The organism is Kluyvera huaxiensis, assembly GCF_040149365.1.
GTDB lineage: Bacteria > Pseudomonadota > Gammaproteobacteria > Enterobacterales > Enterobacteriaceae > Kluyvera > Kluyvera intermedia_A.
The window spans coordinates 112863-459565 of record NZ_JBEFLV010000001.1; the positions used below are offsets into that span (position 1 = coordinate 112863).

Here is a 346703-nt window from a genome sequence, read left to right on the forward strand (position 1 = left end):
TGCCACCGGCTTCGGTAAAGCGGATAAGTGCCACCAGAATATGGTGCAGGCCAAATGGCAGCAACAGACGCTCGCCGGTACCAAAGATCATTGGACCGAAATCGCCCGCGCTGTTGATAACATGCCCCAGTGCGTTGATGCCCATGGCGAAGATTGGCCACACCAGCGGGATAACCAGCCCCACCAGTCCCAGCACCACGGTGGTGATAATCGGCACGAAACGGGTACCGCCGAAGAACGCCAGCGCATCCGGCAGGCGGATAGTATTGAAGCGTTCATGCAGCAACCACACGATGATCCCGGCGATAACTGCGCCTAAAATCCCCGTATCAATAGACTGAATGCCGAGGATATTCTGAATGTTATTGGCTTTCAGAATGGCGGCATCGGTAGTCGGAAGGATCCCTTTGGCGGTCAGCCAGAAGTTAACCGCGAGGTTCATTACCGCGTAACCGACGAAACCGGCGAAGGCGGCAACGCCTTTATTATCGCGCGCCAGACCCAGCGGAATGGCGATACAGAACATCACCGGCAGGAAGCTAAAGGCGAATGAGCCGACTTTGCTCATCCAGACGAACAGCGCTTGCAGGAACGGCGTATCCAGCCACGGTAACAGCGTGATGACATCATGGCTGCTTAAAGAGCTCCCGATCCCGAGCATGATCCCGCAAAACGAGAGCAGAGCAACCGGTAGCATAAACGTTTTACCCAATTGCTGGAAAAATTCCCAGAGGGTGAATTTTGGTGCGGTTCTCGCCGTCATGAAACGACTCCTTAGTCCTGAAAAACAGTTTCTGATAATCTCGGAACAGGAAGATAAAACGTTTTACCATTTTTTAGTGAGAAACAAATCACAAAAGCAAGTGATAATACGGTTTATAAAGTACAGGTATAGATAAAACGTTTTATCGAATGGATAAAAGGAGTCGTGCCGAAGACATGGCGATTGCAAAAAAAGTCACCATCAACGATGTCGCGCTGGCGGCTGGCGTGTCGGTCAGTACCGTCTCGCTAGTGTTGAGCGGCAAGGGCCGCATTTCATCGGCAACCGGTGAACGGGTCTACCAGGCTATCGATCAACTGGGTTTTGTGCGTAACCGTCAGGCGGTGTCGCTGCGCGGTGGGCAAACGGGCGTGATTGGCCTGATTGTCGGCGATCTCTCTTCGCCGTTTTATGCCGAGCTGACCGCTGGCCTGACCGCTGCGCTAGAGTCGCAGGGCAAAATGGTGTTCTTAACCCAGGGCGGAAAACGCGGTGAACAGATGCTGCAACGTTTCGAAACGCTGGTGTCGCAAGGGGTTGATGGGGTGGTGATCGCCGGTTCGGTCGATAAGGCGGTAGAGCTGCGGGAGAAAGCAGCAGAAACCGAGACGCCGCTGGTTTTTGCCTCCCGCGCCAGCTATCTCGATGAAGTCGATATTATCCGCCCAGATAACATGCAGGCGGCACAATTGGTGACCGAGCATCTGATCCGTCGTGGTCATCAGCGAATTGCCTGGCTCGGTGGTAAAAGCTCGTCGCTGACGCGCGCGGAGCGGGTAGGCGGCTACTGTTCCACGCTGATTAAGTACGGGTTGCCATTCCATAGCGAATGGGTGCTGGAGTGCGAGTCCAGCCAGAAGCTGGCGGCAGAGGCGATTGCCGGGCTGCTGCGCCATAACCCGACCATCTCCGCCGTGCTGTGCTACAACAGCGTGATTGCCATGGGGGCGTGGTTTGGCCTGATGCGTGCCGGTATGCAAAGCGGGGAAGACAGCGTCGAGAGTTACTATGAGCAGCGGGTCGCGCTGGCGGCGTTTGCCGACGTCGCGGAAAATGCGCTCGACGATTTACCGCTAACCTGGGTGACGACGCCCGCGCGGGAGATGGGGCAAAGCGTGGCAGAACGTATTTTGCAGCGTATCGATAATGTGCAGGGCAGCGTGCGTAATTTGATCATGCCGCCGCGTTTACTGGCGCGGAAATAAAAAAAGCGCCTCGTGGAGGCGCTCTGCGTGTTGTACCGGTTACTGTGCCGGTGTTGGGGCCGCTGCCGGTTCGTCCGGCTCGGTCAGACCCGGCATACCGAACATACCAACCAGTTCTTCCAGCGACATTTTCTGCCCGTTCAGCGTGACCTGACCGTCGGCATATTGCAGGCTGCTGCTGATGGCGTTGTCCTGGGTGGTCGTCAGGCGGAACATCTGGCCCATTGCCGCCAGCCCCTGAACCTGCTGTTTCGCCAGTTTAGTGGCATCTTCCTGCTGATAACCTTCCAGACGCGCGACCTGAGTCATCAATTCAGTTGCCATTTCCATTGGAATGGTCAGCTTCGCATCCAGCGATTTCACGCCGCGATCAACCTGTTGTGCCAGCGTTTGCGCTTCACCGGTGGCTTGAGCCGGGTCTTTCAGCGCCAGCGACAGGTTAAATGCGCTCTCGCCTTTGGCATTTTTCCAGCTTAGAGGTGACAGTGTCACTACCGGATCGCCTTTCATCAGCAGCGGAAGAGCGCTGAACAGAGCGTCAACGGCTTTTTGCTGATACAGCTCTGGGTTTTGCGCCAGATCGGGCTGCGCCAGCAGAGCCTGGGTTTGCGCCTGATACTGTTGGCTAAACTGGTGCATTGCGGCACCGTCAATGCCATCGACTTTAAACGTCAGCTGGCCGCTACCAAAGTCCTGATTTTGCAGTTTCAGGCTGCTGATCGAGTAGTCGAGCTGGCTGTTGATTTTTTTCTTATCGGCGGTCAGATCGGACTTGCCGGCAATGCGCATACCGTTAATTTCAGCCAGATCTTTGCCTTCCACCGCAATTGCCAGACGCTCCAGGCTCAGCGTCTGGTCACCTACGCGCTCGTCAAAGGAGGTCAGGCTGCTGGAACCGTCGGTTTTCAGGTTATTGAAAGTGAACTGCACTTTCTGGTCGTATTCGTTAACCGCATTAACCTGGCCGCTTTTTGCTTCGCCGGTCAATGAGACCAGGCTGCCCTGGTTATCGGCTGACAGCGTAAACTCGCCGCCGCTAAAGGTGACTTTGTCGGACTCTTTTTCGTAATCCAGCGGCTTAAGAGAGATAGCTGACTTGGTATCGCCGTTGTAGCTGATGCGGGTATTGATATCGAACGGCGACTGACCTTTAGCAATATCAAACAATGGTTTGGTGACGTCGTTGTTCACCAGTACAGTGTTAACGGAGGCCATCGCAGGCGCGAGGTTAAAGGTTTTCAGCGACGCCAGCGGGAAAGGACCGTGGCTGACGGTTTCATCAAGCAGAATGCTTTGACCCGGTTTTAACCAGGATTTTTCGGCACCCGCCAGCGGTTTTACTACCATTTTCAGCTGGCTGCTGAATACGCCGCGCTGATAATCCTGATATCCCACTTCCAGTCCTGCTTCTGGTGCGGTCAGCTTAAGTTGGGTATTGGCCTGCGATACCATTTCCGCAATGTGAGTTTCCAGCTGTTTGCCCGTGTACCAGGCTCCACCCGTCCAGACAACCCCTAAAGCAACAATGATACCTGCGGCAACCAGCGTTTTTTTCATCGTATATGTCCATAAAAATGAAACCAGGCGGGAGAGCCGCCTGGTTGAGTCATAAGGCTATGCAAAAGAGTAGCAAGCCTGCCCTGAAACTTCAGTAATTACTTCAACTTATTATAAACGCGCGCTAAACGACCGTTGCCGCTGGCCTGTACCGGCGACTCATTTGCCGCCACAAAGGCTGATTCGCCCGGTTTTAGCGTCAGCGTCTGGTCATTTTTACGGATAATTGATTCGCCTTCGAGGCAGAAAACAATCGCGGCGCCATCCTGGGCCAGTTCTGTTGCATCGGCGCTGAGGCCGTGCAGCGAGAAGGCAAAATCGTCAACCGGAATAGGGAACTCCAGCGTGGTACCGACTTTTTGCGGCTGCGTTAACAGAGTATTCGCCGGTTTGGCGGTGAATTGCACGTTGGCGACCAGTTCCGGGATATCAATGTACTTTGGTGTTAACCCGGCTCGCAGAACGTTATCGGAGTTCGCCATCACTTCCAGACCGGTACCGCGCAGATAGGCGTGTGGGGTTTCGGCGAACAGGAACATGGCGTCGCCTGGGTTGAGCTGCACCACGTTAAGCAGCAGCGGTGAGAACAGGCCGCTGTCATCTGGATAAAACTCGGCAATAAGACGGATGCCATCCCAGGCCGGGCCGGTTTGGGTTTCGAGAGCGGTACGCAGCACGCGCAGGGCATGGGCCTTTTCGTCCCCCTGCATATTGAGCAGGCCGGCGAACAGGGCGCTCAGACGATCGCTGGTCGGTTCAGCAATAAACTGACCGATAGCCGGGTTGGCATCTGCCACCGGGGCCAGCAGCTCAGCGATTTCGCTAAACTCGCGAAATGCGTTCATCGCCAGGAACGGAGTCAGGGCGAAAACCAGCTCTGGCTTATGGTTTGGATCTTTGTAGTTACGTTCGGCCGCGTCCAGCGGGATACCGGCGGCGTTTTCTTTAGCAAAACCGACTTCCGCCGCTTTTTTGCTCGGATGCACCTGAATAGACAGCGGTTGAGCCGCGCAAAGCACTTTGAACAGATACGGCAGTTCACCAAAACGCTCGGCGACTTTGGCCCCCAGCAGTGCGGTTTTATCGGCGTCAATCACGTCGCGCAGCGACTGCTCCTTGCCTTGACCGTCCAGTACTCGTGAGCTGCTCTTAGGGTGTGCGCCCATCCACAGCTCAGCCATTGGCTGACCGTCGAGATTAGCCATTCCATAGAGTTCCGTTAACGCAGTTTTGCTGCCCCAGCCATAGTTTTGCACTGAGTTGATGAGTTTTTGCATTATCAAGCCCTGTTTCAATGTGGATTCTTTTGGCTGTATTAAAGCAAAAAAACGCACTGCCGTATGCTGGAGAAATAAAAAGTCGTACTAGTCTCAGTTTTTGTTAAAAAATTGTGTACGATAGGGTAACTCGCTTTTACATGGGCAAATGGGAAGTCCGCCCTTCATAACATCATCAAAGCAGTAAGTGAGAGCACAATGTCGAATAAACCTTTTTACTATCAGGATCCTTTTCCGTTAAAAAAGGATGAAACCGAATACTATCTGTTGAGCAACGACTACGTTTCCGTCGCTGAGTTTGAAGGGCAGGAAGTCCTCAAAGTTGCCCCGCAAGCGCTGACGCTTCTCGCCAAACACGCCTTCCATGACGCCTCCTTTATGCTCCGCCCCGCGCACCAGCAGCAGGTGGCCGATATTCTGAGTGACCCTGAAGCCAGCGAAAACGATAAATACGTGGCGCTGCAGTTCCTGCGTAACTCCGATATCGCCGCGAAAGGCATTCTGCCGACCTGTCAGGATACCGGTACCGCCATTATCATGGGCAAAAAGGGCCAGCGCGTGTGGACCGGCGGCGGCGATGAAGCTGCCCTGGCTCGCGGCGTGTATGACACCTTTATCGAAGACAACCTGCGCTATTCGCAAAACGCCGCGCTGGACATGTATAAAGAGGTTAATACCGGCACCAACCTGCCAGCGCAGATCGATCTCTACAGCGTGGACGGCGACGAATACAAATTCCTGTGCATCGCCAAAGGCGGCGGTTCGGCCAACAAAACCTATCTGTACCAGGAAACCAAAGCGCTGATCACCCCGGCGAAGCTGAAAAACTACCTCGTCGAGAAAATGCGCACGCTGGGCACCGCGGCCTGCCCGCCGTACCACATTGCGTTTGTGATTGGCGGTACGTCTGCGGAAGCAACGCTGAAAACCGTGAAGCTGGCGTCGACCAAATATTACGACGGTCTGCCAACCGAAGGTAACGAACACGGCCAGGCTTTCCGCGATGTACAGCTGGAAAAAGAGCTGCTGGAAGAGGCGCAGAACTTAGGTCTCGGCGCGCAGTTCGGCGGCAAATACTTTGCCCACGATATCCGCGTAGTGCGCCTGCCGCGCCACGGCGCATCTTGCCCGGTAGGGATGGGCGTTTCCTGCTCCGCTGACCGTAACATCAAGGCCAAGATTAACCGCCACGGGATCTGGATTGAAAAGCTGGAAAATAACCCTGGCAAGTACATTCCAGAGCCGCTGCGTAAAGCCGGTGAGGGCGAAGCGGTAAAAGTTGACCTCAACCGTCCGATGAGCGACATCCTAAAACAACTGTCGCAGTATCCAGTTTCCACGCGTCTGTCGCTGAGCGGCACCATCATCGTTGGCCGCGATATCGCCCACGCTAAGCTTAAAGAGCGCATGGATAACGGCGAAGGGCTGCCGCAGTACATTAAAGATCACCCAATTTACTACGCGGGCCCGGCCAAAACCCCAGAAGGTTACGCCTCCGGTTCGCTTGGCCCAACGACCGCAGGGCGTATGGATTCCTACGTGGATCAACTGCAGTCCGAAGGCGGCAGCATGATCATGCTCGCCAAGGGCAACCGCAGCCAGCAGGTGACTGACGCTTGCCATAAACACGGTGGCTTCTATCTCGGCAGCATCGGCGGCCCGGCAGCGGTGCTGGCGCAAAGTAGTATCAAGAGTCTGGAATGCGTGGAATACCCTGAACTGGGGATGGAAGCTATCTGGAAAATTGAAGTGGAAGACTTCCCGGCGTTTATCCTGGTGGATGACAAAGGCAACGATTTCTTCCAGCAGATCCAGTCGTCACAGTGCGACCGCTGCGTGAAGTAATCTTTAACCGCCCCATGGGGGCAACCGCGAGTTTGAGATTGAGATACCCGGGGCGACCACCGGGTTTGGCGTCCCTCCGGGAACCAAATCCCGGCGTTTCCCCTAATCGCCTTGCTCAAGTGTACGGTTGTTACCCCGCGTGGCGGTTTTTATTTGTACCATACTTACCCAAGTTTGCCTGAGCAATGTCAATTCACAATCACTTTGAATTCAAGGAGAAGGTAATGACAACGTCACGCCGCGAAAGCGATTCTATGGGGCCGATTGAGGTTCCTGCCGATAAACTGTGGGGCGCGCAAACCCAGCGCTCGCTGGAGCATTTCCGGATCTCTACCGAGAAAATGCCGCTTTCGCTGATCCACGCCCTTGCGTTGACTAAACGCGCGGCGGCCAAGGTAAATCAGGATTTAGGTCTGTTACAGGCCGATAAAGCCGGGGCGATTATCGCCGCGGCCGATGAGGTATTGAATAACCAGCATCCGGACGAATTTCCGCTGGCCATCTGGCAAACCGGCTCCGGTACCCAGAGCAATATGAACATGAATGAGGTATTGGCCAACCGCGCCAGCGAGCTGCTGGGCGGCGAGCGCGGTATGTCGCGGCTGGTGCACCCGAACGATGACGTCAACAAAAGCCAAAGTTCTAACGATGTGTTCCCAACGGCGATGCACGTGGCGGCGGTGATTGCCGTGCGCGAGCATCTGTTGCCGCAGTTGGCAGTGTTGCAGGAGACGCTGCGACAGAAATCCGAGAATTTTCGCGATATCGTCAAAATTGGCCGTACCCATCTTCAGGACGCCACGCCGCTGACGCTCGGCCAGGAGTTCTCCGGCTGGGTAGCGATGCTCGAGCATAACCGTCGACACATTGAACAAAGCCTGCCGCATCTCAGCGAGCTGGCGCTGGGCGGCACGGCGGTGGGCACCGGTTTGAATACTCACCCGGAATATGCGGTTCGCGTGGCGCAGGAACTGGCGACCATTACCCAACAGCCGTTCGTCACGGCACCGAATAAATTTGAAGCGCTGGCGACCTGCGATGCGCTGGTGCACGCCCACGGGGCGTTAAAAGGGCTGGCGGCATCGCTGATGAAAATCGCCAACGACGTGCGCTGGCTGGCCTCTGGTCCACGCTGCGGCATTGGTGAACTGTCGATTCCGGAAAACGAACCGGGGTCGTCCATCATGCCGGGTAAAGTTAACCCGACCCAGTGCGAAGCGATGACCATGCTCTGCTGCCAGGTGATGGGTAACGACGTGGCGGTGAATATGGGCGGCGCCTCCGGAAACTTTGAACTCAACGTTTTCCGCCCGATGGTGATTCACAACGTGCTGCAATCGGTTCGCCTGTTGGCTGACGGCATGGAAAGCTTTAATGAGCACTGCGCGGTGGGGATTGAACCCAACCGCGAGCGTATCGATCAGCTGCTCAATGAGTCGCTGATGCTGGTGACTGCGCTCAATACCCATATTGGCTACGATAAAGCGGCAGAAATTGCCAAAAAGGCGCATAAAGAAGGGCTGACCTTGAAAAATGCCGCGCTGGCGCTGGGCTATCTCAGCGCCGATGAATTTGACCGTTGGGTTCGTCCGCAGGAGATGGTGGGCAGCCAGATAAGCGGCGCTTAATCAGTCGCCAGCCACAGGTGCAGCCGCGGGATAATCAACTGCAGCGGCTGCGCCTGCGGTTTATGCCGATGCTGGACGTTATCGGCATCGTAGTTCAGCAGTTCGCCAAGATCCGGCACGCTCACGCCGCTTCTGCCGGACAACACCGCAATCAGCGGCCCAGGACAGGCGTACTGCACCTGTTTTTGCTCCCCTGCATACCATACGCGCGCAATCGGCTGAACCTTCACCGGGCGCTTGATTTTCAAGCGGGCGTTCTGCGGCAGGGCGGCGATATCCTGATACTCACTTTCCAGCTTTTGCTGCCACTGCTCCCGCGTCCATGGCGGCACGGCGCGCGGCGACTTCAGGCTTTTTTCGAGTTGCGCCATCACTTCATCGCGGGTCAGATTTTTGATGATGTGTTTGTTCGCCCAGCCAAAGCGAATGGTGCTGGGATCGGAAAGTAGGGTCAGCGAGCGGTAGGCATTCAGGGTAATCAAGCCGGGAATATAGCGATGCACCCACTCAAAACGAGCGACTGGCGGCAGACCGGAATCGACGGTAATGATTTTCTCCAGCTCCGCTTTCAGCGTATTAATCAGTTCGACGCGGGCAGCTAGCGCCTCATGTTGTGTCGTGCTTGCCTGTAAGCAAATTGCCCCCGGTAGCCGCACGGCTGCTTTGCTGCTGCGGTTTTCCGATTGCTGCTGAATAAACAGGTGGCCGAAGTGCTGCAATGATCGGGTAAATGCCGCCTGGCCAATATGTTGCACCACCTTAACCTGCGACATCGGCGCGTGTTCAGCGCTTTTATCAACTTCAGGTAGCTCAAACACTCGCGCAGTCAGCAGGCGGCAGTCGCTCAACTCATCGCGCAGGGCGGCAATGTTGCGTTCAATCTGGCGAAAGGTATCGGTTAACCGTTCAACAAGGTCGTAGCTGGCCATCGTTATCCTTTGAGAGTGTCATTAGTTACAACATACTGTTTGTGCTTTCACTATACGCCGGGAATCGGCAACGTGCAAACCGCGGTCAGCTAGCCGAGGGCAGGGAAATATGGTGGTAGATAGGCCATTGTAGGCTGAAGCTGGCGCCGCCGAGCGAACTGCTTTCGCAATTGGCGTGACCGCCCATCGCCACGGCAATAGAGTGCACGATGGCAAGCCCTAATCCGCAGCCACCGGTGGCGCGATCGCGGCTTGGATCGAGACGGACAAACGGCTCGAAGACCCGTTCGCGTTCACTTTCCGCAATACCCGGGCCGTCATCTTCAACTCGTAGGCAGGCCTGGCTGCCGTTGAGCGTCAGGCTGACCTGTATTTTTGACTGGCTATAGCGCATGGCGTTATTGATAAGGTTATCCAGCACGCGTTCCATCAGGCGCATATCCAGCGCGCCGAAATCGCCATGCGTAATCTCGCCAATCACTACCTGGCGCTGCGGATTCACCGACTGAACATCTTCAACGTGGGCCGCAATCCAGCCAGGAAGGTCCGGCGTGGTCAGCGACAGCTCAGTTTGTGGGCGGTCGAGACGCGCGTAGGTGAGCAGCTCTTCAATCAGCGCTTCCAGTTGCCCGATATCGCGATTAAGCGCCAGCGATTCCGCTTCGGTAAGATTTTCGCTCATCTCCAGGCGATAGCGTAAGCGCACCAGCGGGGTACGCAGTTCATGGGCAATGCCATCGATTAACTGCTTTTTACTGGCGATCAGCGCGTTAATATTGTCGGCCATCTGGTTAAACGCTACGCCCAGGCGTTCAAAGCTCGACATGCTGTCAAAGTGAATTCGCTCGGTAAGATGACCGTCGCCAAACCGCTGCGCGGCGCTTTCAAGGCGCAACATATCCTGCCAGTGCGGTCGCATCCAGATAAACACCGGGAAGGCCAGCGAAATGGCAATAAACGCCATCAGCGCAATATCTAAGAGCCGCATCTCATGCATAAAGTAGAGATAGGGAATCGGGCCCACGGCCAGGACATAATGGCTGCGCGGAATCCGCTGAATAAAGGTGTACTGATCGTCAAGCGCGACGATATCGCCCGCGCGTAGATGCTGCATTGAGCTTTCGCCCAGCTCGAACTTACTGAGCGGCTCAATGCGCAGATCGAACGACAGGTTCAAATCCAGCTCGTTGAGGGTTTTACTCCAGTTGCGCGGTGGTATTTCACGCAGTTCGCTGCGCATCAGAGACAACGAGCTCTTCATCAGATCGTCGAGCGACTGACGTCCCGCGCGTTCGGCGGTGAACTTATACACCAGACCGACCAACATAGTCATGACCAGGAAGCAGACAAACAGCAACAGGTAAAACTGCACAAACAGCTTTTTCATCTAAAACCACCGAACGTTCAATATGTTAACTAATGCCTGTTGCTGTCTGAGGCTCCAGGAGCATGATGATATTCACTGATGAGCGAACGCCATCCTGCGTATTTACCCTGGCAGATTACACTGTATACATTATTTCTGCATTCACATGGGTTATCGAACTGCGTGATGGCATACCCGGCAAACCCTATGACGCGTAAAAGCAGGGCGGCAAAATCAATTCAATCGGGAGAAGTAACTCGATGTGGAGCCGCTCAAATGTCGCTGGTTAGTTGTCCTTTTCCTTCGGCTTTGCAACTATGTGTCGCGCGAACAAATAGCAGAGGAATTTCTATCGTGAGGATTCTGATATGACCACCTTTCATCAGCTGACCGCCACTAGCCTGGGTGGCCAGCCTATCTCGATGGCCGATTACACGGGCAAGCTGGTGTTGGTCGTTAATACCGCCAGCCATTGTGGTTTCACACAGCAATATGCAGGTCTGGAAGCGCTCTACAAGAAGTACGCAGCCCAAGGGCTGGTGGTACTTGGTTTTCCCTGCAATCAGTTCGGAAAGCAGGAGCCAGGTGGTGCCGATGAAATCGCGCAGACTTGCCACATCAACTACGGGGTGAGCTTTCCGATGTTTGAGAAAATTGAGGTCAACGGTTCCGCAGCGCACCCGGTGTTTCGTTACCTCAAAGAGCAATTGCCCGGCGTGCTGGGAGGAAGAATTAAGTGGAACTTCACTAAGTTCCTTATCGGGCGCGATGGCAAACCGCTCAAACGCTTTGCACCGTACGCCACCCCAGAGAAAATGGAAGCCGTCATCCTTGCTGCACTCGAAAGATAAGTTTCGCGGCCTCAAGCTAAAGATTGAGGCCGGAATGAGAATCGGCTGAACGCGTTTTGTGCTGAATAATGAGGACTGTCCATGGATAGATAAATATTTTATAAATCCCCCGGTTCTACCCGGCAATTCATCAAAATATATTGAGCATCCTTACGCTTATGTCGATCAATTAATGGTACAAGCCGCCTAAAATGCTCACTTGCACAGTGCAGGTCAAGCGCCGCCCGATCCGTCCATTCTTCTATAAAAATGAAATGGCCCGGGTCTTTTTCGTCGATATACAGATCATAAGCAATGCAAAAGGATTCCTTTCTGGTGGCCGAGATTAGCTCACGGTACAGCGGCATGACTATTTCAACACAGTCCGGTTTTATAAAATCCTCAGCAATAACTTTTAACATTCCTGCTCCTCAGTAAAAAAGTCATTTCCCGGTAAAAACAACAATCCTGTTTCTAACATTATTGAACCGTTATTGTCGATGTGTTGCGGGCATTTGATTCATGGCGATAGCAGAGGAGGCCGCCACTGTTTTGGTCTTCGTCAGCGATGTCATGCTGAAGTTACCGGAACGGTCTTTTGTGATAACGTTTGGTCAGCAGTACTTCATTGGTCACAGATCCTTCTGCCCTGGATAACAATCATCATTAAATGAGCGTCTTATGACAGAACAAAAGATTTACCCGATAGGTACACCCGGTAAGCCCTGGACTGCAACTGAATTACAGCAGTGGCGTGAAAGTCAGACTCGCTTACGAAGTTATCAGCGCGATGTGCTTGATGCTCTGGACATTATCCGTCTCCGCTATGACGTCATCCAGTATGGCGAGTTGTGCTATGGCGATGAAAGCTATCCGTTGATGGCTGTTAAATCCAGGCGCTGGGACGATAATCTGCCCGTTGTGCTGATCACGGGAGGAGTCCACGGTTATGAGACCAGTGGTGTGATAGGTGCCCTGGAATACCTGTCGGGAGATGATGCCGACTATGAAGGGAAAGCGAATTTACTGGTTGTTCCCTGCGTCAGCCCTTGGGCCTATGAACGTATATCGCGGTGGAACTACGACGCTGTTGATCCGAATAGACAGTTTTTCCCAGAAGGAAATGCAGAGGAATCACGTGCTTTAATGGCATTTATCTCTCCTTATTGTGGTCGGTTTATTGTCCACGTTGATTTGCATGAAACGACCGACACCGATGAAAGTGAGTTCAGTCCGGCGCTGGCAGCACGGGACGGGAAGAAGTATGAGCCTGAAGAAATTCCGGATGGTTTTTATCTGGTCAGCGATACGCAGAATTCAAGGCTGGATTTCCAACAGGCGCTTATCAGTGCTGTCGCAGAAGTCACCCATATTGCTCCGGCGGATTCACAGGGCAGAATGCTTGGTTTTCCTGTAGTTAGCCCCGGTGTGATTGAGTACGATAACAATGCCTATCACCTTTGCGCCACCATGACCGGAGCACCTTTTACCACGACGACGGAAGTGTACCCGGACAGCCCGAGAACATCTCCGGATGAATGTAATCGTGCGCAAATCGCCACTATCCGCAGCGCGATTAAATTCTCACTGAATAGCCTTTAATAGCCCGGATGCCTGTTGTAGTGGCCAGTGAATACTGGCCACCGTTTTACCGTAAAACGATATTTGTTCTCTGATTCCTCTGACATCAGCCATCCGTTGTAATAAGGTGGTCCGGCTGGATAGCCCGTTTAGCCAGTTTCTTTTGCAGAATAATAATGATAATTGGAAACACTGATGCGGAAATTGCACACACCACCAGCAATGTGTTCACATTTTTTTGTGCCATTCCATAGTCGGGTAATAAAAAAGCAGACAGGAAAAATGCGAGGGTTGTAATCAGATACATTATTGATGTCTGTAATGACGAGAATCCAGCTCGTTGCCTGTCATCCGGAAATTGAATCGTAATCGCCGAAGATGAAACCAGACGACTGTAAGACGCACCGAGAAATAAAGTAATAAATAACGCCGCATGCTGATAACCCAGGATGGGTATGAGCAAACTCAATATAAAGATTAGTGTGGAACATGTAGCCAGAATCAAAGCAGAAAAACGGGAGGTTAGCGCGCCCGTAATTTTTGTAGACAGATAACCGGTAATTCCCCCGGCGAGGAACAGCCACGGCAACAGATTTTGCGAAGCGCCCAGTTGCTGTGTCATTAAAGGTACCAGAATTGGGATGACCAGCATTGGGCTAAACTGGACAAACGCGTTACTGGAAGCGAACAGTAAAGTATCCGCACTGAGAGACTGTGTGCGGAGTGTGGGGAAGGAGACCGGGTCCTGAGGGATGATGGATACAATCAGTGGCAATGCCAACAAACAAAGTGCACTTATTAACCACAAAGCGATATGCCAGCCATAATGCGTACACAAAAATAATATTGTTGGCATACCGACAATGCTTACCATTGAAAATGACGCAATCACCGTCGCCAACATTTTTCCGCGCAAGTTAGCCGGTGCGTTGTTTATCAATATACTTGTACCCACACCCATTGTCGTACCGCCAACCAACCCCGCACAGAACCGTAGTGCAAGCAGAAGACTAAAACTGGCGGTGAAGGTAGTCAAAAGCGTCAGTAGACCTAATAGCGCCATATTGGCGATTAAAAAACGTTTCTTATTGAAATGACCAATCCAGTAAAAGGCGATAACTCCCGAAAGGACTGCACCCGATGTGTACATACCGGACACATAGCCTGAGAAGGATACGGGAACGGAAAAATCTGCTGCCATAAAAGCAAAAATAGGGTTGAACATCATGTATTCCAGCGCATTAGTGAACTGGATAAAAGCCATTACAGCGGCTATTCGCATAAGGGCTTTAGGATTAAACGTTGGTGTGAACAGTGGCATAGCAAGCAACCTGTGGATGAAAGATATCCGAGTTTAACCGCTATCAATAATGTTCATTAGATGGTAAAAATGGCACTTATTGTTATCTTATATGGGATAATCATGCGTTCAGCTCTTGATTTTAATACCCTGAAAGTATTCATCGCGGTGGTCGAACGAGAAAGCTTTGTTGGGGCATCGAAAGTCCTTGAAATGCCGACATCAAATGTGAGCCGTTGTATTTCGCAGTTAGAAGAAAAACTGAATCTTCAGCTCATTGAGCGCAGCACCCGACATATGAAACTCACCCAGTCGGGGCATCTGCTCTATACCCGAGCGAAGCCATTGCTGGAGGCGCTTGAGCAAACTGAGACAGAATTAACGTTGCGGCAAATGCAACTCAAGGGCCCATTACGTCTCTGTATTCCCAATGAAATTGGTCCGGCATTACTGGGTTCTGCAGTTGCTGAATTCGCCTGTCAGTACCCGGACCTGGAGATCAGCTGTGTCACCAATTTGTCAGGTCTGGAGTCCCTGCGAGATGATCTGGATTTAGCCATTATTGTTAGCCGCGGTCAGATGGACGACAGTGACTACATAGCTCGTCATCTGGTGACTATCCCTTGCACCATAGTGGCAGCTCCCTCCGTCATTCAGCGTTATGGCATCCCTTCTCGAATACAGCAATTTGAAGAATTACCTTGTATTACAACGGTAAGCGCACTGAAAGGTGCTCCCTGGCAGTTTATCAACAAAAAGGGAGGGTTCGAGACGATTAAGGTTAAAGGTCATTATCGGGTCAACAGCGGAGAGATGGCAGGGCGTGCGGCAGTATCAGGGGTCGGTTTTGCCATTTTATCTAAACAAGCCTGCCAGCCCTACATTAGTGATGGAAGGCTAATCGAGGTTGAGTTTGAACAATCGGTTGCCCCATTGCAATTGTTCGCACTCTATTCAGACAGGCGTTATTTGCCCGCGAAAACGCGCGCGTTTATTGATTTCATCCAGCAGAAATTAAGCACTATATCCTGCGAAACATAAGGCAGCGATGAAATCGCTACAGAGAGTCTGGTTTCTAAGCAAAGAATTTCTACTTCTGGCTCACCGTGGGCCATCAAGCTAGCGCTATACAGCAATCGGCTTAGCGGCGGGGAAGACTGCAAAGCCAGGCTGTTACGGCACAAGCGGTCAAAACCAATCCAAGCTGCTGCACGATCCCGGCAAGACCCAGCATCATTCCCAGCAATAAATAGTAGACTAATCCAAACAGCGCTCCGGCAGCTCCGGCCTGTTCACGATAATGGCTCAGGGCCTGGCTCAGTACATTGGGTATCGCAATGCCATAGGCAACCACAACCCCAGCTACCGGCACAAGGATCCACGCAGATTGCTGTAATCCCCAGGCAGTGACGCCAGATAGCAGCGCAAGCGCGCAGGCATATTTCACCAGCTGTTCTGATGACAAGCCGAGGGACAGCAATTTCCGGTTCCACAGGCTCCCTGATAGAGAAGCAAAAGCCAGTAAAATCCCCGTCCACCCGAAAGCCCTTGGAGTCCAGCCCAATTGCCCAAAAAGAAACGGCGCAAGGCTGTAGTAACTGAAAAGCATCGTATTCAGCAGCGCAACAAGCATGGCATGCTGCCACAGTCTTCCATCTCCCGCCATCCGGTAAATCAGCCCGCGAAACCGGGAGCCGGAAGTATTTTCCGACCGCGTTTCAGGGAGCAAGAATGCGGTCAGCATTAACAGTACTAACGATGTCGTGGCCAGCGCAACAAACATGCCGCCATGACCGTACAGGCTAACCAGCCAACCGCCACTGACCAGACCGAAAACTGGGCTTATCGCCAGCGCCGCTCCCATAGCGGAAAAAATACGGGCTAATGCCGTCGATTCGTAGCTATCCCGCAGCATGGTTTGAACGACAACAGACCCTGCAGCCGCGCCTACGGCGGCTATCATGCGAGCCAGGAGCAAAACGCTAAACTGTGTGGCAAAAAGCGCCATTGCGCAGCCTGTCCCATAGCAGAGTAGTCCGGACATCATGGCAGGCCGCCGACCAATGCTGTCGCTTAACCACCCCCACAGGGCAACGCCGATAGCAAAAGCGACAAAATAGACTGAAAGAGTCTGAGCTGCACGTTCACTGCTCACCTGAAAAGCTCGGGCAATGTCTGGCAATGCCGGGCTGTAGATCGTTTCCACAAGCTGGGGAAACATTATCAGCAATGTCAGTAGCCACAAAGGTGGCCGTTTATGGGTATTCATGACAACTTCCTAAGCAAACTTAATATGGGGGGATTATTGCGGAAGTGTTTATGTCTCATTACCATTATCAAGACTAGATATATTAAAAATCGGACATAAGATGAAAATTGACCCTGAGGATTCTTTCAATCCGGATAATTTTGCTGATGTGGTTGTTGGGATTGCATCCGATATGGGGGTACACGATTCAGGCATGCACAGTCACCTTCGTCATCAGTTACTTTTTTCAGCGGCTGGAAGCATCACTATTGAGATGGATAACACCCTTTGCCTGCTTCCACCCCGGCGCGCTGCCTGGATACCGGCCGGCACGGTTCATCGTGCCATTATGAGTGGAACGATGGCCTATCGATCTCTTTATTTTTCAAATAGTTTACCGCTAGCTTCACTGCCTCTGCAGATCGTTGAAGTTAACCCCTTATTCTTTGAAGTCATAGAGCGGATGGCGTTCTGGCCATGGGGAATGGCTGAAGCACAACAGCTCAGTCTCATCACGGTTTTTTGTGAAGAAATTAAAAATGCACAACGTGAAAACTGGACACTGAGATTTCCTACAGATAATCGCCTGAGCGCATGGCTGGACAGCGTTCGCAGGGGAGAATTACCTCCGCGCCTGGGACAATTGGCTCAAAAAGCAGGCGCGTGTGAGCGTACGATAAGCCGTATCTTTATTAAAGATACAGGAATGAATTATCAGAGCTGGAGGCAGCAGTGGAGGCTACTGAAAGCGATGGAAATGCTATGTGATGGTTGGAAGCTAAGTCAGGTTGCGCAGCAGCTTGATTTTGTCAGCGACAGTGCCTTCATTGTTTTTTTCCGTCACTATACGGGGACAACACCAACCCGCTATCTCCGCCATTCAAACGCTGAAAATCAGGACCTATCCTCGGTTCAATAGCCCGATACAAATCTGGTTGATATTAGCCGATACTCATCGGGGCTCTCCATTTCGTCATCGATGGTGAGCAAGACTGATTTCCAAAAGTTTCCCGGGATACTTACAAACACAGTGTCGTTTTCCGCACCCGGTAGGCCGACTAAAATGTATTAGGTAATTGAGTGCTATGAGGCAAAATTCCGGCTTCAAGTACACCGTCCACTTTCTATGTGCTAAACTTTTGCATCTGTTTCTACTAGAGTTTTTTCTCAATGTAAGAATTCCATCTTTTGACAGTTTTTACTTTCCGCATTGCCTGTTGGCTATGTGGATCTCTGTTATTTAAAGATGAGAATTTTTCTACATGAATACCTTGCTGCTTGCGCTAATTCGCGCACTGCGTAGCCATCGTTGGCTGCGTTTCCTTGGTTGTGCTTATATCCTGTCATCACTGGGTAATGGGCTTACTCAGATAATTATTTTTGGACAACTGTTACACTGGCAGGCTTCTCCTGCGACTCTGACCATCGTTTATATGCTGTCGATGCTTCCCAGCTTTATCGGGAGTCTTTGGGGCGAGGTTTTGTGTCGGACAGTTTCACCGCTCCGAATACTGATTTGTACAGAGATACTCGGTTTGCTGGCACTTATATTTCCGTGGTATGGCTTGTTGCATCATAACGTTCCGGCCCTGCTTGCGGTCCAGTGTTGGGAAGCTCTGTTAACTGGTATGAGTTATCCTGCGTTGACCTTGCTGTTTAAACGCGGATTGCGTCATGAAGAATTACCCGCTGCCACCGCCATGGAAACGATAATTTTTGCCTCGCAGGTTATATTCGGCACCGGTCTTGGCGTTTTACTGTTTGATAGGGTTTCTATTCTAAATCTCCTTGCCATCGATGCCCTGAGCTTTGCCGCTTCTGTCGCTATGCTCCTGGCATCTGGTTCTGTCTTTCAAGTGGCCCGATTACAGCCGGAAAAGGCTCCGCCTGTCTCGCAAAAACTTCTCTGGCGGTGTTTGTCTCCGGTGCAAAAAAGGAGCATGTTGCTTTTACCTGCACTTGCCGCCGTGGGGTCTCCTGCAATGGCACTTTTGCCTGCTTTGGCACAAGAAATCAGGCCAGAAGATTCTGCTGAATTGGCGCTGCCACTGATACTTGCTCGAAGTCTTGGGCAACTCTGCGGCCCGCTAATTCTTAATGCCGATAAACTACAACGATATGCCGCTAATAACTGGCTATTGATGCTATGCCTGGGAGGATACATTGGAAGTTATTGTTTATTACCCCTATCCACTGGTTTTACATTCGTCGGGTTGGCGCTGATCTTTAGTGCGCACATGGCGTCGAATATTGTGTTTGCTTTAGGCTCTTTCGGGGTACTTAAAAACTTCGCAGAAACTCAGGTTGCGAAAGCTAGCGCAATAACCTGGCGTGGGCAGGTTCTGACAGCCGCTGCCTCTACAGGAATAACCAGTGTGATAGCACAGAAATTTGGCGCTATTACTGCACTCTACACTATTTCGATATTTAGCCTGACAGTCGTCGGCGCTTTGCTGTGGTTCAATGGACCACGTAAAACAAGCTAAAACGGTTAATAGTGGGGAGCCGAATGCTCCCCACTAATCTAACGTTCACCTTCGATTAAGACGATGCGTTAGGTTTGCTCCGCGCTCACCGCAGTTGATCAACCCCACGTTAACCCTACATTTGGTAGTGGATGCATGAGAGGGGTTCATTTATTCTGCTTGCATCAGTGAGCAGGCCGGAGCCACTCTTTATGGATAACCCCATATTTCAGAAAACCATCATTACTTTTATTCTTGTCCTGTGGGTAATTAATGAATTCAGGCCAAAGAAAAAAAAGCTTTCTCACTCCGCGATTGAAGAAGCCGATGCCAAAGAACGTCATGAATGGCGATATTTCAGGTGGGGATGGCGGGCAATACAGATGGCCGCGACGGTGTATATCATTATTCAGCTGGTTCAGTTTTTGCTGAGATAGCCAGCCGCTGACTGATTAGATTGGGCGGAGAGGCATGACTACCCAGACTGATCGTAGCTCCTTCCCGGCAATGATGGTTCGAATGTCACCTGAGTGCCGGGAGCAGTCGCTGATGTTAGCGTCCTGAAATAGAGGCAACCAAAAACGGCAGCCTCCTGACACTTAGCTCTCAACAAAAATCAATATTATCAGCAAGATAGTGATAGCAGGGGGATTGGTTTTGGATCTTATTTTTCATATCCGTATAAATTAATTTTACCCGATAAATACTCACCTAAATAGACTTCACTGATTTTATTGAAGCCTTGCTTTATCACTTCATTTTCTAACCACTCACTGTCCTTATTAAGGATCTCGAGCAGATCATGGTTAGCTAAACCATCCACTATAATGGGATAGCGTATATTTTCATCACCACTTTGTATAATGGTTAACTGCCCATTCTGTTCGAGAACCACACGTTTTAGTTGTTCTATCTCATAAATGCCATTGGCTCTTAGTTTGAACATCAGGTCATTTGCAGAAACACCGTTGCGTAAACACTCCTTAACATTAATACTGCCATTATGTACTAAAGTAATAGGTTTTCCGTCAATGATTCTTTTAACTAACCGATTGTTCTCTTTTAAAAATTTAAGAACAAAGACGAGGAAAGTCCATATGATTAACACGAGAACAAACTGTAGTACGGTTATCGACTCATTGTAAATTACACCACCGATAATCCCCCCGAGCACATAGTTCTGCACCTGATCCATTGCGGACGAAGGAGCCAGATTTCCTTTCCCCATGAGGTTTATTTGAACAATTAAACACAGTATCCCCAGACCTAATTTTATAATGATAGGCGTATAAATTATCATTTCTATTCCTCAACTTTTCATGATTTCAATGTCTGGGTTCACTAACGAAACTTCTTCTAAGCTGTATGTTTTTTGATCCTGGCTTAAGTTTACGCGGTAATAAATCTCATTAATTTTAACGATAATGCCATCCGAGAGTTGTACTGAACTGGAGAATATAGAATTCACATTCACTTTTTTTTCATGGGATAACAATCTAACAAAGTTAACCATCTGTGATGATTGGGAATGTATATTTTGGCTATCGGTATAGTCTGCATACTGGACACCAGAAATAAAGAGTAAAAATAAAAAGACAATGATTGTTAAGTCCCGATATTTAGTTTGCAAGCGATGACGCATATACAGGCTAAAAACAACGATTAGGATAAATAAAGCACTGAAGATAATGATGTATTTTAAGTAATCATTGATATTAGACTGTGTTTGTAGATAATCGATGCCATAAAATCTCATATATTTTTAATTCCTAAATCCTCAAGACCCCATTTTCATTATAGTAACACATTGCATCATCCTGCTCTGATGCAACTTAACAACAAGTTGGCTTCCTTTAACGTGGCTAGGTTCCGGCATGAATACGGACGGCATCACGGTAGGCCAGTAGCGCCTGGCGGAGGCTAACCGAACTGGTGAGCCACCTGGCCGCAACGCGGCACTCTGATGCCTTCACCAGTGCTCACCAATGACACAATCGTTTCACATTTAATGCGAACATTAAGATAACCTTAAGAAGATCGCATGCAATGCTAATGGCTAAACACATTGGGAATTTATCATGATAGGCAGATTCTTAATGTGGCTATTATTTATGAAATTAGATACGCACGTTTCGCTTCCTGTGATTGTTCTGATTGTGGTGTCGGTACTATTTCCCTTGGCCGCTGATTGGCGTATCCCTTTGCTGGGTGGGGAGCTGGTGACGCAGATTGAAAATATGCAGGCAGTATGGCTGCTATTCGGTGCGGTATTTACCCTGTGGTATATTCGACCACATTTGAGACCTGAAGGTGAGAAACAGTTCTGGATGTGGGCGGCCCTGTGGTGGGTGGTGTTGTTAGGGCGTAGCACCAGTTGGGGACGCGCCTATTTCCCGGAAGCGCCGCATATCGTGTTTAAAGCTATCTCGGTGATTCTGGTCGGTGGTTTACTGTTGAGCCTGGGGTCTTTACCACTACGCCGTGAAATAGCGCGCCGACTGCGGAATATGACTTTACCGCTGTGGTTGATGGCGGTGACGGTGGGCACGTTTTTAATTGCCGATACGATAGAGCACCATCGTCTTTTAGCGCCGCTGTTTGTGCACGATCTTAATTATGTGGATCTGATGGAAGAACTGTACGAAATACCGTTTATGGTGGGTTTGTTCCTGGTGACATTCTATTTTATGAAAGCGGATAAAGACGCAGAAATGATTTTCTCGGCGTGGTATCAGCACAGCCATTAAAAATAATATGCCTCAGCGTTCAGGGCGCTGAGGCGTTTGCGTTTAGTTGGTAGTTACGTTGGCTTGGTTCTCAGCCGACTCTTTTTTCTGCTTGAGAACCCGGCTAGCGATAACCCCAGACATCATCGAGCCGTTCACGTTCAGCGCGGTACGGGCCATATCGACAATCGGTTCGATAGCAATAAAAATACCGACCAGCGCCACCGGGAAATTCAACGTTGAAAGCACAATCAGAGCGGCAAACGTACCGCCACCGCCGACACCCGCGACGCCGATTGATCCCAGCGCAATCGCGGGAAGTAGCGTTGCGAGGAACTGGAAGGACAGGGGAACGATGCCCATAGTTGGCGCAATCATCGCCACCATAATGGCCGGATAAATCCCCGCACAGCCGTTTTGCCCCATGCTGGAGCCAAAAGATGCTGCGATATTAGCAATCGTGCTCGGTACGCCGAATTTTTCCTGTGCGGTAATTGCCAGCGGAATAGCCGCGGCGCTGCTACGTGAAACAAATGCGAAGGTGAGCACTGGCCATACGGTTTTATAATAGTGCAGCGGATTATTACCACTTAATACCAGCAAAATCGCATGAACGATAAACATCATGGCAACTGCCAGGTAGCAGGCGGCAATAAAGCCTAGCAGGCTGGTAAATTGTTCCAGCTGGTAGGTTGAGAACACTTTGGCCATTAAGGCCATCACCCCATAAGGCGTCAGCGCAATCACAATACGCACCATCTTCATTACCCAAATCTGAATCGCGTTGATACCTGCGCTTAATTTGGCTCCTTCTTCTGGTGCATCCTTTTTCACCTTCAGCAGAGCCACACCGGCTAGCAGCGTAAAAATCACGATACCGATAACCGATACGCTGCGCGCGCCCGTCAGATCGAGGAACAGGTTAGTTGGAATCAGTGATGTGAGCAGCTGCGGCAGGGAAACTGTGGCGGTTTTGGTCACGTCATCAGCGGTCAGCGTCGACTGCATATGGCCAAAAGCGCTGGCATCGAGCCCGATAACGTGCGCGGTAAATAGCCCAACAAATCCAGCGATCATCACCAGAATCAGCATGCAAGCGACGATGGTCAGCGACATTTTGCCGATCCCCGCGTTATTCTCGAGCTTATTAATGGCGGAAAGAATGGAAATAAAGATCAGCGGTACCGCAACCAGTTTCAATAAATTAACGTAGCCGTTACCGATGATGCTGTACCAATCAATCACGGCTTTACCGCTGGTGGCGGAGATGAAGTGCAGGGATAAACCGATAACGGCCCCGATGAAAATGGCGATAAACACGGATCGGGAAAGCGAACGGCTTTTTTGATCTATTTTGAATATGCCCCATGAACAGATTAAAAAAAGGACAATATAGGCAAGCGTTGTGAACATGATGTAGCCTCTTACCTCATTCAGCACCTGAAATGCCGGAAAGAGTGGTGTGCAATAAATTAACCTCTTATCCAGTGCGGGTAAGAGTCCGTGGCGGATTATAAAGATAAAAACACCATATTGTCATACAAAAGGCGTGATTTTATGCTGTTTTGTTGATCGTAACGGTTTATCAAATTCACATATTAAAATCGGCGGCTTGTTATCAGTACCGCTCTCTGCGTAAAGTGTTTTTTTAACGTACAGGCGAGGGCGCTATGCAGGCATTGTTGATTATCGATATGCAGGGTTTTGTTACTGAAAGAATCGCGAGTGGCATGGATTATTACCCCACCAACAGCATCGACAATATGCGCTCTGTCATTCGCGCATTCCGTGCAGCGGGAAAACCGGTGCTTCACGTCCGGCACCAAACCCTTGAGCCAGGTTCTCCGATGCATACATCGTCAGCGCATTTTTTACCGGTTGAGGGATTTAACGAGCTGCCGAGAGAAGCTGTGTTTGTGAAACACACCTCGTCGGCGTTTAGCTCAACCGAGCTCTATGGCTGGTTGAAGAGTGAGAATATCACCGAGGTGGCGGTAATAGGGGCGGTGGCCGGATTTTGTGTCAACTCGACGATTCGCTCGGGCTCAGATCTAGGGCTGGCGATGACCGTGGTTCGTGATGCGGTGCTGAGCTTCCCGCTGGAAGGTGACGGTCTGGATGCGAAAGCCATTTACACGGTGACGCTGGGTCTGCTGGAGGCCGGTTTTGCGCGTGGAATGCTGGCCGCTGAATTCACGGCCTGAGTATTTATATAAAATGCTGACAGTCGGCGATAGTTTAGCCATCTGTCAGCATAATCATGCTGTTTTTTAGGTGTGTGGTGCGACGGCTCTCGAGGGTTATAGTTTTGCACCCAGCATAATCTGCTGTTAGCTTTCGGGATTAGTCCCAGGCGTGCGGGGCGAACAGATAGCCTTTATTACGAACGGTTTTAATGCGGTACGGCTCGGCGGCGCTATCGAGAAGTTTCTTGCGCAAGCGTGAGATAGCCACATCGACGCTGCGATCCATCCCGTCGTAGCTCACGCCACGTAGGTTTTTCAGCAGCGCATCGCGGTCCATAATCTGCCCCGCATGGGTTGCCAGTTCCCAAAGCAGTTCAAAGTCTGCGGTCGATAGGGCAATGTTTTCGCCGCTCAGCAATACCTGACGATTGACCGGGTCAATGGAAAGAGTGCCAAACCGCAGCGCCTTGTGCGGCGTCAACGTCGATTGCGCGGAAGCGATACTGTTGCTGGTGCTGGTATTCTGCCGCAGGTGCAGACGCAGGCGCGCCAGCAAAACGGCGGGCGGGGTGGTTTTGAGAATGTAATCGTTCGCGCCCATTTCCAGGGACAAAATATGGTTCATGTCGCTGTCCAGCGACGTCAGTAGCACGATCGGCCCCTGCCACTGGCCGCGCAGGTCGCGACACAGGGTCATACCGTCTTTGCCTGGCAGCATAATATCCAGCAGTACCAGATCGGGCTTTTCGCGAGCAATCGTCGCTTCGGCGTTATCGCCGCGCGGTTCCACGATGACATCCATATCATGTTTGCCGAGGTAGGCGGCGATCAGCGCCCCAACATCGGGATCATCTTCAACATAAACGATCTTGTTCATTGTTTTACATCATGGCTGGCGAAAACGCTACGATACCGAAAAACGCGCAATTATCACAGGCACAAATCATTCGCGCTCCGGCAAACACTGCAAATGGCCATGACGAACGCCGCGCTGGGCGATAACGTCATCGGCAAAATGCTGTACATCACCCATGTCGCCTTTGAGCACCGCAATCTCAAGGCAGTCCTCGTGGTTAATGTGTACGTGCAGTGTTGAAACACTGAGATCGTGATGATGATGCTGAGTGGATACCAGGCGGCTGGCTAAATCACGCTTCTCATGTTCATAAACATACGACAGGACCGCAAAGCCTTGAGTGCCGTGCTGCTGCGTGGTTTCTTGTGCCAGCGTATCGCGCAGGATATCGCGGATCGCTTCTGAACGATTATGATACCCACGGCGTTGGCTGAGGTTATCGAGCGTGGCGAGTAAATCATCATCCAGGGTTATGGTGACGCGTTGCATCGGGTTAGACCTTATTTCGGCGAAGGGGGAAGGCGGGAAGCACTGCATTTTGCAATTCTTGCCCGGCAGAAGAGGTAAACGTCAGTTTGTCGCCGACCAGTTGTGTCTCGACGATTTGACCGCCGTCCATCACCATCACCCGCTGGCAAAATCGCTCAACCAAACGTAAATCATGAGTGATAAACAGACAGGCGGTACCAAACTGTTGTTGTAGCTTTTTGAGCAGGCGAATCACGCCCGCCTGTAGCACCAGATCGAGATTAGAGACGGCTTCGTCAAGGATCAGCAGTTTTGGTTCCACCACCAGCGCTCGCGCCAGGCACACCCGCTGAAGCTGACCGCCGCTCAACTGCGGAGGGCGTTTGTCGAGCACGCTGTCGTCAAGATCCACGGCGTTGAGCATGGCGCTGGCCCGCGCCAGTTGCTCGGTTTTATTGAGTGACAGCAGATGGCGCATAGGTTCGCGTAAAATATCGCGCACGGTTTTGCGCGGGTTCACCGCGCTGATGGCGTCCTGAAAGACCATCTGAATGTCGCGGCGAAACGCCTTCTGCCGGGCGTGGTTAAGTTTTGCCAGCGGTTCACCGCGCCAGCAAACATGCCCCTGCGCGGGAGACTCCAGGCCAACCAGCAGACGCGCTAAGGTACTTTTACCGCAGCCGCTACGCCCCAGAAGCGCAACGGTTTCACCGTTTTTCAGCGCCATTGAAACGTTATTTAGCACACGGATTCCGGAATAATGCTGTGAAACTGTCGAGACGCTCAGGACGGTCATGACGCTAACTCCAGGCCGTAGAGGGCCAGATGTGCCGCCACCAGATTGCGGGTGACGCGATGTTGCGGTGCGCGAAACAGGCTGTCGACATCGCCATGCTCCACAATGATGCCGTTGTCCATTACCGCGACATCATCGGCCAGCCGGGCAACCACGCCCATATCATGAGTCACCAGCAGCATTCCCGGCGCACGAGTTTGCATCATCTCAGCCAGCAGATCGAGAATGCGCGCTTGAGCGACAACGTCGAGATCGGTGGTCGGTTCATCGGCGATGATAAACGGCGCATCGCACAGGACCGCCATCGCAATCATCATGCGCTGCAGCATGCCGCCGCTCATTTCAAACGGGTAGAGCGCCAGCACACGTTCGGCATCCGCCAGCCCCACGGAGGATAAAGCGGCGATAAGCGTGGCGTCGTCAGCGGGTTTACCTAACGCCCGGCAGGTTTCCCGCGCATGGGCCGCCATAGTGTGTAGCGGATTAAACGCGCTGCGCGGGTTTTGCATAATGGTGGCGATGGTGCCGCCGCGTAAATTGTCGGGGGATACTGGAATGCCATCCGCGAGGATTGTCCCGGCCGTCTGGCGAACGCCTGCGGGTAAAATGCCCAGCGCCGCCGCGCAGGTCAGCGATTTTCCGCTACCGCTGCCGCCGACCAGCGCCAGTACGCGGCCACGCTGAACCGTCAATGAAACGCCCTGTACCAGCGGACGTTCAGCCTGCAGGACAATGTTATCTATGTCGATTTTTTGCGGCATCAGTGGGCGGCCTCCGTCACCAGATGAGGATCGAGGTGATCGCGCAGCGCGTCACCCAGCAGGTTAAAGGCCATCACGCAGATAAATAGCATCAACCCCGGCCAGAACATTTGCAGCGGTTGAGTCCAGATGTACTGCCGCGCGTCGTTTATCATCACCCCCCATTCGGCGGTGGGCGCAGTCACGCCAAGGCCGAGGAAAGACATACCGGCAACGTGCAGCATCATATGACCAATATCCAGCGTCGCCAGCACCAGCAGCGAGGGAATGACCGCCCCGGCCAGATGATCGGTAAACACCCGCAGATGTCCAGCACCGGAAAGCCGGGCGGCGAGCACAAATTCGCGCTGGCGCAGGGCAATTGTCAGGCTGCGCACCATCCGCGCATACCATGCCCAGTGCGACAGCGCGATGGCGATAATCACGTTGCTGAGCCCGGTTCCCAATACGCCGACCATAAAGAACGACAAAATGGAGGTCGGGAAGGTCATAAACATATCGGCGATGCGCATCGTAATTTGATCAACGCGGCCACCGAGCAGCCCGGCGCTGCCGCCAATAATCAGCCCGAGAACTAACACCAGCAGCAGGCAGGCAATGACCGAACCCAGCGATACGCGGGTGGCCGCCAGCAGGCGAGAGAAAATATCGCGTCCCAGATGATCGGTGCCCAGCCAGTGCTGGCTCCCGGCGGCCTGTAAACGTGAGGGCAAATCAATCGCCTGAGGATCGTAAGGGAGCCACCACTGGGCGGTAAGCGCCACTAGCGCCAGCAGAGTAATAATGACGATGGCCAGGCGAACCGACCACCGCGAGGAGAAGAAAAAGTTCACGAATGCGCTCCTTCATGACGGCGAATACGTGGGTCCAGCATGGCGTTAAGCACATCGACCATCAAATTACAGACTACAAAAACAATCACCATCATTAGCGTAAAGCACTGGATAACCGGATAGTCGCGGTTAAAAATCGCCGAGACGGCGTAGCGCCCAACGCCCGGCCAGGCAAAGATATTTTCGATAATCATCGTCCCGCCGATCAGTTCACCGATGTGCATACCGACCGCGGTCACGACCGGCAGCGAGGCATTGCGCAAAATATGACGCCGCTCGGTTTGCTTGTTGTTGAGACCGCGAAGTCTGGCCCAGGTGACATGGCGTTGCCCGGCCACTTCCAGCATGCTGGCACGCAGCAGGCGGGCGTTAATCGCCAGCGACATAAAGGCTATCGACACAGCTGGGAGCAACAGGTGCTGCCAGCCGCCGTAGCCCAGCGCGGGCAGCCACTGTAAATAGACCGAGAACACCATCACCAGCAGGAAAGCCAGCCAGAAATTGGGCATCGACACGCCGAGAAAGGCGATAATTCGCACGATAAAATCCGGCAGGCGATCGCGATGACGCGCGGCCCAAATGCCGAGTGGGACCGAGGTCAGCAGGATCAGCACTAGCGCGGCTCCCGCCAGTTCCAGGGTGGCGGGCAGAAAGTCCAGCATGTCATCCAGCACCGGGCGCTGGCTGGCAAATGAAAGGCCAAAATCCAGGTGCAGCGCTTTCCACAGCCAGTTGCCGTACTGAGCAATTAGCGGCTGATTGAGTCCCAGCATGACTCGCGTCGAGGCGACCATTTCGGGCGTTGGCGGCAGGTTAGAAAGACGCAAATAGTCGAGCGCCGGGTCGCCGGTGCCCAGACGCAGCATCAGGAAGATAATCACCGAGGCGGCAAACACCATCGGGATCAGCAGCGCAATGCGCCGTAATACGTAGCGCAGCATCAGGGTTTCACCGGCGTAATCTGTTCAAATGGAATTTCCGCCGCAATCGGCGCGTAGGGAATGTCGCCCAGTTCCGGCCTGGCCACCACCATCATTGAGATGTAGCTGATGGGTAAATAGACGGCATCATTATGCAGACGGGTCAGAATGTCGCGATACAGCGCCTGACGCTGGGTTTTATCGCTGGTTTCCAGCACTTCGCCAATCTCTTTATCGATAATCGGCTTGTCGGCTAATCCCTGTTGCGCCTGGAAATCGGCGTGTGACGGCACGCGCATTGAACTCATAAAGGCGTGTGGATCGTACGGTGCGCCCCAGGTGCGGTTGAAAATCATGCCAAAGCGGCCATCGCGCTGGCGCGCATAAATGCTGCTCTCTTCCTCGCCGACAAGCGCCACATCAACGCCTATCTGGCGCATATCGGCCTGAATGATTTCGGCCATCGATTTACTCAGCGCGTCGGTGCCGATAAAGGCCAGTTCAATGCGCAGCGGTTGGCCATTTTTCTCGCGGATAGTTTTGCCCGTCGGCAGCGTCCAGCCCGCTTTTTCCAGCAAGCTTTTCGCCAGCTGCGGTGAGTATTGACGGGGTTTGAGCTTGACGTCAGCGTACGGGACGGAGGGGGAAAACAGCGTGTCGGCCACTTGCTGGGTGCCGTAAAGGACATTATCTATCAGCAATTTTTTATTCAGCGCATGGTTCAAGGCTTCACGGACTAACTGCTCGTTGGTCGGTGCCCTGGCGGAGTTGAGCGCCAGCATCACCGTTTCAATCGGCTGGGAAAGCTGGGTATGGTAGGCCGGAAGCTGGCTAAAACGCGCGAAAGTATCGAGCGGCAGCAGCCCTTCGTTACCGTACAGCAGGTCGATATCGCCGGTTTCAAAGGCCACGGCGCGGGTAGTTGGGTCCGGGATCACCTTAACGGTGATTTTCTGCAGCGCGGGTTTTGCTCCCCAATAATGATCGTTACGCACCAGCACGTCGTACTGATTCAGCTTCGACTCTTTGAGTATCCACGGCCCGGTGCCGATAGGGGCCTTAATACCATGCAGAGTTTCATTATCTTTAAACTGCGACGGCGCGATAAAGCGGAAAGGGCGCGGCAGGGCTAACTCTTGCAGGAACGGGTAGTAGGCGCTTTTAAGGGTGATTTGCAACTGGTGTGTATTGAGTGCTTTAACATCGACAATCTGATTGACCAACTCTAGCCAGGCATGCCGTTGGTGGTTATCCAGAACCACGCGGAAGTTTTCTGCGGCGGCGTGGGCGTCAAAGGCTTCGCCGTTCGAAAAAGTCACATCATTGCGCAGGTTGAAAATCCAGATTTTACCGTCCGTTGAGTGCGTCCAGCTTGTTGCCAGCCACGGCGTCACGGAACCATCGGCCTGATATTTTACCAGCGGTTCATACACCATACTCTGGGCGAACATCTGATTAGGTGTATACAAATGCGGGTTCAGCGGCCCTACGTTGACCGGCCAGGCGATACTGATTTCGTTGGGGGTGGAGGCGTGAGTAAAGAGAGGGACGCAGGCGAGCAGCGCCAAAAGCGAGCGGCGTAGACTGGACAAAACAATGGCCTTAATGATGGAGGTATACAACTAAAAGAGTATGACGATTGTAAGGATTCATCATACTAATGGGGTGAGCGAGATCAAGTTAAGTCCCATTACTGCGAGCAATGGGGCAGACGTTTTCTATTCATAATCAAAAGCGTATCCGCTATGCTGGGACCACATGTTGTTTAGCGGTGAAAAATGAAATGGGGTTGTTAATTAAAGCGCTGCTCGGAGCGCTGGTGGTGGTACTGATTGGCGTACTGGCGAAAACCAAAAATTACGCCATTGCCGGGCTGATTCCGCTGTTTCCGACCTTTGCGCTGATTGCGCACTACATTGTCGCCAGCGAGCGGGGAACGGAGGCGCTGCGCGCCACCATCGTGTTTGGTATGTGGTCGATTATCCCGTACTTCCTCTACCTGCTGTCGCTGTGGTATTTCACCGGGATGATGCGCCTGCCGCTGGCGCTGGCGGGCGCGGTGGCTTGCTGGGGAGTGAGCGCCTGGCTGCTGATTTTCCTGTGGGGCCGCTTCCACTAAACCAGCGGACGGCCGCCATCTACCGCAAAGGTACGGCCGGTGACGTAGCAGCTGCCGAGGATGTAATCCACCAGATCGATAATCTCTTTCTCCCCGGCGGCTATCTTCATTAACGACTTATTCAACGCTTTTTGGCGATACGTCTCATCATCATCTTCGTTAAACAGCACCAGCGCCGGCGCAATAGCGTTCACCTTCACCTCTGGCGCGAGCTTGCGGGCAAACGAACGGGTCATATTATCCAGCGCCGCTTTGCTGGCGGCGTAGGCGATATGCTTATCGCTGCCGCGCTCAACGACATAATCGGTAAAGTGAATAATATCGCCCTCTGCATGGCCGTGGCCGCGAAGCAGATCCTCCAGCGCGTGGTTGAGCAGATAAGGGGCGTGGACGTGGATTTGCAGCATGGCGTTCAGCACGTGACTTAACGACGCGTTAGGGCTTTCTGCCAGCCAGCCGCTGGCGTTATGCAGGATACCGCGCAGACTAGTACACTGCTGGCGGACATTATCGGCAAAGGTATAAATGCCGTCGTCGGTCGAGAAATCGGCCTGGATACAGACCGCACCCGCTTTGCGCATCACGTCAATTGCCGGATAGTGGGTTCGATAGCTCAGAATAACCGGCTGCTGCTGGGTGAGAAAATGGTGGGCAAGGGCGAGGCCGATACGACGGCCTCCACCGGTTATCAGGATTGGACGTGATAGCATGTTTCCCATCGTTATTTCCTTTTCAAATTGACGATGAGGCCGCGCACGTTACCTCACCAGCATCCACGTTGCCGGAACGGCGGCAACAAGCAGCAGGCCAATCAAGGCCAGTTCACGACGCTTGAGCAGGACGTTATCGTCATGGGTGCGTCGTGCATAAATAAACACCATTAGCCCCGGGGCATACAGCACCACTGACAGTAGCAGATGCATCGGACCGGAAGCATACAATAACCATAAGCCATAAATACAGGCTCCGACACCAATCACCTTATGTAATGGGCGGCGGGCCACTTTTAATAAGAACGCCCCGACCAGGAAATACGGCACGAGGATCATCTCTGAAGCGATGGTCAGCAGGGTGTTGTAGTCCGAACCGGTCAGCCAGATCAGCACCAGGCTTGCCTGCACGCTGAGGTTGGTCAGCCACAGTGAAGCGGAAGGGGCATTATTGGCGTTTTGACGGGCAAAGATGCGCGGGAAAGCTTTGTGCGTCGCCGCCAGCAGCGGTACTTCCGCCGCCATAATCGTCCAGCTCAGATAGGCGCCACAGACGGAAATAATCAGACCGGCGGCAATGACAATTTCGCCCCAGGAACCCATCATGCGAACCATCAGACCGGCCATCGACGGGTTGCGCATTTCGGCCAGTTCGGGGCGCGCCACCACGCCCATCGACAGCAGCGTCACCAGCAGATAGACGCACAGCGCGGAGATGACCGCTAGCAGGGTCGCGCGGCCCACATCTTTCTTATTGCGAGCGCGGGCGGATACGACCACCGCGCCTTCCACGCCGATAAACACCCACAGAGTGATCAGCATGGTGTTTTTCACCTGCTCCCACACCGGCACGCCTAAATCGATGCCGTGGAAATCAAGCGTAAAGACGTCGCTATTAAACGCCATGGCGGCGAGAACGATAAACAGCCCCAGCGGTACCAGCTTGGCCAGCGTTGCGGCGAGGTTGATACTGGCCGCCGTCTGCACGCCGCGCAGCACCAGAAAATGCACCACCCACAGCAATACGGACGCGCCGACAATCGACTGCCAGGTGTTGCCGTCGCCAAACAGGCGCAGCTCCGGCGTATCGGTAAAGAAGCTCAGGGCGGAAAAGACGATAACCAGATAGGAGACGTTGGCTATCACCGCGCACAGCCAGTAACCCCAGGCGGAGCAAAAACCAATCAGCTCGCCAAAACCTTCACGCGCATAGGTAAAGATGCCGCCGTCCAGATCTGGACGAATACGAGTCAACACCAGCATAGCAACGGCGAGGAACAGAATACCGACGCCGGTAATGGCCCAGCCAATCAACAAAGCGGCAGGGCTGGCGACCATCGCCATGTTTTGCGGCAGACTAAAAACGCCCGCGCCGAGCATTGAGCTCAGAACCAGGGCGGTCAGGGCGCTAAGCCCTAATTTCTTTTCCATGTGAATCCTGTCGCGGAAAGAGAAGACGGAGAATATTTATTTGGCGAAATCGCATAAACATGGAGGATTGCGCTGAGGCGGCGATTTTACGGAGAGAGATACGCACATGCAACTGTGGATGGCTTAAAGCGAAAAAAAAGGCGGCTGGCGCCGCCTTTCGGTGTCTCTTATTTGTACAAGTCGGCGCTGATGGTGACGTTACCGCCACGTTCCTGCCACTGACGCGTAATATGGTAGTACTTCGCGTCTTTCTTCGCGGCACGTTTCGCCACCTGGTAGGACACTTCGGTCATGTTGCCGTAGTTACCGGTGAACTTAATGCTGTCGAAAGGAACCATTTGCGCAGCGGCAACTTTGTTCAGTTCTTCAACTTTGGTGCCATCCGGCAGCGTGACGCTGTAACGTCCACCTTTTGATGATTGTGTTTCAAAGAAACGACCTACGCCGGTGCCGGAACCCACGGCTGCGGTAGTCGCCACGCCTGGGATCTCAACCTGTTTCGCCGCTTCACCGCCTTCTGCGAGAGCTTTACGGCCCGCATCGGAGTTGGCAGGAATTGCGTCTGGGCTCTGCAGCACGCGTTTTTCAGCATCGGCTTTGTAGACATAAGCCGTAATGCGCTGGTTGCCGCCGTCGTTAGCATCCACCTGACGCACGATAAAGAACGACGCCGCGCCTTTTGCCTTCGCCGCTTTGGTGATGGCATCGTTAACTTCCGGCTGGCTACGGTAGAAGCCCTGGACGGTCACGGTGTCGTAAGGAACCAGTGCTACTGCCTGGTCTTTTGGCAGTTCCATCACGCCGTTAATAATACGGTTTTTCGGCACATCGGCTTTTGCCGCATCTTCTTTATAGAAATCGGCTGTTACGCGCCAGTTCCCGCTGTTGCCGTAATCGGAGGTATCGACAACGTAAAAAGAGGCTGCGCCTTCTTTATCCGCTTTGCGGGACATTGCCTGTACCGCGTCGCCAATGGCGGTATAGCGACCGGTGATCACTACGCGGTCATAAGGTTTCAGTGCGGACGCTTGCTCCGGAGTCAGCTCAGTGGCTGCGTGAGCGGACATCGCTGCGGCAGACAACATGGCGGACACGAGGAGGGTGTTCTTAAGCTTCATAAAAATAATCCTTCGCCTTGCGCAAACCAAATTCGGGAAATGTTGTTAACAGGAAAACAGCTGATTATGGCATTGAAATGACTCCACTGTCTGCGTCATTTTTAACTTCAGATGCGAAGCTGGTGACGGTTTTGGATAACTTTTCCTGATATGTTGATAAAACGGGCGCTTGACCAGAAAAAGCGGTCAACCATATGACTTTTTTAAGTTAATGGAATGTTAAACAGCCTGTCATGCCCGAGAATAATCATGTTTTCCCGTGCTGATTAAGCGAATTATGAGGCTCGCTAATCAAATCGGGGTAAATATCGCTGTTTGTAGCCCTCTGAACTCAGTATTTGGCATTTAATGCAAAAATAGTAATTTTTGGCGCTAGATCACAATCGGTATTTTCAGTAGGTTATAGTCAGTTTGTTACTGTTTTATTTATTCAGGTTGTTCGCCTGTGTACTCGCTACGAGTTCCCCGCAACAAACTGGCGAAACGGCAAACCATCATATAAGAACCGATGGAAGGGAATAGTTATGCGTATTGGTGTACCAAAAGAGAGGTGGGCCCAGGAAACGCGAGTCGCAGCAACGCCGAAGACGGTAGAACAGCTGCTTAAGCTCGGTTTCAGCGTGGCAATTGAAAGTGGCGCAGGACAACTCGCCAGCTTCGATGATGACGCATTTGTACAGGCTGGCGCTGAGATTGTCTCCGGCGAAGCGGTCTGGCAATCGGATGTCATCCTCAAGGTCAACGCGCCGATGGACGAAGAGATCCCGAATCTCAATCCAGGTACGACGCTAATTAGCTTTATCTGGCCGGCGCAAAACGCCGAGCTGATGGCCAAACTTGCCGAGCGTAATATTAACGTGATGGCGATGGACTCTGTCCCGCGTATCTCCCGCGCTCAGTCGCTGGATGCGCTCAGCTCAATGGCTAACATCGCCGGTTATCGTGCGATTGTCGAAGCTGCCCACGAGTTTGGTCGCTTCTTTACCGGGCAAATTACTGCCGCCGGTAAAGTTCCTCCGGCTAAAGTGATGGTCATCGGTGCTGGCGTCGCCGGTCTTGCCGCCATCGGTGCGGCAAACAGCCTTGGCGCGATTGTGCGCGCATTCGATACCCGCCCTGAAGTGAAAGAGCAGGTGCAGAGTATGGGCGCCGAATTCCTCGAGCTCGACTTCAAAGAAGAAGCGGGCAGCGGTGACGGTTACGCCAAAGTGATGTCCGAAGCGTTTATCGCAGCGGAAATGGCCCTGTTCGCCGCTCAGGCGAAAGAGGTCGATATCATTGTCACGACCGCATTGATTCCAGGCAAACCCGCACCGAAGCTGATTACCCGTGAAATGGTGGATTCCATGACCCCGGGCAGCGTTGTGGTTGATCTGGCGGCGCAAAACGGCGGCAACTGTGAATATACCGTGCCGGGTGAAGTGTTCACCACCGCTAACGGCGTGAAGGTGATCGGCTATACCGATCTCGCCGGACGCCTGCCAACCCAGTCATCCCAGCTGTACGGCACTAACCTGGTTAACCTGCTGAAGCTGCTGTGTAAAGAGAAAGACGGCAACGTCACCATTGATTTTGACGACGTGGTTATTCGTGGCGTGACGGTTATCCGTGAAGGCGAAGTCACATGGCCTGCACCGCCGATTCAGGTTTCAGCACAGCCGCAGGCGGCAGCAAAAGCGGTTGAAACGCCGAAAGAAGCAGCGAAACCGGCTTCACCATGGCGCAAATATGCGCTGATGGCGCTGGCGATTATTCTGTTCGGTTGGCTGGCAAACGTCGCGCCGAAAGAGTTCCTCGGTCACTTTACCGTCTTTGCGCTCTCCTGCGTGGTGGGTTACTACGTGGTGTGGAACGTATCGCATGCGCTGCATACGCCGCTGATGTCGGTGACTAACGCCATCTCGGGCATAATCGTGGTCGGGGCGCTATTGCAGATTGGCCACGGTGGCTGGGTCAGCTTCCTGAGTTTTATCGCGGTACTGATCGCCAGTATTAATATTTTTGGTGGTTTCACCGTCACTCAGCGCATGCTGAAAATGTTCCGCAAAGGATAAGGGGTAACAAATGTCTGGTGGATTAGTTACAGCTGCATACATTGTTGCCGCGATCCTGTTTATTTTTAGCCTGGCGGGGCTGTCAAAACACGAAACGTCGCAGCAGGGCAACTACTTCGGTATTGCCGGGATGGCGATTGCGCTGATTGCGACCATCCTCGGGCCGGACAGCCATAACGTTGGCTGGATTATCCTCGCGATGATCATCGGCGGTGCGATTGGTATTCGTCTGGCGAAGAAAGTTGAAATGACCGAAATGCCGGAGCTGGTTGCCGTACTGCACAGCTTCGTCGGTCTGGCCGCGGTGCTGGTAGGCTTTAACAGCTACCTGCAGCATGAGACCGGCATGGAACAAATTCTGGTCAATATTCATCTGACCGAAGTGTTCCTTGGTATCTTCATCGGTGCAGTGACCTTTACCGGTTCCATCGTGGCGTTTGGCAAACTGTGCGGCAAAATGTCGTCCAAGCCGCTGATGTTGCCAAACCGTCACAAGCTGAATCTGGCGGCGCTGGTGGTTTCCTTCCTGCTGCTGATTGCGTTTGTGCGCACCGATAGCGTTGGTACTCAGGTTCTGTGCCTGCTGATTATGACCGTAATCGCACTGGCGTTTGGCTGGCATCTGGTGGCCTCCATCGGCGGGGCGGATATGCCGGTGGTGGTTTCAATGCTGAACTCCTACTCCGGTTGGGCGGCGGCGGCGGCGGGCTTTATGCTCAGCAACGACCTGCTGATCGTCACCGGTGCGCTGGTGGGTTCCTCCGGTGCAATCCTGTCGTACATCATGTGTAAAGCGATGAACCGTTCATTCTTCAGCGTTATCGCCGGTGGTTTTGGTACCGATGGTTCCTCAACCGGGAGCGATGAAGAAGTGGGCGAGCACCGTGAAATCAGTGCGGAAGAAACGGCTGAAATGCTGAAAGATTCCCACTCGGTTATCATCACCCCAGGTTATGGGATGGCGGTGGCTCAGGCGCAGTATCCGGTGGCGGAGATTACCGAAAAACTGCGTGCGCGCGGTATTAAAGTGCGCTTTGGTATTCACCCGGTCGCCGGGCGTCTGCCGGGCCACATGAACGTGCTGCTGGCGGAAGCAAAAGTGCCTTACGATATCGTGCTGGAGATGGATGAGATCAACGATGACTTCTCCGATACCGACACCGTACTGGTAATCGGCGCGAACGATACCGTTAACCCTGCTGCACTGGACGATCCGAAGAGCCCAATCGCGGGCATGCCGGTTCTCGAAGTGTGGAAGGCGCAGAACGTTATCGTCTTCAAACGCTCAATGAACACCGGCTATGCTGGGGTTCAGAACCCGCTGTTCTTTAAAGAGAACACCCAGATGCTGTTTGGTGATGCCAAAGCCAGCGTGGATGCGATTCTGAAAGCGCTCTGATAGCTTAGGTAAAACGTAAAGCCGCCGTCGATGCCGACGGCGGCTTTTTATTTGTTCTGTGATTGCTTTTGGTCAAAAATCACCCAGACAATGATGTTATACTGTCCAAAGTCGTCCACACCTATGAGGAAACTATGGATACCTTGTTAACGCCAGCACAGTTGGCAATCGAATTTCTCCGCCGTGAAACCACGCCTTTAACTCCTGCGCAGTATCTGAAACGTGTTAAGCAACTCGAACTGGAATTTGCCGATCTGATGGCGCTGTCCGCCATCGAACTGAAAGAAGAAATCGATTTCGCCTGGCGACTTGGGCTCCACTGATATTCCTCTCTGGGCTGGCAGAACCGTGCAGCATTAAACGGCGAGCCATGCGTCAGCGATAAAAAAACCGGCTTGCGCCGGTTTTTTTGTGCCTATATCGATACTCAGTCGTCTTCTTCGTCATCCATTTCGACGGGCGTTTGATAATCGTTTGGCTTAATGGCTAACAGGTCGCAGCGCAGGTGGTCAATGACCTGTTCCGCGGTGTTGCCGAGGAAGGCCGCGGAAATCCCGGTACGGCCGACGGTACCCAGTACCACGATACCGGCATCAAGATGCGCAGCCAGATCCGGAATGACCTCTTCAGGCAACCCTTTTTCTACGTGGGTAAACTTCTCATCAATGCTGAATTTCTGGCGCAGCGACTTCATTGCCAACAGGTGCTGGCCGCGAATGGCGTCGTTGTACACGCTAGGGTCAAAATCAGGCAGTTCAATGGCGATGTTAATCGGTGTTACCGGGTAAGCGCCAATCAGATGGACTTCGGTATGGTTAATCTGCTCGGCTAACTCAATCGTCTCTTTGACCAGTTTTTCGTTCAGTGCATTGTGGTACACCTCTTCGCTGGCAAGGTTCACGGCGACCAGCGCTTTACCGCCTTCCGGCCACGGCTGATCTTTCACCATCCAAACCGGGCAAGGGCATTTACGCAGCAGGTGCCAGTCGGTTGGGGTAAAGATAACGGACTCAAGCTTATCGTGCTGGTGGGCCATTTTCAGCAGCAGATCGTGACCACCGCTGACCACTTCCTGAATAATCGCCTCGAATGGACGGTTATGCCAGACCACTTTAATTTCCAGCGGTACGCCGGCATCCAGATAGTATTTTGCCTGCTCGCGGATCCATGCGGTACGCTGGCTGATTACCCCCTGACGCATAGCAGTACGCTCGTCCGGCGACAGAAGGGTGGTCATCTCATAGGAAAAGTCATAGATCGGTAAAAACGCTTTAATGCGACCGCCAATCCGTTGGTGTAGATAAACAGCGCGTCGCAGCGCGGGCTGATCGTCCTGGTTGGGATCGATAGCAACGAGCATGTTCTGATACTTGGCCATACAGGGTCTCCTTACAGCTGTAACCACAGTTTGTAAGTAAAAGATAACTCATATACCAGGAATGAAACAGGGGGGAACCTTTGCCAGATCAATAAATCAGGATAAATACCTGGCTCTGGACGCGATAGCGAGAGGCTCGGTTTGCCGTGATATCAGGGGCCAAAGGCGGCCAGCTTCGCGCTTAATCTACGCTGATTTCTTTGTTATTTTGTGCCAGTAGCGCCATCACCAACTCAATATAGGTGAGGGGTTTGTAGAAATAATATCCCTGCATTAAGGCAATATTTTTGCGGTTAAGGTACTCGAGCTGCTCGGTGGTTTCCACTCCTTCGGCCACAATCTGTAAGGACAGCTTATTGACCATATCGAGCACGCAGTCCAGCAACATGGTTGAATCCTCATGGCTATCAACGCGGCTGACAAAACTCTGATCTATCTTGATAAAATCGATTTTCAGGTCGTGCAGATAGGAAAGTCCTGAATATCCCGTACCAAAATCGTCGAGTGCGATGAAGAACCCATGGCGGCGTAACGTATTGAGATTATCAATCAGACGCTGATCTATATGCAGCGGCTCGCGTTCGGTCAACTCTAGTACCAGTATCAAATGACTATGCTGGAAACTTTCCCGGTACTGCAGGCAATCGGTCATAAAGGAAGGCGCGCTAACATGCGACGCGCTGAAGTTTATTCCAATGTGGAAACCTTCGGGTAATTTACTGGCCACTTTATTCATCTCTTGTACTACCTGGGCCATCAGAGCTTTAGTTAGCGGGATAATTAAACCCGTTTTCTCTGCCACCGGAATAAACGTTGTGGGGGAGATATATCCAGTGCGTTCATGTTTCCAGCGAGCCAGCACTTCTACCCCGTGTATTTCACCGGTCCGTCCGTTCACTATTGGTTGGTAAAAAGGAATAATTTCGCCATTTTCAATGGCCCGGCGTAGGTTCTCCTCTGGAGTGGTGTATTTATTGGTATATTTATACAGCGTGTACGCTACCGTGCAGGAGAGAATGAAAATAAAAAATAACAGTCCGGAACCTTGTTGTATCACCCGCAGCGGGCTGAAAAAAGACGGCTGGCGATAACTAATACTGAAGGGATACTGGGGTGAATTCAGCACGCCGGTGGTCTTTTCATTGAACTGACCGACGCTGACATCGCCCGACGTTCCCAGCGTTTTGCCATCAATCAGTAGGGCAAAGTGTGCATCAGGGATAATGCTGTTCAACGCATCGCGAATATGTGCGTCACTTATGCTGACAACTATTTTTCCTTCTGGAGTAGGCGTCTGATATATCAACACCGGCAAATCGTTAGTGGTTTCTTTGGCAGATAAAAGCAGTAATTTCTCATCGGGAAGCGTAGCCAGATGATAAAGCAGTACCCGATTGCCCGGTAGCGAGGAGCACCATGCTTTACCCTCCTTCAAAATGATTATCGTGCGCAGATGCGGTTTTAGTGCCGCCTCGGTCCCCAACTGATATTGGTTTTCCGCAGAGCAGCCCTGATAAACAATCTTCATTGCCGTCTGGGTCGCAACGCGAGCTTCATCCAGAATGGTATCGATATTTTTTATCGTGTGCATTGCGGCATTAGAGCTGATTAAGCGAGCCGAATACCACAGTTGGACATTCAAGATAGCAGCGCCGGCAATGAAAATAAGGACCGCAAAACTCACTGGCAATATGGCCGTGCGCATGACCGTCCTCTTTTAAAGATTATTTTCATTGATAGCTTATGATCTTTTTGATGTTATTCCGCCTTGACAAAAAACGCTGACATCAAATCGCAAGTCCATATGTGAGTAATGCTATTTTATCTATAGGAGAGACTGTATCTAAGATCAATAGAGCAGAGAAAATTTAGTCTTAAATCATGAAGCCTGAGGATAAGAATGTCCTGATGACGGCGATTTACGCACAGTGGCTTATTTGATGAACGGATAGAAAGAAAAAACCCCGAGTTATCGGGGTTTTCAGGAAAACGCGAAGGGCGATATCATTAAGCAACGTTACGTGAATGGCCCGCTAACACCGCCAGCGCATCGCTGTTTTCAATAGTGATATATTTACCTTTCACTGCCAGCATGCCGCTTTTCTGGAAGCGACCTAACAGGCGGCTGATGGTTTCAACCGTCAGACCGAGATAGTTGCCGATATCGCCACGGGTCATGGTCAGGCGGAACTCACGCGGAGAGAAACCACGCTGTGCAAAGCGACGTGACAGGTTATAGATGAAGGCCGCCAGGCGTTCTTCGGCATTTTTCTTCGACAACAGCAGGATCATGTCCTGGTCGCCTTTGATCTCACCGCTCATCAGACGCATCATCTGCTGACGCAGGTTTGGCATCTTACCGGATAAATCATCCAGCGTTTCGAACGGGATTTCGCAGACCATCGAGGTTTCCAGAGCCTGAGCAAAGCTCGGATGGTGGCCGGTGCCGATGGCGTCAAAACCCACTAAATCACCAGCCAGATGGAAGCCGGTAATCTGTTCGTCACCCTGTTCGGTGATGGTATAGCTCTTAATGGTACCGGAACGAATCGCATACAGAGATTTCAGTTCATCACCGGCTTTGAACAAGGTCTGCCCTTTCTGAATGGGCTTTTTACGCTCGATAATATTATCCAGCTGATCAAGCTCATGCTCATTAAGAGTGAACGGGATGCAAAGCTGGCTGATGCTGCAATCCTGACAATGGATAGCGCAACCGCCAGACTGAATGCGTCGTATAATTCTCTTTTCCGGGATCATAGGTTTGCTCAAGCCGTAATTGATATTAGTCAATTTTAACATCTTTTTGGTGAGCAAGTAAGTCTCGGCGGCGGTATTCACCCAAGATTAAAAAGGGATACCATTTATTGATATTTATCCAATTGATATATATCAATAAATTTAAGATAAGACAACGCAAAGTGCTTTCCGATAAACGGCTAAAGGGCACAGAAAATCAAAGCAGCAGGTAGCCTTCATGGCGTAAAAGCCACTCTTTACGCTGCACGCCGCCCGCGTAGCCGGTCATGGTGCCGTTGCGGTCAATCACGCGATGGCAGGGCACCACCACGCTGACCGGGTTTGAACCATTGGCGGCGCCCACGGCGCGCGCGGCTCCAGGACGGCCTAGCTGTTCAGCCAGCTGCCCATAGTGCATTACCTGGCCGCAGGGAATGGTCCGTAAAGCCTGCCACACTTCGCGCTGGAACGACGTCCCGGCGGTGGCGGTAGGGATCGACTCAATAATGGACAAATCGCCCTCAAAGTAGTTGGTCATCACGCGGCTTAATCCACCCGGGTTACTTGAGGCTACACGCTGATAGCCTTCAGTGCGGTAGTGAATATCCAGTAATTGCTCCATGCGATCGCTATGTTCTTCCCATTCGACGGCCCGTAAATGAAAATTTTCATCACATAGGATCCACAGCGGCCCAAGCGGTGTGTCAATTTTATCTTCAAGCAAAATCAGCATCTGTGCTTTTTTCCGTTAATGCGAAATATGTATGTCTGTCACCATACCATGCGAATGGGCGTATGCTCTATACCTCGCAGGTGTAACCATACAAAGAGTATGCGAATCATATAGGTGTACATAAATAGCAACAATTAAAATGCTGAATAAAAATAATAACAAAGAATGAAATGAAATATAAAATATCCAGAAAGGAAGAAATGTAACATCTTGAAGGGTATGAGAAAGAAATGAAATTGTAACATCACAAAATAAAAATCGGGGTCTGTCGACATCGCCAGACCCCGCAGCAACCACACAGTTGTATCCGTACCGTTCCCCACATTTTGCTCCGCACAGCGGGTATTACTATTTATAACGGTTCTTTTCATAATTTCCAGATAATTCTTGGTGTTTTATTTTATCCATCCACAATGAGTGAAAAGTTTTAATTAGGGGTTTATTCTATTTAAGCAGTGATTAATATATTTACAAAAAGAATAGGTTGCGAATGAAAATATCTCATCTGTTTAATCTTTAAACTTTAAAGATAAACGGATTGAGCCCGCGGTGCCTCGCGGCTATAGTATCCGCCAGTTGTCGCAAGGGGAGGTCACATGAATCCTGAAGAAAAATCACTATTCCTTGACGCTATGGATGATGTCCAGCCGCTCAAGCAATGCCATGACGTTCACTGGCAACCTGTCCGTAACTCCCGCACCCGGCAGCAGATAGACACCTTGCAGATGGATAATTTCCTCACCACCGGCTTTTTGGATATCGTTCCGCTTGATACGCCGCTTGAATTTAAGCGTGAAGGGCTGCAAACGGGCGTGCTGGATAAGCTCCGTCTGGGAAAATACAGTCAGCAGGCCAGCCTCAATCTCATGCACCAACCGGTTGAAAAATGCCGTCAGCAGCTGTTTGCGTTTATCCATCAGGCACAGCAGGATAGCCTGCGCAACGTGCTAATTATTCATGGCAAGGCGAAAGAAGACGGCTCACACGCCAATATTATTCGTAGCTACCTGGCCCGTTGGCTGACTGAGTTCGAGGATGTACAGGCATTCAGCGCGGCGCTACCGCACCATGGCGGCAGCGGGGCGTGCTACGTTTCACTGCGCAAATCGGCGGCCGCCAAACAGGAAAACTGGGAGCGGCACGCCAAACGTAGCCGCTAACGCATCAACAGGGTCAGTTCGGAAGCGGCCTTTTGCAGCTCAGGCAGCACGCGCTCCAGCAGCTCGGCTGCCGAAACCTGCCCGGCATGAACGCCAACGTTAAGCGCGGCTTCAACCTGTCCCTGCGCGTTGTAGAGCGGCACCGCCAGCGAGCGCAACCCCATCTCCAGCTCCTGATCGTTCAAGGCATAACCCTGCTGACGCACTGCCTTAAGCTCGCTACGCAATTTGCTCACCGATGAAATCGTCTGCGGGGTATAGCGAATCATCGTCGTGCGCGCCAGCATATCGTTGAGCTTTTCTTCCGGCTGATGGCTCAACAGCACGCGCCCCATTGATGTCGACCATGCCGGCAAACGGCTGCCGATATCCAGATCGATAGTCATAATCCGCGAGCTGGAAGCGCGGGCGATGTACAGAATATCGTCGCCGTCGAGGGTGGCAATCGAACACGACTCATTGAGCATTTCACTTAAGTGTTTCAGCACCGGCTGCGCGGAACGCGCCAGCGGCGTTGAGGCCAGCCACGCATGGCCGAGCGATAGAATACGCGGGCGTAGCTGAAAATTCTTACCATCCTCCGCATAGACAAATCCCAGTTTACCAAGCGTATACAGGCAGCGGCGCACCGCTGCGCGCGGTATGCCGGTCTTCTGGCTGATCTGTGAAATAGACAGCACTCTGCGCTGCGGTGTGAAGGCCTGAATAACCTCCAGCCCGCGCGCCAGCGAGGCCATAAAGTTAGGGTCGCCTTTGAACGGGTCACTATCACCCGTCAATTTATCGTCTGGATGTTGCTCCATTTCTCTCTCCGTTTATGCCGTCGATCACATTCTGAAGCTAAACATACATGATGTTCGATAATCGCACCATATTTCGATTATCGCCCTTGACCCACATCGTTAAGCGGGTCACATTTTGTGCGAACAACGAATATAAGTGCGATAACCGCACATCAAGGAGCAACCTGATGATTGATAAAAGTGTGTCGACGCTGGCGGATGCCGTCGCGGGTATCAACGATGGCGCGACGATAATGATTGGCGGCTTTGGGCCTGCCGGGCAACCGACGCAGCTTATCGACGCTCTGATTGCGCAGGGTGCTCGCGACCTGACCATCATCAATAACAACGCCGGTAACGGCGAAATCGGTCTGGCGGCGCTGCTCAAAGCCGGACGCGTGCGCAAGATGATCTGCTCGTTCCCACGTCAGGTTGACTCGCAGATTTTTGACGACCTCTATCGCCGTGGCGAAGTAGAGCTGGAATTGGTCCCTCAGGGTAACCTGGCCGCGCGTATTCAGGCCGCTGGTGCCGGGCTTGGGGCGATTTTTACCCCCACCGGTTACGGCACACCGCTGGCAGATGGCAAGGAAACCCGGGAAATCGACGGCCGCCACTATGTGCTGGAATATCCCATCAAGGCTGATTTTGCCTTGATTAAAGCCCATCAGGGCGACCGCTGGGGCAACCTGGTCTATCGCAAAGCGGCGCGTAATTTCGGGCCAATTATGGCGACGGCGGCAAAAACGACGATTGCCGAAGTCAGCAACCTGGTGACGCTGGGCGAACTGGACCCGGAAAATATCATCACCCCTGGGATTTTCGTGCAGCGTGTGTTCTCGCTGGAAACTCTCGCCAACCAGGCGCTGCGCGCCTAAGGATCCCAATATGCAAAAACTCTCTCGCGATGATATGGCCCGCCGTGTTGCCCAGGATATCCCGGAAGGCGCTTATGTCAACCTGGGTATCGGCCTGCCAACTCGCATTGCTAACTACCTGCCGTCTGATAAAGAGGTTTTCCTGCACAGCGAAAACGGCCTGTTGGGCATGGGGCCAAAACCGGCGGCTGGCGAAGAAGATCCTGAACTGATTAATGCCGGCAAAGAGTACGTTACGCTGCTCCAGGGCGGCTGCTATTTCCACCACGGCGACTCGTTCGCCATGATGCGCGGCGGTCATCTGGATATCTGCGTGCTGGGGGCGTATCAGGTTTCAGCACAGGGCGATCTCGCCAACTGGAGCACCGGTGCGCCGGATTCAATCCCAGCGGTCGGCGGGGCGATGGATCTCGCGGTCGGTGCGCGTCAGGTCTTCGTGATGATGGATCACCTAACCCGCGATGGCGAATGCAAACTGGTTGAGCACTGTAGTTACCCGTTAACGGGCGTGGGCTGCGTGAGCCGTATCTACACCGATCTGGCGGTTATTGATATCACCGACAAAGGCCCGGTGGTGCGCGAGATTTTTAACGGGCTGTCGTTTGATGAATTGCAGCGTATCACCCCTGTCACCTTAACCTACGACGCCGTTGCGGAAACCGCATAAGGAATGATGATGAATCAAGCATTTATCTGCGACGCAGTGCGCACACCGTTTGGCCGTTTTGGTGGTACGCTCTCCAGCGTTCGTGCCGACGATCTGGGCGCGTTACCGTTAAAAGCGCTGCTGGAGCGTAACCGGGGCTTAGATCCGGCGCGTATCGACGATGTTATCTACGGTTGTGCCAACCAGGCGGGTGAAGATAACCGTAACGTGGCGCGCATGGCGCTGCTGCTGGCCGGATTACCGGACACGGTGCCGGGTAGTACGGTCAACCGTCTGTGCGGTTCCAGCCTTGACGCTATCGGGATTGCGGCGCGGGCGATTAAAAGCGGCGAAACGCAATTGATGATTGCCGGCGGCGTCGAAAGCATGTCGCGTGCGCCATTTGTGATGGGCAAGGCGGAAAGCGCCTTCAGTCGCAGTATGAAAATGGAAGATACCACTATCGGCTGGCGCTTTATAAACGCGCAGATGAAAGCGCTGTACGGCGTTGATTCAATGCCTGAAACGGCAGAGAACGTGGCAACAGATTTCGCTATTTCCCGCGTCGATCAGGACGCGTTTGCGCTGCGTAGCCAGGCGCGTACTGCCCAGGCGCAGGCCAACGGCATGTTTAGCGATGAATTAATTCCGGTGTGGATCCCGCAGCGCAAAGGCGAGCCGCTCTGTTTTGCGCAGGATGAACACCCGCGTAGCACCTCTATTGAGGCGCTGGCAAAACTGAAAGGCGTGGTGCGTCCTGATGCTACCGTGACTGCTGGCAATGCCTCTGGCGTCAACGATGGTGCCTGTGCGCTACTGCTGGCCAGCGAGCTGGCCATGACGCAGAATGATTTACAACCGCTGGCCCGCGTAGTGGGCGTGGCGACCGCAGGCGTTGCACCGCGCATTATGGGCTTCGGCCCCGCGCCAGCCGTACGCAAAGTGCTGGCGCAAACCGGGCTGACGCTTGCGCAGATGGACGTCATTGAACTGAATGAAGCTTTCGCCGCGCAGGCGCTGGCGGTGCTGCGTGATTTAGGTCTGCCGGATGATGCCGCGCAGGTGAATCCGAACGGCGGGGCGATTGCGCTGGGCCACCCGTTAGGGGCGTCCGGTGGGCGACTGGCGATGACCGCAGCTTATCAACTGCGTCGGACCGGCGGGCGTTATGCCCTGTGTACTATGTGTATCGGCGTGGGTCAGGGGATTGCGCTGATTATTGAACGCGTTTAAGGAGCAGGAATGAGTGTGTTGACCCCGCTATTGCGTACCCATGCGCTGACGGATTTTTTTAGCGATGAGCAGACCGTGCAGGGCATGCTGGACTTCGAAGCCGCGCTGGCGACGGCGCAGGCGCGGTGTGGGGTCATCCCGACCTCGGCGATGAACCCTATCATCGCCGCCTGCCGGGCCGAAAATCTGGATTTTCAGGCGCTGGCGAATGCCGCTGTCAACGCCGGTAATCTGGCGATCCCGCTGGTCAAACAGTTGACTCAATGGGTTAAAAACGATGATGTTGAGGCTTCGCGCTATGTCCATTGGGGCGCCACCAGTCAGGACGCCATTGATACGGGAAGGGTGCTGCAACTGCGTCAGGCGCTGGTTGAAACCGATATACGCCTTCAGCGCGTGATGCAGGTGTTGGCCCAACAGGTGGAGCGCCACCGACAAACGCTGATGCCGGGACGGACATGGATGCAGCATGCGCTGCCCATCACCTTTGGATTAAAGCTCGCGGGAACGCTGGACGCCTTACTGCGTTGGCAGCAAAGACTAAGCGAAATGCGCCCTCGCATACTGGCGCTGCAGTTTGGCGGTGCGGCAGGAACCCTGGCGTCTTTGAAAACACAGGGACCGGAAGTGGCGCAACGGCTGGCCGACACCTTAGATTTACACCTCCCGGATACCCCATGGCACAGTCAGCGTGACCGTATTATTGAAGTGGCGAGTTGGTATGCGGGACTGAGCGCGACGCTGGGTAAACTGGCGAATGATTTTTCATTGCTGATGCAAACCGAAGTGGCGGAAGTTAGCGAACCGGTGGCGGAAGGTCGCGGCGGCTCGTCCGCCATGCCGCATAAACGTAATCCGGTGAGCTGCGCGGCCATTCTGGCGGCGGTGCAACGTACGCCGGGGCTAATGGCAACCCTGTACGCCAGCCAAATCCAGCAGCATGAACGTGCGTTGGGTGGCTGGCAGGCGGAATGGGAAACCCTGCCGCAGCTGATTATGCTGGCAGGAGGGGTGCTGGAAAATAGCGAAAACCTGCTGCGCGGTATGCTGGTCAACACGCAGAAGATGCGCGCCGATTTAGATATAACCCATGGTCTGGTGATGGCGGAAGCGGTAACTCAGGCGCTCGCGGAGTATATCGGTAAAGCCGACGCGCACCATGTGGTAGAGAAAATTTGCCATCGGGCGATTGCGCTGGACTGCCCGTTACAACCGCTGCTGGAAAACGATCCGCTGGTGAGCCAGCATCTGACCCCGGCACAACTTACACCGCTGCTGGACCCGGCCAACGCTATCGGCAGTGCAGAACACTTTGTGCGTCAGGTTCTGGCGCGCTATCAGGAGCAGGGAAATGACCATAAATTATCGACTTGATGGACCTGAATCGGCACCGGTGCTGGTGCTCTCTAACTCCCTTGGCACCACGCTATCGATGTGGGACGCGCAGATCGCCGAATTGTCTAAACGGTTCCGCGTACTGCGCTATGACACGCATGGCCATGGGCAAACCGCTAAACAGGGAAAAGTGACGTTGTCACTATTGGCCGGGGACGTGATTACGCTACTCGATACCCTTAATATCCCGAAAGCTTATTTCTGCGGCATCTCAATGGGCGGCTTGACGGGGCTTTGGCTGGCTCGTTTTGCCCCAGAGCGTTTTCAGGCAATTGTGGTTGCGAATACCGCGGCAAAAATTGGCGAGCAGGCGGGCTGGCTCTCCCGCGCCCGAACCGTACGTCACGAAGGTATGGGTGTGGTAGCCGCCGGGGCTGCGGATCGTTGGTTTAGCCATGAATTCCGCCAGCATCACCCGGCAGAAGTGGAACAGCTGTGCCATCAACTGGCGAACACTAACGCAGAAGGCTACGCCGAATGTTGCGATGCGCTGGCGGCGGCGGATCTGCGTGCCGAGGTGGCGGCTATTCGTCTGCCGATGTTGATTATCGCCGGTGAATACGACCCGGTCACTACGATCGACGATGCCGACTATCTGCACCAGCAAATTGACGGTTCGATGCTGGTGGAACTACCTGCGTCACATCTATCAAATATCGAAGCCAGCGAAGAGTTTACGGCCGCGCTGGTGGCATTTGTGGAGAGAGATTATGAGCGATAACTCGCGCTATCAGCAGGGCATGGCAATACGTCGAAAAGTGCTGGGCGATGCTCACGTTGACCGCACGTTACAAAAATTATCGCCGCTGAATGAAGAGTTTCAGGACTTTATTACCCGCTACGCGTGGGGGGAAACCTGGACCCGTCCCGGCCTCGATCACCACACCCGCAGCATGATAACCATTGCGATGCTGATTGCGCTAAACCGCGAGGCTGAGCTGAAAATGCACCTGCGAGCATCGTTTAATAACGGCGTCACCCGCGATGAGCTTAAAGAGCTGATTATGCATTCGGCATTGTACTGCGGTCTGCCAGCCGCCAACGCCACGATGCATCTGGCACAGCAGGTATTTGATGAGCTGGACGCAGAGAAAGCGTGATCGCTAAGTCATAAAATAAAACGAAGTTCCATTATTATCGGTTCTCAGTTTCTATTTAATGTAAATGGAGAACCGATGATAAGAATACCTTACCTGGGAATGTCGACGCTGCTCTGTATGCCACTGGTGCTGCAGGGCTGCTCGGCGCCTTCGTCAACAGGAACGGCGACCAGACCGCTGCTGACGGCGCAAGAAGCGGCCCCTTACACCGCAGAAAACTACTTTGCGCAGGGCGGCCTGTTGTCTCAGCCACAAGGCGCATGGCAGCCTGGTGACATTAACCTGAACGATATTAATACCCCCTGGCGTGTGGCCGCGAGCGGAGCACCGTTCACCCGAGTTCAGCAGGCCGTTGATGCCGCCATCGCACAGCATCAGGGCGCAGAGCGAATTTTTATTCGTCTTGAGCCGGGCGTTTATACCGGCACGGTCTATATTCCCGACGACGCGCCGCCAATCACGATTTTTGGCTCTGGCAAACAGCCGGAATCGGTGCGCATAGAGTTGGCCCTGGACTCACAGTTTAGTCCGGCACAGTATCGCCAGACGGTCAATGCTGACCACTACCCGCCAAACTCCCCGGCCTATTATCAGTATGCGCTGTGCGCTGGAAAAACCACCGCGCTCATCGGCACCAACTGCGCCGCCGTATTCTGGTCGCAGAGTAACGATCTTCAACTGGTGAATTTAACGATAGCCAACAGCCTGCTTGATACCGTCGACGGCGGTACCCATCAGGGCGTCGCGCTGCGCACCGACGGCGATCGCATTCAGTTGCAAAACGTTCGTCTACTTGGGCGGCAGGACACTCTGTATCTTAACGTCAGCAACCGTCACAATGACGCGATAACCGACAGAATTAACCGCGTTTATGTCAAAGACAGCTATATCGAAGGCGACGTCGACTACGTCTTCGGCCGGGCGAACGCGGTGTTTGACGGAGTGCATTTCCATACTGTCTCCAGCCGTCAGTCGCCGGAAGCCTATGTACTGGCACCGAATACGCTGCCAGAAAATCCGTACGGTTTCCTGGTAAAAAACAGCCGCTTTACTACGGATGAGGGATATAAAGGCACCTTCAAAGCCAAGCTGGGCCGCGCCTGGGATCAGGGGGCTGGGAAAACCGGTTATCTGCCGGGGAAAACCGCCAACGGCCAGGCATTGATTGTCAACAGCACGATTGACGGTGGCTACGATAGCCTGTCTCCGTGGGGGGCTGCGGCCACGACCGCAAGACCTTACAAGGGCAATACCGACAGCGCACGACAGCTGAATGATGTGCAGTTCAATCGTCTGTGGGAGCGGTAGAAGGGTACCGATACGATGACGGGTCGGGCGACGGTTGCGGCGCCCGACCAGGTCGTCAGATTAAAACGGCAGCGTGCGCGGGGTGGTTTGCAACGTCACCCAGCGCAGCTCGGTGAATTCATGAATCCCCGCGCGCCCACCGAAGCGACCATAGCCGGAATCCTTGGTGCCGCCAAACGGCATTTGCGCTTCGTCGTGCACCGTCGGGCCGTTAATGTGGCAGATCCCGGTTTGTAGATTCTGCGCCACGTTCCACGCACGGGCGGTATTGCGGCTGTAGACCGCAGAGGACAAGCCGTAGGCGCTGTCATTGGCGATTCGCAGCGCGTCTTGCTCATCGCGCGCGCGGATTACCGCTTTCACCGGGCCAAATGATTCCTCATTCCAGATACGCATCTCCGGCGTGACGCCCGCCAGCAACGTGGCGGCCATCAGCGTAGAGTCTGCCTTGCCGCCGGTGAGTAGCGTGGCACCTTTCGCCAGCGCATCGTCAATCAGAGCGTTACAACGCACCACGGTTTTATTGTCGACCACCGAACCCAATAATCCCGCCGGCAGGCCATTTACTCGTTTAACTAACGCGGCGATGAACGGTTCAGCAATGCTTTCATCCACGATAATGCGCTCGGTAGACATACAAATCTGCCCGGCGTTGGCAAACGCGCCGAAGGTTGCGCCTGCGGCAGCCTGTTCAATATCGGCGTCGTCGAGCACCAGCAGCGGGGCTTTACCACCAAGTTCCAGCACCACCGGTTTTAAATGCTTCGCGCAGGTTTGGGCGATAATTCGGCCGACGGGCGTCGAACCGGTGAAATTAATGCGCCGTACGCCCGGATGCGCGATCAGTGTTTCAACCAGCTTCGGAGCGTCCTGCGGGGCGCTGGTCAGGTAATTCACCACGCCCTGCGGGAAACCGGCGGCGGCCAGCGACTCAATAATCAGCCCTTGAGTGGCGGGCGACAGTTCGGAGCCTTTGAGGATCACCGTATTACCGCAGGCCAGCGGGGTGGCGATAGCGCGAACGGCCAGAATAATCGGCGCATTCCACGGTGCCATACCCAGCACGACCCCCGCACCCTGGCGCGTAGCCATGGCAAGATTTCCCGCAATATTTGACGGGATCACCTGGCCGTCGATTTGCGTGGTGAGTGCGGCGGCTTCACGCAAAATATCGGCGCCAAGATGGACGTTAAATCCGGCCCAATGCGGCGTGGCGCCCGTTTCGGCATTCATGGCGGCAACAAACTGGTCGTGGCGCTGCTCAAGCTGGTCCGCTGCGGCTAATAGCAGTCGCCGACGTTCCCCCGGCGGCGTATCGCGCCACTGCGGGAAGGCCGCCGCAGCCGCATCAGCGGTGCGAATCGCATCGGTAAGGGGGGCGGCGGGAGCGTGCGTGGCGATGTCACCGCTGACGGGATTGGCGCGAGAGAAGGTGGCAGCACTGGATGCCGCGCAGGCTTCGCCATTAATAAACAGGGTGCAGGTGAATGTCATGGAAACCTCTTAGCGACTCGGGTAATGGATCGAGTGTAAAGAGGTGGTCGCAAGGTGAACATCCATGATGCGGATTTCGCACGTTTTTTTTCAGTTCCTGAAAGCGGTTCACATCCTTGTGCCGCCGAGGGTTACTGGAGAATTAACTGGAGCTGGCGCTGCGCATCGTTATCTAATTGCAGCAGATTACTTTGTTCACCCGCCTCGGTGCTGCGGGCGTACAGCGCTACCAACCAATCATAAACATAGCGAGTGGCGGCATGCACCGGTTGTTCGCCAAGCTGGGTCAACCGCGCGCTGCTGGTAGCTACGCTTTGCGCGAAAATCGCACTGTCTTTGACGACACGGCTGGCCGGACGCTGGTCTGTCGGCAGTTCTGCGTAGCCGAGCCAGTTGATAAAGTCGCCGAGGGTCGCGCGCAGTTGGGCGGCACCGGCTTGCTGCTCGGCGCTCACCTGACGCAGACGCTGGGCGAGCGACATCCGCTGGCTGGCGGCGATCAGCGTGAGCGTGAGCTGCTGCTGGGTGGCAGGCGTCAGCACCGGATGGGGCTGACGGCTCCACTGGCGTAAATGTTTACACCACAAGGCATAGGCTTGCGAGCCATGATCCTGATGCGACAGAACGCTATGCGGCGTCGTTTCGGGGGCGGCAAAAAGATCGACCGCGTCGTTAAACAGGCCGCTGACTTTTTCTTCGCGCTGTTGCTGTACCTGGCACAGGGCATCGAATGCGGCCAGATCCGGCAGCAGGCTTTCTAGCAGTTCACCGTGGCGGGACGCATGAGTTTGCAATTCACGGATAGCCGATTGCGCCTGCGCGGCGTGGTTTTGCGTCGAGGCCAACAACGGCTGGCACAGCGCATGTAGCTGCTGCCGAAAGCCGCTGGCGATGGCGGCAAAACGCCGCTGGCGAAGTTCTGGCAATGTCGCCTGCGACAGCCACTCAATCAGCCGTTGCAAACTGCTGTGATCCAGGGCCTGTAATGTCCCCCAATGCTGGCCCGGCTTGCCGACCAGTTGCTGAATGGCTTCATCAAAGTGACGCTGGTGTACAAACCGGTCATCTTCCGGGGTGATTGCCCACACCAAACCCGGCAGCTTATTTTCCTGCGCGGGCTGCGTTTCGTTGACCCAACGCAGCAGCGCTTTGGCGGTAGCCGGGATCATGGCGCGCTGAGCGGTGGCGTTACACACCAGCAGAATATCCGGCTGGCGATGTTGGCGATAGTGGTCGAGCAGCCAGCGGCATTTACACGCCCACAGCGGCGAATCCGGCGTTGCGGCAGGAACGGGAATATCAATGATATCCACGTTGTCCAGCACACCATTTTCGCAGCTTAGCACCAGCTCAACGGTCAACAGCGCCAGCGTGGTCGCTGGAATGCTGACCGCGTTTTGATAACCTTCGGCGGTGAGCGGATGCACCAATACCGCATCATCGCTTTCGCCGCCCGGGGTTAAAAAGGCATCCATCGGTAGGGTAAAGGCATCCACCAGTAAGCTCAGCGGTGCCATAACTTCCCGACGGTTGCCCAATTGGTGCAGGGTATGCGCCAGCTTCAGCCATTGTTGGGTCAGCTCCTGCTGTTCGCCCCATAACAGCGACCAGGCGCGGGCGCGGGCGGTCAAATCCAGCGACGGCAGCAGGCGGGCAAACTGGTACCACAGACCATCGTCGATTTGCTGGTATGACGTTGGCAGCGTATCGCGCCAGAAACGCGCAATGGCGGCGATTTCCGCCGACGTCACACCCGGCACCGGCTGCGGCTGGCGCAGACTTTGCCAGCCGCGCAACCGCTGGGCGATAACGCTGCTGTCCGGCGCGCGTGCGTCGCCGCGCTGCCAGGCGTGGGTGATAAACAGCTGTACCAGCTCGGCTTCGCTCATCAATATCAGGCGCAGCGGGAGCGCGTCGTCAGGCGTCGAGGGATCGCGGCTAAACCGCACGGCCATTTGCGTCAGGCTGTGGCCGGGGTTGATATGGCTAAAATAGTCGAGGGTCTTGCTTCCCGCCTGTACCGCCAGGCGGCCATCGCCGCTGCCGCACAGCGTGCGCAATAAATGGGCTTTGGACGCCTGCGAGTGGCCAAACAGCGCAATACTGGCGCGGCGCAGGCTTGCCTGCTGGTGAGTTTGCTGCTGGGCATCAAGACCGAGCAATCGTGTCAGCAGCGCGTCGGCATCTTCATCCAGCGCCGGGTGAGTCTGTCGGGTGACGTCGACCCAGTCCATCACGGTCTGTAAAGAGGTCATTTCAGGAATACACTCCCGCTATCAATCCAGTAGTGGCTGCCGCTGTGACGGCGGTCGGCCAGGGTATTCAGTTTCAGGGTCAGGGCATCCGGCGATACCGGCGTACCGTCCTGCAGCCAGGCGTCGCTGAGGACAAACGCCTGCGGCGCTTCATGTTTGCTGCCGCCTTGCAGTTTAAGCCGGACCTGCAATACGCCATCCCCGGCAATAGCCTTCGCCAGCTCCGGCGAGTTAATGCTCAGCGTATACAGCGGCGTGGCGGGCCAGCGGGTATTGGCGAGTTGACGGAAGCCGAGCGTCACGTTGCCGCGCAGCGGGAAGTGCAGACGAGCGTCCAGCTTCGCGCCCGGTTTATCGAGGTCGAGAGCGTGATACCAGATATTCTCATCGCGCAGGGTATTCACGGTTTTATCCAGCACCCCCAGATAGCGCACGGTGGAGTAAGCGCCAATATCGGCAGCCTTAAAATTAAAGTGCGGCAGGCGCAGGTCCAGCGCCAGACTGCACAGCATCGCCCCCACGGCGGCGGTGGATTTCGGGTTGCCAATACGCCCTTGCTGACTGAACGGATACCACTCGTGAACGTGGTATTTATCCAGCCACACCATGCGGTTGACCGGTACCGGCTGTAGATAGCGAATCAAGGCCTGAACGCCGGGCAGGCACCCCGGACGCCCGGTCACCAGCAGCACGTCGCAGGCATAGTGGGATATAGCCTCGCACAGCGCATGCAGCGGTCCGGCAAGCGTAAATTCACCCGCCAGCATCGCTTGTTGCAGGCTGCTAAAATTCACTTCCAGCGGCACGGCCAGCAGATCAAACGCCGCACTGCCCACAGGCAGCGCATGTTCAATGGCTTGACCGACATAGTTCATCACGTTCCGGGTCGGGGGTTGCGATAGCAGTTCGCCAAAGGTGGCATGCAGCCCGGCGAGCGGATCTTGCACGTCGCTTTGTTCCCAGGCGGCGAGAATCGCATGCCCAATCGGCATAAACAGCTGCAGCGTGGTTTGCTGGCGTAACACCGCTTGCGTATCTAATCGCCCGGAGTCGCCAAACAGCGTCGCCATCAAGGCCTGCGCATCGGCAACACCGGATTTCTGCAGCTGGATTTGCAGCGCGGGCAGCACGCAGCGTTGAATAATATCCAGCAGCACGTCATCTCCGGCGATTTTAAATCCTTCACGGAATAACAGCTGCGGGGTGATTTTGACGTTGCCACCCATGCCATCGTCCAGCTGATACTGGGCAATCGCCATATCGGTGGTACCACCGCCTAAATCCAGCGAGGCAATGCGCAGTGCACGGCCTGGGGCCACACCCGGTTCCGGCTGGCGGTCCGGGCGCGCCATCGAAGCGAACAGCGCTTCGGTTTGCCCTGAGAAGTGGGAGATGGCTTCGTTATACAGCCATACCAACTGGCCGCAGCTGGCTTCGTCCCACTCCATATGAATTTTTGGAATCGGAACGACGCTTTTTTCCTGCAAGCGCACGCTGGCGAAATCATCATCCTGCGGGTGCCAGCCCATCGCTTTCCACACCAGCGCAATTGCCTCGAACATGCGGCGGCGGAAGATCTCGCGCTCCTGTTTAGGCATAGCTGACGGCAGCGTCAGGATCAGCGTTCGCAGCTGGCGCGGTGAGGCAGGGAAGCCCAGACGTAAACGGGTCGCTACGCTGTTGATCTGCCCCAGCGCCTGCGACAGGATTTCACACAGCATATGGGTCATCAGGGTGCTACGGCTGTACTGCGGCGAGAAGACCGGCATGCGTTCATCCGGCGGCAGGGTGAACAGCGGCTGGCCTTCATCGTTCATCAGATTCATCAGCGGGAAGGCTGTCGCCAGCGGTTCGCGCTGAGTTTTTCCGTTCATCTGGCTAAAGCGCCAGTCCTGCACGGTTGGCGTTTCATCCCACAGATAGCGGCGTGGGCTGGAGATACCGCTATAGCCTTCGGTGCCTAAGCGTTGCATCGCCAGCTTGCGGGCTTCATCGCCAACGCGCACCAGCGATGGCCAGATAAAGGCATCTTCGCGGCCACTCTCGACGGAGAAATGCTGTTTGCCAAAGCGTGATTCAGAGAACTCGACGCGGCTGGTAAACAGCGGTTCATTGAGATATTGCGGCTCGCTCAGCGAACGGACCTGTAGCTCCGCGGTCTGGCGCAGACCATCGTTGGCATCGCCGTGATCTTCGATAATCACGCCGCAGGTATGGGTGTTGCCGACGTCCAGAATCAGGTCTACCGGAATCGCCGGGGTGCTGAGGGTGGCGGTGACGATTTTTATCTCCGGCACCGTTAATTGCTCACCCAGCAACGCCAGAATATTCAGCCAGTGCCCCTGATATTCAAAGCTGCGCAGCGCCTGAGCTAGGTCGCGCTCGCTGCGGGTTTCATGTACCGCCACCGTCTGCTGGAATACTTCGCGCAGCCAGCCGTCAATCCATGTTTGGTCAAGGAAATCGGCCAGCTCGTTGTCGCGCCAGGCCAGCGCAAAGCGGGTACCGTTAAGCAGATCGTTGGCAACCGGCGACAGCGCGGTGACCGCGTCGTCGCCGATCTGGCTGTCAAAAGCCAGCGTGATGCGGTGGGTATTTCCGGCGGTATCCGGCTCAGCCAGCTTGCGGATCTGCACGCGCGCCCAGTTATCCGGGCCTTCGACGAAGGTGCGCGGCGGGTTAAAGCGTAAAAATGGCAGCGGCAACCACACGCCGTCGAGCAGGGCGAGCGAGTGATGCAGCGCGAGGGTGGACTCGGGTTTCACCACTTCCGGCGGCCTTCCGGGTTCACCGGGCAGCGTGTGGCGCTGGTTAACGACGTCGTAGTCCAGACGCAGCAGCGGGCCGTTGGCGGTTTTACGCACGAAGCGGCCATTTTGTAGCGACTCCTGCGGACTGAGGCCGAAGTCAAGGAACTGCACGCCGCTGTTGGCAATCAGCGTCACGCTCTGTTTGTAATCGCAAAGAGTCACCAGCATGGTTTAGGCTCCCGTCTTTTTAAAGGTCAACGGCACCACCGTTTTGGCGTCAAACCGTGCGGTACAGACGGCAACGTTGCTGTTGCCAGGTTTACAGCTGATTTCTGGCAACGGATAGCGCGCGCCATCGCTGCACTGGGCGTTGCCACGGCTCTTGATCATCAGCTCACCGTTTTGATGCAGCCCGGAGAAAATCGCCGCTTTGCAGACGATACTGCCGTCGCGAACGACGCGGGCGGTGCCTTTATTGTTCTGGATCTGATAACGCAGGCTTGGCGCTTTCCCGCTGTGGGCATCGCTAATGTCCATCTGCACGCGCCAGCTGCCGTTGAGGAAACGGGTGGTACCGACGCGCATCTGGTCGGCATCCATGACCATGGCATCTTTAGGTATGGCGGCAATCACCAGCGGTTTTTCTTCCTGCTGGGCGATAGGTTCCGGCTTGATGCTGGCCTGATGCAGCGGTAAAGCACTGACTAATACCGGCATGTCCGAGGCTTTCAGCACGGCAGGTGCCGGTGTCGCGACGGTTTCTGTGACCGGCTCGGATTCTGCCTGAGTGGCTGGGATCATCAGCGGTACGGCGATGGCTACGGCGGCCACCGCTACAGCCAGCGGAACGCCCCATACCCAACGCGAGCGACGAGTTTTCACCGCGAGAGGTTGAGCAATTACCGTTTCGGCAGGTGCCTTTTCTTCTTCAATCGCGTCGTCTGCTGGCAGCGTATAGGCATTGATTAACGGCTCATTTACGCCGATCAGTGGCATATCAGCTTCGCTAAACGTCACCGCAGGAACCTCGGGCTCTTCTACTTCCGGTAGCTCGATAATAACCGGCTCTTCGGGCAGCTCAGGCTCAACGTAACGCAGGCAGTCGAGGGCATCCTCACGCGCGCCTTCATTGAGGTTCACAAAACCCCAGAAACTAATGACCGGTTTGCCATCGACCAGGAAAAGATGATTTTCGCCGGGAAACTGCAGGGATTTTTCGAGCAACGCGCCAAACAGCTGTTGCGCGGTTTTTTCCGATTGCAGGCACTTTTTGCTGAGCGTTCTGGCGCTCTCCTGCAAGCCTTCTAAATAATGCAGTGCGCGGGTGCGCAGCGTTTCATCTGCCGCTTTCCAGCCAACAACTTCGCCAGCAATGGGCGAATACCAGTCGACCCGGTCGCCTTCGTCATTAAGCTGCGGTACTGCCAGACAATCCACTAAAGCGTATTGTTTGCGTAACCGCAGCGTTTCCCGTACCTGCAATGCAGAATGAAATACGGTTTGCCCGCCGCCGCCCACGGCCTGGAAATCATCAAGACTTCCACTGCGTAAAAGAGTTTTTGCCACGTTCCTGTCCCATAGACTTCTTCACGCCATTACTTTACGCAAAGCAAAATGCAACAAACGGCGAAAGAGAGGGGTAAATAGGGTAATTCTCGCGGCATTGAATTTCTGGCCCTAAGGAAAATTTTCTTTTGGGGCTTTGTGGGATGCTTAAGAGGTGTGTTTTGGCAGGCGCAGCGGACAAAAAACAATCATCACGCTATGGGCGCAGATCCTCCCTGGAATGACCAGGGAGGGAGCAATAACCGCTACTGAGTAAAATGATTGAGTTCAGTATAGCGTTGGGTGTTGATGAAGTGCTCTGCCGCAGAAAGTGAACCAACGACGCTAATATGTTCGCCATCGAGTGAGTATGGGACACCCTGCGTATTAACCTGGGACGCGTCAAACAAGTCTTCGCGAGGCAGAAAAACAGTATTCTTATTGTCTGCTGATAAATTCCTCAACACCGTACTGACTTCTGCCTGACGTTCATTCTTCGAATTGGTTATGTATTTTGATATATCAAATTGATGCTCATCCCATACCGATTTTTTGTACATTTCGCCAATGTTTACGTCAAATTGGTAAGGTTCATCCATGATGATTATTTTTTTACCCGTTTTTTGCGCCGTTTTTAATAATGACTCAAATGCTTGCTTCGCTTCGCTATTGCCAACGATATAAGACCATGCGCCAGAGAAAATTAAATAATCATAGTTTTCTATGTTTTTAGCAAGGTATTCACGATTGAATAAGCATTGCTTATAGGCGATTGAGGTTTTTGGCCCCAAAAATTCAGTTCCGGTTGAGGGGCCACACCAGTTAGTGGTGATCGCATTGATATCTAAGTTTAATTTTTTACCTACCGTATCCCAGAATGGAATGTAATGGCCTGCAAAAGAGTCGCCAAAGAGAATGGCTTTTTTCTTGCTGTTTAATGAACCAATGTGGCAGGTTAGCCCATCTTGTCCTAAATTCAACTTGCGATTGCTGGCTATGGCATAAAAACACCAACCGTTATCAGGGTTGGGTAATACAATTTCAGTCGACGCTTTTTGATAGTTCGCATTACCTCGCCACAAAAAACCCGAATGACTGCGGGTATAGTCAAATACGATGATAGAAATAATCATTGGTATCAAAACAAGGGCTAGAATTTGTTTTTTCTTTAATGATTTTAGTTTGTTGGACGCTTTTTTCTCAAAAAGAGCATAGACGACGATACCGACAAGGATAGAGAAAAGTGAATAAAATAAGCGAGATAGAGTATCGGTGAGTAGTTCGTAATAACTTAAAGTGACAAAAATTGGCCAGTGCCATAGATAGATGGAGTACGATGCCGAACCTATCAGCTGCGATGCTTTATTATTAAAGATGATGCTGTGTTGGTTTGCTGAGTATAAAATCAGTGCCGTGGAAATTACCGGCAACAGGGCTAAATAACCAGGCCATAGTTGAATGTTATAACTGACATATGCTGAAATGGCTAACAATACAATACCAATGCGATAGAGTATCGCATTTTTACTTTTATTCTGCGATAGAATGAACACCACTCCACCAAACGCCATCTCCCATGCTCGAGTGAACAAAGTATAAAAATTAAACGATGAATCAATCGTTGAGTAATGAATCGATGTCAGCAATGATGCCGCGAGGATGAATAAAACTAACGTCAGTAGTGATTTTAACTTTCTGATTGCACTCGCGGTCAACATTATCATTAGTGGGTACACTAAATAAAACTGCCATTCGACCGATAATGACCACGTATGGAGCAAGAAATTACTATCGCTGTCGCCAGTGAAATATCCATTCTGGAGATTTAAGTACGCGATATTAGAAACGAAAAGCAATGATTTTATAGCGTATTTTGAATAGTCTTTAAAACTTTCCGGTGGTGCGAATGTAAAGCTAATGGCATAGAAGATAACTAGCAAGAAGATGATTGAGGGGACAATCCTGACAATGCGTGATATATAGAAGTCGAATAATTTAAAGTCTCTATTTAAGACACCAGGGATTATTATTGCTGACATCAAAAAACCTGACACAACAAAAAAGATGTCAACACCAATAAATCCGGAACTAAATCCTGGTACCCCATAGTGGAATAACACCACAAGCAGGACGGCATAACATCTCAGTCCATTAATATCTTTTCTAAAACCAATCTTTGACATACATACCTGTAAATAAAATTAGATTCTTAATTCAGTATGAGGATAATCTGATGGATTATACGAAAAAAACTTTAAGATTCAATGGATTTGGCTGCTTATGTATAGATTTGCTGTATGTGTTGGTACCACTTGCGGTACCTGAAGGTTTATCTGCGCTCAGAATGAGGGGCTTCCTGCTAGAGGGACATTCGCGGGAAAAAGAATCATCGCTAATCTTAACTCGCTGAAAATAATGTTAATTATGTGGTTTGTTTCAGTTAACTATTTGCTGATTAGCGCAGTTTATGCTGTTATTAGCCTGTCCACGCGCCGAGTTCATAAAGCGGTAGAGATACTCTCGATTTATCTACCTAGTGAATATCTGCGAGTTATAATAAAACTGAAAGGCTTATAACAAATGACTACAGGGAAAACGCTCCTCGCGCTGGCGCTCAGCGCACTGTTACCGGCAAGCGCCTTGGCGGCCAGCAACGACACGCTCATCTACTGCTCCGAAGCCTCACCGGAATCCTTTAACCCGCAAATCGCCAGCTCAGGCCCGAGTTTTGTGGCCAGTTCGCAGGTGTTATATAACCGTTTGATTAACTTCGACCCGGTCAAAAACACCCCGGTTCCATCGCTGGCAACCGACTGGACGATATCTCCAGACGGCCTGACCTATACCTTCACGTTGCGTCAGGGGGTGAAGTTCAACAGTAACAAGTTCTTCAAACCGACCCGTGACTTTAACGCTGACGACGTGATTTTCTCCGTGCTGCGTCAAAAGGATAAAGATCATCCGTATCACAATGTCTCGCAGGGTAACTATGAGTACTTCAGCGACGTTGGCCTCGATAAGCTTATTAAAGAGGTGAAGAAGGTTGATGACTATCACGTACAGTTCGTGTTGAACGAACCCAACGCCGCGTTCCTCGCCGATTGGGGCATGGACTTCGCATCGATTCTGTCGGCGGAATATGCCGATGCGATGCTGAAAAAAGGCACCCCGGAGAACGTCGATAACTGGCCAATTGGTACCGGGCCATACGTGTTGCAACAGTACAAAGTCGACTCTCAGATTCGCTACCTGGCTAACCCAAATTATTGGGATGGCGCGGTGCCGACCAAACACCTGATCTTCTCCATTACGCCAAACGTCGAGACGCGTCTGGCGAAGCTGCAAACCAACGAATGCCAGATTATCCCTGCGCCTTCGCCGGTACAGTTTGATGTGATTAAAAAAAATCACGACCTGACGCTGCACGCGGTTGAAGCACTGAACGTCGGCTATCTGGCGTTCAACACCAGCAAAAAGCCGTTTGATAACGTGCTGGTCCGCCAGGCGCTAAACTACGCTACCGATAAACAAGCTATCGTCAACGCGGTGTTTATGGGATCCGGGACGGTGGCCAAATCGCCAATTCCACCGAATATGATGGGCTACAAAAAGGATCTCCAGGACTACGGCTACAACCCGGAAAAAGCGAAAGCCTTGTTGAAGCAGGCCGGGCTTGAGAAGGGTGTGGAGGTGACATTGTGGTCGATGCCGGTTCAGCGTCCGTACAACCCTAACTCGCGTCGTATTGCCGAGATGATCCAGAATGACTGGGCTAAAGTGGGCGTGAAGGCCAAAATTGTCAGCTATGAGTGGGGCGAATACCTCTCCGGTATCCGCAAAGGCGAGCATGACAGCGCGTTGTACGGCTGGATGTCAGACAACGGCGATCCGGATAATTTTGCCAATACGCTGCTCGGCTGCGACAGCATAAAATCCGGCTCCAACGCCGCGCGCTGGTGTAATAAAGAGTATGATGGGCTGGTGAAAAAAGCGCTGGTCGTCAGCGATCCGGCGAAACGAGCCGCGTTGTACGGCCAGGCACAGGAAATCTACTATCAGCAAGCACCGTGGATTGCGTTGGCGAATGGCAAAACCTTCTATGCCACGCGCAGCAACATCACGGGCTACAGCGTTAGCCTGATGGGCAGTGATTTCTCGAAAGTGAAAATTAATTAAGGAGCGAGTATGTCACATCTGGATGAGGTTATCGCACGCGTTGATGCCGCGATTGAAGAGAGCGTGATTACGCACATGAATGAGCTGCTGGTTGTGTTGAGCGATGATGCGGCGCTCAGCCGTGAAGATCGTTTTACCCAGCAGCAACGCCTGCGCGTGGCGATTGCTCATCACGGTAAAAACCAGCAGGAGCTGGAAGAAGCGCGTCGCGAACTGCTCAGCCAGGGCGGCACGATCCTCTAGTTTTTACTGATTATCAGCCCCCTCATCCCGATGGATGAGGGGGCTGTGCCACCTTTTAAGCTTGATAACCGGCTTTTGTGTCTCAAAACTGGCGTCTTGCCACCAGCCATGCACCGATAATCAGCATTACCGCCCCGCACACCGGCCCCACCAGCGCCCTCCATGGAATGCCATGGCTTTTAACGATATCCATCACCAGTCCGCCAATTAGCTGACTGGCCACCAATACCGCAATCGTCGTTGCTGCCCCTACGTACTGATAGCCGCTGATGCTGGCAAAGACAAAAAATGACCCCAGCAGACCGGGTATCAGCGTCCACCATTTAATGGTGGACACCAGCTCGTTCACGCCTGAAAGACCATGTTTAATCAGCAGGATAGTGACAAACAGCACGATACCCACCAGCGAGTTCAGCAGCATCGCCACCAGAATCGTCGAGGCGGACTGAGTAATGCGCACCATCAGCGTGTTCTGGATAACCAGGCCAATGCCGGCGGCTATCAGGAACGTCAGCGTGAGGGATTGATTCATGCCAGGCCATCCGGGTCGAGCCGGTTATCCAACTGTAGCTGCATGAAGGTGAGATCTAACCAGCGGCCGAACTTGGTGCCAACCTGCGGCATCTGCCCGGTAGTGACAAATCCGTGTTTTTCATGCAGATGCAAAGAGGCGTAGTTTTGCGATTCGATACCGGCCACCATCACGTGCTTGCCGCGACGTTTAGCTTCTTCAATCAGTGCGCCGAGCAGAGTGTTGCCGAGCCCTTTACCCTGATGTTGCGGATGGACATAAACCGAGTGTTCCACCGTGTGACGAAAACCGTCAAAGCTACGCCAGTCGCCGTAGGAGGCATAGCCGGTGACAACGCCATCTTCTTCACTCACCAGTACCGGAAAGTGGCCGAACTGACGCGCCTCAAACCAGGCAATGCGATTGTCGGTATCAACGGTTTTATCGTTCCAGATAGCGGCGGTGTTGACTACCGCATGGTTATAAATTGCCGCAATCGCGGCACAGTCTTCTTTTGTCGCAAAACGAATAGACATAGTTGCACCCTGAATGTTGTTCACTATATTATTACGCCATGAATACTATTGAAGACAACCTAAATCAGCGGATCGGTGCAAGAATTCGCATTGAACGCGAGTCACGGGGCTGGTCGCTGAGCGATCTGGCAGAGCGTGCCAGCGTGTCGCGGGCGATGATCCACAAAATCGAACGCGGCGAAAGCAGCCCAACGGCGGCACTGCTGGCTAAGCTGTCCGGCGCGTTTGGCATCAGTATGTCGACGCTGATTGCCAGGGCGGAGATTCAGGAAGGTAAGCTACTTCGCTTTGCCGACCAGCCGGTCTGGCACGATCCGCAGAGCCATTATCTGCGCCGCCACGTGTCGCCGCGCGGCGAGCTGCCTATCGATTTAGTACAAATTGAGCTGCCTGTCGGGAGCGATATTCCTATGCCCGCCTCGGCATACGCGCTGGCACGTCAGCTTATCTGGGTGCAGGGTGGAGAATTGCTGTTTATGGAAGGGCAAACCGCGCATCGCATGCAGGCGGGGGATTGTTTGGAACTCGGGCCGCCGAATGACTGCCGATTTATCAACGACAGCACTGAGCCCTGCGTTTATCTGGTTGTACGTTTGAACATTCCGCTTTAGCTCATTTTTTCAGTGAGGTGGTCAGGATGTCCGCCTCACTCAATCGTTTCGCTAACAATATTGACCGGTGAATTTCACTAAGGGAACAATTTTAAAATATATATCGTATTTCCTGAGCGAAAAAAGAAAATGCCAGCTATTAATTGTTATAGGGCTCTGGGCCTATAATTTGTGGAGTTAAAATAAAAATGCTGGATTTTGCAAAAGCACAACGCATCAGTTTGACGCAACAAGTTGAGAATAATATCAAGAGTGCGCTAATCATCGGTGCCTTAAAACCCGGCGAGCGATTGGTGACGCGAGAAATAGCGGCTAATCAGGGGATCAGTATTACACCCGTTCGCGAAGCGTTACTCCGGTTGGTCTCTTCCGGTGCGCTTCAGGCTGCTCCCGCGCAGGCGTTTATGGTGCCGGTATTAAATCATTCAGGCTATCGCGAAATCAGCCAGATCCGCAAAAACCTTGAAGGCATGGCGACCGCAACGGCATCGGCGAAGATAACCTCAGATAAAATAGGGGAATTGAACGAGCTCTCATCATTATTTCACGAGGCTAAAAATGCCGGTGATATCACGAAAATGCCGCAAGCCAATTATCAATTTCGCTTTAAAATTTATGCTTATGCAGAAATGCCAACATTAATGACCATGATTGAACAATTATGGGTTCGTGCCGGTCCTAGCTTCCATTATTTATATTCTAATTCTATAGAACCGTTTCAGCATATAAATGTATACCAACCATTACTGTCCGCGCTGGAAAAAAAGGAGCCTTCCGCCAGTCATTTGGCGATATGCCAGATTATTGACGAGTCGGCGACCTTCTTACAGCAGCAATATCACCATTAATATTGATGTAGAGAATACGTTTCCGGGTTTCCCCGGAAACGTCAGCGATGTTATTCAAAACGCCAGGCAACATTCAAACCCACACCGTAGTTACGGCCCGGAGCCGGTTCGTAGTAGCGGTCGTTGGACTCATTGACGATAACGGAACCCACATACTGTCGGTCGAACAGGTTATCGACCCGTCCAAACAGATCCATGCTCCAGTTGCCGATATCGAATTTATAGCCGGTGTTCAGGCCGACAACCGTCCATGATGGCGCGCGGGCGGTATTTTCGTCGTTGGCCATAATGTCGCTCATATAGCGAACATCGGCCCCGGCGTACCAGCCGCTTTCCGGCTCATAGCCCAGCGACGCAAAGCCCATATTGCGGGCAATTCCCGGGATACGGTTGCCGTTGCATCTGCCATCACCACAGACGTCGGTGCGGTAGGTGGCGTCAAGCCAGGTCCAGGCCGCTTTTGCGCGCCAGTTTTCAGCGAACTGTTGGTCGAGCGACAGTTCCATGCCCTGACGGCGGGTTTTGCCCGCGTTTTTATAGCTGGTGCGCCCGCCGCTGCTGCTGTCGACGACAATTTCATTGTCGGTATCGGTCTGGAACAGCGCGGCGGTCAACAGGCCGTTACCAATGCGGGTTTTACTGCCTATTTCCACGGTATCGTTGGTCGAGGGTTGCAGCGCGAAGTTTAGCCCGCTCTGATCGCCGGAACGGTAGGAGAGTTCGTTGATTGTCGGCGTCTCAAAGCCGCGTCCGGCAGAAAGATAGACGTTCCAGGCATCGGTTACCGCATACTTGAGCGATCCGGCGGGCAGCCATTTGTGGTAGCTGGCATCACCGCTGTCGTCGCCGTTGTTTGCCGTGACGTAATGATCGTTGGAGTCAAACCAAACCGAACTGTAGCGCACGCCGGCATCGAGACTGAGTCTGTCGGTCAACTGCCATTGGCTTTGCAGGTAAGGGTCAAGGTTCCACATCAGATTGCGTTCGTTGCGGCGCAGATTGCCTTTTTCGCCATACACCGGCGTGCTGCCGTCCATGACGAAGTTTTCGTAACCATGGCGTTTTTCGCTCATGGTTTCGTAATCCAGCCCGCTGGTGAAGGTCACCGGCACCAGCAGTTCGCCGCTGTGCGTCCAACGGGTATCAATGCCCTGATAGTGTCTGTCCAGATCGATAACGCCACCGGCATGGGTTGGCTTAAGCTGCGGGGCGCGCGGAATCGACTGGTACTGGGTGGTTTGACGCTCGCCCGCATACATCATCACGCTGAGCGAGTCCTGCTCGCTTAACTGGCGTTCATAGCGCAGCCCCGCCTGGGTCTGTTTGACGTCTTTACGCGTATTGTACTGATCGCCACGCGGGGATTGGTGCGGGTCCTGGTGCATTTCGGCATAGCTCAGGCCGCCGGGATCGTTGGCTTTAATATCCACGCTGTTAAACAGTAGCGTCAGCTTACTGGCGTCATTAATCCGCACACCCAGTTTGGCATTGGCGAGATTTTTACGCGCCGCACTGTGGTCACGATAACCGCTGGTGATGAAACGATTGGTCGACACCGTATAGTCAACATCCCCCGCCTGCGTACCATCGCCCACTGCGCCGCTGGCCTTCATGCCGTAGTGCCAGGTGCCATAGCTGCCGTAGTAGCTGCTGGCTTCCACGGTGGTAGGTTGCTTGCCGCTTTCGGTCTTAACGTTGACCACGCCGCCGGAAGAGTTGCCGTACAGGGCAGAGAAGGGGCCGCGCAGCACATCGATACTCTCGACGCTGCCAATATCGATGTTCGACGTTTGCCCCTGGCCGTCCGGCATGGTGGCGGGAATACCGTCAACGTAGATGCGGATACCGCGTACGCCGAAGGTGGAACGCGCCCCAAATCCACGGATCGACAGCTGAAGATCCTGGGCATAGTTCTGTCGGTTCTGGATCTGCAACCCCGGTACCGCACCCAGCGATTCGGAAAGATTCACCCTCGGGGTGGCATGGCGCATCTCGTCGCCATCGACCACGCTCACCGCCGCAGGCGTGTCCAGTTCGGACACCGTCTGCGGCGTGGCGGTGACAATTAATGTTTGTTCGTCATTGGCCCAGGACAGTGGCGAAAAGACAAGAGGCAACAGCAGCGCAGGCAGCGTCGCTGTGCGAACAGTAATGATTTTCATGGAAAACTCGCAAAATGTACCAAATGGAACAACCTAAACAGGGTAATACTTTTGTAAATATATTGAAAACTTTAGCAGCATAAATCGTTAAATGTAGGTAATGGAATGGCAACTATTTGGTTGTCAGGACAAAGAAAAGCTCTACTTTACATAAATTAATGATTACTATTCGCATCTATAAAACGCGGTGCAACGACGCCGCGAAGCCTGAAGCGATGTGAAGCGTAAAAAAATAGTTCATCAAAGGGAGTCGTCATGTCATTACGTCAATTGTCCGCGCCGCGCCTGCGCCGTTCTTTGTTGCTGAGTGCCTTACTGCTGGCGGGGAGCTTTAGCGCGCATGCCGCAGATGAAATGCTGCGCAAAGCGGTCGGTAAAGGGGCATATGAAATGGCCTACAGCCAGCAGGAGAATGCGCTGTGGCTGGCCACTTCGCAGAGCCGTAAAACCGATAAAGGCGGCGTAGTCTATCGCCTCGATCCTGTGACGCTGGAAGTGACTCAGGCGATTCACAACGATCTCAAACCGTTCGGCGCGACCATTAACGCGCAGACTCAGACCCTGTGGTTTGGCAACACCACCAACGGTTCTGTCACCGCAATTGACGCGAAAACCGGCGACGTCAAAGGTCGTCTGGTGCTGGAAACCCGTCAACGTAGTGAAACCGTGAAGCCGCTGCAGCCGCGTCAGCTGGCGGTTGATGAGAAGACCAACACCGTTTACATCACCGGTATTGGCAAAGATAGCAGCTCGGTATGGGTAGTTGATGGCGATAAAATTGCGCTGAAAACCACCATTGAAGGCACCGGCAGCTTTGGTACCGGCCTGGCGGTAGACTCTGACAAACAGCGTCTGTACGTGACCAACGCCGACGGTGAGCTCATCACCATCGATACCGCGACCAATAAAATCGTAACGCGCCAGAAACTGCAGGACGACGGTAAAGAGCACTTCTACATGAACATCAGCCTGGATAAAGATGGCCAGCGTGCGTTCATTACCGATTCTAAGCAGCCGGAAGTGCTGGCCGTTAACCTGAAAGACGGCAAAGTGCTGGCGAAGATTGACACCAAAGAAGGGCTGGCGGTGCTGTTTAACCCTGCGCGCAATGAAGTCTACGTGACTCAGCGTAAAGCGGGTACCGTGACGGTTATCGACGCGAAGAGCTATAAAGTGACGAAAACCATCCAGACCCCAACCTTCCCGAACAGCCTGGCGCTGTCTGCGGATGGTAAAACGCTGTATGTCAGCGTGAAGCAAGAGTCTACCCGTCAGAAAGAGGCCACTGCGCCAGACGACGTGATTCGTATCGCGCTGTAATCTGCGTTATCAGGGAGGCGCTTGCGTCTCCCTGATCCTCTCAATTTATCTTCTGTTACATCCCGTATCTACCTGTTCGCACACTATCAGGCATACAATACATTCACTTAAGCCATACCTATAGTGTGGGCGGAAAACGGAGATAACATGAAAAAGTCTTTATACATTCTTGGTGCGGGTGCGATGTTACTGGCGTTGGCGGGTTGTACCAGCAACTACGTGATGACCACTAAAAGTGGGCAGACGATTGTCACCGAAGGTAAACCGCAGCTGGATAAAGAGACTGGCATGACAAGCTACGTCGATCAGGACGGTAATACACGTGAAATTAACAGCAGCGACGTTGCGCAGCTTATTAAAGATAACTGATTACGTTTTGCTTCAGCGACCGCGCTTGCGATACTCGCCCGGCGATATGCCGAACCGTTGCTTAAAGGCGGTAGAGAAGTGGCTGTGGTCGCTGAATCCCCAGCGATAACCGATTCCTGCCAATTTCTCATCATCGTGCGCGCTCTGTAGCGCCTGGGCACAGAGATCCAGACGACGATTTTTGATGTACTGCGCCACCACCAGACCTTTATCAGCAAACAGCCGGTACAAACTTCTCACCGACATCCCCGTTTCATCCGCCAGCCACTCCGGGCGCAGGTGCTCTTCCTGAATAGCATCATCAATCAGCGCCATAATCCGTGAAAACTGCTTCTCACGCCGTGACGGCTGAACCTCCTGGCGGTGCAACATTGGGCGCAGCAGACAGACAATTGCATCCAGCGCGGCTTCGCTTTCGCTGGCCGACAGCATCGGGCTGCTCATGCTTTCATGCAGCAGGCGCTGGCTAAGCTGAACCATCGGCAGGGATTTATCCAGCCGGGTGGCGACGCTTATTCCGCTGCCGCGCAGCTGATTTTCCAGCGTCTGGCGAGGTAATAATAATGACACCTGCCGTGAGGTTTGCTGCCAGACAATGGAACAGGGGCGGGCGGCATCAATCAGCGTCATATCGCCGGCTTGCAGACTCACCTGACGATCTTCTTGCTCAATGCTGGCTTCGCCGGAGAGTTGGAAAACGGTGTAGAACCAGGCGTCATTGCCGCCGCGAATTTCCTGACGCGTGCGATAGAGATTGACGTTGCGAGAGGTCACGGTGCTGAGCTTAAGGCTACCGGCGTAGCTGGTATCGATTTCGCCATGGAAATCCCCCTCCAGCGGACGCGCGGCAAAGTGCCCGCAGACCTGATTTATCTTCGCCAGCCAGTTGTGGTAAGTCTCGCCGCTGTCTACCGCTGCCATAAGCCATCTCTGCAATGAAAATGTGTGGTTATTGTTGCATTAATGTTGCCTTAAACAAGAGTGGTGAAGTGAATATATGAAAGAACTATTACCTGCCACACATTTCTGCCTGCGCAATCTGTTGAATTGCGGCGTCTGTCACAGCGGCAACAGCGAATGTCACAGACACAAAAGCGACATTCCAGAACCCGCCGTAGACTGAAATGACTACCCGCGAATAATAAGGAGACGATATGTCCGCACAACAGGTCACGCTGCTTGCCAGCGTGCAGCAGTTCTTAGACCGTCAGCATGGCCTCTACATTGATGGCGCGCAGCAGGCGGCCCAAAGTGAAAAACGTCTCACCGTCTGGAACCCGGCCACCGGACAGGCGATTGCCAGCACGGCGGACGCCAGTGCCGGTGATGTTGACAGGGCGGTCATGTCGGCCTGGCGCGCATTCGTTTCCCGCAGCTGGGCCGGGCGTACGCCTGCCGATCGTGAACGCGTGCTGCTGCGTTTTGCCGATCTGGTTGAGCAACACGGTGAAGAGCTGGCACAGCTGGAGACGCTGGAGCAGGGCAAATCCATCAATATCTCCCGTGCCTTTGAAGTGGGCTGCACCCTGAACTGGATGCGCTATACCGCCGGGCTGACCACTAAAATCAGCGGCCGCACGCTGGATGTGTCGATTCCGTTCCCTCAGGGCGCGCGCTATCAGGCGTGGACGAAAAAAGAGCCGGTTGGCGTGGTTGCCGGTATCGTACCGTGGAACTTCCCGCTGATGATCGGCATGTGGAAGGTGATGCCCGCGCTGGCCGCAGGTTGTTCTATCGTTATCAAACCTTCGGAAACCACGCCGCTGACCCTGCTGCGCGTGGCTGAACTGGCGACCGAAGCGGGGATCCCTGACGGGATCTTTAACGTTGTCACCGGTAGCGGCGCCGAGTGCGGCGCGGCGTTAACCTCTCATCCACACGTCGCTAAGGTCAGCTTTACCGGTTCTACCGCTACCGGTAAACAGATTGCCCGTGTAGCCGCCGACCGTCTGACTCGCGTCACGCTGGAACTGGGCGGTAAAAACCCGGCGATCGTGCTGAAAGACGCGGATCCGCAGTGGGTTATCGAAGGTCTGATGACCGGCAGCTTCCTCAACCAGGGGCAGGTGTGTGCTGCTAGTTCGCGTATCTATATCGAAGCGCCGATCTTTGACACCCTGGTCAGCGGCTTTGAACAGGCGGTGAAATCGATGTCCGTGGGGCCAGGGATGCTGGAAACCACCCAGATCAACCCGGTGGTGTCCAAAGCCCACTGTGCCAAAGTCGCGGCCTATCTTGACGAGGCCCGCCAGCAAAAAGCGGAACTGATTAGCGGTAACGTTGGCCCGGATGCGCAAGGGTTCTATATCCCGCCAACGCTGGTGATTAACCCGGATGCGAATCTGCGTCTGACCCGCGAAGAGGTGTTTGGACCGGTGGTCAATCTGGTGCGCGTGGCGGATGGCGAAGAAGCCTTGCGGCTGGCCAATGACAGTGATTTTGGCCTGACCGCCAGCGTCTGGACCCGCGACCTGACTCAGGCGCTGAACTACACCGACCGTCTTCAGGCGGGTACCGTGTGGGTCAATAGCCACACGCTGATTGATGCGAACCTGCCGTTTGGCGGCATGAAACAGTCAGGCACCGGGCGTGATTTTGGCCCAGACTGGCTGAATGACTGGTGCGAAACCAAGTCGGTGTGCGTGCGCTACTGATAGCGTATGGGGCACTGAATGAAGCAACCTGTCCCAACCGTGTTGGGGCGGGTTGTATCCATTGAGCCTCATGGTCTCATTGCGCTACGTTTTTTGCGTCGCTCCGACTGTCTCAGGCAACAGACCCTCAATGACGCTGACAATGCCCCGGACTCTCTGCGGGATAAAACGGGCGTCAGGATAGACGGCATAAAGAAAACGATCCGGTAACCGATAAGCGGGTAACACCGGAACCAGCCTGCCTGATTGCAATGCTTTACGGGCCAGCGGTCGCTGCATGCCTCCGATACCCAAACCGGTCTCAAGGGCTTGTAACAGCGCCTCGCTGGTATTAGCGCGAAAAACGGTATGCACCTTCACATCAATACTCTCAGCATCAGAAACTAAGCGCAGCGGCGATTCCGGAGCGATGCCGCTAAATCGGACGTGTGGATACGTGGCCAGATCGTTGACCGAATGGACGGTAAAGTTCGGGGCGGCAAAAAGCGCCGTTTCAATACATGCCAGCGTGCGTGCAGCATACGCTGGCGGCGGTTCACTGCCTAACCGCAGCGCCACATCCACGCCTTCACTCACCAGATCGACGATACGATCGTCCAGCGAAAGCGTGAGCTGTAATCCGGTGTGCATTTGCTGGAGCGCCAACAGGTGCGGCAGCAAAAGCTGCCCGAGCCCGCTGGGTAACTGTAGATGAACCTTGCCTTGCCATTGTGGTTCGACAGGGTTCAATCGCTGTTCGGCTTCCCGCATCGCGTCGAGCAACAGGATCATATCCCGTCGGTACTGTTCTCCGTGCTCAGTCAGCGCCATCACCCGGGTCGTGCGATGCAGCAAAACCACGCCTAACTCGTCCTCAAGGGCGGCGACCTGCTGGCTGACGGCGGATTGTTTCATCCCACTTTGGCGCGCGGCGGCAGAGAAAGAGCCGGCCTCGGCAACGCGTAAGAAAGTGGCGATCGCATTGAGCTTATTATTCATTTAATGATTCTGCTTATAAATACCATCAGTGTAGCGGGATATTTGCGGAGAAAATAATCTATCACACTGTCTCTGTCCCCCTTAATGGAGAAGAGTCATGAATCAGAGACAGCCACAAAATGTCGCGTTAGTTGCCGGTGCCAGCGGGATCGTTGGCCGGGAGATGGTCAAAACGCTGCTGCGAAATCACTGGCAGGTTATCGGCCTGAGCCGTCAGCAATCCACCCACCCAGATAACATTCCGCTCATTAACGTCGACCTACTGGATGCTGAAAACAGCGCGCAGCAACTGCAGCCTCTGAGCGACGTTACGCATCTATTTTATAGTGCCTGGGTGAATGCCGCGAACTGGGGGGAAATGGTGGCGCCCAACGTCACCATGCTGCGCAATTTGGTCAGCCAGATTGAAAAAACGGCGCCGCTGCAGACGGTCAGTTTAATGCAGGGGTATAAAGTGTATGGCGCACATCTCGGGCCTTTTAAAACGCCCGCCCGCGAGAGCGATCCCGGCGTTCCGGGCGCAGAATTTAACGCCGCTCAGCTTAGTTGGCTCAGCGAATTCCAGCGCGGTAAAACGTGGCACTGGAATGCGATAAGGCCCGGCGTGGTGGGAAGCGCGGTGCCTGGCAACACCATGAATCTTGCTTTGAGCATCGCGCTGTATGCGTCATTGTGTCGGGCGCAGGGGTTACCGCTGCGCTTTCCCGGAACCGAGCAAACCTGGCATAGCATTGTGGATTATACCGACGCGGGCCTGCTGGCCGAAGCGACCCTGTGGGCGTCAATGGCAAAGACCGCAGAAAACCAGGCATTCAACGTGAATAATGGCGATATCTGGCGCTGGAGCGAGCTGTGGCCGCGCATTGCCCGCTGGTTTGAGTTGGAGTGCGCGCCGCCGATTCGCTTGTCATTTCGTCAACTCTTCGAGGACAGCCAGGCAACGTGGCGCAAACTGGCGGGCAATGGGCTGGTTGAAGCGGATCTTTTACGTTTGAGCGATGGTCAGTTTGCCGACTTTGTGTTTGGCTGGGATTACGACATGTTTGGTGATGGCAGTAAATTACGGCGGGCGGGCTTTTCGCGCCTGCAGGCTACCGACGAGATGTTTTACGCGCTGTTTGCGCAGCTAAGGGCTGCACGTATTATCCCTTAAAATGTGCGGGAGCGTCGTGGCTTTGGTGAAGAGATCTCCGGCCGAATAATCCCGGCCGGAAATGCGCGCGGTTACGCGCTTAATCCTGCATCAGCTCATCATAAAGAACGTGCAGACGGGTTCGAAGATAAAGCACGGCCTTGTGCTTGCGCGACAACAGAGCCTGTACGCTGACTCCGGTTTCCTCGGCCAGCGCTTTCACGCTATAGCCTTCCAGCTCGGTTTTCTCGAACGCCTCGCGCTGAAGGGCCGGTAATTCCGCCAGCGCCTGATTCAGCTCTTCCCACATCAACTCGCTAAGATAGCGTTCTTCCGGCGTCTGCGGCACGCCGAATAAGGTTTCCGCGAGCTCATCCTCGGGATAATCGTCCTCTTCATCGTCACTGTATAAGACCGACAGCGGAAGCTCGCGCTTTTTCCGCGCTCTGTCGGTCATTTCATTGCGTGCCGCACGGAACAGCCAGGCCGCGACATTTTCAACCGGCTGTTCCACTTTCATCAACTGATAGGTGACTTCCTGTAGGATGTCATCGGCATCATCGCGCACAGCCGTACGGCCACGGATAAAAGCCGTCAGCTTACTCCGGCAGGCGGCTATCGCGGAGAGAATGGGAGAATCATTCGCTTTATCAGCGCTCATACCGATCGCTCGGTTCCTGCCGGTTTATCGCCATTTTGCTCGTCAGGCTGAGGCTGTGGGCGGGTGTTTCCAGGCGCTACGTCACCCGGTTCAGGGCGTGAACATTGGCCGCCACGATGATGGCCAAAACCGTGCCCACGCTGTTCATGGCTATTGTGGTGACAGCCGCCGCCACGGCGATGCTGCATAAACTGTTCGCGCTGTTCTGGCGTCATTTGCATCCAGCGTTCGTGCATACGGCGGCGAGAGCGGCCAAACATGCCTGGGCGCATCCCCAGACCGCCAAACAAAATGCGGCACAGCACTAATAGCCCCAGTGATTGCCAGAAACCGATGCTATTTACACCGATAAGCTCCGGCAGCAGGGCATTCCATAGGGACATGACCAGCAGCCCCAGTAGCGCAAACAGCGCGACGCCAATCAGTATCGGCTTCGCCATGTGATGGCCGCCAAATCCGCGTCCGCGTCCCCAACCGTGTCGATGCATATCAAAATCTCTCATTATTTTTACTCCTCAATAGAACATGCAAAATGCCTTCTGATGAGGTAGACGAATGAGGCGCAAAAATATTGCCAGGAAAATGATTTTTTTTGGTGCCTGAATTCAGCTTACCGTCTCTTGCAGAAACGTAAGTAATTTCTTCATGGCCGGGCTCAGTAACGATCGATCCCGATAGCACAGACAAATTTTTCGTTTAGCCCAGGCATCGGTTAATGGCCGTTTGCTGAAGGCAAATTTATGCTGGAAACGATCTGCGACGGACTCAGGCAGAATACCTACGCCAATGCCATTGCTGACCATTTCGCAGAAACCTTCAAAACTACTCATTCTGATGCGAAAACTCAGTGAGTAACCGAGATTGGCTGCATGCTGGCTGATGTTTTCCTGCAATGCATTGCCCGGGTAAAGACCGATAAACGACTCTGTTACGACGTCGGACAGTGAGAGCGCGTCGGCATGGGAAAGAGGATGCTGAGGAGGGATTATCAGCACTAGTTGGTCATCGGCAACGGGCTCCAGCGTAAGGCTCTGGGCGTTTACAGCATCGGAAACCAATCCTGCTTCGCCAATACTGGAGGCGATAATATTCACGATATCGACGCTGGTTCGCTCTTCGAGTTCGATTGCGATATCGGGGTATTCAGATAGCCATGCGCTCAGTTTACGCGGCAGAAATTCGGCGATAGCGGCGGTGTTTGCATATAGCTTGAGTTTCCCCCGGGAGCCGTTGGCAAACGCGCTCAGTTCGGCTTTCAGGAGCTCCCGCTGAGACAAAATCTGCCGGGCATGGTGAACGAAAAGTTCACCGGCTTCAGTCAGACTGACGCCTCGGGGGTGACGTACCAGCAGGCTCACACCCGCATTGAACTCAATATTTTTCAGCCGTTCGCTGGCGGATGCCAGCGCCAGGTTCGCCCGCCTGGCGCCGCCAGTGATGCTGCCCGCATCCGCGATACACACGAAAAGCCTCATATCGGCAATATCTAATCTCATCACGCTCATCCTGCTTGCCTTCGGAATAACCGAAGCATGGCGCGTAGATACCAGATTGTCCACCGCTGTCTGGCCGGGTTGAATAGAGGAAACATTAACAACAAGGAAAAAATGATGGGCGAAGGGCTGTATTGCTACTTGCTGGGCGTGTTTATTCTCGCCGGTTTTGTAAAAGGCGTGACCGGGATGGGCCTGCCGACGGTCTCAATGGGGCTGTTAGGGATTTTTATGCCGCTGCCGGTTGCCGCCGCGCTGTTGGTGATACCGTCGTTTGTCACCAACGTGCTTCAGCTTTTTTCCGGGCCGTCGGTGGGGCGGATTATCCGCCGCTTGTGGCTGATGATGGTGCTGATTGTTCTGGGAACGGTGGCGGGGGCCTCGCTGCTCATTCGTATTTCTCCGGTCTGGTCATCATTGGGTCTGGGGATGGCGTTGATGATTTACGCGGTCTACGCCTTGGTTTCTCCCGCGCTGACGGTTTCCACGGCGAGTGAAAAATGGCTTTCGCCGCTGATCGGCGGCCTGACCGGACTTGTCACCGGGGCCACCGGCGTATTTGTGATGCCCGCCGTGCCGTTCCTGCAATCGCTGGCATGGAGCAAAGAAGAACTGGTTCAGGCGCTGGGTCTGTCGTTTACGGTGTCAACGGTGGCCCTCGCGATAGGGTTGTATCAGCACAATGCCTTGCCGATGCAGTCGTTGACGCTGTCGCTGCTATCGATTGTCCCGGCGCTGATCGGGATGTGGTGTGGGCAGAAGGTCAGGGCGCGAATTAGCGCCAAACAGTTCCGGCGCTGCTTCCTGCTATTTCTGCTGGTGTTGGGTGGCGAATTAGCGTTACGCCCATTTATTTAGCGGCAGAAGATGGCAACCATGGGGCCGGGAAAACCGGCTCAACGGAATGAATTGCCGCCTGCAAATACTCAGACTTTTAGCGCCGAAAGAATCGCCGATTCCCTTTTTTCCGGGGGGTAAACGGTGCAAAAACGTTTGAGGGGTTTGCCATCGCGGCCAATCAGCAATTGGGTAAAGTTCTACTTGATTCGCCCGCCCGGTACGCCAGACAGTGGGTCTTTCAGGTAACGAAATACCGGGTGCGCGGCGCGCCCGTTGACCTCGACATCAGGAATGCCGTGGTCCATTTTTGATATTTTCATCGATAAAAGGCTGCGGTTTACTAAAGAGATACCCTTGCGCGAAATCGCAGCCCAGCGCCTGAAGACTTTCGAGCTGCTCTCGGGTTTCAACACCTTCTGCGACCACCTTCATACTCAGGGATTTCGCCATACTGGTGATGAGTTTGATGATATTCAGGGCGTCTTCATGGGTGGATATCGAAGTCACAAAAGATTTATCGATTTTAATTTTATCGAAGGCAAGCCGACTCAGCCGCGAAAGGGAAGAGTAGCCGGTACCAAAATCATCAATGGCGATTGTCACCCCCTGCGCCCGGAGCTTATTAAGGGTACTCATCGGCGCATTGCTTTCAGAAAAGGCTGACGTCTCCGTGACTTCAAGTTCAAGCCGGTCAGCTGCAAGCCCTGACTCTTTTAAAATCGCCAGTACGATCGCGGAAAACGCTTTGCTGCTTAGCTGGACAGGCGAGGCATTGACTGAAATTTTCGCCGGAATCACCCACGTCGCGGCTTCCCGACAGGCTATTTCGAGTACCCATTTGCCCATTTCGTTAATCATGCCCGTTTTTTCCGCCACTGGAATAAAACTGTCCGGCGACAGAAGACCTTTTCGCGGATGATTCCAACGGATAAGCGCTTCGTAGCTGTATATTTCACCGCTGAACGAATCGACGATGGGTTGGTAATAAACCGCAAACTCGTTATTAGCTAAAGCCAAAGACATATCGTGTTCAAAAGTCCTGCTTTCTTGCAGCTTATCTAACATGTGCTGGCGGAAAACTTTAATTTTACCCGAACCTTCATTTTTGGCTTCATACAGCGCGAGATCGGCGAATTTATACAGATAGTCAGAGCGGTGTTCAGTCGCTGAGTTAACGATACCAACACAGGTCGTGATATTGATAATCGTGTTATAGATAGCGTAGGGCTGGTTGATTGAATCACATATTTTTTGCGCTTTCGAAACGGCGGTGCTCTCGGTCATGCCGCTGGAGAGAAAGGCAAATTCATCGCCGCCTAAGCGATACAGTGTGCCTGAATTCAGATCCATCGACATCAAGCGCTGGGAAATTTGGCGTAAGAGTATGTCACCGACATCATGCCCATACGTGTCATTGACCTCTTTGAAACGGTCTAAATCAAACAGCATCACCGTAACCGCGTGATTGTTTTCTTCGGCCAGCGCGATGGTGTTATTCAAATTCTCCCAGAAGAAATGACGGTTGTTCATCTCTGTCAGCGAATCGTGGTAGGCGTCATATTCCAGTCGAACGTTCTGGATTTGCAGTTTCTCTTTCGATTTTTGCAGTTCTTCAGCAAGGTTCTTAACCTGCAGGTGCGCCTGGAGGATATTTCTGTTCTGATAGAAGATGAGAATCCCAAGTATCGCACTCAGTATTATCAGCAGAACCGATGTCGCTGAGTAAATAAAGTACAGCGTTCGGATCTTAAGGTTGGCGTTAGTAATCGAACTAATATCTTTATCCAATGCGCCTGAAGAAAGGCGGCCCAGCGGTGGATCGAGCTCGTGCATAACTTTGAGGTATTTCTGAAGCTCAGGGCGGCTCATTTTTTCCAGGTGAAGATCCAGATAATTCAGCGTCTCCTCAAGCTGTATAGCCAGGTCATGATGCGCTTTATTGATTTCAATATAATGACCTAAATCGCCTTCTTTCATCAAATTACTCTGGCTGAGCATGATGTCGAGGCGCAGGCGGACATCATCGAGCGATATGGTGTCATCGATGGTGTAAAGGCCAAGCCATGATTCAAAGCGGTAATATTCAGATACCAGCTGTGCAGCAGACCAGGAGTCGGTGTAGTGAGTCAGTTTCTGTAACTCTTGCTGTCTTTCGTGCACAAGAAAAGAGATATATCCAGTAGATATAAAAAGGGAAAAAATGATGCCAGCCAGTATCCTGTTCATAATACGCTTCTGAACTCCTACTCAATATCCATTTTACTGATTTGCCATGCCGATCTTGAGTAGTAGATCTGAGTATTCAACTCAGGGAGGCTGTCATAGGGATAGACTACGAACAGCGGGCCTTTATCACGGATACGCATATATTCTCCGTTGACTTTTAAAGCAAGGATGACATTGTATTTTTTGAAATCGCTTAGCGGAATGACGGTGGTGTAATCGTTGAGCGCGGTGATCTTAACGACAGTCCCTTTTGCGCCGACATAATCCATCAGCTTTTGCAGTGAGATACCCGTAAAAGTCGTGCGGCCATTATACCAGGGAGAGGTGGTCTGAAAACTCACCGTACCCAGTTTCTCAAGGCTGGCGATATCCAGAACGGCTTTCCCACTTTCGTTGGTATTTTCTATATTCCCGGACATGGTTAGAATGACTTTTCCGGTAGGTTTGGCTAGTTCACCTGCCCAGACGTGCGCCGAGACCACAAAGCTTAACAACATAACAATTAATCTCATTCTAACCTCTGCTCTCTGTCGGATGATAAAGAATTATAATTTAGTTATCATGCTATTAATATATGCTACCTGGCTAATATTAATGCAATAATTTGATTTATTTTTTAAACCATCAAAATCAATAAGTTAGGATTGTTCTTTTTATTATTCATGATTAAGAAATCCGTTGTTATTATTTGTTATAGGCTATTTTTTTTGACGCTTGTACAAAAAAGAAGCCAGCGCTTTAGTTAGTATAAGTAAATACGCACAAATATAGAGGTTTATTTTTATGTAACCACATAGCATCTTTTCTTTGCGCCAGACTGTGTGGCTGAAAGAACTGAATCTGGTGGCTAAAACAGAATTAGATAAAAACCTATCCGGGGAGTCGAGCGGGTGTCACCAAAAGCCGGTGTACGTAATCCTTTTTGGCCTATTGTGTCCACAATGAGCGAGGCGAACTGTGATGATTTCTTATTGCACCGGGCTTTGAGAACCGTTGCAGTGCAGGCGTGGGACCGATGTTCAGGCGACACGTCACTGGTCGCAATCGTCGGTTTAACCAACGCACTGGGACGTGTCGCGGAGTGAGAATAAAAACGGATTACCGCTAGCAGCGCATCTTCAACAGATCCTCAATCAGTCCAGGGCCAGTTGGCTGCCACGCCAGACGTTCTCGGGTGAGCGCCCCCGAGGCCGACATGTCATGCTCAATAAGCATGCTCATCCAACCAAAGTGCTGCGCTGCGTCCGTGGCGGCAATGCGCTTTACCGGCACATCCAGAATATATCCGATAACTTCAGCAAGGGTGCGCATCGGGATTCCTTCTTCAGCTACGGCGTGATAACGACGGTTGGGAATAGTGTTCTCCAGGGCGCGCAAATAGACGGCCGCCACATCGCTGACATGCACGGCCGACCAACGGTTCTGACCTTCCTCAACGTATCCGGAGACGCCTTTCTGCCGGGCAAGCTCGATAAGCGGGGTGATTAATCCTTGTTTATTGGTGTCATGAACCTGCGGCAGGCGTACCACTGAGACGTGAACACCACGCTGTGCAACGGCAAGCCCTGCTAATTCTGTCGCCCGGCGCGGGTTGGGATTATCGGCATTAAAGTTGTCTTCTGTGGCGAGCGAATGCTGCCCCATCGATCCCATAGCGACACCCGAAGTAATGATCAGCGGCTTTTGCGTCCCTTCCAGCGCGGTACCCATGGCATCAATGACGCGGTAGTCATGTTCGCAGTTGGCGACAAATGTCGAAAAATCATGATTAAAGGCGGTATGGATCACGCCATCAGCCTGGATTGCACCACGCTGTAGGCTATCCAGATCTTCAATATTACCAAAGTGCACTTCGGCCCCGGAGGCGATGAGTTGCTCAGCCCCTGCGGTGCTTCTGGTTAAACCCAGCACCTGATGGCCTGCGGCTATGAGTTCGCGGGTCACGTGTGAACCAATAAATCCGGTCGCGCCGGTAAGAAAAATACGCATCGCTAAATACCTTAGGTGAGTGAAGGCAGGTCGCCCGTTGATAATGACTATAGGGGCCTGTCTTAATACGATCTATGATTGAAAGTCGCTATTAATCGTCCCATCGTCTCGAGGTTGTATGGATCCGCTCTCTGAACTTCTATCGTTACTCAAACCGCAGAGCTATGCTTCGGGCGGCCTCGCGCTGCAACAAAATATGGCGATTGCCTGGCCTTACCATGAAGGAATCAAGTGTTATAGCGTGGTGTCCGGCCGATGTTGGTTATCGGTCGAGGGCGTTGCTGAAAAGCGGCTGCTGGAGACCGGAGACTGCTATTTGCTGCCGCCGGGGCCGTCTTTTACCCTCGCAACCAGTTTGTCGGTTGACCCCGTTGATTTTGCGCTTGTGGTAGCGCAACAGCGTTTGGGTAACACCGCAGATGGCGGGGGGCCTGAAGGCTGCCTGGTGGTGGGCGGCCATTTTGTACTGAGTGGGCATCACGCCAGTATGCTGCTGGGAGCCCTGCCACCGATTGTGCATATTAAGAAAGACGCCGATAAAGCAGCAATGCGGCGGTCGCTCGAACAAATGACCGAAGAGGTGCTAAACCCGCGCCCAGGCAGCGCGTTGATTGTTCAACAGATGGCGTATGCGATGTTGATTCAGGCACTGCGTTTACACCTTGGCGCTGCCAGTGGTGACAATGTGGGTTGGCTGTTTGCGTTAGCGGATAAGCAACTGAACTTGGCCATCAGCAGCATGCACGGCAATCCTGCCCATCAATGGACGTTGCAAATGCTGGCCGAAAAGGTCGGTATGTCCCGGTCAACATTCGCCAGACGCTTCAAAGAAAAAGTGGGCAGTGCGCCAATGGAATATCTGACCCGTTGGCGAATGCTGCTGGCCTGCGATCGGCTAAAGAATACCGATGATTCCGTTATGCAGATTGCTAATGCGCTGGGCTATGAGTCTGAAAGTGCGTTTGGTAAAGCCTTTAAACGGGTGATGGGCTATTCACCCAGACAGCACCGTTAGGTGATAAACAGCCAAAAGAGCACGATAAAAAAATCCACGCCGGAGCGTGGATTTTAGCCTGACATCGAGGGCTGAGGATTAGCCCTCACGGTTTGCCATCAACAGCGCGAGGTCAACGAGGCGATTGGAGAATCCCCATTCGTTGTCGTACCACGCTAGGATTTTCACCATATTGCCACCAATCACCAGCGTTGACAGACCATCGATAATGGAAGAACGCGGGTCGCCCTGGTAATCACTAGAAACCAGCGGTTCGTCGCTATAGCCGAGGATCCCTTTGAGCGGCCCGGTCGCGGCGGCTTCACGAAACGCGGTATTCACTTCTTCTATGGTCACATCCCGTTCGAGCGTGACGGTCAGGTCAACGATGGATACCACCGGTACCGGCACACGCAGCGAGTAGCCGGTCAAGCGGCCATCCAATTCGGGGATGACTTTACCCAGCGCCTTCGCTGCGCCGCTGGAGTAGGGCACAATCGACAGTGCGGCGGCGCGAGCACCGCGCAGGTCTTTTTCCGGCTGGTCGTGCAGCGCCTGGCTATTGGTGTAGGCGTGGGTGGTGTTCATCAGCCCATGCTTAATACCAAAATGCTGATGCAGAACCTGCGCAGCTGGCGCTAAACCGTTGGTGGTACAGCTACCGTTGCTGACTACGTAGTGTTTTTCCGGGTCGTAGAGACCATCGTTAACGCCCATCACGATAGTCAAATCATCGTTTTTACCGGGGGCGGAGATAATCACTCGTTTGGCGCCACCGCTGTGGATATGCACCGCTGCCTTGTCACGGTCAGTGAAGAAGCCGGTGGCTTCGATGACAATATCGACTTCTGCCTGGCGCCACGGAATGTTGGCCGGGTCGCGTTCGCTGAAAACGGTAATTGCTTTACCGTCAATCACCAGTTTTCCTTCATCGGCGGTGACGTCAGCGTCAAGTTTGCCGAGCAGCGAGTCGTATTTCAGTAGATGCGCCAGCGTTTTGCTGTCTGTCAGATCGTTAATCGCCACAATCTGAATGTCCGGGTTGCCCAGCGTTGCGCGCAGAACGTTACGTCCGATACGGCCAAAACCGTTAATACCGACCTTTACCATGATTAACTCCTTATGCGTTGTCTATGGCATTACTGTAGGCCGGTCACCATTTGGCGTAAATGACAAAAAAGGATCACATTACGCCATTTTGCGACAGTGAAAGCGCTGCCGGTATTCACCCGGCGTTAGGTGTAGCTGCTTTTCAAATAGCCGCCGCAGGTTAATGCTGCTGCCAAAGCCCGTTTGCTCGGCGATGCGATCCAGCGTCTCGTTCGTTTGCTCCAGACGCTGGCGGGCCGCGGCCAGCCGGGCTTCAGCGACGTAGCGCGCCGGTGAAGCGCCTGTTTCTCGGGTAAATACGCGGGTGAAATTGCGCGGACTCATGGCGACTTTTTCCGCCAGTTTTTCGACGCTGAGGTCGGCGGTAAGGTTCTCCAGCATCCAGGCTAGCAGATCGTTAATCGGGCCCAGGGTGCTGGTTTGTTGCAGTTTATAGCGGCTAAACTGTAGCTGGCCTCCGGGGCGACGCAGGTACATTACGAAGTCCTGCGCGATGTCGCGCGCCAGGCTAAAACCGTAGTCTTCTTCAACCAGCGCGAGAGTCAGGTCAAAACCGGAGCTGACGCCGCCTGAGGTCCAAATGTTCTCATCCTGAATATACAGCGGGCCGCCTTCCACCTGCACCAGTGGATATTCCGCCTTCATGGTTTCCAGTAGGTTCCAGTGGGTGGTTGCTCGCCTGCCGTCCAGCAATCCGGATTGCGCCAGCAGCATCGCACCGCCGCAAATCGACGCAATGCGACGGGCGTGAGGAGCCGCTAGCCGCAGCCAATCAACCACCGCAACACCTTCCTGCGGGTTTTGGCCTCGCCCAGTGATAATGATGGTATCGAGCGGTTCACGGGGGTCTATTTCATGTAAGCGGTGATCGGCCAGCAGATTTAAACCCGACTGGCCGTGGATCACCTGGTGAGGCTGGGTTGTGGCGAGCTGAACCTGATAACAGCAGGTTGTGGCGCTTTCAGGATGCAGTTGGTTGGCCTGCATTAGGATGTCGGCAATACCGGTGGACTCAAAAAGCATGCCGCCATCGGGGACGATAATCAGTATTTTTTTCATGTCCTGAAAAGTAGTCTTTTTACAGAATAAGTCAACAGGGCGACGACGCAGTAAGCCCCACAACGCTTTTGTTACCGCTAATCGGTCACATCCTATTCGTGGTTGATATTGTGCCAACGTCTGCCAGCGCTTCGCGCAGGTACTGCATCAAAACCGTCACTCGCACCGGGGTAAACTGGCGCGATGGACGCACGATCGACAAAGGCAATGGCGGGGGCGCGTAGCGCTCAAGCACCGGAACTAATGCGCCAGCGTGCAACGCCTCTTCGACGATATACCACGGTAACATCGCAATCCCCATACCCTGAATAGCGGCTTCACGTAGCACATCGCCATTGTTGGCGGCCAACGGCACCCGAACATCCAGCTCCTGCCCGCCGCTGGCAAACTCCCATTCATCGCGGGTGGAAAGGAGTGAGTAGTGTAAGCAGCTATGGTGCTTTAATTCGGCGGGAGATTCCGGTTTACCATGTGCTTTCACGTAATCCGGTGATGCGCAATACAGCCTTGGCATCATGGCGATAGGTAAACTGACCAGGGACGAATCCTGTAAGTTGCCGATGCGCAAGGAGAGATCTATGCCTTCATTTAGCAGATCGCTAACGCGGTCTTCCAGCTGTAAGGTCACGGTAATCTGCGGATATTTTTTCAAAAATGCGGGAAGCAGTGGGGCCAGTTTTTGGGTGCCAAAACTCAACGGCGCACCCAGCCGAATGATGCCGCTGTAGGTTTCCTGCGCACAGTTTAGCCGTTCTACGGCCTGCTCAAGCGCGCTTAAAACCGCTAATACATCCTGATAAAACTGTTGGCCGCTGGGGGTTAAATCGAGCTGGCGAGTGGTGCGATTTATCAGCTTTACGCCTAACGCCGCTTCCAGTGCGGAGACCCGACGACTGATAGCCGCGCTGCTGGCATCAAGCTGGACGGCGGCATTATAGAAGCTACCGCTTTCTACGACGGCGACGAAGTTGCGAAGTGAGATGAGGTCGTATTCTTTCATTTTGCGTAACGGTGTCTTACCTGAACCCTGATTTATCTGCATCAATCCCGTGCCTATCATACGTGCATCAGACATACATCGAGGATCAACTGCTATGGCTAGTCACTATCGTAAAAAAGGCGCGGAGCTACTGCATTATCTGCCAGCCAGTGAATATCATCCAGCGAACACCTATTTTCATTTTTCGTTCGCCAACTATTATGACCCTGACAACATGCATTATGGTGTGCTGCGGGTGGTCAACGATGATGATGTGAAACCGCACAGCGGCTTTGACCGGCATCCGCATAAAGACATGGAAATCGTCAGTTATCTGGTGAAAGGCAATCTGACCCACTGGGACAGCGCGACGCAGGTGGAAGATGTGTTGAGCCGCGGGCATGTGCAAACGGTCACTGCCGGTAACGGCGTATGGCACTCGGAGCTGAATAACCATGATGATTGGTGTCGTTTCCTGCAAATCTGGATCCTGCCGCCAAAACAAGGTTTGGAAGTGCGTTATGAAAATCATAAGTTCACCGACGAAGACCGTGAGAATAAATTACTGCATATCGTCGGTAGTCTGCAAAATGATGACGATGCGCCGCTGCATTTAAATCAGGATGTGAACATGTTTGTCAGCGAACTGACAAATAGCGATGCTGAAGTAACCTACGAGCTGAAAGCGGGGCGCCAGGCCTACATCAATAGCATTGAAGATAGCGTTAACGTTGAAGGTATTGTGACGCTGGATGAACGCGATTCACTCGAAGTCGTCGGGCCAATGACGCTGACCTTTAAAGCGAAAGAACAGCACTCGCACTTTATCATTATTGAAATGGGCGAGTGGGCTGACGCGCAATAAGCGATTCGACGCCATAAGATTAACGCGCCGCCGGTGAAAGTGGCGCGTTTTTGTATATACGGGCTGCGTCATCGGGGGTGATTTTTAATCAGCAATGGTTCGGTTTATCCCCCACACAAAGCCATATTCGCGCAATATATTGCTCACATCCGCCGCTTAATCTCCCGCTACCCTAAATCAATGTTGGTAGGTTGAACACCTCAGTCATACTCACCTAAGCTACCCTTTGGTATTTTGGATAGAGGGATTTTGTCATGCCATTATTGAGGCATCTTAGGTGGGGTGGGGTTGTCGTATTGGCCGCCACGTTGTTGGGGGGATGTATTCCCTATCCGAGGGAACGCCCCGGGTATATCGACCTTTGCGAAAGCGAGCATAAATTTATTGTTGATACCCCTCACGGCAAGCAAGAAATAGTGCTGGAAACCTATCTCTACGATCACGCTATTCCTGGCCGATATATGCCTGAGAAGCGAAGCAGTTTCACTATTCCTTACGTTCAGGGGCCTGGAGCGAGGCCGGAATTTTATGTGCAACTGATTGCCTATAACAAAGGGCGCCAGCGTCCTTCGCGTCCGGGAAGTAAGGGGCAGCCTGCAGTGCCGATTATTATCGACACACGTCAAGCCTACATCGATCTGGGCGATGGGCACCGACAGAACGCGCGTCCAGAAGTTTACCTTGGCACTACCTCATTCCCATATGATTTCCCGGAAGAGAATGCGAAATATGCAAGGCCATCGCCTTACGATATCAACAGCGATGAGGTACACCGTAATGTCCCGCGTATTACCAATAACGATGACTACGGTTCAGCCTATGTGGTCTTTAAAATTTATGACGGCTACGCCAATGCTAAATGGACAGTTCACTTAGGCGAACTTGAGGTCGATGGAGTGAAGGTCGCGGTGCCTGCGCTGAAGTTATGCTATCAACCGACGCTGAAGTGGGTTGGTATTGAACCGCTTATGCGCCCGTAAATACGGGACGTGTGGGAAGAACTCAGGGGGAAAATTATTCTCCCCTTGCGGATCCCAGTATGCAAAAAAGCCGTGAGCAGCTTTCTGCTTACGGCTTCTGGATGGAGATGCAGCGTGTGGATCATCAGGCAGCGTTAATGGCCCTGATTTTTTTGCTGGCAGACGCATCTGAGTCTGGAATATCAGATTCAGATGGGGGAATGGATTCCGGGAGTTTGCTGGTCCGCAGAACATGCTGCACGGCCACTTTCTGTTCGGCAAGAAATAGGCCCAGATCCTCGGCTTGAGTTTCATCCATCGGCTTCCCGCTTTGCAACAGCAAGTCGGTAAACGCTTCTGCCATGTCGAGCAGTCTGTCATAAGCGTCAGCCTCTTTCTTACTGGCAAATGTCATTTTCTCTTCACCTTTTCTAACGACAACAAATTTTGTTTCAACAGCCATTGCTTGCCCCTTACACTGTAATTATGTCCAGTATATCAGATTCTGAGGCTGCATTGCAGGGATAATGTACATACATTTATCACGCAGGATAGGCTGCTAACTGCCATGACCACATCAGAGGCCTGTTGTAAGAGAGAAGGGGTAAGAATGATGTCGATGGAGAAGATATCTACAGACGTTATTGTCGGCCCTGATGATTCTACAATGCGCAAATTACGCGTGAATGTTAGCAATATTTGTACCTCCGCATATACCCAAGGATTAGCGGCGAGAACGTCAAAGGAGATTAAGTTAACTCACGAGCAGGTGAGGCCCGCTATTCGCGGGTAGATCGCTGCGAGAATGCCGAAAGATATTCCAGAAGAGTTAACTGACAGAATGACCAATACGCTGACGGATGCCTTTATGGGGGTATATGCACACAGTCCAGACGCCGACTAGTTATCAAATATCGACTGTATCTTCCACGCAGGTTCGAGAGCAGGGTGGTTACCCTACTATTTGAGCTGAAGGTCCGCTTTGAGCGATAAGCGGACTTTCTCAATCATTATCTAATAATTCAGGCCAAGTGATTATGCTGTAGCAGTCAACTAAAATCTGGTTTGTGCCAATATAAAAATTACTGTCGAGAAATACCCATCCTATCAATCTCAGTCACAAATTGAACTTTTGAACGGTAGGTACGGGCATTACTAAGTGCCACATTTAGAACATTGTAAGCATGGGCTGTAAATGTCGCGATCAGTTCGCTTTCTCTGTGTCCCAGTTCTGTCCGCTGCGGTTGCTCCAGCAACCAGTAGATTTGCTGGATGGTCTTCTTAACTTCTTCACCATTAGCCCCTATAACGGACAAAATGATGCTCATTCGATTTGCAATACTATGTGCACGTGGCTCCATGTCATGTTTGAGCAACATTAACTCGAGAGCAGATAAACAACTCCGCAGACGATCCTTCGGTGATAACAATGTCAATCCTTTACTATGAATTAAGATGCTTGTCCGTACCGCTAAGGCGAATTCGCTCAAGCCCTCTAACAGCACAAGTGATCCAGCGACTTCTAACAGATCAGAATTTAGTGTAGAAATTTGTTGCACCGATAGACGCCAATATCCAATCTCTGTTGGTAAAATTTTCTCATTGTGACTAAAGCCACCTTCATACATTACTATAAGTTTCGATGCTGGGATGTACTCTGCACCAGAGAGTGCTACTGGACTGAAAATGTATGCTTCAGGGGCCGCTGGAGAGAAGAAAGTTAGCAGTCCCACTGCATCCTGAGCAATCTGAAAAGATCGCTCTACCGCAAATTTCGGTTCAGCTTCAATGGACATAATTGCAACAGCATATCCTTGAAAATTCTGCCTCAACATTTCAACGTATTGACCAAATTCTTGCTCTTTTCCTAGTGGCGGTGACGGTAATTTTCTGCACAAATTATCCATTACAGAAGCCGTGATCGATTCAATGCGAATAGGACCGAAGTCAAATCCCTTTTCAACTTCCATATTGGCAATTGGGGCCCAAACTTCAACAGCAGTGACCTTTTCTCGAGCAGTCTCGCATAATTCCATTGAGAATGAAGACTGGGCAGTTGGAAATTGTTGTCTCGCCCAATCGAAGAAAGTAGTTTCAACAAACCCACGACTTAAGCTAGTACGAGCCCATTCAGCTTTCATTACAGCATCGATTAAGTTATCGAGGCATTTGTAATTTTCCTCAATAAATCCATATGGTTTTCCATCATTCTGAAAGAACGTGAACGCTGCGCTTCCGTTCATCTCCTTCCCCCAAAATGTAATAGGTCCAATCAGATCTCGATCAGTAATTGAAATCACAGGCCTTTCAGATGGAAAATTCTGAGCAGTTTGTTCAAAATGAAGTTCTTGAATCATCCCCATCAGTTCAAGGGAAATCTGATCAAGTTCGGTGCTATGGACCGATGTGAAAATAAAGGGTTTGATGTCAGGGAGGTCAGATGGCACTGTTGGTGAAATCAGTTCGTTTGTTGGATTAATATCGTTGAGTTGAGCTTGAAGCTGATTCAGTTTTTGTAGATCAGAATGATGGTGCATTTCAAGGGTAACATTCAACCACTCATGGAATTGGTTGACGAGCGTCAGGTATTCTAACGCAAATTCATGAACGTCGAGATGTTCTCCGGCCAGTTCGAGATAGTTGCGAGCCGCTGGTTTCCAGTCTTTCCAATCCAAAAGTGAAGCGGTGTCATAATGCACACCAGTTTCAAACGTACCCGAACCATCCGTAGCTCCAGGATTAGCTTCAAAATTCATATACATACTGGAATCTGGCAGCCCTTTATGAAGCATGTAGTTGCGGAGACCTTGAATGAACTGAGCTACAGGTGATTTAGCGAAAGTTGCTATTACTTGCTTTTCGTAGGCCTCCAACAGTTTGGTATCTGCGTAATGCTTCCTCATGAATACCCGCGTATGTTCCACAAGGGTCAACGAAGATGAAACGAAGTTGTGAACATGCCGATTGAGTTCGCGATGGGCTTGGAGTCCAGCTTCGCGATTCTTTTCCATCATCAACAGTATGCCTTGATCAGGATCCTTAACCCTGTGAGCTGCCTCAATAAGTTCCAACGCATTCATCTGGAAAACATTCAGTGAGAAACTGCGTTGATGGGCACGATTAAGGTAGCCAGAGCCTTCTGATTCTCTAATTTGCCGGAAAAGCTCGGCTGTAGTTACAGCTTTATTCATCACGATACCTGTACATTGGTCAGCTGATCTCAAGGAAGTAAGAGTATGCGGCTATTTGCAAAATCGAGAAACAGTAATTCCACACATTTCCTAATCAGGGGATAAGTCGCCACAATCGTAAAGTCTAATTCATCAAAGTTTGCAGTGGGCTGAATTTATTACAGATTTCATTGAAAGGATTACGAAACTCAACTAGTTAATCTAATGGCAATAGTCTAATTTCACAATGTCCGCTCTTGGCACGGAGCGGGCAGAAAGTCAGGTCATAAGGTCCGCTGTGAGCGAAGAGCGGACATACGATTTTTAGAAACCGCGAGGGTTGGAAAGTCAAGATTACTAATTCCGATCTGCCTGGCAGCATAACTGGACATTATTTCCGAATTTGCTATTTCATCCAAGTGAAAAAGCACGATCTGCACCAATGGGCGGCAGGGTATCAGGACGGAATGGGAGAGCAGAGACAGTATGTGGTGCGCCAGTCAGCGGTATGAGCACGATATGTTGATTATTCACAGAAGTGGGGGATAAGGGTGTGGGTTATGGACAGAATAACCAGACTGTCCAGTGAGGCAAAAGGAAGGTGTTAAAATACGGTGTAATGCAAAGTTGCATTAATTCCTTGCCTGTAATGCAAGTGTGCATTATTGTTGATGGTGATCACCACAAGGAGCTGGACAGATGGCAACGATTAACGCACGCATTGACGATGACATAAAAGCTCAGGCCGATGAGGTATTAAAAATACTGAATATCAGTCAGACCCTGGCTATCTCGGCATTTTACCAGTATATCGCGGAACAAAAGAAACTGCCGTTTCGGATCACCACTGTAGTGAAAACGCTGGATGATTTAGCGCGTGAAAGCTCGGATTTGCTGGCAGAAGCTCATGCGGTTATTTCCAATCTACAGGTGTGGACGGAAAGACCCAACGGCATTACAACGTCAAAGCTGATGGAGTATTACCGCCGCCTCGATGTGCTGTATCGTGCGGCTAAGGAGAAGATTAACATGCTCGAAAATAAACGAGATTCAGAGCTGGCTCTGAATGCCTTTAATAAGGCAATGACCATCCTTGTTGATACAGAAAACTTCGGTTACGGCTATGAGCGGGTGACATTTTCCAGAGTGGAGCAGAATCATTTTTTATCCTCCGTACTAGAGTTTGGTAATAAAGTCCTGTTGATTGTTAACTCTGAAGGGAATTGAGAGCGGAAATGAGGTTCATTAACGTAAAAACTCAGTGTGGGGCTTCGTTCTTACTGCCTTGTCATGATAGGGTTACTTGCATTTGTATGAAAAGATAATCAACCAAATTAATCTCTTATTTATTATGGTGAGTATGGACTTTCCAAAACGAATTAAAACACACATATCAGAAAGCAAGTCTTTCGATATAGTTTCAAAAGTTTTACCAAAGGAATGGATTATCCGAGAAATGACAGAGAGGGATTATGGTATTGATTTATATGTAGAGATTGTTAATGAAGATGGGCTTATAACGGGTGATTTAGTTGCTTTGCAAGTTAAAAGTACTGATGACATTAAGTTTTCTAAAGATGATAATTTTAGGTTGAGTGGAATTAAAAGATCCAGCTTAAACTATTGGGTTGGGCTTCCTGTTCCTGTCTTTGTACTTCTTGTTAATATATCGAGTGAGATGGTTTATTGGTGCAATATAAATAATGATAGACGGTGTGGTTACTTTAGTGGTTCATCAGAAACTTTTTCTTTGCGCTTTAAGAAAGAAAATAATATTTCAAGAGTTGGCATTCCCTTATTTATCATTTCTTATATTAGAGAAAAGAAATGGCCTGAAATTGAAAGTGCTATTGAAAAGTGTCTAATGTCGTATCCTGGGCTTGGGCCTTTGTTGTTGATGTGCAGAAGACGAGACCAAAGTGAAATATGTCCCACTGCTATTCAATACCATCTCATACAGAACTATGAGTATTACACTATTCTTTCAAGATATTTGCTTTTTAAACAACCTAAATATCTTCATGAATGGTATGAGAGGAATAGGGAAATTCAAGAGGAGAAAGGATACCCAGCTTCTTTTAATTTTTGCTATGCAACGGCTACAGAAATGTTAAAAAGTTTTGCTCGTGAATATAGACACTGCATTATACATGCTTACGAGTTGGTTACTGAATATCAAAAAGATTATTTTATCAGTAAATTGCCATATCTAGTTGCACACCTTCAAATTCGTCCCCATACATTCGTAATGGAAGACTGGTTTGCCAGATACTATTTTGATGAGTATGAAAATGAAACCCGGTATCCAGAAAGACTTTTTTTTGAGGATTTCAACCAATTCGATTGGATACTAAGTGAAATAGATAAATCATGAATATAAAAAGATACAACTCTTACCCTTTAAGTCACATATGTCTGGTTAAATATCTTACATTCAGAATATGAGAAGGGAGGTACTTGCTGATGTGCAGAGTACATATACGGGTAAAACGTCTGGTTCTGTGACATGCTCCCCGTTGCTTCATACAGATTGTTATTAGCTACTTCCGCCTTTGGCACAGAGCGGACGAGCTAACTGAGTTGATGGTCCGCAGTGAGAGAGAAGCAGACCTTTGCGATTTATGGGTTATGTTTTTTACCAAACTTGCTTAGCATTATTTCAATAATTTGGTTATTAGCTCAGGGAATGATGGCAGGTCGCGACTGAAGGAGAAGGACGCGTTAATAGCCTTGCGCGCGATTAAGCCGTCAATAAAAGCAAATAGAATGATTGTGATTTCCTCAAGGTTCATATCCTGCCGAAACTCTCCGGCCGCAATACCTTCCTTGATAATCCCCGCGATACTTTGCCGCATGATGGTATCACTGGAGGTATACGTTTTTTGCAATTCAGGATTTCGCGCAGACTCAGCCATGATTTCAACCCACAGTTGATGTGTGACCGGGTATCCAACATCGCTTATGCACGAAGCCATCTGCTCGCAAAGGCGGTCGAAATAAGTGCCGTTAGAGGGAGCATTATGGGCTGTTAACGCTGAGTTCTGTTCTTCACGAACGATTGCCTTGATGAGGTCATCCTTACTCTTAAAATACGTGTACATCGCTCCCTGACTTATTCCTGCCCGGGTAGAAATCTCACGTACGCTTGTCGCACTAAAGCCTTTTTCTGCAAAGCAGGCGGCGGCAGCGGTAATCAGCTTATGGTAGGTTTCTGTTTTCTTTAACATATCGACTATTATTTTTCATAAGTTGCCCAGACTTTAACGCTCTTTTATCCCAGGAGCCAGCGTTGAACTCTGTCGTCTGGCTCCTGGAATCAGATGTTACTTCATAAGCGGTAATGCACTGAGCATATTCTTGAGGTTCAGCATATCCCACGGCAAATGTTCAGCGATCGTAAGGCCGACAGGTTCGGCTTTTGAGGTGGCCTGCGCAATGAGATTGAGTACATCTTCAATCGTCAGTTTGCCTTCTGCGACGTCGCCAAAGTCGTGCTCGCCTCTGCCAGGCCTGGCGAAAAGCACAGAGCGGAACAGGGATGGATCGAGAACGTCCAGATCAATGTGTATCGCCAGATATTCAATATTTTCCCTTTCGATCCACGCCATCACTTCTTTCCCGCCGTTTTTGACGTGTTCAGGCGCAATCGCAGCAATGTTATGACGAGCAAGGTAGTCAGCTTCATAAGCTAGTGGAGCGTGGATACCGGCAATCATGATTTTTGAGGGATTGAGCCTGGTGGCTACGTGAGCAACTAAATCTTCATCACCCGTTCCAATGAGGGCCCCAAGCACATGGGCATGAGCGTTTGGATATTGTTTCGCCGTCTGCACATCAGGATGAGAGTCAACCCACAGCACGCCCAGTTTATCGCCGTATTTATTGAGCAGGTGCGAAAAAGGAGCCAGTGATACCAGGCAATCACCACCAAAAACGACAATTGAATCGGGACTATGTTTCTCAATCAGAGCGGCTGCATCGTTGAGCTGTCTGATAATTTGAGGTTTAGCGGTAATGCCATCCACTTCAGCCAGCGGCTGCGTGGTGGGTTCATCGACCGGAACCGACTCAACAGGGCCATCCGATTCAGGGGAAAGATACGAGAGAAGAAGCGAGCCAAGATAATAAGGGGGATTATTGCCGCCTTGCCATTGCGGAAATAAAAGTCTGAGCGTTTTACGGGTCATAGTTTGCCTGTGCTTGTTTTGATAATGGACTGAATTTCACTCAATTAATGAATGAACGTTCATTCAATTTTACGCAATGATCATTCCTTCGCAAGCAGGGCCGCACGTTTCGTTAATGAAAGGGAACAGCGCATTTACTCGCTTTTGCATGACGGAAGCGTCGATCTCGCTGTTACCGCATCAATGCCTGATGATAGTCTCTACGGCTATGCTCATCTGTTGACTGAACGCATGCTTCTTGTTCATGCTCCCGCCATGTCAGAGGCTATCGGCTCAGCCCCTGGCGCTCAGACACTCGCTTCATTGCCGCTGATTGCTTACGACGAGGAACTGCCGTTGATTAGAGCCCTCTGGACCGTCATGTTCCAGAAAGCGCCTGAGATGCAGGCTGCGTTCACCATTGCGGATTTACGTATTATCCGTGAATAAAAAAGAGCCCGCAAAATTGCGGACTCTTTCGACAGAACTTATGGATTCAGCGCGAATGACGCGGAAATCACCTTGTGACTTACTTCTTCTTCTCGCCCAGCGTTGGTGTTTCGTCAAAGAAGTTCCACGGTTTCAACAGCGCATGGGCCCATTCGGTTGGCATAATCGGCCACTCTTCGGCGCGTGCGACGTGGGTGGTGCCGGTGGTTATCCACACCACGTCATCGTTATTTTTCAGCGACTCGTCATCCTTCGCATATTGTCCCAGGCCGGTGTCATGCACCGAACGGTTCGGGTATTTGCCTTCCGGATAACGCTCTTCCTGATGGTAACGAGTGACCCACAGCTGCTTATCCATAAAGCTCAGACGATGATAAATCCACTCGTCAGGGGCAAATTTCGCGCCGGTTGCCGCCGGGTGGGTGCCGCCCGCGTAAGGGATAATCTGGTATGACACCGGATTGCCCATGCGGTTTTCTTTGGTGGTGTTGCTCAACAGGCGAATAGTGCCTGGGTCATATTTCTGCGCGGCTTTCTGCTCGGTTTCGATGTCGTACTGATTCACCTGCATGGTGCTGGTACGCGGGCCGCCGCTGGTGTTTGGCTTCACTTCAGGATCCATCGCCACCAGGCTGTTATTTTCGCCGTCCACGTCGAGATCGAGGCGGAAGTTGTAAATATGCTGGTGGGTGGTGCCGACGATATTATGGTCGATCAACGTCCCGTAGCGGGTATCGTCTTTGGCGCTTGGATCGTGCATGGTTTTCGCCAGCACGCCTTTCACCGCTTCAATCCCGGTCGCCCCGGCATCGATACCGATGGTGCCGTTTTCGTGGAATACCCAGTCGAAGATGTAGTCGTAGTTACCGACGGTGCTTATCCAACGTACGACAAGTTCACGGCGTTCGGTACTGACGTTCGGCTGGCCCATCTCCTGGTGCTTATATTCCGGTCCCGCGTAGCGTTCGAAAATGGCTACCGCGCGTGGGATCGTGGTCGGCGTACCGGTGTAATCGGCAATGGTTTCATCCAGCAGCACGGCGTTGGACGGTGCATCTTTGCCGCGCGCGATAGGCGAGGTCAGGGTACCCATGCCGTAATCACCGGAATCCAGGTAAGCTTTGAAGTACCAGCCGACATCCGGGTCGCCGTAAGGCACAATCATCCCGCCCAGTGAACCTTCGTACATCACCTGGCGTTTCTTACCGTTGTCGTTATAGGTCACGGTAGAGAGAATCGGCCCGACGCGGGAGTTCAGACGCAGGTGGAAGTCCCAGTTCTGCCAGTGCACCATATCGCCGGTGATGGTGTAGTTTTTGCCTTCTGGTTCGATGATATCCAGCGGTTTCACCGATTTTGCCACGCGATCGCGGCCATCAAATGGACGAGATTCCATCGGCACCGGAATGACCGGGCCTTCTTCGATCTTGATGATTTTCTTCTGCTCAAGGTCAACGACCGCGACCAGGTTTTCAATCGGGTGCGCCCAGTAGTTACCGTCGCCGGTGTCGAGATAGCTGACCACTTTCAGCAGACGTGCATCCTGCTTGAGGCCATCTTTGCCGTCGAAATAACCAACGGTCAGCGGGGTGGTGACGACCTTGGTGGTGTCTTTAATTCCGTGTTTTTTCAGCACTTCAGCAAACTCGGTGCTGGCGTTGATAATGTTCTGCACGCTGACGAAATCGTCGATCAGCACCATGCCATGGGCGTCTTTAATAGGCGTCCAGGAGAGGATCTTTTTATTTTGCAGATCGACCACGGCTTCGATCACGTGCTTGCCGTCGAGCATAATCACGTCGGCGGTACGTGGTGCATTAACCGGGGTGCCGTTGAGGGCAAAATCCCACACCGCTTTTTTATCCGGCTCGTGCAGGGAAATCTCGGTGAAACGGGTATTAGCCTGGAATTCAGGCGCGGCCTTAACAATCGTTACCGCTTCGCCAATTTCTGCCGATGACAGGGAATTCAGCGGGTGAGGTACTTTCTCAACCTGGAAGGTCTGGTCAAGGCCGGACTGGAAAACGTCGTTGATAAAGGTGTCGGAAATCCACGCCTTGCCTTTTTTCATCACCACCGGTGCCTGAAGATTCAAGGTTTTACCGTTGAGAACCGCGGTCTTTGCGCCCGGTTTTACCTTTACGTAGGCACCGTCTTTAATCAGGGTATACATCTGCGCGTAGTCATCCCACTGCACATCTGCACCAAACTCTTGCAAGGTTTTGTCCATTGGCACCATATGTGCTTCGCCACCATGGGCGAAGGCCGGGCTTTGCCAGGCGCAACACAGCGCGATAGCCAGCGCGAGCGCCGTTTTACGTTTAGACAGATTCAAAGCTTTAGACATTGTGACCTCATCTTATCGTTATGTTGTGCCGTGCCAGGCTTTTCTTGTTCAGTCTCTTAACCTAACAGCAGAACGTCATTAAGCGTTTGCTTGCGCTTGCCAGGTTATTTGTCAGTTTTGCCAGTTACAAAAAATGCCTCCGCAGAGGCATTGGCTAAATTGTTGCGCTGGCTCGACGTTGGCACACGCCGTTATCATGCCGGGATGGCGACCGCGTTAGGCAGGGAAATCACCCTGCTGACGGGCAACCAGCGTCAGGATGGAGTAGAGGGCGACCGCCTGCTGATGCTGGTTGAAAATCTCCACCGACCATTCCACCACGCCGGTGGCTTTCTCCTCGGCATTGCGCTGGCGTTTGACCGTTTTACGCTTGCAGGTCAGGCGAACCTGGATGGTATCGCCCGGTTTTACCGGCTCGATAAAGCGCAGGTTTTCCATGCCGTAGTTGGCGATAACCGGGCCGACGCCCGCATCAACAAACAGACCGGCAGCGGCAGAAATCAGGAAATAACCGTGCACCACGCGCTCGCCAAAAATCGACTCGGCGGCGGCAATTTTGTCCATGTGGGCGTAGAAGTGATCGCCGCTCAGACAGGCAAAGTTAACGATGTCCGCCTCGGTTAGCGTTCGGCGTGGCGTCAGCAGGCTATCGCCCGGCTGGATCTCTTCAAAGTATTTACGGAACGGGTGAATGCGGTCTTCCGCTACCTGCGCGCCGCGCACCCACTGCTGACCGATAGCGGCCAGCATGGTTGGGCTACCCTGAATCGCCGTGCGCTGCATGTAATGTTTCACCGAACGCAGACCGCCCAGCTCTTCGCCGCCGCCGGCACGTCCCGGGCCTCCGTGGACCAGCTGCGGCAATGGGGAACCGTGGCCGGTGGATTCAACGGAGGATTCTTCGTTCAACACCTGAATACGACCGTGCGCACGCGCAGCACCAAGAATAAACTCACGCGCCAGTGCACCGCTGGCGGTCACCAGCGTCCCGGCCAGGCTACCGCCGCCTGCGCGCGCCAGCTGCATGGCGTGGTCGCTATTCTGATACGGCATCAGCGTAGCTACCGGGCCAAAGGCTTCGATGGCGTGAACGGCGGAGACTTCATCCGGCTGGGTACACAGCAGCAGCGTCGGCGGGAAGAAGGCCCCGGCGGCGTTAAGATCGGCGTTACCGCCGAGCAGCACTTCACAACCGGCCTGCACCAGGCGGTTAACGTTGTCCTGCACATCCTGGCGCTGTTCGGCGTTGACCAGCGCACCCATCTTCACGCCTTCCTGCGCCGGGTCGCCGACTACCACTTTTTGCAGACGGGCAATCAGCGCGTCGCTCACCGCCTTAATCTGCGCCTGCGGCACGATAATACGGCGGATAGCGGTACATTTTTGCCCGGCTTTCGCCGTCATCTCACGCACCACTTCGCGGATAAACAGCGCAAATTCTGGCTGTTCAGGGGTCACGTCGTCACCTAAAACGCAGCAGTTCAGGGAGTCGGCTTCCATGGTGAACGGGATTGATTTCGCCACCAGATTCGGATGCACGCGCAGCTGCTGTCCGGTATGGGCCGAACCGGTAAAGGTCACCACGTCCTGGCTATCGAGCTCGTCGAGCAGCGAACCCGCGCCACCGCAAATCAGGCTGATTGCGCCGTTTGGTACCAGGCCGCTCTCGACAATCGCTTTCACCATTGCCTGCGTCAGCTGTGCGGTGGCGGTGGCCGGTTTGATGATGGCGGGCATCCCGGCAAGCCAGGTCGGTGCCAGCTTTTCTAACATGCCCCAGCACGGGAAGTTGAAGGCGTTGATATGCACCGCCACCCCGGATTTCGAGGTCAGCACGTGACGGGCGGCAAAACCGCCTTGTTTAGACAGCGGGATCAATTCATCTTCCGGCCACAGGGTATCGTCCGGCAGCTCACGGCCACCCAGACCTGCGTAAGTAAAGAGGGTACCAATCCCGCCTTCAATATCCACCCAGCTGTCGGCGCGCGTTGCGCCGGTTTCGGCAGAAATGGCGTAGAAATCGGCTTTCAGCTCCAGCAGATGCTTCGCCACCGCTTTGAGCATTGCGCTGCGTTCAATAAAGGTCATTGCCTGTAATGCTTTGCCGCCGTGCTCAATCGCGAAACGACGCGCCTGCGCCATATCCAAACCTTCGCTGGTCACTTCCCACAGTGCTTCGCCGCTGATGGCGTGATGAATGGCGCGGGTGCGGCCCTGGCCTGTCTGCCAGGTGCCGGATAAATAGCTGGCTAACTTCTGCATCGTAAATCTCCAGATATGTTACGTAATCTCGCTATAAATAGTTCTTTTCTGAATCACAAAATGCAAGCCTGATTTTAATAATTTGTTAACAATGCGATCGCGGACACTAAGCGCTAATGCGCCATGTAGCTGTTTGTAAGGGGTTTTGCAAAAGCCTTTGCGGTACGCATCACAAAATTCACAAACAAAATTTGTGGTTTTATTTAACTAAGATGTAACTTTTATAAAACAAAGTGATTCACAAAAATTGATTTGTTGAATTTATCGGAATCATAAGGTGATGACGTGACAGAAGAACAACGCTTTGACCAGCGCATCGCGCAGGAAACAGCCATCGAACCGCAGGACTGGATGCCCGATGCCTACCGTAAAACGCTGATCCGCCAGATTGGCCAGCATGCGCATTCGGAAATCGTCGGCATGCTGCCGGAAGGTAACTGGATAACCCGCGCACCGACTCTGCGCCGCAAGGCAATTCTGCTGGCGAAAGTGCAGGATGAAGCCGGGCACGGCCTGTATCTCTACAGCGCCGCCGAAACCCTCGGCTGCGCCCGCGAAGACCTGTATCAGAAGATGCTCGACGGTCAGATGAAGTACTCCTCCATCTTTAACTACCCAACCCTGACCTGGGCCGACATTGGCGTGATTGGCTGGCTGGTTGATGGTGCGGCGATCGTCAACCAGGTCGCGCTGTGCCGGACCTCATACGGCCCGTATGCACGAGCGATGGTGAAAATCTGTAAAGAAGAGAGCTTCCACCAGCGTCAGGGCTTTGAAGCCTGCATGGCGCTGGCGGCGGGCAGCGAAGAGCAGCGTCAGATGCTGCAGGACGCTATCAACCGTTTCTGGTGGCCAGCGCTGATGATGTTTGGGCCAAGCGATGACAATTCGCCAAACAGCGCCCGCAGCATGGCGTGGAAAATCAAACTGCACTCCAACGATGAACTGCGTCAGCGCTTTGTCGACAACACCGTTCCACAGGTGGAAATCCTCGGCATGAAGGTGCCGGATGCCGACCTGCAGCTGGACGCGGAGACCGGTCACTATCGCTACGGCGAAATTGACTGGCAGGAACTCAACGAAGTTATCAACGGTCGTGGCATCTGTAACCACGAACGTCTGGGCGCAAAACGCAAGGCCTGGGAAGAGGGGGCATGGGTGCGCGAAGCCGCGCTGGCGCATGCTCAAAAACAACAGTCCCGCGACGCCGCCTAAGGAGAAAGAGAATGAGCAACACATACTGGCCGTTATACGAAGTTTTTGTCCGCAGCAAACAGGGGCTGTCGCACCGTCACGTGGGAAGCCTGCACGCCGCCGATGATCAGATGGCGCTGGAAAACGCCCGCGATGCCTATACCCGTCGCAGCGAAGGCTGCTCTATCTGGGTGGTGAAAGCCAGCAGCATCGTCGCCTCACAGCCGGAAGAACGCGGTGAGTTCTTCGACCCGGCGGAAAGCAAAGTCTACCGTCACCCGACGTTCTACACCGTGCCGGACGGCATGGAACATATGTGAGGCAGCGATGAATAACCTGAATCCCGTTGCAACGTATGCCCTGCGTCTGGGCGATAACGGCCTCGTGCTGGCCCAGCGCTTAGGTGCCTGGTGCGGCCACGCGCCGGAGCTGGAGATTGATCTGGCGCTGGCCAATATCGGTCTCGACCTGCTGGGCCAGGCGCGCAATTTCTTAAGCTATGCCGCTGAACTCTCCGGCAGCGGCGACGAAGACACGTTGGCCTTTGGCCGCGATGAACGTCAGTTCCGCAATCTGCTGCTGGTTGAACAACCGAACGGCAACTTTGCCGACACTATCGCTCGTCAGTTCTTTATCGACGTCTGGCACGTGGCGCTGTTCAGCCGCCTGGTGAACAGCCGTGATGCGCAGATTGCGGCGATTGCCGCCAAAGGGCTGAAAGAAGTGCGCTATCACCAGCGTTTTAGCCGCGGTTGGCTGGAGCGTCTGGGCAACGGCACCGAACTCTCCGCCCAACGGATGCAGCAGGCGGTCGACAACCTGTGGCGCTTTACCGGCGAGCTGTTTATGGCCGATGAGCTGGAATTAACGCTGGTTGAGCAGGGGATCGCCGTCGACTCGCGTGAACTTGAGGCCGAATGGCAGACCACGGTGCATACCGCGCTGCTCGACTCCTGCTTACAAATTCCACAAGAAGCGGCGTTCCGCAGCGGCGGCAAGCAGGGTCTGCACAGTGAACATCTGGGGCCGATGCTGGCAGAAATGCAGTATCTGCAGCGCGCGTATCCCGGTCAGCAGTGGTAATGGAGGTGGCTATGCAACGTCTGGCTGCAATCGCACCCGCCGAAGTGCGCACCGTCTGGGGATTGCTCAGCGCAATTCCTGACCCGGAGGTCCCGGTACTGACAATTACCGACCTTGGCATGGTCAGAAGCGTTGAACGTCATGGCGACGGCTGGGTGATTGGCTTTACGCCAACGTATTCCGGATGCCCGGCAACCGAGCACCTGCTGGGTGAGATTCGTTCGGTGATGACCGAGCACGGTTATACGCCGGTGCACATTGTTCTGCAGCTTGACCCGGCATGGACCACCGACTGGATGAGCCCGGACGCCCGCGAGCGCCTGCGGCAGTACGGCATTAGCCCGCCGCAGGCCCATGCCTGCCACGCGGAAATGCCGAGCGAAGTGCTGTGCCCGCGCTGCGGTAGCACCCACACCTCGCTGATTAGCGAATTCGGTTCGACGGCCTGTAAAGCGCTCTATCGCTGCGACAGCTGCCGTGAACCCTTTGATTACTTTAAATGTATTTGAGGTTGCGATGACAACATTTCATTCGCTTACCGTGGCAAGCGTCGAGGCGGAAACCCGCGATGCGGTGACGATCACCTTCGCCATTCCCGACGCGCTGCGTACCGCGTACGCTTTTCGTCCCGGCCAGCACCTGACGCTGAAAACCCGCCTTGGCGGTGAAGAACTGCGCCGCTGCTACTCCATCTGCCGCAGCCGCTCGCCGTCCGAAATCAGCGTGGCGGTGAAAGCTATCGACGGCGGCCGCTTCTCGCGCTATGCCCAGCACGATATCCAACAGGGCATGGAATTTGACGTGATGGTGCCGCAGGGCCACTTTGGCTATCAGCCGTCTGCCGAGCGCCGCGCCAACTACCTGGCGATTGCCGCCGGTTCCGGTATCACCCCAATGATGGCGATTATTGAAGCGACGCTGGCGACCGAAAGCGACAGCCGCTTCACGCTGATTTATGGCAACCGTAGCAGTCACAGCATGATGTTCCGCCAGGCTTTGGCCGACTTGAAAGACCGCTACCCGCAACGTTTGCAGGTGGTGCATCTGTTCAGCCAGGAGTCGATGGACAGCGATTTGCTGCAAGGGCGTATCGACGGCGACAAACTGCGCGCGCTCTCCGAACACCTGCTTGATTTCAGCCGCTTTGACGACGCATTTATCTGCGGCCCGTCGGCGATGATGGACGACGCGGAAACCACTCTGCACGCGCTGGGTATGCCGGAGAAATCCATTCACCTTGAGCGCTTCAACACCCCAGGCACCAGCGTGAAGCGTGCTACCGGCGTACAGGCGGAAGGCCGTACCGTTACGCTGCGTCAGGATGGCCGCGAGCGCCTGATTTCCCTGAGCGCCGAGGACGACAGTATTCTGGATGCCGCGCTGCGCCAGGGCGCTGACCTGCCGTTCGCCTGTAAAGGCGGCGTGTGCGCCACCTGTAAATGCAAAGTGGTCCGCGGTGAAGTGGCGATGGCCGCCAACTACAGCCTGGAAGCCGATGAACTGGCGGCGGGCTATGTGTTGAGCTGCCAGGCGCTGCCAACCAGCGGCGACGTGGTGGTCGACTTTGATGCGCGGGGGATGGCATGAGCGAACTGCTGATAACCCGCCATGACCGCGTACTTCAACTGACGCTGAACCGCCCGCAGGCGCGTAACGCCCTGAATAACGCGCTGCTTGGGCAGATTGCCGAGGCGCTGGAAAGCGCCGCGGCGGACGCCACGATTAGCGTCTGCGTCATCAGCGGCAACCCGCGCTATTTCGCCGCCGGGGCCGACCTTAATGAAATGGCGGAAAAAGATCTGCCCGCCACCTTCGACGATCTGCGTCCCCGTCTGTGGGCGCGTATCGACGCATTCAATAAGCCGCTGATTGCGGTGGTCAACGGCTACGCGCTGGGCGCGGGTTGTGAACTTGCGCTGCTGTGCGATCTGGTGATCGCCGGTGATAACGCCCGCTTCGGTTTACCGGAAATTACCCTGGGCACCATGCCGGGCGCCGGTGGTACCCAGCGCTTAATTCGCAGCGTCGGCAAAGCGCTGGCCAGCCGCATGGTGCTAAGCGGCGAAAGTATCGATGCCCAGCGTGCACAGCAGGCGGGGCTGGTGAGCGATATCCACCCGGCCAATCTCTCCGATGAATATGCGCTGAAGCTGGCGGCGACCATTGCCCGTCATTCACCGCTGGCGCTGCGCGCGGCCAAACAGGCGCTGCGTCTGTCACAGGAGGTGAATTTACAGGCTGGGCTGACCCAGGAACGCCAGCTATTTACGCTGCTGAGCGGCACGGAAGATCGTCGTGAAGGGATTGCTGCCTTCTTAGAAAAACGTACACCGGACTTTAAAGGACGCTAACCGTGGAAGCTTTCATTCAATGTGAGATTGAACAGGGCGTTATGACCCTGACGCTAAACCGCCCAGACCGCCTTAACAGCTTCAATGACGTGATGCACCAGCAGCTGTCCGATTGCTTAAAACAGGCCGAACGCGACGACACCATTCGCTGCCTGTTAATTACCGGCGCGGGACGCGGTTTTTGTGCCGGGCAGGATTTGAACGACCGCAACGTTGACCCAAGCGGCCCCGCGCCGGATTTGGGCATGTCGGTAGAGCGTTTTTACAACCCGCTGGTGCGCCGTCTGGCCGCGCTGCCAAAACCGGTTATCTGTGCGGTTAACGGCGTTGCCGCCGGTGCGGGTGCCACGCTGGCGCTGGGCTGTGACATTGTGATTGCCGCGCGTTCCGCCAAATTCGTGATGGCGTTTAGCAAACTCGGCCTGGTACCGGACTGCGGCGGAAGCTGGGTGCTGCCGCGCGTTGCCGGGCGCGCCCGTGCGATGGGCCTGGCGCTGTTGGGCGATAGCCTTAGCGCCGAACAGGCCGCGCAGTGGGGGATGATTTGGCAGGTGGTGGACGACGCAGAGCTGAAAGACACCAGTCTGACGATGGCTCGCCATTTCGCCTCACAGCCGACTTTTGGACTGGGGCTGATTAAAAAAGCGCTGCAGCTTTCCGAGACCCACACCCTTGACCAGCAGCTTGATGTCGAACGTGACTTCCAGCGTATGGCCGGGCGCAGCGACGATTACCGTGAAGGCGTCAGCGCCTTCCTCGCCAAACGCGCGCCACAGTTCAGCGGGAAATAGCCATGAGCCAGAATCAATTCACTGTCGCCGTGATTGGCGGCGGCACCATGGGCGCCGGCATTGTCGAAGTGGCGGCCAGCGCCGGGCACCCGGTGCGCCTGTATGACATCTCCGCAGAGGCGATTACCCGCGCCATCGACGGTATCCGCCAGCGTCTGGAAAGCCGCGTGAACCGGGGAAAACTCAGCGCCGAGCAGGCTCAGGCACTGCTTGCGCGTATTACGCCAGCCACCGAATTAAACCAGCTTGCCGATGCGCAGCTGGTGATTGAAGCGGCATCTGAGCGTCTGGAGATTAAACAGGCGCTGTTTAGCCAGCTGGCAGAGATCTGTTCGCCGTCTACGCTGCTGACCAGCAACACCTCGTCCATTTCTATTACCGCTATCGCCGCCGGTATCAAACACCCGGAACGCGTGGCGGGGCTGCATTTCTTTAATCCCGCGCCGGTGATGAAACTGGTGGAAGTGGTCAGCGGGCTGGCGACCTCTGCGGAAGTGGTAGAGCAGCTATGCGCCTGCGTAAGCCGCTGGGGCAAACAGGCGGTGCGCTGCCGCTCAACGCCGGGCTTTATCGTGAACCGCGTGGCGCGTCCTTATTACGCCGAAGCCTGGCGGGCGCTGGAAGAGCAGGTGGCGTCGGCGGAAGTCATCGATGCCGCACTGCGCGATGGTGGCGGTTTCCCGATGGGGCCGCTGGCGTTGACCGATTTAATCGGCCAGGACGTCAATTTCGCGGTCACCTGTTCGGTGTTTAACGCCTTCTGGCAGGACCGTCGTTTTCTGCCGTCGCTGCTGCAACAGGAGCTGGCGATAGCCGGGCGTCTGGGCAAAAAAAGCGGCCACGGCGTTTACCGTTGGCCGGCGGAAACCCAGCCAGAACTGGCTGAGCCGACATTAACAGCTGATTCAGCCGCGCAAATTACTATCAGTGACAACGTCACTAAGTTGGATGGCGTTTTGCTGCTCGAGACCTGCGGGGAAACCGCGCTGGCCTTAAGCGTGCGTCATGGTTGCCCGGTGGTGGTTTATGACCACAGTGCGGGCGATACCGTGGTGCTGGCAGCTTCCGCCACCAACTTACCGGCCGAGACCGATAAAGCCGTGTACCACTTCCAGCAACAGGGCAAAAAAGTGCTGCGTATCGCAGATTACCCTGGCCTGTTGGTGTGGCGCACGGTGGCGATGCTGGCTAACGAAGCGCTGGATGCGGTGCAAAAAGGCGTTGCCAGCGCCGAAGATATCGACACCGCCATGCGTCTGGGCGTGAACTATCCCCGTGGCCCGCTGGCCTGGGGCGAATCGCTCGGCTGGGGACGCGTACTGCGTCTGCTGGAAAACCTTCAACAGCACTACGGCGAAGAACGCTACCGCCCGAGTGCACTGCTGCGCCACAAGGCGCTCCTGGAGATGCGTCATGAGTAACGAAGCCTGGCGCAACGCCCGCGCCATGTACGAGAAAGATACCTGCGCTCGCGCGCTGGGGATTGAGATTATCGAAATGGACGATGGCTACGCGCAGATGACCATGGCGGTGACGCCGTCAATGCTCAACGGCCATCAGACCTGCCACGGCGGGCAGCTGTTTTCGCTGGCCGATACCGCGTTTGCCTACGCCTGCAATAGCCAGGGGCTGGCCGCGGTGGCCTCGGCCGCCAGCATCGATTTTCTTCGTCCGGCGTTTACCGGCGACCTGTTGACCGCCACCGCGCGGGTGAAACAGCAGGGCAAGCTGACCGGCGTTTACGACATTGAAATTGTTAATCAGCAGCAAAAAACCGTCGCTCTGTTTCGCGGCAAATCACACCGCATCGGCGGCACTATCACGGGAGAAGTCTAATGCGTGACGCGTTTATTTGTGACGGAATTCGTACTCCGATTGGCCGCTACGGCGGCGCGCTGGCGGGCGTCCGTGCCGACGATCTGGCGGCGATCCCGCTGCGCGAACTGTTAAGCCGTAACCCACGTCTGGATGCCAGCTGTATCGATGATGTGATTTTCGGTTGCGCCAACCAGGCGGGTGAAGATAATCGCAACGTGGCGCATATGGCGACGCTGCTGGCGGGTTATCCGCACAGCGTGGCGGGCACCACCATTAACCGTCTGTGCGGTTCGGGTCTTGATGCCATCGGCTTCGCCGCGCGCGCCATCAAAGCCGGTGATGCAGACCTGCTGATTGCCGGTGGCGTCGAGTCGATGTCTCGCGCACCGTTCGTGATGGGCAAAGCCACATCCGCCTTCCAGCGTCAGGCCGAAATGTTTGATACCACCATCGGCTGGCGTTTTGTGAACCCGCTCATGCAGCAACAATTTGGTACTGACAGCATGCCGGAAACGGCGGAGAATGTAGCTGAATTGTTAAATATCAGCCGCGAAGATCAGGACGCCTTTGCTTATCGTAGCCAGCAGCGTACGGCGCAAGCCCAGCGCGACGGCATTCTGGCGCAGGAAATCGTGCCGGTGCAGATTATCGGCAAGAAGGGCGCGGTGAGCGCGGTCCGCGATGATGAGCATCCGCGTGCGGAAACCACGCTCGAACAGCTGGCGGCACTGAAAACCCCATTCCGTAAAGGTGGCGTCGTCACCGCCGGTAACGCTTCCGGCGTCAACGATGGCGCGGCGGCGATGATCATCGCCAGCGAACAACAGGCATTCGCCCAAGGACTGACGCCGCGAGCGCGCATTGTGGCGATGGCGACGGCAGGCGTTGAGCCAAAGTACATGGGGCTGGGTCCGGTTCCGGCGGTACGTAAAGTGCTGGAACGCGCCGGGCTGAATATTAACGATATGGACGTGATTGAACTCAATGAAGCCTTTGCCGCTCAGGCGCTGGGCGTGATGAGGCAGCTTGGGCTGGCGGATGACGCCGCGCACGTGAATCCAAACGGTGGCGCCATCGCTTTAGGCCATCCGCTGGGCATGAGCGGCGTGCGCCTGGCGCTGGCGGCAAGCCTGGAGCTGGAACGACGCAATGGACGCTATGCGCTGTGTACGATGTGTATTGGCGTGGGCCAGGGCATTGCCCTGATCCTCGAGCGAGTGTGAGCTAATTGACCTGCGAGTACCCTAAAAAAATGACAACTACAACAACATTAGATCCGATTGAAACCGCATCGCGTGACGAATTACAGGCTCTGCAAACCGAACGTCTGAAATGGACGCTCAAGCACGCCTATGAAAATGTACCGATGTATCGCCGTAAGTTCGACGCAGCGGGTGTGCATCCGGATGATTTCCGTGAGCTGAGCGACCTGAGTAAGTTTCCCTGCACCACCAAGCAGGATCTGCGTGATAACTATCCGTTCGACACCTTTGCGGTGCCGATGGAGCAGGTGGTGCGTATCCATGCGTCGTCCGGGACCACCGGCAAGCCGACCGTGGTCGGCTATACGCAAAACGATATCGACACCTGGGCCAATATCGTCGCCCGCTCGCTGCGCGCAGCCGGCGGCTCGGCAAAGGATAAAATCCACGTGGCCTATGGTTATGGCCTATTTACCGGCGGCCTGGGCGCGCACTACGGTGCGGAACGTTTAGGGGCGACGGTGATCCCGATGTCCTGCGGCCAGACTGAAAAGCAGGCGCAGCTGATTCGTGATTTCAAACCTGACATGATCATGGTGACGCCGTCCTACTGTCTGAACCTGATTGAAGAGCTGGAACGCCAGATGGGCGGCGACGCGCGCGGCTGTTCACTGCGCACCGGCGTGTTTGGCGCCGAGCCGTGGACCGCCGGTATGCGGGCGGAAATTGAGCGCCGCCTCGGCATTACCGCGCTGGATATTTACGGCCTGTCAGAAGTGATGGGCCCAGGCGTGGCGATGGAGTGCATCGAAACCAGCGACGGCCCAACCATCTGGGAAGACCATTTCTTCCCGGAAGTGGTTAACCCGGAAGACGGTACGCCGCTGGCTGACGGCCAGCACGGTGAACTGCTGTTCACTACGTTGACCAAAGAAGCACTGCCGGTTATTCGCTACCGCACCCGTGACCTGACGCGCTTGCTGCCGGGCACCGCCCGCACCATGCGCCGGATGGATCGCATCAGCGGCCGCAGCGACGACATGCTGATTATTCGCGGCGTGAACGTCTTCCCATCGCAGCTGGAAGAAGAGATCCTCAAGATTGAACATCTGGCACCGCATTATCAGCTGGAAGTGGATCGTCGCGGGCATCTTGATTCGCTTTCCGTGCGCGTCGAGCTCAAAGAAAGTAGCTTAACGCTGAGCCACGAACAGCGCTGTCAGATTTGCCATCATCTGCGTCACCGCATTAAATCGATGGTCGGGATTTCCACCGACGTCAGCATCGTTAACTGCGGCAGTATTCCGCGCTCAGAAGGCAAAGCATGTCGCGTGTTTGACCTGCGCAAGGCCGCAGCAAACGGTTGATCGGCTGTAAACCATGTAGGTCTGATAAGCAGACGGAGTTGTGCGAAGGCGTCGGATGACGGCTTCGCCTTATCCGACCTACGGCACGGACCTTTTGATCTGATAAGCGCAGCGCCTTCAGACGGAATGGTGCAGGGTTGTCGGATGGCGGCGTTGCCTCATCCGACCTACCAATGCTGGCATATCGGGAAATTATTCCTGTGCTATGATTCGAAAAGGATATAAATAACAATAGAATGAATCATATGGACAAACTCGATAGCTTTATTCAACAGGCGGTGACGACGATGCCTATTAGCGGCACATCGCTTATCGCCTCGTTATACGGTGACTGCTTATCCCAGCGCGGCGGTGAAGTCTGGCTGGGGAGCGTGGCCGCCTTATTAGACGGATTGGGTTTTGGCGAACGCTTTGTGCGCACCGCGTTGTTTCGCCTCAACAAAGAAGAGTGGCTGGACGTGATACGTATCGGTCGCCGCAGCTTCTATCGTCTGAGCGATAAAGGGCTGCGCTTAACCCGCCGCGCGGAGAGTAAAATCTACCGCGCCAGCGCGCCGGAGTGGGACGGCACCTGGCTGCTGCTGCTATCGGAAGGGTTAGAAAAATCGATGCTGGCCGAGGTGAAAAAGCAGCTGATCTGGCAGGGATTTGGTGTGCTTGCGCCGAGCCTGTTGGCGTCGCCTTCGCAGAAACTTGCCGATGTACAGTCGCTGCTGCATGAAGCCGGCGTGGCGGAAAACGTCATCTTCTTTGAAGCCCATTCGCCGCTGGCGATCTCCCGCGCTGCGCTGCGTGAACGGGTGGAAGAGTGCTGGCATCTGACCGAACAAAACGCCATGTACGAGGCGTTTATCTCGCTATTTCGTCCGCTATTACCGCTGCTGCGTGATGCCGAGCCGGATGAGTTAACACCGGAACGCTGCTTCCAGATTCGTCTGCTGCTGATCCATTTCTATCGCCGCGTGGTGCTTAAAGACCCGCTGCTGCCGGAAGAGTTGCTGCCCGCTCACTGGCTGGGGCAGACGGCACGCCAGCTGTGTATCAATATCTATCAACGCGTTGCACCCGGCGCCCAGGCTTTTGTCAGTGAAAAAGGCGAAAGCTCGGTGGGCGAACTTCCCGCGCCGGGGCCGCTCTATTTTCAACGCTTCGGTGGTTTACCCGAAGCGTAACAGGAGATGCCATGCCGATTTACCAGATGGACGGGATGATCCCGGTGGTTCCCGCAGAAAGCTATGTGCACCCAACCGCCGTACTGATTGGCGATGTTATCCTTGGTAAAGGGGTTTATGTGGGGCCGAACGCCAGCCTGCGCGGTGATTTTGGCCGTATCGTGGTGAAAGATGGTGCCAATATTCAGGATAACTGCGTGATGCACGGTTTTCCGGGGCAGGATACGGTGGTGGAAGAGGACGGGCACATCGGTCATGGGGCGATCCTCCATGGCTGCGTCATTGGTCGCAACGCATTAGTTGGCATGAGCGCGGTGATTATCGACGGGGCCAGCATTGGTGAAAACAGCATTGTCGGCGCATCGGCGTTTGTTAAAGCCCGCGCCGAGATGCCGGCCAACCACCTGATTGTCGGCAGCCCAGCGAAGGCCATTCGCAGCTTAACCGAGCAGGAACTGACGTGGAAAAAGCAGGGCACCCGCGAGTACCAGGTGCTGGTTGAACGCTGCCAGAATACGCTGTTTGAAGTACAGCCGCTGACCGAGGAAGAACCCAATCGTAAGCGGCTGGAGTTTGATGACGACCTGAAACCAAAATCGTCTATTTAGTATCGCGCAGCGCCTCGACCAGCAACGAAAAGGCGGTGGTGTGCTGGCGACGGCTGGGATAGTACAGATAGCAGCCAGCAAACGGCGCGCACCAATCGGCGAGCACCTGCTGTAAACGCCCATCGGCAATGGCTTCGCGTACCGTATCGTCCGGCACATACGCCAGTCCAAGCCCGGCCTCGGCGGCATCAAGCCGTTGCGGCAGGCAGTTGAGAGTCAGCTGGCCTTCTACACGCACCCGCAGCGGTTCGCCGTTTTGTTCGAACTCCCACGCATACAGCCCGCCGCGCGTCGGCAGGCGCATGTTGATGCAGCGATGCTGCTGCAAATCATGCGGAGTTTGCGGCACGCCATACTTTGCCAGATAGGCCGGTGAACCCACGACAGCCATCCGCATATCCGGCGCAATCCGCACCGCAATCATATCGCGTGCCACCTGCTCGCCGAGCCGCACCCCCGCGTCGTAGCGCGCATCAACAATATCGGTCAGGCCGTTATCAACGGTGACTTCGATATTGATATCCGGGTATTGCTGCATAAAGGCTTTTAACTTCGGCCATAATACTTCGTTCATCGCATGTTCACCGGCGGTCAGGCGAATGTTGCCCGCCGGATGTTCGCGCGAATCTCGCAGGGCGGAGATCTCCTGCTCAATTTCCAGCAGGTGCGGGCTCAGGCGCTGATAGAGTTTTTCTCCGGCTTCGGTCGGCGCGACGTTGCGGGTTGTGCGGGTTAGCAGGCGAACATCCAGTCGACTTTCCAGATTACGCATCGCATGACTTAATGCGGACTGCGACACCCCAAGCTGCGCGGCGGCACGGGTAAAGCTGCGCTCGCGGGCGACCACCATAAAGGAGATCAGATCGTTAATATTGTCTTTTAGCATCGGAGGCAGACCATTGATGAATTTGGTTCATATTTTCGCAGGATTTATTTAGTGTAATATCCACAGGTTTATATGCAACTCTCTGAACGTTAGCGAGGACCGATGAAAATCAATGTGGTCGGAACCAGTGGCGTCGGCAAATCAACGCTGGCTCGCCGTCTGGCGCAAATACTCTCACTGCCGTATATCGAAATGGACCGGCTCTACTGGCGGCCCGATTGGCAGGGAACACCCGATGATGAACTGTTCGCGAAGCTTACCGAAGCCACCAACGCCCCGGGCTGGGTGCTGGACGGCAACTATAACCGCAGTCGCCCGGTAAAGTGGCGGGATGTTGATATGGTGGTGTGGGTTGATTACGGTTTCTGTCGCACTCTGCGCCAGGCCGTATCGCGCGCCGCTACGCGTGCCTGGCGACGACAGGAACTGTGGCCCGGCACCGGCAACCGCGAAAGCTTTCGCCGATCGTTTGCCAGCCGCGAGTCGATAATCTTGTGGACGCTAAAAACCTGGCGGGCCAACCGTCAGCGTTATCTCAGCGATATGCACGATCCGCGCTGGCAGCATATCCGCTTTGTGCGCTTGCAAAATCGCCGCGATACCGAAGCACTGGTGGCGGAATTGTTAGCCAAAAAAGTGAACTAATTCGCTGTTTTAGCGCACAAAAAGCCAGCCGTTTTTGCCATGCTATGATAGCTTAAAGGCTCTAATCATAAGGAGTCCTGCCCATGCCACACGTTGATATTAAATGTTTTCCCCGCGACCTGAGTGATGATCAAAAAACCGCGCTGGCCGCGGATATTGCCGAGGTTTTGATTCGCCATCTGAATACTAAAGATCGCGCGGTAAGCGTGGCGCTAAATCAGGTGCAGGAGAGCGACTGGCAGCAGGTGTGGGATAGCGAAATCGCCCCGCAGATGGAGACGCTGATTAAAAAGCCGGGCTATAGCATGTAACCGATTTGCCTGCTTTTCTGCGTTTTTTCGGGCTACGTTCAATACCATTGACGCGTAGCCCGAATTCCATTCTCAAGACTGAAAACCCTCGTACAGACTGTCGCCAGCCTTAAACCGGCTTATCGTCCGGCGTATTTGCGCGAATCTGCCTGCCGCTGGCGACAAAGGTTCCGGCACCAAGATGATGCAGCGTATTGCGCTTATCGTCGTCGAACTGCCAGCGACCGGCGACGAACGCCTGTTCATCGGCGGCTGCGGCGACTACTTCACCGAAGAGCGTGTCGTACTGAGCCGCCGCGGCGGTGGCGGGCAGTAACCGGCACTCCATCCACGCCAGACATTTTTCTTCTACCAGCGGTAGGCCAAGCACCGGGCCGGTTATTGCCGGAATACCGTAAGCGTTAAATTTATCTTCTTCACGTCCGCTGACGCTGCCGACCGCGTAGGTCCAACTGGCGGCGGCCACGCCCGGTACAACGATGCCAAAGGTGCCATTGCGTTCGATGATTTCCCGCGACCATGCGCTTTTATCGACCACGATGGCGATTCGCGGCGGCGCAAACTCGACCGGCATCGACCAGGCGGCGGCCATCACGTTGCGGCGTTTGGTTTCAACATCATAGCTGGTTATCAGAACGGTCGGACCGTGGTTAAGCAAGCGGCTGGCGTGCTGGAGTTCAACGGGGCGAAAACGGCTCATGGGTTTTCCTTTGCGTGAATAGACATATCTCTCGCCACACATTAAATCGCAATAAAAGCGTAATCAATACGTCATACCGCCTGCCTATAGTCGCCTGCACTAAGTCCCAAAGAGGATAACAATATGTTAGCTCCCCTGTATTTATCACAGGTGAGCGCCGCTGCGTCATCGCCACTCCCATGGGGAGGACGATAATGCGCGCGCTTACCGGCATTCGGCTCGACGGCATCTCCTTCGCCTTCGGCGCTACCACCGTACTTGAAAACATCTCATTGCACATCGAACCGGGCAGCATTGTTGCGCTGCTGGGGCCATCCGGCTGCGGCAAAAGCACGCTGCTGCGTCTGCTTGCGGGGCTGAGCGTTCCGGCGCAAGGCTCTATTCACTTTGGCGATCGACTGGTGGCAAAACCCGGTTGGGCAATGCAGCCGGAACAGCGCGATATCGGCATGGTTTTCCAGGATTACGCCCTGTGGCCGCATATGACGGCGGCGCAGAATGTGGCGTTTCCGCTACGGATGCGCGGTGTGCCATCAGGCGAACGCGAGCGGCGAGTCAACGAGGCGCTGGCGAGGGTCGGACTGGCGGACTTTGGCGGGCGGAAACCGTCGGGGCTTTCCGGCGGCCAGCAGCAGCGGGTGGCGCTGGCGCGAGCGATTGTTGCTGAACCGCGCGTACTGCTGTTCGATGAACCGCTCTCCAATCTCGATAGCGAACTGCGCGAGTCATTGTGCGTGGAGATGAGCCGCCTGCTGCGCCAGCTGGGTATTACCGCCGTTTACGTCACCCACGATCGCCGCGAAGCCGAGCTGTTAGCCGACCGCATTGTGCATCTTTCTGCGGGCAGCATTGCTGCTGTTCGCGCCGTTGCTTCATCCTCAGGGGAACTTGTATGAAATCCATTAAACAGGGCGTTGCGCTTGCCATGATGTTATCTGCCACCATGATTTCCAGCGCTCATGCGCTGACCGTGTATACCGCGGGCCCAGGTTCGCTGGCGAAAAGTCTCGCTAGCGGTTACGAGAAGAAAACCGGCGTGAAGGTGAATATCTTCCAGGCCACCACCGGCAAGGTGATGGCGCGTCTGGAGGCTGAACAGGCCAATCCACAGGCCGATGTGCTGATCTCCGCATCGTGGGATACGGCGGAAGATCTGCATCATCGCGGCTGGCTGCTGCCGTATCAGAGCGGTAATGCTGATAAGGTTCCGGCGGCGCTGAAATCGGCGGACTACGTGGCGCAGGGGATCTCGGCGTTAGGGATCGTATGGAATAGCAAAAGCGGCACCCCGGAACCAAAAGAGTGGCACGATCTGACCGAAGCGGCGTTTAAAGATAAGGTGACCACCCCCGACCCGGCGCTTTCTGGCGCATCGTTGGATTTGCTGATCGGGCTACAAAATGGCCTGGGAGACAAGGCCTGGACGCTGTTTGAGGCGCTGAAAAAGAACGGCATGGTGGTGAGCGGCCCGAATGCGCAGGCGGTGACGCCGGTGATGCAGGGGGCGAAAGCGGCGGTGTTCGGCGCGGTGGACTACGTCTCCTATGGCAATATCGCTCAGGGTGAGTCGCTGAAGGTGATTTTCCCGGCCAGCGGGACGGTGATTGCGCCGCGTCCGATGATGATCCTCAAAACAACTCAGCATGCGGATGATGCCAAAGCCTTTGTCGACTATGTGCTTTCGCCAGAAGGTCAGGCGATGGTGGCGGATGCGTGGTTGATGCCGGCGCGCAGCGATGTGCAGGCGAAACGTCCGCTGTTGGATGAACTGAAAATTCTGCCGACCACCAGCGACGGTAGCAGTGAACGCAGCGCGGTACTGTCCCGCTTCAACGGTTTGTTCGGTCAGTAATTCCTCTTTGTGGCCCGGTCAGGCGTAAGACCGCCGGGCTTCTCGTCACCGAAGGACAATCGGGTGAAACAAAAACTTATTTCCGGCGCTACGCTTGCCGCATTGGTCGTGCTGGTGGCGTTGCCGCTTTTCTTTATTCTCCTGCAAGCCATATTCCCACACTTTAGCGCCGGTCAGCTGAGCGCGCCGTTGAGCGGAATCTCCGCTTTGCTCAACGACCCACAGCTGATGCCGATGCTCGGCGGTACGCTATGGATTGCCTGCGGAGTGGCGCTGGTGAGCGTGTTAATCGGCCTGCCGCTCGGCGTCCTGCGCGGGCTGTTTAATCTGCCGCTACCCAAGCTGTGGGATTTACTGTTTTTGATTCCTTTTCTCACGCCGCCGTATATCGCCGCGCTGTCGTGGATGCTGGTGCTGCAGCATAATGGCTATCTGCAACAGCTCAGCGGCTGGGATCTTAACGATCTGCTGTTTAGTCGAGTAGGGATTGTGCTGGTGATGACGCTGAATATCTTCCCGGTGGTCTACTTTGCGGTTTCGCGCAGCCTGCTGGCGAGCGGACAGCGGTTGGCGACCGTGGCGCGGGTGCATGGCGCGAATAGCTGGCAGGCGTTCTGGCACGTGACGCTGCCGATGCTCTCTCCGGCGCTGGCCGCCGGAATGCTGCTGGCTTTTACGCTGGCGATTGAAGAGTACGGCGTGCCGGCGGCGTTAGGCTCGCGGGCAGGAGTGGTGATGCTGACCGTTGGCATTGAGAAAAAACTCGCCGATTGGCCAATTGATTTAACCGGTGCGTCGCTGCTGTCTATTCTGCTGATCGCCGTGGCGCTGCTGGCCTGGTGGCTGCAAAAGCGGCTTACCGGCAATACGGAAGTGACCAGCGTGACGGGCAAGCCGGGAGAAAACAGCGGGGCGGCGCTGGGCTGGATGACGCTGCCCGCCGTATTGCTGATGACGACGATTGGGGCGTTGGCGGTTCTGCTGCCTGCGGCGTCGATGGTGGCGACCAGCATGATGAGCACGTTATCGGGCGGCCTGAACGGCGATAACTTTACCTGGCGTCACTTTGGCGCACTGTTTGCCCAGCAGGGCGATGCGCTGTCGGCGCTGGGCACCAGCTTATCGCTGGCGCTAGCCTCGGCGCTGATCGTTGGTCTACTCGGGCTGGTGGCAGCCTGGCTGGTATTGGTGCAAAAGATCAAAGGCAGCGCGATTATCGATGCGCTATCGCTGATGCCTGCCGCGCTTCCCGGCGTGGTGGTGGGCGTGGGGCTGATTTTGCTGTGGAATCAGCCGTTCTGGCCGCTGTCGCCGTATAACACGTGGTTTATGCTGCTGCTCTCTTATTGCTGTCTGCTGCTGCCGTGGCCGGTGCGCTATGTCGGCAGTGCGCTACGCCAGCTTGGCACCAATCTGGAGCCTGCGGCGCGGGTTCACGGGGCGTCATCGTGGCAGGCGCTACGATTGATTGTGCTGCCGCTGGTGTTTCCTGCGCTGCTGGCGGCGATGCTGATGGTGTTTGCCGTGGCCTCCCGCGAGCTGGTCACTTCGTTGTTGCTGGCCCCGGCTGGAACTCAGACCGTGGCGGTGTTTATCTGGCGGCAGTTTGAACAGGGTTCGGTGGGACAGGGCATGGCGATGGCCAGCCTGACGCTGTTTGTCGGACTGGCGTTAATGCTCAGTGCCTTAGCGCTGATGCAGCGCAATACACGCTAGCTCAACCGATCGCACAAAACAGTCAATATGGGGGCAAAAATAGGCTATAAAGTACGGACACAGAATGCTGGAGGCATTGATGACCCGCTTTTTAAACGCCTATTTTTCTCGTCTGGGTTGGACGGGCACCCCCGATGTCTCAATCGAGACGCTGCGCAGTTTGCATATTCACCATAACGGCGCCATCCCCTTTGAAAACCTCGATGTGCTGTTGCCGCGCGAGATGCATCTCGACGATCAGGCGCTGGAAGATAAGCTGGTCAATGCTCGTCGCGGTGGCTACTGCTTTGAACAAAATGGCCTGTTTGAGCGCGCGCTGCGCGAGATAGGTTTTAACGTCCGCAGTCTGCTGGGCCGCGTGGTGCTGGCGCATCCACCGCAGATGCCGCCTCGCACCCACCGATTATTGCTGGTGGAGACCGACGGTGAACGCTGGATTGCCGATGTCGGTTTTGGCGGCCAGACGCTGACTGCGCCAATCAAACTGTTGGCCGACATTGTGCAGACCACGCCGCACGGTGATTACCGTCTGCTGTATGAAAATCAGGAATGGATCCTACAGTTTAGCCATCACGACCATTGGCAGTCGATGTACCACTTCGATCTTGGCCGTCAGTATGCTTCCGACTATGTCATGGGCAACTTCTGGTCGGCGCACTGGCCGCAGTCTCATTTCCGTCACCATTTGCTGATGTGCCGCCACCTGCCGGACGGCGGTAAAATGACGCTCACCAATTTCCACTTTACCCACTGGGATAAAAACCACGTGGTGGAGAAGGTGGATTTCCCGGATGTTCCAGCACTGTATGAAGCGCTGCAAAGCCGCTTTGGGCTGGGCGTTGACGATCCAAAACATGGCTTTAGCGTCGCGGAGCTGGCGGCGGTGATGGCGGCGTTTGATACCCATCCGGACGCCGGGAAGTAAAAGCGGCCTAATCGGCGTTGTGCAGTTCGGTAGCGCCGATTAGGGTTAGGGGTTCATTTATCAGGGAAGAATCGACATGGCGCTCACGCTTAATGTCCTGCTGGAAAACCAACGCGCCGGACAAGCCAGTGGTTCATTACGTGCCAGGGCTGGGTTAAGTCTGTTTTTACGCGACGATACCACTTCCATTTTGTTCGACACCGGCCCCGACGACAGCTTCCTGCACAACGCGGCGCTGATGGGCGTGGATCTGAATGATTTAACCGCCACGGTACTGTCCCACGGCCACTACGATCACTGCGGCGGCGTACCGTGGCTGCCGGATAACAGCCGGATTATCTGTCATCCTGATATCGGTCATGAACGCTACGCGGCGCTGTCACTTCCAGGGTTCCAGCGTAAAATCAAAAAACTCTCCCTCGATATCGATTACTCGCGCCACCGCGTGGAGTACAGCCGTACGCCGGTGCAGATTAGCGACCGTTTCCTGTGGTCTGGCGAGATAGCGGTGGATAAACCGCGGGCCTATGGGGTGCTCGGCGGGCAGTCGGCGGCGACGGACTACGTGACCGATGAGGGCGTACTGATCTACCAATCAGACCGAGGTCTGGTGATAATTACCGGATGCGGCCATCGCGGGTTGATGAATATTGTGCGCCATTGCCAGAACATCACCGGCATCCAGCACGTTCACGCGCTGATTGGCGGTTTTCATCTGCGCAGCGCTTTGCCGCACGAAATGTGGCAGGTGAGACGTTTCTTGCAGGCGCTTAAGCCCGATAAGATCATGGCCTGCCATTGCACCGGCGCGTGGGGGAAACTGTGGCTGCCGGAGGTTATCTCTCCGGCGACCGGCGACACGTTCGTCCTGTAGGCCTGATAAGCGTAGCGCCATCAGGCAATTCGGTGCTGATTACCTGATGGCGGCATAAATGTCTTATCCGGCCTACAACAGTGTCAACGTGTTAGTTTAACCCTAAGAAATGCTGGGCAATTTTGAAGTAAATAATCAGCCCGGTGCCGTCAATCAGCGTGGCGATAAACGGCGCGGAAACCACCGCTGGGTCAATCCCTAAACGTTTAATTACCAGTGGAATAACCGACGACACCACCGCACTCCACAGCGTGACGCACACCAGCGTCAGGCTGACGATAAAGGTGATTTCCGGGCCAATGCCCATCATCCATGCCCGGATACAGCCCGCGGTTCCCAGCGTGATGGCGACCAGCACGGCAGTAGACATCTCTTTGCGTAAAATACGCCCAAGGTCGCGCAGACCGACTTCGCCCAGCGCCATGGCGCGCACCAGGGTCGAGGTTATCTGCGTGCCGCTGTTGCCGCCGGTCCCAATCAGCAGCGGGATAAAGAAGGCCAGCGCAATGGCCGACTCCAGCGCCTCTTCGAAATGCTGAATCACGCTGCTGGTGTACGCTTCGGCGATAAACAGCAGCAGCAGCCATACCGCGCGTTTCTTCCACAGCATCACCGGGCTGATGTCCAGATACGGTTTGTCCAGCGGCAGGGTGGCGCCCTGGAGCTGCGCATCTTCCGTTACTTCATCCTCGAGCAGCTGGGCTATCTCTTTTTCGTTCAGGCAGCCGATAAGCTTACCGCTATCGATAACCGGCAGCAGAGTCAGATGGTGTTTTTCAATTAAGCTCGCGGCAACGGATCTCGCATCCTGCGGGCCAACGTGAAATAGAGTGGTGGAGATTAATTGCGTCAGCGGTTGATTATCATCGGCGGCCTGCAGTAATTTGCGTGTTGATAATATACCGCGCAGGTTTTCACCGTCGACGACAAATACCGCACATGGGAAATGATCGTCATTTAATATCTGTAAAAAAAGCTCTCGCGCTTCTTTGACATTCAGATGTTCGGGCAGGGAAATAAAATCTCGGGACATATAGCTTAAGATAATATCGCCGGCGTGCTGCTCGGTTGGGTAGAACGGTGCTGTTGCTTGAATATGTGACATTGGAAATTCCCTATAGAAAAACGCGCTTATAGGGCGAACAAAACTGGAAGAGCTGAGAAGAATCCCTACGTCCCGGTTTTAGCACTGAACAACGTATCTGTACGGCTTTGTACCGTCAGAAGTTATCTTGGCAACACCTTGATTCGATGGATGCCTGTATTTCCCTGTGATGGTCTCTCTCGATACCACCAGGGCGATAACTTATGTTTATTCAGGAGCCTCGCCATAACAAGATTATTAATAAAATGGCCGTGCTGACTGATATTTATCGCCGTGAGAAGGTCAGGGCGGTAAATGGTTTTTTATTTGCCTCGTGGGTTGTTATCCATTTGGTGAGCGTAATATAGCGCGAGATTTTAATTAAGGAAGACAAAGAATATTGTTGTTGAGTAAGCGTTTAGAATTTTCTTGTGACATAAAAAACCCGGCGTCGCTGTGCTCGGCCGGGTGGTCTATTTAATAAAGCGGTTATCGACGAGAACGAACCACCTGATAACGACGGGTCAGATATTCGATTGGCGCGCTCCAGACATGAACCAGACGCGTGAACGGGAACAGCAGGAAGATGGTCATCCCCAGCGCCAGATGCAGGCGATAAACCCACGCTACGCCATCGAGATGCGCCGAGGCTCCGCCGTGGAAGGTCACCACCGCCTGCGCCCAGTTCACCAGTTTCAACATTTCGCTGCCGTCCGGATGCTGAGCGGAGAAGGGAATGGTGGTGAGACCGAGGCAGCACTGAATCAGCAGAATGCAGAGGATCAGAATATCCGCGGTGCTCGAGGTGGCGCGAATGCGCGGGTTAGTGAGGCGACGAATCAGCAGACCGGCGCCGCCAACCAGCGTCATCACGCCGCAGGCGCCGCCGAGAATCATCGCCATCAGCTGTTTCTGCGACAGCGGCAGCCAGGACTCATAGACCCAGTGCGGCGTCAACATGCCGAAGAAGTGGCCAAAGAAGACTCCCAGAATGCCGATGTGGAACAGGTTTGACCATAGCACCATACCGCGTTTATCGAGCATCTGGCTTGAGGAGGCGCGCCAGGTGTATTGGCCATAGTCGTAGCGCAGCCAGCTGCCCAGCAAAAACACCGTGCCGCACAGATAGGGGTAGATATCGTAAAAGAAGACGTTGAGGTACTGTATCATTTCGGGCCTCCCGCACGGACGTCCACGTACTGTGGCGCCACGTCCTGGCTAAAGCGTCGTTGATAGCTTTGCAGCGGAGAACTGTCGCAGGCGGTGGCGTTATCTTCGATAAACTTCACCTGTTCCTCTTCCCATACCGCATCCAGCGCCTGGCGGGTGTCATCGCGTGCTTCACCCGCCACCTGTTTAGTGACACTGTCACTTGATAATGAAGTGTTGGCTAATACCAGCAGGGTATCGAACAGCTGATACCACGGCGCTTCGCGCTGTTTAAGCCGCCCGCCGAGCAGCGCCAGTATCGGCGCCACGTTCTGCAAACCTTCTCGTGCCTGCGCCTCGGGCAGGATGCTGAGATATTCGAGATACAGCGGCAGATAATCAGGCAGCTCGCGGCAATCCAGCTGCAAACCGACCTGTTCATACTGGGTCATCAGCTCGACCATCGCCTGGCCGCGATCGCGCGACTCGGCGTGCACGTGCTCGAACAGCAGCAGCGAGGTGGCGCGGCCGCGTTCGAAGATTTCACACCATTCAGCCTGCTTGTCGAGCAGCGCCACGCCCAGATGCTGCTCGAGGAAGGGACGCAGCGCCGGGGCGTCGCTGTCGATAAGTGAGAACAGCTCGTCTTTGTTTTCCCAGCTAAGTTCATCGGGATATTCCAGCAGCAGCCCGATGATTTTCAGGATCCGCATTACTCTTTCTCCCCGATGTTGATGGCATCAATTCGCTGGCTGTTAAACAGGTTGAACTTGGTGTCCGACCCGTGGCAGCCATCGCCGAAGGTGAAGCCGCAGCCGTTTTTCTCCGGGAAGGCATCTTCTGCCATTTCACGGTGGCTGGTGGGGATCACGAAGCGATCTTCGTAGTTAGCAATCGCCAGATAGCGGTACATCTCTTCGACCTGCTCAACGCTCAGGCCCACTTCGTCCAGCGCGCGGGTATCGGTGACGCCTTCGACGGTCTGCGAACGCTTGTAGTGGCGCATCGCCATCATACGCTTCAGGGCGCGCAGCACCGGCCCGGTGTCTCCGGCGCTGAGCATGTTCGCCAGATACTGTACTGGGATACGCAGGCTTTCGACCGCCGGCAGAATGCTGTCAGTTTTCGGCAGACCGCCCGCGTCAGCCACGGACTGAATCGGTGACAATGGCGGGACGTACCAGACCATCGGCAGCGTACGATATTCCGGGTGTAGCGGCAGGGCCAGCTTCCAGTCCATCGCCATTTTGTACACCGGCGAACGCTGGGCGGCGTCGAGCGTGTTTTGCGTGATGCCCTGTTTCAGCGCTTCTTCGATGACCGCCGGATCGTGCGGGTCGAGGAACACGTCGCACTGGCGCTCGTAGAGATCGGTTTCGTGCTCGGTGCTGGCGGCTTCTTCGATGCGGTCGGCATCGTACAACAGCACGCCGAGGTAGCGAATACGGCCGACGCAGGTTTCAGAACAGACGGTTGGCTGGCCGGATTCAATACGCGGATAGCAGAAAATGCATTTTTCTGACTTGCCGCTCTTCCAGTTGAAGTAGATTTTTTTGTACGGACAGCCGCTGATACACATACGCCAGCCGCGGCATTTGTCCTGGTCGATCAGCACAATGCCATCTTCTTCACGCTTGTAGATGGCGCCGCTCGGACAGGTGGCGACACAGCTTGGGTTGAGGCAGTGTTCGCACAGGCGCGGCAGGTACATCATGAAGGTATTTTCGAACTGGCCGTACATCTCTTTTTGCATTGAGGCAAAGTTCTGGTCGTGGGCGCGTTTTTCAAATTCGCCGCCGAGCAGTTCTTCCCAGTTCGGGCCCCATTCGATTTTGTTCATCCGCTGGCCGCTAATCAGCGAGCGCGGGCGGGCGGTAGGCAGGTTTTTGCCTTCCGGTGCGTTGTGCAAATGCTGATAGTCGTAGGTAAACGGCTCGTAGTAGTCGTCGATACCGGGGATCAGCGGGTTGGCGAAGATTTTAGCCAGCACGTTCACCCGGCCGCCCATGCGCGGGGTCAGCTTACCGGTAATGCCGCGCACCCAGCCGCCTTGCCATTTTTCCTGATTCTCCCAGTCTTTGGGAAAACCGATGCCGGGCTTGGTTTCGACGTTGTTAAACCACGCGTACTCCATACCCTCGCGGCTGCTCCAGACGTTTTTACAGGTCACGGAGCAGGTGTGGCAGCCGATGCATTTATCGAGGTTTAAAACCATTCCAACCTGTGAGCGTATCTTCATTTTGACGCCTCCTGAACCTGATCATTGCCTTCATCATCCAGCCAATTAATGTTCTTCATTTTGCGAATCATAATGAATTCATCACGGTTCGAACCGACCGTTCCGTAGTAGTTGAAGCTGTAGGCCAGCTGCGCGTAACCGCCGATCATGTGGGTCGGTTTCGGGCAAATACGGGTGACCGAGTTGTGAATGCCGCCGCGCCGTCCGGTTATCTCCGAGCCTGGAATATTCATAATGCGTTCCTGGGCGTGGTACATCATGGTCATCCCCGGCGGTACGCGCTGGCTGACCACCGCGCGGGCGGTGAGCGCACCGTTGGCGTTAAACGCTTCAATCCAGTCGTTGTCGGCAATGCCCAGCTCTTTGGCGTCGGTTTCGCTCAGCCAAACGATAGGGCCGCCGCGCGACAACGTCAGCATCAGCAGGTTTTCGCTGTAGGTGGAGTGAATGCCCCATTTCTGGTGCGGGGTCAGGAAGTTGAGCGCTTTTTCCGGGAAACCGTTGGGCGGGATCGCGTTCATATGGCTGACGCTGCGGGTGTCAATCGGCGGGCGATAGGCCACCAGGCTTTCGCCAAAGTCGCGCATCCACGGGTGATCCTGATACAGCGACTGGCGTCCGGAGACGGTGCGCCACGGAATCAGCTCGTGGACGTTGGTGTAACCAGCGTTATAGGAGACGTGCTCATCTTCCAGACCCGACCAGGTGGGGCTGGAGATAATCTTGCGCGGCTGCGCCTGAATATCGCGGAAGCGAATCTTTTCGTCTTCTTTGTTGGTCGCCAGATGCCGGTGGTCTATCCCGGTAAATTCTCCCAGCGCTTCCCAGGCTTTCACCGCCACCTGGCCGTTAGTTTCCGGGGCAAGGGCGAGGATCACTTCAGAAGCATCAATGGCAGTCTCAATGCACGGGCGACCTTTTGCCGGGCCATCCAGCTTGACGTAGTTGAGCTTGCCGAGGAAATCGACTTCGGTCTGAGTTTTCCACGCAATGCCTTTACCGCCGTTGCCGAGTTTATCCATCAGCGGGCCGAGGGAAGTGAAGCGTTCATAGGTGGCCGGGTAATCACGCTCAACGGCGATAATGTTGGGCGCGGTTTTACCGGGGATCAGATCGCATTCGCCTTTACGCCAGTCCTGAATGGCAAACGGCTGCGCCAGTTCCGCCGGGGAGTCGTGTTGCAGCGGTTGCAGCACCACGTCGGTTTCAGTACCCAGATGTCCCTGACAGATTTCCGAGAACGATTTGGCGATCCCTTTGTAGATATCCCAGTCGCTTTTTGACTCCCACGCCGGGTCAACGGCGGCGGAGAGCGGGTGGATAAACGGATGCATATCCGAGGTGTTCATATCGTCTTTTTCATACCAGGTGGCGGTTGGCAGGACGATATCGGAGAACAGACAGGTGCTGGACATGCGGAAATCAAGCGTCACCAGCAGATCGAGCTTGCCTTCCAGCGCGGCGGTCTGCCATTCCACTTCTTCCGGCTTCACGTCGTCGGTCGAACCTAAATCTTCACCCTGAATCCCGCTGTCGGCACCCAGCAGATACTTCAGCATGTATTCGTGGCCCTTACCGGACGAACCCAGCAGGTTAGAACGCCAGATAAACATGTTGCGCGGGTGGTTTTTGCCGTTATCGGGCTGTTCGCTGGCGAAACGAATATCGCCGGATTTCAGCGCCTGCACGGTGTACTCCTGCGCGGTCATCCCCAGCGCTTCGGCTTTGGCCTTCACCGTCAACGGGTTAACGTTCAACTGCGGCGCGGACGGTAGCCAGCCCATGCGCTCGGCGCGAACGTTAAAGTCGATCAGATGACCGGTATATTTATCCGGGTTGGCCAACGGGGAAAGTAATTCCTGGGCGGTCAGCTTTTCGTAGCGCCACTGGCTGGCGTGATTGTAGAAGTAGGAGGTGCTGTTCATCTGGCGCGGCGGGCGGTTCCAGTCCAGCGCGAAGGCCAGCGGCAGCCAGCCGGTCTGTGGACGCAGCTTTTCCTGACCGACATAGTGCGCCCAGCCGCCGCCGCTTTGGCCGACGCAGCCGCAGAACACCAGCATGTTGATCATGCCGCGGTAGTTCATGTCCATGTGGTACCAGTGGTTGACCCCGGCCCCGAGGATGATCATTGAGCGGCCGTGCGTTTTGTGCGCGGTATCGGCAAACTCCAGCGCGATTTTCTCGATGTTATGCCGTGAAACCCCGGTGATTTGCTCGGCCCAGGCGGGGGTATAGGCTTTGACCTCGTCGAATCCTTTTGCCGCCAGGTCATCATCCAGGCCGCGATCGAGGCCGTAGTTTGCCAGCACCAGATCGTAGACGCTCACCACCAGACGGCTGCTGCCGTCGGCGAAGGTTAGCCGTTTTGCCGGAAGCTGGCGCACCAGAATCGGATCTTGTTTGACGCTTCTGAAGTGCGGGTTTTCGTTGCCGCCAAAGTAGGGGAACGCCACGCCCGCGACGGTATCGCGGTTATCCAACAGGGAAAGAGTCAGTTCGCGCTCTTTACCACCGGCGAGCGTCTGGAGATTCCATTTGCCTTTCTCACCCCAGCGGAAACCAATGGATCCGTTAGGTGCCACCAGTTCGCCGTTGCCGTCATAGGCCACGGTTTTCCACTCAGGATTGTTGCTTTCGCCAAGGCCATCGACCAGATCGGCGGCGCGCAGCAGGCGACCTGCGGTGTAAGAACCGTCATTGCGACTGTCGAGCATTACCAGCATCGGCATGTCGGTGTAGCGGCGGCAGTAGTTGATAAAGTAGTCGCTTGGATTGTCGAGGTGGAAGGCTTTTAAAATGACATGCCCCATCGCCATCGCCAGCGCGCTGTCGGTACCTTGTTTTGGCGCCAGCCACTGGTCGCTCAGCTTGGCGACCTCGGAGAAGTCCGGTGTAATAGCCACCGTTTTGGTGCCTTTGTAGCGCACTTCAGTGAAGAAGTGGGCGTCCGGGGTTCGGGTCTGCGGAACGTTAGAACCCCAGGCGATGATATAGCTGGAGTTGTACCAGTCGGCGGATTCCGGCACGTCGGTCTGCTCGCCCCAGGTCATCGGTGATGCTGGCGGCAGGTCGCAGTACCAATCATAGAAGCTCAGGCAGGTACCGCCAATCAGCGACAGATAGCGGGTACCGGCGGCGTAAGAGACCATCGACATCGCTGGAATCGGCGAGAAGCCTGCCACGCGGTCAGGGCCGAAGTTTTTGATGGTCCAAACGTTGGCGGCAGCAATCAGTTGGTTAAGTTCTTTCCACGACGAACGGACAAAACCGCCTTTGCCGCGCGCGTCTTTGTAGCTGCGGGTTTTCTCCGCACTTTGCATGATGCTATCCCATGCCAGCACCGGGTCCGGGTTTTGCACCAGCGCTTCACGCCACAGTTCAATCAGTTTTCTGCGCGCCAGCGGGTACTTCAGTCGATTAGCGCTGTAAAGATACCAGGAGTAGCTGGCGCCGCGTGGGCAGCCACGGGGTTCGTGATTCGGCAGGTCGGGGCGGGTGCGTGGGTAGTCGGTCTGTTGGGTTTCCCAGGTGACCAGGCCGTTTTTGACGTAAATCTTCCAACTGCATGAGCCTGTACAGTTCACACCGTGCGTGGAGCGGACGATTTTGTCGAACTGCCAGCGCTGACGGTAGCTATCTTCCCAATCACGGTTATTGTCATAGACCTGTCCGTGACCGTTGGCAAAGGTCTCGCCTTTCTGCTTAAAGTAGCGAAAGCGATCCAGTAGTTTGCTCATGACATTTTCTCCTGACGGAAGACAAAGTCTCCGTGGTTACACTGCTCACATTTTTCCGCCATCGTTGACGTTGCAGATGCCTCACCCGCAGCAGACGGTTGTCCATTGCGGGTGAGGCGTTGCCTTGCTGCAGTCCTACAACGTTCATGACGTAGGGAATCGTTCTATTTATTTGGACGTTGGTTTACGGCGCCCGTAGACCAGCCAGGTCACCAGCACGCAAACGACGTAGAAGACAAAGAACACTTTCATGGCGCCAACCGGCGAACCGGTCATGGCTAAAGAGGTGCCGAACGCTTTGGGAATGAAGAAGCCGCCGACAGCGCCGATGGCCGAGATAAAGCCGAGCGCCGCCGCGGTATCGGTGACCGCTTCGTGCTGAGCTTGTTCATCGCTGCCGCCGCGCTTTTTCACGCTGTCGATGGTGATTTGACGAAAGATCACGGCAATCATCTGGAAGGTGGAACCGCTGCCCAGACCGGCGGTGAGGAACAGCCCCATAAACACCACATAAAAGGCGACGAAGCTGCCGGAGCCGCTGCCCGGTAGCGTGAGGAACAGCAGGCCGCTAAACAGCGCCATCAGAATGAAGTTCACCAGCGTGACCTTTACGCCGCCCAGACGGTCAGAAATAACCCCGCCAAACGAACGCGCCAGGGCGCCAATAAACGGTCCGAAGAATGCCAGCTTGAGGATGTTGACGTCCGGGAACTGGGTTTTTGCCAGCATGGCGAAACCGGCAGAAAAACCGATAAACGAACCGAATGTCGCAAGATAGAGCAGACTCAGCAGCCACATATGCGGGCGCTTAAGCACCGGTAGCTGGTCGCGCACCGACGCTTTGGAGCTGGCGATATCATTCATGCCAAACCACGCGGCGAGCGTCGCGATAATTAGCAGCGGTACCCAGATGATGGCAGCATTGCTGAGTGACAGGGTTGAACCGTCTTCCTGCGTCACTCCGTGGATACCGATAAAGGTAAACATCGGCAGGAAAATAACCGCGGGGGCGACCATTTGCATCACGCTGACGCCGAGGTTGCCAAGGCCGCCGTTGATGCCAAGGGCGCTGCCCTGTTTGGCTTTCGGGAAGAAGAAACTGATATTGCCCATGCTAGACGCGAAGTTAGCGCCGGCAAAACCGCACAGCAGCGCGATGGTAATAAATACCCAGTACGGAGTAGCGGTATTTTGGATGGCGACTCCCAGCCAAATACATGGAATGACAAGGATAATGGTGCTGATAACCGTCCAGCGCCGGCCACCGATCATAGGTACCATAAAGGAGTAGGGTACGCGTAATATCGCACCGGAAAGAGAAGGTAATGCAGTTAATAAAAAGAGTTGGTCAGTGGTGAAATTAAATCCGACTTTATTGAGATTTACCGCAACTGCACTAAATAACATCCAGACGCAGAAGGCGAGTAATAAACAGGCGACAGATATCCACAGGTTTCTCGTTGCAATTGATTTTCCTTTATTTTCCCAGAAGGCTGAGTTTTCAGGTTTCCAGTCTTTTAAAAGGTAATGATTCTCTTTCTCATTATTTGCCATAATACCCTCGAAAGAAACGTCATAAAAAAGAAATAAAGGAAAAACAGCGAAGTAGGTAGAGGGGAATTATTGTCGCCAGGCCGTTTTATCTCTTCATCGTTGAAGAATAGATAAAAAAAGCGCGTTGTAAGAAAACGCGCCGTGAATAAAACGTTGTTAATTGTTACTAAATGTAAATTAAGCGGGGTTGAGTTCTATCGTAATATAATGATGTATATAGCGAGTAAAGGTCTCGTCATTAATTTCGTTCATCCCTAATGCATAAATTCCATCTAATCCACAGACTAATGCAATTAATCGCCAGGCAATATTGTCTGCATTATCAATTGGTCGGAATTCATTGGCTTCGGTTCCTTGCAAAATGAGCGCGACGGTCTCTTTGTGCCACATGTCCATCGTCAGCAGATAAGCGCCCTTAATATCGGCATCGCTGTCGGCCAGCAGCTGCGCTTCACGCCACAGGCGAATGTAGGGTTCAAGCCGGCCATCATCGCTGCCGACCATCGCAAACAGCCGTTCCCGCCAGTTGGCGTCGTCAGGGACCAGCGGCATATCGAGCATTTCGCGGATAAGCCGCACGAAGGCTAATGCTTTAAGTTCGCCAATCGAGGTGAAGTGATGATGTACCTGGCCGCTGGCGACGCCAGCAATAGTCGCGATATGGCGCACGGTCATCGCCGCAAAGCCACCGCTGAGCGCCACCTGCATCGCCGCTTTGAGGATCACTTCTCGGCGTTCATCCCGGGTTAAATAGTTCATTTTTCTTTGTTTAAGTGGGGTTTAACTGAGAATAACAAAAAATTGGACATGCGTTCAACAATCCGGCAGGATCCTTTTCCTGGACAAGTGTCCAACATAAATGAAATGAGGAAAGGAACTATGTCACGCCAATGGTTAACGCTTATGGCAATTTTGATGGTCTATATCCCGGTGGCGATTGACGCAACCGTGCTGCACGTAGCGGCACCGACGCTCAGCGTCGCGCTGGGAACCAGCGGCAATGAGCTGCTGTGGATCATTGATATTTATTCATTAGTGATGGCCGGGATGGTACTGCCGATGGGTGCGCTCGGCGATAAGATCGGTTTTAAACGCTTGCTGCTGCTCGGCAGCGGAATATTTGGTGTTGCCTCGCTGGCAGCGGCCTTTTCACCCACTGCGCTGGCGCTTATTGCGTCCCGCTCGCTGCTGGCGGTCGGGGCCGCAATGATTGTGCCCGCGACGCTGGCGGGGATCCGTAGCACCTTCGCTGAAGCTAAACATCGCAATATGGCGCTGGGGCTGTGGGCAGCCGTAGGGTCGGGCGGTGCGGCGTTTGGTCCCCTGGTCGGCGGCCTGCTGTTGGAACACTTCTACTGGGGCTCGGTGTTTTTGATAAACGTGCCGATTGTGCTGGTGGTGATGCTTTGCAGCGCGCGCCTCGTTCCACGGCAACCGGCGCGTCGCGAGCAGCCGCTGAATCTGACTCAGGCACTGATGTTGATTGCGGCTATTCTGATGCTGGTTTATAGCGCCAAATCCGCGCTCAAAGGGCAGTTAGCGCCGTGGATCACCGTTTCGGTGGCGCTGGTCGGTCTGCTACTGCTGGTGACGTTTGTTCGCCAACAGCTGGCGGCGACTCGCCCGATGATCGATATGCGTCTCTTTACCCATCGCATCATCCTCAGCGGTGTGGTGATGGCGATGACCGCGCTGGTGACGCTGGTGGGCTTTGAACTGCTGATGGCGCAGGAGCTGCAGTTTGTGCATCAGAAAACGCCGTTTGAAGCGGGCATGTTTATGCTGCCGGTGATGGTGGCCAGTGGTTTTAGCGGGCCGATTGCCGGGATGCTGGTTTCACGACTGGGGCTGCGCCAGGTGGCGACCGGCGGGATGTTGCTGAGTGCGTTTAGCTTCCTGGGTCTGTCGGTCACGGATTTCAGCACTCAACAGTGGCAGGCCTGGGGGCTGATGGCGCTGCTGGGCTTTAGTGCCGCCAGCGCGCTTTTAGCCTCGACGTCGGCGATTATGGCCGCGGCACCGAAAGAGAAAGCCGCGGCGGCAGGCGCAATTGAAACCATGGCCTATGAACTGGGTGCCGGGTTGGGGATTGCGCTGTTTGGTCTGATCCTCACGCGCAGCTACGGCGCGGCGATTGTGTTGCCACAGAATCTGGATAGCGAATCCGCTACCCGCGCGGCATCGTCGATTGGCGAAGCAATGCAATTGGCGCAGTCGCTGCCGGTTATTCCGGCGCGGGCATTAGTCGAAGCGGCACAAACGGCGTTTATTAGTGCCCACAGCGTGGCTTTAGGCACCGCTGGCGTGCTGTTACTGCTGCTGGCGGCAGGAATTTGGCGCGGGCTGGCGAAGGTGCCAGATCCGGTATAAGTCTGATGTTGCCTAACACGCCGAGTTTAAGATTGAGATACCCGGGGCGACCACCGGGTTTGGTGTCCCTCCGGGAACCAAATCCCGGCGTTTCCCCTAATCACTTTACTTACGTGGACGGTGTTAGGGTATTGATTGGATATCATGTTGGGCGCAGGCGCAAGCTTGCGCCCGATGTCGTTTAGGGACGCCGGGTGGCGTACCAACACAGCAGCGAACCGCCGCATACCATCGCCGCGCCTTGCCAGAACGACCACGAGAGCGCGGCGCTTAACAGGAATGCTGCCAGTGCGGAGGAGAGAACCGGCGTAAAGTAGGACGCGGCGGCCAGCAGACTGATGTTACCGTGGAGAATGCCGACGTTCCACGCGGCGTAAGCAAATCCTAATGACATGGCGCAGGTCACCAGTTTAATGATCACCGGCCAGCTAAAGATCATCGGCGGCTGTTCGCTCATCAGGAATTTCACCCACAGGCTTAGCGCCGTCAATAACACAAAAAGGGTGATGCCGTTTTTACCTTTGGCATACTTCGCCGTGACCGTGCAGTAGGCTGCCCAGATAAACGCGCCAACAAACGCCAGAATATAACTCAGCGGGCTGGAGATAACATTGCTGCTTATTTCCGCAATATCCAGTCCGTGTTCGCCGCCTAATACCCAGGTAACACCAACCAGCGACAGTAATAATCCCGGAGTAACCCACCAGGTGGTTTTTTGACCGTTAAAAATAATTGCAAATAGAATGGTCAGGCTGGGCCAGAGATAATTGACCATGCCGACTTCAATCGCCTGTTGGCGGGTACCGGCGTAGCCCAAAGAGAGCGCGAGGCACATTTCGTAGCTGACAAAAAACAGGCTGCCGACCAGCAAATAGCGCGGAGGGATTTGACGTAACTGTGGAAAACCAACGGTGAAGATCAGCAATATGCCGCTCAGGCTGTAGATCATTGCCGCACCGCCAACCGGGCCAAGCCCCTCGCTTACGCCGCGAATCAGACCCACCATTGTGCTCCACAAAATAATGGCGCTAAATCCAATGAGCGTTGCTCTTTTCTTATCCATGCCTGACCTGATGCTTTTACATACGAAGCCTGCGGTTATAGCATTTTTTTGCCTCTGCCGGTGATATTTTTCCGCAGCCTATAACCCTTAAGTATTAATAAAAATCGCTATCGCCGACTATTAAGGGGGGATCGGTTTTCGACATTGATTTGACGCAAAAAAATCAGGGGTAATGCTGTTAGCTTGGCCGGCAAGTTCACCTGATAACGAGGAAAACAATGGACGTCAGCCGCAGAAAGTTTTTTAAAATCTGCGCGGGCGGTATGGCTGGGACGACGGCAGCGGCGCTGGGATTTGCCCCGAAATTAGCGCTGGCTCAGGCGCGTAATTTCAAATTACTGCGCGCCAAAGAAGTTCGTAATACCTGCACATACTGCTCCGTGGGTTGTGGGCTATTAATGTATAGCCTGGGCGATGGAGCAAAAAATACCCGCGAAGCCATTTACCATATTGAAGGCGACCCGGATCATCCAGTGAGCCGTGGCGCACTTTGTCCGAAAGGCGCGGGCCTGCTGGACTATGTGAACAGCGAAACCCGCCTGCGTTACCCTGAATATCGCGCCCCTGGCTCGGATAAATGGCAGCGTATTTCGTGGAATGAAGCCTTCGATCGCATCGCAAAATTGATGAAGGCCGACCGCGACGCCAACTTTATTGAGAAAAATGAGCAGGGCGTGACGGTTAACCGCTGGCTCTCCACCGGGATGCTGTGCGCATCGGCGGCAAGTAATGAGACCGGCATGCTGACGCAGAAGTTTGTGCGCTCGCTTGGTATGCTGGCGGTAGACAACCAGGCGCGCGTCTGACACGGACCAACGGTAGCAAGTCTTGCTCCAACATTTGGTCGCGGTGCGATGACCAACCACTGGGTTGATATCAAAAATGCTAACGTCGTGATGGTGATGGGCGGTAATGCCGCAGAAGCCCATCCAGTGGGATTCCGCTGGGCGATGGAAGCGAAGAATAATAACGATGCGACGCTTATCGTCGTCGACCCGCGCTTTACGCGTACGGCGTCGGTGGCCGATATCTATGCGCCGATTCGTTCCGGCACCGACATTACCTTCCTGTCGGGCGTTCTGCTGTATCTTATCGAAAACAATAAGATCAACGCCGAATACGTGAAGCATTACACCAACGCCAATCTGCTGGTGCGCGATGACTTTACCTTCGAAGACGGCCTGTTCAGCGGTTACGATGCCGACAAACGTCAGTACGACAAATCATCGTGGAACTATCAGTTCGACGAAAACGGCTACGCCAAACGCGATGAAACCCTGACGCATCCGCGCTGCGTGTGGAACCTGCTTAAAGAGCACGTTTCCCGCTATACGCCGGACGTGGTGGAAAATATCTGCGGTACGCCAAAAGCGGACTTCCTGAAAGTGTGCGAAGTGCTGGCCTCGACCAGCGCGGCGGATCGTACCACCACGTTCCTGTATGCGCTGGGCTGGACTCAGCACACCGTCGGTGCGCAGAACATCCGTACCATGGCGATGATTCAGCTGCTGCTGGGCAATATGGGTATGGCGGGCGGCGGCGTGAACGCGCTGCGCGGGCACTCCAATATTCAGGGATTAACCGACTTAGGCCTGCTGTCGACCAGCCTGCCGGGCTATCTGACGCTGCCGTCGGATAAACAGACCGATCTGCAAACCTATCTGGCGGCCAATACGCCGAAAGCGACGCTGGCAGACCAGGTGAACTACTGGAGCAACTATCCGAAGTTCTACGTTAGCCTGATGAAGTCGTTCTATGGCGATGCGGCGAGCAAAGATAACGACTGGGGCTTTAACTGGTTGCCGAAATGGGATCAGGCCTACGACGTTATCAAATACTTCAACATGATGGATAACGGTAAAGTCACCGGCTATATCTGCCAGGGCTTTAACCCGGTGGCCTCGTTCCCGGATAAAAATAAGGTTGTACGCAGTTTAAGCAAGCTGAAGTACATGGTGGTTATCGATCCGCTGGTAACCGAAACCTCGACCTTCTGGCAGAACCACGGCGAATCAAACGACGTTGACCCGTCCACTATTCAGACGGAAGTGTTCCGTCTGCCGTCAACCTGTTTTGCCGAAGAAGATGGCTCGATTGCCAACTCCGGACGCTGGCTGCAGTGGCACTGGAAAGGTCAGGATGCTCCGGGCGAAGCGCGTAATGACGGTGAGATTCTGGCCGGTATTTATCATCGTCTGCGCGAGATGTATCGCGAAGAAGGCGGTAAGGGCGTTGAACCGCTGCTGAGTATGGGCTGGCATTACAAACAGCCGGATCATCCGGAATCCGAAGAGGTGGCCAAAGAGAACAACGGCTACGCGCTGTCGGATATCTACGATGCGAACGGCGTACTGATGGCGAAAAAAGGCCAGTTGCTCAATAGCTTCGCGCTGCTGCGTGATGACGGGACAACCTCATCCTCGTGCTGGATTTACGCCGGTAGCTGGACCGAGCAGGGTAACCAGATGGCTAACCGCGATAACTCTGACCCATCGGGGCTGGGCAATACGTTGGGTTGGGCATGGGCGTGGCCGCTGAACCGTCGCGTGCTGTATAACCGCGCATCTGCGGATGTGAACGGCAAGCCGTGGGATCCAAAACGGATGCTGATCAAGTGGAACGGTAGCAAATGGACGGGGAACGATATCCCGGACTTTAATACCGCGCCTCCGGGCAGCGCGACGATGCCGTTTATCATGCAGCCGGAAGGCCTCGGCCGTCTGTTTGCCATCGATAAGCTGGCGGAAGGGCCGTTCCCTGAACACTACGAGCCGATGGAAACGCCGCTGGGTACCAACCCGCTGCACCCAAACGTTATCTCAAGTCCGGTTGTGCGTCTGTATGAAGAAGATGCGGTGCGCCTTGGTAAGAAAGATAAGTTCCCGTACGTCGGGACAACGTATCGTCTGACCGAGCATTTCCATACCTGGACCAAGCATGCGCGTCTGAATGCGATTGCGCAGCCGGAACAGTTTGTGGAAATCAGCGAAGGGCTGGCGAAAGCCAAAGGTATTGCCAATGGCGACAAAGTCACGGTCAGCAGTCAGCGCGGTTTTATTCGCGCAGTGGCGGTAGTGACTCGTCGTTTGCAAACGCTCAACGTCAACGGCCAGCAGGTGGAAACCGTCGGTATCCCGCTGCACTGGGGCTACGAAGGCGCGGCACGTAAGGGCTATATCGCCAATACCCTGACGCCTAACGTCGGCGATTCCAACTCGCAAACGCCGGAATATAAGGCGTTCCTGGTTAACATCGAGAAAGCGTAAGGAGCGTTTATATGGCGATGGAAACACAAGACATTATCAAACGCTCTGCCACGAATTCGATGACTCCCGCGCCTCGCGCGCGGGACTACAAAGAAGAAGTCGCCAAGCTGATTGATGTCTCTTCCTGCGTGGGCTGTAAAGCCTGCCAGGTGGCCTGCTCTGAATGGAATGATATCCGTGACGAGGTAGGGCATTGCGTGGGGGTTTACGATAACCCGGCCGATCTGAGCGCCAAGTCCTGGACGGTGATGCGTTTTAGCGAAACCGAACAGAACGGCAAGCTGGAGTGGCTGATTCGTAAAGACGGCTGTATGCACTGTGAGGATCCGGGTTGTCTGAAGGCCTGTCCATCGGCGGGTGCGATTATTCAGTACGCCAATGGGATCGTCGATTTCCAGCAGGATAATTGTATCGGCTGCGGTTACTGCATCGCCGGGTGTCCATTTAATATTCCGCGCCTCAATAAAGAGGATAACCGCGTGTATAAATGCACCCTGTGTGTTGACCGCGTCAGCGTGGGCCAGGAACCGGCCTGTGTGAAAACCTGTCCAACCGGCGCTATTCATTTTGGCACCAAGAAAGAGATGCTGGACGTGGCGCAGGAGCGCGTTGATAAGCTCAAGAAACGCGGCTATCCGCAGGCAGGTATCTACAATCCGCAAGGGGTTGGTGGTACTCACGTGATGTACGTATTGCACCACGCGGACCAGCCAGAGCTGTATCACAAGCTGCCAAAGGATCCGGCGATTGATACCAGTATCAATCTGTGGAAAGGGGCGCTGAAACCGCTGTCTGCCGCTGGCTTTATCGCCACCTTTGCCGGGCTTATCTATCACTACATTGGTATTGGCCCGAACAAAGAAGTGGATGATGACGAGGAGGAAGATGGCCATGAGTAAGTCGAAAATGATTGTGCGCACGAAGTTTGTCGATCGTGCCTGTCACTGGACGGTGGTTATCTGCTTCTTCCTGGTGGCCGTATCGGGGATTTCCTTCTTCTTCCCGACGCTGCAGTGGCTGACCGAAACGTTCGGTACACCGCAGATGGGGCGTATTCTGCACCCGTTCTTTGGCGTGCTGATTTTCGTCGTGCTGATGTTTATGTTCGCCCGCTTTGTGCATCACAACATTCCGGATAAGCAGGATATTCCGTGGGTGTTGGGGATTGTCGAAGTGCTGAAAGGCAACGAACATAAAGTCGCCAGGGTCGGGAAATATAACGCCGGGCAGAAGATGATGTTCTGGACCATCATGAGCATGATTTTTGTGCTGCTGGTGAGCGGGGTGATTATCTGGCGTCCGTACTTTGCGCAGTACTTCCCGATTCAGGTGGTGCGCTATGCGCTGCTGATTCATGCGACTACGGCTATCATTCTGATCCACGCGATCCTTATCCATATGTATATGGCCTTCTGGGTAAAAGGATCGGTTAAAGGAATGATTGAAGGCAAGGTCAGTCGTCGTTGGGCGCAGAAGCACCATCCGCGCTGGTATCGTGACGTTGAACGTCTTGAAGCGAAGAAAGAAAATTCGGAAGGGCTGAAGTAAGTTCTCTTTCTGAATATGCTAGAGCGGTTTGATGTTCCCTGAGAGGGGGCGTTAAATCGCTCTTTTTTGTTTGTGTTCAGCCGAATGTCAGGTATTCCCTCCGTTACGCCTTTGCGAGAACGATTCCACAAAAGATTACGGCGTTACATCTGCCAACATTCGCCTTGGTATGAATCATTTGCGCTGTTTTCATGGATTATCCCATCGTTGGCTTATTTTGGCTGGTCTGTGCTCAGCGAATGGTCAATAATGCCGTCCCGCAAAGGCAACATAAACAAGTGATTAGAGGGATGAAAAAGACAATTTTTGCACTGGCGCTTGGCACTTTTGGCCTGGGGATGGCTGAATTTGGCATTATGGGCGTCCTCCCGGAACTGGCGCATGATGTCGGTATTTCGATCCCCGCGGCGGGCAATATGATCTCCTGGTATGCCTTTGGCGTGGTGATTGGCGCGCCGATTATTGCGCTGTTTTCCACGCGCTACTCGCTGAAGTCAATCATGCTGCTGCTGGCGGCGCTGTGTATTGTTGGCAATATCGTTTTCACCGTCTCTTCAAGCTACGTGATGCTGGCCATTGGGCGACTCATCTCCGGTTTTCCGCACGGCGCTTTTTTTGGTGTCGGAGCGATTATTCTGTCGAAGATCGCGCCACCAGGGCGTGTGACGGCGGCGGTAGCCGGGATGATTGCCGGGATGACGGTCGCTAATCTGGTGGGGGTTCCCGCCGGGACGTGGCTGGGGCATCAATTTAGCTGGCGCTATACGTTTCTGGCGATTGCGCTGTTTGACGCCGCGGTGCTGGTGGCGATCATTGCCTGGGTGCCGACCCTGTTTGACAAATCCGATGCTCGTCTGCGCGAGCAGTTTCATTTCCTGAAAAGCCCGGCGCCGTGGCTGATTTTTGCCGCCACCATGTTCGGTAACGCCGGGGTGTTTGCGTGGTTTAGCTATATCAAGCCATTTATGATGAACGTGTCCGGTTTCTCCGAAGGGGCCATTATGTTCATCATGATGCTGGCGGGTCTGGGGATGGTGCTCGGCAATATTCTCAGCGGTAAGCTTTCTGGCCGCTATAGTCCGCTGCGGATTGCGGCTACCACCGATGGCGTGATTGTCGTGGCGCTGCTGCTGATTTTCCTGCTCGGCGGGATGAAAATTGCGTCGCTGACGCTGGCATTTATCTGCTGCGCCGGGCTTTTTGCGCTGTCGGCACCGCTACAAATTCTACTGCTGCAAAATGCGAAGGGCGGAGAGATGCTCGGGGCGGCGGGTGGACAGATTGCTTTTAACCTCGGGAGCGCGATTGGCGCGTTCTTCGGTGGGCTGATGATTACGCTGAATTTTGGCTGGAATACCGTGGCGTTACCAGCAGCCGCGCTGTCATTCCTGGCGATGACGTCGCTGCTTATCTATGCGCGTTATCAACAGCGTAAGCTGGCTTTGGCTGGTGGATAATAGCGGAAAATTGCCTCTCCCAGGCGGGAGAGGCATAGAGCATTAATGGCGTAAATCAATCACCATGCGGCCACGGATCTGGCCTTGTTCCATCTCTTTAAAGATAGCGTTGATGTCTTCCAGCGGGCGCATGGTGACTTTCGGTACCACTTTACCTTCAGCGGCAAACTGGAACGCTTCGGTCAGATCCTGACGCGTGCCGACCAGGGAACCCACCACTTCGATACCATCTAATACCAGGCGCGGAATATCCAGGCTCATGGATTCCGGCGGCAGGCCAACGGCTACCACGCGGCCACCGGCGCGAACGGCGTCAACGGCGGAGTTAAACGCGGCTTTGGCTACGGCAGTCACGACGGCGGCGTGTGCACCCCCGGTTTTTTCCTGCACGATTTTAGCGGCATCTTCGCTACGGGAGTTGATCACCAGATCGGCACCCATTTCCTGCGCCAGCTTCAGCTGCGCATCGTTAACGTCCAGCGCGATAACTTTGGCGTTAAAGACGTTTTTCGCGTATTGCAGCGCGAGGTTGCCCAGGCCACCGAGGCCGTAAATGGCAATCCACTGACCGGGTTTTATGTTGGAGATTTTCACCGCTTTATAGGTGGTGACGCCCGCGCAGGTGATGCTGCTGGCGGCGGCAGAGTCGAGGCCATCTGGCACTTTGACCGAATAGTCGGCGGTGACGATGCACTCTTCAGCCATCCCACCATCGGCGGTATAACCGGCGTTGACGACTGAACGGCACAGAGTTTCGTTACCGCTGTTACAGTATTCACAGTGGCCACAGCCCTGGAAGAACCACGCCACGCTTGCACGGTCGCCAACTTTCAATGAGGTTACGCCTGGGCCCACTTCCTTAACGATGCCGACGCCTTCGTGGCCGAGGATAACCCCGGTCTTATCACCGAAATCGCCGTTTTTCACGTGCAGGTCGGTGTGACAGACACCACAACACTCCATTTTTAACAGGGCTTCACCGTGCTGGAGAGGACGCAGCTTTTTATCGGTAACGTTAACCTGATGATCGTGAGTGACAACAGCAGCCTTCATAACCTTACTCCTGGTTTATATGTATTTGATAATAATACTCATTAATGATTAGTCATTAATGATGAAATTGCAAGGTGGGAGGGGGGAATAATCTGGTGGGTTTTCAGGCTCATAGCGTTAAGTGTTCATAAAAGTGCCACTAAGTGCTCAACAACTAGTCGATTGCAATCATCTGTAACATTAAAGGGTAGCCCGCCTCATTGGGCTACCCTTGATGCATGTATTGCGACGTGGCGATAACCAGGCCGCCACGTTCTGGACTGGCGCTAACCGATTAACTGATGAATCTGCATAATTTCCTCCTGCCATTGCTGCTGAAGCTGGGGTTTCTGGTGCTTGGGTTTACGCGCCAGATCTTCCTCCAGCCGCTCCTCCAGCATGACCAACCGTTCCAGCAGATCGTCGTCGTTAAACGTAACCACCGTGTTACCAATACCCGGCGGCTGAGTGGGCTCCAGCCGGTCGCTGTTTTTGAACTGGTCGTAGACCGCGTCGGCATCTGGCCACTCGCTGAGCCCGTGCTCGTCAATCAGCCAGAAGCGGTTGCAGCTTTGGCTAATGAGCTGCCGGTCGTGGCTGACCAACAGCAATCCGCCAGGGTAATCACACAGTGTCTGCGCCAGCGCTTCTTTGCCGTCCATATCCAGATGGTTGGTCGGTTCATCAAGCAATAGCAGGCTGTAGCGAGCCAGTGAAAGCCCCACAAAAAGCAGACGCGAACGCTCGCCGCCGCTTAGCGTACTGACTTTTTGCCCATGCCGCGCCCAGCCAAAACCGGCGGAAATCAGTGCCCGTTTGCGTGTTTCTGCCGCGGGCTCGAAGTCTTCCAGTGCGTCGAGCAGGGTGGCGTTATCGGCTAACTGATGCAGCGTTTGGTCGTAATAACCCGCATGCAGGCGCGGATGAAGCCGCAGTCCCTCGTCCGGCGTTTCCTGCTGCATCTGCCGCCACAACAGACGTAATAGCGACGATTTCCCTCCGCCGTTACGGCCCATAATTGCCACCCGGTCGCCGCTTTGCAGTCGTGCAATACCGGTAGTGAACAGCGGTGCTAAGCCAGGCGCTGGCGGGACCGGTAGTTGCTCCATTTCCAGCAGCCTGTCGGCGCGAAGCGCATCGCCATGCAGTGCCAGGGTCCACGGTGTGCCGTGGGTGAGTTCGGTCTGGCTTTCTTTGAGCCGCGTCACCTGCTTTTCCATTTGCTTGGCTTTACGCGACAGATCTTCGTTGTCATACACCCGTCCCCAGGTGGCCAGCCGTTTGGCACTGGCGGTGACGCGGTCGATTTCTTTTTGTTCCGCTTTATGACGTAGCGCGTCGCTTTCATCCTGCGCCTCTAGCGCTTGCCGGGCGGCGGTGCAGGGCAGAGCGAAGGCGTGCAGGCTGTTGTCGCGCAGGATCCAACTGGTATTCGTCACCGCATCCAGCAGCGGATTATCATGAGATACCAGCACGAAGCTGCCGCTCCAGTGAGACAGGAAGCTTTCCAGCCAGAGCAGCGTAGGCAGGTCGAGGTGGTTGCCGGGTTCATCCAGCAGCAGTAAATCAGGCTGTAAGATCAGCGCGCGCGCAAGCAAGAGACGCGTATGCTGTCCGCCGCTCAGAGTTGATGCCGTTTGTTCTATCTCCGGGCTGATAAAACCCATCTCCAGCAATAGCCGTTCGGCCTGCCAACGCTGGCTTTCGCGTGCAGAGACGGGAAGCTGAGCAAGGACGGCATCGATGAGTGACTGATTTAACATGGACGCGGGTAAATGCTGTTCCACCCGCGCCATTAAACAATGGCCGGCGAGTGAGACCTGTCCTGCAGAGGGCGCAATCGTGCCGTCAAGTACCTGTAGTAGGGTACTTTTTCCGCAGCCGTTATAGCCAATCAGGCCGATACGGTCGCCTTTCTTCAGGGTAAAGGTGAGTTGGGTGAAAAGAGGGCCAAACGCCGTCTCAACGTGAAGTGCTTGTGCCGTTAGTAATGTGCTCATTTGCTTACTCAAGAGTTACAGGCATGAGAATGCCTCGTCAAACATCGCTGACGATAACCTGGTAAGCCCGAGGGAAGGGATTAAGAGTAGGTGTCTTCGCTCAAGCCGAAGTTATCGCAGCACGATATCGATAACGCTTGAGCTGGTGCGATCACCAAGGGTATGTGAAATATTAAAATTTTCACAATACAGCATAATTAGCCTCCTTATTTTATTGTCAGGTGAACGGTAAAAGCAGTGTAGCTTTGCGGATAATATAACGCCAGTGAATAAAACATTAGTTACAACATACATTTTATAGATCTTAATAATCCAGTATGTAGCATCGTGCGCGTTAAGGTTAATTAGCCCGGTTGAGTGCCAATGAGGCAACACCAGCCGGGCTAAATATCAATTAGATAGAGGTACGACGATAGCTGCGGTATTCCGGCTGCCAGAAGTTCTCATCAATCGCTTCCTGCAACGCATCGGCGGAAGTATTCGTGGCAACACCCTGTTGCTGAGCCATTTTGCCGACCGCAAAGGCAATTGCCCGCGAAACCTTGTGAATATCCTTCAGTTCCGGCAGAACCAAACCTTCGCCATGAGTGGCCAGCGGCGAGTGTTTAGCTAGCGTTTCACTTGCAGACATCAGCATTTCGTCAGTGATACGCGACGCGCCAGAGGCAATGACGCCAAGACCAATACCCGGGAAGATGTAGGAGTTGTTGCATTGAGCAATCGGGTACACCGTATCTTTCCAGACTACCGGGGCAAACGGGCTGCCGGTGGCGACCAGCGCCTGACCATCAGTCCAACTGATGATCTCCTGAGGCGTTGCTTCTACGCGTGAAGTCGGGTTCGACAACGGCATCACGATAGGACGTGGGCAATGGGCGTGCATTTCACGGATAATTTCTTCGGTAAACAGCCCCGTCTGACCAGATACGCCAATCAAAATGTCCGGCTTCGCGTTGCGAATCACATCGAGCAGAGAAATCTCTTCATTCTCATGCTCCCAGCCCTGAATTTTGTCTTGTTTCTGCGCCAACTTACTTTGGAATGCGAGGAGGTTAGGCATCTGGTCGGTCAGCAGACCGAAACGGTCGACCATAAAGACGCGGCCACGCGCCTGCTCTTCGCTCAACCCTTCACGCTGCAACTGGGAGACGATCTGTTCAGCGATACCACAGCCGGCAGAGCCTGCACCGAGAAACACAATTTTCTGCTCGCTAAGCTGGCTACCTGCTGCGCGACTGGCGGCAATCAGCGTACCAACGGTAACAGCTGCGGTGCCCTGAATATCATCGTTGAAGCAGCAGATTTCATCGCGATAGCGGTTCAGCAACGGCATCGCATTTTTCTGCGCGAAGTCTTCGAATTGCAGCAGCACGTTTGGCCAGCGCTGTTTCACCGCCTGGATAAAGTCATCGACGAACTGATAATACTCATCGTCACTGATTCTTGGGTTACGGCAGCCCATATACAGAGGATCGTTCAGCAACTGTTGGTTATTGGTACCAACGTCCAGCACTACCGGCAGGGTGTAGGCCGGGCTAATGCCGCCACAGGCGGTATACAGCGACAGTTTGCCGATAGGAATGCCCATGCCGCCGATACCCTGGTCGCCAAGGCCCAGAATACGCTCGCCATCGGTGACGACGATCACTTTAATATTGTGATTTGGCACGTTTTGCAGAATATCGTCCATGTTATGACGATTCTGATATGAGATGAAAACACCGCGCGCACGGCGGTAAATCTCGGAGAAACGCTCGCAGGCCGCACCGACGGTAGGGGTATAGATGACCGGCATCATTTCATCGAGATGATTTTCTACCAGCCGATAGAACAGCGTTTCGTTGGTGTCCTGGATATTGCGCAGGTAGATATGTTTATCGATCTCAGTTTTAAATCCCTGATACTGGATCCAGGCACGCTCGGCCTGTTCTTCAATGGTTTCAACGACTTCAGGCAGCAGCCCGAGCAGGTTGAAATTGCTGCGTTCTTCCATGCTGAACGCGCTGCCTTTATTGAGCAGAGGAAATTCCAACAGAACCGGTCCCGCATAGGGGATATAAAGGGAACGATTTTTATTACCTGATAACATCTTACGTCACTCCGTTGTCTTCATTCCAGACCCGCGACGGGCTGGCAGAAACTGCAGCGCGCAAGATTATAGAGCAACGATTAACATGATGGTGACAAATTGGGGGTAAGGGCACAAAAAAGCACACAACTGCTGACTATTTCGCCAGTTTGGTCTTTTGTGCGCTGCCCGACGCCGGTGAGCAAGAATTATATCTACCGTATGGTGATGGTTGATATGGCTTTGTGGGCTAGTAGCAGGGTTCATTGTTAAAATACATAAAAGTGACGCTGTCACGTTACCGATGTTCAGTAGTGACGCCGGGCTAACCCGGCGTTACAGCGTAGTGAGGCTATCGAGCCTGGAACATAATCGTATCGCTTACAAAGCTGCCGTCATCGGCGATGGCAAAATGTGCTCGTACATCATCCGAGACTTTACTTTGCAGGTAGCGAATCGCCTCGACAATATTATCCGGCGTTTTCATTCGCGCCACCCAGGAGGAAAACTCCAGGTGCAGTTTATCGCCGACCAGCTTTTCCACCACCATCCCGCGATTGTTGACCATGGTCAGCCATTGGCCCTGCGAGTAGTTATGAATGTGCGATGGATCGCGCAACATTTCAATGGTCTGCAGCCAGACATCGAGAATCGCTTTTCCCGGCGAGGCGATATCCATCATGATAAACCGCCCGCCGGGCTTCAGCACTCTGCGGATTTCCATCAGCGCGGCCTGCATGTCATGCCAATGGTGCGCGGAGTAACGGCTGATGACGATATCAAAGCTATTCTCGGCAAACGGCAGTATTTCTGCGGGGCCCTGAGCACAGGAGATATTGTGTAAGCCGCGCTTTTGCGCTTCCTGAGCGACCACCGTCAGCATGCCCTCCGACAGATCGTATGCCGTGACTGAATTCACTAATGGGGCAGCCGTAAAACTGGCGTGCCCGGCGCCGCAGCCCACATCCAATAATTTGGCTGAATTATCGTCAGCTAACCATTCGCTCAACCGGCGTAAATCCGCGCCCTGAGCGTGAACGCTGCTCTGTAAATAGGCCGTTGCCTGACCGCTGAACTGCGACTTCACTAATGTTTCATGATGGTTGCTCATACCTGTCTTCCTCTGTTGTTATTTTGTTGTTAAGGCGGACTATACGATGGTATTAATACGGGTACAATATGGCCATTTATACTGGTATATAGAGTTACTACCATGGACAAATCGGGGCTGACTGGGCCAGAAGCGCTGGGCGCTTTTTTACGTGTAAAACGGGAGAACACCTCGCCGGAAAGGCTAGGGATCCCGATAATTTCGCGGCGCAGAACCAAAGGGTTACGCCGCGAGGAAGTCGCGCAGATGAGTGCTATCAGCACCACCTGGTATACCTGGCTTGAGCAGGGGCGCGATATTACCGTGTCGGCACAGACCCTATCGGGGATCGCCAGTGCATTACAGCTGACACCAGCCGAGCGCGAGTATCTGTTTTTGCTGGCGCACAAGAGCGACCCAATGAACGAGCGGGTTCCAGCCGTTGAACCAACGATTCTGGCAACGGTTAACTGTGTCTCGCAACCCTGCTATCTGCTCGATCTCACCTGGCAGGTGTTGGCATGGAATAAAGGCGCCGAGGCGTTATTTGCCGGGTGGCTGGATGTTGACGATGCTCCTAATATGATGAGTTTTATGTTCCAGCATCCGCTGGCGCGTAAGCTGGTCGATAACTGGGAAGCCCGCGCCAGACGCATTGTGGCCGAGCTGCGTGCCGATGCTATTCATTATCCAAATGATACGGTGTTGAATGCTTTTGTGCAGCAGATGAACGAAAGCAGCCGTGACTTTCGCGAATTCTGGTCACAACAGCAGGTGATTGTAAGGGAAGGGGGCGAACGCTTGTTTCATCATGCCGGGAAAGGCGATCTGCTGTATCGCCAATTAAGCTGGCAGCTGACCAGCAACCGGGCATTAAAGATGATTATGCTGATTCCTGAGGGCGAGAACGACCAGACGCAATGATCATTAAGTGACAACGTCACCTATACGTGTGGTTTTATCAGCGAAACAACCGGGATTTAGCCGGAAAAAGATGCTGAACCCATCCGTCTATGTGCAGCTCCGTACTTTTTGTTGCGTTCATGTTAATTCTGCAATAGCATCCACGCTTTCGGAGTTCGAAAATGTCTGTTGCCGATTCACTTCTCGCTTTTTCTTTTGCCGCCTTACTCCTTACCTTGACTCCAGGGCTTGATACCGCACTCATCCTACGAACCTCAACGGCCGAGGGTGGGAAAAAAGCTTTTCAGGCCGCCTTGGGGATCGATACCGGCTGCTTTATCTGGGGCGCATTGGTGGCTTTTGGGCTTGGTGCGGTGCTGGCGACGTCGGCGTTACTGTACGATATTCTCAAATGGTGCGGCGCCGGATATCTGTTCTGGTTGGGAATACAGTTGCTGCTGAGGCCACGGCAAACCGCCGCAAACCTGCCGTCTGAAGGGCGACGCCCGGAGAGTGGATTTGTTCGTGGAATGTTGAGTAACGTTCTTAATCCTAAAATGGGCGTGTTTTACGTTTCATTCTTGCCGCAATTTATTCCCGCCGGATACTCACCGATTATTTGGACCTTTCTGTTGGTGGCCATTCATGTTGCTATCGGAACTTTATGGTCATTAACGCTTATCCTGGCGACACGTTATGCCTCACGCGTTTTACGTAAGCCACGGTTTGTTAGGGGAATGGATCAAGTTACCGGCGGAGTATTTATGCTGTTCGCGCTGCGACTTGTGTTTAGCCATCGCTAGGTAATCCGCGCGGTTCAAGCTGAGATTAGAGAAAAATGGGTAGCCTGATGCTACCCATTTTTTTACGCGGTTAACTGTTCAACGACATCAGCCACCGGGGTAATAGTTTTGATACCGCCGATCCCGGTACCCAGCGAGATATAGCCTTCGTCGGTATTGCCTTCCAGCATACCAAGTCGCAGTCCGCGCAGGCCACCCATCGCGTTGCCTATCTCTTCTTTGCTGGCTCCCGCTTTATCCATTTCCATCAGTTTGCTCGTCAGCTTGCCCGGCAAAGAACGATAAAAGTCAGGCAGGGTGCGGAACAGGTTCAGATCCAGCCCATTTGCGGCGACGATTTTCTCTTTGATTGACAGCGGTACGCGGCTTTCTTCAGTACTAATAAACACGGAACCCGCAAATACACCCTCTGCACCCAGCGCATGAGCCGCACGGGCGGTACGTTTATCGACAATCCCGCCGGCCGCCAGCACAGGGACATTTTCCACCGCGTCGGCAATCATCGGCACAATAGAGAAGGTGCCCAGCACGTTACCCGGCAGCGTCCCGCCTTCATCAAACCCGGTGGCGACGATGATATCGGCTCCCGCGCGTTCTGCTTCACGGGTGTTTTCCGGCGTAGGGTTGATATCGCGGTAGATAATGGCAATCCCCGCAGCTTTTAGTTCGTCAAACAGCGCCGGAATAATGGCACCTTCGCCATATCCGGTATAAACCACCGCGCGGACGCCTTCTTCTTTAATGACCTTAAGAATAGGCGGGGTCCAGATATCATTCTCCGGCGTGGGGATCAGGTTTACGCCAAAGGGTTTTTCGGTCAGTTTTTTCGTTTTACGGATCTCTTCACGCATTTTCTCAGCGGTGGCCTCTGGAGTAGAGACTGCGGTTTGCGCGGTTAACCCGGCATTCGGCCCCAAAACGCCCAGCCCGCCAGCGTTACTCACGGCAGCCACCAGACGCGCGTCGGTCAGCCATGATAATGGCCCTTGAATCACCGGTTTTTCGATACCCAGAATCTGACAAATACGGTTGGTTTTCATAATGTTATTTCCTTGTTACAAGCAGGGATATGCTGGAATGCGGGCAGTGTAGGCCACCTGATTGTTTTGAAAAATAGTGAAAATTGTTCTTCACTATTATTAAATGGATAACAATATTGTCCGTTATATAAGTGGGCTTGCGTTATGCAAATGAATCTATTTGAAAATATTAAGATTTTTATCGAAATTGTTGATTCTGGCAGTTTTACCCAGGCTGCGGAAAATCTACAGATTCATCGTCCTGCGGTGACAAAAGCGCTCCAGCAGCTAGAGCAAGAAAGTGGCGTGCGTTTGCTTCAGCGCACCACGCGGCGTATCAATCTGACCTCGGAAGGGGAAGAATTTTATCGCCGCAGTAAGCCATTACTGGCGCAGGCGGATGATTTGCTGGATTCGTTCGCGCCCGAGCGGCCGCTTCATGGCCAGCTGCGCATTGATATGCCCATTGCGTTCGCCCGCCAAATTGTGGTTCCAAAATTGCCGGCGTTTTATCAGGACCATCCCGATCTGGAGATTATTTTAAGCAGCTCTGATGTGCGGCGAGATCTGCTTCGCGACGGCCTCGATTGCGTATTAAGGATGGGGGGCACTGGATGATGGTGATTATGTCGCCAGAAAGCTTGGCGATATTAGGATAACAACCTGCGCTAGCCCAGCCTATATTGCGCAGCACGGTATGCCGCAGACACTTGAAGATTTACAGCATCACCAGGGGGTTAACTGGATTAACAGCAACAGTCGTCAGGTCATGCCGTGGCGTTTTCAGCATGAAGCTGGAATAGAGGAGATATCTATTCCGGGTAAACTCATTCTCGATAACTCCGAGGTATATATTGCGGCAGGCATTACCGGACTCGGGTTATTACAGGGCATGAACTTCTTCTTACAACCTTATATCGATAGTGGTCAGTTGGTCGAGGTTTTACCTGATTTTCCATGCCCATCACGCAGGCTATCACTGCTTTACCCGCACCGACATTTATCGCATAAGGTGAGGGTGTTTGCTGAATGGCTGGAAGGGCTGATTGCGGAACTACGCTAATAAATGCCGGAGCGTACCCGCTCCGGCGACATATTTTAGAACTCGTAACGTGCGCCAATATTATAGCGACGTCCTTCAAGCATGGATGTTTCGTTATAAGTTGTGGTGTAGATTGGGTTCACGTCAAATACGTTATAAACACCGGCCATCAAGGTGATATTTTTGGTCGCACGATAGCGAGCACCTAAATCAACCAATGCATAAGCCTCCGTTGCGGTTGATTTACCAATATCCGGTGAGTTGCTGCGCCAGCTTGCTTTAGTCCACAGATCCAGATCGTTGATAGCATTCCAGGTCAGAGAGACGTTGGCCATACTGGTTGGGAAATCGCTCAACGCGTAGCCTTTATACTCACCGCTTTTTTGCTCGCTATGAGTATAGGTGTAGTTGGCGTTTGCTTTCAGGGAAGGCGTTACCTGCCAGTCGCCATTCAGCTCCAGACCGTAAACTTCCGCATCGCTGACGTTGAAATACTGGGAGACGCTTTCGGCGGTGTAGCCGTTATAAACACACTTCTGCGTCGACGTTTCAGTACAAATTGTATAGTCGCTGATTTTGTTCTTAAATCGGGTGTGGAATACCGTTGCATCCAGTGCCAGCGTATCTTGTTGCCAGTAAAGCCCTAACTCGGTGTTGATGCTTTCTTCTGGTTTCAGGTCGTCGTTACCAATCCCAATATAGGAATAAGGGTAGGCACCGTAAACGCTGGTAAAGCCGGAGTTGTTTTCACGCAAGTCGGGCTTTTTATAACCGGTCGATACGCCGCCTTTCAGCGCCCAATTCTGGTCGATAGTCCAGTTACCGTACAGTTTTGGCGTCACGTGATAACCGAAGTAGCTATCGTGATCCAAACGAGCCGAAGTGGTCAGCATGAAGTCTGGTACAATCATCCACGCATCTTCCGCAAATACGGCCCAACCGTAACGGGTGATTTTACTGACCGGCGTAACGCCGGCAACGGCTTTATCCTCTATATCGAAGGTATCATTCAGCTCATTGCGCGTGTAGTTCGCGCCCAGCGTCAGTTTATGATCGCCCAGTGTGAAAGTGTTGGCGCTGTTGGCTTCAAAGTTGCGCTGTTCAATAAACTGCGGTGCCATTTCCTCGACGCGATATTCGGTACGTGCTTTTTCATAGCTGATGAAGTTCTTCACTTCCAGCAGGTCATCGCCGTACCAGGCGTGCTGCGAAAGTGAGGCCGCATCACGGTCGAAGCCCCAATACCACGGACTGCCCGGGTTATGACTTTTTTCCTGATGACCGCGAGAAGCATTCAGATCCCACAGCTGGGTATCGGTCGGCGACATTGAGACAGTGGCGTCCAGGTTCCCCGCTTCATGTTTCACAAAGCGCGGTTTCTTTGGACTATCATCATCGCGACGATCCAGGTAGTCGGCTGCCACGCTGACGCCGAGTTTACCTGGGATAACCGGGCCCATCAGGAAGGCATTGGTTTGGTTGGTATTGCCGTATTTACTTTGTTCCTGCAGGAAATAATTATCCTCCAGCACCCCGGTCCAGTTTTCCAGGTTGTAGCCTTTTTTGGTGATCACGTTCACCACGCCACCTATGGAATCGGAACCATAAAGAGAGGACATCGGCCCGCGGATAACCTCAACGCGTTCGATGGCGGCCACGGGTGGCAGAAAGGAAGCCTCGGTACCAATATGATGGCCGTAGGGGCGTGACTCTCGGGTCGCTTGTTTGATGCCGTTAACCATATACGACGTATAGGATGAATCCATCCCACGCATCTGTACATCGCCGCTGGCAAGGGTGCCGTGGCCGTTGCCCACCAGGACGCCCGGCATTTCATGTAACGCTTCAGTGACGTTTTGGTTTGAGCGCGTGTTTAATTCTTTTTCATCAACAACCGATATCGTAGCCGGTGCTTCCCGACGTTCCTGGCTAAATCCGGTGGCAGTAACCACCATCTGATCTTCGTTATTGGCGGCATATACAGCCGTTGGCAGGTTAGCAAAAGCGAGTGAAACGGCCACGGCAATACGTGTTTGGGTAATCACGGATACTTCCTCAGAATTTAGTGAGATCGATTTTTACGACGTAGTCAGCCTGATCGCTTTTTTCATCTTGCTTGACGCTGACATACAGCGTGTTTGCATCAGGAGATAGCACCATGCTGTTGGGCATCGCCGAGGTTTTGATGGTGTGCTTCACGCCGTAGGTTTTTGCATCGATAACGCTAATCTGCTGGTCGTTACGGTGAGTGACATAAATTTCATGGCGGGCTGCGTTATACACCACAGCAATGGAGTTAGGCGTTGGGATCCGCTGGAGGAGTTTGCCGGAATCAAGGTCGACAACCAGAACGTCGCGAGTATTGGTATCGGCGATGTAACCTTCTTTTTTGGCGGTGTTCAGCGCGATATTGAGGAAGTAGTGCTTCGGTTCTTTAGGATCAACCGCGACGCGAGAAAGCACTTTTGACGTTTTGCCATCCAGGGTTAGCAGCTCGCCTTTACCGGTGACGGCGTACACTTTATCGTCGGTTTCATCTACCGCGAAACCAACCGGATCGAACTTCTCAATGGTATTAACCAACTGCTGTTTTTGGGTATCAACGACCCAAAGCAGGCCGCTATCTTTGCCACCAATTCCAGAGATATAGAGACGGTGATGCTTCTTATCGAGTACCACTTCACGAACATGGGCGGTTTTTTTCGGGTTGCTCTCGTCGCTCAACTGGATGGTGTTGATAACGTTATTTGTACGCGTATCCAGAAGTGCAATCGAACCTTCCATAGCGTTGCCCAGATAAAGGGTGTGATTCGCTTCATCTAAAGCAACAGCAAATGTACGGCGATCGGTAGCAATTTTATGGTTAATTTTCAGTGAGTTTGCATCAAGCTGAAAGACCAGCCCAGCCGTTTTATCTTTCTCAAACGAAGGAGCAGACGCTGCATAAAGCGCGTTTTGTCCTTTATCGTAGGCAAGCTCATAGACACCATGGCCAAGAGACTGCGATTGAAAGTCTTTCTCAGTAAAATCAGCGGCGTTAACAAGGCTGGCGTGGATGGAAAAGGAGAGGGCGAGGGCGCGAAAAACCGTTTTCTTTACATTTTTTGTAGACATGTAAGTTTCCTTTGCAAATTTTTACAAAGGAAGATGTTAATGGTAACCACTATCATTTGCAATTAAGATCTATTCGCATTTACCTACCAACTTTTGCGTTGAAACGATGGGAAAATGGGATGGGTGTTTTGCAGAAATTTGGGTAATTGACATATTGGCTGATAGTGACAATGTATGAGCATCTGTTCACTTACATTTAATCACCGGAGCCTCTGATGAACGAAAGCAACGTCTGGAGTAAATCTTTCGAACTGGATGTGTGTTACACGCCAGAAAAAATATGGCATGCATTCATCGATACTGCTAACTGGAAGCAATGGAACCCTGGCGTAAAGTCCATTCACGTTTCTCACAGGAACATGGTTTGCGATGGCGCTACCTGAGGGGGACATTATCCGTAGTCAGCTTAGCGAGGTTTCTACAGAAAAATGCTTCATCGATAAAACCTGGGTGGGAGAAACGTTGGTCAGTGTAGAACACCGAATTGAAGCATCACAATTTGGCCAGAGTAAGCTTATCTACACAATCAACACCCAGGGGCCCGATGCTCAGGAATTTGGCGAAGGCATTAGTTCGGACTTTCCGGAAGTGATGGCGGGATTGGCAAAGTATCTTGCCGGACAATCGACTTGATGGGTACAGCGGCAGAAGACTAAGGAGCTGTGCCGGATAGATAATGAGCATCAGCGACCAGGGCCATCATGACCACAAAACGCTGGATTCCGTCTGATTCTATGTTAGTACGCATAATGTGTTGAACATGTTAAATGACTGCACGAAGTGCGGGCATTTAGCCTTCTGCAATGAACTGCCAGACGTTGTTACTTGTTTTCTGGCATAGAAAATCACTGCAACAGCGGAATTACAGATACATCCTGAATGTTCGTTTTTTCTTATTAATAGATAGCATTGTGAAATGCCGGTTATTTTATGACTATTTTATAGCATCATCAACAGGTTGTAGCAACACAGTTTACGTCGGGATTTCTGTTTTCCCACTGAAGTATGAGCCAGCGCAGGTAATGAACATAAACCTGTACATCACCATCAATCATGTAGCAATTACGCTGAATCTTTTTCGTGAGAGGCCAGAACAACACTGTTCCATAAGGGGTTTCAGACAGGATTACTTTCATATTCCCGTTAAGAACAACTTCATAATTAATTTGATTGTTTTTTAATTCATCTTCAGCCTCCGTTAATACCTCATCTCGAATTTTATTTATTTCATGATAATGCCCGGAAGGAATCTTCATGGCAACACGTCGTAATCCAGCTTCCCTGGCATTTTCTTCTGTGCTGATAAATGCCACCGTGTCAGCAGAATAAATGAGCCGATGTGAATAATCTTTATCCAGCTCAAACTCTCCCGGATTATCCTTCCATTTGTTGTAGCCATGCAATTTTGGAAGGTCATTGCAGAAGTTCTGAAAGTTATGCCATCGCTCGCATACAGTGACACCTTTATATCCTTTAAAATATTGTTTCCCTTTAACTGTCATGTAGCACCTTGCCAGCATGTTATGCCATAGAATGAATGACCTCGTTCTCTGGTGACTTCTGGTATTTTCAATAGTGGAGTGTCTTCCATTCCCAATATATCCCACATCATAATAACGCGGCCTCATCAATAATGTTATTCGTTCCTCTTCTGAGGACGGAAAGGCATCATCTGAGACTGCACCCGATTTAATATGCGTACCATAAGCCTCCTTAACTATGCCGCTATCCTTAAATTCCACGACATAATATCCACGCCTTGATTTGTCTTCCGAACGACCAAGAATGGAGCATTCACCATTATGCTTCGTGGTAAATACAGCGCCTGGAAACAAAGTGTTATGGCTGTAGTTCTGATGATATTTCTTATTTCGAAAGTAAGTCATCTGACATTTCCTGGGTGACGAATGAAAAGGGGAAAAAGAATCGGGTCGGGTCCTACTTTTCCCTTTACCTTCTGTCAGGCCAGCACTCCGGGTGGAGGTCAGGAATTAAATTAAAGAATCCATTCAAAAAATAAAAATTAAAAATAATACAGACAATGCAATGTGACAGGTATCGTAGCACTCTACCAGTGCCGCTCTGCGACTGTCACTGAGTGGGCGTGGCATTCATGCCTTATCATGCACCAGTGCGCTCAGAATGCGCTACAGGCACTGTAAATACGGGTCAGGGCAGGGTGTGCTGGGCCTGTCTGATGGCAGGATTCCGGCATATACGGCGCTGTTCATTTATACAGTTAAATGAAATTGGTATAAATTGTGACCAGAGGTTGCGTGGGGGCGATTATGGGCTGTTTTAGGGCTAAAGCATGGTTTTGTACTGGCTGTAGCCCTTTAATGGCTCGTGATGCGTTATATGAATCAGATTATGCTGATGTGCTGCGCCGGAATTACCCGATAGGGTGGAGAGATAAAAAAATAAATATAATATATTTACGTAATTCAATATCCATGCTACCATCGCCAAATCGCCAACCGGGGTTAATCTCTTATATATACCTATTATTACTCTATTATCTTAATCGGTATTCCGTGGTTACTTAGCCTCTTACTTTAGTGTTTCAATATTAGTCCAATATTGAGCCCTCCGCAGGAGAGCCATACGGCTTGAGTTAACAAAGAATCAGAATAAAAATAAGAATCTCCACCAAGGTGAAGACCCTTACATGTCAGTATCAGAGAAATATCAGCAATCTACTTTATCAAAGTCTATCCTGAAGTCATCTTTCATGGCATCGGCATTACTCATTTGCTTTCCACTTCTTAATAACTGAAGTTCTTTGAGCATTTCCTTCTGAATGTCCGCCTGAGTAAACAGAACTGTTTTTAGCTCATAGGATGTAATGCTTTTGATTATCCATGCAGCACAGATAACAGTGATAATGATTTTTGCCGTATCAAAGCTGATGAAAGCATATCCCTGAAGTATCGAATACCATGACGGGTTGTCAGTTCCAACAAAATAGAGCCAAACTAGTATGGTTATTGTAAGATTGATAGCGAGCGTTAATTTCGAAAGATATTTCGTCAAAAATGAACTGTTCATTTTTTGTATTCCTTTTTAGTTTTGTTTTCCAGCGTTGCATCCGGCGCGATATGCCTGAGTAACTTCAATATGCTCGGCCCGCTCCATTCCTCGTAAGGTTTCCGCCTGTTCATTAAATTTCTTTATTTTCTTCTCACAGACGGAATTGCGGTGCCGCATTGCGTCTTTGGCTCCGGTGATACATGCGCCATAAATAATATCCGGACTGGCAATTCTGGAAAAATTTGCGTAAGAATCACATGTAGCAGTCGCTCTCATCTGCATCTGTGATTGCGTAATCGCCAGTGACTGATTTGTAAATAACAAACCGGCCATTGATATCAATAAGGGAAGGGTGATTAATTTTTTCATTCAGCACCTACCTGTAAGATGCAATCAATTCCCATTGCGTCAGTACCCCAAAGTTTGATATCCGGCTCGCCACCTGATGCACCCTGAGTGCTCATATCCAGAGCAAGGATATAGAAACTGTTTTTATCAACATCAAACTCGTAGTTAACAAGTGGAGCACCACTGGTCTGATACACCGATTGCTGAATGTCCTGAATGCGTTTTTGTGAAATGAGCTTGCCGTTATGCAATAACTTTATGACGCCAGCATCTTTCATGTAGCTCATGAATCCACTACTGGCACTACCGGTAACGTGTCGCTCAATGCTCCAGCCGCCATGACAAATAATATTGTCTGCCATTGCAGCAACCGGAATGGTCATGCTTGCGGCAGAGGCAAGGATTGGAATCAATCGTTTCATTTGAATCAGGTCCTAAGAAAAATTATCAGGACGTTCGATAATCCCAGTGAAGGCCGCAAGACATTTCAATCGTTAGGCGAACCAACCAGACTCAGCACATCCATATTCTGCGAGAACAAGGATGCCCACAAATCTCTGGATTCTTTCTGGTCTTACTTTGGTGCGCATAATGTATATTATGTTAAATTGCATATGCGAATATATTATCCCATCCCGAACCGTTACCCCCTGCAAATTAAACATAGTGATTAGCTGGTCTGCCTGGGCAACCCTCCTGAGTCTCCCAGACAGACATTGATAATTTACCCCAGGCGCGAGATCCGTCCCCTGGCCTCGTCGAGGTGGCTGCGCAATGCCGTAAGGCATGGTGCAAAATTGGCAGAGAAATGACGGCAATCGTTGGCTAAAGCGAAAAAGTTCTCAGCCAGATCCAACGCATCGTGCCAGATTTCCCCGTCGATAGCTTCTACGAGCAGCGCCGGCCGCAGCGTATTGACCATTCCACCACCTGATTTTGGCGCAAAGCCCATTGGCAGAATATCGTAAGCTGGTGCAAGCTGGTATGGACGACCATGGCTACTGATGAATGATAAGTTACCGTGGTGCATGTCGGTATTGCCGATCAACATCCCAAACGCCCACAGCCGCGCCGCATTTATAGCGGCATCAGGATGAACATGCCCCTGCTTAACCAGTTCATTAACCAGAACGGGCCAGGAGTCTCTGGCACGACCGACAAACTCCGCCTCCAGCGCCCGTAAAGAAAAAAGACCGATACGGCCTAGTTGGCCTACGCGGTCGAACCGAGGGATCTCAAGGAAGCGCTGCCCTTCAAAATCAAACACTTCGGTTTCTACTCCGAGCACTTTTAACGCAAGATGTTCGGCCTGCAGCAAATCCCGCCAACGTTCACTGATGGGATTGTCGTCCAGAGCCGTGAATTTCACTAGCACATGGCCACGTTCGGTGTAGGTGCAAAATTTTGGTTGCTCACCTCCAGCAGATGAACCCGGTATCTCACCTGAACTCACCGCCAATGCTAGCGTAGGATATGTGGTGGATCGTTCAACTGGAGTTGGCGATGGCATCTCGATGAATTGATTTCTTGCCTGTTCTCCTATTAATAGATTCCCCACCGCATCATGGCCATGAGCCAGCAAGGCTCTAATCACATCGGAGTCTGCCCAGTCTTCTGGATTTTGAGGTAAACCAAGCTCAGCTGAATATGCTGATGCATAGGCTCTCCCCAGATATCCCTGAGGGCGCATATCAAAAAGCCACCACGGTAAGCCGTCACTGTGCAGACATACATTATCAGTCTGTTCCATGACAAATCCATCCGGGTGAACCGGAATAAGCCTGCCCAGCGATTTTATCTGCCCTTCTTCCGTTATGCGGTAAATGGGCGCAGAACTAAACCCGCGAAAAGCATCGCGCAAAGCATATTGAATAGATGAACCCGAACCAATTCGAACAACCTCATCATCAAGCATTTTCAAAGTACGGGAAGCAGTAGGTTGACTAATTCCCATAATATCAGTAAGTTGCCTTACAGGCATGGGCCCCTGGCGTAGAAGCTGGCGTATCATATCAGACCGATTTGTCATAGTGCTGAATCGCTTAATGAATAGATAGATGAATAGAGGCTTGAATAGCTAATCTATCAGTTATTTTGTAATGTGTCACCAGTGCTGAACCCTTCACTGCTGGGTGCGCTTGTAAGGATTTACGTTTTAACTGACTATGGCGTAGTTTTATCTTGGGCATTTGTTTTAACGTCATGATTAATATGATAATTATGCTTTTTTGGCGTTCTACGTGAATTCTGTGATTTTAGCAGAGTCATTGTGCGTTAGATTTCTCGTACGAGCGCCAAAAAAAACCGGATATATCCCACCGATGATTGCTGGCTTATGCTATTTCTTGTAACCTTCACTTGCCTAATAATTTGAATTTGTGGACCCAACATGACAGCGCATATTTCCAAAGATCCTCTGCACGGTGTAACTCTTGAGATGCAGGTCAACGCACTGGTGGCGCATTATGGTTGGGAAAAATTAGGTCAGCTCATCAGCATCAACTGTTTTAAAAAAGACCCAAGCGTAAAATCCAGCTTGAAGTTTTTGCGCCGTACCCCGTGGGCTCGCGCCGAAGTCGAGGCTCTTTATCTGGATTCACTTGACGATATGACTGAGGATGCAGCTGATGAACCGGCCATTGACCCGTGGGCCAATAGTCGAATGAAGAAAAGCTAGTGAGTATTCACTATTTTATGCTGGTTACAATGTTATAGCTAATGCAGGCGAAGGCTATCCCCTCGCCCGCCTGAGGATCTAAACAACGATCAGATCATATTTTTTGATCTTGCGATATAAGGTCGCGATACCGATTCCCAACTCGTCGGCTGCCTGCTTTTTATTGCTATAGCGGCTTAACGCATCGCGAATCATTTGCCGCTCCATCTCTTCAAGGCCCGTGACGCTCTCCTCTTCTTTTACCACCCGTGACGTGGTTGAATTTATGACTTCTGCGCGTTCAGTCATTTTTCCACTGTTCACCAGGTTCGGCGGAAGCAGAGTAACGTCAATGACTTCACCTGACGGCACAACGTTAACCAGATACTCCATCAGATTACTCAGTTCGCGTATATTGCCCGGCCAGCGATAGCATTTGAGCAGGCTAATCACCTCGGGATCCACGCCCGGATAAACCAGCTCCAAACGCCGGGTATGTAAATGCAGGAAATAATGAATCAGCAATTCAATATCATCCTGCCGGTCTCGCAGTGGTGGCAGCCTGAGTGGAATAACGTTAAGGCGATAGTAGAGATCCTCACGAAATTTACCGTCAGCGATAAACTGGTCGAGGTTTTGATTGGTGGCGGAGATAATACGAATATTGACGGGAACGGGGTTACTGGCGCCAACCGGCTGGATCTCCCTCGACTCGATGGCGCGCAATAGCTTTGCCTGTAAAGTCAGCGGCATATCGCCTATTTCATCAAGAAATAGCGTACCGTCATTAGCGGCCTGAATCAGACCAACCTTACCGTTAACTGAAGCACCGGTAAAAGCGCCTTTAACGTAGCCAAACAGTTCGCTCTCCAGTAATTGCTCAGGAATAGCGGCACAGTTAATAGCGATAAAAGGTTTATCTTTACGATCGCTGAGCTGATGTATCGCGCGGGCAACCACTTCTTTCCCTGTACCGCTCTCTCCTGCAATCATCACGCTAGAAGGGCTGGGTGCAATGCGGCTAATCAGTTTCTTTAGCTGCCTCATTGGCCGACATTCCCCAACCAGCTGTTCTATTTGCGGCCCTTCTTGCGTCGTGGAAAGATCGGCCGAGGAATGTGACTGATGAAATGCCATCAGAAATAGCCACTGATCCTGGATAGCGTGTAACTGCCCGATAATGAGATCTTTTTTATCATCAATAGAAATAACATGCTGAACGTGGCCACGAATAAAGTTCTGCGCAAACGTCAATGGTCGAAAATTGATCGACTTTCCCACCATATTACCCTGGGTGGAGCCCAGGATTTTTAATGCGGCCTGATTAACAAACTTAACTTTTTGCTCCTGACTAACGACCAGCACCCCCTGATCCATATTATCGAGCATGGTTAAAAACATTTTCTGGATATTATCGCTACCGCTTTGATCTTCCAGAAGACGTGAAACAAATATGGATGAGACGTGACGAACATAATCAGAGAACTCGGTGATGTTATCGTTTATTCGCTCCTGCTGTTCGCGAGTCAACGCTATCAAGCTAATGACACCAACACACTGCTCCTGATAAATGACCGGAGTACCGAGAAAAGCTTTTTCTTTACAGGTTTCTTTATTTTCACAACCTTCACACAGGGGATCAAAGCGTGAATGGGTAACAACTTTCTCCTTCTTTGTTTCAATAATGTAACGAAGAAGTCGCGAATCTGTGCTTAATTTTCTCCCAAGAAACTTTCCATAGACGCCTGTGCCAGCGACCCGGCACAGTGAATTATCAACAATTTCGACTTCCAGTTGCAAAACACTTGAAAGCATTCTGGCAAAGCGTTGAATCGTAGGCTGAATCTGCATCAAGATAGATGACGTCGTTGAAGGTATCATAATATCACTCACTGAAAGCTATGCCGGGTGAACGTCTACATTTATATTTCTATCAGTAGATACTACTCCAGGCTCCTGCATTAATTGCTGCCGACGGCCCCTGTTTTTATCATCTTGCGTTAAATATGGAAGTGGTATCACATTTTCATATCAATCTGATAATCCCTCCGCCGCTTTTATCAATTTGACGATATTTTCAGATTCAGGTCTCGTCGCAATCGCTGTATATATTTAAATATAACGAAATCATGAGTCGTTATATTCTCATTCACAGAGTGTAACAGTCTCTGATTTGTGACTACTATCCCATTAAAACGTCATTTATCGGCTATTCAATGCTTATCCTGTGAATTGGCACGCTTATTGTTAGTTGAAATACAGTGCTGATGTTTGCCGCTACGGTAACCAGCAATCAATAAGCCGTCATTCACTACCAGGATTGCATAATGAAAACTGTTAACGAACTGATTAAGGATATCAACAAGCTTAACTCCAACCTTCATGATAAGGACTTCCTGCTAACGTGGGAGCAATCACCGGACGAATTAAAACAGGTCCTGGATGTTGCTGAAGCCTTAAAGACGCTGCGTGCGGAAAATATCGCGACCAAGGTTTTTAATAGCGGGCTGGGGATTTCAGTATTCCGCGATAACTCCACGCGCACCCGCTTCTCTTACGCCTCGGCGTTGAATCTGCTAGGGCTGGCGCAACAGGATCTTGATGAAGGGAAATCGCAAATTGCGCACGGTGAAACGGTGCGTGAAACCGCCAATATGATTTCATTTTGTGCCGACGCTATTGGTATTCGCGACGATATGTATCTTGGTGCCGGTAACGCCTATATGCGTGAAGTCGGCGAAGCGCTGGATGAAGGTCATAAACAAGGCGTATTGCCACAGCGCCCGGCGCTTATCAACCTGCAATGCGATATTGACCACCCTACCCAGTCAATGGCGGATCTGGCCTGGCTGCGCGAGCACTTTGGTTCGCTGGAAAACCTGAAAGGCAAGAAAATCGCCATGACCTGGGCCTATTCACCCAGCTACGGCAAACCGCTTTCCGTGCCACAGGGCATTATCGGGCTGATGACCCGCTTTGGTATGGATGTGACGTTGGCCCATCCAGAAGGCTATGACCTGATTCCTGACGTAATTGAAGTGGCGAAAAGTAATGCCAAAAACTCCGGCGGCAGTTTCCGTCAGGTCACGGATATGGCGGAAGCCTTTAAAGACGCAGATATCGTTTATCCGAAATCCTGGGCCCCGTATCAGGTCATGGAGCAACGTACTGAATTACTGCGCGCTAACGACCACGATGGGCTTAAGGCGCTGGAAAAAGCCTGTCTGGCGCAAAATGCACAGCATAAAGACTGGCACTGCACCGAAGAGATGATGGCGAAGACCCATAACGGCGAGGCGTTATATATGCACTGCCTGCCAGCCGATATCAGCGGCGTCTCCTGCAAAGAAGGTGAAGTCACCGAAGCCGTGTTTGAGAAGTACCGTATTGCGACTTACAAAGAAGCGAGCTGGAAGCCTTATATCATCGCCTCAATGATCCTCTGCCGCAAATATGCCAAACCTGGCGTGCTGCTGGAACAACTGCTCAACGAAGCGCAAAAACGCATCAAATAACCTCCCCGGCTGGCCTTCGGGCCAGCCCGACGACCTCGTAATGATGAATAAGGACAGAGTATGTCTGCTTTCTCACTGAAAATGGATATTGCCGATAACCGCTTTTTTAGTGGTGAAATCTCACCGCTATTTTCTCGCCAACAGGCGCAGCAGGCGCGCCATTTCCATCAAAAAATCGGCGGGTATCAGCCGACGCCGCTGTATGCCCTCGACGAACTGGCCGCGCTATTTGGCGTCGACAAAATACTGGTCAAAGATGAGTCTCAGCGCTTTGGCCTTAACGCCTTCAAGATGCTCGGCGGTTCATACGCCATCGCCCGGCTGTTGTGTGAAAAATATGGCTTAGCGATAGAAGAACTCTCGCTCAATGACCTGAAGACGCGCATTACCGAGAAGATGACGTTTGCCACAACCACCGATGGAAACCATGGCCGCGGCGTGGCATGGGCGGCAAAACAGCTTGGGCAAAATGCGGTTGTCTATATGCCGAAAGGCTCGGCACAAGAGCGTGTGGACGCCATTTTGTGTCTCGGCGCAGAGTGCATTGTTACCGATATGAACTACGACGATACCGTGCGTTTTACGATGCAAACCGCTCAGAAGAACGGCTGGGAAGTGGTACAGGATACCGCGTGGGATGGCTACACCAAAATTCCCACCTGGATAATGCAAGGCTACGCCACGCTCGCCGATGAAGCGGTTGAACAGATGTCCGCAATGGGCGTGACTCGCCCCACTCACGTTTTCCTGCAGGGCGGCGTTGGCGCCTTGGCGGGTGGCGTGTTGGGCTACCTCGTTGATGTTTACGGCGCACGTGATCTCCACTCCGTTATCGTCGAGCCAGAACTGGCCGATTGCCTTTACCGCTCTGGGGTGAAAGGCCAGATAGTCAACGTCGGCGGTGAGATGGCTACCATCATGGCGGGTCTCGCCTGTGGTGAGCCAAATCCGCTCGGTTGGGAAGTCCTGCGCAACTGCGCGACGCAGTTTATCTCCTGCCAGGATGCCGTCGCCGCCCTGGGTATGCGTGTACTGGGCAACCCGCTCGGTAACGACCCTCGGGTGATATCCGGCGAGTCAGGCGCGGTCGGCCTTGGCATATTGGCCGCAGTCCATCATCACCCTCAGCGCGATGCGCTCATGAACAAACTGCAGCTGGATAGTCACTCCGTCGTGCTGGTGATCAGCACCGAAGGCGATACCGATGTGAAGCACTATCGGGAAGTCGTCTGGGAAGGCAAGCATCCGGCAGTACGCTAAATACGCATAAATTCAGAACTGGAGAACATCCTCATGGCTAAACATATTCCGTTTAAATTGATCGTTGAAAAAGCAAACCACTACCAGCAGGACATGACCCGTTTCCTGCGTGACATGATTGCCATCCCAAGCGAAAGCTGCGACGAGAAACGCGTCGTACACCGTATTAAAGAAGAGATGGAAAAGGTCGGTTTTGACAAGGTTGAAATTGATCCAATGGGCAACGTGTTGGGCTACATCGGCCACGGTCCACGCCTGGTCGCGATGGACGCGCACATTGATACCGTCGGCATCGGCAACATGAAAAACTGGAGTTTTGACCCATACGAAGGAATGGAAACCGACGAACTGATCGGCGGACGCGGTGCGTCTGACCAGGAAGGCGGTATGGCATCAATGGTTTACGCGGGCAAAATCATCAAAGACCTTGGGCTAGAAGACGAGTACACCCTACTGGTTACGGGTACCGTACAAGAAGAAGACTGTGACGGCCTGTGCTGGCAGTACATTATCGAACAGTCCGGTATTCGTCCGGAGTTTGTGGTGAGTACTGAGCCAACCGACTGCCAAATCTATCGTGGACAGCGCGGACGTATGGAAATTCGTATCGATGTCTCAGGGGTCAGTTGCCACGGTTCTGCCCCTGAACGTGGCGATAACGCTATCTTCAAAATGGGCCCAATTCTCAATGAATTGCAGGGACTATCCCATAATCTGGGCAACGATGCCTTCCTTGGTAAAGGTACGCTTACCGTCTCAGAAATCTTCTTTACTTCGCCAAGCCGCTGCGCCGTTGCCGATAGCTGCGCTGTATCTATCGACCGCCGTCTGACCTGGGGTGAAACCTGGGAGGGCGCTCTGGAAGAGATCCGTGCGCTGCCTGCAGTGCAGAAAGCTGACGCGGTCGTCTCCATGTACAACTATGACCGCCCATCGTGGACCGGCTTGGTTTATCCAACCGAATGCTATTTCCCAACCTGGAAAGTCGAAGAAAACCACTTCACCGTCCGTGCATTGAGCAGTGCCTATGAAGGACTGTTTGGCAAAGCCCCGGTTGTCGATAAGTGGACCTTCTCCACCAACGGGGTATCCATTATGGGCCGCCACGGCATTCCAGTGATTGGCTTTGGCCCAGGTAAAGAACCTGAAGCTCACGCGCCAAACGAGAAAACCTGGAAGTCGCATCTGGTGACGTGTGCGGCAATGTATGCCGCAATTCCGCTGAGCTGGTTAGCTACCGAGTAAATCGGGCCATATCCCTCCCGTCGTTCGCGGCGGGAGTCTGGAGTGTTCTATGCGTGTACTGATTAAAAACGGCACAATCGTCAACGCCGACGGTCAGGCAAAACAGGATCTGTTGATTGAAAATGGCCTAATCAGCCAGCTCGCCAATGAGATTATCGTCGAACAACCCTGCGAAATCATCGATGCCAGCGGCTGCTATATTATGCCCGGCGGCGTTGATGTCCATACCCACTTTAATATTGATACCGGGCTTGCCCGCAGCTGCGATGATTTCTTTACCGGTACTCGCGCTGCCGCCTGTGGGGGGACGACCACCGTTGTCGATCATATGGGATTTGGCCCGGCGGGTTGTCGGCTGCGCCATCAGCTCGAAACTTATCACGGCTATGCTGCCTATAAAGCCGTGATTGATTACAGTTTTCACGGCGTGATACAGCATATCAACCACGCTATCTTAGACGAGATCCCGATGATGGTTGAAGCGGGTATCAGCAGCTTTAAACTCTATTTAACCTATCAATACAAACTCAACGATGACGAAGTGCTGCAGGCGATGCGTCATCTGCATCAGGCAGGCGCGCTGACGACGGTGCATCCGGAAAACGATGCGGCTATCGCCCGTAAACGTTCAGAGTTTCTTGCGGCGGGTAAAACCGCACCGCGCTATCACGCGTTAAGCCGCCCGCTCGAATGCGAGGCCGAGGCGATTGCGCGGATGATCAATCTCGCCCAGCTTGCGGGTAATGCCCCGCTCTATATTGTACATCTGTCAAACGGACTGGGACTGGACTATCTCCGCCTGGCGCGCGCGCGTCATCAGCCGGTGTGGGTCGAAACCTGCCCGCAGTATCTGCTGCTAGACGACCGCTGCTACGAGCGCGAAGACGCATTGAAGTATCTGTTGAGTCCACCACTGCGTAACGCCAGCAATAACGATGCGCTGTGGTGCGGTGTGGTCGATGGCGCGATTGATGTCTTAGCCACCGACCACTGTTCATTTTCAATGGCTCAGCGCCAACATCTGTCTAACGGCGATTTCAGCCGCTGTCCGAATGGCCTTCCCGGAGTGGAAAACCGCCTGCTGCTGCTTTTCTCGCACGGGGTAATGAGCGGGCGCATTTCACCTGAACAGTTCGTCGCGCTCACCAGCGCTAATCCGGCGAAGTTATTTGGCCTATGGCCACAAAAAGGACGGCTGGCGCCAGGGGCCGACGGCGACGTGGTGATTATAGACCCGCGCTGCACCACCACCATTCGCCATGAATTGCTGCATGACAACGCTGACTATTCGCCATGGGAAGGTTTTATCTGCCAGGGAGCGATTCGTCAGACTCTGTCTCACGGCCGGGTCATTTTCAGCAACGGCACTTTTTGCGGCGTCGCCGGTCAGGGGCGTTTCCTGCGCCGGGCACCCTTTTCTCCCACCCTGCTTTCGGCCGGTGGAATGGCATCTTAAAGAGAGGATTCAATGAGCAAAAAAATTGTGCTTGCCCTTGGCGGCAATGCGTTAGGCGACGATCTGGCCGGACAAATGAAGGCGGTAAAGCAAACCGCGCAGGCCATTGTTGACCTAATTGCCCAGGGGCACCAGGTGGTGGTGACTCACGGTAATGGCCCACAGGTGGGAATGATTAACCTCGCCTTTGAGGCCGCCGCGAAAACGGAAGCGCATACCCCGATGTTGCCGATGTCGGTGTGCGTGGCGCTAAGCCAGGGCTACATTGGCTATGATCTGCAAAATGCGCTGCGGGAAGAGCTGCTCTCGCGCAACATGCCTGTTCCGGTGGCGACGATCATCACCCAGGTCGAAGTGGATGCCAATGACCCGGCCTTCAGCAATCCGACCAAACCGATCGGCTCATTTTTTACTAAAGAAGAAGCCGAACAGCTTACCCGCAAGGGCTATACCCTAAAAGAAGACGCCGGACGCGGTTATCGTCGCGTGGTCGCTTCGCCAATGCCGGTGGATATTGTTGAAAAAGAGACGGTAAAAGCGCTGATGGATGCCCATCACGTGGTGATTACCGCCGGTGGCGGAGGGATCCCCGTGATTCGCGAGGGAAACCATCTGCGCGGCGCCAGCGCGGTTATCGATAAAGACTGGGCCAGCGCCAGGCTGGCGGCCATGATTGATGCCGATATGTTGATTATTCTCACGGCGGTTGAAAAAGTGGCTATCAATTTCGGCAAGCCCAACGAGCAGTGGCTGGACAAACTAACGCTGGGAGATGCCGAGCGGTTTATTGCTGAAGGTCATTTTGCTAAAGGCTCGATGTTGCCAAAAGTAGAAGCCGCTGCATCGTTTGCCCGCTCTCGCCCGGGCCGTAAAGCGTTAATAACGGTATTGAGCAAAGCGAAAGAAGGTATTGAAGGGAAAACCGGAACCGTCATTGAGGGATAATATGGCTACCCGGATGCGGCATTGACGCCGTATCCGGGTTTATTCAACGGCACTTCGGGTGTGCCAGAACGATGCGAGTTATACCACCGTCAGCTGCTTTTTCTGCTGTTTGATTCGTTGATTCATCAACGTCATTAGCGCCTCGAGCACTCCGCCACCAATGGCCCTTGCCTTATCTGAAACGCTGGTGTAATCCGCATTCACCCCGCGCGGGTCGATATCGCTGATTTTAAATCCGCTGTCGACAACCAGGTCGTCGTTTAACAACCCGCGTACCATGCCGCTAAGCGGGGCGATGATTTCATGTTCGCCTACGGTCGCAATAACGTCGCCTTCGTTGACGATATCGCCCAGTTTCACCCTGGAGCGCATCACTCCGGGCCCCGGTGCGCGAATCACTCTTTTTGCCGTGTGCCCCATAATGTTACCCGGAATACCGGTGTTCTCCTGGGCACAGCCCTGATAAATCACCTGTCCCAACCAGTGGCCGCGATTGGTTTCAATCACCGCATGGCAATCTTTACCGGCGCAAAAACCGGGACCCAGCGCAATCACCGAAGGGGCCAGATTGCAATGCGTCCCCAAATTCTCTTTCGCAAGGATGGCATCCACGACGCAGCCAGGCTGTAATTCATGCAAACTTTCACATAATGGGTCTACCAGCACCGGGATCTCACCATTATCCGCCACGCTTAGCGCCTCGCTCACTGAAGCCGTTCGCCGGGCTGTAACCCCTTCCACCGTTGTTTCGCCATCAAATACCGCCTGAGCGAATGCCACGGTACAGCGGATAACGGTTGGTTTTTCCACTTCCAGCATGATGACCTTGAACCCCGCGTGCCACAGACGCATCGCCACGCCGGTGGCAATATCGCCCGCTCCGCGGATGACAACGCGCATCGGTTGCGTTGGTGACTCACTGGCCATCATCAGCCCGCCCGGGGCCTGGTTCTTCACCTGCAGAATTTCTGCCAATACGCTGATGGCAATCTCGTTTGGCGTTTCGGCGCCAATGTTGTAGCCCACCGGCGCATGCAGACGGGCAATCTGTTCTTCCGGTACGCCGTTCTCGCGCAGCTGGCGTAAAAACACCTGCACTTTGCGGCGACTCGCCAGTAACCCTAACCAGGCGGTAGGCTGAGTCACCAGTTTGTCTAGCGCCTCCCGATCCTGGTTATTGGTGGCGATCAGCACAAAATTATCGGCCTGGATGGCCAGCTTATCGACGGCGATGCTGAAATTTTCAGCATGCAGCAGTTGGGTCGACGGTGGAAAATGGTCGGGATTGAGGCTTTCCGGGTAGATATCGGCCACCGAGATTGTAAATCCTAGCAGCGCAGCACAGTGAGCAATAGCCCGGTTCACGTGACCGGCGCCAATCAGCACCAGTCTTGGCCGCAGGCCGTGAACGCTGATATAAACCGACATCGCACCGCCGCAGTCCGACCCCACGGCATCGCTGCCGGTACGCGCCATCCGGCCATGAAACATACGCGAGGATTTGTCATGCAGCGCGTCTAGCGCTTCATCAATCACCCGCCGTTCGACCATGCCGCCACCAATGGTACCGACAATGCTGCCATCATCACGAACCAGCATTTGGCCGCAATGACGGGGCGTTGAGCCACGGCTATCAACGATCTGTGCCAACGCAAACGGACGGTTCTGTTCTTCGAGTCTTGCCGCTTCTGAGAAAATATTCATAACAACCTCAAATGGATATCCTTTCATCACCCCGGAATGGAGTCACTTTCTCACTCGTCTGCGCGTAATTGCAGGTCTCGCCTGAATCGCTCCGGCCCAGAGGGCATCCACGTTAGTCTCCACCATCAACAACTCCATTTGTAAATTCTCATTTTGAGAAATCTGATTGAGCAGCCCTATCCGCCGACATCCGTCAGGGGCACCTTTAAACGCGCCCTGCGGATGGCTAATCAGACGATGTAACATTGGCCATGTGAGCCTATCTCCCTGCGCTGCACCGGTAATCGCGGAAAAAAGTGGCCAGCGGTGGACGCTCGCTGGCCCAAGCATTTTTCCGAGCATCCCTGCCCCCATGACAGCAACTACGCAACAACTGCATTGAGGGATGCAAGGTTCATGCTCATCTGGCGCTTTCAGTGCAAAACCGTGAGCACCATCAGCTTCTACCAATACGACGTCGACTTGTCCTTGTGCAATCAGGGCATCCAGCGTTTCGGGAGAATATCCTTTGACCTTACCTGCATCGGCAAGCCAGCTCGAAAAGCAGGCTTGGACCGGGCGCTGCCAGTTGGACGCGGGGAGCGCCAGCGGATCCCGGCAAATGAGGGTCGGTAGCGATTCCGGCACCCACATATGGGTAGTCGTGGTCAACAAAACTCGCCGTCCAGCCTGCATAAAAATCTCGGCCAGCCACAGCAATGTGCTGGTTTTGCCTCCGGCACCAACGGCAGAAATAAGCAATGGGCTGGCACCGGCATTCAAATCACAAAAAAGCTCATCAACGTACGGTATATTTTCCATATATTCACTCCCAATCCATTCCTCTGAGGGAAACATGACGCAGGTCGATTGCATTATTACCGCCGCCGGGTTATCTACCCGCATGGGTCAATGGAAAATGATGTTACCTTGCCAGGATGGCACAATACTTGATGCAAGTATTAAAAATGCCCAATCATTTTGCTCACATATTATTCTGGTCATTGGCTTTCGCCACCAGGAGCTTGCTGAACGTTATTCCAGCCATCAGGGGATTACCATCGTCTATAATCCAGATTATCAGCATGGGCTATTTTCATCAGTTCAGGCCGGAGCCCAGGCGCTTATCCATGACTACTGCTTTATCACCCACGGGGATTTACCCTTCCTGGCCCCAAAAATCTTTCATTCTCTTTGGTTACAACGAATTAATGGCACGCTACTCCCAGAGTATCAGTGCACTCCAGGGCACCCGATTCTGGTTGAACGCCAGACTCTGTTGCGCTGCTTGTCACAAGGCGAAGGCCAAACGGTACGCCAGCGCCTGATTGCCGATAGGTATCAACGAATAACGCTGGATTATCCGGAGATAGTCTTTGATATTGATACGCCCGACGACTTTGAACGGCTACAGCGCAGGGTGAATATTGAACAGAAATCGTGATATTCTCATATTGATAGAAGTATGTTGTTATTGATAAATAATAAAACCCTGTTCGCAGGATTGATTTTAATTCTCATTAAGTCATTGTGAGTCCATTCACAAAGCTGGATTAACTTTAGATCTCCTTCACAAATATTCACTTCTCTCTTCTGCTGATAAATAACTGGTGTGATTGTTGCTCCACCTCTCTCAATCCGTCGGAATTATCACAATCCCGGCTTATGTGATTTAACAAGAAGGTCTAAGGAGAGGGTTATGGGAGATATCATGCGTCCCGTTCCGTTTGAGGAACTTTTGACGCGTATTTTTGATGAATACCAGCATCACCATTCTATCTTTGGTATTCCGGAACAACAGTTCTACTCGCCCGTCGTTCACCGCCAGCTTAGCGTTTTTGGTGAAAGCTGCGCCACCCCGGTTGGCCCTGCCGCCGGTCCGCATACCCAACTGGCGCAGAATATCATTACCTCCTGGCTCACCGGCGGACGGTTTATTGAGCTGAAAACCGTGCAAATCCTCGACAGGCTGGAGCTGGAAAAACCCTGTATTGACGCAGAAGACGAATGCTTTAACACCGAATGGTCAACCGAATTCACGCTAGTCAAAGCTGCCGATGAATATCTCAAAGCATGGTTTATTCTGCATTTACTTGAAGAGATCCTGCCGCTAACACCGATGAAAACCGGCAAGTCTTTTATTTTCAATATGAGCGTGGGCTATAACCTCGACGGAATCAAACAACCCCCCATGCAGCAGTTCATCGATAGCATGATGGATGCGGGCAAACAGCCTGAATTTGCCCGATATCAGGCAACGCTCAACCGTTGGTTGTCAAATGATGAATTCCTCGCCCGCCATGGCACACCTGGCCTGAAAACGCTGGTGAATCGCATCCCCGCCCAGTTGGTGCAGGGGGTCACGTTGTCAACCATGCACGGCTGCCCGCCGGATGAAATTGAAGCCATCTGCCGTTATATGCTCGAAGAGAAAGGGATTAATACCTTTGTTAAGCTCAATCCGACGCTGCTGGGCTACCCTCGGGTACGAGAAATTCTCGATACCTGCGGATTCGGCTATATCGGCCTTAATGAAGAATCTTTCGATCACGACCTGAAACTCGATCAGGCGCTGGAAATGCTGAAGCGGCTGATGGCGCTGGCCAAAGCGAAAAATCTCGGCTTCGGCGTCAAGCTGACCAATACCCTCGGCACGGTTAACAATAAAGGTGCACTGCCGGGCAACGAGATGTACATGTCCGGGCGGGCGCTATTCCCGCTGTCCATCAACGTGGCCGCCCTGCTGTCGCGTAAATTTGACGGCAAGTTGCCAATCTCTTATTCCGGCGGCGCCAGCCAGCTCAATATTCGTGAGATTTTTGAAACCGGTATTCACCCAATAACTATGGCTACCGACCTACTCAAACCGGGCGGCTATTTGCGTTTGAGCGAGTGCTTGCGCGAGCTGGAACAGTCTAGTGGCTGGGAAATGACTCAGGTGGATGTCAAGCGCCTGAACGCGCTGGCGGATAAAGCGGTCAGCATGGAGTACACCCAGAAACAGTGGAAACCAAACGATCGCATCAACGTAGCGGAAAAGCTGCCGATGACCGACTGCTACGTTGCACCTTGCGTCACTGCCTGTGCGATTAAGCAAGATATTCCAGAGTACATCCGTCTGCTGGGCGAGCAGCGTTATGCCGATGCGCTCGAACTTATCTACCAGCGCAACGCGCTGCCGGCCATTACCGGGCATATCTGCGATCACCAGTGCCAGTACAACTGTACCCGCCTCGATTACGATAGCGCCCTGAATATCCGCGAACTGAAAAAAATCGCCCTGGAAAAAGGCTGGGGGGAGTACCAGCGCCGCTGGCATAAACCGGCGGGTTCCGGCACGCTTCACCCGGTAGCGGTTGTCGGCGCAGGCCCGGCCGGTCTGGCAGCGGGTTATTTCCTCGCTCGCGCAGGTTACAGTGTCACTTTATTCGAGCGTGAAGCCAGCGCCGGTGGCGTGGTGCGTAACATCATTCCGCAGTTCCGTATCCCCGGTGAGCTCATCCAGCAGGATATTGATTTTGTGGTCAACCACGGTGTTGAAATTGTCTACGGCTGTGACCCCCATCTGACGGTGGAGAAACTACAGCAGGAAGGTTTCCGCTATGTGCTGATTGGTACCGGGACCGATAAAAATAGCGGCGTAAAACTGCGCGGGAATAACCCGAATGTCCGTAAATCACTACAGTTCCTGCGCGAATACAACCGGGGCGATCGCCTGCAGTTAGGCAAGCATGTGGCCATCGTTGGGGCGGGTAACACGGCGATGGACTGCGCACGTGCCGCGCTGCGCGTGCCGGGCGTCGAAAAAGCAACGGTCATTTACCGCCGTTCGCAGCAAGAAATGCCGGCCTGGCGCGAAGAGTATGAAGAGGCGGTTCACGATGGCGTCAGCTTCCGTTTCCTGAATAATCCAGAACAGTTTGACGCCGACGGCACCCTGACCGTACGCGTGATGGCGCTGGGCGAGCCGGATGAAAAAGGTCGTCGTCGCCCAGTTGAAACCGCAGAAACCTGTACGTTACAGGTCGATACGCTGATCACCGCAATCGGCGAGCAGCAGGACGTCGGTGCCCTGGCGGCAATGGGGATTCCCGTGGATGAAGACGGCTGGCCGGAGGTCAATGCGGATGGTGAAACGCGCCATTCTGGCGTCTTCCTGATAGGTGATGTACAGCGCGGCCCCTCTTCTATCGTCTCCGCTATCGGTAATGCCCGTCGTGCTACCGATGCGATTCTGGCGCGGGAGAATATCCGCAGCCACCACGGCGATAAACGCTGGAATAACGTTGACCCCGCTGAAATCTATAGCCGCAAAGGCACTATTGTCATTGCGAAGGTTGATAAAGACGACCGCGATGCATTTGTTGCTCAGGAGGCCGCACGCTGTCTTGAGTGTAACTACGTATGCAGCAAATGCGTAGACGTGTGCCCGAACCGTGCCAACGTCTCAATCGCCGTTCCAGGCTTCGAAAACCGTTATCAAACCCTACACCTCGACGCCTTCTGTAATGAATGCGGTAACTGCGCCCAGTTCTGTCCGTGGCAAGGTAAACCGTACAAAGACAAAGTCACCGTGTTTAGCCTGCCGCAGGATTTCAGCAACAGCAGTAACCCTGGGTTCCTCGTGGAGGGCTATCAGGTACACATCCGTCAGGACGACAAAACCTGGCTGCTGACGCTGAACGACGAAGGCCAGTTCGCACAGGTTCCGCCACAGCTTGACGCGATGTGTCGCATCATCAGCCACGTTTATCGTCATCATCACTATCTTCTGGGAGCTGTCGCCGCATGAGTATGCTGATCCTGAAAAACGCCACCATCGTCCAGCTTTATCCAGCGAAGGTCGAGAAAAATGTCGATATCGTCATTGAAAATGATGAGATCATTGCCACCGGCAGCAGCCTTGCTTCCCGCTACCCACAGGCCACCGTCAAAGAGATGCATGGTCGGCTGGTGATGCCGGGCAACGTATGCGCCCATAACCACTTCTACTCGGGATTATCGCGCGGTATTCAGGCCAATATTGCCCCGAGCCCGGACTTTATCTCTACGCTAAAAAACCTCTGGTGGCGTCTCGATCGTGCGCTTGACGAAGAGTCGCTGTATTACAGTGGGCTTATTTGCTCGCTGGAGGCTATTCGCAGCGGCTGCACGGCGGTGATTGATCATCACGCATCACCAAACTACATCGGCGGGTCGCTAAGCCAGTTACGCCATGCATTTCTGAAGGTTGGATTGCGCGGGATGACCTGCTTTGAGACCACCGACCGTAACGGCGGAGCAAAAGAGCTACAGGCAGGCGTCGAAGAGAATATTCGTTTTGCCAATGAAATTGACCAGGCCCGAAAAGCAGGACGCGAACCCTACCTGGTGGAAGCGCATATCGGCGCACACGCGCCATTCACGGTAACTGACGACGGGTTATCGATGCTGAGGGAAGCGTTAAAAGCCACCGGTCGAGGCCTGCATATCCATGCGGCGGAGGACAGCTACGATGTTTCTCACAGCCACCACCATTACGGCAAAGATCTGTTGGTGCGGCTGGCGGAGTTTGACCTTATCGACAGCAAAACGCTGGTCGCCCATGGCCTTTATCTTTCTGATGCTGATATTGCCCTACTGAACGAGCGCGACGGGTTCCTGGTACATAACGCTCGCTCCAACATGAACAACCATGTGGGCTATAACCATCGGTTGCCTGAATACCGCAACCTGGCATTGGGAACTGACGGTATCGGATCCGATATGTTTGAAGAACTGAAGTTTGCTTTCTTCAAACACCGCGACGCCGGTGGCGCATGGTGGCCGGACAGCTTTTCCCGCGCGCTCAACAACGGTAATACCTTGCTGAGCCGTAATTTTAACGCCAAATTTGGTCGAGTCGAGGCCGGCTACAAGGCAGATTTAACCATCAGCGATTATCTTGCGCCTACGCCGCTGTTGGCCGAAAACATCGCCGGGCATATTGCTTTCGGGATGGGAGCAAACAGCGTGCACAGCGTAATGGTCAACGGTGTGATGGTGTATGAAAACAGGCAGTTTACCTTCGACTGCGAGCCAATTTTTGCCGAAGCCAGCAAGGTGGCTGCGAAAATGTGGAAACGAATGGATGCCCTGAACTAACGTTGAATCGGGCATAACACAAGGCCGCAGGTTAGAGACTGCGGCCTTTTATCGTTTATTAAACGAGTGGGTCAAAACACCGTCGCGCGCTGACGTTGTTGCTGCAGTGTCCGTAATTCATTTTCCGTGATTTTACGTAATGCCGACGTCGGGCAGACATCCACACACGCGGGGCCACTTTCACGCCCATCGCAAAGATCACACTTCACGATTTCTGTCGCCGTACCGATCGAAATCGCCCCGAAAGGACAGGCAACCACGCAGCTTTGGCACCCGATGCAGGCCGATGAATCGGCTTCAACCCGTTCATTGCCGATGACTAAAGCCCCGACCGGACAGGCCACCACACAGGGCGCATTTTCACACTGGTGGCACACCGCTGGGACGCTCAGCGTATCGAGTCGCAGCACGGTTAAGCGCGGTGCGAAAGGTGAGCTTTCGGTGCTATGCTCCAGCGCACAGGCTACTTCGCAGGTGCGACAGCCGATACAGGTTTCAGAATCAGCCAGAATAAAACTGGTCATATTTCCCCCGTCGGCGTAAACATCTTCAGCATGTCGTGAGCCGCCTGTCTTCCGGCCATCATCGCCGTTACCACCAGGTCAGCGCCGTGTACCGCGTCTCCTCCGGCAAATACCTTGTCATTCCCGGTCTGCGTGGTGCCTCGCCCTGCTCCTCCGGTTTTAATTTGTCCCAGACGATCAAGCTGGACACCGTGACCTCGTAGCCACGGCATCGTGTGCGCCTGGAAGCCAAACGCCATAATCAACACGTCGGCTTTTAGCTCAAAGTCCGAGCCGACAATCGGACGAGGGCGCCGACGACCGTCGGCACCGGGTTCCCCCATCTCGGTGCGGATCATGCCGATAGCGCTGACGTGTCCCTGCCGGTTAAGCCGAATGGATTGCGGCTGGACGTTAAAACAGAATTCGACGCCTTCTTCGCGCGCGTTAACCACTTCCTTTTTGGACCCTGGCATACTGAGCTCATCGCGACGGTACGCGCAGGTCACGCTGGCTGCACCGCGTCGTATTGCTGTGCGCAGGCAATCCATCGCCGTATCACCCCCGCCTAAAACCACTACGTGTTTATTCGCGATCTCGACCAGCGGGTATTCCGTACTGGCTTCCAGGTCCATCACCTCCCGGGTGCTGGCAATCAGGAAGGGTAGCGCCTGGATAACGCCGGGTGAGTCTTCGCCTTCCAGCCCCGCCGACATCAGGCCGTAGGTGCCCACGCCCACGAAGACGGCGTCGTAATTGTCTACCAGGTCGCCAAATGCAACATCACGCCCCACTTCATGATTGAGATGGAATGTGACGCCCATGTCGCTAAACAACATTCGCCTGGTAGTGAGGATATTTTTATCGAGCTTGAACGGTGGAATGCCGAAAGTGAGCAACCCGCCAATCTCTGGATGCCTATCAAATACGGCAACCTGCACTCCCGCTCGCGCCAGAATATCCGCACAGCCGAGCCCCGCTGGCCCAGCACCAATAATGGCCACACGTTCTTTCCGTGGCGTAATATCGTGTAGCTGAGGCCGCCAGCCCATTGCCAGCGCGGTATCGGTAATGTAACGCTCAAGACTGCCAATCATGACTGACCCGCCGGCGTTCTTGAGGGTACATGCACCTTCGCACAACCGATCCTGTGGGCAAACCCGTCCGCAGATTTCCGGCAGAGAACTACTCTGATGGCAGAGCTCTGCGGCGGCAATAATCTCCCCTTGTTGTACCAGACGAATAAATTCCGGAATGTGGTTATGCAGCGGGCATGTCCAGTTGCACCACGCTTTGCTGGCGCAGTGGAGACAGCGTTCACTCTCATATTGCGCATCACAACTGCTCAGACCGGTATCAATCTCGCCAAAATGGGTTTTCCGCGTTGCGGCAGCGATTTTCTTCATCCCTAACCTCGGTGGTTTCGCCAGGAAAATCTCGCGGTTACTGCGTTGCCGTAGCGGTACTGGCCGCCCTTGCGCCACACGGTTTTGCCGTTCGCGGCGTAAGGTGGTTAACCCAACGTCATCCATCAGCCGTAGCGCCTGCGTTGGGCAAACGGTCACACAGGCCGGATATCCGCTGACATGTTCATGGCATAGGTCGCATTTTTGCGCCAGCTGCGGCGCATTTTCACCGGACGCTACCATCTCAATCGCCCCAAATGGGCAGGCTATCGCGCAACTTTTACAGCCGATACACCATTCCTGTTTAAACTGAATACTCTGATTTTCGAGATACAGCGCATGCGTTGGGCATGAGGTTACGCACGGCGCGTCATTGCAATGATGGCAAGTTGCTACGTGGTTCTCTTTATTTTGGGAGATAACGTGGATTCGCGGCTGAAAGTCCTGTCGCCGTCGCGGCCAGTTATCATCGTGATGGGAAGTCACGCAGGCAACTTCGCAGGCATGGCAGCCAATACAGCGGGTGATATCGGCAACAATAAATTTATTCATCTGCTTCCCTTTATTATTGATCTCATCAAGGGGTTAGATGCAATAATCAGACACACTTTATGCTTAATCGTAATATGACTTATTTTTTGCGATCAATATCTAATAAAACCCTCGAATAAGAGCACCAAAACGTTCAAAGCTAAGCGCAGCGAATCATATTGCGATTCAACTGATTGGATGTATCTCATTGTGATGATTTTATCCATTGCAATTAGAGAGCCTCGATCCATTTCTTCGTTGATTTAACGTCTTTTATGTGATGACTCACCCAATTAAATATATTTATCAGCTTCGACATAAAAACTGGCATCACCTAAGCATGATCCGAAGGAGTATTCATCGTCTTTGTTCATTCTTCCTCTGGGGCCATGAATGGCCTGCGTTAAAATATTCAGGAGATAGCAATTATGAGTGCCATTGATTCTCAACCACCATCGGTCACTGGTAGCCAACATGCGGTAGATGAGGTGGATCGCGTACTTCCTCCAGGCAAGCTAATTATTCTGGGTTTACAGCATGTTCTGGTCATGTACGCAGGCGCGGTTGCCGTTCCTCTCATGATAGGCAACCGACTTGGGCTCAGTAAAGAGACCGTGGCCCTACTGATAAGCTCTGACCTTTTTTGCTGTGGCGTCGTGACGCTATTGCAATGCATCGGTATTGGCCGGGTTTTAGGGATCCGCCTGCCGGTGATTATGTCTGTGACCTTTGCGGCGGTAACGCCGATGATCGCCATTGGCATTAACCCAGATATTGGGCTAATGGGTATTTTCGGCGCGACAATTGGCGCAGGGATTATTACGACGCTGATTGCACCGCTGATCGGTAGACTTATGCCGCTGTTCCCACCTTTAGTCACTGGAGTTGTTATTACCTCTATCGGCCTGAGTATTATTCAGGTGGGCATCGACTGGGCCGCAGGCGGCAAAGGTAATCCAGAATACGGCAGCCCGGTTTATCTCGGAATTTCATTTGCCGTACTGTTATTCATTCTGGTGGTGACTCGATTCGCAAAAGGTTTTATGTCGAACGTCGCGGTGCTGCTGGGTATTATTTTTGGATTTGTCTTATCGATGATGATGAATGAAGTGAATCTCGCCGGTTTATATAATGCAAAATGGTTCGCCATCGTGACCCCATTTGCATTAGGCACGCCGGTCTTTGATCCTATTTCGATCCTCACCATGACCGCCGTTGTTATCATCGTATTTATCGAATCAATGGGCATGTTTCTGGCACTAGGCGAGATTGTTGGCCGTAAACTCACGCCACAAGATATCGTACGCGGCTTGCGCGTCGACGGTGTTGGTACGCTATTCGGTGGAATTTTCAATAGTTTTCCGCACACTTCATTTTCGCAAAATATCGGCCTGGTCGGCGTGACCGGGGTGCATAGTCGCTGGGTTTGCGTCGCTTCCGGTGGCATTCTGATTACTTTTGGGATGGTCCCGAAAATGGCGGTGCTGGTGGCATCCATCCCACAGTTCGTGCTTGGCGGCGCGGGGTTGGTGATGTTTGGTATGGTGCTCGCCACCGGTATTCGAATTCTCGCGCGGATTAACTACTCAACCAACCGTTATAACCTCTATATTGTGGCAATTAGCCTCGGAGTAGGATTAACGCCCACCCTTTCAACCAACTTTTTTTCGCAATTTCCGACGGTGCTACAACCGTTGCTGCACAGCGGGATCATGCTCGCGACGTTTAGCGCAGTGACCCTGAATCTGTTCTTTAACGGTTACAACAAGCATACCGGACTTATTCCTGATACTCCGTCGTCACAGCGCCAGCCGCGCACGATGCGGATGTTTTTGTTGCTGCGAAAAGTTAAAAAACAACAGCACCCGGAGGAGTAATCATCATCAGGCGTCGAAGATTACCCTTCGACGCCACGCATTTATGTCTGGAGCCATCATGCTAATTCGTATCGTTCTCTCAGCCATTATTCTTTTCCTGATGAGCCTGCCTGCGGTACAGGCGGCGTTCTCCCTTGGGCTATCGAGCCGCTTTAGTTTTATTTTCTATTTTTAGTCATCATCTTCGGGCCGCCGCCGATCGTCCGGCGGCTGCTACAGCAGGCCATGGTAGAGTTTTCTCAAAGTAATAATCATTTTTTATCAAAATAATAATGTCCGGCTTCATACTAACCGTAGATTCATTGCTCTGGGTTAGTAAAGACCCTATTCCCTGCTGGCTAAGCGATTGACTTCGTCCCCAATAGTAAGAAAATATGCTCCACTCGTGACAACCCGAACAACGGCACCTATGACTCTCAGTTCTTTTAGTTTTTCTCGCATGTCAAACATGAAAAAGGCCAGCGCGTTGATTATCGCCGCGCTTTTGTTGGCCAGCTGCGACTCAAAGACTCCGGTTAAATCACCGTCCACCTCCACCCCGGGCAAAACCCAGCACAGTAATGAACCGATGCGTGGCGTCTGGTTAACCACCGTGTCGCGTCTTGACTGGCCGCCGATAAGCTCAATAAATGCCGGCAGCGACACACTGCGCATTAACCAGCAGCAAGCGGCGATGCGAGCAAAGCTCGATAACCTCAAGAGCCTTGGCATCAATACTATCTTTTTCCAGGTCAAGCCGGATGGTACCGCGCTGTGGCAGTCCGATATTCTGCCGTGGTCAGATATGATGACGGGCAACATCGGCCAGTATCCGGGCTATGATCCGCTGCAGTTTGTGCTGGATGAAGCCCACAAGCGCGGTATGAAGGTCCACGCCTGGTTCAACCCTTACCGGGTCTCGGTGAATATCAAACCATCGACAATTGCCGCGCTCAATAGCACTCTGTCGCAGTCACCGCCTAGCGTCTACGTTCTGCATCGAGACTGGATCCGTACCGCCGGCGACCGTTTTGTGGTCGACCCCGGTATCCCGGCGGCGCGCGACTGGATAACCAGCATCGTGGCGGAAGTGGTGTCGCGGTATCCTGTCGACGGCGTGCAGTTTGACGATTATTTCTATACCGAAACCCGTAGTTCTGCGCTTAACGACAATGCCACCTTCAATCAATATGGCCAGGGTTTTGCCTCGAAAGCAGACTGGCGTCGCAGCAATACCCAGCAGTTGATAGCTCAGGTATCGCGTACGATTAAACAGCTGAATCCAAACGTAGAATTTGGCGTTAGCCCGGCCGGCGTCTGGCGTAACCGCTCGCATGACCCTGCGGGTTCTGACACTCGCGGCGCGGCGGCTTACGATGAATCTTATGCGGATACCCGTCAGTGGGTGCAGCAGGGTTTGCTGGACTACATTGCTCCGCAGCTTTACTGGCCTTTTGCCCGCGATGCTGCCCGCTATGATGTGCTGGCGAAATGGTGGGCCGACGTCGTGAAGCCAACCAATACGCGACTCTATATTGGTATTGCGCTGTACAAAGTGGGTGAGCCGTCAAAAAATGAACCTGACTGGACTATCGAAGGCGGCGTACCGGAGCTGAAAAAGCAGATAGACCTGAACGAGTCGGCCTCAAACATCAACGGTACAATCCTGTTCCGTGAGGGATACCTCGAGCAACCGCAAACGCAGGATGCGGTGAATTATCTCAAAGATCGTTGGGGTAATTAATTGATAGCAAGAATCGGTGAATCGTCACCGATTCTTTTCCTGTTGAGGAAATACGTTACAACGATGTGAAACATCATTGTGAATATCTATTAATTTCCGGATATTTCCAAAAACTGCTTGCCGCCCGCGCAGAACAGCCAGTAGTATCGAAAACAAGGCGTGTTTGCTGCAAATAATAATAGGGTTTACCCCACTATTCATCTTTCTTTTTTAAGTTACCCCTAATAACTCACTATTAACGTTCGCGTTATATTCGATATTTATGAGTATTATGATTAAAGAAACAGCGATATCCCGTCCTCAATGGACCTCAAAAGATACCATCTGGATGATGGGTGTTTATGGCGCAACGGTTGGAGCAGGCACGCTGTTTCTACCGGTAGAAATTGGAACGCGCGGCCCGCTGATCTTTCTTATGCTACTCCTACTCGCCATTCCGCTAGCGCTGGTCCCGCACGTGTTGATTTGCCGCGTCTTTATGCGCGACCAGCAAGAACACGACCAGGCCGATCAAACGCTGCCGCTGTTTGGATCTTTCTTTGGTGCCAAAGGCCGCCAGGCGATGAAACTGTTCTTCTGCGTGGCGCATTATCCGGTCACGCTGGTGTATGCGGTTTCCTTAATCAACGCGTTGAGCCATTTTCTGATTGAGCGTCTGCATATTACCGGTATAAACCGGGCGAGCCTGACGCTCGCAGTGCTGCTCATTCTGCATCTTGTCCTCAGCAAAGGGCGTGACAAAGTCGTCAGCACCCTGAGTGCGCTGGCTCTGCCGTTCGCGATTGCCATTATCGTGATTGCGGCTTCGCAAATCCCGGCATGGAATTTCAACAATATTTCCAGCGCCTGGCAGCAGACGCAATCGTCGTCGATGAGCAGTTCGTTGAAAGATGTGTGGTTAACCTTGCCGCTGATTGCTTTCTCACTGTGTTCCGCCCCACTCATCCCGGCGCTGGCCTCCTGGTATCGTGAACCAGGACATGGCGGTGAGAATCAGTCCGTACGAGTAATTCGCCGTGCCTATGCGCTTATTTTCTTCAGCATTATCTTCTTCGTGCTGAGCTGTATTTTGAGCACGCCGCGTGAAACGTTTGAGATGGCGAAAGCGCAAAACCTGAACGTGCTGTCGGTGATTGGCGGTCACGGCGGTATGAGCGCGATCCTCTATCTGGCACCGTTTATTGCTATTCTGGGGATGACTAAGTCATTTTTAGGCATTTCGATGCCGGTTGCCGAAACCTTTAACGTATTGGCGACTGACCTGTTTAAAATACAGCGTGCCAGCCACATTCAGCGTATTAAATTAGTTATTTCGGTACTGATGTTTATTGTCACATCCCTTGTGGTTTATATAAACCCGGATGTTATCAATATGATTGAAACCGTCTGCGGACCACTAATCGCGATTTTCCTGTTTATTATTCCAACCTGGCTAATCTTTACTCGCCCCGCGTTACAACCGCTGCGAGGCCCTACCTCCGTGCTGGTGATGATAAGCGGAATTCTGACCGTGTCGGCATTGCTCTATTCCATGTTTTAAGCAACATAACAACGCCGGTGAATACCGGCGTTGTTTTTCTGACTGCAGATACCGGGCAATCTCCGGCGTCGGCCCATTTTGGCTAGCGATAAACGTACATCCCACCTTCAGCACCACGGCTGAATAACACCTGCCATAGCTCGATATCACGTGCGCGAAACGCCCCTGCACAAGCACACAGATAGTAGTTAAACATCCGGCGAAAATGGGTGCTGTAATGCGGGGCCAGCGCGGGCCAGGCCGTGTTGAACCGCTTATGCCATGCCATTAGCGTTTTGTCATAATCGCTGCCAAAGTTATGCCAGTCTTCCATGATGAGCCGCGATTCACTGACATTGGCTATCTGCCTGATAGACGGCAGGCAGCCGTTCGGGAAGATGTATTTATTGATCCACGGGTCAACATTCACCCCGGTTTCATTACTGCCAATGGTATGCAGTAAAAAGATGCCGTTCGGTTTGAGGCAACGGTCGACAACGCTGAAATAGGTGTCGTAATTTTTTGGCCCGACGTGCTCAAACATCCCAACTGAAACAATGCGATCGTACGTTTTGGTCAGATCGCGATAGTCCTGCAGCAAAATCGAAACGTCCAGCCCCTCACAATGTTGCTGGGCCAATTTTTGCTGCTCTCGCGAAATGGTGACGCCATCTACACTGACACCATAATTGCGTGCCGCATAGGCGGCGAGCCCGCCCCAACCGCAGCCGATATCCAAAAGCTGCATGCCAGGCTGCAGCTGCAGTTTTTCACAAATCATTTTAAGTTTCGCATTCTGCGCATCTTCTAACGTCTGCGCTTCTTTCCAGTAACCGCAGGAATATTGCATATGCGGGTCGAGCATCAGGGTAAACAGATCGTTACCAATATCGTAATGCTCTTTCCCGACAATCCACGAGCGACTGCGGGATTGCAGATTAAACAAACGGGCGCTGGCAATGCGTAAAATATCTTTCAGATTGCCGGGCATTTGTTTATCTAGTTTTGCCTTAAGAATCTTATAGAATAATATGTCGAGGCGTTCACAATCCCACCACCCTTCCATATAGCTTTCGCCCAATCCTAGCGAGCCCTGCTGAAATACGCGTTTGAAAAAATCGGCGTGGTGTACCTGAATATCCCATGGCCGCGACCCGTTAATCTTAATATCAGCCTGACGGAGTAGATCGTTACCCATTCGAGACCAGTTATCGTTTAATTCATTAACACTTATTACGTCTGAGCAAACCGTGGCCATGATCCCTATCCATATTTGAGTCAGTATTTTCTGTGTAAGATTATTATTGATAACGCTATGGTATGTATTATGATGTGAGGACAATATTTATCGAATAGACGTCATAATGATGGACGATTGCCCTTCTTTCACTACCACACAGGCAAAACGCTGGATCTCCTCGCCCGACGACTCAATGAAGGAGCTGCCGCAGTCGGTCTATTTTCGCTCCTATGTGCTAGCGGCCAACAATCATGTCGACCAGCACAGTCATGCATTTGCCCAGTTTCACTTCGCGCGTAAAGGAAGTATGCGTATTGATGTGGCGGGAAAATGCTGGGTGATTCCGGCTCATTACGGAATCTGGATCCCGCATAACACCAGTCATGCCGTATGGGCGTTGGATGACGTGTATCTGGAAAATCTGGATATTGAGCCCGACTTTTTACCGGCGCCTATTGATGAATGTAAAGTGGTGGCAATCAGCGATTTTGTGCGCGAATTTATCCATTATGCTACCACCAACACGCCAGATCGCTTCGATATCACGGGTAAAGAGGGAAAATTGGTCAGCGTATTGCTGGATGTGATTTTGCAACTGCCGGAAGTGGAACTGATGCTGCCATGGCCGCAAAACGCAGCGTTGATGAAGGTTTGCCGAACCATCCAGGAATCGCCTGGTCTGGAACATGCAATGGAAGACTGGGCCAGCCATCTAGGGATGTCAGCCCGTACTTTTTCCCGTCACTTCAAAAAAGAAACCGGAATGCCTTTTAGCGCCTGGAAACAGAAAATGCGTATTCTCGAATCTGTGATGATTCTGAAAAAGAATAAGAACGTTACCGCCGTTGCGCTCGAGGTCGGTTATTCCAGCACCGCTGCTTTTAGCTACGCATTTCGCCAGGCATTCGGTGTCCCGCCATCGAGCTATTAATGAACAGCCTTACCTTGCGGATTATATTTATAAATGAATGCGCTCGATCTGCCCGTCATCAGTTGAATCTCCTTAATGCTATACCCCTGCATAAGAAGCTGCTGGATTTTTATTTTGTCGCGCTCAACATCCTGTTTTCTGGAATCATTGGACACCACTTCTCGCGTTGATTTCATTTGTAGCTGAAGGTGGCAAACATTGATTTTATCCCACGCCATTCGACATTGTTCTCTATTGGCGAGAACGCTGGTAGAAATTTCCTGCCAGATACACAATGCGCGGCGAAAAAAACCTTTAGATTCATTGAGCTGTGCCAGCATTATCAGAGCGTTAACTTCTGCAGACATAATTAAAGACCCACAAGTGAATGAGTAACACGCGAACGCGCTATGGCTTATTTAATTTGTATGATAAATACAAATTAACGCCACTGTCTATGGCTTTCACTGCCATTGTTGATACTCATTTTTCATGATAACTATGCCTTAATGGCATCATTTCAGCCGCGTGAAATACAAATTGGCCCAATAACATCGAAAGTTGTCTTTTGGCCAGCGGCGAAAAAACGCCTTTCCCGCATACTGTTGTTATCAGATAACGGATACACAGGATCCCCGCCATGAAAATCACCCAAATTCGTAACGCGACTCAGTTAATCACCTACGCCGGTAAACGCTTCCTTATCGACCCAATGCTGGCGAAAAAAGGGGCTTCCCCTGGTTTTAGCGGCAGTGCACGTTCGCAAATTCGCAACCCGATGGTCGATCTGCCGGTAAGTATCGACACCTTGCTGGATATTGACGCCATCATTGTGACCCACACTCACCCGGATCACTGGGACGAAGCGGCGGCCGCACTTATCCCGAAATCGATGTTGATTTATGTACAAAATGATAGCGATGAAGCTATTTTACGGGCCCAGGGATTTACGCAGTTGCGTCAGCTTTCAGCCAACAGCCATTTCGAAGACATTACGCTGATAAAAACCGACGGCCAGCACGGTTCAGATGATGCCTACGCCATAGCCGAATTAGCCGAACGGCTCGGTGACGCGTGCGGAGTGATATTTCAGCATCCCGCAGAAAAAACGCTGTACCTCGTCGGCGACTCTATCTGGATTGATGGCGTGGCTGATAATATGCGCCATTACCAGCCCGGCGTGGTGATTATGAATACCGGATGGGCGCACCTGCTCGGGTTTGGGCCGATAATCTTTGGCAAAGAGGATGTGCTGAAAGCGCACAATATTGTGCCGCAGGCGCAAATTGTGGCCACCCATATGGAGGCGGTTAACCACTGCTTAGTCACCCGCCAGGCACTGCTGCAATATGCACAAGATAATGAAATACAGTCATTTGTTAGCGCACCAGATGACGGTGACAGCGTCACGTTTTAACGGAGAATAGCGGTATGCCTACCACGGTTGCGATCGTTGCTAGCGAAGGTTTCAGCACCTTTCACTTTTCGGTACCGCTGATTCTGTTTGGCGCAAACGCCGGAGGGCAGCCGCGTTTTACGCGCTATATTTGCGCCGAGGAACCGGGCCTGGTGTGGTCACAGGAAGGAACGGCGGTACAGGCCACCCACGATTTCACCACGCTGGCACAGTGTGAAATCGTGATTGTCCCTTTCTGGCGGCACGTGGATGAAAAACCCTCTCCGGCGCTACTCGATGCGTTGCTTAAGGCTCGCGAAAATGGCGCTACGCTGGTTGGACTGTGCCTGGGGACTTTTGCGCTCGCCTATACTGGCATACTCGACAACCGGCGCGCCGCCACCCACTGGGAGTACGAAAAATCCTTCCAGCGCCTTTTCCCGCAAATCACTCTCGATGTCAATGTACTCTATACCGATGATGACGGGCTCATTACCTCAGCCGGTACTGCCGCCGCGCTGGACTGCTGTCTGTATGTGATTCGCCAGCGATTTGGTGCCAGCGTCGCCAATCAAATAGCGCGCAGGATGGTCACACCGCCGTATCGCGAAGGCGGCCAGGCGCAGTACATTGAACAGGTGGTGCCGCACCATACCGGCGATAATCGTATCAATCAGTTGCTCGAGTATTTACAAGCCAATCTGGAGCTGCCGCATAATATCGATTCACTCGCCCAACAGGCCGCCATGAGCCGTCGCACGCTAACTCGCCATTTCCAAAAAGCGACCGGGATGTCGATAGGTGAATGGATAACGACCGAGCGTTTACGCCGCAGCCAGGTGTTGCTCGAAACCAGCACACTCTCCATTGAACGAGTAGCCGAGAAGTCAGGTTTTCAGTCATCGGTCACTTTTCGGCAAATTTTCCGCGAAAAACTGGGCGTGAGCCCACTGGAGTGGCGAAGAACGTTCCAGGGAAGTATGGCTGCGAGAAATGGATAAAAATGTTATCCACAGAAACGGTGCACAACCTTGTGGGTAATAGGCCGAAAAGCCGTTGATTACTGGGGAGTTGGCCTATTGGTCAAGGGCGCAGCAGGTGCCAGCGCCCGATAAGATGTGTTGGTCTCGCTTACCAGCTGAACGCTTGTACCAGCGATAAATCCCAGGCGGTTGCAAACAGCGAAATAAACACAATAACGTTTACAGCCGTCTCGATTCTCTTATCCATTTTGATTCTCCCTATGTCGGTACAACCATTAAACACGGAAAACCTTAATGATTTATTCCACACATCGCGATTAGAGCGTCACACTGTAGCGAACGAAATCATCGGCAGCGACAAACTCATCATAAAGCTTACGAGCAGGGTTATGAATACGAGTATGCCAGTAGAAACGCGACCATCCCTGCTCTTTCGCTTCAGTTAGCACGAATTGTATTAACTGGCGAGCAACGCCCTTGCCGCGAAACGCCGGGTCGACATACAAGTCTTCCAGATAGCAGATAGGCGCCGTCACCCAGGTTCCTTCATGCAGCACGCACAGCGCAAAGCCCGCCACCAAGCCATCAACAACCGCCACCCGACAAAACATGGATGAAGCCGGATCGTGGATTCTTTTCCAGGTATATTCCGTGACATTATCCGGAATCTGGCTCTCATAAAAGGCCGTGTATCCTTGCCATAGCGCTAACCACTGCGCCTTATCCTCAACCTGGATAGAACGAAAAATCACGCTCACGTCATCACCTTCTTAGGTTAATTGATAGTACTTGTCGACGGTAATCCGGGGGGGTATCTGCGGCGTATCATTCATTTGCAGCAAATCGATCTCGATGGCGTTACAGATAGCATCCAGCGGCAAATCATTATTTTCCATACCGAAGGGTTCTTCAAGCTCTTCCGCCAGCGTATCTAACGAGATAAAGGTGTACGAAATCAGCACTGAGATAAAGGGCGTCATGTAGTGCAGATCCACCACCAGGGCAAATGGCAGCATGATGCAGAACAGATACACGGTACGGTGCAGAATCAACGAATAGGCGAACGGTACCGGCGTATTGGCAATACGCTCACAGCCCGCGAGCACAATCGACATATCATTCAGGCGGATATTTAAGCTGTGGTACAAAATATCCGACAGTTCCCCTTCCCGACGTCGCTGCGCCAGCCAATCTCCCATAATCAGCAAAAGACGATTCGCCGGCGACTGCGCGGCCATCACCTGTGCCAAATGTTCTTCACTGAGATACTGAGCCAGCACCGCTCGGGTCGGCTGGCGGCGAAGAGTCAGGCGCAAGCAATGGGCAAAGGCGATTTGTAACCCGACAAACTCCGCAAGCTGGGGGTCATTATGCAGCGTGTTTTTCACTTCTCGCAGTAGTGAGCGCGAGGCAATCATCAACTGTCCCCATAGCTGTCTCGCCTCAACGTAGCGCGCATAGCAGGCGTTGTTACGAAAACCGAGGAAAATGGCAATCGCCACGCCAAGAATACTGAATGGCGCGACGGTCAGCTTGAATCCCAATGATGAATACCAGGGCAGAATCAGGATGACAACGATGGACAACAGGAAATTGAGTAGCAAACGCGAGAAGATTTTTGGCAGCACGGAACCGTGCCAAACGAAAATACGGGCCAGCCAGTGCTGGTGAGGACGGACGATCATGTTTTTTTCAATCTGGTTAACAATTTGTATATTAAACGTGATCTTCGTCATGTATTCAAGCGAGCAACCGGTAGAGATGGTATTCTGACCGCCCTCTTTTGATGCCAGACTTTATGTTTTTGCACGGTGCTTCATAGGGATAACATCAAACACACAATGTATGTTGTAACTAATGTATCGCACGTTATGGATATTAAACGGGCCTGCATTGAGCGATAAACCAACAAAAAACCCGGCCAGAGCCGGGTTAAGTCGCGTTACCGCATGATTAGCACAGCGGCTGAACGGCTTTACGCATCCCTTGGGTCAGGATAGCGTCAAGATCGGCAGAAACCTGTTCGACCAATCCTGAAACTTGTGTAAGATCTTGCTCCCAGTGATCGCTGACTGACAGTACCGCTTTCACCAGCTCCGCGGTGCCGATCTGCTGATCACGATGCTGCGCCCACAGTTTTTGATAGCTCTCAATCCAGTGCGCATCATCCTGTACCGGATAAGTCTCACCGTTACGTTCACCGCGATAGAAAGCGATCAGCGCCGCCAGCGCAAACGTCAGACGAGCTGGCAGTTTGCCGCTTGCCTTCTGCCCTGCCAGCAGCTGCGGGAGAATACGGGTACGGAATTTAGTCATCCCGTTCAGCGAAATCGACAGCAGCTGGTGCTTAATGTACGGGTTACGGAAGCGCCCCGTTACCGCACTGGCGAAGGACTCCAGCTCATCTTTTGGCAGATCTAACACTGGAATGATTTCCTGGTAGATCGCTTTCTCAACGAAGGCACAGATTTCAGCATCGTTCATGGCCTCGCCCACGGTATCAATACCGGACTGGAACGCGACCGGTACCAGCGCGGTATGTGCTCCGTTCAGAATCGCGACTTTACGTTCTTTATACGGCTTGATGTCGTCAACAATCAGCACATTCAGCGCCAGTTTATCGAGACGCAGTTCGCTGGCCAGAGATTTTGGTCCCTGAATCACGAACAGATAGAAGTGCTCGGCGGTATCGAGGAAGCCATCTTTATAACCCAGCTCCGCTTCCAGGTTAGCCGCTTCATCGCGCGGATAACCGGTGACGATACGGTCCACCAGCGTAGAGCAGAAGGCGTTAGATTCATTCAGCCAAGTCATGAATTCTGCCGGCAGCGCCCACTCTTGCGCGTAGCGTACAACCAGTTCGTGCAGCGCTTCACCGTTATAATCAATCAACTCACAAGGAATGATAACCCAGCCTTTATCCGCCGCCCCATTGAAGTGGCTAAAACGTTCGAACAGCAGGCGAGTCAGTTTTGCCGGGTAACTTACCGCTGGCGCATCATCAAACTTGTCGCCCGCGTGATAGCTGATACCGGCTTCGGTGGTGTTGGAGAAAACAAAACGCATATCTGGATTATGCGCGAGCTTCAGGAACGCATCGTAGTCACTGTAGGCACTGATTTCACGGTTTACGGAACGGATCAGGCGAGCATCGCTCACCGCTTCGCCCTTCTCATTCAAGCCACGAATAATTGTCGTGTATAGGCCATCCTGAGTACTGAGCGACGGCGGGAAGTCGCTGGCGATTGGGCGCACGATGACCACCCCGGAATTCAGGTCGGTGTGTTCGTTCAGCAGATCGATCTGCCAGTCAACGAACGCACGCAGGAAGTTTCCTTCGCCAAACTGGATAATACGCTCAGGGTATTGGGCACCGGGGAAATCATGGCGGTTCAGTGTTTTCACAATGGGTTCCTTTCTGGATTAGTCATACAGCCTGCTCAATTGGTGTAATAACTTATCAGGTTTTCCACTTATGAAACCGTGTTTTGATCAAAAGTGAGAGAATAAATAGCGAGTCTATAAAAATTTGTAAAAAATTGAGGTAGCCGTCAGTTCACCGTCCGGCATCAGGGCGTAACGCGGGATTTCCCCGACTTTCTGCCAGCCGCATTGTTGATAGAAATACTCAGCGCCGCTCCCGGTCGCCGTATCCAGCACCAGCACCGTTTTCTGCGCATCAATCGCCACCTGTTCCAGCCGCTGCATTAGCGCTCGGGCAATGCCGCTACGGCGTGCACATTCATGAACCAACAGCTTGGCGACATCTGCACGATGGGGTTGATTCTCCGGCTGATCGGTAATGAGTTGGACCGTACCGACGACACGCTGCTCGGCGTTTTTTGCCACCAGCAGCACCCGCTCGCCGCGAGCAACGCTTATCGCCGTGCGGCGCCAGAAAGCCTGAGCGGTTTCTGCCGTGAAAGGCAGCATGAAACTAACCGACGCGCCGCCATTAACGCAGTTAGACAGCACTTCCGTTAGCGCATCGAGATGGGAAATAATTTCAGCGTCTGAAAAAGTATGTAACGTAAAAGATGTGTGCATGGTCTTCCCCTATAAATAGAAAAACCACTATCACGTTAACCTTTTGATAACACAATAAGCTGCGTCATTGTATTTTCATATGACTTAGTGGACGAAGATCTGATTTTTACCGCGCCGTTTGGCCTCATAGAGCGCATTATCCGCCGCCTGCAACCAATCCGTCACTTCCTGCATTTCCGGCAGCGCATCGGCAATACCAATACTTAGCGTTAATGTTTGTTGATGATCCGGACGCTCAGTCACTACCGCCGTGGCATCCATAATACGTTGAGCAATGGCCCGCCCTTCTTCCCGTGACGTATTAGGAAGCAGGATCACAAATTCATCGCCCCCCAATCGGGCAGGCGTATCCGATGGACGGGTCGCCATCTGCAAAATCTGCGACACGGTCTTAAGCATTCCGTCGCCGACTTTATGCCCAAACCGATCGTTAACTTCTTTAAAATTATCAAGATCAATAAACATCAGCAACGAATGCCCGCATTGTTGCTTAAGACGAATAAGCTCCCAGGAGATACGCTGCTCCAGCAGGCGTCGATTAGCGATATCTAATAGCGGGTCAAGCATGGCAATGCGTTCCAGCTCCTGGCTTTTAAGTCGCAGCTTCACCGCAATACTGTCGGTGAGAAAACTGAGCGCCAGGACGTAGAGCGAAATCAGCGGCAGCGTCGCCAGCATGGTACGCTGAGAGACGTAGGCATCAAACGGCATCCCCGTGAGCACCCAACTCACGGCAAATCCTGCCAGCATCATTCCCGCCGCTTTACGCATCAACGACACACCGCCCGCCGAGAGTCTATCCGTCATCAGGATCGTGGCGATCGTTATCGACGGCAGTGGGTTACACGCTATCATGGCAATCCAGAAGCCGCCGACGACCGCGTCAATGAGCAGATTTTGTTGCTCGACCTGCCGGGGCATTGGTGAGCGACGTGCGCGCCGGTATGCCATCGTTGGCCAGACAAATGCGTTGATACCCAACAGCACCTGTAAAAACAGCGGCTGCTGGCGTTCAAGAAGCACAGATAAAATAGGAAGAAAGCAGAGAAAGGTGCCCAGGATCCGCATCAGATACATTCGTCTGACAAACCGGGTGCCTGTTACCCCATTATTCGTAATTAGTTTGCCAAAACCATTCATAACACAATTTATTCCGATACGTCGCCCGGCCTATCATATTGAGCAACGTTCGTCTGAGCAAGCTATCAAAATAGATAGCTTTTCAGATTAAACTTAAAAATGTTACTTCTCAGTTTTGTTCATTTGAATGACCAGCCAGTGATGGATAACGCGAACAATATATTGCTGTTGCCCGTCACTGAGTGCCTGTCCTTGCGGGATTTGATGCCATTTTTCCAGGCAACCGCGACAGCAGGTCGCCGTCGCATGCTGGGCAATAAACACCGGATGACCGCGCATCGGCGTCTGCTTACCATCATTATTTGGCAATGCCGGAGCCAGACGCCCGGCAACAAAATCAGCCGCATGGCGGTCAATCACCTCTGCGCCTTTATCCAGACAGTACTGCCGCTCCTTCACGCCAAGCCGAAAACGGCTGCGAAAAGGCGAGCGCTGTAGACGCGAGAACAAAATGTCTAGCCTATCCATCAGTAAACCGAACGTCCTATTTGCTGCGTGAGTTTTTCCAGTACCGCCACACCCGCCAGCGAGTTCCCGGTTTCATCCAGTTCCGGGCTCCACACGGCAATCGCCATTTCGTGCGGTACAATCGCCACCACCCCACCGCCGACACCAGATTTCGCCGGTAGCCCGACGCGCCAGGCAAATTCCCCGGCGTTCTGATACATGCCACTGGTAGCCATCAGCGCATTAATCTGTCTCGTCTGCATCGGTGAAACGACCGGTTTATCCAGATGCGCCGCCTGCCCCTGGTTTGCCAGGAACAAAAAGGTCTGCGCCAGCTCCACGCAGCTCATCTTCAGCGCGCAATAATGGAAGTAGTTTTGCAACACGGTCGCGACATCGTGATGGAAGTTACCGAAAGATTTCATCAGCCAGGCAATGGCCGCATTACGGGCCGAATGCTCAAATTCCGAACGCGCGACCTGCAGATCGTAACCAATATCCGGCACGCCGCTAAGTTTGCGAACGATTTCAAGCATACGCTGACGCGGCGCACTTAATCGCCCTTGCAACATATCGCAGACCACCAACGCCCCGGCGTTAATAAACGGGTTACGCGGAATGCCCTGTTCTATTTCAAGCTGCAAAAGGGAGTTAAACGGCTGACCGGAGGGATCTTTCCCCACCCGTGACCAGATCTCTTCAGCCTGATAATGGTTCATCGCCACCACCAGACTGAGGACTTTTGATATCGACTGAATAGAGAACCGCTCGTTCGCATCGCCGGCGCAAAAGTGCTGCCCATCGACGGTGCTGATAGCGATCCCCAGTTTATTACCGCTGACGCAGGCCAGTGCCGGAATGTAGTCCGCCACTTTGCCTTGCCCAATCAACGGCCGGACGTCGTTAAGAATCGACGTCAGCATGGCATTATTGATAACCGCAGCCACTTACGCTCCTTGCCCACAGGCCATTTTCGGCCTGGGAGTATAGCAGAGTGCCGTGGCCACGTCGTTTGGCTTAGCGGCGATCCTTCCACACGGTCTGCACATTACAAAACTCACGCAGGCCGAAATGTGACAGTTCACGACCAAAGCCGCTCTTTTTCACCCCACCAAACGCTACTCGCGCATCGCTGGCGCTATAGCCATTGATGAACACCCCGCCGCATTCCAGTTCATCGGCAAAACGCTGCGCCTGAGCGCTATCTGCGGTAAAGACGGTAGCGGATAGACCAAATTCACTGTCGTTTGCCAAAGCCAGCGCATGATCGGCGTTACGAGCAACGGAGATAGCCGCCACCGGGCCAAACATCTCCTGGCGGAATGCGGTCATGGTTGACAACACGTTAGCCAATACGGTGGCCGGATAATAGTTACCGTCCCCCGCGAGTTTCTCACCGCCAAGCAGCAGCGTCGCACCTTCTTTGACGGTGACCATCACCTGATCATGCAGTTCATCGCGCAGATCAAAACGCGCCATCGGCCCCAGATAGTTCTCGTCATCACGTGGGTCGCCCATTTTTAGGGCCTTAGCCGCCGCCACAAATTTCTGCGTAAAGACATCGGCAATCCCGGCTTCTACGATAAAACGCTTCGCCGCGGCACATACCTGCCCGGTATTTTGATAACGGCCAATAACCGCCGCCTGCACCGCCATATCAATGTCCGCGTCATTGAGGACGATAAACGGATCGGAACCGCCCAGTTCAAGCACGCATTTCTTCAGCGCCGCCCCTGCCTGAGCACCAATCGCTTTCCCGGCGCGCACGCTACCGGTCACCGTCACCGCCGCCACGCGCGGATCGTTGATTACCTGCGAAACGCCGTCATTGGTCGCATTGATCCAGTTAAAGACGCCGGCCGGGACACCCGCCTGCGCGATAATATCGCCGATCAGCGCCGCACAGCCCATCACGTTAGGCGCATGCTTAAGAATATAGCTATTGCCCGCCAGCATAATCGGCACCGCACCGCGCAGGACCTGCCACAGCGGGAAGTTCCACGGCATAATGGCTAACACCGGCCCCAGCGGACGATACTCGATAACGGCCTGGTTGTTTTCAACCTGAGTCGCTTCGGTGGCCAGCATGGCTGGGCCGTGTTCCGCATACCAATCACAGAGATTCGCTGACTTAGCGACCTCACCCCGCGCCTGGTTTATCGGTTTGCCCATTTCACGGGTAATACACTGCGCCATTTCTTCAGCACGTTCGCGCAGTGTTCGGCCAATGGCACGCAGCGCATCGGCACGCTGGGCAACGGGAGTCTTACGCCACTGGCGAAACGCGGTATCCGCCAGGCTAATGGCAATGTCCACTTCCGCAGTCGTTGCCCACGGCAGCGAAGAGATGGTTTCGCCGTTAGCAGGGTTAATAGAAAGAGCATGGGTTGCAGGTGAATTCATTTTTTCTCTCCGGGTCAATTGCGCAGTGATGACATCCTCGCCTATTCTGCTATTTATGAAAACTGAATAATATTAACCAAACCATTCACGATACGAGAACACCATGGACTTAACCCAGCTGGAGATGTTCAACGCCGTCGCCCAGACCGGCAGTATTACCCAGGCCGCTCAGAAGGTGCACCGCGTGCCATCGAACCTGACGACCCGAATTCGCCAGCTTGAGGCCGATCTCGGCGTTGAGCTATTTATCCGCGAGAATCAGCGACTGCGTCTTTCTCCCGCCGGGCACAGTTTTCTACGCTATAGCCAGCAGATCCTGGCGCTGGTCGATGAAGCGCGGATGGTGGTAGCGGGCGATGAACCGCAGGGTTTGTTCTCCCTCGGTGCGCTGGAGAGTACCGCTGCGGTGCGTATACCCCAGACGCTGGCACGCTATAACCAACGCTATCCGCGAATTCAGTTCGATCTGGCGACCGGCCCTTCCGGCACCATGACCGATGGCGTGCTAGAAGGTCGATTAAGCGCCGCGTTTGTCGATGGCCCAGTGGTGCATCCGGGACTTGATGGTATGCCGGTCTACCCGGAAGAGATGATGCTGGTTGCCGCCCACGGCCATCCGCCGGTTACCCGCGCCAGCGAAGTGAACGGGGTGAGTATCTACGCGTTTCGCGCCAACTGCTCCTATCGCCGTCATTTTGAAAGCTGGTTTCATGCGGATAAAGCCACACCGGGGCGCATTCACGAAATGGAGTCCTACCATGGCATGCTGGCCTGCGTCATTGCAGGCGCAGGGTTGGCGCTGATACCACGTAGCATGTTGGAAAGTATGCCCGGTCACCACCAGGTCTCCGCCTGGCCGCTGGCAGAGAAATGGCGCTGGTTGACGACCTGGCTGGTGTGGCGACGCGGGGCGATGAGCCGTCAGTTGGAGGCCTTTATTGCGTTACTGGATGAGCCAGCGCTTTCGTCATAAAGACGCTGAGCGGATCGGGCGCGTACGGGGCAAAAGCGTCACACACTTCATAGCCACAACGTTGATACAGTCGAATGGCCGCAGGCTGATGGATTCCCGTTTCTAATTGCAGCGTATGGCAACCACGTTGCCACGCTGCGGCCTCGAGTTCAGCCAACAATTTTTCGCCAAGCCGCTGCCCGCGATGCGTGTCATCAATGTACACGCGCTTCATTTCCGCACGGCCATCTTCACCGACAACAATTGCCCCACAGCCAATCGCCTGCTCACCGTGGCGAATAGCCAACAGCACCAGTTGCTCCTGCGGCAGCTGCGACAAATCCACCAGATGATTACTCTCCTGCGGATAAAGCGCCATTTGGTAATGGTCAAGCGCAGCAATGAGGGCGTGAATTCCCGCATCAGCGGGTGACGTAACGGCGATAGTGTACATAGGCGGCTCCGGTTTTTTGTTATTTATCCACTCTACCATTCGCCCGCTCATCAACTCAGATCGTTAACTTATAATTGCCGCAGACTCTTGCGCTAACCGCTTGTTAACGAGTAGCTTTATTCACTGTTATTTGCCCATCGAATGGAAATCCATGAACACCAAAGCCCGTAAGGTCATGATAATCGGCGCCGGTAACGTCGGCGCATCTGCAGCCTATGCGTTGCTCAACCAGAATATTTGCGAAGAATTAATCCTGGTCGATCTGAATACAGCCCGCGCAGAAGCGCACGCCCAGGATCTGAGCGATGCCGCAGCCTATATGCCCGGCATGATGTCCATCTCTTGTCGCGACGCCAGCGATTGTGCGGATGTTGATATTGCGGTCATCACTGTCTCCGGCGGCGCATTGAAACCCGGCCAGACGCGCCTCGATGAATTGCACGGCACCGCCCGTATTGTTCACAGCATTGTGCCGAAAATGATGGCAGGCGGTTTTAACGGCATCTTCCTTATCGCTACCAACCCGTGCGACATCATTACCTGGCAGGTGTGGCAGCTCTCCGGCCTGCCGCGTAATCAGGTTATCGGCACCGGCGTGTGGCTCGATACCACTCGCCTACGCCGCAAGCTGGCGCAAGATCTGGATATCGGCGCGCAGAGTATCGATGCCTTTATCCTCGGCGAACACGGCGACACGCAGTTCCCGGTATGGTCGCATTCCTCGGTTTACGGTTCGCCTATCGAGCAGGTCTATCAGCGCCGTACTGGAAAAGAGCTCGATCGTCAGGCCATGGCCGACAGCGTACGTAAGCTGGGCTTTGAGATTTATGCCGGAAAAGGCTGCACCGAATACGGTATCGCCGGAACCATCGCCGAAATTTGTCGCAATGTCTTCACCGGCAGCCATCGCGCGCTGGCCATCTCCTGCATTCTTGACGGGGAATATGGAGTCGACGGCGTGGCGATTGGCGTGCCAGCCGTGCTGGCACAAAACGGCGTGCAGCAGGTGATTGAACTCCAGCTCGCGGCGGATGAACAGGAGAAGTTTCTGCATTCCGTTGAAGTGATTAAAGCCAACATTGGGCTACTGCCGTAGCCGATGGCAACTGACATCGGCTACGTTTCATGCAAACTTTACGTAGCCGATATTCGCTTAATCCAGCAGGACTTTGCCCTGTAAATAGGTTCTTGCCGTTCCGCTCATCAATACCCGCTCCCCGGACCATTCACAGCGAATATCGCCGCCGCGTGCCGAGACCTGCCGCGCCAGCATCTGGGTTTTCCCCAACTTCGCACCCCAGTATGGGATCAGCATGGTATGCGCCGAGCCCGTTACCGGATCCTCCCACACCGCTTCACCGGGTGAGAAAAAGCGGCTGACAAAATCATACTCACCGTCACCGGCGGCAGTGACCGACACTTTATGTTCAACCGGCGTCATCGCCGTAATATCCGGGTTCAGCGCTTCAACCTGCTGACGGGTTTCCAGTTCAATCACCCAGGCTCGTCCCTTGTGGGCGCTAAGATAGTGGTTAATTCCCAGTGCCCGAAGCATTTCAGGCGGTGGCGTGAGCACTTGAGTCGGACAGGCCGGGAAGTCCAGCGTCATCCAATCGTCTTTGCGCGAAACGGTTAAACGCCCGGAGAGCGTCTCGAAATGAATGCGCTCATCAGGATAATGCAGATGGTTAAATATGACATGCGCACTGGCTAGCGTCGCATGGCCACAGAGATTCACTTCGTTGCGTGAGGTAAACCAGCGCAGCGCAAAACCACTTTGCTGTTTAACAACAAAAGCGGTTTCCGACTGGTTATGCTGCAGCGCCATGCGCTGCATTGTTTCATCCGGCAGCCAGTCGTTCAGAATACAGACCGCCGCAGCATTACCGCCAAAGGCGTGGCGACTAAACGCATCAACCATATAAAAATCAATTTCGTGCATATCACTCCCCGCTTTTCTCTGTGCTTTACAGCAAACTGACACGAAAAATTAACATCGACAAGTATCTTTAATACGATTATTAGTGACAGTGTCACACACATATAAAAACGAGAGATAACTCACAAAACGTTTGTATTCACTGCAACAATCGCTTTAAGATCGACCATCTCCTCATTTATCTAACGCTCCCGGTGCATTTATATGACAACGAACACGGTCTCTCGTCGGATCGCGTGGCTTCGGGTGGTCACGCTGGCTATCGCCGCTTTTATCTTTAACACCACTGAGTTTGTCCCCGTCGGCCTGCTGTCCGATATTGCCAACAGCTTTGGTATGCAAACCGCTGAAGTCGGTATCATGCTGACGATTTACGCATGGGTGGTCGCACTGATGTCGCTGCCGTTCATGCTGCTGACCAGCCAGATGGAGCGGCGCAAGCTGTTGATCGGGCTATTTGTTCTATTTATCGCCAGCCACGTGCTGTCGTTCCTGGCGTGGAACTTTACCGTGCTGGTTGCCAGCCGTATCGGGATTGCCTTCGCCCACGCGGTGTTCTGGTCAATAACCGCCTCACTGGCCATTCGTATGGCCCCGGCAGGTAAACGAGCCCAGGCGTTGAGTCTGCTGGCTACCGGCACCGCGCTGGCGATGGTCTTCGGCATACCGCTTGGTCGTATCGTTGGCCAATACTTCGGCTGGCGCACCACCTTCTTCGCCATCGGCGTGGGCGCACTGATTACCCTGCTGGCGCTGGTTAAACTGCTTCCGCGCCTGCCAAGCGAGCATTCCGGTTCGTTGAAAAGCCTGCCGCTGCTGTTCCGACGCCCGGCGCTGATCGGTATTTATCTGCTGACCGTGGTGGTAGTCACCGCGCATTACACCGCCTACAGCTACATTGAACCGTTTGTTCAGACCGTGGCAGGACTCAGCGGTAATTTCGCGACCATTCTGCTGCTGGTGCTGGGCGGTGCGGGGATTATCGGCAGCGTGCTGTTCGGTAAGCTGGGCAACAAACATGCCTCCGGGCTGGTTAGCAGTGCGATTGGCCTACTGCTGGCCTGTTTACTGCTGCTGTTGCCCGCCGCACGGGATGCCAGTCATCTTGCGGTGCTGAGTATCTTCTGGGGGATTGCGATTATGGTAATTGGCCTCGGGATGCAGGTAAAAGTCCTGGCGCTGGCACCGGATGCGACCGATGTAGCGATGTCGTTATTCTCGGGGATCTTTAATATCGGGATTGGTGCCGGCGCGCTGCTCGGCAGCCAGATAAGCACCCATTTATCCATGTCCGTCATTGGCTACGTGGGTGCAGTACCGGCGCTGGCAGCGTTTATCTGGTCGATAGTGATTTTCCGCCGCTGGCCTGCGACATCGTTAGAAGAGCAGTCACACCAGCACTAAGCGCATCACGGTGTTGCGTTGCTCACCAGGGCTACGCAACACCGCAACAAATCAGGCGTGGTAGGTAGAGATAATTTCCAGCACGCCGTTAATAATAAACTGCACGCCCATACACACCAGCAGGAAGCCCATCAGTCGGGAAATCGCTTCAATCCCTCCTTTACCGACCAACCGCATAATCGCGCCAGAACTGCGCAAACAGCCCCACAGAATCAACCCCACCAGCGCGAAGATAAGAGGCGGAGCCACCAGTACGACCCACTCAGGGAAGTTGACGCCGTGCTTTACCGTTGACGCCGAACTGATGATCATCGCAATGGTCCCCGGCCCCGCCGTACTCGGCATGGCCAGCGGAACGAAGGCGATATTGGCGGTCGGCTCTTCTTTTAACTCTTCCGATTTACTTTGCGCTTCCAGCGACTCGTGCGCCTTTTGCTGCGGGAACAGCATCCGGAAACCGATAAAGGCAACAATCAGCCCCCCGGCAATACGTAACCCGGGTATCGATATCCCAAAAGTATTCATCACGACCTGACCCGCATAATAGGCCACCATCATTATCGCAAACACGTATATCGACGCCATCATCGACTGACGATTACGCTCCGCGCTATTCATGTTCCCTGAAAGTCCGAGGAACAATGCAACGGTGGTTAACGGGTTCGCCAGCGGCAGCAGCACTACCAGCCCAAGGCCAATTGCCTGAAAGAGTTCCTTCATAGATATCCCAAAATCCTGTCTGTTTTATGGAAATAAATGCACTCAACGCCAGCCATTAGCCGTTCAGCACAGCAGCTTTCGCTCTCGCTTAGCTAAGTACAGGATATCCTATTTATCGTTATTTGAACCGTTTTAGCAATTCGTGGCATGCCACCATTCATTCAGTTGACTTATGGTTGCGTGGGAAATAATATCATCCGCAACTAAAGTACTTGCCAGGGCAACCATTGTGAACAGCACAAGCAATCTCTTCAATGAAATGATTCCACTTGGGCATTTGATTCACATGGTTAACCAGAAAAAAGATCGCTTACTCAACGAGCATTTATCGCCAGAGGACATTACCGCCTCGCAGTTCAGGGTTCTGTGCTCAATCCGCTGTCAGGGCAGTATCACCCCGGTGGAATTGAAAAAGACCCTTTCGGTGGATTTAGGTGCACTGACCCGCATGCTGGATCGTTTGTTGTGTCGGGGCTGGATAGCCCGATTACCCAATCCAAACGATAAGCGAGGCGTATTGATTCAACTGACGCCTGAAGGCGCGGCTATCTGCGAACAATGTCATCAGCTCGTTGGGCAAAACCTGCACCAGGAATTAACGAAAAACTTAACGGCAAATGAAGTGGCAACACTTGAGCTTCTACTTAAAAAAATATTGCCGTAAACAGAAGAAGAGGTAAGACGATGTCCAGACGCAACACCGACGCTATTACTATTCATAGCATTTTGGGCTGGATCGAAGATAACCTGGAATCCCCACTGTCACTTGAGAAAGTGTCCGAGCGTTCTGGTTATTCCAAGTGGCACCTGCAGCGGATGTTCAAAAAAGAGACCGGTCATTCATTAGGTCAATACATCCGAACCCGTAAGCTGACGGAAATTGCCCAGAAATTAAAAGAAAGTAACGAGCCGATCCTCTATCTGGCGGAGCGTTACGGTTTTGAATCGCAGCAGACGCTGACGCGGACGTTTAAAAACTATTTTGATGTGCCACCGCACAAGTATCGCGTCACCAATATGCACGGAGAGTCTCGCTATCTCCACCCCATTGATCACTGTGTTTGTTAATCGCCTGCTATAAGACGTATCGAGGAAATAATGAAACTGTTCGCTTCCGTTGCCTTCGCCCTACTGGCGGTGGCCGCAATTCCAGGCCACGCGGAGCAACTTCCTGCACAAAATAACGCCCATCAAACCATGCTGATGCCAACCGCCAGCAACCAGTCACCATTTGATTTTAATCACATGGCCGCCGGTAGCGACAAATCGGACGAGCTGGGCGTACCGTACTACAACGATAACAATCGCTAAACGTTATTAGCCCCGCCAGCGCGGGGCTTTTTTTTAGCCCTTCACCGCACGGCGCAGGCCCGGTAGACGAAAACCAAATACGTTGATAAGCAACCCCGCCATAATCAGCAGCGCCCCCACAAGCTGCATCAATGACAGCGTCTCTCCCAACAGCAGCGCCGCGCTCGCCAGCCCCACGACGGGCACCAGTAACGATAAAGGCGCCACTCGCCAGGTTTCATAACGCCCTAACAGCGAACCCCAGATGCCATAACCGACGATGCTTGCCATAAACGACAGGTACGCCAGAGAGAGTACTGTCGTCATGTCGATATGAATCAGGCTCTGCGCCATGATCTGCGGACCTTCAAAAATCCATGAGACGAGCATAAAAGGAATGATCGGGATTAACGCGCTCCACACCACCAGCGACATCACCCCGGTTTTAGACGGGTGCAGCATGATTTTTTTATTGAAGATATTCCCGCATGCCCAACACAGCGCCGCGCCCAACGTCAGCATAAAGCCCAGCAGTTTGACGTTCTGCCCGCTCATGCTGGTTTCGACCAACACCAGTACGCCAAACACCGCCAGCGAAATGCCAACCAGCTGTTTACGCTGTAGCCGTTCACCAAACACAAATGCGCCGAGAATGATGGTGAAGAAAGCCTGCGCTTGCAAAACCAGTGAGGCCAGGCCCGCCGGCATACCGAAATTAAGGGCGCAAAACAGGAAGGCAAACTGACCGAAACTTATGGTTAGCGCATAGCCCAGCAGCAACGAGAGCGGGACGCGAGGACGCGGCACAAAGAACAGCGCCGGGAAGGCGACGAACAAAAAGCGCAGACCGGCCAGCAGTAGCGGCGGCATCCCATGCAGCCCCACTTTGATGACCACAAAGTTCAGCCCCCATATCACCACTACCAGCAGCGCCAGTAGCCCATCTTTCCGCGTCATACTCGCCTCAACGTTTATTAAATTTATGTAAACACAATCAAAGTAACGAAAAATTCGCCCCAGGAATAGATCATTATTTGTAGTGGGATGAAATTGCACTTATCGACACGTCAACCGCTATACAAGCCCTTTATGGCGTGATATTTGTGAAAGAGATAACAAAAACCAATACCACAACACCTTTGGGCAAGAAAATGAAACCAACGACCAGACGATCCACGATTGCGCTGCTGGCATCGTCATTGCTGTTAACCATCGGGCGCGGTGCCACACTTCCGTTCATGACCATCTACCTCACGCGGCAGTACGCCATGAAGGTCGATACCATCGGCTACGCCATGTCTATCGCGCTGGTGGTCGGCGTGATATTCAGCCTCGGTTTCGGCATCCTGGCCGATAAGTTTGATAAAAAGCGCTATATGCTGATCGCCGTGATGTTTTTCATCGCCGGCTTTGTCGCCATTCCGTTAGTGAATAGCATCCCTTTGGTGGTGTTCTTCTTCGCGCTGATTAACTGCTCCTATTCGGTCTTTTCAACCGTACTGAAGGCCTACTTTTCCGATACGCTGGCCGCCAGCACCAAGGCGCGGGTGTTCTCACTCAACTACTCATTTTTGAATATTGGCTGGACCATTGGCCCGCCAATTGGCACGTTGCTGGTGATGCACAGCATTAATCTGCCGTTCTGGCTGGCGGCGATTTGCGCCGCCTTCCCGCTGCTGTTTATTCAGCGTTACGTTGAGCGAATCATCCCCGGTGAGATGACGGAAAAACCGGTCGCCTGGTCGCCTTCCGTGTTGCTACATGACCGGGCGCTGCTGTGGTTTACCCTTTCCGGCCTGCTGGCGTCCTTCGTTGGCGGCTCGTTCGCCTCCTGCCTGTCCCAGTACGTGCTAACCATCGGTGACAGTACCTTTGCCGAAAAAGTGGTGGCGGTGATTCTGCCGGTCAACGCCGCGGTGGTCGTCACATTGCAGTACGCCATTGGGCGCAAATTAACGGCGAATAACCTTCGTCCGTTAATGACCTTTGGCACCGTCTGCTATGTGCTGGGGTTGGCCGGATTTATGATGTCAGGTAATAACCTGGTGTATTGGGGGCTGGCGGCGGCCGTCTTCACTCTTGGCGAGATAATTTATGCCCCGGGTGAATACATGCTGATTGATAACATCGCGCCACCGGGCATGAAAGCCAGCTACTTCTCCGCTCAGGCGTTGGGCTGGCTTGGGGCCGCATTTAACCCATTGCTGACCGGGCAAATCCTCACCCATTTCCCGCCGCTGACCCTGTTCCCGATAATGATGATTGCTATCGTCCTCGCATGGGCGCTTATCTTCCGTGGTATTAAAGCCAGCGCCTGGCGCCCGCAATTGAACGCCATTTAGACCGGCATCAAGCAAACCGCCATCCGATAATCGTTCCCGACCGTCGGATGGCGTGATGTTGGCGAAACGAATGAAGTTATGCCCAAACCTGGGCGGCAATTCCTGTTACCAGTCGAACCTTATCCCACTGTTGCTGCTCAGATAGGCTATTGCCCTCTTCCGTTGAAGCAAAACCGCATTGCGGGCTGAGACAGATTTGATCGAGGGCGACAAATTTCGCGGCTTCCTCAACGCGAGCTTTGACCCCTTGCGGATTTTCCAGCTCACCGTTCTTGGTGGTAATCAACCCCAGCACGACTTTCTGCTCACCTTTTGGCACAAAGCGCAGCGGCGCGAAGTCCCCGGAGCGGTCGTTATCATATTCAAGGAAGAAGGCATCCACCTTCACGCGGCCAAACAGAATTTCCGCCACCGGCTCATAGCCCCCCTCAGAAATCCACGTTGAGCGGAAGTTACCGCGACAAACATGCAGACCGATAATCAAATCGGCCGGTTTGCCTTCCAGCGCACGGTTCAGTACGTTGGCGTAGATTGCCGCCAGTTCATCCGGGTCATCGCCGCGCTCGCGGACCTGACGACGCTGATCGTCAGAACACAGGTAGGCCCAGACGGTGTCATCGAGCTGTAGATAGCGGCAGCCCGCATCATAAAAGGCACGAATCGCATCACGCCAGGTATCGGCCAAATCGTTAAAGTAATCCGCCAGATCCGGATAGACCGTGGCATCAATGTCTTTACGTCCACCACGGAAGTGCAACACGCTTGGGCTCGGAATGGTCATTTTTGGCGTGGCATCACCGCTGATGCTTTTCAGGAAGCGGAAATCTTCCAGCATTGGGTGTTCACCAAAACCCAGTTTCCCGGTAACGCGAATACCGTGAGCGCGAGTTTGTACACCGTTAAACTGAATGCCTTTGTCGGCGTCATAGCGCTCAACGCCCTGTAAACCATCGAAGAAGTCGAAATGCCACCAGGCGCGGCGGAACTCACCGTCGGTGACCACATGCAGGCCACAATCGCACTGATGCTGAACCACGCGGCGAATCTCTGCATCCTCAACGGCGCGCAGCTGCTGTGCATTGATTTCACCGTCGGCAAACTGTAGACGCGCTTCTTTGATAGCCAGCGGACGTAAGAAACTGCCGACGATATCGGCGCGATAGGGTGCGTGTTGGTGTGGCATGCAGTTCTCCTTATTCACTCAGGCAAAACTGGTTGCTCTGAGTGATAATATATTATTTGAATTATTTAGCCTTCTGGATGGCTATATGTCCAAATAGTGTCATCCGTTCCCTGCTCTGGCAAACGAGAAAAATTCATCATCCATGAATAAAATTCACGTTGCGCGATTAAAAGCAAACCCTTCATCTTGCCAGCCGGTAATTCCCCCCAACATTAACTTCACCGGGCGTCCCAGCTCTGCCAACTTCAGCGCGGCGCGATCGGCTCCGTTACAGTGCGGCCCGGCGCAATAGACCACAAACAGCGTATCCTCTGGCCATGCCTGCATTCTCTCGCCGGTAATCTCCGCATGCCTGAGGTGAATAGCACCGGGAATATGACGATGGGCAAAGGCTTCCGGGCTACCAACCACGTGTAACAACACGAAATCCACCTCAGACTGTTGCAGCGATGCATAGACATCCGCGCAGTCTGTCTCAAAGGCCAGCCGTTGACGAAAATGGGCGGCCGCCTGAAGCGCTGTCGCAGCGGGGTATTCAGTTACATAACTCATCGTTTAATCTCCAGTTATATGTTACCTCTATGGCAACAACCGCTTGAGTATATCCAGGCCCCCAGGATGAGGACTGCCCGCTGTGATGACAGAAAACGACCATAAAATGACAAAGTTAGCCCCACAGGTCGTGGTTCTGGCCTATGACGGTTTGTGTACCTTTGAATTTGGCGTCGCGGTAGAGATCTTCGGCCTGCCGCGACCGGAACTGGGTGACAACTGGTATCGCTTTGCGGTAGCGGCCGTTGATGAAGGCGAACTCCGCGCCACCGGCGGCGTACGGGTAATGGCCGATGGTAATCTCAGTCTTCTCGAACAGGCCGATACGATCATCGTTCCCGGCTGGCGCAGTATTGATAGCCCTGTCCCGCCGCTGCTTTGTCAGGCGCTGCAGCGCGCGCACCGCCGGGGCTGTCGGGTGTTATCGATCTGTTCCGGGGTCTTTGTCCTGGCCGCAGCCGGGCTGTTGGCCGGGAAACGCGCCACCACCCACTGGCGTTACACCGAGCAGTTACAGCAGCGTTTTCCGGCGATCAAAGTGGTAGAAGATGTGCTCTACATCGCCGAGGAGACGGTATTCACCTCCGCGGGCAGCGCTGCGGGAATTGATTTGTGCCTGCACGTGGTACGGCTCGACTATGGGCTTGAAATAGCTAACAAGGTAGCGCGGCGACTGGTAATTCAGCCGCATCGCGACGGCGCGCAAAAACAGCAGATTGAACAGCCCGTCGCGCGCTCACGGGAGAGCCAGCGGCTGGGCATGCTATATGATTTTCTCTATCAACATCTGGCGGACAGCCACAGCGTTCGGTCACTTGCTGAACGAGTGGGCATGAGTGAACGTACCTTCCTGCGGCGTTTTCAGGACGCTACCGGTAAAACCCCTGCCCGCTGGCTGCTTGATGAGCGTTTACAGCTAGCGCAACACCGCCTGACCACCAGCCGTGAGAGTATGGAAAAAGTCGCCGAGTTGTCCGGTTTTGGCAATGCCAAAAATCTACGCCTGCGTTTTCAGCAACATTTAGCCATCAGCCCGCTGGCTTACAGAAAAAAGTTTACTGCAACAAATAATTAATTTAACAAAATACGCCGTTAGTCTACGTTTAAATTAGTACGCTAGAAGATGTGTTCGTTGGATGTTAAAGCGGAGGTCATCATGCCGGATAATATGCAAATTTTTGTTATTGCGATGGGTCTCATTCTGTTTTCCGGTTTTCTGACAGCCTATTTGAGCGGAAAGTGGAATGATTAACGGACAAAAAAAACCGCCAGTAAAACTGGCGGTATAAATGCTTGCATGGATAGATTTTCTTTCTACAGCTACCCTCTCTCCTTGATTGGATAACCGTTGCTGTCAATAATCGTAGCACCGCAATATTCAACTAACGTTAAACGGCGAGCGCATTAATTAAGCCAGAATTCTTCCACGCTTTTTTACTCTGACAGTTGGCCTTACGCCCTGCCCACAGTCTGCCGGAACGCGACTCCTGTAAGTCCTGAAGTTCAGGACGGCTAGACCAGATAGATTCGCGACGCGCGTTACGCTGGGACTTTTTCATTATTACCTCCGGGCAGAATGTCGATATTAAATCCATTAACTCAACAAGTTACGCCCCCATAGTAGCAAGTCGAATGACGAGTTTCTTCAATAACTTAAGGCATTTGTAAAGAGCCCGTGAGCCAGCGCACACGGGGGTACTTGCCGACTGTACCCTACCGAAAATGTCAGGTTGCGCAATTGTTATTGTTGCGTAAAACTGGCGCCGTTGTCTTCACTCCAGGGAAGACAGCATGAATGCTCTATTTATTTGTCCGACTTAACCCGCCAGCCCTGTGTGCGGGTTTTTTTTCTATTTTCCCGGCGTCGCTATGCTTGGCCGGGACGATTTTGCTAGTTAAGATTAGTCACTTAATCCGCGGTTTTTTAACATCGGTTCAATTAACGGATCGTGCCCACGCCAGTCGCGGTAAAGTTGTTCAAGGTCACTGCTGTTGCCGCGAGATAAAATAGCCTCGCGGAAACGTTGCCCGTTCTCGCGATTTAACCCACCACGTTCCACAAACCATTGATAGCCATCGTCGGCCAGCATTTGCGTCCACAAATAGGCGTAGTAACCCGCCGCATAGCCGCCGCCGAAAATATGCGAGAAGTAGCTGCTGCGATAGCGCGGTGGAACGGCGGCGAGATCGATATTCTCGCGACGTAATGCCTGCGCTTCAAACTCTTCAACGCTCTGCGGTAGTGCTGACGTATTTACGCTATGCCAGTTCATATCCAGAAGCGCCGCACTCAACAACTCGGTCATATCGTAACCTTTGTTGAAGTTGGCCGCCCGGAACAGACTATCACGCAGCGATTCAGGCATCGGCTCACCGGTTTCATGGTGGCGCGCATAGTGGGCGAACACCTCTGGATGGCTGGCCCAATGTTCGTTAATTTGCGACGGGAACTCGACAAAATCACGCGGCGTGCTGGTACCGGACAACGTCACATACCGTTGGTTAGCGAACAGACCGTGCAGCGCGTGGCCAAACTCATGGAATAACGTGACCACATCATCCCAGGATATCAGCGCGCTTTTCCCCACCGCAGGCTTGAGATAGTTGCATACGTTATAGATTACCGGACGGGTGCCAAATAGCGTGGACTGTGGCACAAAGTTATCCATCCACGCGCCGCCGCTTTTGCTGTCTCGCGCAAAGAAATCACCGTAGAACAGCGCCATCCCCTCGCCGTTGGCGTCGAAGATTTCCCAGACGCGCACATCCGGGTGGTATACAGGCAGATCGAAACGTTCGACAAAGTGAATGCCAAACAGCTGGCTTGCCGACCAGAACACGCCTTTAAGCAGAACGTTTTCCAACGCAAACCAGGGTTTGATTTGCGCTTCATCAATCGCATATTTTTCTCGACGCACCTGTTCTGAATAGAACAGCCAATCCCAGGCCTGCGCACTGAAGGCCTTTTCACCGTGATTGATAAGCGCCTGAATATCCGCAAGCTCGCTTTCAGCACGGGCACGCGCCGCCGGAGTGATTTCACGCATAAAGTGGAATGCGGCGGTTGGCGTTTTCGCCATCTGATCGGCCATGCTCCAGCTGGCGTAATCAGCGTAGCCCAGAAGCTCCGCCTGTTTCGCGCGAATCGCCACCAGTCGGAGCAGACGCGCGCGGGTGTCGTTGGCGTCCCCCTGTTGGTTACGCTGCCAGCCGGCTTTAAACAGTTTTTCACGCGTTTCGCGGTGGCGCAGTGATGCCAGCGCCGGCTGTTGGGTGGTGTTAACCAACGGGATCAACCAGCTATCCGTCAGCCCCCGATCGCTGGCCGCCGTTGCCGCTGCGGCAATTTCATCATCGCTAAATCCATCAAGGTAGTATTCACTATCAAGGATCAATCCGCCCGATTTAGCGGCCCCGAGCAAACACTGGTGAAACTGGCTGCTTAACGTTGCGGCTTCGGTATTCAGCGTTTTTAATTCGGCCTTCTGCTCATCTCCCAGCGTGGCGCCCGCCAGAATGAAGCGCTGGTAAATAACCTCAACCAGGCGCAGCGATTCCGCATCAAGACCTAAGTCATGGCGCTGCTGCCAGACGCTCTGAATACGCTGGAACAGCGCATCGTTCAGATAGATATCGTTGGCTAATCCGGCAAGTTCTGCCGAAAACTGCTCATCCAGGCGTTGAATTTCATCGTTGCTGTTTGCTGCCGCCATAGCAAAAAAGACCGACGTAACGCGTGATAGTAACTCTCCGCTTTTTTCCAGCGCCACCAGCGTATTGTCAAAATCTGGCGCGGCGGGATGGTGCGCAATATCAAGAATTTCCTGGCGCTTACGCTTTAAGCCTTCGTCAAAAGCCGGGCGATAGTGGCTGTCGTTAATTTCGTTAAACGGCGGTGCCTGGTAAGGTAACGTACTGCTGGCAAAAAATGGATTCGTGGCCGACATCATGTGCTCCTGAGTAAGACTTTGTCATAGAGTAGCAAGCCATTGATAGACCGCAATGATTTCTCGGGCTCTTGCGGTATCTTCCCCCAGATAAAGATAGCGTGCTATCGTGATGACACATTAACGCGTTGAAGGAACAGAGAGATGATCGTACTGGTAACCGGGGCAACGGCGGGTTTTGGCGAAAGCATCACGCGCCGTTTTATTGCCAACGGGCATAAAGTGATTGCCACTGGCCGTCGCAACGAACGTTTAAAAACGCTGAAAGATGAGCTGGGTGATAACGTACTGACCGTACAGCTGGACGTGCGGAACCGCGCGGCCATTGAAGAGACAATTGCTAATCTTCCTGCCGAATGGCGTGACATCGACATTCTGGTCAATAACGCCGGCCTGGCGCTGGGCCTTGAGCCGGCGCACAAAGCCAGCATCGAAGATTGGGAAGATATGATTGATACCAACAACAAAGGTCTGGTGTATATGACCCGTGCCGTTCTGCCTGGTATGGTCGAGCGCAATCGTGGGCATATCATCAATATCGGCTCTACTGCCGGTAGCTGGCCTTATGCCGGTGGCAACGTTTATGGCGCGACCAAAGCGTTTGTTCGCCAGTTCAGCCTGAACCTGCGGACCGATTTGCACGGTACCGCCGTTCGCGTGACCGATGTTGAGCCGGGACTGGTGGGCGGTACCGAGTTTTCGAATGTGCGCTTTAAGGGCGACGATGAGAAAGCCGGTAAAGCCTATGAAAACGCCAATGCGCTGACGCCTGAAGATGTCACCGAAGCGGTCTGGTGGGTTGCGACGCTGCCAAAACACGTCAACATCAATACCGTTGAAATGATGCCAGTGAGTCAAACATTTGCCGGTCTGAGTATTCATCGCCAGAGCTAGCATTAAATCCAGCCCGACCGTCGGTCGGGCTGGGCTAGAGGGCAAAAAAAGCGTAAAATAACAGCTTAATCAGCTGATAAGAACGACTCCATGGCCGCCGAAACCCAACTGAACCCAACACAGCCCGTCAACCAACAGATTTATCGCATTTTACGTCGCGATATTGTGCATTGCCTTATTGCGCCAGGTACCCCGCTGTCTGAAAAAGAGGTTTCTCTGCGATTTGACGTTTCCCGTCAACCCGTGCGTGAAGCGTTTATTAAACTTGCCGAGAACGGTCTTATCCAGATTCGCCCACAGCGCGGTAGCTACGTTAATAAAATTTCGCTCTCGCAGGTGAGTAACGGCTGCTTCGTGCGTCAGGCGATTGAATGCGCCGTGGCGCGCCGGGCCGCAACGATGATCAATGATGCGCAAAGCTATCAGCTTGAGCAAAATCTGCATCAGCAGCGTATTGCCATCGATCGCCAACAGCTCAATGACTTTTTTCAGCTTGATGATGAATTCCATCAGCTGCTGTCCAATATTGCCGATTGCCAGCTAGCCTGGGATACCATCGAGAATATTAAAGCGGCCATCGACCGGGTGCGCTATATGAGTCTGGATCATATCTCCTCCCCTGAAATGCTGCTGAAGCAACATCACGAGATATTCTCGGCACTGGAAAAGCGTGATGTCGATGCGGTAGATAAAGCGATGACGTTGCATCTGCAAGAAATTAGCGAATCGGTCCTGCTTATCCGCCAGGAAAACCGGGATTGGTTTAGCGAAGAATAGTAAAAAGGGCCTTCACTCATGAAGGCCCTTTCTTTAACGAATAACCATGGTAGGAATATTGGCGTAGCGCAGTATCGACTCGGCGTTTGATCCCAATAGATGGGTGCTCATTGCGCGCTGACGCGAGCCAATCACAATAACGTCATACTCGCCGCTCTTACTCATAGTGAGAATTTCATCACGAATATTACCAAAGCGCACTTCGGTGTGCAGGCGCTCCGGCGAGATATCAAATAAGCGCTGCAGATTTACCATTTTGCGGGTAGATTCCGCCAGCATATAATCCTCAAACTTTTTAATATCTGAGGCAAAGCCGCGTAAGATTGAGCGATTGCTGTTAGGGAGTACATTCAGCAGCGTAATTTCACCGGCATCACCTGCCAGATAAGCCGCATGACGAATAGCTTTATCGCTTAAATCCATTTCAAAAATATCTACAGGCATGAGAATTTTCTTGTACATAGCCCGAGCTCCTTATTCCAGATAGTCCATTATTTTCCTGTCATAACCATGCCATAGTTTCCCTGTGGGATATAGCATTTATTGTTCATGATTAGAATATAAACGCGAAAATAATCGTCTGTTATTTCAACTAACTTCAAGAAACTCATAGAAACGTTGCAATAAAGTAGAACCGTAAATAAAACGCCTCCTGCGATTAGGAGGCGTTGACCCACTACACATGAATTACAATGCATCGAGAGGAACTTTCGCCACCAATTTTCTCACATGCAGAGTCTCATTTTTATGGCACAGCGGAGAGTGAATATCCCAGGGGAAAAAGATCACATAGTCTCCAGCCCCCAACACCATATCGTTTAAAACTAAAGACTCTCGCTGATAGAAATAATTATCCTGCTGAGGGTCGGCCTCCAGAGGTAATCTGTCACCTCGCCCTCCAAACTCTGCCCACTCCTTGCCCGTAATCACGAAGTGTACATCAATAAATTGTTTATGCGTTTCCGGGCGCCGGTTTTCTGCGGCCGCGGTTTCTGCGGTAAACGTTTTGTAGACCACACCGTCTATTTCGAGCTGGCCATCATGATGTTGCTGCCAATCAAAACCGGCTATCTTTTCTAGCACTGTATAAACCTTTGCCGGAAGTTCTTTCGCCGCCTGCGAGAGCTGTTGAATATTTCCGCTGATCATAATGACTGACTCTCAGCGAGTTGAACCACTTCTGCCCAAACACCATCATCAACTGGAATGCCGCTATTCATAAAGCTGGCACGATTTTTCATCTCCATTTCGCCGGGATAGTAAACCTCTTTAATGCCTTCGGCAGGTTCAGACGTTTTCACATATTCAGCGACACTCTGGGCCATATTTTCACTAAATTCGGCTCCGCCGAAGTGAGCCGGGTCAAAGACCATAAACACCTGGCTTGCACCGGTACAGCTGCCTTGTTGCACTTTATCAATTTCATTCGTTGGTGAACCGGCGGTTAAAAATGCGGCCATCGCATCAAGCAGGATCGCCATACCTGAGCCTTTCCAGTATCCAGTAGGCAGAATACGCATGGACTCTTCAATTGGCCCGGGCTCATCAGTCAGCTTGCCCTCTTTGTCATAGCCACCAGGAAACGGCAGCTTCTCTCCTTTAAGACGGGTAACCTGCAGCTTGCCGTAGGCGTATTGAGACATCGCCATATCCAGAACCATCGCGCCTTCATGCAAAGGAACGGCCATCACGAACGGGTTATTGCCAAGGCGGGTATTTCTCGCACCCCAGGCTGGCATACAGGATTCGGTGTTAGTCCAACATATTGCCGCATAGCCTTGCTGTGCAGCTTTCCAACCGTAAGTGCCACCACGCATCCAGTGCGTCGTATTACGCATGCCCACAATCCCAACGCCATATTTTTTGGCAAGCTCAATTGCGCGTTCCGTGGCGAATAAAGCGTTGGTGATACCAATACCACGTTGACCATCGTATATTTCTAAAGATGCCAGTGATTTCACCCGCTCCGGGTTGGCGTTGATATCAACCCAACCTTTATTCACATAATCGACAAAGCGTGCCACGCGATTAAGTCCATGAGAAAAAATCCCATCACAGCTGGTTTCCGTATGAATCTGAGCGCAAATATCTGCCTGTTTTTCATGAAGACCGGCATTCAGGAAAGCTTGTTTAACCGTACTCTTCATTTCATCAAATGAAATTTTCGTCATGAATCAATCTCCAGTTTAATGGGTAATTACGATATCAAGAATAAAATCATGGCAGCTGCTCCGTTCGATAACGAGCAGCATCTTCAAATTACAAACACAAACGTTATTACTGAATATCTAATATGACTTTGCAGCATGTTCTGGCGTCGTGCTCAAATAACTCCATCGCCGACAACACGTTATCCAACGTAAAACGATGGGTAATTAATTTTTCAGGAAACACTTTGCCTTGTGAAATCCAATCAATCACTTCTGGGAATTTATTATTGTTGAGACGGGAGGTGAAAATAGTCAACTCTTTACTGGTGATCTCTTTTTGCACGAGAGCGCCTGGTGTATCTGAGAATCCCAACAATCCAATCCGCGCCGCAGGTGATGCTATCTGGATTGCCTCATTTAAAATCGATGGATGGCAGGCGGCATCAATTATCAACGTGGGCTCATCATTCAGGATTTCAGTTAACGGTGTGTCTTTATTATTGATAATGACATCAGCACCATTTTCTCTCGCCAGTGCTAATCGCTCATCAATGCGATCGACAGCAATAATCTTTTTGACATGATAGACATGGCGTAATACCTGTATGGCAGTAAGCCCCATTGGTCCTGCGCCATAAATAAGCGCAACATCAAGCTCAGTCGGCTGCATTTTGCCGCAGATATTAGCACCAATGGTGAAAGGCTCAACAAGGCTGGCAATGCTGTCAGGAATGCTCTCCGGTATTACTTTAGCATTGTACTGCGGGACACAGGCATATTCGCTGAAACCACCATCACGATGGACGCCAATCACCGAGAGCGATTTACAGACGTTTGGTTTGCCAATCAGACAAGGATAGCAATGTCCACAATTCACCACTGGATCCACCGCAACCCGTTCACCGAGGCGTGTCTTAGCCACACTTTCTCCGACGGCATCGATAACCCCGGAAAATTCATGTCCAATCACTCGCGGATATTTTGCAAAAGGATTATGCCCATGCCAAATGTGAATATCAGAGCCACAAATACTGGCACTTTTTATTCTTACTCGAACTTCATTCTTTCCTGGTAAAGGAATCGGGCGTTCCTCAAGCGTTAATTGGTTTGGTTTTTCGATAACCACACTTCTCATCTCTGTTGCCCCTTAGGATATCACTGAACGAATAACCACCTAATGTTGTACATATCTTGCTCCATATAACTACCATACAAGTATAATAAAAAAGAAACAGCAATACAGATCACAAAAATGTCGTAGATGAAAGAATGACTGGAAATAAGATTGAGCAGATAAAATTTGTGGGGAAAATCAGGATGTCGCAGGAAAAAACTGGAGTTTAAACGCGGAAAAGCGCCGCCATAAAATGACGGCGCTTGGCAGCATAGCTTTATTGATTAGATGTATGCAGCTACGGTCGCTTTCGCGCCTTTGCTCAGCAGAGACAGATAAGCATTAATCACCTGGTCGACAAACTTCCCTTCCAGCGGCAGGTCTTTGCCGAAGATAGCCTCGATAGCCAACAGCGCTTTCACGCGGGACTCGCCCTCTTCGCTTTGCGCAACCGCTGCCTGAATGACTGGCAGCAGCGGGTCGCAAACTTCAATCGCGTTACCCTGCTCATCCACACCGCCAACGTAGCGCATCCAGCCAGCCACACCCAGAGCCAACAGCATAAAGCGGCTGTTATCCGCCAGATGCCAGCGCACGGAATCGAGCATACGCTGCGGTAATTTCTGACTACCGTCCATCGCGATCTGCCAGGTGCGGTGACGCAGCGCCGGGTTGGTGTAACGCGCAATCAGCAGGTCTGCATAGCGCGCCAAATCGACGTTCTGTACTTTCAGGGTTGGAGCCTGTTCTTTCAGCATCAAATCATGCGCCGCACGGCGATAGTTTTCATCACCCATGCAGTCGTTGATATGTTGGTAACCGGCCAGATAGCCCAGATACGCAAGGAAAGAGTGGCTGCCGTTCAGCATGCGCAGTTTCATCTCTTCAAACGGAATCACGTCGCTCACCAGCTCCGCACCCGCTTTTTCCCACGCAGGACGTCCGGCCACAAAGTTATCTTCAATCACCCACTGGCGGAACGGCTCACAGGCCACGCCCGCAGGATCGCGCACGCCGGTCAGCTGTTCGATTTTATCCAGTGTTTCTGGGGTCACCGCTGGAACAATACGGTCAACCATGGTGGACGGGAACGTCACGTGGGATTCAATCCAGTCAGCCAGTCCAGCGTCGACGGCACGCGCATAAGCGCATACTACGTTACGCATCACATGGCCATTTTCCGGCATGTTATCGCAGGACATCACGCTGAATGCTGGCAGCCCAGCCGCTTTACGACGCGCCAGCGCTTCAACCACTACGCCCGGTGCGGATTTCGGCTGGTGCGGGTTCTGCAGGTCAGCGGCGATGAATGGATGATCGAGCATCAGTTGGCCGGTAGCCGGAGAGTGGCAATAGCCTTTTTCGGTAATGGTCAGGGAGACGATAGCCACCTGGGACTCGCACATTTTCGCCAGTACGGTTTCCAGGCCATCAACCTGGGCGTGCAGTGCCTCTTTGACCACACCCACAACGCGCGCAGTCCAGGCATCAGCCGACATTTCTGCCACGGTGTATAAATTGCCCTGATGGTTCAGGTCGGCAATCTGCTGCTCACCGCCAATCAGGTTAACTTCGGTATATCCCCAATCGCTGCCGTGTTCTGCGGCAAGGATATCGGCATAGACAGCCTGATGAGCGCGATGGAACGCACCAAAGCCCAGGTGTACGATACGGGACACCAGCTTGCTGCGGTCGTAGGTCGGGAGAGTTGCCTTAGCGGTTAATAGCTTATTCTGCATCTTTTTGACTCACTGTAGAGAACGTTGATTGCCATACTAGATTAACGAGTTCATTTGAGGTGTTTTTGATTTGCGTTAACTTATTGGCGATTGGTATGACATGATTTTTAAGTTGTGTGACAGCATAGGCAAAACCTACCTATGCTGTCAGCGCTATCGTTAGTGCGCCCGGGCTGGGCGAGACGTTTGACTCTCGGCGTTCTGCGGTTCGTTCCACAAATCGTCATACGAGTAACCGGTCAAATCTTCGACCACGTGCCGGGCCTGCGGCGTCACGTCCTGTTTAGAACCATGTGCTTTGAGGCGCTCGACTTCATCGACAAAAATCTTATGGGTCTGCTTATTCAGATGGAAGGTTAATGCCTGCCACAGCGCAATCACCAGCAGCCCGGCAGTACCGATAAACAGCATCATGGCGATGGTATTAACTGCGCTTTCAGGCTGAACCTGACTGCCCTTCACAAAACCGCCCTCTTGCAACATCACGCCGACGGCGAAGGTCGCGATAGCCACCGTTGTTTTACGTGAGAAGGTCATGACTGCAGCAAACAAACCTTCGCGACGCTGACGGGTGATCATTTCATCAATATCAGGGATGAATGGGAATACGTTCCACGGCGTGAATTCCAGCACACACCGGCCCACCTGATACAGCGCCGCCAGCACCAGCAGGATGGTCACTTTATTATCGGTCGGGAACTGGTAAACCATGAACAGGCCTCCCAGGCACAGCAGCATCAGCGTATAGGCAAACACATACAAACGAGATGGACCGTATTTGATGATGGCCACACCAGCCAGCAGCGTCACCGGCAGTCCCACGATACTCATCGACAGCAGCGTCCCCGACAAAGAAGACGAGACGTTGAGGCAGTATACGCAGAAGAAAACAAAGACCGTGTTATAGACATCTTTCGCCGTAAAGGAGAACAGGTAAATCGCCAGATGCTTTCTGAAAGCCCGGACTTTGAGCGTGGAGTAGTACTCTTTGAACAAATGCCCCACAGCAACCACTTTTTCCATAAACGAGGTAGGCTGACGATGACTTTCCAGCTCAGCCTGCATTTCCGGCGTCAAGTCACGTTCCCAGGTTACTTTCCACGAAATAAAGACGCACAGCATAAAGATGACCGAGAACACAACGCCATTAATAAAGTACGCGTGCGGATCGTGCTCGCCGAAGTGGCTTATCAGCAGTCCTGGAATAAAGGTCGCCAGGAAGGTACCAGATGCCGACAGGAACATACGGCAGGTCGAGAGTTTGGTACGGGAGTTAAAATCCTTGGTCATTTCAGATGGCAAGGTTTCCCACGGAATAAGTACCATTGCAGCGATCACTTCGAAAGCCAGATACACCGCAAGGTAGAACCAGAAGCTCATGCCGGTCACCCACAGCAGCGTGTAAACCAGCATCAACGGCGCACCTATCAGCAGGAAGAAGCGCCGACGACCAAACCGTTTACCCAGCGCGTTTTTATAGAAGTGGTCGGTAAAGCTGCCCATGAACAGGCTGACTATCGCATCAACGATACGCGCAATAGCGACAATTGATGCCGCTTCTACCGGAGATAAGCCAACAAAGGTTGTGTAAAAGAATAAAAGCCATGCGCCAATAACGGTAAATGCGCCGCCGCCCATGATATCCGTTAAGCCATAGCCAATACTGACGGGAATTGTTATTTTTCTATTTGTACGAGACATGTTCTACCCTCATTTAAGGAAGGACGTTAGAATCTGAAATAATTAACCGCATTGTCGTGACATATATTTCTAACCATCCGCGTTAAAACCCTGTCATTCTCAGGAATTTCCCCACGGTCAACCCAACTACCTATTAAATTACAAAGAATTCGACGGAAATAATCATGGCGAGGGTAAGAAACCAAACTCCGGGAGTCGGTGAGCATGCCCACAAAGTGCATTAATAAACCCTGGTCGGCTAAACTATTAAGCTGATTCTCCATCCCTCGACGGGTATCGTTAAACCACCAACCGGAGCCAAACTGCATCGGCGATTTCACGCCATCATCGCCTGACTGGAAATTGGCAATAGTGGTGGCGACAATATCGTTATAACTGCCGTTGAGGTTGTAAAGAATGGTCTTCGGTAACGCATCCACCTTCGCCATCGCATCGAGCAACTGATTCAAACCGGCTGCCAGGTTGCTTTGATCGGCTATCGAATCAAACCCGGTATTAATCCCAAGCTGCTGGTGCATTTTGCTGTTATTGCTGCGTATCGCGCCAAAGTGAATCTGCATTGCCCAGCCACGCTGTTTGTACTCTTTCGCCAGCATGACAAATATCGCACTCGCCAGTTGCGCACTCTCAAGTCCAGTTAATGATTTACCGCCGCGTTTCTGGCTGAACAGCGCGTTAACGTGTTGCTCATCTGCCGCCTGATATTCAATGTTGACCGGGCCGTGATCGGAGATACGGCATCCCGATTCATGGAACCAGTCAATACGCTGAGCCAGCGCTGCTGAAAAATCAGCAAAAGTGCGAATGTCATGGCCAGTCAGCGATGCCAGCTTCTCGACAAAACGCGCAAACACGTTTGCATCAGGCTCAAAAACATCATCTGGACGGAACGTTGGCAGCACCCGCGTTTTAAAGGTTGAATCCTGTTGCAACAGACGATGATATTCCAGCGAATCCAACGGTGCGTCGGTTGTACAGATAACTTCGACATTAGAACGCGCAATCAGACTCCGCGGCTTAAAATCTTCTCCAGCTATCTGTTGATTACAGTGCTGCATTATTTCCTGCCAGTTTTCACTGCTTAGCATTTCATTACAGGAGAAATATTTATTTAATTCTAAATGCGTCCAGTGATAGAGCGGATTACCAAATGAGGCTTCCACCGTTTCAGCCCACGCTTTAAATTTCTCTTCCGCCGTTGCATCACCGGTAATATAGCGTTCGGCAATACCATTAGCGCGCATTGCGCGCCATTTATAATGATCGCCGGCTAACCACAGTTGTGTGATATTTTCGAGACGTTTATTTTCGTATATTTCTTTTGCATCAAGGTGACAGTGATAGTCGATGATCGGTAATTGTGCAGCAATATCTTTATATAACCGAACACCGACTTCACTCTCGATCATGAAACGATCGTTAATGAAGTCCATGTTTATTCTCTTTGGCAATGTTGAAGTAAATTAAAAGACTGAATGAATTACCAATTCCACAAAGTGCCGTCTTCCAGACGCGCGACCGGTAAATAAGCAGGGTCGTACGGGTATTTGGCGGCCAGTTTTTCATCAAACTCGATGCCTAAGCCCGGCTTATCACCTGGGTGCATATAGCCGTTATCGAAGGTCCAGCAGTGTGGGAAGACTTCCAGCATCTGCTCGGAGTAGCCCATATATTCCTGAACGCCGAAGTTCGGTACCCATAGGTCAAAGTGCAGCGCAGCTGCCATGCAGACAGGTGAAAGATCGGATGGACCGTGTGAGCCAGTACGAACCTGGTAGAGCGAGGCAAAATCAGCGATTCTGCGCATTCCGGTGATGCCACCCGCATGGGTCATGGTGGTGCGGATATAGTCAATCAACTGCTCTTCAATAAGCTGTTTGCAATCCCAGATGCTATTGAATACCTCACCCACCGCAATCGGCGTGACGGTATGCTGACGAATCAGGCGGAAACACTCCTGGTTCTCAGCAGGCGTTGGGTCTTCCATCCAGAACAGACGATACTGCTCGATGCTTTTACCAAAACGCGCCGCTTCAATCGGCGTCAAACGGTGGTGCATGTCGTGCAACAAATGTTCGTTGAAACCAAAGCGGTTACGTACCGCCTCGAACAGTTTTGGCGTGAAATCGAGATATTTTTCCGTGGACCACAGCTGCTCTTCCGGCCACTGACCTTTGGTCGCCGGTTCATATGCCAGGCCTTTACCTTTAGACATACCATAGGTGGTTTTCATGCCCGGCACGCCGCATTGAACGCGAATCGCTTTAAAGCCCATCTCCTGATGGCGCGCGTAGTCTTCCAGCACTTCATCAATGGTGCGCCCGGTGGTGTGGCAGTAAACCATCACGCCTTCACGGGAGGCCCCGCCCAGCAACTGATACAGCGGCATATTGGCGGCTTTGGCTTTGATATCCCATAGCGCCATATCAATGGCCGAGATCGCTGACATCGTCACCGGGCCGCGACGCCAGTAGGCGCCTTTGTAGAAAAACTGCCAGATATCTTCAATGCGGTGCGCATCACGCCCCACCAGCTGCGGGCACAGATGATCCTTCAGGTAGGAAGCAACTGGCAGTTCGCGGCCGTTTAACGTGGCATCGCCGTAGCCGACCAATCCGCTATCGGTGGTAATTTTCAGCGTGACAAAGTTACGGCCAGGACAGGTTACAAAAACCTCAGCACCCACAATTTTCATCTTCAATCCTTACATCTCATCGGTTAGTGAGCAAAACTTACGCCCTGAACTACTACCATACAAGTATAGAGATCGAGAAATCCCGTGAAGGATCACAAAAAAAGAGGATTAAATAACCGCACAAAGGAATTTGAACTCACACCGTATTACGGTCGATGGATTTAACTCCGTCCCCATCCGGCGACAATAATCAGCATACCGCACAGCGCGACCGCCGCGCCCAGCCAATCATAGGCGGTCAGTTTTTCACCCTCTACCACCCGCAGCCATAGCAGCGCGGTAAAGATATAGACACCGCCATAAGCGGCATAAACCCGCCCGCTGGCAGCAGGATGCAGGGTCAATAACCAGACGAACATAGCGAGCGCTAGCCCGGCGGGAAGCAATAACAGAGGCGTTGCACCCCGCTTCAACCATAGCCAGGGTAAATAACAGCCAATGATTTCACACAGCGCGGTGGCGAAAAACAGCAGAGAGGTCTTTAACATTATGCTTTATCAAGAATCGATGGAATGCACCATAATACGCAAGAACCCACGCGATTCGACCACGTTTTTTTCGCAGGTATGCCAGCCGCAAGAGATGTAGTAAACTGGTTTAAGGAGTCATCGTATTCACTATCTCGAAGGAACACGCAAATGAAAATTACACTTGGCAAACGCCTGTGCCTGACGGCTATGCTCGCGCTGGGAGCCATCGTGTACACCGCATCTGCCTCTGCTGAAACCAACAAGCTGGTTATTGAATCAGGCGATAGCGCCCAGAGCCGCCAGAATGCAGCGATGGACAAAGAGCAGTGGAACGACACTCGCCAGCTGCGCCAGAAGGTCAACAAACGTGCGGAAAAAGAGTGGGATAAAACCGACGTCGCTTTTGATGCTCGCGATAAATGCCAGCAGAGCGCGAACGTTAATGCCTACTGGGAGTCGAACACTCTGCGTTGTCTCGATCGCTCAACCGGTCGCTCAATCAACCCATAGTGTTACAAGGGCGCCATCGGCGCCCTTCTCATTTCTGCTCAATAATACTCAATAGTATTCTTAATCGTGTAGTGCTGGATAACCGGCGGCTTCGCGCTTTCATCGACAATCTTCAAAGAACAGCTCACCGGGTTATCGTGCCTATCGTATTCACAGTTCTGAGTGACATTGGCGATAGGCTGCTTATTCAACAGGCTGACGGCGGTATAATCGAGCTTCTTGCGGCCATCCTGCGAAGGCGTGGACACCACTGAAAGCGTCTCATCTTTCGCCGTTGAGGTTTTACCCAAAGGGTAACCTTCGCCGTCATAGCGGTAATCCACTTCACGCTCTTTACTGAGAGCCTTGACCACAAAGCCATTGTCATCGGTTTCCCAGGCCACTCCCGCCGAAGGGAATTCAGCTAGCTGACATTTTCCCTGTAAACGCACCCGCTTCTCATGCGTCACGCCATCGAGATAATAGTTGGCATCCAGCACCAGCAGTGCGCCGCTATCTTCTTCAATATTATGAAACTCCAGCAAATCGAAGCAGCCTTCGCGAGAGATTTGCGCGCTGACCCGTTTTGCCACTTCGCCCTTTTCATTTAGCAATGTCTGGCTGAAATCTTTCACCGGGCCACGGAGTGGGTCGAAATCAAACTCATTTGAAAAACTGGCCATTTCCGGAGTAAAGGCCGCTGGAGAGTCATTGGTATCACAGCCGCTGAGTGCCGCCATCGCTGACGCCAATAAAATAAGTTTCTTCACACCGCAGTCCTGTTTCGGGATTTTCTCAATGATATTAGGAAATACAATAATTTACACTACCACTGCTATACTTTTCCCAAGCCAACTGCAAAGGAGTCGATCATGAGATCTTCACGCTGGTTACTGGCACTACTGCTAGCCGGGGCCTTACCCGCGCTGGCCGCCGTCCCGGATTCGTGCGAACGCGTCAGGAGCGACATTCAGCAAAAAATCATCGGCAACGGCGTAGCAGAAAGCGCCTTTACCCTGGACATTGTTCCAAACGATCAGGCTGACCAACCGGGCGCGCAGGTGGTTGGACACTGCGCCAACGACACCTTTAAAATCCTTTACTCCCGCACCGACAGCGCCCAGTAGCGCGACGCCGCCTCTGCAGAGGCGGTGCCGTTTTAGGCTTCCTGAGCTACCGTAAATGCCAGCGCAATCCCTATCAACACCCCATCCTTTAACGAACGGTCGTCCGACAAGGCGTCGAGATTGCCCTGAAAGCGCAGCTGCTGTGACGTGGTATTGATGGTCAATTTTCCATGCAGGCAAGGCAGCGTCTGAGAACCTATCGGATAAACCACCCGCCCGGAGACCAGCACCGGGATCTTGCGAAGCTCCGCTGATTGCGACACGCCGACGCTAGAATAGAGGACCGCCAGCGGCGTAATAGCAACAACATGGCCATTGGTCACGCTAATGAAATCGAGCAAAATTTCGGGACGTAAGAAATTTACCCCTTTATAGGGAACCGTGACCGTATCGATCGCGGGCATCGGGATGACGTGCGAAGCAATATCCTGCATGAGTTTATTCCTGTAGGGGACAGCCAATGTTCTTTATTGAGAGCAAAACATTAACCGAAAAAATCGTCTTTTATTGTTGTAAAACAATTATGCACAGCAGTTCAGAATCAGGCAAACACCCTATAAAAAAATACCCGCGGTAGTGATATTGCTCTTTGACCAGGAATAATACTTGTATACCACTTCCCAGGTATTATTCGTCCATTATTAGTCGGATTTTAATTTCGGTCCGAAATCATTAATAAAATAATGGAGTGAATGATGTCTAACCTGGAAAAGCATGGAGGGCTGAGCCGGCGCAGCCTGATTAAATCATCGGCCATCGGTTCTTTAGCATTGGCTGCGGGCGGTTTTTCGCTGCCCTTCTCTTTACGTGCCACCGCTGCCGCCGTGCAGCAGGCCGGACGCCCGGACGACAAAGTGGTCTGGGGGGCTTGTTCCGTCAACTGCGGCAGCCGCTGTGCGTTGCGCCTACACGTAAAGGACGATGAAGTTTATTGGGTTGAAACCGACAATACCGGACATGACATTTATGGCGATCATCAAGTGCGCGCCTGCCTGCGCGGGCGTTCTATTCGCCGCCGAATAAACCATCCTGACCGCCTGAACTATCCTATGAAACGCGTCGGCAAACGCGGCGAAGGCAAGTTTGAGCGTATCAGTTGGCAAGAAGCGCTCGATACGATTGCCAGTAACCTGCAGCGCGTGGTGAAAGATTACGGTAACGAATCGGTTTATATCAACTATTCCTCCGGTATCGTCGGCGGTAATATTACCCGCTCTTCACCTTCCGGTTCGGCGGTGATGCGTCTGATGAACTGCTACGGTGGTTCACTCAACCAGTACGGCACCTACAGCACCGCACAGATAGCCTGCGCCATGCCTTATACCTACGGCACCAACGACGGCAACAGCACCTCCGATATCGAAAACAGCAAACTGGTGGTGATGTTTGGTAATAACCCGGCGGAGACGCGTATGAGCGGCGGCGGGATCACCTATTACCTTGAACAGGCTCGCGAACGCTCAAATGCGCGCATGATCGTTATCGATCCGCGCTATACCGACACCGCCGCCGGGCGTGAGGATGAGTGGATCCCAATTCGCCCCGGTACCGACGCGGCGCTGGTGGCGGGTATTGCCTGGGTGTTGATTGATGAAAACCTCGTCGACCAACCGTTCCTCGATAAATACTGCGTGGGCTATGATGAAACCACGCTGCCAGAAGGCGCACCGGCTAACGGTCACTACAAGGCCTATATTCAGGGCCAGGGTGATGACGGGGTAGCAAAAACGCCGCAGTGGGCATCACAGGTCACGGGTATCCCGGTCGATAGGATTATCAAGCTGGCACGAGAAATCGGCAGCGCCAGGCCAACGGTGAACTGGCCGCTCGTGCCATCGCAATGCTGCCTATTCTTACCGGTAACGTTGGCATCAATGGCGGCAACAGCGGTGCCCGTGAGTCCACCTATACCATCACCATCGAACGCTTCCCGGTGCTGACTAACCCGGTCAAAACCGCCATCTCCTGCTTTACCTGGACCGATGCCATTGACCACGGCGCTGAAATGACCGCCACGCGAGACGGCGTGCGCGGCAAAGATAAGCTCGATGTGCCGATAAAATTCTTCTGGAACTACGCCGGCAACACCATCATCAACCAGCACTCTGACATCAACAAAACCCACGAGATTTTGCAGGATGAGAGCAAATGCGAAATGATCGTGGTGATTGAAAACTTCATGACCGCGTCGGCGAAATACGCCGATATTCTGTTGCCTGACCTGATGACCGTCGAGCAGGAAGATATCATCCCGAACGACTATGCCGGGAATATGGGCTATTTAATCTTTATCCAGCCAGTAACCAGCGCCAAGTTTGAACGAAAACCGATTTACTGGATCTTAAGCGAAGTTGCCAAACGTCTGGGGGATGATGTTCATCAGAAGTTTACCGAAGGCCGCACCCAGGAACAGTGGCTTCAGTACCTCTACGCCAAAATGCGCGCTAAAGATGCGGATCTACCAAGCTATGACGAGCTCAAGAAAATGGGCATCTATAAGCGCAAAGATCCGAACGGTCACTTTGTGGCCTATAAAGATTTCCGTAACGATCCCGAGGCCAATCCATTAAAAACCCCGTCGGGCAAAATTGAAATTTACTCTGCCCGGCTCGCGGATATTGCCGCCAAATGGCAGCTTGAAAAAGATGAAACCATCAGCCCGCTGCCGGTTTACGCCTCTACCTTCGAAGGTTGGGACGATCCGCTGCGTGATAAATTCCCGCTGCAACTGTTCGGCTTCCACTATAAAGCACGCACCCACTCCAGCTACGGTAACGTCGATGTATTGCAGGCGGCCTGCCGTCAGGAAGTGTGGCTGAATCCGATAGATGCGAAGAAGCGCGGAATTGAGAACGGCGATATGGTCCGCGTGTTCAACGGTCGTGGAGAAGTGCGTATTGCCGCGAAGGTAACGCCGCGCATTATGCCGGGCGTCTCCGCCATGGGCCAAGGCGCGTGGCACGATGCGCAGATGGATGGTGACAGAATTGACCACGGTTCATGTATCAACACGCTGACCACCCACCGCCCATCACCGCTGGCGAAGGGCAACCCGCAGCACACTAACCTGGTTCAGGTTGCGAAGGTATAAGGACTAACCCATGAGTACGCAATACGGATTTTTCATCGACTCAGCCCGCTGCACCGGTTGTAAAACCTGTGAGCTGGCCTGTAAAGATTACAAGAACTTAACCCCGGACGTCAGCTTCCGCCGTATCTACGAATACGCGGGCGGCGACTGGCAGGAAGACAACGGCGTCTGGAACCAGAACGTCTTTGCCTACTATCTGTCGATTGCCTGTAACCACTGCGAAGATCCGGCTTGTACTAAGGTCTGCCCGAGCGGCGCAATGCACAAACGCGATGACGGCTTTGTGGTAGTGGACGAAGACGTCTGCATCGGCTGTCGCTACTGCCATATGGCCTGCCCGTACGGCGCACCGCAATACAACGCGGCGAAAGGTCACATGACCAAATGCGACGGCTGCCACGAGCGCGTAGCCGACGGCAAGAAACCGATCTGCGTCGAATCCTGCCCGCTGCGCGCGCTGGACTTTGGCCCGATTGACGAGCTACGTCAGAAACACGGCCAGCTGGCCGCGGTGGCACCGTTGCCATCCGCGCATTTCACCAAGCCAAGTATCGTGATTAAACCTAACGCCAACGCACGTCCGTGCGGTGACACAACCGGCTATCTGGCCAACCCGAAGGAGGTGTGAGATGGGAAGTGGATGGCATGAATGGCCGCTGGTGCTGTTTACGGTACTGGGGCAATGCGTCGTGGGCGCGACAATTATCACCGGAATGGGCTGGCTTGCGGCACGTAATGAACGGGCCGATGAGCGACGGATCGTCCTTAATATGTTCTTCCTGTGGGTCGTCATGGGGATTGCCTTTTTTGCCTCGGTACTGCACCTCGGCTCCCCTTTACGCGCCTTCAACTCACTGAATCGCATTGGTTCATCGGCGTTGAGTAATGAAATCGCCAGTGGCTCGGTATTCTTTGCAGTAGGCGGGTTCTGGTGGCTGCTTTCGGTTATCGGTAAAATGCCAGCCACGCTCGGACGTATCTGGTTAGTCATCAGCATGGTGCTGGGTCTGATCTTTGTCTGGGCGATGACGCGTGTTTATCAGATAGATACGGTGCCAACCTGGTATAATGGATACACCACGGCGTCGTTCTTCTTAACCGTGGTACTCACCGGGCCGCTGTTCGCTGCCCTGCTGCTGAAGCTGGCGAAGGTGCCGTTCAACGGTAAATTCTTTGCCTCGCTCAGCGTGCTGGCTTTACTGGCAAGCCTTGCGGTGGTGGTGATGCAGACGTCCGAGCTCGGCTTTATCCACAGTTCGGTACAGCAAGCCAACGCGCTGCTGCCCGACTGGGGCAGCCTGCAGGTATGGCGCTTTGTACTGCTGGTCGCAGGTTTAGGCTGCTGGCTTTGTCCACTACTGCGTCGAGTTCCATCGCACACTATCGGCTTAGCCATAGGCTTGCTGCTGGTACTGGCAGGGGAATTTATCGGCCGTGGGCTGTTTTACGGCCTGCACATGACCGTCGGTATGGCGATTGCCGGGTAATTTATCGGTGCGGGATACGTCCCGCACGCATTTAAGGAAATGCAGTAATGAATGACGTTCAGCACCACGACGCTTTAGCTTTCTCCGCCCGCGTTCTCGGGGCGCTGTTTTACTTTGCGCCGGATAGTGCGCTTGCTGAGCCGCTGGTTGCCGCTTTTAGTGATGGCGAATGGGCCGCACAGTGGCCTTATCCCGTCAACCACCTCGAAACGTTGTCCGCCGGGTTCACGGCAAAAAGCAATGAGTCGCGCTCTGAAGCCTGGCAACGGCTGTTCATCGGTCCATCGGCATTACCTTCACCGCCGTGGGGTTCCGTGTGGTTAGATCGTGAAAACGTATTATTCGGCGAATCCACGCTGGCGCTGCGCCAGTGGATGCGCGACAACCAGATTGCCTTTGATGTGCAACAAAATGAGCCGGAAGACAACTTCGGCACGCTGCTGATGCTGGCCGCCTGGCTGGTCGAAAACGATCGCTATGAAGCCTGCGAGCAGCTGTTGGCCTGGCATCTGCTGCCGTGGGCCAACCGCTTTATCAGCGAATTTATCGACAAAGCCGGCGACCCGTTCTATACGGCGCTGGGGCAACTCACACAGCAGACGCTGGGGCATTGGCAGTCGCATCTGCTTATCCCCGTGGCAGATAAAAAGCTGTATCGCTAATTTCAATGCAACGCCTTCATCACTATCCCGATATCAAGGCGATGCTGCGTCGCCTGTTAATCGCTACCGTCGTCGGCGTTCTGGCGGCGCTAGCGGTCGCCCTGTTCCGTCATGCCATGTACTTTCTCGAATGGTTGTTGTTAAGCAACGACAGCGGCAGTCTGGTCAACGCGGCTGAGGGCCTGGTGTGGTGGCGTCGGTTGATGACTCCAGCTCTCGGTGGGCTTGCCGCCGGCACGTTATTGTGGTGCTGGCAGCGCTACACGCGTCAGCGCCCGCATGCACCCACCGATTACATGGAAGCCCTGGAAAGTGATGAAGGAAAGTTCGACACCGGCTCCAGCCTGGTAAAATCTACCGCCTCGCTACTAGTAGTGGCCAGCGGCAGCGCCATTGGCCGTGAAGGTGCGATGATCCTACTGGCGGCGCTAGCGGCCTCGTTTTTTGCCCAACGTTTTACGCCAAAAAATGAGTGGAAACTGTGGATTGCCTGCGGAGCCGCTGCGGGGATGGCCAGCGCCTATCATGCGCCGCTGGCCGGGAGCCTATTTATTGCCGAGATACTGTTCGGTACGCTGATGCTCGCCTCGCTCGGGCCGGTAGTGATTGCAGCGGTTGTCGGCCTACTAACGACGCAAATGATGAACGGTGGCGCAGAGCTGCTGTATCGCGTTGCACCATTACCCACGCTGACTGCCAGCCACTACGCGCTGATGCTCGCTGCTGGACTGGTCTGCGGCGCCGGCGGGCCACTGCTGATGTGGCTGATGGACATCAGCCATCGCGGTTTTCTGCGGCTCAAACTGTCCCCGCCCTGGCAACTGGCGCTTGGCGGATTATTGGTTGGTTTGCTATCGCTGTTGACGCCAGCGGTCTGGGGTAACGGCTATAGCGTAGTGCAAGGCTTCTTGCTCGCACCGCCGGTTTTCACCGTTATTGCTGGAATATTTTTGTGCAAACTGTTGGCCATTCTCGCCAGCAGCAGCTCGGGTGCACCGGGAGGGGTCTTTACGCCAACGCTGTTTATCGGGCTGGCCGTCGGGATTTTGTTCGCCAATACGTGGAGTTTTGCATTTCCAGGGGATCAGACAACGACTATTCTGCTGGGGATCACCGGAATGGCGACGCTGCTGGCGGCCACCACCCCCGCACCGATTATGTCGACGCTGATGATTTGTGAAATGACCGGGCAGTATACGCTGCTACCCGGTTTGCTGATTGCCTGCGTGATTGCTTCCGTGCTGTCGCGCACCCTACGCCAGGATTCTATCTACCGTCAGCATGTTGCTGAGCATCGTTAAATCAACGTAGTGGCTCAGCTCACGCTGTTCCGGACGCGGCAGATACGGCAGTTCGCCAATCAACGGTGCCGGGAGTTTCTTACTCAGCACGTCGATAATTTCCGCGTAGTGCGATAGACCCGGATTGATACGATTCGCCACCCAGCCAATCAACGGCAAACCATCGTTGGCAATGGCCTGCGCGGTCAACAGCGCATGGTTGATGCACCCTTCCTGAATCCCCACCACTAACAGCACCGGCAGTTGTTCCTGCACTACCCACTCTGAGAGCGGACGCAGGTCGTTCATCAGGCTACGCCAACCGCCCGTGCCTTCGACCACCACGTTATCAACCTGCTTGCTCAGATTGGCCAGCCCATCGGACAACAAGCTGTAGTTGATAGGGCAACTGTGCGCTACGCTGCTCTCTTCTTCGCTCAACGCAATAGGATTAATGGCCTCGTAAGGCAGCGCCAGCGATGAGACGCTTTGCAGCACCAGCGCATCTTTGTTGCGCAGACCGTCGGCGGTCTCCTTGCTGCCTTTTGCCACCGGCTTGTATCCCGCTACCCGTTTCCCGCTGGCGGCGAGCGCCTGTAATAGCACACGAGAAACCACCGTCTTACCGACAGAAGTATCAGTCCCAGTAATAAAGAAACGATTAAGCATGACTAACTAACCCCACAGCGACGCCTGTAAAAATCAAGGCAATGAATAATTCAACCGGGTGAAAGTTTACGTGATGCACATGTCAGGTGGATTGAGTTAGCGCAATTTTTTGCAAAACCGCAAAAAAATGTTAACCCTGTAACAATCTAATCAGCAATGTTCCGTTATAGAGCGCGTCTTTGACCAGTGCAGCGCCAGCCATCGTGCCACGGTTAGAGAACTGCGTCTGCTCAACGGAAATATGTTTACTGTATGCCGGGAGGGACTGTTGATGAATACAGTCACTGATGGCCGGGAAGAGAATGTCAGAAGCCTGATTGAACGGGGAACCGATAAGAATTTTTTGCGGGTTAAACAGATTCACCATGATGGCAAGGATGCGCCCAACGTTGGTACCGATACTGCCGATAATGTCTTTGGCAAGCAAGTCGCCCTGCACGGCCGCCTGACACAGCCAATCAACGGTCAGCGGCTTTTGATGCAGCATTGAGCTCATCGATTGCTGCATGCGCACCTGCGTCAATTCCAGCACGCTTTGCACACTGGCAATGGTTTCCAGGCAGCCATGATTCCCGCAGTAGCAGCGCTTTCCATAGGGGTCGACCTGAGTATGGCCAATCTCCACCAGGCTGCTGCTGCCCGCGTGTAGCAAACGCCCGTCGGTTATCACCCCGGCGCCAACGTTATGGTCAATCACCACCTGGATGACATCCCTGGCCCCGCGCGATGCTCCGAACAGCGCCTCGGCCATCGTCCAGGCGCTAATATCATGCTGGAGATAAACCGGAACGCCAGTATGCGCTTCCAGAGTTGCCCCCAGCGGCACGTCGGTAACTTCGTAAAAAGGCATGCGGTGGATAATGCCGTTTTCAGTATCAATGATGCCGGGAAGCGTAATGGCAATCGCCGTTAAACGCTCCAGCAGATTCTGGTGACGAATGAAAAACTGGTCGATATGGGCAAGGACGCGGCTTAAAAAAGGCACTTCATGCTCGAGCGCCAGCTCAAGCTGCTCTTCAACCACCAGCTTACTGCTCAGATCGCGCAGTGAAAGATGGATATCACCCCGCCCAATACGAACGGAAAGATAGTGCCAGGCTTCGGTTTCCACCATTAACCCAACCGCAGGACGGCCACGGCTGCCCACTTCCTGAATTTCCGTCTCCTGAACCAGGTGCGCTTCCAGCAGTTCACGGACAATTTTGGTGATACTGGCCGGGGCCAGCTGCGCGAGTCGTGAGAGATCGATACGGGATACCGGGCCGAGCTGATCAATGAGGCGATAAACTGCCCCCGCATTGGTCTGCTTAATTTGATCGATATGGCCTGGCTGACTGTCCGCTACCACCGTAAAACTCCCTTATTTTCGCGCTTCGAAATAAACTTTGGGCTATGGTGAAGTACTTCAATGGCCTGCGTCAAATTTTTACTTAGCCTTGTGATTTACTGCACATTTTTTCACACTTTTGGCGTAGAAACGCTCACCTTTGCCGCCGTTAACAGATGCTGCTTAAAACGCTCGGCCGCCTGGCTGAGTTCATGATGTTTTGACCAAACCAGCCACATTTCCGATACCGCATCCTCTTGCGCAATCGGAACCCAGCGCATTTCCTGCAGCTGCACCCGCCGGAATGAAGCGGGCAAAATCGAGACGCCCAGTCCCGACGCCACCAGGCCAATAATCGTCATAGCCTCCCCCACTTCCTGAGTAATGGTTGGCGTCACCCCATAGCGTCGCATCAGGCCAAGAATATCGTCGTACAACCCGGTTCCCACGTGCGGATCAAAGAAGACGAACGGCTGCTGGCCCAGTTCAACCAGGCTCACCGATTCCTGACTGGCCAGCGGATGATCGCGATGGATCATCGCCAGCAGCGGTTCGCGCAGAATAACCTGCCAGTCGAGCGTGTCTGGCAACTGCGTGTTACGCATCAATCCCAGCTCCAGACCGCCTTCGGTCAGCGGCGAGATTTGTTCGCGGGTATTGGTCTCGCGGGTCTGGATATGTACATCAGGGTAACGCTGGCGGAAGGTCGATAAAGTATCGGAAACAGCCTTAATAAACGGCGCAGACGACGTAAAGCCGATGCGCAATTCACCCGTTTCGCCATGGTGCAAACGGCTTGCCCGCGCGGCGGCCTCATTGACCTGCAGCAAAATCTGACGACTGTCGGCAAGAAACTGCCGCCCTGCTTCCGTCAGGCTCACGCTGCGATTAGTACGGGCAAAAAGACGGGCGCCCACTTGCTGTTCGAGGATCTGAATCTGCTGGCTCAGCGGCGGCTGGGAGATGTTTAAGCGCGCAGCGGCGCGACCAAAATGCAGCTCCTCAGCAACGGCGACAAAATAGCGCAGATGACGCAGTTCGATATTCATACTTTAAAAGTCTTAATTGAGATTATTAATATATTAGACAGAATATTTGCGATTTCCTACTCTAATTATGTGACCTATGTCGTTATTACATCTCGTTTTTAAGCAAGGATTTTCCCGTGAGCCGCACAACGACCGCAGACCATACACCCGTTATTGATGTCCGCGATGATAGCCCTTCTCCATCCAACACCTTTATCCGTCGCGGTACACCGCCGTTTATCCGCGTTACCCTCGCGCTGTTTTCCGCCGGGCTGGCAACCTTTGCCCTGCTGTACTGCGTTCAGCCGATTCTGCCGGTGCTCTCTCACGAATTTGGCGTCTCTCCGGCGCAAAGTAGTATTTCGCTGTCAATTTCGACCGCCATGCTGGCGGTAGGGTTGCTGTTCACCGGCCCGCTGTCCGACGCAATTGGCCGCAAGCAGGTGATGGTTACCGCCTTAGTGCTGGCGTCGTGCTGCTCGCTGCTCTCAACCATGATGACCAGCTGGCACGGGATTTTGATTATGCGCGCGCTGATTGGTCTCTCGCTTAGCGGGGTGGCCGCCGTCGGCATGACTTACCTCAGCGAGGAGATTCATCCCAGTTTTGTTGCTTTCTCGATGGGGCTGTACATCAGCGGGAACTCCATCGGCGGCATGAGCGGCCGTTTGCTTACCGGGGTCTTTACCGACTTCTTTGGCTGGCGCGTGGCGCTGGCGGTCATCAGCGCCTTTGCGCTCGGGGCGGCCATTATGTTCTGGCGCATATTGCCGGAGTCCCGCCATTTTCGCCCCAGCTCGCTGAAACCTAAATCGCTACTGATTAACTTCCGCCTGCACTGGCGCGATCGCGGTCTTCCACTGCTGTTTGTTGAAGGTTTTCTGTTAATGGGCGCCTTTGTGACGTTGTTTAACTACATTGGCTACCGTTTGATGCTCTCGCCATGGTCGCTGAATCAGGCGGTAGTTGGCTTGCTCTCTGTCGCTTATCTGACCGGCACGTGGAGTTCACCGAAAGCCGGGATGATGACCACTCGCTATGGCCGCGGGCCGGTGATGATCTTCTTTACCGGCATCATGCTGCTTGGTCTGCTGTTAACGCTATTTTCACCGCTGTGGGTTATCTTCCCGGGGATGCTGCTTTTCTCCGCCGGTTTCTTCGCCGCTCACTCGGTTGCCAGCAGTTGGATTGGCCCACGTGCGCGCCGCGCCAGAGGCCAGGCCTCGTCGCTTTATCTGTTCAGCTATTATCTTGGTTCCAGCATTGCCGGGACTCTTGGCGGTGTGTTCTGGCATCAATATGGCTGGAACGGCGTAGGCGGGTTTATCGCTTTGCTGTTGGTTGGCGCCCTGCTCACCGGCCTGCTGCTGCATAAACGCTTGCGCTAATCATTAGGGGCGGTTAATGGTTTGCCGCCCATTATTTTTAGTACTTATGTTATTGACATAAAATGCCTTGCCATCTCGCCATACTAGATGGCAATTCCTATAATGAAGCCACTTTTGACTTATCCGTTTGGCGTTATGACTCCCTACACTAGCAATACTCAGCTCAATCTACGCATTATCTCGATAGTCGTTTTCACCTGTATCTGCTACCTCTCTATCGGTCTTCCGCTGGCGGTACTGCCGGGTTTTATTCACTACGATCTCGGCTACAGCACGCTGGTGGCCGGGGCGGTTATCAGCCTGCAATATATTTCCACCCTCGTCAGCCGCCCTCATGCCGGGCGCTATACCGATATCTGGGGGCCGAAAAAGGTCGTCAGTCTGGGGATTATTTGCTGCCTGATGAGCGGTTTATTTACCCTCGCTGCGGCAGCCGTGATTGCAAGTCCGCTAACGGCGGTCGCGCTATTGCTCATCGGGCGCGTGTTTTTGGGGGTCGGCGAAAGCTTCACGTCAACCGGGTCAACGCTGTGGGGCATTAAAACCGTCGGCGCAATTCACACCTCACGCGTGATTTCGTGGAACGGGGTCGCCACCTACGTGGCGATGGCCGCCGGTGCGCCGCTCGGTGTGCTGCTCAACGGTTGGTTTGGCATCGGCGGTTTTGCGGCGCTTATCGTCATCATTGCGCTGATCGGCCTGTTGTTTGCCCGCACCCGCGATGATGTCAGCGTGAGCGCTGGCGTGCGTGCCCCTTTCCATGTGGTGGCTCGCAAAATCTGGCCCTACGGTCTGGGTTTAGGCTTAGGCACCGTCGGCTTTGGCGTCATTGCCACCTTTATCACCCTCTACTTCACCGCTCATGGCTGGCAAGGGGCGGCGTTTACGCTGTCGCTGTTTAGCATTGGTTTTATCTGTATTCGCCTTGTCCTCGGCAATACTATTATTCGCTTTGGCGGCATTCGCGTGTCGCTCATTTGTTTTGTGGTCGAATGCCTGGGGCTCTTAATTATCTGGTTGGCACCCAACGCATGGCTGGCGGGGGTAGGCGCGTTTCTTACCGGTTCAGGCTTCTCGCTGGTATTCCCGGCATTGGGCGTTGAGGCGGTTAAGCAGGTTGAGGAGCAAAACCAGGGCACAGCGCTCGGCACCTACTCCGCATTTCTCGATCTGGCATTAGGGATAACCGGGCCGGTGGCGGGCTGGATTGCCGGTTATTACGGGCTGGAGAGTATTTACCTGATTGCTTCGGTGGTGGTGGCGATGGCCTTCGTACTTATCCTGCGCGTTTACCTGTCTCAGCGTTCCAGCCAGTCGGCCTGTCGCAGCTAACTCGTTATGGGGTAATGAAAATTGCCCCGTACATAGAGTCTACAAATCTCGTACATTACGTTACACGCCGAAACCAATCACTCACGGAAAGCCTAAGCGCTCGAAGGTATAGTTCTTTCAACGGCCCCGCAGTGGGGTTGAATGAAAAAACCAATTCGAGGGTATTAGAATGAAAAAAGTATTAGCTCTGGTTGTTGCCGCTGCTATGGGTCTGTCTTCCGCTGCATTCGCTGCTGACGCAGTTGCAACTCCGGCTCCGGCTGCCACTGCGACCGCTACCCACGCGGCTCCAGCGAAAACCACTCATCACCAAAAACACAAGAAAGCCGCTGCAGCTCAGAAAGCTCAAGCTGCTAAAAAACACAAAAAAGCAGCCGCTAAACCTGCTGTAGAGCAGAAAGCTCAGGCCGCTAAAAAACACAAAAAAGCAGCAACTAAACCAGCTGTAGAGCAGAAAGCTCAGGCTGCTAAGAAACACAAAAAAGCGGCAGCTAAACCTGCTGTAGCTCAGAAAGCCCAGGCTGCTAAAAAACACAAAAAAGCAGTTAAACACGAAGCTGCAAAACCAGCTGCACAGCCAGCTGCATAATTGAAGCGGTAGGATATTCTTGATGATACATCGGCGCTTATATAGCGCCGATTTTTTCCTGGAGAGCAATCATGTTGCGGCGCTATCGTTTCGAGCTCATCCTGGCTTTACTTATCATCTGCGCACTCATCGCAACCCAGTTTTTCTTTTACTGAGCGTAGTTCGCTGATTTTTCTCCCACTTTTCATTCCTCCCGTCTATAGTAGTCTCATTGGGTATTTCTTTTATAATCATAATTGCCCCATCAGAGAGTCATATGCGTACAGCCTTTGTGTGTTGTTTACTGGGATCGTTGTCGGTAACGCCTTTTCTTTCACACGCCGATGATGGTGATAGCGGCATCAGCGCCAAAGATATTAAAACCCTGTTCTTTGGTCAGGACGATCGCGTTCTGGTGACGAACCCGGCACAGCCGCCGTGGGATGCCATCGGACAACTGGAAACCGCTAGCGGCAACCTGTGCACCGCCACCTTAATTACCCCCAACCTGGCGCTAACCGCCGGACACTGTCTGCTTGAACCGCCGCGCGGCAAGCAGGACAAAGCCGTCGCCCTGCGTTTCGTGTCGCAAAAAGGCAGCTGGCGCTATGAAATTCATGGTATTGAAGGACGCGTCGACCCGTCCCTTGGTAAACGACTGAAACCTGACGGTGACGGCTGGATTGTTCCGGCGTCCGCCGCGCCGTGGGATTTCGGCCTGATAGTATTGCGCTATCCGCCGTCCGGGATCACGCCAATTCCGCTGTTTACCGGCGATAAAACCGAGTTGACCGCCGCCCTGAAGGCCGTTGACCGTAAAGTCACGCAGTCAGGCTATCCGGTCGATCATCTTGAGTCGCTGTACAGCCACCAAAATTGTCTGGTGACCGGATGGGCACAAGCTTCCGTCCTTTCGCACCAGTGCGATACCCTGCCGGGCGATAGCGGCTCGCCGCTGCTGTTGAAAACCGACGCGGGCTGGCAGGTGATTGCGGTACAAAGTTCGGCTCCGGCGGCAAAAGACCGCTGGCGGGCCGATAACCGCGCCATCTCCGTGACCGGTTTTCGCGACAAGCTGGAAGCACTGGCCGCCGGAAACTAACTTTGTCGCTGCTGGTGTCGCAACGCCAGCAGCGATGACAACGGCATCGGCTCGCTGAAGTAAAAGCCCTGTAGTTGATCGCACCCCGCCAGACGTAACAGCTTCATCTGCTTCTCCGTTTCCACTCCTTCGGCAATCACCGTCATCCCCAGCGCGCTGGCAATACGGATGGTTCCGCCCACCAACGCCGCCGCCTGATCGTCATTATCCACCAGCCCGGCCAACGATTTATCGATCTTAATGGTGTCAAAATTAAACCGCCGCAGATAACCAATGCTGGAATAACCGGTGCCAAAATCATCCAGCGCCACCGCGGTGCCCAGCGCTTTTAGCGCCGAAATAGCCGCCCGCGCGCGTTCCGGTTTTTCCAGCACATAGGTTTCGGTCACTTCCAGTTGCAACCTCGCCGGAGGGAAGCCAGACGACTTCAGCACCCTGGAGACTTTTTCTTCAAACTCCGGGTCGCGAAACTGCGCCGGGGAGATATTCACCGACAGTTTTAAATCGTTATGCACCAGCAGATCCCGACAGGCGCGAGCCAGTACAAATTGACCCAACGAATAAATCAGCCCACTGGTTTCCGCTATGGTGATAAACGCATCGGGCATCAGTTCCCCTTTTGCCCGGCGCGGCCAGCGCACCAGAGCTTCAACGCCGACCATCGCCTGAGAACGCGCGCAGACAATCGGTTGATACCACACCTCAAATTCATCATGTTCCAGGCCATGACGAATATCGTTTTCAATCGACAACTGGTATTCGCGGACGCTGTTCAGTTCGGCATCGTAGTGGGTAATGCGCCCCTTACCGGTAATTTTGGAGTGATACATCGCAATATCCGCCTGACGAAACAGCTCAGAGCTGGAGCAGGACTGCAACGCACCGCTGGCAATACCAATACTGGCGCTGATATGCAACGTCCGTTCACCAATACGAATGGGCGTATTGAGGTAATCCAACACCCGCACGGCAAACTCGGTGGCGCGAGCCTCGGAATGTTGTCCGCCGACGGTCATCGCAAACTCATCGCCGCCCATACGCGCCAGCATCCCTCCCGAGGGCACCAGCTTTTGCAGCATATCGGCGATATGGATAATCAGAATATCGCCGATATCATGGCCGTAGATGTCGTTAACATCTTTAAACCCGTCAAGATCGATAAACACCACCGTTTTCAGATCTTTGTCGCCACGCAGGCTGATGCGCTCAAGCTGTTCAATCAGCGCCCGACGATTGGGTAAATGGCTGAGCCAGTCGGTGAGCGCAATTTCACGCGCCTGGCGTTCACCGCGGGCCAGCTTCCATAAACCAAGGCTGCTCAACAAAATAAACAGCAGAATCAACCCGGTGGCCAGCAGCACGATTTCACGAATTTGTGGCGATGCCGCATTTGCCGCTTCAACACCCGGCTGACGCAACTGCCAGTTAAGCCAGCCCACCACCCGATCTCCGGCAGTGCGGATTGGAATGTTGTACTGGTTTTGCGGCGCATCGGTGAGGGTCAGATTTTCAATCTGAAAGGTATTGCCGAGATTGCGCAGTAGCGTCGGATTGACGTGGCGAGTGATAACCAGATAACGACGGGTCGCGTCATAAATCTGCAACCGCCCCGTCATCGGCCGAATAAGCCCTATGCCAATAAATGCAACCCCTTCGCGGGTCCGCGTAATACCGGCAAACATGTTCTTCCCTTCGCTGAGCGACGCCCTATTCCGGTCGATCAGCGCCTGTAGCCCATCGCCAAAAAAGCGCAGTTCCTGCTCGTTAAAAGGTTTGCTGTGAAAAGCGCCCCATAGCACGCGATAGTTTTCGTCAAGCACGAAAGTACCGTCGTAAAGATTATTGATTTTGTAACCGGCACCCCAGGTATTGTACAACCAGGTGGTATCCAGCGTCGGAGGGTAAACTTTACGAACGGCATCGTCCCAGATGGCGTTATCGATAACCAGCGACAGCACGCGGTTAATCGATGTCTGAATTGCCCCATCAACGGAAAGTGCAGATCGACGAGCGTCAATGTCGTTGGTTTTAGCGCTAATCAACTGCTGCGAGAGATACAGCAATGAGATAATAGAAAAAATCAGGCCGATGCCGGCTAAAAAGATCATCACAAACAGCGTTCTGGCCGTGGCTATATTGCGCCAGCGTGACGGATTTAACATGTATCACCCTCGCATACGCTCGATTAACCCTTTGTTACAAGCGTAATACAGACAGGCGATTTCGCTGCCCGATTTCTCAGGCAGCGATCACATCAGGCGAGTTTAATCAGTACCATTCCGACCAAAAGCAGACCGACGCCGACCCAGCCCTTATAATTCAGGCGTTGACCGAAGAGGATCCACCCTGCCGCAAGCGTTGCGGCAACCCCAAAACCACCCCAGATAGCGTAAGCCACCGAGAGGTCGATACCTTTTACCGCCTGCGACAGCGCACTAAACGCGGCCAGTACGGCGACCAGCGAAAGAATGCCGTACAGTTTGCGGCGAAAACCGTCAGAGAACTTCAGGAAAATATTAGCGACAATTTCCAGAACGATGGAACCTGCCAGCCATGCGCCGTGAACCCACTCAAACTGCTGCATGGTCCACCTCGTTATTCATCGGCTTGCTCGGGGATTTACGCGTCCCCGATTTAATCAGCACGATACCGGCAACCAGCGTCGCCAGACCTGCCGTTTTCATCACCGTCAGGCTTTCGTCGAACAGCAGAACGCTGAACAGGGTAATAAGCAAAATACCGATCCCTTCCCACAGCGCATAGGCCACACCGAGGGCGATCTTTTTTACCGCAAACGAAAGGAAAATATATGACAAGGCGATCATCACGAGCATCAAAATAAAGCCGGTGTTTCCATCACTGACGCTTGCCCATTTCATAGACAGCGTACCCGTAATTTCTGCAACAATGGCGAGGGCTAATAAAATCCAATAAAACATGGTGCTTCTCCTGCATGAGAATATAATCCGTCGCAGCTTGCGAGAAACGCAAACTGAAAAAAAATGATTAAAATTTAGCTCAAACGAAGAAGGAGACTAAAGCGCGTTGCGCCAGTGCTGCTCACCATAGAAGGCAGAATAGGAAGGTAATACAGAAGGTTTGGTAGAAAGGTACGTCCTGAACAAATTGTCCATAAAATTACAATTATCCGCGGTATTGCTTCTCATCATTGCGGAGTAAAATTGTCCTCAGTAGTTAAACACAGCTAATTTCTAACACAATTGTCAAAGTATCTCAAAATGTTTTCAAATCTTTACTGATGTTGTTTGATGTGAATGCATTTATTATCAGGCAAATCGCAATTATCATATTCGTTATAGTTTTTAGCTGGAGTTAACCCAACATGTCCAGGCCAATCATCACCCTTAATGGATTAAAAATTGTCATCATGCTGGGCATGCTGGTGATCATTCTTACCGGTATCCGTTTTGCTGCGGAAATTATTGTTCCGTTCGTACTAGCACTATTTATTGCGGTGGTGCTTAATCCGGTGGTACAGCTGCTGGTGCGCTGGCGGGTGCCTCGGGTTCTGGCAATTTCGCTGCTGATTGCAGTGATCATCATGGCCGCCGTGCTGCTGCTCGCCTCTCTGGGTACCTCGCTCAATGAACTGGCACGCACCCTGCCGCAATATCGTTCTTCGCTGGCGGTGCCGCTGTATAACCTGCAGCCATGGATGCAACGCTTTGGTATCGGCGTTAGCCCCGATGAACTGATTAAGTATATCGACCCCAACGCCGCCATGACGCTGGTTTCCCGGCTGTTAACGCAGCTATCTAACGCCATGTCATCTATCTTTTTACTGCTGCTGACGGTGGTATTTATGCTGCTCGAAGTCCCGCAGCTACCGGCTAAACTTCAGCAGGTAATGACCCGGCCAATTGAAGGAATGGCGGCCATTCAGCGGGCGCTGGACAGCGTGTCGCACTATCTGGTGCTTAAAACGGCAATCAGCGTCGTAACGGGCCTTGTCGCGTGGGGAATGCTGGAGCTGCTGGATGTGCGCTTCGCCTTTATTTGGGGATTGCTGGCCTTCGCCCTCAACTATATTCCGAACATCGGCTCGGTGCTGGCGGCAATCCCTCCTATCCTGCAGGTTCTGGTGTTTAGCGGCTTTTACGATGCGCTTATCGTACTTGCGGGGTATCTGGTGATTAACCTGATTTTTGGCAATATTCTCGAGCCCAGGATCATGGGACGCGGCCTCGGTCTTTCGACTCTGGTGGTGTTTTTGTCGCTGATCTTCTGGGGATGGCTGCTTGGCCCGGTCGGTATGCTGCTGTCGGTACCGTTAACTATTATCGTTAAAATTGCCCTTGAGCAGACCGAAGGCGGAAGAAGCATTGCCATTCTGCTAAGCGATCTGAGCAAGTAACATTCAGAATAGCGACAGTAGCAGCGCAACAGGGAAACTAAACGGCCAGGTTGCGCCAATCAGCAGCGCCGCGATTAAGCGGATGGTGGCGCTTTCTTTGGTGAGAAACCAGGTAATAAAAGCACAGATAACGCCCATCACCGCATAAAAGATGAGCATATGTTGGTACAGCGTCACCAATCCAGTCCTTATCATTGATAGTTAAAGCGGCGCAATATGCTACGTTTTTTGACGTACATCAAGTTTTTCGCCGCTTCCGCTCGAGAATATTCAGCACACAGCAACTCATCTCCAGATGAATTATCTGCATGAAAAACGGAATGTAGAATTATGTTATGCCTATGAAGCGGTTAATTCTGTGATTTAGCCAACGCTTAGCGTTTTAACTGGGATGCGGCAAAAATACTGTCTGCGGAAGGATCGCTGACGTAACGGTTGGGATCATACTGCGGAATCAGGTTTACTTTTTCTGTGTCCCAGGCTTCGCCCAGACAGGCCGCCGTGGCGCGGTTATTGCCATCACAGGCCGCAATGCGGCTTGCCGAAAACCAGGTACCCACACCTATCGCTGCGGCAATCACGACCGCGGTACAAACAAGACTTTTATTCATCGCTCTGACTATGCTCAGTTTTTCAACGGCGCGGATCCTCGCACGTTGTTTCTCGCATGTCAAAAAAGCGGGGCTGCGCGGCAGGCATGGCGCCTACCGCGAAGGGGGTAATTAGTGCTTTATCATGACGTGACGGACTACGGTGTAATCCTCCAGCCCGTACACCGACATGTCTTTCCCATAACCCGACAGCTTCTGTCCGCCGTGCGGCATTTCGCTCACCAACATGAAATGGGTATTCACCCACGTGCAGCCGTACTGTAGACGGGCGCTCAGCCGATGCGCTCGCCCGACGTCCTGCGTCCACACCGATGACGCCAGGCCGTACTGCGAATCATTGGCCCATGCCAGCACCTGCGCTTCATCGTCGAATACGGTGACGCTAACCACCGGACCAAAGACTTCGCGCTGGACAATATCATCCTCCTGCTTCGCACCTGCCAGCAGCGTCGGCTGGAAATAGTAACCGTTGCCCGCCACTTTCTCTCCCCCGGTCACGACTTTGATATGCGGCAATGCTTTTGCCCGCGTCACCGCCTCGCTCACCCGCGCTAGATGAGCCTGTGAGCTGAGCGGCCCTAACTCGGTTGCCGGATCGTCTGGTGCGCCAGGCCGGATACTGGCCACTGCCGCCGCCAATTTTTCGACCAGCTTCTCGTAAATCCCCTTCTGGGCATAGATTCGACAAGCAGCGGTGCAATCCTGTCCGGCGTTATAAAAACCAAAGGTTCTCACCCCTTCGACCACTGCATCAATATCCGCATCATCAAACACAATCACCGGCGCTTTGCCGCCCAGTTCCATATGGGTACGTTTAATCGATGGCGCAGTATGGGCAATAATATGTTCACCGGTGGCAATCGAACCGGTTAACGACACCATCCGCACGCTGGCATGTCCGGTCAGCGGATCGCCAACGGTCTTGCCTCGGCCAAACAGCACGTTAATAACGCCCGCCGGAAAGATATCTTTGGCCAGTTCACCCAACGTTAACGCGGTCAATGGGGTAATTTCTGACGGCTTAATCACCACACAGTTCCCCGCCGCCAGCGCCGGTGCTAGCTTCCACGCCGCCATCATCAGCGGATAGTTCCACGGCGCAATGGAGGCCACCACGCCTACCGGATCGCGGCGAATCATCGAAGTGTGCCCTTCCAGATATTCTCCTGCCGCCAGCCCGTTAAGGCAGCGTGCGGCACCCGCGAAGAAACGAAAGACATCAACGACCGCCGGGATCTCATCGTTTATCACGCAGTGCAGCGGTTTACCGCAGTTGAGCGACTCCAGTTTGGCGAAGATTTCAGCGTGCTCTTCAATCACATCGGCCAGCTTGAGCAGGCATTCTGCACGCTGTTTTGGGGTGGTTTGTCCCCATTGTTCGAACGCGCGGTCGGCGGCAATCACCGCCGCATCAACTTGTCCGGCGGAGGCTTCGGCAATTTGCAGCAGGATCTCACCCGTCGCCGGGTTATATACCGGCTGCGTTTCGCCTTCACCTGCCACCAGTTCACCATTAATCAGTAACTTATGTTGCATAGCATGATCCTGTTTTATTTAAACGTCGTACTTCCACCGGCGGCGCCTTCGTCTTCGCGAGTCAGCCACCATGCCCCTAAAATCGGTATCATCGTCAGTAACATCACCAGCAGCGCCACGACGTTTGTCACCGGCACATCCCGAGGCCGCCCCAGTTGGTTGAGCAACCACAGCGGCAGCGTGCGCTCGTGCCCGGCGGTAAAGGTGGTAACGATAATTTCATCAAACGACAGCGCAAACGCCAGCATCCCCCCAGCTAGCAGCGCCGAACTCAGGTTTGGCAGCACCACGTGACGGAAGGTTTGCCAGCCGTTAGCGCCCAAATCCATCGATGCCTCAACGAGGCTCCACGAAGTACGGCGGAAACGGGCAATCACGTTGTTAAACACCACCACCACGCAAAAAGTGGCATGGCCAATAATAATCGTGACCAGCCCTGGCTCTAGGTTGACGGTTTTAAATGCCGTCAGCAGCGCAAGACCGGTGACAATACCCGGCAGCGCAATCGGCAACATCAGCAACAGCGACACTGCGCTTTTGCCAAAAAAGTCCCGTCGCCAAAGAGCCGCTGCAGCAAGCGTGCCAAGTATTAAGGCAATGCACGTTGAGAAGGTGGCAATTTTAAGTGACAGTGTCACAGCATCGAAAATATCCCCGCGCCCTGCCGCCTCGCTAAACCAGCGCAACGTCAACCCCTGAGGGGGGAAACTGAACGCCGCGTCTTCGGTGTTGAAGGCGTAAATCGCGATAATGGCCAGCGGGAAATGCAGGAAGATAACGCCTCCCCAGGCGGCAATTTTGAGGAATAGCGGTGCCCGTTCAGAGTGCATCAAACGCTCCCAGGCGCTTCACGAACGCCAGATAAAGGGCAATAAGAACAATCGGTACCAGGGTAAACGCCGCCGCCATCGGCATATTGCCGATAGCCCCCTGCTGGGAATAGACCATATTGCCGATGAAGTAGCCCGGCGGCCCCACCAGCTGCGGGACGATAAAATCACCCAGCGTCAGCGAGAAGGTGAAAATTGAACCGGCGGCAATCCCAGGGATAGCCATTGGGATAACCACATGGCGGAAGGTCTGGCGTGGTAATGCACCAAGATCGGCAGAAGCCTGCAACAACGACGCGGGAATACGCTCCAGCGCGGCCTGCACCGGCAGGATCATAAACGGCAGCCAGATATAGACGAACACCAGGAAGCGACCCAAACCGGATGTCGAAAGCGTATTACCGCCAACGCCCGGCACCGACAGAATGGCGCTCAATACCGACCCCAGCCCCATATGATTGAGGAACCACTGTGCGACGCCGTCTTTCGCCAGCAGCAACGTCCAGGCGTAGGCTTTAACGATGTAGCTGGCCCACATCGGCAGCATCACCGCCACGTAGAAAAACGCCTTTTGCTTACCGCTGGTATAGCGCGCCATATACCACGCCATCGGGAATGCCAGCAGCGCGCTGGCGAGAGTGACCGCCAGCGCCATCACCAGCGTACGCAGGATAATGTCGTAGTTGGCCGGGTTAAACAGCGCGTACAGATTTGCCAGCGTTAGCGTTGGCGTCACCGACATGGTGAAGTCATCGAAGGTATAGAACCCCTGCCACAGCAACGTCAACAGGGAACCAAAATAAACGATGCCAAACCACATGAGCGGGCCAAGCAGCAGCAGGAACAGCCCCAGCGTCGGCCGACGCCAGAAGAGACTCGACAAGCGTTTCAAGCCGCGCGAGGGAGGAACCGGTGTCATGCTCATCTCCATTTACCTCCCTCCGTCCAGCGCAACCATCGCATCACGCGCCCACGATACCAACACGGTATTGCCGACCGATGGGCCATCCGCATTGAGTCCCGCTGAAAAGTTCGCCTGGCTCACCAGCAGCTTGCTACCGCCGTCGAGCAGTAGCTCATAGCGGGTAGCCGCCCCCTGATACTGCACCGCCTGCACCTGCCCTTTGGCCTGAACTTCTCCGCCCTCATTGAGCCGAATATGCTCCGGGCGCAGCGCCCAGCTTCCCGCCATACCGCACAGCGCTTGCGACGTTTCCGGGTCAAAGACGTTGGAGGTGCCGACGAAGCTGGCGACAAACGGCGTGCGTGGCCGCAGATAAAGCGCGCGCGGCGTGTCCACCTGCTCGATTCGTCCGTTGTTAAACACCGCCACCCGGTCAGACATCGACAGCGCTTCGCTCTGGTCGTGGGTGACGAAAATAAAGGTGATCCCCAGTTCCTGCTGGAGTTTCTTCAGCTCTAACTGCATCTGCTCGCGCAGTTTGAGATCCAGCGCCCCCAGTGGTTCATCGAGCAGCAGCACGCGTGGCTCGTTGACCAGCGCGCGGGCAATCGCCACCCGCTGACGCTGGCCGCCGGAAAGCTGCGACGGCTTACGCCCGCCAACAAAGCCCAGCGCCACTTTTTCCAGCGCCTGCGCGGCTTTGTTCTGGCGCTCTTTCTTCGCCACGCCTTTGACCATCAGCCCATAAGCAACGTTATCCAGCACCGACATGTGCGGAAACAGCGCGTAGTCCTGAAACACGGTATTGACGTCACGCTCCCACGGCGGCAGTTCACTGGCGAGTTGACCAAAGATAGAAATCGCCCCACCGGAGAGCTGTTCAAAGCCGGCGATCAGCCGCAGGCAGGTGGTTTTGCCGGAGCCTGACGGCCCCAGCATAGAGAAAAACTCACCATCGTGGATGGCGATACTGACGCCATCCACCGCCCGCACGTCACCATAAAGTCGCGAGACGTCATGAAACTCTACTGCATACGTCATGATGGACTCCTGGGTAATTAACGGCCGCCCATAATGGCGATATAGTCCTGCGTCCAGCGGCTATACGGAACATATTTCCCGCCTTCGGCAATTGGCGTTTTCCAGAAGGCAATTTTGTCAAAGAAGCTATAGCCATTGGTTTCACAGCCCTTATCGCCCAACAGCGCGCTGGCTTTACAGCCTTGGGCCACCACCGGCAACGAGCCAAACCAGGCCGCCACGTCGCCCTGAACCTTCGGCGTCAGTGACCAGTTCATCCACTTATAGGCGCAGACAGGGTGCTTCGCTTCGGCGTGCAGCATGGTGGTGTCCGCCCAGCCGGTAACGCCTTCTTTCGGGAACACGGTGGCAATCGGCTGCCCTTCACCTTTGAGCCCGTTGGCCTGATACGGCCAGGCGCTGGAGGCCACCACACCTTCATTTTTGAAGTCGCTCATCTGCACGGTGGTGTCATGCCAGTAGCGATGAATAAGCCCGTGCTGGTCGCGCAGGACTTTAAGCACCGCCTGATACTGTTCTTCCGTCAATTGATACGGGTCGCTAATACCCAACTGCGGCTGGGTGGCTTTGACAAACAGCGCCGCATCGGCAATGTAAATCGGGCCATCGTAGGCCTGCACGCGTCCCTGGTTGCTTTTGCCATCCGGCAGATTTTGCTTAACGAACACCACGTTCCAGGAGTCCGGCGGCGTTGGGAAGGTTTTGGTGTTGTACATCAGCAGGTTCGGCCCCCACTGATAAGGCGTGCCGTAGACTTTGCCATCGACGTTAAACCAGGCACCTTTGGCCAGTCTTGGGTCGAGGGTTTTCCAGTTTTCAATCAGGGCGGTGTTAATCGGCACCACGCGCTTACCCATAATCAGGCGCAGTGATGCATCACCGGAAGCCGTCACCAGATCGTAACCGCCTTTCGCCATCAGGCTGACCATTTCATCCGAGGTAGCGGCCGTTTTAACATTCACCTGGCAGCCAGATTCTTTTTCAAACTGGGTCACCCAATCATATTGCTTGTCGGTCTGGCCGCGTTCGATATATCCCGGCCAGGCAATAATATCCAACCGTCCTTCCCCTTTATTCAGCGAGGTCGGTGGTTCGGCGGCATTGGCGGTTGCCACAGTCATCACAAGCGCGCACAGGCTGCTGCGGGCAAATTTCTTGCTCATAAAGTTTTACTCCTGTCACAATGAAATTGAGCGGCAGCCGTGCCGTTAAAAATATCTCCCTGTTTAAAAATAGACGTCGCTATGCCAGCCACCTGTGCGGCCTTAAGAAATTTGTACAGGTTGTGACAAAGGGCGCATTCCGCAAAAATGCCATATCGGCAAAAGATATTCTGGATTATAGACAAGGAGTTACCGGTCACAGGTCGCTATGCGAATTTCCTATGACCGGAATAAAGACATCCCCGCTTAATGTGATTACACGGAGATAAATGAGGTGTTGGCAATTAACGCATTAACTGACGAATAAGCGTACCCAGCGTTTCTACCGCCTTATCTTCTCTTTCCCCCCAACCCCAGGCCGTATTAAAGCGGAAAAAAGAGGCCCAGTTATCGGTGGTGGAGAACATTTTGCCCGGCGCAATGCTGATATGGTGCTCCAGCGCTTTGGCGCTAAGCTGGCCGGCATCCATTCCCGCGGGTAATTCCACCCACAGAAAATAACCGTTTTCATTATGATGGATATGCACTTCCGGTGGCAGAGAGCGTAACAGCGACTGCCAGGCGAGCTGTTTACGCTCGGCTAACTGACGGCGCAAACGGCGCAGATGAGCGTCGTAGCGTTTGGTCGCCAGATAATCCACCAGCGCGAGCTGCATCGGTGAACTGGTCGAGAGCGTACTCATCAGCTGTAGATGCTGAATGCGGCGGGCGTGTTTCCCCGCCGCCACCCAGCCGATACGAAATCCCGGCACCAGACACTTCGAAAACGAGCTGCAGTGCAGCGTCATATCGTTTTTATCCCACGCCTTAGCAGGCAATGGCTTTTCCCGGCCAAAGTAGAGTTCGCTGTACACATCGTCTTCAATCAAGGTGACGTTATATTCGCTGAGAATCGCAATCAACCGGGCTTTCTTCTCCGGTGACAGGGTAAAACCCAGCGGGTTCTGGCTATTGGTCATCAGCCAGCAGGCTTTCACCGGATAGGTTTGCAGCGCCTGTACCAGCGCATCAAGATCGATGCCTTCTTTCACATCGGTCGCCACCGAAAGCGCTTTAAGCTTTAACCGCTCCAGCGCCTGTAGCGCGCCGTAAAAACAGGGATTTTCGATGATAACCCAGTCGCCCGGCTCGGTGACTGCCTGCAGGCTTAAATTCAGCGCTTCCAGGGCTCCGGCGGTGATCACAATCTCATCCGGCGAGATGGTCATCCCCTGCAAGGCGTAGCGACGGGCGATGGCATGGCGCAGTTCATCGTTGCCCGGCGGCAGGTTTTCAATCACGCTCATCGCGGTCGCGGTTTTACTGACCTGCGCCAGCGAGCGGTTAAGCTGCGGCAGTGGAAACAGTTTTGGGTCAGGAAAGGCCGAGGCAAACGGCAGTACCGCGGCGTTGCGGCTGGCCTGCAGGACTTCAAAAATATAGGTATTGATATCAACGGCGTTGTCCGGCATCACCTGCGCCGGTGCGGCAACCGGGCGCGTGACAACCGGACGTGGGGCGACATAATAACCGGACTGCGGACGCGCCACGATGCGCCCCTGGCTTTCCAGCAGCTGATAGGCGTGGCTCACGGTCATAAAACTCATCCCGCTATTCACTACCTGCTCGCGCAGCGACGGCAGTTTGTCGCCCGGCTGCCACACCCCAAGGGCTATCTGTTCCGTCATCTTCTCAGCGAGGCGCTGGTACTTTTTCATGGTTAATCCCGGTAACTCTAACTTAGCGTCTATATTATATCAGCGTTAAAAAATATGCATTTTTATGTAACTGATATAAGTCAGCGCATCCGCTCCCCCTCTTTTCTCACCCGACCAGGCTTCATTAACGCCGCCAATACCTCGCGTGAAATGGCCTGCTGAATTATTTTCATTTTTTTTGCATCCGTTTTCTTTCCTCAATCGTATTACTTGATGAGGGCAACAGAGTCCTTCTACGAAAACGTTAATGAGGAAATGAAAATGAAACAATTTCTGCCATCTCTTCTTCTTTCTGCACTGGTATTCAGCGGCGTAACTCAAGCAGCCATGATGGACAATAGCACCGTGATGGTTGGCGGAGCAGCGATGTATCCGTCAAAAAATATTGTGCAAAACGCGGTGAATTCTAAAGATCACACCACCCTGGTTGCGGCGGTAAAAGCTGCTGGATTGGTGCCAACCCTTGAAGGGACCGGGCCATTTACCGTTTTCGCCCCGACCAATACCGCATTCGAAAAATTACCTGCCAGGACCGTGGACTCGCTGCTTAAACCAGAAAATAAACAGAAACTCACCTCAGTTCTGACTTATCACGTGGTGGCTGGGAAATACGATATGAAGGCCCTTGAGAAAAAACTCAAAGCCGGTGGCGGTAAAGCTGAGCTTAAAACCGTCAACGGGGGATCTCTGTGGGTAATGGCAAATGGCCCGCATAATATTCAGCTAAAAGATGCTCACGGCAATATTGCCAACATCAGCACTTACGATGTTAATCAAAGTAACGGTGTAATTGACGTCATTGATACGGTGCTGATGCCATAAATGAATTGTTGCCTATACTGTGTGCAGCCACTCTCGTTGTGGCTGCACCTTTAATAGGGAAACCAATGACAACCAATGCAGCGCATATCCATGCAGGATTGATGAGCCAGATAGCCAGTGGTGATAAACAGGCCCTGGAACTGCTCTATAAAACGGTCTCACCCAGGTTATTCGGAATGATATTGCGCATTGTCAGACGCCGGGACTGGGCCGAAGAGATCCTTCACGATACCTTTATTCAGATCTGGCAAACGGCACTCTATTACGATGCGCAGCGCAGCGAACCGCAAATCTGGTTAAACCATATTGCCCGTAATCGCGCGATTGATTACCTGCGTAAACACGAGAATCGTTGCTGTTCAGTTGACGATATTAACGAAGCTGAAGAGATATCGCAGTTACCGCTGACCGCCGATGACGTTCATCAGGAAGCGAAACGGCTTCAACACTGTATGGAACATCTGCCCTCAGAACAGCGGCAAAGTATTGCTCTGGCCTATTACCGCGGATTGTCTCAAACCGAGATTGCGCTCTCATTGAACCAACCCGAAGGTACGGTTAAAAGTTGGATTCGCCGCGCATTGATCCATCTCCGGGAGTGCATTGGCCTATGAATACGCAAGAAAATGATGCCATCCTGGCCGCAGAATATGTACTTGGGCTGGTAGATAGCCAAACGCGCCAGCAGCTCGACAAACGCCTCAATGACGACGATGCCTTTGCCCAGCAGGTATTGCACTGGCAAAAAGCCTTCAGCGGTATGGATGCCCTCACCCCGGATAGCGTGCCGTCGCCCGAAATCTGGCAAAAAATCGCGCGCAAAGTAAAGCACGATACAGCGCCGCCGACTCCGCTTCGGCCCGCAACGTGGCTCGGCTGGTCGCTTGCCGCCGCCCTGGCAGGGATACTGATTTTTACCTCGGTGAGAAAACCAGAAACGGTACCGGTGATGCAGCCCGTCGCCATCCTGAACGGCACCCAATCCGACGCGCAGTTTGTGGTCAGTCTCGACAAATCAACCCGCCTTATTCAGGTCTCAGCGCTGAACGTCGCACTTCCTGAATCAAAGAATCTGCAACTGTGGTTGATTAAAGGCCATGAGCCACCACAAGCGCTAGGGCTTATCACCCAGCCCGGTCGCAATGAGTTCCAGCTTGAGGCCGGTGCGCTGGATAACCAGACGACCCTGGCGGTCAGCCTTGAGCCGATTGGCGGGTCGAAACTCACCGGACCGTCCGGCCCTATCGTCTTTATGGGCAAAATTAGCCTGTCGGGTTGAGAGAACTGTTATGTATTAATACCGCCTGACTGTCTCTGCAACCCGCAGCTGGCGAGCTTTAAAATCAAGACCGAGTCATTTATCTCCACGGAGTCTGCATGTTCGGTCTTGATGCGTTTCACCTCGCGCGCATACAGTTTGCGTTTACCGTTTCATTTCACATTATCTTCCCCGCCATCACCATCGGTCTTGCCAGCTATCTGGCGGTGCTGGAAGGACTATGGCTGAAAACCCGCAATCCAGTCTGGCGGTCGCTGTACCAGTTCTGGTCTAAAATATTTGCCGTCAACTTCGGCATGGGCGTGGTTTCCGGGCTGGTCATGGCCTACCAGTTTGGCACCAACTGGAGCGGTTTTTCCCAGTTCGCCGGCAGCATTACCGGCCCGCTGTTAACCTATGAAGTGCTCACCGCCTTCTTCCTCGAAGCCGGTTTCCTTGGCGTGATGCTGTTCGGCTGGAACCGCGTTGGGCCTGGACTGCACTTCTTCGCTACCTGCATGGTGGCACTGGGGACGATTATCTCCACCTTCTGGATCCTGGCCTCAAACAGCTGGATGCAGACGCCGCAGGGCTATGAGATTGTCAACGGCCAGGTGGTCCCGGTCGACTGGTTCGCGGTGGTGTTTAACCCATCATTCCCTTACCGCCTGTTCCACATGTCCATCGCGGCGTTTCTCAGCAGCGCGCTGTTTGTCGGCGCTTCAGCGGCGTGGCACCTGCTGCGAGGCAACCAAACGCCGGCAATTCGGATCATGTTCTCCATGTCGCTGTGGATGACGCTTATCGTCGCCCCGATTCAGGCGATGGTCGGTGATATGCACGGTCTCAATACCCTAAAGCATCAGCCCGCTAAAATTGCGGCGATTGAAGGACACTGGGAAAATGTACCGGGTGAACCGACGCCACTGCTACTGTTCGGCTGGCCGGACATGGAACAGGAGCGGACCCGCTACGGCCTGGAGATCCCGGCGCTGGGCAGCCTGATTCTTACCCACAGTCTGGATAAACAGGTGCCGGCGTTGAAAGAGTTCGCCCCGCAAGACCGTCCCAATGCCACCATTGTGTTCTGGTCATTCCGCATCATGGCCGGGCTGGGCATGCTTATGCTGCTGCTGGGTGTCGCGGCCCTATGGTTACGTAAACGACAGACGCTTTACACCTCCCGTCCGTTCCTGTGGTTTGCTCTGCTGATGGGGCCTTCCGGGCTGGTGGCGATTCTCGCCGGCTGGGTCACTACCGAAGTGGGTCGTCAGCCCTGGGTGGTCTATGGCCTACAGCGGACGGTGGATGCGGTCTCAGCGCACGGCGATCTGCATATGAGTATCAGTCTACTGGCGTTCTTCGTGGTCTATACCTCGGTGTTCGGCGTCGGCTACAGCTATATGGTTCGCTTAATTCGTAAAGGGCCACAGCCTTTCAACGTCGAACCACACGGCACGCCAGCGCGTCCATTATCCGCCGCCATTACCCCGATTGCTCATCAGGAGGACCGCCCATGAGCCTCGACCTCTCTATTATCTGGTTCGTGATTATCGTATTCGCCACACTGATGTATATCGTCATGGATGGCTTTGATCTGGGGATTGGCATCCTGTTTCCCTTTACCCGCAGTCCGCAGGATCGCGACCTGATGGTCAACAGCGTGGCTCCAGTGTGGGATGGTAACGAAACCTGGCTGGTGCTCGGCGGCGCAGGGCTATTTGGCGCTTTCCCGCTGGCCTATGCGGTGATTATCGATGCCCTCACCATTCCCTTAACGTTGATGCTGGTGGGATTAATCTTCCGCGGCGTGGCCTTTGAGTTCCGTTTTAACGCGACCCCATCGCATCGCCCATTCTGGGATAAAGCGTTTATGTGCGGCTCAATTCTGGCAACCTTCTGCCAGGGTATCGTCGTCGGCGCGGTGATTAATGGTTTTGAAGTAACCGGACGCACCTACAGCGGTGGGCCGTTTAGCTGGTTAACACCGTTTACGCTGTTTTGCGGTGTGGGTCTGGTTGTCGCCTATGCCTTGCTGGGAGCAACCTGGCTGGTGATGAAAAGCGAATCAACGCTGCAAAACACCATGCGTAGAACGGCACGCGGGCTGCTGCTGACATTACTGGCGGTCATCGCCGTCATTAGCCTATGGACCCCGCTGGTACACAGTCAGATTGCCGAACGTTGGTTTAGCTTGCCGAATCTTTATTATTTGCTGCCGGTTCCGCTGTTGGTCATCATCGCCAGCGCCCTGCTGTGGCGTCATCTGGGACGAGATGCCAGCCACGTGCAGCCGTTTATCCTGACGCTGGTGCTGATATTTTTAGGCTTTAGCGGGCTTGGGATCAGCATCTGGCCTGCGATTATCCCGCCATCCATCACGCTCTGGCAGGCGGCGGCTCCCGAGCAAAGTCAGGAGTTTATGCTGATTGGCGCGCTGTTTATTATTCCGGTTATCCTGGTGTACACCTTCTGGAGCTACTACGTATTTCGCGGCAAAGTGCCGCAGGATGAGGGCTATCATTGATGAAAAGTCTGTGGTTTTCGCGAATTTTCTGGCTGGTGGCGCTGTGGGGCGGTAGCGTGCTGGCGCTGACAGTGGTAGGCGGACTGTTTCGCGTCCTGATGACTGCCGCCGGATTTAAATCCTAACATTACTAATCACTGTATTGCGACAAAAAGCCCGGCGAAATCGTCATTCGCCGGGCCTTCACCCTGTCCAGATTACCTACGCTTTGGCAGCGTTTTCAGCAGATCGTCAGGGCTGACCGATGCGACCACACTACCCGGTAGCGGCATCTTCAGAATGTGATTCTTCATTTTCCCTATCACGTGCATTTCGCATGGTCGGCAGTCGAATTTCAGCGTCAACACTTCGTCGCCGTTAATTAACTGCATCGGCGTTGCCTTCCAGCTCTTGATAGAGCCTTTGGCCTGCTTCGGACAGAGGTTGAAGGCAAAGCGCAGACAGTGCTTGGTGATCATCACCGGCACCTCGCCTTTTTCTTGATGCGCCTCATATGCCGCATCAATCAACTGCACGCCGTAGCGCTGATAGAATTCACGTGCTTTATGGTTATAAACGTTAGCGAGGAAGCTCAAATGGCTATCCGGATAAACCGGCGGCGGATTGGCAACCGCCTTACGTTGTCCACGACGATAGCCTTCCAGACGGGCTTTATCGAGCATCTCTACCGTTTCACGGCGCAGTTGATTGAGCATACTGTTCGGCACAAACAGCGCCTCGGGCAGCATCACGTCAACGTTACGCGCGTAATACAGGGTTTGCCCAAGTTTACTGACCCCATCCTGCAACTGCTGCAACGCTTTTTCGGCATTGTTGGCGGCGGCAAATTCACCATCCAGCGTATGGGTGACGCAAACGCCGTCCTCGCTGGTTAGCGTCAGAATTAATTGTTCCTGCCAGCCGGACAGCGCAATATCCACGGCCACTCGACGCTCGCTGGAAGTTTTAAGCAGCGCCTGCTGCCAGTTATGATCAAGGTTACGGTTTAGCACCTGATTCGGTCGGACTTTATACAGATCGGCAGGCATTTCGTTTGGCTGCACGCGATAACGGTTCTCACCGATTTTCTCCACGGTATTGGCGCGAAAACCGACCACTTCGCGCTTAATCAGCACATTCAAACCATCACCGTTTGCCAGCGGCTCCGTCACTTCAACGTCCAGCGTATCTTTGTTGACCTTCAGCACTTCGCCTACCGGCAGGCCGACAAATTTTGGCGAGTCGAACGCACCGATATTCATCTGCCGCTCGTTGACAAAATAATCGGTGCTGCCGCGATGAAAAGTTTTATCCGTGGATGGCACGAAGAAGTGCTCCGTACGGCCAGCAGAAGATCGCGTGAAGCCGCCGCGCGCCTCGATCAGGGAATCGAGCATCTGGCGATAGTGTGCCGTAATGTTCTTCACGTAGCTCATGTCTTTGTAGCGCCCTTCAATCTTGAAGGAACGCACGCCCGCGTCGATGAGCGCGCCGAGGTTGGCGGTTTGATCGTTATCTTTCATCGACAGCAGGTGTTTTTCGAACGCCACCACCCGCCCCTGATCGTCTTTCAGCGTGTACGGTAAACGGCAGGCCTGCGAGCAATCACCACGGTTAGCGCTGCGCCCGGTCTGGGCATGGGAAATATTACATTGCCCGGAATAGGCCACGCACAGCGCACCGTGGATAAAGAATTCAATCGTGGCATCGGTCGCGTCGTGAATCGCTTTTATCTGCGACAGATTTAGCTCGCGCGCCAGCACTATCTGGCTGAAACCGACGTCGGAGAGAAATTTGGCTTTTTCCACACTGCGGATATCGCATTGGGTACTCGCATGCAGCTCAATAGGCGGGATATCAAGCTGCAAAATCCCCATGTCCTGGACAATCAATGCATCGACGCCGGTCTCATACAGGCGAGTAATCAGCTGCTGTGCGGGCTCCAGCTCGTCATCATGCAAAATCGTATTGAGCGTAATAAAGATTTTCGCGCCATAACGGTGAGCAAACGGCACCAGCTCAGCAATATCCTGCAGGCTGTTGCTGGCATTATGCCGCGCGCCAAAACCCGGACCGCCGATATACACGGCGTCGGCACCATGGAGGATGGCTTCACGGGCAATTGCCGTATCACGGGCAGGGCTAAGGAGTTCAAGATGAGCGTTCTGCGGGTACATACAATCGGGATTATCCAGTAGGTTCACAAAATATGTGGCTATTGTAGCCAGAAGCCACGACAGACGAAATCATTTCCCCCAGAGCAGCTCACGAATAGCTTATTTTCAACAACCTATTGCCGAATTAGGCATTTCCACCGGCGACGGTGCTACGATAAATTTACTCACGTATTCCGGACTTCCTCGTAACGGCCACGTTATGGTTCATTGTCGTGATTTGCCGCAGGCTTGCCTGCGGCTTTTTCTTTGGGGTAATGGATAATAGAGTGAAAGTGCGCGGTCTGCTCGCCGCTGTTGCGGTAAGCGTGAGCCAGATCGCCTGCAAAGCGTAACCCCACCCCGGCGCAAAGCGATTGCCATTGCCCATCGACACACATATCCAGCGTCCCGCTAATCACCACCACGTGCTCAATGACCCCTTTTTCATGCGGCGTGGATTCACTGACCGCGCCAGGCGCGAGGGTAATAGAGAAATGGTCAAAACACAGTTCAGGGTCCCAGGGGAACACCGGCGTAACCACCATCGCCTGCTGCTGTGGGTCAAAGGCCTGTTCGCCGCTCGACTCTGGCGGCGTGATAAAGACGGAGAATGGGACGTTCAGTCCGGTGGCAATTTTCCATAAGATCGCCACGGTCGGGCTGGATTCGTTACGTTCAATTTGCCCGAGCATGGCCTTCGACACCCCGGTCTCTTCCGCCAGCTTCGACAAGCTCCAGCCTCGCTGCTGACGCAGAGTTTTCAGCGTCGCAGCAAGATATTGCGCAATATTCATTCCACCTCCGTTTCATTGCCTGATGCCAGTATACCCCACTCATCCTGCCACATTTTAGCAAATGAGTAATGGCGGTTGTACGCTATAACGCACAATGCTACAGTATTTGGATGTTATAACGCACAAGAGAATTCCAATGCGCTCTGCTCTCGTTCCTTTTCCCACTCTGCTCGCTGGGTTTGTCGCAGTCCTGGTAGGCTATGCCAGCTCGGCGGCGATTATCTGGCAGGCGGCCGCCGCAGCTGGCGCCAGCGCGCTGCAAATTTCCGGATGGATGACGGCGCTTGGCCTGGCGATGGGCGTCAGTACGCTGGTGCTCACCTTATGGCGTAAAGTCCCCATTTTAACCGCCTGGTCGACGCCCGGCGCGGCGCTGCTGGTGGGAAGTTTGCAAGGCGCCTCGCTCAATGACGCAGTGGGGATTTTTATCTTCGCCAATGCGCTAATCGTCCTGTGCGGCTTAACCGGCTGGTTCGCAAAGCTCATGAAACTGATTCCCCATTCGCTGGCCGCTGCCATGCTAGCCGGTATTCTGCTGCGTTTCGGCCTTGAGGCATTTGCCACATTACAGGGGCATCTGCTGCTTTGCGGCAGTATGCTGGTGGGATGGCTGCTATTTAAAGCATTGGCCCCGCGTTACGCGGTCGTTGCGGCGCTGGCGGTTGGAATGATCGTCGCGGCAATAAAAGGTGACATTGTCACCGATTCCTTGAGCATGGCTTTTGTTGCGCCGCAGTACATTGCCCCTCATTTCTCCATAACCCAGTTGCTGAGCATCGGCATCCCGTTCTTTCTGGTGACGATGGCATCGCAAAACGCGCCGGGGCTGGCAACGCTTCAGGCTTCAGGTTATCACGTCCCGGTTTCACCGTTGATTGTCATCAGCGGCGCGTTTGGCCTACTTCTGGCCCCGTTTGGCGTTTATTCGGTATGTATTGCCGCCATTACCGCCGCCATCTGCCAGAGTCCGGATGCCCACACGGATCCGCAAAAACGCTGGCTCGCAGCGGCAGCGGCCGGCGTTTTCTATCTGTTGGCGGGGATTTTTGGCGGTTCAATCACTGCGCTCATGGCGGCGCTTCCTACCGTGTGGATCCAGATGCTGGCCGGGCTGGCGCTGCTCGGCACTCTCGGCGGGAGTCTGTTTCAGTCGCTGAACGTGGCGCATGAACGCGACGCGGCGCTGGTGACGTTTCTGGTCACCGCCAGCGGCATCACGCTTGTCGGCATTGGTTCCGCATTCTGGGGATTGGTGATTGGCGGGATAAGCTTTGCGCTGTTATCCCGCAAGCGCGGCGCGTAGCTGAGAAGGCGTACTGCCGGTGGCCGCTTTGAAGCGGTTGCTGAAATGGCTGGCAGAGCTATACCCGCAGTTTAGCGCAATCTCGGTGAGCGGCAGCGTGGTGTAACGCACCTGCTGCTGCGCTTTGTCCATTCGCCGCTGCATCACGTACTGGTGCGGCGCAAGCCCCACCGACTGACGAAACATGCGCGCAAAGTGGTATTCGCTTAAGCTCGCCTGCGCGGCTAAATCCGCCAGGGTTAATGGCGTAGAAAGCTGGCCGTCAATATACTCCAGCGTATTACGCAAAACGCCGGGCGATAAGCCACCGGTGACGGTCGGAAGCCGCCACTTTATGTTGGCATAGTTCTGCAAAAGATGAGTTAACAGCAGCGTGCTGGCGCTGCTTAACGTCAGCTGATTTGCCGCCTGTTGCCAGTCGTAGCTCAGCAAGAACTGGCGATACAGTAAGGTGATTTTCGCATCATCGCCGAAAATCTGTTCATCCAGGCTGAGCGAGGCCGGGCTGCGATCCCACACCTGTTCGCCGACTTTGCGCAGATGTTCTTCGGTGCAGTAGAGGTGCACAAATGACAGATCGCCGCGAATATCCCACGTTGACTCGCTGTCCTGCGGCATCAGACAAAAACGGTCTGGGCCACCGCCGTTTTTCCAGCCATGGGGCGTTTTCTGATAGCTTTCATAGCCGTCGGCTACATATAGACTGAGGGTGTGGTGATCGCTTTGTACCGTCAGGTTGTCGCATTTATTATACCAGGCCGCCAGTTGGATCCCGGAATTGAGCGCGACGGTTTCCTTCAGAACAGCGTTCTGGCTCTGTAATCTTTCAAACGTCGCGTAGGTGTGGGTCATTCATCTATCAGCCACCAATATCAATTACCCCAGTCTAGAGCCTGCGCGGCCCGGATTCCAGCACTCTGCGCATCGCGCCAGATAAAAAACCGCAAGAATATGCAAGTGCTTCGCAATCTTTTGCAAGCGCCCGCAGTCCGGTCACGACAGACTAGAGACATTATCGTGACTTGCTGTGAGGACTTATGAACGCGTTGCTTTATGCTCTGGTGGTGGTTATCTGGGGAACCACCTGGATTGCTATCTTTTTGCAACAGGGGCCGGTACCGGAGGCAGTGTCGATTTTCTGGCGCTTCGCCATCGCCAGCGGCACAATGCTGACCATCCTGCTGTGCCTGCGGCGCCTTCGCCCACTGACGCTGCGCGACCATCTATTCTGCGTGCTACAGGGCTGCTGTGTGTTCGGTTTTAACTTCCTGTGTTTTTATACCGCCGCTAAGTGGATTAACACCGGACTGGAGTCGGTAATTTTCTCGATGGCGGTGCTGTTTAACGCCATCAACAGTTTCCTGTTCTATCGCCAGACGCCGCCTAAGCGCTTTTATCTCGCCGCCTTTTTAGGCCTGGCGGGAATTATTACCCTGTTCTGGCAAGATTTGCGCGCGGTGGGCATGAGCAGCACGCTGCTGGCGGGAATATTACTGAGTGCATTGGGTACCTACGGATTCTCGTTGGGCAATATGCTCAGCATTCGTCATCAGCGTCGTGGGCTGGAAACATTGACCACCAACACTTGGGCAATGCTCTATGGTACCGCCATTATCGGCGTTATCGCCCTGCTGCGCGGCGATGATTTCAGCGTGCAATGGACGGTGGGCTATCTGGGTGCGCTGTTCTATCTGGCCATCTTCGGGTCAGTCATCGCCTTTGGCGTCTACTTCACCCTGGTCGGGCGAATTGGTGCCAGCAACGCGGCATACAGTACGCTGCTATTCCCGCTGGTGGCGCTGACGCTCTCGACGATGTACGAGGGCTATCAGTGGCACGCGAATGCCATTATCGGATTGGTGTTGATTTTATTGGGTAATCTGGTGATGTTTGCCAAGCCTCAGATCTGGCGTATTCCCTTCGCCAGCCGGGCCTGAAATTAACCCGGTATTAAAGTTTATATTCAGGGGTGTCGGTAGCAAAACGGAATAAAGTCGTTTAAGCCTGAAAAAATAAAGGGTGGCAAAATTTGCCACCCTTTATTTATAAAATAATGCGTCAGTTATTTCTGGTCTGGGTCGAATTTCACGGCATCAATCGCCATATCATCGATAACTTTTTTCAGCGTATCCAGCGTCAACTGCGTGTTTGAGTTCGCCAGGTTTTTCCCTTCGCCTTTACGGACAACTTTAATAACCGGCTTGTTGGTCGCGGCATCAATCACTTCGCCTTCAAAATAAAGGTTAGTGTCCATGGTACGGTGTCCCGTCGCAGCTTCAGTACCGGCGACTACCATCGCAATCGGAATGACTTCGTAGAACTGCAGACCTTCTTTACTGGAGTCTACCGCCGTGATTGCGCCACGGAAGATAAGGCTACGCGGGCCCGCTTTTGTCACCAGCGGCTTGCGATCGCTGAGGGATTTCTTCAATTCGGTATTGGTGTAGGCAAGAATGTCAGACAGCGCTTTTTGCCCAACCTGGGTCGTCGGTTTAGGAACCGGATAATACGTCACCGGGTTGTAGACGATGCTATCGTAGTTGCTTGATTTGTAATCCGGGGAGATCCAGCGCAGTTCTTTTTTTCCTGACGCCGACGTCACTTCCTTAAGGCCCGAATAGTCTTTTAAAAAACCTGAGTATTGTTCAGGTGTCGTTGTTTTTGAGGCACAGCCAGCCAATGCCATGACGCCCACAAGAGCGACCACTTTAAAAAAAGATTGAGTACGCATGAGAATAATCCCTGATAAATGCACAAATGCCAGTAAGTTATAGCAAAGGAATCAGGAGTTTGTCGCGACAAAAATGGAGGTTGCTCGCATTATTAATAAATAATGATTCACCAAATAACGGGCTTTCGCCCGTTATATAAATATCAATTATGATTGCTTACGTGCCAGCATCGTAGCAAAGCGTAATTTAATGCGATTTCCGTTTTCGTCGGTACGGTGTAACTCGCCAACATCTTCGTTATATTTCAGTAGATCCCAGCCGGCATAGTATTCTTTTAGTTCACCCGCTTTAAACGCGAACGGGAAACCAACGGTGCAGGGAAAATCATCGGTATCCATCGCCGCCACAATCAGATTGTAACCACCGGGCTTAGTGCAGCGCTGCATATTGGCAATCAGACCCGGGATCGTTTTGGCTTCGAGGAACATCATCACCACGGTCGAGAGGATGAAATCGTACTCGCCATCAAAGCTCAGCGCATTGAGATCCTCAATCGACGCCTGCAGGTTTTCCAGCCCTTCCGCATCGCGAATCGACAGCAGATTCTGAATGCTCATTGGGTTTTTATCCCATGCAGTGACATCGTAGCCATTTGCCGCAAGGTACAGACTGTTACGGCCATTGCCGCAGCCCAGATCGAGCGTTTTCCCCGGTTTAACGATAGTCGCCGCGTGCACCACATCGGAATGGGTGCGGGTCATACCATATTTTTCAGTGAAGTAGTTTTCATCACGAGTGGTCATTATTATTCATCCTTCGGTTTCATCAGTGTCGACGGTGCAACACGGGTCAAAAGTTTGCCCTGAAGTAGCAATAACAGCGTTCTTAGCAGCAGCAGGCCAATCACGATATTGGTGAAAATAAACAGCGGTAGCGCCAGGTTATGGAAAAATCCGGAGCCGCTGGCGTGGCCGAGATGCAGACCGGTAGACGCCAGCGCCGAAATGCCGAACGAGAAGCTCCAGAACGACGCGTTAAACGCCTGTCGGAGATACCAGGGCATCAGACGCAACATAAACAGTAATTGCAACAGACCGTAGCCAAACAGCATTTTGGCAAAGACATCCGCATGGCCGCCGTTGACGCTAAGCCAGGCGTTACAGGCCACTAAGGCCGGGGCTAACTGGATCCCCAGCGAAGTCCGCAACGGCACCGATAGCGTACCGCCGCTGCGTAGACGCTGCACGATAGCCGGTTCCAGCGTCAGCCAGGAGATGACGCCCGCGCCAAGAAACACCAGCCCGGCATCGTTAAAACCGAGCGCACCGCAGGCCATTGCACTGATAAAGTTGTTCGCCACGGTCGGCAAATAGAGTCCTGGCGTGGTGGCTTCGGCAGGATGTTCACCGCGCCATAAACCGGCGGTTTGCCACGCGGCGTAGCAAAGCTGGAGCACCACGCCTACGCTGAACAGCGCCAGGGCGAGCGTTCGCGACCACGGCGTAACGCCAATCGACACCAGCATGGTGGTTGCGGGAAACAGGCTCACAAAGCTGCTGGCAATCGGATGATTCATCTCCTGCCAGATGCTGTAAGGAAAACGCAGCGCCCGGGTCAGAAAAGACACCGTGAGCAACGACCACATGACGATCGCCAGAATCACTAGCCCATCGCCAATGGCATGGCTCACCGGCAAAATCGTGCTGGCGTAGCGCCAGGCGAAGCCCATACCGATAGTACCCAGTACCATGCCAAAATAGCCCGCAGGAAGATTAAGCACCCGGACTTCATCGTCTTTTTTATGCATTTTGTTTATAAATTAAAATATTATTTAAGTTGCATTTTAAATGATTCTTTATGCCGATGCTAGCGAGAAAAAGAGAACGCCCCGCCTTTTATGGCTGTGTGAATCACATGTTATAGCGCAGAATCGGCCGCTAAGTTCAGGTTTTGCTACAGTTAAAAAAAGCATAAATTCGGAACCTGTGATGAAAAAATACCGTCTTAGCGAGGAAAGTCGCACCGTACAAACCGGTGGACCCGGTGCTAAAGAAAGCCGGGTGGTTCGCCAGATTATCGCCCTGCGCGATTTTGCCGACGTTACCGCTGGTACGCCCGGTGGCTGGCTGGAAAATGAACGGTCGCTGAGCCACGACGGCGACTGCTGGATTTATGACGAAAATAGTCTGGTCTACGCCGATGCGCGAGTGGAAGGCAATGCCCGCGTGACCCGGCCCTGTGAAATCAGCCATCGGGCGTTAATCAGCGACAACGCCTGGGTCGATGCCAGCCACATCAGCCACCACGCTCGTCTAAGCGGCCATGTCGCGATACAGGATTCGCGGGTACATGGCGTTTGTCACCTGTTTGGCCATGCGCGGATAGCCGAACACAGCCAGGTCGTTGGCGCCAAAGGTTTAACCGCCGAACAGGACCGAGAGCTTCAAATCTACGATAGCGCCCGCCTTAGCCACTGCCGGGTGGTCCATCAGGCGCAAATCTACGGCAATGCGTGGCTCAATTATGCCTTTGTTGAACACCGGGCGGAGATTTATGACCACGCGCGTCTTGAAGGGAATGAAGAGAATAATATCTGGGTGTGCGACTGCGCGAAGGTTTACGGCAATGCCCACATTATTGCCGGATACGGCGAAGATGAGATCCCCACCCTGCGCTACAGCGCGCAGGTGGCTGAAAACGCGGTGGTTGAAGGCAACTGCGTGTTGAAACATCATGTGCTGGTCGGCGGCAACGCGCGATTACGCGGCGGCCCAATCCTGCTGGACGATCATGTTCTGGTGCAGGGAGACGTGCTGGTGACCGGCGATGTGCTGCTCGAGTATCACATTGATTTGACCGACAGCGTGGTGGTCGAAGCGTTGCCGGGAGAAGCGATTCATCTGCGGGGACGTAAATCATTGAACGGCGCGCAGCGTATTATTCGCACGCCGCTGTTTGGCGCGTTATGACCCGGACTTGTCGATAATCCGCGCGTAGATATTCTGGTCATGGAACCTATCGTTGAGGAACTCGGCCTGGCGTAAACACCCTTCCAGCAAAAAGCCGTTTCGCAGGGCGACCTGATTGCTGCGCAGGTTATCCACCCGGCATTTGATCACGAAGCGACGAATATCACCGCTCTCAACGTAGTAGCGAATAAAGGCCTGCAGCGCCGCCGAGAGGATCCCCTGACCCTGCGCACGTTCATCCAGCCAGTAGCCGATGTAGCCGGTCTTATTCGACGGTTCTATCTGGTTGAAGGAGAGCACACCGACCATTTTACCCTCGCAAAAAATCAGGAACATCTTAGCAATGCCGCGCTGATGCAACATCATATTACCCTGCACGTTCTGCCGGGTGTCCTGCTCGCTTTTCACGTACTGCGGCCAGTTCAGCGTCTGCTGCAACCATTCTCTATTGTCCAGCACCAGTTGATGCAGCTCGTGAATATGGCTTTCATTGACGGCCTGGAGAGAAAGCGTATCGCTGACGGGGATGGTTTCTGCGGGAGTCATGATAAAGAGGTTCCGTTCTGGAGAAAAAACCCGGCGTCGCGCTGCGCGGCCGGGCTATAGAGACATTACTTCATGATGCGGTCGTCAACGTACTGACGTTTGTCCGGTGCCGGCGGGAAGTATTGGTACAACCAGGTTTCGCTGATGGCATCGCCCTGACAGCGCAAGAACAGGCGCATATCCACCGGATCGGTCGAGTCTGAGGTCGGATACCAGTCGAACAGAATGCGGTAGCCGTCGAACGGTTCGACGTAGAGGATCTCAATCTGTTTCGCTTCGCCGCTGGAGAGCGTAATCACCGGTTCAATACCCTTCGGCGCGGCCGCTTTCAAATCGCCGCCGACGAAATCGATGGCGAAACGACGAGACCATTTCTCTGGGTAATGTTCGCCAGGCGCCCAACCTTCCGGGAAGCTGCCCATACCGGTGCGCGTGGCCAGCACGCGCGCCAGCGGTGAACGAATCGGCGGCATCGCACTCCAGTACAGACGGTAGCTGAAGTCCATGGTATCGCCGGCTTTCATCGGTTTTTCCGGCTGCCAGAAGCAAACGATGTTATCCAGCGTCTCACCGGTGGTCGGAATTTCCATCAGGCTGATGGCCCCTTTACCCCAATGATTGCGCGGCTCAACCCACAGGCTTGGGCGTTTGTTATACCAGCCCATCACGTCCTGATAGTGGGTGAAATCGCGATCCAGCTGCAGCAGACCAAAGCCTTTCGGGTTTTTATCCTGATAGGCGTTGAATTGCAGCTTCTGCGGGTTATTCAGCGGACGGCAAATCCACTCGCCGTTACCCAGCCACATCGCCAAACGATCGGAGTCGTGAATCTGTGGATGAATCGTGTCGCAGACCCGACGTTCGTTGTTGCCGCAGCTAAACATACTGGTCATCGGCGCGATGCCTAACTGTTTGATATCTTTACGCGCATAGATGTGGTTTTCCACATCCATGATCACCTGCGCTTGTTCGCAGTGCACCACGAATTTATAGGCACCGGTGACGCTGGCGCTATCGAGCAGTGCATAAACGGTAAAAGAGGTTGCCCCCGGTTTCGCCGTCTCAAACCAGAACGAGGTGAAGTCCGGGAACTCTTCCAGACTGTCGGTATAGGTATCAATCGCTAACCCACGTGCCGACAAACCGTACTGATAGGTGCTGTCCACCGCGCGGAAATAGCTGGCACCGAGGAATGACACGATATCACGGCGCGCCAGTTCCGGCGCTTTAAATACGCGGAAGCCAGCAAAACCAAGATCGGTCTGGCCTTCGAGTTGTTTAGTATCGACGCCCGCGTCGTTGTACTGGAACAGCTCCGGGCGGAAGTGAATTTCACGCGCCTGCTGGCTGGCTGGGTCGAGTGAGAACATACGTACGCGACGACGGAAACCCATCCCCACGTGGAAGAACTGCACGTCGAGCTGGCGCTCTTTAACGTTGTTCCACAGGGATTGTGACGCATCGTACTGAATGCTGTTGTAGGCCTGCGGCGTCAGCTTTGCCAGCGTATCCGGCAGCGCGCGCGGGGCTCCACTCCACGGCTGGCGCGACAAATCGTGCGCCATGGATTGCAGGACGTTGAAATCAAAACGACGCGTCTGGCCGTCGGCGATATCGGACTCCTGAGCCATCGCGGCCTGGGAGAAAAGCGATGAAAAACCGGAGGTACCACACACGGCGGCAACAGCCATTGAAGATTTGAGAAAGTGTCTGCGATTCATGCCTGGCAAAGCGTCCTTTTAAAGTCGGAATGCTGCAAAATAAAAACGGCCTCAGAACCGCCCACTCTAGACAAAATTGACTGATAATCCAATTGGTCAGCGAACAAAATCTGCTAGTCCAGATTCACATGATGTTTCATTACGCGTTTGAAGAGCGCCATCCGGGCACGCATAAAACGGTTTTCGACGCGAAAACCCGCGCGCTTGTTGAGGCCCATGCGCAATAAACGATCGCGACCACGAACCGCCGCCGGCCAGCGCACCGGCCCCGCCAGCACCGTATGGCTGGTGCTGGCATCGCGGGCGAAATTGACCCAGTAGTCTGCGACGCCGGCTGCAAACGCCAGGTCGTCCGCGGTGACATATTCACGTGACGGCGTTATCTGCCCGAGCGTATCGAAGATATAAGGCACTTCGTTACCGTGCCACGCGCCATGGAGATAGGTCTGGTGCTCGGCTTCGGCGACATAATCAAACCAGTAGCGCCAGCAGGGTTGATTAACCCGTTGCTGCGCCTGCATCACCACATAACCCAGGGTGGTAAATGCCATATCCCGGCAAACCTGTCGACCCAGCGCTTCATCGCCCTTCACGCCCGGATACAGCAGCTTAATCAGCCCTAACCCCAAACGCCTTTCCCGACGCAGCTTCTGAATCTGCCCGGCAAGGTCGACGCCAAATACCGGCATCACGCTGGCTTCATCACTGTTGGAACCCACCAACACCGGCATAGCGTGTTGTTTTCCGGCATAGAAAACGTCGAGCATTGGCTGCGGTAAAACCGCATCGCCGACGATAGGTACCGGCCCGATATTATGGCAATCATCAAGTGACCAGAAGGCATCGGCGGGCAGTTCTCGTAGCCTGTCCGCAGTGGCATTGGGGAGATTGAGATGTTCAGCCAGCCGCTCACCGCGAGCCAGCGCCGTCTCTCGCGGAAGATCCGGTAAGGTGTAACTGCTCTGGATAATCGCTTTATGGAACAGCCCGTGCGCTTTCGGCGAGGTCATCAACGACATTACGCTGCGCGCACCAGCAGACTCACCAAATAAAGTGACGTTGTCACGATCACCACCAAAGGATGCGATATTCTCTTGCACCCAGCGCAGCGCAGCGATTTGATCCATTAAACCAAAGTTATACAGCCGTTCACCGTCTTCACCTTCCAGCGCGGGATGGGCAAAAAAGCCCAAATGCCCAAGGCGATAGTTGATCGTCACCACCACCGCGCCGCGTTTTGCCAGCGCTTTACCATCGTAGGGAGGCAGACCACCCGCGCCGATGGAATAACCGCCGCCGTGCAGCCAGACCATCACCGGCAGGCTGGCCGAGCGTTCGGCGGGCGACCAAACGTTGAGATAGAGGCAATCTTCGGAAAAATGGCCCGGATCGCCGCCCCCCAACGCCACACAATATTCGCTGTTTTGCCAGCTTGATGCGGGGAAATGAGCGGCCTGACGCACACCGCCCCACGGCGTTACCGGCTGCGGCGCGCGCCAGCGTAGAGCGCCGACTGGCGCTGCGGCGTAAGGAATACCGCGCCACAGATGGATATCCCCGTCCACCACTCCCGACAACGTTCCCTGCTGAGTTTCCACGCGGGTTGAAGCATTCTGCATGAATCTGTCCTTTTTACTTTCAATCCCTGCAGAGTACCCGTTTTAAAGCAGACCGCAACGGCGTTTACTGCGCAATTCGGCCTCTTCATACAGACTAAATTCATTGAGTACCGCCCGTCCCAGCGCCCGTTCAAAGGCCTCGCGGCTGGCATTGCCATGGCTGCGGGTATGGGTCTCATCCCCAAGGTTTGACTGAAATATCCCCGCCGCGCTGACCGGCAGGAAGTCTTCGTAGGTAATAGGCTGTGCCACAATCCAGCCGCGTTCGATAAGTGGCTGCGGATCGTCGCCGGGACGAATGGCCTGTCGGTGCGCGTCACCGGTTGGCGTGAGGCGATAGCGGAACCAGGCCAGCCCCTGCTGACGCAGCAAAAATTCGCTGTCCGGGAAGGCTTTAAACACCGCCTGCAGGTGTTCCTGATGCGTCAGATTGTCTTTGCCAACCCCCGCTTCGGCCAACAATTGGTCGTACAACGCCCGGCCTTTGGGCGTGAGCGCCACGCCGCGCTGTTCTATTTCACCAAAGCGCGCAGTGTGGGTGCCGCTGAGTTCCCCGGCAAACTGCACCGGTTCCTCCAGCGCTTTAAAGCTGGTCTGGCGCAGCAGCAGCGGCACCGCACGACGCGGCGGGCCTTCAATTACCGCTTTCGGTTCAATACCGTATTCCGCCATCAGCGACTGTACCCGGTCGATATCCAGCGTGCGCGGCGTCAGGTGATTGATGTGGCAACCGGGGAAACACACGACGTCAGCTATTAGCCGATGCTGCTGGTTAAGCGCCTGGTAAGTTTCTTTATCCACCGTCGCGTGGCGATGCCAGCGGAAGGTCTCCAGCGCCTCACGAACAAATTCCTGTGCCTGGACGGCGGTTAAGCCCCCCTGTTCGTCGTGAATATCCATCAGCGCACGGCAGCGAGGCGTGAAAATATCGCGCTGGGCCAGGATCTGCGCGGCTTTTTGCCGCAGCGTCGGAGAGTCAATCAACTCCAGACGCAGTAAGGAGGTAAAAATGCGGAATGGGTTGCGCTGTAGCGCCGCATCCTCCACCGGGCGAAACGCGGTGGAGTGAACCGGAACCCCGGCGACCGAAAGATCGTAATAGCCGACCGGCTGCATCCCCATGATGGCGAAAATGCGGCATAGCGTCGCCAGCTCTTCCGCGGTGCCTACGCGGATCGCCCCATGCCGCTCGACGTTCAGCCGTGCCAGCTCATCGGCATTGGCCAATTGCTCATGTAAGCGCGTGTTATTTTCCAGCACGGCCAGATTTACGTCAGCTACTAATGCCAGCAAAGTTCCATATTGCGGGACTTCTTGCTGGTACATCGCCGACATCGCTTGTGAAAACTCTTCCCGAATATCATCTGCCGAAAGGGTGTGCGCCATGTTGTCATGTCTCCTGTGACCATATTTGCAGTGTAGGAAAACCAAGGACGCTATGCGGTAAGAATTTACAAAGTGTGATCCCGGCTACTGAGTTGATTTAGTAAGTGAATTTCCACCATTGCATAACCATAGGTTATTCAAAATACACCTTAAATTCACTTTAAATTAACATTGCATTTACACACACTGTCTGTGGCAATAATAAAATACCCTACACGGAGCCACCTATGAGCACGAAATGGTCACCGCAAGAAGTGATTCACCGGGATTACAACAATCACCCGCCCGCTTATGCACCGGGCTATAAAACCAGCGTTCTGCGTTCACCGCGCAACGCGCTTATCTCGCTGCAAAACTCGTTGTCAGAAATTACCGGTCCGGTCTTTTCCCAGCAGGATCTTGGCCCGCTGGATAATGACCTGATCCTTAACTACGCCAAAGAAGGCCTGCCGATTGGCGAGCGCATTATCGTTCACGGCTACGTGCGCGACGGGTTTGGTCGTCCGCTGAAAAATACGCTGGTTGAAGTCTGGCAGGCTAATGCCGGTGGCCGCTATCGCCATAAGAAAGATCAGTATCTGGCCCCTATCGACCCCAACTTCGGCGGCTGTGGCCGGGTGATGACCGACGAAAATGGCTACTACTTTTTCCGCACCATTAAGCCTGGCCCGTATCCGTGGCGTAACCAGGCCAGCGACTGGCGTCCATCGCATATCCATTTTTCAATTTTTGGTGAAGCCTTTGCCCAACGTCTGATTACCCAGATGTACTTTGAGGGCGACCCGCTTATTAAACAGTGTCCTATCGTGAAGGCCATTAATAACGATGATGCGATTCGCACACTGATTGCCGAGCTGGATACCCATGCGGCGATACCGCTTGATTGCCTGGCATATCGCTTCGATTTAGTCCTGCGCGGCCACCGCGCCACGTTATTTGAAAACCGCACTCAGGGGGCAGCACGATGAAAGACTATTTGCCGGAAACCGCGTCTCAAACCGCCGGTCCCTACGTGCATATTGGCCTTGCGCCAGATGCGGCTGGTTTTCATATTTTCGAGAAAAATTTTGGCCCAACGCTGACTAACAGCCACACCCCAGGCGAGCGGATTGCCATTGAGGGGCGCGTGTTTGATGGTTCCGGCACGCCGGTGCGCGATGTATTGATTGAGATTTGGCAGGCCAACGCCAACGGGCGCTACAACCACGTTGCAGACCAGCAGCAGGAAAAAGCGTTGGATGAGGATTTTCGCGGTTGGGGCCGTGCCTGTTCAAACTTTGACAGCGGCGTCTGGCGTTTTGACACCATCAAGCCCGGTCAGGTGGTTGGCCGCGATGGGCGCATGATGGCTCCGCACGTTAACCTGTGGATCGTGGCACGTGGGATTAACATCGGCCTGAATACGCGGATGTACTTCTCCGACGAGACGGAAGCCAACGCCAAAGACCCGGTGCTGAATATCATCGAATGGGAAGTTCGCCGCCAGACGCTGATTGGTCGCAAAGAAATCCGTGGAAGCGAAACGGTGTATTGCTTTGATATCTATCTTCAGGGCGAGAAAGAAACCGTCTTTTTCGACGTGTAACGTATCCCCCCAGTATCGCTACGCGCAAAATTGCGTAGCGATACTTTCCCTATCCTTATGCAACAAAATGCTTGTCTGTTAAACCGCACAAATGTTAATAATATTTTGCTAGCAAGTTATCAAATTTAAACAACATTACTTGTCACTGATACCGCTTCGTTTTTAACATCGCTTATGGAAAAAAATGCTCTCTTTAGTCAGCGCATTCGTCTGCGCCATCTGCACACATTCGTAGCCGTCGCCCAGCAAGGAACTTTGGGGCGAGCGGCTGAAACTCTCAATTTAAGCCAGCCTGCGCTCTCTAAAACGCTCAATGAGCTGGAGCAACTCACCGGCACTCGGCTGTTCGAACGCGGCCGCATGGGCGCACAACTCACCCTCACCGGCGAACAGTTTTTAACCCATGCGGTGAAGGTTCTTGACGCACTAAACACAGCAGGCCAGGCGCTCAATCGTAAAGAAGGTGTTAACAATGATGTGGTGCGCATCGGCGCGCTACCAACTGCCGCCCTCGGTGTTTTACCTTCCGTGATAGGACCGTTTCATCAGCAGCAAAAAGAGGTGACGCTACAGGTCGCCACCATGAACAATACGATGCTGCTGGCGGCGTTAAAATCCGGTGATATTGATTTAGGTATTGGCCGAATGTCCGATCCTGAGTTAATGACCGGGCTTAACTATGAGCTGCTGTTCCTGGAATCTTTGAAGCTGGTGGTTCGCCCTGACCATCCCCTGTTGCAGGACAATATTACCCTAAGCCGGGTGCTCGAGTGGCCGGTAGTGGTGTCGCCAAAAGGCACCGTTCCGCGACAGAACGCTGAAACGTTGCTGCAAAACCAGGGGTGTAAAATGCCCGCGGGCTGTATTGAAACCCTCTCAGCATCGCTCTCCCGGCAGTTGACGGTAGACTATAACTACATCTGGTTCGTCCCTTCCGGGGCGGTGAAAGATGATTTACGTCGCGGTATTCTTACCGCACTGCCGATTGGCACTCAGGGCCAGGGCGAGCCGATTGGCATTCTGACCCGTGTAGACACACCGCTTTCGGCTGGCGCACAGATTTTGCTCAGCGCAGTACGTAAATCGATGCCTTCGTGACCGCTGCGCCCGCGCTGACGCGGGCTCAGTTTTCATCTAACGGTGAGTTATTTTTCGACGCTGTCCCACGCAACTTTGGGGAATGCATTGACTGCGCTCGCCGGAGAAAGATTTACCACGTGAATATTATTTTCTTCGCAATATAATTGAGCGGTGATAAAAGCATTAATAACTGGATTAAAGTCTCTTTCAAGCCGGGTCGATAGCATATTTTCTTTCTGTTCATAAAAACGCGGCGTCGTAAAATTATTCATATCCAGACCCGCAAGATAGATCTCTTTATATCCGAGCGCACAGGCAATTTGTAAGGCGGGATACGTCACCGTGCCATAATCAAATAACACCCGGTTGATATCATCGGAAAAACCCACGCCATTACGCCAATAAAAAGGGGCTTCATCCGCTGTTACCGGGTAGGTGGCACCGAGAAATTGATGTACGGTAGAATTGGTGACGGTCTCAATAATTTTAAATTTACAACGAATCTCTTCCCATGGAACCAGTGCACAAATCGACGCCAGACATTTGCATGGACAAAAGAGCACCAACTCTTCACGAGACACCATTTCCCTCACTAAATCAATGCGTTCAATGACAAAACTTTTATCAATGATCGCATACCAGTCGAAGGTAATCGCAGTCATCGCACTGGCGCCATTAACCCCCATGTAATCAAAATGATCATCAAAAAACTGGCGGGCAATCCCATTGACTGACGGCCCTGATGCCATAATTAACAGCGGTTTCGTTTTTTCAACATGGGCAATTTCGATGTTATTGAGTTTTTCTTTTTTGAAAAACACGTTATGAATCGTGCCGGAGGGTTCTCTTTCCACTTTAAAATACGGCCAAAAATTCTTGTTGTGTCTATATTTTTCAGAATGCGTCAGCCGGTAGGTTGTTTTACAAACCCATTTAGAAAACACATCAATTCCCGCCATGTATAATTACTCTGAATATATTAATAAGCATACTTTCGTATGCGGATTAATAATATCTACAGAACATTATTTCTCAACAATAAATGCGAATAGTTTGGTTCAATACTGGACGATAAACAGTATTGACTAATAAAAGAGCAATCGCTGCGTAGTCATCACGTCCCTAACACGCGCAGCTGCGCCCTCTCCCTGCGGCAACCAATAGGCAATTAATGCGAAATTATTTTTTAACAATTGCGCAATGCATTTTAACAGTTCTATCATACCCACAATTTAACCAAATGGTTCACTTCTGATTGTGTAACTGAGCTAATGGTTTCATTTTGAAGTGATTATAAGATTCACTTGAAAGCCATTGGTGGAATTGCAGTTCCATTTGGTTCATTTGGTGTGTCTTTATCTGGCTTTTGCAAGGAGAAAAGTATGGCAACTAGCAACGTGCCGCGAGGATTCCCGCGAGTCCTGCAGTGGCTTCTTATCGCGTTGATGATGATTATCGGCCTCGCTATCGGGGCTCTTGGGGCAAAACTTGCCGCCGTCGGGGGAACCTGGTTCTTCGCTCTGATGGGGATGGTGGTCAGCGCGATTCTTATCGCCCGCCAGCGCCGCGGTGGGATAGTGCTGTATAGCCTGGCGTTTATCGTCGCCATTATCTGGTCAATTCAGGATGCAGGCTGGGAATACTGGCCGCTGTTCTCTCGCCTCTTCGCCTTTGGCGTGCTGGCGATGTTGAGCGCGCTGGTGTGGCCGTTTATGTCCAACACGAAAACCGCGAACAAAGGGCCGGCATTCGGTCTGGCGGCCATTTTTGCCGTGATGCTGGTCACTAGCCTTGGCTGGATGTTTAAACCGCAGGCGCTGGTTTCCGCCAGCGAAGCGGTACCGGTGAAGCCGGTTGCCGCAGGTGAAGAGCAAAAAAACTGGGAGCACTGGGGTAACACCACCCACGGCGACCGCTTCGCCGCGCTTGATCAAATCAACAAGCAGAATATCAATCAGTTACAGGTCGCGTGGGTCGCACATACCGGCGATATTCCACAAAGCAACGGTTCCGGGGCGGAAGACCAAAATACCCCGTTACAGATAGGCGATACCCTCTTCGTCTGTACGCCGTACAGCAAAGTGCTGGCGCTGGACGTCGATAGCGGCAAAGAGAAATGGCGCTACGATTCAAAAGCGACCGCGCCAAACTGGCAGCGCTGCCGTGGTCTGGGCTATTTTGAAGATACCCAGGCGCTGACTACACCGACGGCAAGTACTCAGCCTGCCGCCTGCCCGCGTCGTCTGTTCCTGCCAACCACCGATGCCCGTCTCATCGCGATTAATGCCGATAACGGCCAGCTGTGCGAAGACTTTGGCGACCACGGCGTGGTTGACCTGAGCGTTGGTATGGGTGAAATCAAACCGGGCTACTACCAGCAAACCTCAACGCCGCTGGTCGCCGGGAATGTAGTCGTCGTAGGTGGTCGCGTGGCCGATAACTTCTCGACCGGTGAACCACCGGGGGTCGTTCGCGCTTATGATGTCCGTACCGGCAAACTGGCCTGGGCATGGGATCCGGGCAACCCGGACCTGACCGGCCTGCCGCCCGAAGGCCAGACCTATACGCGCGGCACGCCGAACGTCTGGTCTGCCATGTCCTATGACGCAAAACTGAACCTGGTTTATTTGCCGACCGGGAACGCCACGCCAGACTTCTGGGCCGGCGAGCGTACCGCGCTGGACGATAAATACAGTTCCTCTATCGTGGCGGTAGACGCCACAACCGGAAAAGTGCGCTGGCATTACCAGACCACTCACCACGACCTGTGGGACTTCGACCTGCCGTCGCAGCCGCTGCTGTATGATTTGCCTGACGGTAAAGGCGGCACCACGCCGGTACTGGTGCAGACCAGTAAACAGGGCATGATCTTTATGCTCAACCGCGAAACCGGTGAGCCGGTCGCCAAAGTAGAAGAACGTCCGGTTCCGGCTGGCAACGTCGAAGGTGAACGTTACTCACCCACGCAGCCGTACTCGGTAGGCATGCCAATGATTGGCAACGAAACCCTGACCGAATCGGATATGTGGGGAGCCACGCCGGTTGATCTGCTGCTGTGTCGTATTCAGTTTAAAGAGATGCGTCATCAGGGGGTCTTTACCCCGCCGGGCGTTGACCGTTCGCTGCAATATCCGGGCTCGCTGGGCGGTATGAACTGGGGTAGCGTGTCAGTTGACCCGAACAACAGCCTGATGTTCGTTAACGACATGCGTCTGGGGCTTGCCAACTACATGGTTCCACGCGCCAACGTTGCCAAAAACGCCAGCGGTATTGAGATGGGTATTGTGCCTATGGACGGGACACCGTTCGGTGCGATGCGCGAGCGCTTCCTGTCACCGCTGGGAATTCCGTGTCAGAAACCACCGTTTGGCACCATGTCGGCAGTGGATCTGAAATCCGGGAAGATTGTCTGGCAGGTGCCGGTAGGTACCGTTGAAGACACCGGCCCGCTGGGGATCCGCATGCACATGCCGATTCCAATCGGGATGCCGACGCTGGGCGCATCATTGTCGACTCAGTCCGGTCTGCTGTTCTTCGCCGGGACTCAGGATTTCTATCTGCGCGCGTTTGATACCGCCACCGGGAAAGAGATCTGGAAAGACCGTCTGCCGGTTGGCAGCCAGTCTGGCCCAATGACCTATGTGTCGCCGAAAACCGGTAAACAGTACATCGTGATTAACGCCGGCGGTGCGCGTCAGTCGCCGGATCGCGGTGACTATATCATTGCCTACGCATTACCTGATTCTCAGTAATCATCAACCCCGTAACCGTTAAGGTTACGGGGTATTTTCCTGCCTTAGAATGTTTCCCAGTTATCTGCACCCGCGACCGCCGGTCGATTTGGCGCAAAGGTCGGTTTGACGCTCGCCTTCTCTACTTCAACCCGCTCACCGCCCTGAATACGAAACGTACCCACCGCTTGAGTCAGTCGAGCCGCCTGCTCTTCCAGCGAGGCCGCTGCCGCCGAGGCCTCTTCCACCAGCGAGGCGTTCTGCTGGGTAACGTTATCCATTTCAGTCACCGCCTGGCTAACTTGTTGGATCCCGCGATTTTGCTCGTCGGATGCAGCGGCGATTTCCAGCATAATATCGGTAACGCGCTTCACGGCATCAACAATATCGGTCATGGTCGAACCGGCGCGGACAACCTCACTTGACCCGCGCTCAATCAACGTCACCGATTCGCTAATCAGCCCCTCAATCTCCTTCGCTGCCTGGGCGCTACGGCTTGCCAGGGTACGGACCTCGCTGGCGACGACCGCAAAACCACGCCCTTGCTCACCGGCACGCGCCGCTTCGACTGCGGCGTTCAGCGCCAGGATATTCGTCTGGAAAGCGATACTATTAATCACCGAGGTAATTTCTGAGATTTTCTTCGAACTGGTGGAGATACTGCCCATCGTCGACACCACGCCGGAGACCAGTTGCCCACCGCGAGTGGCTTTGCCAGAAGCATCTTCCGCCAGTTTGCTGGCATGGTGCGCATTATCGGCATTTTGTTTCACTGTAGCGGCTAACTCTTCCATACTGGCGGCGGTCTGCTCAATCGCAGCCGCCTGCTGTTCGGTTCGGGAAGAGAGATCGGTGTTGCCCATCGAGATTTCGCTGGTACCGCGATAAATCTCTTCTGCGCCCTGACGTACGGTACCGACCGTTTTCACCAGCGAGTGCTGCATTTTTTGCAGATTGCCATTGAGCTGACCAATCTCACTGCGCCCTACCGGTTCATCGGCCATGGTCAGATCGCCGCTGGCAATTTGTGCGATACGGGCACCTGCACGTTGCAGTGGAACAATCACCACCCGATGCAGCGTGGTAAAGGTGATGATGGTCATCAGTACCGCCAGCACGAACGCACCAATCATAAACATCACGCCCAGCGTCGTGCGGTTATGCGCCAGTTCGTTCAGCTGGTTCGCGCGTGCGGTACGAATATCAATAACCTTCAGGCGCACATCGTTATAGGCGTCATCGAGCGCGCGAGCCTGTTCGCTTTCATAGTTGATGATCGCTTCAAACATGCCGTTTTGCGCATACTTCAGCATCGGCTTCATGCCTTCAAGGTAAGCGTTATAGCGCTGGTTCATTTCGGCATCAAGCGCGATATCCGCCGCCGTTTTTACGCTTCTGTCGGTGTAGACCTTAAATCCGTGCTGCGAGCGTTGGATTCCGGCCTGCGCTGCCGCCAGATTCTTTTTCATGCTATCCATTTCGGCAATACGGCTGTCCGCACCGGCATGGATCATCATCAGCCGCGCCTCCCGCAGGTAGTTTGCGCTGTCAGAAAGCCCGACGCGAACCTGAAGCTCTTGAGTCACGTCTCGTTGATCGGCATCAGCCTGCCACATAAAGTAGCCCGCAAGGCCTGAACTCAAAGCAAACAGCAGCAGGATACCGCCCAGTACCGAACCGAAGAACGGCACGAGCCGGATGTGATGGAGGAAACCGATCTTTTGCGCACGTTGCTGCGCAGACTTTTTATCCATGAGTTGACTCTCTTGTACTTGAGGTAAGTACTAGAGTCATCGGCCATAGCCGCTAATTTCTTATCGGGAAAGGTGTAAAACGCAAGGCGGGTCACAAATAAGAAAACCAGCGGGAAAATTCCCGCTGGTTGATGGCGCTACTTATCGCCGAAATGAATGACGGTACGGATAGATTTCCCTTCGTGCATCAGATCGAACGCTTCGTTAATTTTGTCCAGCGGCAGGCGGTGGGTAATAAACGGATCGAGCTGAATTTTGCCCGACATCGCCTCTTCTACCATCCCCGGCAGTTGGGTACGGCCTTTAACACCGCCAAATGCCGAACCGCGCCATACGCGGCCGGTCACCAGCTGGAATGGACGGGTTTTAATTTCCTGACCCGCACCCGCTACGCCGATGATAATGCTCTCGCCCCAGCCTTTGTGGCAGCACTCCAGCGCCGAACGCATCACGTTGACGTTGCCGATACATTCAAAGCTGAAATCAACGCCGCCGTCGGTCAGTTCAACAATTACGTCCTGAACGGGTTTATCGTAATCTTTCGGGTTGATGAAATCGGTCGCACCCATTTCGCCAGCCAGCTTGAACTTCTCTGGATTGGTATCGACCGCCAGAATACGTCCGGCTTTCGCCTGTACCGCACCCTGAATGACAGCCAGACCGATGCCGCCAAGGCCGAATACGGCAACGGTATCGCCTTCTTTCACTTTTGCCGTGTTATGAACCGCACCGATACCGGTGGTTACGCCACAGCCCAGCAGGCAGACTTTGTCCAGCGGTGCCTGCGGGTTAACCTTGGCCAGCGAGATTTCGGCTACCACGGTGTATTCGCTAAAGGTACTGGTGCCCATGTAGTGGTAAATCGGTTCGCCGTTGTAGGAGAAACGGGTAGTGCCGTCCGGCATCAGGCCCTTGCCCTGGGTAGCGCGTACCGCTTGGCAGAGGTTAGTTTTGCCGGATTTACAGAACTTACACTCGCCGCATTCCGCGGTATACAGAGGTATAACGTGGTCGCCCGCTTTCAGGCTGGTAACACCCTCGCCGACTTCCACCACCACGCCGCCACCTTCATGGCCGAGCACCGCCGGGAATACGCCTTCCGGATCATCACCGGACAGCGTGAACGCGTCGGTGTGGCAAACGCCGGTATGGGTGATTTTGACCAGCACTTCGCCTTTCTTCGGCGGCGCGACGTCAATTTCAACAATTTTCAGCGGCTGACCTGGGCCAAACGCAACTGCAGCACGTGATTTCATAGCTGTCTCTTCCGTTGTGATAATTATTTTAAATAGGATCGTAGCAGATGACCGACTTCCGTCATGCGTAAGGCACGCTGATCCGGGGTCGTTTCCCCGCTCACCAGTTCGTCTTTGAGATGCATCTCGACCATTTCGCCCATCAGGCCGTTGGAGGCCCCGCGAATCGAAGCGATTTGTTGCAGGATTGTCAGGCAGGATTCACCTGACTCGATCGCACGCTCCAGCGCCTCTACCTGCCCTTTGATGCGACGAACGCGGGTTAATGCGCGTTTTTTGTCTTCAGGTGAATGCGGCATATGCCCTCCTAATAATATAGTGGGGTATACTATATGAAACGAATCACATTGTAAAATTGATGTTGCTAATACCGCACAAAAGGCAACGCTCCCAGCGTATTACGCAGACCATTTAGTGCGGATAGAAAGCATAAAAAAACCCCGCCGCGGCGAGGTTTTTCACAAGAAGAGATTATTTGGCGCTGGCGCAACCTGGCAGGGTTTGGTCGATGATGAGGTCGCCTTCCACAATCACCCCCATCTTACCGACCAGGAATGAGTAGTTATATTGGGTAATGACCACATCAGCCAAAGCGACCGCACATTTATTTTGTTCAATCGCCAAATCCGCCGCTTCTTTCACGTTCGGAATACCCATCGGGAAGAGGATCACCGGCTTACTGTCTTCCCCTTTTACCCGCGCTCCTTTGACGAATTTATCGCCATTGAGGTTGTAGTTTTTGGTACTGGCGACAGTGAGATCCGCCACCCGCTGTGCGCAGCCTGAAAGCACCAGTGCACCAATAATAACCGCTGCCATTTTTTTCATTGCCTAAGTCCCTTATGGAAAAAAAACGGACCATAGCACCTACGAGTCCTCTCGGGCATGGAAAAGAGTGACATTTCACGCTTTTGGGAGTTTATAAATATTCTTAATATTTATGTAGTTAGATGAATTTATTAACTTAAGATATGGTTTAAAAGTGGCGCAGGACGGTGCGGGAGGAACGCCGATTAAGCGGAGAACTTAACCGGCAGCAAAAATCAGGACTGCAGCGTTGCCAGGCGGGCAGCAAAACCGACAAATACTAGCCCAATCAGGCTGTTGCCAATCTTGGCCAGTTTTTTACGCGTTTTCACGTAGCGCGTCACCAGCGAACCGGAGACGATCAGGAAACTCAGGTAGGTAAAGCTCACCAGTTCCAGGGTCAGCGCCAGAATAAAGAACGCCAGCCCCGGGGTTTTCGCCTGTACGTCAATAAACTGCACAAAGAACGACACATAGAACAGGATCGCTTTCGGGTTGGTCAGGCTCAGCGTCAACGCGCGTTTGAAGATGGCGTGCCCTGGCTCAGGCTCTTCTTCCTGACCGGCTTTTTTACGTTTTAACGTGCTGTAGAGCATTTTCACGCCAAGATACAGCAGATAAATCGCCCCTAAATAGCGGACGATATTAAACAGCAGCGGCGTAGTTTTAATCAGCGTCGCGACGCCGGCAAAGGAGAGAGACATCAGGACCGCATCGCCAATAAATACCGCCAGCGCCGCCATATAGCCTTTACGGATACCGTGCGAGACGCCGGTTTTCAGGACGAAGAAGGTATTTGGCCCCGGCACCAGAATAATAAAAATGGCTCCGAGCAAATAGGTCCAGTAATTCAGTACGCCAAAATCTGCGAACACCCTGTTCTCCTTCATACATACATAATAAAAATAGATGACGTATGGTAACGCAGAGACCAGGGAGTTAAAAGTCTTGTTAACGCTTGCGCGGCATCATCCGCAACAGCGTATTATCCTTCCACCAGTAGTGGTGCGCCAACGCGGCAAGCGCGTGCAGGCCAATCAGCCAGTAGCCTAAATTTGCCAGCAAAATGTGGTACTGCTTGAGGGTATCCACGAGGTCGAAATTGCCTTCGGCAGAGTGCGGCATCATCAGCCCAAATGCCATCCACGGATTGCCCCGATTGTACATCATCACCAGGCCAATCAGCGGTAAGGCGATAAATAGCAGATAAATACACAAATGCCCCAGGTGCGCCATTCCTGTCATCATCGGTTTGGGTTTTGGGATAATCGGCGGTGCCGGTCGTTTCAGGCGAACCAGCAGGCGCGCCACCATCAGCACCAGAATGCTAATCCCGCAAGAAACATGGACCATGTTGATAATCGGCCGGTCGCTACGTGGGAAAAATCCGCGTAACTCCATCGCGGCGTAGGCCACCACCACCAGCAGAAACACCAGCCAGTGAATCGCTATTTGTAAGCGGGAATATTTATCATTCATCGCGAAAATGCCCTGCAAAGTAACATAAAAGAGAAAAGTAACTGCCTTTCATTAAAAATTCATTAACTTTTTCATATCGATACAAATTAACTATTCATAATAAGATTGCCCTTCCCGGCGGGCTGGACTATGCCTGGACAGATGAAACACATCATTCGTCGTTATTTATCCGTCGTTTTTTGGTACGCGTATCGGCTATCCCCATCTCTGACAGGAGTACATCATGAGTAAGATTGGCATTAACGGGTTTGGACGTATCGGCCGTCTGGTTCTGCGCCGTTTACTGGAAGTGTCCAGCAGTCATGAAGTGGTCGCGATTAACGATCTGACCTCACCAAAAGTGCTGGCCTACTTATTGAAGTACGATTCTAACTACGGCCCGTTCCCGTGGAGCGTGGATTTTACCGACGACGCGCTGATTGTTAATGGCAAGACCATCAACGTCTATGCCGAGAAAGAAGCGAAAAACATCCCATGGACGGCGCAAGATGCGGAAATCATCGTCGAGTGTACCGGCTTCTACACCTCAACCGAGAAATCCCAGGCGCACCTGGATGCGGGTGCGAAAAAAGTGCTCATCTCCGCCCCTGCGGGTGAGATGAAAACGCTGGTATTCAACGTGAACGACGATACGCTTAACGCCAGCGATAAAATCATCTCCGTTGCGTCATGCACCACTAACTGTCTGGCGCCGATGGCCAAAGCCCTCAACGACGCTTTCGGGATTCAGTTGGGGACGATGACCACCATTCACGCTTACACCGGCACGCAGTCGCTGGTTGATGGCCCTCGAGGCAAAGATCTGCGCGCCTCACGCGCCGCGGCAGAAAACATCATTCCGCACACCACCGGCGCGGCGAAAGCCATCGGTCTGGTGATCCCGGCGCTGAGCGGCAAGTTGAAGGGCCATGCCCAGCGCGTGCCAACCAAAACCGGATCCGTCACCGAATTGGTGTCGATTCTGAGTAAAAAAGTAACCGCGGACGAAGTGAATCAGGTGATGAAAAACGCCGCGCATAATAACGAATCCTTTGGCTATACCGAGGATGAGATTGTCTCGTCGGATATTATCGGCAGCCATTTTGGTTCGCTGTTCGACGCCACCCAGACCGAGGTCAGCGAAGCGGGCGGTCTGCAGCTGGTGAAAACCGTCTCCTGGTACGATAACGAATACGGATTTGTCACCCAGCTTATTCGTGTCCTCGATAAGTACGCCAAAATGTAATACCGTCGCGGGGGAATTCACTCCCCCGCATTGCCGATAAAAAATGGTCGTCCAATTTTCGGTTGTGAGCATACTTGCCGCCACGGCACACTCCGCTGGCACACACAACCGGAGATCGTCATGGACTTTACCGCACTGCATTTTCAACCTTCCCCACTACTGTTAGCCAACGTCTGGGACGCCAGCAGCGCCCGCGCCGCTGAGCAGGCAGGCTATCAGGCGCTCGGAACATCCAGCGCAGCCATCGCCGCGATGCTTGGCTACGAAGATGGGGAAAGCCTCTCTTTTGACGAGCTGTTGTACGTGGTGAGCCGCATCCGCGCGGTGACATCCTTACCGCTCAGCGTGGATATGGAATCTGGCTATGCCGATACGCCTTCTGGAGTCGCCGAAAATATGCGGCGACTGGCGTCCATGGGTATTGCTGGCGTTAACCTTGAAGACAGCCGAATTGTCGACGGCGTACGCGTGCTTGAGGATAGCCAACGATTTGCTCAGCGCCTGAAATCCATTCGCGAGACGCTTGCCACCTTTCGCTGTTCGTTGTTTCTGAATGTGCGCACCGATCCGTTCTTAATGAATGTGCCCCACGCTCGCGAGGAAACCCTACTCCGTGCGCAACGCTATGCCACACACGGCGCGGACGGCCTTTTCGTTCCCTGCGTAACATCCCCTGAAGATATTGCGGCCATCGCTAATCACACCTCGTTGCCGCTAAACGTGATGGCGATGCCGGGCCTACCTGACTTTCCGACGCTTGGCGAACTTGGCGTCCGGCGTATTTCCATGGGGAACGAGGTACATTCCGTGATACAAAATGGCGTATATTCGCTGCTGTTAACCGTCCACCAACAGCAATCCTTCGCAGGAGTTTTTACCGATGAAAATCACCGATAGCGCGCAGTGTGACACCTGGTACCAGGCGCTGCTTGAACGCGCCGCAGAATACACCGGGGTTTTCTTTGTCGGCGTCAAAACTACCGGCGTTTTTTGCCTGTCGATTTGTCGGGCGCGCAAGCCCAAGCGCGAAAATGTCGAATTTTTTGACTCTTTTAAATCTGCTCTGGACGCGGGCTTTCGCCCGTGCAAAGTGTGTCGGCCCACGGAAAATGCCTGTTCCGCACCGGACTATATTGAACAGGCGCTGGCTCTGGTGCGACTGACGCCGAAAGCGCGCATCAGCGATGGTCAGCTACGGGAGAATAATGTCAGCCCGGAGCGCGTGCGCCGTTGGTTTTTGCAGCATCACGGCATGACGTTCCAGGCCTTTCAGCGGATGCAGAGGGTTAACGTTGCGCTACAGGAGCTCAAGGCCGGGCGCAGCGCCACCGACGTGGCCTTTGATAACGGCTATGAATCGCTCAGCGGCTTTGGTTATACCTGTAAAAAACTGACCGGCCATTCGCCGGGAGAGCACCAACAGACCATTTTGATCCACCGTTTTACCACCCCGCTGGGCCCGATGTTCGTCTGCGCCACCGAGCGCGGCGTATGCCTGCTGGAGTTTGTCGATAGGCGCATGCTGGAGACGGAATTCAGCGACCTGCAGCGTTTACTGCGCGCGCGGATCATTGCAGGTACCAATAGCCACATCCGGCAGGCTGAGCGGGAGATTGGCGAGTATTTTGCTGGGCAACGTCATCTATTCACCCTTGCGCTCGATATTCCGGGGAGCGATTTCCAGCGCCGCGTCTGGCAGGCGCTGGAGCAACTTCCCTGCGGCAACACCACTCACTATCAAGCGCTGGCAGAATCCATCAATAACCCCACTGCCGCCCGCGCAGTCGCCGCGGCGAACGGCGCGAACCGTATCGCCATTGTCATTCCTTGCCACCGCGTGATCGGCAAAGACGGCAGCATGACCGGCTACGGCGGCGGCGTGGCGCGTAAAGCCTGGCTGCTGGAGCATGAAAAGACTTTCTGCGAAAGCCCGGCCGCCGAGGCTGATTAACCGAGATGGCGGTCCGCCCGCTCCTGCAACAGCTGCGGTTCTGACGCCAGCAGTTGCCAGGCGGCTTCAATATCGTCTGGAATATCAACGTGAACGATAAAATCTTTCCCTCGCGGGCCGTAGCCCTGCGCGTCGTCACGCAAACGCGGTAGCTCACCGAGAATGAGCGACAGATAGCGGCCCACCGACCACAGCCCCTCGGCGGGCTGCTGCCAGGCCACGCCCTCTGGAGTATTTTGCAGGAGCGGGATATAGCCGGGATAACTTACCCATTTCGGCGACACCGTCACATCTTGCCAGGCCCGGGCGAACGTCGCCATGGTCCGCCGCTGCATGGTCGGGTCCTGAACCAGAGTGGCAACGGGAACCTCAATACCGTGCTGTTCCATCACCCGACGCGTAAACCATGCGTTCTCGCCGCAGTTGGTGGATTGATCTTCTATCACGATACGCTCACGGGGGATCTGCCAGAAAAGATGCGCAATCTCTGCCAGCAGCGTGGCTTCCGGCTGGTCAAGAACCACAATCTCTCGATAGCGCGGGTGTTGCGCTATCGTCTGATAAAGAAACGAGGTTGAATGCCCCACGCCACCGCAGATTAATAGCGTCCCACCGCTTAACGCAGCCAGCCGACAGGCGGCATCCACGGTTGGCATCACGGCGTTACCCGCCAGAACCACCAGCTGCGCGTTTGCAACATCTGGCTTACCGGCCACATCATCCTGCGCCAGCCAGCGCCCCAGACGATTTGCCGCCACCAGCGTGGCTTCAGGTAAACATAACAAGCTCATGGTGCTCTTCGCTCCTTTTACGTAACCAACAGGGATGAATCTCGCTCTCCCCCATCAATTTGTAACATTTTTGAAATAACCAGAAACGTCTAAAAACAATGCGGTTGCACCTGAATTTTACACCACAAAAGCCAATATAATCAGAATTAACAACCAACATAACGCAAAAATTAAGTTCATTAAAACAAAAACAAGACTCATTTTGGCTCACAAATTTCAACACCACGCTTGCCAAAGATAACGCTCATATCTAAGTTGCTTAACATTCAAGCAACCTTTTTCACAATTCCGGTTGTACCCTTCCACCCCGAAGGTGCCACCTGATTTTAACCCAATGTGGCGGGAGTTATTCTTCATGACAATACAAGAAAGCAGCACCACGATCCTGAAAAAGAACAAAAGGGTCCTGATTGCGAGCCTGACGGGCAGTTCCATTGAATGGTTTGACTATTTTCTCTACGGCACGGCCGCCGCATTGGTGTTCAACAAAATCTTTTTCCCGATGGTTGACCCGGTTATCGGCTTGATTCTCTCCTATCTTTCCTTCTCGCTGACTTTCTTTATTCGTCCCATTGGCGGGGTTATTTTCGCCCACATTGGTGACCGTATTGGTCGTAAAAAGACCTTAGTCCTGACCCTCTCGCTGATGGGCAGTGCAACCGTGATGATTGGTTTACTGCCAACCTATGACCAGATTGGTATCTGGGCCCCGATTCTGTTGATTCTGATGCGCATTATTCAGGGGATTGGCATCGGCGGCGAATGGGGCGGCGCGTTGCTGCTGGCCTATGAATATGCGCCAGAGAAGCGTAAAGGCTTCTTCGGCAGCATCCCGCAGGCAGGCGTCACCATCGGGATGCTGATGGCGACCTTTATTGTCTCGCTGATGACGATGTTTAGCGAAGAGCAGTTCCTCTCCTGGGGCTGGCGCATCCCGTTCCTGATGAGTGCCGCTCTGGTGCTGGTTGGCCTGTGGATCCGTAAAGACATCGATGAAACGCCGGACTTCAAAAAGGTCAAAGAGTCCGGTCAGGTCGCCAAAGCGCCGCTGCGTGAAACCCTGAAACACCACTGGCGTGAAGTGATTATTGCCGCCGGTCTGAAAGTGGTTGAAACCGCACCGTTTTATATTTTCTCGACCTTCGTGGTCAGCTACGCCACCACCACCTTGACCTATCAAAAATCCCAGGTGCTGGAAGCCGTCACCCTCGGGGCGCTGGTTGCTACCGTGATGATCCCATTGATGGGGCTGCTGTCCGATAAGATTGGCCGCCAGCGCATGTATGCACTGAGCGTTACGCTGCTGGGGCTGTTTATCGTGCCGTGGTTTATGCTGTTGGACACCGGCACCACCTGGGCGATTATGCTCGCAACGGTAGTGATGTTCGGTATTCTGTGGGCGCCGATTACCGCCGTGCTGGGCACGCTGTGTTCAGAAATCTTCAGCGCGAACGTCCGCTATACCGGTATCACTCTGGGCTACCAGATTGGCGCCGCGCTGGCTGGCGGTACCGCCCCGCTTATCGCCACCGGTCTGCTGGCAAAATATGACGGTGACTGGGTGCCGGTCGCCTGGTATCTGGGCACCACCGTGGCTATCTCGCTGACGGCAATCTTCTTTGCCAGCCGCAGCAAACGCCAGTCCGCCGTGGTCAATGCGCAAACCAGCCAAATCTAACGCCGCCGCCCGGCTTCGCGCATGAAGTCGGGCTTTCCCTAACCTCAACCGTTCCTCTCAGATAACACTTATTTTTTATATTCACTTGAATTATGGTTTCCGCCGAACGTAAACTCATTAGAGCTCTAATGATTATGAATAATTCGCCATGGATAACCGACAGCTTAATTTCTCCCATCTCCTCTATCTCACCGCCCACCACTGGCGGCTGGCCGTGAATCGGCGGCTGAAAGATCTTGGCATGAGCCAGGCCACCTGGGTGGCCGTCGCCGCGATAGCCCGAAACGAGCAGCCGCTTTCACAAACCGAGTTAGCGCAAGAGCTGGGCGTTGAAAGCGCCACCGTGGTGCCATTGATTAATAAACTGGTGGATTTAGGGCTGGTCGAACGGGTGATCACCGAGCGCGACAAGCGCAAACGTCTGCTGGTGGCAACGGAAAAAGGCCGCGAACTGTTTCATCAGGTCAAAGCGGTTGCCGATGAACTTCGCGAAGAGATCCTCACCGTTATCACCCCTGAGGAGCAGGAAAAAACCTATGAGGTGCTGTTAAAACTGCTGCGTGAAGTGGAGAAGAAATAATGTCGCCACCGCGTCGCGATCCCTACGCCCCACACGACTGGGCGCCTCACGAAAAACCGGCGATTCTCGGTTCGCCGTCAACCCCCATTCACCGCCCGGCTAAACGCGTGGCCTACGGTATCGTCGGGCTGCTGGTATGCCTGACAGGCGCGCTAGGTAATGCGGTGGTCACCGCCAACCTACAAAACCTGCAGGGTTCATTCGCCGCCTGGTCGACGGAAATCGCTTGGCTGCCAGCGGTTTACGTGATGACCAACGTCTCCATCAACCTGCTGCTGGTGAAATTCCGCCAGCAGTTTGGCCTGCGGGCATTTACCGAAGGTTTTCTGGTGCTGTATGTGCTGGTGACTTTTTTCCACCTGTTCGTCAACGATCTCAATTCCGCGCTGATGGTGCGCGCCGCGCACGGTATGGTGGCGGCGGCGCTCAGTTCGTTAGGGATTTACTATCAGGTGCAGGCGTGGCCAGCGAAGCATCGTCTTAAGGCTCTAACCATCGGGATTACCGGCTCGTCGCTGGCCATCCCCCTCGCCCGGCTGTTTTCTACCGAGCTTTTGCAAATTGACGAATGGCGTGGGCTTTATTTCTTCGAATTGGGCCTCGCGCTGGTGTCGCTGGCCTGCGTGATTGCCTTAAAACTCCCGCCAAGCGATCGCAAGAAAGTGTTTGAGAAAAAAGACTTTATTACCTTTATTCTGCTAGCCCCCGGGATGGGTCTTATCTGCGCGGTGCTGTCGCTTGGCCGTCTTGACTGGTGGTTTGACGCCCCGTGGATTGGCTGGTCGCTGGCGGCAGCGGTGGTTTTGATAATCAGCGCCATTATTTTTGAGCATAACCGCACCAATCCACTGCTTAATACGCGCTGGCTCTCCAGCGGCAGTATTTTGCGGTTGGGGTTAATTATGGTGCTAATCCGCATCGTGCTGGCGGAGCAGAACACCGGCGTTATCGGTTGGCTGCAGTTTGTCGGGCTGCAAAACGAGCAAATGACCATGCTGGCGTGGTCTATTTTTGCCGGTATTCTGTGCGGGATTATTGCCAGCTGCCTGACGCTCAACCCTACGCGCCTTTACTGGCCCACCGCCACGGCGCTAGCGCTAATTATGATTGCCTCGCTGCTCGACAGTCAGTCCACCAGCCTCACCCGCCCGGACCAATTAATGCTGAGTCAGTTCCTGCTCGGTTTCGGCAGCGCCTTTTTCCTCGCGCCGGCGATGCTCGCTGGTATCGGTGGCGTCATTGCCGACCAGCGCAATCTAGTCAGCTTCTCGGTGCTATTCGGCATGAGCCAGAATATTGGCGGCCTGCTCGGTTCCGCCATTCTCGGCACCTTCCAGACCTGGCGCGAGAAGTTCCACTCCAGCCAGCTAGCCGACCAGATAACGACGCTGAACCCGCTGATAAACGACCGTTTGCAGCTATATATTCAGCAATACCAAAGCCAGATTGGCGATAGCACGCTGCTCAATGTTCAAGCCAATACCCTGTTACAGACCGCCTCAACGCTTGAGGCCAATATTCTCGCCTACAATGACACCTACTTGCTCACGGCGGCCATCTCCGCCGCCACGCTGCTGTGGATATTCTGGCGATTATTAAGAATGCGTATTACCGCTCATGTTGCGCTTAAGCGCGCAACGGGCAGCAAATAACAACAAGAGAGATTTGGAGTCGTTATGAGTCAGCAGGATGCGGCCAGGCAACAGGCCAACACCCGCAATAATATCCGCGTGGTTTCGATTTTTACCGCAGCGGCCATCGGTCTGGTTGGCGTACTGGTCATCCTGTACGCCTGGCAGTTGCCGCCGTTTACCCGTCACAGCCAGTTTACCGACAACGCCTACGTTCGGGGCCAGACGACGTTTATCAGCCCGCAGGTCAGCGGTTACGTCACCGGGGTGAACGTACAGGATTTTAACCAGGTCAAAAAAGGCAAGTTGTTGTTCCAGATTGATGACCGCATCTATAAACAGCGGGTGCATCAGGCACAGGCTCAGTTGGCGATGAAAGAGGCGGCGCTGAAAAATAACCTTCAGCAGCGTAAAAGCGCTGAAGCGGTGATAGCCCGTAACGATGCCGCCTTGCAAAATGCCCGCGCCCAGAATCTGAAAACTCAGGCGGATTTAAAGCGCGTGCAGGACCTGACCGCCGACGGTTCGCTGTCGATTCGCGAACGTGATTCCGCTCGCGCCAGCGCCGCCCAAGGGAGCGCCGATATCGAACAGGCCAAGGCTACGCTGGAGATGTCGCGTCAGGATCTGCAATCCACCATCGTCAACCGCGATGCGCTGCAGGCGGACGTCGCCAATGCTAAAGCGGCGCTGGAACTGGCGGAAATCGATCTGCACAATACGCAGATTATCGCCCCCACTGACGGTCAGCTCGGACAAGTTGCAGTGCGTCTTGGTGCATACGTGACCGCCGGGACGCACCTCGCGCCGCTGGTTCCACCGCAGCACTGGGTTATCGCTAACCTAAAAGAGACGCAGCTGGCTACCGTGCGCGTGGGCCAACCGGTGACGTTTAGCGTGGACGCGTTAAACAGTGAAAAATTCCACGGTACCGTGCAGAGTATTTCCCCAGCCACCGGCGTGGAGTTCAGCGCCATCTCGCCGGATAACGCCACCGGTAACTTTGTCAAAATAGCCCAGCGTATTCCGGTGCGTATTGCCGTCGATGCGGACCAAAAGAATAGCCAGCGCCTGCGTCCGGGGATGTCGGTACAGGTGACGATAGATACCCGCGCGGAGGCGCAGAAATGATCCGCCCCGTTGCCCTTGCACTGACTCTCGCGCTGGTGGGCTGCCAATCGGCAGATATTCAGCGTGCTGCCCCAACGCTTGCTATCCCCGCCGCCTGGCGTGCCGATATTGGCCCAACCAGCGCCGTGGAAGGCGTGTGGTGGCGCAATTTCCACGATAGCGCCCTCAACCAGTATGTTGACCAGGCGCTGCGCCATAATAGCGACGTGTTGATTGCCCGCGAACGGGTAAATGAATACCAGGCGCGGGTTTACGCCGCCGACGGCAGCCTGTTTCCGACGCTGGATGCCGGGTTATCCGGCTCCCGCGCGCGGGCACAATCAGCCGCTACTGGCCAGCCAATCCACAGTACGTTGTACAAAGGTGGCCTGACCGCCAGCTACGATGTCGATCTCTGGGGAGCCAACCGCAGCGCCGCGGATGCGGCCCAGGCCAGCCTCGAGTCGCAAAAAGCCGCCGCCGCTGCCGCCAGTCTGACCGTCGCCACCTCGGTCTCCGTCGGCTACATCACCCTGCTGTCGCTGGATCAACAGCTTCACGTCACCGAGCAGACGTTAAAATCCCGTGAGGACGCCTATAACCTGGCGAAACGGCAGTTTGAAACCGGCTACACTTCGCGTCTTGAGCTAATGCAGGCCGATTCCGAGCTGCGTTCAACCCGCGCGCAGGTGCCGCTGCTCCGGCATCAGATAGCGCAGCAGGAAAACGCATTGAGCGTGCTGTTAGGTGCCAATCCCGGTTCGATAAAGCGCAATGAGTTTGACCAATTAACGCCGCTGGCGCTGCCATCGCAGCTGCCGTCGACTCTGCTTAATCGCCGCCCGGATATTGTGCAGGCGCAGCGTCAGTTAGTTGCCGCCGATGCCACGCTTGCCTCCTCGCAGGCGAAGCTGCTGCCGTCAATTAACCTCACCGCCACCGGCAGCTATCAGGATAGAACGCTAGCGGATCTGCTCGATAATCCGCTGCGTTTATGGAGTTTAGGCGGCAGTATTCTTGCTCCATTACTGAACCGCCAGGCGCTGAATGCGCAGGTCGACGTGTCGATGGCGCAGCGTAATCAGGCGCTGTACGGCTATGAAAAGACGGTGCGCAGCGCCTTTAAAGAGGTAAACGATAGCCTCGACGCCATCAGCCGTTATGGCGAGCAGTTGGCGGAGTTGAAGGGGCAAGAGGAAGTAGCCCAGGAGACGCTGCGAATTGCGCAGAATCGCTATCGCAATGGCTACTCTTCCTATCTCGATGTGCTGGACGCCCAGCGCACCTTGTTCTCAACGCAAATTAGCGTCGTACAGGTCAAAAACAACCTGCTGCTGGCGCAGATAGATCTTTACCGGGCGCTAGGAGGCGGCTGGTCTTCGCTGTCAGGCTGACAAATCCATTAGGGTGTCACAATGCAAAAACAGTGGTCTGAAGTTGATAACTATCTGATAGACAATTTAATTCCTGATGACGAAGTCTTGTCTCAGGTGCTGGAAAACAACCATCGCGCCGGTCTACCGGCACATGACGTTGCCGCCAATCAGGGGCAACTGTTGGCGCTGTTTGTGCGGATGGTAGGGGCGAAATCGATTCTGGAGATCGGTACGCTGGGGGCCTACAGTACCATTTGGATGGCACGCGAGCTTCCTGAGAACGGACGGCTGGTGACGCTGGAAGCCGACCCACTGCACGCGCGGGTCGCACGAGAGAACATCCAGCTTGCCGGTCTTGCCGAACGGGTGACCTTGCACGAAGGTCCGGCGCTGGATTCACTGGCGACGCTGGAATCCGATGCCCCGTTCGACCTGATTTTTATTGATGCCGATAAGCCCAATAACCCGTATTACCTGCAATGGGCGCTGAAATATTCCCGCCCCGGCACGCTGATTATTGGCGATAACGTGGTGCGCGACGGTGAAGTCACCAACCCAGCTAGCGCCGATGAGCGGGTACAGGGAGTCCGGCGTTTTATCGAGATGATGCGTAACGATCCGCGCCTGACGGCCACGGCGCTGCAAACGGTCGGCATTAAAGGCTGGGATGGGTTTACGCTGGCGTGGGTCAACGCCTGACCCACGTCCCGGCAACAAGCCTTTGCCCGATGGCGCTATGCTTATCGGGCCTCCAAACACAGCACCATCATCGTAGCCCGGCCAAGCGAAGCGCCGCCGGGGCCAAGCGCAGCGCCGCCGGGATCAGGCGACGATCTGCTCCATTGCCTGCAGAATACGCTTATCGGAGATCGGATACGGCGTTCCGAGCTGCTGCGCGAAGAAGCTAACGCGCAGCTCTTCAATCATCCAGCGGATCTCTTTCACGTCCTCATCCTCCCGGCGCGCCGGAGGCAGCTTGTTCAACCACTGCTGCCACGCCTGCTGTACGCTTTCCACCTTCAGCATCTGCGCACGGTCACGATGCGGGTCGACCGCCATTTTCTCGAGCCGTTTTTCAATCGCCTGCAGATAGCGCAGCGTATCGCCTAATCGACGGAAACCGTTGCCGGTGACAAATCCGCGATACACCAGGCCATTCATCTGCGCCTTGATATCCGACAGCCCCAGCGCCATGGTCATATCCACGCGCCCTTTCAGCCGCTTGTTAACGTTAAACACCGCAGTAAGAATCTGCTCAACCTGTTTGGCAATTCCGACCACCGTTTCATTGAGGTCAGCGCGTACTTTTTCATGCAACGCAGCAAAACCGGCCTCGGTCCACACTGGGCCGCCCGCTTCGTCAATCAGCTTATCAACGCCGCAGGAGATACAGTCATCAATCAGGTCCAGTACCTTGCCGTACGGGTTGAAGTAGAGTCCGAGCTTGGCTTTGTTCGGCAGCTTCTCGTGCAGATATTTAATCGGCGACGGGATGTTCAGCAGCAACAGGCGACGCAGACCGCGCCACATCATCTGCTGCTGTTCCAGCTCGTTATCAAACAGTTTGATAGCGACACTGTCTCGTTCATCCACCAGCGCCGGCCAGGCTTTCACCTTATAGTTGCCGCGCTTTTGTTCATAGCGTTCAGGCAGGTCGCCAAAGCTCCAGATGTGCAGTCCGTTCTGTTCGATACCGTCGTCAGCAACCGAAGAGAGCGTCTCCTGAACTTTGCCCTTCAGCGCATCTTTCAAATCCTGTAAGACGCGCCCTTCCTGCAGCTTCTTGTTTTTGTCGTCGATAACCCGGAAAGTGATTTTCAGGTGATCGGGCACCTGATCCCACTGCCAGGCATCGCGCTCAACGGTGACGCCGGTCATCCGGCGCAGCTCACGTTCCAGCGAATCAAGCAGCGGCAGCTCCAGCGGCGTCACGCGGCCTAAGAACGCTTCCGCGTAGTTCGGTGCCGGGACAAAGTTACGTCGTACCGGTTTTGGCAGCGATTTAATCAGCGCGATAATCAGTTCACGACGCAGCCCCGGAATCTGCCACTCAAACCCGGCCTCTTCGACCTGATTTAACAGCGGCAGCGGAATATGCACCGTCACGCCGTCGGCATCCGCGCCCGGCTCAAACTGATAGGTCAAACGCAGCTTCAGGTTGCCCTGATGCCAGAAGTTCGGGTAGTCCAGCTTGCTGACCTGCTCCGCCCCTTCTTTAATCAGCATGCTCTTTTCAAAGTTGAGCAGATCCGGCGTTTCCCGGCTGGCCTGCTTCCACCATTTGTCAAAATGGCGCGAGGAAATCACGTCGTGGCTGATGCGCTGGTCATAAAATTCGAACATCGTCTCATCATCCACCAGGATGTCGCGGCGGCGCGATTTATGCTCCAGCTCTTCAATTTCACTGCGCAGCTTTAAGTTGTCGCGGAAGAAGGCGTGGCGAGTCTGCCAGTCGCCTTCGACCAGCGCATGGCGAATAAACAGCTCGCGGCACAGCGCCGGGTCAATCTGGCTATAGTTGACCTTACGCGCCGCCACAATCGGCAGGCCGTACACTGTCACCTTCTCGGTCGCCATCACTGCGCCCTGCGCGCGCTCCCAGTGAGGTTCACTGTACGAGCGTTTAATCAGATGCTGCGCCACCGGCTCAACCCATTCCGGGTCGATACGCGCGGCAATACGGCCCCACAGGCGGCTGGTTTCGACAAGTTCAGCAACCATCGCCCATTTCGGCGGCTTCTTAAACAGCCCAGATCCCGGGAAGATGGAGAACCGCGCGTTACGCGCACCGGTAAACTCCTGTTTGTCGGTATCCTTCATGCCGATGTGCGACAGCAGGCCGGTCAACAGCGCGATATGAATTTCGCGATATTCCGCCGGTTCGCTGTTCACCGGGATACCCAGCTCTTTCACCACCTGGCGCAGCTGGGTGTAGATATCCTGCCACTCGCGCACGCGCAAATAGTTGAGGAACTCCAGCTTACACTGACGGCGGAACTGGTTCGACGACAGCGCTTTTTGCTGTTCGCCGAGATAATTCCACAGATTAACAAAGGCCAGGAAGTCAGACTCTTTGTCATGGAAACGCTGATGCTTCTCATCCGATGCCTGCTTTTTGTCCATCGGACGCTCACGCGGATCCTGAATGGAGAGCGCCGAAGTGATGATCATCGCTTCACGCACGCAGCCGTGTTTTTGCGCTTCCAGCACCATACGCGCCAGACGTGGGTCAACCGGTAACTGACTTAACTGGCGGCCCAGCGGCGTCAGTTTATAGGCAGTCTGTTGTTCGTCGGTGGTAATCGCGCTCAGCTCTTCGAGCAGGCGCACGCCGTCCTGAATGTTGCGCTTATCCGGCGCTTCAACAAACGGGAACGCGGCAATATCGCCCAGCCCCAGCGCCGTCATCTGCAGGATAACGGAAGCCAGGTTGGTACGCAGGATTTCCGGGTCGGTAAATTCCGGGCGCGACAGGAAGTCATCTTCGGAATACAGACGAATACAGATGCCTTCAGACACACGCCCGCAGCGGCCTTTACGCTGGTTTGCCGAGGCCTGTGACACCGGCTCGATCGGCAAACGCTGCACTTTGGTGCGATAGCTGTAGCGGCTGATACGCGCGGTACCCGGGTCAATGACGTACTTGATCCCCGGCACGGTCAACGAGGTTTCGGCGACGTTGGTCGCCAGCACGATGCGACGCCCGCTGTGCGACTGGAAGACCCGGTTCTGCTCGCTGTTTGATAACCGCGCATACAGCGGCAGAATTTCGGTATGCCGCAGGTCGCGCTTGCTCAGCGCATCGGCGGTGTCGCGGATTTCGCGCTCGCCGCTCATAAAGATCAGGATATCGCCCGCGCTTTCACGACCCAGCTCATCGACGGCATCAAAAATGGCCTGCAGCTGATCGCGTTCGGTATCATCAGCATCTTCGACAATCGGTCGATAGCGGACTTCCACCGGATAGGTTCGACCGGAAACTTCGATAATCGGCGCGTTGTTAAAGTGGCGCGAGAAGCGTTCCGGGTCGATGGTCGCCGAGGTGATGATGATTTTTAAATCCGGACGACGCGGCAACAGCTCGCGCAGATAGCCGAGCAAAAAATCAATGTTCAGGCTGCGTTCGTGCGCTTCATCAATAATGATGGTGTCGTATTGCATCAACAGGCGGTCCTGCTGGATCTCAGCCAGCAAAATACCGTCAGTCATCAGCTTAACCATGGTGTTATCGCTGACGTGATCGCTAAAACGCACTTTGTAACCGATGCAGCCACCCGGCTCGGTCTTCAACTCTTCAGCAATACGGTTGGCGACGGTACGCGCCGCCAGGCGACGCGGCTGGGTATGACCGATCAGGCCTTTAATCCCGCGGCCCAGCTCCATGCAGATTTTCGGTAGCTGGGTGGTTTTCCCCGAACCGGTTTCCCCCGCCACAATAACCACCTGGTTATCGCGTACGGCTTCAAGAATCGCCTGTTTCTTCTGGCTAACCGGCAGATTTTCCGGGTAATCAATCACCGGACGTGCGGCTTCGCGCAGCACGACTTTACCGGCAGCCTGTTCAATTTCTTGCGCCATCTCCTGAATAATGGCCTGTTGAGCATCAGGATTTTTAACCTTTTTAACACCGTGTAATCGACGGGCAAAGCGCTGTTTGTCCCGCAGCATCAGGGCTTCAAGGCGCTGATTCAGCATCGCAAAGGTGATTTTCTGTTGTTCTGTCATAGTGTTATTGGGCAGCGTACTGCCAGGAAAAAGCTCTTATAAAGTATGGTCCTAGCGTACCACATTTGTCTATTTCATGCCTTGTTCAAAAAAACTGACTATAGAATTCGATATATTGCGCTTTCTCTGTGGCAGGAATGTGAATAGAGTGTCATCAAGCAACAGGGCAACGCCCGTCAATCAAATATAAGGAATTACCTATGAGCAAAGTATTGGTTCTGAAATCCAGCATCCTGGCAGGCTACTCTCAATCAGGTCAGCTGTCCGACTATTTTGTTGAACAGTGGCGCGAAAAGCACTCCGCTGACGAAATCACCGTCCGTGACCTGGCTGCAAATCCAATCCCAGTACTGGATGGCGAACTGGTTGGCGCGCTGCGTCCAAGCGACACCCCGCTGACGCCACGCCAGCAGGAAGCACTGGCGCTCTCTGACGAGCTGATTGCCGAACTGCAAGCCCACGATGTCATTGTTATCGCGGCACCGATGTACAACTTCAACATCCCAACTCAGTTGAAAAACTACTTCGACCTGATTGCTCGTGCTGGCGTTACCTTCCGTTATACCGAGAAAGGCCCTGAAGGTCTGGTGACTGGCAAACGTGCTATCGTGTTGTCCAGCCGTGGCGGTATCCACAAAGATTCCCCAACTGACCTGATCACCCCATACCTGAACGTGTTCCTGGGCTTCATCGGGATCACCGACGTGAACGTGGTCTTCGCAGAAGGTATCGCTTACGGTCCAGAAGTGGCAACCAAAGCGACTTCCGATGCCAAAGCGACCATCGATAGCCTGGTTGCTTAATCGCACCACGCAATAGAAAAACCCTGCTTAATCGCAGGGTTTTTTGTTGTCACCCCTAAACCACCTCCTAGGGAGGTGGTGATTGCTCCTGTAAGGCTATAGCCTGAAGAATGCCCATGTCGGAATATCTCTACTTACTCACCACAAGTAAAAGGAGACAAACTGACATGGGGCTTTACAGGAGTTCATCACATGTATATTGGCGTTGCAAATACCACATAGTCTGGACGCCGAAGTACCGTTTCAGGATCCTGAAAGATAAACTGGGCAAAGAACTTTATAGGACAATCTACATTCTCTGCGGAATCAAAGATTGTGAGGTTCTGGAGCTAAATGTTCAGCCAGATCATGTACATCTCGTGGTCATTGTCCCACCGAAAATCTCGATATCCACTTTGATGGGGCATCTGAAAGGCCGCAGCGCTATCAGGCTCTACAACCGCTTTCCACACATAAGAAAGAAGCTATGGGGCAATCACTTTTGGTCTCGAGGTTATTTTGTAGATACGGTAGGGGTGAATGAAGAAATAATCAGACGATATGTGAGGCATCAGGAGAAAACGGAACAAACGCATGAACAGCAGATGGAATTGTTAGAGTAGTGAGCGGAAATTGAAAGTAGCCCCCCTTACAGGGGGCATTCTCAAAAGCCACCTTCTCAGAAGGTGGTCTTTTACTTGTTCATGCAGCCATCACGCCTCTCGTCAGCCCTTTGCCGCAATACCGTCAAGTGCCGCCAGCGTTTCCGTCGACAGTTTTAGCTGTGCCGCCGCCATATTTTCCCGCAGGTGCGCCACCGACGATGTACCGGGGATGAGCAGGATATTTGGCGAACGGTGCAGCAGCCAGGCTAGCGCCACCTGCATCGGCGTCGCGCCAAGTGATGCGGCGATATCATTTAAGGTAGACGATTGCAGCGGTGAGAAGCCGCCCAGCGGGAAGAACGGCACATAGGCAATGCCGTCACGCGCCAGCGCGTCAATCAACGCGTCGTCGCCGCGATGGACAATGTTGTATTCGTTCTGCACGCAAACAATATTCGCCACCTTGCGCGCCTCGGCCACCTGCGTTGGCGTCACGTTACTCAGCCCGATATGCTTCACCAGTCCCTGCTGCTGCAGCTCAGCCAGCACGCTAACCGAAGCTTCAATCGAACCTTCACGCGGCGCATGACCGTCACCAATCATCACCCGCATGTTGACCACGTCCAGCACCTCAAGGCCGAGGTTACGCAGGTTATCATGCACCGCCTGCTTCAGCTCTTCTGGGGAAAATGCCGGTAGCCAGGAAGCGTCATCACCGCGACGGGCGCCGATTTTGGTGACGATAACCAAATCGTCGGCATAAGGATGCAGCGCTTCGCGAATAATTTGGTTGGTGACGTGCGGACCGTAGAAATCGCTGGTATCGATATGGTTAACGCCGAGCGCCAGCGCCTCACGCAGCACATCAATCGCAGCATGACGGTCCTTTGGCGGGCCAAATACGCCGGGACCGGCTAACTGCATCGCCCCGTAACCGAGGCGATTAACAAAGTGGGAACCAAGGGAAAACGTGCCGTACTGGGTCATAACGTCCTGCCTGTTGCTTCATGATGAATGTGACGAACAGTATAGGAACGCTAGTGTCGGGATAACTGTGCTTTTTATGCCATAACATTAAAAAATATCATGGCATTTTAAGATGTGGTTGACGATTTAACGCTCAGCGTTTTACCGAGCACCCTTGCGTTGATCTTTTTTCATCAGCCAAAATACCGCCACGCCGGCCAGCACAATTCCCGGGGCCGATGCCGCCATTACGCCTACGGTTCCGGTGCCCAACGCCAGCATTTTTCCCGCCAGTAGCGGACCGCTCATAGCGCCCAATCGCCCTACTGCCACGGCGGTACCCACGCCGGTAGCACGGATTTCCGTACGATAAAACAGCGGTGCTAACGCATAAAGCACGCTCTGTCCGCCGGTCGCGAACATCCCCGCGATAAAGCCAGAAATAAGCATCAGGCTAAATGAGTTTGCCACCCCCAGTGCAATCAGCGAGGCCAGCATGCCGCTATAAATCAGCAGCGACATGCTCAGCGGGCTGAGTTTATCCATTAGCGCACCCAGCATCAGCGTACCCAGTGCCGCCCCCATTTGCAGCGCAAACATCACGCCGGAAGCCTGTGAAGCGCTAAAGCCCTGATCCACCAGCAGCATCGGCAGCCAGTTGATCAGCATGTACACCACCAGCAGGGTGAAGAAGTAACACAGCCACAGCAGCAGCGTGGCGGAGGCAGTCTCAGGGGCGAAAATCGCCCGTAGCGGCATGGGCGTGTCCTGCTGCTGCGCGCTGAATGCCTGTGACTCCGGCAGGCGGAACATTAGCAGGGGCACCAATAATAAAGGGACGATACCACCGACCCAGAATATAGTTTGCCACGCCTGCGCCAGGCCACTTGCGCCCATCGCCGCCGCCAACGCGGCACCAATCGGCACGCCGCAGTACATCAGGCTAACCGCCGTGCCGCGAAAACGCGGGCCTGCCGCTTCGGAGGTCAGCGCAATCAGGTTCGGCAGCGCCGCACCCAGGCCAACGCCGGTCATCAGGCGAGCAAATACCAGCGTCGGGTAATCCCACGCTAACGCAGTGGCAATCGAGAACAGGCCGAACAGCGCCACCGAGCCCAGCAGCACCTTCTTGCGGCCATAACGGTCCGCCAGCATGCCGCCAAACAGCGCACCGGGCAGCAGCCCGAGAATACCGGCGCTAAAAATCCAGCCCATTTGCATTTTATCTAGCGTAAATGCCTGAGCAATACCGACGGCAGCGATACCGGCGGCCTGCAAATCCAGCCCTTCCATCAGCGCGACTAAAAAGCAAAGCCCGACGGTTTGCATCAGGCGTGAGGTATTAGGAGGTGAGGAAACATTCGTAATATTCGACATCGTGCGACCTTTTGTAGAGTGCAGGTTAAAAGGTGGCCGATACGTTGCCGGCCACATTGTTTTTTTCATTCTCGTTCGCCGGTCGGGACATTGCCGACCGGATCATTATCAGGCTTGCGCTTTGGCTTTCAGATCCAACGCCACGTCAACGATCATATCTTCCTGACCGCCAACCATCCGCCGTTTACCCAGTTCCACCAGGATATCGACCGCGCTTAGGCCATAGCGCGCAGCGGCCACTTCGCTGTGACGCAGGAAGCTGGAATAGACCCCGGCGTAGCCCAGCGCTAATGTTTCGCGGTCAACGCGGACCGGACGATCCTGTAATGGACGCACCAGATCGTCGGCAGCCGCCATCAGTGCATAGAGGTCAGTACCGTGCTGCCAGCCCTGTTTATCCGCGGCGGCGATAAACACCTCCAGCGGTGCGTTACCGGCACCCGCCCCCATCCCCGCGAGGCTGGCATCAATACGGTCACATCCCTCTTCCACCGCCACCAGCGAGTTGGCCACGCCCAGGCTCAGGTTATGGTGAGCGTGCATCCCGGTTTGCGTTTCGGGATTAAGGACATCTTTGAGCGCGCGGAAGCGGTCGCGAATGTCATTCATGTTCATCGCGCCGCCGGAGTCCACCACGTAAATACAGGTCGCGCCGTAGCCTTCCATTAATTTGGCCTGCTTCGCCAGATTTTCCGGGGTGGTCATGTGGCTCATCATCAGGAAACCAACGGTGTCCATTCCCAGTTCGCGGGCATAGGCAATATGCTGGGCGGAAACATCCGCTTCGGTGCAATGCGTGGCGACGCGCACCACGCGCGCCCCCGCCTGGTACGCATTTTTGAGATCGTGCAGCGTGCCGATACCGGGGATCAGCAGCGTGGCGATTTTACTGTGGCTCACCACTTCTGCCGCCGCCGCAATCCACTCAACGTCGCTGTGGGCGCCAAAACCATAGTTAAAGCTGGAGCCCTGTAGGCCGTCACCGTGCGCCACTTCGATGGAGTCAACGCGCGCGTCATCCAGCGCTTTGGCTATCTGGCGCACGTTGTCTAACGAATATTGATGGCGGATGGCGTGCATGCCGTCGCGCAGCGTCACGTCCGAGATATAGAGTTTTTTACCGTTCATGCGACTTCTCCTGCCACGTTCACCCGCGTTTGGGCCATTTTTTCGGCGGTCGACATCGCCGCCGAGGTCATAATGTCGAGGTTGCCAGCGTAAGCAGGCAGATAGTGCGCCGCCCCTTCAACCTCCAGATAGACAGCCGTTTTCAGCCCGGAGAACTGCCCGACGCCAGGAATGTTGACCGGTTTATCCGCAGGAATAACCTCAAACTGGACTTTCTGTTTCAGGCGATAGCCCGGCACATAGGCCTGCACCGCCGCGGCCATCTCGTCGATGGAGGCTTCGATTTCCACCTGAGACGCCGCTTCACTCAGCACATAGACCGTGTCACGCATCATCACCGGCGGTTCTGCCGGGTTGAGGATAATAATGGCTTTGCCTTTCGCCGCGCCGCCGACCACTTCAATCGCCTGGGAAGTGGTTTCAGTAAATTCATCAATATTGGCGCGGGTACCCGGGCCGGCGGATTTACTGGAAATCGAAGCGATGATTTCGGCATAGTGCACTTTCGCCACCCGGGAAACTGCCGCCACCATTGGGATCGTCGCCTGACCGCCGCAGGTCACCATATTGACATTGCCCTGGGAGAGGTTTTTATCCAGATTGACCACCGGTACACAGTACGGGCCGATCGCCGCTGGCGTCAGGTCAATCAGACGAATATCGGGTTTGGCCGCGCGCAGAGCAGCGTCGTTTTTGATATGCGCGGCGGCGCTGGTGGCGTCAAACACAATGTCGATATCGGCGAACTCTTTCATCGCCATCAGCCCGCTCACCCCTTCATGAGTGGTCGCGACGCCCATCCGGCTGGCGCGAGCCAGACCATCGGAATTAGGGTCTATCCCCACCATCACCGACATTTCCAGATGCTTGCCGTGGCGAAGAATTTTGATCATCAGGTCGGTACCGATATTGCCGGAGCCGATAATGGCAACTTTGCATTTACTCATGACTGCTTTCCTTCTTGCTCTTTGGCCGAAAACGCCGCGGATACCGAACCAATGCCTTCGATAAACGCCTCAAAACGATCGCCTGGATTGACGGACACCATCGGGCCGAGCGCCCCGGTCAGGACGATATCGCCCGACCGCAGTGGTTCGCCGAGGCTAGCCATTTTGCGCGCCAGCCACACGGCGGCGTTGAGCGGATGACCTAAACATTCGCTGCCACGTCCGCTAGAAACCGCTTCATTATTACGCGTCATGGTCATGGCACAGTTTTTCAGATCCAGCGCCGCCGGACGCTGTGCCGGGCCGCCGACCACATACACGCCGCAGGAGGCGTTATCCGCTACCGTATCAACGAATTTAATCGACCAGTCTCGTACGCGGCTGCCGACCACTTCCAGCGCCGGAACCACCCACTCAATGGCGTTGAACAGCTCATCAAAGGTGGTGTCGGCGTGCGGTAAATCGCGGTTCAGTACCAGCGCAATTTCCGCTTCAATCTTTGGTTGCAGCACGCGGCTAAACGGGATGGTTTCGTTATCGCCGTAGCACATATCGGCAAACAGCGTGCCGAAGTCCGGTTGTTCAACGCCCAACTGCTGCTGCACTTTGGGATGGGTTAACCCCACTTTACGCCCCACAATGCGACGTCCCTGCGCCACGCCGAACTCGACGTTAATACGCTGAATGGCATACGCCGCCTCTGCATTTTGCGGGCCGATAATATCGCGCAGCGGCTCAGTGGTTTGGCCGTGCTCTTCGGCGTGGCGTAAAGCCTGCGCCAGCGACTCCAGAGAGTAATTTGACATGTCGATTCCTTAGGCGCGGTCGAGGAAGTTCAGTACCAGTTGGTTGAACGCATCCGCGTGCTCCCACTGTGCCCAGTGCCCGCAATCGCGATACACGTGCAGCTCCGAACCGTTAATGCCCGACAGCAGACGCAGCCCGGCGTCCATCGGCACGAAACGGTCGTTACGACCCCAGACCACCAGCGTCTGTGCTCTGATTTCACCCAAACGCGGTCCGAAGTCAGGGAACTGTTTCGGGTTGGCTTCCAGGCTCTTAATGAAGTTTTCCAGGTGATCGCGACGCGACAGCATATTGCTTAGGCGGGCTTCAAACAGCGCCTCGGTCAAATCGCTGGTGTCGTAGACGAAAATGTTCATCATCTTCTTGAGGTTTTCGATGGTCGGCTCGCGGTACAGACCGTTGAGCAGCTTGATGCCTTCGGTCGGCATCGGGGTAAACAGGCTCATGCCGCCGGTGCCGCCGCCCATCAGAACCAGTTTGCCCACCCGCTCAGGCCACGTTAAGGTGAAAGCCACCGCGCTGTGTCCACCCATCGAGTTACCCAGCAGATGCACTTTCTCGATATCCAACTGATCGACCACGCTTTTCAGGATGCGCGCGTTAAGGTCGGAACGGGAACCGGTATTGACGATAGAGTCGCTTTTACCCCAGCCCGGGCAGTCCAGCAACAGTACGCGATAGCCCGCTTCGACTAACGGGTCGATATTGCGGCTGAAGTTTGCCCAACCGGTCGCGCCCGGTCCGGAACCGTGCAGCAGAACCACGGTTTCAGCGCCTTGACCACAGTCGTTAACGTGAATGCGCAGCGTCTGTCCAGCGTCTTCAACATTGAGAAAACGGCTGGTTGCGGCTTCGGTTTGTGGTTGATAGCTCATCATATTCTCCTGCTTAATCAATTCGTTGTTTTGGCGCTCAGTGAGCCGAACCCGGCAATCCACTCAGGGATCGGGCGGTAATAACGATTTTCCGTGCGGTAGTGACCCATCGCGTTAATCGTGGCGAAGGCGGCGGCCCAGGTTTTCACTTCATGCGTCGATTTACCGGCAATGGCTGACAGCTCTTCGTTGCTGATAGCGTCCAGTTCCGAAAGACGCCCCTGCTCAAGCAGCGTCATAAACTGGTTGTCCCAGATAGGATTCAGCGGATGCAGCGTTTTCTGGTCTTTGACAAATCGCTCGGCGGCTTCAATCACCCGACGCTGACGCAGTTCGCGCTCTTCGGCCGGAAGCTGTTTGCCGCTGCCTAACAGGCGATCGCGCATATGCGCATCGACTTTGGCTAACTCTGGCACCGGCGGCTGATGTGATAACCCGCCGGACCCTAAAATCAGCACCCGCTTGTTCAGCGTTGACAGGAAGTGTCCCATCGCTTCACCCAGCATGCGGGTTCGATGGAACCCCGGTAGCGGCGTGGCGACGCCGTTGATAAACACCGGCAATACCGGCACCTTATCCAACCCGCCGAGCAGCAACTCCAGCGGCTGAGCAAAGCCATGATCCACCTGCATGCAGTAGGAGACAGCCAGGTCGATGCCGCTTTTCATCACCGAATGGGCGCAGGCTTCCGCCAGTTCAGTAGGTACCGGCAGCTCACCCGATGCGCTGGAGAAGTCGCCAATCGAGATAGCGCCAACACCCAGACAAAACGGTGGCATCACATCGTAGAAAAAGCCGTTGTAGTGATCCGGGGCGTACAGCACCACCAGGTCCGGCGCAAAGGCCGCAATACGCTCGCGCGCAGCGGCAACCACGCCGTTAACTTCGTCCAGCACCGCTTGCTCAGGGTCAACGTAACCCACCAATGGCGTGTGGGAGAGACAGTGAAGGTAGGTGTTCATCTCAGGCCACCTTTTCAATGCTAACGCCAGAAACATCGCTGGTTAACGCCATCACGCGAGCCAACTGTTCAAGTTTTTGGCTCAGAGTTTGCGGAATCGCCAGCGCGGCGACAAAGCGGTCCGGGCGCACGATGGCAATCGATGCGTCCTGCGCGGCAAACCATGTTTTCAGGCGGTTTTGGTTATCGCCAATGCGAATAACGCCGTCGAAATTGTCCTGCGGGGTACGGATTTGCACTTCCGGCACCACCTGGATAAAACAGGTGCCTAACTCGCGCCATTGAGCCTGCTGGCTGGCGTTCATTCCCCACAGCGGATTACAGCCCCAGGCGATCACCGCAAATTTTGCGCCAATCACCTCATCAAGCAGCATCACATCGCCGTTTTCCCGGGTCACTTTCGGTTGAATAAACATCTTGCCGACCGGCGAACGTTTCGCGTCGCCTTCCAGCAGCAGCGCCCCTTCGCGATATTGCGGCATCGGCTTGAAACGCATTTCGAGGAAGTAGCGTTTTACCGGTGGGATGTAGTTCAGCAGCCAGGAGATGCCATCTCGCACCGTGCCATGCCAGCGTTTCGCTGGCGCTAGCACGTTGCCGGCGGTAACCGAGAGATCGATCATTGCTTTGGCGTGATCGCGGCGTTCCTGCTGATAGCTATCCAGCAGCGCGTCGCCGGCTTTTCCTTTCACCACCAGCGCCAGTTTCCACGCTAGGTTAAAGGCGTCGCGCATGCCGCTGTTATAACCCTGTCCCTGCCAGACCGGCATGATGTGGGCGGCGTCCCCGGCCAACAGAATGCGGTCAATACGGAAGCGTTCGGCCAGGCGAGCGTTGTGGGTATAGACGCGCTGGCGGATCAGTTCGACGTTGTCCGGGTCTGGCAACACCTGGCTGAGCAGCTGGCGCATGTTGTCCGGCTGGCTGAGCTGCGCCTCGGTTTCCCCCGGCATCACCATAAATTCAAAGCGACGGACTCCGTGCGGCAGCGCGGCGGAGACGTAAGGACGCACCGGATCGCAGCACAGATAAATATGCGGCGTGGCCAGCGGGTCGTTGGCAATATCGATAACAATCCACTGATTAGGCGCGGTTTTGCCTTCAAACGGTACGTTGAGGGTGCGGCGAATCACGCTCGCACCGCCGTCGCAGGCCACCAGCCAGTCGGCCTTAATGGTTTCACGTTCACCGTCAGCGCCCTTCACATTAATAGTGACACTGTCACCACTTTGACTAAAGGCTTCGAGTTCACGAGAGAACAGGCAGCGGACGTTCGGGAAGCGTTTTAGCCCCTGATACATCACCTCATCCACCTGCGGCTGGATAAACGCGTTGCGGCGTGACCAGCCAAATTCGTCGGTCATCGGCTGGATATCAGCAAAGCAGCGGCCTTTCGGGGTCAGGAAACGCATGGCATGCCACGGCGTGGTATGCGGCAAAACCTTATCGACGAGATTTACGGACTGCATCGTGCGCAGCGCTTCATCGTCGATACCGATGGCGCGTGGGTAGTCGATAAGCTTATCCAGCTTCTCGACCACTAATACCTCAACGCCCATTTGCCCCAGATAGTTCGCCATCATCAGCCCGACTGGGCCTGCGCCAGCGATGGCGACCTGGGCATGGTGTTGCACTGCAGGTTGGATATCCGGATTGGATGTTGTCATTTTCAATACCTCACGGCTCGGACCAAACGTTCGTGTGCGGTTAACGCACGCTCATTTGTTAATTTGATGTAAAAATATTTTTATAATGGACGCAGTATATGTCCGGGGATTTGCGCTACAATCAAAACAAGCCAGCTTGTGCACCAGGTGCACAGCATTGTTTTAGATGAATAAATGGCGGGTAAAATGAAAAGCAGTGACGCGACAGATTACAAAACCGTGCGCGGATTAACCCGCGGATTATTGTTGCTAAATTTGTTAAATAAATTCGACGGAGGCGCATCTACCGCGACTCTGGCGGAGTTTAGCGGCCTGCACCGCACCACCGTGCGACGGCTGCTGGAGACCTTGCAGGAAGAGGGATATGTACGACGTAGCCTGTCAGACGATAGCTTCCGCTTAACGCTCAAAGTTCGGCAGTTAAGCGAGGGATTTCGTGACGAACATTGGATTTCTGCACTCGCAACGCCGCTACTTGGCGAATTATTGCGCGAGGTCATATGGCCCACCGATTTAACCACTTTAGACGTTGATGCAATGGTGGTACGCGAAACCACCCACCGTTTTAGCCGCCTCTCCTTTCACCGCTCAATGGTCGGCCGTCGCCTGCCGCTGCTGTTGACGGCGTCGGGTCTGACCTGGCTTGCCTTCTCACCGGACAGCGAACGCCAGCCGATTATCGACATGCTGGCCGGTCGCCCGGAGGAGGAATACCAGCTGGCACGCGAACCGGAAAAACTCCACGCCATCCTCGAACGAACCCGGCAAAACGGCTATGGCGCCAACTTCCAGGGCTGGCAGCTGGAGCAAAAAATCGCCTCCATTGCCGTTCCGGTACGCAGCCAGCAGCGAGTCATCGGCTGCCTTAATCTTGTTTATATCGCCCAGGCAATGACCATCGAGCAGGCGGCGGAGAAACATCTGGCGGCATTACAGCGGGTCACCCAGCAAATTGAAGAGCGCATGGAGGAAGAAGAGATCTTTTATGAGCGGATCTGACTGAGCCTATTTTCGCGATTTTCGTATAACACTTATCGCCAGCGGGCTATTTTTCCCCTCGACGCTTGCTCCTAACATCCGGGTATTGCAGAACACTACCCGGAGACACCATGAAAGCATTTGCGATTACCCGCGCCGCCGCCGAAGGCAGCAACATACCGTTTATTCACGCCATAGAGCTGCCGATACCGCAGGCGAAAGGCCACGATATTCTGGTCGAAATTAAGGCCATCTCCGTCAACCCTGTCGATACCAAAGTGCGCGCCGGATTCGCCTCCGATACCCCAAGGGTACTGGGCTGGGACGCCGTTGGCGTAGTAAAAGCGATTGGCGACGCCGTGACCTTATTCGCTCCCGGCGATGAAGTCTGGTACGCCGGGGCGCTAGGTCGCCCTGGCAGTAATAGCGAATTTCAGCTTGTCGATGAACGTATCGTGGCGCTGAAGCCCAAAACGCTGGATAACGCCTCGGCGGCAGCGCTGCCGTTGACCGCCATCACCGCCTGGGAACTGCTGTTTGACCGTCTCGGCGTACAACGCGACGGCAACGCGGGCGATACGCTGCTCATCGTTGGCGCTGCGGGCGGCGTCGGATCAATCCTGACGCAATTAGCCAGCAAACTAACCAAAATGACGGTGATCGGTACCGCTTCTCGCCCGCAAAGTCAGAAATGGGTGCGCGATGCCGGGGCGCATCATGTTATCGACCACAATCAACCGCTGAGCGAAGAGCTGGCGCGTATTGGTATCAAAGAAGTCACCCATGTCGCTAGCCTGAATAATACCGAAGGTCATTATTTACAGCTGATCGCCGCCCTTGCCCCACAGGGAAAACTGGCGCTGATCGACGATCCGCAAAGCCTGGACGTGGTGCCGCTGAAGCTGAAAAGTATTTCGCTGCACTGGGAATTTATGTTCACCCGTTCCATGTTTGAGACCCGCGATATCGCCGCCCAGCATCAGCTGTTGACTGAAGTGGCCACGCTTATCGATAACCAGACCATCAAAACCACGCTCGGCGAACATTACGGTGCGATCAACGCAGAGAATTTACAAAAAGCCCACGCCCAGCTAGAAACCGGCCGGGCGGTTGGAAAAATCGTGCTGGAGGGATTTTAAGATGATTTCGATTATTGCCGTATTGAAAGCGAAAGCAGGTAAAACGCAAGAACTTCGCCAGGCGCTGCAGGCTTTGCTGTTACCCACTCGTCAGGAGCCGGGCAATACGGATTACGCGCTGTTCCAGCTACGTGATGAGCCCGATACGTTTTACATGCGTGAATCCTGGGTCAACCAGGCGGCACTGGAAGAGCACATTTCCCTGCCCCATTTTCAAACCTTTATCGGGCAAATGGATAGCCTGCTGGCGGAACCCTTACGACTGGATTATTTGACGCCGGTTGAGGCGGAGTAAGTCCGCCGCTATCTACAGACGCCGTAACCATTTTTCGTACTCGGCCGGCCACTGAACGGTTTGCGTCCCCGGCCGTCCCATGGCAAAACCGTGGCCACCGGTCGGGTAACGATACATGGTGACGGCCACCTGTTCGCGAATGCAGGCGGCTTGCATGATTAATGTATTTTGTGGACTGGAAACAGGGTCATCTTCCGCCTGCACCAGAAACACCGGTGGAGTCTGAGGCCTGACGTAGTTTTGCACCGACCAGGCGGCCTCCTGTGCATCCGTTGCGTGGTGACCCACCAGCATCTTGTGCGTTGAAGTGCGGGTGTACGGTTTTTCCAGCGTAATAATCGGATAAATCAGCGCCGCACTGTCGGCCCACGCTGGCTGATTGTCCAACGCGTCCACCAGCGGATAGCTGCGGTAATCGGGCCGAAGCGCCGCCATTGCCAGCAGATGTCCTCCGGCAGAAAAGCCCAACATGCTCACTCTTTTCTCACGGCTTCGCAGGATGCGTAGCGCTCGCTGCGCATCCTGCAAGGCCACATTATTCCCATCATTCCAGCCTTCACCCGGCAGGCGATAGCTGAGCATATAAGCCGTATATCCGCGCGCAACCAACCAATGCGCCGCAGGCAAAGCCTCCATGGCCATTTCGATGCGTTTATACCCCCCACCAGCGGCAATAAGCACCGCGTGGCCGTTTGGCAAATCGGGTTCAAGGACGGTCAGAAACGGCATGGCGATGTGGCTTTGCGCGCCCTTTGGGCTGATACGTATCTCTCCATCAGGCCCACCACCGCCGGGAGGAGTGCTCGTCCACAATGGCAGTATAAAAGGTGTTTTAGCCGGTGACGCGGCAAAAATAACCGCGGATTTTGTCACCAGCGCAGCTGTAGCTAAACGCATCAGGAACTGTCGACGATCCATTTAACACGCTCAAAGAGTAGTAAGACGCTCAGTTAAGCAGAAAAAATGGGATCAAAGATGAATGTTACGTGGCGAATTGTGACCAAAAGTCAGCGCAGGGTTCACAACGAATATATAGGAGCAACATCACGAACCCGCCGGCGAGGGAGATCAGGCTAAATTCCGAAAAATAAAAACATGGATATATAAACAGTAATCAGCAATTGCCGCTAGCGTATCGGCTGCTATAGGATTGCCGCAATCCCGATTTCGGTTTTCGGGAGAGGCGCAATGTTGCGGGGGCTTGATCCCTGGCGGCAGCTGTTGCTGGAAAGAGAAAACCCCCGCACGTTGTTCGGTAAAAACCTGGCAACATCACGGGGGCTAACTTGACCTTCGACAAGTTGAGAATAGCCGCGAACCGTTGCCATTGCAATCAGGATGGCAGTATGACGCTAATGCAATGGGCGTTTATGTTCTGGCACGATCTGGCCGCTCCGGTCATGGTCGGTGTGCTCACAGGTCTGATTCTGGGCTGGTGGCGTAGCCGGAAGTAACCACCCGGGCGTCATGACCGCCGCAATGGCAGCATGCGCCCGAACCGGGCCGCAGGGGCAACTCTGCGGCCTTTTTCGTTTTGCCGCTATTCACATAGGAAATTTGGGGGTAAATCGGTCAGACGGTTTGCAATTACCTTCGTTATATAATCAAATACACATCGTTTATTCACCCCTGACTGAGCGACTCATGTCCACACTACAGCGTTTCCTTTTGAGCTTCATGCTTGCCTGCGCCAGCCTGACGGCTGTCACCCCTGCTCTCGCCGACCGCACCGTAACCGACCAGCTTGGCCGCCAGGTGACTCTGCCCGATACCGTTAACCGCGTCGTTGTCCTGCAACACCAGACGCTGAATCTGCTGGTTCAACTCAATGCCTCCGATGATATTGTCGGCGTACTGAGTAGCTGGAAAAAACAGCTCGGCCCTGAGTTCGCCCGCTTCATGCCCGCAATTGAAAAAATGCCGATGCCGGGCGACCTGACCCAGGTCAATATCGAAAGCCTACTGGCCTTGCATCCGCAGGTGGTGTTTGTCGCCAACTATGCGCCGGAGCCGATGATTCAGCAGATTCAAAACGCGGGGATCCCGGTCGTGGCTATTTCCCTGCGTGAAGACGCCGCGGGCGAAAAGAACAAGATGAACCCATCGATGGTCGATGAAGAACACGCCTATAACGAAGGACTCAAACAGGGTATTCAGCTGATTGGTGACGTCGTCAATCGCCAGGCTGAAGCCAAAAAGCTGATTGATTACACCTTTGCGGCGCGCGCCAAATTTAATGCTCCGGTCGCCGCGATTCCACAGGGCGAAAAAATGCGGGTGTATATGGCGAATCCTGACCTGAACACCTACGGCTCTGGTAAGTATACCGGCCTGATGATGCAGCATGCGGGCGCGATGAATGTGGCCGACGCCACGGTTAAAGGTGCGCGTCAGGTGTCTCTGGAGCAGGTATTGCAATGGAATCCGCAGGTTATCTTTGTACAAGATCGCTATCCGGAGGTGGTGAAGCAGATAACCGCCGACCCACAGTGGCAGGCCATCGACGCGGTAAAAAATCATCGCGTGTGGTTAATGCCGGAATACGCCAAAGCCTGGGGCTACCCAATGCCGGAAGCGCTGGCGATTGGTGAACTGTGGATGGCGAAAAAACTCTATCCAGAGCGCTATAAAAATATCGATGTTGATGCCGAAGCCCAGGACTACTACCACCGTTTCTATCGCACTCACTGGCAGGCTAATGCACATCAGTAGTCACCCTAAAACGGTTCAGAGTGGGCTGATGCTGCTCACTCTGGCGATTGCCGTGGTTTCACTGTGCTTTGGTCAATACGGCTTATCGATTGGCGATGTCCTGTTCCAGCTTGCTCATCCACACAATAGCGCCGATATCGCGCATCAAATTGTCTGGTCGGTTCGACTGCCACGGATCCTGATGGCGCTGTTGGCCGGTGGCGCGTTGGGGCTGTGTGGGGCGACGCTGCAAGGCGTATTTCAAAATCCCCTCGTCGACCCGCATATCATTGGCGTCACCTCCGGTTCCGCTTTTGGCGGTACGCTGGCCATCCTGCTAGGCCTCAGCATGCCGATGATGATGGGCACCACTTTCTTCTTCGGCCTGCTGGCATTAACGCTGGTTTATCTGCTGGCGGCGCTGCAAAAGCGAGAAAGCACGCTGGTGCTAATTCTGGCGGGGATTATCCTCAGCGGATTTTTTGCCGCGCTGGTAAGTCTGATGCAGTACATGGCCGACACCGAAGAGGTGTTGCCGAATATTGTGTTCTGGCTGTTGGGCAGTTTCGCTACCGCTAACTGGACCAAGGTCCTGCTGCTGGCGCTCCCCATGACCGTTGCGGCACTAGTGCTGTTTAAACTTCGCTGGCGCATTAACCTGCTGTCGCTGGACGATAAAGATGCCCGCGCGCTGGGTGTACAAGTTACCGCATTGCGGCGCGGCGTGCTGTTGTGCTGTGCGCTGCTGGTCGCCGCGCAGGTGGCGGTCAGCGGCAGTATTGCGTGGGTGGGTTTAGTGATCCCGCATCTGGCACGCATGCTTGCCGGAGCCGACCACCGCCGTCTTCTGCCCTGCGCATTTTGGCTGGGAGCCAGCTTTATGGTGCTGGTCGACGATCTCGCCCGCACCTTAACCGCCGCCGAAATACCCATTGGGATTATCACCGCGCTGGTTGGTGCTCCGCTGTTTACCGTGATGCTGGTTCGCGCAAGCCGCAAAGGAATGTTGAAATGACCCCGTCACTCACGCTGTCACAGTTAGAATATGGCCATAAAGCGCCGCTGTTTGCCCCGTTAAATTTACACTGCCAGCCGGGTGAGGTTTGGGCGGTGCTGGGGGCTAACGGGCGCGGAAAAAGCACGCTGCTGGATACGTTGACCGGCGTTCTGCCCGCTCTTGCCGGGGAAGTCACCGTAACGGGTGGCGTCGGCATCGTGCCACAGTCGTTTCGCGCCGCCTTTGCCTGGCGAGTGAAAGAGGTGGTGTTGATGGGCCGCGCCCGCCACATCGCCCTCTTCTCACAGCCGCAGGAGGAAGATGAACGGCAGGTGCTGGCGGCGCTGGCGCTGCTCAACATCACCGAATTAGCCGATGCGTTATTCAGCAACCTGTCTGGTGGACAGCAGCAGCTGGTGATGATTGCCCGTGCGCTGGTTAGCGCCAGCCAGAACATTCTGCTCGATGAGCCCTGCTCGGCGCTGGATTTAGGTAATCAGCAAACGGTGTTGCAGCTTATCTGCGATCTTGCGCGGGCACAGGCGCGTACGGTGATGTTCACCACCCATGATCCAACCCATGCGCTACAGGTCGCCAGCCATACGCTGCTGCTGTTACCAGACGGTCAATGGCTGGCGGGAACCACCGAAGAGATTGTCCGGGAAGAGACGCTGCGGCGAGCCTACGGCGTGGCGGTGCGAAAAATCCAGTTAGCGGATTACCCCACCGCCGTCGTGACGCCGCTGTTTGCACTCAAACGTTAGCCGTTAAGAAACCAGCGTCGTGTAGGCAGCGCTGCCCGTCTTGCGCCAGCATAAACTGGCAGAACTGACGTGCAGCGTCGCTCTCTTCCAACTGCGTCACATAATACTCACACCGGATATTCCACGGCGCCGGAATAGACACGCTACGGATATCCGTTTCACCTACCAGCGCGGTGGCGTAGTGCGCATAGCCGATAAATAAATCCGCCCATCCTTCACGTAGCAGCCAGCTACTCGCGATAACGCCCGGTGGCAGCGTGAGCGTGTCGCGCCCACCCGCCAGCTGCATGGCCCGCCGTTTGAGAGATTCGCCAAGACCCGGATGGCTGGCTTCAATATGGTCAAACAGCTGCCAGGTATAGTCCCCGGAAGGATCGCACTCCGGCGTTGACGTCCCTAGTCGTAACGCGCTATCGCTGAGTAATTCCAGCCACTCCTTCCCTACAGTTTGCGGGCTATTTTTCACCGTCAGGATAAGCTCATTACGCGCAAAAAGGCGCGGGCTTTGCGCGCGTCCAGCCTCGTGAAGCGCCTGGGGATGCTGGCGATTCGCCGAGGCAAACACCGAACACGCTTCCCCTTTTTCAATCCGTTCACGCAGCAGACCGGCAGGACCAAAGTTGATATCGACCGCTATTCCAGTTTGCTGGGTAAACTGTGCCTGGAGAGGAATAAATGCGCGGCGCAGACTGCCCGCCGCAAACAGCGTCAATGTGGGATGCATAATAAGTTCGTGATAGCCCGAGAATAAGCGTTATATTACTCGGGCTATTACGCTATTGACCAGCGCTTTAGTACTGGATTTCCGCCAGCGTTTTTAGCTGCTCCGGCGTCGCTACCGGTAGGTGGAAGAAATCCAGATAGGCCGGGATCATCTCGAACAGCATATCGGTCCCGCGCTGTACCGGGCAGCCGCGCGCCATCGCCGCCTGCAACAGCGGCGTAAACTCCTGCTTCATCACCACTTCACCGACAAACGCGCCGGGCTCGAGGCGTTCAACGTCAAACGGCAGCGGATCGCTGGGCGACATACCCAGCGGCGTGGCGTTAACCACCAACGAGTGACCCGCCGGACAGTTTGACATCACCGTCAACTTAAGCTGCGGATAATAGGTTTGTAGACGGTCAGCCAATGCACGCGCCGTGGCCTCTCGCGCGTCATACAGCGTCAGCGCACTCACGCCTGCGGCGGCGAGCGATGCGGCGATAGCAGACCCGACGCCCCCGCTTCCTACCACCAGCGCGCGTGCGCCGACGGTTTGAAAACCTTTACGCTGGATGCCGCGCACAAAGCCGTCACCATCAAACATATCTCCGGTGAGCGAACCGTCGTTTTCCCGGCGAATAGCGTTACAGGCCCCGGCGATTTGCGCGGTGGGGCTGAGCCGGTCGACCAGCGCACAGGTCGCCACTTTATGCGGCATGGTGACGAGGGCCCCCGTAATATTGGTCAGCGAAAATAACGTCGGAATAAGCGCCGCGTAATCTTCCGGTTTAACCCCCATCGGGACGACTTTGACATCAACCTGCTGATTTTCGAACCACGGGTTGTAAATCATCGGCGCTTTGAAGCTGGCGGTCGGATAGCCCAGATGCGCAATCAACTGCGTGTTGCCACTAATTCGCATGCGTCGCCTCCTGCTGCGGCAGATCCAGTTCAATACGTTTGACATCGCCCAGAATAAACAGGTATGCCACCACGCCCAGCAGCGCCGCGCCGCCGATATAGATTAAGGCGTAGAAGAAGTTGCCGAAGGCGGCGACGATAAAACCAATGATCAGCGGTGTGAGGATCCCCGCAAGATTGGCGCAAAAGTTAAACAAGCCACCGGTCAACCCGCCCAGCCCTTTAGGCGCCATGTCTGAAATCAAGGTCCAGCCCAGCCCCACCATGCCCTGGCCGAAGAAGGCAAATGACATCACCAGAATCACCGCCATGTCGCTGTGCAACCAGTTGGCGCTGATAATGCAGCTTGCCATCAGCAGCCCTGTGATAATCGGCAGCTTGCGCCCCAGATTGGCGTTACCAGTGGCTTTCAGCAGTTTATCGGAAACCCAGCCGCCAAACATCACTCCCCCTGCCGCTGCCAGGAACGGCAGAATGGCAAAGAAGCCAACCTTTAACCACGGCATATGACGTTCGGTTGCCAGATAGGTTGGGAACCAGGTCAGGAAGAAAACCAGTACGGTATTACCGGCAAACTGGCCAATACTGGCACCGATTATCTGGCGTTTACTCAGCAACTGACGCACCAGCGGCCAGCTAAACACTTTACGCTGCTCTGCACCGGTGCTCATGCCATCGCCCGCGGTAATGTAGTCGCGCTCCTGCTCGCTTAAATACTTATCTTCGTGTGGCTCGCGGTAGTGACGCCACCAGACCAATGCAAACAAAATGCCAGCCACACCGACGGTGATAAACAGCATCCGCCAGCCAAAGCCGTCCATAATCCAGAACAGCAGCGGCGCGAAACAGGCCAACCCGAGGTATTCACCGACGGTATAAACCGCCGTGGCCTTGGCACGCTCATGCTGCGGGAACCAGGCGCTCACCACCCGGCTGTTGACCGGAAAACACGGTGCTTCGCTGACACCCAGACCAAAACGGCACAGCAGCAAGGATTTCAGACCCACGGCGAAACCGTGGAACAGCGTAAACAGCGACCAGAAGCTCAGCGCCAGAAAATAGGTCACTTTATTACCGAATCGGTCGAGGAAGATGCCGCCGGGGATTTGCGCCAGCGCGTAGGTCCAGGCAAAGGCGGAGAAGACAATCCCCATCACCGCCGCACCAATCCCCAACTCCTGAGTGAGTTGAGGAGCCGCGATGCCCAGTACGGTGCGATCGAGATAGTTGATCATGGTGCCGACGGCGAGCAGCGCAAGAATGCCGATACGCCGCCGGGAGCGAGGAACTGCGTTAACCGCCTCAGCGGAAGCCACGCGATTTTGGCCGAGTGAAGTCATAGTGTTTACCTGTCGTTGTCGGGTGCAGATGAATGTTTCTTGTTATGGTCTGCCCAGCGGCACTTACGTACCGACTGGTACATTTTATCATTTATCGGTACTGCATCGCCGAAAGTCTCACCGCCGCGTTGACCGCGCCGTACTGCGCGTAGCCGTGACGTCTTTCGGTTAATTCAAAGAAGAAACGCCCTTCGCTAAATGGCCAGGTGTAGCGATGCAGGAACTCCCCGCCCGTACTGTCCCGATCATAGAGAATCTGTTGACGCTGCAGGAGTTCCACCTGCACCGGCGCACCAAAGCGCGCCAGCAAATCTTCGTAGTAGTTGGCGGGTACCGGCAGCGAGAGCGATGGCGCTAGCGGTTGGTTCTCCAGCAATGCGGGGAGATCGTGGCAGGCAAAGGCCGCGTGCTGTAATCCTGCGCCCTGATAGCAGGCTACCGAACGAGCAATTTGCGTTGCCCGGCTTTGCGAGATATTCAACGCCAGCCGAATATTGCCCTGCGGGCTTTGTACCGCCAGGCTGCGCACCAGACCGTGTGGATCGGGCATAGTCTGTTCATGTTCGAGGGTGAAGCCCAACACCGAGCGGCAAAACATCATCCAGTTGTCACGGCTGTCGGCTTCCATCCCTAAAGCCAGATGGTCAATCCCCAGCAGCGGTCCCTCGTTTGTCGTGGCTGTCAGGTTAAAATCTTGCGCGTAGATGTCCTGACTTTCGTCCACCAGATACACCAGGCTACCGTCCGGGGCGCACACCGCCGGAATAGCGCTCTCATTTGGCCCCGCATCACCTTGCCAGGTGGCGTAGCCGTAAGCTTTGGCACGGGCGATAATCGGCGCGCTTTCGCTAACCCGCAGCGCCATCGCACAAAGCGAAACGCCGTGACGCTGATAGAAATGATCGGCCCAACTGTGGGGCTGATAGTTGATGACTACCCGTGCGCCACCGTTGCACCACAGCGCAACCTGTTTTGAACGGTGCATTCCCGCCAGGCTAAATCCCATACCTTCAAGCATGGTGCTGAGTTTTTTCGCTTCTGCGGGGCTTGCGGCAAATTCAATAAACTCGGTGCCGTTAAACGTTGGGAGCGACGCTGTCTCAAACAGATCGGCGTCGGTTTGTCCCAGCGATCGCCGCGTTTGTTCCTCCAGCCACTGTAGTGAGCGATAGCCATCTTTCGCCGTCGCACCGTTGGGTGAAGCCCGAAAACCGTCGTTAAAGATTTCCAGCGACCACGGACCACGATAGCCAAGGCGCGTCAATTCACGGGTAAATTCCACCAGCGGCAGTTCGCCTTGCCCCGGGAAGCAGCGGAAATGTCGGCTCCATTCGAGCACGTCCATTTTCATCAGCGGCGCATCGGCAAGCTGCAGGAAGGTGATTTTATCCATTGGCACTTCATGCAGGCGGCGCAAATCGTCGCCCAGCGCCAGGATATGGAAGCTGTCGAGCACAATGCCCATTGCCGGGCTGTCGACCGCTTTCACCCGCTCCCATGCCTGATACCAGTGGTTAACCTGCGTTCCCCACGCCAGCGCTTCATAGCCAATCTTGATATTCTCCTGCTCGGCCAGCGTCGCCAGCGCGCGCAGATCGGCCACCTGCAAATCAAAGTCGGCGGAACAATCGGCCTGCACGTTGCTACACAGCAGCATCGTGTCACAGCCCAGTTCATGCATCAGGGCAAATTTGCGCTTTGCGCGCGCCAGGTTGGCGGCAAACTGCGTGCGGCTCGCGCCTTCAAAATCACGAAATGGCTGAAACAAGGTGATTTTTAGCCCCAGATCGTCAGCCAGCTTACGGACATCCTCTGGCGTACCGGTATAATAGAGCAAATCATTTTCGAAGATCTCAACCCCCTGATAACCTGCAGCGGCTATTGCGCTCAGTTTTTCAGGCAGGGTTCCAGAAATAGACACGGTAGCAATCGAACGCAACATAGTTTCACCTGGCTTACGCGGTAACAGTTGTCTCGAATATGAATCATTTGGTTCAATGATGCCAGATTAGGTTGCTAAATCGTGATCGTTATGTGTATTTTTTGTTCCATTGGAAAATTAACAGGAGTTGTTATGTCGGCCGTTGATCACGATGAAGCGCAATCGCTCAAAACCCGTATTTTCGCCGCAGCGATCGCTATTTTTGCCGAGCACGGGCTGGCAGGCGCCAGAATGGAACAGATAGCAGGGGAAGCTCAGACCACCAAACGCATGGTGGTTTACTACTTTAAAACCAAGGAACAGCTGTACCAGACGGTACTGCAATATGTGTATTCGCGAATCCGTGAAACGGAGCAGCAATTAGGGCTGGAGAATCAGCCACCGGTTGAAGCGCTGGTGCAACTGGTGAAGTGGAGCGTGCGTTATCATGCCGAACACGCCGATTTTATGCGGATTATCTGTATGGAGAACATGCAGCGCGGAAAGTGGTTGCTGGCGTCCGGGGATTTGAAACACTTAAATAAGAGCGCCCTGTCGCTGCTCGAGCACATACTGCATCGCGGTCAGGAGCAAGGGATATTTCAGCCCGCGCTGGAAGCTCGGGACGTTCACCGCTTAATTAGCAGCTTCAGCTTTTATCAGGTTTCTAACTTTTATAGTTTTAATAGCCTCTATCTGGATGGTCCGCTTCCGGACATCGATGATGAAGCACTCATCACTCACCATTGCGAACTGGCCGTGAAAGCAATTCTGCGCTTCGTCATCGCCTGATTATTCTATCTTACCGCGGGTTATCACTGCCCGGACAGCGCAGTCACCACTCTTTGCATCGCTTCGCGCGTGAGTTCCGGGCGCTGGACTTTAGTATTCGCCAGCGCAGTACGGACCACTCCGGCAATCACAATATGCTTGGGTTCCTGGCCTAAATCGCGCATTTCCAGCACCACTTTTCCCACCACGCGACACATCTCCTGGTACAAAACGTCGTCTTTCGTCAGATTTCCCATCATTTACGCTCGCTAATTTCCATTAAGAATCAATTTATTATTGGTTTGTTTCGTTAATAAAGCAAATCAACGTCTTACCGGCGAGACAACGTTGATTCCAGCGTTGCGCAATTGCCTGTTACATTTTCGCCAACAAATCGTTTTTATTATGTTAATTGTTCTATTTTATTTTTGAAACGGCGTTTTTATTTTCCTTTTCGTCCATTACATCGTATAATCTGCGGCGTTTCTTTCTTGAATGGTTTCAGCTCATTGGACTGCATTAATAAACGATTAAAACATCGCCTATTTCACTATGCTGAACCACTAGCACACTTTCCTCTGCACGCTTTTTTTATGTCACCTATCCTTATGTCGTGGCATAGCAATTTTCGTAACACCGGTTTGACTCCGTGGCAGTGCGCGCATGGAGCGAGAATTCAAAATCCCAATCCTTCTCAATCTCAACTTAAAGACTAAGACTGTCATGAAAAAGACCAAAATTGTTTGCACCATCGGACCAAAAACTGAATCCGAAGAAATGTTAGGCAAAATGCTTGATGCTGGCATGAACGTTATGCGTCTGAACTTCTCCCACGGCGATTATGCTGAACACGGCCAGCGCATCAAAAACCTGCGCAACGTGCTGAGCAAAACCGGCAAGAAAGCCGCTATCCTGCTGGATACCAAAGGCCCAGAAATCCGCACTATTAAGCTGGAAGGCGGTAACGACGTTTCCCTGAAAGCTGGCCAGACCTTCACTTTCACCACCGACAAATCCGTTGTGGGTAACAACGAAATCGTTGCTGTAACCTATGAAGGCTTCACCACCGACCTGACCGTGGGCAACACCGTTCTGGTTGACGATGGTCTGATCGGCATGGAAGTTACCGCTATCGAAGGTAACAAAGTTATCTGTAAAGTGCTGAACAACGGCGACCTGGGCGAAAACAAAGGCGTTAACCTGCCGGGCGTTTCTATTGCTCTGCCAGCGCTGGCTGAGAAAGACAAACAGGATCTGATCTTCGGTTGTGAGCAAGGCGTTGACTTCGTTGCAGCTTCCTTTATCCGTAAACGTTCTGACGTTATCGAGATCCGTGAGCACCTGAAAGCTAACGGCGGCGAAAACATTCAGATCATCTCCAAGATCGAAAACCAGGAAGGCCTGAACAACTTCGACGAAATCCTCGAAGCATCTGACGGTATCATGGTTGCTCGTGGTGACATGGGCGTTGAAATCCCGGTTGAAGAAGTTATCTTCGCTCAGAAAATGATCATCGAAAAATGTATCCGTGCGCGCAAAGTGGTTATCACTGCGACCCAGATGCTGGATTCCATGATCAAAAACCCACGTCCTACCCGCGCTGAAGCTGGCGACGTAGCGAACGCCATCCTCGACGGTACCGATGCAGTCATGCTGTCCGGTGAATCCGCTAAAGGTAAATACCCGCTGGAAGCTGTGACCATCATGGCTACCATCTGCGAACGTACCGACCGCGTAATGACCAGCCGTCTGGACTTCAACAACGACAGCCGTAAACTGCGTATCACCGAAGCCGTTTGCCGTGGCGCGGTTGAAACTGCAGAAAAACTGGACGCACCGCTGATCGTTGTTGCGACCCAGGGCGGTAAATCTGCTCGTGCTATCCGTAAATACTTCCCGGATGCCACCATCCTGGCGCTGACCACCAACGAAACTACCGCTCGCCAGCTGGTGCTGAGCAAAGGCGTTGTTGCGCAGGTTGTCAAAGAAATCAGCTCTACCGATGATTTCTACCGTATGGGTAAAGAAGTCGCTGTAGAAAGCGGTCTGGCGCAGAAAGGTGACGTTGTGGTGATGGTTTCTGGTGCACTGGTACCAAGCGGCACCACCAATACTGCTTCCGTGCACGTACTGTAATAATTCACATACTTGTTATAGTTTGCTTAAAAAAGCGCCCATCGGGCGCTTTTTTTATACATCCAGATAATGCTGCTCAATAAAAATCAAATCGGATTTCACTATTTAAACTGTAACTATCTAAGATGAATCCGATGGAAGTTACCTGTTTTCACAGACTTTTTCTCTGCAAACCCTGAAAGTCGATGCTTCTTTGAGCGAACGATCAAAAATAAGGGAAAAGGGATAAAAAAATATTCTCAATATAAAAAAGTTTGTGTAATACTTGTAGCGCTACATGGAGATTAACTCAATCTAGAGGGTATTTATAATGAATCGTACTAAACTGGTACTGGGCGCGGTAATCCTGGGTTCTACTCTGCTGGCAGGTTGCTCCAGCAATGCTAAAATCGATCAGCTGTCTTCTGACGTTCAGACTCTGAACGCTAAAGTTGACCAGCTGAGCAACGACGTGAACGCAGTGCGTTCCGACGTTCAGGCTGCTAAAGACGACGCAGCACGCGCTAACCAGCGTCTGGACAACCAGGCTCACTCTTACCGTAAGTAAGAGTTCTGGTAATAAAAATGGCGCACATTGTGCGCCATTTTTTTTGCCTCCAGTTCCCCTTTCCTACTGCGTAACCTTCCCTGTAGACAGCTCACCGTTTTGTGCCGACAGCACCGGTGCCGTCGTCGTAGCCTTCGAATCAGCCATCAGAATCGGATACCCCGCCCGACGCGACAGAATTTGCTTCACCTGGGCCTCCCCTACGCTCGCCTGCTCAACGAACTGCTTAAAGGCAGCGGATAACGTCATCTTCATGGTTTGCGTGTCCTGTGCAGCATCCTGCGACAGCGGACGGTGTACTTCCAGATAACGGGCACCGTTTGGCTCTACTGAATATTTCAACGGTTCGTTAATTATCCTGACCGTTGTACCGCTACGGACTTGGGCGAATAGCGATTTGATGTCCGGCGCATTCATACGAATACAACCGGAACTGACGCGCAGGCCAACGCTGTCCGGCGCATTGGTACCGTGAATCAAGTATTCACCGTTACCGTACGCTAACCGCAACGCAAAGAGCCCCAGCGGATTACCCGGCCCTGCCGGTATGACCGCCGGCAGCGTAATACCGCGCTCGAGAGAACGCTTGCGGATGCCCGCCGTAGGCGTCCACGTCGGATTCGGGATTTTCTGTCCAATCCGGGTAGTCATTTCCGGCGTTTCCAGCCCCTGCAAACCAATCCCAATAGGATAAACCTGTACCTGCTGTTCTCCCGGCGGGAAGTAATACAAACGCAGTTCGGCAAGGTTTACCACGATCCCTTCACGCGGCACATCCGGTAGCAGCATCTGCGAGGGAATTGTCACCACGGTGCCCGCTCTAGGAACCGGCGCAATGGTATTATTCGCTTCGAGGATTAACATCGCCGCGGTATCAAAGCGTCGGGCGATAGCCTGTAGGTTCTTATCCCCCTCCTGAACGGTGTAGGTTTGGTTCTGGCCGATTAAACGGCTGTTGGCAGGGGGTAACGGGTAGTCGACGGCCCAGGCGCTGGAAATCGCGCTGAGGGCGCTTAAAATGCTGAGTGTTAAAAGAGACGCGCGCTTCATATCTGGATTCCTTATTCATATTCACTGACAACATGCCAGAAAGCTGAACGACCAGTGGGGCGGGCAACCCGCCCGCCTTTCTTCATAACAGAATCGAAGCTGTCTTTTCTATATTAGCTAAAACTCGCCGCGCGCGTGCGAATTGCGCGGATCATCGCCTCCAGCCCCTGAGAACGCGACGGCGTCAGGTGCTGTGCCAGCGCCATCTGCTCAAACCATGGACGTACATCAAAGGTCTGCGCATCTGCGGCGGTCATACCATCGTAAAGGATAAACACAATGGCAATCAATCCTTTAACGATTGCGGCATCGCTATCACCCTGCAGCGTGATTCGCCCCTGTGCGTCACGCCCTATTGCGATCCACACCTGGCTTTGACAACCCTGAATGCTGTTTTCCGCCATATGCTGTTCCGGGCCGAGCGGCGACAGTCGTTGTCCTAACTCAATGATATAGAGATATTTCTCTTCCCAGTTGGCGCAACGATTAAAGTTGCGCAAAAGTTTGTCTCTGTCTGGTAAAGCCGCCATCGTTGGCTCCCTGTTATCCCAGTAAACGTCGAATGCGCTGTAGCCCGGCCACGAGCCTGTCGACTTCCTCTACGGTGTTGTACATTGCCAATGATGCCCGGCACATGGCGGGAACCTGATAAAATGCCATTAGCGGCATCGCGCAATGATGCCCCGTGCGGACGGCAATACCGTAGTTATCGAGGAAACTCCCCACGTCGTAGGCATGGTGTTTGCCGAGGTTAAACGCAATCACCCCCAGCCGATTAGCCGGGCCGTACAGATGCAGATCGGGAACGTTGGCGAGCGCATCCAGCGCATAGCGCATCAGCGTCTGTTCATACTCGCCGATGGCCGTCAGCCCTAACCTACTCACGTAGTCCAGAGCTGCCCCGAGGCCAATAATCCCCCCGGTATTCGGTGTGCCGGCCTCAAATCGCCACGGCGCTTTTGCCCAGGTGGTGCCCTCCGTCAGGCTGACGGTCGCAATCATTGAGCCGCCGCCTTCCCACGGTGGCATCGCCTGGAGAATATCCGCTTTCACGTACAGCGCGCCAATCCCCGTCGGCCCGTACAGCTTATGGCCGGAGAACGCGTAAAAGTCGCAGTCGAGAGCCTGCACGTCAACCGGGTGATGCATGACCGCCTGCGCCCCGTCCACCAGCACCTTAGCACCATACTGATGGGCCAGCGTAATCAGCTCCGTCAGCGGATTTTCGGTACCCAGCACGTTCGATACCTGCGTCACCGCCAGCAGACGCGTGCGTTCATCAAACAGCTTCGCGGCAGCTTCCAGCTGCAAGGTGCCATCGGCGTTTAACGGGATCACCCTCAGTTCGGCACCGTTTCGCGTGCAAAGCATCTGCCACGGGACAATATTAGCGTGATGCTCCATCTCCGTGATGACGATGTTATCGCCCGCTTCGACGTTGCGGGTCCCCCAACTGTTGGCCACCAGATTAATCGCTTCAGTGGTTCCACGTACGAAGACAATCTCCTCAGCGCTAGCTGCATTGAGGAAATGAGCTACCTTCTGGCGCACCTCCTCCATCCGTTGCGTCGCTTCTGCGCTGAGCGTATGGATCCCGCGATGAACCGCAGCGTAGCCGTGGCGATAAAAGGCGGCTTCCGCGTGGATCACCTGCTCCGGTTTTTGCGCGCTGGCGGCAGAATCAAGGTAGGCCAGCGGCTGGCCGTTCACTTCACGCGCCAGTACCGGAAAATCGCTTCGCACCTGCTGTACGGAAAAGGTCATTGCTTACCTCCAGACAGACGCTGCCCAATCCGCGCCAGTACATACTGTTTTAGCGGTTCGAGGGGGATAGCGTCCGTGAGCCCGGCGGCAAACGCGTAGAGGATTATCTTTTTCGCTTCCTCCAGCGCCACCCCGCGCGAGCGCAGATAAAAGAGTTGTTCATCATCGATGCGACCGACGGTCGCCCCGTGGCTGCACTTCACATCGTCAGCATAAATCTCTAGCTGTGGCTTGGTATCCACTTCCGCCAAACGCCCCAATAGCAGGTTGTTATTGGTCATCTGCCCGTCGGTTTTAATCGCATTCGGCGCCACGGTAATCACCCCGTTAAACACGGCGCGACCTTTGTCACTGACGATGGTTTTATGCAGCTGGCGGCTATTACAGTAGCCTTTATTGTGCTCAAGCCAGGTACGGGTGTCGCACACTTCAGTGTTGACCGGCATCGACAGGCTGTTGACCCGTAGCGTGCTGTTTTCGCCGTTCAGCTGCGTGCTGGTGTGGTGACGAGTGACCGCCGCCCCTAACAGGAAACAGTGGCTGAACGCCGAGGCATCACGCCCTAAGCGCAGATCGTTATGGGCAAAATGGTAGCTCTGGGCGTTTTCAAACCCCAGCTTGAGGTGCTGAAGCTGGGCATTATCGGCGACCTCGACGGTCAAACGAGAACCCGTAAAGTGGCGCGTTTCGTTCAGGCTGACGTACTGCTCAATCACCGTGGCCTGCGCCCCGCTGTCGATTTGTATGTGGTGGCGATAATGTGCGGTGTTCATCTCGTCGCTCGCCAGACCACGCGTGATATGCAGCAGCAGCAGCGGTTTCGCCGGATGCTGGTGACGGCGTACCCTAATATGCGTCACGCTAGTCGCCAGACTTTCGGTCAGATGCAGGAAAATTTCGCCATGCACGGCTTCCGGCAGCGATTGCCGCTGGTTATTCACCGTCACCTCATAGCCGCTGTCCGTAAGGTCATCGCTCAGTCGCGCATCGAACTGTCCGTCGACAAACACCAGCCGCCAGGCATCCAGCGCCAGCGCGTGGGCATCACGGTCGGCGGCCGTCAGCGCAGGCAATGCGGGCGCCACGAATGTGCTGGTCAACAGTTTATCTAATGAGGTGTATTTCCAGTCTTCGTCTTTGCGCGACGGTAACCCCAGCAGTTTTACCTGTTTGAGATGTTCCTGCGCCTGCGGTGACGTTTGGCCACCGCGCGCCTGAAACAGCGCATGCCATTGTTGCAGCGCGCTACTGCTGTTCGCTAAGCCAGCCATAGCCCTGCTCCTCCAGTTGTTTCACCAGCGTGAAGTCCCCGGATTTCACGATACGCCCTTGATACAGCACGTGGACGACATCCGGCTTGATATAGTCAAGGATCCGCTGATAGTGCGTGACGATAATAAAAGCGCGTTTACCGTCGCGCAGGGAGTTCACCCCTTCGGAGACAATTTTCAAGGCATCGATATCCAGCCCGGAGTCCGTTTCATCCAGGATACACAGCGACGGCTCCAGCACCGCCATCTGTAAAATATCGTTGCGCTTTTTCTCACCGCCGGAGAAGCCGACGTTCACCGAGCGCGTCAGGAGATCCGCCGGCATTTTCAGCAGATCGATTTTCTCTTCCATCAGATCCTGAAAATCAAAGCGATCCAGCGGTTCCTGTCCGCGATGCGCGCGCACCGCGTTGAGCGCGGTTTGCAGGAAAAACTGATTGCTGACGCCAGGAATTTCCACCGGATACTGAAACGCCATAAAAATGCCTTCCCCGGCACGTTCTTCCGGCGACATCGCCAGCAGGTCTTGACCTTTGAAAGTCACTTCGCCGCCTGTCACGGTATAATCTTCACGCCCAGCAAGCGTGGCTGAGAGCGTGCTTTTCCCCGAGCCGTTCGGCCCCATGATGGCGTGAACTTCGCCCGGGCGCACGTTCAGGCTCACCCCACGGAGGATTGCTTTATCATCAACCGAGACCTGTAAATCTTTGATACTCAACATATCGTTTCCCTTAATACTTAACCGACGCTGTGTTCAAGGCTGATAGCCAGCAGTTTTTGCGCTTCCACGGCGAACTCCAGCGGCAGTTCCGAGAAAACATCCTTACAAAAGCCATTCACGATCATCGAGATAGCATCATCTTCACTAATCCCGCGCTGCAGGCAGTAAAACAGCTGATCTTCGCCAATGCGCGAGGTGGTCGCCTCATGCTCCAGCTGCGCGCTGTTATTGCGACATTCCACGTAAGGGAACGTATGCGCGCCGCAGTCCGGGCCGATGAGCATTGAGTCGCACTGGGTGTAGTTACGCGCGTTGGTGGCGGTTGGCATGATTTTCACTAAGCCGCGGTAGCTGTTCTGGCTGTGTCCGGCAGAGATCCCTTTCGAGATAATGGTCGATTTGGTGTTTTTACCGATATGGATCATTTTGGTACCGGTATCCGCCTGCTGATGCCCGCTGGTTAACGCTACCGAGAAAAACTCGCCGACGGAGTTATCACCGCGCAGAATGCAGCTCGGGTATTTCCAGGTGATCGCCGAGCCGGTTTCCGACTGGGTCCATGACATCTTGCTGTTTTCGCCTTCACACAGCGCGCGTTTGGTCACGAAGTTAAGGATCCCGCCGTTATTGTTGTCGCCGGGGAACCAGTTTTGTACGGTCGAGTATTTCACTTCCGCGTCTTTATGGATGATGACTTCGACTACCGCGGCGTGCAGCTGGTAGCTGTCGCGTACCGGTGCCGAACAGCCTTCGATATAGCTGACGTAGCTCCCCTCATCGGCAATCAGAATCGTGCGTTCGAACTGGCCGGTCTTTTCCGCGTTAATGCGAAAATAGGTCGACAGTTCCATCGGGCAACGCACGCCTTTCGGGATATAGATGAAGGTACCGTCAGAAGCCACCGCTGCATTTAGCGCGGCAAAGAAATTGTCGTTTTCCGGCACTACCGTACCGAGATAGCGTTTCACCAGCTCGGCGTGGTCATGAATCGCTTCACCAAAGGAACAAAAAATGACCCCATGCTCAGCCAGTTTCTCTCGATAAGTCGTCGCCACCGAAACGGAATCAAAAATGGCGTCAACCGCCACCTCTTTGCCTTCACGTACCGGTACGCCTAGCTGATTAAAGGCGGCTTCAACTTCGTCGGTCAAAAAATTACTGGCGCCCGGCTGCTGTTGCGCACCGGGCTCCGAGGCGCAGCTATCGTCGCAGTTGCCGCACGAAGGTGCTGAATAATAGCTGTAGTCCTGATAATTTAACCCGGTGTAGTGCGCTTTTAGCCAATGTGGCTCTTCCATCTCCAGCCAGGCATGATAAGCCTTCAGGCGGAACTCCAGCATCCACTCCGGTTCATTGCGGCGCGCAGAGATCGCCCGCACCACCCCTTCGTTAATACCAGTTGCCAGTTCGTCAGTTTGCAGATGGGTAAAGAACCCTTCTTTATAGTTCAGCGGGCCACCGGCCCAGGTCTGGACATCGTCAATTGCGTCAGTATTACGCGTCATTATGTACCGCCTATACCCCGAAGCTTTCGCCGCAGCCGCATTCGTTCTGCGCCTTCGGGTTATGATATTTAAACAGCTGATTCAAGCCTTCGCGCACGTAATCCACTTCGGTGCCGTCAAGAAACGGCATGGCGCGTAAAGGGACCCACAGCTTCGCGCCGTCGAATTCAAACAGCAGATCGTCTTTATCCGGTTCACTTACCGCGTCGAGCACATAACCAAACCCCGCGCAGCCGGTTTGTTTCACCCCGAGCCGCACGCCCTGAATCCCCGACGGCTGCTCAGCCAGTGTTCGAATATGCGCGGCGGCGGCAGGCGTCAGCGTTACACCGCGCCAGGTTACGTCGTTAGGATCGAAGGTTCCTGAATGCAAATCCATAGGTCTACCTCATCAGTGAAGCCTCAAAAAGGATAACGCTATGTTAGTGATAATGATTATCACTTCAACCCGCGTCGGGTGGGGTTATTCCACGCCCGTCCGTGCAATGGGGCCTTTTTATAAGCATAGACCCTGCGCTCAGCGGCGAATGAGATAGATGTATTTTTACAATGCTTTGAAAAATAATGGATTTGTTAGGAGTGATAGGTATGTTCAGCGAGGAAGATAAAGATGCATAGCCAATGCCTATTTATTTAATTGATTTTGGCGTGTTCAGTGAATCAAGGGGTTAGAGGATAATCAAAGAGTTAGCCTAAACACTGTATGGACACACATGGACATATGCGGACATTTTGCTGCCCCAAACAACACCCCTGAATGCTGATTTGCCCCCATTACGCCCCCAAAAGAACGCCACAACCTGGCCATTTTCAGATCATCACCCTACTGTTCTTATTCTTGTCCTGGGATTTATCTTCCATTTAATATCGGGGTTGAACATTGCACCAGTAAGCACAGTATCATTAACTCGTCGCTACTACTTCATTAGCAGTAACGAACCTGATTTCAGATACCACTCTATTCAAAATTCAGTTATTAGATTTTAGGTGAATTTTGTTTTACAGTTTCATAACTTATATAATTATGGTGTTACCCAACCTTAGAATCATACCAGCATTAAAGCCACTTGTTTTAGAGGGTTATCTATGTTTTATCATTTGAGGAGTTATCGCCACACAGGCCCTACAAATTGAATGAACAGAAAAACACTACCACACTCATATTAAAAATCACACAGCATCACCCTTCCAAATTAAATATAAACATCCATTAGTGCAACATTAAAGACCAGTCAACATATCACACACTTCAATAATATTCATGGAATCGTCTAATGGACTCCTTTTCCTCAAGGTATTCAAAACCCAAAAGACGCACTTTGACATGATTATAAGACCACTCACTCTCATTCCTTACAATAATACTCCCTGGTTCGAAGCATAGTCCTGATGCTGCCCGGACAATCGCAAATTTATCATCACCAAACTTTACCCGATGGATACAAAAACTTTGTTGTCTTTCTCCGAAAAGACAATTTTCAATTATAACCCCTTCAATAAAAACAGCTTTCTTGGCTTTCATAATCATTACCTCTACATACGTCACATGAACTTATGCTTATGATTTATAGGCCATAGCAATGCGGACCTCATCCACCTATGCACCGACATTCTGATGGCCTGAATAATAGCCCGCAGCTAGGACATTCAAGAACTGCATCTTTTCGCATTTTTCCGGCCTTCTGATTTGCCTTGCAGGAACATGCGGGGCAAGTCACATTAACCGGTCTTTCCTTAAAGTGCCTTAGTCCATTTGAGTAAGTCATAAATTAATTCCCCGAAGGATGATTCCATTTACTATACGCCTTTACTCACTAAATCACTGCCAATATATTTCATTTATAAAACATTCGCATAATACAAAGGGAAGCGTGAGTCATTTATGGTATAATACCCTTCCGTGAGAAATTTATAATGAAATCAGAAGACACCCTCGATTGGTACCCAGCACAGTTGCCACCAGTTAAACTTATCCTCGGTGAAGCTGTGCTTGCCGTTGGAAAACAAGGTAGACCGATTAACACCCGAACACTGCTTGAGTACTTGCAAGTTATGCAGGAAAAACAAAAAAGAAGAGATGATAAGGTTGCGATGAAAACCGCAATTGATGTTCTCAGAGACAATCAGCGCATTAACGGCAGACGTTAATGCGCATTAATTCCTGAATCAATTCTGAATAATTTCGACTGCATGGGATTGCCCATCATCCATTAACGGAATTCTGTCATCAAGCAGGAGTTTCCCATCCAGAGTGACCCGGTATTCCCCAATACCGCGTGATACTATTATGTGATACTGACTGCCGCCATATTGGTATGCCATTGAAAAAGATGGCCAGTTCACCGGTAATAGAGGGTGAACGGTAAGGACAGAACCATAACGTTTTATCCCCAACAGTTCCTCAGTCAACAGACGGTATGCCCAACCTGCAGAACCGGTATACCAGCTCCATCCCGCACGGCCTGTATGTGGCGCAACACTGTATATATCAGCGCTCATGACATACGGTTCCGCTTTATACTTTTCAACTCCAATAGCATCCTGGGTGTGATGTATCGGGTTGACCATAGACCAGAGTTGCCAGGCGCGTTCGGTATTACCCATTCGGGCAAATGCCATGATGGCCCAGATGGCACCATGCGTATATTGCCCTCCGTTTTCTCGGACACCTGGCAAATAACCCTGGATATACCCGGGATTCATACCGTGTCCATCGAAAGGAGGTGTTAACAGTTTGATTAGCCCAGCCTCATTATCTACCAAATGCTTGTCCAGTGCTTGCATAGCAATAACTCTACGGGCCTGGCTGGCAACCCCGGATAACACCGACCAGCTTTGCGCGATAGCATCAATTCGACAGTCTTGCGAACCTTTTGAACCCAGAGGAGTGCCATCATCAAAATACCCTCTCCGATACCATTGGCCATCCCAGGCGTTGGCTTCCAGGTTTTTTTCAAGGCTCGCGGCCTCTGAACGGCACATTGAAACAACAGAGTCATCCTGTCGCTGATCTGCAAGCGCAGCAAAGCGTTGTAAAATCTCGTACAGGAAGAACCCCAGCCACACGCTTTCACCTTTCCCTTCTATTCCAACGCGGTTCATCCCATCATTCCAGTCGCCAGCCCCCATAAGTGGTAGGCCATGCGGCCCAAACTGCAAGCCATGCTTAATGGCCCTAACACAATGCAACCAAAGTGTCTCCTCAGTACCACTTATGACAGGCGTATCGTAAGCAGACTCTTCACCAGGTCGGAGTGGGCGACCTTGCAGATAAGGGATATTTAATTCCAGGATTTCTATGTCACCTGTCGTTTCGACATAGTGGCAGACTGAAAGGGGGAGCCAGAGATAATCATCCGAACAGCGAGTTCGCACACCATTACCGTGCGGCGGATGCCACCAATGTTGCACATCCCCCTCAACAAATTGCCGCGACGCACACAACACTATCTGCGCGCGCATTCTTTCAGGATCTGAATGACTAAGCGCCAGTGTATCCTGTAGTTGATCGCGAAAACCAAATGCGCCGCCAGACTGATAGTAACCGCTACGCGCCAAAAGCCTGCTGGCAATTGTCTGGTACAGTAACCATCCATTAATCAGTAAATCCATGGAATTATCTGGCGTAGTAACCACTATTTTATCGAGTACATTACGCCAGTAACGGTGAACGTTATTCAGTTCCTGACGTACTGAATCCTCATTGAGATAACGATTGATTGTTTCCTGAGCCAGTCTATGATTTTCAGCGACACCAAGGACAAAAATGAACGTTTTCTGATCACCATCAATTAACGTAGTTGCTGATTGCACCGCGGCGCAGGGATCCAAACCCGCTCCCGTTTTACCCGAAAGTCTTCGCTGTCTCATCACATCCGGTTTTTGATATGAACCATTCCGACCGATAAATTCACGACGATCACCTGTTAACGAGCAATAAAGCCCACTAACGGCAAAGAATGCCGTACGTTCACTACCATTAGATCCATAAAAATTGTTGGCGATAACTCCACAACCACCAGAAATGTTAGCTGAATGCGTAACGATGTGAGGAACCGAGCGGGTTCGTAGATCACCTAATGTCCACTCCACATAGCCTGTGACAGAGAGTTTACGTGTTCGTCCCGAATTGTTACTGAGAGTAAGGATGGCTAGTTTTACAGGATCTTTCTCCGCTACAAGTACCGTCAACTCACTATCTATTCCGTTCTCACGATGGGCAAACACGCTATAGCCGAAACCATGACGGGTAAGATAATCACCGTGGCCCCGAACGGGTAATGTCGTTGGTGACCAATACTTACCGCTTTCCTCATCACGCAGATAAAATGCTTCACCGCTGCGGTCACTCACCGGGTCATTTTCCCATGGCGTTAACCGGTATTCATGGGCATTCTCATACCAGCTATAGGCTTGTCCGGACTCAGATATAACGCTTCCGAAGCTCATGTTAGCCAACACATTGGACCATGGTGCTGGTGTCGGCTCGTTTTCCCTCAGGACAATCTGATACTCCCGGCCATCCAGCGAAAAGCCTCCGACCCCATTGAAATGTATCAACTGATGAGTATCCGGTGTCCAGTCTGTATGTTGATTAGCATCTTCTGCAGAGTGCGGTATTAATTGTCTGGCGACGGATTTTAATGTATGAACGCGTTGGTTGAGTTGTTCGCTAAGCCCCCCTGCACGATCATCAAGGTACAGGCACGCCACACTCATCAGAAGCAGTTTATCTTCCGCAGACAAATGTTCACCATTACGAACAAAAATCCCCCCAGATTTATCCAGCAGAGTAGCTCCCGACCTGGCGTATATTAAATCCATAATCTGGTTTTGTAAGGCCTGTTGGTAGCCGCCTGGGCTTTCATTCATGATAACCAAATCAACATCCAGCCCTTTTAGCCGCCAGTATCGATGCGCCTGAATAAGCGACGCAACTGAAGCGATCCCTTCTTCACTGGTAATACTGAGCAATACAATCGGCAGATCACCTGAAATCGCCCATCCCCACAATCCTGACTGGCCTCGCCTGTTGCGACTGATAACATTGCCATCCGCTCGCAACTCCTGGCAGGGATAAAGCACAGCACTGGCAAGACGATTAAACAACGAAGCATCATCTTCATTCGCATTCATCTGGCGTAACACCACCAGGCTGTGAGACCAGGCCAGTTCGAAAATGCGATCAGCGATGGGTTGATCACGATATTTTTCCAGAAGAGCTAGGCTTCGCTGACGGTTTTCACTAATGCCATAAACAATATCAATAGTGACAGCTTGTCCCGGTAACAACGTGATCGCATGGCGTATAGCCAGTATTGGATCCAGCACAGCCCCCGACGTATTACTAAGTTTCCCATTTTCGCAGATTTTCAGCGCATCCAAAGGTGTCCTGCCGCGCCCTAGAAATTTAGCCCTATCAGTTTCAAACGAGATATTCTTACTTTGATTACCATGTACAACCACCATATGGAACATACATGGGCTATGTTCGTCTGGAGAACGAGGACGACGGTGACACAAGATAGCGTCGCTTTCAGGGTTAATCTCAGTTTGAATAAATAAATTACTAAAAGCTGGATGTGCCTGATCACTGGCGTCGGGTGCTAACACCACTTCGGCATAAGTTGTTAGTTCAATAGTTCGAGGCCGTTTTCCTCTGTGTGTCAGCGTAAGTCTCCGCAGCTCAATATCATCTTCGGGGGAGACTACAACCTGAGTTCTGACACTTAGAACACCGAATGTACGTTTGTATTCAGCGCCTGCATCGGTAAAGATCGCTTCATCGCCACCATCAGCTTCTTTACCCGTTGGATGCCAGGTATTACTCCATACCTCTCCTGTTTGCGAATCACGGATATAGCAAAACGCCCCCCAGTTATCACGGGTCGTATCACTGCGCCATCGCGTTAGGGCAATATTGTTCCAGCGGCTATAGCCACCGCCGCCCGCGGTTAGCATTAGATGATAGTGACTGTTGGACAAGAGCTGAATTTCAGGTACCGGGGTATCAGCACCGGCGAAAATACGCGGCTCATAGGTTACAGGTTTGACTCTCCCTTCATGAGATTCAAAATGCCGACGAGGACTATAGAGATCGACCGCATCCGGCACTCGCTCCTGTAAGAGCAGACTTGCCGAACGAAAGGCGGTGCTGGACATAAATCGTTCTGTCATAGGTGCATTGAGTAGCACATGAGCCAATGACTGAAACGCCATTCCCTGATGATGAGCCATCCAGGACTGTACTACAGCATACAGTTGTCCGGTAGCAAGACGTGAAGGGGTATAGTCTAAGGCCTCATAAAAACCGTATTCCCCGCGAGCACCATTTTTTTCCAGACTGCTAAGGTTCTCACAGGCTTTATGAGGGGATATCATTAATGCCAGTAAGGTTGCATATGGGGCTATAACTATATCATCGGCCAGCCCTCGCCGAAGACCGAGTCCAGGAACACCAAATGCCTGGTACTGATAGTTATGCTGAACATCAAAAGCGTGATATCCCGATTCTGACACCCCCCATGGCACCCCTCGCTCCTGGCCCCAGCGTATCTGACGCTTAACAGCTGACTGACTCATTTCATCAAGAAGACTACCGGGCCAGGCAGGCATAACCAGATTCGGCATCAGATATTCAAACATTGAACCACTCCACGACATTAGCGCGGTTTCATGGTCAATGGTGGTGAACAGCCGTCCCAGTGCATACCAGCTTTTTTGCGGTAATTGATTTGTCGCGATGGCGAGGAAGCTGGTTAGACGGATTTCAGATGGGAGAAGATCGTAATGACTTTTATCTGCTGTATTAGTATCGCAGTTGTAGCCAACACTGAGCAGACTGGTCGACTCGTTGTACAGAAAAGCAAAATCCATTCTCGCATGATCGGCCAAACGTTGTTCAAGTTCAGTGATAATCTTCAACCGCATACGAGCCAGAGTAGTCACTGATGCAGGAGGTGTTCCTTCGCCACTGTAACTCGCACGAGCAAGCCAGGCCAGCGTAGGCAGTTGCGGTTCACTATATGACGGAGGTAACCAACCAAGCAGATGGGACCATTCATGACAAAGCTGCACCAGTTGAGATTCCAGACTCCTTGTCCACCGCACCACAATGATGCTCTCCTGAACACTTTGTGTTGTCAGATGGTTGCACTGGGTTCGCATTTTTTTGAGTTCGCTGAACAGTTGCGCTGGGGGCAATGATATTGCATTCAGGCAATGTTTACGCAGTAGACGCAGACCAGTTGGCGCATTGCGGCCCCAATGTTTTTCAAGAATAATCAGTGTATCGTTCAATCCAGCGAGTATCCGTTCGCTGCTTAAAACCGGCTGACAACGCATAGCCAGGAGACCTTCTCGTAGCGTCAATAAATGGCCAGCCATATTTCCACTATCAACACTCGAAACATAGCGTGGACTGAGTGGAGCTAGCGTTCTGGTGTCATACCAGTTAAAAAGATGTCCCCGGTAGTGCTCCATTTTATCCAGCGAATCCAGAGTAAGCGTCACTCGCTCTAACACCTCTCCGCCCGGCAAGTAACCAAAATCCCATGCAGTCAGGTTGGCCATCAAAGATAGTCCGATGTTTGTAGGCGAGGTGCGATGCGCGATAGTTGGCTGCGGAATTTCCTGGTAATTGTCTGGTGGAAGCCAGTTTTCTTTAGCGGTGACAAACGTTTCAAAAAAGGCCCAAATCTCCCGGCTTGTCTGACGCAGCAACTGCTTCTGTTCCTGATTAAGTAAAATTGCCTTACGGTCTGGCTGTCTGCTTAACCAGCTCAACAACAATGGTGCCAGACACCAAAGAATACTGGCAGGCACTGTTATCGCAAGCAGTCGTGGTGCCAGATGAAAAGTCATCATCGCCAATGTCACACCAGCCACCACGTTCAGCCACATTGCCCGATAAAAATAACCTACAGAAACATTTGGTTGCTTACAGTCGGTATTGTAAGTAGTCCACTGAATGAGGTTACGTTGACTGACTCCAAGACGCCAAATGGTCACAGCTATTGCATATAATGAGTATCCAGCCTCATGTGGCAGTATGACAAAATTGAGTCCGATACGGGAAAAACGTTTCAGCGCCCCTACCGCAACAAGCGTAATATGATGCAGTAAAGAACGGCGGAGAGGTTTATGTAGAAGATCGTGGATGACGCTAAGTACAGCCGGTAATAACCATACCAACGCCAAAGCACCTAGCCAATAAAACGGATTAGGAACCAAAAATAATGAACAGAATATAAGCAACAGTAGTGAAGGTGCCACTAAACTGCGGCGTAAATTATCAAATAACTTCCATCGGGAAAGCAGTGACAGTGGATTTCTATCCCGACTTCCATCCGCTTTTCGGACATAAGGTCTCAGCCAATTAAGCAGTTGCCAGTCACCACGTATCCAACGTGTACGCCGCATAACATCTGAAAGATAGTTGTTCGGATATTGCTCGTAGAGCAACACCTCACTGAGCAGCCCAGAACGAGCATAGCATCCCTCAAGTAAATCATGACTGAGTACCAGATTATCTGGACAAATATTGGTAGTAGCCTGAACAAAGATATCAACGTCATAAATACCCTTGCCTACGAATGAACCTTCACCGAAGAGGTCCTGATAGATATCTGAAGACATCATCGAGTAGGGATTATTACCCGCCACACTACTGCGCATCGCTGCATAACGCCCCTGCCCGTTACGTGGCATTTCTTCTGCCAGCCCTGGCTGTAGAATCCCATATCCTCTGACAACTCTCTGCCGAACCTGATCATATTCAGGTCGGTTGAGAGGATGCGCCATCGTCGCGACCAGTTTATGCGCTGTGTCTCGTGGTAAAAGGGTATCGCTATCCAGCGTAATGACATATTTAATATAGCCGGGCAACAAGTTCGCTGGCATATCTACCACAGTAGCAAATTGAGTAGCAGGATTACGCAACCAATTGTTAAGCAGTGCGAGTTTTCCCCTTTTCCGTTCATAACCCATCCAGATTTCCTGCGTGGAAACCCATTCCGGTTGCCGATGAAGAAGATAAAAACGTGGACGGCTGGTAGGGTAGCGTCGGTTAAGACTCTCAGTTTCCGCGATGGCTAAACTGAGCAACACACTATTTTCTGGCGGATTTTCAACAGCAGAATCAGCAAAATCGGTAAGAAGAGCAAAGCGGAGGTTTTCGTTTTGATTTCCCAGCCAACAGACTTCAAGACTGGTAAGGAGTTTACTTATGCTTTCATGGCTTGTAAGCATGCAAGGGATCACCACCATTGTCGCGCAATCAACTGGAATTCCAGAAGAAAAATCCATACGTGGTAGCGGTCTGGGAATTCGGAAACGGGTGGTCGCGTCACTCAGTAGGTCACTCATTAACTGACTAATCACCACTATAAGCGGCAAAGCTAATACTATTAGTACCCAGCCCATTCCCTGCTGAGCTGTTTCGTGCAAAATATTGGCTGTTACTGCTGTTGTCAAAAGACCTAAACTTCCAAGCCACGATAACAAAGGTATTTTATTGAAACTATGTCGCAGACGTATAAATCCTGATGTATCAGCTGACAATATTACTTCCAGTTTCTCACGGCCTTCACCAGCCAAATAATAACCAATGTGGTACCCCGGATTACCAGGCTCATTCTCTAGTGAAAGTGCCAACACCCTATTGGCGACTTCTGGTTCACTGAAGCGGCTATCTCTGGCCAGAACTTCGATGACGTGACGGTAATGATCCCGTGTATCAAAGTGCATACAGGAATAGATTCCAGCAGGATCAAGACGTAAAGCCTGCTCCACTACACTAACCGTCTCAGTAAAATCTTCCCAGTTTGTTTCACTTAACAAACGCAAACCCGCGATACTATTGCTCACAGAAAGTTGGTTGGCAGCAAGTTGTTGATTAAACCTGTGAATCAGAATTTCAGCTGTAACGCCCTGTTCAGCCAGACGCTGGTCAACCCAGGTTAGCGGAAGTGCCAGAGCATTACCATGCCCCTGTAGCCGGCGTACCATTTCTGCGACAAATGCGTTGCTGAGTGGAGGTTGTGCGCGAGCCATGTCGGCAACTACCAGTATTAAATCTGCTGGAGTGTTCTCTGCACATTCGAAAATCCTCGTTATCCACGTATCTGCCAGGCTGCGATCTCGTTGGGCTTTAATCACTTCCATACTGACACGCCGCAAATTTTCGATTAAAGATAGACGTAACATGCCTGGTAGAGCCCAGACCTCACCTAATGTTAGCGGAGTAACCTGTTGATAGGCAGCAATATAACTAGTCATACTTGCTACGTCCCAACGCCCATCGCCATGAGTAATAGCTTCAGATGCAATATCGTAAATACGCGGACAATAATGAGGTGGAGCAAGGGATGGAAGCCCCTTACCAAAGCTTTTAGGTAAGTGCTGACGGACGATTCGGATTTGCTCTTCTAACAGATAATAATTATCCAATAGCCATTCGCCCGCAGGCATGATGCTCATTTTTTTTCCAGCATTGAGCTCGTAGCAAATTTGGGTAATTGCTAGTTCATTATCCTCAAGTCGTTTGAGAAGATAGTATGGTAGCTTACCCGGTGACAATTTATGCGTACGCGCCAATTTCTGCCCATAACGCTCCATTTGAGGCGTCGAAAAAAGCTCTGACCGCAAACTATTGTCACCAGTAGGATCATTAGCCGGAAACGGCACTTTCCCGGACTTTTTCGTAAGAATAAACGAGCGGTTAAACCACGCTCTGGGATTCATTTTCATATCGTTGCTCTGATGCGGCGTTAACGCGCAGGAGCAGTTGCGAAATCAGTTCAGAAACGTTCTCTCAGGATGGGCGTGAGGCATCAGGGATTTAACAGCTGCCAGTGATTATTTAAGTATAGGGCACGGGCCATTGTAGGAATCTATCGAGTTGGGACAAAAAGGGCTTTGCATCCCGGGCATATCATTGCCTGCTTTAACCGAATCTTTGAAGCTGGTTGTGGCGATTTCAAACCACAGACGGGACACGTGATAGTAGAAGGTATAGATGTACCAGCGATGAGTTTCATTGTGTAATCGAGAATTGACATGATGATTAACCTTTCAATGAATGTTTTTCAGTGTATCACACCTGGATGAGTTTTAATCAGTTTTCATCGGAGATTAAGTGGTCTGCCCCCTAGCATAATTTGTGAGGTAAATATGCTAGTATCTATATCTCTCCACACTTTTTGAGATAAAGAGGTTGCTATGTCTGGCGGGTACTGGGGTAAAGGTAACAATCCTTTTTTCAATTATGATTACGAAGCTGCATCCCAAGACAGAGAGCTGCATAGACTCAAAGACTCTGCTCATAAAGAAAAACTTGAGCATGAGTTAAGCATCTCTTCTTTAGAAAATGAACTAAATGTAATTTCAAGAAAAAATCTCTTTTCAAATGCAGAGAAAGAAAAACGTCTTGAAAACATGAAAGATGGTTGTTTCAAATTGGCAATTCGCTCTAACATTTTTCAGCGTACACTCGCAAATCTAATGCAGAAACATCCTGAACTTCAGGAACTGATAATAAATGAGTTGAAAGTACAACATGACCATTGCATGAGTGATAGTTATCAAAAAACATGGTCACAGTGGGCTTATGACTTTAAGAAAAACCCTAACCACTATGATGCTTATTTCACTTTCCCATTCCCATTAAGTGAAGAACCTAAAAAATAAACATTTTACCTTGTCAAACTTAATCAATTATTTCCGGAGCGCCCCAGGGCTGCCAGGGTTCGACAGTATGGAAAGTGATTGCGCTGTTCAGCGCTGTGATATTAATCATTGTGGCCGTATGGGCCACTCGACATCCGGCGCAGCGTCCAGTTCGAGCGCATCCAGCGCTTTCACATACAACCGCCAGGCGATTAGCTTTTGCTTATCCTCGTCACTAATCAGCCCTAGACTCAGATCCAAAATCCAGCCAGCCATTATTTTTTCAGCTTCAGCAATAAGGTCATGAAGTCTTGATTTCGCCTCCGTGACATCATCAGCGTGAGTACGGATGTATGGCGCGTCTGGTATCCATTCCTCGCTTTCAGAATCATAAGTCGCGAGGCCTCCGACGAAGTTGCCGTCAACCTCCACCATCACAGTGTCACCACCCCATAGTTCTGGCGAGAAACCATACGAGCGGTGATCACCTTTCCAGACATAAATAATCATGCTGTCACCTTAAATACATGAACGCGATATGGGGCTGTGGTGGTGTTGTTTAAACCGATACCTGCACTGCCACCGTTGGAACCGCCAGATAACGGATCGCAACCAATACGATAACTACCAGCCTGAACAATGATGCCTTCGTCCCCTTTAAATGACGCAGTAGTACCGAAGGAGCCTGTACTTGGGTTGAATATCATCCCTGGTGACATCCAAACATTGTTGACGAAAATCTCAATATAACAAAGGACAGGAGTTCCCATTCCAAACGGGTTGGTCAACACCACTCGCTGACTTGTCGTGATATTACCCGCTGGGGCCAATAGCGCGTAGCCTACCCTCGTGTCTAAATCAGCTTTAGTTAATAAAGGGCGGACGGTAAATCCACGTGATCCTGCGGTCGCATATGTACCCACGTAAACATACCAACGGCGCCCAGTTGCAGCGCCTGATAATGGCTGTTCATAGACATCAAGCATTGCGTATGCAGATGACATACCTGCTACTTTCGCAACCAGACGTCCTGAATTTGGCAATTCTGTTGGGGCGTTAACCATATTACTGGCATCAAGCAACCATGATTGACCTGATTGCATTAACGTAGTCTGCCAGTCGAAATTGGTGGTTACTGGTTGTTGAATACCAAAACCAAGATCGTTAAGTCCAAGTCGTTGCCGCCCCAATAACTTGCCGGAATCATCGTCGGAAAAAGCTAACACGTTTCGGGTGTAGAAACTCCTCGCCCCCGGAGCTCCAACCAATAAGACCTCTGTGATTGTGTAGTTCGCCCCACCGACGGTGTCCGGAACAATTTGTACGCTCGTTCGCGTCGCTGACGTCTTACCTATTGCGGTAATTATCAATCCAGTACCCGCCGTGTAGGCAAGGCCAACAGGAACATTGGTCATGTTACTCGCGCTAACACGAACCGATTGCCCGGTCTTAAACTCTATCTGTTGCCAGTCGATTGAGGTAATAACGGGCGTCACGTCAATGCCCAGGCCAATTTCACCGATCGCGGTATTGGCTAGTGGAATAACGTCGTCGGAAGTCCAGATTTGGCGTGCTTTAAAGCTCCGACTGCCAGGATTACCACTCGTTCGAATATCGTATTTCCGATAGTCATTGATCGTACTAGTCGAGAACCACAACTCTACGTGCCGCGTGACACTTACCTCATATCCGACAACGTTGATAATACATTGCAGTGCGGTATTTGACGGCAGTACTACCCCGGCTGGTACGTTTGTCATAGCGTCTGTGCGGACAAAGTATCTAGCACCGGGCACAAAATCAAATGTCTGCCAGTCCAGCGCAGCCAACGCGGTGCCAGTCCCGCCAATACCTAATGCTGATAAGTTACCAGTCCTGGATACAACAGAGAGCCACGAGGGTCCTGTGTAGCTGGAGCCATCGGCCATTTTAATGGTTACATCGCCGTTCACTTCCAGCAGCTGATACCAGTTATCAATTTCCAGAACACGCTGACGAATAGCGTAGGCTGTATCCGCTGCAATCTGTGCACTGATGCGGTTCAGAGTGTCCCGGGGCATTGCCGTCCATGCCCCAGCAGACACCGTTGGGCCGTTGTAGTTTCTTGCGAGAGTCAGTGCGGTGCCGGTCTCAATTGTTTTAACCGGCAACGTATATGTCACACCACCAACCGTCACAACGATAAAGTCACCAGCAACCAGTTCGTTATTAAATGCGGTTCCGCTGCCCTTTACGGCCGCGGAGTTGTTTGTCAGGGTTAGGGTTCCTGCGCTCATGAATTCCTCACGTTATTCAAATTTGGACTTGTGACTGTTGCCGCCTCACGCTATGACAACCCTTCCCGAGCGGCTGGCTGCAACCCTTGTCCCTGAGACCTGGTACTGGAATTGAGTTTGAGTACTTCGTGGAGTTTTAACCGCCATCCTCAGGTAGACCTTCGCCTCCCTTGTGGCTGTTGCCGGGATGGTATAACCACTAAGATTGATTGGTGAAACCTGCCCACCGTTTGTGTACGAGTAGCCAACCTGTTTGACGGCAGTCCCGTCCTCAAGCACCAGTTCAAGTATGATTTCAATATATTCAGGGGAATTAACGCCTCGCAGGACCATATCTGAATCAATAACTCGCTCAAATAATTCACCGCTATAAGCGTAAATGTTGTAGTAATGCCAGGAGTTCCAGTTGACGGCGACGGCAGTTGGCGAGATGGTGCGCGGGTTCATTTGTAGTGCATAGATATCCCCCTCAATTCTGCTGGCGTACACGGTGCCTTTAAACCATCCGTCAGTCCCGTATATCGTCCCGCGAATCGTCATGTTGTTAAATTCTGCGTCGCCATTCTTGTCAATATTCCATCCTGCTTCGCCGGGAATCCAATTATTGGATCGGATGTACTGACCAATTTTCGCATTGGTAATACTCGCATTCCGAATAAATGCCTCACTCATGAAGACCTGCCCGTTAATCACTGCAAACGGTGAAAACTGAGCATCCCCCTCACCGCTCAACAGAACAAACTGGTTTGCGTTAAACGCGATCCGGGTTACCACTGGTTGCCCCGTCTCCGCTACAACAGCAATAGACATCCCTGCGCCGTAGTACACACCATTGAGCCGAACGCCAGCCTTTAGGGTATGAATCGCCGAAGCTCCATCAGCGTCAACCACGGCAGTCAGCTTGTCTTCCAGCGTCGCCGTCATATTGCCGAGTTCAGCCTGCACGGTAGTCGACAGCTCGGCCATCGCCTTATCAACGGTGGCGATAGTTGTTTTGACCACCAGGATGTCTGCGCGAACTTCACCGTATTGCGCCCACTGATGCTCAATCGTCGCATTGTTCGCCAGTGCGTTCTGTAGGATCCCTTCGATGTTCTGGTCAATCTGACTGGTCAGCGCGTCGCCGTCTTTCGAGGTCAGGAAATCACCAGCAATATCGCCCAGGTAGTCATCGGCGTTGTTATTGGCCATTCCCCTGATCCAGGTCGTCCAGTCGCTTTGATTGCCAATGCGGTCAACTAATCGCGCCCGGAACCAGAATTCTTGTCCTGCTTTCAGCCCTAACTGGGTATATATGTGTTGAGGGTAAGGGACACCTGCAAGCAGCAGCGGGTTATCGCCATTGCTATTCACTGAATACTGCAGTTCTGTTTGAAGAGTATCGCCACTATCTGCGGGGAAAGACCAGTCAAGCTGAATACCCCAATTGATAGCGGTGGTGCGCAGCCCAACAGGGATCGGTACATCACCAGTTCGCCCCTTAAGGTGCGTTAATGCTGAAGTTGCCCATAGGCTGGATGCACCACCTGAGTTAATGGCCCGGACACGTACGAGATAATCACCTTCAAAAACATCTGGCACTTCAATATTTCTAAGGCCAGTATCGGGAAGGTTAATCCACTCATTATCTCCGCGACGCCACTGCACACGATATGAAACAACATCAGGTTTAGGTTTGCCGTTTTCATCAAGCGGGGCATCCCATGTCGCAACCAGAGTAGCGGCGCGCTGCCCCTGACGCACAGAATCGTAACTCGACACACCAACATTACCTGGTTGAGCAACAACACCAGTCGGTATCAGGCTGATAGGCGGTGTGTCCAGACGCGCATTGTTATCGACGGCATCATATTTCGAAGAGTTGTACTCTGCGCCGGTGATGCTGAAGGTGTTTTCCTCGTCATTGAACGCCAGATTGGTCACACGGAAATACTGCAAGCGCAACTGCCCGGCATCGATCACGAACACGGCGTTAGGCTGCGGTTGTGCAGTGAAAGGCGTACTCACTACAAGTTGTGCGCAGTTGACTGTCTGGATAACTCGGCTTTCAACGATGCCACCCAGAGTGCGGATCATTAGCGTATCCCCAGCCACCGCACTAGTACCGCGGTCAGTCGTTACCGACCTCAGCGCAGCATCGTAGGCAACAACGCGGCCACCGTAAACTCTGCCAGACAGGCGCTCATCAGCAAAAGCAAACACAGTGCCAGGTACGTAGATGTACCCGTCCAGGCCGGTCTGAAGCGTGATTATTCTGTCTAGAGAGTTCGAATATACCGCCCATCCACCGCGCCGCTGAGCTTCGCTCTCTCGAGTGCAGCCGATAGCTGTCAACTGCGTCTGTTTGAACTTAAACTGCTTCACCAGTTCAGGGAACATGACCGCCGTTGTTCGGTCCTGGTAGTGGTTATCCGGGTCGCTGAAGTTAATCAGTGCGCTTGAATAGCGGTTTTTCTCGCTGCCGCTGGAATACGTAGGTTTCCCAACAACGGAGGCGCGAGTAAGGATTTGCAACTTTGACGTATCTGCTGGCATATCTGATATGACGTTGAACATGTTGCTGCCCCAAAACGTCATACCATTAAATCCTGCCGCTATGTCCTTGATCACCTGCCAGGCGTCAGCCTGGGCCTGGATATAAACGTCGAACATAAAGCGAGGCTCTGTACCATCGCCGCCTTTACCGTCCGGTATTTTCTGATCACAGCGCTGGGCGATACGGTAAAGCTCCCATTTATCGAGCATATCAATGGTTACACGACGCCCCAGCCCAAACCGCGGCTCAGTGAGAACATCAAACCAAATCCATGCAGGATTATTCGTCCATCCCCATTTGAATGTGCCATCCCAGGTCCCGACATATGTGCGCGCTACCGGATCGTAGTTTTGCGGTATTCGGATGATTCGTCCTTTTGGCTTGCACGAAATTTTGGGGATATTGCTGAATGATTTGGCGTTAAACGACACATACAGCAGCGCAGTATGCGGATAACGCAGACGGGCATCGATGACTTCAGTGATGGCCTGCACCTGGGTTTTGTTCTGCAGCATCGCGCTAGTGCTGTCGGCTGTGTCGCGAACAACGCGAATCTGCCAGCCGGTTGTGGCTTTAGGTAAATTGATACGGTGCGTTAGCTCATAAAGCGAACTCAGCTTCTCCGTGACCGTTTTGGTCATTACGGTGCTGTACGCACCGCCATCAACGGCTAGGTCGATATGGTACCTGACTGTCGTCCCAACAATATCGCCGTCATTCTCCTGCTGCTGCAGGCCGGTAATACCGACACGCACCAGTACTGCATCAATCTGCGTGTTGCTGATTGCTCGCGTCCATGGTGCAGCCTTCGTCAACGGAACCCCAATGCTGGTTTCATTTTCGACGGCTGGAAAGCCAGGGATTGGCTCCTGGACCTGAGTACCAGGGCGGAAATCCCATGACACACTATCAAAGTTCATGGAACCATCAGTATTGCCCAACGGTGTGCCGTCCAGGAAGATGCGTGTGGCATCCAGTCCGCCAGCAAACTCCCCCTCACCCAGCGCCAGCAGCATGCGGCAGCGCGCCATTGACTGAGCTGAATCAGGCTGTTCTACAGGCGAGTGCTGCTTCTGACTGCCGCCCTTTGCACCAGTAATCGTTGCCATATTGCATCCATAAAAAAAGCACCCGAATGGGTGCTAAGTGATGAGTGGGAAGCTGTTAAATATCCTCAGCCACGATCCCTGCGCTGATAATGGCGCCGCCGATCTCTCTTTCGCCGTACAGAGCAGCGACAGGGTTGCCCATCGCCAAGGTGTTTACTGAACCGCCGAACGCGTAGGAAGGTTTGTTGTCTGGATCGTCGCGACCCTGCAAGCCTTTAGGCTGGGGCGACAGCATCTGGAAGATGCCCCCGGCCATCATGCCAATACCGGCCGAAACCATACCAGCACCAATAAGGCCCGCGCTCCCGAATGTCATACCGGTGACAAAGATACCTGCTACGACCATCACGGCTCCGAGAATTGTTTGAAACAACCCCGCCTTTTTCGCACCTTCCATCACTGGCGCGATACGGATATCACTGTCACCGGCCAGCTCTTTGAAGTCCTCGACACCTACGTTACGTTTCCCGCGGAACACCGCAAACGTCATGCCGTTTTTTTTTGCGTTCATCAGGTAGCTTTCCATCCCATCCAGATTAATGCAGAGCGCCTTCACGGCTTCCACTGAAGTCTGCACGGCCAACTTATGCACCCTCCCAAACCGGACTCCCAGCGCGCCATAAAGTCGGATCGTAGTTAAACGCGCCATGGTTTAATCTCCCGCGGTAGGTTTTTATGGCGGACGCAAATCATCGTCCTGTCTTTGAAGTAGCCGCGTGAGTACGGAGTGATGCAGGAGGGTTGTCCGTAGAGGTGATGAAGCAACTCGCCTTCTTCTGTAATGATCCCCGCGTGATTCCACTTGGCAGATTCAACCTGCATGATGACCATGCAGCCTGGCACAGGGTCGCATTCGACAAAACCTTCTTTCTCCCAGTTATCGAAGTAGAGGTTGTCAGGATACTGGCTTTCCCACCACGGGAAATCGACGCAGAAATCGTTGAGCGTGACGCCCTGAGTGGCATGCCAGTCCATGACCAAGCCCCAGCAGTCGTGAGAGCCCAGAATGAACGGACGCCCGATAAGCGGTATGGCATCTGGCGTGATTTCGGCATATTCATCACAGTCCGGAGCATAGATGCCCCATACAACACCTGACTGGTTGCATTGCTGGTGATCGAGGTCTGATGGGATGGCCCTAGCCCCATCACCAGGGTGTGAGTGAATGACTCGAATAATGGTTCCTGCATCCTCGGCATTTGCCCAATGCTCACCATCAATACGGAAGTGCTCAGTTGGATTATCGTGGCTGTTCGATACCGGGATATAACGCTGACGCCGCCCTGACTGAATGACGAAGCCGCAACACTCACGCGGTGACTCCTCCAGCGCATGCGCCCGGATGGCAGCCATTATTGTTTTATTCATATTGATGTCCGATTATCGGGAAAAAAGCACGGTTGCGGGGAAGCCGCCAAAATCGAGAACGGCGGTATTCGGCTCCGCCAGGCCAGCGCCAAATCGCTTACGACAGTCGCTAAGGCAACCACCGCATACGTCCAGTGCAGGGTCTGCGACTGCATTACCTTTCGCATCGAAATACGCCGTGCCGTTGTAGGTGCAGCCATCGCCGCTGCGATATTGCCCGCGCAATGCCCACTCACAGAGAGATGTGATCTGCCGGGATGGGATCACGAGGTTCTGCAAATCCGCAGGGCTACTGAGTGACCACGTAACCACCTCATCATCCTCGGAAGTTTTGGTGTCCAGCCAGAAGGTCTGAAGAGTGAACATTGTCGGGTCAGCGGAAGGATTGGTGCTGCCAGGAAAGTTAGCCGCATCAAGGTATACCGCATAGGTATCGATGATGCTCACCTTCGCATTCACCATATCTTTGAACTGCAGGCAAAGCGCAGTGATGTGCCCGTCAAGGTTAGATACGCTCAACTTTGGTTCTGCGGCCTGGTCGGTAGATAATGCGAGGTCTGAAATCTGGAACGGCCAGAAGTCGAAGGTTTTACTATCCCAGATAATGGGTTTTGGGCCGAGTTTACCCTCATCGCCGGCGGACGCATCAATCTCCGCCGGAGTATGGGGGAAAGGCGAATAGTGGAAGCGATGCACGCCACCGCTAAACTCAGAGGCATCAACCTCGACCAGGCGGACTCTGCCTCCCGGAGCCAGCATTGCAGCTGTATCAATCAGTGCTGTCATGCTCCACCTCAGGCATAGACGCCATAAGCGCGCTTAATCGTGAATGTCAGCTCAGAGAATTTGCTGCTGAGTTGGTTTTTACGTACAGAGTCTGGCACCACCCGATACAGCCCAATCTCCTCGCCAGGCGGCGTGATGATGAATGCCTTAACGGTATGCGCCAACAGGAAGTCGCGGACCGCGTTAACTTCCGCCTCTGTTCCTGCGTGCTTCATCTGGACCTGAATGGCGGTGGAGTTAATGCCGTTCTCAGCAACTTGCTCGTAGCCGTCGCCAAACTGCGCCGCCCGCACCGTCTGGCTGTATTCAACTGCGCCAGCACCAAGTTGCGAGTGCCAGTTGTAAGTTTCAACTGCCATATTTCCCCCATAAAAAAACCCAGCCTAAGCTGCAATGTCGATCAGTTAAGGATCGGTTGACCGATCCTTAATCTGCGGCACTATAACGGCTTCCATAACAGGGAGCCGTTTTCTTATGCCACTTCTCAACGAC

The 346703-nt window shown here is 53.3% G+C and carries 314 protein-coding genes, 4 pseudogenes and 1 riboswitch (1 of these 319 only partly in view); of the genes and pseudogenes, 144 read left to right on the plus strand and 174 right to left on the minus strand.

Annotation, left to right across the window (positions count from 1 at the left end):
• Positions 1 to 763: the 5' portion of a maltose/glucose-specific PTS transporter subunit IIBC gene (malX, locus tag ABOC97_RS00620; RefSeq protein WP_349592779.1), read on the minus strand. It extends 830 nt beyond the left edge of the window; only the first 763 of its 1593 coding nucleotides appear in the window; the start codon lies at positions 761 to 763; its stop codon lies off the left edge, out of view.
• A gap of 176 nt (positions 764 to 939) precedes the next feature.
• Between malX and ABOC97_RS00625 the strand changes: the two genes are divergently transcribed.
• A complete protein-coding gene (locus tag ABOC97_RS00625; protein WP_349592782.1) occupies positions 940 to 1968 on the plus strand; it encodes a Mal regulon transcriptional regulator MalI in 1029 nt (342 codons plus the stop codon).
• A 39-nt stretch (positions 1969 to 2007) separates the two neighbouring features.
• Here the strand turns inward: ABOC97_RS00625 and ABOC97_RS00630 are convergent, their stop codons facing one another.
• Together ABOC97_RS00630 and manA are read right to left on the minus strand one after the other, a co-directional pair.
• A complete protein-coding gene (locus tag ABOC97_RS00630) occupies positions 2008 to 3525 on the minus strand; it encodes a YdgA family protein (protein ID WP_349592785.1) in 1518 nt (505 codons plus the stop codon).
• 98 nt (positions 3526 to 3623) lie between these two features.
• Positions 3624 to 4802, minus strand: coding sequence for a mannose-6-phosphate isomerase (gene manA / locus ABOC97_RS00635; RefSeq protein WP_349592787.1), 1179 nt, complete (start codon positions 4800 to 4802; stop codon positions 3624 to 3626).
• 198 nt (positions 4803 to 5000) lie between these two features.
• Here manA and fumA point away from each other — a divergent pair, with 198 nt between their 5' ends.
• Together fumA and fumC are read left to right on the plus strand one after the other, a co-directional pair.
• Positions 5001 to 6647, plus strand: a complete 1647-nt coding sequence (gene fumA / locus ABOC97_RS00640; protein ID WP_349592789.1) for a class I fumarate hydratase FumA — start codon at positions 5001 to 5003, stop codon at positions 6645 to 6647.
• A 224-nt stretch (positions 6648 to 6871) separates the two neighbouring features.
• Entirely contained in the window at positions 6872 to 8275 is a 1404-nt protein-coding gene (gene fumC / locus ABOC97_RS00645) for a class II fumarate hydratase (RefSeq protein WP_349592792.1), read from the plus strand.
• On the opposite strand, the gene tus is transcribed toward fumC, so the two are convergent.
• The gene (gene tus, locus ABOC97_RS00650; RefSeq protein WP_349592794.1) at positions 8272 to 9204 is read right to left on the minus strand and encodes a DNA replication terminus site-binding protein; all 933 of its coding nucleotides are present in this window, start codon (positions 9202 to 9204) and stop codon (positions 8272 to 8274) included. The two genes, fumC and tus, sit on opposite strands and share 4 nt — an antisense overlap.
• An 85-nt stretch (positions 9205 to 9289) precedes the next feature.
• The gene (gene rstB, locus ABOC97_RS00655; protein ID WP_349592797.1) at positions 9290 to 10591 is read right to left on the minus strand and encodes a two-component system sensor histidine kinase RstB; all 1302 of its coding nucleotides are present in this window, start codon (positions 10589 to 10591) and stop codon (positions 9290 to 9292) included.
• A gap of 62 nt (positions 10592 to 10653) precedes the next feature.
• On the opposite strand from rstB, the gene ABOC97_RS00660 reads away from it, so the two are divergent.
• Together ABOC97_RS00660 and ABOC97_RS00665 are read left to right on the plus strand one after the other, a co-directional pair.
• Positions 10654 to 10788 carry a hypothetical protein gene (locus tag ABOC97_RS00660; protein ID WP_349592800.1) on the plus strand — a complete coding sequence of 45 codons (135 nt, stop codon included), beginning with the start codon at positions 10654 to 10656 and terminating at the stop codon, positions 10786 to 10788.
• Positions 10789 to 10938: 150 nt separating this feature from the next.
• Positions 10939 to 11421, plus strand: a complete 483-nt coding sequence (locus ABOC97_RS00665; RefSeq protein WP_349592803.1) for a glutathione peroxidase — start codon at positions 10939 to 10941, stop codon at positions 11419 to 11421.
• Between the two features lie 98 nt (positions 11422 to 11519).
• Here the strand turns inward: ABOC97_RS00665 and ABOC97_RS00670 are convergent, their stop codons facing one another.
• Positions 11520 to 11822 (minus strand): putative quinol monooxygenase, encoded by a 303-nt coding sequence (locus ABOC97_RS00670; protein WP_349592805.1) that lies wholly within the window; start codon positions 11820 to 11822, stop codon positions 11520 to 11522.
• A 259-nt stretch (positions 11823 to 12081) separates the two neighbouring features.
• Between ABOC97_RS00670 and ABOC97_RS00675 the strand changes: the two genes are divergently transcribed.
• Positions 12082 to 13002, plus strand: a complete 921-nt coding sequence (locus ABOC97_RS00675; protein WP_349592808.1) for a M14 family metallopeptidase — start codon at positions 12082 to 12084, stop codon at positions 13000 to 13002.
• Between the two features lie 85 nt (positions 13003 to 13087).
• Here the strand turns inward: ABOC97_RS00675 and ABOC97_RS00680 are convergent, their stop codons facing one another.
• The gene (locus ABOC97_RS00680) at positions 13088 to 14302 is read right to left on the minus strand and encodes an MFS transporter (RefSeq protein WP_349592810.1); all 1215 of its coding nucleotides are present in this window, start codon (positions 14300 to 14302) and stop codon (positions 13088 to 13090) included.
• A 102-nt stretch (positions 14303 to 14404) separates the two neighbouring features.
• Here ABOC97_RS00680 and ABOC97_RS00685 point away from each other — a divergent pair, with 102 nt between their 5' ends.
• On the plus strand, positions 14405 to 15322 hold the full coding sequence (locus ABOC97_RS00685; RefSeq protein ID WP_349593515.1) for a LysR family transcriptional regulator: 918 nt from the start codon (positions 14405 to 14407) through the stop codon (positions 15320 to 15322).
• A gap of 100 nt (positions 15323 to 15422) precedes the next feature.
• On the opposite strand, the gene ABOC97_RS00690 is transcribed toward ABOC97_RS00685, so the two are convergent.
• Positions 15423 to 16550: an MFS transporter gene (locus ABOC97_RS00690; protein WP_349592812.1), complete on the minus strand. Its 1128-nt coding sequence runs from the start codon at positions 16548 to 16550 to the stop codon at positions 15423 to 15425.
• 100 nt (positions 16551 to 16650) lie between these two features.
• Between ABOC97_RS00690 and ABOC97_RS00695 the strand changes: the two genes are divergently transcribed.
• From ABOC97_RS00695 to ABOC97_RS00705, 3 genes are all read left to right on the plus strand, one after another.
• On the plus strand, positions 16651 to 17448 hold the full coding sequence (locus ABOC97_RS00695) for an AraC family transcriptional regulator (RefSeq protein ID WP_349592815.1): 798 nt from the start codon (positions 16651 to 16653) through the stop codon (positions 17446 to 17448).
• A gap of 343 nt (positions 17449 to 17791) precedes the next feature.
• Complete coding sequence (locus tag ABOC97_RS00700) at positions 17792 to 19015, plus strand: MFS transporter (RefSeq protein ID WP_349592818.1); 1224 nt, start codon at positions 17792 to 17794, stop codon at positions 19013 to 19015.
• Positions 19016 to 19206: 191 nt separating this feature from the next.
• Positions 19207 to 19431 carry a hypothetical protein gene (locus ABOC97_RS00705; RefSeq protein WP_349592820.1) on the plus strand — a complete coding sequence of 75 codons (225 nt, stop codon included), beginning with the start codon at positions 19207 to 19209 and terminating at the stop codon, positions 19429 to 19431.
• Positions 19432 to 19658: 227 nt separating this feature from the next.
• On the opposite strand, the gene ABOC97_RS00710 is transcribed toward ABOC97_RS00705, so the two are convergent.
• Positions 19659 to 20294, minus strand: coding sequence for a DUF421 domain-containing protein (locus tag ABOC97_RS00710; protein WP_349592822.1), 636 nt, complete (start codon positions 20292 to 20294; stop codon positions 19659 to 19661).
• Positions 20295 to 20303: 9 nt separating this feature from the next.
• Positions 20304 to 20750, minus strand: a complete 447-nt coding sequence (locus ABOC97_RS00715; RefSeq protein ID WP_349592826.1) for a DUF3290 domain-containing protein — start codon at positions 20748 to 20750, stop codon at positions 20304 to 20306.
• 355 nt (positions 20751 to 21105) lie between these two features.
• Here ABOC97_RS00715 and ABOC97_RS00720 point away from each other — a divergent pair, with 355 nt between their 5' ends.
• Positions 21106 to 21741: a hypothetical protein gene (locus tag ABOC97_RS00720; RefSeq protein ID WP_349592828.1), complete on the plus strand. Its 636-nt coding sequence runs from the start codon at positions 21106 to 21108 to the stop codon at positions 21739 to 21741.
• A 42-nt stretch (positions 21742 to 21783) separates the two neighbouring features.
• Here ABOC97_RS00720 and ABOC97_RS00725 read toward each other — a convergent pair whose 3' ends face one another.
• A complete protein-coding gene (locus ABOC97_RS00725; RefSeq protein WP_349592831.1) occupies positions 21784 to 23133 on the minus strand; it encodes a cation:dicarboxylate symporter family transporter in 1350 nt (449 codons plus the stop codon).
• Positions 23134 to 23390: 257 nt separating this feature from the next.
• Between ABOC97_RS00725 and ABOC97_RS00730 the strand changes: the two genes are divergently transcribed.
• Positions 23391 to 23924 carry an isochorismatase family protein gene (locus ABOC97_RS00730; protein ID WP_349592833.1) on the plus strand — a complete coding sequence of 178 codons (534 nt, stop codon included), beginning with the start codon at positions 23391 to 23393 and terminating at the stop codon, positions 23922 to 23924.
• Positions 23925 to 24063: 139 nt separating this feature from the next.
• Here ABOC97_RS00730 and rstA read toward each other — a convergent pair whose 3' ends face one another.
• The 7 genes from rstA to nikA all read right to left on the minus strand — a co-directional run bounded on the left by rstA (position 24064) and on the right by nikA (position 30138).
• Positions 24064 to 24783 carry a two-component system response regulator RstA gene (rstA, locus tag ABOC97_RS00735; RefSeq protein ID WP_349592835.1) on the minus strand — a complete coding sequence of 240 codons (720 nt, stop codon included), beginning with the start codon at positions 24781 to 24783 and terminating at the stop codon, positions 24064 to 24066.
• A gap of 66 nt (positions 24784 to 24849) precedes the next feature.
• Entirely contained in the window at positions 24850 to 25251 is a 402-nt protein-coding gene (nikR, locus tag ABOC97_RS00740) for a nickel-responsive transcriptional regulator NikR (RefSeq protein WP_349592837.1), read from the minus strand.
• A gap of 4 nt (positions 25252 to 25255) precedes the next feature.
• Positions 25256 to 26026, minus strand: coding sequence for a nickel import ATP-binding protein NikE (gene nikE, locus ABOC97_RS00745; protein WP_349592840.1), 771 nt, complete (start codon positions 26024 to 26026; stop codon positions 25256 to 25258).
• Positions 26023 to 26787: a nickel import ATP-binding protein NikD gene (nikD, locus tag ABOC97_RS00750; RefSeq protein ID WP_349592843.1), complete on the minus strand. Its 765-nt coding sequence runs from the start codon at positions 26785 to 26787 to the stop codon at positions 26023 to 26025. The genes nikE and nikD overlap by 4 nt, the downstream gene beginning before the upstream one ends.
• Positions 26787 to 27620: a nickel ABC transporter permease subunit NikC gene (gene nikC / locus ABOC97_RS00755; protein WP_349592846.1), complete on the minus strand. Its 834-nt coding sequence runs from the start codon at positions 27618 to 27620 to the stop codon at positions 26787 to 26789. Before nikC ends, nikD begins: the two co-directional genes overlap by 1 nt.
• Positions 27617 to 28561 (minus strand): nickel ABC transporter permease subunit NikB, encoded by a 945-nt coding sequence (gene nikB / locus ABOC97_RS00760; RefSeq protein ID WP_349592848.1) that lies wholly within the window; start codon positions 28559 to 28561, stop codon positions 27617 to 27619. The genes nikC and nikB overlap by 4 nt, the downstream gene beginning before the upstream one ends.
• On the minus strand, positions 28561 to 30138 hold the full coding sequence (nikA, locus tag ABOC97_RS00765) for a nickel ABC transporter substrate-binding protein (protein WP_349593518.1): 1578 nt from the start codon (positions 30136 to 30138) through the stop codon (positions 28561 to 28563). The genes nikB and nikA overlap by 1 nt, the downstream gene beginning before the upstream one ends.
• A 185-nt stretch (positions 30139 to 30323) precedes the next feature.
• Between nikA and ABOC97_RS00770 the strand changes: the two genes are divergently transcribed.
• Positions 30324 to 30659: a GlpM family protein gene (locus ABOC97_RS00770; protein WP_035895486.1), complete on the plus strand. Its 336-nt coding sequence runs from the start codon at positions 30324 to 30326 to the stop codon at positions 30657 to 30659.
• Here the strand turns inward: ABOC97_RS00770 and folM are convergent.
• From folM to ydgH, 3 genes are all read right to left on the minus strand, one after another.
• Complete coding sequence (folM, locus tag ABOC97_RS00775; RefSeq protein ID WP_234508753.1) at positions 30656 to 31378, minus strand: dihydromonapterin reductase; 723 nt, start codon at positions 31376 to 31378, stop codon at positions 30656 to 30658. The two genes, ABOC97_RS00770 and folM, sit on opposite strands and share 4 nt — an antisense overlap.
• Before the next feature lie 39 nt (positions 31379 to 31417).
• Entirely contained in the window at positions 31418 to 32800 is a 1383-nt protein-coding gene (locus ABOC97_RS00780; protein WP_234508754.1) for an amino acid permease, read from the minus strand.
• 167 nt (positions 32801 to 32967) lie between these two features.
• A complete protein-coding gene (gene ydgH, locus ABOC97_RS00785; protein ID WP_234508755.1) occupies positions 32968 to 33918 on the minus strand; it encodes a DUF1471 family protein YdgH in 951 nt (316 codons plus the stop codon).
• Between the two features lie 524 nt (positions 33919 to 34442).
• Between ydgH and pntA the strand changes: the two genes are divergently transcribed.
• From pntA to ABOC97_RS00800, 3 genes are all read left to right on the plus strand, one after another.
• Positions 34443 to 35972, plus strand: a complete 1530-nt coding sequence (gene pntA, locus ABOC97_RS00790) for a Re/Si-specific NAD(P)(+) transhydrogenase subunit alpha (protein WP_349592853.1) — start codon at positions 34443 to 34445, stop codon at positions 35970 to 35972.
• 10 nt (positions 35973 to 35982) lie between these two features.
• Positions 35983 to 37371: a Re/Si-specific NAD(P)(+) transhydrogenase subunit beta gene (gene pntB / locus ABOC97_RS00795; RefSeq protein ID WP_349592856.1), complete on the plus strand. Its 1389-nt coding sequence runs from the start codon at positions 35983 to 35985 to the stop codon at positions 37369 to 37371.
• A 134-nt stretch (positions 37372 to 37505) separates the two neighbouring features.
• Positions 37506 to 37694, plus strand: a complete 189-nt coding sequence (locus tag ABOC97_RS00800; RefSeq protein WP_234508758.1) for a YdiH family protein — start codon at positions 37506 to 37508, stop codon at positions 37692 to 37694.
• A gap of 104 nt (positions 37695 to 37798) precedes the next feature.
• Here the strand turns inward: ABOC97_RS00800 and uspE are convergent, their stop codons facing one another.
• The 4 genes from uspE to ogt form a co-directional block, all read right to left on the minus strand.
• The gene (gene uspE, locus ABOC97_RS00805) at positions 37799 to 38749 is read right to left on the minus strand and encodes a universal stress protein UspE (RefSeq protein ID WP_349592860.1); all 951 of its coding nucleotides are present in this window, start codon (positions 38747 to 38749) and stop codon (positions 37799 to 37801) included.
• Positions 38750 to 38930: 181 nt separating this feature from the next.
• A complete protein-coding gene (locus ABOC97_RS00810) occupies positions 38931 to 40454 on the minus strand; it encodes an EAL domain-containing protein (protein ID WP_349592863.1) in 1524 nt (507 codons plus the stop codon).
• 302 nt (positions 40455 to 40756) lie between these two features.
• Positions 40757 to 41509, minus strand: coding sequence for a fumarate/nitrate reduction transcriptional regulator Fnr (gene fnr, locus ABOC97_RS00815; protein ID WP_122983151.1), 753 nt, complete (start codon positions 41507 to 41509; stop codon positions 40757 to 40759).
• Positions 41510 to 41705: 196 nt separating this feature from the next.
• Positions 41706 to 42221 (minus strand): methylated-DNA--[protein]-cysteine S-methyltransferase, encoded by a 516-nt coding sequence (ogt, locus tag ABOC97_RS00820; protein ID WP_349592866.1) that lies wholly within the window; start codon positions 42219 to 42221, stop codon positions 41706 to 41708.
• Between the two features lie 596 nt (positions 42222 to 42817).
• Here ogt and smrA point away from each other — a divergent pair.
• Positions 42818 to 43381, plus strand: a complete 564-nt coding sequence (gene smrA / locus ABOC97_RS00825; protein WP_349592869.1) for a DNA endonuclease SmrA — start codon at positions 42818 to 42820, stop codon at positions 43379 to 43381.
• On the opposite strand, the gene ABOC97_RS00830 is transcribed toward smrA, so the two are convergent.
• Entirely contained in the window at positions 43378 to 44184 is an 807-nt protein-coding gene (locus ABOC97_RS00830; RefSeq protein ID WP_349592872.1) for an IclR family transcriptional regulator domain-containing protein, read from the minus strand. The genes smrA and ABOC97_RS00830 overlap by 4 nt on opposite strands.
• A 167-nt stretch (positions 44185 to 44351) precedes the next feature.
• Here ABOC97_RS00830 and ABOC97_RS00835 point away from each other — a divergent pair, with 167 nt between their 5' ends.
• The 7 genes from ABOC97_RS00835 (at position 44352) to ABOC97_RS00865 (ending at position 50723) form a co-directional block, all read left to right on the plus strand.
• On the plus strand, positions 44352 to 45041 hold the full coding sequence (locus tag ABOC97_RS00835) for a 3-oxoacid CoA-transferase subunit A (RefSeq protein WP_234504652.1): 690 nt from the start codon (positions 44352 to 44354) through the stop codon (positions 45039 to 45041).
• A gap of 10 nt (positions 45042 to 45051) precedes the next feature.
• Positions 45052 to 45708: a 3-oxoacid CoA-transferase subunit B gene (locus ABOC97_RS00840; RefSeq protein WP_349592875.1), complete on the plus strand. Its 657-nt coding sequence runs from the start codon at positions 45052 to 45054 to the stop codon at positions 45706 to 45708.
• A 9-nt stretch (positions 45709 to 45717) separates the two neighbouring features.
• Entirely contained in the window at positions 45718 to 46920 is a 1203-nt protein-coding gene (gene pcaF / locus ABOC97_RS00845; protein ID WP_349593520.1) for a 3-oxoadipyl-CoA thiolase, read from the plus strand.
• A gap of 9 nt (positions 46921 to 46929) precedes the next feature.
• Positions 46930 to 48294: a 3-carboxy-cis,cis-muconate cycloisomerase gene (locus tag ABOC97_RS00850; RefSeq protein ID WP_349592877.1), complete on the plus strand. Its 1365-nt coding sequence runs from the start codon at positions 46930 to 46932 to the stop codon at positions 48292 to 48294.
• Positions 48272 to 49036, plus strand: coding sequence for a 3-oxoadipate enol-lactonase (gene pcaD, locus ABOC97_RS00855; RefSeq protein WP_349592880.1), 765 nt, complete (start codon positions 48272 to 48274; stop codon positions 49034 to 49036). The genes ABOC97_RS00850 and pcaD overlap by 23 nt, the downstream gene beginning before the upstream one ends.
• Positions 49026 to 49415, plus strand: a complete 390-nt coding sequence (gene pcaC / locus ABOC97_RS00860) for a 4-carboxymuconolactone decarboxylase (RefSeq protein WP_349592882.1) — start codon at positions 49026 to 49028, stop codon at positions 49413 to 49415. The genes pcaD and pcaC overlap by 11 nt, the downstream gene beginning before the upstream one ends.
• Before the next feature lie 75 nt (positions 49416 to 49490).
• The gene (locus ABOC97_RS00865) at positions 49491 to 50723 is read left to right on the plus strand and encodes a putative acyl-CoA thioester hydrolase (RefSeq protein ID WP_349592885.1); all 1233 of its coding nucleotides are present in this window, start codon (positions 49491 to 49493) and stop codon (positions 50721 to 50723) included.
• A gap of 60 nt (positions 50724 to 50783) precedes the next feature.
• Here ABOC97_RS00865 and ABOC97_RS00870 read toward each other — a convergent pair whose 3' ends face one another.
• The 5 genes from ABOC97_RS00870 to ABOC97_RS00890 all read right to left on the minus strand — a co-directional run bounded on the left by ABOC97_RS00870 (position 50784) and on the right by ABOC97_RS00890 (position 60950).
• Positions 50784 to 52217 (minus strand): aldehyde dehydrogenase, encoded by a 1434-nt coding sequence (locus ABOC97_RS00870; RefSeq protein WP_349592888.1) that lies wholly within the window; start codon positions 52215 to 52217, stop codon positions 50784 to 50786.
• A 131-nt stretch (positions 52218 to 52348) separates the two neighbouring features.
• The gene (locus ABOC97_RS00875) at positions 52349 to 54472 is read right to left on the minus strand and encodes a virulence factor SrfC family protein (protein ID WP_349592890.1); all 2124 of its coding nucleotides are present in this window, start codon (positions 54470 to 54472) and stop codon (positions 52349 to 52351) included.
• The gene (locus tag ABOC97_RS00880; RefSeq protein ID WP_349592892.1) at positions 54469 to 57450 is read right to left on the minus strand and encodes a virulence factor SrfB; all 2982 of its coding nucleotides are present in this window, start codon (positions 57448 to 57450) and stop codon (positions 54469 to 54471) included. Before ABOC97_RS00880 ends, ABOC97_RS00875 begins: the two co-directional genes overlap by 4 nt.
• A gap of 3 nt (positions 57451 to 57453) precedes the next feature.
• Positions 57454 to 58788: an SrfA family protein gene (locus ABOC97_RS00885; protein ID WP_349592894.1), complete on the minus strand. Its 1335-nt coding sequence runs from the start codon at positions 58786 to 58788 to the stop codon at positions 57454 to 57456.
• 245 nt (positions 58789 to 59033) lie between these two features.
• The gene (locus ABOC97_RS00890; RefSeq protein ID WP_349592896.1) at positions 59034 to 60950 is read right to left on the minus strand and encodes an acyltransferase family protein; all 1917 of its coding nucleotides are present in this window, start codon (positions 60948 to 60950) and stop codon (positions 59034 to 59036) included.
• A gap of 397 nt (positions 60951 to 61347) precedes the next feature.
• On the opposite strand from ABOC97_RS00890, the gene ABOC97_RS00895 reads away from it, so the two are divergent.
• Complete coding sequence (locus ABOC97_RS00895) at positions 61348 to 62943, plus strand: ABC transporter substrate-binding protein (protein WP_349592898.1); 1596 nt, start codon at positions 61348 to 61350, stop codon at positions 62941 to 62943.
• A gap of 9 nt (positions 62944 to 62952) precedes the next feature.
• The gene (locus tag ABOC97_RS00900; protein WP_234504627.1) at positions 62953 to 63186 is read left to right on the plus strand and encodes a DUF2526 family protein; all 234 of its coding nucleotides are present in this window, start codon (positions 62953 to 62955) and stop codon (positions 63184 to 63186) included.
• Positions 63187 to 63268: 82 nt separating this feature from the next.
• On the opposite strand, the gene ABOC97_RS00905 is transcribed toward ABOC97_RS00900, so the two are convergent.
• Both ABOC97_RS00905 and ABOC97_RS00910 read right to left on the minus strand, forming a co-directional pair.
• Positions 63269 to 63718, minus strand: coding sequence for a DMT family transporter (locus tag ABOC97_RS00905; protein ID WP_052283366.1), 450 nt, complete (start codon positions 63716 to 63718; stop codon positions 63269 to 63271).
• Entirely contained in the window at positions 63715 to 64233 is a 519-nt protein-coding gene (locus ABOC97_RS00910) for a GNAT family N-acetyltransferase (RefSeq protein WP_349592901.1), read from the minus strand. Before ABOC97_RS00910 ends, ABOC97_RS00905 begins: the two co-directional genes overlap by 4 nt.
• Before the next feature lie 38 nt (positions 64234 to 64271).
• On the opposite strand from ABOC97_RS00910, the gene ABOC97_RS00915 reads away from it, so the two are divergent.
• Positions 64272 to 64844: a helix-turn-helix domain-containing protein gene (locus tag ABOC97_RS00915; RefSeq protein WP_349592903.1), complete on the plus strand. Its 573-nt coding sequence runs from the start codon at positions 64272 to 64274 to the stop codon at positions 64842 to 64844.
• A gap of 188 nt (positions 64845 to 65032) precedes the next feature.
• Positions 65033 to 65692 carry a GntR family transcriptional regulator gene (locus ABOC97_RS00920; protein WP_349592905.1) on the plus strand — a complete coding sequence of 220 codons (660 nt, stop codon included), beginning with the start codon at positions 65033 to 65035 and terminating at the stop codon, positions 65690 to 65692.
• A 50-nt stretch (positions 65693 to 65742) separates the two neighbouring features.
• Here the strand turns inward: ABOC97_RS00920 and pqqU are convergent, their stop codons facing one another.
• Positions 65743 to 67854 carry a TonB-dependent receptor PqqU gene (pqqU, locus tag ABOC97_RS00925; RefSeq protein ID WP_349592907.1) on the minus strand — a complete coding sequence of 704 codons (2112 nt, stop codon included), beginning with the start codon at positions 67852 to 67854 and terminating at the stop codon, positions 65743 to 65745.
• Between the two features lie 255 nt (positions 67855 to 68109).
• Between pqqU and yncE (ABOC97_RS00930) the strand changes: the two genes are divergently transcribed.
• Positions 68110 to 69174 carry a 7-bladed beta-propeller protein YncE gene (gene yncE, locus ABOC97_RS00930; RefSeq protein ID WP_349592909.1) on the plus strand — a complete coding sequence of 355 codons (1065 nt, stop codon included), beginning with the start codon at positions 68110 to 68112 and terminating at the stop codon, positions 69172 to 69174.
• A gap of 147 nt (positions 69175 to 69321) precedes the next feature.
• Entirely contained in the window at positions 69322 to 69543 is a 222-nt protein-coding gene (locus ABOC97_RS00935) for a YgdI/YgdR family lipoprotein (protein WP_349592912.1), read from the plus strand.
• A gap of 12 nt (positions 69544 to 69555) precedes the next feature.
• Here ABOC97_RS00935 and feaR read toward each other — a convergent pair whose 3' ends face one another.
• Positions 69556 to 70464, minus strand: coding sequence for a transcriptional regulator FeaR (gene feaR, locus ABOC97_RS00940; RefSeq protein ID WP_052283359.1), 909 nt, complete (start codon positions 70462 to 70464; stop codon positions 69556 to 69558).
• A gap of 233 nt (positions 70465 to 70697) precedes the next feature.
• Here feaR and ABOC97_RS00945 point away from each other — a divergent pair, with 233 nt between their 5' ends.
• Entirely contained in the window at positions 70698 to 72197 is a 1500-nt protein-coding gene (locus tag ABOC97_RS00945; protein WP_349592914.1) for an aldehyde dehydrogenase family protein, read from the plus strand.
• Between the two features lie 84 nt (positions 72198 to 72281).
• On the opposite strand, the gene ABOC97_RS00950 is transcribed toward ABOC97_RS00945, so the two are convergent.
• Complete coding sequence (locus tag ABOC97_RS00950) at positions 72282 to 73175, minus strand: LysR family transcriptional regulator (RefSeq protein ID WP_349592916.1); 894 nt, start codon at positions 73173 to 73175, stop codon at positions 72282 to 72284.
• A gap of 97 nt (positions 73176 to 73272) precedes the next feature.
• Here ABOC97_RS00950 and ABOC97_RS00955 point away from each other — a divergent pair, with 97 nt between their 5' ends.
• Entirely contained in the window at positions 73273 to 74328 is a 1056-nt protein-coding gene (locus ABOC97_RS00955; RefSeq protein WP_349592919.1) for an SDR family oxidoreductase, read from the plus strand.
• Positions 74329 to 74407: 79 nt separating this feature from the next.
• Here the strand turns inward: ABOC97_RS00955 and ABOC97_RS00960 are convergent, their stop codons facing one another.
• The 3 genes from ABOC97_RS00960 to ABOC97_RS00970 form a co-directional block, all read right to left on the minus strand.
• Positions 74408 to 74968 carry an RNA polymerase sigma factor gene (locus ABOC97_RS00960; RefSeq protein ID WP_349592921.1) on the minus strand — a complete coding sequence of 187 codons (561 nt, stop codon included), beginning with the start codon at positions 74966 to 74968 and terminating at the stop codon, positions 74408 to 74410.
• On the minus strand, positions 74965 to 75471 hold the full coding sequence (locus tag ABOC97_RS00965; protein ID WP_349592924.1) for a hypothetical protein: 507 nt from the start codon (positions 75469 to 75471) through the stop codon (positions 74965 to 74967). The genes ABOC97_RS00960 and ABOC97_RS00965 overlap by 4 nt, the downstream gene beginning before the upstream one ends.
• A gap of 102 nt (positions 75472 to 75573) precedes the next feature.
• Positions 75574 to 76464, minus strand: coding sequence for a LysR family transcriptional regulator (locus tag ABOC97_RS00970; protein WP_349592926.1), 891 nt, complete (start codon positions 76462 to 76464; stop codon positions 75574 to 75576).
• A gap of 114 nt (positions 76465 to 76578) precedes the next feature.
• Between ABOC97_RS00970 and ABOC97_RS00975 the strand changes: the two genes are divergently transcribed.
• The gene (locus ABOC97_RS00975; RefSeq protein WP_459253813.1) at positions 76579 to 77319 is read left to right on the plus strand and encodes a sulfite exporter TauE/SafE family protein; all 741 of its coding nucleotides are present in this window, start codon (positions 76579 to 76581) and stop codon (positions 77317 to 77319) included.
• A 68-nt stretch (positions 77320 to 77387) separates the two neighbouring features.
• Here the strand turns inward: ABOC97_RS00975 and ABOC97_RS00980 are convergent.
• The 4 genes and pseudogenes from ABOC97_RS00980 to ABOC97_RS00995 all read right to left on the minus strand — a co-directional run.
• A pseudogene (locus ABOC97_RS00980) lies at positions 77388 to 77585 on the minus strand (thioredoxin domain-containing protein); the annotation flags it as partial.
• Between the two features lies 1 nt (position 77586).
• Entirely contained in the window at positions 77587 to 79527 is a 1941-nt protein-coding gene (locus ABOC97_RS00985) for a putative bifunctional diguanylate cyclase/phosphodiesterase (RefSeq protein WP_349592929.1), read from the minus strand.
• Positions 79528 to 79544: 17 nt separating this feature from the next.
• Entirely contained in the window at positions 79545 to 80039 is a 495-nt protein-coding gene (locus ABOC97_RS00990) for a putative pterin-binding protein (protein ID WP_234504591.1), read from the minus strand.
• A gap of 592 nt (positions 80040 to 80631) precedes the next feature.
• On the minus strand, positions 80632 to 81516 hold the full coding sequence (locus tag ABOC97_RS00995) for an SDR family oxidoreductase (protein WP_349592933.1): 885 nt from the start codon (positions 81514 to 81516) through the stop codon (positions 80632 to 80634).
• A 118-nt stretch (positions 81517 to 81634) separates the two neighbouring features.
• Between ABOC97_RS00995 and ABOC97_RS01000 the strand changes: the two genes are divergently transcribed.
• Positions 81635 to 82531, plus strand: coding sequence for an AraC family transcriptional regulator (locus tag ABOC97_RS01000; protein ID WP_349592936.1), 897 nt, complete (start codon positions 81635 to 81637; stop codon positions 82529 to 82531).
• Between the two features lie 78 nt (positions 82532 to 82609).
• On the opposite strand, the gene gap (ABOC97_RS01005) is transcribed toward ABOC97_RS01000, so the two are convergent.
• The 3 genes from gap (ABOC97_RS01005) to ABOC97_RS01015 form a co-directional block, all read right to left on the minus strand.
• A complete protein-coding gene (gene gap / locus ABOC97_RS01005) occupies positions 82610 to 83620 on the minus strand; it encodes a type I glyceraldehyde-3-phosphate dehydrogenase (protein WP_349592938.1) in 1011 nt (336 codons plus the stop codon).
• A 78-nt stretch (positions 83621 to 83698) separates the two neighbouring features.
• Positions 83699 to 84679: a GlxA family transcriptional regulator gene (locus ABOC97_RS01010; RefSeq protein WP_349592941.1), complete on the minus strand. Its 981-nt coding sequence runs from the start codon at positions 84677 to 84679 to the stop codon at positions 83699 to 83701.
• 85 nt (positions 84680 to 84764) lie between these two features.
• Entirely contained in the window at positions 84765 to 85754 is a 990-nt protein-coding gene (locus ABOC97_RS01015) for a LysR family transcriptional regulator (RefSeq protein ID WP_349592944.1), read from the minus strand.
• Between the two features lie 19 nt (positions 85755 to 85773).
• On the opposite strand from ABOC97_RS01015, the gene ABOC97_RS01020 reads away from it, so the two are divergent.
• Both ABOC97_RS01020 and ABOC97_RS01025 read left to right on the plus strand, forming a co-directional pair.
• Positions 85774 to 86523 carry a pirin family protein gene (locus tag ABOC97_RS01020; protein WP_349592947.1) on the plus strand — a complete coding sequence of 250 codons (750 nt, stop codon included), beginning with the start codon at positions 85774 to 85776 and terminating at the stop codon, positions 86521 to 86523.
• Positions 86524 to 87053: 530 nt separating this feature from the next.
• Complete coding sequence (locus ABOC97_RS01025) at positions 87054 to 87503, plus strand: hypothetical protein (protein ID WP_234508777.1); 450 nt, start codon at positions 87054 to 87056, stop codon at positions 87501 to 87503.
• A 124-nt stretch (positions 87504 to 87627) separates the two neighbouring features.
• Here the strand turns inward: ABOC97_RS01025 and ABOC97_RS01030 are convergent, their stop codons facing one another.
• Complete coding sequence (locus ABOC97_RS01030) at positions 87628 to 87945, minus strand: YebG family protein (RefSeq protein ID WP_349592950.1); 318 nt, start codon at positions 87943 to 87945, stop codon at positions 87628 to 87630.
• A gap of 619 nt (positions 87946 to 88564) precedes the next feature.
• Positions 88565 to 90673 carry a hypothetical protein gene (locus ABOC97_RS01035; RefSeq protein WP_349592953.1) on the minus strand — a complete coding sequence of 703 codons (2109 nt, stop codon included), beginning with the start codon at positions 90671 to 90673 and terminating at the stop codon, positions 88565 to 88567.
• A 678-nt stretch (positions 90674 to 91351) separates the two neighbouring features.
• On the opposite strand from ABOC97_RS01035, the pseudogene ABOC97_RS01040 reads away from it, so the two are divergent.
• A pseudogene (locus tag ABOC97_RS01040) lies at positions 91352 to 91711 on the plus strand (type II toxin-antitoxin system RelB/DinJ family antitoxin); the annotation flags it as partial.
• A 301-nt stretch (positions 91712 to 92012) separates the two neighbouring features.
• A complete protein-coding gene (locus ABOC97_RS01045; protein ID WP_349592955.1) occupies positions 92013 to 93026 on the plus strand; it encodes a DUF4365 domain-containing protein in 1014 nt (337 codons plus the stop codon).
• Positions 93027 to 93306: 280 nt separating this feature from the next.
• Here the strand turns inward: ABOC97_RS01045 and ABOC97_RS01050 are convergent, their stop codons facing one another.
• Together ABOC97_RS01050 and ABOC97_RS01055 are read right to left on the minus strand one after the other, a co-directional pair.
• Positions 93307 to 93879: a TetR/AcrR family transcriptional regulator gene (locus ABOC97_RS01050; protein WP_349592958.1), complete on the minus strand. Its 573-nt coding sequence runs from the start codon at positions 93877 to 93879 to the stop codon at positions 93307 to 93309.
• 96 nt (positions 93880 to 93975) lie between these two features.
• Positions 93976 to 94839, minus strand: a complete 864-nt coding sequence (locus ABOC97_RS01055; RefSeq protein ID WP_349592961.1) for an arginase family protein — start codon at positions 94837 to 94839, stop codon at positions 93976 to 93978.
• Positions 94840 to 94890: 51 nt separating this feature from the next.
• On the opposite strand from ABOC97_RS01055, the gene ABOC97_RS01060 reads away from it, so the two are divergent.
• The gene (locus ABOC97_RS01060) at positions 94891 to 95268 is read left to right on the plus strand and encodes a LysR substrate-binding domain-containing protein (protein WP_349592964.1); all 378 of its coding nucleotides are present in this window, start codon (positions 94891 to 94893) and stop codon (positions 95266 to 95268) included.
• Between the two features lie 79 nt (positions 95269 to 95347).
• On the opposite strand, the gene tynA is transcribed toward ABOC97_RS01060, so the two are convergent.
• Positions 95348 to 97615 (minus strand): primary-amine oxidase, encoded by a 2268-nt coding sequence (gene tynA / locus ABOC97_RS01065; protein ID WP_349592966.1) that lies wholly within the window; start codon positions 97613 to 97615, stop codon positions 95348 to 95350.
• A 216-nt stretch (positions 97616 to 97831) separates the two neighbouring features.
• Positions 97832 to 99877 carry a phenylacetic acid degradation bifunctional protein PaaZ gene (gene paaZ, locus ABOC97_RS01070; RefSeq protein WP_349592969.1) on the minus strand — a complete coding sequence of 682 codons (2046 nt, stop codon included), beginning with the start codon at positions 99875 to 99877 and terminating at the stop codon, positions 97832 to 97834.
• A 285-nt stretch (positions 99878 to 100162) separates the two neighbouring features.
• On the opposite strand from paaZ, the gene paaA reads away from it, so the two are divergent.
• The 13 genes from paaA (at position 100163) to paaY (ending at position 111463) form a co-directional block, all read left to right on the plus strand.
• Positions 100163 to 101092: a 1,2-phenylacetyl-CoA epoxidase subunit PaaA gene (gene paaA / locus ABOC97_RS01075; protein WP_349592971.1), complete on the plus strand. Its 930-nt coding sequence runs from the start codon at positions 100163 to 100165 to the stop codon at positions 101090 to 101092.
• An 11-nt stretch (positions 101093 to 101103) separates the two neighbouring features.
• Positions 101104 to 101391, plus strand: coding sequence for a 1,2-phenylacetyl-CoA epoxidase subunit PaaB (gene paaB / locus ABOC97_RS01080; RefSeq protein WP_052283318.1), 288 nt, complete (start codon positions 101104 to 101106; stop codon positions 101389 to 101391).
• 7 nt (positions 101392 to 101398) lie between these two features.
• Positions 101399 to 102154 carry a 1,2-phenylacetyl-CoA epoxidase subunit PaaC gene (gene paaC / locus ABOC97_RS01085; RefSeq protein WP_349592975.1) on the plus strand — a complete coding sequence of 252 codons (756 nt, stop codon included), beginning with the start codon at positions 101399 to 101401 and terminating at the stop codon, positions 102152 to 102154.
• Positions 102155 to 102165: 11 nt separating this feature from the next.
• The gene (paaD, locus tag ABOC97_RS01090) at positions 102166 to 102663 is read left to right on the plus strand and encodes a 1,2-phenylacetyl-CoA epoxidase subunit PaaD (protein ID WP_234507744.1); all 498 of its coding nucleotides are present in this window, start codon (positions 102166 to 102168) and stop codon (positions 102661 to 102663) included.
• 7 nt (positions 102664 to 102670) lie between these two features.
• Entirely contained in the window at positions 102671 to 103741 is a 1071-nt protein-coding gene (paaE, locus tag ABOC97_RS01095; RefSeq protein ID WP_349592979.1) for a 1,2-phenylacetyl-CoA epoxidase subunit PaaE, read from the plus strand.
• Positions 103738 to 104505, plus strand: a complete 768-nt coding sequence (gene paaF, locus ABOC97_RS01100) for a 2,3-dehydroadipyl-CoA hydratase PaaF (RefSeq protein WP_349592982.1) — start codon at positions 103738 to 103740, stop codon at positions 104503 to 104505. The genes paaE and paaF overlap by 4 nt, the downstream gene beginning before the upstream one ends.
• A gap of 2 nt (positions 104506 to 104507) precedes the next feature.
• Complete coding sequence (paaG, locus tag ABOC97_RS01105; protein ID WP_313157629.1) at positions 104508 to 105296, plus strand: 2-(1,2-epoxy-1,2-dihydrophenyl)acetyl-CoA isomerase PaaG; 789 nt, start codon at positions 104508 to 104510, stop codon at positions 105294 to 105296.
• A gap of 2 nt (positions 105297 to 105298) precedes the next feature.
• Complete coding sequence (locus ABOC97_RS01110) at positions 105299 to 106717, plus strand: 3-hydroxyacyl-CoA dehydrogenase (RefSeq protein ID WP_349592986.1); 1419 nt, start codon at positions 105299 to 105301, stop codon at positions 106715 to 106717.
• A complete protein-coding gene (gene paaI / locus ABOC97_RS01115; protein ID WP_349592989.1) occupies positions 106710 to 107132 on the plus strand; it encodes a hydroxyphenylacetyl-CoA thioesterase PaaI in 423 nt (140 codons plus the stop codon). Before ABOC97_RS01110 ends, paaI begins: the two co-directional genes overlap by 8 nt.
• Positions 107132 to 108337: a 3-oxoadipyl-CoA thiolase gene (gene pcaF / locus ABOC97_RS01120; RefSeq protein ID WP_349592991.1), complete on the plus strand. Its 1206-nt coding sequence runs from the start codon at positions 107132 to 107134 to the stop codon at positions 108335 to 108337. The genes paaI and pcaF (ABOC97_RS01120) overlap by 1 nt, the downstream gene beginning before the upstream one ends.
• A 29-nt stretch (positions 108338 to 108366) precedes the next feature.
• Positions 108367 to 109683 (plus strand): phenylacetate--CoA ligase PaaK, encoded by a 1317-nt coding sequence (gene paaK, locus ABOC97_RS01125; RefSeq protein WP_349592993.1) that lies wholly within the window; start codon positions 108367 to 108369, stop codon positions 109681 to 109683.
• A 245-nt stretch (positions 109684 to 109928) separates the two neighbouring features.
• The gene (paaX, locus tag ABOC97_RS01130) at positions 109929 to 110855 is read left to right on the plus strand and encodes a phenylacetic acid degradation operon negative regulatory protein PaaX (protein WP_349592996.1); all 927 of its coding nucleotides are present in this window, start codon (positions 109929 to 109931) and stop codon (positions 110853 to 110855) included.
• An 11-nt stretch (positions 110856 to 110866) separates the two neighbouring features.
• Positions 110867 to 111463, plus strand: coding sequence for a phenylacetic acid degradation protein PaaY (paaY, locus tag ABOC97_RS01135; protein WP_349592999.1), 597 nt, complete (start codon positions 110867 to 110869; stop codon positions 111461 to 111463).
• Here paaY and ABOC97_RS01140 read toward each other — a convergent pair.
• Complete coding sequence (locus ABOC97_RS01140; protein ID WP_349593002.1) at positions 111456 to 112349, minus strand: LysR family transcriptional regulator; 894 nt, start codon at positions 112347 to 112349, stop codon at positions 111456 to 111458. The two genes, paaY and ABOC97_RS01140, sit on opposite strands and share 8 nt — an antisense overlap.
• A gap of 102 nt (positions 112350 to 112451) precedes the next feature.
• On the opposite strand from ABOC97_RS01140, the gene ABOC97_RS01145 reads away from it, so the two are divergent.
• Together ABOC97_RS01145 and pptA are read left to right on the plus strand one after the other, a co-directional pair.
• Positions 112452 to 112994 carry an AAA family ATPase gene (locus ABOC97_RS01145; protein ID WP_349593004.1) on the plus strand — a complete coding sequence of 181 codons (543 nt, stop codon included), beginning with the start codon at positions 112452 to 112454 and terminating at the stop codon, positions 112992 to 112994.
• Positions 112995 to 113077: 83 nt separating this feature from the next.
• Positions 113078 to 113305, plus strand: a complete 228-nt coding sequence (pptA, locus tag ABOC97_RS01150; protein ID WP_349593007.1) for a tautomerase PptA — start codon at positions 113078 to 113080, stop codon at positions 113303 to 113305.
• 109 nt (positions 113306 to 113414) lie between these two features.
• On the opposite strand, the gene ABOC97_RS01155 is transcribed toward pptA, so the two are convergent.
• Positions 113415 to 114005, minus strand: a complete 591-nt coding sequence (locus ABOC97_RS01155) for a flavin reductase family protein (protein ID WP_061279722.1) — start codon at positions 114003 to 114005, stop codon at positions 113415 to 113417.
• Positions 114006 to 114196: 191 nt separating this feature from the next.
• Between ABOC97_RS01155 and ABOC97_RS01160 the strand changes: the two genes are divergently transcribed.
• The 5 genes from ABOC97_RS01160 to ABOC97_RS01180 all read left to right on the plus strand — a co-directional run bounded on the left by ABOC97_RS01160 (position 114197) and on the right by ABOC97_RS01180 (position 119372).
• Positions 114197 to 114901 (plus strand): ABC transporter ATP-binding protein, encoded by a 705-nt coding sequence (locus ABOC97_RS01160; protein ID WP_349593525.1) that lies wholly within the window; start codon positions 114197 to 114199, stop codon positions 114899 to 114901.
• The gene (locus ABOC97_RS01165; protein ID WP_349593011.1) at positions 114898 to 115857 is read left to right on the plus strand and encodes an ABC transporter substrate-binding protein; all 960 of its coding nucleotides are present in this window, start codon (positions 114898 to 114900) and stop codon (positions 115855 to 115857) included. The genes ABOC97_RS01160 and ABOC97_RS01165 overlap by 4 nt, the downstream gene beginning before the upstream one ends.
• Before the next feature lie 63 nt (positions 115858 to 115920).
• The gene (locus ABOC97_RS01170; protein ID WP_349593014.1) at positions 115921 to 117573 is read left to right on the plus strand and encodes an ABC transporter permease; all 1653 of its coding nucleotides are present in this window, start codon (positions 115921 to 115923) and stop codon (positions 117571 to 117573) included.
• A 79-nt stretch (positions 117574 to 117652) separates the two neighbouring features.
• Positions 117653 to 118498 (plus strand): N-hydroxyarylamine O-acetyltransferase, encoded by an 846-nt coding sequence (gene nhoA, locus ABOC97_RS01175; protein WP_349593017.1) that lies wholly within the window; start codon positions 117653 to 117655, stop codon positions 118496 to 118498.
• Between the two features lie 76 nt (positions 118499 to 118574).
• Positions 118575 to 119372 (plus strand): MBL fold metallo-hydrolase, encoded by a 798-nt coding sequence (locus tag ABOC97_RS01180; RefSeq protein ID WP_349593019.1) that lies wholly within the window; start codon positions 118575 to 118577, stop codon positions 119370 to 119372.
• Between the two features lie 91 nt (positions 119373 to 119463).
• On the opposite strand, the gene ABOC97_RS01185 is transcribed toward ABOC97_RS01180, so the two are convergent.
• The 7 genes from ABOC97_RS01185 to ABOC97_RS01215 all read right to left on the minus strand — a co-directional run bounded on the left by ABOC97_RS01185 (position 119464) and on the right by ABOC97_RS01215 (position 129894).
• A complete protein-coding gene (locus tag ABOC97_RS01185) occupies positions 119464 to 120477 on the minus strand; it encodes a magnesium transporter (protein WP_349593022.1) in 1014 nt (337 codons plus the stop codon).
• A 56-nt stretch (positions 120478 to 120533) separates the two neighbouring features.
• A riboswitch (M-box (ykoK) riboswitch) is annotated at positions 120534 to 120717 on the minus strand.
• Positions 120718 to 120945: 228 nt separating this feature from the next.
• Positions 120946 to 121626, minus strand: coding sequence for a respiratory nitrate reductase subunit gamma (gene narI, locus ABOC97_RS01190; RefSeq protein ID WP_349593024.1), 681 nt, complete (start codon positions 121624 to 121626; stop codon positions 120946 to 120948).
• A complete protein-coding gene (gene narW, locus ABOC97_RS01195) occupies positions 121623 to 122318 on the minus strand; it encodes a nitrate reductase molybdenum cofactor assembly chaperone (RefSeq protein WP_349593027.1) in 696 nt (231 codons plus the stop codon). The genes narI and narW overlap by 4 nt, the downstream gene beginning before the upstream one ends.
• Positions 122318 to 123844 (minus strand): nitrate reductase subunit beta, encoded by a 1527-nt coding sequence (gene narH, locus ABOC97_RS01200; RefSeq protein WP_349593030.1) that lies wholly within the window; start codon positions 123842 to 123844, stop codon positions 122318 to 122320. The genes narW and narH overlap by 1 nt, the downstream gene beginning before the upstream one ends.
• Entirely contained in the window at positions 123841 to 127581 is a 3741-nt protein-coding gene (locus ABOC97_RS01205; protein WP_349593033.1) for a nitrate reductase subunit alpha, read from the minus strand. Before ABOC97_RS01205 ends, narH begins: the two co-directional genes overlap by 4 nt.
• Positions 127582 to 127749: 168 nt before the next feature.
• Positions 127750 to 129135 (minus strand): NarK family nitrate/nitrite MFS transporter, encoded by a 1386-nt coding sequence (locus ABOC97_RS01210; protein WP_416012173.1) that lies wholly within the window; start codon positions 129133 to 129135, stop codon positions 127750 to 127752.
• Positions 129136 to 129312: 177 nt separating this feature from the next.
• Entirely contained in the window at positions 129313 to 129894 is a 582-nt protein-coding gene (locus tag ABOC97_RS01215) for a TetR family transcriptional regulator (RefSeq protein ID WP_349593036.1), read from the minus strand.
• A gap of 120 nt (positions 129895 to 130014) precedes the next feature.
• Here ABOC97_RS01215 and ABOC97_RS01220 point away from each other — a divergent pair, with 120 nt between their 5' ends.
• Complete coding sequence (locus ABOC97_RS01220; protein WP_349593039.1) at positions 130015 to 131505, plus strand: MFS transporter; 1491 nt, start codon at positions 130015 to 130017, stop codon at positions 131503 to 131505.
• Between the two features lie 181 nt (positions 131506 to 131686).
• Here ABOC97_RS01220 and yddG read toward each other — a convergent pair whose 3' ends face one another.
• Positions 131687 to 132568 carry an aromatic amino acid DMT transporter YddG gene (gene yddG, locus ABOC97_RS01225; protein ID WP_349593042.1) on the minus strand — a complete coding sequence of 294 codons (882 nt, stop codon included), beginning with the start codon at positions 132566 to 132568 and terminating at the stop codon, positions 131687 to 131689.
• Between the two features lie 218 nt (positions 132569 to 132786).
• On the opposite strand from yddG, the gene fdnG reads away from it, so the two are divergent.
• The 4 genes from fdnG (at position 132787) to araJ (ending at position 138839) form a co-directional block, all read left to right on the plus strand.
• A complete protein-coding gene (gene fdnG, locus ABOC97_RS01230; protein ID WP_349593045.1) occupies positions 132787 to 135834 on the plus strand; it encodes a formate dehydrogenase-N subunit alpha in 3048 nt (1015 codons plus the stop codon).
• An 11-nt stretch (positions 135835 to 135845) separates the two neighbouring features.
• Positions 135846 to 136733 (plus strand): formate dehydrogenase subunit beta, encoded by an 888-nt coding sequence (gene fdxH, locus ABOC97_RS01235; RefSeq protein WP_349593048.1) that lies wholly within the window; start codon positions 135846 to 135848, stop codon positions 136731 to 136733.
• Complete coding sequence (fdnI, locus tag ABOC97_RS01240) at positions 136726 to 137382, plus strand: formate dehydrogenase-N subunit gamma (RefSeq protein ID WP_349593051.1); 657 nt, start codon at positions 136726 to 136728, stop codon at positions 137380 to 137382. Before fdxH ends, fdnI begins: the two co-directional genes overlap by 8 nt.
• A gap of 290 nt (positions 137383 to 137672) precedes the next feature.
• Complete coding sequence (gene araJ, locus ABOC97_RS01245) at positions 137673 to 138839, plus strand: MFS transporter AraJ (RefSeq protein WP_349593054.1); 1167 nt, start codon at positions 137673 to 137675, stop codon at positions 138837 to 138839.
• Between the two features lie 42 nt (positions 138840 to 138881).
• On the opposite strand, the gene adhP is transcribed toward araJ, so the two are convergent.
• From adhP to ABOC97_RS01265, 4 genes are all read right to left on the minus strand, one after another.
• The gene (adhP, locus tag ABOC97_RS01250) at positions 138882 to 139892 is read right to left on the minus strand and encodes an alcohol dehydrogenase AdhP (protein ID WP_349593057.1); all 1011 of its coding nucleotides are present in this window, start codon (positions 139890 to 139892) and stop codon (positions 138882 to 138884) included.
• A gap of 266 nt (positions 139893 to 140158) precedes the next feature.
• Positions 140159 to 141871: an ATP-binding cassette domain-containing protein gene (locus tag ABOC97_RS01255; protein ID WP_349593059.1), complete on the minus strand. Its 1713-nt coding sequence runs from the start codon at positions 141869 to 141871 to the stop codon at positions 140159 to 140161.
• Between the two features lie 394 nt (positions 141872 to 142265).
• A complete protein-coding gene (locus ABOC97_RS01260; RefSeq protein ID WP_349593062.1) occupies positions 142266 to 143960 on the minus strand; it encodes an NAD-dependent malic enzyme in 1695 nt (564 codons plus the stop codon).
• 331 nt (positions 143961 to 144291) lie between these two features.
• Positions 144292 to 145050 carry a class I SAM-dependent methyltransferase gene (locus ABOC97_RS01265; RefSeq protein WP_349593065.1) on the minus strand — a complete coding sequence of 253 codons (759 nt, stop codon included), beginning with the start codon at positions 145048 to 145050 and terminating at the stop codon, positions 144292 to 144294.
• Positions 145051 to 145152: 102 nt separating this feature from the next.
• Between ABOC97_RS01265 and ABOC97_RS01270 the strand changes: the two genes are divergently transcribed.
• Positions 145153 to 145953, plus strand: coding sequence for a helix-turn-helix transcriptional regulator (locus tag ABOC97_RS01270; protein WP_349593068.1), 801 nt, complete (start codon positions 145153 to 145155; stop codon positions 145951 to 145953).
• 161 nt (positions 145954 to 146114) lie between these two features.
• Complete coding sequence (locus ABOC97_RS01275; protein ID WP_349593071.1) at positions 146115 to 146735, plus strand: LysE family translocator; 621 nt, start codon at positions 146115 to 146117, stop codon at positions 146733 to 146735.
• A 62-nt stretch (positions 146736 to 146797) separates the two neighbouring features.
• On the opposite strand, the gene ABOC97_RS01280 is transcribed toward ABOC97_RS01275, so the two are convergent.
• Positions 146798 to 147775, minus strand: a complete 978-nt coding sequence (locus ABOC97_RS01280; protein WP_349593073.1) for an NAD(P)H-dependent flavin oxidoreductase — start codon at positions 147773 to 147775, stop codon at positions 146798 to 146800.
• 150 nt (positions 147776 to 147925) lie between these two features.
• Between ABOC97_RS01280 and ABOC97_RS01285 the strand changes: the two are divergent.
• A pseudogene (locus ABOC97_RS01285) lies at positions 147926 to 148817 on the plus strand (LysR family transcriptional regulator).
• Positions 148818 to 148852: 35 nt separating this feature from the next.
• On the opposite strand, the gene ABOC97_RS01290 reads toward ABOC97_RS01285, so the two are convergent.
• Both ABOC97_RS01290 and yncE (ABOC97_RS01295) read right to left on the minus strand, forming a co-directional pair.
• Positions 148853 to 150841, minus strand: a complete 1989-nt coding sequence (locus tag ABOC97_RS01290) for a TonB-dependent receptor domain-containing protein (RefSeq protein WP_349593076.1) — start codon at positions 150839 to 150841, stop codon at positions 148853 to 148855.
• 10 nt (positions 150842 to 150851) lie between these two features.
• The gene (gene yncE, locus ABOC97_RS01295) at positions 150852 to 151910 is read right to left on the minus strand and encodes a 7-bladed beta-propeller protein YncE (RefSeq protein ID WP_349593078.1); all 1059 of its coding nucleotides are present in this window, start codon (positions 151908 to 151910) and stop codon (positions 150852 to 150854) included.
• A 369-nt stretch (positions 151911 to 152279) separates the two neighbouring features.
• On the opposite strand from yncE (ABOC97_RS01295), the gene ABOC97_RS01300 reads away from it, so the two are divergent.
• Positions 152280 to 152543 (plus strand): hypothetical protein, encoded by a 264-nt coding sequence (locus ABOC97_RS01300; RefSeq protein ID WP_349593081.1) that lies wholly within the window; start codon positions 152280 to 152282, stop codon positions 152541 to 152543.
• Positions 152544 to 152860: 317 nt separating this feature from the next.
• On the opposite strand, the gene ABOC97_RS01305 is transcribed toward ABOC97_RS01300, so the two are convergent.
• The 5 genes from ABOC97_RS01305 to yjjJ form a co-directional block, all read right to left on the minus strand.
• Complete coding sequence (locus ABOC97_RS01305) at positions 152861 to 153796, minus strand: hypothetical protein (protein ID WP_349593083.1); 936 nt, start codon at positions 153794 to 153796, stop codon at positions 152861 to 152863.
• A gap of 802 nt (positions 153797 to 154598) precedes the next feature.
• Positions 154599 to 154958, minus strand: a complete 360-nt coding sequence (locus tag ABOC97_RS01310) for a hypothetical protein (protein WP_349593086.1) — start codon at positions 154956 to 154958, stop codon at positions 154599 to 154601.
• A 15-nt stretch (positions 154959 to 154973) separates the two neighbouring features.
• On the minus strand, positions 154974 to 155309 hold the full coding sequence (locus ABOC97_RS01315) for a hypothetical protein (protein ID WP_349593089.1): 336 nt from the start codon (positions 155307 to 155309) through the stop codon (positions 154974 to 154976).
• Complete coding sequence (locus ABOC97_RS01320) at positions 155306 to 155710, minus strand: hypothetical protein (protein ID WP_349593091.1); 405 nt, start codon at positions 155708 to 155710, stop codon at positions 155306 to 155308. The genes ABOC97_RS01315 and ABOC97_RS01320 overlap by 4 nt, the downstream gene beginning before the upstream one ends.
• 302 nt (positions 155711 to 156012) lie before the next feature.
• Complete coding sequence (yjjJ, locus tag ABOC97_RS01325; protein ID WP_349593094.1) at positions 156013 to 157317, minus strand: type II toxin-antitoxin system HipA family toxin YjjJ; 1305 nt, start codon at positions 157315 to 157317, stop codon at positions 156013 to 156015.
• A gap of 360 nt (positions 157318 to 157677) precedes the next feature.
• Here yjjJ and ABOC97_RS01330 point away from each other — a divergent pair, with 360 nt between their 5' ends.
• Positions 157678 to 157965: a VF530 family protein gene (locus tag ABOC97_RS01330; protein WP_349593097.1), complete on the plus strand. Its 288-nt coding sequence runs from the start codon at positions 157678 to 157680 to the stop codon at positions 157963 to 157965.
• A gap of 78 nt (positions 157966 to 158043) precedes the next feature.
• Here the strand turns inward: ABOC97_RS01330 and ABOC97_RS01335 are convergent, their stop codons facing one another.
• Positions 158044 to 159825, minus strand: coding sequence for a sigma-54-dependent Fis family transcriptional regulator (locus ABOC97_RS01335; protein WP_349593530.1), 1782 nt, complete (start codon positions 159823 to 159825; stop codon positions 158044 to 158046).
• Positions 159826 to 160271: 446 nt separating this feature from the next.
• On the opposite strand from ABOC97_RS01335, the gene ygeW reads away from it, so the two are divergent.
• From ygeW to arcC, 5 genes are read left to right on the plus strand one after another with little or no spacing between them, the layout of a single operon-like run.
• Positions 160272 to 161459, plus strand: coding sequence for a knotted carbamoyltransferase YgeW (ygeW, locus tag ABOC97_RS01340; protein ID WP_349593099.1), 1188 nt, complete (start codon positions 160272 to 160274; stop codon positions 161457 to 161459).
• Positions 161460 to 161519: 60 nt separating this feature from the next.
• The gene (gene dpaL / locus ABOC97_RS01345; RefSeq protein WP_349593101.1) at positions 161520 to 162719 is read left to right on the plus strand and encodes a diaminopropionate ammonia-lyase; all 1200 of its coding nucleotides are present in this window, start codon (positions 161520 to 161522) and stop codon (positions 162717 to 162719) included.
• A 33-nt stretch (positions 162720 to 162752) separates the two neighbouring features.
• Positions 162753 to 163964 carry a YgeY family selenium metabolism-linked hydrolase gene (locus tag ABOC97_RS01350; protein ID WP_349593104.1) on the plus strand — a complete coding sequence of 404 codons (1212 nt, stop codon included), beginning with the start codon at positions 162753 to 162755 and terminating at the stop codon, positions 163962 to 163964.
• A gap of 49 nt (positions 163965 to 164013) precedes the next feature.
• Complete coding sequence (gene hydA, locus ABOC97_RS01355) at positions 164014 to 165420, plus strand: dihydropyrimidinase (RefSeq protein ID WP_349593106.1); 1407 nt, start codon at positions 164014 to 164016, stop codon at positions 165418 to 165420.
• Positions 165421 to 165432: 12 nt separating this feature from the next.
• Entirely contained in the window at positions 165433 to 166365 is a 933-nt protein-coding gene (arcC, locus tag ABOC97_RS01360; protein ID WP_349593109.1) for a carbamate kinase, read from the plus strand.
• 78 nt (positions 166366 to 166443) lie between these two features.
• On the opposite strand, the gene yqeB is transcribed toward arcC, so the two are convergent.
• Positions 166444 to 168069: a selenium-dependent molybdenum cofactor biosynthesis protein YqeB gene (gene yqeB, locus ABOC97_RS01365; protein ID WP_349593112.1), complete on the minus strand. Its 1626-nt coding sequence runs from the start codon at positions 168067 to 168069 to the stop codon at positions 166444 to 166446.
• Between the two features lie 42 nt (positions 168070 to 168111).
• Positions 168112 to 168870, minus strand: a complete 759-nt coding sequence (gene yqeC, locus ABOC97_RS01370; protein WP_349593115.1) for a selenium cofactor biosynthesis protein YqeC — start codon at positions 168868 to 168870, stop codon at positions 168112 to 168114.
• 34 nt (positions 168871 to 168904) lie between these two features.
• Between yqeC and ABOC97_RS01375 the strand changes: the two genes are divergently transcribed.
• The 3 genes from ABOC97_RS01375 to ssnA all read left to right on the plus strand — a co-directional run bounded on the left by ABOC97_RS01375 (position 168905) and on the right by ssnA (position 174171).
• Positions 168905 to 169492: an NTP transferase domain-containing protein gene (locus ABOC97_RS01375; protein WP_349593118.1), complete on the plus strand. Its 588-nt coding sequence runs from the start codon at positions 168905 to 168907 to the stop codon at positions 169490 to 169492.
• A 255-nt stretch (positions 169493 to 169747) separates the two neighbouring features.
• Positions 169748 to 172840, plus strand: a complete 3093-nt coding sequence (ygfK, locus tag ABOC97_RS01380; RefSeq protein ID WP_349593120.1) for a putative selenate reductase subunit YgfK — start codon at positions 169748 to 169750, stop codon at positions 172838 to 172840.
• Positions 172837 to 174171, plus strand: a complete 1335-nt coding sequence (gene ssnA / locus ABOC97_RS01385; protein ID WP_349593123.1) for a putative aminohydrolase SsnA — start codon at positions 172837 to 172839, stop codon at positions 174169 to 174171. The genes ygfK and ssnA overlap by 4 nt, the downstream gene beginning before the upstream one ends.
• A gap of 71 nt (positions 174172 to 174242) precedes the next feature.
• Here ssnA and ABOC97_RS01390 read toward each other — a convergent pair whose 3' ends face one another.
• Complete coding sequence (locus ABOC97_RS01390; protein WP_349593126.1) at positions 174243 to 174695, minus strand: 4Fe-4S dicluster domain-containing protein; 453 nt, start codon at positions 174693 to 174695, stop codon at positions 174243 to 174245.
• On the minus strand, positions 174692 to 176632 hold the full coding sequence (locus ABOC97_RS01395; RefSeq protein ID WP_349593128.1) for an FAD-dependent oxidoreductase: 1941 nt from the start codon (positions 176630 to 176632) through the stop codon (positions 174692 to 174694). Before ABOC97_RS01395 ends, ABOC97_RS01390 begins: the two co-directional genes overlap by 4 nt.
• Before the next feature lie 407 nt (positions 176633 to 177039).
• Between ABOC97_RS01395 and ABOC97_RS01400 the strand changes: the two genes are divergently transcribed.
• The 3 genes from ABOC97_RS01400 (at position 177040) to ABOC97_RS01410 (ending at position 181751) form a co-directional block, all read left to right on the plus strand.
• Positions 177040 to 178488, plus strand: coding sequence for a nucleobase:cation symporter-2 family protein (locus tag ABOC97_RS01400; protein WP_349593131.1), 1449 nt, complete (start codon positions 177040 to 177042; stop codon positions 178486 to 178488).
• Positions 178489 to 178936: 448 nt separating this feature from the next.
• On the plus strand, positions 178937 to 180211 hold the full coding sequence (locus ABOC97_RS01405) for a glycoside hydrolase family 10 protein (protein WP_349593134.1): 1275 nt from the start codon (positions 178937 to 178939) through the stop codon (positions 180209 to 180211).
• Between the two features lie 328 nt (positions 180212 to 180539).
• Positions 180540 to 181751 carry an amino acid permease gene (locus ABOC97_RS01410; protein WP_349593532.1) on the plus strand — a complete coding sequence of 404 codons (1212 nt, stop codon included), beginning with the start codon at positions 180540 to 180542 and terminating at the stop codon, positions 181749 to 181751.
• Positions 181752 to 181833: 82 nt separating this feature from the next.
• Here the strand turns inward: ABOC97_RS01410 and cfa are convergent, their stop codons facing one another.
• A complete protein-coding gene (gene cfa / locus ABOC97_RS01415) occupies positions 181834 to 182988 on the minus strand; it encodes a cyclopropane fatty acyl phospholipid synthase (RefSeq protein ID WP_349593137.1) in 1155 nt (384 codons plus the stop codon).
• Positions 182989 to 183094: 106 nt separating this feature from the next.
• On the opposite strand from cfa, the gene ABOC97_RS01420 reads away from it, so the two are divergent.
• On the plus strand, positions 183095 to 183901 hold the full coding sequence (locus ABOC97_RS01420; protein ID WP_349593140.1) for a helix-turn-helix transcriptional regulator: 807 nt from the start codon (positions 183095 to 183097) through the stop codon (positions 183899 to 183901).
• Here ABOC97_RS01420 and ABOC97_RS01425 read toward each other — a convergent pair.
• Complete coding sequence (locus ABOC97_RS01425) at positions 183898 to 184248, minus strand: hypothetical protein (RefSeq protein ID WP_349593143.1); 351 nt, start codon at positions 184246 to 184248, stop codon at positions 183898 to 183900. The genes ABOC97_RS01420 and ABOC97_RS01425 overlap by 4 nt on opposite strands.
• A 272-nt stretch (positions 184249 to 184520) precedes the next feature.
• Here ABOC97_RS01425 and ABOC97_RS01430 point away from each other — a divergent pair, with 272 nt between their 5' ends.
• Entirely contained in the window at positions 184521 to 185297 is a 777-nt protein-coding gene (locus ABOC97_RS01430) for an MBL fold metallo-hydrolase (protein ID WP_349593145.1), read from the plus strand.
• Between the two features lie 14 nt (positions 185298 to 185311).
• Positions 185312 to 186277 (plus strand): GlxA family transcriptional regulator, encoded by a 966-nt coding sequence (locus ABOC97_RS01435; RefSeq protein ID WP_349593148.1) that lies wholly within the window; start codon positions 185312 to 185314, stop codon positions 186275 to 186277.
• Between the two features lie 299 nt (positions 186278 to 186576).
• On the opposite strand, the gene ABOC97_RS01440 is transcribed toward ABOC97_RS01435, so the two are convergent.
• The 8 genes from ABOC97_RS01440 to sad form a co-directional block, all read right to left on the minus strand.
• A complete protein-coding gene (locus tag ABOC97_RS01440; RefSeq protein WP_349593151.1) occupies positions 186577 to 187017 on the minus strand; it encodes a GNAT family N-acetyltransferase in 441 nt (146 codons plus the stop codon).
• Between the two features lie 12 nt (positions 187018 to 187029).
• Entirely contained in the window at positions 187030 to 187944 is a 915-nt protein-coding gene (locus ABOC97_RS01445) for a bestrophin family protein (protein WP_265178961.1), read from the minus strand.
• A gap of 268 nt (positions 187945 to 188212) precedes the next feature.
• Positions 188213 to 189664, minus strand: a complete 1452-nt coding sequence (locus ABOC97_RS01450; protein WP_349593154.1) for a tagaturonate reductase — start codon at positions 189662 to 189664, stop codon at positions 188213 to 188215.
• 114 nt (positions 189665 to 189778) lie between these two features.
• Positions 189779 to 190306 (minus strand): GNAT family N-acetyltransferase, encoded by a 528-nt coding sequence (locus ABOC97_RS01455; RefSeq protein ID WP_349593157.1) that lies wholly within the window; start codon positions 190304 to 190306, stop codon positions 189779 to 189781.
• Between the two features lie 84 nt (positions 190307 to 190390).
• Entirely contained in the window at positions 190391 to 191383 is a 993-nt protein-coding gene (locus tag ABOC97_RS01460; protein ID WP_349593160.1) for a sensor domain-containing diguanylate cyclase, read from the minus strand.
• 165 nt (positions 191384 to 191548) lie between these two features.
• On the minus strand, positions 191549 to 191914 hold the full coding sequence (locus ABOC97_RS01465) for a DUF4186 domain-containing protein (RefSeq protein WP_349593162.1): 366 nt from the start codon (positions 191912 to 191914) through the stop codon (positions 191549 to 191551).
• Positions 191914 to 192840, minus strand: coding sequence for a glutaminase B (gene glsB / locus ABOC97_RS01470; RefSeq protein ID WP_349593165.1), 927 nt, complete (start codon positions 192838 to 192840; stop codon positions 191914 to 191916). Before glsB ends, ABOC97_RS01465 begins: the two co-directional genes overlap by 1 nt.
• A 70-nt stretch (positions 192841 to 192910) precedes the next feature.
• The gene (gene sad, locus ABOC97_RS01475) at positions 192911 to 194296 is read right to left on the minus strand and encodes a succinate-semialdehyde dehydrogenase (RefSeq protein WP_349593168.1); all 1386 of its coding nucleotides are present in this window, start codon (positions 194294 to 194296) and stop codon (positions 192911 to 192913) included.
• A gap of 103 nt (positions 194297 to 194399) precedes the next feature.
• Here sad and ptrR point away from each other — a divergent pair, with 103 nt between their 5' ends.
• Entirely contained in the window at positions 194400 to 195269 is an 870-nt protein-coding gene (gene ptrR / locus ABOC97_RS01480; RefSeq protein ID WP_349593171.1) for a putrescine utilization regulator PtrR, read from the plus strand.
• Here ptrR and ABOC97_RS01485 read toward each other — a convergent pair.
• The gene (locus tag ABOC97_RS01485) at positions 195232 to 195702 is read right to left on the minus strand and encodes a GNAT family N-acetyltransferase (protein ID WP_349593174.1); all 471 of its coding nucleotides are present in this window, start codon (positions 195700 to 195702) and stop codon (positions 195232 to 195234) included. The two genes, ptrR and ABOC97_RS01485, sit on opposite strands and share 38 nt — an antisense overlap.
• Before the next feature lie 151 nt (positions 195703 to 195853).
• On the opposite strand from ABOC97_RS01485, the gene ABOC97_RS01490 reads away from it, so the two are divergent.
• On the plus strand, positions 195854 to 196798 hold the full coding sequence (locus tag ABOC97_RS01490; protein WP_349593177.1) for an L-lactate dehydrogenase: 945 nt from the start codon (positions 195854 to 195856) through the stop codon (positions 196796 to 196798).
• A 57-nt stretch (positions 196799 to 196855) separates the two neighbouring features.
• Here ABOC97_RS01490 and ABOC97_RS01495 read toward each other — a convergent pair whose 3' ends face one another.
• On the minus strand, positions 196856 to 197644 hold the full coding sequence (locus tag ABOC97_RS01495) for a PhzF family phenazine biosynthesis protein (protein ID WP_349593179.1): 789 nt from the start codon (positions 197642 to 197644) through the stop codon (positions 196856 to 196858).
• Positions 197645 to 197845: 201 nt separating this feature from the next.
• Between ABOC97_RS01495 and ABOC97_RS01500 the strand changes: the two genes are divergently transcribed.
• On the plus strand, positions 197846 to 199045 hold the full coding sequence (locus tag ABOC97_RS01500; protein WP_349593182.1) for a sugar transporter: 1200 nt from the start codon (positions 197846 to 197848) through the stop codon (positions 199043 to 199045).
• 51 nt (positions 199046 to 199096) lie between these two features.
• Here the strand turns inward: ABOC97_RS01500 and ABOC97_RS01505 are convergent, their stop codons facing one another.
• Complete coding sequence (locus ABOC97_RS01505; RefSeq protein ID WP_349593184.1) at positions 199097 to 199765, minus strand: MarC family NAAT transporter; 669 nt, start codon at positions 199763 to 199765, stop codon at positions 199097 to 199099.
• A 229-nt stretch (positions 199766 to 199994) separates the two neighbouring features.
• On the opposite strand from ABOC97_RS01505, the gene marR reads away from it, so the two are divergent.
• From marR to marB, 3 genes are read left to right on the plus strand one after another with little or no spacing between them, the layout of a single operon-like run.
• On the plus strand, positions 199995 to 200429 hold the full coding sequence (marR, locus tag ABOC97_RS01510; protein ID WP_052282595.1) for a multiple antibiotic resistance transcriptional regulator MarR: 435 nt from the start codon (positions 199995 to 199997) through the stop codon (positions 200427 to 200429).
• Between the two features lie 20 nt (positions 200430 to 200449).
• Positions 200450 to 200833 carry an MDR efflux pump AcrAB transcriptional activator MarA gene (gene marA, locus ABOC97_RS01515; protein WP_052282559.1) on the plus strand — a complete coding sequence of 128 codons (384 nt, stop codon included), beginning with the start codon at positions 200450 to 200452 and terminating at the stop codon, positions 200831 to 200833.
• A 30-nt stretch (positions 200834 to 200863) separates the two neighbouring features.
• Positions 200864 to 201076 (plus strand): multiple antibiotic resistance protein MarB, encoded by a 213-nt coding sequence (gene marB / locus ABOC97_RS01520; protein ID WP_234506410.1) that lies wholly within the window; start codon positions 200864 to 200866, stop codon positions 201074 to 201076.
• A gap of 33 nt (positions 201077 to 201109) precedes the next feature.
• Here the strand turns inward: marB and eamA are convergent, their stop codons facing one another.
• Positions 201110 to 202012 (minus strand): O-acetylserine/cysteine exporter, encoded by a 903-nt coding sequence (eamA, locus tag ABOC97_RS01525; protein ID WP_349593189.1) that lies wholly within the window; start codon positions 202010 to 202012, stop codon positions 201110 to 201112.
• Between the two features lie 194 nt (positions 202013 to 202206).
• On the opposite strand from eamA, the gene ydeE reads away from it, so the two are divergent.
• Positions 202207 to 203397 (plus strand): efflux MFS transporter YdeE, encoded by a 1191-nt coding sequence (gene ydeE / locus ABOC97_RS01530; RefSeq protein WP_349593192.1) that lies wholly within the window; start codon positions 202207 to 202209, stop codon positions 203395 to 203397.
• A gap of 76 nt (positions 203398 to 203473) precedes the next feature.
• Here ydeE and ABOC97_RS01535 read toward each other — a convergent pair whose 3' ends face one another.
• Together ABOC97_RS01535 and ABOC97_RS01540 are read right to left on the minus strand one after the other, a co-directional pair.
• Positions 203474 to 204580, minus strand: a complete 1107-nt coding sequence (locus ABOC97_RS01535; RefSeq protein ID WP_349593195.1) for a cobalamin-independent methionine synthase II family protein — start codon at positions 204578 to 204580, stop codon at positions 203474 to 203476.
• Positions 204581 to 204733: 153 nt separating this feature from the next.
• Positions 204734 to 205132: a rhodanese-like domain-containing protein gene (locus ABOC97_RS01540; protein ID WP_349593198.1), complete on the minus strand. Its 399-nt coding sequence runs from the start codon at positions 205130 to 205132 to the stop codon at positions 204734 to 204736.
• Between the two features lie 85 nt (positions 205133 to 205217).
• Between ABOC97_RS01540 and ftrA the strand changes: the two genes are divergently transcribed.
• Together ftrA and mgtS are read left to right on the plus strand one after the other, a co-directional pair.
• Entirely contained in the window at positions 205218 to 206207 is a 990-nt protein-coding gene (gene ftrA / locus ABOC97_RS01545) for a transcriptional regulator FtrA (protein WP_459253814.1), read from the plus strand.
• Positions 206208 to 206300: 93 nt separating this feature from the next.
• On the plus strand, positions 206301 to 206384 hold the full coding sequence (gene mgtS, locus ABOC97_RS01550; protein WP_459253815.1) for a protein MgtS: 84 nt from the start codon (positions 206301 to 206303) through the stop codon (positions 206382 to 206384).
• 136 nt (positions 206385 to 206520) lie between these two features.
• Here mgtS and ABOC97_RS01555 read toward each other — a convergent pair whose 3' ends face one another.
• Entirely contained in the window at positions 206521 to 206691 is a 171-nt protein-coding gene (locus tag ABOC97_RS01555; RefSeq protein ID WP_234506390.1) for a hypothetical protein, read from the minus strand.
• Between the two features lie 342 nt (positions 206692 to 207033).
• Entirely contained in the window at positions 207034 to 209079 is a 2046-nt protein-coding gene (gene dcp, locus ABOC97_RS01560; protein WP_349593535.1) for a peptidyl-dipeptidase Dcp, read from the minus strand.
• Positions 209080 to 209223: 144 nt separating this feature from the next.
• Between dcp and ydfG the strand changes: the two genes are divergently transcribed.
• Together ydfG and ABOC97_RS01570 are read left to right on the plus strand one after the other, a co-directional pair.
• Positions 209224 to 209973 (plus strand): bifunctional NADP-dependent 3-hydroxy acid dehydrogenase/3-hydroxypropionate dehydrogenase YdfG, encoded by a 750-nt coding sequence (gene ydfG, locus ABOC97_RS01565; RefSeq protein ID WP_349593205.1) that lies wholly within the window; start codon positions 209224 to 209226, stop codon positions 209971 to 209973.
• 90 nt (positions 209974 to 210063) lie between these two features.
• Positions 210064 to 210750 carry a GntR family transcriptional regulator gene (locus ABOC97_RS01570; protein ID WP_234506382.1) on the plus strand — a complete coding sequence of 229 codons (687 nt, stop codon included), beginning with the start codon at positions 210064 to 210066 and terminating at the stop codon, positions 210748 to 210750.
• 33 nt (positions 210751 to 210783) lie between these two features.
• Here the strand turns inward: ABOC97_RS01570 and ABOC97_RS01575 are convergent, their stop codons facing one another.
• From ABOC97_RS01575 to ABOC97_RS01615, 9 genes are all read right to left on the minus strand, one after another.
• Complete coding sequence (locus ABOC97_RS01575) at positions 210784 to 211212, minus strand: universal stress protein (protein WP_349593208.1); 429 nt, start codon at positions 211210 to 211212, stop codon at positions 210784 to 210786.
• Between the two features lie 225 nt (positions 211213 to 211437).
• Positions 211438 to 211899 carry a YhcH/YjgK/YiaL family protein gene (locus ABOC97_RS01580; protein WP_349593211.1) on the minus strand — a complete coding sequence of 154 codons (462 nt, stop codon included), beginning with the start codon at positions 211897 to 211899 and terminating at the stop codon, positions 211438 to 211440.
• Positions 211896 to 212921: a 3-dehydro-L-gulonate 2-dehydrogenase gene (yiaK, locus tag ABOC97_RS01585; RefSeq protein WP_349593214.1), complete on the minus strand. Its 1026-nt coding sequence runs from the start codon at positions 212919 to 212921 to the stop codon at positions 211896 to 211898. Before yiaK ends, ABOC97_RS01580 begins: the two co-directional genes overlap by 4 nt.
• Before the next feature lie 106 nt (positions 212922 to 213027).
• Positions 213028 to 214035 (minus strand): Zn-dependent oxidoreductase, encoded by a 1008-nt coding sequence (locus tag ABOC97_RS01590; RefSeq protein WP_349593217.1) that lies wholly within the window; start codon positions 214033 to 214035, stop codon positions 213028 to 213030.
• A 263-nt stretch (positions 214036 to 214298) separates the two neighbouring features.
• The gene (locus ABOC97_RS01595) at positions 214299 to 215753 is read right to left on the minus strand and encodes a mannitol dehydrogenase family protein (RefSeq protein WP_349593220.1); all 1455 of its coding nucleotides are present in this window, start codon (positions 215751 to 215753) and stop codon (positions 214299 to 214301) included.
• A 159-nt stretch (positions 215754 to 215912) separates the two neighbouring features.
• Positions 215913 to 217454, minus strand: coding sequence for an MFS transporter (locus ABOC97_RS01600; RefSeq protein ID WP_349593223.1), 1542 nt, complete (start codon positions 217452 to 217454; stop codon positions 215913 to 215915).
• Between the two features lie 26 nt (positions 217455 to 217480).
• Positions 217481 to 218887: a glucuronate isomerase gene (gene uxaC, locus ABOC97_RS01605; RefSeq protein ID WP_349593226.1), complete on the minus strand. Its 1407-nt coding sequence runs from the start codon at positions 218885 to 218887 to the stop codon at positions 217481 to 217483.
• Between the two features lie 47 nt (positions 218888 to 218934).
• Positions 218935 to 220149, minus strand: a complete 1215-nt coding sequence (gene rspA, locus ABOC97_RS01610) for a starvation-sensing protein RspA (protein WP_349593229.1) — start codon at positions 220147 to 220149, stop codon at positions 218935 to 218937.
• A gap of 161 nt (positions 220150 to 220310) precedes the next feature.
• The gene (locus tag ABOC97_RS01615; RefSeq protein WP_234506353.1) at positions 220311 to 220637 is read right to left on the minus strand and encodes a YnfA family protein; all 327 of its coding nucleotides are present in this window, start codon (positions 220635 to 220637) and stop codon (positions 220311 to 220313) included.
• A 150-nt stretch (positions 220638 to 220787) separates the two neighbouring features.
• Between ABOC97_RS01615 and ABOC97_RS01620 the strand changes: the two genes are divergently transcribed.
• Complete coding sequence (locus ABOC97_RS01620) at positions 220788 to 221129, plus strand: DUF1283 family protein (protein ID WP_349593232.1); 342 nt, start codon at positions 220788 to 220790, stop codon at positions 221127 to 221129.
• A 38-nt stretch (positions 221130 to 221167) separates the two neighbouring features.
• On the opposite strand, the gene ABOC97_RS01625 is transcribed toward ABOC97_RS01620, so the two are convergent.
• A complete protein-coding gene (locus tag ABOC97_RS01625; protein ID WP_416012102.1) occupies positions 221168 to 221878 on the minus strand; it encodes a YnfC family lipoprotein in 711 nt (236 codons plus the stop codon).
• Positions 221879 to 221980: 102 nt separating this feature from the next.
• Here ABOC97_RS01625 and ABOC97_RS01630 point away from each other — a divergent pair, with 102 nt between their 5' ends.
• Positions 221981 to 222235, plus strand: a complete 255-nt coding sequence (locus ABOC97_RS01630) for a DUF1161 domain-containing protein (protein WP_349593235.1) — start codon at positions 221981 to 221983, stop codon at positions 222233 to 222235.
• Between the two features lie 32 nt (positions 222236 to 222267).
• On the opposite strand, the gene ABOC97_RS01635 is transcribed toward ABOC97_RS01630, so the two are convergent.
• Positions 222268 to 222669 carry a dTDP-glucose pyrophosphorylase gene (locus ABOC97_RS01635; RefSeq protein ID WP_349593238.1) on the minus strand — a complete coding sequence of 134 codons (402 nt, stop codon included), beginning with the start codon at positions 222667 to 222669 and terminating at the stop codon, positions 222268 to 222270.
• Between the two features lie 261 nt (positions 222670 to 222930).
• Here ABOC97_RS01635 and ynfE point away from each other — a divergent pair.
• The 5 genes and pseudogenes from ynfE (at position 222931) to clcB (ending at position 228776) form a co-directional block, all read left to right on the plus strand.
• Positions 222931 to 225326 (plus strand): annotated as a pseudogene (ynfE, locus tag ABOC97_RS01640) (selenate/tellurate reductase subunit YnfE).
• 10 nt (positions 225327 to 225336) lie between these two features.
• On the plus strand, positions 225337 to 225954 hold the full coding sequence (locus ABOC97_RS01645; protein WP_349593241.1) for a DMSO/selenate family reductase complex B subunit: 618 nt from the start codon (positions 225337 to 225339) through the stop codon (positions 225952 to 225954).
• Position 225955: 1 nt separating this feature from the next.
• Positions 225956 to 226813, plus strand: a complete 858-nt coding sequence (locus tag ABOC97_RS01650) for a dimethyl sulfoxide reductase anchor subunit family protein (protein WP_349593244.1) — start codon at positions 225956 to 225958, stop codon at positions 226811 to 226813.
• A 47-nt stretch (positions 226814 to 226860) separates the two neighbouring features.
• Entirely contained in the window at positions 226861 to 227475 is a 615-nt protein-coding gene (dmsD, locus tag ABOC97_RS01655; RefSeq protein WP_349593247.1) for a Tat proofreading chaperone DmsD, read from the plus strand.
• A gap of 5 nt (positions 227476 to 227480) precedes the next feature.
• Complete coding sequence (clcB, locus tag ABOC97_RS01660; protein ID WP_349593250.1) at positions 227481 to 228776, plus strand: voltage-gated ClC-type chloride channel ClcB; 1296 nt, start codon at positions 227481 to 227483, stop codon at positions 228774 to 228776.
• On the opposite strand, the gene bioD is transcribed toward clcB, so the two are convergent.
• The 3 genes from bioD to ABOC97_RS01675 all read right to left on the minus strand — a co-directional run bounded on the left by bioD (position 228729) and on the right by ABOC97_RS01675 (position 231800).
• The gene (bioD, locus tag ABOC97_RS01665) at positions 228729 to 229424 is read right to left on the minus strand and encodes a dethiobiotin synthase (protein ID WP_349593253.1); all 696 of its coding nucleotides are present in this window, start codon (positions 229422 to 229424) and stop codon (positions 228729 to 228731) included. The genes clcB and bioD overlap by 48 nt on opposite strands.
• Before the next feature lie 130 nt (positions 229425 to 229554).
• Positions 229555 to 230772, minus strand: coding sequence for a sugar metabolism global transcriptional regulator Mlc (gene mlc / locus ABOC97_RS01670; protein ID WP_234506324.1), 1218 nt, complete (start codon positions 230770 to 230772; stop codon positions 229555 to 229557).
• Positions 230773 to 230882: 110 nt separating this feature from the next.
• Entirely contained in the window at positions 230883 to 231800 is a 918-nt protein-coding gene (locus ABOC97_RS01675) for a LysR family transcriptional regulator (RefSeq protein WP_234506321.1), read from the minus strand.
• A 116-nt stretch (positions 231801 to 231916) separates the two neighbouring features.
• Between ABOC97_RS01675 and ABOC97_RS01680 the strand changes: the two genes are divergently transcribed.
• From ABOC97_RS01680 to ABOC97_RS01695, 5 genes are all read left to right on the plus strand, one after another.
• Positions 231917 to 233167: an MFS transporter gene (locus tag ABOC97_RS01680; RefSeq protein ID WP_459253809.1), complete on the plus strand. Its 1251-nt coding sequence runs from the start codon at positions 231917 to 231919 to the stop codon at positions 233165 to 233167.
• A 135-nt stretch (positions 233168 to 233302) separates the two neighbouring features.
• On the plus strand, positions 233303 to 234499 hold the full coding sequence (locus tag ABOC97_RS01685) for an MFS transporter (RefSeq protein WP_349593544.1): 1197 nt from the start codon (positions 233303 to 233305) through the stop codon (positions 234497 to 234499).
• A gap of 169 nt (positions 234500 to 234668) precedes the next feature.
• A complete protein-coding gene (asr, locus tag ABOC97_RS01690; RefSeq protein ID WP_349593258.1) occupies positions 234669 to 235088 on the plus strand; it encodes an acid resistance repetitive basic protein Asr in 420 nt (139 codons plus the stop codon).
• 71 nt (positions 235089 to 235159) lie between these two features.
• The gene (gene ydgU / locus ABOC97_RS24005) at positions 235160 to 235243 is read left to right on the plus strand and encodes a small membrane protein YdgU (protein WP_459253816.1); all 84 of its coding nucleotides are present in this window, start codon (positions 235160 to 235162) and stop codon (positions 235241 to 235243) included.
• Between the two features lie 101 nt (positions 235244 to 235344).
• The gene (locus tag ABOC97_RS01695; protein WP_349593261.1) at positions 235345 to 236169 is read left to right on the plus strand and encodes a trypsin-like serine peptidase; all 825 of its coding nucleotides are present in this window, start codon (positions 235345 to 235347) and stop codon (positions 236167 to 236169) included.
• Here ABOC97_RS01695 and ABOC97_RS01700 read toward each other — a convergent pair.
• The 4 genes from ABOC97_RS01700 to ABOC97_RS24010 all read right to left on the minus strand — a co-directional run bounded on the left by ABOC97_RS01700 (position 236166) and on the right by ABOC97_RS24010 (position 239339).
• A complete protein-coding gene (locus ABOC97_RS01700) occupies positions 236166 to 238331 on the minus strand; it encodes a putative bifunctional diguanylate cyclase/phosphodiesterase (protein WP_349593264.1) in 2166 nt (721 codons plus the stop codon). The genes ABOC97_RS01695 and ABOC97_RS01700 overlap by 4 nt on opposite strands.
• A gap of 92 nt (positions 238332 to 238423) precedes the next feature.
• A complete protein-coding gene (mdtI, locus tag ABOC97_RS01705; protein WP_349593267.1) occupies positions 238424 to 238753 on the minus strand; it encodes a multidrug/spermidine efflux SMR transporter subunit MdtI in 330 nt (109 codons plus the stop codon).
• Complete coding sequence (mdtJ, locus tag ABOC97_RS01710; protein WP_234506301.1) at positions 238740 to 239108, minus strand: multidrug/spermidine efflux SMR transporter subunit MdtJ; 369 nt, start codon at positions 239106 to 239108, stop codon at positions 238740 to 238742. Before mdtJ ends, mdtI begins: the two co-directional genes overlap by 14 nt.
• 96 nt (positions 239109 to 239204) lie before the next feature.
• Complete coding sequence (locus ABOC97_RS24010) at positions 239205 to 239339, minus strand: protein YdgV (protein WP_459253810.1); 135 nt, start codon at positions 239337 to 239339, stop codon at positions 239205 to 239207.
• Between the two features lie 173 nt (positions 239340 to 239512).
• Here ABOC97_RS24010 and ABOC97_RS01715 point away from each other — a divergent pair, with 173 nt between their 5' ends.
• Positions 239513 to 240544, plus strand: coding sequence for an AI-2E family transporter (locus tag ABOC97_RS01715; protein ID WP_234506299.1), 1032 nt, complete (start codon positions 239513 to 239515; stop codon positions 240542 to 240544).
• 3 nt (positions 240545 to 240547) lie between these two features.
• On the opposite strand, the gene ABOC97_RS01720 is transcribed toward ABOC97_RS01715, so the two are convergent.
• From ABOC97_RS01720 to ABOC97_RS01755, 8 genes are all read right to left on the minus strand, one after another.
• Positions 240548 to 240721, minus strand: coding sequence for a GhoT/OrtT family toxin (locus ABOC97_RS01720; RefSeq protein WP_349593272.1), 174 nt, complete (start codon positions 240719 to 240721; stop codon positions 240548 to 240550).
• Between the two features lie 197 nt (positions 240722 to 240918).
• Positions 240919 to 241155, minus strand: coding sequence for a hypothetical protein (locus ABOC97_RS01725; RefSeq protein WP_349593274.1), 237 nt, complete (start codon positions 241153 to 241155; stop codon positions 240919 to 240921).
• Positions 241156 to 241266: 111 nt separating this feature from the next.
• Positions 241267 to 242691, minus strand: coding sequence for an aminobutyraldehyde dehydrogenase (gene patD / locus ABOC97_RS01730; protein WP_349593277.1), 1425 nt, complete (start codon positions 242689 to 242691; stop codon positions 241267 to 241269).
• Positions 242692 to 242705: 14 nt separating this feature from the next.
• Positions 242706 to 243521: an ABC transporter permease gene (locus tag ABOC97_RS01735; protein ID WP_234506291.1), complete on the minus strand. Its 816-nt coding sequence runs from the start codon at positions 243519 to 243521 to the stop codon at positions 242706 to 242708.
• A complete protein-coding gene (locus tag ABOC97_RS01740) occupies positions 243511 to 244440 on the minus strand; it encodes an ABC transporter permease (RefSeq protein ID WP_414467742.1) in 930 nt (309 codons plus the stop codon). Before ABOC97_RS01740 ends, ABOC97_RS01735 begins: the two co-directional genes overlap by 11 nt.
• Before the next feature lie 12 nt (positions 244441 to 244452).
• On the minus strand, positions 244453 to 245466 hold the full coding sequence (locus tag ABOC97_RS01745) for an ABC transporter ATP-binding protein (RefSeq protein ID WP_349593281.1): 1014 nt from the start codon (positions 245464 to 245466) through the stop codon (positions 244453 to 244455).
• Between the two features lie 17 nt (positions 245467 to 245483).
• Entirely contained in the window at positions 245484 to 246629 is a 1146-nt protein-coding gene (gene ydcS / locus ABOC97_RS01750) for a putative ABC transporter substrate-binding protein YdcS (RefSeq protein ID WP_349593284.1), read from the minus strand.
• Between the two features lie 284 nt (positions 246630 to 246913).
• Entirely contained in the window at positions 246914 to 248326 is a 1413-nt protein-coding gene (locus ABOC97_RS01755) for an aminotransferase-like domain-containing protein (protein WP_234506280.1), read from the minus strand.
• A 261-nt stretch (positions 248327 to 248587) separates the two neighbouring features.
• Here ABOC97_RS01755 and ABOC97_RS01760 point away from each other — a divergent pair, with 261 nt between their 5' ends.
• From ABOC97_RS01760 to ABOC97_RS01785, 6 genes are all read left to right on the plus strand, one after another.
• Positions 248588 to 249148, plus strand: a complete 561-nt coding sequence (locus tag ABOC97_RS01760) for a fasciclin domain-containing protein (protein WP_349593287.1) — start codon at positions 248588 to 248590, stop codon at positions 249146 to 249148.
• A 65-nt stretch (positions 249149 to 249213) separates the two neighbouring features.
• A complete protein-coding gene (locus ABOC97_RS01765; protein ID WP_349593290.1) occupies positions 249214 to 249762 on the plus strand; it encodes a sigma-70 family RNA polymerase sigma factor in 549 nt (182 codons plus the stop codon).
• Positions 249759 to 250427: an anti-sigma factor gene (locus ABOC97_RS01770; protein WP_349593293.1), complete on the plus strand. Its 669-nt coding sequence runs from the start codon at positions 249759 to 249761 to the stop codon at positions 250425 to 250427. Before ABOC97_RS01765 ends, ABOC97_RS01770 begins: the two co-directional genes overlap by 4 nt.
• Positions 250428 to 250525: 98 nt before the next feature.
• On the plus strand, positions 250526 to 251926 hold the full coding sequence (locus tag ABOC97_RS01775) for a cytochrome ubiquinol oxidase subunit I (protein ID WP_349593296.1): 1401 nt from the start codon (positions 250526 to 250528) through the stop codon (positions 251924 to 251926).
• Positions 251923 to 252933: a cytochrome d ubiquinol oxidase subunit II gene (cydB, locus tag ABOC97_RS01780; RefSeq protein WP_349593299.1), complete on the plus strand. Its 1011-nt coding sequence runs from the start codon at positions 251923 to 251925 to the stop codon at positions 252931 to 252933. Before ABOC97_RS01775 ends, cydB begins: the two co-directional genes overlap by 4 nt.
• The gene (locus tag ABOC97_RS01785) at positions 252933 to 253058 is read left to right on the plus strand and encodes a DUF2474 domain-containing protein (protein WP_234506249.1); all 126 of its coding nucleotides are present in this window, start codon (positions 252933 to 252935) and stop codon (positions 253056 to 253058) included. Before cydB ends, ABOC97_RS01785 begins: the two co-directional genes overlap by 1 nt.
• A 72-nt stretch (positions 253059 to 253130) precedes the next feature.
• On the opposite strand, the gene ABOC97_RS01790 is transcribed toward ABOC97_RS01785, so the two are convergent.
• Together ABOC97_RS01790 and ABOC97_RS01795 are read right to left on the minus strand one after the other, a co-directional pair.
• Positions 253131 to 255089: a peptidase U32 family protein gene (locus tag ABOC97_RS01790; protein ID WP_349593302.1), complete on the minus strand. Its 1959-nt coding sequence runs from the start codon at positions 255087 to 255089 to the stop codon at positions 253131 to 253133.
• A gap of 197 nt (positions 255090 to 255286) precedes the next feature.
• Positions 255287 to 255862, minus strand: coding sequence for a helix-turn-helix domain-containing protein (locus tag ABOC97_RS01795; protein WP_349593305.1), 576 nt, complete (start codon positions 255860 to 255862; stop codon positions 255287 to 255289).
• 94 nt (positions 255863 to 255956) lie between these two features.
• Here ABOC97_RS01795 and ABOC97_RS01800 point away from each other — a divergent pair, with 94 nt between their 5' ends.
• Positions 255957 to 257165, plus strand: a complete 1209-nt coding sequence (locus ABOC97_RS01800) for a benzoate/H(+) symporter BenE family transporter (protein ID WP_349593308.1) — start codon at positions 255957 to 255959, stop codon at positions 257163 to 257165.
• Here ABOC97_RS01800 and ABOC97_RS01805 read toward each other — a convergent pair.
• Entirely contained in the window at positions 257142 to 258017 is an 876-nt protein-coding gene (locus ABOC97_RS01805; protein ID WP_349593311.1) for an AraC family transcriptional regulator, read from the minus strand. The two genes, ABOC97_RS01800 and ABOC97_RS01805, sit on opposite strands and share 24 nt — an antisense overlap.
• A 185-nt stretch (positions 258018 to 258202) precedes the next feature.
• Here ABOC97_RS01805 and ABOC97_RS01810 point away from each other — a divergent pair, with 185 nt between their 5' ends.
• Entirely contained in the window at positions 258203 to 259102 is a 900-nt protein-coding gene (locus ABOC97_RS01810) for a DMT family transporter (protein ID WP_349593314.1), read from the plus strand.
• A 125-nt stretch (positions 259103 to 259227) separates the two neighbouring features.
• Here ABOC97_RS01810 and ABOC97_RS01815 read toward each other — a convergent pair whose 3' ends face one another.
• The 3 genes from ABOC97_RS01815 to tehA form a co-directional block, all read right to left on the minus strand.
• Positions 259228 to 259896, minus strand: coding sequence for a DUF3313 domain-containing protein (locus ABOC97_RS01815; protein WP_349593317.1), 669 nt, complete (start codon positions 259894 to 259896; stop codon positions 259228 to 259230).
• 147 nt (positions 259897 to 260043) lie between these two features.
• Positions 260044 to 260640, minus strand: a complete 597-nt coding sequence (gene tehB / locus ABOC97_RS01820) for a tellurite resistance methyltransferase TehB (RefSeq protein ID WP_234506228.1) — start codon at positions 260638 to 260640, stop codon at positions 260044 to 260046.
• 2 nt (positions 260641 to 260642) lie between these two features.
• Positions 260643 to 261644, minus strand: a complete 1002-nt coding sequence (gene tehA / locus ABOC97_RS01825; RefSeq protein ID WP_349593320.1) for a dicarboxylate transporter/tellurite-resistance protein TehA — start codon at positions 261642 to 261644, stop codon at positions 260643 to 260645.
• A 181-nt stretch (positions 261645 to 261825) separates the two neighbouring features.
• Here tehA and ydcK point away from each other — a divergent pair, with 181 nt between their 5' ends.
• Positions 261826 to 262806, plus strand: coding sequence for a YdcK family protein (gene ydcK, locus ABOC97_RS01830; RefSeq protein ID WP_349593323.1), 981 nt, complete (start codon positions 261826 to 261828; stop codon positions 262804 to 262806).
• On the opposite strand, the gene rimL is transcribed toward ydcK, so the two are convergent.
• The 4 genes from rimL to hglS all read right to left on the minus strand — a co-directional run bounded on the left by rimL (position 262801) and on the right by hglS (position 268078).
• The gene (rimL, locus tag ABOC97_RS01835; RefSeq protein WP_349593326.1) at positions 262801 to 263352 is read right to left on the minus strand and encodes a 50S ribosomal protein L7/L12-serine acetyltransferase; all 552 of its coding nucleotides are present in this window, start codon (positions 263350 to 263352) and stop codon (positions 262801 to 262803) included. The genes ydcK and rimL overlap by 6 nt on opposite strands.
• Before the next feature lie 65 nt (positions 263353 to 263417).
• Positions 263418 to 265073, minus strand: a complete 1656-nt coding sequence (locus tag ABOC97_RS01840) for a glucan biosynthesis protein D (protein WP_349593329.1) — start codon at positions 265071 to 265073, stop codon at positions 263418 to 263420.
• 113 nt (positions 265074 to 265186) lie between these two features.
• Positions 265187 to 266692 carry a carboxylesterase/lipase family protein gene (locus ABOC97_RS01845; protein ID WP_349593332.1) on the minus strand — a complete coding sequence of 502 codons (1506 nt, stop codon included), beginning with the start codon at positions 266690 to 266692 and terminating at the stop codon, positions 265187 to 265189.
• Between the two features lie 42 nt (positions 266693 to 266734).
• Positions 266735 to 268078: a 2-oxoadipate dioxygenase/decarboxylase HglS gene (gene hglS, locus ABOC97_RS01850; RefSeq protein ID WP_349593335.1), complete on the minus strand. Its 1344-nt coding sequence runs from the start codon at positions 268076 to 268078 to the stop codon at positions 266735 to 266737.
• A gap of 227 nt (positions 268079 to 268305) precedes the next feature.
• Here hglS and pcaH point away from each other — a divergent pair, with 227 nt between their 5' ends.
• The 3 genes from pcaH to ABOC97_RS01865 all read left to right on the plus strand — a co-directional run bounded on the left by pcaH (position 268306) and on the right by ABOC97_RS01865 (position 270761).
• On the plus strand, positions 268306 to 269046 hold the full coding sequence (gene pcaH, locus ABOC97_RS01855; protein WP_234506205.1) for a protocatechuate 3,4-dioxygenase subunit beta: 741 nt from the start codon (positions 268306 to 268308) through the stop codon (positions 269044 to 269046).
• Positions 269043 to 269663, plus strand: a complete 621-nt coding sequence (gene pcaG, locus ABOC97_RS01860) for a protocatechuate 3,4-dioxygenase subunit alpha (protein ID WP_349593338.1) — start codon at positions 269043 to 269045, stop codon at positions 269661 to 269663. The genes pcaH and pcaG overlap by 4 nt, the downstream gene beginning before the upstream one ends.
• A 174-nt stretch (positions 269664 to 269837) precedes the next feature.
• Positions 269838 to 270761, plus strand: a complete 924-nt coding sequence (locus tag ABOC97_RS01865) for a LysR substrate-binding domain-containing protein (RefSeq protein WP_234506199.1) — start codon at positions 269838 to 269840, stop codon at positions 270759 to 270761.
• A gap of 47 nt (positions 270762 to 270808) precedes the next feature.
• Here the strand turns inward: ABOC97_RS01865 and ABOC97_RS01870 are convergent, their stop codons facing one another.
• Entirely contained in the window at positions 270809 to 271702 is an 894-nt protein-coding gene (locus tag ABOC97_RS01870; protein WP_349593341.1) for a lipopolysaccharide core biosynthesis protein RfaZ, read from the minus strand.
• Positions 271703 to 272125: 423 nt separating this feature from the next.
• Here ABOC97_RS01870 and ABOC97_RS01875 point away from each other — a divergent pair, with 423 nt between their 5' ends.
• On the plus strand, positions 272126 to 274495 hold the full coding sequence (locus ABOC97_RS01875) for a glucose/quinate/shikimate family membrane-bound PQQ-dependent dehydrogenase (protein ID WP_349593344.1): 2370 nt from the start codon (positions 272126 to 272128) through the stop codon (positions 274493 to 274495).
• 44 nt (positions 274496 to 274539) lie between these two features.
• On the opposite strand, the gene ABOC97_RS01880 is transcribed toward ABOC97_RS01875, so the two are convergent.
• The 6 genes from ABOC97_RS01880 to cybB form a co-directional block, all read right to left on the minus strand.
• Positions 274540 to 276228, minus strand: coding sequence for a methyl-accepting chemotaxis protein (locus ABOC97_RS01880; protein WP_349593347.1), 1689 nt, complete (start codon positions 276226 to 276228; stop codon positions 274540 to 274542).
• A gap of 137 nt (positions 276229 to 276365) precedes the next feature.
• On the minus strand, positions 276366 to 277484 hold the full coding sequence (locus ABOC97_RS01885) for an S-(hydroxymethyl)glutathione dehydrogenase/class III alcohol dehydrogenase (protein ID WP_349593350.1): 1119 nt from the start codon (positions 277482 to 277484) through the stop codon (positions 276366 to 276368).
• Between the two features lie 23 nt (positions 277485 to 277507).
• Positions 277508 to 277783, minus strand: coding sequence for a metal/formaldehyde-sensitive transcriptional repressor (locus tag ABOC97_RS01890; protein ID WP_062773733.1), 276 nt, complete (start codon positions 277781 to 277783; stop codon positions 277508 to 277510).
• A gap of 172 nt (positions 277784 to 277955) precedes the next feature.
• Complete coding sequence (locus tag ABOC97_RS01895) at positions 277956 to 278312, minus strand: hypothetical protein (protein ID WP_349593353.1); 357 nt, start codon at positions 278310 to 278312, stop codon at positions 277956 to 277958.
• 215 nt (positions 278313 to 278527) lie between these two features.
• Positions 278528 to 279166: a leucine efflux protein LeuE gene (gene leuE / locus ABOC97_RS01900; protein WP_349593356.1), complete on the minus strand. Its 639-nt coding sequence runs from the start codon at positions 279164 to 279166 to the stop codon at positions 278528 to 278530.
• Between the two features lie 76 nt (positions 279167 to 279242).
• A complete protein-coding gene (cybB, locus tag ABOC97_RS01905) occupies positions 279243 to 279770 on the minus strand; it encodes a cytochrome b561 (protein ID WP_349593359.1) in 528 nt (175 codons plus the stop codon).
• A gap of 223 nt (positions 279771 to 279993) precedes the next feature.
• Here cybB and gap (ABOC97_RS01910) point away from each other — a divergent pair, with 223 nt between their 5' ends.
• The 3 genes from gap (ABOC97_RS01910) (at position 279994) to ABOC97_RS01920 (ending at position 282946) form a co-directional block, all read left to right on the plus strand.
• Positions 279994 to 280995: a type I glyceraldehyde-3-phosphate dehydrogenase gene (gene gap / locus ABOC97_RS01910; protein WP_349593362.1), complete on the plus strand. Its 1002-nt coding sequence runs from the start codon at positions 279994 to 279996 to the stop codon at positions 280993 to 280995.
• Positions 280996 to 281115: 120 nt separating this feature from the next.
• On the plus strand, positions 281116 to 281892 hold the full coding sequence (locus ABOC97_RS01915) for an isocitrate lyase/PEP mutase family protein (protein WP_349593365.1): 777 nt from the start codon (positions 281116 to 281118) through the stop codon (positions 281890 to 281892).
• Positions 281876 to 282946 carry a bifunctional transcriptional activator/DNA repair enzyme AdaA gene (locus tag ABOC97_RS01920; protein WP_349593368.1) on the plus strand — a complete coding sequence of 357 codons (1071 nt, stop codon included), beginning with the start codon at positions 281876 to 281878 and terminating at the stop codon, positions 282944 to 282946. Before ABOC97_RS01915 ends, ABOC97_RS01920 begins: the two co-directional genes overlap by 17 nt.
• Here the strand turns inward: ABOC97_RS01920 and ABOC97_RS01925 are convergent.
• Entirely contained in the window at positions 282943 to 283737 is a 795-nt protein-coding gene (locus ABOC97_RS01925) for a YdcF family protein (protein WP_349593371.1), read from the minus strand. The two genes, ABOC97_RS01920 and ABOC97_RS01925, sit on opposite strands and share 4 nt — an antisense overlap.
• A 355-nt stretch (positions 283738 to 284092) precedes the next feature.
• Here ABOC97_RS01925 and ABOC97_RS01930 point away from each other — a divergent pair, with 355 nt between their 5' ends.
• The 6 genes from ABOC97_RS01930 (at position 284093) to ABOC97_RS01955 (ending at position 290811) form a co-directional block, all read left to right on the plus strand.
• Complete coding sequence (locus tag ABOC97_RS01930) at positions 284093 to 285415, plus strand: MFS transporter (protein ID WP_349593374.1); 1323 nt, start codon at positions 284093 to 284095, stop codon at positions 285413 to 285415.
• Between the two features lie 148 nt (positions 285416 to 285563).
• Positions 285564 to 285995, plus strand: coding sequence for a MarR family winged helix-turn-helix transcriptional regulator (locus tag ABOC97_RS01935; protein ID WP_061283558.1), 432 nt, complete (start codon positions 285564 to 285566; stop codon positions 285993 to 285995).
• Entirely contained in the window at positions 285995 to 287647 is a 1653-nt protein-coding gene (locus ABOC97_RS01940; RefSeq protein WP_349593377.1) for an MFS transporter, read from the plus strand. Before ABOC97_RS01935 ends, ABOC97_RS01940 begins: the two co-directional genes overlap by 1 nt.
• Before the next feature lie 24 nt (positions 287648 to 287671).
• Positions 287672 to 288757 carry an HlyD family secretion protein gene (locus ABOC97_RS01945; RefSeq protein ID WP_349593380.1) on the plus strand — a complete coding sequence of 362 codons (1086 nt, stop codon included), beginning with the start codon at positions 287672 to 287674 and terminating at the stop codon, positions 288755 to 288757.
• Positions 288754 to 290130 carry an efflux transporter outer membrane subunit gene (locus tag ABOC97_RS01950; protein WP_349593383.1) on the plus strand — a complete coding sequence of 459 codons (1377 nt, stop codon included), beginning with the start codon at positions 288754 to 288756 and terminating at the stop codon, positions 290128 to 290130. The genes ABOC97_RS01945 and ABOC97_RS01950 overlap by 4 nt, the downstream gene beginning before the upstream one ends.
• Before the next feature lie 21 nt (positions 290131 to 290151).
• Entirely contained in the window at positions 290152 to 290811 is a 660-nt protein-coding gene (locus tag ABOC97_RS01955; protein ID WP_349593386.1) for an O-methyltransferase, read from the plus strand.
• Positions 290812 to 290934: 123 nt separating this feature from the next.
• Here ABOC97_RS01955 and hrpA read toward each other — a convergent pair whose 3' ends face one another.
• Complete coding sequence (hrpA, locus tag ABOC97_RS01960; RefSeq protein ID WP_349593389.1) at positions 290935 to 294837, minus strand: ATP-dependent RNA helicase HrpA; 3903 nt, start codon at positions 294835 to 294837, stop codon at positions 290935 to 290937.
• Between the two features lie 200 nt (positions 294838 to 295037).
• Here hrpA and azoR point away from each other — a divergent pair, with 200 nt between their 5' ends.
• Complete coding sequence (gene azoR / locus ABOC97_RS01965; protein WP_234502176.1) at positions 295038 to 295640, plus strand: FMN-dependent NADH-azoreductase; 603 nt, start codon at positions 295038 to 295040, stop codon at positions 295638 to 295640.
• 167 nt (positions 295641 to 295807) lie between these two features.
• Complete coding sequence (gene tnpA, locus ABOC97_RS01970; protein WP_041162689.1) at positions 295808 to 296242, plus strand: IS200/IS605 family transposase; 435 nt, start codon at positions 295808 to 295810, stop codon at positions 296240 to 296242.
• Positions 296243 to 296344: 102 nt separating this feature from the next.
• Here the strand turns inward: tnpA and ABOC97_RS01975 are convergent, their stop codons facing one another.
• The 8 genes from ABOC97_RS01975 to ABOC97_RS02010 all read right to left on the minus strand — a co-directional run bounded on the left by ABOC97_RS01975 (position 296345) and on the right by ABOC97_RS02010 (position 304952).
• Positions 296345 to 297211 (minus strand): aldo/keto reductase family oxidoreductase, encoded by an 867-nt coding sequence (locus ABOC97_RS01975; RefSeq protein ID WP_349593392.1) that lies wholly within the window; start codon positions 297209 to 297211, stop codon positions 296345 to 296347.
• A gap of 141 nt (positions 297212 to 297352) precedes the next feature.
• Complete coding sequence (gene mhpT, locus ABOC97_RS01980) at positions 297353 to 298567, minus strand: 3-(3-hydroxy-phenyl)propionate transporter MhpT (RefSeq protein ID WP_349593395.1); 1215 nt, start codon at positions 298565 to 298567, stop codon at positions 297353 to 297355.
• A gap of 108 nt (positions 298568 to 298675) precedes the next feature.
• Entirely contained in the window at positions 298676 to 299695 is a 1020-nt protein-coding gene (gene mhpE, locus ABOC97_RS01985) for a 4-hydroxy-2-oxovalerate aldolase (RefSeq protein WP_349593398.1), read from the minus strand.
• On the minus strand, positions 299692 to 300642 hold the full coding sequence (gene mhpF / locus ABOC97_RS01990) for an acetaldehyde dehydrogenase (protein WP_349593401.1): 951 nt from the start codon (positions 300640 to 300642) through the stop codon (positions 299692 to 299694). Before mhpF ends, mhpE begins: the two co-directional genes overlap by 4 nt.
• Complete coding sequence (mhpD, locus tag ABOC97_RS01995; protein ID WP_349593404.1) at positions 300639 to 301448, minus strand: 2-keto-4-pentenoate hydratase; 810 nt, start codon at positions 301446 to 301448, stop codon at positions 300639 to 300641. Before mhpD ends, mhpF begins: the two co-directional genes overlap by 4 nt.
• Positions 301449 to 301457: 9 nt before the next feature.
• Positions 301458 to 302324: a 2-hydroxy-6-oxonona-2,4-dienedioate hydrolase gene (gene mhpC / locus ABOC97_RS02000; protein ID WP_349593546.1), complete on the minus strand. Its 867-nt coding sequence runs from the start codon at positions 302322 to 302324 to the stop codon at positions 301458 to 301460.
• A 17-nt stretch (positions 302325 to 302341) separates the two neighbouring features.
• Positions 302342 to 303286, minus strand: coding sequence for a 2,3-dihydroxyphenylpropionate/2,3-dihydroxicinnamic acid 1,2-dioxygenase (mhpB, locus tag ABOC97_RS02005; protein ID WP_349593407.1), 945 nt, complete (start codon positions 303284 to 303286; stop codon positions 302342 to 302344).
• Between the two features lies 1 nt (position 303287).
• A complete protein-coding gene (locus ABOC97_RS02010) occupies positions 303288 to 304952 on the minus strand; it encodes a bifunctional 3-(3-hydroxy-phenyl)propionate/3-hydroxycinnamic acid hydroxylase (RefSeq protein ID WP_349593410.1) in 1665 nt (554 codons plus the stop codon).
• A 186-nt stretch (positions 304953 to 305138) separates the two neighbouring features.
• On the opposite strand from ABOC97_RS02010, the gene ABOC97_RS02015 reads away from it, so the two are divergent.
• From ABOC97_RS02015 to ABOC97_RS02025, 3 genes are all read left to right on the plus strand, one after another.
• A complete protein-coding gene (locus ABOC97_RS02015) occupies positions 305139 to 305951 on the plus strand; it encodes a DNA-binding transcriptional regulator (RefSeq protein ID WP_349593413.1) in 813 nt (270 codons plus the stop codon).
• Between the two features lie 110 nt (positions 305952 to 306061).
• Positions 306062 to 307069: a zinc-binding alcohol dehydrogenase family protein gene (locus ABOC97_RS02020; protein ID WP_349593416.1), complete on the plus strand. Its 1008-nt coding sequence runs from the start codon at positions 306062 to 306064 to the stop codon at positions 307067 to 307069.
• A gap of 1 nt (position 307070) precedes the next feature.
• Positions 307071 to 307364: a putative quinol monooxygenase gene (locus ABOC97_RS02025; protein ID WP_349593419.1), complete on the plus strand. Its 294-nt coding sequence runs from the start codon at positions 307071 to 307073 to the stop codon at positions 307362 to 307364.
• A 12-nt stretch (positions 307365 to 307376) separates the two neighbouring features.
• Here ABOC97_RS02025 and ABOC97_RS02030 read toward each other — a convergent pair whose 3' ends face one another.
• Positions 307377 to 308282 carry an alpha/beta hydrolase gene (locus ABOC97_RS02030; RefSeq protein ID WP_349593422.1) on the minus strand — a complete coding sequence of 302 codons (906 nt, stop codon included), beginning with the start codon at positions 308280 to 308282 and terminating at the stop codon, positions 307377 to 307379.
• A gap of 428 nt (positions 308283 to 308710) precedes the next feature.
• Between ABOC97_RS02030 and ABOC97_RS02035 the strand changes: the two genes are divergently transcribed.
• The 4 genes from ABOC97_RS02035 to ABOC97_RS02050 all read left to right on the plus strand — a co-directional run bounded on the left by ABOC97_RS02035 (position 308711) and on the right by ABOC97_RS02050 (position 311816).
• Positions 308711 to 308818: a type I toxin-antitoxin system toxin Ldr family protein gene (locus ABOC97_RS02035; protein ID WP_349593424.1), complete on the plus strand. Its 108-nt coding sequence runs from the start codon at positions 308711 to 308713 to the stop codon at positions 308816 to 308818.
• A gap of 190 nt (positions 308819 to 309008) precedes the next feature.
• A complete protein-coding gene (locus tag ABOC97_RS02040; RefSeq protein ID WP_459253811.1) occupies positions 309009 to 310076 on the plus strand; it encodes an ABC transporter substrate-binding protein in 1068 nt (355 codons plus the stop codon).
• Complete coding sequence (locus ABOC97_RS02045) at positions 310063 to 311070, plus strand: FecCD family ABC transporter permease (RefSeq protein WP_349593426.1); 1008 nt, start codon at positions 310063 to 310065, stop codon at positions 311068 to 311070. The genes ABOC97_RS02040 and ABOC97_RS02045 overlap by 14 nt, the downstream gene beginning before the upstream one ends.
• Entirely contained in the window at positions 311067 to 311816 is a 750-nt protein-coding gene (locus ABOC97_RS02050; RefSeq protein ID WP_349593428.1) for an ABC transporter ATP-binding protein, read from the plus strand. The genes ABOC97_RS02045 and ABOC97_RS02050 overlap by 4 nt, the downstream gene beginning before the upstream one ends.
• Here the strand turns inward: ABOC97_RS02050 and ABOC97_RS02055 are convergent.
• From ABOC97_RS02055 to ABOC97_RS02070, 4 genes are all read right to left on the minus strand, one after another.
• On the minus strand, positions 311806 to 312540 hold the full coding sequence (locus ABOC97_RS02055; protein ID WP_349593431.1) for a substrate-binding domain-containing protein: 735 nt from the start codon (positions 312538 to 312540) through the stop codon (positions 311806 to 311808). The two genes, ABOC97_RS02050 and ABOC97_RS02055, sit on opposite strands and share 11 nt — an antisense overlap.
• Positions 312541 to 312607: 67 nt before the next feature.
• Complete coding sequence (locus ABOC97_RS02060; RefSeq protein ID WP_349593434.1) at positions 312608 to 313444, minus strand: shikimate dehydrogenase family protein; 837 nt, start codon at positions 313442 to 313444, stop codon at positions 312608 to 312610.
• Positions 313434 to 314783: an MFS transporter gene (locus ABOC97_RS02065; RefSeq protein WP_349593436.1), complete on the minus strand. Its 1350-nt coding sequence runs from the start codon at positions 314781 to 314783 to the stop codon at positions 313434 to 313436. The genes ABOC97_RS02060 and ABOC97_RS02065 overlap by 11 nt, the downstream gene beginning before the upstream one ends.
• A gap of 91 nt (positions 314784 to 314874) precedes the next feature.
• Entirely contained in the window at positions 314875 to 316725 is a 1851-nt protein-coding gene (locus ABOC97_RS02070) for a bifunctional sugar phosphate isomerase/epimerase/4-hydroxyphenylpyruvate dioxygenase family protein (protein ID WP_349593437.1), read from the minus strand.
• A 132-nt stretch (positions 316726 to 316857) separates the two neighbouring features.
• On the opposite strand from ABOC97_RS02070, the gene ABOC97_RS02075 reads away from it, so the two are divergent.
• Complete coding sequence (locus ABOC97_RS02075) at positions 316858 to 317496, plus strand: TetR family transcriptional regulator (RefSeq protein ID WP_349593440.1); 639 nt, start codon at positions 316858 to 316860, stop codon at positions 317494 to 317496.
• Between the two features lie 23 nt (positions 317497 to 317519).
• Here ABOC97_RS02075 and fumD read toward each other — a convergent pair whose 3' ends face one another.
• On the minus strand, positions 317520 to 317732 hold the full coding sequence (fumD, locus tag ABOC97_RS02080) for a fumarate hydratase FumD (protein WP_234502245.1): 213 nt from the start codon (positions 317730 to 317732) through the stop codon (positions 317520 to 317522).
• A gap of 252 nt (positions 317733 to 317984) precedes the next feature.
• On the opposite strand from fumD, the gene ynhH reads away from it, so the two are divergent.
• From ynhH to ABOC97_RS02090, 3 genes are all read left to right on the plus strand, one after another.
• Complete coding sequence (gene ynhH / locus ABOC97_RS24015; RefSeq protein WP_459253817.1) at positions 317985 to 318191, plus strand: protein YnhH; 207 nt, start codon at positions 317985 to 317987, stop codon at positions 318189 to 318191.
• A gap of 7 nt (positions 318192 to 318198) precedes the next feature.
• On the plus strand, positions 318199 to 319611 hold the full coding sequence (pykF, locus tag ABOC97_RS02085) for a pyruvate kinase PykF (protein WP_349593442.1): 1413 nt from the start codon (positions 318199 to 318201) through the stop codon (positions 319609 to 319611).
• A 310-nt stretch (positions 319612 to 319921) separates the two neighbouring features.
• Positions 319922 to 320158, plus strand: coding sequence for a major outer membrane lipoprotein (locus ABOC97_RS02090; RefSeq protein WP_006118977.1), 237 nt, complete (start codon positions 319922 to 319924; stop codon positions 320156 to 320158).
• A 63-nt stretch (positions 320159 to 320221) separates the two neighbouring features.
• Here the strand turns inward: ABOC97_RS02090 and ldtE are convergent, their stop codons facing one another.
• The 9 genes from ldtE to ABOC97_RS24020 all read right to left on the minus strand — a co-directional run bounded on the left by ldtE (position 320222) and on the right by ABOC97_RS24020 (position 328235).
• Positions 320222 to 321208, minus strand: a complete 987-nt coding sequence (gene ldtE / locus ABOC97_RS02095; protein WP_349593445.1) for a L,D-transpeptidase LdtE — start codon at positions 321206 to 321208, stop codon at positions 320222 to 320224.
• 113 nt (positions 321209 to 321321) lie between these two features.
• The gene (sufE, locus tag ABOC97_RS02100) at positions 321322 to 321738 is read right to left on the minus strand and encodes a cysteine desulfuration protein SufE (RefSeq protein WP_349593447.1); all 417 of its coding nucleotides are present in this window, start codon (positions 321736 to 321738) and stop codon (positions 321322 to 321324) included.
• Positions 321739 to 321751: 13 nt separating this feature from the next.
• Positions 321752 to 322972: a cysteine desulfurase SufS gene (gene sufS, locus ABOC97_RS02105; protein ID WP_349593449.1), complete on the minus strand. Its 1221-nt coding sequence runs from the start codon at positions 322970 to 322972 to the stop codon at positions 321752 to 321754.
• Entirely contained in the window at positions 322969 to 324243 is a 1275-nt protein-coding gene (sufD, locus tag ABOC97_RS02110) for a Fe-S cluster assembly protein SufD (RefSeq protein ID WP_349593451.1), read from the minus strand. The genes sufS and sufD overlap by 4 nt, the downstream gene beginning before the upstream one ends.
• A complete protein-coding gene (gene sufC / locus ABOC97_RS02115) occupies positions 324218 to 324964 on the minus strand; it encodes a Fe-S cluster assembly ATPase SufC (protein WP_349593454.1) in 747 nt (248 codons plus the stop codon). Before sufC ends, sufD begins: the two co-directional genes overlap by 26 nt.
• Positions 324965 to 324981: 17 nt before the next feature.
• Positions 324982 to 326469, minus strand: a complete 1488-nt coding sequence (sufB, locus tag ABOC97_RS02120) for a Fe-S cluster assembly protein SufB (RefSeq protein ID WP_349593457.1) — start codon at positions 326467 to 326469, stop codon at positions 324982 to 324984.
• Between the two features lie 10 nt (positions 326470 to 326479).
• Positions 326480 to 326848, minus strand: coding sequence for a Fe-S cluster assembly scaffold SufA (gene sufA, locus ABOC97_RS02125; RefSeq protein ID WP_349593459.1), 369 nt, complete (start codon positions 326846 to 326848; stop codon positions 326480 to 326482).
• An 870-nt stretch (positions 326849 to 327718) separates the two neighbouring features.
• Entirely contained in the window at positions 327719 to 327991 is a 273-nt protein-coding gene (locus ABOC97_RS02130) for a hypothetical protein (RefSeq protein WP_349593462.1), read from the minus strand.
• 67 nt (positions 327992 to 328058) lie between these two features.
• Complete coding sequence (locus ABOC97_RS24020) at positions 328059 to 328235, minus strand: YnfU family zinc-binding protein (protein WP_459253812.1); 177 nt, start codon at positions 328233 to 328235, stop codon at positions 328059 to 328061.
• A 148-nt stretch (positions 328236 to 328383) separates the two neighbouring features.
• Here ABOC97_RS24020 and ABOC97_RS02135 point away from each other — a divergent pair, with 148 nt between their 5' ends.
• Entirely contained in the window at positions 328384 to 328617 is a 234-nt protein-coding gene (locus ABOC97_RS02135) for a hypothetical protein (RefSeq protein ID WP_349593464.1), read from the plus strand.
• A gap of 18 nt (positions 328618 to 328635) precedes the next feature.
• On the opposite strand, the gene ABOC97_RS02140 is transcribed toward ABOC97_RS02135, so the two are convergent.
• Both ABOC97_RS02140 and ABOC97_RS02145 read right to left on the minus strand, forming a co-directional pair.
• Positions 328636 to 337218, minus strand: a complete 8583-nt coding sequence (locus ABOC97_RS02140; protein ID WP_349593467.1) for a GH36-type glycosyl hydrolase domain-containing protein — start codon at positions 337216 to 337218, stop codon at positions 328636 to 328638.
• A 143-nt stretch (positions 337219 to 337361) separates the two neighbouring features.
• Positions 337362 to 337529, minus strand: a complete 168-nt coding sequence (locus tag ABOC97_RS02145; protein ID WP_349593470.1) for a YnfU family zinc-binding protein — start codon at positions 337527 to 337529, stop codon at positions 337362 to 337364.
• Between the two features lie 160 nt (positions 337530 to 337689).
• On the opposite strand from ABOC97_RS02145, the gene ABOC97_RS02150 reads away from it, so the two are divergent.
• The gene (locus tag ABOC97_RS02150; RefSeq protein ID WP_349593473.1) at positions 337690 to 338157 is read left to right on the plus strand and encodes a hypothetical protein; all 468 of its coding nucleotides are present in this window, start codon (positions 337690 to 337692) and stop codon (positions 338155 to 338157) included.
• Positions 338158 to 338262: 105 nt separating this feature from the next.
• On the opposite strand, the gene ABOC97_RS02155 is transcribed toward ABOC97_RS02150, so the two are convergent.
• Genes ABOC97_RS02155 through ABOC97_RS02185 form a run of 7 tightly spaced genes read right to left on the minus strand, consistent with a single transcriptional unit; the run spans position 338263 to position 346570 of the window.
• On the minus strand, positions 338263 to 338646 hold the full coding sequence (locus ABOC97_RS02155) for a tail fiber assembly protein (RefSeq protein WP_349593476.1): 384 nt from the start codon (positions 338644 to 338646) through the stop codon (positions 338263 to 338265).
• Positions 338643 to 340412 (minus strand): hypothetical protein, encoded by a 1770-nt coding sequence (locus tag ABOC97_RS02160; protein WP_349593479.1) that lies wholly within the window; start codon positions 340410 to 340412, stop codon positions 338643 to 338645. The genes ABOC97_RS02155 and ABOC97_RS02160 overlap by 4 nt, the downstream gene beginning before the upstream one ends.
• Positions 340413 to 340457: 45 nt before the next feature.
• Complete coding sequence (locus ABOC97_RS02165) at positions 340458 to 344057, minus strand: TipJ family phage tail tip protein (RefSeq protein ID WP_349593482.1); 3600 nt, start codon at positions 344055 to 344057, stop codon at positions 340458 to 340460.
• 55 nt (positions 344058 to 344112) lie between these two features.
• Positions 344113 to 344706: a tail assembly protein gene (locus tag ABOC97_RS02170; protein WP_349593484.1), complete on the minus strand. Its 594-nt coding sequence runs from the start codon at positions 344704 to 344706 to the stop codon at positions 344113 to 344115.
• Positions 344694 to 345425 (minus strand): C40 family peptidase, encoded by a 732-nt coding sequence (locus ABOC97_RS02175; protein ID WP_349593487.1) that lies wholly within the window; start codon positions 345423 to 345425, stop codon positions 344694 to 344696. Before ABOC97_RS02175 ends, ABOC97_RS02170 begins: the two co-directional genes overlap by 13 nt.
• 12 nt (positions 345426 to 345437) lie before the next feature.
• Positions 345438 to 346211, minus strand: a complete 774-nt coding sequence (locus ABOC97_RS02180) for a phage minor tail protein L (protein ID WP_349593490.1) — start codon at positions 346209 to 346211, stop codon at positions 345438 to 345440.
• An 8-nt stretch (positions 346212 to 346219) separates the two neighbouring features.
• Positions 346220 to 346570 carry a phage tail protein gene (locus ABOC97_RS02185; protein WP_349593493.1) on the minus strand — a complete coding sequence of 117 codons (351 nt, stop codon included), beginning with the start codon at positions 346568 to 346570 and terminating at the stop codon, positions 346220 to 346222.
• Positions 346571 to 346703 lie beyond the last annotated feature (133 nt).

Bases quoted from the DNA above. Each gene is read 5' to 3' on its own strand.
- ABOC97_RS01580 (WP_349593211.1), bottom strand. From the start codon at position 211,899: ATGATCAGCGGAAATATTCAACAGCTCTCGCAGGCGGCGAAAGAACTT.
- ABOC97_RS01280 (WP_349593073.1), bottom strand. From the start codon at position 147,775: ATGAAAACCAACCGTATTTGTCAGATTCTGGGTATCGAAAAACCGGTG.
- tehB (WP_234506228.1), bottom strand. From the start codon at position 260,640: ATGACCACTCGTGATGAAAACTACTTCACTGAAAAATATGGTATGACC.
- ABOC97_RS01320 (WP_349593091.1), bottom strand. From the start codon at position 155,710: ATGAAACGATTGATTCCAATCCTTGCCTCTGCCGCAAGCATGACCATT.
- tus (WP_349592794.1), bottom strand. From the start codon at position 9,204: ATGGCCAGCTACGACCTTGTTGAACGGTTAACCGATACCTTTCGCCAG.
- ABOC97_RS02160 (WP_349593479.1), bottom strand. From the start codon at position 340,412: ATGAGCGCAGGAACCCTAACCCTGACAAACAACTCCGCGGCCGTAAAG.
- ABOC97_RS00835 (WP_234504652.1), top strand. From the start codon at position 44,352: ATGATTGATAAAAGTGTGTCGACGCTGGCGGATGCCGTCGCGGGTATC.
- marA (WP_052282559.1), top strand. From the start codon at position 200,450: ATGTCCAGACGCAACACCGACGCTATTACTATTCATAGCATTTTGGGC.
- ABOC97_RS00875 (WP_349592890.1), bottom strand. From the start codon at position 54,472: ATGACCTCTTTACAGACCGTGATGGACTGGGTCGACGTCACCCGACAG.
- feaR (WP_052283359.1), bottom strand. From the start codon at position 70,464: ATGGCAGCGGTAGACAGCGGCGAGACTTACCACAACTGGCTGGCGAAG.
- ABOC97_RS01645 (WP_349593241.1), top strand. From the start codon at position 225,337: ATGAGTACGCAATACGGATTTTTCATCGACTCAGCCCGCTGCACCGGT.
- ABOC97_RS00685 (WP_349593515.1), top strand. From the start codon at position 14,405: ATGCGTTCAGCTCTTGATTTTAATACCCTGAAAGTATTCATCGCGGTG.
- paaC (WP_349592975.1), top strand. From the start codon at position 101,399: ATGAATAACCTGAATCCCGTTGCAACGTATGCCCTGCGTCTGGGCGAT.
- ABOC97_RS00960 (WP_349592921.1), bottom strand. From the start codon at position 74,968: ATGAGCGCTGATAAAGCGAATGATTCTCCCATTCTCTCCGCGATAGCC.
- ABOC97_RS01310 (WP_349593086.1), bottom strand. From the start codon at position 154,958: ATGAACAGTTCATTTTTGACGAAATATCTTTCGAAATTAACGCTCGCT.
- uxaC (WP_349593226.1), bottom strand. From the start codon at position 218,887: ATGGACTTCATTAACGATCGTTTCATGATCGAGAGTGAAGTCGGTGTT.
- ygfK (WP_349593120.1), top strand. From the start codon at position 169,748: ATGGGAGATATCATGCGTCCCGTTCCGTTTGAGGAACTTTTGACGCGT.
- sufA (WP_349593459.1), bottom strand. From the start codon at position 326,848: ATGGATTTGCATTCAGGAACCTTCGATCCTAACGACGTAACCTGGCGC.
- ABOC97_RS02130 (WP_349593462.1), bottom strand. From the start codon at position 327,991: ATGAAAGCCAAGAAAGCTGTTTTTATTGAAGGGGTTATAATTGAAAAT.
- hrpA (WP_349593389.1), bottom strand. From the start codon at position 294,837: ATGACAGAACAACAGAAAATCACCTTTGCGATGCTGAATCAGCGCCTT.
- pqqU (WP_349592907.1), bottom strand. From the start codon at position 67,854: ATGAAAATCATTACTGTTCGCACAGCGACGCTGCCTGCGCTGCTGTTG.
- ABOC97_RS02025 (WP_349593419.1), top strand. From the start codon at position 307,071: ATGATTTCGATTATTGCCGTATTGAAAGCGAAAGCAGGTAAAACGCAA.
- ABOC97_RS02135 (WP_349593464.1), top strand. From the start codon at position 328,384: ATGAAATCAGAAGACACCCTCGATTGGTACCCAGCACAGTTGCCACCA.
- paaE (WP_349592979.1), top strand. From the start codon at position 102,671: ATGACAACATTTCATTCGCTTACCGTGGCAAGCGTCGAGGCGGAAACC.
- narI (WP_349593024.1), bottom strand. From the start codon at position 121,626: ATGATACAGTACCTCAACGTCTTCTTTTACGATATCTACCCCTATCTG.
- ABOC97_RS01055 (WP_349592961.1), bottom strand. From the start codon at position 94,839: ATGACCCGTAAAACGCTCAGACTTTTATTTCCGCAATGGCAAGGCGGC.
- ABOC97_RS01165 (WP_349593011.1), top strand. From the start codon at position 114,898: ATGAAATCCATTAAACAGGGCGTTGCGCTTGCCATGATGTTATCTGCC.
- ABOC97_RS00910 (WP_349592901.1), bottom strand. From the start codon at position 64,233: ATGTCTATTCGTTTTGCGACAAAAGAAGACTGTGCCGCGATTGCGGCA.
- ABOC97_RS01770 (WP_349593293.1), top strand. From the start codon at position 249,759: ATGAATACGCAAGAAAATGATGCCATCCTGGCCGCAGAATATGTACTT.
- ABOC97_RS02070 (WP_349593437.1), bottom strand. From the start codon at position 316,725: ATGTTGCGTTCGATTGCTACCGTGTCTATTTCTGGAACCCTGCCTGAA.
- pntA (WP_349592853.1), top strand. From the start codon at position 34,443: ATGCGTATTGGTGTACCAAAAGAGAGGTGGGCCCAGGAAACGCGAGTC.
- rstB (WP_349592797.1), bottom strand. From the start codon at position 10,591: ATGAAAAAGCTGTTTGTGCAGTTTTACCTGTTGCTGTTTGTCTGCTTC.
- ABOC97_RS00955 (WP_349592919.1), top strand. From the start codon at position 73,273: ATGAATCAGAGACAGCCACAAAATGTCGCGTTAGTTGCCGGTGCCAGC.
- mhpF (WP_349593401.1), bottom strand. From the start codon at position 300,642: ATGAGTAAATGCAAAGTTGCCATTATCGGCTCCGGCAATATCGGTACC.
- adhP (WP_349593057.1), bottom strand. From the start codon at position 139,892: ATGAAGGCTGCTGTTGTCACTCACGATCATCAGGTTAACGTTACCGAT.
- ABOC97_RS01880 (WP_349593347.1), bottom strand. From the start codon at position 276,228: ATGGATAAAAAGTCTGCGCAGCAACGTGCGCAAAAGATCGGTTTCCTC.
- ABOC97_RS00995 (WP_349592933.1), bottom strand. From the start codon at position 81,516: ATGCGTATTTTTCTTACCGGCGCGACCGGATTTATTGGTTCACACGTG.
- ABOC97_RS02075 (WP_349593440.1), top strand. From the start codon at position 316,858: ATGTCGGCCGTTGATCACGATGAAGCGCAATCGCTCAAAACCCGTATT.
- ABOC97_RS01145 (WP_349593004.1), top strand. From the start codon at position 112,452: ATGAAAATCAATGTGGTCGGAACCAGTGGCGTCGGCAAATCAACGCTG.
- ABOC97_RS01400 (WP_349593131.1), top strand. From the start codon at position 177,040: ATGAGTGCCATTGATTCTCAACCACCATCGGTCACTGGTAGCCAACAT.
- ABOC97_RS00870 (WP_349592888.1), bottom strand. From the start codon at position 52,217: ATGACATTCACCTGCACCCTGTTTATTAATGGCGAAGCCTGCGCGGCA.
- ABOC97_RS02170 (WP_349593484.1), bottom strand. From the start codon at position 344,706: ATGGCGCGTTTAACTACGATCCGACTTTATGGCGCGCTGGGAGTCCGG.
- ABOC97_RS01305 (WP_349593083.1), bottom strand. From the start codon at position 153,796: ATGACTTACTTTCGAAATAAGAAATATCATCAGAACTACAGCCATAAC.
- ABOC97_RS01810 (WP_349593314.1), top strand. From the start codon at position 258,203: ATGAACGCGTTGCTTTATGCTCTGGTGGTGGTTATCTGGGGAACCACC.
- ABOC97_RS00950 (WP_349592916.1), bottom strand. From the start codon at position 73,175: ATGAATAATAAGCTCAATGCGATCGCCACTTTCTTACGCGTTGCCGAG.
- ABOC97_RS00800 (WP_234508758.1), top strand. From the start codon at position 37,506: ATGGATACCTTGTTAACGCCAGCACAGTTGGCAATCGAATTTCTCCGC.
- bioD (WP_349593253.1), bottom strand. From the start codon at position 229,424: ATGCTTAATCGTTTCTTTATTACTGGGACTGATACTTCTGTCGGTAAG.
- ABOC97_RS01695 (WP_349593261.1), top strand. From the start codon at position 235,345: ATGCGTACAGCCTTTGTGTGTTGTTTACTGGGATCGTTGTCGGTAACG.
- ABOC97_RS00975 (WP_459253813.1), top strand. From the start codon at position 76,579: ATGGGCGAAGGGCTGTATTGCTACTTGCTGGGCGTGTTTATTCTCGCC.
- pcaF (WP_349592991.1), top strand. From the start codon at position 107,132: ATGCGTGACGCGTTTATTTGTGACGGAATTCGTACTCCGATTGGCCGC.
- ABOC97_RS01155 (WP_061279722.1), bottom strand. From the start codon at position 114,005: ATGAGCCGTTTTCGCCCCGTTGAACTCCAGCACGCCAGCCGCTTGCTT.
- ABOC97_RS00985 (WP_349592929.1), bottom strand. From the start codon at position 79,527: ATGAACAGGATACTGGCTGGCATCATTTTTTCCCTTTTTATATCTACT.
- ABOC97_RS01590 (WP_349593217.1), bottom strand. From the start codon at position 214,035: ATGAGAAGTGTGGTTATCGAAAAACCAAACCAATTAACGCTTGAGGAA.
- ABOC97_RS02175 (WP_349593487.1), bottom strand. From the start codon at position 345,425: ATGAATAAAACAATAATGGCTGCCATCCGGGCGCATGCGCTGGAGGAG.
- ogt (WP_349592866.1), bottom strand. From the start codon at position 42,221: ATGCTGATTTTGCTTGAAGATAAAATTGACACACCGCTTGGGCCGCTG.
- cybB (WP_349593359.1), bottom strand. From the start codon at position 279,770: ATGAATGATAAATATTCCCGCTTACAAATAGCGATTCACTGGCTGGTG.
- ABOC97_RS01010 (WP_349592941.1), bottom strand. From the start codon at position 84,679: ATGAAAAAAATACTGATTATCGTCCCCGATGGCGGCATGCTTTTTGAG.
- pcaC (WP_349592882.1), top strand. From the start codon at position 49,026: ATGAGCGATAACTCGCGCTATCAGCAGGGCATGGCAATACGTCGAAAA.
- ABOC97_RS01300 (WP_349593081.1), top strand. From the start codon at position 152,280: ATGGCGCTACCTGAGGGGGACATTATCCGTAGTCAGCTTAGCGAGGTT.
- fdnI (WP_349593051.1), top strand. From the start codon at position 136,726: ATGAGTAAGTCGAAAATGATTGTGCGCACGAAGTTTGTCGATCGTGCC.
- ABOC97_RS02140 (WP_349593467.1), bottom strand. From the start codon at position 337,218: ATGAAAATGAATCCCAGAGCGTGGTTTAACCGCTCGTTTATTCTTACG.
- ABOC97_RS02150 (WP_349593473.1), top strand. From the start codon at position 337,690: ATGTCTGGCGGGTACTGGGGTAAAGGTAACAATCCTTTTTTCAATTAT.
- ABOC97_RS01840 (WP_349593329.1), bottom strand. From the start codon at position 265,073: ATGAATCGCAGACACTTTCTCAAATCTTCAATGGCTGTTGCCGCCGTG.
- ABOC97_RS01495 (WP_349593179.1), bottom strand. From the start codon at position 197,644: ATGCACGAAATTGATTTTTATATGGTTGATGCGTTTAGTCGCCACGCC.
- ABOC97_RS01845 (WP_349593332.1), bottom strand. From the start codon at position 266,692: ATGCAGAATGCTTCAACCCGCGTGGAAACTCAGCAGGGAACGTTGTCG.
- ABOC97_RS00990 (WP_234504591.1), bottom strand. From the start codon at position 80,039: ATGAGATTAATTGTTATGTTGTTAAGCTTTGTGGTCTCGGCGCACGTC.
- ABOC97_RS00905 (WP_052283366.1), bottom strand. From the start codon at position 63,718: ATGAATCAATCCCTCACGCTGACGTTCCTGATAGCCGCCGGCATTGGC.
- tynA (WP_349592966.1), bottom strand. From the start codon at position 97,615: ATGTCTAAAGCTTTGAATCTGTCTAAACGTAAAACGGCGCTCGCGCTG.
- tnpA (WP_041162689.1), top strand. From the start codon at position 295,808: ATGGGGCTTTACAGGAGTTCATCACATGTATATTGGCGTTGCAAATAC.
- rstA (WP_349592835.1), bottom strand. From the start codon at position 24,783: ATGAACAAGATCGTTTATGTTGAAGATGATCCCGATGTTGGGGCGCTG.
- ABOC97_RS00725 (WP_349592831.1), bottom strand. From the start codon at position 23,133: ATGTTCACAACGCTTGCCTATATTGTCCTTTTTTTAATCTGTTCATGG.
- ABOC97_RS00700 (WP_349592818.1), top strand. From the start codon at position 17,792: ATGAATACCTTGCTGCTTGCGCTAATTCGCGCACTGCGTAGCCATCGT.
- ABOC97_RS01060 (WP_349592964.1), top strand. From the start codon at position 94,891: ATGAACGTTCATTCAATTTTACGCAATGATCATTCCTTCGCAAGCAGG.
- ABOC97_RS02020 (WP_349593416.1), top strand. From the start codon at position 306,062: ATGAAAGCATTTGCGATTACCCGCGCCGCCGCCGAAGGCAGCAACATA.
- ABOC97_RS01315 (WP_349593089.1), bottom strand. From the start codon at position 155,309: ATGAAAAAATTAATCACCCTTCCCTTATTGATATCAATGGCCGGTTTG.
- ABOC97_RS02180 (WP_349593490.1), bottom strand. From the start codon at position 346,211: ATGACAGCACTGATTGATACAGCTGCAATGCTGGCTCCGGGAGGCAGA.
- ABOC97_RS01570 (WP_234506382.1), top strand. From the start codon at position 210,064: ATGGCCGCCGAAACCCAACTGAACCCAACACAGCCCGTCAACCAACAG.
- yqeC (WP_349593115.1), bottom strand. From the start codon at position 168,870: ATGGAAAATATACCGTACGTTGATGAGCTTTTTTGTGATTTGAATGCC.
- ABOC97_RS01465 (WP_349593162.1), bottom strand. From the start codon at position 191,914: ATGGATAGGCTAGACATTTTGTTCTCGCGTCTACAGCGCTCGCCTTTT.
- ptrR (WP_349593171.1), top strand. From the start codon at position 194,400: ATGGACTTAACCCAGCTGGAGATGTTCAACGCCGTCGCCCAGACCGGC.
- ABOC97_RS02030 (WP_349593422.1), bottom strand. From the start codon at position 308,282: ATGGATCGTCGACAGTTCCTGATGCGTTTAGCTACAGCTGCGCTGGTG.
- ABOC97_RS01785 (WP_234506249.1), top strand. From the start codon at position 252,933: ATGAAAAGTCTGTGGTTTTCGCGAATTTTCTGGCTGGTGGCGCTGTGG.
- mhpT (WP_349593395.1), bottom strand. From the start codon at position 298,567: ATGTCGAATATTACGAATGTTTCCTCACCTCCTAATACCTCACGCCTG.
- yiaK (WP_349593214.1), bottom strand. From the start codon at position 212,921: ATGACGAAAATTTCATTTGATGAAATGAAGAGTACGGTTAAACAAGCT.
- ABOC97_RS01745 (WP_349593281.1), bottom strand. From the start codon at position 245,466: ATGACGTATGCAGTAGAGTTTCATGACGTCTCGCGACTTTATGGTGAC.
- araJ (WP_349593054.1), top strand. From the start codon at position 137,673: ATGAAAAAGACAATTTTTGCACTGGCGCTTGGCACTTTTGGCCTGGGG.
- paaI (WP_349592989.1), top strand. From the start codon at position 106,710: ATGAGTAACGAAGCCTGGCGCAACGCCCGCGCCATGTACGAGAAAGAT.
- ABOC97_RS00880 (WP_349592892.1), bottom strand. From the start codon at position 57,450: ATGCTGGTGACTCTTTGCGATTACAAACAGAGCGTGACGCTGATTGCC.
- ABOC97_RS01020 (WP_349592947.1), top strand. From the start codon at position 85,774: ATGGCTAGTCACTATCGTAAAAAAGGCGCGGAGCTACTGCATTATCTG.
- azoR (WP_234502176.1), top strand. From the start codon at position 295,038: ATGAGCAAAGTATTGGTTCTGAAATCCAGCATCCTGGCAGGCTACTCT.
- ABOC97_RS01685 (WP_349593544.1), top strand. From the start codon at position 233,303: ATGACTCCCTACACTAGCAATACTCAGCTCAATCTACGCATTATCTCG.
- ABOC97_RS01930 (WP_349593374.1), top strand. From the start codon at position 284,093: ATGACAATACAAGAAAGCAGCACCACGATCCTGAAAAAGAACAAAAGG.
- ABOC97_RS01575 (WP_349593208.1), bottom strand. From the start codon at position 211,212: ATGTACAAGAAAATTCTCATGCCTGTAGATATTTTTGAAATGGATTTA.
- ABOC97_RS00895 (WP_349592898.1), top strand. From the start codon at position 61,348: ATGACTACAGGGAAAACGCTCCTCGCGCTGGCGCTCAGCGCACTGTTA.
- ABOC97_RS01805 (WP_349593311.1), bottom strand. From the start codon at position 258,017: ATGACCCACACCTACGCGACGTTTGAAAGATTACAGAGCCAGAACGCT.
- ydfG (WP_349593205.1), top strand. From the start codon at position 209,224: ATGATCGTACTGGTAACCGGGGCAACGGCGGGTTTTGGCGAAAGCATC.
- pptA (WP_349593007.1), top strand. From the start codon at position 113,078: ATGCCACACGTTGATATTAAATGTTTTCCCCGCGACCTGAGTGATGAT.
- ABOC97_RS00915 (WP_349592903.1), top strand. From the start codon at position 64,272: ATGAATACTATTGAAGACAACCTAAATCAGCGGATCGGTGCAAGAATT.
- folM (WP_234508753.1), bottom strand. From the start codon at position 31,378: ATGGGAAACATGCTATCACGTCCAATCCTGATAACCGGTGGAGGCCGT.
- sufB (WP_349593457.1), bottom strand. From the start codon at position 326,469: ATGACGCGTAATACTGACGCAATTGACGATGTCCAGACCTGGGCCGGT.
- sufC (WP_349593454.1), bottom strand. From the start codon at position 324,964: ATGTTGAGTATCAAAGATTTACAGGTCTCGGTTGATGATAAAGCAATC.
- ABOC97_RS01435 (WP_349593148.1), top strand. From the start codon at position 185,312: ATGCCTACCACGGTTGCGATCGTTGCTAGCGAAGGTTTCAGCACCTTT.
- ABOC97_RS00680 (WP_349592810.1), bottom strand. From the start codon at position 14,302: ATGCCACTGTTCACACCAACGTTTAATCCTAAAGCCCTTATGCGAATA.
- ABOC97_RS01650 (WP_349593244.1), top strand. From the start codon at position 225,956: ATGGGAAGTGGATGGCATGAATGGCCGCTGGTGCTGTTTACGGTACTG.
- ABOC97_RS00675 (WP_349592808.1), top strand. From the start codon at position 12,082: ATGACAGAACAAAAGATTTACCCGATAGGTACACCCGGTAAGCCCTGG.
- ABOC97_RS01895 (WP_349593353.1), bottom strand. From the start codon at position 278,312: ATGAAAAAAATGGCAGCGGTTATTATTGGTGCACTGGTGCTTTCAGGC.
- ABOC97_RS01255 (WP_349593059.1), bottom strand. From the start codon at position 141,871: ATGAGCACATTACTAACGGCACAAGCACTTCACGTTGAGACGGCGTTT.
- ABOC97_RS00970 (WP_349592926.1), bottom strand. From the start codon at position 76,464: ATGAGATTAGATATTGCCGATATGAGGCTTTTCGTGTGTATCGCGGAT.
- mhpB (WP_349593407.1), bottom strand. From the start codon at position 303,286: ATGAACACCTACCTTCACTGTCTCTCCCACACGCCATTGGTGGGTTAC.
- ABOC97_RS00625 (WP_349592782.1), top strand. From the start codon at position 940: ATGGCGATTGCAAAAAAAGTCACCATCAACGATGTCGCGCTGGCGGCT.
- fumC (WP_349592792.1), top strand. From the start codon at position 6,872: ATGACAACGTCACGCCGCGAAAGCGATTCTATGGGGCCGATTGAGGTT.
- ABOC97_RS01815 (WP_349593317.1), bottom strand. From the start codon at position 259,896: ATGCGTACTCAATCTTTTTTTAAAGTGGTCGCTCTTGTGGGCGTCATG.
- pcaH (WP_234506205.1), top strand. From the start codon at position 268,306: ATGAGCACGAAATGGTCACCGCAAGAAGTGATTCACCGGGATTACAAC.
- sufS (WP_349593449.1), bottom strand. From the start codon at position 322,972: ATGACCTTTTCCGTACAGCAGGTGCGAAGCGATTTTCCGGTACTGGCG.
- ABOC97_RS01330 (WP_349593097.1), top strand. From the start codon at position 157,678: ATGACAGCGCATATTTCCAAAGATCCTCTGCACGGTGTAACTCTTGAG.
- pykF (WP_349593442.1), top strand. From the start codon at position 318,199: ATGAAAAAGACCAAAATTGTTTGCACCATCGGACCAAAAACTGAATCC.
- ABOC97_RS01775 (WP_349593296.1), top strand. From the start codon at position 250,526: ATGTTCGGTCTTGATGCGTTTCACCTCGCGCGCATACAGTTTGCGTTT.
- yjjJ (WP_349593094.1), bottom strand. From the start codon at position 157,317: ATGACAAATCGGTCTGATATGATACGCCAGCTTCTACGCCAGGGGCCC.
- ABOC97_RS01935 (WP_061283558.1), top strand. From the start codon at position 285,564: ATGGATAACCGACAGCTTAATTTCTCCCATCTCCTCTATCTCACCGCC.
- ABOC97_RS01800 (WP_349593308.1), top strand. From the start codon at position 255,957: ATGCTACAGTATTTGGATGTTATAACGCACAAGAGAATTCCAATGCGC.
- ABOC97_RS02050 (WP_349593428.1), top strand. From the start codon at position 311,067: ATGACCCCGTCACTCACGCTGTCACAGTTAGAATATGGCCATAAAGCG.
- narW (WP_349593027.1), bottom strand. From the start codon at position 122,318: ATGCGGATCCTGAAAATCATCGGGCTGCTGCTGGAATATCCCGATGAA.
- ABOC97_RS00945 (WP_349592914.1), top strand. From the start codon at position 70,698: ATGTCCGCACAACAGGTCACGCTGCTTGCCAGCGTGCAGCAGTTCTTA.
- ABOC97_RS00630 (WP_349592785.1), bottom strand. From the start codon at position 3,525: ATGAAAAAAACGCTGGTTGCCGCAGGTATCATTGTTGCTTTAGGGGTT.
- ABOC97_RS00730 (WP_349592833.1), top strand. From the start codon at position 23,391: ATGCAGGCATTGTTGATTATCGATATGCAGGGTTTTGTTACTGAAAGA.
- dcp (WP_349593535.1), bottom strand. From the start codon at position 209,079: ATGTCGGCCACGAATCCATTTTTTGCCAGCAGTACGTTACCTTACCAG.
- arcC (WP_349593109.1), top strand. From the start codon at position 165,433: ATGAGCAAAAAAATTGTGCTTGCCCTTGGCGGCAATGCGTTAGGCGAC.
- ABOC97_RS01335 (WP_349593530.1), bottom strand. From the start codon at position 159,825: ATGATACCTTCAACGACGTCATCTATCTTGATGCAGATTCAGCCTACG.
- paaF (WP_349592982.1), top strand. From the start codon at position 103,738: ATGAGCGAACTGCTGATAACCCGCCATGACCGCGTACTTCAACTGACG.
- ABOC97_RS00830 (WP_349592872.1), bottom strand. From the start codon at position 44,184: ATGGAGCAACATCCAGACGATAAATTGACGGGTGATAGTGACCCGTTC.
- ABOC97_RS01460 (WP_349593160.1), bottom strand. From the start codon at position 191,383: ATGTATCTGATGCGGATCCTGGGCACCTTTCTCTGCTTTCTTCCTATT.
- ABOC97_RS01940 (WP_349593377.1), top strand. From the start codon at position 285,995: ATGTCGCCACCGCGTCGCGATCCCTACGCCCCACACGACTGGGCGCCT.
- yncE (WP_349592909.1), top strand. From the start codon at position 68,110: ATGTCATTACGTCAATTGTCCGCGCCGCGCCTGCGCCGTTCTTTGTTG.
- ABOC97_RS01600 (WP_349593223.1), bottom strand. From the start codon at position 217,454: ATGTCTCGTACAAATAGAAAAATAACAATTCCCGTCAGTATTGGCTAT.
- ABOC97_RS01630 (WP_349593235.1), top strand. From the start codon at position 221,981: ATGAGATCTTCACGCTGGTTACTGGCACTACTGCTAGCCGGGGCCTTA.
- ABOC97_RS01615 (WP_234506353.1), bottom strand. From the start codon at position 220,637: ATGTTAAAGACCTCTCTGCTGTTTTTCGCCACCGCGCTGTGTGAAATC.
- paaB (WP_052283318.1), top strand. From the start codon at position 101,104: ATGAGCAACACATACTGGCCGTTATACGAAGTTTTTGTCCGCAGCAAA.
- ABOC97_RS01885 (WP_349593350.1), bottom strand. From the start codon at position 277,484: ATGAAATCACGTGCTGCAGTTGCGTTTGGCCCAGGTCAGCCGCTGAAA.
- paaX (WP_349592996.1), top strand. From the start codon at position 109,929: ATGGACAAACTCGATAGCTTTATTCAACAGGCGGTGACGACGATGCCT.
- ABOC97_RS01735 (WP_234506291.1), bottom strand. From the start codon at position 243,521: ATGCACTCTGAACGGGCACCGCTATTCCTCAAAATTGCCGCCTGGGGA.
- ABOC97_RS01260 (WP_349593062.1), bottom strand. From the start codon at position 143,960: ATGTTATCAGGTAATAAAAATCGTTCCCTTTATATCCCCTATGCGGGA.
- fdxH (WP_349593048.1), top strand. From the start codon at position 135,846: ATGGCGATGGAAACACAAGACATTATCAAACGCTCTGCCACGAATTCG.
- ABOC97_RS00670 (WP_349592805.1), bottom strand. From the start codon at position 11,822: ATGTTAAAAGTTATTGCTGAGGATTTTATAAAACCGGACTGTGTTGAA.
- ABOC97_RS01410 (WP_349593532.1), top strand. From the start codon at position 180,540: ATGATGGGTGTTTATGGCGCAACGGTTGGAGCAGGCACGCTGTTTCTA.
- ABOC97_RS02045 (WP_349593426.1), top strand. From the start codon at position 310,063: ATGCACATCAGTAGTCACCCTAAAACGGTTCAGAGTGGGCTGATGCTG.
- ABOC97_RS01215 (WP_349593036.1), bottom strand. From the start codon at position 129,894: ATGAACTATTTAACCCGGGATGAACGCCGAGAAGTGATCCTCAAAGCG.
- ydeE (WP_349593192.1), top strand. From the start codon at position 202,207: ATGAAACCAACGACCAGACGATCCACGATTGCGCTGCTGGCATCGTCA.
- yncE (WP_349593078.1), bottom strand. From the start codon at position 151,910: ATGTCTACAAAAAATGTAAAGAAAACGGTTTTTCGCGCCCTCGCCCTC.
- ABOC97_RS01140 (WP_349593002.1), bottom strand. From the start codon at position 112,349: ATGCTAAAAGACAATATTAACGATCTGATCTCCTTTATGGTGGTCGCC.
- ABOC97_RS01395 (WP_349593128.1), bottom strand. From the start codon at position 176,632: ATGAATAAATTTATTGTTGCCGATATCACCCGCTGTATTGGCTGCCAT.
- ABOC97_RS02145 (WP_349593470.1), bottom strand. From the start codon at position 337,529: ATGTCAATTCTCGATTACACAATGAAACTCATCGCTGGTACATCTATA.
- sufE (WP_349593447.1), bottom strand. From the start codon at position 321,738: ATGGCGGCTTTACCAGACAGAGACAAACTTTTGCGCAACTTTAATCGT.
- mdtI (WP_349593267.1), bottom strand. From the start codon at position 238,753: ATGCAGCAGTTTGAGTGGGTTCACGGCGCATGGCTGGCAGGTTCCATC.
- ABOC97_RS01555 (WP_234506390.1), bottom strand. From the start codon at position 206,691: ATGAAAAAGTCCCAGCGTAACGCGCGTCGCGAATCTATCTGGTCTAGC.
- paaK (WP_349592993.1), top strand. From the start codon at position 108,367: ATGACAACTACAACAACATTAGATCCGATTGAAACCGCATCGCGTGAC.
- ABOC97_RS01275 (WP_349593071.1), top strand. From the start codon at position 146,115: ATGTCTGTTGCCGATTCACTTCTCGCTTTTTCTTTTGCCGCCTTACTC.
- ABOC97_RS00695 (WP_349592815.1), top strand. From the start codon at position 16,651: ATGAAAATTGACCCTGAGGATTCTTTCAATCCGGATAATTTTGCTGAT.
- ABOC97_RS01540 (WP_349593198.1), bottom strand. From the start codon at position 205,132: ATGAGTTATGTAACTGAATACCCCGCTGCGACAGCGCTTCAGGCGGCC.
- ABOC97_RS00665 (WP_349592803.1), top strand. From the start codon at position 10,939: ATGACCACCTTTCATCAGCTGACCGCCACTAGCCTGGGTGGCCAGCCT.
- cydB (WP_349593299.1), top strand. From the start codon at position 251,923: ATGAGCCTCGACCTCTCTATTATCTGGTTCGTGATTATCGTATTCGCC.
- ABOC97_RS02165 (WP_349593482.1), bottom strand. From the start codon at position 344,057: ATGGCAACGATTACTGGTGCAAAGGGCGGCAGTCAGAAGCAGCACTCG.
- nikR (WP_349592837.1), bottom strand. From the start codon at position 25,251: ATGCAACGCGTCACCATAACCCTGGATGATGATTTACTCGCCACGCTC.
- ABOC97_RS01955 (WP_349593386.1), top strand. From the start codon at position 290,152: ATGCAAAAACAGTGGTCTGAAGTTGATAACTATCTGATAGACAATTTA.
- ABOC97_RS01430 (WP_349593145.1), top strand. From the start codon at position 184,521: ATGAAAATCACCCAAATTCGTAACGCGACTCAGTTAATCACCTACGCC.
- ABOC97_RS01925 (WP_349593371.1), bottom strand. From the start codon at position 283,737: ATGAGCTTGTTATGTTTACCTGAAGCCACGCTGGTGGCGGCAAATCGT.
- pcaD (WP_349592880.1), top strand. From the start codon at position 48,272: ATGACCATAAATTATCGACTTGATGGACCTGAATCGGCACCGGTGCTG.
- smrA (WP_349592869.1), top strand. From the start codon at position 42,818: ATGAATCCTGAAGAAAAATCACTATTCCTTGACGCTATGGATGATGTC.
- ABOC97_RS01390 (WP_349593126.1), bottom strand. From the start codon at position 174,695: ATGACCAGTTTTATTCTGGCTGATTCTGAAACCTGTATCGGCTGTCGC.
- eamA (WP_349593189.1), bottom strand. From the start codon at position 202,012: ATGACGCGGAAAGATGGGCTACTGGCGCTGCTGGTAGTGGTGATATGG.
- ABOC97_RS02040 (WP_459253811.1), top strand. From the start codon at position 309,009: ATGTCCACACTACAGCGTTTCCTTTTGAGCTTCATGCTTGCCTGCGCC.
- ABOC97_RS01445 (WP_265178961.1), bottom strand. From the start codon at position 187,944: ATGATCGTCCGTCCTCACCAGCACTGGCTGGCCCGTATTTTCGTTTGG.
- ABOC97_RS00935 (WP_349592912.1), top strand. From the start codon at position 69,322: ATGAAAAAGTCTTTATACATTCTTGGTGCGGGTGCGATGTTACTGGCG.
- pntB (WP_349592856.1), top strand. From the start codon at position 35,983: ATGTCTGGTGGATTAGTTACAGCTGCATACATTGTTGCCGCGATCCTG.
- ABOC97_RS01185 (WP_349593022.1), bottom strand. From the start codon at position 120,477: ATGTCACATATTCAAGCAACAGCACCGTTCTACCCAACCGAGCAGCAC.
- mdtJ (WP_234506301.1), bottom strand. From the start codon at position 239,108: ATGTTTTATTGGATTTTATTAGCCCTCGCCATTGTTGCAGAAATTACG.
- ABOC97_RS02065 (WP_349593436.1), bottom strand. From the start codon at position 314,783: ATGACTTCACTCGGCCAAAATCGCGTGGCTTCCGCTGAGGCGGTTAAC.
- ABOC97_RS01455 (WP_349593157.1), bottom strand. From the start codon at position 190,306: ATGCACACATCTTTTACGTTACATACTTTTTCAGACGCTGAAATTATT.
- ABOC97_RS01045 (WP_349592955.1), top strand. From the start codon at position 92,013: ATGGACTTTCCAAAACGAATTAAAACACACATATCAGAAAGCAAGTCT.
- nikD (WP_349592843.1), bottom strand. From the start codon at position 26,787: ATGCCGCAAAAAATCGACATAGATAACATTGTCCTGCAGGCTGAACGT.
- ABOC97_RS01050 (WP_349592958.1), bottom strand. From the start codon at position 93,879: ATGTTAAAGAAAACAGAAACCTACCATAAGCTGATTACCGCTGCCGCC.
- paaZ (WP_349592969.1), bottom strand. From the start codon at position 99,877: ATGCAGAAGTTAGCCAGCTATTTATCCGGCACCTGGCAGACAGGCCAG.
- ABOC97_RS24020 (WP_459253812.1), bottom strand. From the start codon at position 328,235: ATGACTTACTCAAATGGACTAAGGCACTTTAAGGAAAGACCGGTTAAT.
- ABOC97_RS01265 (WP_349593065.1), bottom strand. From the start codon at position 145,050: ATGAGCAACCATCATGAAACATTAGTGAAGTCGCAGTTCAGCGGTCAG.
- ABOC97_RS01485 (WP_349593174.1), bottom strand. From the start codon at position 195,702: ATGTACACTATCGCCGTTACGTCACCCGCTGATGCGGGAATTCACGCC.
- ABOC97_RS01110 (WP_349592986.1), top strand. From the start codon at position 105,299: ATGAGCCAGAATCAATTCACTGTCGCCGTGATTGGCGGCGGCACCATG.
- gap (WP_349593362.1), top strand. From the start codon at position 279,994: ATGAGTAAGATTGGCATTAACGGGTTTGGACGTATCGGCCGTCTGGTT.
- ABOC97_RS00920 (WP_349592905.1), top strand. From the start codon at position 65,033: ATGCTGGATTTTGCAAAAGCACAACGCATCAGTTTGACGCAACAAGTT.
- ABOC97_RS00690 (WP_349592812.1), bottom strand. From the start codon at position 16,550: ATGAATACCCATAAACGGCCACCTTTGTGGCTACTGACATTGCTGATA.
- ABOC97_RS01405 (WP_349593134.1), top strand. From the start codon at position 178,937: ATGAAAAAGGCCAGCGCGTTGATTATCGCCGCGCTTTTGTTGGCCAGC.
- ABOC97_RS00710 (WP_349592822.1), bottom strand. From the start codon at position 20,294: ATGATAATTTATACGCCTATCATTATAAAATTAGGTCTGGGGATACTG.
- ABOC97_RS00705 (WP_349592820.1), top strand. From the start codon at position 19,207: ATGGATAACCCCATATTTCAGAAAACCATCATTACTTTTATTCTTGTC.
- ABOC97_RS00780 (WP_234508754.1), bottom strand. From the start codon at position 32,800: ATGGAAAAGAAATTAGGGCTTAGCGCCCTGACCGCCCTGGTTCTGAGC.
- ydgH (WP_234508755.1), bottom strand. From the start codon at position 33,918: ATGAAGCTTAAGAACACCCTCCTCGTGTCCGCCATGTTGTCTGCCGCA.
- mhpC (WP_349593546.1), bottom strand. From the start codon at position 302,324: ATGAGCTATCAACCACAAACCGAAGCCGCAACCAGCCGTTTTCTCAAT.
- ABOC97_RS00890 (WP_349592896.1), bottom strand. From the start codon at position 60,950: ATGTCAAAGATTGGTTTTAGAAAAGATATTAATGGACTGAGATGTTAT.
- ABOC97_RS01350 (WP_349593104.1), top strand. From the start codon at position 162,753: ATGGCTAAACATATTCCGTTTAAATTGATCGTTGAAAAAGCAAACCAC.
- sad (WP_349593168.1), bottom strand. From the start codon at position 194,296: ATGAATTCACCTGCAACCCATGCTCTTTCTATTAACCCTGCTAACGGC.
- ABOC97_RS01270 (WP_349593068.1), top strand. From the start codon at position 145,153: ATGGACAAATCGGGGCTGACTGGGCCAGAAGCGCTGGGCGCTTTTTTA.
- ABOC97_RS00810 (WP_349592863.1), bottom strand. From the start codon at position 40,454: ATGCGCACGGCCATATTGCCAGTGAGTTTTGCGGTCCTTATTTTCATT.
- ABOC97_RS01765 (WP_349593290.1), top strand. From the start codon at position 249,214: ATGACAACCAATGCAGCGCATATCCATGCAGGATTGATGAGCCAGATA.
- ABOC97_RS01870 (WP_349593341.1), bottom strand. From the start codon at position 271,702: ATGGCGGGAATTGATGTGTTTTCTAAATGGGTTTGTAAAACAACCTAC.
- ABOC97_RS02060 (WP_349593434.1), bottom strand. From the start codon at position 313,444: ATGCGAATTAGTGGCAACACGCAGTTGATTGCGCATCTGGGCTATCCG.
- ABOC97_RS00840 (WP_349592875.1), top strand. From the start codon at position 45,052: ATGCAAAAACTCTCTCGCGATGATATGGCCCGCCGTGTTGCCCAGGAT.
- ABOC97_RS00900 (WP_234504627.1), top strand. From the start codon at position 62,953: ATGTCACATCTGGATGAGGTTATCGCACGCGTTGATGCCGCGATTGAA.
- ABOC97_RS24010 (WP_459253810.1), bottom strand. From the start codon at position 239,339: ATGATGAGAAGCAATACCGCGGATAATTGTAATTTTATGGACAATTTG.
- yqeB (WP_349593112.1), bottom strand. From the start codon at position 168,069: ATGAATATTTTCTCAGAAGCGGCAAGACTCGAAGAACAGAACCGTCCG.
- marB (WP_234506410.1), top strand. From the start codon at position 200,864: ATGAAACTGTTCGCTTCCGTTGCCTTCGCCCTACTGGCGGTGGCCGCA.
- pcaG (WP_349593338.1), top strand. From the start codon at position 269,043: ATGAAAGACTATTTGCCGGAAACCGCGTCTCAAACCGCCGGTCCCTAC.
- paaD (WP_234507744.1), top strand. From the start codon at position 102,166: ATGCAACGTCTGGCTGCAATCGCACCCGCCGAAGTGCGCACCGTCTGG.
- ABOC97_RS01035 (WP_349592953.1), bottom strand. From the start codon at position 90,673: ATGAATAAAGCTGTAACTACAGCCGAGCTTTTCCGGCAAATTAGAGAA.
- ABOC97_RS01620 (WP_349593232.1), top strand. From the start codon at position 220,788: ATGAAAATTACACTTGGCAAACGCCTGTGCCTGACGGCTATGCTCGCG.
- sufD (WP_349593451.1), bottom strand. From the start codon at position 324,243: ATGGCTGGCTTAGCGAACAGCAGTAGCGCGCTGCAACAATGGCATGCG.
- ABOC97_RS00965 (WP_349592924.1), bottom strand. From the start codon at position 75,471: ATGAGAGATTTTGATATGCATCGACACGGTTGGGGACGCGGACGCGGA.
- clcB (WP_349593250.1), top strand. From the start codon at position 227,481: ATGCAACGCCTTCATCACTATCCCGATATCAAGGCGATGCTGCGTCGC.
- ydcK (WP_349593323.1), top strand. From the start codon at position 261,826: ATGAAAAAATACCGTCTTAGCGAGGAAAGTCGCACCGTACAAACCGGT.
- ldtE (WP_349593445.1), bottom strand. From the start codon at position 321,208: ATGAAGCGCGCGTCTCTTTTAACACTCAGCATTTTAAGCGCCCTCAGC.
- rspA (WP_349593229.1), bottom strand. From the start codon at position 220,149: ATGAAAATTGTGGGTGCTGAGGTTTTTGTAACCTGTCCTGGCCGTAAC.
- ABOC97_RS02035 (WP_349593424.1), top strand. From the start codon at position 308,711: ATGACGCTAATGCAATGGGCGTTTATGTTCTGGCACGATCTGGCCGCT.
- patD (WP_349593277.1), bottom strand. From the start codon at position 242,691: ATGCAACATAAGTTACTGATTAATGGTGAACTGGTGGCAGGTGAAGGC.
- ABOC97_RS01915 (WP_349593365.1), top strand. From the start codon at position 281,116: ATGGACTTTACCGCACTGCATTTTCAACCTTCCCCACTACTGTTAGCC.
- mgtS (WP_459253815.1), top strand. From the start codon at position 206,301: ATGCAAATTTTTGTTATTGCGATGGGTCTCATTCTGTTTTCCGGTTTT.
- nikE (WP_349592840.1), bottom strand. From the start codon at position 26,026: ATGACCGTCCTGAGCGTCTCGACAGTTTCACAGCATTATTCCGGAATC.
- paaY (WP_349592999.1), top strand. From the start codon at position 110,867: ATGCCGATTTACCAGATGGACGGGATGATCCCGGTGGTTCCCGCAGAA.
- dmsD (WP_349593247.1), top strand. From the start codon at position 226,861: ATGAATGACGTTCAGCACCACGACGCTTTAGCTTTCTCCGCCCGCGTT.
- ABOC97_RS01210 (WP_416012173.1), bottom strand. From the start codon at position 129,135: ATGGCAAATAATGAGAAAGAGAATCATTACCTTTTAAAAGACTGGAAA.
- yddG (WP_349593042.1), bottom strand. From the start codon at position 132,568: ATGGATAAGAAAAGAGCAACGCTCATTGGATTTAGCGCCATTATTTTG.
- hydA (WP_349593106.1), top strand. From the start codon at position 164,014: ATGCGTGTACTGATTAAAAACGGCACAATCGTCAACGCCGACGGTCAG.
- ABOC97_RS01015 (WP_349592944.1), bottom strand. From the start codon at position 85,754: ATGTCTGATGCACGTATGATAGGCACGGGATTGATGCAGATAAATCAG.
- ABOC97_RS00715 (WP_349592826.1), bottom strand. From the start codon at position 20,750: ATGAGATTTTATGGCATCGATTATCTACAAACACAGTCTAATATCAAT.
- ABOC97_RS01505 (WP_349593184.1), bottom strand. From the start codon at position 199,765: ATGAAGGAACTCTTTCAGGCAATTGGCCTTGGGCTGGTAGTGCTGCTG.
- rimL (WP_349593326.1), bottom strand. From the start codon at position 263,352: ATGACTCCCGCAGAAACCATCCCCGTCAGCGATACGCTTTCTCTCCAG.
- ABOC97_RS01760 (WP_349593287.1), top strand. From the start codon at position 248,588: ATGAAACAATTTCTGCCATCTCTTCTTCTTTCTGCACTGGTATTCAGC.
- ABOC97_RS01725 (WP_349593274.1), bottom strand. From the start codon at position 241,155: ATGAATAAAAGTCTTGTTTGTACCGCGGTCGTGATTGCCGCAGCGATA.
- hglS (WP_349593335.1), bottom strand. From the start codon at position 268,078: ATGGCGCACACCCTTTCGGCAGATGATATTCGGGAAGAGTTTTCACAA.
- ABOC97_RS01180 (WP_349593019.1), top strand. From the start codon at position 118,575: ATGGCGCTCACGCTTAATGTCCTGCTGGAAAACCAACGCGCCGGACAA.
- mhpE (WP_349593398.1), bottom strand. From the start codon at position 299,695: ATGAACGGTAAAAAACTCTATATCTCGGACGTGACGCTGCGCGACGGC.
- fumD (WP_234502245.1), bottom strand. From the start codon at position 317,732: ATGGGAAATCTGACGAAAGACGACGTTTTGTACCAGGAGATGTGTCGC.
- ABOC97_RS01205 (WP_349593033.1), bottom strand. From the start codon at position 127,581: ATGAGCAAACTACTGGATCGCTTTCGCTACTTTAAGCAGAAAGGCGAG.
- ABOC97_RS00720 (WP_349592828.1), top strand. From the start codon at position 21,106: ATGAAATTAGATACGCACGTTTCGCTTCCTGTGATTGTTCTGATTGTG.
- ABOC97_RS01595 (WP_349593220.1), bottom strand. From the start codon at position 215,753: ATGCAGAATAAGCTATTAACCGCTAAGGCAACTCTCCCGACCTACGAC.
- nikB (WP_349592848.1), bottom strand. From the start codon at position 28,561: ATGCTGCGCTACGTATTACGGCGCATTGCGCTGCTGATCCCGATGGTG.
- ABOC97_RS01535 (WP_349593195.1), bottom strand. From the start codon at position 204,580: ATGCCACACCAACACGCACCCTATCGCGCCGATATCGTCGGCAGTTTC.
- ABOC97_RS01945 (WP_349593380.1), top strand. From the start codon at position 287,672: ATGAGTCAGCAGGATGCGGCCAGGCAACAGGCCAACACCCGCAATAAT.
- ABOC97_RS00850 (WP_349592877.1), top strand. From the start codon at position 46,930: ATGAGTGTGTTGACCCCGCTATTGCGTACCCATGCGCTGACGGATTTT.
- dpaL (WP_349593101.1), top strand. From the start codon at position 161,520: ATGTCTGCTTTCTCACTGAAAATGGATATTGCCGATAACCGCTTTTTT.
- ygeW (WP_349593099.1), top strand. From the start codon at position 160,272: ATGAAAACTGTTAACGAACTGATTAAGGATATCAACAAGCTTAACTCC.
- ABOC97_RS01715 (WP_234506299.1), top strand. From the start codon at position 239,513: ATGTCCAGGCCAATCATCACCCTTAATGGATTAAAAATTGTCATCATG.
- ABOC97_RS01635 (WP_349593238.1), bottom strand. From the start codon at position 222,669: ATGCAGGATATTGCTTCGCACGTCATCCCGATGCCCGCGATCGATACG.
- ABOC97_RS00660 (WP_349592800.1), top strand. From the start codon at position 10,654: ATGATGATATTCACTGATGAGCGAACGCCATCCTGCGTATTTACCCTG.
- ABOC97_RS02010 (WP_349593410.1), bottom strand. From the start codon at position 304,952: ATGACAACATCCAATCCGGATATCCAACCTGCAGTGCAACACCATGCC.
- ABOC97_RS01490 (WP_349593177.1), top strand. From the start codon at position 195,854: ATGAACACCAAAGCCCGTAAGGTCATGATAATCGGCGCCGGTAACGTC.
- pcaF (WP_349593520.1), top strand. From the start codon at position 45,718: ATGAATCAAGCATTTATCTGCGACGCAGTGCGCACACCGTTTGGCCGT.
- ABOC97_RS01375 (WP_349593118.1), top strand. From the start codon at position 168,905: ATGACGCAGGTCGATTGCATTATTACCGCCGCCGGGTTATCTACCCGC.
- ydgU (WP_459253816.1), top strand. From the start codon at position 235,160: ATGTTGCGGCGCTATCGTTTCGAGCTCATCCTGGCTTTACTTATCATC.
- ABOC97_RS01000 (WP_349592936.1), top strand. From the start codon at position 81,635: ATGGATCCGCTCTCTGAACTTCTATCGTTACTCAAACCGCAGAGCTAT.
- ABOC97_RS01790 (WP_349593302.1), bottom strand. From the start codon at position 255,089: ATGTACCCGCAGAACGCTCATCTTGAACTCCTTAGCCCTGCCCGTGAT.
- ABOC97_RS00770 (WP_035895486.1), top strand. From the start codon at position 30,324: ATGGGGTTGTTAATTAAAGCGCTGCTCGGAGCGCTGGTGGTGGTACTG.
- ABOC97_RS01030 (WP_349592950.1), bottom strand. From the start codon at position 87,945: ATGGCTGTTGAAACAAAATTTGTTGTCGTTAGAAAAGGTGAAGAGAAA.
- ABOC97_RS02155 (WP_349593476.1), bottom strand. From the start codon at position 338,646: ATGATTATTTATGTCTGGAAAGGTGATCACCGCTCGTATGGTTTCTCG.
- ABOC97_RS00865 (WP_349592885.1), top strand. From the start codon at position 49,491: ATGATAAGAATACCTTACCTGGGAATGTCGACGCTGCTCTGTATGCCA.
- ABOC97_RS01795 (WP_349593305.1), bottom strand. From the start codon at position 255,862: ATGAATATTGCGCAATATCTTGCTGCGACGCTGAAAACTCTGCGTCAG.
- ftrA (WP_459253814.1), top strand. From the start codon at position 205,218: ATGACAGAAAACGACCATAAAATGACAAAGTTAGCCCCACAGGTCGTG.
- ABOC97_RS01755 (WP_234506280.1), bottom strand. From the start codon at position 248,326: ATGAAAAAGTACCAGCGCCTCGCTGAGAAGATGACGGAACAGATAGCC.
- ABOC97_RS01675 (WP_234506321.1), bottom strand. From the start codon at position 231,800: ATGAATATCGAACTGCGTCATCTGCGCTATTTTGTCGCCGTTGCTGAG.
- ABOC97_RS02055 (WP_349593431.1), bottom strand. From the start codon at position 312,540: ATGCATCCCACATTGACGCTGTTTGCGGCGGGCAGTCTGCGCCGCGCA.
- ABOC97_RS01975 (WP_349593392.1), bottom strand. From the start codon at position 297,211: ATGACCCAGTACGGCACGTTTTCCCTTGGTTCCCACTTTGTTAATCGC.
- ABOC97_RS01220 (WP_349593039.1), top strand. From the start codon at position 130,015: ATGTCACGCCAATGGTTAACGCTTATGGCAATTTTGATGGTCTATATC.
- ABOC97_RS01420 (WP_349593140.1), top strand. From the start codon at position 183,095: ATGATGGACGATTGCCCTTCTTTCACTACCACACAGGCAAAACGCTGG.
- fnr (WP_122983151.1), bottom strand. From the start codon at position 41,509: ATGATCCCGGAAAAGAGAATTATACGACGCATTCAGTCTGGCGGTTGC.
- ABOC97_RS01700 (WP_349593264.1), bottom strand. From the start codon at position 238,331: ATGTTAAATCCGTCACGCTGGCGCAATATAGCCACGGCCAGAACGCTG.
- asr (WP_349593258.1), top strand. From the start codon at position 234,669: ATGAAAAAAGTATTAGCTCTGGTTGTTGCCGCTGCTATGGGTCTGTCT.
- nhoA (WP_349593017.1), top strand. From the start codon at position 117,653: ATGACCCGCTTTTTAAACGCCTATTTTTCTCGTCTGGGTTGGACGGGC.
- ABOC97_RS01500 (WP_349593182.1), top strand. From the start codon at position 197,846: ATGACAACGAACACGGTCTCTCGTCGGATCGCGTGGCTTCGGGTGGTC.
- ABOC97_RS01950 (WP_349593383.1), top strand. From the start codon at position 288,754: ATGATCCGCCCCGTTGCCCTTGCACTGACTCTCGCGCTGGTGGGCTGC.
- ABOC97_RS01890 (WP_062773733.1), bottom strand. From the start codon at position 277,783: ATGCCGCATTCACCTGAAGACAAAAAACGCGCATTAACCCGCGTTCGT.
- uspE (WP_349592860.1), bottom strand. From the start codon at position 38,749: ATGGCCAAGTATCAGAACATGCTCGTTGCTATCGATCCCAACCAGGAC.
- ABOC97_RS02015 (WP_349593413.1), top strand. From the start codon at position 305,139: ATGAAAAGCAGTGACGCGACAGATTACAAAACCGTGCGCGGATTAACC.
- ABOC97_RS02185 (WP_349593493.1), bottom strand. From the start codon at position 346,570: ATGGCAGTTGAAACTTACAACTGGCACTCGCAACTTGGTGCTGGCGCA.
- gap (WP_349592938.1), bottom strand. From the start codon at position 83,620: ATGGTAAAGGTCGGTATTAACGGTTTTGGCCGTATCGGACGTAACGTT.
- manA (WP_349592787.1), bottom strand. From the start codon at position 4,802: ATGCAAAAACTCATCAACTCAGTGCAAAACTATGGCTGGGGCAGCAAA.
- mhpD (WP_349593404.1), bottom strand. From the start codon at position 301,448: ATGTCAAATTACTCTCTGGAGTCGCTGGCGCAGGCTTTACGCCACGCC.
- cfa (WP_349593137.1), bottom strand. From the start codon at position 182,988: ATGGCCACGGTTTGCTCAGACGTAATAAGTGTTAATGAATTAAACGAT.
- ABOC97_RS01875 (WP_349593344.1), top strand. From the start codon at position 272,126: ATGGCAACTAGCAACGTGCCGCGAGGATTCCCGCGAGTCCTGCAGTGG.
- ABOC97_RS01865 (WP_234506199.1), top strand. From the start codon at position 269,838: ATGGAAAAAAATGCTCTCTTTAGTCAGCGCATTCGTCTGCGCCATCTG.
- ABOC97_RS01425 (WP_349593143.1), bottom strand. From the start codon at position 184,248: ATGTCTGCAGAAGTTAACGCTCTGATAATGCTGGCACAGCTCAATGAA.
- ABOC97_RS01920 (WP_349593368.1), top strand. From the start codon at position 281,876: ATGAAAATCACCGATAGCGCGCAGTGTGACACCTGGTACCAGGCGCTG.
- ABOC97_RS02090 (WP_006118977.1), top strand. From the start codon at position 319,922: ATGAATCGTACTAAACTGGTACTGGGCGCGGTAATCCTGGGTTCTACT.
- fumA (WP_349592789.1), top strand. From the start codon at position 5,001: ATGTCGAATAAACCTTTTTACTATCAGGATCCTTTTCCGTTAAAAAAG.
- ssnA (WP_349593123.1), top strand. From the start codon at position 172,837: ATGAGTATGCTGATCCTGAAAAACGCCACCATCGTCCAGCTTTATCCA.
- ydcS (WP_349593284.1), bottom strand. From the start codon at position 246,629: ATGAGCAAGAAATTTGCCCGCAGCAGCCTGTGCGCGCTTGTGATGACT.
- tehA (WP_349593320.1), bottom strand. From the start codon at position 261,644: ATGCATAAAAAAGACGATGAAGTCCGGGTGCTTAATCTTCCTGCGGGC.
- narH (WP_349593030.1), bottom strand. From the start codon at position 123,844: ATGAAGATACGCTCACAGGTTGGAATGGTTTTAAACCTCGATAAATGC.
- ABOC97_RS01740 (WP_414467742.1), bottom strand. From the start codon at position 244,440: ATGACACCGGTTCCTCCCTCGCGCGGCTTGAAACGCTTGTCGAGTCTC.